This is a genomic window from Treponema pedis (assembly GCF_017161325.1).
Lineage (GTDB): Bacteria > Spirochaetota > Spirochaetia > Treponematales > Treponemataceae > Treponema_B > Treponema_B pedis.
In genome coordinates, this window is record NZ_CP045670.1 from 288,357 (window position 1) to 749,729 (window position 461,373).

A 461,373-nucleotide genomic window follows, 5' to 3' on the forward strand; every position below is an offset into this window, starting at 1 on the left:
TGTTTTCAGTCGTATACCAAGATTTTGCCCGCTATCAAATCTCAATGGCGGACAACATTGCACTCGGAGATTCGGCACGTAAAGCGGATAGACAAAGGATAGCCGATGCCGTCTTCAAAGCGGGACTTAATGATACTGCAGCACAATTACCTGAGGGTATAGATACTCCTTTAGGTAAAATCGGCAAGAGAGGAGTGGATATTTCCGGAGGGCAATGGCAAAAGATAGCAATAGCCCGTTCTCTTTTAAGCTGCGCTCCGGTTAAGATTTTGGATGAGCCGACTTCAGCCCTCGACCCGATTGCCGAAAATCATATTTATCGAAAATTCGAGGCACTTATGAAAGGGAAAACAACCGTTTTTATCAGCCATAGACTCGGCTCTACCAAATTGGCGGATGAAATTTTGGTAATAGATAAGGGCAGTATTGTAGAAAGAGGAAGCCACAGCTCATTAATGTCGGCAAAAGGGCTATATGCCGAAATGTTTGAAACACAAAGGATGCGGTATGTATGAAAAATGAACGTAAATACGGGCTTTTATCCATTGTGCTGCGGAATTCTTACGAATATTTTAAAAAAGCTACGGGCTGGGGTGCACTGGAACAGGCGATTGCGGTTTTCCGCGCACTGTCATGGACCGCCGGAATTATGGCAATGCAAAAATTGTTTGATGCCATTGCTATTGCAAGCCGGGGAACTCACAGTTTTGTGCAGATTGCTTTTTATCTTATACTCCTTGCACTGATAACGGTAAGTCGGCAGGTGTTAAGCGGTACGGGTCAATATTTATTCAGCAAGGTATCCTATACCAATATGGGCAAATTTATGACGGAATTTCAATACAAGTTGAGCCGTCTTCCTGCGAAAAAATTCGAGGACATTATATTTTTAAATGACATCAATAAAGCAAAGGAATGCTTGGAATACGAAAGTCTCGGGCACTTTGCATCTGTTTGTTTACAGCTTTTCAGTTATTATTCAGTGTTTTTTATATCGGCGGGCGGATATTTGTTCCGGCTGTCTCCTATATTGCCGACTGTAATTTTGGCGGCTTTTATTCCTGCGGTAATCGGGCAACTGATGCAAATAAAATTTTTCGAGGAGCTTGAAGAAATAAATGCTCCGTTGCGCCGGCAGTGTGAGTATTACAGAAAAACCGTTGCCGACAGAGCCTTTTATAAAGAAACGCGTATATTGGGAGGTTTTAATTTTTTCTACCGTCTATTTATCGACTCTTTACAAACTCTCACGGCAGCCGTATGGAAAACGGAGCGGAAAGCCGCCGTATTGCGTTTTGCATTAAGCCTTATATCTTTTGCAGGGCTGGGAGGCGCTGTGCTTATTCTTTTTTATGCGGTTATGGCGGGGAATATCAGCATAGGAGCCTTTGCCTCCGTTTTTGTCGCCTTATCACAAATTTTTTCCATTGTAAATGAGATAGTCTCAGGACATCTCAGTAAAGGGAGCGAAATCTTAGGACAGGTAAGGAATTTTTATCGATTGATGGATATGGAGGAGGTTGACGGGGAAGAGGGAAGCATTGATTTTACTAAAGGAATTGTTGCCTCAAATGTAAGCTTTACATATCCCGGTTCCAATAAACCTGCCGTACACGATATAAATCTTACAATCAAGCGAGAGGAAACAATTGCCGTTGTAGGCGAAAACGGGTCAGGAAAGTCCACGTTGGTGCGTTTGCTTACGGGCTTATATATCCCTGACTCCGGTACTGTTGAAATCGGAGGAAAAAACACGAAAACGTCCCGGCCGAATACTATTTTTAAAGGTATTTCCGCAGTTTTTCAGCACTATCAGTGTTATAAAATGACACTTGAAGAAAATGTCTCCGTAAGCGATACCGAAAATCCGCCGGATAAAGGAAAAATACAAAGCTGTCTTAGGGAATCGGAATTTAATGAAGATACGGTAACATTGGATAAAATGCTTTCTCCCGAATTCGGCGGTATAGACTTATCGGGCGGACAATGGCAGCGGCTGGCTATAGCACGCGGACTTTACCGCATTCATGACTTTATAGTCTTGGATGAACCGACGGCGGCGATTGACCCGATTGAGGAAGCTCGGCTCTATGAGCAATTCGGACGCCTTGTCAAAAATAAATGCGCTCTTATCGTTACTCACCGATTAGGTTCGGTAAAACATGCCGACCGTATTGTCGTTATGAACGGAGGAAAAATAGAGGACATAGGCACACACGAGGAATTGATTTTGCGTAATGGAACATATGCCGATATGTGGAAGGCTCAAAGTGTATGGTATGAAAGAGGCTTTATATATACAAAGGGTTTATCATCAATATATTTTAAATGAATTTGCGAAGACTCATCTTTTTTATAAATAAGATTAAGCAGTTTAATTATTTTCTCGTCAAAGGAATTGTCGGACTTTTCTATTACCTCAAAAATTGTATTTTGATGAATACAGTAAACAACATCGGAATATTGAATTGCAAGAGCCGGATTATGAATAGAAATAATTATGGTCTTTTTTTCTTCCTTGCATAGTTTACATATAATTTCCATAAGCTTATGCTCATTATAAAAATCAAGATTTGATGTAGGCTCATCTAAGAGCATTATAGGGGCATTTTGAACTATACCGCGTGCAAGTAAGATTAGACGGGCTTCACCCGAACTTAAATGGGTATAAGGCCTGTCGGTAAAAGCCGTTAGCTTTAATTTTTCAAGTACATAGTCCGTAAATTCCCAATCCTCTTTTGAAGGTGTTTTTATTTCCGATTGATAAGGATTTCTTCCCATCACCGTAAAATCTCTTACAGTGTAAGCAAAAATAGACCTGTGCTCCTGCGGAATATAGGAAACATATCGGGCAAATTGTTTCCGTGTTAATGATCTCGAATCTTTTTGTAGTACTGACAGTGTTCCGCTTACAGGTTTTTCCAAACCGGCTAATAATCTTAAAAGGGTAGTTTTTCCCGCACCGTTTGCTCCTATCAAACTTATAATCTTATGCTGCGGAATTTTTTGAGATATGTTTTTAAGGACTTGAGTTTTTCCTCTTTCGGCAAAAACATTATTAAGCTCAAAAGCCGTATTCATAGCCTACCCTTTTTTTGGCCGACATAAAACTTGCAAGCCCCGCCGCCCCAATCAATGCCGTTATAATGCTTATAGGAATTTCGCCTCCTGTAATGGAACGGGCAAAGGTATCTGCAACAAGCAAAAGAGATGCTCCGCATATAAACGAAAACGGAACAAGCCTATCGTTATTATTCCCAAAAAGAAGTCTTACAATATGAGGAGCAATTAAGCCTATCCAACTTATTATTCCGGCAGCAGAAACAACAACGGCAACCAATAAGGTAGAAGAACCGATAAAAAGCAGCCGTATTTTTTTTTACCGATACACCGAGGCTTGCAGCCTCTTCATCTCCCAAAGATAGAATATTTAACTGTCTTCGGTATAAAAAAATAAAGCCGCAACCTACAAATACAATCGGCAAAAATACGATAAAATTCCGCCATGTAATAATATTAAAACAACCCATAAGCCAAAACTCAAGAGAGGGCAATTCATTCATCGGATCAGCCGTATATTTAATAATCGAAACACAAGAACCTGCTATTGCATTGATAATAATACCTGCAAGAACAAGCCTTATAAGGGAATGTTCCCCGTTTATATTCGATATTTGTAAAACCAATATTACGGCTAGGCATCCCCCTGCAAAAGCAAAAACTTGAACAATAAAAGGACTTGCATGAAAAATAACTATTGCAAGGGCCGCACCAAGCGAAGCACCGGAAGAAACGCCTATAATATCGGGGGAGGCAAGAGGATTTCTAAAAATGCTTTGCAAACTTGTTCCGCTTACGGCTATAACTCCTCCCGAAATAAACACAAATAAGGTTCTGGGAAAGCGGATATTTATAAAAACATTATAAGCCGAATTTGAATAGCCTCCTTTTAATGGTAGAACTATTCTTAATATTTCAGAAAAAGAAATAAAATATCTGCCTAACATAAGCGAAAGGAGTATTGCGGCAATTGGAATAATAGTTAAAAATACTTTATACTTTTGTTTCACTTGTCGTATTTATGATTCAGAGCATGGCTTCATTAGGCAGAGGCTTTAACAAAACCGGTTATTATTTTATGCCTAAAGACTTAAGATCTTTTTCTTTACCGAAAAATTCCTTATAAAAAGCTTTTACCTTTGTTTCAAGATAATTTTCCGGTATCTTACCGGGATGCAATTTATCTGCAAGCCAAATGATACCTAAACATGAGGCGGGAATCGGAGAGTCCCACTCATCGAGCGATGAGGGGAAGGTATAAATCTTCCCTGTATCTACGGCAGGAATACCCTTCCATTCCATTTTAGCCCTCAGCTCTCCGGCTTTTTTTGCACCGGCAGCCATTACAATAACTTGAGGAGCATATTTATGTACTTGTTCAAGAGAAACCTTTGTCCAATATGTGTCTTTTATATCTTCCGCAACCAATTTACCGCCTGCGGCTCTGATAAGCTCCGCTTGAAACATTTTAGGGCTCAGTGCGTTTAAGGCATCGGAGCGGCTGTTCATATAAACCGAAACAGGTTCTTCTCCCTTTATAAAGGATGCAACATCACTTAGAATTTCATTATAAAATTTTAAAAGCTTATCTGCTTCGTTATTTTTTCCGGTTGCTTTTCCCAGCATTTCCACATAGCTGAAAAAGTTTTCCATAGTTTCAGGTTTGATAACAAGTGCCGGTACTCCAAGACTTTCCAGCTTAGGCAGTTGATCGGCAGCTTTGAACGGTACAAGAATGAGGTCGGGATTTAAGGCTGCAATAGATTCAATATTTAAATTTTTTGCGGAACCGCACACCGGTTTATATGCCAATTCAGGAGCAAATTCTTTAACAAAAGGTCGTACCTCTCTCCCTCCGTCGCCTGACACAATAATATCTTTGCATCCTATAGCAAGAGCCGTATTGGTTAAAATATAAAAAGGTGCTACTATGCGATTCGATTTTTCATATATGATAACTTTTCGTTCAAAATGGTCGGTGATTTCTGCAAATTTTTTTTTCTTTAATTTTTCTCCGTTCCCGCTTGCAAATATTTGTAACCCAATGATAATAAACATAAATATTGCAACAATGTGATTTTTTTTTTATCATATTATTTTCTCCTAGAGTATAATTTAAAATGACTCCTGATCTTAAAACCGTTTTTGACGGTTCAAAATAATCTTATCAACATATATAATATTTGTCAATATATTTTATTTAATTCACTGGTATTTTTATGAGTAAACCCTGATATGTAAGTAAACCGCGTTTAATTAAATTTTTACACTTTTGAGTCTTTTTATCGGCTTTTATAAGGCCTGTAGGTCATTTTTTGCTGTTACGCTAGTAGATTCCCTTTTCTAATTATCCTTAAAACCCTCTGCCGCGAACATTTTATTTCTTTTTGTTCCGTACTATTTTCATTCTTGCTGCTCGATAGTTGTCATTGACCTCATGTTCTTTAAGGATTGTATGTATTTCGGTCAAAGGAATCTACAATCTTTTCACTTTATTACAATTTCGTTTCTACTTGTAATAGTCGGATTCTGTTACACACATAACTTCACACATGCACAAAACAGATAATTCGACGCTCTTTTGGCTATTACAAATGTAGTTAAAAATTCTCTTCTTTGTTATTTCTTCTCACACTTTGACGAAAAAACTTAAATGCCCTGTAATATCCGTACCGTTTCTTTAAGATTCCTATTTTTTTCAAGAGCTCTTTTCCGTCCGCTTTACAAAATATTGGCTTCTTTGTTCTTTTCCTTTTCTTATTTTGGATAGCGATTCTTGCTTTTTATCCAATCCGTAAAAGTTCCATACGGAATATAAATCCTCAGAAACTTTTCGACCTCCTATTTCGTCGTACAAGAGCAATGCCTGCTTTTTAAAGTCTTTGCTATACTCACTTTATATCTTTTCCTATTATGTTACATAGGGTACTTTTGTACTGTACTTTTATTATAACTGATCGGTAACTTAAAGTCTTCATTTGTACTGTTATTTACTTTATCATTAGATATTTGACTATTATTTGAATGTGTGTCTAATGAAAGGCAACCGGTGACTAAGAGTATTGCCGATATTATAATACTTAATATGAGTATTTTAAACACAAGAGATTTTTTCATAAAATTTTCTCCTTTGATTATTGCCATGTTTATTTATGTGATAAACTTCTAAAATGACTGTGAACTATAATACCATCACTTCTTTGGTAAGTTTTAATAAAAATTTTTCTTCTATGTATACCTACTTGCTGTACTTCGGACGGTTGATAAAATGCATTTGAAATTACAGTATGCGCAAGCCAAACAATTAAAGCTGTTATCGGTATTGCCATAAAGATGACTACTTGACGCATCATTGCATTTTTTAGACTATACTTAAACGCTAATACCAGCGAAGTAAGTGCTGAAAGGCTTATATATCCCAACATTATTTTTGAAAAAGTAAAATAAAGGCCAAAAATAGATATTTTTATAGTACCATACATAAAATCAAAAATATCATATAGGTTAAATTCTATGATTAAAATATCTGCAAAAAGTAAAACGGCACATAAAATACCCAAGAAAAGCATAGGTATCATTTTTATAACGGAAATTATTTTTGAAATCATAGATATGATTCCAATAGCAGCGATTATTATTCCCAACGGCGGAAAGATGATTGCCAGCACAGCTCCTATTATCGAAATAATCATTCCAACAATCATATTTTTTATAATATGCTCTGTAATAATGTAAAAAATCAAAAAAATTATACTATAAGCAACGACTACAAAAGCTATGCCGATTGCAATATCATAAAGAGACTTTCCGTTTACAATCATTTTTTGCTTTAAAACTACCAAAGCAAAAAAGATACAGAATAAAATCGCACTTTTTATTAACCAACCTAAAAGTAGTATTAGTTTACTTGTAAGTGTTAAGTCAGAAAGAGGAATATTATCACTAAAATCAGACATGTCTTATACCTCCAGATATAGAGTTTTTATATAAATTATTAGTAGTAAGTTTCAGTTTCTAAGTTAAGTTCCTGTAATTCATCTTGACTAGCTTTTCGTAAAGTACCTGTTGTTTCATCTATGACAGCTCTGTTTAAAAATTCTCCCTCTTCGCTAAAAATAATGTAATAAGGTATATCTGAATTATATGCAATTCTACTACCCATAGGTTTTCCATCTTCATAAAACCATGGTTCTACACAAATTTCATTCTTATTTGTCTTGTTATTTTGTATTAAAAAGCTATGTGAATGATGAATTCTACCCCATTTAATGCCTCCACTTTCATAAAAGCCGATGGCTGAGCACTCTGGTATAGTCATTTCTGATTGGCCAAAACCTTCCTCATTTATTTCTGTATACATGCGATATTGTTCTGGCAATGCTATTGTGTTTTCCAGTATTTTTATTGATTCAAATTTTCCAGATTCATATAAATTTATATTACTTAAAGATATAAGTCCCAAAGGAGTGTCGAATACCTGTGATTGTATAAATGCCTTTTTTAGATTTCCATTTTCATATATTTCCAAAAAACCGCCGTCTTTTGTTACCTTAATTTTACCAATATTTGTTTTTATCCAATCATTGGATCTTAAAGAAAAATTTTTAATTTTTCCATTTTCATAAAATGCGATTTCATCATATATTGTAAAGCTGGAAAGAAATTCAAGTCCTGAATATTTACCGGATGTTATCTTTTGTGGTGATATTTTACACATGGATAATGAGCCTTTTTTATTAAAAAAAAGCTTTGTGGTTTCTATTTTCCCTATAGATGTATTGATTTGTTTCGGTTTAATTTCTACCCATGATATACCTCCATTTTCATAAAAATGAATTCTTCCGTCAGTTTTGATATCTCCAATACCAGTTTTTATAATTTGGCTATCTTTTAACCAGCCGGTTTTTACTATTCCATTTTCATAAAATTCTACTTTGTTTTTACTATGTATATCACCTATGAATATCAGAGAACCATTTTTCGTGTTCAACTTTATATTGTTTACAAGTTCAATTTGTTTCATCATACCGTTTTCATAAAATTCTATAGTGTTTCCATTTTTTAATTCTCCGCTTTTTATGAAGCCGTTTTCATAAAATTCTATCATTTTATCAGTTTTAAATATAAATTTGCCGGCTTTTGTTGTTAATTCGGTATCTTCAGATAGTTTTATACGGTAAATTGAACCATTATCGTATTTATCCACATAATCAATAAGAGCATCAGTCCCATCAGGGAGTATAATTCCCCATAGTAAATTTAAACCGATTGAAAATATAAACATAATTCCTATAATTTTTTTCATTTTTAACCTTCCTTGTTGCAATGTCTTTTTTCATTGCAATTATTTTTATTTTTGTCGAAAGAATACATTGATTGGTTCCGTTGTCCGCCTACTTTCAGGTCGGTCAATCTAACTACCGCTTAACCTGCAACAGCGCTAAGTCTCTGTTGTCAGGTTGAAGCTGGTGTTAGATTTTTATTTACTTTATTTCAAAATTTAAGTAATCAGATATATTGATACCCAATTTCTTAAATTCTGTTTTATACGCATCAATATGAATTTTTAAATCAACCTTTAAATGTTCTAATTTTTGTTGATCTGTAATCTGAGAAATACTATGCAAAAGTGAGGTTATTTCAACAGCATGCTGTAAAGGTTTAGATTCATCATAAAATTCCTGTAGTTTTGTTGCACTACTAATGCCTTTAAGAATTTCTCCAATTTTGTTTAACAAATTTCCCATAAATTTAAGTTTCTCCTATATTTTAAAGATGTAAACTGATGTTTAAAATATATTATACATTCCTGTATAACCAAGTTCTTTTAAACGTTTTCTTGTTGCAATGGGTAATTTTTTACATCCTTCAAAGCTCATATCATACTCGAAATCAACCAATTTTTTTATTTCTTCAGGTATTTCAAGGTTATGCAATTCGTAACAATATTCGAAACACATACCACCAAACTTTTTTATATTTTTTGGTATGTTGGCAGTATGTAAATTTTTACATTTTGAAAATACTTTTGCTCCAAGCTCCTGTATTGTATCAGCAAGATGAACTTCAAGTAAATTCTCACACTCTTTAAAAGCGGCATTAGAAATTGTTTCAAGTGGTTCCGGAAGAACAATGTTTACAAGACTATTACAACGCGAGAAACTCTGTCTTCCTATTTTTTTAAGTCCAGGCATAATTTTTACAACAGATAAGCTATCGCAGCCAAAAAAAGCTTGATCTCCTATAGTGGAGACACTGGATGGTATAAACACAGAAGTAAGATTATCGCAATTATAAAAGCTCTGGGCTCCCACTATTTCAATACTAGGAGGAATTACTACAGATGTGATAGAGTTATTTTCTTTGAAAGCAAATTTAGATATCCATTTAACAGGATACCCTTCGATCTCTGAAGGGATAATAACTAAACCACCGGAGCCATTATAGCCAGTAATCATAAGCTTTGTTTCATCTTTGCTTAAAGTGTATGAAAAATCTCCAATAGAAGACGGGGTTTCAGTAGTCAATTTATTAAGACTATTTTCGTCAAGACTAGAAAATATTTCCTCTACAGCGGTAATATCATTTTTTTCTAATGCATCCGATAATGTAACTTTATTATTTTTCGAACAAGAAACTGTGCTAAATAATAAAACCAACATTCCAATCATTGAAACTAATTTTTTATGTTTCATTTTTAACCTTCCTTTTAGCAATGTTTTTTTCATTGCATTTATATCTTTCTATTTTCCCGCTCAACCAATAATCGAAAGGGTTCCGCTCAAGACGGCTTTTTGAAAATAAAACTCGTCTGTCATTTCGTAAAGGCTGACCGTAAAAACCTAAGCTAATCCGCCCGGCTGTATTGCAAAACAAAAGTCTTGATTTGCTTGCAAGGCGGTAAATATATAAAAAAACGCACAAGACAAAATAGAGTACTTGTCTTATGCGTTTATTATCAAAAATAAAAAAGTAAGAATATAAAATATTTTCAGTTAGTTTATAAACTGTGCCGTTTTGACACGGGGGGGGGGGGGGGTAAAACAAAGCGAATTTTCATTCGGCATATAATTTTTGCTTTTTACCCTATTTAAAGTATCTAATGAGAAATTTTTGAAAAAGTATAAGCTCAAAAAATTTAACATAATTATACTATATCATAAAATATTTATTTTGTCAATCACTGCAAATAAATATCGAATTAATTTTTATTTATAAATCTTTTTGCATTATAATCTCATCTTCGTCTTTACCTATTTCATAAAACCCGAAATTTTCATAGAGGTGTTTTGCCGGTATATCTCCTTCAACATAACAAAGCTGAATACATGGATATTTTTTTTCGGATTCTATCATCAAAAGCCATTTTTTTAAAGCTGCTTTTCCTAAGCCTTTCCCTTGACTTCTTTTGTCTATCATAAATTGGTCCATAATGCAGACGGTTTTTTTGCCGTCAATCCAATCTCGCTGCATTATAAGCCCTACCGGTTTATCCTCATAATAGACGGCAAAAACCTTTGCATTTTCTTTCCTGTAAACAAAGGCCCTTGCAAGGATGGTAACATTCGAGGCTGCAAAATTCTTTTGTTCTTCTTTTACTGAAAGAGAATTGATTATTCTCCAATTATCGGGAGTAACCTCTTTAAATTCTATGCTATCTGTAATGATGGAATTAAGCTTCATAAAATTATACTATAAATTTTAAGTGTTAATTTCAATAGATCGGTAGTATTTATTGGAAAAATATTTATGATTTTTACTTTTCCTTTGCGAGCTTTAAGTTTCCCTCATAGTCCAGATTTCCGTCCAAGCCGAAGGCTTTGAAAATTGAAGCCTTATCTTTTTTGTTGGCGGGGTTATTTAGGCTGCCGTCTGTTGCCGGATAACAGGGGGCGTTTGATTTTGCTTTTATACATTCTTCCAATTTTTCTATCTCCAATGAAAAGCCTATTGATTCTGCCCGGTAATTTTTATGATACCATTCTTCGTCTTTGTACAGAGCGTATTCTTTTAAAGACATTTCTTTATATATCAAGCCGTATTGGAGATATGCAATATCCTTGTCCAGATGACTTATACTCTTGCTTGTCGATATTGGAGCATCATTTAAGTCTTGGTAAGTAACTTTTTTGTTTCCGATAATTTTGTATTCGCCGTAATAGATATTGTTGTCCATAACGGGTTGTGCGGAGAGGGAAGGGCATTGTTCCAATTCGTCAAGATTAATATTCATACTGTCGCTTATTTTATGATATACCTTTACAATTAAAGCCGTTCCCATCAGGTTGTTAAGGCCGTAGTTTTTATTCTTTTTAAATTCCGGATTTTTTCTTAACTTAACAATATCGATTAAAATTTTTCCGAAACCGTATTGCCGTCTTCCTATTTTAAAAGCAAAGATGTCTCCTTCCTTATATTTTTGGTGAGCTCTTTTTTCGTTTTTAAAATTTTTCAAATCGGCTAAATCTTCTTTCGATGTTTCTTTTATCCATTTTTCAATCCAAGAATTGAGAGCCGAAGCCTTGCTTTCTTTTAAGTTTTCCGAATAGTAGGTTTTTTGTGTGGTGTAGTTTCCGATAAGCACATGTCCGCTTCCGAATGAAAAATACACGCCGATTCCTCTAAATGATTGAGTTGCCGTAAAGTTTAATTTTTCGGCTTTCCTTTTACAGTTTTAGGAAGGACAATTGTTTTATTTTCGCTTGTTTCAATATCAAGCTCGTTTTCTTTATAGTAAAAAGCTTCTCCCTCATAGTCCGATGCGGAAATTTCTTTTTTGATAACATCTCCGTCAAAGTAATAGAGGGTGCCTTTTATATCCATTACTTCCCAGTGATTTTCAATCGGATTTAAGCCGAGGTACTTTCTTTGCTCGTTGGTTAAGATAAATTGTTTAGCCAATTTTTTATTCCTTTTTTATAATTTAATCTTTTCTATAAATATTCGGAAAATTTTAATTTCATTATATTTTATTCTCTGCTATTTGCCAATAACCGTTTTTATCGGCTCCTATCCGTTTGATTTTTCCGGTCTTTTTCAGTTCCGAAATTTTGCGGCTTATAGTTATTCTTGATTTTCCGGTTTTTTCGGCAAGGCTGTCGTATGAAATTTCAGGATTTTCTTTTATATATTTTAAAATTAAATTTACAGTATCATTTACAGTATCATTTACAGTATCATTTATAAGTTTCTTTTTTTGTTTTCTTTTATTGTTTTAAGAATTATTCCTAAAATAAAATCTATGAATATGCCTGAATCATTTTGTGCGGTACTGTGTTCAATGGCCTTATAATAAGCACGCTGATTTTTTAAAATCATATTTTCTATCGGAAGGTGCATAAATACGGGGTTCCAGCCGGCAAGCAATCTTGTTTGCCACAAGCGGCCCATTCTGCCGTTCCCGTCTTCAAACGGATGGATAAATTCAAACTCGTAATGAAAAACGGAGCTTTTAATCAAAGGGTGCGCATCGCCGTTTTTAAGCCAACCGAAAAGCTCGGTCATTAAAAAAGGAACTCTATCGGCAGGGGGAGCTACGTGGCTTATTCCATTTTTGCCGGCGATGCAGACTCCTGTTTTTCGAAAATGTCCCGGATTGTCAAGAAGCCCCATTGTCATAATTGCATGAGCTTTTAATAAATCTTTTTCTTTATAAGGGTTAAAAGACATGCATTTCTCATATACCTTAATTGCGTTTTTTACTTCCTGTACTTCTTTGAGCGGAGCTATAACGCTTTTACCTTCAATCAAAGCCGTAACCTGTTCTTCGGTTAAAGAATTACCTTCGATAGCCAGAGAGCCTCGTATCGTTTTCATACGATTTATTTTACGCAACCGTATACCGTCTTCCCGTTCGAATCTGATAATAAGCCGTTCCAGTTCGGCAGATATTTCGGAAATGAGATGTATGGCTTTTGATGTAACTGTAAACGGCGGTTTATAACTCATACTTTATTATACCGTAAAATCCGTGAGAATGCAATTATACGGAGAGCTTGCAATGTTTAAATAACAGGCGGCATATATAAAAAATCTTTTCACCTCAATGAATTGTATCGGGTTTATCGTTAAATTCAAAATAACCGCTGCACAAAAATTTTCGATAAAAAAAATAAAAAATCTTTGCAAGAACCTCTTGACAAAACGGGGGGGGGGGGGGGATATAATAGAAAAAAGCAGTCTTTTTTTAACAAGCAAGAAAAGCGAAAAGAATGTTAAGTTGGCAAATCTGATTGTCTATCGAAAAACTGTTCGGTTTGTGCGGAATCAATTTGAATAAAATTTCGCTTTTAAAAAAGTAAAACTTGCAATAAAAAAGATATTGCAGAAAGGATGGTTGAAAGATGAAAAAGAATTTATTTTTAAGGAGTACTGCGTTATTAATGTTATTAATAGTGCTGACTCTGTCGGTATCAGGCTGTATGACAAACCGTCATACTGTAGGAAAAGGCTCTCAAACGGGAGGCGTTGTAACGACTCGGCAGTGGTATGCTTTATGGGGTTTAGTACGGTTAGGAGATAAAGATACCAAACATATAGCAGGAGAGTCTACGGATTATAATATAGAAACCTATTACGGCGTAGTCGATTGGCTTATTAATTTTTTCTTAGGCTGGCTTTCAATAGGAAGTAGAACTGTAAAAGTTATAAAGTAAGGTAACATATTGGACTTGTATATTAATAAGTTCTGCATAATATACAAGTCTATTTTACTTAAGATAAAAATGATTTATAATTGTTATATATCGGTATATTTTACAGATAATAAAACACACGGGGGTTAGGAAAATAAGAAAATCGTCTTGACTTTTTCCGCTCCGCTGTGTTATAGTTATCTTGCACGGGGTGCTTTTGGAAAAACTTTAAACGTTTTTCCGGCTGAGAACATACCCGCAAGGGCTGTCCGCACGGATGCCCTATACCTGATCCGGATAATACCGGCGGAGGGAGCATGAAAAATATACGCTCTTTTTTATTTTTTATTTTTTTGGTTACGGGTTTTATAAACCTGTTTGCATTAGGCTCAAAAGAAGCAAACGGCTTAAACGAGAAAAAACTCATTGTTTACACTACAAAGTCTTTTGCAGGCGACTACGGTCCGGGGCAAAAAATTGCCGAGCTTTTTAAAGCGGAAACGGGTGTTGAGGTTGAATACGTTATTTGTAAAGAAGGCGTTTTAAACCGCGCAATTGTAGAAGGTAAAAAGTCTACTGCCGATGTCCTTATAGGAATTGACAACCATCTTGTAGAAACGGCTCGTAAAGCGAATGTTTTACGTCCGTACCTCTCCAAAAATGCGGCTTACCTTGTAAAAGAAGTTTTAATTACCGAAGACTGGTTATTAACGCCCTTTGATTACGGTTATCTTGCATTTATGTTCGATACCGATTCCAAACTGAACGCACCGAAAACTTTGAGCGATTTGACTAAACCGGAGTATAAGGGCAAAATAGTAATTTTAGACCCCAGAACCAGTACGACAGGATTAGCCCTCGTTGCCTGGACGCGTTCGGTTTTCGCGGATAATTATCTTAGCTATTGGGAAAAGTTAAGGCCTAATATTTTTACAATGGCTCCTAAGTGGAGCGCAGGTTATGATTTGTTTACCGCAGGGGAAGCTCCTTTTGCCTTTTCGTATACGGGCAGTTTAGCGTCCCATGTATTGTACGATAATACAATGCGTTTTCAACCGCTTATTTTTAATGACGGCCACATTATTCAAATCGAAGGAATGGGCATTTCCTCTTACGCAAAAAATATAAAAGCTGCGGAACTTTTTATAGATTTTATGCTTACGGAAAAGGCTCAAAGTTTACTTCCCGAAACTCAATTTATGTTTCCGGCAATCAACGGCATAAAACTTCCGGATTCTTATAAAGATGTTCCCGCTCCTAAAAAAGTTTTACGCATTCCTTCCGAGGACCAAAGCGGATACGTAAACGCTGTAATTAATGTTTTACAAAATTGATAAATTTAAAAATAAACTCTTTGCGGCCGGGCGTAAATTTACAGTGCCCGCCGCAGGACTTATTTTTTTTGCCGTTATTCTTTCTTTTTTAATTCCTCTTTTTTTAAGTTTTGTTCCTTTGTTTTCTTCTCACTTTGATTTTTCGCATTTTACGGGAGCCGTTATATACGATAAAAGCGCCGTCTTTCAGCGTATTTTTCGTATTGCCCTTTTTACAATTGTGCAAGCTCTTATTTCCGCCTTTTTGGGAACGGTAATCGGTCTTGCCGCCGCATATTTTTGCGCAAAGAAAAATTTTCGGGGAAGAAAATTTTTACTTTCTCTTTCAGGTGTACCCTTATGTATTCCTGCAATAATTATAGCACTTGCTTTTATAGTTTTTTTCGGCAATAACGGAGTTGTAAATTCCGTTTTAAAAACCATTTTTAAAACCGATGAACCTGTTTTAAAATTTCTTTTTACGATGACCGGCGTAATTGTAGTTCATTCATTTTATAATTTCCCGATTGCAATGCGTACGGTTTCTCAAGTTTGGGAAAATTTAAATGAAGATGAAGAAAATGCGGCGGCTCTTTTAGGTGCGAATAAATTTAGAATTTTTAAAACGGTAACTTTTCCCGCTCTTTTAAATTCCATATCCGCTTCTTTTTTATTGATTTTTCTTTTTTGTTTTTTCAGTTTTATTATTATTTTACTTTTCGGCGGTTTAGGCATTACCACTCTTGAAGTCGAACTTTATAAATCCGCCCGTGCAAGTTTAAATATGAATCTTGCAGCAAAAATTTCTCTTATAGAAATTATCGTTTCCGGTTTTGCGATTGTTTTATATGCGCACGTTCAGAAAAAACTTGAAGGCAAAAATCAAAAGTTAAAGCAAAAAAATAAAAGAACGAACTTAAACGGAAAACTTGAAAAGTTTTTTTTTAGTTTTATGTTTATAACGATTTTTCTTTTTTTAATCGCTCCTCTTTTTTCCGTATTTTTACGTTCAACGCATAATGTAAATTATACTAATTTTTTTTAATAAATATTTTGAATTTAAGGCATGGAAAAAGGTTTTAACTTCTTCCGTTTTTTTATACTCTCTTTGGACTACAATAAAAATAGGAGTCTGTACTTCTTTTGTTACTCTTACGGCTTCTTTGTTTTTTGCATACATAACGGTTTTTTCAAAACCGAAAAAAATTACGGCAATAATTCCGTATTTGCCGCTTGCAGTGTCTTCGGTAATGCTGGGGTTCGGCTGGACGCTTTTACGTCCTAACGGAAGTGTAGCCGTTTTAATATTAGCTCAAAGCGCATTGGCTTGGCCTTTTGCGTGGACACAAATTCAAATTCCGCTTTTACGTATACCTAAAAATATTTTTAATGCAGCTCTTATTTTTTCCGCAAACAAACAGGACGCTTTTTTTCGATGCATAATTCCCTTATGTAAGCGAGGTGTTATTTCAGCCTTCGGTTTTGTATTTGCAATAAGTGCCGGAGATGCATCGCTTCCTATAATTTTAAATATTCCGCGTTTTGAAAATTTAAGTTTGTTGTTGTACGATTATGCTTCTTCGTACCGTTTTGCGGAATCGGCGGCCGTAGCGGTTATTCTTGCGGTTATAACAGGTTTTGTATTTTTTTTACAGGATAGGGGAGGTGATAAAGATGAATAAAAAAGCCGATTTTTTAACGGTGGAAAATTTAACGAAAAGATTCGATAAAAAAAATATTTCAATTTCGTTCAGCGTAAAAAAAGGAGGGGCGCTTGCTCTGTTAGGGCCTTCAGGTTGCGGTAAAACGACAATTTTAAAAATGATTGCAGGGCTGCTTGTTCCCGATTCGGGTTCTGTATTTTTGGACGGAAAGGATATAACAGAAATTCCCGCCGGAAAACGTAAAATAGGAATGGTCTTTCAGGATTATGCTCTTTTTCCTCATTTAAGCGTAGAGGATAATATTGCTTACGGTTTAGTTTCTCATGGTATGAGTAAAAGGAATGCCCGTGCCGAAGCCGGAAAATGGATTTTGAATTTTAATCTCAGCGGTTTGGAAAAACGTAAACCCGATTTACTTTCAGGCGGAGAAAAGCAGAGAGTTTCTTTAGCCCGCAGTTTGGCCGTGCATCCTGCTCTTATTCTTTTTGATGAACCCCTTTCAGCTCTTGATACGGAGCTTAGATTAAGGCTTAGGAAAGAGTTGCGGGAAAATCGGAGCCTTTTAGGTTATACGGCCGTTTATGTTACGCACGATAAGGAAGAAGCCGAAGAGTTGGCGGACGGTATTATCGAGGTGTAAAAAATTCGTAATAAGCGTGTTAAAATTCGTTATATAAGAGGTCTTTTTTATATTTCCCGTTTTTCTATCTTTCTTTTTTCGTAAAAAAAGTGTATACTGTAAAAATGAACGGTAATATGCAAAGTACGGGACAAATTCCGCCTTCAATGGAAAAAGAGCTCTTTTTTGTAATAGATTATATTTTAAACAGGGCAGGCGGAAGGGAAACGGAATTGATTTCCGCAGCCTTGGAAAGAAAAAAAAATGAATTATCGCACGGTTTCGGGACGGCAGGTCTTTCCGCAATAAATCCTGAAAATATGGCAAAGCAAATGTCGGAATCCATTAACCGTTCAATTCAGACGAGTTTGGAAGGTGTGCGTCACACATTTAGAGATTTTGCCGCCGATATGCTTCAAAAAGAAGCTCCCGAACTTACTCCGGAGCAAATGAGCGCTTTAATCGATTCGTGGATTCCCGAAACGGGAAATTATGACGGAAAGATAAAATCGCTTGCAAAAGGCGGAAAAATAGGAGGTATTCCTTCCGATGTTATGTATGGAATGATTTTACAATTCGTTTCATTCAGCATAGGAGAAATGCAAAAAAGCGAGGACGTGGAGCTTAGGAATACAATGGGGAACTGGCCCGAAAAATATTGGGATAAATTTCCTCCCGGGATAAGGCAGGAAATAAAGCGCTTTATTAACGGAGAAACAACTTCCGGCGAATTCCGCAAAAATATAACGGCGATGATTTCTTAAACCGAGGATTAATATTTTAAGGATATAATATGGAAAAAACCGATAATTATTTAATCGCATTGGACGGTATTTTTGAAAAGGTAAAAAAAATGCAAATTGAAAGTACCGTTGAAAAAATTGAAGCTATGGAAAATTCTTTAGATAAGCTTGAAGAGGAGCTTACGGAAATAATAAATTTAAATTTAACCGAAACCGAAAAAAAATAAAATTATTAACTGGAGAAGATGATGAAAAAAAAGCTGTTGTATTTTCTGTTATTTGATTTATTTTGCGGAATATTTTTATTTTCCGAAATTTCTTTCGGTGCGGCAAGTTTAAATGATAACGGCGATATTCTTTTTTCGGTAAAAACGGATACGGCGGAATCGCACCGATACGAAACTTTGTTTTTATATTCAAAGCAAAAAAATAAAATAGAACAATTAACATTTTTTCCCGAGCGGCTTGAGCTTTTAGGGAGTAAAACTTTACAGCTGACAAATAGATTCGGTATAGCCCGTTTGGATATTAACACGGGGCTTATTTCAAAGCAGGCGGAAACGGAACAGTTTTTTTCCGTAAACTCTTTAAAGCCGGTTTCCATAAAAAGCATACAATCAAGTCCCGACGGCAAATGGATTACTCTGATTGAACAAACTTCGCTTGTTTACGGCTCGCTTATCTTATTGGATACCTCAAGCGGAAGAAAGTACACCCTTGCACAAAAAGCCGTTTCGGGGATGCTTTCGGTAAGCTGGTCGCCTGATTCAAAAGCCTTTTTATATGAAGATGAAGGCTTTATTTATTTTGCCCGCCCGGAATGGTTCGGAGCAAACACACCTCCGGATAAACGGTTTAGAAGATTCAGCGAAGGCTCAATTAAAAGTATACAATGGATTTCTTCTTTGGAATTTCTTTTTTTAAAAATAATGTTCTTTATAAAATTAATTCATCGGAGCTTTTTACAAAGTCGTTTTATCTTCCTCTTTTTTCTCTTGGCAAATTAGCGGCCCGCTTTCCGTTTGAGTTTAATCCCGCTTCGGATTTTGTTTCGATTTCTCCGGACGGAAAAACTTGTGTTTTTATAAAAGAAAAACGGAATGTATATTTTTTTAAATTTGAAGGAGATGATTATTTACAGCTTTTTGAAGAGGGTTTAATTCCTTATTTGCTTTTACCGGGAAATACGGCGGATATTTCAATTTATTGGAAGAATAATTTACCTGTAATATTTTCTCAAGGAGTTGCCGGCGGGAAAAGTTCTTTAAAGGCTTGGCAAATTTCTTTAAGTAAAAACAAATTTGAAAAAATTCTTTTGGAAGAAAATGCTTATTTACTTGCAGGCTCTCCGAATTTTGAAATTGCGGCAATTAAGGAAAACGATGAAATTTCATTTTATGATACAGGCGTTTGGAAAAAAATAAATTCGTTTTACGGAGAAAAAATAATTTCGGCTCTTTGGAAAAATTCTTCTACCGTTTTTTTAACCGGAGAAAATTCCCTTTATGAATACACAATAGATAAAATTAAAGGGTTCGTCGGGAAAAAGAAAATAGCTCTTACGTCTATGCAGGATTTCGGCTGGTCCGAAGCAGGCGATAAAATTTTGGTTAAAGTTAAAAGGTCTGTTAATGAAGCCGATTTTAATAAAAACGGTTTTAATGATGAAACTGCGGAATATACCGGCTCGTTTAATTGGAAACCCGATGTTCAGGTAAAAATTGCAAAGAAGAAAACCGCCAATTCTTCAGACAGAATTTATATAGATGTTTCTTCAGGTTATTTTAAAAATATGATTTATATCCGTTCATTGGATAAATTTACAACTGCGCCTCTTTTTGAAGAACCCTCGGTTTTTGCTTCTTCACGTAAAACTCTTTCCGTTTCGGAATACGGAAATACTTCATCAATTTTTTCGCACGGAAACAGAACCGGAAAAAAACAAGTTGCTCTTGTTTTTGATGCAATGGACGGTATGGAAGGCATTGCGGAAGTTTTGTATATTTTAAAAAAAGAATAATATTAAAGCTACTTTTTTTATTAACGGTGAAGCCTTGCGGCAAAATCCCGAAGCGGTAAAAGAAGTTGTTAAAGCGGGACACCAATGCGGTTCTCTTTTTTTTACGACTTGGAATTTAAACGATACTGAATATAGTATTGACGAAAATTTTATTAAACAGGGGCTTGCAAGAAATGAAGATAACTTTTACCGCATTACCGGAAAAGAACTTTCTCTTATTTGGCACAGTCCGCATTACATAGCTTCTCCTATGATTATCAATGCGGGTAAAAAAGCCGGATATATTTTTATTTCCCCCGATATCCGAATTCCCGATTGGATAAGCTCCGCCGATAAAACATCATTGCCGTCGCTTTATAAATCTTCTGCGGAAATTATAGAAGATGTTTGTAAGAGCGTTCATACGGGTTCAATAATTCCGATTAGGCTCGGCAAAACAAAGCCCGAAAGGGTAGATTATCTTTACGGCAATTTACAACTTTTAATAGATTCTCTTTCGGGAATAGGTTTTACATTTAGCGATGTAAAAACTCTTATGGAAAATTAAAAGTTAAAAGCTGCCCGATAAAAAGTATAAGTTTAAAAATAAAATTTTACATTCTTGCGGCAACGGCTTTTGCCGAATTATACGCTTTTTTTATACCTGCCGAAAATAAAACGGGCAGCAATACCGTATACATTTTTACCGATTGTTTTCCTTGCCGTGCATACCATGCATATTTTATTTTTTCCCAAATTGCCGATATTTCCGGAATAAAACATATAAAAAGGGAAAGCAGTCCGGTAAAATTATTTTTTTTTGAAACGGGAAGATATTTTCGTAAGGCAGTTTCGATAATACCTATTCCTTCCCTAATTTCCAAAGATGTGGTTGTTTTAAATATAATTGAAGAACTTTGTAAAATACAAAACAGTTTTATAAGCATCAATAAAGTATGAGTATCGGAAAAAACGGTTTTTATTGCCGTGTCCGCTCCTTTTGAAAAAAAGGCTCCGATAAATTCCGTTATATAAAGAAGCGCCGCATAGTATAATACGACTTTAACATCTCTTATTTGTTCCGACAAAGTAAAGCGTAGAAGGCTTGCGGCGGTAAACTGAATAATAATAAAACAAACCGAAACATAAACCGGTAAAAAGAAAATCAATATATTTAAAACGGGAACGGTTAAAATTTTTATCCATGCCGGCAGTTTGTGTATAAGTGAATTGCCCGCTTTATAACTGAAAATCGAATGTTGTTTTTTCATAAAATTACCATACCAAATCTTCTATTGAAGTATATGACGTAAGAGGGTTTTTAATATTCCATTGTTCAAGATTCAGTTTAAGAGCTTTATCGGGCGTATCGTCAAAAACTTTTTTCCCTTTAAATAAAACTATAAACTTATCCGCAAGGCCTAAGCATTTTTCTATTTCGTGTGTAAGAATTATTAGCGTTTTTCCTTCTTTTTTCAAATCTTTAATAAGAGCGTTTATTTGACGCACTCCGCCGTAATCGAGGTTTGCATACGGTTCGTCCAATATGATGATAGGTAAATCCATAGCAATCATACAGGCGGCGGCAAGTTTTCGTTTTTCGCCTCCTGAAAGAAAGCGGGCGGGGAAATCCGCTTTTTCGGTTAAGGCCGTTTTTTTAAGAGCCGTATCGACGGCTTTTGAAATTCTTTCTTTTTCCCATTTTAAATTTTTAGGGCCGAAAGCAATATCTTCGCGGGGTGTTTCTCCTAAAATTTGCGTTTCCGCTTCCTGAAAAACAAGGCCCGTTTTTGCGTATGAAATAACCTTTCCCGAATCCGCCTGTTCAAGACCTGCAATAATGGCCGTAAGAAGACTTTTACCGGAGCCGTTTTCCCCTCCGATAACAGTGCATGAGGCTTCAGGAATTTCAAAACTTATGTCCCGTAAGGCTTCAATTTTTCCGTTTATCGTCTCAAAAGTTTTACATATATTTTTAACTTTCAGTGTTTTTGATTCTTCAGATACCATTATTATTTTTCTAAATGCAAATATTGAGCAAAAATAGGGCGCAGTTTTAATGCAACGGGAATTGCAACGGCCGTTTTTAAAAAATCTCCGGGCAAATAGGGTAAAACGCATACACCCACAGTATATGTAAAAAGGTTTTTGTCCTGAGGTATTTTTCCTCCCGCCGCCGCCCATGCCGAAAACCGGATAACACCCGGAATGTACAGAATAACCATTCCTGCAAAGACGGCAAGGGAAATTCGGATAATTGCGGATTTGCATATCTTTTTTTCGGAAACCGAAGGTGTGCCTGCAATAAAACCTGCAATAACGGCTCCGAGTAAATATCCTAAAAGAAAGCCTCCCGTAGGCCCCAGCCATACCCCTATGCCGCCTCTGCCGCCTGCATATACCGGAAAACCTATCAATCCTGCGGCAAGAAAGAGTGCTGCCGGAGCTCCTGCAAGTTTGCCCCCGATAAGAACCGCCGCTAAAATACATAAAACATTTTGCAATACAATCGGAACCGCTCCCAGAGGAATAATCATAAAACCGCCTATACATATAATTGCCGCAAGTACTGCTATAAATGCCGATTTTATTCCTATTTTATTCATAATCTTTCTCCTAAATTTAAGTTGCCCGCAGGGCGGTTAATCCTGCCGGCCCTTTCTTGTTAATATCAGGCTTAATACGTATAAAAGCCTTAATTACAAGAGCCGTATTATAATAGGTTTTGTAATATTTGTCCATAAATAAACTTAGGGTTTTGCATAAAATGGACCGTGAAGTTTAATTTCATATATGAACTTGACAAAAAAAAGAAAAAAAGTGTATCATTAGTAAATGTGAATTTAGGAGGTTCTCATGAAAAAAGGTAATAAAATTATAATTACAGTTTTTATAGCTTTTGCCGTTTTGTTTTCAGCATGTAAGTCTACTCCCGAGACAAAGCCTGCTGCAAAACCGGAACCTGAAGCCGTAAAACCTGAATCCGAAATGACGGAGAAGCCTGCGGAAGAAAAAATGGAATCGGCGGAAGATACGGAAAAAGCGCGGCTTTTGGCGGAATTGGAAAAAGTTCGTGACGGACGGTTAAAAGCCGCCAGAGAAACAGCTGTGGAGTTGGGTGCCGATAATGATTATCCTGATAAATTTTCGGAAGCCTCAGCAGTTGAAACGAATGCCGCAAACGATACGGAAAACGGAAATTTAAAAGAAGCTATTGATAAATACAACGAAGCTGCCGACCGCTATGAAACTCTTTCAAATTTAATGAAAGCATCGTCTTTTCGCAATGAAATTGAAGAATACGGCTTTGCCCGTTTTTCCGCCGAGGATTATGTAGAAGCCGAAAGACTTTCCATAAACGCTCTTGACCATTACGAATTGGATTACAAGATGGCAAAAGAAACTTCCGAAGACGCTTTAAAACTTTATGAAAGTATTGCAAATAAAGGGTATTTTGAATTTACAAAAATCGCAAAAGATGAAGCGAAAGAACATAAAGCGGACTGCGATTCCATTAAGGTTGCAAGAAGCAGGACTGAAGACTATAATGCTGCGGTACGTTTATTTAATGAAGGAAAAGCAATGGCGGAAGAGGGAAATTACAGAGCCTCTTTTTATGCTTATAATAAATCTGGAGAAGGTTTTAAAACTCTTTACAATGAAGTTTCCGCAAAACGTGCGGAAGCCGAAGCTGCAATGGCGGAAGCGGCCCGCAAACAGGAAGAAAGCTCCGCATTGGCATTGGAAGCCGACAAGGAAGCTCCTCTTACCGAAGCGGGAGAAGGTTTTTCCGACGGTGAACTTGACTTGGAAGATAAGACAACGGAACCCGAGGGGGAAGCTGAAAATATAGATGAAACCGAAGAACCGGAAACCGGTATGGAGCCTGTTGAAGAACAGGGGAATTCCAATGAAGGAGGGCAATAATGAAAAAACTTGCAATAGCCGTAATATTAGGTTTAATTTTACTGCCTGTTTTTGCAGTATCCTATGATGATAATGAATATCAGCGCAAGAGCCGTGCGTATACCGAGCTGGCAAACAAATCTTATGATGAAGGAGATTACGATGCCGCAATAGAATATGCAAAACTTGCGGAAGATTTTGCAAGACAATCTTCGGAATTTATTCAACTTATGCTTGCGCGCACCGAAGCCGAACAGGAAATGAATAAGGCGAGAACCCGCTTTACTTGGGCAAAGCAAAACGGAGCCGAAGAAAAATACCCTGAAGAGTATGCTTCCGCTGAAACGGCATTAACGGCGGGAAGTGTAGCTTTCGATAACGAAAATTATGATGTGGCTGTAGTTTGTGCACATAAAGTATTGGACGCTCTTTCCGTTGTAAAAGGCGGAGAAGCTTCCTCTTCAGGAAGTTCCATGGCAAAAGATGATTCTATGAGTTCAGACTCTATGCTTGAAGAGCTTCCGGCCGAATATAGGATACGTACATGGCGAGGTGAACGGGATTGTTTGTGGAATATCGCCGGGAAAAAAGAAGTTTACGATAATCCTTTTATGTGGAAAAAGTTATTTGATGCAAATAAAGATAAATTACCCGATGCTTCAAACCCTAACTGGGTAGAACCGGGAATTATTTTAACTATTCCGAGTATACGAGGAGAAAAACGCTCAGGTCTTTACGACCATTCAAAAACATATAAATCTCTTCCTAAAAAATAAAACCGGATAATACTCCGAAAACCTTTGAGGTTTTAAGGAAGGCTTAATAGTTTATTTAAAAGGCAATACTTTTATTTTAAAGTATTGCCTTTATTTTTAAACAAGATTTAAAGGATTTTTTAATAATTATTTCCCGAAGTATGGCCTATATCTTTAAGTACTACATCATGCGGGCCGCCTTCTATAATGCTTGCAGAAGAAACTAATGTTAATTTCGCTTCTTTTTTGAATTCTTCTATATTTAGAACACCGCAGTTACACATTGTAGAGCGTATTTTATTTAAGGTTACGGAAACATTGTCGTGCAGCTTTCCGGCATACGGAACATAAGAGTCAACCCCTTCTTCAAATGAAAGTTTTTTTTCTCCGCCTGAATCGTAGCGCTGCCAATTACGTGCGCGTGCGGAGCCTTCTCCCCAATATTCTTTCATATAATTTCCGTTAATTAAGACCTTATTTGTCGGGCTTTCATCAAAGCGGGCAAAGTATCTTCCTAGCATACAAAAATCGCTTCCCATTGCAAGGGCTAATGTTATGTGGTAATCGAAAACAATTCCGCCGTCCGAACAAATGGGAATATAAACTCCGGTTTTTTTAAAATACTCGTCTCTGGCTTTCGCAACTTCTATTACCGCCGTAGCCTGACCTCGTCCTATGCCTTTTGTTTCACGGGTAATGCAAATTGACCCGCCCCCGATTCCGACTTTAATAAAATCGGCTCCGGCTTTCGCTAAAAAATTAAAGCCGTCCGCATCGACGACATTGCCGGCTCCTATCGGAACGGAATCTCCGTAGAGGTCTTTTACGAATTTTATAGTCTGCTTTTGCCATTCGCTGAAGCCGTCAGAAGAATCGATACAAAGCACATCGGCTCCGGCTTCAATTAAGGCGGGCACCCTTTCCCGATAATCCCGCGTATTTATTCCGGCTCCTACCATATAGCGTTTTTTTTCATCAAGTAATTCTAAAGGATTTTCGGCGTTGCTTTCGTAATCTTTTCTAAAAACAAAGGCAACAAGATTACCGTTTTTATTTAAAATGGGAAGAGAATTTAATTTATATTCCCAAATTATATCATGTGCTTTTTTCAGTGAAACTCCTTCTTCCGCAACGTGGAGTCTTTCTATAGGTGTCATAAATTTTTCTACCGGCGTATCGTCTGCAATATGACCTATTCTATAGTCGCGTCCTGTAACTACTCCTAAAAGTTTTCCGTGAGCGGTTCCGTCTTCGGTAACCGCAACCGTTGTATGGTCGGTCTTTGCTTTTAAGGCAAGCACATCGGACAGGGTATTCTTAGGCGTAAGATTGGAATCGCTTTCTACAAAGCCTGCTCTATAATTTTTAACACGTGCAGTCATTGCAGCTTCATTTTCGATTGATTGCGAACCGAATATAAAAGCAAGACCTCCTTCGCGTGCCAAAGCAATTGCCATTCCGTCGTCCGAAACCGATTGCATTATTGCGGAAACAAGCGGTATGTTTAAGCGGATTTTCGGTTTTTTTCCTTTTTTAAATTTGGTAAGCGGAGTTTGAAGAGATACCGCCGAAGGAATGTGATTAGTACCTGAAAGGCGCGGTACTAACAAGTATTCGCTGAAAGTATGCGAAGGTTCATCGTAAAAAAACGCCATAAGTTACCTCCAAATAATTTACTGATGATATAATTTTAATTTAAAAAATTCAAGCAGGCAAAATAACAGGGGTATAATAGACACGGCTTTATAAATTTGATAAAATGCGGTTTGAAAATTGCAGGCTTTTAAAATTAAGCTTTATTTTTCAAATCCCGTCAATAAGGAGAGGTGTATGAATTATTTTGTTTTAATCGGCGTTGCTATTATCATTGTCGGTTTTATTTTAAAACTCGATGTAGTAGCTGTTGTATTGCTTTCCGGTCTTGTAACCGGTTTAATTTCCGGCAAGGGCGTTGTAGAAATTCTAAACGATATAGGAACCGGTTTTATAAATAACCGCTATATGAGTTTGTTCTTTCTTTCAATTCCGGCTATAGTTATAATGGAGCGGTACGGGCTTAAAGAAAAAGCGGCCGATTTTATTAAAAAAATTAAGGGTGTAAGCGCAGGAATGGTAATTTGGCTTTACATTGCCATACGTACTGCCGCTGCGGCTTTGTCCATACGCTTAGGCGGTCATATTTCTTTTGTACGTCCGCTTATTTTGCCCATGGCGGAAGGAGCCGCACAAAAAAACATTAAACTTACCGAAGATGATATTGAAAAAATAAAGGCTTTAGCGGGAGCTTCCGAAAATTATGGAAATTTTTTCGGACAAAATATTTTTCCCGTTTCTTCAGGTGTACTTTTAATTACCGGTACATTAAAAGAACAGGGATTGGACGTAACGAATACCGATATCGCAAAATATTCCGTTTTAGCCGGTGTTGCAATGGTACTTATTGCTCTTGTACAATGCTGGTTGTTTGAACGTAATCTTAGAAAAGGAGAAAAGGCCGATGTTTAGTTTTATTTTTAACAATACTGTAATTATAGATGAAATAGTATACGGAATTTGCGGAATTATATGTATAATTACCGGCATTACCGCTATTAAAGATAAAAAAATTCCGATAGGAACATTTTTGTTTTGGACTGTTTTAGGCGTTTTGTTTATGTTCGGAAAAGTATTTATATCTTATATTCCTTATGGAGGCACTATTATAGGAGCCTTACTTATAGGTCTCGGAATACTTACCTTAACTAAACAGGTAAAGGTGGCGGATATCCCTGCCGCATCGAAAGAAGAGGTTTTTGAAAATGCAAAAAAAGTGGGGAATAAAATTTTTATTCCCGCCCTTCTTATCGGTGTTACGGCTATGCTTTTTGCCCAAATGAAAAGCTTTAATATTTCGGTGGGCACAAATGATGCGGGTAAAGCTGTTATTTTCGGTTTTTCCACAGCTCAGGTTTTAGGTCTTTCATCCGTTATTACTCTTATAGTTGCCGTACTCTTAACTAAGGCAAAGACGAAAGATACTTTTAACGATACATCGAAAATGCTTATGCAAATAGGAGCCTCAAGTTTACTGCCGCAGCTTTTGGGTGTTTTGGGAGCGGTTTTTGCCGCCGCCGGAATCGGTAAAATTATAGGTAATGCCGCAGGAGGCATTGTACCGCAGGGAGTACCGGTTATAGGTGTTATAGCTTATTGTGCCGGTATGGTTATTTTTACAATGATAATGGGAAATGCCTTTGCGGCTTTTACGGTTATTACAATAGGTGTAGGAATCCCCTTTGTTATTTCTCAAGGAGGAAATCCTGCCGTTGTAAGTGCGTTGGGTATGACTTGCGGATATTGCGGAACCTTGCTTACGCCTATGGCTGCAAACTTTAATATTGTTCCTGCTTCAATTTTGGAAACACGCGATAAATACAGCTTAATTAAAGCTCAAGCTTTTATGTCCGCAGCTCTTATTATCGTGCATATAATTTTAATGCTTATATTTGCATTTTAAATTTTAGATATTATTTTAAGGATAGGTTTATGAAGATTTTAGTTACCGGTTTTGACCCTTTCGGCGGAGAAAAAATTAACCCCGCATTGGAAACAATTAAACTGCTTCCCGATACGATTTTAAGCGCAAAAATTATAAAGCTTGAAATCCCTACGGTTATAGGAAAATCCGTGGCAAAAATTAAGGAAACAATTGAAAAAGAAGAACCTGATGTTGTTTTAAGCATAGGGCAGGCGGGAGGCAGGGCCGATATTTCCGTAGAACGAATCGGAATAAATATAGATGATTGCCGAATTCCCGATAACGAGGGTAATCAACCTATAGACGAGCCCGTTGTAAAAGGCGGGCCTGCGGCGTATTTTGTAACCTTACCTATTAAAGCCATTGTCGAAAAACTGAGATTGGAAAAAATTCCCGCTTCCGTTTCAAACACTGCGGGAACTTTTATATGTAACCATGTTTGTTACGGAGTATCTCATATAGCGGCTGCAAAAACCTCTGAGGGAAAACCTATGAAAAGCGGTTTTATTCATATTCCGTTTTTACCCGAACAGGTTATAGATAAGGCGGCAACAATGCCTTCAATGAGTTTAAAAACTATAGTTAAAGGAATTACTCTTGCTATTGAAGCGATTGTAGAAAATGCTTCGGATATAAAAGTTTCAGGCGGAAAAATCTGCTGAAAAACCCTTATATAGCTTTTATATCCGAATAAAAACCTTGGGGAGCAAATTGTTTAAACTTTTCAATTTGCTTCTCTATAAGGCCGCTATCGGTTTTATAAGCTATAGGGCATCTCTAAAAACCTTGTTGGATTTTTAAAGATGCCCGACGAGTTTTCATAAGTCTTTATGCATAAATGACTTATGAAAACTCGTCGCAATTTAAATCTAAGGTAAACCTCTAAATAAGGTTCTTCTTTGTAAAGCGGTAATATATAGCAATAAAATCAGGTAATGTAATTGATGTGCCGTTTACCGTTTCGCCTGTCAATTGCCGAATACCTTATATCTTCCTTAGTTTGAGAACAGTCTGGAGACAATGCTATAATATAATTGTAAAAGTCAGCATTCCGATAATGTAAACCTTATTTTTATGTTTTATATGTATAGAATTATTTCCAAATTGTAAAGTTACATTAAAATAAAAACAGGGCTTTTTATAAGCCCCTTATAAGATTACAGTTTTTCTATTTCGGATTCGGAAAGCCCGGTTATTTCTTTAATTAAGGCTATATCAAAGTTTTTCAGCTTCATAAGTTTTGCCGTTTGCTTTAAACCTTCAGAAAATCCTTTATCCATAGCGTCCATTTCAAAAGTTGATAATAATCTGTATTCCTGTCTTGCCTGCTCGTTTTGTTTTACCGTCCGTATCATTTCTTCTATCCCCCTTGTAAATTCATTATTTGCCTTACCCGTTTTAAGGTATTCTAATTTTCTCCTTACGGTTTATTCGAATTTTAACATAAGTTAGGATTATAAACAAGATACGGAAAATTAATTTCTTAAAAGGCTGCAAATAGCGGACAAAGACAAGGCCAGTTCAATTTATATAGAGGTTTTTAAACTTTTACGTATTTAAAATATAATACGCTTTTTAATTCTTTACATTAAAAAAAGTTTATTTTTATCTTAACGGTTAATATTGGTAGACAAATCTTTTTTTTTATAGTATAAAATCCTATGAATTTAAATATTTCTGCGGTTGCATTCGACATTGACGGAACTCTTTATCCAGCATATAGGTTTAATTTGCGGATACTGCCGTTTTTGTTAAGAAATTTTAAGTTTATGGCGGCGTTTCATAAAACCCGTAAAGAAATAAGACGGCTTCAGCTTAAAAATCCCGATAAGGTGCATAAGGATTTTTTTGATTTTCAAGTTGAAATATTTTCGCAGTATACAGGTAAACCGCGTAAAGAAGCCGAAGTGTTCTTAAACGAAGAAATTTATTCAGGTTGGAAAAAACGTTTCGCAAAAATAAAACCTTATTCTTTTGTACGGGAAGCCGCCGAGACATTAAAAAAGAAGGGGTTAAAAATAGGGCTTCTTTCGGATTTTTTGCCTGAACAAAAAAATGACGTGTGGGGAATCCTTCCGCTTTGCGATGCCGCTATAGGCTCCGAACAGGCGGGTGCCTTAAAGCCTTCGGTAATTGCATTTAAGGCTCTTGCCGAAAAATTGGGGGAACCTTGTGAAAGTATTTTATATGTAGGTAATAATTTGCGGTATGATGTTGCCGGAGCCAATGCCGCAGGAATGTATACGGCCTGTATAAAAAACAGGCTTTTTATATTTTTTTATAAGTTTTTTAACATATTCCGAAGAAAAAAATCCGCAGGTCCCGATATTTATTTTTCCAACTATCGCCAATTATTGAAATTTGTGCTATAATTTGATAATATTATAACATTATTAAAGGGTGGAACTTAATGATTTATATTGTTTTAAATATTGTAACGCTGATAATTTGTATTGCTATTATAATAGGTTTTAGACAAAGTGATAAAAACAACCGTTCAATCGAAAAAGCCAAACGTTACGGCGAAAAAATCAAAGAAGATTTGGATATTTTTATAAATGAAAAACGTTCGGCTCTTACCGACCTTACAACCGAACTGGGAGTTCAACAAACGAGGGCAATCGCAACGGTAAAAAAGCTCGACGAAGTTTATGACCAATTTATGAAAAATACAGGTACTATCGAAACCCGTTCCGCTGCAATTCAGGAAATAGACCGTTATATAACAAAATCCGAACAAACCGTTCAAAAACTTATGGATATGACGGCATTGGCCGAAAAAAACCTTACCGAAATCGGCAAGGAGGCCGATTTTATAGATTCTCTCGCAAAATCGATTAACAAGGCAAAGGCGGAGTTAAGCGATGTAACGGGAAAAATTCCCGAAATGCAAAACCGTTTTGCGGAGGAAGCCGATGCAAAGCTTGAAGTATATAAAACAAAAATTTTAGAAGAAATGCAGCTTGTAATAGACGATGTGGAAAACCGTCTTGCCGCCGCACAAAAAAATACGAACGATGTTTTGGAAGTCGCCGCAATTAAATTACAGGATATTTATAAACAAGCGTACACCGCCGCCGCCGATAAGGCCGGTTCCTTACAGGAAGCCGCCTTTGCAAAGCTTAAAGAAGAAACCGCCGAGCGCGTTCAAAATTACCGTCGGGAATTTGAAGAAACCTCGGCACAGCTTGAAACTGAAATAAATTCCGGTTTGGAAGAAGCAAAACAGGCCGCCGCCGAATTTAAATCGGATTGGGAAACGCAGATAAAAGATTTTATTTCTCAAATTCAATATGACATTACCAAAACCGAAGAAGATATAAACGGCCGTATAGATTCCATTATGGAAAAACTGAATGAAACCGAAAACTCTTCCGCACAGCGCTCGGATTCTCTTTCGGCCGATTTAAATCAAACGGAAGCTGTAATGCGCTCTCAGTTTAATTCTCTTGCTTCCAATTTTCAGGATAATATAAATTCTCTTGCGAAATTTACCGACAAAAAGTTGAGCGATTTTAAAACCCAAACCGAAAGCCGCTTTACGAAATTCGAAGAAACAATTGCAGGAGTGGATTCTTTAAAAGAAGAAATAGAAAAAGCTCAGGAAAATATAAAGGCGGAGCTGCTTGCCGAAATTTCCGCTTATGCAAGTTCCATTAAACAAACGCAGCAAAACTTTTTGTCGGAATTTACGGGTAATTCCGACAGAATAAATGAGCGTATGAAAACAATCGATGCAAGTATAGAAGAGCTTAAAACAAAGGCTTACGCCAATGTTTCCGAAAAGCTTAAAATGTTTGAAGACGATTTTTTTGCCGACCTTGCAAAGCGCAGCGATGCAATCAGTCTCAGCTTTGACCAATGGAAAGAAGATGTTTCGGCAAATATGGCTCTGCTTGCTTCCGAAAACGAGTCTTCAAGAAAAGATATTGAAACTCAGTATAAACAGGAATTGCGCACACGTATCGCACAGGCGGCGGAAGAATATAAACAGCAATTTTTACGTCTTGACGAAAAAGTCGGAGAAATTTCAAATAATTTAAATATGCGTTTAAGTGCGGCTGATGACAGAATTCAAAGTTATGCCGATAAATTAAACGAAGATGTAAATAAAATAAGTGAAAAAGCGGTTAAACATCTTGAAGGAGAAATTTCCGTGTTTAAGGCTCAACTGCAAGATGCAATACGTTTACAAAACGGAGAGCTTGAAAACGGAGCTAAAATTCTTCAGGAAAGACTTGCTTCTATCCGTGAAGAATCGGAAGCAAGTCTTGAAACGGTAAAAAAAGATTTCGAGGCATGGAAAAACAGAACCGACCAGCAGTTTACCGAAGCGCGTTCTTTGTTTGACGATAAAATTACAAGTTTTGAAAGTTTAACCGAAAATGCGATAAAGAATTTGGATGCAAAGTATAATTCTCAATATAGGGATTTTATTACAAAGAGCGGAGATTCTTTTGAAAACATTCAGGCTAAAATCGATGCCGTTGACGGAAAAATCGCTTCGATAAATGATGAGCTTACGGAACATGCCGCCCAAATTACGGCCAAATTTAACGGCGAAGTTGATGAAGCGAAGACTTCAATAGATAAAAAACTTCGCGATGCAAGTACGGAGGCGGAGCGTTCCGTACAAAAGATAAATGAAATGATTTTAGCGGTAAGAACGGAACTTGACGAAACTCAGGAAAAAATCCGCGAAAAAATTCAATCCGATGCGGATAGACTTAATTCCGTAATTGAAGAGATAGATAAAAAGCAAAATGCATTTGTTACCCAGACGAGAATTTTCGAGCGTGCCGATGAATTAAAAGCCGGTCTTGAAAAGGATATAGAAGACCTTAAGGGAGAAGTTACGCGTTTTGAAGTTTACAGAAATGCAATTGATAATTTAAGTTTGCAGTATGAAAAAGTTACGCACTTGGAAGAAGAGGCGAACATAAAAATTGCACGCTTTATGAGCGAGCGTAAAAATATAGAATTGCTGGAAAGCGAATTTGTAAAATTAAATACGCTTTCCGATTCTATGGATAAAAAAAATAATAGAGCTTACCGGTGTAAACGATGACCTTCAGCAATATCAGGTTCAAATACGTAAACTTGAAGAAGGTATAGGCGATGTTAATACACGCTATGAAAGGCTTGAAAAAAAAGGCGCGGTTTTGGACCAAACTATGCAAAGCATAGATTCCGCCTTTGAGGATTTAAAAGAACTTGAAGCGGAAATAAAAAACTTTAAAGCCGACGTAAATAATTTACCGCCCGAAATAGAAAAAATAAAGACTTCCGTCGATACGCTTTTGGAAAATCACGGCAGAGCCGAAGAGGTTTGCGAACGTATTGAAACTTTGGATTCTTCTTTGGAAGAATTAAACGAAAAGATGGAATCATTAAAGCAGGCGAGAAGCTGGCTTGCAGCCACCGAAACGCGCTTAAAAGATATTTCCAAAAATTCCGAAGAGCAGTTAAAGCTTATGGCGGATTTATTTAAATCCGAAAAAGGCGACAGACTTGAAGACAGTATAGTTCCGAGAAGCAAACAGGAAAACGTATTACAGCTTTCAAGACAGGGTTGGAAAGAAGCCGAAATTGCAAAGGCCTTAAATCTTTCGGTAGGCGAAGTGGACCTTATCCTGGAGTACTCGGATAAGATATAATAACTTACCGTTTTTCGGTAAAAAGACTTATATATGAAAACCCTCGCCGTTTTAATCGGCGGGGGTTTTTAGATTGTTTAACCTGCAAGCCTTATAAATTTTTATAAGGCCCGTTTAAACGGATTACTTTACAGTTGTACTTCTTGCAATGCGGAAACCTTGGTCTGCGTATTCTCGCGACCAATGCCATCTGCCGCCTCTGGCAGCCAATACAAGGTCGTAGGGTTGGAAGTCTGCATAACCGCAATAGCGTACCGCCCTGTAAAAATGAGAGGTGGTATTCGCCGTATCAAAACCCCTGACGGGAACGGAAGATGTTATAGTGCCTTCCAAAAACTCCCAGCACAGCTCCCGCACATTACCGCTCATATCGTACAAGTTAAGCGCATTTGCGCTCTTTTTACCCGTTTCATGAGTTTTATCATCGCTGTTGTCCTTATACCATGCAACATCACCGATTGTATCACTTCCGCTGTGCTTATAATTCCAATTTGTTGCATCGTTTTGATTTCCGCCCCGTGCGGCAAATTCCCATTCACATTCGGTAGGAAGGCGGAATCCGTTTGCTTCCCACTTGCATTTTGTCTTTTCCCATGCGTTTGTTTTATCTTTTGCTGTAGGTTCTGCTTTAGGGTCTATTCTACTTTTCGGTATTTGCTCGTATGTAAGAGCCGCCCAATCGTTTACGCCTTCTACAGTGTAGCAAGGCTCATAACCTAAAAGAAGGCTCAGTTTATTGCAAAAAACTATTGCATCATACCAACTGACCGAGTCTACGGGGCGCAGGTTTTGCTCTTCTCCGGAAGCGGGGTCTTTAGAAAATTTGCTCGGATTAAATCCCATTACTTTTTCAAAAAGCTCCTGCGTTACTTCGTATTGTCCTATGCTGTATTTGCTTAAGGTAACGGAACCTCTGGCTGCGGTAAAGACGCCTTCGTTGCCGCTTCCCGTAACGGCGGTATCCTGAGAAATAACGGTTTTAAGAGAGGTTTTACGGTATTCTGCGCCGTCAAAACTTAAATTCCCGTTGTCCAAAATTTTTACTTCAGAGGTTTTACGGGCGGGATTATTCCCCCCCCCCCCCCATTATTGGAGGAAGTTTTCACTATTATACCCGAAGCCGTACCGTTTATGCGGTTTTTACAGCCTGAAGTAACCATAACTGCCGTAAATAAAACGGCAAACACTAAAAATGATGTCCTTTTCATTTTTAAACTCCTTTTCGTAAATTTTACGAAATTCGACAAAGTATAAAGCCGAAATTTTTTTACCGGTTATATTTAGGGCTGAATTTTGATGTGCAGGGCCGATTTAATTGTTTCAACTTATCCGGAACATTTAAATTATTAATATATCTATTTTATCATTTTTCTCTAATTTTGTCAACGGAAAATTAAAAAAAAAGAAAAAAAACTCTATATAAATTGAACTATAACTTTGTTTTTAACCGTATTTATCGTTTTTTAAGCAATTAATTTACCGTATCTTGTTTATAATCCTAACTTATGTTAAAATCCGAATTGATGAGAATTGTAATAGTCGATGATGAGGAGCTTATACGGGAAGGTCTTAAAATCATTTTTTCAGGCTATCCCGAAATTGAAGTTGCGGGAACCGGAGCTGACGGAAACGAAGCCGTCGAGCTTTGTAAAAAATATAACCCCGATTTGGTTTTAATGGATATAAGAATGCCGCATTTAAACGGTATTGAAGCCGTAAAAAAAATTAAAGAGTATAACTCCGGTATAAAAATACTTATACTGACCACTTTTAACGATTCCGAATATATCAGGCAGGGTTTAAAAAACGGTGCGTCGGGTTATCTTTTAAAAGACAGCTCTCCCGATGTTATTTATGACGGAATTAAGGCTGCAATTTCAGGAAATGTTGTAATTAACCCCGAAGTTGCTCAAAACATTTTTATACCCGACGGCGTAAAGCGAAGCGATAGTCCGTGCGATAGTGCATTTATTATGAATAAATATAATTTAAGCCGAAAAGAAATGGAAATAATCAAACTTGTTGCCGAAGGCTTATCAAATAAGGAGATTGCATATAAACAGCATCTTTCCGAGGGTACGATAAAAAACAATATTTCCGCTATATTTTCAAAAACCTTTGTTACCGATAGAACTCAATTGGCCGCTTTTGCATTTAAAAATAATATAGACAATGCTTAAAACTTTGAAATAAGCCCCTTTCAAATTTATCCGATTTATTGTATCATACCCGCTATGAAAATTATTATAATAGGCGGCGGTATTACCGGTTCCGAACTTGCCCGCCGCTTAATACGTAAAAAACACGATGTTATACTTGTTGAAAGAAATGAAGAAGTTGCACGCCATGCGGCCAACCGGCTTGACTGTATGGTTATTCAAGCGTCGGGAAACGATACGCAAACCCTGCTTGACGCCGGAATAAAAAAAGCAAACGCTCTAATTGCGGTAACCGATTCCGATGAGCTTAATATGATAATTTGCGGTATTGCCGAAAGCCTTGCACCCGATGTAATTAAAATAGCCCGTGTAAGGAACGAAGATTACGTAAAAGCTCTTAATTTTTCCGATGATAGAACCTTAGGTATTAACACCCTCGTATACCCCGATGAAGAAGCCGCCGGGGCTGTAATTCATGCTATAGAACACGGTGCCGTAAGCGATATTCTTTCTTTTGAAAATTCGAGTTACGAATTAACCCGTTTTAACGTTTGTGAAAAAAGTATTCTGGACGGCTTAAGTATTTTAGATATACGTAAACATATCGATGTTCCCTTTATTGTAGTCTGCGTTGAACAAAACGGCCGCAATAAAATTCCTTCAGGTGATACGATATTAACCGCAAATACCCGTGTTTCGATTTTAACTCAACCCGAACATATAGAAAAATTTTACGACCTTTCTGGATTTAAGACTCAAGAGTTTAGAAAAATAGCTCTGGTGGGAATGGGCAGAATAGGGGAGAGCGTTGCGGAGTATTTAATTAAAAATTCCGCAAGTAAATCCGTTTTTTCAAAATTTCTTCCTTCCGGATTTAACCAAAAATGGAAAATTTCGATTATCGAAAGTAACGAACAGCGTGCAAAAGAAGTGTCCGCTCAGTTTCCTCAAGCGGTAGTTTACCGCGCCGATGTTACCGACGAATCTTTTATTGAAGAAATAGCGCTTGATACCTTCGATTTGGTTATTTGCACAACTTCAAATTATGAATTAAATATGATTGTTTGCGCATATTTAAAAACTCTCGGAGTATATAAGACTATTTCGCTTGTACAAAGCTCCGTGTTGGAAAATGTTGCATATAAAATCGGAATCGATGTTGCCGTATCGTTTAAAGATGTTGTAGTCGATTCGATTATGGGGCATTTGGTAAGCGAAAACGTAACGAGAATGCACACTATGGGTGACGGTAAACTTGAAATTATCGAATTGAATGTTTCCGAAACTTCGCGTGTGTTGGGTAAAAAATTAAAAGATATTGCAAGACACGGAGTTTACTTGGTGCTTTTAATTACCGATAAAAACGGCTGCAGTATCCCCAAAGGAGATACCGAAATAAATGAAGGCGATAAAATAGTATTTATAGTTAAGTCCTCGCAAAGCAGTGAAATTATAGAATTGTTCGGAGGCCGTTAACGAGATGATAAAAATTGTTCAAAACAAATTGTTTCAGTATGTAAGAATTATTTTTATGATTCTTGCAATTATTGCAATCAGTTTTGTTATGCCTGTTTTAACGGCAATTTATAAAAACGAAAATTACGTAATACCGGCATTTATAATACCGGCGCTTTCCGTTTGTTCAATTGCGGCTTTTTTATTTTTTATAGGAAAAAATAAAAAAATAAGACTTTCCACGGAGGGCGGAATTATTTTAGTTGCGGCCGCATGGATTACAGCCTGTATTTTCGGAGCCTTACCGCTGTACTTTTCAAAAGCAATTCCGGGGTTTATAGATTCGGTTTTTGAATCGGTTTCAGGATTTTCGACGACCGGAGGCACGGTTTTAACCGATGCGGAAAGCTGTCCCATATCAATTCATGTGTGGCGCTGTCAAATGCATTGGCTGGGCGGTATGGGAATAGTAGCTTTAACCGTAGCGCTTTTTCCTCTTTTGGGCGTAGGAGGTTTTCGTTTAATTAAAAGCGAAACTTCAGGCCCCGACAAGGGTAAGGTTACGGCAAAGATTACCCACACTGCAAAGGCTCTTTGGTTTATTTATTTGGGAATGACGGTAATACAAACCGCTCTTTTAATGCTTGCAGGTCTTCCGTTTATTGAAGCGCTCTGTCATACCTTTGCAACCTTGGGCACGGGAGGCTTTTCCACTCGCAATGCCAGTATAGGAAGTTTTAATTCTCCGGCTGTAGATTTTATTTGCGCCGTTTTTATGCTGCTTGCGGGAGTAAATTTCAGCTTATATTTTCATTTGTTTACGGGACATGCGGAAGAACTTTTTAATAACTCGGAATTAAGAGCGTATTTGCGCATTGCATTTGCAGCTACGGTTTTAATTACCGTTTCGATTTTTCCTTTATACGGGTTTATAGGCAGTTTACGTCATGCATTTTTTCAGGTTGCCTCAATACTTACGACAACCGGATTTTCCACGGTAAATTACGATGTATGGCCTGAGTTTTCAAAACTTGTTTTATTCGCTTTGATGTTTATAGGAGGCTGCTCCGGTTCCACTTCGGGAAATATAAAGGTTATACGATGGCTTGTTTTAAAAAAACAGGCATGGATAGAAACCGAAAGACTTTTACATCCTCACGGAGTTTTCAGTATAAGATTAAATAAACGTCCGGGGCGTAAAGATATTGTTTACAGTATTGCGGGGTTTATGTTTTGTTATTTTTTCTTAGGCTTGGTTACCGCCTTTGTTGCCGTTGCGGACGGTACCGATATGCTTACCGGTATTAGTGCCGCCTTTGCTTTAATAGGCAATGTAGGCCCCGGTTTCGGAAGGGTAGGGCCTGCCGGAAATTTTGCATTTTTTTCACCTGCCGCAAAAGTATTTTTTTCATTTGTTATGCTTGCAGGCCGATTGGAACTGTATACTATGATAATTTATTTTATGCCTGCATTTTGGAAGAGGTAAATATGGCTGATTTGTATACAAGAAAAATAGAACCTGTACCGGAAGTTCCGGTAAAAAACGGAAAAGCTATTTTCGGTTCGTTTTCGGGGCGGTTTAAAAAATTGGATATACGCGGTTTACCGCGTCCGTTCGGGAATCTTCCTATTCCAAGGGTTATTACAAATATGTTTATAACCGGAGCTTCCCGCTTTTTATTTTGCGGCGAAGAAGTAATAGGAGAGGCCGCATTTTTTTCAAGTTTTATTTTTTCATTTATGGAAACGACTTTTTGGCTGCGTAAAACCGGACAAAAATTTGCTTACAGACAATATCTTCCGGGAAGATTTATTCACCAGCCGAAGCATATAAACTACAGTGTAACCGCTTGCAGGTCAAAACATCGCTATGCACGTATTTTTTCAAGGCTCTCGCACGGAAAACTGCACGCCGATTTCGATTTTTTAACAAACGATTTTCGCCCTTCCTGCGAAGGCCGATTGGACTTGGATATAACAGGAAGCGAAGCTCTTAATTTCAGCTGTGTAGTTCCGTATAATGTGAGCAGAAAATGTCAGGCAATTTCAATTCAAAGCGGCACCGTAAAGGGCTGGATAAGTTTGGGTTACAAAGATGATATTTCCGTATCTAGGGAAACCTCGGTAGGATTGTACGATGTACGTAAAACTTATACCGGCTTGCGTACAAAACGCAGCATTGTAACGGGTTTAGGCAAAATAAACGGGAAATCTCTGATTTTTCAAATAAACACCTCCGTTGCCCCCGACAGCTATAGATATAACGAAAATATTATGCTGTATAATGGAAGTCGAACTCCCATTCCGCCGGTAAGAATAACCCGCCCTTACGGCTTTATGGGCAAATGGATTATTCAGGATATGGAAGGAATGGTTGATTTGGTTTTTATTCCCATATCGGATAATTATAAAAAAGTAAATGCTATAATTTTCAGTACGGAATATCACACGGTTTACGGAAATTTTGAAGGTATTCTTCTTACATCTTCAGGAGAAGAGCTTAAACTTTTCCGGGAATTATAAAAAAATACAATATGCGTATATGAAAACTGTTATAAACGGAATAAATATTGAGCTTACTCAATCGCGGGGTAAAAAATTAAGACTTACAATTTCCCCTAAAACCGGAGAACCCAAACTGCATATTCCTAAGGGCTATCCCGAAGAAAAGGCGATACAATTTGCACTGAATAATTCCGACTGGATAAAAAAACACCGAATCGAAATAAAACAAAAGATAAGCAAAAAAGAAGAAGAGTCTATTATAAAAAACGGAGGATTTATTACTTTATGGGGCGAAAAATACGAGGTTAAAATAATCAAGGGCGGAAAACTGTGGCGTTTTTCGATAGATGATGATTTTTTTTATATAAAAGAACCTGAAGCGGCTTCTTTAAAGGAGAGGTACTTAAAACGGAGACTGGTACTGAATAAGCTATACAAAGAAGAATTGCAGCTTTACATTGAAGAAATTCTTCCGTACTGGGAAAAAACCGTAAATGAAGCGCCGCGGGAAATAAAATTACGCGATATGAAAAGTAAATGGGGTGCCTGTAATATTGCAAGAGGAATCGTAACGCTTAATATAAAACTTGCTGCAAAACCGGAAGAGTGCGCCGAAATGGTTCTTGTTCACGAGCTTGTTCACTTTAAAGAAAGGCTTCACAACAATCGATTTAAACGCTATATGACAAAATTCCTTCCCGATTGGAAAGTGCGGGTTAAAAGGCTGAACGCTTAAAGATAACCGTACAGCCCCGTTTTTTTACTGCGGTAAAATTAAAGTATTTTTTTCAGCTCTTCTTTTTTTGCATTTATTTGTTCTTTAGAAAAATAAGCTTCCATTTTTTTTAATATAATATCAGCCTCTTTTTTTTCTTTTTCAATATTTATTGACGGAAGGGCCTTTGCGTTAAGAGTAATATTTACGTTTTTTGCTTTTTTTTCTGCACCTTTTTTAAAAGTAAAAAAAATACCGTCTTTTACGTCTAAAGGTTTTTCATTTATTTCGTATAAGGTTATTTCTATGTTTCGGCAAGTTTCATCGGTACAAACCGTTACATTGAGTTTTTTCCCTATTTTAATAAAGTTCCAATGACCGGTAACCGGAATTGACGGCTGTAATTTAAATTTGGAATTTACCGCAAGATAACCGACTTCTTCTTTTATATCGAAACATCTTGTAAAGTAAGTATTTTTATCTTCGGTATTTACTACTTTAATATAAATATTTTTCTCCGCAACGAAAAAAGAATGCTCCGAGCCTTCGGTTTCGGTTTCGGCAATGAATTCCGTTCCGTCAAAACAAAACCCGCTTTGTTTTGAATATTTTATCCTGTTCAGCAAGGCTGTGTATTCGGTTAAAATAAGGTTTTGCTCTTTTGTCGTTTCCGCGAAGGCGGTAAAACAAATAAACAGAGTTAAGAAAAAAAAGATTTTTTTTATGCGCATAATAATCTCCTTAAGTTATTGTATTTGCATTTGCATTTAAATTAAGCCGGCTTTTTTCGTCTTTAGTTAAAGGTCTTTTTATTGTTATTCCTTTCGGGTCGGTTCCTACAATTTTGGGCATACCTGTAGGTGTAGTTTCTCCGTAAATTTGGACTATAGGGAATCTCGGGTCATAGGGGTTTATATCGATAACTTGTCCTATTTTTCCGTCCGAAAGATGGACATAAATTCCTACAGGGTAAAATGAAAGAGAAAACAAAAGAGCCTTTAAAATTGTTTCATCGTATTGGCTTCCCGAATTTTTAAGCATATCTACAAGCCCCGTTGAAGCATCTGTGGCTTCTTTATACGGTCTGTAGCCCGTAGCCGCCTCATAAGAACAAGCTACCGCAATTATTTTTCCGTATACGGAAATTTTGTCTTTTGTAAGCCCTCGAGGATAACCCTTACCGTTTTCTCTTTCGTGGTGTTCTAAACTGCCGAGGCAGACGGGTAAAGAAAACGATGAAGCCTTTAAAATATTATAGGATAAAACTGGGTGTGTTAAAAGAGCTTTTTTGCTTTCTCCGCTTAAGGGCCTGTCATACATATAATATTGAGGCGGAAGACGAAGCATTCCTATTTCGTGCAGCATACAGGAGGTTCCAAGCTCTATAAGTTTATGTGCGGGCATTTTAAGCTGTATTCCTATGATAAGGGCAAAAATTGCGGAGCGTAAAGAATGAAGTATAAGATAATTTTCTTTCGAGTAATATTTTTGCATATCAATTCTTAAAATCATCTTTTTATTTTCTTTGACAAAATCGCAAAGCTCTTTTACCTTATCGGAAACCGTTCTTCCGTCAATTGTTTTTTTCATACTGTAAATTTCAAATATCTTTTCGATAAACTTTAAAAACCGTAAAAATTCTTTTTCTACCTTTTGCATAACTTCCTGCTGCTTTTTAAGCCTTTCCGCCGCCGCATCTTTTTCTCTGGAAATTGCCAGAACGTCTTTTTCCGACGTCAGCGGTTTTCCAGTAGATTTTATAGGCATAAAATCGGAAGGTTCGCCTTCGGAATATATAAAATTAAAATCCCAATCTTCAAGCATTGTTTTTATTTCTACGGTTAAAGGGCATTCGGGTATTAACAGTAAAAAATTCTTGTCCAAGTATACATTTTTACCGAAAAATGAAAAATCTTTTGTTTCTTTTACGTTATAGGTATTCACTTATTTTCTCTCCTGTAGTATAATAAAACCCGTAATTTTAGCACTCGGCTATTACGATACCGAATTTATGCCCTTCCGCAGCGACGCGCGAAGCCGCATACGATACACAGCGTTTCGCAAAAACGAAACCCGCTCTGTAAATTAAACGGATTATTTTGCCGATTAATTTAAGATACCCCCATTATAGGAGATTTTTAATGAAATTAAAAGCACTGTTCATCACATTTAATATCGTCTTATTTTTATTATTATTTACTATTTTTTTCTTTCCGCTGTTTTATGCAAACGGTTCAGTTATGCGTGAATTTTGGAATATGAACTGGTTTTTAGGACCTGTTTTTTTGGTATTGATAATAACCGTAGATATTATTTTCGTTAAAAACCGAAAATTGGTTGAAGCAATTGAATCTGAAGATTGGACCGCTTTAGCTATGCACCTTGAAGAAGAGATATTCGATAAAAAAAAGTTTAAATTCAGAAATGTAAGACTTTTAACCGATGCTCTTATTTTGCTGAGCGATTTCCCGTCGCTTGACAGGTTGCTGCTTGCCTTAAAAAACAATAAAAGCTCCTTTCTTAACCGTCTTGCCCCCAAATTCGCCGCAGCCAAAATGCTTTCGGGGAATTATGCCGAACTTGTTGAATTTTCATCTCGCTTTAATTCTTCCGGTAGCGATGAATGGATGCTTTTTTATCTGGGGCTTTCTCTTTATATGACAAAGGACTTTTATAAAAGTTCCGAACAATTTAAAGATTTGCAAAAGAAGACGGAAAATAAGTTAATAAGGGTTTTATCGTCTTATATTCTTTTAAGTTTACTTAAAAATTATAACAGAATGACGGAAGAAGAGTGTATCGCTGAAAAAGATGCTTTAAAATCGCTTACTGCAAAAAGTTATAATGAGAATTCTTGGAAAACATATACGGATTCCCAACAGAAGGAAATTTACGTTATGGTCTTAAAAAAGCTTATATCCGATTCATCTGCATGGTTATGGAAGGAATAAAGATTCTGTTTTATTTTAAAAAAAGTTTAGGAGTATTCTTCAGTTATACTTTTAGGTATTTGCATTTTTTATAAAAAGATGTTATATTTATAACCGGAGAGTTATTTGTGAGCGAAAAAATAGGTATAATCGGAGCAGGTTCTTGGGGAACGGCTGTTGCCGTCTCCCTTGCACGGAACGGACATAATGTTTTATTGTGGGCACGAAATAAAGATTTTTGTGAAAAACTGAATTTGGAACGTATAAATAGAAAGTATTTGCCCGATTATATTTTGCCGGAAAATATTTCGGCAACTGACGATATGGAAAAAGTATGCAAAGATTCTTCCGTTGTTTTTTTTGCGACACCCTCTCTTTATTTAAAAGAAACCGCTTTGGAAATGTTAAAGCATAAGCCTTTCAGCGAAGATGACGGAAAACAAAGTTATCCGATTATTGCAGTTTTAACAAAGGGCTTTATTCCCGATAAGCAAGGCTCTCCTCAGTTTATAATTGACGCTCTTGAAGATATTCTTCCGGATTTTTATAAAAATCATTTGGTGTATGTTGCGGGCCCCAGCCACGGGCAAGAAGTTGCCGCCGGTAAATTAACGGGACTTATTACCGCTTCCAGAAATCCTATGTCTTCAATCCGCTGTCGCGAAATTTTAAAATCAAAAACTCTTATGGTGTATTCCAGTTTGGATATAATAGGTGTACAGGTTTGCGCCGCTTCCAAAAATATTGTCGCCGTTGCTTTCGGTATTTTGGACGCCTTAACGGAGTCTTCCGATACTTTCGGTGATAATACCCAGTCGCTTTTGCTTGCCGCAGGTTTGAACGAGATACAAAGTATAGGCAGAGCAATGGGAGCTACTCATCCTGAAACCTTTACCTCAATTTCCGGGGTAGGCGATTTGGACGTTACTTGCCGCAGCCGTTACGGCAGAAATCGCCGGTTCGGACGTGAAATAATAACTAAAAATATTCTTTCGGGTTTTAAAAATTTAGACGATTTAATTTTAAATATAAAAAAAATAGGCTATCTCCCCGAAGGTGCCGTCGCCTGTAAATATGTAAATATTCTTGCAAAAAAGAACAATTTGAGACTGCCGATTTGTACCGGACTTTATAAGATATTAAATAAGGAATTAAAACCTCTTGAATTTATAGAAAAACTGTTAAGCGGAGTAAATAAATAAAGCCTATTGTAAAACTTAAGTGTATGCTTATCCGGATTGCAGTAAAACCGAAAAAAACGGCTTAAATACCGGCGGCTTTAAATAATTTCGGTTATTAAAGGAAGTTATACTTGCACCGGAATTCTGCTGTAAACGTCTTTTCTATGCCCTATTTTAATAACATATATTATCATTTTATCTTCTAAAATCCTGCATAAAATACGGTAATTCATAACTCTGTAGCGCCATAATCCCGATAAATTTCCTTTTAAACTTTTTCCCTTTATCTTAGGATTTTCAAGCCTTTCTATCTCTCTTAGATATTTAATAATTTCTTTTGCCGCTGTTTTATCAAGTGCTTTTAAGTTTTTTTTAGCCGCATTTGTTAAAACAACTGTCATATTCCGAGTTCTTTTGAAACCTCATCCAGTGTATAGGTTCTTTCTCCGCTTGCTGCAAATTCGCTCCAAGCTTTTTCAGCCAGAGAGGAATCTTCAAGGTCTTCTTTTATTTCTATCAGATAGCGTTCCAAAGCCTTTTCCATTATTTTACTTTTTGAAAAACCTGTTTTTAGTGCTGTTTGCTCCAAGGCGAATAAAAGTCCCGATTTCATACTTATACTGACTGCCGGCATATAGACCTCCTATAAATAATAATAATAATAATAATAAGTTTGTCAAGAGAGGGCAGGGGGGGGGCGGATTTTAAAAGAATAAAACTTGCCGTTTTTAAAAATTTATTGGATTTTACTTTAATATAAAATTTAAAAACAAAATAATTTTTATTATTTCGCATGAGGCATTACCGGAAAATTTTGCAAATAAAATTATTGCTTTAAACTGATTCCGAATTATTTTAATTGTTCATCTCCTCTTTCCATTGTTTAACAAAATATGATATACTCATTACACTTGTTTATAGAAAAATTTATTAAGCGGAGTTAAATAAATGCTTGAAAGTATAAGCGAAAAATTAGGCGGAATTATCCGTACGCTTTCGGGAAAATCGAAGATAACCGAAAAAAATATTGAAGAAACTATCGAACAAATTAAAACCGCCCTTTTGGACGCGGACGTAAATTTGCGTGTTGTAAGGCGGTTTATAAATGCCGCTGCGGAAGAAGCCAAGGGTGAAAAGGTTTTGCGCTCTGTAGACCCCGGGCAGCAATTTACTAAAATCGTGTATGACAAAATGGTTTCGTTTTTGGGCGATGAAAAAAAATCGCTTGATTTACGCGGCCCGGATACTCAATCGGTAATTTTATTTTTGGGTTTACAGGGGTCGGGAAAAACCACAAGCGCCGCAAAACTTGCGCTTAAATTAAAAAACGAAGGCAGAAAACCGCTTCTTGTTGCCTGCGACCTTGTGCGTCCGGCTGCCGTCGAACAGCTTTCGGTTTTAGGTGAAAATATAGGCATTCCGGTTTATAAAGAAGAAACAAAGGACGCCGTAAAAGTAGCAAAAAACGCTCTAGCTTTTTCCAAAAAGAATTTTTACGATACGGTAATTGTCGATACTGCAGGCCGCCTTCAGATTGATGAAGTTATGATGAAGGAAATCGTTAACATAAAATCCGCCGTAAAACCTCTAGAAACTATTTTGGTTGCGGATTCTATGACGGGACAAAGCGCCGTAGATGTCGCAAAGGAATTCGATGAAAGTGTAGGTCTTTCGGGTGTTATTCTTACAAAATTCGATTCCGATGCTCGAGGAGGCGCGGCTCTTTCATTAAAAACCATAACCGGCAAGCCCATTTTGTACGTTGGTACCGGTGAAAAACCTGAAGATTTTGAACCGTTTTATCCCGACCGCATTGCAAGCCGTATTTTGGGAATGGGCGACATTGTTTCGCTGGTTGAAAAAGCTCAAGCCGTTTATGATGAAAAAGAAGCCGAAAAACTTCAGCGCAAAATGGCTACCGAAACCTTTACTCTCGGGGATATGCTTGCACAAATCGAACAGGCTGAAAAAATGGGCCCTATAGAATCTATGCTTGAGATGATTCCGGGACTTGCAGGTCAGATAGATAAGGATAAGCTGGATTTAAGCGCGCTCAAGCGCCAAAAGGCAATAATTCAATCCATGACGCTTAAAGAACGCGATAACTTTCGCATAATAGGGCCGCCGCGCAGAAAGAGAATTGCAAGAGGTTCGGGTACTACCGTAGGGGACGTAAATAAACTTTTAAAACAATTTGAAAAAACAAGACAAATGATGAGAAAGGTTTCTAAAAATAAGGGGCTTCAAGCTAAATTGATGTCAGGCGGCTTATTCGGTTAAATAAAATTTACGAAGAAGTTTGCTTATTTTAGGCTTGAGATATTAGAGAGAGACGATGAGCATACATTCGGTTTTAAGTATAATATCTTAAAAAAAACGTTTAGCGGTACTTGACAAAAACCCGGTTGCAATATATATATAGCCTGATTAAATGGGAAGACTGTTTGGAGTTTAGAGCTTGCAGGACGGTTTTGCTTTAAGCAGTGTTTTTCTTTTTGATAAAATTTTTATATTTACATAGAGGTATTTAAACATGAAACGAAAAAGATTTGCATTAGTGTTTGGCGTATTGGTTTTAACTGCCGGTGCGGTTTTAATTGCAGGTTGTAAGCATAATAAAATGAAAATGTATGAAGGCCGTTATGAAGGCAAATGGAGCTTTAAAAATACAAACCAAAAAGGAACATGGAGCGGAACGGTTGACTCTTCGGGAAATTTCAAAGGTGCCCTTAGCGACGATGCCGAACCCGGAAAGTCGATATCTTTTACCTTAACGGTTTCGACACGCGGAGCTGTTTCAGGTACAATCGAACGACCGGATAACGGACAAAAGTATCTTACGAAAGTAGACGGCTCAATAAATAACAATAGCGTAATGGGCACTTTAAGTTTAACCATGGAAGGTTCCGCTAATGTTATTGACACAGGAACAATTACCGGAAAAAAACAATAGTGTAAATTTATTTTAATATTACACTAAGGGCGGATAGGACTGAGACGTCCTGCCGACGTTCTATCTGCATATTTTATAGTATAAATTTTATTTATAGATTTAATAGTTACGGCTATTAATATAGTATTCGGTATAAATTTATGTATCGAAACATTTCAGTTTTGCAAATGGAAGTTAAAGCAAATTGTTAAAAAGATACTCCGCAAGACACGGAGTATCGGATTGTACTTATTGTTTAAAACTTACTTTTATAAATATTAAAAATAATTTAATTGTCTTTTAAAAATCTATTTCTTTTCCGTAATATGCCGCCAAATAAATTTTCTTAATATCCGAAGGAGATGTTTTTCTGGGATTGGTTAGGGTGCATGCATCATTAAACGCTCTTTCGCTCATTAAATCCAATACTTTAAGAAACTTGTCTTCGGCAATGATTGTATTTTTTCCTTCTCGGATTGTACGGGTAATGCCTACTTTTTCATTTAAGGCCAGAACTTTTTTTGCAATATTATCTATGCCCAAGGCTCCTTCCAGCTTACCGTATCTGTCCGTCTCTTTTCTGTTATACTCGATTATATACGGAAGCATAATTGCATTGGCTTCACCGTGTGTTAAATGGAATTCGCCGCCTATTTTATGGGCCATAGAGTGAACAATTCCGAGAGAACAGTTACTGAATGAAATACCTGCAATAGTGGAAGCGGTGTGCATTTTTCCGCGGGCTTCCATATCATTTCCGTTTACAACGGCTCTTTCCAAATATTCGAAGACAAGTTGAACAGCTTTAAGGGCATAAGGGTCGGTATAATCGTCATGAGCTGTAGAAACATAAGCTTCGATTGCATGAGTCATAACGTCCATACCGGTTTGAGCCGTTACCAGAGGAGGCATTTTTGCAGGAATGCGGTTATCTACAATAGCAATATCCGGAATAATATCCGGGCTTACTAAGGGGTATTTTATATTTTTTTCCGTATCTGTAATAACCGAAAAAGCCGTAATTTCCGAAGCCGTGCCTGAAGTGGACGGGATTCCTACGAGTTTTGCTTTTGTTCTGAGCTTGGGGAATTTAAATGCCGCCAAATCATCAAAGTTATAGCCCGGATACTCATAATAAACCCACATAATTTTTGCGGCGTCCATTGCAGAACCTCCGCCCAATGCGATAATCCAATCCGGCCCGAATTCCGCCATTTTCGCTCCGCCTTCTTTACAAGTTTTGACTGAGGGGTCAGGTTCTACACCGTCTATAACCGCTACCTCCATTCCGGCTTTTTTTAAATACTCCGTTGCTTCGTCAATAAAACCGAATTTTTTCATTGAGCTTCCGCCCGTAACTATTACAGCTTTTTTTCCTTCCAGGGTCGAAAGGAATTCCAAGGCGCCTTCGCCGTGTATAATCCTATTGGGGATACCGAATGTTGAATATTTCATGGTATATACTCCTATCGGAAATGAGATATCCGTTTTTTTAAGCGGTTTGTTTTCGCCGTTCAGCGGTGCAACAAAATTGCTCGGATTAAACGCTCATTTCTTATAGATATTATTATACCGATATTTTATTATTTAGTAAAGAGGTTTGATATATAAATTTTTATTTTAATATGTTTTTTCGTCCATATTCATAAACTCTTCGCGTACTTTTGAAAGGCGGCGGAGTTCGCGGTTTATTATTCTTTCATAGTTAAGAGAACCGTCGGCAATGCGTTCTCTTTCATCTTCCCAATCCTGTAAGTCTTCTAAAAATAAAAATTGAAATTGACGGATATTTGCTTTTTCGGCCCACAGTTTAGCTTCATACCAATAAACAAGAGCCGTTTTATAAAACTCTTCCGCCTTGCCTAAGCTGTCAATATTTTGTTCTTTCCACGGAAAATTGTAAAAATATGCAGCCTGTTTATCGAATTTGCTTCCGAGCCTGAGGTGCTGTTCCACCATTTTTAAATTAAGATGCATCATAAACAAATAGCGGTATTTCTCCCATTGTTTTTTTGTTTCAATTTTGCCGAGCGCATAAAGAGGATTGCAAAAATCGGCGTTGATTGCCTGTTCAAGCCAATATATGTTTTCTATTATATTATCGGGGTTTTGTTCATAATGAATATGATATAATTTGTAATACTGCTCCTTGTATTCCACAAAATAAGGGAATATCGATTGTACTGCCGTAAGAGAAAAAAGTAAAATAAATACAATTTGCCTTTTCATTTATTATATTTTCGGCAAATCTTTTAAAATACTCCATAGTTTTGAATGAATTTCTTCGATTGTTTCGGAAGCGTTTATTTTTATTATTTGCATATTCGGTTCCTGCTTTTTAAATACTTCCAAAATATTAAGGTATTCATTACGTACTTTATTTTGAAAAGATTCTTCTTCGTAAATTTCAAGTACATTACTTCTTCCTATGACGCGGCTCATAGAAATGTTTACGGGTAAATCAAAAAAGAATAAGTATTCCGGCATAGGGAAGCCCCTGTTTTGAGCTTCGGCTAATTCTTTTGCTCCGGCCGCCGCCTGATAAGCGAGGCTTGAAAAGATGTATCTGTCGGAAAATACGGCCTTTCCCGCATTAAGGTCTTCAATAATCCCTCCTTCCCCGTAAAGGTGTTCGCATCGGTCGGCGGCAAACAGACGGGTCATTGTTTCGGGGGCAAGTTTAAAGCCTCCTTGTAAGGCTGACCGTATTAAAGTTCCTATTTTGCCGGTTGTAGGTTCTTGGGTGAATAAACAGGTTTCTTCTTTACCTTCGGAAGCAAACCGTTCTTTTAAAAGTCTTAATTGACTGGTGGTTCCGGTACCGTCAATTCCTTCAAATACGATAAAATTGGATAGTAACATAGTAGGAGCTATTATATCATTTTTTTTATCTTTTTGAAATATGAGGGAATGTTTACCGTATTGCTTTGTAAAAACAGTCCGCCGTGTAAAATCGCTCCCGAAGGTTGTTTTGCGGGCGTCTCTGTCCGCTTCGGGATTTTAAAAGAGTTGAGATATGTTTAAGTAAACAAGTTCTATAACCTGAAAGAAATTCCTGTTTTTATTGTAAAGGAATTTGTTAAAAACATAGGGAAGCCTATACCTATCATATCTATTGCAGATATGTCTATTCCGATTTTTTCGGTAAAGTAGTATTGAAAACCCAATTGCACGGGGATTCCCGCCTGTATAATTTGCGGATAACCGTATATCATTCCTAAACCTGTTAATAAATTGATATAGGCGTTTTGCGAGGGTCTGAAAGTATAACCTATAACTGAATGCAGTTCCACTAAAAAGGACAAGCTTTTAATTGAATTAAAATAAGAAACACCTGCTGCGAAATCGGTATGTTCCAAAAAAGTAAATCCGTTGTCCAGAATAACCCCTGCAGTAAGCCCTAAATTATAATTATGAGAAGACAGTTTATCATTTACGGTTAAATCAAGCGGCGTTGTCAATATTGTAGACATATTTGTGTATCCTTGTGTTACGGAAATGATTACATCGTCTTTTTGCTTTGCAAATATACTTGGACAAAGAAACATGATACATAACAAAACAATTATAATTTTTTTCATAACTTTAAACCCTTTTGTACTTAAATTATTTTATTATAAATATGAATATATTATATCAAAATAAAATGAGTGCGACAATAGAGGTGAAAGTATTTTGAAGTAAAAAATTATTATTCATACCGAACTTATTTTTAATATGCTATAATTGCTTTATTTATTTTACACTTCTCCGCATAAAACGATATTTTTATTTTTTCGATATAACAGGTAAAAATAGTTTAGGTTGTAAAAATAAATAAAAAAATCTAAAAATAATATGGCGACCTCTTGACAAAACGTGGGGGGGGGGGGTATAATAGAAGAAATTTAAAATGCCGTTTAAAACGGCAAAAGGAGTGAAAAATGAAGGTTATAATTGCCGGAACCGGAGCGATGGGTGCAACATACGGGTCTATGTTGAAAAAAGCGGGAAATGATGTAAAATTTTTGGATTTATGGCAGGATAATATAGATGCTATAAATAAAAAAGGAATTGAATTTATCAATTTAGGGAAAAAGGAAATTCTTGAGGCGTCTGCATATAGACCGAGTGAAGTACATGATACTGCGGATTTAATTATTGTATTTACCAAATCAATGCAGCTAAAAGAAATGCTTTCGGATATAAAACATTTGTTTTCCGATAAGACCGGCGTGTTATGTTTATTAAACGGGTTGGGACATATAGATACCTTAAAAGAATTTGTTAAACCTGAGAATATTTTGATGGGTGTTACGGTTCTGACAGCCGGAATGAAGGGGCCGGGTGTGTTTGAAGTTACAAATTATGGAAATACTGAAATACAAAATATTACCGAATCTGGAAAAGAGCGGGTTTTGAAAGTTGTTGAAACTATAAATAATTCAGGGCTGCCGGCAGTATATTCAAGCGATATTTTATTTTCGATTTGGAGAAAGGCTTGTATAAACGGAACGATGAATGCCTGTTGTACACTTCTTGATTGTAATATGCGTAAACTTGGAAAAGTAAATCACTGTAGAGAGTTGCTGGGTACTATAGTCGAAGAGTTTTCCGCTGTTGCTGAAAAAGAGGGCGTTAACTTAAATGTAAAAGAAATAACGGACCTTGTATGCTGGTATACAACCGAAAAGTTTAAGGGTGTGGACCACTATCCGTCTATGCACCAGGATTTAATTCAAAAAAATAGAAAGACGGAGATTGACTATTTAAACGGATATGTTTCAAAAAAAGGAAAAGAGTACGGTATTAATACTAAATTTTGCGATTTAATAACCATTCTTATACACGGCAGAGAAAGTGTGTTAATTGGGGAGGGTAAATAAATGGAAAAAAAACTTCTCGGAAAAGATTTTGTTACTAAAATATTAAACGGGACTGCAATAGGTATAGTAGTTGCATTGATACCAAATGCGGTATTAGGAGGTTTGTTTAAATTTTTGGCCGGGTACCACCCTCTGTTCGGTATGTTGGCTCAAATTTGTTCAAATATACAATGGCTTGTCGCTCCTATGATAGGTTTTTTGGTGGGATTACAGTTCGGTTTTAATCCGATGAAATCCGCTATTATATCGGCAGCCGCGTGGATAGGTTCGGGAGCCTTAATTCCGTTATCCGACGGTATGTATAAAATAGGATTAGGTGATTTAATAAATGTTATGTTAATTGCGGCTCTGGCTGTATATGTTACTATCCTTTTAGGTGAAAAATTGGGGTCATTAACAATAGTATTACAACCTATAATAGTAGGTGCCGGTGTAGGTTTTATAGGTCTTTTAATATTACCTTATATTCAATATATATCTACGGCTATAGGTAATGTGATTAATTCTTTTACTACTTTACAACCTATACTTATGTGTGCTCTGATAGCTATGTCTTTTTCCGTATTGATAGTCTCTCCTATATCTACAGTTGCTATAGGTATTGCAATAGGCTTAACGGGGCTTGCAAGCGGAGCTGCAAATATAGGTGTTGCTTCTACGGCTTCCGTATTGGTTATAGGCTCATGGAAGGTAAATAAAGCGGGAGTTACTATCGCCGTAGGTATGGGCGGAATGAAAATGATGATGCCTAATATCGTCAAATACCCTATAATGCTTTTACCCGTTTTAACGACTTCTCTGATTTCGGGTATAACCGTTAAGATATTGGGAATAATGGGTGATAAGGTAAGCGCCGGGTTCGGATATGTGGGGCTTGTAGGTCCTATAAAAGCAATGTCGGAATATACGGCGCAAGGTATCAGTTCATCTTATGCGATTATTTATATAATAATTGCATATTTTGTAATTCCGTTTGGAATAGGCTTATTATCTCATATATTTTACACTAAGATATTAAAGCTATACAATGGAACAATATATGAATTTCAAGGTTAGTTTAAGTTAAAAACACTTTTAATATTAAAGACCGAATTTTTGATTAAAGGAGATTATGAGATAAAGTGCAGTAAAATAAATATATCTCTGACTTAAAGCAGCCGGGTTATTATCTATTTCAATGATAATAATCCGGCTTAAATTTTACTGCTAAACATTTACAAATTACGGACGATGGTTTTAAATACTGCTTTAATAAAATCATATTTTATGCTATAATTTTTCCTTCTAAAATAAACCGGCAATGCCCCGGTTTAAAATATTTGGGTAATAATTGATTGAAAACTGTTCGGAAAAGACGCATAACGGAAATTCTCATTTTTCTTGCGATTGTAATGTGCTCGCTGGTTGTTTTTAATCCTATTTATAAACTCTTGGAAAATCGCCTTGTTTCGATACGCAATCAGGTTATTTCAAATATAGAAAAAGAGTTCGGCATCATAATAAAATACGGAGGTATGTCGCCGTCATTTTTCCGTAAAATTCTGGTTAGGGACGTAACTATTTACGATGCACAGGCGGGCGATAAAATTGCGTATTTTTCGGTAATTCATTTTAACTATAGAATAAGCGAGCTTATTAAACGGAACCCCGCCGCCGTAATTTCTTCGGTAGGCATTTATGACGGCACCGTAGATTTTAATACGTCAAAAAACAGGGCTCTTTGGGAAAAAATAAGCGGCGGTAAAACGGACGGAAGTGAATTTGTAATTGAAGAAGATAAACTGAAATCGGTTTTACATGAAGATTTACGCGAAACGGAGCGGATACCGTTTATAAAACGTATCGAATATGCAATTTCCCGGTTTCAAAACAATATAGAAACTACGGACATTATTTTACGCAATATTTTAATCAACTATTCTACGGAAAATTTAAAAAGCGGATTATATATTTCGGACGGAAAAATAAATGTTTTAAAAGAAAAAACGGAATTTAATTTAAATTCAAAACTGCAATATAATAATTTTACGGTTAAAAATTTTTCGGATTTTAAAACGGCAATAAATATTTCAGGGTCTTTTTATCAAAAGAATTTATCGGCTTCTTCAATTATAAATTTTTCGGATATAAAAAGCGGAAACATTTCCGTTCCGAAAATATCGGTATTTGCTTCATATTTAAACAATGTCGTTTCGGTAACTACCTTGCAGGATATCCACCCTATAGATATAAAAGGCTCTTGGAATGTTTTAAGGAATTCGGGAACATTAAATATAGAATGTAAAGATTTACAGCCTATTGCAATCGCATTTCCGAACGAAGACGGCTCTATTTTAGGAAGTTTAAAGAATTCCGAAGTAACAGGGTTTTTAAATCTGAACTTATCGGGAAAAAAAGAGTTTACGTGGAATACAAAACTGAATATTTTTCTTCCGTCTTTTAAACTGAACGGCGGAAATACGGGGAGTACGGACATTGCCGTCGAGGCTTTAGGTGATGATAATCTTATTCAAATAAATTCATTTTCGGCGAAAGGGGAAAACATCAATGCTTTTCTTTCAGGTTCATATAAAATCAATGAAATTTTGCCCGATTTTAAATTGAATATAGCAAAATTAAAACTGCCTTCAATGCAGCCGCTTTCGCTTCAATTAAATGCGGCTTCCGCTGCAAAAAGTATTTTTATAAATATTCCGAAAATTGCTTTCGGAGAAGCTGAAGTCAACAATATAAGAACCGTTTTTGAGCGGAAAAAGAATAAAACGGATTTTTATTTTAATTTTAACGACAAATCCGGAAGGTTTAATCTTGACGGTACTTTAACGCATACAGGGAAAAACGGTGAAGATAAAATTTTAGGCTATTTGGAGCTGCATGGAGCGGTAGACTCTATAGAAGTAAAAAATATTTATTATGCTTCCGCTGCGGCTTTGGGAAATTCCGTAAACCGTAACGGTGCCGCGGAAAATTTTATAGAACAGTTAAAACTGACAAGCGAATTTTATATTTCAAGCGATTTTAAAAATTTTTCGTATAATGTAATACAGACGATTTTAGCGTCGGGTGCCGAAGACGGGTTTTATGCCTTGTTTTCTCTTAACGGAAATGAATCTTCGGTTGAAGTAAACGGAATAGATTTATCATTTAATAAGCTTAATTTAAAAGGCTCTTTAAATTCCTCTTTCGGAAACGGAGGTTTAATTTTCGATTCGCTTTTAACGCTTAACGATATTTCATATAAGGCATCCGGCTTATATGAAAACAACACCCTTAATATTTACGGCGATTACGGTTTAAATATAAGCGTTTTTAAAAATGAAAATAAAAACTTGGCAGGGAATTTTTTAGTTAAGGAATTTCCTATGCCGTTTTTAAATTCGGTTTTTTCTGCGGATTTGCTTTTTGAATATGTAAATGCTAAAGATTGGAATTTTACCTGTAATTTTGCAAAACTCGAGCATTTAAAATCGGATATTTCCAAACAAGATGAGAATTTTGAATTTGAAATTGCGGGTGCGGTAACACCTAAAGAAGCGTTTTTTCATACGGTAAAAGCGGGAAGAAAAAAGTCTCAACTTGAAGGAACCGTAAGTTTCAATTTATTGCCCGATTCCGGGGACGGCTTAAAAAAATACTCTGCAAATGTTTTTATTTCGGATGCGGATAAAAGAGAAAAAATAGTTTTGGATTCTCTTTTTTCTTTTGCGGACAAAGTTTATTTCGACGGAAAATGTATTATCGAAAATATTTCTTTAAATCGTTTTTTTGCAGACCAAAAAAAAGAAAACAAAGTAAATGCCGAATTCCTTTTTTTGGGTTCTCCCGAAACTCTTTCATTAAAAGCGGATTTAAAAGAGTTAAATTATAATCTAAACGGTAAACCTCTTATCGGAAATTTTACGGCTCTTTTGGACGATAAGCAAATAATCATAGAAGACACTTCGTTTGCATGGGATATTCATAAAGCGGATAAGATTGCGGCGGAAATAAAGCCTGAAGAAGGAAGGGGTGTATTTTCTTTTAATTACTTTTTGGATAAAAAAGGCGGTGAAACAAAGGCTTCTTTTTATTTTGATTTTAATTCTCCCGTTTTTTCAAACGGAGAAAGCGATAAGGGGCTTATTGCAAAATTAAAAGCGCTTACTTCAAATTATAACGTCAATATGAAAATAAGCGATTGGGTTATAGGCGGAAATCAGGGTAAAGAGCCGGTTACGGCTTCTTTGGTTCGCGAGCCGAATATAACGGCAATTTATGCAGGTGAAGGGGAGAAGATTTACGGATTTAAAACCGATGACGGTTTGGTTTCTTTTAATATAGATGAATCCCTTCCTATTCATTTAAATATCGACGGTACGTTTACCGAGGAGTTAATAAATCTTAATTGTTCCAATATATTTATAGATATGCCTACAGTTATGAATTATATTCCTAAAAACGAAATTATCAAATTTTATACGGGAGAAATTACCGGAAGTTTTGATATTAAAGGAACTCAAAAAGGCCCTCTTTTTTACGGGAAACTTAACGGCTCTAAAATTACATGTTCATCGCCTAAATATTCACCCGATACTTACGGAGAAGCATCGGTTCCTATTACCCTTGACGGAACCGCTTTAACGGTTCCTTATACTATTGTTCCGGGAAAAGCCGGAAGGCTTTGGGCGGAGGTTACTTCGGAATTTATCGGCTGGATTCCGTATTACACCGTTATAAAATGCGGAACGGTAGAAGATGATATGGGTATATTAAAAACTAAAAACCTTGCTTTTCACTCCGACGGAAAAGCCAAGTGCGATATAGTAATTTCCATAAATCCGGAGCATATAAATTTGGAAGGCTCAGCCTATTTTGATAACGGATATTTTTCCGTACCTTTTAGCGAACTTTACAAAATAGAAGAATTATATTCGGGAAGAGGGCCTTCTTTCAGTATGGTTTTAAATCTTAATTTGGGCAAAAAAAGCGAATTCCGCTTTCCTTCTACGGAATTCCCTTTTTTAAGAGCAATTGCATATACTGAAAAACCTCTTAAACTTATTGTCGATCCGAACGGAGTTATATTCGAGATAGAAGGCTCCGCAAAAATACGCACCGGCGAGATATTTTATATAAAACGTAACTTTTTCGTAAAAGAAGGTAATATCGCTTTTGTTAAAAGTCCTACGGGAACGGAACCGGTTATATCGCTTGTGGCGGAAATAAGAGATAAGCTGCCTACGGGAGACCCTGTAACTATCAGTTTAACCGCAAAAGACCAATATCTTGACCTTGAACGGTTTAATCCGACCATTACTACTTCTCCTCCTATGTCCGATACCGAAAGAATGATGTTGATAGGTCAGCTGGCCATAGGAAATGCAAATAACAGCAATGTTTTAAAAGAAGCTCTTTCAAGCGCCTCCGATGTTTTTGCGCAAATGGGGCTTTTAAAAAAGGCCGAGGCGGGAATAAGGGATTTTTTTCATCTTGATGTACTTTCCATGCGTACCTTGGTTTTACAAAATGTAATTTTAGGTAATTTATTTAAGTCTTCCTCCGATGCGCCATTGACAATCGGTAACTATTTTGATAATACAAGTGTTTACATTGGTAAGTATTTCGGTTCTGCCATATATGCGGACGCTATGCTGCATCTAAGTTATTACGACCCTCTTGCAGCAAGAAAAGATAATGTAAGAAGATCGGTATACGGAAATTTATTGTTTCAACCGGAAATCGGTTTGGAAATGAATACTCCGTTTTTTTTGCTCAGATGGCATATAGCGCCTACAAGACCCGATACTATTTTCGTACCCGATACGGGATTGACTTTATCATGGAAATTTTTCTATTAATTTTAAGGGGATAAAAATGTTAAAGAAAAAAGTTGCGTTTATAATTTTAGCAGCCGTTACAATTTCCTGTTTTGCTCAGGCGGCGGAAGGCTGGTATAACGGTAAGTCCATTGTTAATATTCAGTTTAAAGGACTTCATACCGTAAATTCCGCGGAATTGGACGAAGTTTTTAAACAGTATAAAGGCAAGCCCTTTTCTGATGACTTATATTGGGAAATTTTACAAAAAATTTATGCTTTGGATTATTTTAATAATATAGAATCTAAGGCTCTTCCCGCCGATAACGAATATTCTTCGGTTTATTTGGAATTTGTTGTAACCGAAAAACCCGCCGTTAAAAATATAGTTTTTATAGGTATAAACCAGGTAGGAAAGTCCGATTTGCTTTCCGCGGCAAGCTTGAAAAAGGGCGATATTTATAATGAAGCCGCTATGCAAAACGATACGCGCGCAATTAAGGCCAAGTACGTGGAAAAAGGCTTTACAAAGGCGGAAGTTTCCGCAAAAGCCGTAGAGGATAAAGAAAATAATGCCGTAACAATAGAATATACCGTTACCGAAGGAAAAATGTCCGTTATTACCGCTATTAAGTTTGAAGGTAACTCCAAATTCCCCGAAAAAGCGATAAAAAAGGTTTTAGTTTCAAAAGAAGCCGGGTTTCTTCAAAAAGGGGCTTTTCAGGAAGCCGCCTTACAGGACGATAAAAACGCAATTAAAATGTTTTACGGAGAAAAGGGCTATATAGACGCTCATGTTGAAAGCATAAAAAAAGACGTCGATTCGGAAAGCGACCCTTTAAAAGAAAAGATAACTCTAACTTATGTAATTATGGAAGGAGACCAATTTAAATATACGGGAGTAAATTTCAGCGGCAATTATCTTTTTTCTTCCGAAGAGCTTACTAAAAGACTTAATATGAAAACGGGAGAGGTTTTTAATTCGGTAAAATTTGAGAGGGGGTTTTTATCCGTTATAGAATTATATTTTGAAAACGGATATACCAGCAATTACATAGATAAAAAAGAAGAGCGTAACGAGGCTGCAAAAGAAATAGGTTATACAATTACTATTGTTGAACGGGAACGAAGCCATGTTGAAAAAATAATAATAAAAGGCAATAAAAAAACGAAAGATTATGTTATTTTGCGCGAAATGCTTTTAAAAGAAGGCGATGTTTTCAGTAAAACAAAATTTGTAAACAGTTTTAGGAATTTGTACAATTTGCGGTATTTTTCGTCGGTTGTACCCGATGTACAGCAAGGCTCCGAACAGGACTTGGTCGATGTAGTTGTAAATGTAGAAGAACAAAATACGGCTACCGTAAACTTCGGTATAAGTTTTTCAGGCGTTTCTGACGCTTCAACATTTCCTATGTCGGTTTTTACTCAATGGGAAGAAAGAAATTTAATGGGAACGGGCAGGGAGCTTTCCGCCGGTTTAAATGCTTCTCCGGATACACAAAGCCTTACCTTGGGATTTACGGAAAATTGGTTTTTAGGAACACCTCTTTCAGTCGGGTTTACATTTTCGGCTACTCATAAAAAGCTGTATACTTATTCGGACTCGAAATATCCTATCGGTATAATAGACAGCGGAAATCCTTTAAGTAATGATGTTTCTCTTGCTGACGCATATAAAATGAAGTACGACAGACTGGAATTCGATTTCGGTATAAATTCCGGTTATAGATGGTTTCCCAAATTTGCAACCGTTACTTTAAAAGGCGGAATCAATTTCGGTATCGTTAAAAATTTTTATAATAATAAGCTGTATCGGCCCTTTGAAATTGCCGTACGCAGCCAGCAGGCAAAGTGGAGTTTAAATAATGCTTTATGGACTCAAGTGTCTTTAGACGATAGAGATGTCGCTCATGACCCGTCAAGGGGCTGGTTTTTGAGCCAAAGGTTTACCTTTGTAGGAGTGCTTCCTAAGGTTGAAGATGAATATTATTTTAAATCCGATACAAAGGCGGAGGTTTATTTTACTTTATTGGATTATCCGGTTTCGGATATTTGGAATTTAAAATTCGTTCTCGGATTTTATTCGGGCTTTTCGTTCCAAGTGCCTACTACAAAAAGGGCTATAAGCTGGGAAAACAGACTTAATATAGACGGAATGTTTATAGGACGCGGCTGGCTTGGGCTCGGATACGAAGAGCGGGGAAACGTTATGCAAAATAACTGGATAGAATTCAGATGGCCGCTTGCACACGGAATTCTTTCTTTCGACTTTTTCTTTGATGCCGTTGCGGTTAAAAAGGATATACGGGACTTAAAAAGTTTACATATAAACGATTATTATTTCAGTTTCGGTCCGGGCTTAAGATTTTCCATTCAGCAATTCCCCTTACGCTTAATGTTTGCAAATACATTTAAGTCGATAAACGGAAAACCGGTTTGGGGAAACGGAAAAAAAGCCGACTGGCGGTTTGTAATTTCATTTAATATACCTAATATTTAATAAATGAGGAGTGTAAAATGAACAAAAAGGTTATCAGCGGAATTCTTTTGTTGTTTATTTTTATCTGTGCGGGCTTTGCACAGCAAATTACGCGGTTTGCGGTTGTAGATACTTCCGCAATTTTCGATACTTTTAGGCGGGATTCCAAATCCGCACGGGATTATAAAGAAAAGCAGGAAAAATATACCGCAAAGACAAAAGAACTTTCCGATGAAATTGTAAAACTGCGTCAAAAAAAGGTTGATGCGGTTGCGGCGAATAAGGAAAGTGTTGCTCAAAAATACGAAGAGCAAATTAAATCCAAGGTGGCATTTTTGCAGGAATATGTAAAAGCCTGTAATGACGAACTTGAAATGCTTAAGCGGGATTTAATTAACGATGATGAATTTTATTCTTCACTTTATGAAGCGATTAAGCGGGTTGCGGAAACAGAAGGCTATACTATGGTTTTAACATTGCAGCAAAGCATAGGTATAATTTGGTACAGCCCGACCGTGGATATAACCGATAAAGTAATTCAGGAATTAAAAAAATAAGTGAATAAGCCGCTTACGCCGATGATGAGGCAATACTTCGATATAAAATCGAAGCACAAAGATGAGATTCTTTTTTTTAGGCTCGGCGATTTTTATGAAATGTTTTACGATGAGGCTGTTGAAGTAAGCCGACTCTTAAATTTAACTCTCACAAAAAGAGCCGAAGTTCCTATGTGCGGCGTGCCGTATCATGCCGCAAAAATTTATATTTCCCGTCTTTTGCGTGCCGGGAAAAAAGTTGCTATTTGCGAACAAATAACGGAACCTGTTGCCGGCGGTTTAACCGAAAGACAGGTAGTTGAAGTAATTACTCCCGGTACGGTTGCCGAAGAAGATTTTTTGGAGCAGGGCTCCGATAATTATCTTGCGGCAATTTATTGCTCAAACAAAAAGACTCAAGGCTGCTGCGGTTCGGATTTTTATGCCGGCTTTGCATACATAGATATTACCACCGGTAATTTTTATGCAACTTCTTTTCCGAAATCCGATTTTAACGAACAATTTTTAAAAGAAATAGGAAGAGTGGCTCCTAAAGAAATTTTAATTCAACAGTCTTTACAAGCCGAATTTCCGTTGTTTAAAAAGATGCTTTCGGAATATCCTCAAATGCTGCAAAACTTTTATCCTGATTGGAGTTTTAACCCGGAGCAGGCGGAAAAAAGGCTTTGCGGTTTATTCGGTACCGAAAATCTTAAAGGATTTTCTCTTAATACCGATTCTCCCGAAATTCCTCCCGCCGCCCTGCTTGTGCAATATTTGGAAGAAACTTCCTTTAAAAATATTCCGCATATTTCAGGTATTAAAATTTACACCGAAAGCGATTTTGTTTCTCTTGACGATTCCACACGGAAAAATTTGGAGCTGGTTTATAATCTTAGGGATAACACTACCGCTTACACCTTATTTGAAGCCGTAAACTATACCCGAACGGCAATGGGACAAAGATTGCTTAGGAGGCGGATAAATTATCCTCTTAACAAAAAAAGCGAAATAGATAAGCGGCTTGAAAAAGTTGACTGTTTATATCGGGACCAAAAAACAGCGGCGGCGGTTTACGGAAACCTTTCATCGATTTTGGATATAGAACGTTTATCCGGAAGAATTGCAATGAAAAAAACACACGGTAAAGATTTACTTGCTTTAAAACAAAGTTTGGAAGCCGTGATGAAAATAGGCTCTTTACTGAAAGAGAAAAATTTTCAATTTTTACAAATAAGCGCTGAAGAAGAGACTTCTCTTTTTGAAATGCACGCTCTCCTTGAAGCTTCAATAAATGAAGAATGTACCGTTTCGTTTACGGACGGAAGGTTAATTAAAAAGGGGTTTTCGGAAGAGGCCGACCGTTTAAAATCGTTGAAAGAAAACGCACACGGCATTCTTGAAGAGTATCTTTATCAAGAGCGAAAATCTACGGGAATTAACAATTTAAAAATTAAATATAACCGAATGATGGGCTATTTTTTGGAAGTTTCACTTGGAAATGTTTCGGCAGTGCCCGATTATTTTATAAGACAGCGCTCTCTTGCAAATGTAGACAGGTTTACTACCGAAAAATTAAAGCAAATTGAAGACGATATAAACAGTGCCGAAGAAAATTTAATTGAAATAGAAAAAAAATTATTTGCGGAAGTTTGTTCAAAAATTATGCTAAAAAATAAACTTTTAAATAAACTTGCCGAAGAAATTGCGGAGCTGGACGTAAGCCATTCTTTTGCTAAAGCTGCCGTTTTGAATGCATGGACCAGACCCGAACTTGTAGATTATGCCGGTGTTTTAAACATAGTAAACGGCAGGCATCCTGTTGTAGAAAAACATTTGCCTTCAGGTGAATTCGTGCCTAATTCCATTTTACTTTCTTCCGATACTGAAAAAACATGCGGCGAGACAAAGTCGGAAATACCTTCTTTTGCGCTTATTACCGGTCCGAATATGGCCGGAAAAAGCACGTTTTTACGGCAAACTGCCCTAATTGCATTGCTTGCGCAAATCGGCTCTTTTGTTCCTGCGGAAAAGGCGGAAATAAGCCCCGTAGATAAAATATTTTGCCGTGTAGGCGCGTCCGATAATTTAGCGCGCGGAGAATCCACATTTTTAGTGGAAATGACTGAAACCGCCTATATTCTCAATTCGGCTACAAAAAACAGTTTGGTTATTATGGACGAAGTCGGCAGGGGAACTTCTACCGAAGACGGGCTTGCAATTGCGCAAGCCGTAAGCGAATATCTTTTAAATAAAATAGGAGCGAAAACTCTTTTTGCAACGCATTATCATGAGCTTTCCCGCCTTGAACATAAACGTATGACTAATTTAAAATTGGAAGTTCTTGAGGCGGACGGAAAAATCGTATTTTTAAAAAAAGTTACGAGCGGCGCCGCCGAAAGCTCTTACGGCATTCACGTTGCGGGCTTGGCAGGTATCCCTGAAGAAGTTTTAAGGAGGGCCGAAAATCTTTTACATGCGGCCGTTCAATTAAAAAAGAATGCCTCCTATATTGAAAATACCTCCGCTTCTGCGGAACCTCAAAATACCGAAAGTATTTCACTTTTTAGCGAAGAAGAAATGATTCTTAACGAATTGCTTTCGGTAAATACGGATAATATTACGCCTCTTGAAGCCTTACAGATAATTTCAGGCTGGAAGTCAAAACTTTTAGGAAGGTAAATTGTGAGGCAAGGAAGATTGACCGTCTTTAAAAACTTACATATTTATTCAGATAGGTTTAAATATTATACGTTAAGAACAAAAAACACTTGCTATTTTTAAAAATTTAGGTTACACTATTGGTATGACCAATAACGACAATATAGAAATGAATTTGGATTCTTTATCGGCTAAAGATGTTCCTATTACACTTGATACGATGACCTTGGACGCTCTAAGTAAAATGCCTGTAGATATTTTCGATAATATTTACCTCGGAGAAACAAGGCCTCACTCTCTTATTCTTTGTATTGATGTGCGCGGATTCAGCGATTTTATGTGCAGCTATGAGGAAAAAACCGTTTTTTCGCTGATTAAATCGTTTACTTCCAATTTACTTTCATGTATAAATCAATTCGGATATAATTGCTCATATTATAAACTTCTCGGAGACGGTGCTCTTGTAATATGGGATAAATTGGACGGCACCGCTATAAAAGAGGCTGTAGATATTTTTCAAACTTATATGGAATTTTCTCATGAGGAATTATTTAAGCCTTATAAAAATTTATCGCTCGGCGGAGCCCTTGTTTTGGATACCGTATATAAATATGAAATTTCCGCCGAGGCTTCTCAGCTTAAATATAGAGATTATGTAGGTTACGGTATAAATCTCGCCTGCCGTTTGCAAAACCTTGCGGCGGGAGGTGAATTAATTGTATGTAAAAAATTGGTAGACATAGGTGCCGTTTATGCAAAAAAGAAAACGGAACCTGAAACCTTGGAAAAGTTAAAAGAGCTTAAAGGATTAAAACCTGAAGATAAGGATTCTTTGTATTTATACAACGGAATAAATCCTAAAATTCTTTCAATTTTTAAAGTTTTAAGTTTAAAAATGTAAAAAGCCTTTACAATGTGATTATTTTTTTTACGAAATGTAATTTATCGTACTTTAATTACTTTTTCAGTTGATAAATTTTATAACGGCATAATACTTGAATAATACTCGAATTTATTATAGAATAAAGGACCGGTTTTAACCGGCTTATTTTTTCTATATTCTTACAATATACGATAATTTGGAGGCATTATGGCAAAAGTCGCTATCAAGGGAGCAAGCTATGTTTTAGTTCACGCTCCGGATCTTCTTTTACACAACGGTTCAACTCAAACGGGTACAAGGCTTGCAAACCCTGAGGATGAATATTTAAAGGCAATTCCGAGCCGATTACGCAGTTTTGAAGACGCTGTAAATTACCCGCCTAATCAGGTTTATATCGGTAATATGGCTCCTGAGGATTTGGAAAAAATTCCCGAACCTTGGTTTAAGGACGCAAAAAAAGCAAGTACTGCGGGAAAATTCGGTGAAATTATGCAGCAGGCCGAATTTTATATTTTAATGAAACATGCCGACGTCTTTGAGCTCGTTTATTTTTCAAAAGAATTTACACGGGAAGCGGAAAAACTTATTGCAAATCACGAGATTATGAAAAGCCAAGGCATTAAACTCGGTGAAGGCCATGATATTGCGGAAATTCAAAAAATGGTAGACTCTCATACTGCAGAAGGTCTTTACGAAAAGGGAAAGCTCATAGGCTGCGTAAAACAGGCTCACGATACCGATGAAAATTTAAGTGCGCATACAATGCTTGAAAACCTTGCAACAAAGGCTTCAGGAATTCTTTCGGCATGGCACATGGGTAAACTTGAAGGAATCAATATGTCCGAAGTGGAATACATTATCGAGTGTTCCGAAGAAGCGGCGGGAGATGTAAACCAGCGCGGCGGCGGCAATATAGCCAAGGCTGTCGGAGAAAAATCTGGCTGTGTAAATGCAACAGGTTCGGACGTACGCGGGTTTTGTGCGGCGCCGGTTCACGCGATTATCCATGCAGCCGCCTTGGTAGGTTCCGGAATCTTTAAAAACGTAATGGTAGTTTCGGGCGGTTCGGTACCTAAACTCGGTATGAACGGAAAAGACCATGTAAAAAAAGAGCTTCCTCTTTTGGAAGATATGATAGGCGGTTTTGCCGTTATGCTCAGTGCCGATGACGGAAAAAATCCGGTTATCAATACCGAAATTGTCGGAAAGCATGTTATTTCTTCGGGTTCTTCTCCTCAGGCTGTTATGAGCGTTTTGGTTTACGACCCTCTTAACAATGCGGGTTTAAAAATAAGCGATATTGAAAAATATTCCGCAGAGCTTCAAAACCATGAAATTACTGCCCCCGCCGGAGCGGGAAATGTCCCCGAGGCGAATGTAAAAATGATTGCAGCCTTAGGCGTTATGAAAGGTCAAGTTGAAAAAGCGGAAATTGCGAATTTCGTAAAAAAACACGGAGTTGTAGGTTTCGCTCCCACACAGGGGCATATTCCTTCGGGAGTTCCCTTTATAGGACATGCAAGACGGGATATGCTTGCAGGCAAGTTAAAAAACACGATGATAATCGGAAAGGGAAGTTTGTTCCTCGGCCGTCTTACAAACCTTTTTGACGGTTTAAGTTTTGTAATTCAAGCTAACGACGGAAAGGGCTCCGCTTCTGCAGGTTCCGATGAAGCGGGAATTAAAAAGATTGTTGCCGAAGCAATGCGTGATGTAGCCGAAAATATCCTCAAATCGCAAAACTAGGAGGAAGATATGGCGGATAAAAAACAAATTGCCGATTTATTTTTAGGTCTTGCCGACGGTTTGGAAGGAGGTTCCTTTGCAGGCCGTTTTCCGATAGGGTTGACCGTTCCCGGCAGTGAACACGGAGAAGGAGAGCTTATTTTAGCTGCCGAACTCGCCGCAAAAAACAATCCCGATTTGGATATTGTCCTTATCGGAGGACAGCCGGCGGCAGGTTTTAAACATTTTCCGGCAGATACTCTTGAAGATGCTCATAAAGAAATGGAGCGTCTTTTTAAAGAAGGCACGATAAAGGCTTGCGTAACTATGCACTATAATTTTCCTTTAGGTGTAAGCACTGTAGGAAAGGTTGTAACGCCGGGAAGGGGCCGCGAGATGATTATCGCCACCACTACGGGAACTACCGACGCAAACCGCTACAAGGCGATGCTTTTAAATGCCGTCGGAGGAATCGCGGTTGCAAAAGCTTCGGGTATTCAAGAGCCTACTGTAGGTCTTCTTAACATTGACGGTATAGCCGTTATAGAAAAAGCCTTAAACAAACTTAAAGAAAAAGGTTATAATGTACGTTATACCGAATCGAACAGGGCTGACGGCGGTGTACGAATGAGGGGAAACGACCTTTTGCAGGGAACTCCCGATGTTATGGTTTGCGATACTTTAACAGGGAACTTGCTTATAAAGCTTTTTTCTTCGTTTGTAACGGGCGGAAGCTATGAGGGTTCAGGGTTCGGATACGGCCCCTGTATAGGTACCGGCTATGATGATGTTGTAGGTATTATTTCCAGAGCTTCCGGAGCTCCTGCAATTGCAGGTGCCTTAAAATTCGTTGCCGAATGTGCAAGGCGCAATGTTCACGGAATATATGCGGAAGAGCTTAAAGCGGCAAAAAAAGCGGGCTTAACGGAACTTTTGGAAGATATGCCCGGTGCAAAACCTCCGGCAGCTTCCCAAAACACGGAAGTAACGGCTCCTGCAAAGAAAACGGTCGATGCGGGGATTCCGGGTATTGACGTTATCGAAATTGAAGATGCCTGCAAAGCTCTTTGGAAAGAGGGTATTTATGCCGAAACCGGAATGGGCTGTACCGGTCCCGTTATTATGGTAAGCGGAGAAGATATTGTAAAAGCAAAAGATATTTTACATAAAGCCGATTATATCTAAAACTTTTTTTTAAGTTACTTGTTTATAAGTAAGAGCCGTCTGCCTACAACAATGCAGGCAGACGGTTTTTTGGTATTTTAAGGAAAGGAGTTTTTTATGAAGAAAATAAAGTCGATTTTCGTATTCGGAATGTCGGTTTTGTCGGTCGGGATTGCGGTTTTAAGTATAAGCTGTAATGACAGGCCGAAAGGTTCGGGCGTAGCCGGTAATGTAATACCTGAAGTTTATATCGGAAAGTATAACGGTACTTGTAATATGACCGTTGACCCCGGGATTTGGGACGGAGAGGTAACCGGTAACGGAAAATTTGCGGTAAGAATGAAGCTGCCGGAGCAAGATATTGCCGTTACCTTAAAAGTTTCGGAAGACGGCAGCTTTTACGGAGCAAAAGATTTACTCGGCGGTAAACTTGAAGTGAAAGGAACCATAAAAGACGGTAATGTTAAGGGTGATATTTTACTTGACGGCGGTAAATCAGGAGATTTTATAGGAAAAAGACTTATTGACTGAAATAGACTATTTTAGTATATTTTAAAAAATTGATTACACTTGAAATTCCGTTAAACGTACTTACGTAAAAACGGGTTTTCGGTTTAACACTAAAAATGTCCTGCAAAATTTGCAGGAAAGGAGTTTTAAATGAAACAGAGAAGAGCGGTTTCGGTATTCGGAGCGTTGATTTTAGCGGTATGTATTGCGGCTTTAGGTGTAAGCTGTAAAAACAAGGTAAAACCTGAAACGTATGACGGAAATTATTCAGGAACATATACCTTTACTGATGAAGAACAACCGAGGCAATGGACCGGAAATATCGACAAAGATGGAAAATTCAGTATAGAATTTACTACCACTACTGATCCTGCAAAAGCCGTTTTTACGGTATTAAAAGACGGGAGCTTTTCAGGCATTGCAACTATTGATATGAGCAATTACAGCTTTAAGGGAAAAATAAAAGATACCGTTGTCAGCGGTGATATATCTGGAGAGAATATAGGTAAAATTTACGGCAAAAAGAAATAATTAAAAATATCCTGCAAAATTTGCAGGGAAGGAGTTTTTAAATGAAACAAAGAAGAACGGTTTTAATATTGGGCATGCTTATTTTAGCGGTCGGCGCCATGGTTTTGACTGTAAGCTGCGGTAAGGTACCCAGCAAATATATCGGAAATTATTCCGGTACATGGACTCTTATTGAAGAGGCTATTCCAGGTACATGGGAAGGAACTGTAGATAAGGACGGAAAATTTAATATTAAATTTAACTATGAAGATAAAACGGAAAATATAACTTTGACGGTTTTAAAAAACGGAAGTTTTTCAGGTTCTGCAACCATAGAAAAAGACAAATTGATTTTTAAAGGTTCAATAAACGATAAAAAGGTTACAGGAACTATATCCAAAGATGGTATGCCTGTCGGTATAATTATCGGCAAAAAAAACTAAAAAAATCCGGGTTTAATTTTAACCGGTATATACCTTGCATAAAACAAAAGTGCTGCGGGGGATATGCCGGTTTTTTATGCCCTGTTATTTTCCCGATACGTAAAACGGTAAGGAAGGCTGATTTTAAAAATAGCCGGACTTTGCACTTATAACCTTATACCGTTTTTCGGTTCGGCTAAAACGAAAATAAACGGAAGCTGCGATTTAAAATCCTAATACTTGCTTATTTTACGGGAATGTTTTATATTAACGGTAATGAGTATGAATACAAATAACGATAACGTTAAAAAAGCTGTGCAGGATTATTACGAATCTTTGGCCCGCGAAGAAATTGCGGTAAAAGGAAATGCTGAAAAGATTACGGAGTCTCTGGGTTATAAATTTGAACAGTTAAACTCCGTACCGAAAGAGGCCGATTTGGGTTTAGGCTGCGGTAACCCGCAGGAGCGCAGTAAGCCTCAAAAGGGAGAAACCGTTTTGGATTTGGGTTCAGGACGAGGGCTTGATTGTTTTATTGCTTCCAAAGCTGTAGGCGAAAACGGAAAGGTATTCGGTGTAGATTCTTCACGCACTATGGTGCAAAAGGCTTCCGAAATTGCCGAAAAAAATAATTATAAGAACTGTACCTTTTTGTACGGAGAAATCGAAGATATTCCTCTTACGGGAAATTCCGCAGATTTGGTTATAAGTAATTGTGTTATAAATTTATCGGTAGATAAGCCTAAAGTATATTCGGAAATATACCGTGTATTAAAAGCGGGCGGAAGGACGGCAATTTCCGATATAACCTTAAAAAAAGATTTGCCTCCCGACTGGAAAAGCGATTCTTCAATGATAAAAACGTGAGTGGGAGGCGCTTGGTCTGCGGAGCGGATTAAAACGGTTTTTAAAGCCCTTAATTTTAAAAATATAGAAATTATAAACAAAGAAGTTTCCGATGAGTATGCACGAAAGTGGGGACACGGTTTACAAATTAAAGAGTATATCCAAAGCAGTTTAATTTATGCCGAAAAGTAAGAGTTTTATCGTAAAAGTGTTATCCTTATAGAAATAAGAGCTGTTTACATATAGTAAAAATTTCATATTTCCGTTTCGGAAAGAGGGGCATTAAAGTTTATATTTCATAAGTTAAAAAGCCGCTTTGTCCGGCGGGTAATTCTTTTAAAATGTTTCCGTGCCGCCATATAACGGCTCCGCTTCCCGAATATTTATCATCGTTTATTTTTACAATAGAGTCTACAAATAAAACCGTTTGATTTAAAATTGCGGTGCGGGCGGAGTATTCCGCCTTTGCGGAAGCCTCCCATTCTTCGGCAGTATAAGCACAAAAAACCGGCCATAAAAAGATTTCCGCTTCCGTGCTTATTATTTTACTCAGTAAGTTATCTTCCCATAAGTCTCCGCAAATCATAACCGCAAACTTTTTATTTTCAAGCTGAAAGGTATGGAAATCTTTTCCTTCACGGTAATCGGCACAGGTATTTTTAATACGCCAGCCTTGTGAAACCCGCTGATATTTATCGATTATTTTTCCGGTTTTCCCTATAATTAAATAAGTGCTGAAAATTGCTCCATGATTATTTTCGATAAAACCGAAACCTATTGCAATTTTATTTTTTTGTGCAAGGTTTCCGATTTTTGAAATTTCCGAAGAATGAATACTCATTGCCGTTAGAATATCTTTTTTATATTCAAAACATAAAGAGTCGAATCCTTGTAAAAAGGCTTCTCCGAATAAGAGCAAATCCGGTTTTTCATCTTTTGTTTTTTCTATGAATAATTTTATTTGAGAAATGTTATATTCCGTATTACAAGATTTATTTTTTGCCGCACATAAACAGATTTTCATTTTTATTGATTTTTCTCTAATAATAAAATTTTATTTAATTCTTCTTGTAATTTTTTTTGCTTTTCTGCAACTTCAATTCCTTCGATTGCAGGGTCGAAGGTTTTGTCCATTGTTAAAACATCCTTCCATATAGTAATTGCGGCTTCGTAATTTTTCTTTCGATATTCGTTTAAACCCTGCATGTAAAGATTTTCTACTTTGTTACGCCGTTTTTCTCTGCCGCCGTCTCCGAGTAAAATTTTTACACCTACGCTTATGCGGTTTAAATTTGTAGTTTGACTTGCCAAATCCAAAGTGTAGTTTGCATTTATAGTTATATTCGATAAATTAACTTCTCCGCCTAAACTGAAACGCGGGTTTCCTCCGCGTATGCCGAAGCCTGTTAAAAGATTAAAATATTTTGTTATGGAAAACATCATACCTGTGCTTGCCGACGGAAATCCGGAGGCTTTTATGTTCTTTAAATTTACGGGTTGCTGTAAATCTACAGTAAATAAAAATATTGAAACCGGCTTATATGCAAAACCCATAGAAACGTATGCGGGCGGGATATCTCCGCGTATGGGTGTACCGAAATTTTTAAACATAATACCGAAATGAAAATTGGGCTCAAAATCATAAAATTTTTTTAATACGTTCGCACGCATAATAATACCTAAATCGCCTAAAACCGCATAACCGTTTTGAGCCGAGGTATGTGTTTTCGACGGCGCCTCTTCGGTTATTCCGGCAATAGGCGGCATAGAACGTATTCCCATTTTTAAATTTCCCCCTATTGTAAGCCCTTTAAAATTATAGCCTGCAAGAAAGTTGTATGCGAAATTTAAAGTTAAAAAGGTTTCGCTGTAAAATCCCGAAGATTTTTTTTCTCCGACTGTTCCGTATTCCGTAAAGGGAATATAAAAGCATCTTAGAGATGTTCCCCAGCCGAAATTATCATTGCGCTGGGTATAGCCTATAGTTTCAAGTTTGGAATCCGCAATCCAGCTGTTATGTAAAACATTGATTTCGGTATTTTTAAAAAATGCGCTTGCTGCGGGATTTGCATCGAAAAAGCTTATATCATTTGAAAGAGCGGTAAATGCCGCTCCTAAGCCCTCAAATCTTCCGCCTGAAGGGATTAAAAGAGTGCGGAATGCCGTTTCTCCCTCATTTTTTTGTACGAACACATCAAAAGCCTTTGAAACACCGGAGTATGAATTTGATATATCTACGGAAAATACCGGTATCCATGCAAAAATGAGGAAAAAAAATGTTAAAGTACCTTGAATAAATTTGTTCATATCTGTAATATTTTAAACGGAAACCTCTAAAAATTCCATTGTAGTTAAAACCCGTTATCAAATTCGGTTGTATCCATTATACAAGAATTTCGGTTTTTTTTCAGCTATTTTTAGAGATTTTTGTAAAAAAAAACTATAAAATTCCGACAATTGATATAGGAAAAATTTGTATTTGGTATTGGGTTTTAATTTGAACAAAAAATTTTGTTTTATTCCGCTATTTTGTTTTATTCTCTTTTTTGCGTATGCTCGCGGAAATTCGGAGTATTCGCATGCGGAAGAGCTTATAAATTTAAAAGAAAACAGTGCCGCATTGGAAGAAATCAGCGGGGTTCTTGAAGCAAAGCCGGAGTCTGCCGAATATGCGGTAAATTTAATCCGTTCCGCAATGAAAAATCAAGTACGGTTTCAAGAAAAATTTGACGAACTTTTAAAATTATTACATGAAGACCCGGATAATAATGAAAAAAAATTAAAACTGATAGATGATATAGCGAAATCCGAAGCCGATATAGACCCCTCGGTGGTTAATTTTTTGGATAAACTGAAAATTTCTTCCGTTTATGCGATTCAGCGCATTAAATTCAACACCATAATGGATAAGGGTATTTCTTATATAAATGAAAAAAAGTATAACGAGGCCGCCGAAACTTTTACGAAAGGGTATTCAATTTATAACAAGGAATTCCAGCTTGAAAGAACTGGAACAAAAACGCTTTCCGATGTAAATACCGAAATGGATTCCGTTAATTTAAATGTAAAAAAATATGCGGAAGTATATAATAAATTTATTGAAGAAGGAAACAAACTTACCGCAAGGCTAAAATCTGGCGCAGCGGGTTTTTCGGAAAAAGATTTTTCTTCTATCCGGTTATATTTAAATGAAATGCGGCGTATAACCGATGCCGTTTTTGCTTCCGGTACTGTATTAAAAAAAATATATCATGATGAAATTAAGGCCGGAGTAAAAACGGAGGAAACTCTTTTACCCTTTGCTTACAGGCTTACAATAGGCAGGGATTCGGCAACCGAATTTGAAGGTGTTGAAGGTGCCATGGAAGCCGGTATATTTTTTTAATCTTAATTTTTTTATAAATAATTACTGGAGCGAAATAAAAAACCTTTTTGAAATTTCATGTAACGCTTTCGATTTTAAAAACGATGCGGAGATTGAAGGTAATATTGCCCTTGTAGATGTTTATTTAAAATATTTACAAAAGTGGTATGCCGAAGAAGAGGGAAATTTAAAATCCCGCTTTACAAAAAATGTTAAACTTGATTATAAGAACAGAATAAGCACCGTTTTAAATTTAAGTGAAAAAATTTTAAAAACAAAGAAATTGTATTCGGATTTTTTACAATTGGTAAAATATAAAAATAAAATAGAAATCGATTATCAGGGTTCCATAGGAGATTTACGTGAAGAAGAAGACTCTTTAATATCCGATTTACAAAAAGCGGCACGGGAAGTTAATATTATGGTAACCGAGACCGTAAAGTTATTAAGCGATACGGCTGCGGTTAAAAAGAACGGTGCCGATTACGAATCGGATACTTTACAGGCAAAACAAAAAGTGTTTTCCGATAATATTTTTGAGCTGAGGGTAAATTTATTTGAACAGCTTGCAATTTTAAAAAATAAATCCGGTAAACTCGCCTTTAAAGAAGCTCAAAACAAATACGGAGAATATCATAAAAATACCGTTAAAGATAAAGACTCCCAAAATGATATATCTCCTGCATCTACGGTACAGGATTTAATGTCTCTTAAACAAACAGTAGATAATGATGCAAATTTATTAAATAAATTTGTAAAAGAAACGGAGTTAATATCTTCCGCTTTAATTTCCAGCAAGGTTTTTACCGCAAATATCGATGAAGTAAAAAAAGAAGCCGCCAATCTTAAAAATTTAGCGGGAGTAATTGCAGATGATATATCGCATGTCAACTCTTTGCTGATAAAAATTAAATTGGCAAAAAATGAAGCGGATTTAAGGTATGAACAGGCTCAAGGCTATTTAAAAAGCGGAAATTTTACGGCGGCCCGCAGATACATAGAGCTTTCAAGGTCTAAAACCAATGAAGCGTTGACTCTTGAAGAAGATTCCGAATATAGAAAAACAACCGATGAGCGTTTGGAAAAATTGGGCATGGAAATAAACAATGCCGAAAATACCGTTGTAGTTCAAGATGTCAGAAATTATTTGGTAAAAGCGAAAAAGCATTATTACAACGGAGAATTTCAAAGTGCGGAAGATACCCTGATTTTAGCACGCAACAGGTGGGCTGTAACTCATGTGGACCCTAACGAAGAAATTACTAACTGGTTAGGTATAGTGAATATAGCCGGGGCTTTAAAAACGGGAAGAACGATTCCCGTTTCCGCTCCTCTTTATCCTCAAATGATTCAGCTTTTAAATAACTCCACTCAGCTGTATCGCGATTCCGTACAAAAGATAAATACGGGTAAACGTACCGAAGCCTTAAAGGATTTAAATGCCGCAAAAGAAAATATAAAACAAGTACTTTTGGTTTATCCTTTTAACGAAGTTGCGGGACAGCTTAATTTAAAAATAGATAAACTTGCCGACCCTGCAAACTTTTATGAACAGTTCAGAAAAAAGATTATATCCATAAAAAGAGAATATAAAAGCAATTCACAAAGGGCATATAGCGACTTGCTTGATTTATACAGTATAGATAAAAAATTTCCAGGCATTGCATCGCTTAAAGATGAAGTGGAGATTTATCTGGGTATAAAATTGCCTCCTCCCGATTTTGTTGCAATAGCTGAAGCTGAACGTCTTACAAAATCTGCGAGAAATATATATAATAGCAGAAATACTATCGAATTTCCCGTTGCCGTACAGCTTCTTGACAGAGCTATTAAATTGGACTCGCAAAATATTGAAGCGGTAAGATTAAAAGACGAAATTCAAATGGCAATGGGAGGCGTATCGGTAATTGTTTTATCCGCTTCAAATGAAGCAAAGTACCAGCAAGCCGTTGCCGAGTTACAAAAAGGAAATAAAATTATCGCTGCCGCATTGGTTGAACAGCTTATGCAAGATGCAAATGCCAAAAATTCGGCAAAGGTTCGTGAATTGAAAAAAAGGATAGACGCTCAACTATGATTGGATATAATAAGGGTTTAAAATTTTTATTTGCATTTTTATTTTCACTGTTTTTTTTATCCCTTAATGCTCAGGATTTTTATTGGGAAACACCGACGGTTTTTAGCGGTAAAAACGGTCAGTTTTTAAAATCCGCTTCCAATAAAGATATTTCAGCCGTTGTTTGGGAAGAGGTAGTTGCAAACACCGGAACCGAGGGGCATATTTTTATTTCCGCCGCAGTTTATTCGGACGGAAATTGGAATTTAAATGAGCGTATTTCTTCGCCTATTCCATATACGGCAGATATACCTTCAATTGTATCTGTTGCCGTAGGAAATTACGGAGATATAATAGTTACTTATATAAAAAACAGAAATACTATAGGTATTTTAAAAAGTGAAGATGAAGGAAAAACTTTTTCCGAAAAAGAAATTGTAACGGAGATGTATGATTTGGGTTCTCCGTATATTTCCGTTTTATCAAACGGTAAATATATCTTATTTGTTTCACGCGGTATCGGTGAAAAATTTTCTCTTTTTTACAGTTTATCGAATAACGGTATCAAGTGGTCGGAGTTTACCGAATTTGACCGTGAAAAAAAAAGCGACAGAGTTTTTTTGCCAGTTCATACGGTTGCGGAAAATAACGACGTAATAGTTTTTCAATCTCTTGATTCCGTTGATAACAGACAGGTTTACGGCCTTTTTTCTTCATATTCATCTAACGGCGGCAGTTCATGGTCCGCTCCTGTAAAGATAACGGAAAATAATACGAGTCAAAATCAAAGACCGGAAATTTTATATTCTCATGAAGAGCGAAAGATTTTTGCGGTATGGGAGCAGTCTTTATACCGTGCGGAAAAGACTATTGTTGCCTTTGCCGCACTGAATACAAAGGGGCAGTTGACTTCCGGAATCGAAAAACTTCCGCAACAGCGGAGTTCGGTTTTTAACCCTAAGGTTATTATTTATAATAAAAAGCCTCTTCTTACATGGACGGAAGATTATGAAAAAAACGGAAGTTTATGTATTGCGGTAAAAAAGAATTCCGCATGGGAAGTAAGTACCGTACGTAAATTTACGGGGAGCTTATTATTCGTTCAGCCCTTTGTTTTAGAAGGCAACCTTCAATTGATATGGCAGGAAGGAATGGCTTCGCAAAGGATTATGCGTATTCAACCCGATTTTCAAATTGCAAAAGCAAAATTACAACCTGTAGATTTTGATGCGCGTTCAAAATCGGGAAAAAAAAGACTTACCGTTGATATAAAATTTCCATACGATTCGTCGGGTATTGCAGGTTATGCGTATGTATGGTCCAAAGATACGCCTCCCGATTTTGTCGAGCCTGTAATTACAAAGTTGAAATCGGAATCGAAATTGGTTTATGAGCCGGAAGTTGACGGTTTGTGGTATCTCGGTGTAAGAATTTGCGACTATGCGGGAAACTGGTCGGAAATGAGCGTGGTAGCTTGCGAGCGGGATTCTACGCCTCCTATGCCGCCGATATTTGAGCTGCTTGCTCTTGATAAAAACGGTTTTTCAAATTCCAACAGTTTTGAAATAAAATGGAATCCGCCCGAAGCCGATATTACAGGTAAAGAAGAAACGCAAATAAAAGGTTATATAAAATCCGTTCAGTATGTAGCGGATATACAAAAATTTAAATCTCTTTTACGGGCTTCAGATGAGGTTGTTATCGATGATGAATCCGTACAAAACATTTTAAAAGATAAATTTAAGTTGCAGTTAAATCTTTCCAAATTGACGACCAATTTGGCAAAACAGAGAATTGAAAATTATGAAAACGGTTTATACGCTATTGCCGTATCCGCCGTTGACGCATCGGGAAATATAAGCGAGCCTGCCGTAAAATATTTTGCGTTAAATAAATATATACCTTATACAAACATTTCGAATATAGAAACACAGCAGTTAAGAGACGGTACTGTGTTGCTTTCGATTATCGGTAAGGGTTTTACAACGGACGGTATTGTAGAAAATGTTTATATAGATTCGGACGGTGTACCTCCTTACGATTTGATTTTTGAAAAAGAAAATACTCAGGGCGGAAATACGGTTTCATCTAAAAACTATTTTTCAATTATAAGCGATAAGGTAATTTCGGATATACGGATTGATGATTTGGATTCCGGCGAGTACTATGTGGGAGTCCGCCACTCTTCCAGAGGTATATATTTTTCTAAAGAAAAAATTTCTGTAGATAATTTAGGGAATATAAAGTTCGGAGATTACGGTAAAAAATACAGATATAATTGGCTTGTTTCTCCCGACAGTGAGACTCTTTTTGATTATTTAATTGTATTTATTATTATAATTTTTATATTGTTTATTTTGATATTTTCGGTTATAGGAGTTATAAAATCTATAAAAGAAGCCGTTGAGTTGAAAAAAGAAGTTCACGCATTATTAAACGGAGGTATTATGGCAACGGAAAAAAGAAGAAAAAAAGCCGCTTCTTTAAAAGCTAAGGGCGGCGGTTTACGGGTAAAATTTATTTTACTTACCGTAGTATTGGTAATATCGGTAATTTTAATTTTAGCATTACCGCTTGGTGCAATCTTTTTAAATACTCAGGAAACTCTTTTAGCGGAAAGTTTATTTTCAAAGACGGAAGTTTTACTTGAAAGTTTAAGCGCGGGAGCAAAAGCTTATCTTCCTTCTAAAAATTTATTGGAACTTCAATTTTTATCTTCGCAAATTGCTACGGTTGAAGAGGCGAAATTTGCAACAATTACCGGTACTCATCTTCAAAATAAAAAGGAAGGTTATAATTTTATTTGGGCTTCAAACGACCCCGATTTGGCGGATAAAATTCAAAATGCCGAATTTTCCGCAGGAGAATCGGAGCTTAAATTGCCGGAAATGGAAAGTGCTTATGAAGAAATAAACAGAATCGATGCGGAAGCGAGAGAACGTGTAGGCGGTTTGGCAAACGAAATAAGTTCTTTAACCAAAGAAGCTGTTGCAATAGCCTTGAATACGGACCAAAAATCTATAGACAGGCGTAATGAACTTCAGATTATAATACGCCAAATGGAAGAAAAATTAAATTTGGAGCTGTCCAACTTGAGCGTTAAGGGTTCCGGCTCTTATCCTAAATTCAATTCAAAAGAATTATCTGAGGATATAACCGAATATTTATTTTATAAACCTATTTTGTACAGACAACAGGGGAATACTGAAAATTTTGTCCACGGTATGATATATATTCAAGTTTCGACAAAAAATACTCTTGCGAAAATCAATGAAGTTGAAAAGTCTCTTATCAGTATGATTTTGTATATTTCCTTAATTTCATTGGCTGTAGGAATTATTGATGCCTTTATTTTGGCATCTATTATTATCGCACCTATAAAAAAATTGGTAGCACATATAGATATGATTAACTCTACCGAAGATAAAGAACAGCTTGCGGATAAAAGCATTAAAATAAAATCGAAAGATGAAATAGGAATTTTAGGCACTACAATAAATAATATGACAAGCGGGCTTGCGGCGGCTGCGGCGGCTTCAAAGGATTTAACTGTAGGTAAAGAAATTCAAAAAATGTTTTTGCCTCTCGATACCGATTCTTTAGGACGTAAATTAACTTGCGGAAAATCTTCGGACGATAATGTGGAATTTTTCGGATACTATGAAGGTGCAAGAGGCGTTTCCGGAGATTATTTCGATTATATAAAACTCGATGATAGATATTATGCAATTATTAAATGCGATATTGCAGGAAAGGGAGTACCTGCGGCTTTGATAATGGTTGAAGTTGCAACCTTATTTTTGGATTATTTTAAAGATTGGAAGTTTCAAACTCACGGCTTAAAAATCGATTATCTTGTTTCACGTATAAACGACCTTATTGAATCTCGCGGATTTAAAGGACGATTTGCGGCTTTTACTCTTTGTATTTTTGATTCCGTAAGCGGAGAGGTTCATTTTTGTAATGCAGGAGATAATGTAATAAATATTTACGATGCTTCTTTACGCAAAATGAAGGAAGTTGTTTTAACTGAAGTTTCCGCAGCCGGTGTATTTCCGTCTTTTATGATAGATATGAAAGGAGGTTTTAAAGTTGAAACCGTAAAACTTAATAAGGGAGATGTTTTGTTCTTATACACTGACGGAATTGAAGAAGCAAAACGCTTATTTAGAAATTCAAAATTACAGCCGATAGTTTGTGCCGTAGACGGTTTGAATGTTGACGATGTACATGAAACTCATACTGTAGGACAGGACGGTGAAGAGCTTGGCAAAGAAAGAGTTTGCAAAATAATCGAAAGTATTTTTGACCGTACTTCTTTTAATTTAAAGAAATGGCATAACCCTATTGAAGATGAAGAATTTAATTTTGATTTTACTTCGCTTGAAGGTTCAGTTGAAGATGTAGTTATAGGTCTTGTTTCAATAGAAAAGATTTTTAGAATGTATCAGGACCCTAAAGCTACGGAATTAAATATGGTAAAGGTAGATAAAAAAATAGACTTATTTTTAAATAAACATTTTAGACAATATCAAGCTTATTGCAGTAATCGCCGACCGAATACCGACGCCGACGAATATATTTATTATACAAATATCCGTGAAGATGAACAATATGATGACCTGACCATTTTAGGAATCAGGAAAAAATAACGGTACCGAATATGCTTGAAATAAAAAATTTAACTAAATATTACCGAAGCGGTAAGAATAAGATAACCGCTTGTAACAATGTTTCTTTTGAGCTGAAGGCGGGGCAAATAACGTCTTTGCTGGGTTTGAACGGGGCGGGGAAAAGCAGTATTATAAACTGTATTTCAGGATATTGTCTTCCGGATAAAGGCGATATTTTAATCGGCGGTTATTCCGTTTTGAAAGATGAAACCGAAGCAAAACGCCGTATAGGAATTCTTTATGAACAAACACCGTTATATTCTTATATGACCGTATCGGATTTTTTAAATTTTAGCGCACAAATGCGCGGTATTGCACAAGATAAAATTAAAGATAAAATAGAAGAAGCCGTAGAGTTTTGCGAACTTGAAGAGGTTTATGAAAGGACAATTAAAGGATTGTCTAAAGGTTATAAACAGCGTGTAGGACTTGCACAAGCGGTTTTGCATAATCCTCCTTTAATTATATTGGACGAGCCGACTTCGGGTTTGGACGCAATACAAATGCGTTTGTTTGAAAAAAAGATTTTACAAATTGCAAAAGAAAAACGGTTTTAATTTCCACTCATAATTTAAAACAAGCGGCCGCATTGTGTTCAAATCATATATTGCTTAATAAGGGAACTGTAATTTCAAGCGGAAATATAGCGGATATAAAAGAGCAAATGCTTAGAGCCGATTGCCCCTTTACAGACTCCCACGGGGAGGAGGAAAATATTTTAGAAAAAGCCTTTTATTTTTTTGCGGGGGTAAATAAAAATGAATTCGGAAAAATTGAAAATATCTGATTTAAATTACGTATTATTTCTTTTTAAAAAAGAATTTTTATCTTTTTGTACTATGCCCGTATTATACGGTGCCGCCTTGTTTTTTGTTTTGGGAAGCGGTTTGTTATTTATAGGGGGCACGAGCTGGTTTTATGCGGGACAATCCGATTTAAGAGCGTTTTTTTTAAATATTCCCATTTTATGTTGTGTTGTGATTCCAATGTTTACGATGAGTATTTGGGCGGACGAAAAAAAACAGCATACCGATAAACTTTTGTTTTCATTTCCGATTTCAATACGCGGAATCGTTCTTGCAAAATATTTAAGTTTAATTAGCGCATGGTTTTTGCTTTTAATTTTAAGTGCCGTAATTCCCGTATCGGTTTTTCGTTTGGGATATTTCAGTCTTTCTTCTTTTTTCCTTTCGTATTGTGCCGTTTTTTTCTTCGGTTCGGGGATAATAGCCTTTTCCTCAGCCTTATCTTCTTTAACAAGTCACAGTGCAATAAATTTTTTATTATCTTTTTTAACGGTTTTATTTTTTACGTTTATTCATACGGCGTTATTTAAAACGGAAAATTTAAATTTCATAAAAACGGTTTTAAATTATCTTTCATTTACTCTTCATTTTGAATCTTCGGCACGCGGTATTTTCGATTCGCGGGACTTCGTTTTTTATTTTGTTTTGATTGCTTTGGGAATTGAATTGAATGTATTTATATTGCAAATACAAAGGAGTTCAAGATGAAACTGAAACAAAAAAAAATATATACGATACGGTTTTTTCTTTTTTGTTCCGCATTGTTTTTATCGGTTTTAATTTCGGAAAAAAAATATTTTAGAGCCGATACTACTCCGCAAAAAGTATACTCACTTTCCGAATATACGTATGAATTATTGGATAGTTTGAATGCGACGGTAAGTGTAACATGGTTTAAAACGGACGGAGTGGAAATTTTTTTTCCGTCTTTAAAATATTTAACGGATACCGTTAAAGAATACGCCATTTATTCAAATAATAAATTTATCTTTACGGAAAAAAATACGGCGGAGCTTTCCGAAGATGCAATAAAAAAAATAGGTTTAGTACCCAGACAAATCGAAGCTCAAAACGATTCTTCTCAAACTCTTTATACGCTTTACTCAGGTCTTATGCTGGAATACGGAGGAGAAACAAGAGTTATTCCCTTTGTTGATGATATAGATATTTTAGAATATGATATTGCCCGTCTTATTTCCGATATGCAGTCCATAGCTGTAGGAAATAAAACTTTAAAAACGGTTGCCGTAATGGTACCTCCCGATACTATAGACAAGGAATACGGTTATGTAATTCCGTGGCTTGAGTATGCGGGATTTAACGTGCAAGTTTTAAATTTACCGATAGATAATATTCCCGAAGACCTTCCTCTTTTGGTAATAGGTTCAAACTATATTGATATAGGGTCCGCAGCCGCTATTGATGTATTTTTACAAAAGCATGGCAGGGGAGTGTTTTTTGTTTCCGGTAATACGGTGGATATAAAGGGGAATTGGAAGGCTGTTCCTAAAGTACAAGACTTTCTTTTGAATGTATTGGCCAGACATGGATTTTATATCCAATCCGATTTAATTTTGGATTTGGTTAATTTCAGAATTACTATGTCGGCGGTGGACAGCGCCGGAGCGAAAACCGTAAACTATCCGTTTTGGATTATGCTTCAACACTCAACCGTAGAAAAAAAGAATGCAATATTTTCGGGAATGTTTTCGGGTAATAAAAATTTGCAAACCTTTTGGCCTTCTTCCGTTTCGGTTGATGAAGAAAAAAATAAAATAAAGATTTTGGCATCTACTACGGCTAATTCAATAAAGATGATTGAAAACTACGATACGGACCCTTTTTCAAATCAGCTTTCTCTTTTTTCCGTGCGGGAAAAAAGTGCGGAGGCGGTTGTTGCGGAAAAAATATATCCCGCACCGGTAGTTGTAATAAGCGATGAATATATGATAAGCAGAGCCGTTGATTATACCGGAACATCTTTTAATTTGGATTTTATGGTAAATTGTATTGAACATATTTGCGGTTATGATAACTTAACGCTTTTAAAAAATAAAATGCACACGGCTTTGCCGTTTAAACAATTTGACGATAAAGATGAATTTGTAAAAGCGGTTACATTTGCAAGAATTATTTCTCTTATTATTTTGCCTTTAATTATTACATTTGCAGCTGTTTATATTTTTATTTTGCAAAGGAAAAAGAAATGAAAAAAACTTTTTTCGATAATATTGATTTACATACTTTGATTTTATGTATAATAAATTTTGTTTTATTTATCGTTTTAATAATTGCTTATCTTCCTAAACCGGAAGCCGAAAGTGTAAATACTTCTTTAATTTTAAAAGACGATTCGGATTTAATTGAAGAGATTGTTTTAACGATTCCCGACAACTCGCTGCCGCCTAATTTTAATGAATTTCGTTTAACAAAAAAAATAAAATTTTTGTTTATAAAACCGGAGGGGGAGAGTATCCGATTGACGACTCCTTAATAAATAGACTTTTTGAAGTATTGACGAAAAAAGAAACGGTTACTTTTATTACTGATGATATAAACCAATATAAAAATTTCGGATTGGATAAAAACAATGCCGTTAAAATGCAGTTGATACGCTCGGATAAAACTGTCGCAGGAGAGTTTACTTTCGGTAAAAAAGATACATTGGGGAAAAATTTATATCTTCTTCCGGACGGCCGCACAAAAATTTTTAAAATGCCCGACAATATTTCGCCTTTTTTAACCATGCGCTCCGATTTTTGGATTAACCTTCAAATTTATAAATCTTTATTTGAACAAAATAAAATTCAATCTATAGAAAAAAACGGCGAGCATATAATCCGCTCCGGTAAAAACGATAATTACTTCTCGGATTTGGAATTATTTTTAAAACAATTTTCATGTGTAGATATTTTTCCTGCAATGCCGCTTACTTCGATAAATACCGAATATTTTACTATTGTTTTAGGCTCAGGTGAAAAGATGCTGATAGGAGAAACGCCTTTGGAAAGCGGCGATTATATCTTGTTTGATTCAAAATTAAAAAACGGATATGTGATAAGCGGCTACACAAAACGTAAAATAGATTCGGCTCTTGAAAGGATATATCGTCAGGGTCAAGAAATAAAATGATACGGAAATATTTAAAACCGTACCGCTTACGTATATTTTTAGGCGGAGGAATAAAATTTTTAGGCAGTGTTACGGAACTTTTTTTGCCGTATCTTTTAGCGGGATTGATTGATAAGGCGGTTCCTTCGCATAATATACAGGCGATTTATAAATACGGCGGACTGATGGCCGCCGCTTCAATTATATGTTGGCTTTCAAATATAATTGCGAACAGAATGGCTTCATGGACGGCAGCTCAGGCTGCAAAAAAAATTAGAACCGATTTATTTTCACGCATAATGTTTCTTTCGGTACATCAAATAGATGAATTTACGGTGCCGTCTCTCGAGTCGCGTCTTACTTCCGATACATATAATGTTCACAGATTTATGGCGGTAATTCAAAGAATGGGTATTAGAGCTCCTATGCTTTTTTCGGGAGGGATTTTTTTCTGTTTTATTCAAAATTTAAAACTTGCCTTTATTCTTTTAATGCTCTTGCCTCCTATTATGCTTATTACTTTTATGTTTTCAAAAAAAATATTTCCTCTTTTTAAAAATGTTCAATTAAAACTTGATGTTATGACACGCATTGTGCGTGAAAATATTTCAGGTATACGCATAATAAAAGCTATGGATAAAACTTATGAAGAAACAAAAAGATTTAAAAAATCAAGCGATGATGTTTCAGATGCCGAAACAAGGGCTGCGGTATTAGCCGCAAAAACAAATCCGCTGATTAACCTGATTTTAAATTTAGGTATTGTTATGGTAATTTTAACCGGAGCATTTATGATAAATAAAGGCGACTTGCAAACCGGTGTACTTATGTCGTTTTTATCTTATTTTATACAAATTGCAAACTCGCTTTTGGCATTTAACAGAATGTTTGCGGTTTATAATAAAGCGGCCTCTTCTTCTTTCCGTATTGCTGAAGTCTTAAATGCTCCTTATGAAAGTGTAATCGGTAATGCGGTTTTGAAGGCAGATGAAAATATTCCCCTTTTAAAATTTGAAAATGTAAGTTTTACTTATGATAAGTCCGAGTGGACTGAAAGGGCTTCTTTAAGCGATATTTCTTTTAGTTTGGACAAAGGAAAAATTTTAGGAATTATAGGAGCTACCGGTTCGGGTAAAAGTACTCTTATAAAATTAATTGAAGGTTTATATTTTCCGGATAAAGGAAAAATATTTTGGAAGGGTAAGGAAATAAATACGGAAAATATAAGTAAGGTGCGTCAAAATATTTCGGCGGTTTTTCAAAACGATTTTTTATATTCGGCTTCTTTTTCGGATAATATTACCTTAGGGCGCGATATAACGATGTCTGAAATTGAAAATGCCGTAAAAACCGCACAAGCCTTTGATTTTATAACTAAAAAGGGAGGCTGGGAATATAACCTTTCAAGCAAGGCTTCGGATTTAAGCGGAGGTCAAAGACAAAGACTTCTTTTGGCGCGTGCTTTGGCATGCCCTTGTGAACTTTTAATATTGGATGATGCAACTTCCGCTCTTGATTATGAAACCGATGCAAAATTCAGAAAAGAGCTGAAAGGGTATTTTAAAAATAAAAACCTCGCGATAATTATTGCCGCACAGAGGATAAGCTCAATTAAACATGCGGATATAATTTTGGTTTTACGGGACGGTAAGATAATTGCCTCCGGGAATCATTTAAAGCTGTTACGGGAATGCAGCCTTTATTCCGAAATTTACGAAAACCAAATGGGGAGCTTAATAATTTAATATGGCAAGTTTTGATGAAAAGATAATTCAAAAACCTAAAAATTTAAAAACTCTTTTAAAACGCTTTAAAAAAATTATAAATTCGGAATTTCATAAAATATTTTTTATAAGTTTTACAATTTTAATTTCAAATCTATGTTCTTTAGCGGGGCCTAAATTTTCGGGTAAGGCAATCGATGCAATAGGTATTACGGCGGGAAATGTAAATTTTAAAAAAGTTTTTTATTTTGCCGGCTTAATGGTCGGTTCATATTTAACTTCCGCCTTATTTTCATATTTGACGCATAAAACAATGATTAAAATTTCCCAGCGGATTGCACGCGGCCTTCGTGAAGATGTATTTAATAAAATCATTACGCTGCCTTTAAAAATCATGAATCTTCATTATACGGGAGATTTGATTTCACGTATTTCTTACGACATTGATACCGTCAATACTTCTCTTACAAATGATGTTATACAAATTATCTCAAGTTGTATTACCGTTTTAGGGACATTTATTTTAATGATGACTATTTCACCTTCTTTAATAATAGTCTTGCTTTTTACTATTCCGTCTTCAATATTGTTTACATGTTATAGGGTAAAAAAAACACAACCTTTATTCGGTAAAAGGTCGCGTAAATTAGGAGCAATGAACGGTTTTGTTGAAGAAGTGGTTTCGGGGCAAAAAACTATTGCCTGTTATAATGCTCAAAAAACATTTTGTGAAAACTTTGATACGAAAAATATCGAAGCAAGCGATGCATGGTTTGATGCGGAATATCAGGCTGTTCTTAACGGGCCTTCGGTAAATTTTATTAAATAATCTTTCGCTTGCTTTAATCGGTATTTTCGGCTCTCTTTTATTTTTTAAGGGTCTATCTTTCAATAGGAATGCTTTCTTCTTTTATTTTATATTCCAGAATGTTTTCAGGCCCGATAAATGAGTTTGCAAACATTTTAGGCGATTTACTTTCAGCGGCTTCTGCGGCGGAGCGGATTTTTGCTTTAATCGACAGCCCTTCCGAAAAAGACGAAGTTTCCGATTATATAAATTTAAAAAATATTAAGGGTAATATTAAATTCGAAAATGTTTCGTTTTCATACGGTTGTGAAAAGATAGGGAATGCAAAACTTGTTATAGATAATTTAAATTTTGAAGCGGAAGCTGGCAGTTTGATGGCAATTGTCGGAGAAACGGGAGCAGGGAAAAGCACGGTAATAAATTTACTTTTAAGATTTTATGAAGTACAAAACGGAACTATTTATTTGGATAATATTCCTATTACAAAAATTAAAAGAAATTTTTTACGCAAATCTTTTGCTCTAGTTATGCAGGAAGCTTGGCTTTTTGAAGGCTCCATACGCGATAATATTTCTTACGGTAAAAGCGACGCTTCTATTGAAGAAATTCATAGAGCGGCCGTTGCTGCCGGTATTGCGGATTTTATTAAAAGCCTTCCTGACGGATACGATACCGTTATAAAAGATTCGGCTGTAAATATTTCGCAAGGGCAAAAACAATTGCTTACTATTGCACGTGCGATGCTTTTAGATGCGCCTTTTTTAATTTTAGATGAAGCAACTTCAAATGTGGACAGTCAAACTGAAATACTTGTTCATAAAGCTATGCAAAAATTATTAAAAGGCAGAACTGCCTTTGTTATTGCACACAGACTTTCAACAATTCAAAATGCCGATAAAATTCTTGTTATGCAAAAGGGTAGAATTATAGAACAAGGTTCTCATACTGAACTTTTGAAAAAAAACGGAAAATACTCAAAACTTTATATGAGTCAAATAAAATAAAATATTAAATACTATTCGGTTTTTCTATTGACAAAGATTTATTTATATAATAAAATATATAAGGCTTAACCGTAGGGTTATGGAGGAGATATGAATTATATTTACGGTATCGTGCAAAATGAACAAAAAGAACCTGTGGCGAATGCTAAGGTTGCCTTGCTCGATGATAATTTTAAAGTTGCGTTTTCTACGGAAACGGATAAGAACGGTAAATTTAATTTACAAGCCGAAGCAAAGTTATACCCTCATTTTATTGTAGAAAAGGACTACGGAACGAAGTACCTTGAATACTGGGCAAATAACATTAACCTTAAAAACGATATTGAAATAAATCCCAAATTGGGCAGGCTTGAACTTTATAAACTCGGCTTTTTTTCTTCAATGGAAATGGAAATTTCAAAATCGATAATGATTTATTTCCGTCCTATAAGTCTTCATCATTTTTTGGCAAATGAAAAAGCCATTGCTCCTCAAATAAAACGGGAATCCATTACTATTTCGATTAACGGAGAATTTTGTGAAATACTTTTGGCGAAAACCGTAATTGAGCATACCGAAGGTGTTGCAACACCGGTTATTGCCTATGCTTTTAAGATAGCGGCGGATAATATAGAGTTTAACGGAAACAATAGACTTGAAGTAAGCGTAACCGATGTTTACGGCGAATACGGAGAAGCCGTTTTATTTTTTTAGCCGTTTATGATTGATTCTCATGTACATTTACGAGACGGGCTTTTGTCGCAAAAAGAAACTATAGAGCATGGGGCAGGTCTTGCGGCGGCGGCCGGATTTACGGCTTTGTTCGATATGCCTAATACCGACCCGCCTCTTGTGTCGGAAAAAAGAATCATGGAGCGTTTTGCCCTTGCCGAAACTTCTTTAAAAAAAATAAATAAAGATATTTTTTACGGTGTTTACGGAGGCCTTACTTCCGATTCTAAGCAAATAGAAAATTCGGTTTTATTTTATAAAACCCGTTTCCCCGCGATTGTCGGCTTTAAAATGTTTGCAGGACATTCAACAGGAAAAATGGGAATAGTGGAAAAAGAAGAACAGCGCAAAGTTTATTCCGCTCTTTCAAAGCTTAACTACCGCGGCGTCCTTGCCGTTCATTGCGAAAAAGAAAGCTTGATAAATCATTCCGTGTTTAATATAGACAAGCCTATAACTCACAGTTTTGCCCGCCCGCCCGTTTCCGAATCGGAATCCGTTAAAGAACAAATTGAGCTTGTTCAAAGTGAAAATTTTTCGGGACACCTTCATATTTGTCATATAAGTACGGCAGCCGGAATAGAACTTGTTCAAACTGCAAAAAAAAACGGAATGAATATTTCCTGCGGTGCAACCGCTCATCATGCTCTTTTAAATATGGAAAGTTATTCCCGGTTAGGTATTTTAGTAAAAATAAATCCTCCTTTACGCGGGGAAGAGGACAGACTCGCCGTTTTTAATGCTCTTATTTCAGGAAGCATCGACTGGATTGAAAGCGACCATGCGCCGCATACGCTTGAAGATAAACGCAACGGAGCTTCGGGTGTTCCGGGATTTGCAGGTTCTCTTTTGCTTGTACAAAAGCTGCGTGAGGAAGGCTGTACGGAAACCCGCCTTGCACAATTATGCGGAAAAACTGTAAATAAGATTTTCGGTTTAAACTTACCGTTTAATGTTCCTTCAAAAGAAGACATTGTAAAAGCTCTTCCTTCCTTACGCAAGGCTTACCCGTTTGATGTTTTTTCCGATATTTCAATTAAATAAATACGGGGAAGATTTTACATTTAAAAATTTATTTTGGCGGCTTTAGTTATGTAAAACCGTTAATAAAGTAAATATTTTTTACGCAATTTTGAAAATTGAATTTCGTCTTTACGGATTACTTTAAAATATTCTTCGAGTTTTGTTTTATCGTGTGATAAAATTGAAGTTAAGAGATTTGTTCCTGTTAAAAGATTTAAACCGCACAACTTTCTTTTTGAATCGTTTACCGAAAAATTTTCAGGATACATTTTTTTTATTTTTTCCATTATTAAAATTGAGGTTTTTACGGGTAAAAATTCTTTTTTATCCGTTACGATAATTTGTATTCCTTTACAGAATTCATTTTTGTATAAAGAAAGTGCCGGAGTAAAATATGCCGGAAGAAAAAATACTCCTTTTAAATTTAAAGCATTTAGTTCTTCAGCAAGGTTTTCTGCATCGATAAAGGGCGCTCCTATGTATTTAAACGGCATAGCGGTACCACGTCCGACGGAAATATTTACACCTTCAAAAATACACAGTCCGGAGTAAATTAAAGCCGTTTCCGCAGTGGGAATATTCGGCGATGTAGGCACCCACATTAAGTTAAGCTCTTCAAAACAGTTTTCTCTGTTCCAGTTTTTTAACGGAATAATTTGTAAGTTACAATTGATTTTAAATTCTTTATTGAACATAAGAGCCAACTCTCCTACAGTCATACCGTGTCTTTGTATAATCGGAAAATAGCCTACAAATGATTTATATTCTTCGTTTAAAATATTACCTTCGACGTTTACCCCGTTTATCGGATTAGGTCTGTCAAAAACCACGAAGGTTTTTTTGTGCTTTGCGCATTCTTCCATTGCATAGGCCATAGTCCAAATATATGTATAAAACCTGGCTCCTATATCCTGAATGTCAAAACACAGTATATCTATATTTTTTAACATTTCTTCGGAAGGTCTCTTTGTTTTACCGTACAGGCTGTATACGGTTAAACCTGTTTTTAAATCGATTCGGTTTTCGATTATTGCTCCTTCCCGTTCATTACCTCTTATTCCGTGTTCAGGAGAAAATAGAGCGGTCAGATTTACGGTTTTATATAAAACATCAATTGAAGTTTTTCCTTCGCCGTTAATTCCCGTTTGATTTGTAATTAAACCGACTCTTTTATTTTTGAACAGGTGTTCAAATTCTTTTATTCTGTCTATGCCTAAGACAATTCGGCCGTTTTCCCGAGTAAAAAGAAAAATAGGTAAAATTAAAAGATAAAAAATTACTGCCGATTTTTTCATTTTTTTGCCTGCTGTACCGACATAAGTTTTTGTGTAATTATTGCCGCATTATTCGATTTAAGAAATTCGGTTAATTTTTCGGAGTATTTGGATTGTGATTTTATCGTATCCATAATAGCCGTTAAATCGTTATAAAATCCCCGATTGTTGTAAAATTCCGAGCCTTCCGAAATTAAAGCATAGCGTTGTTCCGCAAGCTCTATAAGCATATTATCTAAAATTTCATCGCTGTAGTTTTTAAAGGCCGAATAAATAAGCGTGGTTATCGCTCCGTAATTTTTTGCAAGATAAAAATCTCCTTCGTATTTTCCGCGGAATTCGCTTCCGTGAAGAGCGGGGGTATGTTTTGCACTTGTAAAAATTATAACAATTAAATCTTCCTGAGGGTCCGTTAAAGTAAGGGTTCCCGTCCAGCCGCTATGCCCGAAAGCATCTCGGCTTGCAAGTTGGGAAAAAAAATGAGAATATGCCTGATTGGTACCCTGCCGCCTCCAGCCCAATCCTGCCGCCGAAATTTCCATACTGGGACTTGTAAAAAAATTTAAAACATGAGAATCGAATAATTTTATATTGCCGTATCCGCCGCCGTTAAGCATTACCTGCGCAAGCACCGCTATGCTTTCCGCATTTGCGAAAAGACCCGCATGACCGCTTACCTGGTCCATGGCCCCGTATGCCTCCGGGTCATGAACCGTTCCGTGTATGGGTAAATACTTTTCTTTCCTGTATTTTTTTTCTTTACTCCGTTTTACGGCATATATTTCGGTAGCGGCTATATTCTTTTTTTTAAATCCGTGTTCTAAGGGTTTGTAGCAAACGGAAGTTAAATTAAGCGGTTTATAAATATTTTCTTCAACATATTTATCCAACGGCATTCCGGTTACTTTTTCGATAATAAGTCCTAAAAGCATATAATCGATATCCGAATATGTAAATCTGGTTCTCGGCTCATACACTAAAGGCGTTTCGCAAATCAGATTGAGAGTTATCTCTTTGTTTGTTCTTTTTTCCGTTTTTGCCTTTTTTCTTATTTCTTTTTTTCTGTAATATTGGGCGCCTGCGGGGAACCCGGCCTGATGATTTAATAAATCGGCAATTGTAATTTCGTCCTTTCCCGTATACCGTGCATTTTCTTTATCTTTAAATTTCGGAAAAAATGAATTTACCTTATCCTGAACGGAGAGTTTTTTTTCGGAAACAAGTTTTTGCAGAGCGAAATTCGTACTGAACATTTTTGTATTACTTGCCAAGTCGAATAAGGTCTTTGTCGTTATACGTTTTTTATTTAAAACGGGTTTACCGAAGTCGTCCACAGTGCTTATATATCCGTAAGCCGAGCTTTTTATTATTTCTCCGTTTTTTATTATTACAAGTTGAGCGGACGGAAATCCGTTTTTGATTTGAGCTTCAAATAAATTATCTATCGCTTCAAGAGCCCTGCCGTTTACTTCCGTATTTACAAGTTTTGTTTTTGTAATTTCGGGATAAGGAATTTTGATATTAAGAAAATACTCTTCGGAATTTCCCGAAGGGGCTTTTACAGGTTTAATTTGTAAAATCTGTAAAACGTTATCGCCGTTTATTCCGCTTTCGCTTATTTTTATTGCCGAATATTCATTGGCACATATATTTCCCGTTTCTATTTTTTTGCCGTTAAGATACAGTAAAAGACTTTCTATATTTTTTGTATGAAAATAAATTATACACTTGTTTGAATATCCTTTAAACCTGATAAAATTATTTGTTAAAACCGAATCGTCGTAATTATGTTTATTTAAAGGAAAGGTAATGTCCGTTTGAAACGCTAAATTTTTATCGTCTTTTATATGAATATCTTTGGAAAACTCATAGCCGGCAAATCCTTGCCGTACCGGCACGGGAATAAACCCGGACTTACATGAAGCGAAAACCGTAAAAATAAAAAAGATACAAAAAATATTCTTCATTTACCGATTTTAACATAAAATAAAAAAAAAGAAAAGATTGATAAGGCCTTGCCTGTTACGGCACGCGTTAGTGAAGCGGGAGGGAAGATAATCCTTTAGGACGGATTTACCCGTAAGCCCGGTACGGTTTTTTCCTTCCCCCCCTTAAATTCGTCTCATTTTTTGAGCATTGCTTATTTTTTGCCGTTTCGTAATGTAATGAGAAACGGCATATAATATCCGATGTTTTCCCTTTCGAAACACCTTAATTTTTTATAATCATAACCTTTCTCGTTTCGTCGATATTAGGTCCTGCTATTCTTATAAAATATAAGCCCCTTGCGACGGAAATTCCTGAATTGTTTTTTCCGTCCCAATAATAAAAATGGGTGCCCGCACTTTTTTCCGAGCGCTCCAATGTTTTTACTATGCTGCCGTCAAGCGTCATAATCTGTATGGTTAAAATCCCGCGCTTTTGTAATGAAACTTGCAGCGAAACTTTTTCTTCTTTATCGGGATTTATTACATTGTTAAAAATCGAAACTCCGCCCCTTTGGTACTGAACTCCTATAATTTGGAATTTCCATACATCAAAAGAAAAAATATCGGAAGGGTGTTTAAGTCTTGCACAGGGAAGCCAATTATCGTAAACAAACATAAATTGCGCGACGGTTCCTTCTTTAAAATTGGAATCCGTATCAACGAGGGTAAACTTTATTTTTGCGCCTTCCGTTTCGCCCGAATACTCGCTGAAGATTTTGTTTTCCGAGGCTTCCAAAATTTCAAGCGGTTGTAAAAATGAAGGATACCAAAAGCCGTTTTTATTAAAACTTAGATAAAGTTTTACGTTTTTTGATGAACCTGCCGGAACGGTTACTACCGCCGTGTTAAGTTTGGGTAATTCCTTTTCTCCTGAAAAATCACGGATTGTTCTTGAGTTGGCGGCGAATAAAACGTCCGTAAGACCTATGCCTATATCGGAAATTTTGAATTTTCCGTGGTTTTTATCAAAATGGCTTATTTCTATTTTCATATCTTTTTGTAAAATCTCATCTGCCGATACGGGTTTGTTTAAGGTGTATTTCCAAACGGCAAGTGGTCCCGAAATTGTTTTATGCTTTACAGGCTGCGGAGAAGTTAAGCTATAGGCAATGGGAGGAGAACTTCCTTTTTTTATTTCCAATTTTGAATGGATAAATTCGTTTTCTTCCGTGTCGCGTTTAAAAACTATGTAAAGCTCGTTGCCGTTTACCTTCATAAAAGAGTTTTTAAGCTCGAAGGTCTCGTCAAATACCCAGCCGTTTTTGTTTGTTGGGTTTCCGCTATTATCCGTGCTGTTTTGCATTTTATAATACGGCTTAAAATCGCCTTCGTTTATTTTTATGCTGTCCGTGTTTATTTTTAAATGATTGCCCTTATCGTTTTGGGAAGAGGTAAGATAAATAGCCGATGTGCCGTTACTGCCGTTTATTGTAAGTTGATTTGTAGTAGAGGTTCCCGATAAAGTTAAGTCGTCGGTTACTTTTATTTTACCGTTTATGCTTAAGGTTTTTCTCCCGGCATTTTGACAAGTTAATTTTTTAAATACGGTTTTATCTTGCGTCATATTGTCGGCAACCTTTATAACCATATTGTCATTTGAAGGAGGGAAAATAATCTCGTTTTCCGATTTAAAAGTGCCGTTATTTTCCAATTTGGAATTTACCGTTATTTTTTTATTTGCGGTTAATGAAGTTCCGCTGTTACCGACGGTAACGGTTTCGGCGGTTAATTCCGCATTTAATGTTACGGTTCCCGTTACCTTAAATTCTTTTTTTACTTTAATTGGTTCTGAGTCGGCAGTTACGGTTACGGAGCCGTTTCCGTTTATAGTAAGGTTTTTAAAGCCTGTATTGGAAGTTTCCGCATTATGAAGAACCAAGGCCGTTCCGTTGCCGTTAATTTCAACCGTAGAGCTTTCTTGAAGGGTTATTTTGTTGGGCATTTGTTTAAACCAAGTTTTTTGGTTATCGGTATATTGCAATTTCAGTGTACCTGAAATATCCATTTCGGAGTTACCGGAAGCTGCGGAAATTGTATACTCGTCTAAATCGAGAGAGCCGCCGCTTGCCAATGTTATTTTTTTTGCTTTTGCTCCCGATGCGGTAACTTTCGGCCATTTCGCTTTATTTAAAAGCACGCTCGGAATTGTAACGGTATCTTGTTTTGAAGGGAGCATTTTCGGCTCCCAGTGTTCCGCTTTTTCCCACTTGTTACCTTCGGAGTCATTACTTCCAGTCCACTTTAAACTTGCCGCCGTAAAAATCCACCCGTTTTGAGGATTTTCGTTATCAGGTCTTGAACCGTCTTTTAACTTGCTTGTATTTGCTTTAAAATTTTTACCGTTACTTGTTATCTTAACTTTATTCGTATCAATTTCAAGAAAGCTCCCTTCTCCGTTGTTGGCTAAAGTAATTTCACCAGAGGTGCCTTCTCCTTCTATTTTAAGAAAGGTCTTTGCAGTTTCCGTACCTGAAATCTTTAAAGTCGTTTTAATTTTTCCGTTTATTTTAAGCGTTTTACCGCCCGCATTTTCCATCGTTAAATTTCCGATTTCCGTATGTGCCGCAGTTGATGTACCCTTAATTGTAATGTCATCACCCGTGGGGATAACTTCTTTTACTTTTACGGTTCCGTTATTGGTAAGATTTTTCCCGATTTTTATTGTTCCTTTGGCAGCAGTGTTTATTGTTCCGTTATTTGTTAAATCTTCCTTAACTTCAAGGGTTCCTTCCAATGTCAATGTTGCGTTTTGGTTTACAGTTAACTTTTTTGCTTTTGCCGTTATATTATTTGAAATGTTAGGGTAATAGTTCGGGGGAGGGGGGAGGGTAAGTTCGGGGATTACAACTTCCGTAGTTTCATCGGGTACGGTTGAAGTACTCCAATTACTAGCGGTTTCCCATTTACCGTCATTGGCATTACCCGTCCACGTTGCAATTGTTTGCGCTTGCAGTATTGCGGGTAACAATAGCGCAAAAATAATAAGTTTTCTTTTCTTCCTTTTCATTTTTCTCCTCTTCTTAAAAACAAATTTTTATTTAATGTCCCGTAAAATCAGGCAACTTTTTTTTAAGGTGCCGTATAATGTTAATTATAGTAAAACAATTACAATGCCGCAAGAGTCGGCTTGTATGTTGTATTATACTATATTAAATTTAAATTGGCAATGCTTGTTTTTTTAGACGGCCGCGGAAATCAATTTTTGATAATTGCCGTACCGATTTGATTTTGCTTATACAAAATACGGAGCGGAAAACAAGGACGGTTATTTTGCGGGAAGGGATTGAAAAAAAATCCGTGAAGACGGGTTGACTAAAAAATCTTAAAATCGTACTATTTATATATTGGAGAGTTTTTTATAAATTCTATGCGGAGGCATAGAGTATTATTACGAAAAGGATTGAGGGAAATAAGAACGGAAAATGTAAGGATTTCCTCCCTCGTAAACAATTGTGAGGTAAATTATGAAAAAACAATTTAGATTTTTCGGGGCGTTATTATTGATTATAATGCTCATAGGCGGTTGTCAACCGTCGATAGGAACTGCATGGTATAATAAATCCGTGCAGCAGGATAAGCCTGAAATACTTATAACTTCTTTAATCGTTAAAAATACGGCTGCAATACCGGCAGATTTTGACGGGAATGCTTTCGGCGAATTCGGCAATGCTAAAACTTATCTGGTTAACCTTGAATCGGGCACTTACGATATTGCCGCCGAAGATATTAAGGTGGACGCGGTAGATGCGGCAAATAAGGATAAGGTGCTTGACGTATGGGTAAGCGTAAACGGCGGAGGTATCAATAATTTAAGCTCCGGGACATCTGCGCATATTACCGTTAAAATTCGGGATAATCAGGGTAATTATGAGGAATTGGAAAAGATAATTAAATTAACAGTCGAAGAAAGCGACGGAGAAGAAGCGGATTTAATCCCCGGACAAGACGGGCAACAGATTGAAAATCCCATTGATTCTTACGGGCATAAAAAATATATCAAAACGATAACCTCAACTTCACATCAAAAAGAGCCTTTCGAGTATTATACCGAAGATTTCGACTTTCCGGCAAGTTTTTTCGATAAATGGGTGCTTCAAATGCCCAGTATGTCGGGTAAAATTGCCAATTATAAGTTTAGAGACGGTTCCTGGTCGTCAAGCGGGTATGAAGAATCCTGTTCCAATCCCAACATAGGCTCGGGGCTTGAAACTGTGTCGAATGTAAGGGTTTATCGATATAAAAACAGGGCCGACCGTTGGACAGGCGCAGACCAACAGCATTTTACACCTTCGCCCCCTCTTTACGATGAACAAAAAGAAAAAGGATTTTATTTTTATCGCTTTACCGGTTCCGTTGCAGTTATAGGCGGAATAGATAACTCAATGTTTTGCGTAGATAAAAATTCAAAATTTTTATTTTATTACAGCGACCCGGGACATTTAAAAGATATATTGGGAAATAAGGTACCGGAAAAATGGACGGATTATAATGCTCCTTCATCAGATGCCCATCATTATTTTGACAAACCCTTTTATATGTCCGACCCCGTAGGTTTTGTAAAAAAAGACGGTTCCGTAGTTATTTATGATTGGGTAAAGAGTGCCATAAATAACAGCGATTACCGTGCCAGACAAAATTTTACGGAAGTTGCAGGCAAAAGTTCGTCCAAGCCGGGCAGGTCGCCTTACAGGGATAAGGTTAATTATGAAGAATATCATATAGAAACGGCTCCGAACCCCTTATATACGGCTTCCAAACCGATTATTTTAAAGCAGCCTCAAGGAATTTCCGTACAGCCTAATACTTCGGGAGCGGTTTTTACGATAAAGGTTAAGGACGTTCCGAAAGATATAGGAGGCGATTCTTCCAAGGACGAAGAGCTTTCGTATCAGTGGTATACCTCGGATACGGCCTTAAATACGGGCGGAAATGCGGTTTCGGGCGAAACGTCTTCTTCATATAGCCCCGACGTAAGCGCTGAAAAGGATATTTACGTTTATTGTCTTGTAACCAATACAAATAAGGCAAATAACAGGACGGAAACAACGGCTTCCGATGCCGTAAGACTTAGGGTTACAAACGGGAATTTGATAACGGACGCCGCTTTTCCCAATATATTAAAACAACCTAAGGGTAAAACCCTTATTATGGGCGATAACGCCAAAATTTTCTTAAAAATAGAAGCGGATTCACCCGATAACGGGTCTCTTTCATATCAGTGGTATAAGTCTTCAAGCGCAACTGCGGCTTCAGGCGAGGCTATAAGCGGAGCAAATACGACCGAATATAAATTTTCGCCCGATACCTCCTCTTCAAGCCTTACATATTATTACTGTGTAGTTAAAAATACGAATAATTCGGTAAACGGGAATAAAACCGCCGAAAAAATAAGCGATTTTGCAAAAATTGAAGTGGAGCAGGCTTACAGGGTTAAATTTTCCGTTGCAGGAGGAGCGGGTTCTCTGGCGGCAATTTATAACGGAAAAGCTATAAAATCGGGAGATTTTGTAAAAAGCGGGAAGACGGTAAAGTTTATCGCAACTCCTGAGCCTACATATAAGGTTAAACAATGGATAGGAGTAAGTCCCAACGCCTCTCTTACGGACCAAACTTTGGCCGAATTGAAGGTAAATGCCGCCGCCGATGTTGCCGTAAGTTTTGAAAGACGTATGCAGCTTAAGATAATGCCTAAAATTTATAATGATGATTTAAAATCCTGGTCTACTGCGGACAGCGACCATTTTACTCACAAATATACCGACGGAGTGCATTTGGCTCATAAATTTTCCGTAAAAGTGGAAGGCGGCGGGCAAAGTCTTGCAGCCGACTGGAATAAAATGATAGCCGTTGAGGACAATGGAGGAAGGTGGCTTAGGGTAAAAGGAGAAGATTTTGTAAAAGTGGGTACCGACAAATCCGCAGACGGAGGTTCAACAATAGATAATACATATTCTCAGTTTGGGAACATGAAAATTATTTTTACTAATTATTTATTAAAGGCGAACCGTCACGATTATTGGTGGGCTGAATGGACTACATTTGGCGGCGGAAGCGTTTATCCGTTACAGGCTATAGATGATAACAGTGTATTCCCTCTGGTTTATGATGAAGTTGCAAATATATGGACGACGGATAAAAACAATGTTCAAATTAAAAGTTCGGATAATATTCCGCTTCCCGCCGAATATGAAGGAACCAAGCCGGACCCGAATCGGAAAATTTCATATAAGGGAGTTACGGTTTCCTATGACGAAAACTTTACTCTTGCAGCCGGTGAAGAAAAAGACTTTGAAATTACATATAAAGTGCAAAATCCCGATACGAAATCGGAAGGCACCGTAAAGGTAATTTATACCGTAAGCTGGAAATAATCTTTAAAACTTTAGCATTAAGCCGAAAGCTCAAATTTGAAGCTTTCGGCTTTTTTTATCGGATTGACTTTATTTTTTTTACCTTGTTGCCCATCGGCCGCCTTTCAGGACAATCTTTTGGAAAGCGAACTTTTCGGCTATGTTGAAGGTTCTTTTACGGGGGCAAGAAAGGGCGGTAAGTTGGGGCTTTTTGAATACGCTCATGGGGAACTCTCTTTTTCGACGAAACTGAGGGAATGAGTGCCGATTTTCAGATTAAATTGCTGCGTGTATTACGGAAAAAAGAAATAATGAGAGCAGGCGGACACCGTATAATAAAAATAGATATAAGGATAATCGCCGCCTCCGACGAAAACATTTCTTGAAAAAAAGGCTTTATATCCGTAAATAATGGCCGCTGCGGTACAAAATAAGTGAAAAAGGTAAAATGTTTTTTTATTGATTCCGGCTTTTGATAGTGATGATTTAAATTCCCGTTCCTTCATATTTTTTTATGCTTTTTATAAACAATAGATAACCGGTAATAAAAATACACACGGAATATACCGGTAAAATAATAAATTTAATATTAAATGAATATTTATGCAAGCTGAAAGCAGCAGGATAAAATGCTATCATTGAAACGGGAAATAGGTAGGTCAGAATGAACCTGATAAACGCATTATAAATGGATATGGGATATTGCGCAAAATCAAGCATATCCATTAAAGGTGAAAATGCTTCTTCTATTTTAGGATGTTTTATAGAAAAAGATGAAACTATCAAAAATATGCCGATAATGCCGAGCGTTCCTGCGGCTAAAAATAAGAATAAAGACAAGATTGTTATTATACTTAAATTTAGGGTATAAGCCGAATAAATAAAAATGAGTAAACCGGTAATAATTCCGAAAACTTCAGATAGGGCAAAATTATCAAAGGTGATATACAAAAAAGGATTAACCGGAAGCTGCAATACTGAACTTAATTTACCTTGCAAAATATACACATTTGAATACCAAAGTGTCCAAGCGAAAAAACAATAAAAAACATCAACTGAGATTGTATATAAAGAATAAATCAGTAAACACTCTTCTCTATTAAACCCTTTTATTTCAAGAGTTTTGTTAAAGATAAAAATAAGAACCAATATTCCCATTATGGAATTTAAAACTCTAACAATTAACCATAAAACGGAATCATTTTTAAAAGAAAGCTGCTCTTTTATTTTTAAAACTAAAAGTTTATAACAATAATTCATTTATCCGCCCATTATCTCTATTTTTTTTATTGCCGCTCTATGAAAAATACAGGTAAACACCAAAAGAAATAATATCCAATATAATTGTCTTGATATTAAACTAAATGATTTTAAATTGCTGTTGTTTAAAACCTCAATAGGAATTTGATACAGAACTCTAAACGGTAAATAATTTAAGATTTTTTGTAAAGTTTTAGGAAAAAAATCAACAGGAATCAAAGAACCTGAAAAAAATAAAAATAAAATATTTTTAATTTGAATAAAGCCCTCATTATTACCGTAAAAGAAAACGCACAAACCGATAATATAAGCCGTAAACCAATTAAATAAATATGCACAAAAAACCGAAAGGATAAATAAACATAAATTTACTATACCGTAATAGATGTTTACATCAAAAAACAAAATTAAAACTATAAGCAAAGGCAGGGATTTTAATATAAATCCTGTAAGACTTTTCGCAAAATCTTGTAAAAAGATATTAAGAGCGAAATTGATAGGTCTTAATAAAAGAAAAGAAATAGAACCTGTTTGATAAACAGTTTGAAAATATCTATCGGTATTTACGCCGATAAAAGAGCCTACTATAGTTATAAGGGCAAAATAAGAAATATAATCCGTATTTCCCAGTTGAGACCAAACCGAAGATTTTATTAAAAATAAAAACAACAAGGAAAATATGGAAAAAACTGCCGATATTTTAAAATACAAGTGCTGTTTAATATTTAAAGAAATAATTCCCAGTAAATATTTCATTCCGGTTTTTTATCCTTGTAATAATTTAATAAAATTTTAGAAAAATCTTCATTTTCAATTTTTATATCATAAATATTTTCTTTATCATCTAAAGAATTAAAAATTTCTTCCATCGTAACCTGTTTATCAACTTCAAATGAAATACTGTTGTTTTGAATATCTTTATCTATTGTGTTAAAATTGTTTTGTAGTTTTTCGGTTAAATCAATATGCTTTTTATACAAAAGTGTAACAATTTTAGACTTATCGTAATTTTCTATAAATTCATGAGTTCTTATATCTTCTTGTAATTTTCCGTTGTTTAAAACCAATAATCTTTCCGATAGATTTTTTATATCATCTGAATTATGAGAAACTAAAATTAAAATAATATCATTTGACTGTTTATAAGTTTTTATCAGATTATAAAATTGTTCTTTTACTTCAAGGTCCAAGCCTATCGTAGGCTCATCTAAAAGAAGGATTTTAGGATTATGAAATAAAACCGAAACTATTTCACACTTCATTTTTTGTCCTAAAGACATTTCTCGAATCGGTTTTTTTAAAAGATTTTCAAGTTTAAACAAATCGATAAGAGTTTCAAGCCTTTTATTTGCTTCATCTTTTTCGATTTTATAAATAAGTCTAAAAAGCTCTAAAGATTCTCTAAAAATCATATTTTGGTAGAGCTGACTTCTTTGACCGAAGATAACACCTATATTCCGTTTGTATTCTTTTTGATTTTCATAGATATTTTTTTGATTAAATAGAACTTCTCCGCTTGTAGGACGCAAAATACCTGAAATAATTTTTATCAAGGTCGATTTCCCCGAACCGTTTTTGCCGACTATCGCCACATTTTCATTATTCTCAATCTTAAAAGAAATATCCGTTAAAGCCTTAACCTCAGAATAATCGGGTTTAAACATATCTTTTACAATACCTAAAAGCCCGAATCTTCTTTCCTGTGTTTTATATGTTTTACTAATATTTTTAAGTTCTATCATACTATTTTGCTATCGGTAAATATTATTTAAAATAAAACCTTTTAACTGTTCCTGCATATGCACTTTTTCACAAAACGGATATCCATATTGCCCATTATTTTCTTCCGATGCTGCAAATTGACACCCACCTCTGCAAAAAGGAACAAAATTACAATGCTCACATTTTTTTGAAAACCCGTCTGAATACATCATTTCTAAACTGTACTTATTTGCAAATTCATTATAACTAATATTTTCAATTGTTTCTATGGAATATTTTTTATTTCCAAATGTCGAATTATCAAAAGAATTAAATACAATACTTTGTCTTATATTATGCTCTTCTTTTACTCCATCAAGCGTTATCTGAAAATCCGATACACCTAAATCGTATAATTTCTTAATAATCTCTTGATTTAATAGATATCCGTTAGTAACCGTTTGATAATATTTTTTTACCTTTAATTTGTGTGCCGAAACATTCATCTTTTCTAAAAAATACAATACACCTTTAATATTTAATGTCGGTTCACCTACAAAAATATTAACAGTAATATCTCTTTTCTTTTCAATAATAGGCTTACTAACCCGTTCATAAAGTTTATCAGGATTTTCTAACTTATACCTGAATTTCATAAAAAACGGTGTTTTTTGGGCAATACTTCTTACAATTTACAATTATCAATTTTTTTTTCTTTTTTCCTCTTGAACAAATTTTAAAATTATTGTATCTTATACCTTACAGGAGCTTAGAGGAGGCTAACATTGATTCCTTTGATTATTTTAAAAGCAGGTGAAAAGGCTTCGGTTTTGCGTTTTGACGGCACGGGAGCGGAGTTCAGCAGATTACGCAGTTTTGGAATTGATGTAAATACCGAACTTACCGTTGTAACATCGCAAGCCGATAAACAGGGGCCTATGCTCCTTTTGGTAAACGGTGCTAAATATGCGGTAGATTACGATTTGGCTTCAAAAATTTTAGTTTGTCCGTAAACTTGCGGCAGCCGGCTGGGAGGTTTTATGACTCTTGATGAGTTGGAACAGGGAAAAAGTGCGGTAATCGAATCTATCGAAGTTACCGGAATGACATTGCAGCGTCTTATAAGCTTGGGCTTTACGCCGGGCGCCGAATTATCCGTTGTACGGAAAGCGCCGCTTTTGGACCCTTTTGACATTTCTATTTGCGGTTCTCTTGTTGCGGTACGCAAAGAAGAAGCGAAAAAAATTATAGTTAATTCGGGAACATAATTATGAAAAAAAGAATAAGTATTGCTTTTGCAGGTCAGCCTAACTCCGGTAAGTCAACACTGTTTAACATGATGACCGGAGCTCATCAGCATGTTGCAAACTACCCCGGTATTACCGTCGAAAAAAAGACGGGAGAGTACGGAAGCTTCGGGCAGGAGGTCTTTATAACGGACTTACCCGGCACTTACAGCCTGACTTCATATTCTCCCGAAGAGAGGGTAAGCCGTAATTTTATATTAAACGATAAGCCTGAGCTTATCGTAAACATCACGGACGGTTCCAATTTGGAGCGTCACCTTTATTTAACCTTTCAGATTTTGGAAATGCGTCGTCCCGTAGTAATGTATATGAATAAAATGGACGCTGCAAGTTATTCGGGTTTAAAAATAAATGTGCAAAAATTTTCCGAAAAATTGGGGATTCCTATAGTTGCGGGTTCGGCAAAGAAAAAAGAAAACGTAACCGAATTGAAAAAAACGATTTTCGATATGTCGGAAAATGAAAGCGGGCAAAACTCTTTTCAATTGGTATACGGTGAAGATATGGAGCGAAGCCTCGTACAAATTACCGAAGCTCTCCGCTCTTCTTTAAAAACACCCGATTTCGACATACCCTTACGCTGGCTTGCGGTAAAACTTTGTGAAAAAGATTCCGCCGCTTCCGAAGAGTATTCCGAACATTTTGAAAACTTCGATTCCGTTCTTAATCTTATTCAAAGTTTGGAAAAAGAACATAAAGAAAAACACAAACACAGCTTTGAAATAGAAATAGCCCTTGCCCGTTCCGCGGCGGCGAAAAAACTGACGGCGGAATGTATAGAGCGTGTTGTACCTGAGCAAAAAGATGTGGAAGCTTTAAATACTAAAAAAAGAATTGCAGGTATCGTAAGCGCCGCCGTTTTGCTTTTTATAACGTACAGTGTGCTTGATTCTCTTTTCTTAATGATTGCCGAATCCTTTTCCGCAGGAATTTTCGCCAACGATTATATAAGGATTTCTCTGTCGGCTGTTTTAGGTGCCGCCTTTGTGGCGGGAGCGGTTTTCGTTTATTTACGCGGAAGCGCGGATTCTATAAATTCCACCGACAGGGTAGACCGTGTTTTATGCCATCGCTTTTTCGGTATAGTAATTTTAGTTGAACTTGTTTTAGTGTTTTACTGGATAACGGTTATTTTAGGCTATAAAATGACCGATAAGGTTTTTCCCATTTTTAAATTTGTAAGAGCCGTAGTTTCTCAGTTAATTCCGTCTTCCGGAGTAATTCAGTCCGGCTTATTGCGGGGCTTATTCTTAAACGGAATTATAGACGGCGCGATAATGATTTTAAACTATATACCCATATTCTTTTGTCTGTTCGCTCTTGTAGCCTTTTTGGAAGATGTGGGATATATGGCCCGTCTTGCTTTTATTATGGACAGGATTTTACGTAAATTCGGACTTCACGGACAATCGACCTTGCCTATGATTCTTTCAGGCGTTATTATGGGCGGCTGTGTAGTTCCGGGCGTAATGTCTACAAGAACAATCCGCGACGATAAATCGCGCCTTGTTACGCTTTTGGTATTACCTCTTTTAAATTGTATGGCAAAAATTCCTTTTTACGCTTTAATAACCGGAATCTTTTTTGCCAGAAATCAATGGCTGGTATTGGGCGGTATTTCATTTTTTACTTTAATTGTAGCCTTAATCGTAGCGCGTTATTTCAGTTTATATGTGGTACCTGGAACGCCCGAACCCTTTGTTTTGGAGCTTCCTTCATATAACTTGCCCACACTGCGGGGAATAATTATAAGAACCTTTGAGCGCTTGTGGAGTTTTATTAAAAAAGTGGCTACTACCGTAGTTGCGGTTTCCGTTGTTATTTGGGCGGGCGTAAGTTTTCCTTCTCTCGCTGCGGAAAGAACGGCGGAGTACGAAGCAAAAAAAGATGAAATGATTAAGCAGTTTGCCGAAGACTTGGATAATTCCTATTCGCAATATTTTGCTTCCGAAAAAGGTTTTTTGGAGCACGATAAAATTGCGGAGCGCATTTATTTAATGAAAAGTTTAAATTTTTTCGGAAGTGAAAAAATAAATGTTAAGTCCGTAAACAGAATATTTTTACAAAATCCCGAAATAGCAAAGGTCGTTTTACGCGGAAAAATCGAATTGGGAGAAAATGCTCCCGCCTTTAAAGAATACTTATTGCAGTATACCGCAGCTTACGGCGATTTCGAGCGGGTTTATTCAGAAACCGAAGAATTTAAAAAACCTATTTTAAAATCGGAATTCTATTCCCATTGGGAAAAAGTTAATCCTTTCTTTTTTGCGATTGTACGTACCGGAAAAATTACGCTTACGGGGACTGTTGCCGTAGACAGCGAAGCTGCCGCCGTTTCCAGAGGCTTGCGTTCTACGATTTCCGATTTAAAACTTATGTCGGGCGATTTAAAACGCGAAACTTTAGAAAATTCTATTTTGGGTTATATCGGAAAATTTATGGAGCCGGTAACTCAATATGCGGGGTTTGACTGGAAGATTAACATAGCGATTTTAGGTTCTTTTGCGGCAAAAGAAGCCTTGGTTTCCACACTCGGAACGATTTACAGTGTTGAATCGGGCGATGATAACAGCGGAGAGGTTTTGGAAGAGCGCATTCAAAATCAGGATACGGGAATGACGCCTCTTGACGGCTTGGCGATTATGATTTTAATTTCGCTGTTCCCGCCCTGTATTGCCACTATTATGGCAACGCATACGGAAACGCAAAGTATTGGCTGGACATTGTTCAGTATGTTATATCCGATTGTATTAAGTTCGCTTGTAGCGGTATTGGTATTTCAGCTGGGCTGTTTGTTCGGATTTTAGGCGGATTCGGGGGTTAATAGAGATGAAAAAGATTTTAGCGATAATTATTTTGGTGTCAGGCTGCTCTTTATTGTTTGCGGAAACTGAATTGAGTTTAGATGTAACGGGCAACGAAGACGGAACTGTAAGTATAAGTGTTAAAGGCGGGGAAAACGCTGCAAAAGTTAAGGTTTATTTAATTGAGAATACTTCGGGCGAAAGAATTTCGGAAGCGGAGTTTGACGATACGGGAACGGTAAATTTGGAAATACCTTCCGTCCCTTATACCGTCGTATTGGAAGATGCTGAAGGAAACAGGCTTGAAAAGGACGGCCCCGAGCCTCCGGGCGGTTTTCCCGAAGGGGAAGGGGACGGTACGGGCGGAGATGAAATTCAGGAAGAAGAGCCCGAAGAAGAAACTACGGAAGGGCCCGATGTAAATCCCGCTCTTGCATGGACTAAGGCCGATACTTCCGCTATGCCCAATGTAGGGCCGTCTTTTACGGCAATACTTGCCTTAGCGCTTTCGATTATAAACTTATGTTTAATAATCTTTTTATTGATTAAAAAATATAAAAGATAGGGTTAAAAAAGAGGGATTCAGGTTAAAAATATGAAAAAAATATTATTGACGGTATTGTTTTTAAGCATAGGCGGCGCATTTTTATTTGCCGGTATTGAAGGACTTAGGGCGTTAAAAGAGTTTGAAGAAAAAACTTTTACAGGAAAAAGCGGTTTTCAAAATACTCAAGTTGTTTTGGAAGCTGCCGGAGAAGGCGGAGAAAAAACCGATATGGAAAACCCTGAGGGTGACACCGAGGGTGAAGCAACGGAAGAAGAAACTATGACCGAAGAAGAAAAGCCCGCAGAGAAAAAAAATGAAAGAAGGAAAGAGTTTTCTCCGGCCGCGCTGATAATAGTTATATTGCTTTTTATAGTTATGTTTGCATGGCCGCCGGTTTTTAAAAAGATGACGGAAAAAAAGAAAGAATAAAAAAGAATAAACGGATAAAATACCGGAAGCTTTGGAGCTGTTCCTTATAACATCCGTGTGCCGTCCTTGTAGATGCGTTTTGAAGAGTGCCCTTACGGAAGGCGAATAAGGAAGTAAAAAAGCTGAAAGTTTTTATATATAGGAGTTTTATATGAAGAAATTTACAGGAATTATTTTGTTTTTCTGTTTGGTTACCTTGGGTTCATTTGCACATTTTCAAATGATTTATACCCCTTCTTCAATGCTTGAAGAAGGTACTTCGGTTGATTTTAGAATTGTATTTACACACCCTGCCGAAGCCGGACACACAATGGATATCGGAAAGAACGAAGCCGGAGAAATGAAAGGCGTTAAAGAATTCTTTTCCATTCATAAAGGTGAAAAAACCGATTTATTAAAGGACTTAAAAAAGACCGAATTTATGAGTCTTGAAAATAAGGCATCGGCTTATAACTTTACCTTAAATAAAGACAACGGTTTTAAAGGTCCCGGCGACTGGGTTTTAGTTCTTGTTCCGCATCCCTACTATGAAGGTGCCGAAGAAACATATATCCAGCAGATTACCAAGGTTATGATTAACAAGGGCGAAATGGCAACCGATTGGTCTGAAAGATGTGCCGATAAATACCCCGAAATTTTACCCCTTGTTAAACCTTACGATGTTTGGGTAGGAGGAGTGTTTCGCGGTGTTGTAGTAGATTCAAAAGGAAAGCCCGTTGCCAATGCGGAAATTGAAGTGGAGTATCTTAACTATGATATCGATATGAATGCAAATAAATTTACGGGTTCCGCCAAAACTTCACAAAGTGCAACGGTTATACTTACCGATAAAAACGGCTGTTTTTCTTTTGTTCCCACAAAAGAAGGTTACTGGGGCTTTGCCGCCTTGGGTGTAGGACGAGATAAAAAATTTGCGGGAAAAGAATTATCGCAAGATGCCGTTCTTTGGATTGAGGCGACTAAGGCTAAATAAGTAATTTTTTCAAAAAGGCAAAATTATGGCTGAAAAAATTATAATTGCCGTAATTGTGGCTGCAATAGCCGTCCTGGCAATACGGAAATACTATAAAATATTTACCGGAAAAAGGTCGGCTTGCAGCTGCGGGCAAAAAAACATAAATCCTAAAAGCGGCTGCGGTTGCGGATGCTGCGGCGGCAAAAAGGAAGAAGAAAAGATAACGAATTGATTGGTTCGGGTAAGGTTAGGCGAATTTAAGCCTTACCCGAATATAAAAATTAGCCTAAGATAACTTTTATATTTAAGTGAATGTATATCGGTGAATAACCTTTTAACAGTTTTGTATCTGCCGGCCGACCTCTTGAAAACCCTTAATGCTATGCTGAAACTATAAAAAGTTTTGCCGCAGATATTTTGATTAGTTTATAAAAGGCATATTAGCTTACAAAAAACAAAAGGATTTTGTAGGTTTTAAAATATGTGATAAGGACTTCGGTTTTCAAAGTCTTGTACGGTAATTTCAAAATCGGCAACCTTTTGAAATTACCTTGAATTACAGGTTGCCTAAGGAGAATAAAAATGATAATTAAAAAATTAAGTGCAAAGTTTGTGCTTGTTTTGGTTGCGGCGGTAATGTCGGTTACCGCATGCAAGTCTATGCCCGAAAAAATGATGGGCGGCGGAGAGCTCGCTCCCTGGAAGGGTGAATGGGTTACTGCGGACGCTTACAATCATGACCCGTCTATGGAGCCGGTTTATACTGAAACTGCCGCTATGATGCCCAATTACACTACAGAGGGTTTAAAGGCCGCTATAGATGAAATGTATTACACTCCGATTGTAAAGGCAAAATTCGACGGAAGCAATACCGTGATGTTTACGATTGTTGACGGCAAAGGAAAAGAAGTCGAGCTTAAGTGTACATATATGTATAAGGGCAGGGTGGAAGATAAGCAATATGCCGGAGCCATGTGGGATACTTTTGAAGCCGTAAAAGAAGTACGCGGTTTGGAAAGTGCAAAATATATGATTTTAATGCCCCCTCACGGACACGGCGACGGACCTATGCATTGGCATGGACGTTTCGGACGCCGCAGTATCGAATCCTTACTTGACGGAACAAATTGGCCTACTTATTATAGCGCCTCTATGCCCAAAGCCGCATTTTTGGAAAACACAATGGGTTCTATAAAGATGATGCCTAAATTTATTCAGGCTTCTCCTTTTGCCGATTTTTCAAAACACGGTAAATGGATGAACAGTGCCGCAATTTATGATAATATGAGCATGGAAGTTCAAGCCGTATATAAAAAACTTATCGAAGAATTCAAAGGTAAAAATCCGAAAGGCGGAGACTTCACAAAAGAAGATATTATTGCCGAAATGAAAAAATCATACGGTTCGGGAGAAGATTTTTCCGAACTTGAGTTTATTACTTCCAAAGACAAGAATGAAATGGTAGTATATAAGAACGGAAAAGAAATCTTCCGCTCATCTTATAAAAGGGTAGGAGCTTCGGATTCCAAGCCTTCCCTTATGGCTGTTGCCGCCGATAAGCCCAATGCGGGAAAATTTTCACTGATTTCTTTTACCGGTGCACACGGTAACCCTCTCCATATCCATTTGTGGTATGGTGCGGATAATGCCGAAATGGCCGCATTAAAAATTGTTCCTACGGTAATACCTTCCGATACGAGCAATGATAAAATTGCTCTTCGTGTAGAAGCTTCTTGCAGAAGAATGCTTACAAACCTTATCGGTAAATAAGGTATACAAGGTTTTTCAAGGCTCGAAAGAGCCTTGAATATAGCATAAAAATCATTTTTGATAAGGAGTTGAAAATGAAAAAAAGAACGGCGATTTTAGTTTGTTTTTTAGTGTTGGGAGCGGCTTTATTGTTTGCTCATACCCCTCTTTTGGACGTATATGATAACGGCGACGGAACCTTTACTTGCGTAGGAGGTTTTTCTAACGGGGCGAGCGCTGCAGGTGTTGAAATCCGACTCGAAAATCCGAATGAAAAAGACCCTGAAAAAAAAGTTGTATTTAAAGGAAAACTCGATAAAAAAGGCGAGCTTGTAGTAAAATACCCAAAAAATTTAAAGAAATTTCTTGTAGTGTTTGATGCAGGTCCTGGACATGTAATCAAAAAGAGTTCGGATAAGATTGAAAAATAAACCGGAGCGGAGTTATTTACCAGAATCGGTTTTTGTGATTTTAACTTATTTTAAACAGGTTTTAAAACGGTTTTGTTTTAAAACCTGTTTTTTTATTATATCGGAAAAATATTTTACCTGCATGTAAGTTTTAAAAAGCCGCGTGATTGAAGGCTTATTTTACAGTATCCAGTTTATCCTTCCATAAAAAAGTTTTATATTTTTTAATTAAACCGCAGGATAAAAGTTCATCGCTTAGACGCTTTACATCTCCTGCTTTCCAAAATCTTAAATTTTTTGAAAAAACCGCCGAGGCTTCGGTTTGATTAAAAATTCTTTTATTTCTTTTTATAAAATCGATAAATAAGGCTTCGTCTTCCGCATATTGTATTGCAGTTTTAAAACAAATATCACAACCCGAACATGCAATTACTTCATCGTCTTTAGTCTTGGCGACAGCTCTTTCTTCTCCCAAAGCTTTAAGTAAAACTTCGCGGCGGCATTTTCCGCTTGCCGCAAATTCTTCGAGTACACTTGCGCGGAGTCTTTGTTTTTCCGGCATTAAACTTATTCTCTTTTTATCTTCATTCGACCACAGTAAAACCGCTTCGGCAATACTGCCGTCCCTTCCGCCGCGTCCCGCTTCTTGAATATAGGCTTCCGCAGTCGGCGGCGGGTCTTTATGTATTACGGTTTTTACGTCTTTTTTATCCACGCCCATTCCCCAAGCACAGGTAGTTACTAAGATTGCGGAATTGTGTATATGAAACCATTGTTCAACTTCGGTTTTTTCTTCGCGCTGTAAACCTGCGTGGTAAAAGCGTATATTTTCATCGTTAAAATAAAGGCGTAAATATGAGGCCGTTTGCTCCGTACTTTTACGGCTCGAACAAAAAATAACCATAGGCTTTTTTCTTTTTTCGACTTCTTCCAAAAGGGCGGGTATTTTTATTCTGCAATGTTTTACAAAATAAATTATATTCGGGCGGTCCGATTCCCCTCTGACCAAGTGAGCCCTTCCTTCAAAAAGAATTTCGGAAATTCTTTTTAAAACGTCGGGGCTTGCGGTTGCGGTAAAAGCCGTTACGGCAGGAGGGTTTAATTTTTTGATTATTTCTGTAAGCTGTAAATAAGCGGGACGGAAGCTGTCTCCCCATTCGGTAACGCAATGAGCTTCATCTATTGCAAGGTGCGAAACTTTACGAGCCGCAATTCTTTCGATTAATCCTCCCGACAAAAGAACCTCCGGATTTGCTATTATAAGTTTTGCGGGAGGCTTTCCGTCCGTACCTTCCATACGGGCAAGCTGAGCCTTTCTTTCTTCCGTGTTTTGTCCTCCGCGGAAAAGTACCGGCTCAAGCCCGCCTTCACACATACGCCTGAACTGGTCGCTCATTAAGGCTAAAAGCGGATAAATAATTACGGTAGGTCCGTCAAGTAACAGGGCGGGAACTTGAAAGCAAAGGGATTTCCCTGCGCCTGTGGGAAGAAGAATAATTTGTCTTCCCCGCATAACTCCGTCTTCATCGTAAATGTCGGTTAAAGTTTCTTCTTCTTTGTTTTCGGTAATTTCGGCTATGATATCAGTCCGATTTTTTTGTTTATTTTCCGTAATTTCGATAACGGCTTCCGCAGCATGAACGGCGTCCAAAATATTTGCAATTACAAGTCTTTGCCAGGGAAACAAAGAAGGAATTCCGAAGACATTTGCAGCGCATACCGCTATTATATCTTCCGCTCCGTCCGTACCGTAAACCGGATTATCCGTTTCATAAATGTAGGGGCAGTCCATATCTTCAGGCGTATCGGAAATGTTCTCTTTGTAAGCGGTAAGGTTATACTCTTTTTCGTTTAAATTATCATTCATATTAAAACCTCCGATAAATAAAGTTTTTATAAAATAAACGGGAGCAATAATTTTTAAATCCTTGCGTATTGTTTATTTTCCTCCGTTTTGCAGCATCGGTGAAAAACGGCATATAATACACCTATATTATCAGGAATATTTTGCGGTAATGTATATTTTTTTAAATTTTTATAAAAAAACGAATTTAGGCAGAAATTCGTAAAAATTCGTATCGGAAAAAACGTTAAATGCTTCCTTTATATAGCGGATTTTTCAGATGCATTTCAAAATAACGGGGCTTGACAACATTATCGAATTTATGGATATTAGCTTCAAACCGTTTTCGATAAATTAAAGATTTTTGACTTATGTGTCGATAATGCGCTGAAACGCTTTTGCTTACCGAAAGGGTTTACTGTTAGGGAGTTTATATGAAAAAATGGATTTGCTTTGTTTTAGCATATCTGTGTTTTTTTGCCGTGCTTTATGCAGGCGGTTCTAAGGATATAAGTACCGTTAATATGTCCTCGCTTGAAAGCTGGCAGGAGTCTCTGGATATTTCCGGAAAGAAAAAAGGCAAATATAATATTCTTATTACCGCTAAGGATATTGCCGGTAATGAAGGGTATTACGGACCTTTTAACATGTACATTGAGCCTAATTCGGATTTACCGATAGTTCATATAAGCAGTCCCGTGAACGAAGCCGGAATTACGGGTAACATCAATGTTGTAGGTACTTGTATTGACGATGACGGTGTCGCTTATGTAGAGATTAAAATAGACGGCGGTGAAGAAAGTTTTAGAGCAAAGGGAAAAGAATTTTGGTCGTATTATATAAACACGGCCGATTTTGAAGAAGGTATGCACACGGTTGAAGCTTGCGGAGTTGATGTAAACGGTGTAAGAGGAGTGCCTGTAAAGAAAGTCTTTCATTTGGACCGCCGCCAGCCTAAAACCGATATAGAAAATAAGGCAATAGGAGAACTTGTTTCAGGTAAGATTTCTTTGCAAGGAACCGTACAGGACGGCAACGGCATTGAAAGACTGTTATATTCTCTCGATGACGGAAATAAATTTGAAGAGATAAAGCTGTCGTATAACAAAAAAACCGAACAATCTTTTTTTAAGCTCAATATAAATACAAAAAATATTCCCGACGGACCTAAGGTATGCTGGTTTAAAGCCGTCGATAAACAAGGTTCTTCAGGTATTTATACTTTTTTATTTTTTGTTGATAATACCGCACCTACAGTGGAATTTGTATATCCCGAGGCCGGGGAAGAGAAAACGGGAAGCGTTTTTTCCGTATCGGGCAAGGCCTTTGACATAGTAGGGCTTGAATCTCTTACATGGAAGTGCGGAAAAGAAAGCGGAAAATTTGAAATTACTCCCGGGAACTATTATTGGGTTAAGGAATTCGATTTAACGAAGGAAGGCGGAAAGTCTGCGGTTATAGAAATTATTGCAAAAGACATTGCCGGAAATATTGTCAGCGCAAAAAAGACTGTAGCAATTGATAAGGGAAAAGACTTGCCCGTAGTTGAAATACTCAGTCCTAAAGAAAATTCCGAAGTTATAAACGATTTATTTATTTCAGGGGCGATTCACGGTAATTATGAGGTTAATGAAATACGGTATAAAATCGATAACGGAGAAGAAAAAAACGTTCAGGCCTCTTTAAGTCTGTTTAATGTTCTTGAAAGCGGTCTTTCTTCGGGGGTACACACTCTTACCGTTTATGCCGTAAATAAATACGGAATCCGAAGCAATCCCGTGAATGTAAAGTTTAAGGCGGCGGGAGGGGCTCCTTCCGCTCTTTTTAAAAACGGGCAAACGGTTATTCCGTCATATAATAACGACTCTTGCGATATATACGTAAAAGCCGAAGCGGGGTTAAAATACGTTTCCGCAGGTTTTAACGGAGAAGGGGAAGCTCCCGTTCAAATTAAGCCGGGGCAAACGGAATATATAATTAAATCTCCCGTAACTGCAAAATCCGAAACGGGTATTTATACGGTTTCCGTAACCGCCGTCGATACTCTTGACAGAAAGACCGTTCAAACCTTGGTCATAGGCGTTGCAGCTTCCGGCGGACGGGACGGAGAAGGGTATTTTGCATGGGCTGCCGGAAATAAAACGGATACGGGTGCAATAGTATTATCCGATAACGGTTATATTCCGGGTGTTTATCTTTCGGCAACCGGAGCCGCAATAGAAAGCGTTCAAGTTACGGGAGGCTCGGGGGTTTTTGCGGAAACCGAGGGGAATCTTATAAAACTGTTTTGCTCAAAAGACGGCCTTTTTAAGGGTGTGGGAGTTAAAATAACCGATGTTGACGGAGCCGTTTATACATGTCCGATTATAGATATATATTCGGATATTTCCGTACCTAAAATTATACTTGATATGCCGCAAGAACCTTCTTTTATAAAAAATTCAATTACGGTCAAAGGTTCCGTTTCGGACGGTGCGGGTATAAAATCGGCGGAATATTCTATCGGAGATGACGGCGTATGGCTTCCGTTGGGAACATCGTTTAACGAGGTAATAAATGTAAGCTCAAAGGAAGACGGGCTTATTTTACTTAAGGTTAGAGCTCAAGATAAAGCCGGAAGAGAAAGCGCAGTAAACAGGGTATTTTATAAAGACAGCTCCGCTCCGGAGGTTACAATGATTGAACCTGTAAGCGGTGATAAAGTTAACGGTTCGGTTTATGCGGTATTTAAAGTTTCCGATGAATTCCCCGGTGTTAAGGCGGAATATAAGAGCGGCGGTAAAGATTCTCAATGGAAAGAATTTGAATATAACAGCTTGCCGCATTTGATTATAGGAAGCGCCGCGGAACCCATAAATAAAAATATGCAGTTCAGGTTTACGGATACGGCAGGTAATGTAAAAGTATTCGATAATTTCGATTTTTCGATAGATAACTCTATAGACATACCCAGAATCGAGCTTCATTTACCGCTTGATAATGAGGTTATATTCAAAGATTTTGAAATTTCCGGTATTGTTTATGATGACGATGCTCCCGCAAAGATTTATTACAAAATAGATAACGGAGCGTATAAACAGGCGGATATTAAAAACAGCTTTGCCGTTCCCGTGCAATTACAGGAGCTGACCGACAACGAGCATACTATTACCGTTTACGGGGAGGATATTTACGGTGTTAAAAGCGCTCCGGTTTCACGTAAAATTCGTGTTTCGCTGGAAGTTCCTTCCGCATCCGTTTCCTCTCCCGCTATTTCCGAAACGGTTAAGGGTACAATAACGGTTTCCGGTACCGCTTCCGATAAAAACGGTATTAAGCAGGTGGAAATTTCTTTTAATAACGGAAATACCTTTACTCTTGCAGAAGGTAAGGAAAATTGGAATTATACTTTGAATACTCATATAATAGATGACGGAACTCATGTAGTATTTGTAAAAGCTACGGATAATTACGGACAAACCGCCTTATTTTCCAGTTTAATTAATATAGATAATACTCCGCCTATCTTAAAATTTGAATACCCGCTTTCGGGAGCAAAACTCGATTCTACACTTTTTGTATCGGGACATACTCGGGATAATATTTCGCTTGAAGGTGTAACGCTTAAAATTAAAAGTCTTTCAGGAACCCAAGTACCTTCAAAACTTGCGGAAATAAAACTTGAAACAAATTTACTCGTTTCAAAAGAAATAGATATTTCCGCACTTGCCGAAGGCAGGTATAATTTGGAAATAAGCGGTGTGGATAAGGCGGAAAATATTACCGAGACAGCTTTGAATTTCGATGTATACCGCAAAAAGGATAAAAATAGGATTGAGTTGTTATATCCGCTTAACGGAGAAACCGTTCGCGGAGAGTTTAATGTCTACGGAAGGGTGATTTCCGATGAAAAAATTGCTCAGGCGGTTTTGTATCTTGACGGTAATCAAATTGAAAGTACGGATATTTCCAAAACTTCTTATGTTTCGTTTAAATTAACTCCCGAGATTCTTTTAGAGGGAAGTCATAAGATAGAAATAAGGGCTATGACTTCAAACGGTAAAATTATTGTTTCCAATGCACACGGTATAAATTACGAAAAAATCGGGCCGTGGATTACTATCGATAATTTTTCTATGGGTGATTTTGCTATAGAAAGACCTTATTTAAAAGGCAGGGCAGGTTATACCGTTTCTGAAGAAGAACTTGAAAACATAAATTCCAAGCAGGCTACCGCTGAAGAAAAAAGAACTTTTAAGGCAAAGAGGGTTAAAAAGGTTGAGGTAAGTTTTAATAACGGGAAAAGCTTTACTTCCGCAAAAATCGGAAAAGAGTGGAAGTATAGAATTGAAACGGAAGATATGACAGAGGGAAATCACTTTTTGCTTGTACGGGCAACTATGGAAAATAACGAAATTGCCGTATGCCGTACTATTATTAAAATAGATAAAACCGTTCCGAGTATATTGCTTATTTCTCCGGGAGAAGGCGGAAAATATAACGGCTCTATAGAATTTACAGGGATAACTTCCGATAATGCGGAAATTTCCGGTGTAGAAGCTTCACTGAGAAAAGGTGATAAGGCGAATTACGGAGTACCCAAATTTATACAGGGATTGCATTTTGAACTCGGGTTTTGGGGTGCATCTTTATGGAATATGGGTGTAGGTTTAAGTTTTTTTGATAATAACGTAAAGCTGCAATTTCATTACGGTCAGTTTTTACAGTCGCAGTTTAATGCAATTTACGGAAAAGCTAAAATACGTTACGGCGGGCATATAATTTCGTTAAAGCTGTTGGCAAATATATATACACTTCCTTTCGGATATTATTTCGGTCCCGATTGGAAATGGTTATATATGAATATCACGCTTGGAACACAGTTTTCGCTTTTTACGGATACGCAAAGCAAGAGAGCGCAAGTATTGCCTGCGATGCTTGTTCAATTGGAATTCCCGAGAGTGAAATTTCATAAACAAAAGTTTTTTTCCGCTTTTTCCTTTTTTACCGAAGGACAATTGTGGTTTATCCCTACAGATGTTAATTCTGCAGGAACATCGAAAATAAAATCGGTTGTTCCGCATATTTCGGCAGGTGTAAGGTTGGATATATTTTAACTTTGTAAATTTATTACGGGTTAAAAAGTGGATTTAAAACCGGTATATATAAAAGCGGTTTTAAACAGGCAGGTTTGTCTTTTAGGCAAACGCCGTTTTATTGAAATGCCGTTTTTCGCTATGCTGCAAAACGGCGGAAAATAAGCGGCGCTCGATTTTTGAAAAAATCTTCGCTTAGCTTATTTTAGATGGGTGTTTATTTTAAGCGTTGCAAATGGCAGCGCTTAAAAACACATGAAAGTTTGCTTACCGCAAACTTTTAATATTATATGGCCGTTTTTCGCTGTGCTGCAAAACGGCGGAAAATAAGCGGCGCTCGATTTTTGAAAAAATCTTCGCTTAGCTTATTTTAGATGGAGGTTGGTTGTATGGGAAAGATAGGGAAATCTTTATTATCCGTATTGGCTGTATTAGTCATTATCACAGGTTCGACATGTAAACAAAATGTGGCTTTGGGAAGTGCCATAGACATAGGTTATTACCCGGAAGGGAATATACTTTATCCGGATACGGGAGAAACGCCGATAAAAGGCTCTTTTGTATTAAAAGGTGTTGCAAGACACGATGACGGTATTGATTCGGTGTCGGTTGTATTTCAAAATATTGAAACTAAGGCGAGAACAAAAACTTATTCCGCCAATATGGATTCATCGTCAGGTTCTTCCGTAATGTGGACTGTAAACATAGATAATACTTCACAGGGTACGGAGGCCGGGCATGAACTTGTAAAACTGTATCCCATACCTGACGGAGAATATACCGCTATAGTTACCGTTACCGGTACTAACGGAAAATCAGTAGAAATTACAAAAAATTATAAAATAGATAACACTCCTCCTGTATTTATAGTTGACAGACCTTCAACCTATGCAGGCCTGTCCGAGGAACCTCCGGTTACCGATAAATACGGGGCGGTTTTTTCGATTGTAGGATTGGCAGGTGAAAGAAATACGGTAGAAGAACTGTCCGCTGCGGTACCCGGAACCTCCGTTTCCGTTGTTCAAAGGTTTATAGGAAAAAATATAAATACGGTAATGACCTCGGCAGGGGAAACGAATTATACGGATTTTCAAAATTCCGTATCCTCATCTTCCGCGGTTAAAGCCGCTCTTTCTTTATCCGATAATGCCCGTGAATATAGAGGAAGTAATGCCGACGGAAAGGGGAATATTTCCGAATGGTATTATTTGAAAAGTGAAATTTACACTTCCGTAATTGCAATGGGCTACACTGCCGAAGTAATAAGCGATTATTTTTCCGGTAAAAAGGGTTCCAATAATAACGAGCATGAGAAAAAAATACTACAGCTGCGTTCCGATACTTCAGCATTGGCGGTTTTAAAAGATAAAAGAATTATGATGAGCGATAAGCGAAGCGCTTTTAAATTGGACCCCAGCAAATCTCCGGGATTTAGAGTTACAAACGTAAAAAATATGGAAAAAAGCTCTTTTGATTTAAATCTCGTTTCTACGGCTCTTTTTAAAGAAGGGGTAGAAACTTTTGTAAATGTAGAGCTTATTCCCAATAAAGATAATACTCCGCTTACGGGAGGCTCTCAGCTTGCAAACTATAATGCAAGTAATATCAAAGTAAATTTATACAAATGGAACGGAACGGGAGATGAAAGCGACAGCTTAAAAAACTTTATCGAAGCGAATCTTGTAAAAACTGAGATATTGGATTTTAGCACTCTGACAAGTACGGACTTATCGAATAATGTAATAAGTGTTGACGGCACCAATTTAAAACTTAAGTGTAAACTTCCTTCGGGATTTTCCGAGGGGAATTATTTAATATCGGTTGAAGGTACCGATGTTACAAATGCAGAATCGAATAAATTTGTCGCTTATGATGACGGAAATTCGGCTAACAGCGGTTTATTTGTATGTAAATATCTTTCGGCAGGAGGCGGAGTAAGAGTAAGGCCTGTGCGTTTAACCGATAAGTATGTACGCTCCGATTTTGATATCTTTGCCGATGTTACTGGCTTGGGCGATACGGGTAAAATTTATTACGATGTAGATAATCAAAATGTTCCTGAGGATTCTTCTAAGGCCCTTACTTTGGAAACGTCTCCCGGAATACGGTATAAGGCTAATGTAAATATAGCCTCTCTTACCGACGGCGACCATAAAATTTGGTTTAAGGCAAAAAGTTCTACGGGCGGAACGGACAGCGACTATATGGAATTTGTAGTTGATAAAACGGCTCCCGCTATTGATATAAGTTATCCTCTGCCTTCCGAGCCTCAAGCGGGAGAAATAAGCGTTTCCGGAACAATTACGGACCTTTATTCCGGGGTTAAAGAAACAGGTACAAAATGGATAATAGGAAAAAGGTCTTCCGTGCCTGCCGAAAACGATACAGGTTGGAAAGATATGAACGCTTCCACTAAGGGTTCATGGAATTTTTCGGTTAATTTGGATTCCGTACTTAACTCCTCTATGTATGGAGAAGCCGCGGGCGCTTATTATAAAATCCCCTTATATATACGCACTGAAGATTCCGTAGGTAATATACAGGTTCATACAAAAGAGATTCTTTTTAACCCGGACGGAACAAAACCGGTTGTAAGAGTTCTTTCTCCCGCAGCGGAAGCCGTTGTAGGCGGAACAATTCAGATATTCGGAACTGCAAGCGCGGTAAAAGGCGGCCCGCAGGCTGTAGGTGAGGTATACATTCAGTTTTCAAAAAACGGCAGTTTTTCAAACGGTTCCGACTGTACTTTCGGCACGGATTCCTCTTCGCCATCTTATACAGCGGATTGGTATCAAAGCGGAAACGGTCAGCTTATTCCCAATACGAATACGGCAGGCGGTGCGGAATGGCGTATCGAAATTAACGGAAACGGAGCCTTTAACGGTACAAGTCAGAGACAAGATGTTTATTTCAGGCTTCGCGCAAAAAATAAAACAAATAACATGATGGGCGAATGGACGGCTCCGATTAAAATAGTCGTAGACAAAGAGGCTCCTTTAATTACGGAAGCGAAGATAGATAATACGTCAGGCTCTTCTTCTCCGCAAAGTTATGAAACTAATATGTGGATAGGAAACGGTAAAAAATTGACTGCAAAATTAACCGACCCTTCAGGCATAAAAGAAGTGAAAATTACTTCTGCGGAATTGAACGGAGGTATATCGTATAGTTTAACTCAAAATAATATGCCTTCAAACTGGCTTACGCCCAACGGTTCCAATTACGATTTAAGCATACCTCTTTATTTAAACACTATGTCTTCATCTGCGGGCGGCAAGTTTTCTATAAAGGTTTCCATTACCGAGAATACTTCAACGAGTTTAACTTCCGAAAATACCTTTACTTTCAGGTTCGATACCGTTGCCCCTACAGGCGATTTCGGCGAAGCGGTATATATTCATAACGGAAACTTTTCCGCTTCATCAATCAGCGATGTTCAGCTTGCACAAAAAGTAACGGAGTTAGGCGGTAATGCGAGTTCCGGGGCGGGAGCGAAAATATTGGCGGGAAATACCGTACTGACTGTAAGCAGTGTAAACGGCAATACTATAAACTTTACTCCGGCAATTACATCGGGAATTTATAATTATATTCTGTATAAACCGAATACTTTAATATATAACGGTACAGGCAATTGGATTGTACATGGTGTTGCAAACGATGACGGTTCCGGTATAAAAGAAGTGGAGGTTTGGGTAAGCGTAAACGGTAGTGAAACTTCTAAAACCCTTATAACCGAAACGGATACTTCAAACAGGATAACCCGTCAGCTGGGCGGCCAATGCACATGGAAAGGCTTGATAGATTTAAGTTCTCTTTCCGACGGTAACGGTTCTTTGCATTATAAAGTAACCGATAAAAGCGGAAATATCTACGGCCCCGTTACGGCAGCCGTTCTGGTAAAAAATAAGCCGATAACCGTAAACTCGATAAAATTGAGCACGGATATAGGAGGCTCATCTGTAGATTTTATAAATAATACGGATAACAATGCTCTTACAATAACGGCCGATTCAAATAGGGATTATACCGGCACTTTTAAGAGTAAAAACTTTGCTTTTAAAAATAAACAGAATTCAAAGATAATCGTTAATTTTACCGGAGGACAGGGACAGGTAAAGTACAGGCTTAAAAAAAGCGATGATACCGTTTTGAAAGACCTTACGGATATTTCAAGCGGAGGCGTAATAGATTTACAAAGCCATATAGATACGATAGGTAATTCCGACGGTAACCCTACAACTATAAAGCTGGAACTGTGGGACAGTGCATACGGGCTTGCTGCAGGAACTACTTCAGCCTTTGCAAAAATAGATATTACAACTCTCTTTGATGCCGTTGACGGCAAAAAGCCTACGGTAACGGTTTTACCCTTCCACTGGAACGGCGAAGATGATAATTCTTTGTATGAAAACAAAAGGCTTAACGGGCATATTGAAATTGCAAATATCTCAGGACTTTCCGCAGGCTCATCGGTATCGGGTAAGGTAAGCTTGAGAGGTTTTGCTTACGATAATATAAAAATCGAAAAAATTTCTGCGGTGCTTCCAAACTCTTCTTCTTTAACGGTTACGGCTCAAAGAAGCGGCAGTACTTGGACTTCCGATAAAAATATGAATTCCGACGGAGCCGAATTAAAAGTTGAAACGGTTTCGGCAGATTACAGCGGTTACTATGTAAAATGGACTCTTAATTGGGATACTGAAAAGGCAAGTGTAGGTACCGGAAAGGAAATAAAAATAACGGTAAATGACGGAAGAAACGGGGACGGAGACTCTTCCGATACCGAACATCTTCCTTCAGTTACTACCGTAACCCGCAGTTCCGAAACCAAGGCGGAAAATGCCGTATTTGCAAATGCAAAGCAGGGGCAGTTCGTTGTATTTAAAAACAACGGAGAAAAGCAATATTTAACCCGTATAAGCGGTACGGCAGGAAACACTGTTACGCTTGAAAACAGCGTTCCTACGGAATGTACGCAGGCTTATTTATACGATTATACTTCAAACAAAGCCAAGGCAACCGTAAATATTGTGCCTTATGTTACGGATATCGAAACCCAATTAAAAAATGCCGACGGTGTTGCCAAGGGTGCTTTCTCCAGGGCTTCAACGGGAGAATATCCGGTTAGGGCCGGAGAAACCGTGAAAATAAAGGGCTTTAATTTAAACGGCGGTAACGTTAAAATTAACGGGTCTTCCGTTGCAGGCAGTTTGGACAGTTTAACAATACATACTAATCAAGCGAGCGGTGATTTAACTGTTACCGTAAGCTCTGTGGAATCAATCAATAACAAGGTTGATATAACAAAACCGTATAATATTGAAGCCAACGGCATAAATAACAATATCCTCACGGCAAGACGTAAGTTATTTGTATGGGAAATGAAGTCGATTATTGATAATAATTTTATGGATAGTCCTCAATTTGTGATGGATAAGGATTCAAATTATTATATGTCGTACGGTTCGTTAGCCGGTACTGGTGCAATGAGTTTTCATATGATGAAAAACGGCACGGTAAATAATACCTCATCGCAAATGGCTGCACAATATATTATCGAGCAGTGTTATAGTAAGTATCATAATACAATAATAGGCTATGATGATGCTGGTAATATGTATGGTGGTGCAAGTAACACCGACAGAGCAAGTAGCAGTACTAGTTTTACTTTCTTTTCTAGAGAGCAAGGCTCTAATGCTATTGGTAATAATGGTAATTATAATGGTGGAACGAATAGGCGAAGACTTGAAAATAATTATAATAAACTTAGAGGGGTTTATGATGTAAATCGCGTTCAGATTCCGAAATTATCGGTAAGAGGAAGTGGAAGCGGAGCAAAAATTGCTCTTGTTTATTATGACAGTAATAATGATAAATTACCCGTAAAATTCCGTTATGGTACTGTGAATTCAGCTGATAGTATAACCGGTGGTATAAGCAATAATGTTGATAGTAATGGTGGTGGTAGTGATCCTAACAATTCCGGTTCTTCTCAAGGTTATGAAGTCATAGCAGATACCACGACAGTACATAAAAGTGGTAGCTATGTAGCTGTGGCGCTGACTTCAGAAAATAGGGCTATTGCTGTATGGTATGACGCTGCAAATGGAAATTTGGTGTATTCATATCGTGATATAGGAACAAGTTATAATGCTCCTGCAATGAATGCTACTGATCGTAAAACTAACGAATGGCAAAATAATGCAGTTATTATTGACGGAGGTGCCCCATTGTATGTTGATATTATGCTTGATGATTCAAACGGATTGCACATAGGCTATTATTCTAGCAGTTTTGGAGGCGTAAAATATGCATATCTTCCTCCTGCCAAGGTAACAGGAGCTAAACCTTTATCATCTGACTTTAAAATCGCAAAAGTGGATAAATATATGAATCCCGGTGCTTATTTAAAAATTGGAGTACGTAAAGAGAACGGAAAACAAGTCCCATATATTTCATATTATCACAATGGGTTCTTTGGTTCTGTAAATTCTGTTCGTATGGCTTGGTTAAAAGACGGAATTGCTAGTGATAATGTTGTAAAAGATGGCCTTACAGATGAAGCTAAATTCACAGGTAATTGGGTTGTTATGACGGTACCTGCAAGTTCGGGAATTCGGCAGTACACAATTTGTCAGGGTGTTCCGCTTAGCGGTACTTATGCTAATGATATCATTGCTGCATATTTTACCAATAAAAATTATGAAATGGCGGTATTAAAAAGATAAGTAATTAAAAAAATATTATAACCTGCAATTTCCTGTTATGGAATTGCAGGTTTTTTAATTTTAAAATACGGCTTAAAGTACGTTAAAACAAGAAGTTTTTAAATCAATTAAAAGTCGGATAATTCTCCCACTGTTGTCAAAACAAAAAATCTCCAGACTCTAAAGTTCTAAAAGTTCCTTCCGTTTGGGATTTTATAAGATAAAATAAAAAGTGTTTTAATTCCGAATATGTTTTTTCCGAAATATCCAGTGTACGCGATATTTTAGGGATTAAATTTTTTACCGCAAACAAATATAAAAGGCTTTCCGAAGAAAGTTTAAAATTAGGTTCACCTTTTTGTAAACAGTTTTTACAAACGCAGGCGTCTTCATTAGGGATATAAAATAAAACCTCTTCGTTTTCATTATTCTTTACAAAGGACAAATTCTCAATTTTTCCGCTTAAATGTAAACCGCAGCGGTTGCAAGTTTCCACTTCAGGTGCAATACCCGAAAAAATAATTACACGCCATAAAAACCTCAGCAAAGCCGTTCTGCATTCCGTTTCATTTGAAGAGGCGATACCGGTTAAAAAAAAATTAAGAATTTCCCAATCGATATTACCCTTTAACTTTACCGCAAGTTCCGAAGCAAAGGCCGCACACCAAAGTCTCGTTAAATTATCTCTTAAACCGATACGGTATTCCGTTACTTTAAAATCGGTTATCTTATTGGAATTCTTTATCGGGTTTGAATAAAGCCAAACGGTTCCGCTTTGATACGGTACTACAAGTCCTCTCATCTTGCTTTTCGGCCCTCCGAAGACGGCGGCTTCCAAAATGCGTGAACAGTGCTCCTCTCCGGGCAAAAGTAAAACCGCATTGCGATGCCCTTCTCCGAAATCTTTAACGGAAAGGATAAGAGCTTCGGAAGACCATGAGCGGCAGGACATTTATTTTGAACCTGCTTGCTCTAAAAGAGTTTTTGCTCGGCGGCTTAACGCTCCGTTGCTTTCATTTTCCGCAATTGCAGAAACAAGAGGTGCAAGTGAAGAATATTTATTTAATTTAAACATATCCAGTCCTATGCTTTTAAATAAAACTTCCTTATGATTCATAAAGGCTTCTGCAATTTTAGCGGTTGCACCGTTTTCTATTTTGGAAATAATCTTACCGAGTTCCGAAGCGAATTTGTTTTTTTGTTTATTTGAAGCTGAAAGAGATACAAGCGTTTCTTTTTCGATATCAGCATAAATAAAATCAAAATTATTCTTTAAAAAATATTCTGCAATTTTAAGCCTAAGCGTAATACCCGTTTTTTCATCGTTAAAAGCTTCTTTAATCCATTCATTCGATTCGCCGTCATTTAATTCCGATAAGGCTTCTATTGCTGCAATCCGTACCGTATTTTCAGGGTCTTTTTTTGCCCGGTATAAAATATACGGAACCGCAGCGGAATTTTTTTCTTCTTTTGCCGATTGAATTGCCTGAAGCCGCACCTTGTAGTATGTATCCTTAAAAGCCTGTAAAAGAACGGCTCGGGCTTTTTCGGTTTTAAAACCGGCAAGACCCTTAATTGCGGCGGTACGCAAAACGGGGTCTTTGTCCTCAAAAAGTTCCGTTAAAACGGGGACCGCTTTTTCATCTCCGATTTTTCCTAAAGCCGCCGCCGCCGTTCCTCGTATTATAGAATTTTCTTCCGTATCCGCCGCAGTTTTTTCAAGGAAATCCCAAGTTTCACCGCTATGCAATTCTTCCAATGCAAACATAATATTTTGTTTTAGAATAAGCGTTTCTTTTTCATCTTTTGAGCTGTCCGATTCAAATAATTCGGAAAGGAAAACGGCATCTTCCGCTCCCCCTATTTTTCCTAAGGCGGTAATCGAAATCGCCGTATAATCGCTATCTTCGTCTTTTAAAATTTCGCGTAAATATTGAATACCGTCCGCAATTTCCAAATCGCGGATATAAGCGATTGCGGCATTTACCGTATCTTTCGGATATTCGTAACGGTTTTCTAAAACTATAAGAGCGTCCGTTTTTAAACAAGAATTTTTCTTTTGTGCAAAATAAGCGAATAAGGCATTTCTAACGGCAGGAACCTTTGTTTCGGTAAATATTTTTTGCAAATCGGAATCGAAGCCATCTTCTTTTTCGTTTTGCAAGGTTTTTATAAGTTCAAGAATATCATCTGCAAGACCGTAAAGAATAATATTGCGTCTTTCTTCCGTTTCGGAAATTTCTTTTTTTGAGGTTTCCTCAGTCTTTCCGTTTTCGGATTTTTTTTGCTCCTTATCCGATGTGTGTTCTTCGGAGGGCGGATTTTGCGTAAATGCAACAGAAGCATAAATAAGGATAAATAAAAAAATAAAAGGTGTTTTTAAATTAAGTTTTTTTTTCATAGTTTCTCCCGTATCCAATCTTTTATTATCGGTTCGATACTCGGCAAAATAAAGCCGAGTTTTTCAATGCCCTTATGTTGTTCCGAAGCCTCCCAGTTTTGGAAAGGATTGTCGTAATTTTCTTCAAAAAAATCATATATCAGATTTTCCGCATCTACGTATTCGCTTTTAAAAACCGAAACCGTTTGTACGGTTTGTTTATCCAACTCTTTTCGTATAGAAGTTCTGATATTTTCAAAAAACATACCCTTATGCAGTTTATAACTTGAGCCTGTCATAAGCTGTATTATTTCGGCAATTGAACCTGCCGGTTTCAGCTCCGGCTGTGCAGGAAGAATAGGTTTTTCTCTTTTTTTAAACACGAATAATTTAGGCGTTTTCGGTACCGTCTTGTTCTCTTGAAGTTTTTTTTCCGTTTTTTTATTTTCGGATATTTTCTTTTGCGTTTTTACCTTTTTTATTTTCGGTTTAATTTCTTTTGCTTTTTTCCGTTCTTTTTTATCTTTATCAATATCGGTCGAAACGGTTTTTTGTTTTGCGGGAGGCAGGGCTTTTTGTAAGTTTTCTTTCGGAGGTGGAAGAGCTTTTCGGGTTTCTGCATTTTGCATAGTTTTTTGACCCGGTTGCGGAAGCGTCGCTTTTACCTTGCTCCACTGGCGCTGCAAATATAAATCTCCGCTTATGCTGTAGTAATAACCGCTTACTATGTTAAGTAAAACGGCCTGAATAATTTCTTCATCTTTCCAGCCGCGGTATCTTCCTATTTTTACCGCTTGAAAAATATTAAAGTGATTTGTTTTATATTTTCTGCTGTAAAGCAAAACGGCATTTTCAAAAGCGGAATTTGAATACATAGGCCAATATTTAAGCATATATGCAATAACCTTATCTTCCACCGATTTTATTGTTTCAGGGATTATTATAGCTTCGGTTTGTTCTTTTGTAAAATAATTTTTGAAAAATCGAAGGCGGGCTTGGGGCGGTATACGGCAGCTTGTCTTTTGCGTAATGCCAGCTCTTCCTGTTCCGCCTTATATTCATTTACTGAAGAAAGCGTATCCGTTACATAAAGTCTTATAAGTTCCGCCGATTTTTTCATAGCATTTTCTTTAAAATTTAAAATCGCCGCATAACGTGAAAACTTTTGTGTAAATGAAATTGCGGCAAATCTGTCGTTTGAAATTGCCGAAACGACGTGTTCGCATTGCTGAATAACATTGTAAACGTCATTGGGATTTAAATTTGAAATTTTTTCCGTGATAAAAGATATAATATGTTTAATTTGAACAATAGTTTTTTGTGCAAGTGTAATTAAATTCTGTGTAAGCAGTTCTTGAAAGCGCGGCGATTTTTGCCTATAGCAGGACATTAATTCCACCCTCATTTTTTCATCGGGGTATTTCCGCTTTAATTTTTCATTATATAATGAAAGAGCTTCGTTCATAAAGCCCGTTTTTCTAAGCTCGAAATATCGTTCAATATCCAAATCATCGGAAAGGCTTAGTTGAGGATATTCCTGTTTTAAGACTTGTTTTTCAAGTTCCGTTATTTGTACCATAGATTCACCTGTTTCCGACTATAGTATAGAAAAAATAAAAAAAAACAAGGTATAGATAGTTAAAGAAACGTTTTTTATTTTCCGCCTATGTTTAAATATTAAAATGGAAGATAATATGGAAGTTAAAATAAAAAACGATTTTTATTTAAGCAAAATCCTTGCGTTTTTTGTTATTTTAATGTATACTTTAAAAATAAGGAGTGTGAGTATGCTAAAAATCAACAAAAAACTTTTCACGTTAACGGGTTTTGTAATGATGATAGCGGTATTTTCAATGCTGTTTTCTTCATGCGAAACGGATTCAAATTCTTCAAATGAACAATATGCTTCCATTGAAGCAAAGGCGCCTTCCAACCAAGTGGATATTCTCTTGTTTAACGACTTTCACGGTAACGTTGCGGAAGATACACGCCCCGGAAAGGGTAAAAATGCGGGTATGGCAAAGATGATAGGCTATGTAAAGACCGCAGGAAGAGAAAATCCCAATACGATTGTCGTTGCCGGAGGCGATAATTATCAGGGAACCGCTATATCCAATTTAACTTACGGAGCTCCCGTTTCGGCAATGATGAGGGCAATGAATGTTACCGTATCGGCCGTCGGAAATCACGAGTTTGACTGGGGCGTTAAACACATGACAAAGTGGCAAAAAGACGGAAACTTTACATTCTTAGCCGCCAATATCGTAGATAAAACGACAAAAAAACCGGTAACTTGGGCAAAGCCGTATATGATAATCGCAAAAGGCGGATATAAAATCGCTTTTATCGGTTTGGCTCACCCCGATACCGTTACCTTAACTAGTGCGGAACATGTCAGCGGTTTGGAATTTACCGACCCGGTTATGGCGGGACAAGAATGGGTTGACTATCTTTTGGCGGGAAAAGCCCGCGAGGGAAAACCCGATGCAATTATTGCATTAACACACATCGATTCGGACCAAAAAGATGACGCTATCAGCGGTAATGCGGTAAAATTGGCTGAAATTAAGGGATTACATGCAGTGCTTTCCGCACACAGCCACCGCACGGTATCCGGTACGGTAAACGGAATGCCCGTTCTTCAAGCCTATTGTTACGGAAGAGCCGTAGGAAAGCTCTCTTTGACATTCGGTGAAAATAAAGAGCTGGTAAAATGCGAGCCCGTCGTTGATGAAATTTGGAAAACCAAAAGCGATATTATCGAAGATGAAAAGGGAAAAGCCGTACATGAAAAATATGAGGCGGAGCTTAAACCCATTATGGGTGAAGTTATCGGAACCGCCGAAGGAGAGTTTACCCATGAGCGAAGTGATAAGGGAAGTAATACTCTCTTAGGAGCGTGGGCAGCCGAGGTGCAACGACAATTAGGAAAAGCCGATATAGCAATTCAAAACGGAGGCGGTTTACGTAGAACGCTCGCCGCGGGAAATATAACCGTAGGCGATTTATACGAGATTATGCCCTTTGACAACTATTTGGTTGTTTTCGACCTTTCGGGTGCGGAAATTAAAAAAGCGATAGACCATGGTATTAACAATCCGAACATCACGGACGGACAATTTGCAGGTCTTAGAGTTGAATATGACGGCAGAAAACCGTTTGAAAGCCGCATTACCAAAATTACGCTTATGGACGGTACACCGCTTGATATGAATAAAACCTACAAAGTTGTTGTAAACAGTTTTATGTTTACGGGCGGAGATGCTTACGATTTCAGTAAAGCAATGAACGCAGCTGAAAGCGTGTCCATACGCGATGCTTTAATCGATGCGATTAAAAAAGCAAAAACAATTACACCTAAACCGGTAGATTATATCAAAGATATAAGTAAATAACGGAGAAAAATTATAAAACTTACGGTGCGGAAATTTTTAAAGATAAGATTTCCGCACTTCTTTTTTATCGAATTAACAAAAGCGAAAAAAACATTGTTATGAAAAAAAATCTGTTTTTATTTTTTATAAGTACGGTATTATTCTTTAATTTATATGCGCAAAAAAACCTTGAGGAAATTGACCCCAAAGACAAGGGGTTGGCGGAATACTACAGCACGCAAATGAACCGCCCGAAAAGTCAGGTTGTAAAGGCGCGCGTAATAGAAATAGTTTATGACGATACAAAAGAGCTTCGTCCCGATATTCCTGTAGAATCGGATTTTAGATATCAGCATTTAAAGATTAAAATTTTAACGGGTAAACACAAGGGGGAAATTTATACCGTCCGCAATACGGTTGAGCTTGCAATTCCGTATAAACTTATTTTTAAACTGAATGAAAAAATGATTTTACAGCTTGATGAAGATGAAAACGGCAAGGTAAATACTCTTAAAATTTATGAAAGAGCAAGGGATATAAAGGCTTATATAATTATTTTCGTTTTTATTGCTGCCGTGATTTTTGTAGGAAGAAGAAACGGAGTAAAAGCTCTTGCAGGTTTAGGAATTACCATTGCTCTTATATTCGGATTTTTTTTACCCCTTATTATAAAAGGCGTTAATCCTATTTTGCTGGCCCTTTTCGTTTGTGCGGTTTCGACGGTAACGACACTTTTTATAATCGGCGGAAACAATAAAAAAACATATACGGCAATTTTAGGTACCATAGGAGGGGTAATTATTGCAGGTATTTTTGCTTTTACCGCAGGAAAAATTTTGCAGCTTTCAGGACTGGGAAATGAAGACGCTCAAATGCTTGCCTTTATTCCTCAGCATAAAAAAATCGATTATCAGGGACTTTTGTTTGCCGGAATGATGATAGGAGCTATGGGTGCGGTTATGGACGTTGCAATGTCCATTTCTTCTTCAATGTGGGAAATAATTTCTGTAAGCTCCGATATTTCCGACAGGCAGCTTACAAAATCGGGAATGAATATAGGGCGGGATATTATAGGCTCAATGTCGAATACTTTGATTTTAGCTTATGTAAGCACTTCAATTCCCGTGCTGCTCCTGTTTATAATTTTTTCTAACGGGTTTACCGAAATTATAAACTTGGAATTTCTTTCCGCCGAAATTTTGCGTGCCGTTTCGGGCAGTATAGGTTTAATTTGTACAATTCCTATAACTGTAAAACTTGTATGCCTTTTCAGAAAGACGGAAGAACGAGCTGCATAACATCTCGGTGTAAGGCCGAGGTAAAACGGAAAGAGCGGTATTTAAAAAAAAGCGGAGTACTATACGTAAATATCTCTTTTTAAACTTGGATATATACCTTACAAACGGAAATTATAAAATAAGATTTCAGTTTTTCGGCAAAAAGTTTGAAAGCTCATTTACTTTTAGAGGCGGTCTTTTAGGCCCGAATTCGCTTATTCCGTATTTATCGAATTTTTCTACAAGAGCGGAAGAAGGTTCTACAAACTCCACCGCCAAATTTGAAAAATTTGCGCTTACGGTTATGAATTTTTTAGGTTTTTGAGGAGAAAGCATTAAGGAATTTTTTCCGTAAACTTCACCGTTAAATGTAAAACTTTCGTTTTTATTTTGAGTTATAAAAACATTGCAATTTTCTATCTTTTCCGCAATTGAAATACTTCCCTTTGAAGAGCTTAAGCAAAAGTCCGCAACCGCAACTATTTGCGAGTTGAATATTATACTCCCTGACGAATATGCTATAAGCACATTTTTAAGCATAGAGCCCGTAATTTCCGCTCTGCTTAATGTTCCCGAAACTACAAAATAAACAGCCTTTATTCCGCTTACTTTGACTGTTGAATTTGAGGTTTGAATACGGCAGCTTTCAAGTAAATAATCTTTCGGTACGTAAATAAAGATTGTTCCGCTTGAGGGACGAAAGCCCGTAAATCTTAAACTGTTTCCGCGTTTTACCGCTGAAAGATTTGAACCTTCCGAAAGCTCTTGTTTATAACTTATGCCGCTTTTTTCCGTAGGCTCAATTATAACGTCTATTCCCGAAACCGTAACTTCTATATTTGTAATTTCGGAATTTACCGTAACCGTTTTATCTTCTCCGTTTTGAGCATAAATTACGGAAATTTTAAAAATATTTAAAAAGAGGAAAAAAGCATATAGTTTAAATTTCCGTTTACCGTTCAAACTGCCTCCGGTTTAATTTGATGTGCCGCTATTTTCGTTCCAATAATAAGAATCGGGATAATTCCGCTTGCCGAAGATTGCCGTGCCTACGCGGATTAGGGTAGAGCCTTCTTCGATAGCGGCCTCCAAATCTCCCGTCATACCCATAGACATTACTTCCATGGAAACATTCGGAATATCTTTTGCAATAATCTCTTTTCGTATTTTTTGTAAAAGTTTAAAGCAGCAGCGCACCTTATCTATATCATCGGAAAAAAGTCCTATTGTCATAAGACCTTTTATATTAAGGCAGGGGAGGGCTGCTATTTTTTCAGTAAGGGTAATGGCTTTTTCAGGTTCGCAGCCGAATTTACTTTCTTCTTCGGAAGTGTTTACTTGAATAAGGATATCAATGCTTTTATTTTCAGCTTGCAGCCTTTTACTTAACTTTTCGGCAAGTTCAAGTCTGTCTACCGATTCAATACAATCGGCATATTTTATTACGTCTTTTATTTTATTTGTTTGAAGATGTCCTATAAAGTGTGTTTCATGTTTAATTGAAGAAAGGGCTTTGAATTTTTCGGTAAGCTCCTGTACCTTATTTTCCCCGATTAAAAGTTCTCCGTAGCTCATAGCTTTTAAAATACGCTCAGGTTCTACCGTTTTTGTAGCCATAAGGAGGCGTACTTCTTTAGGGTTCCGTCCGCAGGCTGCACATGCGGATTCTATGCGTTTGTGTACGGCTTGTAAATTTATTTTAATTTCGTCAGACATAATTTCCTCGATAATTTAATTTACCGAAATTGGAGTAATAATTCAAGAGGCGGTCAGACTTAATTTACAGTTTAACATAATTTTATAGGATACACATATTGAAGAACTGTTTGAAAGAGCCTATAATATTATATCAAATAATTCATAAGGAGAATTTATGAAACTTGTAGAGATGACCGTAAAAAATTTCGTTGCGGAAACTGCGAGCGATTCGCCCGCTCCGGGGGGCGGCTCCGTTTCCGCTTTGGCAGGTTCGCTTTCGGCGGCTTTGGGACAAATGGTAATCAGGCTTACAACAGGCAAAAAGGCTTTTAAAGAGCTTGATGAAAAAACTCAAAAAGAATTTGAAACAAAACTGCCTGAACTTGAAGCGGCTCAAAAAAGGCTTGATGAGTTAATCGATGAAGATACGCAGGCGTTTAATGCTTTTATGGAAGCTTTAAAACTTCCGAAAAATACCGAAGAGGAAAAAGCAAAGCGCAGTAAGGCTATGTCCGATGCAACCGCAGTTGCCATGCAAATTCCGTTGGAAACTGCAAATACCTGTCTTAATGTGTTAAGACTGTTACCTATTGTTGCCGTTTACGGAAATAAAAATGCAGCTTCCGATATAGGTGTGGCGGCTTTAAATGCCCGTTCAGGTTTGGAAGGCGCTATTTTAAATGTTAAGATAAATTTAGGCGGAATCGATGATAAACCTCTTTGCGAAAAAACCCGTGCAGAATGCAATAAAATGCTCGAAGAGGGAGATAAGCTTAAAACGGAAATTTTAAAAACCGTTTATTCCAAAATAGAATAACAAGGTTTAAAACCTGTCCCTTATGTGGTTTTCCGGGGACAGGTTTTTAGCTTAAAGCTACTATTGCTCTTCGGAAAATTTCCTGTTCGTTTTCTTTGATTGTTCCCCCTGCGGTTTTTAATTCTTCCGCAATTGTTTCAACTTGTATTACAGCTGCCCGGCGTTCAAAGCCCATTTCGGTTAAAGCGTTTATTATATCTTCAAATTCCGGTTTTTTACCTGTTTGAATTTTTCCGGTACCTGTGTCGGAAGATGTAAGCTTTCCTTTTAATGCAAGAATCATTTTTTGAGCCGTTTTTTTGCCTATGCCCGGCACTTTTTGCAGTTTTTCCAAATCTCCTTCTTCCAAAGCCTGTTCAAGTATTGAAGCGTTTAATCCCGACATAATTTTAATGGCTTGACGCGGGCCTACTCCGTCAACCTTTGTTAAATCCAAAAATAGGGAGCGTTCCGCAACGGTCGGAAAGCCGAATAATCTCATTTGTTCTTCACGATGATATAACCATGTATAAACCTTTACTTCTTTCCCTATAATTCCGAAGTTGTCCAAGGCTAAAGCGGAAACGAAAATTTCCCACTCAACTCCCGAGGTTTCTACATACACCGATTCTAAAGTTTTGCCGGTAAGAATTCCTCTTATACTGTTAAACATAAAAATCAGTTCTCCTTACATCTCCTAAATTTATTTTTGTAATTGCGGCCGCAAGAGCATCTGCTGCATGGTCCGGTTTAGGAACGGCAGCTAAACCTAAAATTATTTTTACGGCATTTTGTACTTGCGCTTTTTCAGCTTGGGCAATCCCCGTTACGGCTTTTTTTATTGCATTGGGAGCGTATTCCGACACACTTATTCCGTTTTGCGCAAGAGCAAGTAAAACAACGCCTTTCGCTTCGGAAACGGTTATTGCACTTGTAACATTTTTTGCAAAGTAAACGGTTTCTATCCCAGCCTCGGCCGGTTTATATTTTTTTACCAATTCCGAAATTTTGTTAAAAATAATTAAAAGCCTCTCTCCTTGCGGCATATCGGACGCGGTTGTTATTGAACCGTATTCAATACATTTAAATTTATTTTGAGAAAATTCTATAATTCCGTAGCCCGTATTTGCAAGACCGGGGTCTATACCTATAACGCAGGGTATAAGTTGTTGTTTTTTCATATTGGTTTCGTATTTTTAATAATGCATGTTTATAGCGGATATTTTAAACACGGCAACTGAGATTTATATTTATAATGCTTCTATTTCCGCTTGGGAAAGACCGGTCAGTTTAACTATTTCAGAAATATCATAATTGTTATTTTTCATTAGTTTTGCCGTTTGTCGTAAACCTTCCATTTTTCCCTGCGTTATTCCCTGAGCTATACCCTGAGCTATACCCTGAGCTATACCCTGAGCTATACCTTGTGCCATCCCCTGAGCCATACCTTGTTCATGACCTTCTTTAATTGCATAGTATTTGGCTTCATCCAGTATGCTTATCATTCTCATATATTCTTTCCTCCTTGCTTCATTTTGCTTTATTTCTTTTATTAAATTATCGAGTTTTTTGGTAAAAACCGTTTTGCTTGTTTTCCCGTTCATATACTCCAAAAAGGCTTTAAGCTCTGCAGTTCCGGCTTTTTCCGAGGCCTTGCTGTTTACGATAATTTTATTTATTCCGTCTTCCAATAGAATATCGGGTGATTCCGTACAGACGGTTTTAAAGGTGTATATAGGTAAACCCCTGTTAAGATAATCAAAGGGACAAAAAAAGATTATAAATGAATCTGTTAAATCATTATACAGTTTTCCTTTTTCAAGGCTGCCGAGGTCTATAGCAGACTGATAGTATCGCATACGCCGTGCTAAATCCTTTTTGTCAATAGCCTGCATTTCTATATCATAGATATTTCCTTTTTCGTCCTTTGCCCATACGTCAAGCCGTATACCTTTGGCATTTCCCGCATCGGCAATGACCTTTTGATAGCCGATTTCCGTTACGGTAGAAATTTTGTTACAGAGTACTATATTGATTAAGTCTTTGCATACCGACGGTTCTTGCATAACATGATAAAATATAAAATCGTCAACGATTGTCAATTCTTCAAATGTTTTCATATTACTCCCTATTTAAATTAAGCGGTATTAAGTTTGAGCCCTTAATCTGAATAATTATACCATAAAAAGGCGGTATTTGCAATTATTAATTTAAGGGTGTTTAAATCCTTTCCGATATAATTTGATTCGGCAAGATTTCTTTTACCGCTTTACAGGAAGCAATTGCGGATTCCGAAGCTAGTATTGTCGAGGAAAGCGTATTTTTGTTTTGCAAAAGAGTTTCGGCACAAGTGCGTAAATCATCGGCCGTTGTTTTAAGCATATTTTCAACCGTCCGTTTTTTCACGTTATACGATATTCCTGATAAAATATCTTTAAATGCGTTTGCTCCCTTTCCTGAAGGAGTAAGAGGTGTGAGTTCCCGTCCGTATCTTCCGGTAATTAAACTTTCAATAGTTTTTTCCGAAAAATCTTCTTTCAGGGTTTGTCCGATTGCATTTAAAAATTCGTTAAGTGAATTTACCGGATTCGGGTCGCGGTATGAAACAAGGGCAAGAAAGGATTCTGCCGCCATAGGAACCGTAAATGCACCGTAAGCGCCGCCTATGCTCCGGATTTTTTTCCCATAAGGGTCCGTTTGAAAGCCATTTGCATAAAACAGCTTCTGCAGCCTGCTCCATTGTTCCGAAAGCGGAAGATTTAAACACGGAAACTGCAAAGCCTACTTGAAGCTGAGCCGGAATAAGCTCGAGTCTGTTTTTTTCTTCTTTTTTAAATTTAAATTCATTTTCAAAATTTAAATTCGTTCTTTTAACGGGAGCTTTAAAAGATGAAGTTGAAGATGTTATGTTTTTTTCCAAAGCTCTTTTTAAATCGGCAATATTTTTTCCGGTTCCCGTAACTTCGACTATAATACCTGAGTTAAAAACGGTTTTATATATTGAAGACAATTTTTCAATTAAACCATTAAGAGCCTTTTCATTTTTAATTTCGGAATAAACGTTTCTTAAAAATTTAAGCTGTGAAATTCCTGAAAGGAGTTCCCGCTTTGCATTTTTTTCCGAAAGGGGAGCCGCCGCACGGAGAAGTGCAAATGTATTACCGTCTAAGGCCGGTAAACTTTCAAAATCGTTTTTGCGCTGCGTTACCAAATCGGTTAACCGTTTTTTATCCGAAAATGAAACCGTCTTTAAAAGGCTCGAATACAAAGTCCATTGTTTCCGGAATTAACTCGCCGAGCATTTTTCCCGAAACCGTTATCCAATCTCTTCCCGCAATTTGTTCTATACTTAATTTGTTTGTATTTTTTAAAATAGGAACATCTTTGCACGGACTCATAGAAAATACGGCGGCACTTGCTCCGAAACCTCCGAGTAAATTGGCTGCTTTTGAAGATGCTTCACTCCATGTTAATTTATCGGTACTCATATTCAGCATACAAGATGTTAAAAGCGGTATATACTTATACTCGTCATCGGACAGATTATCTATGGGAAATGCTATTTGAAAATAGCCGATTTCATTTGTAGGCTGTTCGTGAAGAACAACGGGAACTTCTTTTATAAAGATAAGCTCCTCAGGAGCCGGTTTGGGCAGGGGCGGTAAATCTTTTTTTGAAATACTCGGAATAAGTGCAAGATGTTCTAGGCTATCGGGAGTTTGTTTAAACTTATCCGCCTTTTCCTGTTCTTCAAGCATAGCTCGGCGCTCTTTTTCGGAAAGAGTTTTTTCAAACATTTCGGCTCGTTTTTCCAAGCTTTTATCCAAGCGTTTGCAAAACTCCTTGTCCGGGTATACTATTGTAAGAGCATAGTGATTATTGTCTATTAAATATTTTTGAATTAAATTTTCTACATAACGATTTTCAGTTTCAATATCTTTTTTAATTTTTTTAAACGTCTTAGTATATTGAATAGTGCTTTCGGGATTATGTCCGTATGTCCAGCCGTTCATAGCGCGCTCCATAAGCGTAATTCCGAAAGGCCCGTAATTTCTTTTTATTTCTCGGTTACTGAAATCTATGGAATGAATTGCAGTTTCTATTTCTTTTTTACTTATTCCGTCTTTTACCAATTTACGTAAAGCGTTAAACACCGTATTTTTAAATTCATCATGTTTTCCGCGCTTTGCATCTTTTATTCCGAATGTAAAAGTAATATTTCGTATACTTTTACTTACTCCGTTATAGGCATATAAGTCTTCACATATTCCGGACTCAAGTAATATTTTATTTAAGTAAGCCCCGTTATGTCCTATCAGAATTTCGCCGATTAAAAAAGCTTGCATCAGTTTTTCGGTATCGAAGGTTTCAGGTAAAAGCCAATTAAGCACTGCGGATTCTTTTGTACCGTCATCGCTTTCACTTGCCGGAGCGGGAACCGAAAAGGTAAGAGGTTTTTTATAAGGTTTAATGGGCGGAACAAAGTCGGGTTTTTCGGCAGCTTCAAATTTTGAAAGAAATTTTTCTTCTAAGAATTTCATTTGTTTTTCCGTAGGAATATTTCCCATTAAAAATATGCGGCAGTTTACGGGGTGGTAATATTTTTTGTGGAAAGCCTTGTATTCTTCATAAGTAAGGTCAGGAATTTCCAAGGGACTCCCCCCTGAGTCTTTTTCGTATATACTTCCCTTGCAAATTGATGCGGTTGCAGCATCATACATAACTCCGTCAAAGTCCGAATAGTTTGCCCTCATTTCATTTAAAACAACGCCCTGTACGCTTACTCTTCCGTCTTCTCCTATTTCAAAGCGGTGCCCTTCCTGTTTAAAGGCCCATTCTGCAAGATTCGGAAAGAATACGGCATCGCCGTACACGGACATTAAATTAAAATAATCGGCTTCAACGACGGAGCTTGCAGGATACACGGTTTTATCCGGATAAGTCATTGCATTTAAAAAAGTGTTTACGCTTTGCTTTACTAAAACCATAAAAGGGTCTTTTAGCGGATAATTTTTCGAGCCGCATAAAACCGTATGCTCTATTATATGTGCGACTCCGGTGGAATTGGGCGAGGAAGTCATAAAATTATATGAAAATAAATTCTCTTCATCGTCATTTAAAATATGATAAAGTTCCAAGCCTGTTTTTTTGTGGCGTGCATAAACGCCTACGGCATTAAATTCCGGTAAGGGATTTTTACTTATAATTTCAAATCCGTAAATCAGTTCACTCATATAAAATATTCTCCGAAAAGTATTTTAATTTAATATAAGGAAAAATTCAATAAGTCCGAATTGCCGTATGAAAAATAGCGGTGCGGAAAAAATACGGCGTTTAAGACCTGCCGGATATCCGGCTCTTGAAAAATATGCCGATTTGGTATAAAACCATATCGGTAAAAGGATTTTAAATGATGAACACTGATGAAAGAATTTTAATTGTAGATTTCGGCGGACAGTATAATCAGCTTATTGCCAGACGGGTAAGAGAACTTAATGTTTATTCTGAAATTGTAAATTATAAAAACGCTATTAGTGCAGCAGCGGAAAATAAACCTGTAGGTATTATTTTTACGGGAGGGCCTAACAGCGTTTATGAAAAAGATGCTCCTAAACCGGATAAAAAAATATTTGATATGGGAATTCCGATTTTGGGAATTTGTTACGGTATGCAGGTTATGGCCGATTGTTTGGGCGGAAGTGTGGAAAAAGCTTTAAAAAACGAATTCGGAAAAACGGAAACAATATTTAACCTCAGCCATCCGCTTTTTAAAAACATAAAACAAAATTCTGCCGTATGGATGAGTCATATCGACAGTGCAGCAAATCTTCCGTCCGGATTTATTCCTATTGCGGAAACATTAAATACAAAAAATGCCGCAATGGCAAATGACGTAAAAAAATTATACGGTATCCAGTTTCATGCCGAAGTTGAACATACGGAAGAGGGGAAAAAAATCATTGAAAACTTTTTATCCATTTGCGGTGCCAAACGCAGTTGGAATATGAAAAGCTTTTTAAATGATGCCGTTAAAGAAGTACAAGATACGGCAAAGGACGGAAAAATTCTTCTTGCTCTTTCGGGAGGTGTAGACTCTTCCGTTTTGGCGGCTCTTTTAAATAAAGCCGTAGGAAAAAATTTAACTTGTATTTTTGTAGACCACGGACTTATGCGGAAAAATGAAGGCGATGAGGTTGAAACCGTTTTTGCAAATTCCGAAATGAATTTTATAAGGGTGAATGCAAAGAAGCGTTTTTTAGATAAATTAAGGAGCGTAACGGAACCTGAAAAAAAACGCAAAATAATCGGAGAAGAATTTATCCGCGTTTTTGAAGAAGAAGCGAAAAAACTTGGAACAATCGATTTTTTAGCGCAGGGAACAATCTATGCGGATATTGTGGAAAGCGGAATAAACGGTTCGGCCGTAATAAAAAGCCACCACAACGTGGGAGGACTCCCTGAAAACATAGGTTTTAAGGCTTTAATTGAACCATTACGTACCCTGTTTAAAGATGAAATAAGACTTTTAGGAAAAGAACTCGGGCTTCCTGATTATCTTGTATACCGCCAACCCTTTCCGGGGCCCGGTCTTGCAATAAGAATTATAGGAGAGGTTACGGAAGAAAAACTGAACATTTTGCGGGAAGCCGACGCAATTTGGCGCAGCGAACTTGAAAATAGCGGCATAAAAAAAGAGTTAAGCCAATACTTTGCCGTTTTAACCGGAAACAAAAGCGTAGGTGTAATGGGAGACTTCAGAACTTACGATTATACCTTGGCATTGCGCGCCGTAAAAACCTCGGATTTTATGACCGCAGATTGGGTTCGCATTCCTTATGAAATTCTCGATAAGGTTTCTTCTAAAATTATAAACGAGGTAAGCGGAATAAACAGAATAGTTTACGACATAACTTCAAAACCTCCGGCAACCATCGAGTGGGAGTAAGACCGCTTCTTAACATATTTACAAAATACCGATAAAAGTGTATAGTTACTTTAATGGCTGATACCACTTTTGTATTATGTTTCTCTCTTTTATGTTCAAAAGATACAGATATAAACCCATATATTGTCATCGGTTCGCTTTGGTTGTAATAATATAATTGATTTTTCTCATACATTATTTCTATTATTTTTATACTTGCATAGAGTCAAGTGTTACTATAATAGCTTCTTATAGTAATAATTTGAATTAACTTGCGAATACATGCTATTTTTTTGTTGCTTGTTTTTAACAATAAAATTCCTATACCGAATCTATCATCTAATATGAATACCGGTGTCATAGCATTCAGATGTAAATAAGGAAGAAATAATTTTAAGTTATTTTGGAGTAATATAAGTAAGTGTTTGCAAAATTACCTAAACGGGTATGCAGTTTTTCAATTCTATGAATTCCTTTAGCAGTTCGATCTGATATTCTGTATAAGAAGTAATATCTTCAATATCTGTATTATGTATATAAAATGAATTATTTATAGAATGGAGCTATCTACATGCGGTGATCTGTTTTTGGTTACATATAAAATCCTCTATTTGTTATAATTCTTCCCATATAGCGAACAAGTGTAATACTTTTTGAATCCTTAAATATTGATTATTTGTTATCGTTTCAAAATGTTGGCAAAAACAGTATGCAATAATTCAAGTGTTCTTTATGCAACCTTGAATATGTGTTTAGAAGATAGTATTTGTATCATTGAAAATAAATCATTTTTTATTTCCATATATATTAATAACTGATAGTATTGATTGTTTTATACTTTTGATTTATTTTCAATATAGTTTTATTGTTTATTATAAACTTAATTGATATATTGGATCGTTTTAAGTATACTATTATCTCTTGTGTCTTTATCCTATAGCTAAAGAATAAATTTAATAGGTGTATTATTAAGATATTTATGAGATGGAATACAACCAAATTCAAAACAAGTAAATTTAGGAGAGTTTAAAGATAAAACAGTCTGTCAAAACTCATAAACAAGTATGACATCACGAGATAAAAAAAATTACTTTCATGTTATAATATTTTAACTAAATAAAACATTCGTATGAAGGCAAAGAAATGCACATAGGATGTCCTATATATATAATAATACTTGCTTCCTAATAAAAACAACTGGCTGAAGACAATTACAAGATGTTTGATGAGGTAAAACAACAATTGAAAATCATCGATTGATGTCACTATAAATTAAAACTTTTCAGTAAAAATAAAAAGCCGCGTGCTGCCCTTATTTGACGGTGTTTTGGACTCCATAGGCCATACCTCAACAGATGATGCGCCCGATATAAAAAAGGAGGCATTTACATTTTTGAAAATAAAAGTTCTATTCCCATAAGAAAAAGACAGAGTAGATACGGAATAAAATTATTTTAAAAATACAAGAAATAAGAAAGAAAAAGCCGTCTCAGGGTTTACAAAGAGAATCTGTGCAATAATGACAAGAGTGCATCTTTTCGACAAAGCTCCAAGTATAGCGACAATCGGAATAATAATACGAAAATATCGTATGTTTTATTGAGCCGATATAAAAAATCGCAGGAAGCGCTCAAAAGCAGGTAAAAAAGCAGCACGGCGACAACGAAAACCGTATAATTTAAGAGCTGAAAAAAAATAATCGAATTCGATATGAAGCATATAAGACCTACCAGGTTGTAAACTGCACTATGCGGAATTTACCAATACACAAGAACGGCGATGATGTATAATATATCAATCTTTTGTACATCTGTCAGTGTAAAGAAAACTCTAAATGAAACTACTCAAAGATTCGGCAAAGGTATAATCATTGTCAATGACAACGGCAGCGAAAACATGTACAAGGCAAGACAACAGCTTTCTTCTGAAAGAATTGTTCAGTATTGGTATCGTCCGTATAAACCGAAAGATAAGTCGCTTCTATAGCACTTCATCGGAATATTGCACAGCGAATATCTTGACGGCATTATGAACCGATGTCTGCCCCTGAACTCCAAAAATGGTAGACCGATGGTTTGTAAGGTATGAAACATATTCGTCTACATGGAGCATTAAAGTTCTTGACTCCAAAGCAATTTACGGATACATTTGACTCTGGTTAAACTTTCTGATATGTCCTACACGTTATGAGTACGGACAACAGTCTTTTATTTTAAACAAAAAAGTGGTATAATAAAACATATAAAATCTATTTTAAAAAATGATACTATGAGATTTTAATATGATAAATTATGAAAATTATTGATTGATTGATTGATGGATTGATTGATGGATATTATAGATAAGACCGGTTTTAAGGTACTGAAGATATTGAAACTGTTATACTTAATAATTTTAATAAAGTATATGAATAATTTAGTTATAATATTGAGGACATTATTGAATACAAATGAGGATGAGAAAATGTATAAATCTATTGATTTATTTGCCGGCATCGGAGGAATAAGATTAGGATTCGATCAGGCTTTTAAGAATGATATTAAAACTGTTTTCATAAGTGAATGGGATGAAAAAGCGATGGAAACTTATAAAGCAAATTTTGGTGATAATATAGATGTTGTTGGAGACATTACTGAAATTGATGAAAAAGATATACCTAGTCATGATATATTATTGGCAGGATTCCCATGCCAGGCTTTTTCTCTCGCAGGGCATAAAAAAGGTTTTGAAGATGCGAGAGGTACATTATTTTTTGATGTTGCAAGAATTATAAAATATCATAGACCGAAGGTTGTGTTTTGTGAGAATGTCAAAAATCTTGTTAATCACGATAGAGGGCGTACGTTTCAGATTATAAGAAATATTTTGGAGGAATTGAGTTATGCGGTGTTTTATCAGGTTTTGAACAGCAAAGATTTCGGAGTTCCGCAAAACAGAGAGAGGATATATATTGTAGCATTCAGGAATGACATAGCACCTTCGGATTTTGTATTCCCGCAAAAAACAGATGACACAAAAGTTATAAAAGATATAGTTGAAGAAAATGAAGTGTCTTCAAAGTACTATTTATCTACGGCTTACTTAACATCCTTAAAAAGGCACAAAGTGAGACATATTTCAAAGGGAAACGGTTTCGGATATGAAGTCAGAGAAGCAACTTCCGTGGCTGGAGCTATTGTGTGCGGCGGAATGGGAAGAGAGAGAAATCTTATCATTGATGAACGCTTGACGGATTTTACTCCGGTTACTCATATTAAAGGCGAGGTAAATAGAGAATATATTCGTAAGATGACTCCGAGAGAATGGGCAAGACTTCAGGGGTTCCCTGATGAATTCAAGTTGCCGGTTGCAGATACGCACTTGTATAAACAATTCGGAAATTCGGTAACGGTTCCCGTCATACGCGCAATTGCCGAACAGATCAAGCTGTATCTTGAAAAAGTAAATGCGGAAACTAAAAAAAAGAGAATAATCATATAAACAGATTGCTATTGTATGGAGGTAGTGATGATTACGGGAAATAAAGGAGAATGGTCGGAAATATATGTTTTATTAAGGCTCCTGGCAGACGGGAAGATATATGCGGCCGACAGTGAATTGAATAAACTGAAAGATGTGTACTTCCCTATCATTAAGATAATAAGAGAAGAGAACAAAGGTGAAATCAAGGAATACTCTACAGGAGAGATCGTAGCCATATACATTAACGGTTCAAAAGTAAAAGAATTACCTGCGACTGAGTTTGAAATGCAGTCCGAACTTCTGTTAAATGAAATCAACTCTAAAATTTCAAAAGGGGCATTTTCTGTAGAAAAAACGCAGAATTTTATGGATAAAATTTTGTGTTATAAGCTGTCGGCACCCGCAACGGACAAAAGCGATATTACAATAAAAATAATCGATATAAATACCGGTTACAGCCCTACAGTAGGGTTTTCCATAAAATCGGAATTGGGTTCTTCCCCTACTCTGTTAAATGCAGGGAAAACCACAAACTTTATTTATAAAATCATCCACGGTTATCCCGACTTGGTTCGAGAAGCAAACGAAATATATATCGTATCGGCGGGTAAAAATCACACGGATGTCAGAGGACGAATCAATAAAATCATTGACGAAAACGGGCAATTGAAATATTGGAAAATGAATAATCAGACTTTTAGGGATAATTTGGTATTGATTGACAGCAATATGGACAAAATCATCGCCGAAACTCTTTTGTATTTCTATAGAGACGGGATAAGCAACTGCGATGAAATGGTTGAAAAACTTGAACGGGAAAATCCTATGAACTATGGAAATGTCAATGCTTATAGGTATAAGTTCAAGAAGTTCCTGACTGCCGTAGCATTGGGAATGAAACCCGCTACGGTTTGGGACGGTGTGGATGAAGCAACCGGAGGATATATTGTCGTAACGAAAGAAGGCTATGTTCTTGCATATCATATATACAACAGAAATTACTTTGAAGAATACTTATTGAAGAACACAAAATATGAAACGGCATCCACTTCAAGGCATGATTTTGGGGAAATATACAGCGAGAACGGGAAAGATTTTATTAACTTAAATTTGCAAGTGAGATTCAGATGATGAAGAAAAATAAGCCCATGACAAGAAGTGAAAATATGGCGAGAGTTAAAAGTAAGAATACAAAGCTTGAAATTTTTTTTAGGAAACTTTTATGGCACAGGGGTTTTAGATATAGGGTTAATTATAAGAAATTACCTGGAAGTCCCGATATTTATATTCCTAAATACAAGGTTGCTATATTTGTAAACGGGTGCTTTTGGCACATGCATGAAAATTGTAAATATTCATCTATCCCCAAGAATAATCACAATTTTTGGAAAAATAAACTTGAAGGAAATGTCGAAAGAGATAAGCAAAACTACAGTCAACTTGAAAGGACAGGCATTAAAGTAATAGTTGTTTGGGGATGTGAAATTAAAAATATGATGAAAGACAGCTTGGTTTTAGAAAAAGAATTAGATTCAACACTCCAAAAGATTTTTTATAATTCTTTAAAGAAGTAAAATAATGTTTAAATATGCAGCCTCCTATGAAAAATATGTCGGAATTTAGATTTTTTTCTGGTAGTGGATTTATTTTACCGTAGATGAAAAGCAGTTATATTTCTTGTTATGTATTTGAAATCATGTAGTGATAGATAATTTAGGGAGTATTTTGAAAACAGAAGGTTTAGATGGAAAGACAAGCGGTATTAAAGTTTATGTAATAATTTTGTTTTTTATTAAGAAAGAATAACATGTTTTACTAATGGTTGTTCATATAAATATCTTAATATAATTATTAATTAAACAAATCAATTATATGCATTTATTTACGGATAATTTTATCCTAAATCAAATTAATAGTAAATATATAAAAAGGAATATTTTAAATAATTAAACAGGAATATTATAAGCTATATCGATTATATTGATATTTAAATGGAAATTATCGGTTCCAAGATAAATTCATAAGGCAAGTTCATGTTGTGAAGAGCATGAAAAGGTTTGTTTTTTCCCAGTGAAAATGAAGCGGTGAGCCGCTCAAATAATTTTTTTTAACAAACATATCTTAATTTCCGAAATGAACTCTGTGAAATAGTATACATTTGTCTCGGTTTCAAATACAATATACATTCAAATCAAAGATGTTCGTCAGCAGTATAAATTGCATTGTTGTTTTTTTACTCACTGATTCTATTTTTTTCAGTTTACACTGATGTTTCTCCTTCATCCGACTTCTGTTAAAGCAATCGTCTTGTCTGGCGGAACGAGTCGTGAACCGAAGCTTCGGCATTAGTTGACCGTATATGCTTCATTTTCTTTTAGTCTCGTGACGAAAACTATACTTTTTGCGGAATTTGGCAATATTTCGTAGTTATAGATGAAAACCTTATGTAAATTTAAAATCATGTCTAAACTATATTTATTGTTATTACAAATATATACGGAATAAGTGCTTTATTACTTTATGTTTGCAGTATACTTGTAAAAAATCGGATAAATAAGAGAAATATAGATAATAAGTTCGGTTTTAATAATAACAACATTTATTTTATGATAATTATATGAAATAATATCAGAGTACATTTTTTATTGGAATAATGCCGCTTCTTAACATATTTACAAAATAGCGATAAAAGTGTATAGTTGCTTTAATGGCTGATACCACTTTTTCGGTGCTTAATCTTTTGGATTTGGACTTGCAAAAACATGATTCTCTTGAGCTTACCTGCGTATCAGGCCGGACCGGACTTTCAAACAAGATTGTTCTGCCCGATATAAATAGGCCGGGTCTTGCCCTTTCAGGTTTTTTCGATTCTTTTGCGAATGAAAGAGTTCAGCTTTTCGGACGCGGAGAAAATGCTTATCTTAAAACTTTAATTGAAAAGAAGGACCTTTCTACCATAGAACAGATGTTTTCAAAAAAGATTCCGTGTTGTATTTTTTCACACGGTTTAAATCCGCCTCAGGAATTTTTAGAAATAACTGATAGATATGAATGCCCTATTTTAAAATCGGAACTTTCGTCAAGCGAATTGGCTTTGCGCCTTTTGAGAGTTTTATCGAATACGTTCGCTCCTAAAATTTTGCTTCACGGCGTTTTAGTTGAAGTTTTCGGATTAGGTATTTTAATTACGGGAAGCTCAGGTGTAGGAAAAAGCGAAACGGCTCTTGAACTTGTAGAGCGCGGACATCGCCTTGTAGCGGATGATGTTGTAGAAATTTCCTGTATAAACGGAAACACTCTGGTGGGCAGAGGAGCCAACAAGGTTATCGGGCATCATATGGAAATACGCGGATTGGGTATTATAAATATACGGCAGCTTTACGGTATAGGAGCCGTTAGAGATGTAAAACAAATACAGCTTGTTGCAAAATTGGAAGAATGGAATGCGGAGAAAATTTACGATAGGCTTGGAACCTCAGGTCTTACAATGGATATTCTCGATGTTAAAATTCCTATGGTGGAAATTCCGGTTAAGCCGGGACGGAATGTTCCCATTATTTTGGAAACCGCTGCAAAAAACGAAAGGCTTAAAAGCATGGGGTATTTTTCGGCATTGGAATTCGGCAGAAACGTTTTGCGTTGGATTGAATCCGATTCGGCACGTTCGCCGTACTATACCGATGACGATACTTATTAAAAGGATATATTTATGATTTCAAAAACCGTTAAAGTTCAAAACAGAGCCGGCATACATGCCCGTCCTGCTTCGTTAATTGCACAAAAATCGAATGCCTTTGCTTCCGATATTTTTTTGTGCCGCGATACAAGTAAAATTAATGCAAAATCCGTTATAGGTATAATTACAATGGCTGCAACTTACGGGACGGAGCTCACGCTTACTTGTGAAGGGCCTGACGAACAAGCCGCTTGCGACGCTATAGAAAATATTTTTAATAACAAATTTGAAGAAGAATAGACAGTTAAAAATATCCGGTTTGGTATGTCGGACTTTTTTGCATATATCCTGAAAATTTAAAAAACGGAGTTCCTCTTTTAATTTTTCTCTTGACATTTTATAAAATTTAGGTATACTAATAAGATATAAAACAATTACAGGCGGACTGTTATGAAAAAAAATACTTTTTTAACAATATTTTTTATTTTTGCTTTTTTTGCAGTGCCGGTTTTTCCGCAAGAAAATATTTATAATAACCTTCTCGAATACAGATACGGCAACGACCCCGATTTTTCACTTATTAAAAATAATTCGGAAATAGCAAAAAATAATTATAACTCGGCTAAGGTAAATTCTCTTTTTGCAATTGAACTGAGCACAGGTAAAATGAATCTTACGCTTACTTCCGATAAAGAAAAAGCGAAATTTTCAATGGAGCCTTATGCTTTGCTGGGTATGCCCGTTTACAATAATCTTGCTTTAAAACTCACTTCTCCATTCAGCACTGCCGATAACGGTCAAACTTCAAATAAGGGTTTTTCCTTGGGGCTTTCCGCCGATATTTACGGTCAAACGAGAAATAAGTTTAAACTTCAAATCGAAGAGGCTTACGAAAATATGAAACAAGCCGAAAAAAAGCTTCTTATCGGTAAACAGCTTATTGAAAAAAAACTTCTTACCGACATTCAAAAAATGTTTACCGAATACTCGCTTGTGCTTTCAAAAAAACTGAATACGGTTCAAGCCAATATAAAATATCTTCAAACCGTAGCGCAGGGCTTTAGCGAAAACTCCGCAAAATTGCGTACCGCAAAACTTTCACTTATGTCTTCAGAACGTGAAGAAAAAGAAGCCGAATTTTCTTTTACCGTTTCCTTAAAAATCTTTTCCGAATCATGCGGCATACGGCTTGATGAAAGTAAGACCGATGATTTTCTTGTTAAACTTGCTTCTTCCATACCGAAAACAAAAATAACTTCAATCGAAAATTTAAGTGAAGAAAACTACAGCGTTATTTTAAAAGCGGAAAGGGATTATAAAAATGCCCTTGTACGGAATAAAATAGAGTTAAATACTTTTACCTTATCGGGAGAAATGGGATTTTCGGATATGAATATTAAAACCCCTTTAACGGAGAAAAATGAAAAGTCCGTAAGTACCGGTTTAAATATGCTTTTGCCCGGAATAAAACTTTCAACGGGGCTTCTTTTTCCGCTATCGGAAAAAAATTCCGTAAAGTCCGAAAAAGAGCCGTCTTTTCAATTATCTCTTGCAATAAACCCTATAGCGATGTACGATTATGCGCTTAAAAGAAAAAATACGAATCTTTTAAATTTAAACGAAAGGATAAAACTGAATGAAATAAAACGTAATTTTGAAAACGAATTTAAGTCATTTAAAATTCAAAAAGAAAAATTTGAATGGCAGCAAAATTTATATAGTGAAGAACTTGACGTATATAAAAAAAATGCGGAAGACCATGCACAATGGTTTACGCGCGGCGTAATAAGCTCTTTTGAAAATATGCAGGCGGATATAGAATATAAAAAGGCTCTTATGCGCTATGCAGATGCAAATATCAATGTAAATATTTTTAATGTAAACATAAAAGAATTATTTGAAACCGGAGGTAAATAATGGAACGGACGGAATTTGAAAAAAAGAAAGCGAACAAACGGAAAAAAAGAATTAAAAAAATTTTTATAAGTATTGCAGTTGTTGTTTTATTGTCGGTTTTATATATGCTTTATAAAGCCGCTTTTACAAAAACCAAGGCGGGTAATTTTTCTACCGTTACGGTACGTAAAGAAACAATAAAAGAACAAATTCAAATTTCCGGTTATATAGAGCCTGCTCAAAAACAAGTTTTACAAGCCTTAGGCGACGGTATTGTAAAACGTGTAAATGTAAAAGAAGGGGATAGCGTTAAAAAAGGAGACTTGATTTTTGCTCTGGACAGTACGCAGCAAGAGCTTCAAGTTGAAAAGCAGGAGCTTGCCATAGCTCAAGAATCCGTACGCGGTTCTTCACGGCAGCTTACCCTAATGCAGGAAGAATTAAAAATGTTAAAACTGCAATTAAGGGATAGAAGTATTTATGCAAAATTCGACGGAATTATTGCGGCGCTTGATATAAGTGAAGGCACCTATGCGAAAGCTCAAAATAATTTCGGAACTCTTATAGACCGTTCCTTTTTAAAAGCCACGGTAACTGTTGCCGAAACGGACGCTTCGCGTCTTTCGGTAGGTCAAAAAACATTATTAAATTTTCAAGCCGTTCCGGGAGTTGAAGTTGAAGGAAAGGTTATCGCATACCCTTCAATTGCAAGAAGGGATTCGGAACGGGGAAATACCGTGCTTGATGTAAAAATAGTTGTAGAAAATCCTCATAAAGATATTTTACCCGGTTACTCTTTTTCCGGTATAATTGTTGCAGGCGAAAATCAAACTATATTATACGTAGAACAAAATGCAATTTTTTATGAAGAAGGCGAGCCTTATGTCAGAAAAGTAGTAAACGGAAATTCAGTTGAAAAGGTTAAAGTTGAAGTTACCGCTTATATTAACGGATTTGTTAAAATTTTATCCGGTTTACAGGAAGGAGATGTTTTGGATATTACATCTACAAGTAATAACGGGAGATAGCCTATGCTTGAAAATATTATACGCTTGGATAATGTAATTAAGACATACATAATGGGCGATGCGGAAGTGCATGCTCTTTCAGGAGTTTCTTTTGAAATCCCCAATTCTTCTTTTGTTTCGATTATGGGTCCTTCAGGTTCAGGCAAATCTACTTGTATGAATATGATAGGCTGCCTTGACCGTCCGACTTCAGGCAATATTTACATTGACGGAATTAACACCGCCGATATGAGCGAAAACGACCTTGCTGTATTGCGGAATGAAACCGTCGGTTTTGTTTTTCAACAATATTATTTACTGCCCAGTTTGACCGTTTTGGAAAATGTTATGCTTCCTCTCAGATATCAAGGTCTTTCATTTGATAAAAGAAAAAAACGAGCTTTGGAAGAATTGGAAAATGTAGGCTTATCGGAGCGTATAAAGCATAGACCCGGTGAATTATCTGGAGGACAAAAGCAGCGTGTTGCAATTGCAAGGGCCTTGGTTACGCACCCTAAAATAATTTTGGCGGACGAACCTACGGGAGCTTTGGATTCCGAAACGGGGAATTCGGTTTTGGATTTATTTTTAAAAATAAATAAAACCGGGACTGCAATAATTGTAGTTACCCATGATTTGGGAATCGGTGCTATGGCGCCGCGCTCCATTCATTTAAAAGACGGAGCGGTAATTTCCGATACTGCAAATAAAACTTTATAAGGGGATAAGTATGTTTGAAGATTTTATAAATGCTCTGCAAAATTTCAGAATAAATAAAATGCGCACCTTACTTTCCCTTTTGGGAATTGTAATCGGCGTTATGTCCGTAGTAATTATTACCACGTTAAGTCAATCTTTATCAAAATCCATATCGGCCGAGTTTGAACGGTTTTCGCTTGATACATTAACGATACGTGCGAGATGGAATCCCGATACGAAAAAGCAATGGGTTCAGTTTACGGAAGAATATAGAAATACCCTTATGCAAAAAATTCCTAAAATTAAAAATATTTTTTATACAAACGACTTTAATGCAAAATTTTCAAAAGGCAATACCGTATCGGGAAACAAACAGGTCTATGCTGTAGAGCCGGACAGACTGGAAGCTATGGGTTTACAACTGGATTACGGAACTTTTTTCAGCTTGGGAGATTATGCCTACGGCCTTCAAAAGGCGGTAATAGGGAAAAATATTGCGGAAGAACTTTTTCCGGAAGGAAGGGCGGTAGGCAAAACCGTAACACTTCAAATATCTTCAGGTTATAATGATATTCCTCCTTATAATTTTCAATTTGAAGTTATAGGAGTATTAAAAGATTCTCAATCGTGGATGGGTGCCAGCCCTGCCGAAAGCGTCTTTATTCCGCGCCAATTTTATAAACATAAATTAATGTTTGCAGGTATGGAAGCCCGCGACCTTTGGTCTGCAGAGGTTAAGCTTCTTAATTCCGAAGATATAGAATATGTGCAGGCTCAAATATTGTTGATATCTAAGGAGCTTGCAAACGGCTTTGCCCGTCCCGTTTGGGTGTTTTCCGCAAAGGAACAGCTTAACACTATAAATAAGGTTGTTTCTTTAGTAGGAGTTGTTATGACTGCCGTAGCCGCAATTTCTCTTTTGGTAGGCGGTATAGGTATTATGAACATTATGCTGGTTACAATTACGGAGCGTAGAAAAGAAATAGGTATACGTAAGGCTTTAGGGGCAACAAAGACTGCAATCAGAAATCAGTTTTTGGTAGAATCTGCGGCGCTTACACTTACCGGAGGAGTTATCGGTGTAGGAGTCGGCTTAGTAATAAGCAATGTTATTGCAAAAACCGTATTGCCTATGCTTGCGGAAAATCCTAACGATATTACCGTAATTACCGCTTTTGATATTCAAGGCATTATTATTTCATTTGCAGTAAGCGTAAGCATCGGTATATTTTTCGGTCTTCACCCCGCATTAAAGGCCGCAAAATTGGACCCGGTAGAAGCCTTAGCGGATTAATTTTTATGGATATTGAAATGCTTGAATTTAGGGCTGCTTGTATTCAAGCTGCCCGTGAATTTTTTATTCAAAATAATTATTTGGAATTGGATACCCCTTCTCTTTCCGAATCGCTTATTCCGGAAACCTGCCTGGAGGTTTTCCGAACCGAATATATTGAGCCTGACGGGAAAAAAAAGATACCGCTTTTTTTAGTGCCGTCGCCTGAGGTTTTTATTAAGCCTGTAATTGCACAAACAAAGCGTTCCGTTTTTCAGCTTTCAAAATGTTACCGCAATGTTGAATCGAAAGGAAATATTCACAGTCCCGAATTTTCTATGCTAGAATATTATACCGTAAACGCAAACTATCTTGATTCCGTTAAAATTACGGAAAAGTTTTTTCTCTTTGTTTTAGAAAAAATAAAAAACTTTCCTCTTGCAAGTCCTTTTATTTTAGACGCCTTAAAAAGCGGATTTGAATGTTTAACAATGAATGAGGCTTTTATTAAGTATGCAGGGTTTTCTCTTGCAAAAGAAAATTCGGTAAGGGCTCTCGGATTTCATGCGGAGCGGCTCGGTTTGGGAAGTGCCGAAAAATATGCTGACTGGAAGCAAGATGATTTATATGAACTTATTTTAGTTCACGCAATAGAACCAAATTTGCCGCGGAATAAGGCCGTTGCTCTTTTGGATTATCCCGCCTTTGTACCCTGTCTTGCAGCGGAAAAAAACGAAACCGTTTATAATACAAAAAATGAAGCTCTTAACTGGAAAACGATGGAGCGATGGGAAGTTTATTTAAACGGAGTGGAGCTTGCAAACTGTTACACGGAATGCCGTGATAAAGAAAAAATAGATGCTTATTTTCAAACCGAAAACGCCTTAAAGCAAAAACACGCACTTGTTCCGCATCCTCCCGTAACGGATTTCGGAAAGATTTGTGCAAATATGCCGCCGTGTTCCGGTGTTGCGATGGGCTTTGACAGATTTATTATGCTTTTAACGGGAAGAAAAACCTTAGGCGGCGTGCTTTAACCGCCGTTTTTACCGTTATTTCTCCCGGTAAGGGTGCGGCGCATATTAAATAAAATTCGGTTTACTCTTGCGCCGCCTTGGATTTTGAATGATGGGTATCGCAGATGATACTCCTTACGGCCTGCGATACTCCTGCTATCTCTATCCGATAGTATAGCCCGCTTCCGTAATCGCTTTTTTTAAGCTGTCTACGGAAACCGTTTCAGGGTGTTCAATTACGGCCGTTTTTTTCTCCAAGTCAACTTTTGCCGTTACACCTGAAATTTTTGCCAACGCTTCTTCGACAATAGAAACACAGTGGGCACATGCCATTCCGTTTACCGTTAATGTGGTTTTCATAAATTTATTCTCCTCAAATTTATTTTTTTCAGGAATTTCCTGAAGTTTATATTTAGGTTTAAAGCGGTTTAACCTGAGCGCGTTCGTTACAACCGATACTGAGCTTAAACTCATTGCCGCCGCTGCAATCATCGGGCTTAATACGATTCCGAAAGCTGGATAAAATACTCCCGCCGCAAGAGGTATACAAAGAGAGTTGTAAAATAAGGCCCAAAAAAGATTTTCTTTTATATTTCTCATAACCGAACGGCTAAGCTGTAAGGCCGCCGCCGCCGTTTGAAGGTCTCCGTTCATTAAAATAATATCCGCACTTTCTACGGCTATGTCCGTACCGTTTCCGACTGCAATTCCCACATTTGCGGTCATTAAGGCCGGCGCATCGTTTATGCCGTCTCCTATCATTGCGGTTGTTTTGCCTGACGCATTCAATTTTTCTATTTCGATTTTTTTATTTTGCGGCAAAAGTTCGGCTAAAAATTCGTCTATACCTGTTTGTGCTTTTATTGCCGCCGCGGTTTTTTTGTTGTCTCCTGTAAGCATTACGGTTTTTATGCCCATTGCTTTAAAAGAATTTACGGCATCGATACTGCCCTGCTTTATTTTATCCGCAACGGCGATAATACCTGCAAGGGTTTTTCCGTCTCCGTTTAAATTTTCAACGCCGATTAAAAGAGGCGTAGCTCCTTTTTCGGCAAGGGAATCGATTAAAGGTTTTGCCTGTATAATTTCAATTCCGTTTTTTTGCATAAGTTTTTCGTTTCCTGCAAAAATCTTTAAATCCTTGTCCGCGTTTTCGGTAATACCCGATATTCCCAAACCGTGTTCGGCTGTAAAGTTCTTTATTTTAAGCGGTTCGATTTTTTCTTCTTCGGCTTTTTTTATAACCGCATTTGCAAGAGGATGTTCGGAAAGAATTTCAAGACTGTAAGCGAATGTGAGGATTTCGGTTTCGGTAAAATTTGCCGACCTTTCTATTTGAGTAATAACCGGCTTTCCCTCGGTAACGGTTCCCGTTTTATCAAGCACAACCGTATCGGTTTTATAAGCGGTTTCCAGGGCTTCCGCGGAGCGGATTAAAATTCCCAATCCGGCTCCCTTCCCTGTACCTGCCATAATTGCCGTAGGAGTTGCAAGCCCTAAAGCACAAGGACAGGAAATAACCAAAACCGCAATTGCTCTGGAAAGAGCGAATTCGAATTGAGCTCCCGTTAAAAGCCATATTGCAAAACTTATAAGCGAAATTAAAATAACGGAAGGAACAAAATAAAGGCTTATTTTATCGGCAAGTTTTGCAACCGGCGCTTTTGAAGCTGCCGCTTCCTCGACTAATGCGATAATTTGGGAAAGAGTGGTATCGTTTCCTACGCGTTCGGCACGGAATTTAAAGGCTCCAGAAAGATTAACCGATGCGCTTATTACCTTATCGCCTGCGGTTTTTTCAACGGGAATACTTTCGCCTGTAATGGCGGATTCATCTATTGAAGAATTTCCTTCTATGATTATACCGTCTACGGGAATTGATGAGCCCGGTTTAATTAAAATAATATCGCCTTTTACGATTTCTTCTACGGGAATTTCAAGCTGAATGTTTTCGCGTATTACAAGGGCCGTTTTAGGACTCAGATTCATCAGCTTGGTAATTGCTTCGGAAGTTTTACCCTTAGCGTTTGCTTCTAAAAATTTGCCCAATGTAACAAGGGTTAAAATCATTGCGGCGGATTCAAAGTATAAATCCATTGAAAAATGCCTTACGGTTTCAAAATCGCCGTGTCCCATTCCGTAGGCCATTTTATAAATTGCATAAATTCCGTAAAGCACCGAAGCTCCGGCACCGACGGCAACAAGGGAATCCATATTGGGCACCTTACGTATAAGAGCTTTAAAACCGTTTAAAAAGAATTTTTTGTTTACAATTAAGACGGGAAGAGACAATAAAAATTGAGTAAATGCGAAAAGAACCGCATTTTTTATTCCGTGTAAAAAATGGGGAATCGGAAGTCCCGCCATGTGCCCCATAGAAATATAAAAAAGCGGCAGCATAAAAATGAGCGACCATATAAGCCTTTGTTTGATTTTTTCTTTTTCTTCGTTAGCCGCATTTGTTTGAGCGGCACGCTTATTTTCAGTTTTTTCTTTACTTGTGTTTTTATTATCCAAAACTGCATTATAACCTGCGCTTTGTACCGCTTTAATTATTTTTTCAGGCGAAATTATATTTTCGTCGTATTGAACCGTCATATTGTTCATTAAAAGATTAACTTGTACCTGTTGTATTCCGTTTTGCTTTTCTACGGCTCGTTGTACATGAGAAGAGCATGCCGAACAGCTCATTCCTAAAATGTTAAATAAGGCTTTCATACATTTAATATACTAACTTTAAAATAAAACGGCAAGGGCGGCGGTTTTATGCTAAAAACGGTATGCGGAAATTTTCCGTCAATTGAAACGGCTTTTAAACTTATTATTTCCTTAAAATCGAATTTTTTCCCGCCTCTTTACATTACCCCGATATTGTAGTATCATCTTTTTTTATTATTAACTTTCGGAGAAATAACAATGTCAGAAAAATTAAGCGCAATTGAAATGGAAAAAGCTTACAATCCTAAAGAATTTGAAGAACGTATTTACGATAAGTGGGAAAAAAGCGGCTGTTTTAAACCCGTTAAAAAAGAAGGCACAAAAAATACGTTTACGGTAGTTATTCCTCCGCCCAATGTTACAGGTGTTTTACACATGGGACATGCTCTTGATGAAACTTTACAAGATGTGGCAGTGCGCTATCACAGAATGAAAGGCGATGAAACTCTTTGGATACCCGGAACCGACCATGCCGGAATTGCAACACAAAATGTCGTTGAAAAGCAGCTTAAACAGGAAGGCAAAACGCGCCGCGATTTGGGAAGAGATGCTTTTATAAAACGCACGTGGCAGGTAAAAGACGCTCATCATAAAATTATAACAAAGCAGCTGCGTAAAATGGGAGCTTCGGTAGATTGGTCAAGAGAAAGATTTACCTTAGATGAGGGGCTTTCAAAAGCGGTACGGGAAGTTTTTGTTTCTCTTTACGAAAAAGGTCTTATTTACGAGGGTAACTATCTTGTAAACTGGTGTCCTTCTTGCGGGACGGCCCTTTCCGATGATGAAGTGGAACACGAAGAAAAAAAAGGGGCAATGTATCATATTTATTACGAGCTTGAAGACGGGGCTTGTTTACCGGACGGCTCCGCAAAAATTGAAATTGCTACAACGCGTCCTGAAACGCTTTTAGGCGATACGGCAGTTGCCGTTCATCCCGAAGACGGCCGCTACTCCTCCCTTGTAGGAAAATTCGTAAAACTTCCTCTTACGGATAAAAAAATACCCATAATAGCGGACGAATACGTAGACAAAGAATTCGGTACTGGTGTTGTAAAAATTACTCCGGCTCACGATCCGAACGACTGGGAAGTAGGAAAAAGGCATAACCTGCCCGTCGTAAATATTTTAAATCCTGACGGCACCTTAAATGACGAAGTACCGGAAAAATATCGGGGGCTTACACCTGAAAAAGCGCGAAAAGCAGTTCTTACCGATTTGGAAAATTTAAATCTTTTTAAAGCGGAAGAAAAAATTAAGCACTCGGTAGGCTGCTGCTACAGGTGCGGCACCCATATAGAACCCTACGTTTCAAAACAGTGGTTTGTAAAAATGCAGCCTCTTGCAAAAAAAGCTCTTGAAGCATGGCAAAGAGGAGAATTGAAATTCTATCCCAAAAAATGGGAAAACACTTATTCTCATTGGCTTAATAATATCCGTGATTGGTGTATTTCACGCCAACTGTGGTGGGGGCACCGCATTCCCGTTTGGTATTGCGATGACTGCGGTAAAATGACGGTAAGCCGCACGGATATTTTAGAATGCCCTCATTGTAAATCAAAAAAACTTCATCAAGATGAAGACGTCCTTGATACTTGGTTTTCAAGCTGGCTTTGGCCGTTTTCAACTCTCGGTTGGCCTGAAAAAACAAAGGACATTGAACGTTTTTACCCTACAAAGGCCTTAGTTACAGGTTACGATATTATTTTCTTTTGGGTTTCAAGAATGATAATGGCCGGTTTGGAATTTACGGAACAAGTTCCTTTTAGCGATATTTTTCTTCACGGGCTTGTACGCGACAAACAGGGCAGAAAAATGAGTAAATCTCTCGGCAACGGTATTGACCCGCTTAATATTATAGAAGAATACGGTGCGGACGCTATGAAATTTACCCTTACCTTTATGTGTGCCCAAGGGCAGGATATTTTAATAGACGGCGAGGCTTTTAAATTCGGCTCCAAATTTGCAAATAAAATTTGGAACGCATCCCGCTATATTCTTATGAATCTTGAAGGGAGAACGATTGTTCCGGTAGAAAGAAAAGATTTAAAAGAGCTTGACCGATGGATTTATCATGAATTAAACGAGGCTGCAAAGTCGGTGAGCCTTGCTCTTGACGGCTACCGCTATAACGATGCTTCTCAAACCGTATACGAATTCTTTTGGAATAACTTTTGCGACTGGTATGTAGAAGGAACGAAACTTTCGTTTAAAAACGGCGATGAAGCGGAAAAAAACCGAGCCGCTTCCGTTTTGCTTGCTGTCCTTGAAGAAAGTTTAAGACTTTTGCACCCGTTTTTGGCCTTCGTTACGGAAGAAATTTACTCAAAACTCCCTAAAAATTGTGCCGAAGGAGCCTTGCCGCGCTTTGAAGTTTTAATGACCGCTTCTTACCCTACGGAAAAAAAGGAGCGCATAGATGAGAGCGCCTGCAAACGTTTTAGAGCTATGCAGGAAATTGTACGCAGTATCAGAGCCTTGCGCACCGAATGCGGAATCGATCCTCAGCTTAAACTTAAAACTTCACTTTTTATAGAAAAATCTTCGCCTGCCGAAGCCGCTTTTGAAAATACCGAAATAATAAAAATGCTTTCAGGGCTTGCAGAGCTTAATTTTATTCAAAGCCTTGAAGAAAAACCGGCTTCTTCAATCGGAACAGCAGGAGCGGGCTTTGAAGCCTTTTTAATTACCGGCGAGGCGGTTGATATTGCTCAATTAAAGGTGCGGTTTACCAAAGAACTCGAAAAAAATACTGCAAACGCAGCAAAAATTGAAGCAAAGTTAAAAACGGAAAACTTTGTGAAAAATGCGCCTGAAGAAGTTATTGCAGGCGAAAAAGAAAAACTGGAACAGCTTTTGCGCATGTGCGGAAAATTAAAAGGCTACTTAAAAGCTCTTGAGTAAATTGCGGCTAAAACCTTTTTAAAATTAAACCGGTTGTTTATAGTGATGTTATTATATCCGTAATAAACCGATTTTTACTTAATGCCCGAGGCCGGAGCTGTTGCCGAGTCGGTTCCTTATATCGATGAACCTTTTACATCACTTGATACAAAAACCGAAAAAGAGTGTTTGGATTTTCTGTGTAATGAAATACGGGATAAAAATGTTTTTGTTATTTCGCACAAATTCAATGTATTAAAGGCTCTCACAAAAAGATGTATTGTAATGAAAAACGGAAAAATTATTGAGGAGGGTACGCACGAAGATTTGGAGCAAAAACAAGGTTTGTATTATGAGTTATTGACTAATTTTAATATGCAGCGCAAAGATATAACAATCGAAGCCTAATCGGTATAGAGGGTTGTTGATTTAAAATTATTCTGGCAATGAGGTTACATATAAACCCGTTTTACCTACTTCAAAAAAACGCTGTTCTTCCCAAGCGGCGATAACGGTGTTACCGTAAATTGCAAAATAGGTGTAAACGGTGTTTTTAGGCAATTGGGGCAATTCGATTTTATTCCATTTTTGTTTTTCCGAATCGAGCAGAAGCATTTCCCCTGTAGCGAAAAGAACGGCTTTTTTTATATTTGCATTTTCGTCGCTTTTAAATTCGCACACGCATGCCGAAACATATTCGGCTTCTTCCGAAAAATCTTCTTGTTTTAGTAAATCCGTTTTCGATTTTGAATTTTTTGAAAAAAATTCGGCTCTTATATTTTTATAGCCGCTTTCTTTGAGAGGAACGGCAATTTCTTTTAACTTTTCATTTTGCAAACTTAAATTTAAATCTATAGGAGCGGTGTTTTTAATAACCTCATCTTGGCTTATTTGTAAATAATTTCCTTTTAAAGCCTCATCAAAAGAGTCGAAAGAAAAATAATTAAAAGTTATTCTATCGTTTTTTTCGGTTTTAAAAGAAGCGAACCATTTTTGTTTAAATTCCAAATTAACCAATTGGGCTTCTTTTTCAAGTTTAAATACGGAAGGAAAAATAAGGGGACTAAAACCGTTGTTTACAGTGTTGTATCTGTATAAAGAAACATTTTCATCGCTTGCATTTACGGAAGAGAAAACCGTATTGGTGTAAAACCGTACTAAAAGCCCCTGTTCGGTTTTGTAAAAACCGCCTGCCGTTCTTTTTGCAGCTTCGGTACTTTTTAAAACCGCAGGAGAATTTTCCGTATTAAAATCAAAGGCAGGAAGAATACCTTGTTTGTTAACGAGAAAAAAAGAGGGCTCGTACATAACCGCAACGCTTGAAACCCTTACAGCCTCCGTCCAGGGAAGAAACTCCGCATAAGGAGCGATTTCTGCCGATTCCGTTTTTATAAGTTCTCCGGCTGATGAAAAATAATACCATGCTTCCGAAAGTTTATTTTCTGATTTTGTTTGAGAATTTACGGTACCTGTTGTGTCCGTTATTTGAGAATTTTGTACGGAGCTTCCGTGCTGCTTTTTAGAGCAGCTGCTGAAATAAAAAAGCAATACGGAAGCTAAAATTAAAAATCTAAAAAGATTACGCAAGAGCAATTACTTCAATCTCGACAAGGGCATCTTTCGGAAGGCGGGCAACTTCTACCGCAGAGCGGGCAGGGTGTTTTTCTTCACCGAAAATTTCAGAATAAACCTTATTCATCTCGGCAAAATTATTCATATCGCTTAAAAAAACGGTTGTTTTTATAACATTTCCAAGACTTGTTCCAGCCTGTTCCAATATAGCTTTTACGTTTAATAAAGACTGACGCGTTTGAGCGGCGATACCTTCGGGGAAGGCTCCGGTTGCAGGGTCAAGGGGAAGCTGTCCCGATGTAAAAACCAAACCGTTCGCCTTAATTCCTTGAGAATAAGGCCCTATAGCCGCAGGCGCCTTAGTAGTTGCAATAATTTCTTTCATCTTAAAAACTCCTTATAATGAAGATGTCGGTAGAGGTGTATTTTATAAGAATACTTTTTTTTAGTCAATAAGTTATTTTAAACTTGAATATTTCTTTATTTCATTCCCTCTGTAATATATTTCCGTTTTGGTGTAAAATATCCTTATGGGTAAAAAATTTTTAAAGGAATTACCGGTATGCGGTTTTGAGGCCGTAAAAGCTTTGGGTAAATACCACCCTGAAAAAATTTCGCGTTTATTTTTTGCGGAAAACAGGGTAAAACAGTTCGGAGGGTTATGCAAGTATCTTGCGGAAAATAAAAAATTATACCGTATTGTTTCAGATGAAGAATTGGAAAAACTTTCGGAATCCGTTCACCATCAGGGAGTTACGGCGATGATTTTCGAGCCGATTATTCCGCGTCTTGAACATGCACAAATTGAAGACTGGCAAAAAGAAGGGGCTTCCGTTTTAGTTCTTGACGAGGTCGGGAATGCGAATAATCTGGGTGCAATTATAAGAAGCGCCGCTTTTTTCGGAATCGAAAACTTGGTTTTAACCGAAGAAGATAAACAGGCCGCAATTACAACTTCGGTTTATAGGGTTGCGCAAGGCGGAATGGAATTTGTAAACTTGTTTAGAGTTTCTTCCACGGCATGGTTTTTAAGGCAATGCCGCGGAAAAATCACCTGTATAGGTACGGATTTACAGGCGTATCACGATATAAGCGGTATGCATCGTCTTTTGGAAAAAAACGAACCCTGTGCGGTTGTTTTGGGCAACGAGGAGAGGGGAATAAGCAGCGAAACAAAAAAACTTTGCAACCATCTTGTAAAAATTCACGGAAGCGGAAACATTGAAAGTTTAAATGTAGCTCAAGCGGCAACCCTATTTTGCAGCATATTAAAATCAAAGCCGGAATAATTTTTAAGTGTAAATACAGGAAGGAGAAAGATAAAATGAGAAAAAAAACGACGGAGTATTTTAAGCTTATAAAAGAAAGTATAAAAAGAACTCCTTATATTTTTGCGGTAATCGGAATATTGGGTTTAACGCAGGCTTTTTACAGATATATCCCGGAGGCTTTTATATTAAATTTCATTTTGTTGTTTGCAATTTTCTTTTTATTAAGCGAAACCGTAAGCGGATTGAAAAAAACGCAAAAAATAATTATTTATTTTTTGCTGCCGTTTTTAATAATCGGAAACCATTGCCTTTATCTTTTTACATATAGGGAATATATAGCCGAATTAAGCGTTTCGCTGGTTATTTTCTTTTGCTGCTCCGGTTTTATTTTATATTTTTACGTAAAAGAAAATTTTTTAAACGAATTTAAATCGCGTATTATTCATATTTTATTATCATTATTATTTTTTGCGTCAAGTTACGGTTTAATTTATACAACGGCATATTTTATAGACCATATTTTTAATTTAAAATTGGAATATTACGACAGTATCTTATACCGTTTTGCAAATTCGTTCTCTACAATTATCGGCTCCGTAATACTCTCCTCTTATAAGAAAAAAAACGAATACCGTAACTCTCATTTTTTTACCTTAATGTTTAAAAAAATTCTGCCGGTTTTACTTATCCCCGTACTAAGTTTAGCCGTAATATATTTTTCCAAACTGATTATATGGGAAAGTTATGATTTCGGGTTTGACAACGAGCTTTATTATATAGGTGTAATAATATTTTTCATTATTTTGGCGATGATGCAGCTTTGCGAAGATAATAAAAAACTTTCTAAAATTATTATATTGACAGCCGCGGTTCTTCCGCTCTTATTTATCGCCGTGTTTTTAAAATACAGGCACAATTCTATCGAGTATTGGAGAGCACCCTGCTTTACTTCCGAAACGGCTTATATTATCCATGAAGTTATGCTTAATATCCTGATAAGCGCTTATTGTTTTTATCTTTTTTTTAAAAAGAAAAAAATAGATAATATGCTTATACATCTGGCTTTTTTAGTAGTAATAATTTTATATTTGCCGGCATTCGGATATCATAATTTTTCGCGGTATAAAAATTTTTACGCCATACAAATCGTCAAAGATAAAAATAAATACGAAGAGTTTAAAACCGCGTATAAATATTATAAACAGAGGTATGAAAACAGATTTACCGAAGAAGAGTATAGCGAGACTTTTTTTGTTTATCCTAAATGCTCCTATAGAGAAAATACAAATTCGGAAATTATACTTGATGTGGAAAACTTTAAATTTGCGTTTTTGGGAATGTACCTTGATTTATCTTCGGAAGAAAAAAAGGTTGTAAGCCGCTACGGATATACCTTTGAACTGGACGATACGGGAAAATATTTAAACGTAACTTCGGACGGCGGAAGCTCTTATAAATTCGATATTTATTCCGCGTTAAAACCTTACGAAAAAAAAGAAGCGCCAGAAACGATATTTGAAGAAAAAGAATTTAAAATTCAAATAATCAAGTACGGATTTACCGAAAGAAGGTCGAATTATTTAAATAACTATTTAACATGCGATGTGTTTTTTAAAAAATAAGAAGTTTTAACGGTTTTGATATAAATAAGGGGTCGGTTTTGCAAGGGAAAATTTTTACCGCCGGATGCCGTTTAAAAATTCTTTTTTTCAGTCTATTGACATTCTTTGCCGTTTTTTGATATACTGAACGTCAACCGTTTTAAATTGTTCGATATAACCCGTTAAATATCAAGAACAATAAAAGCAATTACAGAACAAAAGAAAATTTTAAAGAGGTATTAAGAATGTACGCACTTATTGAGTATAAAGGTAAGCAGTATAAGGCTGAAAAGGGTGCAAAAATCGTTGTCGATAAACTTACTTCCGAGGCGGGAAGCAAAATCGATATCGATACCGTACTTTTAGTAAGCGACGGAGATAAAATCAGTGTCGGCTCTCCGTATGTAAGCGGTGCAAAGGTTTCGGCTACCGTAGGTAATACTTTCCGAAGCAGAAAGGTAATTATTCATAAACATAAGGCTAAGAAAAATTATCACAGAACGCAAGGACACAGACAAGGTTATACCTGCATTACCATTGACGATATTACAGGTTAATTATGATAAAAATTCTGCTTGTTTCAAATGAAGAAAATGAATTTTCTAAGTTTGAATCCGGCGGACATGCAGGACAGGCGGCGGCAGGGAGCGATATTGTTTGTTCCGCCGTTACCGTTCTGTTAAAAACGGCGGTTTTAAGTCTTATTTCCGCAGAAAAAAGCGGTTCGGGCTTAAAAATTAAGGTAAAAGCGAAAACTCGGGGTAAACTTTCGGCGGAAGTTTTAAGTTTTTCTCAAGAAGATAAACCGAGATTACGCTATTTGTTTGAATTTTTAACAATGGGTTTAATATCCGTAAAGGAACAATATCCCGATTGTTTGGATTTACAAATAAAAGAAGGGGCAAAAAGCCCGTTTAATAAGATTTTCGGAGGATTATATGGCACGTAAAAAGGGCGGCAGCGGTGCGAAAAACGGAAGAGATTCCAATCCTAAATATTTAGGTGTTAAAGTTTACGGCGGACAAGCTGTTTCCGCCGGTTCAATTTTAGTAAGGCAGAGAGGTACTTCGATTCACCCCGGTGAAAACGTAGGCTGCGGAAAAGATTATACCTTATTCGCAAAAGCCGACGGCGTTGTTGTCTATCACGAAAGAAAGGGAAGAAAACTTGCATCGATTGAAGCAAGATAAATTTTAAAATATGCCTTTTAACGGGCAAAGAACTTCTTTATCTTTTACGAGCCGGTATTTTGCCGGCTTTTTTTGTAAGTTTATAAAAAACTACGGGATTAACATTATGGTAAAATTTGCAGATGAATCTAAGATACGCGTTTCTTCGGGGAAGGGCGGCAACGGCTGTATAGCATTCCGTCGGGAAAAGTATGTTCCGATGGGAGGCCCTGCGGGCGGAGACGGCGGGCGAGGCGGAGACCTTATTTTTGAGATACGCCGTAATATGCGTACTCTGGTTCATTTAAGACATAAACGGGTTTTTAAAGCCCGAAACGGCGGCGGAGGGGAAGGGTCTCAGCGTTTCGGTAAAAAGGGAGAAGACTGTATTATTCCTCTTCCGCCGGGCTGTCTTATAAAAGATGCCGAAACCGGTAAGATTCTTTTGGATTTCGGCGATGCGGAAGAAGGCCGCTTTGTTTTTTTAAAGGGCGGTAACGGCGGGTGGGGTAACTGCCATTTTAAAAGTTCCACAAATCAAGCTCCGAAAACGGCTCTTCCCGGTCAAGAAGGCGAAACCAGAGAAATTATAGTTGAGCTTAACATTATAGCCGATATAGGTTTGGTAGGTTTTCCCAATGCGGGAAAATCTTCTCTTTTGGACTATTTTACCAACGCACGCCCTAAAATTGCGCCTTATCCGTTTACAACAAAAATACCTAACCTTGGAGTTTTACGAGTTGACGATGAGCGTGATATAATAATTGCCGACATTCCCGGTATTCTTGAAGGAGCTTCCGAAGGAGTCGGGTTGGGGTTGCGTTTTTTAAAACATATTTCCCGCTCGGCAGGCTTGGCTTTTTTAATCGACCTTTCCGATGATAATTATTTAAAAGCCTATGAGGTTCTTTGTAAAGAGCTTGAAACTTATTCTCCGGAATTGGCCGGTAAAAAACGGATTATAATTGCGACAAAGCTTGATTTACCGGATACGAAAGAAAGGCTTGCGGAATTAAAAAAATCACTGCCTGAACACAGCATCTTAGGCATTTCGGTTTATAATAATTGGGGCTTGGACGAGGTGAAAAAAGCCTTTATCCTTCTTGCCGACGAAATGCAAAAAATAAAAGCGGAAAAAGAGGACTCCTTAGACCCGTATGCCGTAAATGAAAATTTTATGGAAGCGGAATTAGACGATTTTTCTTACGAAAAAAACGATGAAAATCGGGAAGAAATATCTTTCGGTGCAACTGTCAGTTTAAGCCGTAAAAGGAAGCCGAAAAAATGAAGCTCGCTGTTTTGGGCGGCTCTTTTAATCCCGTTCATTTAGGGCATATTGCCTTAGCTTCCTCAGTGATTAAGGAACTGGGTTATGATAAAATTGCCGTAGTACCGGCATATATTTCGCCTTTTAAACGAAGACAGGCCTTATATAAAAAAGATTTGGCAGGCGCACTCCGTCCTTCCGTAAAAGACAGAATTAAAATGATTGAACTTGCAATAGAAGGCAATTTTAAATTTTATTGCGAAAAATATGAGATAGATAAAGAGGGCGTTTCATACACTATAGATACAATAGGCTATCTTTATAAAAAATTCTCGGTTCCGAATGAAATTTCAGATAAACCTTTAACCGGAAAAATAGGTCTTATTATAGGCGATGACTTAGCCCGTTCTTTTGCTCTTTGGAAAGATTCCGATAAAATTATAGAAAAAACCGATGTTATCGTAGGAAGGCGCGGAGTAAGCGGAATGCTTTCTTTTGATTTTCCGTTTATAGAATTAAAAAACCCGATTTTACCGATTTCTTCAACTCAAATACGTAAAGCAATTTCGGAAGAAAAAGATTTTAAAGCTTTTGTACCGCCTGCCGTTTATGAATATATACGGGAACACGGCCTTTATAAATAATTTATTTGTATTTTTAAAATTCTTTTATATTTTGAATTTAACAAAACCTGTTTCTGTACGGGTTATCTTCATTTTCGCAATCCCAAAATTTTTGAATACGGGTTTTTGTATGCTCGGCGGTTTGCTCTATTATGCTTTTATCGGAAGGATTATAATATAAAATACTTACGCCGCAGCAGGTGCCGGCTGCTCGCGGAGTAGGCGCCATAGTGCATTTTACTCCCGCTTTTTTTATTTCGGAATAAAAGGAAATTGCCGTTTTAGAATCTTCAAAAAATAAATAATGGTTTTTCATTATGCAGTTTTTATAAAATATTTATAAAATTGCCGGTTTGATTTTTTAAATCCTAACCGGCAAAGTATCTGTTTTACGCCAGCATTTCGATAAACGCTCCGATGCGTGTTTTTAATTGTTCCGCATCTTCATCGGTATAATCGGTTTCAATTCCCAAACAGGGAATACCCGCTTTTTGCAATTCCCGTTCGACAAAATAACCTTCGCTGTCATAAATGCTGCAAAACTTTAAATTAAGGTCGATAACCCCGTCAGCCTTGTATTCTTTTGCAAGACGGATAATATCTTCTATGCGCGATTTATTGGGTGTAAAGCAAGCGCAATTTATATGCCCCAAATAACGCTCGGTTAAATTATCTATAAGCTCGTCCATTGTGTTGCCCGTTTCTTTTACAAGAGCTTCACAATAGCGTATGCCGGTACACATTTCTTCGCAAATTACCGCTCCGCCTGACGTTTCTATTATATGATGAACTTTCCAATTCGGAATTGAAAGCGGCGTTCCCGTCAAAAGAATTCTTTTTGTTCCTTTTTTAAAAACCGACACGTCTTCTGTTTTACGCTTATCAAGTTCATCGCAAAGTTTATTTACCATAGAAGTAAACCGTGCAGGGTCATCATAAAATGCAATTTGATGAATGAGTAGCACATCTTTTCCCGAAATAGGAATGTTTTCAAGTTTTCTAAAATTATTTAACCGCTGCAGGGCTTTCCGCTTATTGTTTAATAAGACTATCGCCGCTTTTAATGAGCTTTCCGTAATTTTGTTTCCGGTTAATTCTTCAATGCGTTTAATATAGTTTTTAATTTCGTTTGACCACTTTGTATAATCTTCAGGACGTTTCATTTGCGGAATATCCATAATATACATCGGCGCATCTTCAGCTAAAATTTCCCAAGCCTTTTTCTTTCCGTCGCAAGCGGTTTCTCCGGTGAATAAATCGCAGAGTCTAAAGAAGGGGCAGGTTTTGTCAAAGCGTGCACCTAAAGACGCTTTAATTAAGGGGCACGTTGCAGTGGGCAAAACCTTTTCTCCGCCGGGAACCCAAAACTGCGACCCGGAACAAAGTCCCGTTGCAATAGCTCCTCCGGCGACTACTACTTCATCGGGTACGTGGATACAAAAAGAGCCTACAACCTTTCCTCCTTTTTTTTGAAATTCCACCAATTCCGCAGGCCGTATGCCGTGAATATCGGCAACTACCATATTAAAATAATCCATACCGTCAGGTCTGTTGCCCTGCGATAGATACACATCACCGAATGCTTGCGGCAATACCTCGCAAAGCATGTCGTGCGTTTGAAGATTCATTCCGAGGTCTTCCCACATTTTTCTGTTGTCAGCCATAATTTATACTCCTATTAAAAGATATTAGGCACATTTTTTTTGTTTTAAAAAGAGGCGTTTTTATTCTCCTCTTCGTAATTTTTTTCGTTTTTAAAATTAAAAATACAATTTGCATATCCGTAATCCGAATTATCCCAGCTTCGGTATAGTCTTGCGGAATTGGAATTTATTTCGCTGCAAACGGATTTATAATTTCCGCGAGGGCAAAGAGCCGATATTTTTTGTATCTTCTTTTTTTCATTTCGGAAATTTATTTTTTGTTTAAGCGATTTAAAATATTTTTTACGCATAGATAAATCGGTCATATATTTTGAGTAAAAGGTAAGTAAAAAAACTTCTTCCGTATTTAAATCCGAATACAACTCGATTTCGGTTAAAATGTTTTTAATATAGTCTAAATCGTTTTTTGCTTTTTGTGTTTTGTTTTCACTGTATTGCGTATTGTAAATTTTACATAAGGCTTGTTTTAACTGTTTTTCGTTTTCGTAAATTATAACCGGCTTTTCGGTATTTTCTTTTAAGGTATTGTAAAGTAGCGGGCATTTGTTTTCAATAACGTATGTTTTGCAGGAATATAAGATAGGGCATTTTTGTGTTGTAAGATAAATGAGGGTGCTTTTAATTACATCGCACAAATCCTTTCCTTCATCCTGTTTACCGAAGCGGAAAATATGGGCGTCAACCCCTTCAAGAGGAACGGGAATCAAGCTGCAGCCGTAAAATATTTCTTCGGGAAGTTCATCTCCGAAAATTCCTACAACATTATCATGCGCTAAATAATTTTCGGTACATTCTATATATGCATTACGTCTTAAATCCGATAAAAAATCCTTATCTATAATCATTCCGCTTCTCCTATTTTCCCAAAAGGCAGGCTCCTAAGGCTCCCGCATAAACTGAAAGTTTATCGGAAAAAACTTTTTTCTTTAATTTTTTTTCAATTTCGTTTATTACAAAGGTGCTGCCGCCGAAACCGCCCGTTAAAAAATAATTTTCGGAAAGAGGTTTTCTGTTTACAAGTGAAATTACTTTTGAAACAATTTGATTTATTACACCCATTGCAATATCTTCACGCGGAGTTCCCTTTCCCATTAACGAAATAACTTCAGATTCCGCAAATACTGTACAAGTGGAAGATAAATTTATATCCTTTCCTTTAGAAGCGAGCGTAAACATTTCTTCCAAACTTACACCTAATCTGTTTGCCATAATTTCTAAAAACTTGCCGGTTCCTGCGGAACACTTATCGTTCATAATAAAATCCGTAACGTTTCCGTTTTTTAAAATAATTATTTTTGTGTCCTGTCCGCCTATGTCGATAACGGTTAAATCCTTTTTGCATAAAAAGTATGCGCCTTTCCCGTGGCAGGTAATTTCGGTTACGGTTTTATCGGCAAAGGGAACGCTTATTCTTCCGTAGCCCGTTGCCGTAATTGTTACTTTTGCTCCGTTTAAAGTTTCTTTTATCCAATCGAAAATTGTAAGCCCCGTTTCCTTACTGTTCCAGCCTGAAGGAAGGATTTTTTTGTAGAGAATATTTTGTTTTGTTCCGTCCATAATGACGGTTTTGCTTGCCGTAGAGCCTATGTCAATTCCTGCGTAATACATTCTTTAATTTGCAAGATGTGTAAGAGCTGCAAAATCGCGGCGGTAAAAATTTAAAAGATTTTATATTTGAAGGGAAAAGGCGGGCATAAATGCACGGTTTACCCTTCGTGCCTTATAAACCTTTTTTGAAAGTTTATATGCAGCTGCGGTATGAAGTAAAATTACTTCGCGGGTAAATACTCACTTACGCATTTTGCTCGTCCTTATAAATTGAATTTAAACCTGTTAAGTTTAGGATTATATTTTATAATAAAGTAAAAGAAAGGTCAAGAGAAAAAGATAATTTTTAATAGATAATTTAAGATAGGATTTTTTTTACTTTTCCTATTAAAATAACCGCCGTCGTTTTATATCGATAGAAATTATAAGGATAATATTAAAAAATTCTATTGATTTTTTTATAATTTTTTGATATTATTAGCTTCCGTTGTTTTCATCTTATAATGAAAACGGCAAGGATTAAATGGTGAAAAACAAAATATTTTCAATTCGGCACAAACTTGTATTAAGTCTTACGTTAATAATTTTAACGTTTATTATAGCTATTGTGCTTATTACCGGTTATACCAGTAGACGGAATTGTCTTACACGGTTTTATAACCGCACATCTTCGGAACTTAATCATATAGACTACAGCGTAAGCGTGTTTTTTAATAATACTAAGAGCGTTTTAAGTACTCTTTCGGAGCATTCCGATGTACGCAATGCCGATGATTCTCTTCATAGATATTATTTGGATAAAGAAAATATAAAAGCCGCCGATACAATAAAAAGTGAAAATGAAAAAACCTTAACCGCCTTATTTAAACATTTTTTAGGCAGGTTTGATGAATATGTAGAAGTTTATTTGGGCACGAAATGGGGCGGATATGCTACAAGTTTTGACGGAGAAATGTCGGCAGGGTATGACCCTCGTAAACGCTCATGGTATGTACTTGCTTCCGAAGCCGGAGGAAAAACGATTTTAACAAAGGCTTATTTATCTACCGTAGGCGATATAGTAGTCTGTCTTTCTCGAAGCGTTTATTCTTTTAAAAATGAATTTATAGGAAATATGAGCATCGAGCTTACCCTAAATACTCTTACCGATATGATTTCCAAATCTAAAATCGGAGAAACCGGTTATGTTATACTTGTTCAAGACGATGATGTTATTCTTGCCGACCCGAAACACAAAGAATTTAATTTTAAAAAACTGAATGAAACCGGTGTTAAAGATATGGCAAAACTGGTTTCTTTAAAAAACAGCGGCGCTAAAATCTTTATGGATAACAAAAATTGGTTTACTCAAGTACACACTATAGAAGGGCTTAACTGGAAGCTGATTGCAGTACAGTCGGAAGAAGAAGTTTTACTTGAGCACGCTAAAATGTTAAAACTGATTATTGGTATAGGAGCCGTTTCGCTTGTTCTCTTTATAATAGCCGCCCTGCTTTTTATAAGCGGAATTACAAAACCCATCAGACGCATGGTAAATGCTTTACGGGATATATCCGAAGGAGACGGTAATTTAAACGTAAGGCTTCCGGTAAAAGGTAATGATGAAATTACAAAACTTTCGGAGTATTTTAATAAAACTATAGGAAAAATAGGAGTGGCAATTAAATCGGCTTTGGAAAATACCAATGCTATGAGAAGCATAGGCAAACAGCTTGCCGAAAATATGGGGGAAACCTCCGATTCTATAACAAGAATTAAAGGCAGTGTAGATAATATTCAGCTGCAAATTGAAAATCAAACGGCGAATATAGCTTCAACTTCTCATGCTGTGGATTTAATAGTTAAAACGATAGAAATTCTTGATTCTCAAATCGACACCCAAGCCTCAAGCGTTACGGAGTCTTCTTCCGCTGTTTTGCAAATGGTAGAAAACGTAAGAATGGTAAGCGGAATTTTAGAGAAAAATAAAGACCTTATAGAAAAACTTGAAGAAAAATCTCAAGAAGCTAAAATTTCGGCTGCAAGTTCCGCAAAAATTACACAGGAAATAAGTCTTGAATCGGAAAGCCTTGTAGAAGCGGGAAATGTAATTCAGCATATAGCAAGTCAAACCAATTTACTTGCTATGAATGCAGCCATAGAGGCCGCTCATGCAGGGGAAGCCGGCAAAGGGTTTGCAGTCGTTGCCGATGAAATAAGAAAACTTTCGGAAGAATCGAGCACTCAAGGAAAGACAATAACCTCCGTTTTAAAAGATTTAAAATCGAAAATCGATAAGATTGCGGAATCTTCTGTCAGAGTAGAGCGGCTGTTTACGGAAAGTTTTGAATTAACCGAATCGGTCAGAATTCAGGAAGAAACGGTTATGAATGCAATGTATGAGCAAAGTTCGGGAAGCGATCAGCTTTTACAGGCTATGGAAAATATTACGGGCGTTACCGAAGCCGTAAGACTCGGTTCTCATGATATACTTTCAGGCAGTAACCATATTTCAAAGGAAATGCATAGTTTAACCGGCGTAACGGATAATATTACCTCGGGAATGGCGGCCGTAGTTTCAGGTGTAGAAAAAATAAACAAAGTTGCCTGCGAGGTGAGCGGAATAAGCCGAAAAAATGAGGAAAATATAGAAAATCTTGCGGAAGAGATGAGCCAATTTAAGGTTTAAACCGCTTGTACTTGTATAAAAGACTGCTTTGCCGATTTTTAAAATTTTTTATCAAATGGGTGAAACTCTTTAAAACCTTTTTATCCCTGCTTATAAAAGCGGGGATTTTTATTTTCGGATTAAAACCGATAGCGGTGGTTATTCTTCGGCATACAATAAGACCTCATTTCTTAATACGGAATTTTAATTAAACCCGAGCCTTTCTTTAAAATTAGTTTTTCCGTATCCGTCGATATAATTAAAAATGCAGTATAAAATTAAAATATTTAATATTGTATCAGTAAATTTTATATTTTTTTAAATATTTTTAATAAAAATATTCAAGTTTTTAATTAAATATACTTGACAAAACAGTCGTCCTTTATTATTATATATTTGGATATCGAATAATTGATGTATGGAGGTTGTTAAGAAGTTATGGCGGAAGTTATGGGCAAGTGTCCCGTATGCGGAGGGGAATTTACGGTTTCAAAACTGCATTGTAAATCGTGTAATTCAAGCCTTGTCGGAGAATTTGAACTGTGCGAGTTTTGTAAGCTGACAAAAGAACAAAAATATTTTGTAAAAATGTTTTTAAAAAACCGCGGAAATATCCGCGATATGGAAAAGGAACTCGGCATTTCTTATCCTACCGTGCGGAACAAAATTGAAGAAATAAATTGCGCTCTCGGAATATCCGATTCAAACGGAACGGAATTTGATATAGGCAGTATTTTAAAGAAAATAAAATCCGGAGAGATGAAGGTTGAGAAGGCTCTTTCCGTTTTGCGCGGAGAGGATAGCGAAGAATAAATGTTAGGGTAAGCAGGTATGATAAACACTCAGGAAGGCATCTCTTTCCGCCTGTTATCTTTACTTTCTTACCGTGCGGAATATAGTAGATTGTAAGCTGTATGTTTGAAAGCATATAATTTAAAAAATAATTTAACGGGAGAAAATTATGGAAAATGAAAAACTTGAAATTTTAAATATGGTTAAAGACGGAATTATAACGCCTGAAGAAGCTTTAAAACTTTTGGAGGCAATCCGGGAGGATAACGTAAAATTCGTTTTTGCGGATAAAGAAGAAAAACAAAAGGCTGCTTCTTTTTCGGTAAAAATAGATTCAAATGTAAAAAATAATTTATCCGATAAAAATAGCGATTTTGAAGATAAATTGAGCGGCAATAAAACAAATAAAGATAAAACGGCGAATATTAAAATTATGAAAGATGGTGTCTTAACGACAAATATTGATGTAGGGGAAACTTCATTTTCGCTTAGCGGAAAAGAAGAGAAAAATACGCAAAACGTAATTTTAGGAGAAATAATTTTTCCCGATAAAGACGGTAATTTTAAAAAGGTGAAATTTTAAGCTTATACCCCGAGTTTTAAGCGGTTTTATATGACCGTTGACATATAAAAATTTATATGTTATAAAAACTTTATGAAAACCGTTTATTTGCTCAGGCATAGTTATACTATCGAAAATACCGGTATTTTACAACCTTATGCCTCACGTAGCTCGGTAAATATGCAGCTTGAAAATGAAAAATTGGTTTTAAGCTCTGAAGGAGAAGAGGCTGCAAAAAAACTCAGTATGAGCAACACCTTCGGAAAACTTGATGCGGTTTACTCAAGCCATTATATACGTGCCGTTTCTACGGCAAAATATTTTGCGGAAAAATTTAACCTTAAAATAAATATCGATGAGCGGTTCGGCGAGCGTAAACTTGGAACCGATGAATTATCCGGTTTATGGGAAAAGCAGTTTTTTAATCCCTTTGTTAAAAATGCTGAAGGTGAATCCCGTTACGAAGTTACGGCAAGATTTAATTGTGCAATAAATGATTTATTAAAAACGAAAGAAAAAAACATTCTGGTAGTAAGTCATGGAGTTGCCATTACTTTTTTTATTATGCAATTTTGTAAGCTCATATCCGTATGTAAGAGCGATAAAAGCAGGCATTTAAGTTTCCGAAATAAAGAGTTAATTAACGCTCCGTTTAAAAACCTTCAAGCTTTTAAACTGATATATCGGTTATAATTTAAATTTGATTATTCGTTTTCTTCTTCCGAAGCGGCGCCGTCATCTGAAGTTTTTTGTTCAGGCTGTTCTTTCGGCGGGGACGGCTTTTTTAAGCGTCTTATACGGATTGTTTTCTGTCTTTTATTATAATTTGCCACATAAAAAAACAGCTGTAAAAATAAGGTAACGGCTATAGCAATTCCTATGACGTAAGGAGAAATTAAAATTCTTTTTAGTACGTAGAAAAAGTCTGCGGCACTCATATATTGATTTATCGGTAAAAAATGAAAGAAATTTGAATAAAATGCAAAAAAAACTTGACTTTTAACTGAAAGAGGGTTAAAATGAGGTTATGGAATTTAAAGATGCATTAAAACCCGATTCTGTGGATTTAAAGGACGTAATTACAACCGAAACGGTAAATCTGCACTTAAAGGGAACAACAAAAGAATCTATTATTGATGAGTTACTTGATACGCTTGTAAAAGCCGGTAAGGTAAAAGATAAGGCTGCAACAAAGGCCTGTGTTTTGGATAGGGAACGTAAGATGTCTACGGGAATGAAGCACGGCATTGCCATTCCGCATGGAAAGACCGATTCCGTATCCGATTTGGTTGCGTGTATAGGTATTGCGGATACGCCTGTAGATTTCGATTCTCTTGACCAGGAGCCTGCGCGTATTTTTATCATGACGCTTTCGCCTCTCGATAAAACGGGTCCGCATTTACAATTTCTTGCGCAAATAAGCCTTTTATTTAAAAGTGCCGAAAAGCGTGAACAGCTGTTGCGGGCTTCTACGCCTCAAGCCGTTATTAAGCTTTTGGTCGAAAACGAAGAATAAAATATCATAGCGGTTAAGCCGGTTTGCAGTTATCCGCAGCTTAATGACCGATTGACAAATTTCTCATTTTAGACCATATTTATATTTATGGCAAAGAAAGAAATAAGTTTTTTTCAAAAGATATTGAATTTATTTGCTCCTTCGGACAGTCCCGAAAATATTAAAAAGCGGAAGTTAAAGGCTATTGCTAAAAATATAAGTAAGACAAAGTACGGTAAATGGTATAAGCCCAACTCGCAGGAGGTTTTACCTTATGCGGCTCAATTTTTTCATTCCGTTTACAAAGTAGTGGGACAAGCCCGCCCTCTGCTTGCAGGAGCGGTTTCTTCAAAGGTTTTGAAGAATATTGCGGTTGAAAATTCTCTTTCGGCTAAACAGAAGAAATTATTGGAAGGTTTTTCCGAAGAAGCTATTTCAAAACGTGCCGCACAGGGCGGCAGTGCCGCGTCGCTGGCGGAAGCGGTTAAGCAGGAACTGAATCTTTTTGTAGGAGAATTCGATTCTTCTCAAGCTCAAAAAACCGATATGATTTATGAGAGTCTGGATTCTTTTATCCATTTTGTTTTATTCGATTATTACTTTTTATTAAAAAAATTCGATTCCGGCATGGTTGAGAATAATCTTAACTATGAGCCCCGTTTTCAGCCTATACGCGGAGAGTATATTGCCGAGGATTTAAAAGATTTTGCGGCCGTTTTATATCAGCTCAGCTTCGATACCGATTGGGCTGCCGTTTTTAATATAATTAAGGCTTATAAAAATATTCAGCCTGTGCATGAAGGGCAATGGAAAAAACTTTTAAATATGCTCAACGATTTACGCCGTTCCAAAATTTTGGAATATCTTATTCAGCATATAACGGAGGATATTATATATTCCATTGAAGTAACTCCGTTTACGGAAAAGGTTACCGATGTTTATATTTCAAATTTAAAAACTTCAACTCAAACAACAATAAACAAGATTTTACATGACCAAAAATCATCCAAGGCGGCGGTTTTGATAAGTCGTATCTTCGGCGATAGAATTTCTTCAGGAATGAAAAATTATACGCTTGATTCTCATGCCGTATTTGTAAAAAAAGGTCTTGCAGGTTTTGTTCATGCGGAAGAAATGAGTTATTTAAAGTCGTTTTTAATTGAATATGTAAAAACGGACATACGTGCTTTGTGTGATTTGTTTTTAGTGCGTGGAAATTGGGGCGGTTTTGCCGGAACTACAGCGGAATATTCCGAAAGTTTTCATGCCATAATGCAGCTTTCGGTAAAAGTTGTCGAATTTGATGAAAAACTTTCCGAGGCTTCCGATATGGGGGTTAAATTTAGAACCCTGCTTTCGAGAATGGAGAGGGAAAAGGAAGCCGGCAGACAGGCTGCGAAACTTTTGGGAGAAGTAAATGAAACCGCTTTAAAACTTATTCATTTATCTTTAAAGCATATTATCGTAATAGGCAACAATTTTAAAACCATTATTGCCGATTACGATAAACCGAGGAGGGAGTTGATTCAAAATTGGAAAGAAATAGAACAGCATTCCGACAGGTCCGTGCGTGAATGGCTTGTTGAAGCATATAAAAAGATTTACGATTTTATTATGCTTATGCAGCTTTTTATTAAAAAAGACTGACTTTTACTTCAAAAACATTTAATCAATCTCTTGACAAAAAAACGTCTATTTGATAGAATGGCAAAACCCGTTTTTGCGGGGTTTTTGCTCCTGTAGCTCAGTCGGCAGAGCACAACCATGGTAAGGTTGGGGTCAGCAGTTCAATTCTGCTCGGGAGCTTTTCCGGAATAGGAAGTTATGTTTTTTACGGAGGGTAAAGGTAATGGCTAAGAAAACGGCTGTAGAGCTTATAGCGCTTCAATGCAGTGAATGTAAGCGAAGGAATTATACAACATCTAAAAACAGAAAAAATATTCAGGGTAAGCTTGAGTTGATGAAGTATTGTCCGTTTGATCATAAGCATACGATGCACAAGGAAACAAAAATTAAATAATGTTTTTAAGTTCGCTGTCCTCTGGAATAGCTTCGGCGGACTTAATTTCATAGGTCAGTAGCTCTAATGGTAGAGCGTCGGTCTCCAAAACCGAATGTTGAGGGTTCGAGTCCTTCCTGGCCTGTAATTTTACAAAACGAGGTTTATTATGGGTAAAGTCGGAACTTTTTGGAAAGAATGTATCGGAGAGCTTAGAAAGGTTGTTTGGCCTTCGAGAGAAGAGGTTTGGTCTTCAGTGAAGGTGGTGTTGGTCTCCACTTTTATTGTGGCTCTTTTTTTGGGCGGACTTGATGCTTTTTTTGTGGCATGCGTAGGCTGGATATTCTAAACAATGGCTAGAGCTTGGTATATTCTGCATACTTATTCCGGGTATGAGAACAAAATAGAAAGAGCAATACGTACTCTAATTGAACGCGGTTTGATTTCCGGCGAAGTCGTTACCGATATAAAGGTTCCTGAAGAGCTTGTTATCGAAAATAAGGGCGGAAAAAAGAAAAATGTTAAGAGAAAGTTTTTGCCCGGTTATATACTTGTTGAAATGAATTTGCCCGATACCGGGTGGAAGCCCGTTTGTTCGGAAATACGTAAAATTCAGGGTGTAAGCGGTTTTTTGGGAACTGCCGGTAATGAAAAGCCTCAGCCTATTTCGGTAGATGAGGCAAAGGGTATTTTGCAGAAAACTGGAGAAATTAAGGGAGATAAAGCTCCCCGTCTTATTCAAAACTTTACAGAAGGTCAGCATGTTAAAATCATTGAAGGTGCTTTCGCCTCGTTTACGGGCACTATTGATGAGGTTATGGCTGACAGAAATAAGCTTAGAGTTATGGTTGCTATTTTCGGCAGAACCACTCCGGTGGAAGTTGAAATGACGCAAGCTGAAATTATTTAATTTTGCAGGAGTTTTTTTTAACCGGTTGAGGTTTTGAAAAATTCCTTTTTGCAGTCTAAATTACGGGAGGATGCCGAAAGGTTTCCGTTTGTACCGGAAGGAGAAATAAATGGCTAAAAAAAAGGTTGTGACACAGATTAAAGTTATGTGTCCGGCAGGAAAGGCAACTCCTGCTCCGCCTATAGGTCCGGCTCTCGGCCCGCACGGTGTAAGTGCGCCGCAGTTTGTACAGCAGTTTAATGACCGTACAAAATCTATGGAGCCCGGTTTGATTATACCCGTTGTAATTACGGTTTATGCGGATAAAAGTTTTTCTTTTGAGCTTAAAACTCCGCCCGCATCGGTTTTAATCAAAAAAGCTTGTAAAATTGAAAAAGGTTCTGCTACATCGGTTACCAATAAAGTTGCAAAACTTTCTAAAGCCGCATTGGAAGAAATCGCAAAAACAAAAATGCCCGATATCAATGCAAACGATATTGAAGCTGCAAAGAAAATTATTGCAGGTACCGCAAGAAGTATGGGTGTAGAGGTGGAACGTTAGTATGAAACACGGAAAAAATTATAAAAATGCTGTTGCAAAGTATGATTCCGCCAAGCACTACGATTTATCCAAGGCGGTGGAGCTTGTAAAAGAATTAAAATATGCTAAATTTGATGAAACCGTTGAAGCGCACATCAGTTTAAAGCTCGGAAAAGGGCAGACCGTGCGGGATACGCTGGTTTTGCCTCATCAATTCCGCGGAGAAAAAAAAGTATTGGTTTTTTGTACTGATGACAGGGTAAAAGAAGCTCTTGAAGCCGGAGCGGCTTATGCGGGTTCTTCGGAATATATCGAAAAGGTTAAGGGCGGCTGGCTTGATTTTGATATCGCCGTTGCAACTCCCGATATGATGAAAGATGTAGGCCGGTTAGGTATGGTTTTGGGAAGACGCGGGCTTATGCCCAATCCTAAAACGGGTACGGTTACCACCGATATTTCGGCTGCAATTAACGAGCTTAAAAAAGGTAGGGTGGAATTCCGCGCGGATAAGGGCGGGGTTGTGCATTTGCCCGTCGGGAAAGTGTCTATGCCGACTGAAAAAATCGCGGAAAACGTTCAGGCTCTTTTAAATGAAGCTATGAGAAAAAAGCCGAGCGATGCTAAAAACGATTATATAAAATCGGTATCGATTAGTTCTACAATGGGGCCCGGTGTATGGGTCGATTATAAAATAGGAGAGTAAAAATGGCGTTAAAAACAAAAAATCCCAATCGCCAAAAGGTTGAAGCGATTGAAAGCATTAAAAACGATGTAAAAGCCGCCTCTTCTTTTATTTTTACCGAATATAGAGGTCTTAAAGTTTCGCAAATTACGGAACTTCGCAAAAAATTGCGTGAAAATGATTGTACTTTTAAAGTTATTCGAAATAACTTTGCACGTATCGCTTTTGAAGATGCAAATATTAAAGATGTCGATGCTTGGCTTACAGGGCCTACGGCTTTGGCTATGGTCGGAGAAGATGCGAATGTTGCGGCAAAGACCTTGTTTGAATATGCAAAAGAAGCTCCGGCTCTTGTAATTAAAGGTGCCGTTGTTGACGGTGAAATTTACGATTCAAAGAAAATCGAAGCCTTTTCCAAATTGCCCGGTAAAAAAGACCTTATTGCAATGTTTATGTCTACAGTTAACGCAACAACTGCCAAGTTTGTACGAACCTTGCAGGCTGTTGTCGATAAGGGAGAGGCGCCTGCAGCTTCCGCCGCAGAGTAAAACGGTAAAACGGCAGTCAGGCTTCAAGTGCTGACACCTGTCTGCTTTAACGCTTAAATGCGTAAATATAGAAAATTTTTAAGGAGAAGATAATATGGCAGCATTAACAAACGAACAAATTATTGAAGCAATCGGCGAAAAAACGATTCTCGAACTTTCCGAGCTTATTAAAGCAATGGAAGAAAAATTCGGCGTAACGGCGGCAGCTCCTGTTGCGGTAGTTGCAGGCGGAGCGGCGGCGGGAGCAGCTGAAGAAGAAAAAACCGAATTTACGGTAACTTTAAAAGCTCTTGCAGATGCAAGCAAAAAAATTGCCGTTATTAAGGAAGTTCGAAACGTTATTCCGGGACTCGGCTTAAAAGAAGCAAAAGAGCTTGTTGAAGGCGCGCCCAAGGTACTTAAAGAAGACGTTTCTAAAGAAGAAGCGGCTAAAATTAAGGAAGCTATTACTGCAGCCGGCGGTGAAGTAGAAATTGCTTAATAAGCATTATATCGGCTTAGTGCCGTCCGCCCCGTGTTTTATACGCAGGGACGGCTTGTCCTTTCAAACAATTAAAAATATGAATGGACTTGAAACTTAAAAAAATAAATTTTCTCAAAGACTTCCCGTATGGAATTTCGGGAAGTCTTTTTGCGATTAAATACGGATTGGGGGTATGGAATGTTTGCAAGAGGTCAAAAGATAGATCGCAGATATTATGGAAAAGATGTTCCTAACTTTATGGAGCTTCCGAATCTCATAGATATTCAGATTCAGTCTTATAAAAAGTTTTTAAACGAAAATAAGGAGAAAAAAAGCGGCGAAGACGGAGAGCTTGAAGGTTTGGAATCGGTGTTTCAAACGACTTTTCCGATTGAAAGCATAAATGAAGATATGTCGCTTGAATATCTTTCTTATTCTTTGGATTATGACAGTATTAAGTTTTCCGAAATAGAATGCAAACAAAAGGGCTTAACCTATTCCGTTCCTCTAAAAGCCGAAATAGACCTGTTTTTTAAAGAAACAAAGGAAATCCGCCGCAAAAGTATTTATATGGGCGATATTCCGCTGATGACCGACCGCGGAACCTTTATTATAAACGGAGCGGAACGTGTTGTAGTTTCGCAAATTCACCGTTCCCCAGGTGTTATTTTTTCGCATGAAAAGGGTGTTTATTCCAGCCGCATTATTCCGTATCGAGGTACATGGCTCGAATTTGAAATCGACCAAAAGAAAGAGCTTATTTATGCCAAACTTGACAGTAAAAAGCGTATTTTGGGAACGATTTTTTTAAGGGCTTTGGGATATGAAACCCGCGAGCAAATTATCGATTTATTTTATAAAACGAAAACGGCTAAAATTTCTTCCGACAGAACCGAATATGAAGAGCTTATAGGACAGGTTTTGGCACGAGACGTTTTTATTAAGGGTGAAGACGGAGAAATGCGTAAAATGCATCAGGCAGGAGAGAAAATTCACCCGCACAATATCGATGATTTAATTCAAAATAACGTAAAAAAAATTACGATAATAGATTTTAAGGCTAAAAATTCTCTTAATTCTCAAATTATCATCAATTGTTTTGAGCGTGAAGAGATTAAATATACTCCCGACCCGGCACTTCATGATGAGCCTACTATGGAAGATGCTTTAAATGCGGTGTACAGTGTTTTGCGTCCTGGAGACCCGATTACTTATGAAAACGCCAAAGAAGATTTGCATAATACCTTTTTTACTACCCGAAGATACGATATAGGAAAGGTCGGTCGTTATAAACTTAATAAAAAATTGGATTATTCTGAAGAAGTTCAGGGAACAACTCTGATAGAAGAAGATATTTTTAAGACGATGAAGCTTTTGATTAAGGTTTATATCGGCGAAGAAATGATAGATGATATCGACCACTTGGGAAATAGGCGAATCCGTTCCGTCGGCGAAATTATGACCGATGTTTTAAAAAAGTCTTTTTCAAGAATGGAGCGTATTGCCCGCGACCGTATGAGCTCAAAAGAAATGGATACGATTAAGCCGCAAGACTTAATTTCCATTAAACCTATTGTGGCCGCCATAAAGGAATTTTTCGGGGCAAGTCAATTATCTCAATTTATGGACCAGGTAAATCCTCTTGCGGAGCTTACTCATAAGCGCCGTCTTAATGCCTTAGGTCCCGGAGGTCTTTCACGGGATAGGGCAGGTTTTGAAGTCCGGGAAGTTCACTATACGCACTATGGAAGAATGTGCCCGATAGAAACGCCTGAAGGACCGAACATCGGACTTATCGTTTCAATGGCAAATTATGCCCGCGTAAACGAATACGGTTTTTTGGAAGCCCCCTATGTTAAGGTTGTAAACGGAGTTGCAACGAGGGAAATCGAATATCTTTCCGCAATGGACGAAGACAAATATTTTATCGGACAGGTTTCCACCGCCGTAAGCAAGGACGGTAAAATTCACACCGACCAGGTTTCGTGCCGAAGATTGGGCGATTATACTTCAAGAAGTCCGAAAGATATTCAGTATATGGACGTTTCGCCTAAGCAGATTATTTCGGTTTCAACTTCACTTATTCCGTTTTTGGAGCATGATGACGCAAACCGCGCCCTTATGGGTTCTAACATGCAGCGTCAGGCTGTTCCCCTTGTTTTCCCGGAGCCGCCGCGTGTAGGTACGGGTATGGAAAAAAAGTGCGCTTACGATTCAGGCGTTCTTATTAAGGCAAAGAGAGCGGGTAAGGTGGAATATGTTTCTTCCGAAAGTATTGTAATTATACCCGAAAATGCAAAAAATAAAGACGATAAAGATGAATATCAGCTTTTAAAATATCAAAGGACAAATCAGGAAACTTGTTATCATCAGCGTCCTATTGTAACTGTAGGAATGACGGTAAAAGAGGGCGAGCCGATTGCGGACGGGCCTGCAACTTATAACGGAGAGCTGGCACTGGGAAGGAATATTCTTGTAGGCTTTGTTCCTTGGAACGGTTATAACTACGAAGACGCTATTTTAATTTCGCGCCGGGTTTTAAAAGAAGATATGTTTACTTCAATTCATATAAAAGAGCTTTCTACCGAAGTGCGGGAAACAAAACTCGGTTCGGAAAAAATGACCTGCGATATTCCGAATAAGTCGGAAAAAAGTTTGGACGATTTGGACAGCGAAGGTATTATCCGCATAGGCTCCAAGGTTAAAGCTGGCGATATTCTTGTAGGAAAGGTTACGCCCAAGAGCGAAAGCGATACTACGCCCGAGTTTAAACTTCTTAATTCCATTTTCGGTGAAAAGGCAAAAGAGGTAAGAGATACTTCTTTACGTGTTCCGCACGGAACGGAGGGAACGGTTATAGATGTTCAGCGTTTAAAGAGGTCTCAAGGGGACGATTTAAATCCCGGAGTTGAAGAAGTTGTAAAGGTCTTAATCGCTACAAAGCGTAAACTCCGCGAAGGCGATAAAATGGCAGGACGTCACGGAAATAAGGGCTTGGTTGCCAGAATTCTTCCGGAAGAAGATATGCCTTATATGGAAGACGGCACTCCCTTGGATATTTGTTTAAATCCTCTGGGTGTTCCTTCGCGAATGAATGTGGGACAAATCCTTGAATCGGAGCTGGGACTTGCAGGTTTAAAGCTCAATGAATGGTATGAATCTCCCGTTTTTGAATCTCCGAGTATGGAGCAAATAGAAGCGAAATTAAAGGAAGCGGGATACCCGACTAATTCCAAGGTAAAACTTAGGGACGGACTTACCGGCAGGCTTTTTGAAAACGAGGTTTTTGTAGGCGTTATTTACTTCTTAAAACTGGCGCACCTTGTAGATGATAAAATGCATGCACGCTCGACGGGCCCTTATTCTTTGGTTACGCAACAGCCCTTGGGCGGAAAGGCTCAATTCGGCGGTCAGCGTTTGGGAGAAATGGAAGTTTGGGCTCTTGAGGCTTACGGAGCGGCAAATACCTTGCAGGAACTTATTACGATAAAGTCCGATGATATGCACGGGCGTTCAAAAATATATGAATCAATTGTAAAAGGGGAACCTTCAAGTTCCGCAGGAATCCCTGAATCCTTTAACGTTTTGGTTCAGGAATTAAGAGGTTTGGCTCTCGACTTTACAATTTATGATGCTAAGGGACAGCAAATTCCCTTAACCGAAAGAGATGAAGAGCTGATTAAGCGGGAAAAGACCAGTACGGACTTTTAAGCAAAACAATATAAAGGGGTAATTATGAGAGATATACAGGATTTCGACAGTTTAATGATAAAACTTGCTTCACCCGATACCATCAGAGCGTGGTCGTACGGTGAGGTTAAAAAGCCTGAAACCATTAACTATAGAACTCTCCGGCCGGAGAGGGACGGTTTGTTTTGCGAAAGGATTTTCGGTACTACAAAAGAATGGGAATGTTTTTGCGGAAAATTTAAATCCATACGCTATAAGGGCGTTATTTGCGACAGGTGCGGTGTAGAAGTTACTCACTTTAAGGTAAGACGCGAAAGAATGGGGCATATTGAGCTTGCGGCTCCCGTTTCGCATATTTGGTATTACCGTTCCGTGCCCAGCAGAATGGGGCTTTTGCTTAATTTACAAGTTGCAGCCCTTCGCTCGGTTTTATATTACGAAAAATACATCGTTATAGATGCAAACGATACCGACCTTGAGCCTATGCAGCTTTTAACCGAAGATGAGTATAGGGACGCAAGGGAACGTTACGGCGGTTCTTTTACGGCCGGAATGGGAGCGGACGCTGTAAAGACCTTATTACAAAATATTAACCTTGATGAGCTTGCCGCCGAACTGCGTGCCAAAATGATAGAAAAAGGGGCGAAAAGCGACCAAAGACTTTTGCGCAGGATAGAAATAGTAGAAAATTTCCGTGCTTCGGGAAACCGCCCCGAATGGATGATTTTGGACGTAATTCCCGTTATTCCTCCCGATTTAAGACCCATGGTTCAATTGGACGGAGGACGGTTCGCCACTTCGGATTTAAATGATTTATATCGCCGCGTTATTCATAGAAACAGCCGCTTAAGCAAACTTATGGAGCTTAAAGCACCCGATATTATTATAAGAAACGAAAAACGTATGCTTCAGGAAGCGGTTGATGCCTTATTCGATAATTCCAAACGTAAAAAGGCGATAAAAGGAGCTTCAAACAGACCTTTAAAATCAATTTCCGATTTATTAAAGGGAAAACAGGGGCGGTTCCGTCAAAACCTGCTGGGTAAACGGGTAGACTATTCGGGACGCTCCGTAATTGTTGTAGGCCCCGAGCTTAAACTTTGGCAATGCGGCTTACCTACAAAAATGGCTTTGGAACTGTTTAAGCCTTTTATAATGAAAAAACTTGTTCAAAAAGAAGTTGTTACCAATATCAAAAAAGCAAAACTCCTTGTCGAACAGGAAGCGCCTGAAGTATTTGCGGTTTTGGACGAGGTTGTAAGCGAACACCCCGTAATGCTTAACCGTGCGCCGACCCTTCACAGATTGGGAATCCAAGCCTTTGAGCCGGTTTTAGTTGAAGGAAAGGCTATCAGGCTTCACCCGCTTGTATGTAAGGCCTTTAACGCCGACTTTGACGGAGACCAAATGGCAATTCACGTGCCGCTTACTCAAGCAGCGCAAATGGAATGTTGGAATCTTATGCTTTCGGCAAGAAACCTGCTTGACCCCGCAAACGGAAAAACTATTGTTTTCCCCACGCAGGATATGGTTTTGGGGCTTTATTATCTTACAAAAGAAAGAGCCTTGCCCGAAGGTAAACAACCTCGCCGTTATTCTTCCGCGGAAGAAGTTTTAATGGCTGCGGAATGCCGTTCCGTAGGCTGGCAGGAGCAAATTATAATAGATTACGAAACTTCTCCGGGTAAAATCGAAAAAGTCATAACAACCCCCGGAAGAATTCTCTTTAATGAAGAAATGCCTGAAGGCGTTCCCTTTACGAACGATGCGCTGAACGATAAAAAAATAAAAAAACTTATCGAAGACGTATTTAGGGATAAGGGCTCATATCTTGCCGTTCAGCTTTTGGATAAATTAAAGGCTGTAGGATATAAGTATGCCACTTATTTCGGCGCAACTCTCAGTATGGAAGATATGATTATTCCGCCTGAAAAAGCCGATATGCTTGATAGGGCTAATAAAGAAGTTTTGGAAATTTATAACCAATACAAGGGCGGCCACATTACGCAGGAAGAGCGCTACAACCGCGTTGTTGACGTTTGGCAAAAAGCCAACTCCAACCTTAAAGACATTCTTATGAAGCGTCTGCAGGAAGACAAGGGCGGGTTTAATACGATTCACATGATGGCTACCTCCGGTGCCCGCGGTAATAAAGACCAGATAAACCAGCTTGCAGGTATGCGAGGTCTTATGTCAAAGCCCACGGGAGACATTATAGAACTTCCTATCCGCTCTAACTTTAAAGAAGGCCTAAACGTTATGGAATTCTTTATTTCTACGAACGGAGCAAGAAAGGGTTTAACCGATACGGCTCTTAAAACCGCAGATGCGGGTTATTTAACAAGACGTCTTGTAGATATTGCGCAAAACGTAGTTGTAAATGAAGAAGATTGCGGCACGATTAACGGAATTGAATACACTGCGATTAAACGCGGAGACGAAATCGTAGAATCGTTAAGCGATAGAATTACCGGAAAATATACCCTTGAACGTGTAGTTCACCCGATTACCGGAGAGCTTTTGATAGATGTAAACGAATACATTACAGATGAAACCGCTAAAAAAATCGAAGAAGCGGGAATAGAAAGCGTAAAATTAAGAACGGTTTTAACTTGCGAATCGAAACACGGCGTATGCGTAAAATGTTACGGTCGGGATTTGGCCCGTAATAAAATTGTCCGCATAGGCGAAGCCGTAGGAATTATTGCAGCTCAATCAATCGGTCAGCCGGGTACTCAGCTTACAATGCGTACCTTCCACGAGGGAGGAACGGCTTCTAAAAACGTAGAAGAAAACCGCGTAGTATTTAACGATTATTCAATTATAGTACGTGAAATTACGGGTTCTTACGTTACGCTTAAAAACAAACACTTATTGTTTACACGTAAAGGCGAATTGAAATTTAACCGCATATTGCATGAATATAAACTTAAAAAAGATGAAACGGCCTTGGTAAAAACGGGAATGCGTGTAATAAAGGGTAATCCCGTTTATACGCTTAAAAACGGAAAAGAAGTGCTTTCGGAAGATATAGCTATTGCGGAAGTAAGGGATAATATGATTTACCTTATCGGAAACGAACAAGCTATAGAAATCCGTAACGGTTCCGAAGTAATTGTAAAACCGGAAGAAATTATTCCTGCGGGAGAAACAATAGCAACCTTTGACCCCTTTGCCGACCCGATTTTGTCCGAATATGACGGCTTTGTCCGATTTGAAGATATAATTATCGGAACTACTTTAACGGAAGAAACCGATGTTACCGAAAGGCGCATAAGCGATTCACACTTTGATAAAATGCAGCCCAGAATCTTTATTTCCGACGAATCCGGTAACCCGATAGGAGAAGACTCATACTTTTTGCCGGGCGGAGCTCAGCTTTTAGTAAACGAGGGGCAGGAAATAAAAGCCGGTACGGTCTTGGCTAAAATAGCAAAAGAATCGGTAAAAACAAAGGATATTACGGGAGGTCTTCCGAGAGTTTCTGAGCTTCTTGAAGCCCGCCGTCCCAAATCGCCTGCGGTTCTTGCTGCAATTAACGGAGTAGTTACGATTAAAAAAGGCTTACTTAAGGGTAAGCGTACAATAATGGTACGCGACGATTACGGCCGCGATTTTAAACATCTCGTTCCGATAGGAAAGCTAATGCTTGTACGCGACGGCGATACCGTTAAAGCGGGCGAGCCGCTTTGCGACGGAGGATATGACCCGCACGATATTTTGAATATCTTAGGTGAAAATGCGCTTCAAAATTACTTAATGAAAGAAATTAAAGAAGTTTATGATGCGCAAGGCGTTACGATTAACGACAAGCATGTAGGTATAATCGTAAGGCAAATGTTAAGAAAGGTTCAAATCGTTTCGGTAGGAGATACGAAATTTATCTTTAATCAACAAGTTGATAAATATCGCTTCCATGAAGAAAATAAGAGAGTTATGGAAGAAGGCGGACAGCCGGCTGTTGCCCGTCCTATGTTCCAAGGAATTACAAAGGCCGCTTTAAATATCGATTCGTTTATTTCCGCAGCCTCGTTCCAGGAAACTACAAAGGTCTTAACGAATGCCGCAATTGCAGGTTCTGCGGACGAGCTTAGAGGCTTAAAAGAAAACGTAATAATCGGTCACTTAATTCCCGCAGGAACCGGAATGAAGCAGTATCGCGATATAAAACTCTTTGATAAAAACAAAAGCGATTTGGATATTCAAATGAACGAAATTTTGGAGCGAAGAAGACTTGAAGCGGAAGCCGCTCAAGCCTTGGAAGAGCAGGAACTTATCGAAGAAGAAAGTTTTTTAGATGATATGTAAAAAAAAGGGGCTTTTAAAGCCCCCTTTTTTTACCTAAGACCGAAGGATAAAGCTCTTATTTAGGATAACGATAGACCGTCTACATACGGAACGATAGACCGTCTACATACGGAATTGGTAATTGGACATTGCCCGATAAAAAAAGACATCGGCAGTCTTACAATCGACGATTGCTAGATAAAAAAATTACCGATTTGCGACACAAAATTACCGCCCCTTACTTTTGGTACAATATAAACGGCAGGCGGAACCGAAGGTACCCGGGCGGGAATTCTTCGAGGCTTTCCCGACGGAATAATGTAAAAGGCTTTGGACACGGCATAAAACAATGCGGTTTTCGGTTGAGCGGATAATACAAGAGCGCAAATTTAAACAAAAGCGAAATATAGAAACTTTAGAAGCCTTTTAGATGTTGTATAAAAGAATCGGCAATCCGTTTATTACCGATTACCTGCTTGTAAATTATTTTTAGGAATTGTAATATGAATAATAACTTGGAACTAAAAGATGTTGTAAATACCGCTATTTTCGCTGTTGTTTATTTTGTCGGAGTATTTATAATCGGAATGCCGTTCGGGACTGCGGTAATAACCTTAGCGGCTGCTCCGTTCGTTGTAAGCTTATTTTTGGGTGTTGTAGTTTTATTCTTTATGGAAAAAGTGCAAAAACCCTTGTCTCTTTTTATCTTTGCGGTGATACCCGGTTCTTTATCGGCGCTTATGGGAGGTTCATGGCTGCTTATTGCCCATTCTTTTATCGTTGCCGGTTTTGCAGAACTGGTACGAAGCCTTATTGGGTATAAAACCGTTAAGGGCGGTATTGCGGGCTATGCGGTTATGTCGATGTGGCTTGCAGGTTCTTTTTGGCAAATATTTATTATGAAAGAACAGTATTATATTTTAACCGAAAAAAATATGGGTGCCGACTATGCGGCACAACTTGTAAATCTTCCGTTGTGGATTATGCCTGTTCTTTATGTTATTTCTTTTGCAGGGGGTATTTTAGGAGGGCTTTTAGGAGTAAAACTTTTAAAAAGATATTTTACAAAAGAAGGCTTCGTGTAACTTATAGGGCCTTTCTTATTTTATATTTTCAAAGCCTAATAATGTATTGTTAAAAACGGAAATTCAGGTTTATCTTTTTATTACGTGTAGGCATCATTTGTTTATAATTATAGAATTGTTTTAAATTAAGATTAATTTGAAGGCAAATTTTCTTATATATCGGTTTTTGTAAAATCACGATATAAATGATTTTTATTTGAAAAATGCAAAAACACGCTTTAAAGCCGATTAAAATGTTATAAAACCGTAAAAAACGGTAAAAAATCGTATTTTTTTCGATGTTTTTTATGAATTCGCTTGACATTTCTTATAAAATATAGTATATTCACTATACACACAGAAAAGATACACATACTACTTCAAAGAACCCTCGTTTTCCTCCTTTCGAGGGTTCTTCTTTTTTATCACCCTTTTAGTATTTCTTCCGCCTGCTTAACTGAAATTTTTGCCGCAACCGAAATTGCTTCAGGTGCAGCGCTCATCAGTTTTTCAAGCGAACCGAATTGTTTAAGCAAAAGCAAGGCTCTTTTTTTTCCTATGTGGGGGAGGTTTTCAAATTGAAGATGAAGCTCGGCGGAGTCTCGCAGTTTATTGTTTCTTGTATTTGAAAACCTATGGGCTTCATCGCGTATTCTTTGTAAAAGGCGTAACGCATCGCTTCTGCGGGGAAGTACCGTCGGAACGGAATTATGAGGAAAATAAACTTCTTCATTTTTTTCCGCAAGTCCGATAACGGGAATATCCAATTTTAAAGCATTTATAATTTTAAATGCGGCATTTACCTGTCCTATGCCTCCGTCTACCAAAATCAAATCTGGAAGTTCCGCTCCCTCGTTTAAAAGACGGGTATAGCGGCGGGCGACGGCTTCCCTCATTGAAGCGTAATCGTCTATTATTCCGTCCGTGGTTTTTAAGCGGAATATTCTGTAGTTCTTTTTGTCGGGATTGCCGTCTTTAAACGAAATTAAAGCCGCCGCAGGAAAGGTGCCGTGTAAATGCGCAATATCATATCCTTCAATGCGGTGCGGCAAGCACGGAAGGTTTAATCTCTTTTGTAAATCTTCAACTGCGGCAAAGTCTCCCTGTTCCCGCAATCGTCTGGCGGCATCTTCCCTTGCATTAAACTGAGCCATTTTCAAAGCCGCCCTATGGTGTTTTATACTTGATGAAGGTTCTTTTAAAGAGTTGTTATCCTTTGTGTAAGTTATACTCGGAGAAGCCGCTTCCGTTTGTTCTTTGTAGTTGCCGCTGTCCGTGTTTTTTTCTTTTGAAGAATGCTCTTCAATTTGAATAATCGTAATTTGCGTGTCGGCGCCGAGTTCCGTTTTAAGCCAAAACTCCGCAAGCTCATTCCCTGCACCCGTATACGGAATAAAGATATGAGGCGGTACTTGCTGTTTGTCCGTATAATAAGCGGAAAGGAATTCGGATAAAATTTCTTCTTCCTCTTTTAAACTATTGGCCCGATATAAGTCTCTTCCGACCAGTTTTCCGTTGCGCATACGTAAAACGGCAAAGGTTACCATAGCACCTTCAAAGGCCCATGCAATATAATCGCGGGATGCGGGGTCCATATCCTGAACAATGTTTTGTCCTCGTATTGAATATACGGCTTGAATTCCGTCACGGATTCTTGCGGCGGTTTCAAAGTCCTGCATCTTTGCCGCTTCCTTCATTTTTACGGTTAAATTGTTTACGGCCGTTTCAAGTTCTCCGTCCAGCAGACGGCAAATTTCCTCTATTTCTTTATTGTATTCTTCCGCTGAAATTTTTCCGCAGCACGGTGCATTACATCTTCCTATATGAAAATATAAACACGGGCTTTCGCGTTTTTTAATTTTTTGCATTGACGCAATTTGTAATTCCGTTTAATTAAATTTAAAAACATATCGACCGCTCCTACATTCGGAAAGGGGCCGAAGTATTTTGCTCCGTCGTTTTTGATATTTCTTGTACGGAATAAGCGCGGAAAATCTTCGTTTGTTAATTTTAAAACGGGATAGGTTTTTCCGTCTTTTAAATTTATATTATACTTGGGATTGTGTTTTTTAATTAAGGTGTTTTCAAGGAGAAGAGCTTCGTATTCGGTTTCGGTTTGAATATATTCCAAGCCCGCAGCCCTTGAAACCAAGATGCGCGTCTTAATATCCTTATTGGAAGTAAAATACGATGTCAGTCTGTTTTTTAAAGACTTGGCCTTTCCTACATAAATTACAACGCCTGCTTTATCTTTCCATAGATAAACGCCGCTTGTTTTCGGGGCTTTTAGAGCGGTTTGATGAAGTTGTTCGCGCATACTTAATTCGGGCATAGTCGTTTTTCCTGCAATTAACACATACCTTGTCTTTAATATTAAAACTTAGGTAAGCTGATTTATACCTTAAAGATTTTACCTTGTCCTTATTTTTTTTGCAATAGGCGGAAAAAGTTTTGATGTAAGTTTTATGCACATTTTCCGTATTTTTAGATAAGCCCTATCCGCTTATTGACACCTGTTTAATATTATGTTAAATTCTTTCGGTAAACGGTTTAAGAGGTATTGCTTATGCATCGTACAAAAAGAATTTTAAATTTACTCACTCTTTTATGCGCTTTTTTACTTTTTTCGTGTAAAACGGTTGATGAAAATAAAAAAGACTCCGCTTCGGTAAAGGCCGTTGATGTTTCCAAATATAAATCTTTAGCCGAATCTCTTACAAAAGAATGTCCTGTAATGCTTGATGAATTTACACGCCGCGACTTGGTAGTTTTTTCCGAAAAAGAAAATGCCATGTATTATTACTATACCGTAGTTGTTATGCAAAAAGAAGATTTTACGGAAGGTGAAATTATTGAAGCGGAAAAAATGATGAAAAAAATGTTTCCTATGCACCTTAAAATGAATCCGAATGTTCAACAGTTTAAAAATGATAATATCACGGTGGTTAACGTAGTTAAAGATAAAAACGGAGTTCAGGTTCTTAAAATAGTTACGACTTCAAATGAGTATTAAATACGTTTAAAAACGGAATAATTATATTTTTAAATATATTGCATTTAAATTTTATAATTTGTGTTTAAATTACCGACTGCGGCGGGTATTAAAAACGTTTTTAATTGATATTTTGCAGCCTGCAATAAAAAGAACCGGAACTAAAACTAAAAAGCACGGTACTACCGCTATAAATGAGGCGAAAAGACCGTATTTATCCCCGATTATTCCCATAATAAAACTTGCGGTACTGTAGCCGGGTACTCCGAAGCATGATAAAAAAATCATTAAGGCCGTAGTATCTACGGGTAAAACGGCGGCCGCATGGGATTGAATTGTGGGCCATAAACAGGCAAGAGATATTCCCATAAAAAATAAAAACAAGGCCAGTATAACAAGTGAATTTACAAGAATAAATGTAAGACTTATTAAAAACGCAATTAATGAAGAAATAATAACGGCTTTTTGAAGTGAAATTTTATGTAAAAACCTGCTGCCTGCAAATCTGCCCGAAACCATTCCCAAGGCAAAAATTGCGGTTACAATCCCTGCAAAAAACGGAGAACCTTTTAAATGCACTTGTACTAAGGTAGCCGCCCAAAATGAAAAAGCTCCTTCCGCTCCGCCTTCAAAAAATAATGCAAGAGCGAAAAACCAAAATGCAGGTAATGAAAATATTTTTTTAAACGCTTTAAAACTTCCGTCGGAGGGAGGCAGTTGTATTTTTGCCGAAGACGGATATAAAAAACCGATACAAAAAGCCGCAGCCGACATTCCCGCATATAAATACCTCCAATGTATTCCGGAGGAAAGAAGATAGCCGAACCCTATCAGCCCCGAAAACGAACCTAAGGGCCAAAATGCATGCATCTTGTTCATTTTTGCTCCCGTATCGTCTGGATATAAATCGGTTACAATAGGTGTTAAAAGAGCTTCCATGTTTGCAACTCCAAGTCCCATACAAAGAGCGCTTAAAAGAGCTGTAGTGAAATTTCCGCTTTGAGAAAAACAAATCAAGCCTAAGGTTAAAAGAAAAAGTGAAATACGCAATACTCTTATTTTGCCGAATTTACCGGCGAAGATAGGGCTTATTAAAAGGACAATTGTTTGCTCTATTGCACAAATCATTCCGAAAAGCCCGGCTTGCGTAAAAGAAAAATGTAAATCTTTTTTTATATTTACTAAACAAATTGAAATTGAAATAGATGACAGAGAATAAATGAGAAAACTTAAGGCAGCCGCATTAAATGTACGTTTTTGCAGATTTTTCATAAGCCGGACGATATTAAGAAATATAGAATACAGAGTTTTAAAACAAATGTCAACACGGTATAAACATTGAAGCTATAAACTCGGAGGCGGTTTATAAAGATATTTTTTAAAAACGTTTTTTCTTTACTTTTTTTAAATTTTGTGTTAGTTTATTATTATAAAATTTTCAGGAGGAAATATGGATTTTAAAAAAAATATTGAAAAGTATGCGGAGCTTATTTTAAAAGTAGGTTTAAATATTCAAAAGAATGACGGAATTTATATACTTGTAAACGAACACTCTATAGGTATGGTTCGTGAAATTACAGAACAGGCATATAAACTTGGAGCTAAAGACATTATTTACGATTTTTCCGATGATGATATGATTTTATCGCGTTATAATTATGGAAATGAAAGTATTTTTAATGAAATGCCTAAATTTAAAATAGATTATCTTGAAGCTGCATATAAAAATAACTATCACAGGCTTGCCCTTGTTGCGGACAATCCGGAGCTTTTAAAAGATGTGGATTCAAAAAAAGTTGCCGCATGGAATAAAACGCGGGCTCTTGCCTCAAAACCGATAATGAAATACACAATGGAAAACCGTGTAAAATGGACTGTTGCGGCTCATCCTACACCGGCTTGGGCAAAAACCGTTTTTCCGGATTTATCGGAAGATGAAGCTTTAAAAAAATTATGGGAAAAGGTTTTCGATGCAACCCGTGTAAGTATGCCTGAGCCCGTCAAAGCTTGGCAAGAACATGATGCGGCTTTAAAAAAACACCAAAATTTTTTAAATGAAATGCAGTTTGAAAAACTTTTATATAAAGGCCCCGGTACCGACTTGGAGGTTTATCTTGTAGAAGGTCATTTGTGGGTAGGCGGCTCGGGAAAATGCGAACGCGGGGAACCCTTTATGGCTAACATTCCTACGGAAGAAGTTTTTTCTATGCCGCATGCTTTTAAGGTAAACGGAACTGTTAAAGCTACAAAACCGTTAGCCGCCCGCGGAAAAATTATTGACGGGTTTTATTTTACTTTTAAAGACGGAAAAGTTACAGATTTTGATGCAAAAGAAGGAAAGGAAACCTTACAAGCTCTTTTGGATTCCGATGAGGGGGCAAGACGTTTGGGAGAAGTTGCCCTGGTAGCCGATAATTCTCCTATAAGTAATACCGGAATTTTATTTAAAAATACCCTGTTCGACGAAAACGCCTCATGTCACTTTGCTATAGGAAATGCTTACAGCGAAAATATAAAAAACGGAGCATTTTTAAGCGATGAAGAGGCGAAAAAATCGGGAATGAATAATTCGATTATTCACGTAGATTTTATGGTAGGCGGACCTGAACTTTCAGTTATCGGTGTAAAAAAAGACGGCTCTAAGATTGAGCTTTTAAAAAACGGAAATTGGGCTATATAAGACGGAAAGTTCAAGGGTAGGGCTGCTTCTTAGCCCGTTATATGGACAAAATATTCCGTTTTGTATAAAATATTTTAAACTGAAATTATCGGCTTGAAAATTCGGCCGTTTAATATATAAAATTTATAGGGAAATAACAAATGTATAAAAAAGATTTTCCGCTTATTTCGGAAAACCCGGGTATTCATTATTTGGATTCCGCTGCAACCGCACAGCGACCTAAAACCGTCATAGACGGAGTTACAAATTATTTTACTCATTCAAACGGCAATGCAGGGCGGGGCTCACATTCGCTTGCAATAGCTTCGTCAATTCTTATAGAAGAAACCCGTAAAAAAACGGCGGACTTTATAGGTGCAAAAAACATCGAAAGTATAATTTTTACAAAAAACTGTACCGAAGCGTTAAATATCATTTCGTATTGCTATGCGCTTCCTTTTTTAAAAAAAGACGATGAAATTTTAATTGCAATTTCAAATCATCATGCGAATTTGGTAACATGGCAATTTGCCGCAAAACAAACGGGAGCAAAGTTAAAATATATTTATTTGCAAAAAGACGGAAGTCTGAATATTGAAGATTTTAAACAAAAACTTTCGGATAAAACTAAAATAGTTGCCGTTTCTTCCGTTGTAAACGCAACGGGTGTTATAAATCCGGTAAGGGAGATTACGGCTCTTTCTCACGAAAAGGGTGCGGCAGTTGTTGTAGATGCCTCTCAAGCTGTAACTCATTTTAAACAAAACGTTACTGAAGCGGATTGCGATTTTTTAACCTTTTCCGGGCACAAACTGTTTTCGGCGTTCGGAGTGGGCGTTCTTTACGGAAAAAAAGAACTGCTTGAAAAAATGCCGCCTTTTTTATACGGCGGAGATATGATAAATTTTGTTACGGAACATGATGCGGAATTTAAAGATTTGCCTCATAAATATGAAGGCGGTACACTGGACAGTTCCGCAATAGTTTCTTTAAAATTTGCAATAGAATATGTTGAGGCTATAGGTTATGAAAAAATCGGAAAAATAATTTCGGATTTGGAATCTTATGCGCTTTCGGAATTGAAAAAATTGGACTTTGTGGAAACTTATAATACGGAAGCCGGAGAAAGAGCGGGTATAATTGCCTTTAATGTAAAAGATGTTCATTCGCACGATACGGCGTATATTTTAAACGAATATGGCGTTATGGTCAGAAGCGGACACCATTGTACCCAACCTTTAATGAACTATTTAGGCATAAGCTCTTGCTGCCGCGCAAGTTTTTCAATTTTTAATACAAAAGAAGATATTGATGTTATGGTAACCGCTCTTAAAAAAGTAAATGCGGTTTTTAATTCAAGATAAACGGGAAATGAATATATGGAAAATATCGATAATATTTATCAGGAAATGATTTTAGAATATTCGCGCAAAAAGGAAAATTGCAGGGACCTTACGGGAGATGTAAAAATCGAGCGCGGGCATAATCCTTCTTGCGGAGACGATTTAACTCTTTTGATAAAAGAGAAAGAGGGAATAATAGAAGATGCTTCCTTTTTGGGAAAGGGCTGCGCCATTTCAACGGCTTCCACCAATATGCTGATAGAGCTTATTAAGGGAAGACCGGTTGAAGAAGCTAAAAAGAAAGTGGACATATTTTTTAAAATGATGGGCGGTAAAGAAGTTTCGGAAGAAGAAAAAGAAGAACTGGGTGATGCTCAAATTTTGGAATATTTTGCGGAAATGCCTGCCCGTATTAAATGTGCTACTTTAAGCTGGCATTCCGCAAAGGTTCTTTTATAAAATTTTATAAACGTTCACCGTTTGTAAAGGTTGAAAAATATAAAATCATAACCGCTTGAAAACTAAGCGGAAAACTATATAATTATATAAACTGAATTTTACAATTGAAAATAGGAGTTATTTATGAATAAAACGGTTTTAAAAAAAGTGCTTTTTATGATTTTTGCGGTATCCGTAATTTTTTCTTCATGTACAAAAAAAGACGAAGTAACGGATGTTGCGGAAAAGGGTATTGATGAAGTTGCAACCGGTGAGGATATGCAGAACACTGAAACGGAAAGCAATTCTATGATGAGTTCAAGTAATGATTACGGCAAAAAGGGCGTAATCTATGTACATAATGCTCCTCTTTATGAAGAAAATTCCGACGGTAAAATGAAATGGGCAGCCAATGCTTCTTTAGGTGATATTGCCGCTTATCTCGGAGAAAAAAAAGAAGCTCAGCGTACCGACGGACAAAAACGTATATTTTTTCATATTGAATTGAACGGAAAGGAATATTGGATTCAGGACTATTGCTATGAGCCGGGAACGGTACCCGCCTTCGTTGCCGCACAGGATACCGTTTTATATAAATCCGAGTCCTTAACCGCCGCTACCGATGAAATTATTCCGCAGTTTTTTATTGTAGGCGTTTATGAGAATAGTATCGGTACTCCTGAAATGACCGGCGGCAATACGAAATTCGTTAAAATTGCCGCTTATTGTCCGGAATTGGTAACGGCTTGGATTGTAAAAGATAAGTTTGTAAAAACCGAAAACCTTGAGTTCGGTACGGGTGCCGTGGCTGCAATGACGTTAGCTCAGGTTGCTTCGGAATCCCGTAACGATACAATCCGTGCGGAGCTTTTTCAAAATGCGCTTGATTTACCTTCCGAATATCATGATGTTATTGTAGTCTTACAGGAGCTTACGGAAGTAATTATTAAAGAAGAAGAATTTTTAAAAACGGTTAAAGCCGAAAAAATAGAGCAAAAAGTTACCGTTCTTGATGAGAGTCAGCTTTTAAGTATTCCTAATAATCTTAATGCAAGAATTTTAACTCAAATAAAAAGCGGTACCGTTGCAGCGGCTTATAAAAAAGCCGTCTTAAAAGACGATGACGGAAATGAGGTTGAATGGTTTTACATTCAAAATAAACAAAAAAAGGGATGGATTACTTCCGCCTCTTTAAAAACCGAATAAACGGTTTTAAGGCTCGTAAAACCGAATTTTGTTATTTTAAGTTATTTTGGAAATAAATTGGAAATAAAATTGAATAAAAAAAAGATTTTAAGTTTTATTTTTTGTATTCAGGTTTTAATATCCCGGCATTTTATAAGTGCACAGGAAGCTTCAAATTCGGCTGAGGGAAGGGCTGTATCCGAAGCCCCTTCTTCAGCGGAAGCGGTTATTGAAAACAATGAGGGCGAAGCAAAGAGACCTTCTCCTTTCGGATTTTATTTCGGCAGCGAGGTAGTTATTTCCGCAACCGGAAGAACGGCGGACCCTCCAGCCGGCGTAAGTCTTAACCTCGGAGGGGAATACGAGTACAGGATTTTAAAACATTTAAGTATAGCCCCGTCTCTTGATTTTTCGTTTTTTCATTACGGTTGGATTTCAGGAAAAACAGCCGAAAAGCTTCCTCTGAACAAGGCTTATATTTGCGAAACGGAAAACCGTACCGCTCTTACCTTTGCATTTTTACTTGATATGCCCGTTTTAGCGGTTTTTGATGTAAAAGACTGGACTGTAAGTTTCGGCGGTGGACTTTCTTTTTTAACCCGCTTCGGAGTTCTTGAACCGGGAGTAAAACCCGAAGAAAAGGGCAGAGACGGCGGATTGCCTGCAAAAGAAGAATTGAAAAAAATAAACGCTTACTTTTGGGAAAACGGACGATTTTTCTATCCTTCGTTCCGTTTTAAAACCGAATATACCTTTGCTTCGGGCTGGAAAACCGGCGTTCAGCTAAAAGCTTTTTTGCCGGTTTTTAATCTTTGGGATAAAGAAGCTCCGAAATTTTCAGACGGAATGATAATACAAATCGGAGTTATTCTGCATCCTGCGAAAAGGAAGTAGTTTTTTCTTTTAGGAATTCTCCGAATTCTTTTACCGTCATTGTTTTTTGACCGCCTTTACGCATACGCACCGCTACGGAATTCGTGTCCATTTCATTTTGCCCTACGATTAGCTGATAAATAACCTTTTCTTCCTGGTACTTGCGTATTTTTGCGTTCATTCTGTCGGAACCCGTATCTGCCGTTACTCTAAAGCCCATAAGGTCAAGGTCTTCACGTACTTTTTCCGCATAGTCTGCAAAGGGGGGCGCTACCGGTATAACTACGGCCTGCACCGGAGCAAGCCAAGGCGGTAAAACACCGGCACAGTTTTCAAGTAAGATACCTATAAAACGTTCAAGGGAACCCAGTGCGGCTCTGTGAAGCATTACGGGGTGATGTTTATTGTTATCATCGCCTATATATTCGGCATTAAGACGTTCGGCTGAAGGAAGTTGATAATCCACTTGGATTGTTCCGCATTGCCATTCCCGTCCCAGTGCGTCGATTAGGGTAAATTCGAGTTTAGGTCCGTAAAAGGCTCCTTCGCCTTCAGCAATTTCATATTCCAAACCTGCGTATGTGCAAGCGTCGGATAAGGCCTTTTCGGCTCTATCCCAAGTTGCATCGTCTCCTACGCGTTGTTCGGGACGTGTAGAAAACTTAACGAGAATTTTATCCTCGGCAAAACCGAAATCGGCATACATACGCTTTAATAAGGTACAGAATTTTGAAACTTCGGAGGAAATTTGCTCTTCGGTGCAAAAAATATGAGCATCATCTTGTACGAAGCCACGTACTCTCATAATTCCGTGTAAGGAGCCTGAGGGTTCATTTCTTGTACAAGAGCCGAATTCGGCCAAGCGCAACGGAAGGTCGCGGTAACTTTTAATTCCCTGTTTAAAAATTTCTACATGTCCGGGGCAGTTCATAGGTTTAAGAGCAAAAAGACGCTTTTCGCTTTCAGTAATAAACATATTTTCTTTGTATTTTGCCCAGTGTCCCGAACGCTCCCAAAGACTTCGCGGCATAACGAAGGGGGTGTGTACTTCTTGATAACCGTCTTCTTTTAAGCGCATACGTACATAATTTTGAATGGTTAAGTAAAGTGTCCAACCCTTGGGATGCCAAAAAATTTGTCCCGGATTTTCTTCGTCAATGTGAAAAAGATTCATAGCCTTGCCGAGCTTTCTATGGTCGCGCTTTTCGGCTTCTTCAAGCATTGCAAGATATTCTTTTAGGTCATTCGGTTTTTCCCACACGGTGCCGTAAATTCGGGTAAGCATCGGACGGTTTTCATCTCCGCGCCAATAAGCGCCCGCCGTTTTCATCAGTTTAAAGCCTTGAGCATTTATTTCCGCCATTGAGCAGACATGAGGCCCGCGGCAAAGGTCCGTAAAGTTACCGGATTTATAAATGCTTATTTCTTCATCTTCCGGAAGACCTTTTATCAATTCAATTTTAAAAGGCTGGTCTTTAAAAAGTTTTAAGGCTTCTTCGCGGCTTATTACGGTTTTTTCAAATGCGGAGCGGGTATTTAAAATTTTCCGCATTTCCTTTTCGATTTGCGGAAGGTCATCTTGGTTTATCGGACGCGGAAGTTCAAAGTCATAGTAAAATCCGTAATCGATTGAAGGCCCTATTGCAACCTTTGTACCGGGGAAAAGGTTCATAACGGCTTCAGCCATAACATGGGCGGTACTGTGTCTTAGAGTACTTAATTTTTTTGATTTTTCTTGTAATGTTGACATATTTTTCCCTTCTTGTGTTGCCTTAAATATTTATAACAGCCTAGGTGGATATAAGCGTTTGTTTTAATATTTTTAAGGCTTAAAGACAGTATACAGTATGAAGTACGTACAGTCAAGGGCGTAGCGGAATATAGATAATATAATGTAAAGAGTTTTATGTTATATAGGAATGTTTATTTGCATAAAAAAGCCCCGTACTTCAGGTAAACTTTTATAGAATACGGAACCTCCGGCTTCTTTTATCCGTTCATCTATGGCTTTGAGCCCTATACCCTTAGTTATTTTTAAACAGCCCTGTCCGTTATCTTTCATAGTAATTACAAGATAATTTTCCGTATATGAAAAATGGATTGTAATTTGTTCCGCATTCGCATATTTGCCTGAGTTTGATAAAAATTCCTGAACCGCCTTATATACGGCATGGTTTTGCTCTTCCGTAATTACCCGAATATTTTTTGAAAAAGTAAATTGAACATTTATGCTTGTCAATTTTTTAAATTCGTTTACGAGAGAATGAATTAAAATGATTGTTTCGTATTTATTATAATCCGTAGGTTTTATTTCGCGCAGTGCAAAACGTATTTCATCAAGGTTCTTTTTTGCAAATTCATTTAAATAGGTTAATTGAGTTTGAAGCATTTTCGGATTCGTTTTTGCAATTGCCTGTAGGGCATTTAATTGAATAATGATTGTGGAAAGTCCGTGTCCTATGCTGTCATGGATTTCTCTGGAGATTCTGTTCCGTTCTTTAAGCATTATTAAATCTTCAACGGATTCTCTGTACATTTCAAAATTTAAAACGGATTCGGAAAGTTCGTTGTTTTTTTGAATTAAATCTTCTATGATTTTTTCCTGTTTTATAAAACCCGTATTATACAGTTTAAAATTATATGCTTGTGCGGAAATTAAAAATAAAATTATAAAATCCGTTACTGATGTGTATAGAGGTTTATATACGGAAGTTACGGAAAAAATAATAAGGCCTATTGTTCCGGATATAAGATTTTGAGGGAATCGATTATAATAAAGGCTGTCAATCATAGGTATTGTAAGCAATAAAAATGACGGTTTTTTTTCTATAAAGAACATTGCGGAGCAGACGGCAAAATCGCATAAACATAAAATGAAAAAAAATACTTCGGTTTTATGAATAAAAAACATTCTTATATTTGAGAGAATCATAATAATTAAACACGAAATTAACTGTATGTACGATAAATATCCGTTTTGAAAAACCGCTTGTATTGCACAGCTTATTATTAAAAAGTAGTGAATAAAAATAAAAAAATTATTTTTCATAAGTTTTTCCATATTAACTTATTTTAACGGATTAGTCAAAACGGAGTGATTGTATATAAAAAGTTCAATAAGACGGTTTTGGTATATGCAAAACCGTAAATTTTATTTTAAGCGGCGTCATTTCAGCCGCTTAAAATAAAATTTATATCCCGATTCAGGCTTATTTTAGGTGCTTATTGCGCTATATAACGAAAATGTATATAATCTTTTAAATATGAAATATAAAAATTTACCGGTGTACGAACAAAAAGATAGAATTTTGGAAATGCTTGAACACAATCAAGTAATAGTTGTTGAAAGCCCTACGGGCTCGGGAAAGACTACACAGCTTCCCGTTATTTTACATGAAGCAGGTTATAGCGGTACCGGTATAATCGGAGTTACGCAGCCGCGCCGTATTGCAGCTCTTTCGGTAAGCGAATTTATTTCAAAACAACTGGGTGAAAAAATGCAATCCATAGTACCTTGGCATAAACCGTGTATTGTCGGCTACAAAATGCGTTTTGAAGATGTAACTTCACCCGATACGAAAATTAAAATAATGACGGACGGAATTCTTTTACAGGAAATGAAGCTTGACCCGTGGCTGAGCAAGTATTCCGTTATTTTAGTGGACGAAGCTCATGAGCGTAGTTTAAATATTGATTTTATTTTAGGGCTTTTAAAAAGGGTAATTGCGGAACGTAAAGATTTTAAAGTAATAATTTCTTCCGCTACCATAAACACCGATTTATTTTCAATGTATTTTGACGGCTGTCCTGTTATAAAAATCGATGCAATTACATATCCGGTAACTCTTATTTTCGACCCGCCCGCAATTACGGCTTCTACCGACACTTTAAATGCCGAAACCGCACTGATGGATAAAATAGCTTCGATAGTAGGACGCATTTTAAGCGAAGGGCGAAGCGGCGCTATTTTGGTTTTTCTTCCCGGGGAGCGGGCAATAAAAAATTGTATAGAACGGCTTTCAAAAGAACCGTGGTTTAAAAAACTTTTTCCTCTGCCCCTTTACGGAAGATTAAGTAAAGAAGAACAGGAACGCGTTTTTAAATCTCCGCCTTTCGGAAAAAAGAAAATAGTTATTTCTACAAATATCGCGGAAACTTCTATAACTATAAACGATATCGCGGCGGTAATAGATTCAGGACTTGCAAAACTTAACTTTTATAATCCCTTTACCTTTACTTCAAGCCTCGATGAAACCGTAATTTCAAAGGCTTCATGCAATCAAAGACGAGGAAGGGCGGGGCGCACTCAAGAAGGAGTTTGTTACCGCCTTTATACGCGTAAAGATTTTGAAAGCCGCCAGCTGTATACCTTAGAAGAAATTTACCGCACGGATTTATCCGAAGTTGTAATGCGTATGGCGGAATTGGGAATTTACGATTTTGAAAATTTCGATTTTATTTCGCCTCCAGGTAAAAAAGGAATTATCGGTGCCGTCGATACCCTTAATATGCTTGACGCTTTGGAAAAAGACAATTCGCTCAGCAATATCGGAAAAATGATGTGTTCGTTTCCTCTTGCACCCCGCCAGTCTAGAATAATTGTAGAAGCGATTATACGTTACCCGGACTTAATAGAGGAAGTTTTAATTGCAGCGGCTTTTCTTTCGGCGCGCAGCCCCTTTATATTTATTGACGGAGAAGAAATTGAAGCAAGAAAGGCTCATTCTCTTTTTGACGAACCTATGGGAGATTTCGCTTCGTTTTTAAAAGTATTTAGGATGTACTGTCAAGCTGCGGATAAAGAGCGTTTTTGTAAAATTCATTATCTTGATGAAAGAATAATGGCTGAAATTATAAATATAAAAGAACAGCTTGAATTGATTGTTTCGGATATGGGCGTTCCGATTTTATCGGGCGGAAAAATTGACGATTATTTAAAATGCATCGCCAAAGGAATGATTCAGTTTGTCTGTGCGGCTCAAGGAAAAGATTGTTATAGAAGTCTTACTACCGAAAAGATTTTTATTCATCCGGGCTCCTGTATGTACAAAGAAAAGCGGCAGTTTATTGTTGCAGGCGAAATTGTGCGCACTTCCAGAATGTATGCGATGTCCGTATCTCCGCTTTCAAAAAAAATAATAGAAGAAGTGGCTCCCGCTCTTTTGGATAAAAAAGAAAAAACTTCACAGCGCAGCGTAAAGAATTCGGAAGAAGAAAAGGATAAAATTAAAGAAGATTCCGTAACTATGGAAGGAGAAAAGTATTCCATAAAGAAAATAAAAGGAAAAAAGCATATTATTCTTCCTTGGGAAAATTTTAAAAAAACTGCGGCGGAAATAAAAGAAAAATACGGTATTGACGGAAAAACCCAAAACGGAGCCTTACAGCAGCTAAAAGGCTTGCGCGGAAAAATAGAAATGCGGGACTGCGAGTTGCTGACGGGAGAAAAACTTGATTTGATTTTTAATGTTGTAAATAACTTTAATATTGAACCTCTTACAAAAAAAGAGGAGGAAGACATTCGTTTAAAGAATAAAAATTTTACCGTACCTCAAGATATTGAAAATCTTATAGTCTATATTCAGTTTCTTTTTAGAACAACCATTGCAAAACAAAAAAATAAACAGTTGGGCTTTATTACATTATTTTGTAACGGTGAAGGAACCTTTTGGTTTAAAACGTCGCGCGGTTTTCATACGGCGCTGCACGAAAGCCTTGTTTCGCTGCAAAGTTTAATAGACCTTGCAGGTGAAAATTTTACAAATGAACAAAAACAGGCGGTAAGCGGTATTTACGGCAAAATGAGCAAGATTATTTAAAACCTCTTTTTTTATTTTTGTCAATATTCAATAAATATTCTATAATTTATTGATATTTTGGATATTTTTTGGTAACTTATTCCGATAATGTTTGTTAAAAATCTTATTACGGACGTTACATATCTTATATTTACTTTTAGGAGATAAAAATTAATGAAAAATATAATGAAAACGGTATTTGCGGGTATTTTTACCCTTGTATTCTTCGCAGCATGCGATATGGGAAATAAGACGGCTTTTTTGGACATCTTGTCTCAAAAAGAAGTCGGTGCCCCCGAAAAAATTGCGGCGGTAAATTTAATAAGCGGAGAGAGGCGGAAAAATGTAAAAGAAGAAGTTTTCAATGCCCTCGGAATTGCCGCAGGAAATATGACCGCTTCGGATGCTGCAAAAAAAATAGCTGCCGCTTCAAATACGACGGTAGACGGAATTGCCTTTGAAGAAAACAGGGCTTTGGCTTATGACGATAAAGACGGAACGTTTATAGTAAGTGTAAAAGGGACGAAAGACGGAGTCCGGTTTGAAACGAGAATTGAAGCGAACGGGTTTACTCATCCGTATATAAATACCAGTTTAGGCGGTGTGATTTATAAAGAAAGGTATTTAATTTTTGATAAGGCTATAGAGAAAAATCTTCCGCTTGAAACATTTATTACTGAAGCCAATAATACAAACGGTATCGGTTATGTCTCTTTTGAATATACACTTAACGGAAACGATAAAACAGTTACTATAGGAAATAATTCCGCGTATAGTTTGACAGCCTCGTTTAGTAGAAATCGAAATAATACAATAAAGCTAACTGCCAATTATTCAGTAATTTTACGAACATATCCTAATTTTGAAGGTAAGGAGGGTATATCTAAAAATAACTTCAGTAGTAAAGTCATAAAAGATGATGAAAAATATTTTGAAGAGAAAGATGTATTTGATTATATTTTAAATAAAGTAAAAAATGATACCGATTTTATTAAAGCTTATTCCGATGGATTTGCTTCTGAATATTATGCCAGAGCGATTATGTTAAATCAAGCCGGAAATTTATTTGATGAAACGAAAATAAAAGAATACAAGGATTTGTATGAAAAAGATGGAGGACATATCAAAATAGAAGATATTACTGCTGCAGTGTACAATATAAGAAACGGCGGTATAAATGCAGATGATTATAAGGGAGAATTAACTGTAACATATTATATTGCAAAAAAAGATTTAGTAACTGAATATAATGTAAATAAAATATCAAAAACTCATACCGTTATACGTTCTGGATTTAAAACGATAAAAAAGAATGCTCTTACCGATAGTAATGGAAAAAAAATACTTACTTTTAGTATAGGTAAAAATAACGGAAAAAGAGACAAATGGCTAGATAAAGAAATCAAAAATGCAGCTCTGATAGATAGGAATACAGGAGCCATTAAAGATGATTATAGTGATTGGTTTAATTTAAAATCCGAAGTTCTTAATAATAATGATACCGTCGGTTATCACCTTATTTTAAATGGAGAAAGTTATTCCAGTATGCTTCCCAGTGCTCAAGAACAGTTTTTAATAAAAACACAAGATACGGACCAACACATACTTATACAAAGATTGATTTTATCGAAGGATAAAGGTAACGAAAATCTTAATATAGAGGTGCTTTTTATGGGTGGAGATGAAAATAATCCGGTGAAATTCTCCATTAAACCTAATCATTATTAACTTATTAAAAGCCTGCCTGAAAATCAATAGGCAGGCTTTTTTATTTATCTTTGTGTAATCTTAAATTTACATTTTACAAAAAATCGTAAATTTCTATGTTGCAAAATTTTAAGTTTTATGCCATAATATTCTTATGAAAACAGACATCGAAATAGCTAGAGAGGCGAAGCTAAATAAAATCGCCGATATCGCAAAAGGTTTAGGAATTCACGACGATAACGTTATTCCTTATGGGAACTATATAGCCAAAGTGCCGTATAGCGTCATAGATGATGAAAAGGTAAAAAAGAATAATCTTATTCTTGTTACCGCCATTACTCCGACAAAGGCCGGAATCGGAAAGACAACGGTTTCTATAGGACTTGCTCTCGGAATGAACAAAATAGGAAAGAAAACCGTAGTTGCCTTGCGCGAACCTTCGCTTGGTCCCTGCTTCGGAATGAAAGGCGGGGCTGCCGGCGGCGGATATGCTCAAGTGCTTCCTATGGAAGATATAAACTTGCACTTTACGGGAGACTTCCATGCCATAACTTCCGCTCACAATATGATAAGCGCCTTATTCGATAACTACATTTTCCGCAATCAGGGAACGCCTAAGGCTATCAAAAAAGTTTTGTGGAAGAGGGTTTTGGACGTAAACGACAGGAGCTTGCGCCAAGTTATTACCGGCTTGGGCGACGGAAACGGTGTTATTATGGAATCCGGTTTTGATATAACCCCGGCTTCCGAAATTATGGCAATTTTCTGTCTTTCCAAAGATATAGAAGATTTACGCAGAAGAATCGAGCAGATTATTCTCGGCTACGATACCGAAAACAATGCGGTAACCGTAAAAGATTTAGGCATTGCAGGTTCTATTGTAGTTCTTCTTAAAAATGCAATAAATCCGAACCTCGTTCAAACAACCGAAAACACCCCCGCCTTTATTCACGGCGGACCTTTCGCAAATATTGCACACGGTTGTAACTCGGTAATAGCTACAAAAACGGCCTTAACTTACGGTGAATACGTAATTACCGAAGCCGGCTTCGCAGCCGACCTCGGTGCCGAAAAGTTTTTCGACATTAAGTGCCGAAAAGCGGGATTAAACCCCAAGCTGACCGTAATTGCCGCAACTACGGGCGGTTTAAAAATGCACGGCGATGTTCCGGAAAAAGAAATTTCAAAACCCAATGCGGACGCTCTTAAAAAAGGTTTGGCTAATTTGGATAAACACATCGAAAATATGAAAAAATTCGGACAAACCGTAATAGTTGCTTTAAACCGCTACGGCTATGACCAGGATTCCGAGCTGGAACTCGTTAAAAAACACTGCGAAGCTCAAGGAGTAGGCTTTGCCGTAAACAATGCCTTTGTCGAAGGCGGAAAAGGAGCAGTCGAACTTGCCGAACTTGTGGTAAAAACGATTGCCGAAAAACCGTCCAAACCTCTTCAATTTATTTATGACGACGGCGATGCCGTTAAAACCAAAATCGGTAAAATTTGTAAAGAAATTTACGGAGCGAGGGAAGTTACGTACTCCGCAGCTGCCGACAAGATGATTAAAAAGATTGAAGAATCGGGCTTCGGCAAATACCCCGTATGTATTGCAAAAACCCAATACTCGTTCTCAGGCGACCCGAAACTCTACGGCGTTCCCAAAGATTTTGAAATGAACGTCCGCGATGTTGTCCTTAATTCCGGCTCCGAAATGGTTGTTGCAATTATGGGAGATATGATGAGAATGCCAGGCTTACCGAAAGACCCTCAGGCAATTCATATTGACTTGGTAAACGGAAATATCGAAGGTCTTTCGTAATTTTCCGTAAATACTCGGTGTATTTGCCGTTCAGCTTACTTAAAAAAAGCGGGAGCGGAAAGGTCTTGCCGTTTATACAATAATGTTGTATAATTCGGTAAAGTAATTTATAAAACAGGAAAACCTGTATTTATATTTTTGAGGAGTAAAATATGAACAAAATTTTGAAAATGCTGGCAATTGCCGCCATTGTTTCATTTGTTTTCTCTAGCTGCGGAACTCCGCCGCCCGCTCCGCCTGCGGAAAAACCCGCACCGGTTATGGAAGACCCGAAACCGGAACCGGAGCCTGCCCCCGCGCAGGAAGCCGCTCCTATGGCTGAAGAGCCTATGGACGTTCCTGTAAAGGAGTACATTGTAGTTGCGGGAGATACCCTATCGCAAATTGCGCTTAAGTTCTACGGAACAAGGGAAAAGGCGTATTATTTCCCGATAATAATGACGGTTACACCCGGAGTTATTAAGCACCCGGATAAGCTTACACCTAAAATGAAGCTTTTAATTCCCGATTTTGAATTATTTATGAAGCATTCCGCTTCAAAAGAAAAGTCAAAACCGGATTTTGAAAAATGTATCAAAATTTACGAAGACGAAGGCAGAAGCGGTGTAGCTCAATCTCTTAGAATGAGAGTTCAAAAATTCTAATTTTTTAATTGGGAATTTATGACTTTCATAAAAACTGCTTCCCCGCTTTTTTTGCGGGGAAGTTTTTTTTCGCTTTAACAGGAGCATTTGTTATGGAAATACACAAAGACTATCTGCGATATGCGGTGGAGCTTTCAAAAGAACTGTTGCAAATACACAGCCCCGGAGGATATACCGTAAATGCCATAGACCGTTTAAAAAAAGAATTCGATTCGCTCGGCATTAAATATACCGAAACGAACAAGGGCGCAATTTACGGTACAATCGAAGGTAAAAAGACAGAAAAACACAGAGTTGTTTCAGCCCATGCCGATACCTTAGGCGCTATGGTCAGGCAAATAAAACCGAACGGTTGTTTAAAACTTGCGCCCATAGGCGGCATCGCTTTTAACAGTATTGAGGGAGAAACGCTTTACATAATAACCCGTACCGGAAAAATTATTACGGGAACCGGTTTACCCGAAAAAGCCTCCGTTCATATTTTTGAAAACATTGAAAAAGAAGAGCGTAACGGCGAAACCTTTGAAGTCAGGCTTGATGCCGATACTTCTTCTAAAGAGGAAACTCTTAAACTCGGAATAAATGTCGGGGATTTTGTCGCCTTTGAGCCCCGCACCGTAGAAACTCCCGAGGGCTATATAAAATCGCGCCATTTGGACGATAAGGCTTGTATAGGAATGATGTTTGCCGTTTGCAAATATTTAAAAGAAAAAAACGAAAAACCGGCTTATACTACGCATTTTTTTATCAGTAATTATGAAGAAATAGGGCACGGATTTTACGGCATTCCGAAAGAATGCTTTGAAGTTCTTGCAGTCGATATCGGTACGGTAGGCGGCTTACAAAATTCCGATGAACATGCCGTTACGATTATTGCAAAGGATTCCCGTACTCCATACGATTACGGCTTTAGGCACCGCTTGGAGGAGCTTGCAATAAAAAACGGAATAAATTACAGAACCGATGTTATGTTCAGGTACGGCTCCGACGCGAGTATGTATGTTTTGCAAGGTTTTGATATAAACTTTGCCTGTGCGGGTCCCGGAGTAAGCGCAACTCATCATTATGAACGTACACACCTTGATGCTTTTAAAGCGACAATAGATTTAATTTATGCTTACACAATGGAAGAATTAAAGTGTTTTTAAATTGTGTTAAAACTGCAATATCGAAACCTTTTACTCCTTTTTTGCTTACATTAAGGGTTATGTTTATTCTTTTTGCAATTATAAGTTTTACGGCTTGCAAAAAAGAATACTCCGAGGTTTTCGATATTGATGAGTTAAAAGAAATTGCCGCCGAAGCGGTTTTAATTATAAATGAAAAAAGCTGGGACGAAATAAGGTCTTTATCTTCGCAAGAATTTAAAGAGCAGTTTACCGACGATTTTATCTCTTTAAATTTGGAACCTGTTTTTGCCGATGCGGGAAAATATAAATTTACACGTAGCTCTTTTTTTACCGAAAGTTCAGATGAAAAAAACTCAAGAAAAACCGGCATAGTTATTGTCAGAACAAAATACGAAAATAAAACGGTTCATTTTACCTTTAATTTTAATGAAAAAAAAGAGCTTTGCGGAATGTTTATTTATTAAAGGCTTTTTTATAAACCGTTATTTTTTTAATTTGAATTCTACGATAACGGGTTGGTGGTCCGAAACTGCAAAATCCATACCTTCGGTTTTTACGCTTAAAATTTCCACATTGGGAGAAACTAAAAATCCGTCGATAATTGTAGTGTAGTTTTCGCCTTTTATATACGGCTTTTCAAGGAGGCGCACCGTAGGTTCGGTTTTATCGAAAACCCATTTCCAATCCGTACCCGCAAAATCTTTATTTAAGTACCGTATCCAATAAAGCATACTGTCGTCAGTGGTATAGGGTTTAAATAAATCTTTTTCTACGCCGGGGAATAAAGAATTCCAATCGCCTCCCGCAATTACCCAATGCCCCTTTCCGTAAAGCTCCAATATAAGTTTTCGCAAGTATTCAAGTTCCTGCTTCCGCATAGAGCCGTCGCTGTCATAAGCGGAAAGGTGAAGGTTAATTATATAAATATCTTTATCGGGAATCTCCGTTTTTAATTGGGATACAAGAAGACAGCGTTTTAAATTAACTGTTTTAAGAGGCCATGGGAAACTTCCGGGCAGCCGGTGCCGCTCTGCACTTTTAATTTTGTATTTTGAAGAAGTAAAAATGCCGCTATGCACTTTTCCCAAAGAATTGAAAAAGGGAAAAGGAACGGTTACGGCATTGTAATTTGCTGCAAAGCATGAATCCTCGTCTTTTAAATAAGATTGCAGCATTTCTTTTTCCGGAACATAAAAGCTGCGTTTTGATTTTACATCTATTTCCTGTAAAAGATTAAAGTCGGCATTTATCTCGGAAATAGTTTGTTTTACAAATTCAAAATTTTCCAAAACGGCTTCTTTACTGCGGGCTACAACCGCTTTTCCTCCGTCGTAAAAAAAATCGTTTTTTGCATCAAGTCCGCAATAACCTAAATTCCACGAAAGAATCTTTAAGGAGCTTTCCGATTGGACGGTTTCGTTTTTACTTTCAGTATTTATCGATACGGTTTCCAATTTTTTTCGGACGGTATTCCATAATCGTAAAAAAAAGAAAAAATAAAATTACAAATAAAAATCCCGCTGCAATAATACCAAGTAAGCTGTAAGCTATAATTTTGGGTTTATTCATATTTAGCTCCTTAAGTTATTCTATAAAACCGGCCGTTTAAAAGTAAAAACAGCCCGATATTTTTTATTTAAATAATTCGTAAATCTCTTCACGGTAAAGTTTTACTATTTTGTGCCTCATCATTTCACCTTTTGCCGAAAGCTCTTGTCCTGCTTTAAATTCGTTAGGTAAAAGAACTATTTTATTTATACGCTCAAAAATTTTAAAACCGGTTTTTGCATTTATAAGTTCCGCAACTTCCGCTTCATACAGTTTTTGTACGGCAGGCTCATTTATTAAAGTTTCGACCGGAACGTTTTTAAAGCCCTGGTTTTCCGCCCATTGTTTTAGATTTTCGCCGTTTACCGCAAGCAGGGCTCCGAGGAAGCGCTGGTCCTGCCCTAAAACCACCGCCGTAGTTATTAAGGGAGATTCCTGCAATTTAACTTCAATCGGTACGGGCTCTATATTTTCACCGCCGCGTAAAACAATAGTATTCTTTTTTCTGCCTCTTAAAATAAGCTCACCGTCTATTGTAGTAAGAGCCAAATCTCCGGTGTCGAACCAGCCGTCTTTATCTATAACTTCGGCTGTCGTTTCGGGGGCATTGTAATAACCCTTTGTAACCGGCTCCCCTTTTACCATCAATACGCCTTTTTTTCCGCAGCCGAGTTCATTTCCGTTTTTATCTACGATTTTATACTGAAAACATTTAAGCGGTTTTCCTAATGTCCCGAATACGGGGCGCGGCATGGGACGGACGCTTATAACCGGAGCGGTTTCGGTAATACCGTAACCCTCTACGACGTTTACACCTATTGCCCAGAAAAATTCATCTACGTTAGGCGGTAAGGCTCCGCCGCCCGAAACGCCCGCTTTAAAGCATTTTCCGAATTTTTTACGAATTGCTCTGTAAATAATTAAGTCGCCTATAAAATAAAGAGGCGCAAGACAGATAAGAGGTAAAAATGACAAAACCGGATAAAGAATTTTTGTTCTGCGCTGAAAATGCGGACATAAGCCCAAAACTCGTCTTTTTTGCCTCATTGTTTTAACTCCTACGGAGATAAAAAATAAGAATAAATAATAAAGAGGTCTTCCGCGTTTTTTCATTGCCTTAAAAATACCGTCATAAACGGCCTCCCAAATTCTGGGTACGGAAGGAAACAGTACCGGATTTATAATTTGCATATCCGCTAAAAGAATACTTCCTATAGGTTTTGAATAAGCAATTGTTCCCGCCGAAATTATAATTACATATTCGCAAGCTCTTTCAAAAGAATGCCAAACCGGTAAAACCGAAATGGCTTTTTCTCCGGGCTTCATAATAATACGCTCTTGCAATTCCTCAAGCTGTGCCATAAAATTTTTATGAGACATTGTAACGCCTTTGGGATTGCCTGTAGTTCCGGAAGTGAAGATAATTGAAGCAAGGTCGTCAAGTTCTACTTTTTCGGCGAATTCTTCCGGTTTAATCCGTCCTTCGGCTCTCTCTTTTTTTCCGGTTTCAATTATCTCATCATAAGTAAGAAATTTTATATTACGTGCTTGAAGATTGAATTCCGATTCAAGTTTTTTAAAGTCGGCATTATCGAAGGCGATAATACACTCCAATGACGGAATATCTTTGATGTTTTTTAAAACTTTAGTAATTTGTACTTCGTTTTCCAAAATTGCGAATTTACATTCCGCAAAGGATAAAATATGTGTAATCTCCTGTTCCGTGGCATCGCAGCCCCTCGGAACGTCGGCAGCTCCCAAGTTCATAACTCCGAAGCTGGCGTGGAGCCATTCTTTTCTGTTATCGGCAATAAGACCTACATGGTCTTTCGGTTTACAACCGAAAAATATAAGTCCTGCGGAAAAATCAAGGGCTGTTTGATAAAGAGATTTATAAGAAAGAGTATGAAACTCCTTGTCTTCACTCTTAAACATTTGTGCCCCGATATCGGGGTAGGTTTCGGAAATCCGTTTTAAAAGTAACGGCAACGATTTATCTTTAATACTCATAAAGATAACGCTAGTATAAAATAAATATTGTGTCAAGTGGGGGAACAAAATGTTTTTATGTTTAATTTGTTTGTAATAATTAAAAAAATATTCAAAAAAAAGTAAAACCCTATTGACACGGGGGGGGGGGGGGATATAATAGAAGAAACTTATAGCTTATTACTATAAGTAATAAAAAGTTGGAGGGCGGCTATGGATGACCCGCTGTTAAGTGTTTATAAAAAAGTTGTAGCTGAACATCTTGAAGTAATTAAAAAACTGCTCGATTACGGAAAGAAGTATTACAAAGAGTATGAAAAAGTAAGAAGTGAATACGGACTTGATAAAAAGTTGGGATTTAATTTTTTTACCGCAATTTCCGAAAAATACAATTGCGAGAATTTACATGCGGGTATTTTACGGCTTATTTTAAATCCTAACAATAAGGAAATCGGCAACCGTAAATTTCTGGACTGTTTTTTAGAGCTGATTGATTGTAAGAATGTTTTTAAAAAATCCGATAAAGTGCGCTGTCTTCGTGAAAAAAAATACAGTGATATTTTAATCCGTAACGATTCTAAAGCGATTATTATAGAAAATAAAATCAATCCTACGGTTTGTATTCCGAATATGCCTGCACAATATATGGAAATAGTTAAAAAAGAAAAGTTGGAAGTTGTAAAAATAGTATATCTTACATTAGCCGATGACAAAAAAATAGATATTCTGTCATACGTAGGTAAATATAAAAACTTTTTTAAAAATCCCGAATCGAAATTATATTATCTTGCTATTATCGATACCGTTAAAAAAGACTTGGTTCATTGGTTTTTGCCCAAGTGTATTAAGATAGCGGAGAAACAGGAAAAAGAGAAAAAACTGGAAAAAAGTTTTTCGGTTTTTTTACGGCATTATCAAACACTGCTTATACATTTAGGAGGCGAAATTATGATGAGAGATGCACAAAAGGAATTGGTCCATGAAATTTATTCCAATAAAGAATATATGGCTGCTATGGGTAATCTAAAAGATTTGATTACTAAGGAATGGTTGGTAAACGAGTTAAGAGAAGAATGTATTGCGGAAGAAGTTATGAAATCGGACAGAGGGTATTTATGGCATTCATGCGGAAGAACTATGTATAAGCAAATTCATAAAACTGATGAATTTGCCGTTGCATATTATACGACCGGTGCATACGGGTTTATTTCGTTAAATGAAAAGGGGATTTTTTCTAAAGATTTAAAGAAAAAATTAACCGCAATTTTAAGCGACAGCTGTTTTGATTTAAATTCGGGAGATACGCTTTTTTCGAAAGATGAAAATCCGCAATGGATTTACAGGGAGTTCAGTTATTGGGGTACGCTTACAATCGGCGAGCGGGCGGAGATGATAAGTAAAAAGTTAAAAATGCTTGAAAAAAAATGCCACATTGAAGGAAAATAAATTTAATGTAAATATCTTGCTTGACAAAACCGTAAAAAAACTATAACATTTTTACAATGTTATTTAAGACAAAAACCGAATCCGAAAAAAAGATTAGTCAATGTGATACAAGAGCCCTTATTTTAAAATGCGCTGCAATAGAGTTTTTAAAAAACGGTTGGGAAAAAAGCAATATACGTAAAATTGCAAAAGAAGCGGGAGTTACGACGGGCTCTCTTTATTTCCATTTTAAAAGTAAAGCCGATATTTTTGAAGAGTTGGTTAAAGATACTTATGAAGAGCTTTTAAGAATGCAAAAGAAAATGTATGAAGACCACTTTGCAATTCCGATTAAGGAAGCGGAAAAACGTAAAGCTTTCCGCTTACAGGGCAGGCGGTCTATTGTGGAATATTCTTATAAGCATTCTCAAGCCGTAAAACTTTTATTATGCGCTTCTGAAGGTACCGAATATTCCGATTTGTTCGATAAAATGATGGAAATTACAAGAAATGCCGATATTTGTGCTTTTAACGAGTGTAAAAAATGGGGTATATTGGAAGATATTATCGATACGGATTTAATTATTGCCATAGATAAAACTTCTTGGAGATGCCTTTTTGAACCTGTTTGCAGGGACATTCCTTACGAAAAAGCCGTAAAATATGCGGATTTAATAAGCGATTTTTATGAAGCCGGCTGGTGTAAAATATTTTCCGGTATTACCGAAAACCGATAAACTTAAAAAGCAAAATTGTTTTGTCTTCTTTTTCAGGTTAGGTTGTTCGTTGCCGTTTTTAATATAAAAAATCAAAATAACTATTTACAAGCCGAAAAACCTGTGTTAAAATAAAAAAGCGTTTTATCCAATCCGGTTTCCGGAACATACGCACATTTTAAAACTTGACAGGGGGATTACTATGACTATTAGTATGAACATGGTTGAAACCATCGGCTTTTCGGTTATTTTATTGATACTGGGAAGATTTTTGAGAAAAAGGGTATCTTTTTTTTCCAAGTATTGCATTCCTGCGCCCGTAATAGGCGGCTTTTTGTTTGCAATTTTACATCTTGTATTGCGCAGCCAAAAAATTATGTATATAGAATTCGATGATACGCTTCGTCCGTTTTTTATGACAATATTTTTTACTACGGTAGGTTTTAATGCAAGTATCGATACATTAAAAAAAGGCGGGCTTATGACCGCTAAATTTTTAGCAGCCGCAATAATTTTAGCAGCCCTGCAAAATGTGATTGCGGTTGCACTTGCCCCCGTGTTAAAAATACACCCGCTTTTGGCATTGATGACGGGTGCCGCCCCTATGACGGGCGGACACGGTACTGCCGCGGGGATAGCACCCACTGTAGAGGCAATGGGAATGACGGGAGCGGAAGCGGTTGCAATAGCGGCCGCGACTTTCGGTTTGCTGGCGGGGTCTTTATTGGGAGGCCCCATAGCGAACAGGTTGATAAATAAGTATAAGTTTTCAACAAAGCATGAAAATATAAAAATACTTGTAGATGATGAAGAAGTTCATGCAGACTTAAATGCATCGAAATTTTTAAACGCTTTTTTTTATATTTTAATTACAATGTGGCTTGGAATATATGTTTCACGGCTTATAGGAAAAACCGGTTTATTATTTCCGACATATATAGGAGCTATGGTTGTAGGTGTTATTTTGCGTAACGTTTTTGAAAATACAAAATTAAAAGTACCTATGAATGAAGTTGCCGTTTTAAGCGATGTTTCTCTTACCCTTTTTCTTGCTATGGCATTAATGACGTTAAAATTATGGGAGTTGGCGTCTCTTGCAATTCCTATGGTGATTTTACTTTTAGCTCAAGTTATTCTTGCCGTGGTGTTTATTTATTTTATTACATTTAGAATAATGGGTAAAAATTACGATTCCGCCGTTTTATGCGCAGGGCATTGCGGTTTCGGAATGGGAGCCACTCCGAACGGAATGGCAAATATGCAGTCGGTATGCGAAAGATTCGGAGATTCAAAAGTCGCATTTTTTGTACTGCCTTTAGTAGGTTCTCTTTTTATAGATTTTTTTAACGGAGCGCAAATTACATTATTTATAAATTTGTTTAAATAAATTTAATTTATCGCATAATTTGCACTGAAGACGGCGGTTAAACCGTTTTAATCGGTTTGACTGCCCGTGTTTTTGTCAAAATAATTTACTTTAAAGAAGGTGAAATCTTATATTTAACTGTTTTTTATCCTAAATCTAACCGTTTAAACGGGGCATCGTTCCTCCTGCTTTGAGGGGCGATAGACCTCGTTTTATTTTTTAGGTCTAAAAAAAACTTCTCGGATATGTTTTTACAAGACCTTTATAATCAATCAATACCGTTTTTATGGGAGTTCCTCCCTGTTTCGCTTTTTATAGATTTAAATATATCTTCTTCAACAGTATCCTGAGTATCCTGCGTTCGGACTTTCTTCGGCTGAAAACTTCACGTTAATTGCGCGGTACCCGGAACACTCGGCAAGGCTTTACACCCTGCTTATTTTTTTCAATTTTTGATAAATGAAATTCTCATAAATTTAAACCGTGTCCGTTTAAAAAAGTTCCGTTTATACGTTTATATTTTAAAATTTCCTATTGACAAAACTGTAAGATTTAAGTAACATAATTATGTTATGTTAGAAGTGGTTGATAAACCGCTTATTTACGTAACATGCGGATTAAATAAAGACTCCGTTCCGCCGTTAATGACCGGTTCCTTGTACGGAATAACGGAAAAATAAACGGCCGGCGGGGCTTTACGGTAAAAATATAGGATAGCGGGAGATATTTATGTTAAAACATTATTTTGCCTTGTCGGACAAGGGTTCGCGCGACTTGAATACGGCGGTTGTTATTGCAGCCCTTGGGAATTTATTTTTGATTGTGCCGCTCGCTCTTGCCTTGTATGCCTTGCAGGAACTTTTAAAACCGCTTGAGGGTGGGACGGCAAAAACGATAAACCCGTGGCTGCTTTCGGGTATTGCCGTATTGATTATCGCCGTGCTCTTTTTGCTTGAAAAGTTCAAGTATCGTAAAACCTTTAATACTTGTTATGAAGAGTCGGCTAATGTGCGTATTTCGCTTGCGGAAACTATCCGCAAACTGCCCCTTTCGTACTTCGGGAAAAAGGACTTATCCGATTTGACGGTAACGCTTTTAAACGATGTTACTACAATGGAACACGCAATCGGGCATACGGGGGCGGAACTTTTAGGCGCAGCCGTTTCAATCATCGTATCGGCGGCAATGCTTGCCTTTTTCGACCGGCGTATGACGGCGGCTCTTTTTATCTTTGCGTTTATCGGTTTTTTGCTGGTATACGGTTCGCGTTTCGTTGCCCGCCGCCGCGCCGTGTACGTCAACTCCCTTCAGCTCGGTGTGTACAATTCAATTCAACAGCTGCTGGATACCATTAAGGTGCTTAAATCTTCCGATAAAAAAGAAGACTATGTGGAGCGTACAAAGGCGGCTATTGCACATGCTACCAAAGAAGCGACAAAGGCGGAATTCCTTGTCGGGGCTATTATGATCGGCTCCGTTATCGTTATCCGCTTCGGCTTTCCGCTGGTTATTGCCGTAGGTGCGATACTGTTTGCGCGCGGAGAACTTCCGCTTTTTACCTATCTCGTCTTTCTGTTAATTGCGGGGCGGATTTTTGAGCCGCTGACGACCGTCTTCATGCTTCTCGGCGAGTTTTTTTATGCCCGTACCGCCGTTGAACGCCAACAGGAAATTATCAACTATCCCGCCCAAACGGGAAGCGAAACCTTTCAGCCGCAAGGCTACGATATTCAGTATGATAACGTTTCTTTTTCATACAATGATGAAAACAATGATGAAAAAGGACACGAAACGGTGCACGGTATCAGCTTTACCGCAAAGCAGGGAAAAATAACCGCCCTGGTGGGGCACTCCGGCTGCGGAAAGTCCACCGTTGCCCGCCTTGCTGCACGGTTTTGGGACATCTCATCGGGTACGGTGCGGCTCGGCGGTGTAGATGTTTCTACCGTTGAGCCTGAAACGCTTTTGACGGCGTTTTCCATTGTGTTTCAAGATGTGGTGCTGTTTAACGACAGCGTATACAACAATATCCTTATCGGTAAACAGGAGGCGAGCCGCGAAGAAGTGATAGCCGCCGCAAAGGCAGCACAATGCCATGAGTTTATTTTACAGCTGCCGCAAGGCTACGACACGGTTATCGGCGAAAACGGCTACACGCTTTCAGGCGGCGAGCGTCAGCGACTTTCCATTGCCCGCGCCCTTTTAAAAGATGCTCCGGTTATTCTGCTTGACGAAGCAACCGCCGCCCTCGACCCGGAAAACGAAACGCTCATTCAAGAAGCCTTGAGTACCCTCGTTAAAGACAAAACGGTTATCGTTATCGCGCATCGGCTGCGCACGATTGAACATGCCGATACAATCATCGTGTTAAAAGACGGTACAATTGAAGCGATGGGGACGCACGAAGAGCTGATGAAAGGCGACTCATCGTATCCGGTGATGTACAAGCTGCAAAAAGAAAGTGCGGAATGGGAAATAACGCATGATTAGTAGGTATGCCGTTACACACTATATTTTGGAGGTTATATATGAATAATAAGTTGGTTTTAAAGGATTTTATAAATATCGCCATTTTCAGCGTTATTTATTTTGTAGGACTTTTTGTCGTCGGAACGCCGCTCGGATTTTTGGTTGTTACTTATACGGCCTTTCCGTTTGCGGCAAGTTTAATTTTGGGTATTGTTGCGATGTTCCTTTTAGCAAAATGTCCGAAGCCCTTTGCATTGTTTATTTTTGCCGCTTTACCTGGGTGTCTTATGACGCTGATGGGGCACACGCCTGTGGTTGCCGCTCACTCGCTGCTTGTTGCAACCCTTGCCGAATTGGTACGTAAGCTCTTCGGCTACGATACCGTAAAGGGGAGCATAGCAGGGTATGCGGTTATGTCGCTTCATTTTTGCGGCGCTTTTTGGCAAATCTTTCTTTTAAAAGAGCAATACTATGCCCTAACCGAAAAAATGATGGGCGCCGAATATGCAACGGAACTTGTGAGCCTGCCTTTGTGGATTATGCCGGTTCTGTACGTTACCGCTTTTATCGGCGGAATACTCGGCGGGCTTTTAGGTGCAAAACTGTTAAAAAAACACTTTGCCAAAGCAGGGCTGGTGTAATCGGTATTGAAAAGGATAAAGCCGTTATTGGAAAACTGCGGACGTTCTAAGCGGGTAATAAAAACCCTTATCGGCATGCCTCGTACGCCTGCTTAAAAATCCGTAGCGGCAGATACATAAACCGCAGAGCATGCAAAGGAAGATTGCCGGCGCGCTCGGCACGGGAAGCTAAAAAAACTTTGCGGTTTAATTTAACGGGTAATGATAATGAATGCGAAAAAATTAATACTGGATCCGAGAACAAAATTATTTTTAGTGATTGCAATGGGGGCATCGATTACGATTGTCGTTCCGCTGTATGTAGAAATTTTAAGCATACTGCTTTTTGCGGTTTTGTTTATAACAAACGGGCAAATAAAGACGGCTGTAAAATTAACGGTTTTCTTTTTATTTCTTGCAAGTTTGACGTATGTACCGCATCATATTTCTTTCGTGCGGAATATCGTTTTACCGATTTCATTTATGGTACGTCGTTTTATGATGCCGATAGTTGCGGGTAAATATTTAATTGACTCAACTCCGGTCGGGCTTTTAATGAATGCCCTCGAAAAATTGAGGCTGCCGTATTCCCTTGTCATTACCCTTGCCGTTATGTTCCGCTTTTTCCCGACTTTAAGCGAAGAATATGCGCATATCAAAAATGCCATGAAGATGCGCGGTATAGGTTTAAATATGCTGAATATTATACGCCGTCCGCTTTTAACCCTTGAATATGTAATGGTGCCGTTAATTTCTTCCGCTTCACGAATCGGCGATGAGCTTGCAGCGGCAGGACACACCAAGGGGGTCGATGCGCCTTTTAAAAAAATCAGATATAAAACGGCACATTTTACCGCCGCCGATGCCGTTATTTCCGGTTACATTATTGCGGTATTAGCGGCGGCCGTATTCTCGAGGGTAGCCATATGACGGAAACTGCAATCGCACTTGAAAATATTATGTTTGAGTATGGGGCTTCCAGTGGTTCGGAAAGTGCCGCCGTTTTAAACGGGGAGGGCGGTAGGGTTTCCGCAATAGACGGTGTTTCTTTTACCGTGCAAAAAGGCGAATGTCTTTTGCTTACCGGTATATCGGGCTGCGGAAAGACGAGTCTTTTGCGCCTTATCAACGGGTTAATTCCGCATTATTACGAAGGCGCTCTTTTAGGTGAAATTACCGTCTCGGGGGAAAGTATTTTGCACAGACCCGTCTATGATATTTCAAAAAAAGTTTCAACCGTATTTCAAAATCCTAAATCGCAGTTTTTTAATTTGGATACCACTTCGGAAATTCTTTTTTTTCTTGAAAATATGGGAACCCGGTTTGAAAAAATGCATGAGCGGCTGAACTTTGTTTCTCAATTTTTGCATATCGAACATTTGCTTGACCGCACTATTTTTAATCTTTCAGGCGGCGAAAAACAAATGATTGCCATTGCTTCGGCCCTGGCCTCCGATACTGATATTATTCTGTTTGATGAACCTACGGCAAATTTGGATATATTTTATATTGAAAAAATAAAAGAAGCCCTCCGGCTTTTAAAAGAATCGGGCAAAACGCTCATTATAAGCGAGCACAGGTTGTATTTTCTTAAAGAGCTTATAGACCGTGTGCTCATTATTAAAGACGGAAAGATTGCATGTACCCTTTCAGGAAAAGCGTTTTCCGCCTTAACGGAAGAAAAACGCAAGGAACTTTTACTGCGCCCCATTGAGATGAATTGCACCGTTTTTAGCCGGAGCGCTGCAAACGCAGGCGTCCGTCATGAGCAGTCAGTCGGTGCTTGCGATTGCCGGGCAGGGCAGCTTATCATAGAAAATCTCATTTACCGGTTCCCGAAAGATACTAAAGACTTTCTTTCAGTGCAAAATGTAAAGATGGATTTCGGTAAGGTTATTGCACTGACCGGAAAAAACGGGCAGGGAAAAAGTACCCTTGCGCACTGTCTTACCGGTTTATTAAAAGCGCGTAAAGAGTGCGTTTCGGTAAACGGAAAAACCATCAATGCAAAACAGCGCTTGGCAATTTCATATATGGTTATGCAGGATGTCGGGTATCAGCTTTTTACCGAAAGCGTTGAAGAAGAAATAACGCTGGGTAAAAATAAAAATCGTCTGCGAAAATATGTTTCGCCGTCTTCCGAATTGAAAGGCGAAAACAGTAAGGTAACCGGTTTCGGTTCGGAATTAAGTACGGAATCCGTTTTAGAAAAAATGCATTTAACCGACTTGAAAGACCGTCACCCGTTAAGTTTATCGGGCGGACAAAAACAGCGCGTCGCTATCGGCTCTTCGGTCAGCTCGGGAGCGAACATTATTATCATGGACGAGCCTACAAGCGGAATGGATTATTTTCATATGAAAGAAACCGCAGCGCTGATAAATACACTTCGCTCTCCCGAAAGGCTTATTCTGATTATCAGCCATGACTTCGAATTTTTAAGTCTTACCGCCGATGAAATTATCGTCATGGAAAAAGGAGCGGTGCTTTCACATGCGCCATTTACCGAAGCGGAAGCGGAAAGAGTGTTTGAGTATTTAAAAACCTTAACGATTACTATAAATAACAGTATTTAAATGAAGGAGAGTTATATATGAAACAAACAAAAAAACAGGAGCGGCCGAAAAGTGTTGTAAGCCGCATATTGGCGTATGCGGGGAAGCATAAGATTTTCATTTATTTTTCGCTTTTTTTGTCGGCACTCAGTACGATTGCGATGCTTGTTCCCTACATTACCGTTTTTTATGTGATGCGCGAAATTATTTCCGCGTACGGAACGGGGAACCTTGCGGATATTCATCGGATTCTTGTTTACGGGCTTACCGCACTCGCCTCAGCAGCAGCGGGTTTTTTGCTGTATTTCGGGGCGCTTATGTGTTCGCATATTACCGCTTTTAATTTGATGGGAAACCTTACGATGCGTTTAACGGAAACCTTTGCGCGTCTTCCCGTCGGCTGGCACACCGTTCACGCAAGCGGAACCGCTCGCAAGGTGTTTGAAAAAAACGTCGGTTCACTTGAAGGGCTTATTGCGCACATGCTTCCCGATACGATACAAAATACCGTTTCGCCCCTTGCTCTTCTTTTTTTAATGTTCTTTTATGATTGGCGTTTCGCTCTTATCTCGCTGTTGCCGCCGGTGATTGCCTTTGTGCTGCAATCCGCATTGATGGGGCTATCGCGGAAAACCAACTTTATGCAAAATTACGAAAACGCTCTCGAAAAAATGAACAGCGCAGGCACCGAATATATCCGCGGCATTGCGGTTATTAAAACCTTTAACCAATCGGTACATCGCTTTAAAGATTTTTATTCTTCAATTATCAATTACCGCAATTATGTGCTGGCCTATTCCATGTCGTGGGAAAACGGCTATTCGGCCTTTTTGTCGCTTCTTAAAGCGGGCTTTGTCTTTTTAGTACCCGCCGCCTTGCTTCTGCCCTCATCTGCAAGTACGGGTGAAACGTATATCCGTTTTTTGTACGGTTTTATTTTCTACCTTTCGCTTTCGCCGGTTATGTATACGATGATGATGAAAATAATGTACGGCTCGCAGCTTAAAATCCAGGGCGGGGAAGCGCTTAACCGTATTGAAGCGATTTTGAACGAAAAACCCGTGCCGGAACCGGAAAGCTCCGTTATGCCTGTCCGCTTTGATATTGCGTTTAAAGATGTCGTGTTTTCGTATAAAGATACGGGCGCAGTGCAAACGGGAGGTACTGCCGAAAACGGCGGAAATGCGAAACCTGCTGAAAATTCCGTATGGGATAAAGATGCCGTACCACCGGGAGGAACCGATGCCGGTGCGCAAGAGGAAGCCGCTGCGAAAAGCCCGACAGCCGCTTCCTATCATACGATTAACGGCATAACGCTCACCGTGCCGGAACACTCGTTTACCGCCCTTGTCGGACCTTCAGGCGGCGGAAAGACGACCCTCGTTAATTTGCTCGGACGCTTTTGGGAACTTGATTCGGGTTCTATTGCAATCGGAGGAGTCAACATCACCGATATAAAAACCGATGACCTTATGCACCTTATCGCCTTTGTGTTCCAAGAAAATAAACTCTTTAAAGAAAGTATTTTTGAAAATATCCGCTACGGTAAAAAAGATGCCTCACGCGAAGAAGTGCTTGAGGTGCTTCGCAAGGCGGAATGTACGGATATTATCGAAAAACTTCCGAACGGTATTGACACGGTGTACGGTACACAGGGTACCTACCTTTCAGGCGGCGAGGCGCAGCGGCTTGCCATAGCCCGTGCCCTTTTACAAGACGCGCCGATTGTCGTACTTGATGAAGCGACGAGCTTTGCCGATGCCGAAAACGAGCACAAAATTAAAAAGACGTTCAGCGCACTTTTAAAAAATAAAACCGTTATTATGATTGCTCATCGTCTTTCCTCCGTCGTCAATGCGGAAAATATTTGCCTCATCGATAAGGGGCGTATTGCCGAACAGGGAACGCACATAGAGCTTTTGGAACGGAACGGCATGTACGCAAAGATGTGGCGCAATTTCCAAACGGGTATTAACTGGAAGCTTGCGGGGGAGGGGAAAACTTGTAATCGCTCGTTAACAACGGATTTAATTTGCACCGTTCTTAATAAGTTTTTGTTTTATAAAAACTTATTAAGAATCAGCTATAGTTTTTTTAGACGAGGCACCTTTTAAACCTCCAATCGGGTTTTTAAAGATGCCATAAAATAATCCGTCTTTTTTAATACTTATAAGGGTTTTCCTACTATTATGATGTGTACCCCATCGCCGGCTCTGGAACATATTCTGCCGTATCCGCGAGTCAGCATATCGTTTGCGGCTATATTTGCCGTATACTTATTGAATCCGTTACTTATAAGATGTTTAACAATCTGGTCTTTTGTAAATTCATTATCCGGTTCTCCTAACTTTTTAATAAAATCTTCCGGAGGACTGTCTATAATGTACTTACCGTCATCCAAAGGTACAGCTTCCGTACTGAACTTACTATAAGAAACTGATGTATACCAAACAGGATATTTTTTATCAATTTCCGGTCTATGATTACAACCCGTTAAAGAAAGCAACACAATTGTAAATATCGAAGTAAAAAAGAATTTTTTCATCATATTTATCCTCCTAAGGATTACACATTTTTTTTAAATTATACATAAAAATTAAAAAAATACAAGAATCTTTTATGGCGATAATAGTATAAAAACTTCCGTCCCTATTTTTTCTACTGGAAAAAAAAATCCGTTTATGATATAGTAGGGTCTTTCGGAGGACAAAATGCCCAAAATTGAAGTAAACGAAAACCTTTTTTTTAAAATGCTGGGAAGACGATGCGGTTATGATGAACTTGAAGAAATTTTAACTTCCGCAAAGGCTGAGTTGGACGAAACACCCGATACGGCCTTACCGGAAAACGAACGCATTATCAAAATAGAATTAAACGATACAAACCGTCCCGATTTATGGTCTACGGCAGGGCTTGCCCGCTTACTTAAAATTCATAACGGAGCGCCTTCAAATAATGACGAATATGTAAAATTTCTTTCAAATAAAAACGAAGAAAAATCTTCCGGCGGAAAAACAGTAAAGGTTTCTCCCGAGATGAAAACCGTACGACCCTTTGCGGCCGGCTTTATTGTTTCGGGTAAACCCATAGACAGTCTTATGCTTCAGGATATTATTCAAACTCAGGAAAAACTGTGCCGCAATTTCGGACGCAAGAGAAAATCGGTTTCAATGGGCGTATACCGCTCGGCTCTTATTAACTGGCCCGTTTTTTATACCGCCTGCGACCCCGTCAAAACTTCGTTTGTTCCGCTTGATATGGAAAAAACCTTAACTTGCAGAGACATTTTAAAAGAACACCCTAAAGGCATTGAATACGGAGAAATTATTGCGAACCAAAAACTTTTCCCTATTTTAAAAGATTCTAAAGGGGAAATTTTTATCCATGCCTCCGATTATTAACAGTGCGAAAATCGGAGCCGTAAAAACGGGCGACTGCGATTTATTTGTAGAATTTACGGGAACCGATATGGCTTCAATTTTGCTTGCGGCGAATATTACCGCTTGCGACTTTGCGGATTCCGGTTATAAAATTCTTCCCGTAAAAATAGAATACCCTTATGAGACCGGTTTCGGAAAAAGTATAACCACTCCGTTTTATTTTCAAGAACCTGCATATACTTCCGTTCAAGCCGTAAATAAACTTTTAGGTTCGGCTTTTACAAGCGAAGAAATTGCAGAGGCTTTAAAGCGAATGGATTGTAAAACGGAAATCAAAGCGGACGATACAACAGGAAAGATAACGGTTATTCCTTCTCCTTACCGCAATGATTTTCTTCACGAAGTTGATATAATCGAAGATGTTATGATGGGAAAAACGGTGAGCTTTTTTAAACCCGAAACTCCGAACGAATTTACAATAGGCAGACTCTTGCCTGAAACCCTTTTAAGCCGCAAGATAAAAAAGCTGGCGGCAGGTATGGGTTATCAGGAAATGATTTTTAACTATCTCGGTTCAAAAAAAGATTATATCGAAAAAATGTGCATTGACGGAAAAGATGTTATAGAGATATCGAATCCCATGTCGGAAAATTACCAATTTGTACGCTCCTCAATTATTCCGTCTTTATTAAATGCGGAAGCGAGTTCGGCAAATGCGGTATATCCTCATAAAATTTTTGAAACGGGGAAAATTGCGTTTTTAGATGAAAAAGATTTGACGGGAACAAAAACCGTGCAGAGTTTCGGTTTTTTAACGGCAGCACAAAATGCAAACTTTAACGATGCCGCAAGCGAAACGGCAAATCTTCTTTATTATTTGGGTATGGAATACAAGGTTTGCGAAACCGAAGACCCCCGTTTTATAAAAGGCAGACAGGCGGGGATTTTATACAACGGTGAGCAAATAGGAATTTTCGGTGAGCTGGCTCCGCAGGTTTTGGAAAATTGGGCAATAACAATGCCCTGCTATGCGGGAGAACTTAACATAGAAAAGATTATCGGCAATGCGGAATAAGCATACGGTAAACTTTAAGAATAAATGTTAAAAACGGGTAATATAAAATGAAAGGAATAGAATATAAGGGTGCGGAATCGATAGACGGCCCCATTATAATTGTAAAGCGAAGAGATAACGTTTTTTTCGGAGAAATTACCGCCGTACGCGACAGAGCGGGAAATATAAGAACAGGCAGAGTTATAGACATTTCAAAAGATTATTGTGTTATCCAAATTTTCGGGACAACCTCAGGTTTAAGTCTTTCAGAAACGGGTGTCGAATTTTTAGAAAAGCCTATGGAACTGCGTGTTTCGGAAGACTTAATGGGAAGAATTTTTGACGGACTCGGAAATCCTTCGGACGGCTACCCTGCCGTTTTTTCTTCCGAAATGAGAAACGTAAACGGAAACCCGATAAACCCGTTTGCACGTATTTACCCCAGAGACTTTATTCAAACCGGAATTTCCGCAATAGACGGAATGAATACCTTAATCCGCGGGCAAAAATTGCCGGTGTTTTCCGGTAACGGGCTTCCGCATAATAAACTTACCGCACAGATAATAAGGCAGGCAAAAATCCTTTCGGCCGATGAACAATTTGTTATGGTCTTTGCAGCTATGGGAATAAAATACGATGTTGCCCGCTTTTTTATAGATACCTTTGAACAAACGGGAGTGCTTTCGCGGGTTGTTATGTTTTTATCTCTTGCGGATTCCCCTTCCATTGAAAGAATTATCACTCCGCGCTGCGCCCTTACCGCTGCGGAATATCTGGCATTTGAAAAAGGAAAACACGTTTTAGCGGTTTTAACCGATATGACAAACTATTGCGAAGCATTACGCGAAATTTCCACTACAAGGGGCGAAGTACCGGGACGAAAAGGATATCCGGGGTATCTGTATTCCGACCTTGCCGAACTCTACGAGCGGGCGGGTAAAATAAAAAATTCTTCAGGTTCCATTACGCAAATTCCTATTTTAACTATGCCGAACGACGACATAAGCCACCCTATCCCGGACCTTACGGGATACATCACGGAAGGACAAATAGTATTGGGCAGGGAACTTTCTCAACAAGGTATCTACCCTCCGGTTGCAAGTCTTCCCAGCCTTTCCCGCCTTATGAAAGACGGAATAGGAGAAGGAATGACGCGGGAAGACCATAAAGACGTTTCAAGTCAGCTTTTTGCGGCTTACTCAAAAGTGAAAAACATTAGAAACCTCTCGGCAATTATAGGCGAAGAAGAACTTTCCGTCAGCGATAAACAATATCTCCGTTTCGGCGATTTATTTGAAAAATTCTTTTTAAATCAGGGTGAATATGAAAACCGCTCCATTGAACAAACCTTGGATATAGGTTGGGCACTTCTTTCGGTTTTACCTAAAGAGGATTTATATAGAATAAAACCGGAATTCATTTTAAAATATATGGAAAAAGCGCGCAATAACATAAGCGGAGAACTTCTTGCCGAACTTCCTCAATTGGAAGCTGTTGGGAAAAAAACGGAGGAAAATGAAGCTGTTGAACCGTCTTCGCTTTTCGTGTAAAATAGCTTTAAGAATATGGCAAAATTAAACATAGCGCCGACAAAATCGAATTTGCTTTCTCTTACGGAACAGCTCAGAGCTGCAAAAGACGGATACGATTTACTTGAACAAAAGCGTGAAATTCTCGTTATGGAGCTTATGAAAATGCTCGATAAGGTAAAGATTCTCGAAAAAGAAATAAATAAGCAGATAAGCGTAGCTTATCCTGCATTAAGAAGAATGTTTATTGCGGTAGGACGGAATGAAACTGAGCGGCTTGCGAAAACCTTAAACTACGAATTTAGGTTTACGGAAAAAACCGTAACTGCCGCGGGTATTCGCTTTGCTTCAATTTCGGCGGAATTGCCGAAAAGGACTCTTGCTTATTCTTATCTTGATTCCTTTGCCGACTGCGATAAGGTTATGATAGATTTTTTTAAACTGCTTGATTTGCTTACCGAAATGGCGTCTATCAGAACTATTGTATGGCGGCTTGCAGGCGAAGTAAAAAAAACGCAAAGGCGGGTAAATGCCCTCGATAAACAGGTAATTCCGCAAACGAGCGAAACGAAGACATATATAGAAAGTGTTTTAGAAGAAAGGGAGCGGGAAAATGTTTTTGTGCTTAAAGCATTAAAATCCAAGGCGGGAAAAACAGTATGATAAAACCTTTGTTTCAAAATATTTTAGTTATTATTACCGGAAGCGAAGCCTCGATAAACGCCGCAAAATATGCGATTCTTATGGCAAAATTATACCGCTGTAAGGTTCATGCGATTTATGTTGTAGATACGGCTACAATTAAGCAGCTTACATTAAATAGAATTTTTATCGAAGAAGAAGGCCTTGAATATAAAAACAGTTTACAGGAAACGGGCAGCCGATATTTAAGCTATGTACATGAGCTTGGTGCTGAAAAAAACATAGAAGTTATTACCGAAATAACACAAGGCTCGGTCAGTGCGGAAGTTTTAAATTATGCCGATAAACATAAAATAGATGCAATCCTTTTAGCTTGCGAAGATGCACAAACCGATAATTCAAAAGATATGCTTGCAAAAACCTTTCATTCCATTTTAACGAATTCCGAATGCTCTTTATTATTGGTAAACGAAAAAATGATTGAGCAGCTTTATAAAATGGCTTAAAATAAAAAAGCGGAGTTTTTATACAAAAACTCCGCTTAAATTTTATATTCTTATTTAATAAGAATAAACTCCACTCTTCTGTTTTTCCACCAGTTATCTTTATCGGATAAGGGGACTACAGGTTTTGAACCTCCCATACCGATTGAAGAAAGACGCGAAGAGCGCACTCCGTTCGCTATAAGAAATTTTCTTACGGCTTCGGCACGTAAGGTGGAAAGCGGAATTAAGGCCGTTACTTCTTCTTTTTCAGTACCGGTAGTCGTATTTGCATGGCCTTCAACTTGAACTTGGTATTCAGGAAATTTATTTAATATTTCCGCAACCCGCTTTAATATTGCATTGTTTTTTCCAACAACGGCCGCATCAAGTCCGTCAAAGTCGGCCGCATTTGCTCGGAAAATAATCGACGGAACTGCAATTTTTAATTTGTTGCCGTCCCTGATAACCAGAATATCTACAGGAATATATCCGCGATAAACGGAAACTATGCCGGCCTTATCCGTAACCGTAAAGGTAAAAGGATAATCGGTTGCGGACTGAACAGTCTCTCCTTTAAGGGAGCGGCCGTCCCAAATAATTTCGTTTGTAATTTTTTCCGTTCCGCCGGTTTTCCAAAAGAGCCTTCCGCCGTTTTCTTCAGGTTCGGTTATTTCAAATTTCCAGTCCGCGATACCTGCGGGAGTTTCCGCACTTAAAGCTATAAAAAGGTCATCATCTATGCCGTCATTATCCGGGCTGAAATATTTAGGCTTTAAGGTTACGCCCAGCTTTGCGGGCTTGGAGGAAAGGATAAACGGTTCCGTAAAGGCCGTTACTATATCGCCTTTTTTATATTCAATATAAACTATCGCCATATAAGTTCCGTCTTCCGAAAGTTTACCGGTTTCTAAATTCTTTCCGTCCCAACGGAATTGCTTGGGAAGTTTTCCGTCTTTTTTTGTATTCCATTCGGCAAACACATTACCGTTATCTATATTGGAAATTTGCATATTCCAATTTGCAATTTCCGCATCTATGTTAGTTAAAAGAGAAAATTCCTGTACCGAGTTTTTTCCGTTTCCGCTCGGAGAAAAAACGGGATATTTTGCCGTAATATAGCCTTTAGCTTCACGGCTGTCTACGGTAATTCCGTCTAAACGCTGAATCGTTTTATTTCCGGCTTCGTCTTCGGCTTTTACGGCATAGGAGTACTTTCCGTCTTGAACCTTATTTCCCAAATTATCATCTGCCGCCCATTCTATATTTTCAGTTTTATTTTCCCATTTATAAGTTTTTACCGCCTTGTTTTTTAAATCGATAAATTCGGCAGTCCAAAGTTTTTCTTGCGAGGAAATTTGCGTTATGGGTAATGTTTTCTTTTTATTTCCCGCAACGGGAGAAAAAGTCAAATAAGGCGCGGAAATTTGAATTTCAGGATATACGGTGTCGATTATAATTTCCGGAATTACCGATTTTGCCGTATTTTTATTTGCAAGTTCGACTTCAAACTCGGCGGAGTATTTTCCGTCCGGAGAAAAGACCGTTTTTGATTCGGTTTCGTTGTCGGGTTTTCCGTCCCAAGTTATTTTTTTAGGCGGTGCGGCTCCTTCAAAGGTTTTAACTTGTTTCCCTTCGGAATTTTTTATTGTTACCTTATATCGGCTTACACCGGTTAAGGATTTTACTACGGGATAAAATTCAATAACGTCTTTTGAACCGTCGCCGTTAGGTGAAAAGGCAAGATAGTTGGATTGAAGAATTATATCGGCTTTTTCGGTATTAAGTTCTACTATAACGGGCTTTGATGAAGCTGCGTTTTCGGCTTCATCGGTTCCGCGTAAAATATATGCATATTTTCCGTCTTCTGCAAAACTGCCGTCGGATTTTCTTCCCGTCCATTCGAATTTATTGGGAAGGATATTTCCGAATTCAGCCTTATAAACGGGAGAGCCGGTTATCTTATTTCCGTTTGTGGTTTTATAAATTTCGGCAGTCCATTTTCCTTCCGCTTTTTGGCTTTGGGTAAAAATTACGCTGTCAAGTTTTCCGTCCCCGTCGGGAGAGAAAATCTTTTCGGAAACCGAAACTTCCGCATCGGGAGGCGTTATGTCCAAAGTGAAAGTGGGGGTCTCCGTTTTGGGATTATATCCGTTTATATATTTTGCCGAAATAAAGGCCTTGTATTTTCCTTCAGGTAAAATTTGCTCGGAGTTGTCTTTTCCGTCAAAGGTTATCTTTTCAATCTTTTTAGAGTTTCCTAAAAAGGTTTTTACGGTGTTGCCCGATTCGTTTTTAACTTCGATTATCCATTCCGTAAGACCGTTTGTAAAGGGAATCGAGGGAGTAAACTCGATTGTTTTATTCGAATCCGATTTAGGCGAAAATGCTTTTTTATTTATCGAAATATTGATAGAAGGTTTATTTGTATCGACTATAATGTTTGAAAGAGTTTTTTCCGTTTTGTTTTTCGCCTTATCGACTGCCCCTACGGTATATTTATACCTTCCGTCGGGAACTATTTTTCCTTCGTCGTTTTTTCCGTCCCAGCTTACGGGTTTTAATTCGGAGTTTTCCGTTTTAATTGTACGCACGGGTTTTCCCGCAGAATCCGTTATAACGGCCGTCCATAAGTCTTCTTTGGAGCCTGTATTTTCAAAAACAAAAACATCTTTGTTTCCGTCTCCGTCCGGACTGAAAATCAGGTCCGAGGAATTTTCATGTTTTGCAAGGGTAACTTGAGGAGGCGTTTTATCGATTACGGCAATATATTTTTCGGTTTCGGCGGTATTTTTATTATCGTCTTCGGCTCTTATTACAAAGGTATATTTACCGTCCGGGGCAGTTTCTCCTGAATCCGTGCGTCCGTCCCAGCGAAGGGTTTCCGGTACGTCTACGCCCTTTTTGGAGCTGCCTAAAAGTTTAAAGAAGGTTTTTGCATCTTTCATTTCGCGCAAAGGAATTTTATTTGCAATTGTGCGGACTGTATTTCCGTTTTCGTCTTTAATTTCGCAAGACCAAGCCGTAACGTACCGTTTATCCGTTATTTTTAAAGGAATTTCCATTGCGTCGTTTTCTCCGTCGTCGTTGGGTGAAAAATAAACCGTGCCGCCTTCGGGAATTCCCGCTTCGATTACTGGAGGTTTATCGTCTTTAAGTCCGAAGTGCATATTTACACCGCCTCCGAAGGCCCATATTCCGTTATAAAAGGGTTTTGCCGTAAACTCGGGTCTTAACTCGCTTTCTTCCCAACCTTGTTTTGCCATAAAAGAATTTTTATCTTTTGCGGAATTTATTTTTATTTTTACTCCTAAATTAAAAGAGGGTATAAATGTTTGTTTTTTATAATGGGCTTCCACGGCATTTATTACAAACCCGGTTCTAAATGAAATAATATCGGCTATTTCGGTGTGAACTCCGGTATTCATTACAAAATTTTGAAATAGGGGAGCTGAAATATCCAAGTGCATTCCCAGTTTAAAGCCGTCTATATCTACAAAGGTTGAAGCAAAGCCTGCGTGAGGGGTGAACATTGCAGGGCTTCCTGAAGATTTTTTTCCTTTTATTCCTGTTGTTTTAGGGTTAAAAGTTTTTCCGATTCCGGTAATTGAAACGCCCAATTTGGAATCTTTTAAAAAACCTAAATTACCGAATTTATATAAAACGCCTATATCAAGACCCAATCCCCAGTCTTTTCCGAAGTCGGCATACGAGCCGATACCGATAAGGAATTTTTCGGTTAAGTCTTTTGAATAAGAAAAGCGTAAGCCTCCCATTGTTCCGAGTTTTAAGGAGTTAAATTCCGAATTTAAAAAATGCAAGCTTCCTGCAATAGTTCCCCACCGTGCAGGGTATAAAACGGCTAAATTTGCCGTATGGCCGAAGCCTTTTTCTTCTTTTTTCAGCCCTGCAAGCAGAAGATAGGAAATATCCAAAATAGGACGCTGTTCGGCTCCTCCCAAAGCGGGGTTTACGGCAAGGCTGCCGGGAACCGTATCGCCGAAGGGCCCTCCCGTAACACTTGCCCGGCCGCCGGCCGTGGAAGGCGATTGTAAGGTTAATTTTTCTTCGCTTCCCGAAACGGGGTCGTAAGCAAAAAGGCTTAAGCTAAGTACAATAAAAGAAAAAATAAAAATTCTTTTTGCAATTGACGTATTCAATTTAAAACTCCTCTATAAAATTCGGCAATTTATAAAAATTTCAGTTTTAAAAAATTACCCGAATTCCGTATATCTTTCGCAGTGCGGTTAAGAAAGTACATACGATACCCGATTGTTTTTTTAAAAGTTGGGGTGCCGTTTAAAACCTAATCGGTATTTTAAGTATCGGCATAAATCGACACCCTAATTAAACAGTATATTTTATAAAAGAGTTACAATTCAGCGTTTTTACGACAGTATCGGGTAAGGTATTAATTACGGAAATTTAAAATTGAAATACGTTTTATGGACACGGCTTTTTTAGACTCCACATCGACTTCCGTAATTATTCCGCAAAAAATAAGCTCATCCGTTTTATTCATTTCGGCTTTTTGAGGAACTTGAGTTGTCGCTCTAAAAATAGCGGCTTCATAACTTCCTCCGATTACCGAATTTTTTGCACCTATCATACCTACATCGGTTATATAAGCCGTACCTTTCGGAAGCATTCTTTCGTCTGCCGTTTGTGTATGAGTATGCGTACCCCCGAAAACCGTAATTTTCCCGTCCGCATAAAAGCCTAAGGCTTCTTTTTCCGCGGTAGATTCGGCATGAAAATCTATAACGGAAATTGAATTTTCAAAGTCTTCGGGACGCAATTCTTTTGCTATTTCGTCCTTCCCGCAAAGAAGCGAATCCAAAGTTTTAAAAGGACATTCTATCGGCCTCATATTTTCTCTTCCCTGGAGATTTATTACAATATAGCTTATTCCGTTTTTTTTAATTTGGATAACTCCCGAGCCAAGTGTTACGGGAAAATTATGAGGACGTAAAACTCTTCCGTCTTTTCCGAAATTTTGTCTTATATCGAAGCGTTCTAAAGTATGATTTCCTCCCGTTATAACATCAACTCCCAAGTTAAAAAAAATTTCAGCTTCATCGTCTCTTATACCTATGCCGTTGGCCGTATTTTCTCCGTTTACGACACAAAAATCTATATTTTCGTTTTTTATTAATTTGGGCAGTTGTTCCTTCAAAGTATTTAGTCCGGCTTGTCCGCAAACATCTCCGCCCATAAAAATTTTTACAGTTTGTTTCATAAGGCTTATTTTAGAGTATGACGTAGAAAAAATCAAGACAGTCGGAAGATATTCTTCTTGTTTAGGGGGCGTCCCCCGCTTAGGGGCTGATTTTGGGGAGGGAAGACACCCCGGCAGAACGGGTTTTCTTCCCTCCCCAAACCCCTCCCATTTTTTCCGTCTGCTTAGGGGCTCTGCCCCTAAGAACCCCGCTTACGGCTGGGGTTTTTCAGGCAAAGGCGCTGACGCGCTTTGCCTGCGAGGGGGTGGTTTTTTCTTAACCGCTCGGAGCGCAAAGGCCGCTAAGATTTTCGGGGTACCGCTGTTTTCCTTTCCCCCTTGTTTTTCTTTGCGTTCTTTGCGAGCTTTGCGGTTTCTCCCCATTCACGGTTTTACTGTATTGCCGCAAACTTTTCCTTTGCGGTGCCCATATCGCCGGCGCCGGCTTTATATTTGTCAAGCTGGTCTTGCGGTACTTTTATGCTGCCGTCTGCCAGATTGCCGCAGTTTGTAAAGGCACTGTCGAACTTGCCGGCACTGTAATTGCAGTTGAGCGTTACGCCGGTTAGCTTTGTGCAGGCGTAAAAGCAGTATCCCATATCGGTAACGCTTGCGGGGATATCCGGCACTGTAGTAAGGCTTGTGCAGCCGTAAAAGCAGTTTGTCATATTGGTAAGGCCTACGGGAATGTTCGGCACTGTTGTAAGGCTTGTGCAGTCTTGAAAGCAGCGTTCCATATCGGTAACGTCTTTGGGGATAGCCGGTGCTCTAGTAAGGTTTTTGCAGCTTGCAAAGCAGTTTGACATATCGGTAACACTTTCGGGAATAGCAGGTGCTGTTGTAAGGCTTTCGCAGTCTTGAAAGCAGCCGGACATAACGGTAACGCCTGCGGGGATGTCCGGTGCTGTTGTAAGGCTTGTGCAGCCTAAAAAACACCAGCCCATATCGGTAACGCCTTCGGGGATAGCCGGTGTCGTTGTAAGGCTTTTGCAGCCTGCAAAGCAGTTTTCCATACTGGTAAGACCTGCGGGGTAGGCTGCGATTTTAAGGGCTACTTTTTTATCCGAATGGTCTTTAAGTTTTTGTCCCAAGGCTCCCGGATTGTCGTCGCTTCCCTTAAAGGCTTCTTTCGGTATGAGGCCGGTTACTTCGATGTAGTTTAGCTTTTCGCTTGAAGCGGTGTCCCTCAAGTAGGTTTCAAGGTCGGCATAGGAGACTTTTACGTAGGGGCCGGGCGTTACTGCGGGTGTATTGTTTCCGCCTGTGCTCCCTGTGGGCTTTCTGCCTGACGTATTGGGGCAGCCTGAGAAAAAACCCGTTACTATAAATACTATTGTCAATACCGAACCGACAAGAATAGGCGTTTTTAACTCGCGTATTCTTACATTTAATAATCTTTTCATATTTTTCCTCCCTGATAAAGATTATAGTTTTAGCCTTGCGGTTTTGTTTTTAACCGCTCGGAGCGCAAAGTCCGCTAAGGTTTTCGGGGTACCGCTGTTTTCCTCTCCCCTTTGTTTTTCTTTGCGTTCTTTGCGTGCTCTGCGGTTTTATTTTTAACCGCTAAGAGCGCAAAGTCCGCTAAGGTTTTCGGGGTACCGCTGTTTTCCTTTCCCCCTTGTTTTTCTTTGCGTGCTTTGCGAGCCTTGCGGTTTTGTTTTTAACCGCTAAGAGCGCAAAGTCCGCTAAGTGTTTTCGGGGTACCGCTGTTTTCCTCTCCCCCTCGTTTTTCTTTGCGTGCTCTGCGAGCTTTGCGGTTTTATTTTTAACCGCTAAGAGCGCAAAGGCCGCTAAGGTCTTTAAGGTGCTACTGTTCAAGTCCTCTTTATTTCCCCTTTGCGTTCTTTGCGTACTCTGCGGTTTTTTCTTAACCGCTCGGAGCGCAAAGGCCGCTAAGATTTTGTTTTACGAACCCTTTGTTTTTCTTTGCGTTCTTTGCGTGCTCTGCGGTTTTGTTTAACCGGAATAATCGCCGGTTATCGATATCCATTTATCTCTTATGCAGTTTTTTACCGCTATTGTCCTTAAAGCGTTAAGTTTTTAAGGTGTCTTGCTCCGTAATCCTTTTAGGTCTCCTTTGCATGGGCTAAACTTTGCTCAACGCTTTGTACGGCTTCGCGGTTTTTTTGCATTAACTCATTATACATCAGTGTAAAACAAATTTACATAAAAAACACTGCAAAAAAGCAAAAAAGAACCTTGGTTACCCAAAAAAGAACTTTGGTTACTTTTAGAGTAACCTTGGTTACCTTCAAAATAACCTTGGTTACCCTAAAAAAGACGAAATTTATTCCGTAAATTCTAAAATATGACGAAAAAAAGCGGTATCGGTAGCTCTCAAAAAAAGTTTTTAAACTATTTTTACACCGGGCTTAAGCGATAAAAAAGCGGACCTATGCACAGGTTTTAAAGTAATTAAACCGAAAAACGTTTTTCCTTCCGTTCGGGCACACATCATTTACAAAAAACAAGTTTTACGGCTCACAAAAACTTCTCTTTACAAAACACTCAGGTTCTCTGTTGACACACACTATATATTGTGTTATAATCTTACAAAAATAAATAAATCACACAATATATAGCGTGCTTTTAGGCGAACTTACAACTTCTCTTACAGGCACGCTTAAAATATTAAAGATTTTTATCTATACGTACGGAGGAAATTTTATGCAAATTATAAAAAGGAACGGAGAAAAAAAGGAGTATGAACCGGAAAAAATAGCAATGGCAATTCAATCGGCATTTGAAAGCGTCGAAAATTCGCCGCATAACAATCTTAACATAATAATTCCGCCCCTTGTTAAAGAAATCGAAGCGGATATAAAAGAGCTTAGCAAAAACGGCAATTTAGTGCAAGTCGAAACCATTCAGGATTTAGTTGAAAAAACCCTAATCGAGCACAATTACTATGCCGAAGTAAAAAACTTTATCCTATACCGTGTAAGCAGAACAAAACGCCGCGATGCCCGCCAAACTATAACGCGTTTTTTCCCTTCGGTAAATATTCAACCCGTACTGACAGGCATTCAAAACGAATTTACTTCGGAAGAATATAACTTAAATTTACTCGCCCATAAATTCCTCTCATTCCGCAAAGAAAATATGGGCGAAGCCGATTCTCTTTCCATGTTAATTAAGGCCTCGGTAGAGCTTACCGCTCAAGATGCTCCCCGCTGGGAATTTATCGCCTCCCGCCTTTTATATTTTCAGTTCGGTTTAAAATTAAAAACCGAATTGGAAAAACGCCGTATCAATTCTTTTTACGAAAAAATAAAATACCTTGAAAATGAAGGCTTGTACGGCACCTATATTTGCGAAAATTATTCAAGAGCCGAAATTGAAGAAGCCTCATCTTTTTTAGCTGAAGAGCGGAATAATCTTTTTACATACAGCGGTTTGGATTTGGTTTTACGCCGCTACGTAATTCACACTCATAACAATATTACCCTTGAAACTCCGCAGGAAATGTTTTTAGGTATAGCCCTTCATCTTGCAATGAAAGAAAAAGAAAACCGTATGGAATGGGTTAAGCGGTTTTACGATATGCTCAGCACTTTAAAAGTTACAATGGCAACCCCGACTCTTTCAAATGCCCGTAAGCCCTACCATCAGCTTTCTTCATGTTTTATCGATACCGTACCCGATTCCCTTGACGGCATTTACCGCAGTATCGATAATTTTGCAAAGGTTTCCAAATTCGGCGGCGGTATGGGTTTGTATTTCGGAAAGGTACGCGCCGTAGGCTCTCCGATAAGGGGCTTTATGGGGGCTGCGGGAGGAATTATCCGCTGGATAAAACTTGCAAACGATACGGCCGTTGCGGTTGACCAGCTCGGTGTAAGGCAGGGCTCCGTTGCGGTTTATCTTGACGTATGGCATAAAGATATTCCCGAATTTTTACAGCTGCGTACAAATAACGGAGATGACAGAATGAAAGCGCACGATATTTTCCCCGCCGTATGTTATCCCGACCTTTTTTGGAAAACCGTACGCGATAATATAAACGCCCCTTGGTATTTAATGTGTCCTCACGAAATTTTAAAAATAAAAGGCTATGCTCTTGAAGATTATTTCGGCGAAGAATGGGAGCAGCGTTACAAAGATTGTATTTCGGACGGCAGAATAAGTAAGCGGGAAATTCCTATTAAAGAACTGATACGTCTTATTTTAAAATCGGCTGTAGAAACGGGAACACCTTTTGCATTTAACCGCGACCATGCAAATAAAATGAATCCCAATCCCCACAAGGGAATAATTTATTGTTCGAACCTTTGTACCGAAATTTCGCAAAATATGAGCGAAATAAAATCGGTAAATACCGAAATTAAAACCGAAGAAGGAGAAACCGTCGTCGTTACAACAACAAAACCGGGCGATTTTGTCGTTTGTAATCTTGCATCGCTTGTACTGGGCAATATAAACGTAAAAGATAAATTCGAAATTGAACAAACGGTTTTAGCCGCCGTACGGGCATTGGATAATGTAATCGACTTAAATTTTTATCCGGTTCCCTATGCTCAAATTACAAATGCGGCTTACCGCTCGATAGGATTGGGAGTTTCAGGCTATCATCATATGCTTGCAAAAAACGGTATTGCATGGGAAAGCGATGAACATTTAAATTTAAGCGGGGAAGTTTTTGAAGAAATAAATTATGCCGCAATTAAGGCTTCCGCGCAAATTGCAAAAGAAAAAGGCTCTTATAAATACTTTGAAGGAAGCGATTGGCAAACGGGAGCTTATTTTGAAAAACGCAATTACACCGAAGAGCGTTGGCAAAATTTAAAAGAAAAAATAAAAGAAAGCGGAATCAGAAACGCTTATCTTTTGGCGGTCGCTCCAACAAGTTCAACTTCAATTATTGCAGGCACTACGGCAGGTGTAGACCCTATTATGAATAAATATTTTTTGGAAGAAAAAAAGGGCTCTCTTATGCCGCGCGTCGCACCTTCTCTTAACTTTGAAACATATTGGCTTTATAAAAATGCCCACTCCATAGACCAAAGCTGGAGCATAAAGGCGGCAGGCGTCCGCCAACGCCATATCGACCAGGCCCAATCGGTAAACCTTTATATAACCAATGATTTTACTTTCAGCAAGGTGTTAAATCTTTACATTCAAGCTTGGGAAAACGGAGTTAAATCCATTTATTATGTAAGAAGTAAATCGCTTGAAGTTGAAGAATGTACAAGCTGTTCATCATAGACTCTTTGTAAAAAAACCGAATTGTTATCCGCCGTCCATAGACCTTTGTCTAAAAACGGCGGAGCTGCCGTCAATTAAAAAAACTTTCCGTAAAGTCTATACAGAGCTTATTAAAACTCTTTTAATATTTCTTTTAAAACCGTAACAAACTCTTTAAGTTCATCTAATGTTGTAGTCCTCCCGATTGAAACCCGTACCGCATTCATTTGAAGCGCCCTGTCTACTTTCATAGCGTCAAGCACTGGGCGGGAATGCTTTTTTGCCGAACACGCGGAACCTGTGGAAATACATATACCGCGTTCGGATAAACAGCGGACTAAAACCTCTCCGGTCAACTGTCTTACGGCAAACTGCAATATCCAAGGCGAAAAATTTTGCGGGTTTTCAAGACGCGTTTGCGGGATTAAAGTAACATCGTTGATTTTGCTCAACTCTTCTATTAAATAGTCCATTAAATTTTGCGCTTTGGAAAAATGCTCCTTTTCATCTATCGAATAATTTTTTAAACACTCGGCAAGGGCTAAAATCCCTGCAAGGTTTTCCGTGCCGGGTCTTATCCCGTTTTCCTGCCCGCCGCCGCGTATAAAGGGCTCTATATTTTTTGCCGTATATAAAAAACCTATGCCGCGCGGCGCCCCTATCTTATGTCCGCTGAACGAAGCGGAATGAATCGGTAAATTTAAAAGGTTAAAGGGGATTTTTCCGATTGCCTGCACCGCATCGGTATGAAAATGAATTTTCCTCTTTCCCTTTGTAAACTCTTCAAGAGCCGCTCCTATTTCTTCAATAGGCTGAATTGCACCCGTTTCGTTATTTACGGCCATTACCGTTACAAAGCCCGTATCTTTTTCTACCGTTTTTAAAACGGCTTCAGGAGTAATTATTCCGTTTTTGTCCGAAGGAATTACAAGCACTTTAAATTTAAGTTGCTGCATAATTTTTACCTGCTCCCTAAAAGCGGAATGTTCAAGGCTGCTTATGCATATCGAACACGGAGAGGTCATCATTGAAAAAAGCGGAATATGGTTGGCTTCCGTTCCGCCTGAAGTAAAAAAAAATCTTTTTTCGCTTCCGCTTAAACTTTTTTTACTTCCTTCCTGCGTAAGATTCTTTTTTATACCTAAAGTGTAAGAAATCTCTTCTCTCGCTTCCTCAAGTAAAAAGCGGGCTGCCTCTCCCATACAATGCTTTGCCGAAGGATTGGCAAAATTCAAAAACGATTTTTTTAAGGCCTTTATGCACGCGTCTTCCTGCGGAACCGCCGAAGCCGCCCAGTCCAAATAAATCATATAAGCACCGCCTTAATATCTTTTTCTTCCGCTTCGTAAATAAGATTTTCTTCGATGTTTTCCTGTAGAATAACTCTTATTTTACCGTGCATATTTTTTTTATCTTTTTTCATTGCGGCAATAATTTTATTTGCAAATTCGTTTTTTAAATGCACGAGACATTGCGGTACGGCCTCCGTGCACCAACCGAATTTTTTTATTATAGAGCAAACCTCATTTGCATATTCACAATCCGTCAAACCTAAATTTTCACCCAAACGTAAAGCTCTGGAAATTCCCCAAGCCACGGCTTCGCCGTGCGAAACGGTTTTAAAATCCGAAACCGTCTCAAGAGCATGAGCGAAGGTATGCCCTAAATTCAAATATGTTCTTTCATTTTTTTCATAAAAATCCCGTGTAACTACATTTGCTTTTGAAATTATAGCTCGCTTCAAAATCTCAAAAATAAGCTCTTCATTTCGATTTAAAATTTTTTCGCTCTGTTCTAAAAATATCTGGTACAATTTAGGAGAATATAAAAGAGCAATTTTAAAAATTTCGGCAAGACCTGAAAAATATTCCTTATCGTTTAAGGTTTTTAAAAATTTAAGAATAATGTAAATTTCATCGGCTTTAAAAAAACTTCCTATCATATTTTTATAATTTAAAAAATTAACGGCACTTTTTCCGCCGATTGAAGCATCGGCCATTGCCAATAAGGTTGTAGGAATAAGATTGCATTTTACACCGCGCATATAAATTGAAGCTGCAAAAGCCGTTAAATCGCAAATAACGCCTCCGCCTATTCCGATAAAAATGGAATTTCTTGAAAGCCCCGCATCAAGAGCGGTTTTTAAAATAAGTTCAAGCGAAGTAAAATTTTTATTTTCTTCTCCGTTTTCGATTATAATTAAAGGAATATTTGAAGAAAAATTTTTTGCCTGTTTTACAAATCTTGCCGTATTCGTATCGGCAATATAAACGGCATCTTCATTTTGTAAAATAGGCAATTCCATTTCTTCACAATAAAAAATATTAGTAGTCCCCTGCACGGTTGTAAAAGAAAATAAGTCGGTCATATTATACCTGCCGTATCATTTCAAGAACAAGTTGTGCGGAATTTCTTGCAGCCTGCTTTGAAAATTCGTCATAGGAAATTTTTGCGGCGGTTTGCTTTCCCGCATTATCGGAAATACTGCGTAAAATTAAAAAAGGAATTTTATTTAAAACGCATACTTGCGCTGCGGCGGCTCCTTCCATCTCCGTACAGGCGGGAGAAAAATTTTTAATTATACTCGCCCTCAATTTTTTATCCGAAACGAAAGTATCTCCCGATGCAATTCTTCCTTCAACCGACTTTATATTCTTAAAGTCTTTATTTTCAAGTTTTAACTTTTTAAATGCTTTAACCGCAAGATTTTTTAAACCTTTATTCGAAATCCAATATGCCGATTTTGTTCCGGGTACTTGCCCCAAAGAATAACCGAAGTCCGCCGCATTGACATCATACTGCACCGCATCGGAGGAAACTACAATATCGAATACATTTAAACCTTCCTTCAAACCTCCTGCCGTTCCGGTATTTATAATTAAATTAACTTTAAATTCGCTTATAAGAATTTGACAGCACATGGCGGCATTAACCTTTCCTATTCCGCTGCAAGCAAGAACGATTTTTTGTCCGTTAATAATTCCTTCATAAAAATTTATTCCCGCAATTTTTACGCTTCCTCCGTTTAAATAGCGCTTTAAAAGTTTTATTTCCTGTTGTTCCGCTCCGAAAATTCCTATCGTTTTCGTTCCTATCATTTGTACGTTTCTCCTTTAAAATCGTTTTATTGTAAACGTATTATATAAAAAAGATATAAAATTTGCAATGAATGACGTATATTAAAACATCCCTTGCAAATAACATATCCGCCGCCTTGACAAAATTCATAAATATGATATTATAAATAAAATGAATGAACCTCCGCCGCAATGGCTAAACCTTTTAATCCTCGCTGTTTTACTCTTTTTGTCGATGATTTTTTCATCGGGTGAAACGGCGTATTTATCCGTAAATAAACTAAAAATAAAATATTTACGCGAAAAGAAAAACAGACAGGCAGCACGCGTAGAAAAAATTTTACAAAACAAACAAAAATTTTTAACCTCATCGCTTATAGGAAACAGTATTGTAAATATTTTAATTTCCGTTATTTTAACCGCAATTATGGTAGAGCTTGTAGGCTCAAACGGACTGGGGATTGCAGTAACGGCAGCAACAATTGCAATTTTAATTTTCGGAGAAATTTTGCCGAAATCTGTTGCCTTAGTTTTTTCCGAATCGATTGCCCTAAAATTTTCCGTTTTTATTATGTTCTTTATGAATATTTTTTCCCCCGTTGTTTGGATAATTTCAGGCTTTACCGCTTCCGTTTTAAAACTGTTCGGAATAAAAAACACGGATTCAAACCAAGCCTTAACCGATGAAGATTTAAAAGATTTTTTTGATGTAAGCGAAGAGGACGGTACTCTCCGTTCGGCAGAGCGGGGTGTTTTGGAAAAAATTTTAAACTACGGCGATATAAGCGTAAAAAATATTATGACTCCGCGTCCCGATATAGTTGCAATAAAAACCGATGTTTCTCCTAAAGAAATTATAGAGATTTCACAAGTCTCGCGTTTTTCCCGTTTTCCCGTTTACGAAGAAGCAATAGATGAAATATGCGGTATTTTTTATATAAAAGATTTTTTATTTGCCGAAGAAGATGAAATTTATTTCGATATAAAAAAATATTTACGTAAGCCCGTTTTTGTTTTTGAAAACACCGAGCTTTCAAAATTACAGGAAATTTTTAAAACCGAAAAACAAAATATGGTCGTAGTTATAGATGAATACGGCGGCACTCTCGGTATTGCAACCTTAGAAGATTTAAACGAAGAAATATTCGGAAATATTGCTGATGAATACGATTCCGATGAAGCCGCCGCGGACGATATAAGCATAACCGAAGATATATCCGACAACTCGGTTCACTGTATTTTGGGAAATATACGGCTTTCGGATTTAAACGAAGAATTGGGAACATCATTTTCTTCCGAATACTACGACACGATAGGCGGTCTTGTTATGGAAAAATTCGGCAATGTTCCTGAAATAAATTCTTCAATTAAAATTGAAAACTACATATTCACCGTTACAAAAACCGAGGGAAACAGAATAGCCGAATTAACTGCCGAACTTTGCGGAGATGATGAATGAATTTAATTTTATTGATTATAGAGTTTACAGTATTACTTTTATGCGCCGCTTTTTTTTCAGGCACGGAAACCGGGATAACCGCAATTACACGCAGTCAGTACAAAACAATAAAAAAAAGCAAAACAAAAACAAACAAGCGGATTTCATTTCTTATTGAAAAAAAAGATGAAATTGTAAGTGCAACATTAATAGGAACTAATTTCGTAAACACTCTTTCCTCCGGTTCGGTAACCGCATTCGTACTTGCGGAATACGGACAAAAATATCTTCCTTCGGCAACGGCAATTACCGCAATTTTAATAATTATCTTTGCGGAAATTTTACCCAAGGCTTTTGCAACACAAAAACCTGTGGAACTTACAAAAGCGGCTTCCCATATTTTATGCTTAACAAGATTTATCTTAAAACCTCCCGTTTTTATCTTTTCGGCAATGTCGAAATTTATAATTAAAGTTTTTTCAAAAAACAAAAAAACATCGCCTATAACTCTTTCGGAAGATTATTTAAAAACGCTCATTGATATAAGTTTAGCCGACGGAACTTTCCAAACCGGAGAACATGCTTTAATTATGCGAGCAGTTAAACTGCACGAATTAAAGCTGCACAGCATAATGACAAAAAAAGAGGATATGACGGCAATCGAAATAAATTCTTCATTTGACACAATGGTAGAAACATTTAAAAAAAACTATGTTTTCGCGCCTGCCCGTTTTTGATACCGAAAAAGATAATATTGCAGGTATTATTCATTATAAAGACTTACTCTTTTATAAAACCAAAACGCATAAAAAAAACGGAATAAATATACGCAAAATAATACGTCCTACAATTTTTATTCCCAAAACCGCAAATATTTTTTCCGCACTAAAGACAATGAGCAAAAATAAAAAAAATATGGCTTTTATAATAGACGAATACGGAAACACGGCGGGTCTTATTACAATTGACGATATAAGTTCCGCAATTTTCGGTTCAATCCAAGATGAATATTCTAAAATAAAAAACGACCCCGCAAAAAATTTAAGCATTATAGACGGAAATCATATCAGAATACCTGCGGCGATTCCGATTATAAAACTGAATGAAATATTAAGAACCAATTTTCATTCCGAATACAACAGTACAATAGGCGGTTTAATTTTAGAAAGGGCGGAATATTTGCCTAAAGAAAATGAAACGATAAAAATAGGCAAAGTGGAATTCACCGTAGAAAAAATTGAAAACAGTAAAATTATATCGCTGATTGCAGATGTTTCCGAACTCATTGCAGGTTAAAATATTGTAAAAAAAAGTTTGAGGCTGTTGATAATTTCATATTTTTAAAATATACTCTTTTCATTATGTCGCAAAATAAAAAAATCAACAAACTCGCTGCGAAGTGCCGGAATACCGTTTACAGCCCTGAACGGATTAAACATTACGCACGAGTAAAACATAACATATTTAAAATTTATATTGCCGTTTTAATTTTACTTACAAGCTGCGCAAGTCCGCCCGTAACGCGCATAGCATATCCTTATAAACCTGAAAAGCTTAACTTAAATTGGAAAAGCATTTGCAGCGGAATTGAAATTGCAGATATTTACGACAAGAATTTACCGCTTATAGGGCATATAGTAAAAATTGATTTACAAAATCCCGATATTTCCGTAATTACTTCAGAACCCGCTCTTTTTAAAAACAATGAAGGTCTTATACGGGCGGAAACAACATATAATTTTGCAAAGCGGCACAATACGGTTGTAGCCTTTAATGCGGCGGCATTTCAAACAAGTTCTCGGCTGTCATATTTATTCGATTCGCATCGTAAAATACTGGGTATTCATATTGCTGAAGGAAAACAAATGAGTCCCGTAAATGAAAGTTTAGCGGCAATTCTTTTTTTTGATAAAGGCAAAGCGGAAATTATAAGCCGTCAAACGGAACGGGCCGTCCCCGAAAATACCGTATGTGCGGTAAGCGGCTTTTCCGTTATTTTACGAAATAAACAAATAGTAAAATCATCCGTAAACGTACGCGATTCCCGTATGGCGGTAGGTCTGGCAAACGGCGGACTTACGCTTTTTGTACTCTCGGTTGAAGCGGAAAATACATATAAGAGCCAGGGCCTTACCTATGATGAAACGGCTCTTCTTATGCTGGAACTCGGTGCGGAAGATGCTATGCAATTGGACGGCGGAGGCTCAAGTACTTTAATTATTAACGAAAAAGGAAAACAACGCATAGCCGCACCTACTATAGGGCCTTTAATATTAAGACGCGTTGCAAGCAATGTCGGAATTATATACAAACATCTTCAAAAATAAATGAGCCTTTTTATTTATATCTGCCGCTTAACGAATAAGAGTTTTCTTCAAGCATTTTATTTTCAGCCTTTGCCTTTTTACATTCGGCTTCTATTTCCGCATCGAACCACATATAACCGAACATAGGATTATCTAAATTATTCTGATAACGCATATTAAGCCATGAAGGAAAACATATCCACTTCCATGCCATCACATCTATAGTATTTTTATAATATGAAGGAACCATTAAGGCGGCTTCATCAACTATTTTTTCAATCTCCCGGTTTATTACGGCTTTTTCTTCGTAAGTTAAGCCGCTTTCATTAAACCGCTCCAAAAGCCTATCCAACTCGGGATTGGAATACCCGAAAAAATTTTCAAATGTTTTTTTATTTGCAAAAGATGAATGAAGCAAGGTATAGTTATCGGGAATCCGATAAGAGGGAAGAGCTCCCCACCACGCTTGATAATCGCGGCTTGAAATTTTATTAGTCATTCCTCCCGAATAATACTTAAACTCCAAATTAACGCCTGCCTTTAAGGCTTGAGCATATAAAAAGCCGAAAATTTCCCGTTCTTGTTCATCTTTAAAAAAAATAAAAAAAGATAACTCTTCTCCCTTATCGTTTACCAAAATACCGGAAGAGTTAAGAGTTTTATATCCGGCTTTTGCAAAAAACTCCATAGCTTTTTGAGGATTAAAAGAAGGCTTTACAATATCGGGATTATTAAATTCAGCCTTTCCCCAAGTCTGCCCTACACCCATAGTATGAAGTCTTTTTCTTTGCCCCGCAAAAGCCTTATCGATAAGACCGTCCATATCTATTGCATAATACAAACCTTGCCTTACAAAAATATTATCCAACGGTTTTGCCTGCGTATTAAAAAATATTCCGGTCGGACCGGATACCGGAACATAAAACCCCTTCCATAAATTAACAAACCCCTCCTTTACATTTGCACTTGTTTCGGCAGAATCCCATTCGATATAATTATCAATATGAATTATATCAAACATTCCGAGTGCAAATTTCCTAAATGCAGGGGCCTTACGTCCTACAATTATCCTATAATAAATCTCATCAAAATTTGCAACACCTTTAAAATGGGGATAAGAATGAGCCCACCAATTTTTAACTTTTGTAAATTTCAATCCATGGTTAATATCATATTCAGTTAAAATATAAGGACCTGTTGTAGGCTCAACAATTCTATTATATTTTTCAATCCAATTTTTAGGAATTTCTCCGCCGTAAAAATGCTCTGCAATAGGTTTAAAATTGGTAATATCAAGAAGCTCATATTCCGAATAAACTTGTTCACCTAAATATTTAACGGAAACGCAATAGTCATTTATCTTTTTTATTTCAAGATTTTTTGCACGGTAATTTTGGAGCGGGTCTACAATGAGCTTTGATTTTAAGAATTTCGCGGCAAAAAGCCAATCATTTGCCGTACAAGGAACACCGTCAGACCAAAACATATTTTCATTAAGTTTATAATAAACGGTTTTATTTTGTATATCCAATGCCCAGCAAGTTGCGGCACAAGGCATAAATTCCCGCGATTCAAGCGATTCCCACAAAAACGGCATTTGCGTATTAAAAAGCCGAACGGAAATATTATCCGCGCCGGGGCCCGCATAACGGAAAGAAGTGGGGATATCCCCTAAATATGTATAATACGCTCCGCCTTTTTTTAAACCTTGTGAAGAAATATCTTTAGGCTCCGAAGTATACCATTGTAAATAAGAAGGAGTATCCGGAACATAAAAATTTTCAGCTTTAACGGGCGGACAGGAAAAATCAGGTGTTGTCCGCATTTCATTTTGTAAAATAGCATTATAAGAAGACACGGCGGACTGCTCCGAATAAGAAGCTGAAGTCTCAGGTTTACAGGAAATTAAAAAAAAACCGTACAAACTTAAAAGAAAAAAAAATGTTGCAAATTTATTAAAATTTATACTGAAAGAAAAGTTTGTTTTCAATTTTATCTACCGAAAAAAATACAGGTACCGAAACCCGGTACCTATTATCAGTCTAATCAATTTTAAACTAAATGGCAAGCACACATATGACCGTTTCCGATATCTCTTAAAACCGGTTTTTCCGTCATACATTTATCTACCTTTTTTACACAGTTTAAATGAAAAGGACAACCCGCAGGCAGGTTAATAGGAGAAGGAATCTCTCCGGTAAAGGGAATTCTTCGTCTTCTGTTAGCAGGATCCGTATCGGGAATCGCTGCAATTAGAGCCTGCGTGTAAGGATGCACAGGGTTTTCATATATAATTGAAGATGTTGCAAGCTCCATAATATTCCCCAAATACATAACTGCAATTCTATCCGACATGTGTCTAACAACATTTAATCCATGCGATATAAATATTACCGTAAGATTTCGTTTTTCCTGCATATCTAAAAGTAAATTTAAAACCTGTGATTGAACGGAAACATCTAAAGCACTTACAGGTTCATCGCAAACAACAATCTTCGGATCAATGGCTAAAGCCCTTGCTATGGCAATACGCTGCCTTTGTCCGCCTGAAAATTCATGCGGATATCTATAATAAGCATCTTCGGGAAGGCCTACGTCTTTTAAAAGACTTAAAACCTTGTCTTTACGCTCATCAGCCGTCATTTCAGTTTGAATAATCAACGGCTCTTCAATTACATATCCTACATTCATACGGGAATTCATAGATTCGGCTGGGTCTTGAAATATCATTTGAACATCTCGGCGAACATCTTTTAACTTTCTTTCCGGCATATAAGTAATATCATTACCTTTGTACCGTATTACACCGGAAGTGGGTTTATAAAGTCTCATCATAGCGCGGCATAAAGTACTTTTTCCGCAGCCGGTTTCCCCTACAAGCCCCAAAGTTTCACCTTCATAAACGGAAAGCGTTACACCGTTTAAGGCATGAACAACAGCCTTAGTATATTTTCCTTGTGCAAATTCTTGTACCAAGTTTTCAACTTCAAAAATGGGTTCTCTGCTCATTATATTTCCCTCGCTCTAAAACATCTAATCATATGATCAGGTTCAAATTCTTCCAAAATCGGCGTATTTGACCGACAATACTCCGTTGCATGGCTGCATCGGTCGGCAAAACGGCAAGTAGAAGGATATGCACGTGGAGTCGGAACATTTCCCTTTATATACGGAAGGCGAGTCTTAGGCTCCGAATTAAGTTTAGGCATTGAAGCTATAAGGCCTCTGGTATACGGATGCCTAGGATTTTTAAATATAATATCTACGGAAGCCGTTTCTACAATTTGACCGGCATACATAACCGCCACTTGGTCACTTACTTCGGCAACAACTCCCATATCATGGGTAATATAAATAACTCCCATGTTATTTTTCTCTTGTAAGGCCTTAATTAAGGCTAAAATTTGAGCCTGAACTGTAACGTCCAAAGCTGTGGTAGGCTCATCGGCTATAAGCAATTTAGGATGCCCTGCAAGTGCCATAGCAATCATAACACGCTGCCTCATACCGCCTGAAAGCTGAAAAGGATAGTTGTTAAGACGTTGTTCGGCAGACGGAATTTCAACATCTTTTAAATATTTTAAAACATGAGTAGATAATTCTTCTTTTTTAATGTCTGGACGATGCAGTTCCAAAACCTCACCGACTTGCTTTTTTACCTTATGAACGGGATTTAAAGCCGTCATAGGTTCTTGAAAAATCATAGCAATAGAAGAACCGCGCATCTTATACATTTCTTCTATAGGCAAATCAAGTACATTTCTGCCTTCAAAGGTTATCGAGCCCTTTGTAATTTTACCGTAAGGGTGAGGTAAAATACGCATTATGGAAGAAGCCGTAACGCTTTTCCCGCAGCCGGATTCACCAACCAATGAAAGAGTTTTCCCCCGCTCAAGTTTTAATGCAATCTTATCTAAAACCTCCATAGGCTTGCCGGGACCGGTTTTAAACGCCACGGATAGGTCTTCTATTATAAGAAGCTCATCTGCACTCATATATAACTCCATCTAAAAAAAGGCAGGGGCGGACAACAGTCTGCCCCCTGTATTTGAAATCTATTTTAAAATATATCTTTCGGCAAGATGCCAAACCTGAGGTTCGTAAGTTTTGCCTTCTTCCATAGCTTTTTGAACTTCAGCCTTGATATTTTCATCCATCCACATCCAGCCGAAGTACATCGGATCCGCCCAACCGTAAAAGTCGATAAATTTTGCATTACCCCATGAGGGAAAACGAATCCACTTCCATGCCGCTATACGCGAAAAATCCAAGTAATAACCGGGTATAATCAAGGCTTCATCATGCACAATGCGCTGAATTTCTTTGTCTATCCTTGCAAGCTCATCAAGCTCTGGTCCGGATTCTTCGATTGCAAGAAGTTTTTCCATTTCGGGGCTCCACCACCCGAAAAAGTTGTTTGTAAGAGGTTTTTCGGCATTGCTTTTTGAAAAATATTCCCAGTATTTAGGCGGTGAATAAGTACTCATAGAACCCCACCATGCCTGAAATTTTCTATTTAAAACATCGTTAAAAGCACCGCTTGCCTGCATTTTAAGCTCAATTTCGACACCCGCTTTTTTTGCCTGTTCTTTAAGAATTGTAAGGCGTTCGGTATGATGAGCAGCAATATAAAGAAGCTCAAAAGAAGCCCTTTCGCCAGCCTTATTCATAAGAACACCGTCCGGGCCTATTTCGGTATAACCGGCTTCGGCTAAAAGCTCTTTAGCCTTATCGGGATCAAAGTCGGGTTTTTTGATAGTTGTATCATCAAAATAAACACCTGCCCAATAATGTCCGACCCCGATATTGTGGTAACGAGTGTATTCTCCGTAAAGGGCTTGGTCTATCATACCCTGAATATCTATAGCATAGTACATAGCCTGGCGCACTTTTTTATTGCTGAAAAAAGGAACTTTTGTATTGATAAATATACCGGCAAGTCCTTCTGCAGGCAGAAAATGAACCATCCAGCGGTTTATATAGCCGTTCGTAATATTCTCATTTGCAGAGGCTTTTCTCCAAATGGCGGGAATTGCAAGCCCGAACGAGTCCAACTCGCCCTTATAAAAATAGCCTTCCATAACGTCGGCTCCGCCGGTAATAAGCTTATATTCAATCCTTTCAAAATTATACTGGTTTTTGTAATATTCGTATTCTCTTGCCCACCAGTTTTCAACGCGCTTAAACACTAAAAGCTCACCCTTTACGCTTGCATTTTCATCGAAAACGTAAGGTCCCGTAACGGGTTCGGCCTTCCAGTTATATTCTTCGTACCACCCTTTTTCAAGTTTTCCGCCGTAAAAATGTTTGGGGCGAGGAGCAACGTTGGTGGATTGTATAAGAGTTTGTTTATCCAATTTTGCCGATTCCAAATATTTAACCGAAATACAGTAATCGTTTATTTTTTTTATTTCGCGTTTGCCGTACCAGTTGTTATACCACGGGGCTTCAAGATTGGGAGAAGTCATAAACTCGTGCATAAATACATAATCGTCAGCCGTACAGGGATTACCGTCCGACCATTTAACATGCTCATTTAATTTGTAATACACGGTTTGATTGTCCGCGCCGAAAGCCCAGTGTGTTGCGGCACCCGGTATTCTTTCTTTTGTTTCAGGGTTTAAGCCGAGCAGCGCATATGACTGTAAAAAAAGATCTCTCGAACTTATATTCGATTCAGGTCCCACAGTGCGGTATGTCGTAGGATATTCTCCCAGTGAACTGTGAAAAACACCTCCCGGTTTTGTACCTTTTGAAGTCCAATCTTTAGGATAACTTGTAAGCCATACTACCTGTTCGGGCAGCCCTTCAACCTTAAGCTCTTTATCTTCAACTGTAGGACTTTCAAAATCGGGTAAGCCTTCTTCCAATTCCTGCCGAGTCAGGTTTTCAGCAGCCAGTACGGCACCTTCAGCTGCACTCGCGCCGCCCGTTTTCCCTCCGCCGCAGGAGCTTGTCAACATAATAAAAGCCAATACGACCGCTATAGTCGCCGTAAACTTTTTGATATTTTCCATAAATATATCTCCTATAAAAAATATGTTATTGAAAAAACGGGGCAATTTTATATGTTTCAAAAAAAAGACGCCCCGTTATAATTTTACTCCTTAAAACCTACTTAACCTTGTAGCGTTCGGAAAGGTTCCAAACTCTCGGCTCGTAAGATTTATTGTTTTTCATAGCGTCGAGAACTTCATTTTTAATGTCCTCATCTATCCACATCCAACCGAATTTTATCGGGTAGAGCCAGTCAGTCTGGTCATAGAATTTTTGAGTTCCCCATGCGGGATAGCGAACCCATTTCCATGCACCGCAGCGAGCATAATCCAGATAATAACTCGGGATAATTAAGGCTTCTTCGTGTACGATACGCTGAAGTTCTTTATGAACCCGCGCAAGTTCTTCCAATGAAGGTCCTTCTTGCTCTATGGCGAGAAGTTTTTCCATTTCTTCGCTCCACCAACCGAAAAAGTTATTGGTAACCGGTTTTTCGGCATTTTCTTTAGAAAACAACTGCCAATACTGCGCGGGTGTAGTGGTAGTCAAACCGCCCCACCATGCCTGAAATTTTCTATTTAACACCTCGTTAAAAGAGCCGCTCGCTTGAAGTTTAAGCTCAATTTCAACGCCCGCTTTTTTTGCCTGTTCTTTGAGGACGGTCAGTCTCTCGGTATGGTTGGCAGCCGAGTACAACACCTCGAACGACGCTCTTCCGCCCGCCTTATTCATAAGAATACCATCCGAGCCTATTTCGGTATAGCCCGCTCCGGCCAAAAGCTCTTTAGCCTTATCGGGGTCAAAGTCGGGTTTTCGGATGCTGTCATCGTCAAAGTAAACGCCGCCCCAAAAATGTCCTATACCGATATTGTGATAACGGGTGTATTCTCCGTAAAGGGCTTGATCTATCATACCCTGAATATCTATGGCATAGTACATAGCCTGCCTGACTCGTCTGTCGCTGAAAAATGGTGTTTTTGTGTTAAAATATATACCGTAAAGCCCCTGTACAGGTACGGAGTGTACATTCCAACGGTCAATGTATCCGTTTGTAACGTTTTCGTTTGTACCGGCTTTTCTCCAAAGAGAAGGTATGTTTAAAGGAAAATAGTCCAATTCCCCTTTATAAAAATAACCTTCCGTAACATCGGCACCTCCCGTAATAACTTTCAGCTCAATACGTCCAATGTTGTACTGTTTTTCAAAAAAGGGATATTCCCTTGCCCACCAATTTTCAACCTGTTTAAAGATGAGCAGCTCGCCTTTTATACTCTCTTTTTCATCAAAGACATAGGGTCCTGTAACGGGCTCGGCCTTCCAGTTAAAATCCTGAAACCAGTTTTCTTTTACTTCACCGAAAAAGTGCTTAGCCCTGGGAGCAATGTTTACAGTGTCCAAAAGCGTTGCCTTATCCATTTTTGCCGATTCCAGGTATTTAACCGAGATACAGTAATCGCTTATCTTTTTTACTTCCAGTTTTTTATAATAGTTATTGTACCAAGGTGCTTGAAGATTAGGCGAAAGCATAAAATCTTTCCACATATAAACATAATCATCGGCAGTACAGGGTTTACCATCCGACCATTTGACATGCTCGTTCAGTTTAAAATAAACAGTCTGATTGTCTGCGCCAAAAGCCCAGTGAGTTGCTGCATATGGGAAAAATTCTCTCGTTTCGTCGCTTGTACCTACCAAAGTGGCCAACTGGAGGAAATAGCTTCTGGTAACTAAGTTTGATTCAGGCCCTATCGTTCTGTAAGTTGTAGGATACTCCCCGATAGCTTGATGGAAGGTTCCTCCTACCTTAGTAGCTTTGGACGAGATATCTTTAGGATAACTTGTAAGCCATGTTACTTCTTCAGGCAGGCCTTCAACTTTTAAACCGGAATCTTCAACGGGCGGACAGGAAAAATCCGGTGCACCCGCCGCAATTTCTTCTTGCATAATTTTTTCCGCCTTTGCTACCGCACCGTCGACGGTGCTTCCGCCTGATCCCGAACCGCCGCATGAGGCAGCTAAAAAGGCAAAAACCGAAACTGACACGATTAACAATGTTAATCTATTAAGGTTTTTTTTCATAAAACCCTCCTTAACGTTTAATTTATATAAATTAAAAAGTCGTAACACTGACCCGGGAGCTTTCCCTCTTCGGGGGTTCCCAAAGGCAGAACGGAGCTTTTTATTTATAAACCGTAAAACGACGCGGGTCAAAAGCATCCCGCAAGCCCTCTCCTATAAAGGTTATCATTACCAAAACAAAAACGGAAGCGGATACGGCCGATGAAAGAATCCACGGAGCTTCGACATAAGTCGCCGTACCTACGCTTAAAAGCTCTCCCCAGCTGGGCGTCGGAGGCTGTAAACCGTAGCCGAGGTAATCTAAAGCGGTTAAAGCTCCGATATTCCCCGAGATAACAAATGGCAGCGATGTAACTATAAGAACTATAACGTTGGGCAGTATATGCACGGTTATAATCCTCCACGTGCTTGCGCCCATCGACTTTGCCGCAAGAATATAATCCCTTTCTCTCTCACGGTATGTCATTGCCCGCATGCTCCAAGTTTTGCCCGACCAACCGAAAACAATATTTATAAGGGTAAACATAATAAATGTCGGCTTGAAAATTGAGGCTAAAATCATAATCATATACAGATAAGGGATTCTTTCCCAAATTTCTATAAAACGCTGAAAAAGCATATCAAAGGTTTTACCGAAGTACCCCATAGAAATACCTATAATCGTGCCTATAAAATAGGTTGCAGCGGCTACAAGCAAAGCAAAAGACATTGCAATCCTGAAGCCGTAAAAAAGTCGTGCAAATACGTCACGCCCTATTCTGTCAGTTCCCAAAATATGCCTGGTTTTAAAAGAGGGGGCCGTCGGATGGAACATTTGCCCCTTATCTCCTTTTGCATACCTCACCGTAAGAATATTATCGTCGCCCATATCTATACGATTGTCGGCCGTACCGAGTTTAAGCCATTTATAATCTGCAGGTTCAAAGGATTCGGAAGAAGTTTTTTTGCCGGTCGCAACTCCTATCCAGTTTTTCTTGTTTGAAGGAAAATCCGACATATCTTTACCTTCGCCCGAACTTGCAAATTTTACCCAAGTATAAACCTCACCCGTTTTAATACCGCCGGTTTCTCCCACCGGCACCCAAGTATAGGATTCCGGATTATCCTGCGGCAAGTCGTCTTTTGAAGAAAGAGCCAAGCCCAGTACGGGTGTACTTTTAAAGGTTAAAGCCAAAGGAGCGTTTGAAGCATCCGATTCGAAGGGGTTATAAGGAATTACGGGCATAAAAAGCCAGCCCCTCTTTGTTTCGGATAAATGCTTTTTAAACGCACGGTAATCAAGTTCCAACTCATTACCTACACGGAAGTTAAAGTCTGAGGCGAGAAGAATACGACTGTATGTCGGAAAATAAAGTTTTCCGTCAACAACCATAATAAGCGGTCGGTTCGAAACAAAAAGTTCCGCAAACAACGATAAAATATAAAATACGCCGATTATAACAAACGAGTATTTAGCCCGCTTAATTTCTTTAAAACGTTCAAAGCGTTTTTTTGTTAAGGGATCGATTGCAAGCCTGTTTTTAACAACACCCCAATATTCTTTAAACTTTGAAATTTTTTGTTCAGTATTTTTTTCTTCCATAAAGTTACTCTCCCAGCCTTATGCGCGGGTCTACCATTGAAAGAATAAAGTCGCTGATAATGTTTCCCAGAAGACTCAAAAGAGAAGTCATAACCAACGAACCTAAAACTACGGGGTAGTCCCTGTCTTCAATCGCGTTAAAGGAAAGCAATCCCATACCGCTTATGTTAAAAATCTTTTCGATAAGGAACGCTCCTGAAAAAAATATCGTAATTAAACCGCCCAAGCCCGCCGCTATCGGAATAATACTGTTTCTGAAAGCATGCTTCCACATAGCATCTTTAAAGGTGCGTCCCTTTGCTACAGCGGTTTTTACGTAGTCCGAAGCCATGGTTTCCATAAGGTTGTTTTTCATAGTTATGGTCATCGACGCAAAAGATCCTATCATATAGGCTATCATCGGTAAAAAGATGTGCCATATATTGTCTCCCACTTTTTGAAAAAAACTCATTTCGGCGTAATTTCGCGAAAATAAACCGCCCGACGGAAACCAGTTAAGCGTAAAGGCGAAAAATTGTAAAAGAATAATAGCGACAATATAACCCGGCAAAGCGTAGCCTATAAAAATTACAACCGACGAAGCGTTATCAAAAAATTGCCTGTGTTTTAAGGCTTTTTTTACCCCTAACGGAATACATATCATATAAACAAGAATAATTGATATAATACCGAACCTCAACGAAACGGGAAACTTACTGACAATCATTTCAAAAACAGGATCATTATACTTTGTGGAGCGCCCCATATCGCCGCGTAAAAGTTTAAAAAACCAGTCGGCATAAGCGAGAGGCCAAGGCTTGTCAAAACCGTAAAAAGCTTGCAGATCTGCAACGGTTTTTTCATTTATTACACCCATATTTTCTTTGCTCGAACGACCGCCGCCTTCGCCCTGTCCCAGCATCATCGACATAATAGCCTGCTCTACAGGACCTCCCGGCACGGCACGTGTAATTGCAAAAACAACTAACGTAATGCCGAAGAACGTAGGAATAATCAATAACAACCTTCGCACAAAATAATTATTCATTATAGATCTCCAAAACCGAAATTAATATATATGGAAGCATACTCAAAAAAAGGGGAAAAAGCCCACATACATACTTACGGGGCAATAGTCTATCATATTTTTAAAAAAAAGTCTATAGAAAATATACGGCAAAATAAGAGTATTTTATAAATTTTAAAAATAAAAACCGCTTATTATCCCTTATATCCGTGCTTGACGGTTAAATAAATTTATGCTACTATGAGTTATACCGTGCCGAAGCACGGTGAATATACCCGGAGGATATTATGTCATTTCAATTGCCTAAGTTTACTCCGCCGAATTTCAATTCAGAACAGTTTAAAAATTCGCCGGACGTAAAATATGCGAAGGTTTTAAAAGACGGAGTTGCACCGGCCGGCTTTTATTTAACGTCTCACCTGCCTACTTATTACAGGTACAACGGTTCTTGGATTTTACCGCAGCGCAGTTCTCTTAATTGCGCCGCCGTAGTTAAAAACGGTTCAATCGTAATAAAAGAGCTGCGCGATTTAACCGAAGGTGAAGAAGTTGTTATTGCGGAGGTATCGGACGGCTCGGAAGGCGTTTTTAAAAGCGCAAATTCGTTTGATTCCGGAGTTATACAAACTTCGGGGAAGGCTGTAGAAACTTCTTTTACAGGCGATTACAACTTTCTTTATGAATTGATGAAACATGAAAAAGAAAACGGCGGATACATTGTGTGGGTTATGGGACCGTCCGTAGTTTTCGACCATGATACGCGGGTAGCTCTTTCGGAGCTTGCCCATGCAGGTTATGTAAATTCCTTATTGGGAGGAAACGCTCTTGCTACACACGATTTGGAGGGAGGTTATTTAAATACCGCACTCGGACAAAATATTTACACGCAGGAATCCGTTCCTATGGGACATTACAATCACTTGGACCTTTTAAACGAAGTAAGACGTGCAGGTTCCATAAAAAACTTCATTACAGAAGGACATGTAAAAAACGGTTTTATAAAAACGCTTACCGAATTAAATATTCCCTTTGTTCTTGCAGGTTCTATCCGCGATGACGGGCCATTGCCTGAAGTTTATCAAAAAGTAACGGAAGCTTTAACGGCAATGAAAAAAGAAACCGATAAGGCAACGCTCATTATTTGTCTTGCAACAATGCTTCATTCCGTTTCAACGGCCAATTTAGCTTCAAGCTACCGCGTTGCAAAAGACGGCTCCGTCCTGCCCGTTTATATGTATACGGTAGATGTAACCGAAAATGTAACAAATAAAATTTCGGCTGCACGCGAAAATATTGCGGTACATTCCATTGTTACCAACGTTCAGGATTTTGTCGTTAATGTTCAAGAGGCGTTGGTACCTAAAAAAACCGCAAAATAGGAGGAAAAATAAATGTATAAACTTGAAATACCCGTATATAGAAACCCCGATTTTACACAAAAATTTTTAAGCGACGCACCTAATGCAAAACTTGTAGAAGTGGAACGCGACGGAATTTCTCCGGCGAATTATCATGCCCTTTCCGTATTTCCGGAGTATTTTAAAATAAACGGGAAATGGGTGCTTGCAACCGAAAGCCGAATGGATACCGTTTGCGTTGCGAACGATACGCCCGGGAAAGAATCGGTTAATATTGTAGAATTTAGAAATTTAAAAAAGGGAGATAAGGTTGTAGTCGGCAGGACGGAAGATGCCAGTGAAGGCATTTATGTTTACACCGGAGGTTTTGAAGCGGAAGAATCTTCCGCCGATACCTTTGCTTTCCGTTCCGGACGCTCGCGCGAAACGGCTTTTTCGATAGATTACGATAAACTTTATCAGGTTCTTGAACATGAAAAAAAGAATAACGGCTATGTAACTTGGATTTTAGGCTCGGCAGTTACACTTGACGGAGGCTCCCGTAAGGCTTTGGAAAAACTTGTAAGAGAAGGTTATGTTGATGCAATTCTTTGCGGAAACGCATTAGCCGCCTTCGATTTGGAGCAGGCAACTTTCGGAACGACTTGGGGACAAAAAGTTTTTACTAAAGAGCAAAATACCAACCGCACTTATTATGAAACTATAAATATGGTTCGTGAAGCCGGTTCGATTGAGGCTTATGTAAAATCCGGAAAACCCAAAGACGGCTTTGTAAAAGCATGCGTTGACTGTAATGTGCCCATGGTGCTTGCAGGAACAATCCGCGACCGCTTTGCCTTGCCGGGAACTTATGATAATGTTTATGAAGCCCAAAACGCTATGCGTAAGCATGCGCGGAAAACTTCCACCATCATAATGGTTTCCGCTGTACTTTTTACAATTGCTACCGGAAATATGACACCCTCTTACAATGAATTTAACGGAACCGTAAGACCGGTTTATATGTACACAATAGATATTCAGGAATTTACCGTAAATAAACTGTCCGACAGAGGAACGTTAACGGCAACTTCTATTGTAACTAATGCTCAAGACTTTATGAAGAATTTGGGAAGGGCATTAACAAGCTGATTAAAATCCAAAACGAAAATCCTGAGCTAAGTTTTGCGCTTAGCTCAAGATTTTTTCCGTTAAATGCCCGCACCACTTATTCATACAAATTCCGAAAGCGACACTTACATTTATCGAGGCCTTAATTCCATACATGGGAATCGTTATTATATTATTACCCGCTTTTTTTAAGGCTTCAGGGCTTACGCCCAATTCCTCAGAGCCTATAACTACAATACCTTTATCGGGGAATTTAAATTTGTTTATATCGGTACCGCCGGTTTCCAAAACAATTAAAGGAAGCTCAGGGAGCATATCAAGGCACGCTCTTTCCCACGGTAAATATTCAGTGCAGCCCATTGCCGTTCTTTTAGCCTTCGGATTTTCAGGAGAAACGCAATTTTCCGATAAAAAGATTTTTTCGACACCGAAGGATTCCGCCGTTCTAAAAATAGAGCCTATATTAAAGGGTGTGCGGATATCTTCAGCATAAACATAAACACCTTTAAAAAATTTTCTTCGGAATGCGGCAATTTCTTCAGGTTTGGAGTCGGGTAAAATTAAATCCCATTCCGAAGGAGAAATATCCAATTTTTTGTAAAGCTCGTAGCGTGTAAAATTTATTATATTACGTTTCGTACTTTCATCCGGTTTTTCAAACCATTTGTAAATTTTATTAAGTGCATCTTTTCCCAAATCTTCCGCCGCAATTTTTAAAAGACTGCGCAAATAAAACAAATCTAAAAATTCATCCGGGCGGTTTTGTACATAGGCATTTTCCGCAGCTTCCAAAATGCGTAAGATTTTCCTACACCGCTGCTTTTGCGGAAGATTGTAAAGCTTAAAAATCTCGGGCATAATTTAAAATGCCTGTTTAATAATTTCAAAAATATCGCGGCTGGACATCGGATGCGGAATATAATTCATAAAACTTAATTTAGCGGCATCTTCCGATACGGGAACAAGGGCTTCAATAGTTAAATCTATATCTTTTAAACGGGTAGGCAAATTCGCCTCTGCAAGCTGCCTGCGTATTTCTTCAATTCCGCGTTTTGAAAGCTCTACCGCATCTCCTCCCTCAGGCATTGTTTCACCCAACATTCTCGCAACCGAAGCCGTTTTCGCCAAGTTTGAAGAAATTGTATCGTTTAAAACATACGGAAGAAGTATGGTTGAAATAAGAGAGCTTGCAATCCCGTATTTTCCGCCCGCTGCAAGAGAAATTGCCGTACCCAATCCGGGTGCGGAAGCCGCGATTCCCATTGAGGAAAGACATGCAGCCTGTGTAAGCAACTCTTCACGCGAAGTGCCGACAAGTTTTTCTCTTTGAGGGTCAAGTGAAAGCAGATATATTGAAATTGCTTTTCCTAAAACGGTTTCCGAAAAAAAACTTCCCTTTGTGGAAACATAGCCTTCAAATGCCGTGCTTAAACCGGCAAAACTCATTGCCGTCATTGCATTGGGCGCAAGTCCCGCATAGGTATTGGAATCGAAAATAACAAGTTTGCAAAGACCCTCTTGAATTTTCAATAAATTTACCGTCCTGCTGCGAGAGTCTAAAATTCCGCTTGTAGTTCCGAATAAAAACGGATTGTTGCAGGTAGTAGGTATTTGAATAAATGGAAGGGGTTCGGCGGTTATAGGTTCTCCTTCAATGTAATTATAAATCGATTTTGTTTCATTATATAAGGAGGCTATGGCCCTTCCGATAGAACAGGCAACCATATCACCGCAAGCAATTACGCCGCGTATACGGGCACCGCGGGCAAGGGATAAGGCCCTTTCTATTATATCGGAATCCGGAGTTTTACCGAATCCGTTAAAAGTAAATAACGAAATATGTTTTTCTTCCAGCGCATTTTTTATTTTTTCGATAAGTCCCAAATCTTCAAAAAAAGGGTCGGCTACAAACATAAAATTATTCCCGAATTTAATAGCTTCTTCGCCTATGCGTGCAAGAGAATAATTTCCTAAAATAATATTCGGTGAAAGCCTAAAAACAAAATCCGCCATTTATAATTCCTCTTGTTTAAATTTCGGCAGACTTTTATAAAACTTAAATAAAGATAAGATTTATCAAAACGGCATACAATAAATCGAGCACCTCAAAGCAAGCTCGATAAGTGTTTTTAAGCGACGCCGTTTGCGTTGCTTAAAATAAACCTTCCTATAAAATAAACAACCGGAAAAATCTTCAGATTTTGAGGATTGTTTATTTTCCCGCGCTTTTGCAAGCGCAGCTTGAAAACGGCATACAATAAATCGAGCGCCTCAAAGTAAGCTCGATAAGTGCTTTTAAGCAACGCCGTTTGCGTTGCTTAAAATAAACGTCCTGTTTCTCCCCTCTTCTTTCGCCTTATAAAGGGCGTTATCGGCAAGCTTTAATAATTCCGCAGCCGCAATACCGGGCGTATAATGTGCAAGCCCTATAGAACAGGAGACCCTTAAATCCGGCTGTTCGGTAAATACAAGAGTGTTTACACTTTCACAAACTTTTTTGCATTGCATTTCAGCTCTTTCAAAAACGCCTTGTATTATAAAGCAAAACTCATCTCCGCCGTACCTTATTAAAATATCTTCCGAATTAAAACAACGTTTAAAAGTATCGGCTATAGCTAAAAGAATTTTATCGCAAAACACTGCACCGTATTCTTTGTTAAGTTTTCCGAAATGGTCTATATCAACCATTGCAAGATTTACGTCTTCATGCCTGCGTATTCCGCGTTTTATAAGACTTTCAAAAGATTCATCTAAATACCTTCTATTGTACAATCCCGTAAACTCATCGGTAATAGCTCTCTTTTTCGCGTCATCGCCCCATTGAATAATTTGAGAAAGCAGGCTGTCCGTATCAACTAACCTATGGCTGGTAATTTTAAGCATATTGTTTAATACCGAAGCCGCAATTTTAGGCTGGTCTATTATAAGCGAAGAGAAATCTTGAGATTTAAGCACAAGACACGCAACAGGTTCTACAGCCTTGCAAGTTGCGGAGCGAAGCTCCTGTTCAAGCATTGCCATTTCTCCGAAAAAATCTCCCGCTCCCAAACGTACAAGCTCTATTTCCTTTCCTTCGCTTTTTACGGAAACGGCAATCGTTCCTTTTACTATAATAAAAAGCTCATTTCCCGGCTCTTTTTCGTATACCAAAGTTTGATTCTCATCAAATTCCGAATAAAACATTGCGGAGGCTAAAACTTCAATTTCTTCCATAGCCAGACCGCTGAAAAGTCTTGCTTTTTTTAAGGTTTTAAGCCATTTTTGTTTAGATTCATTCATTTATATCCTCCGCAAAAAGAATTAAGGAGCCGCCGCGGGCACGTCCTTTAAGAGGCATTTCGGCACAAAGTTTTATAAATTTTTCCGCAATATAATCCGTTTCAGGATAAATTAAAACTCCCAAACTCATACTTAAATTAAAATCGGCATTTATAACGGGAGAAATATCTAAAGCTTCAAGTTCACTTTTTATTTTTTCGGCAAGAGCTGCGGCCTGCTCACGGGATTGATTCGGCGTCAAAACGGCAAATTCATTTCCCTGATAGCGGATTAAAACGGATTCCGTATCCAAAAAACAGCTTAAGCGGCTGCCGATAAATGCAATACAGGCATCTCCTTTTTCATGTCCGTAAGTATCGTTAATTGCCTTAAAATTGTCGGGTTTCATCATAATAAGCGAAAATCCGGTTTTCATAAAATTTAAAATATTTTCATCAAGATAAGCCTTGTTCAATAAACCTGTAAGTTTATCTCCGTAAACCTGTTTTTGCAATTCCTGCATAAGGGGAGAGTTTTCTTTAATAAGAGTATTTGCTTTTCGTGTCCTTTTTGCAACCGTAATTAAAAAAGATTTTAAAAGATGTGCGTATACCGAAAGATTTCCCGCCAACAAATCGGAAGCGCATTTTCCGTCTTTCGGAAATGAAAGAATTACGGAATTTTCGTTTGCCGAAGCTATCGCATTTTGGTTTTGACCTGTAATCATAGCGGTTTCTCCGAACATTTCTCCGGCAACGAATTCGGCTAAAGCGGTATTATCTTCGGAAGAAAGAATTATTATATTACCCTTTAGGATAAGATAAAATCTATCGCCTTTTTGATATTGATTAAATATAATATCTCCTTTTTTATAGGAATCTACATTGGAATTTTCCGCGATAACTCTTAAATACTCCGTACTCCAGCCCGTAAAAAGAGGTGTTTTACTTAGCGCTTTTATTTTTTGTGCATCGGTAACCATTTCTTTCCGCCTTAAAGTATAATATACCACATTTTTATTAAAATTTGAAGTTATTGATTTACGGCTTAAAAAAGTTATTTTTTAAGCAGCTTGCTCATTACGGTAAAAAAATCTTTAATATTCATTTTAAATACTGCATGGAGAACAAGCCAGCCTATTGCCGAAATAATTATAATAGTTGCAATTGCAATCAGCCATTTTTTTCCGGTTTTTTTATCGGCGAACGGGTCCCGTCCGATAAGGCGCGAACCTGAGGGAATTAACTTAAGCTTAGTCATAGAGCCGCCGAACGGAATATTTATTTTAAGCTGAGTATTTATTGCCCAGCCGTTTGCTTCCAATACAGGCCCTATACTGCGCTTACGTAATTTTATTCCTGCAAGAATTACAGACGGTCCTGAAATAAGCAAGAGAAGCCCTATAACTCCGGCAGGGAGCCAAAAGCCCAAGCCGAAGAGAGCTTGCAGTATACCGCTTACTAAGGCTGAAATACCGCCTATCGCCGTGCCTACTAAGGCAATTGTGCCTAAATCGAGTTTTTTCGGCGTTATAGGCTTTTCCAAAGTTCCGGCTTTATCTGCAGAAGCGACCGCCGCTGCCGTTTGCCCCAGCTTTTCTTCGGATTTTTTATCGGCGTCCGCAGCACGTTTTGCAATTTGACCTTCTATCATTGCCGAAAGTTTTCGGTACGGCAAAAAAAAGGCTTCTTTTAAACTGATAGGATTTATTATTACCCTTGTTACGGTTGCGTCCCAATCGTTCCCTTCGCGGTCATAAAAAATTCCGTTCCGTCCTGCGATGATTGTATTGCCGCTGCCGTTTGTAAACATAGCTAAAAGCTTTTTTGTTTCACCCTTGCGTTTTATATCGCAATAAACCAAAAAAGAACCGGTTATAGGGTCAAGAGATGCGTGCCGGGCATCTTCCGTTAAATAAAAGCATAAATCGGCAGAGCGCGAATCGAAATATAAAATACCGGCTTGGAATACCGCCCCTTTACCCTCGTAAAAGTCGGTAAACGTAATAAAGTTATTAAGAAGGCGGAATATGTTTCTGCGGTATAATACAAGTTTTTCCAAATCGGAAATTTTTGAGCGCTCAGCTTCTATATAAAGTTTTTTCTCTATAAAGGAAAAAAGGCCGCTTTTTTGTTCGGGCCGTATTATTTCTTTTAAATATTCGACTCCGAGTTTTGAAACCTCAAATTGAGGTTTTGATTTTTGCCATAAAGAATATGCACTTAATTTTTCTTTTATTACGTTCCAATTATTTTCGGAAAGAACCGTTAAATTTCCTAAAAGAGGCGTAACGGTATTGTCGGTAAATATTTTTATTTTTGCAATCCACGCGGGGTTTATACCTTCAGTAAGCGGAAGAGGTTTTTCTTCGTCAATTGAAGCAAGAGGCAATGAAGCTAAAAAGCCGTTATTGCCGCTTAAAGATTCCGTAATCAAAGATTTAAAATTTTCACCGTCGGCGCAAAGAGAAGCCTTTGCCTTAGGCTCATATTTTGCAAGTTTACACCGGATAAAAAAATCATCTATTTTTTCTTCTACCGGTTTTAAGGACTCTAAGGCTTTTTCCGTTTGCTCTTGAGAAAGCGGAAGAACCCCGTCTTTTTGTAAATCGTCATTCCATTTTAAAAACGGCTTAACCTGTTCATAAAAAGTATTTATTATTTTTTCCGCTTCCGCTGAAATATTGGTTGAGTTATAAGAGCCTGAAGCAATAATCGCTTCAAGAATTTTATGCATTTTTTCTTCATCGGTAGAATCTTCCGAAAGCTCCGCCGATACGGTAAGGATATGCTCCGTAAAGAATTTTTTTTGCGAGTGAACATCTTCAAGGGTAATTTCTTTTTTATCCCCTTTTTTGATATTCTCCAAAAGCATTTTCGCTGAAGAGGCAAGGTCCCGATTTTTAAATTCTTCAAGAGGAACTGAATCGCCTTCTTCCAACAGCAGTTCCGGATTTTTTATATTTGAACAAATCCAATCAACCGCATTTAAAAGTTCTTCAGGTTTTATATGCCCGTCATTGTCGGTATCGATAAGTTTTGCGGTTTCTCCGTCAAAAACAATTCCGTTTACCGGCATGGATAAGGCTGTCCACAATTTTAAATCAAGTTCTCTTAAATGTAAAAGCTCTTCACCTGATGTAAGCTGTACTTGAGTTACTCCGCCGAATCTGACGAATTTCCATTTATAAGATTTATTTGTATTTATATCCATAAAGTCTCCCGTAATTTTGCTATATTATTTTAAATTAATATATATTGCAATAAGGTATTTTTTTTAAAGCGTCAATATCTTTTTGTTTAAAAGTGAGTCTTGTCAACACCGCTTTATTTTTATCAATTTTAGACATAACATAATCAAAATATTTACTTGAAGTGGTTGCTACAAGATAAACATCGGCATTTTCTATAATCGTAAAGTCATCGGTCTCTATACTTTTGGTTTTTATGATAAGAGAGTTTCCGAATAAATTAAAAAGACAGTCTTTATATGATACGGCAACAGCAGACGATATTGTTATAATAAGAAGTTTTTGCATTTCAGCCTCCTAAAATCGATTGTTGCAATTTATAGAATATATTTTTGTGAATATAAAAAATTTTAGACTGTAATTTATCGGTATGTTTACTCAGACCGTTGATAAAACAAACGTGCCGTAACACCTATAAATAAAAGTATCAGCATTCCGAATATAATGAGCGAAACATATTTAGGTGTAACCGAAACAAAAAAGGCAACTAATAATTTATATGCATATCTTATTGTTTCCACCAAAAGATAAGCAAAAAACGGGCAGAGAGGGACTGCTATAATCCAGCGTTTTTTAAATTTAGCTCCCGAAGACAATCTAAAAATCCACGCAATTATTACAGCCGCAATCGAAATAATTAAAAGTAAAAGAGGTTCCGCCAACCTGAATAAAATTTCACGTAAATAAGCGGCTTTTATAAATCCGTATTTTTCGGCTTTTAAGCTGAAATAATACAAAGAAGAAAGTTTCATTTCTACAGGACCGCGCGAAGCGGCTTCTATTAAATTAAAATCGGCAAGACTCATAGGTAAAATGATATTATAATAATTTTTTTCAGGCAATTCTCCAATAATAATATTCGGAGAAATATCATTGCCGTAAATATTTCTATCTACCGAACGCAATTGAAGCATTAATGAAACACTGCCGTCCGCATTTTCAATACGTTTTAATTTGGAATAAGGAATTAAAATGGAGTATTTTACCTTTCCGTGCTCGGAATAAGTATATTCCGTATTCATCAGATAGATATGATAACTCTTTTTATCTGCAACCCGAGCTATACCGCAAATTCTTATTTTTGAATTTGCTTCAATACCCCCTACGGTAAACGAAATATTTTTATTAAGTGTAAATGCGGGCAGATTTTCAATTTCATCTTTAAAAAAAGTATTGTTTTCAAGATTTATCTTTGACAGTTTAAGAAAGCGTTCAACTTCAGGGTCCGTTTTAGTATTATCCCGTTTTAATAAATCGTTTTTAATTTGCAAAAAGGAATAATACGCTTTTATAAAATTTCCGGTTTGCATAGCTTCGTATGCGGCTTTTTTATCTTTAAAAAGAACGATTCCCGCCTCTTCTAAAGTTTCGGCAAGACCTTTTTCAACTTCTTCCCATGATTTTTTTGCAACGGCTTCCGCCTCCGTTTTTAAAGGATTTCCGTTATCAAAGGTTTGTTCCGCAAGTTTTGCGTAGTAATGCGCGGTATATAAATCGTGAGTAACCATTGCTCTTTCCGCAATTTTAAGAGCCTGTTCAGGCGACAGCTTTTCCGAAATTTTAAGTTCTTCTGTATTTTCTAAAGACATATCGGCTTTATTTACAATTGAAGATTCCTCATTTGAAATTTTTATCGTATCGTAAATTTTTTTAGCTTCGCCGCCTTCAGGCCAAACATTTACCGCTTTTTCAATATGCTGCAAGGCGTTTTCATATTCTTTACGAGCCGCCGCTTCTTTTGCAAGTTTTGTATATTCATTATAAGTTTCGGTTTTAAGTAAGACATCGGATTGTTTTTCTAAAAGAATCGGTTTTACGGCTTCGGCAAGGACAACATAAACGGAAACCGCTATAATCGAAACAATAAAAAAAGACCTTATAAATTTTAACATTATCGAAGAGCCTCTTTGCATTGTTACGGGCCCGTATCTTCCGAAAATAATCGTATACCCCAAAATTAAAGAGCTGACATACAAAAACGGAAGATAAAATATGAACAGCAAAACCGCTTCTCTAATTTTCCAGCCTATTAAAAAGTGAGGCAGTAAATTTACTCCCATCGGAAAAAAGAATACGAAAGTAAAGCAGCTTATAATTCCTATTAAAAGATGCACAAAAATATATGGAGTTAATTTTGATATTTTATGCATTTACATTTTCTCCTTTATTCTCATTCTGCTTTGACGCGGAATACGTCCCGTTTTGCCGGGTTTCGGCGGTTTCTTTTGTTTTACTTTTTTTATTTTAGACATACGTTTATGCGGATTGCTCCTTTTGTATCGAATTAAAAGTAAAAGCCCCGTATAAGCGAAAAATAACAAGGCAAGTGCCGTAAAACAAATCGGAAAAATCCAAATTTGCGGAAGATTCAGCGGTAAACGGTTTTGTATTATTTGAATAAAATTTACGGATTTTGCATATCCGTATGCATAAAAAAGCAGACCTGAAAGAAAAGGTAAAAGGCTGAAGTTTATTATCTTCCAATCGGTACAAACGGTGCAAATCCAAAATGAAAGTATTACGAAAAAAAAGGAACCTGCAAACAGCAGGTATTGCAAATAACCTTTAGTATAGTAAAAATACATATCGTTCAATACCGGGTTTATCAGTTTATTTGCAGCTTGAATAAATGCGGGAGGCTCAATAAATTCGATTAAATATTTATCATCAACGGTTTCTTTTGTTTGTGCATTTAACATTGAATTTATTTTTTTTCCTTGAGAATAGCAAAGCGGAATAACTCCGGCAAAAAAAATTCCGAAGATAACTGCGAAAAGTAAAAATGAAATTATTCGTTTGGAATAATGCCTCATTAAAAAAACGTAAACCGAAAAGATTGCCGCAATACATGCAAGCGGTGCCGTCAAATACATTGTGTGCAGCATAGAGTATAATAAAAAATACCCGGTTCCGCCTGCCGTCAAATATTCCCGGATACCCGCAAATATTGAAAAAGAGACAAGCCATAAAATAAAATTTATAATAAAAACTACCGGCACTAAAAACGAATTTTTCATAGCTCTTACATTTTAGCATAAAAAAATCCGTTTTGCAATGCAGCAGACAAAGAAAATAAACTGTGATAAAATAAAAAGCGTACCGCCGTATTTTAAACAAATCCGAAAAGGCGATGTGCGGATAAAAACTTTTTTTCGGGATTTGATAATCCCTTCAAAAAAGTTTTTATAGGAGAGGCGATAAACGGTTCGCTCTATTCGGAGCTTACCGTTTATCTTAGAGTTTTGCACAAAAGGTGCAAAACATCGTATTATTATGCGGTTTGTTTACAAGCCGCTTGAAAAAACTTTTTTTCGGGATTTGATAATCCCTTCAAAAAAGTTTTTATAGGAGAGGTATATGAATAAAATTTTTAAACAAATAGAAAAATTGGGGATTGTTCCGGTTATTGTTTTGGAAAACGAAAAAGATGCCTTACCCTTAGGCAAGGCTCTTCTTGACGCAGGACTTAACTGTGCCGAAATTACTTTTAGAACGGAGGCTGCCGAAAAAGCTATTGCAATATTATCAAAAAAACTGCCGGAATTGCTTTTAGGAGCAGGTACGGTTTTAAATACGGAGCAGGCTGATAAAGCGATGGCGGCAGGTGCAAAATTTATTGTAAGCCCCGGATTTAATCCTAAGGTTGTAGAGCATTGTATAAAAAACGGAATCCCGATAATTCCGGGAGTATCGACGGCAAGCGGAATTGAAGAGGCTATGAACTCAGGTTTGGAAACCGTAAAATTTTTCCCTGCCGAAGCGGCAGGCGGAATCAAATTTATAAAGGCAATTTCCGCTCCCTATCCGAATATCCGCTTTATGCCGACAGGAGGAATAAATAAAGAAAACCTTGCGGATTATGCGGCTTTTTCCAAAGTATTTGCCTGCGGCGGAAGTTGGTTTGTTTCAAAAGAATTGATTTCTTCAGGCAATTTTTTAAAAATCACGGAAGAAGCTGCATCGGCTCTTTTAACCGTAAAAAAAGCACGAGCTGTATCCGGTAAACACGTAAGCGGAAAAATTCAAACGGAAAAGAAAAAAACTCCTTCTGAAATTTCAACCGAAACTGCGTCGGGAAATCCTGACAAAATAAAGCATGAAATTTCTACGGAACAAAAAAAATCCTTTGAAGGTAAAAAAGTTGTAACTATGGGAGAGCTTATGCTGCGCCTTTCACCCGAAGGAGTGAACCGTTTTGTTCAAGCTGAAAAATTGGAACTCGTTTTCGGAGGGGCCGAGGCAAATGTTGCGGTTTCGCTTTCGAATTTCGGCTTACATTCCGTATATGTTACAAAACTGCCCTCACACGAAATAGGTCAGGCTGCATTAAATTCTTTAAGAAGATACGGTGTAGACGTTTCGGAAGTTGTGCGCGGCGGAAACCGTATGGGAATTTATTTTTTGGAAAAAGGAGCTTCGCAGAGAGCTTCAAAAGTTATTTACGACCGTGCAGGCTCCGCAATTGCGGAAGCAGCTCCTATTGAGTTCGATTGGAAGCGGATTTTTAAAAATGCCGAATGGTTTCACTTTACGGGTATTACACCTGCATTAAGTAAAACCGCCGCAGAAATCTGTCTTGAGGCGTGTAAGGCGGCAAAATCGATGGGGCTTACAGTTTCCTGCGATTTAAATTACCGCAAAAAACTTTGGACGGCTGAAGAAGCCCGCACGGCAATGTCTTCTATTTGCGAATTTGTAGACGTATGTATTTCAAATGAAGAAGATGCCGCCGAAGTTTTCGGGATTACTTCCAAAAATACAAATATAATTTCAGGAAAACTGAATGAAAAAGGCTATAAAGAGGTGGCGGCAAAGTTATGCAAAAAATTCGGTTTTAAAAAAGTCGGAATAACTTTGCGCGAATCGGTTTCGGCAAGCGAAAACAACTGGTCTGCAATGCTGTACGAAAAGGGCAAGGCTTATTTCGGTAAAAAATACACTATGCAGGTCGTAGACCGCTTAGGCGGAGGAGACAGCTTCGCTGCCGCCTTAATTTGTGCGGAATTAAACGGATTTAAACCTCAAAAACAAATCGATTTTGCTTCCGCCGCCTCATGCTTAAAACACTCGGTAATAGGAGACTTTAATCAAGTTTCATTTGAAGAAGTTTTGCGTCTTGCCGAAGGAGATGCATCGGGAAGGGTTCAAAGGTAAATTATGAATTTTTCTCCTATAAAAAAACAAAGCGGCTTACCGTAGTTGAATGTAAAGATGCCTGCCGAATAAGTCTTTGTATACCGCTTTCCGCTTTGTATTTATGAACCGTATATTGTAAAATTTAAAACGGTTGAAGATTTACCGTACAATATGCGGTTTTTGAAAAATTAAAACACCTCCTAAAACAATAAAGCGAGTAGAAACAGGATAAACCGAATAGTTTATGAAGGAAGTAAAATTATTCTTATCGGAATAATTAAACATACATTTGTTTTACTCGAAGCGGATACCTCGTAAAACCGTTTAGCGAGTTTGTAAAACAAACTCGCTTTATTTTCTCCGATTGTTTATTTTATAAGAAGATTTCGGATATACGGTTAAAACTTTCTAATTCTGCAATCGCCTGAAACGGTTTCGATAAAAAATTGAGGGGCTTCATTTTTATATATCTCGTGTACCTTTTTTTCCCCGGAGGTGCCTGTAAAGGCATTTTTATAATCTCCTGAAACCGAATTGAAGTTACACGAAAAACCGTCTATATCGGCGGGTAAATGTATCAGGTAATCACCTGAAGTGCCGTAAAATTTTGAAAGCTCGGTTGGTACCGATAATAGTTTTAATCTTAAATCGCCGGACGTTGAATTTACCGTAAACTTATAAATATCGGCTGTACCTCTTATATCTCCGGAAGCGGTATGTACCTCAAGCAAATTTGCAATTTTAGAATCTCTTAAAGTTAAATCTCCGCTGGAGCTTTCAAATTTGAAATTTTTCAGTGCAATATCTTCAAGCGTAATGTCCGAAGAAGAGCCTTCAATAAATACACTTATTAAATCGGTGAGCATTTTGTTTCCCGTGTTTTCCATACTGTTTTGCTTTTTAACGGGCACTGAAATTTCAATTCGGCAGTGCAAATTGTTATACCAGCCGAAATAGATTCTATTATTTTTAAAAGCTGTAATATATAAGGTTCCGTTTTCCGCTCGTATTTCAGGAAGATTTTTATTTTCATCATTTCCTATAATTTTTATTGAAAATGTATTATCTAAACTCGGTTTAAACCTTATATCTTCATAAGTCAACGAAGCTTTTATAAAAGTTATTTCACTTGCATTAAAGCGTTCTTCTTTTAAAACGGTTACATTGGAAGTAAAGTGTCCGTTTTTAAAAACGAACGGGAAACGGCAAAATTTATTTCCTTTTGTTATACCGTAGCCTTGCAATTCGGTTACAAAAAAGGCGGTTATAAGAGCGGCTGCAAAAAACCATGCGGCTGCAAGAATTAAATTTTTTTTCATCTGATATTTTCCTTTTTATCATTAAAGAAAATTATAATAAGTTTTATACCTTGCCAAATAGCGGCGCCGGACATAAAAATCAGCCACGAAATATGCCATGCATGAGTTAAAAAACTTACCGCTAAATATATGACGGTAATAAGAAGCCAATAAAATTTTTGAAGAGAATAAAAAAAGTAATCTTTATTTGAAACATCATCTTTATTCGGAACGTAATCGTTTTTGTCTCGGAATTTTGTCGAGTTCTTAAAATACGGAATAACTTCAGTCGGAGTGCTCATACCGGAATAAACCAGTGCGGAAGTGGCAACGGCTGAAATTGTAAGAAGCGCAACAACACCCGCCGTGTCGTATCCGAAAGTAGAAAGAAAAATAAGTACTGCGGGTGCACATATATAAGCACCTATAGAAAACGCCGTAATAAGCCCTCTCCGTTTCCGCTCTTTATCGATTTTTTCGATTATTTCATTGTTCGGCAAAACGGTTTTAATAAGCTCATCGACTTCTCCCAGTTCCGCAATAGCAAAACCGTAAGCTTCATGCTCGGTTTTACCTTCTTTTAAAAAGGCTTCGAATTTGTCGTTTAAATTTGACAAAATTTCATTTCTAAGCTCAATAGCCTTTTGGCTCCGAGGTACACCTTCAAAAAGAAGGTCAACATAGTTTTTGATTTTACCGTTCATCTTTTTCTCCTATTAAGTGTTATTTAAAATATCAATGTTTAAACAAACTTGAAACGGCATCGGAAAATTCTTCCCAATCCTTTATATTTTCGAGGTACAGCTTTTTTCCCGTTTCGGTTATGGAATAATACCGCCTTCTTGCACCCGAATCTCCATCGCCCCAATAAGAAGTTAAAAGCCCCGCCGTTTCAAGCCGCCTAAATGCAGTATATAAAGTAGCTTCGGTAAGCTGAAACAATTTTCCGCTTTTTTGATAAATCCGTTTATTTATTTCATACCCGTAGCTGTCTTCAAAATATACTTGCCCTAAAATAAGCGTATCGGTAAGTCCTCGTAAAATTTCCTGCTTGTTTAACATAAGTATATCATATCAAAATATACCTAATTTATCAAGGTATATTCGTAAAAAAAGTTCCTTAAAATGCAACAGTTGAGAGAATATCAATTCTCGAAGACTGTTGCATTGGTGCGCGAAAAGCGCACATACAATAATGCGAGTTTTCAAAATAAATTTCAAGCAAACTCAGACAGCGTTTTTAATCAATGCAAAATAGCATTGATTAAAATAAACCTCATATTTTGAAAACTTTTTCGGAATAATTAACCTTGATATATTTTTTCAAATATGTTACACTGTAAGTATTAAAAAAATAATATAATAGTGTATCCAAAAGACACAAATAAGGAGAAAAGTATGACAATCCGTTTTTAACTAACCTTTTTTACCGGATTAACGCTTGTGCTTACCGTTGCCTGCACTATAGGTTTTACAGTGTTGTCCGTAAAAACCAAATTTGAAAGCCGTTTTTATGAAAGTACTCAGGGTATCTTGGATTCCGCTGCAATAGATATGGAAACAGAATTTATAAGAGGTTTTTTGTATGCGGAACATTGGTCGGAAGATGCGGAACTTATTAAATGGATTAATTCGGGTGAGAGTGAAGGCGATTTAAAAATAAATGTTATGGATAAATTTAAAGACCTTGCTCTAAAAGAAAATATTATTTCCGTATTTGTTGCAAGTGTAAAATCTCAAACCAATTATCAATCCGATATAAACAAAACGATTCAAACGGGAAAATTAAATAAAAATACCCCTTCCGATGAATGGTTTTATACTACTATAAATTTAAAAGATAAAACTACTTTTTTTATTAACGAAAACAAAGAAACGGGATTAACCGGTTTATGGATAAACTCTCAAATATTCGATAAAAATAAAAAAATTATCGGAATAGCCGGAGTCGGTCTTGATTTAAATACATCTATTATGAAAGTAAAAAAAGTTGTCCCAAGTGTAAATTCGATTCTTTGTCTTGTAGACGAAAAAAATAATATTATAATTTCATCAAGGGACGATGCTTTCGGTAATGACTTAAACAATTATCTTTCTTCCGATATGCAGTCCGTAAAAAACTTTTCACATATAAAAACGTGGAATGACAAAAAGCAAGGCAAAATGATATATGCGGAAAAAAAGGCAACGGAAGATTTTCCTTACAGAATGGTTTTTATTGCTCCGATAAAAGATTTTTTGCCGACTTTTTTTGCTATAGCAAAGGATTCTATTGCCGTAACGATAATAATATTGGCGGTTGTTGTAGCTTTTATTGCATTGGGAGTTAGAAAACTTTCCAAAAGAATTATATTATGGGGCGGAGCATTTGAAAAACTGGCGCAAGGAGATTTTACCGTTCAAATCAATGCAAAAAAAGATGAGTTGGGAAAAATAGGCGACTATATAAATTACACTGCAAAAGAAATACGCTCTTCCTTTAAGCAAATAAAAACTGAATCGGATACGATGGGCTCAATAGGAGAACAGCTTTTTAACGAAATGCAAAAAGCGGGAAGCGCAATTAGTCAAATAGCGGAAGATATTGATGAATTAAATTCTGAAGCAAAGGAACAGTCTCACAGCGTGTCGGAAACCGCCGCTACAATAGAGCAGGTAATTCAATCAATCCAAAAATTGAATTCGGAGATAGAAGTGCAGACGAAAAGTGTAAGCGAATCGTCCGCTGCAATTGAACAAATGGTTGCAAATATTCAATCGGTTACCAACAGTGTAAGGCATGCGGATAAATCAATAGAAAGCCTTTCTTCCGCCACAATAGACGGAAAAAATGCCTTAATTGAAGCGAACACCATTTCACAAAACATTGCGGAACAATCCGGTCAATTAATTGAAGCTTCGAATGTTATCGAAAATATAGCGTCGCAAACCAATTTGCTGGCAATGAACGCCGCAATAGAAGCGGCTCATGCAGGAGAATCGGGCAAGGGTTTTGCCGTTGTAGCCGATGAAATAAGAAAGCTGGCTGAAGAATCCAGCAGTCAAGGAAAAACAATCAGCACTACGCTAAAAGCCATAACCGGCGAAATTGAAATGCTTGCAAAGGCTGCAACCTTAGCCGTAGAAAAGTTTACCGCCATTTCCGAACATGCGGAATATGTAAAACAATCCGCAGTTATGGTAAGCGCCGCTATGGAAGAACAATCAAAGGCCGGAAGCGATGTACTTAATTCAATGCAAAGAATAAATGATGTAACGGTAGCGGTAAAAACGGGTTCCGATGAAATGCTTATGGGAAGTAAAAAAGTTACGGCTGAAACAAAAAATCTTGATATCGTTACTCAAAGTGTCCAAAAACGCATGGAAGAAATTGCCTTAGGATTTGTACAAATAAACGACTCCGTACACGAAATAAAAATGTTCACCGAAAAAAATAAACACAGTATAGATAATTTGGAAACGGAGATGAATAAATTTAAAGTATAGCCGTCTTTTTACAAAACTTAAGGGCTATTGCAAAAAATATTTATATATCTTATATTTACATTCTGTAACTCTTTTTAAGGTTATGTTTTATATTAGACATCTGATAAAACCGTTACAGTTTTTCATAGGAGATAAAAATGAAAAAGATTTATGCAAAAACAATTATTGTTTTAAGTTTGCTGTTATGTACATCGGTATTAACCGCAAAAGGAGTTTCGGAGGCTTCCGGAAAAAAAGTTGAAGACCGCGGTCCTTCAATATCTTACACTTCTACTGCAGAGGTTCCTTTTTTTGAAGAAGAGCCGAAATTAAATGCAATTGTTTTGGAAACGCTTAGAAACATTCAAAGCGGCTTTGACGGCATTTATACTGCAACTACGGCTGAAGATATGGTCGGCTCTCCTGCGGCAAGAGCTTTTGGACTTATTATCAACTACGATAAGGTAGAAAAATCGGATAAGTATATAGGATTTATTATTACGGCTGATAAGTATACAGGCGGTGCACATGGAAATACCGAATTGGTTTCCATAAATTATGACGTAAAAACTAAAAAAATAATGTCCTTACAGGAAGCCTTAAAACCCGCTTCCGCGGATTGGCTTAATAAACTTTCGGAAGAAGCCGGAAAACTGCTTTTGAAAAAAGTAAAAAGCGGAACACTTATTTCCGATGAAGAATGGATTAAAAAAGGAACAGCTCCTGCCGCTGAAAATTTTAAAGTATTTAAAATTGAACGGGATAATGTAAAAATTATTTTTCCGCAATATCAGGTAGCTCCTTACAGCTCCGGAATGCCTGAAATTACTATTCCATTGTCGTTTTTTAAATAACATTTTATAAAAAAGCGGCTGTGTAAAAAAATTAAATTTTACACAGCCGTTTCTTTTTATCTTTCGGACTTATAAATTGCTTCCTTTGTATAAAGACTCCCGTATTAAAAAGCTTGCAGGAAAAGCATGGCTTAATATTCCTCAATTTGAAAATCATTTATTGGACGAACTTGAAATTCCTCATAATGATGAGCCTATGGGAATAACCGCTCTTCCTAAGGACGCCGCTTGTTACGGAAATATAATTTACCGTGAAAAATTTAAAAACGGTATTTATTGGCACAGACTTTGTATGGAAGAACCCTTTATCGCAGAATTTAACAGTATAAGCGAAGCTGCAAAAGTACTGCGTTCGGTTCAGCGCAATTGGGCTTTTTATCCTTTTAACTGCTTTAGGCGCGCCGAACTTATCGAAAAACAGCTTCCTTTTATAAGTAAAAAGGAAAGACCTTTCCCATACGATGTTCCGCTTGCCGAAATGGGATTATGGACACTCTTAAATGAACATACGCTTTTCGCCTCCGCAAAAACTTCAAGCCCCTTTCCTCGCGGCGAAATTTTCTTTAAAGAAGATAAAATAAATCCTCCCAGCCGTGCCTATCTTAAAATATGGGAAGCTCTTACCTTGCTTAAATTTTATGAAAAGCAAAATCGAATTCTTTTACAAAATACCGAAAACGGTACGGACAATAAAAAACGGGAATTATCCGTTTTGCCTTCCGCCGATTCAATTTGCATAGACGCGGGAGCATGTCCGGGAGGCTGGACATGGGTACTTAACAATTTGAGATGTACAATAACCGCTATCGATAGAAGTCCGCTTGTACCCGATTTAATGAAAAAAGAAAACATTAAATTTATAAAACATGATGCTTTTACTTTAAAACCGGAAGAGTTGGGAAAGGCCGACTGGGTATTTTCCGATGTAATTTGTTATCCTCCGCGCCTTTACGAGTGGGTGTTAAAATGGCTAAGCTCAGGCTTATGCGAAAAATTTATTTGTACCATAAAAATGCAAGGGCTTCCCGATACCGAAACAATTAAAAAGTTTGCGGACATTCCAAATTCAAAGATTATTCACTTAACGGCAAACAAACATGAGCTTACCTGGTTAAAAGCCCCTTTTATTGGCGATACCTTTCAACCATATCCAAAAGCTGCTGCTTATTAAAGGGTTTTGCAATAATATCGTCCATTCCCATAGATAGACATAATTTCCTTTCATCTTCTTGAGACCCTGCCGTACATGCAACTATGGGAAGACTGTACCCGCTTTGACGCAAAATTTGCGTAGCTTCATATCCGTTTAAAATCGGCATTTGAATATCCATAAAAATAATATCAAATTCGGTTTTGGAAGCCATGTTAATTGCTTCCTGTCCGTTTTCAGCGGTTGTTACATCATAGCCCGATTTTTCAAGAAGAATTTTAAGCAAATTCAAGTTTACCGTATGGTCGTCAACAACAAGAATTTTAAAATTTTGTTTTAATTTTTTCGGAGCATTTAAATTATCTTCATCCGCACGGAAAGAAGCGGAAGCCCCCTCTTCTAAAGGTTCAAGCTCATGGATATCATTTGCAGTAAGGACATCATGAGATTTTCTGTAAATATCGTTTAATAAATTAAATACAAGTCTGCGTTTAAGAGGTTTATATAAATAACCTTCAAACCACTCCAAAAGTTTCATTTTTGCATCTCCGCCCAAACTGCCTTCCGGAATCATCAAATAAAGTTTTGAATCTTTAAGTGCGGCATCATTGTGGATTTCAGCACCTAATCTCCATCCGTCCATTTCAGGCATTATCATATCGATAAAGACTATTTCAAACGGGGAGCCGTTTTTTTGAGCCGCCTGCATAATTTCTATCGCCTGCTTTCCCGAGCTTACCATAGAAATATCTCCGAATCCGAATTTCGACAACATTCTTTTTATTACCGAACGTGTATGCAAATTATCGTCAACTATTAAAAAGCGTGTAGTTTTGTCCAAAAGAATATTTTCTTGAGGAGCTTTTTTTATTGAAGGCACAAGGGGTATCTTAAACCAAAAAACGGAACCTTCTTGAAAGTTATCTCTTAAACCTATTTCTCCCTTCATCATAGTAACTATGTTTTTTGAAATTGCAAGGCCCAATCCGGTTCCGCCGTATTTTCTGTTTATTGCGGCGTTACCTTGATAAAACGAATTAAATATTTTATCTTTTTGTTCGTCGGAAACACCTATGCCTGTATCGGCAACTTCACATAAAATAAAAGACTTTTTACTTTCTCCGTCATCGCTTTGTACGGTTTCATGAATTTGTCTTACCGAAACCAATATGCTTCCGTGTTCCGTAAATTTAACGGCGTTTTTTGCAAAATTTAAAAGAACTTGTCTAAGGCGGTGAGGGTCTCCTATTATAAATTCGGGAAGCTCGGTATCTATATCAATTAAAACTTCCAACCCCTTTTTATTAGCTTCCATTGCGATAAGGTCTACCGTTTGTTCAATTGAATCGGGTAAATTAAATGTAATGCTTTCAATGGACATATTTCCGCTTTCCAATTTGGAAAAATCCAAAACATCATTTACCAATGCCAATAAAACTTCCGCACTGAAATTTACCTGCCGTGTATATTCTCTTTGCTCTTCATCAAGGTTTGTGCCGTCTATAAGTTCCATCATACCTATTATAGTTTGAATAGGAGTTCTTATTTCATGACTTACGGTTGCTAAAAATAAGCTCCGCATTTTATTTGCATTTTCCACATCATGTTTTTCATTTATTAAAAACTTTTCTTTTACTTTTTGTTTTGTTATATCATCAACGGTAACGAAAAAATTACCGTCTTCCTGTTCCACTGCATCAATTTTTAAATTCAGTTTTTCATTGGAATTTGCAGGCGATTCAAATTCTATTTCAAAACTGCATTTTTTTACATAATTTTTTAAAAATATTTTTACTCTTTCGTATTCGGCCGGTGAAATAGTTTTTATCAGATACTCATCAAAACGTATTTTAGGTTCAAGACTTAAATAATTCGGCAATAAGTTTTCCGCCGATTCATTCCAAAAAATAGGCAAACGGTCTTTTGAAAATATAATGTATGCAGAATTTGAATTTTCCAAATACTTTCCCAACTTACCGTGCGAAATACTTTTTTTAAATATACCCACCTAAAACCTCCTCGGTTTTGCGCAAAATCGTTTCTTTTTTTACGGGTTTTAACACATAACGTTTTGCACCTCTTTCCAATGCTTTGATAATCGGAGTTTTTTGGTCTACCGATGAAAGAATGATAAAGGGCGTTTTATAACCGTGTAAATTTATTTTTGCCAAAACGTCTATACCGCTGATACCGGGCATTATCATATCCAAAAAAACTATGTCATATTTATCATCTTTAAATTCTTTTAAAAAGTCATCGCCGTTTTCAAAAAGATGAACATTGGCGTTTATGTCATAAAAAATCGCGGCCATCATTTTTCTGGTAATTAAATCATCATCAACAATGGCAACGGAAAGATTTTCGCCGGTATCTATTCTAAAACGGGTTTCCAATAAATTACCTTCGGAAGGGGCTTCTTTCGATTGAAGTAATTCTTGAGCCGATGTAATTTTCGTTTCACCGCTTTCTTTCGAAAAAGAACTCAAAGCTTCGGCTAAAGAGGCAACGGCTTTAACGTCTTTATATGCCGGATTTCCTTCAAAGAATTCGGAAACAAGTTTATTAAGCGTCAAAAATTTAATGTTTTTCGGTTGAACCGATTTTACGGTTAATACGCCGTCTATAAGATATTCCAAATTGGAAACATCGGCATAAGTTAAATTTATATCGGTCATTATTATAAGTACTTTCGGCACTTGCAGTTTATAAAGCTCAATTAATTCCATCAGTCTAAATTGTAAAAGTTCTATTTTGTCCCTGTTCAGACCTTGTGAAAGCTCTACGAAAATAACATCTTCATTCACCCTAGTTTCCAAAATACATGGTGTCCTATCAATTTGAAAACTTACACCTAAAGCAAATCCGAGAGCGGAAAGAAGCTCATCTACACGTACAGGTTTTGAAATTATTTTTTTTACTCCGTAAGAAGCAAGTAATGAAGGGTCGTATTTTCCAAGCGATGAGGCAAGCACAATGGAAGGTATTGCCGCAATTTCGGCATCATGCTGTTTTTTTTCAAAAAAATTAAAAAGTTTATCTCTGCTGAAGTTATAATCGATAATGATAAGGGAAATGGAGCTTCTTTTCATAAATTCAAAAGCTTTTTCCGCACCCTCCGCGCTTTCCGCATACAGCATTAAAACTTTGGCTCCATATAATTTTTTCGTAATATAGTTCCGTAAAGTAGGCGCTATATCTATCAATAAAACCTGTTTCATGCTATTATTATAGCATAATATTTTAATAATATCCAGTCTTTACAAACGGATATTAGATTTAAAAGATTATATAAGCACATCAGCTTAAATACAGGACTGTAGTTGAGATTTTTAAGTATTACGGCTTTAAAAACTCAGATATAAATTTTATGGAGGAAATAGATGAAAAAAGCTTTTTTGTTTTTGGCAAACGGGTTTGAAGAAGTGGAAGCCGTTACGCCTATTGATTATCTGCGCAGAGCGGGTATAGATTTGGTTACAGTGGGTGTTACGGGTAAAACGGTAATATCGTCGCGGAAATTACCTATTACCTGCGATATTATTTTAGACGAAGCTATGGAAATGCTTGATAAATCTTTTATGGCGGTATTACCGGGAGGTTTGCAAAACAGCCAAAGTCTTGCAGCCGACGATAAAGTACGGGAATTTGTAACGAGAACTCTTGAATCGGGCGGTGTTATAGGAGCTCTTTGTGCATCTCCCGCTCTCGTATTGGGAAGCTGGGATTTATTAAACGGTAAAAAATTTACCTGCTACCCCGGTATGGGCGGAGAGTTAAAAACAAAACCTCTTGCAAATGAACGCGTTGTAAAAGACGGAAATATTATAACGGCTTGTTCGGCAGGGGCGGCCGAAGAGTTTTCTTTTGCCCTTGTAGAAGCCGTATGCGGAAAAACGGCTTTAAACAAACTTAAAAGCGAGGTGGTTGCACGATAATGGAAAAGTTATCCGATTGGTTTGAAAATGAAACATTTTGGGCTGAATATGCTCCGGTTATATTCGATACACAACGGTGGGCGGAAGCTCCTACGGTTGCGGAATCCGTTTTAAAAATTATCGGCGTCCCTTCAAATAATGCGGGGATTTCGATTTTAGATGCAGGCTGCGGCCCGGGAAGAATCTCCATTGAACTTGCAGTGCGTAAAGCGAAGGTTACGGGAATAGATTTAATCCGCCCGTTTTTAAATGCCGCTATGGATTCAGCACAGGATGAAAACGTTGATGTTGAGCTCATTCAAGGCGATTTACGCAAATTCGTTCGTCCTGCGGCATTTGACGCTGCAATAAGTATGTACACAAGCTTCGGCTATTGTAATACGATTGAAGAAGATATGCTGATACTGAAAAACATAGCGCAATCGTTAAAGGCTGACGGCTGGTTTATTCTTGAAATGACCGGAAAAGAAATTGCCGTCAGAGATTTTACCGAAGGTGAATGGTTTGAACGCGGGGGCTTTACCGTTTTAACGGAGTATTCGGTTGAGGGTGCCTGGGAGGGCTTAAAATCCCGATGGATACTTTACGATGAGCGTGGCAGAAAGGCCGACCACACTTATACGCAGCGTCTTTATTCCGCTTCGGAATTAAAAAATCTAATGCTTTTAAGCGGGTTTTCTTCGGTGGAAGTTTACGGTGATTTTGACTTTTCGCCGTATAATGAAAAAGCAAGAACGATGGTTATGGTTGCCCGCCGTTAGCTTGTTGTAAATCTTAACGTACCTCTTTAAAAAACGCTCATAGAAATTTTGCATCGGAGCATAAAAAGCCCCTAACGCTTATATTTAAGTCATTCGGCAATGTATGTGTTATACGAATTACGGACGGTTACATTCATTGCCTTTATAAGAGGGAAGGCGTAAAAATCTGCATCATCTATTTCAAACATTAAGCCTTCGGTATTAAAAGAAAGTGAATTAATTCTATTTAAAAAATAATTAAGATAAATATTTATGTCCTTTTTATATTTTCCGCCGATATAGCCTATTTCCGTGTTCTCATCTTCACCGTATACAATCATATATGCGGAAGGTTTCCCGTCCAATAAAAGCATTGTAGAAAGATTTTTGTTATAGGGCTTTATTAACTTATTGTAAAAAATCTCGTCATTTATACTTGTTGAAAGGGCATTGATTTTTTTATGAAACAAAGAATAATTTTTAAAAATTAAACGGGCTAACTCTTTTTCTTCATAAATTGAAATATTATTAAGTTCTTTTATTGTGCCGTAAAAATTTAAAAGCGGTTTATCAATATATTTGTAAGAAAAATTATAACATCTTCTTGCCAATGAAAATCCGTTTTTTTGTAAAAATAAGATTAACGCCGTGTTTGAAGAGTCGCACATACATTGATATTTTTTCTTTTCGGATACGCTTTGTAATTTATGTAAAAGCTCCAAACCTATTCCTTCTCTGCGGTACTTCTCTTTCACATAAACGGCAATGTAATCACGATTTGTATGAACTTCATTTTGATATAAACAGGCAATACCTGTAATTAAATTATTTTTAAATGCTGCGAAAACAAAAGAACTTTTTTTAACATTCAGTTTTTTAAAAAGCTTGCTTATTTCAGGCTGTGTCAATGCGTCAGTCTTTATTTGAATGATTTTCATAAATATTTCCGTTTATAATTAAATCGATATTATTGTCAATTACATTAAAATCGACGGTTTCTTTTTTATAAGCGGAGTATGCCATTTTTCTGAACTCGCTCATTAAATAATATCCGCGTATTTGTATTTCAGCATTGCTTCCACTTATATTTAATGCGTCAAAATATACTTTTAAACTTTCAGCAGCCTCTTCCGTTATATTGCTCCATACAGGTGTTTCGAGTTTAAATAAATTTATATGTTCAAATTGATATGTATTTAAACCGCGGATTAAATACTCCGTATCAATTAAACAAAGGCTGCCGTCTTCTTTAATAAACATATTTCCCGTATTAAAGTCTTCCATTATTACAGTACCGAAACCTGCGGATAAGCCCAGCAAACAGGTTTTTAATTTTTTTAAGCTGTGTTTACCCTTATAAAATTGAAAATATTGAGACGCCTCCGTTTTTATCATTTCCTCAATATTTAAAAAAGTTTTTCCGTCTAAATACATTGAAGTATACGGAGCGTCCGATTTATTTTTTTTATTAAATTCGGCCAGACTTTTAAAAAATAATTTTATTTTATCCCTATTTTCAGTAATAGGTTGACTTCCTTTAAGCCATTCGGAAATTAAAATTACATTGTCGCCGGCTTCTATAATTTCAGTATAAGGGTGAATAAATTTATCTTTGTTATCTATACTGCTTAAACAATATAGAGATTCCTTTATATTCCACGAATTTATATTCCGTACCTTTGCCGAATAAATTTGTGAGCCCGCAGTTATTTTAAACAAATCGTTATATATATGCCCTTGTAAGGAAACTTGTTCAATTACGGCATTTTTCCCCGTTGACGAATTTTCGATTATTTTTTTTATATCCATCTAACTCTTCCTTTATATAATTATCGGCCGTATTAAAAAAATATTTCAGCCTGTAATTTAATATACCGTTTTAAAAAGCATAGACCTTTTACGGAATAACAAGGCATATTTAATTCCGTACTTATTCGAAATATTTATTCAAGTATAAACATCTGTTGATTTTTTTTTTATAATTTCGTATAACAAAATTATGGAGATTACCGAAATTTATACCGGCCCGCTTTTTGTAAAAACTTGGGCAATCCCCCTTAATGAAAAAACCGTTTTGCTGGTTGACCCGGGCGGAGCCGATGAAGAGCTTATTCAATATTTAGACAGGAAAAACCCCGAGCGGCTTGAAATTATGCTCACTCACGGGCATTTTGACCATTTAGGCGGAGTTCCCGACCTTGTTTTAAAATACCCCGGTTCCTCCGTTTGGATTCACCCCGCGGACGCACATTATTTGGGTGTACACGGAAAAGAAAACCATATTGCCTGTTTTAAGCAAATACGGGCCGAACGCTATATTGCGGCATTAAAAACCGATTTACCGGAACCTACGGGCTTTTTAAATGACGGAGATGAGGTAAACGGCTTTACGGTTATACATACACCCGGTCATACTGAAGGTTCCGTTTGTTTTTGGAAAAAAGATGAGGGGTTCGCTTTTGTAGGCGATACTCTTTTTTTCCGCTCTCACGGAAGAACCGACTTAATGGGGGGCAGTGAAGAGAAACTTATTGCATCTCTTAAAAAACTTATGACTTTGCCCGACAATACAATAGCTTATCCGGGGCACGGCTCCAATACAACAATAGGGGCTGAACGCGCCAGAATCGAAAAGATGTAAGCGGTAAATTTTTAAGGACAATCCGATGAATAATTTTATATCGACGTTTTTTTCTCTTCAGGCAGGATATCTTATCCTGTTCTTAGCGGCGGCGTTTTTTTTATTTTTACTCGGTTTTTTTACCGGAATACTAAACAATAAATCAAAAATAAAAGCCGAAAGGGCGGACGCTGTAAAGCGTTCCCGAGCCGTATTAAACGGTCAGCTTGGCGAACAAATAGCCCCGTTTTTGCCCGATTTTCCTTCCGACCCTGCTGAAATACGCTTTATAGGTAAACCCGTAGATTATATAGCCTTTAACGGTGCGTCCGAAGGCTTTATTACGGATATAACATTTATTGAAATAAAAACCGGAAATTCGGCTTTAAGCCCCGTTGAGCGTTCGTTAAAAGATGCAATAAATGCGGGAAGGGTAAAATATACGGAATACCGTGTAAATTTAAAAAAATAATTAGAGTTTTTAGAAAAAACTGTAAAAAACAGTAAAAAAATGTGAAAAAATCATAAATTTTTCATAAAACCGCTTGACATTTTTTTTAAAATCAAGTATATTCATTATACACACAGAAAAGATACACATACTACTTCAAAGAACCCTCGTTTTCCTCCTTTCGAGGGTTCTTCTTTTTTATCTTAAAGGTAAAAAAACGGGTATTTGCAATTTTTACAATGCAAAACCCGTTTTTTTAAACCGTCTTCATTGCCGACACTGCAAGGTTATCGCAAATTTCGTTATACTTATTTCCTGCGTGCCCTTTTACCCAAAACCATTTAGGCATTAAACTTGCGGAAAGTTTATCAAGTTCTTGCCAAAGGTCTTGGTTTTTTACGGGCTGCTTTGAAGCTGTTTTCCAATTGTTTTTTTTCCAATTAAAAATCCAGCTGCTTATTCCCTGCTGAACGTATTGCGAATCGGTGTAAACGGAAAAGCATAAGCCGTTTGTACCGTACTCCGTTTGAGCTTTTTTTAAAGCGTTAATAACCGCAGATAATTCCATACGGTTATTGGTGGTAAGGGGGTCGGCTCCGCTGCCGCGTAAAAGCTCCGAGTCTTCGTCTTTGTTTATTATAACATATGCCCAGCCGCCCTTTCCGGGATTACCCGAGCAAGCTCCGTCCGTATAAATATCTATATTCATTTTTATTCCTTCTTAATCCTTCTTATTCATTAAAATAAAATTATAAGCTTTTTCAAGGGTTTTTTCCGTTAATTCCCAACTCATACAAGAATCGGTAACTGATTTACCGTAATTCCCGCTTATACGGCAGGAGTCAATTGAACAAGTGCCGCTTTGAATAAAACTTTCAAGCATGCAGCCCCGTATACATAAAAGCGGTTCATCTTTATCGAAACGCAAAGCCAAACTGTTTAATAAAATATCAGGCTGTTTTTCAGGATTTTTTTGGGAGTTCCCGTGAGAGCAGTCGATTAAAACAGCCGCCTTTATATTTTCTTTTTCCAAAGCGGAGGAAGCGTTTAAAACGGAAGTCTTATCGTAATTTGCGGTTTCCGTTCCGCCTCTTAAAATTAAGTGGGCGTCTTCGTTCCCGGTTGTGTGAATAATTGCCGAAAGTCCGTTTCGAGCAATTCCTACAAAGGCGTGAGGAAGACGGGCGGCAATTACTCCGTTTACGGCAGCCGATAAATCGCCGTAAGTAGTATTTTTAAACCCGGCAGGCATAGAAAGTCCCGACGCCAATTCCCTGTGCATTTGGCTTTCAGCGGAGCGGGCTCCTATTGAAGCCCAGCTTACAAGGTCCGCAATATATTGAGGAACAATAGGGTCAAGCATTTCCGTTGCGGCAGGCAATTGTATTTCGGCAAGTTTTATTAAAAAATTTCTGGCCTTTTCCAACCCGCCTGCGATATTTATAAAACCGTTTAAATCCGGCTCTACAATTAAACCCCTCCAGCCCGAAACCGTTCTGGGTTTTTCAAAATAAGAGCGCATAATGATATAAAGAGAATCGGCATACTTTTTCCGCAGTGCCGAAAGCCTAAGGGCATAATCGAAGGCTGCTTCCGTATCGTGAATTGAACAGGGCCCTACAATAAGCAAAAACCTTTCGTCTTTTCCTTTTAAAATCCCGCTTATTTCTTTTCGCGAATTTAATATAAAAGAATAAATTTCTTCGGAAGCGGGGATTTTTTTTTCCATTTCCTGAGGAGAAATTATAGAATGAATTCTTTCTACGCGGTAATCAAAAATATTTTTCATATTTTGTTATATTTTATGTTTTAAAATTCGAATTTTTTTACTGTCCGCTGCGAATACGCTTCTTCCAAAAGCTCATCGATTTCAAGACGTGCATAAATATCTCTCGCATCTTCAAGCCTCGAATGAAGGATAGGGTGCTTTGGTGAAAACATTACGCAACAGTCTTCATAAGGAAGAATTGAAGTTTCGTAAGTACCTATTTCGCGGGCGGCAATAGTAATATCTTCTTTATCGGTGCCGATTAAAGGTCTGAAAACGGGATATTCCGCAAATGAATTTGTTACCGTAATATTTTCAATTGTTTGGCTTGCAACCTGAGCTAAACTTTCACCCGTAATTAAACATTTTGCGTTAATGCTTTTTGCGGTCATATTTGCAATTTTCATCATACATATACGCATTATAAGAGTTAAATAAGGTTCGGGAGTTTTTTCCTTTATGCGCTGCTGCACTTTTGTAAACGGAATTGTGTTCAAATACCCTCCGAGTCCGTAACTTGCAAGGATTGAAGCCAGAGTTTCCACTTTTTCTTGAGCCTCGGGGGAGGTATAAGGGTGCGAATGAAAATAAATATAATCCAATTTCATTCCTCGGCTTAGCATTTTAAAACCGGCTACGGGAGAATCTATTCCTCCTGAAAGAAGAAGTAAACCCCTTCCCGAACAGCCGCAAGGAAGGCCGCGCCTTCCCTTATGTTCGGCACCGTATATAAAGGCTTGTTCCCTAATTTCTATCGATATTATAACATCGGGATTATGAACGTCAACTTGTAAGATTCCTTCAGTATGAATAATGCCGCCTACTTCTCTAGAGATTTCGTAAGACGTCATCGGAAATGTTTTTTCTCCGCGTCTTGATTCTATTTTAAAAGTTTTACAGCCCCTTTCTCTGGCTTTTACCGCCTCGGTTTTTGCAACCGCCGCTATGGAATCGAAGTTTTTTTCGGCGGGAATCGCTTTTGCCCAACCTGTAATTCCTATTAACTTGTTAAGAGCATCTTCCGTTTTTTCTTTAAATTCTTCTTTTACGGTAACGTACATTCTTCCTGCACGTACGCGTATTTTCGGAGCCGCACCTAAAAGATATTTTTGCAAATTTTGTGAAAGGCGCAATTCAAAGTCTTTTAAATTTCCTTTTTTTAAATTAATTTCACCTATTTTGGCAAGATAAAAAATTTCACCCATATTTTTTATTGTAATTAAAACACAATAAAAAGTCCATTGGGAGGGAATGTAAGATTAAATTGATAACAATTAAAGGATAAATATGAACGGATAAAAAAATACCGCAAACTGTAAATATGTATTGCGGTATTTTTTTGATATGATACAATAAATTTGTAATTTTGCCGTTTTAAAAATTACAGTTCCACTTTTTCTCTAATCAGCCAGCTTGCAGCTACGAAAAACCCTCCTGCAAGAAGGAATGTCATAATAGTTGTTACAAGATAAACGGGAATGGGTTGTGAAAACATAGAGCCGTCATTTGCCGCAAAATTAAAATGCAGACTTAAATCCAAATATTGTACAAGATTCCACTGTCTGCTGAGATAAGAACCTAATTTTGATATTTGGCTCATTATCATAATAAATAAAATTATTGCAATAAATTGAGCTAAATTCTTTTTGCGAATAAAAGAACGTGTAAGAGCTTTTACGCACATAAAAACCGTTCCTACAAGCAAAAATCCGGAAATAATTAAGAGTAAAAAGTACAGCGTAGGCAAAAAATTATACACAAAGATATTTTCAAGAATTCCTAAAAAAGCGGAGCCGAAACCTACGGACATATAGCTGCTGCTTTCCGCCGACGTAACTTGAAGAGCGGCAAAAATTATAAAAAATATTACGGAAATAACGGAATAAATGCAATACTCTGCAAAACCTGCAAGAAGTCTTCCGCCTAAAATTTCTTCGCTTCGTATGGGTATTGTAAGCATTAAGTAGTTTGTATCTTTATATAAAAGTTCGTCTACATGTCCATTACTGCACATAAAAAACATTACCATAGGAATAAATATAATGGCAAAAAATGTTATAAGATACCACCAAAATATTGTAGACCCCGATATTGCATTGTTAATAGGCATTCCGGTAACCAATATTAAAAGTATGGAACCTATTGAAAGGGCCGTCATTAACCCGCCCAAAGTTAAAATCATATTAAGACGTCTTCTCATTTCATATTTAAAAATTCTAATCATAAAAATCTCCCTAAAAAACTTCAGGTTATACACCGAAAACTTCAAGATAAATTTGATAAATGGATTTTCCGCGTGTTATGCGTAAATCTTCCGCATCGCCTTCCAAAACGACTTCCCCGTCTTTTAAAAATGCAACATCATTGAATATATGCTCAATATCGGAAACAAGATGAGTTGTAATTAAAATAGCGCTTTCTTCGGACCATGTTTTAATAATCGTTTTAATAATTTGTTCCCGTGCTACAGGGTCGGTTCCGCCCAGGGGTTCATCTAAAATATAAAGTTTTGATGCCCTGGAAAATGTAAGTGTAAGATTTAATTTTTCAATCATACCCTTTGACATTGTTTTTACGGTTTGCTTAGGTTCGAGTTTCATAAAGTTAAGCATATCAAATGCCTTGGCTTTATCGAAATCTTCAAAAAAATCGGCATAAAACCCTATCGCATCTTTTGCACTCATCCACGGATAAACGACATTTTTATCCGGCAAAAATGAAACGATTCGTTTTGTTTCAATACCGAAATTTTTTCCGCATACGGTAAAAGAACCTCCGGAAGGTTTCAGTAATCCCGCAATAATTTTTAAAAAAGTTGTTTTCCCTGAACCGTTAGGCCCTAAAAGTCCGAATATTCTTCCGCTTTGAATATTTAAACTTACATTTTGCAATGCCGCTTTTTTGCCTAAATATGTTTTACGTAAATTATTTGTTTCCAATATTACACTCATAGCTTCTCCTTAAAATTTATGTCAGCTTTTTTGTTACGGCTTCGATAATTTGACTGTCGGAAAATTTAATTTTTTTTAAGCCTTCAATTGCAGTGTTTAAAATATCTTCAGCCATTTCATTTGAAAGCTTTTTCACAATATCGGAATCATCTACAACATAACTGCCCAATCCTCTTTGTGAAAAAGTAACGCCTTGTGCTTCAAGGTCTCTGTAAACTCTAAACATCGTATTAGGGTTTACATCCATTTCTACCGCCATATCGCTCATCGATAAAAGTCTTTCTCCCGGAGCAATTTCGCCGTCAATAATCTTATATTTGATTTTTTCGATTATCTGTAAGTAAATCGGGCGGTTTTGATCATATTCTACTTTCAAAAAAATCCCTCCTGTCAATAATATTAACCTATAGTAAAATAATTGTATGTATACTATGTGTCTATAATACTATATTATTTTTAAAAAAATGTCAAGCGGAAATTATCTTTTTTGCTTTTATATTTATAAAATAAGCTAAAGCGGATATTTAAATTTTTATAACGTTATTTTTTTACCGTATACACGGTTACATCCCTCTTGAAAAACCGACTTACTTTTATTATAATCGCTAAACTGTTCTGGAGGAATTATTAAAATGGAGCAAAAATCTTATTTTAAAAAAGAAATCGGTTGGGAAAATTTTATTTTCATAGTTTGTTTTTTCGGTTTTTTTGCCGGCGTGGGCTCGGTTATGGGCGGCGTAAATATGATTAAAACTATGATGGAAACCGGTTTTGATTTGTTGGTAAACATTTGTTTGTATTTAATGGCCGTTGCGGTTTTGGCAGGCGCCGCCTCAGGGCTTTTTTCCGAATTCGGTGTAGTAGCTTTAATTAACAAACTGTTATCCAAACTTATGAAACCGCTTTACGACTTACCCGGAGCCGCCTCGCTTGGAGTATTAAATTGCTATCTTTCCGATAACCCTGCAATTTTAACTTTTGCAGATGATGACAACTTTAGAAGATATTTTAAACAATATCAATTGCCGGCACTTACAAACATCGGTACAGCCTTCGGAATGGGTTTAATTACTACAACGGCAATGATGGGGTTAAATGTAAAATCGGCTCTTCCCGCCGCTTTACTGGGAAATATAGGTGCAATTGCAGGCAGTATCGTTTCGGTGCGCTTAATGATTCATTTTTCTAAAAAAATGTACGGTAAAGATAAATTCGTTTCGACTCACAGAGCTGAAAGCATTCCGGAAAAAATGCGTACGGTACGCGAAGGCAGTGCCGGAAAACGGTTTATTCAGGCAATGCTTGACGGAGGAAAATCCGGTGTAAATATGGGAATGGCAATTATTCCGGGTGTAGTTATAATTTGTACGGTAGTAATTATGCTTACAAACGGTCCAAGTCCGGACGGAACATATACGGGAGCCAGCCGCGAAGGCATTGCTCTTCTTCCGTGGATAGGAACGAAATTAAGTTTTATTTTATCCCCTATTTTCGGGTTCAGCACACCTGAAGCTATTTCGGTTCCTATTACCGCACTCGGTTCAACGGGTGCCGCTTTGGGTGTCGTAAAAGAAATGGCTGCGGCGGGTAAAGTAACGGCAAACGATATTGCTGTATTTACGGCAATTTGTATGTGCTGGAGCGGGTATATTTCTACACACATCGCAATGATGGACGCTCTTGATACAAAGGAGCTTACGGGTAAGGCCCTTTTAAGCCATACAATAGGAGGCTTATTTGCAGGCTTTGTTGCGCATTTACTTGCCTTTTTACTTTAACTTTTATAAATTTCATATCTTTTAATTTAAAATAGCGCTGCGGTTTATTAAAATACAGACCGCAGTGAAACTTAAAAATAATTACAAAACTTACGGTCCTTTCATCTACCTGTTTCATTTTACCTTATTTTTTGTTATAATATTCTCTATGGAATATCAAGTAACTGCAACGCGGCGGAGGCCGCAAAGGTTTGAAGATTTACTGGGACAGGAATTCGTTGCTGCCACCTTACAAAAATCTATAGAAGCCGGAAAAATTGCTCACGCTTATTTGTTTTCCGGGCCCAGAGGCTGCGGAAAAACAAGCTCCGCACGTATTTTGGCGAAAGTTCTAAATTGCGCAGAAGGACCTAAATCAACCCCTTGCGGGAAATGCACTTCGTGCGAAGAAATTACTTTGGGCTCCTGTTTGGATGTAATTGAAATCGACGGAGCTTCAAATACCGGTGTAAATGATGTGCGTCAAATTAAAGATGAAATATTGTTCCCGCCTAATTCCAACCGCTATAAAATTTACATTATAGATGAAGTTCATATGCTTTCTACAAGCGCATTTAACGCTTTATTAAAAACTATAGAAGAACCTCCTCCCTATGTAGTATTTATTTTTGCAACTACCGAAATTCATAAGGTGCCGGCAACAATAAAAAGCCGCTGTCAACAGTTTAATTTTAAATTGGTGCCTATTGAAATTTTAAAAGAAGCTCTTGCAGGAGCCGCCGCCGAACTTAATATACAAGCCGATGACGAGGCTCTTTATTGGATTGCGCGCGAAGCTACCGGAAGTGTCCGCGACGCTTATACTCTTTTTGACCAAGTGGCAGCCTTCTCGGACGGTCATATCACATTTGAAAAAATTCATGAAAAGCTCGGACTTACCGGAATAGAATCCATAAATAAACTTGTTTCGGCGTGTACGGCAAAACGCGGACATGAAGCTTTGGTTGTTTTGGACGAAATTTTACAAAACGGAATTTCGGTTGAACAAGTTGTTTCCGATTGTGCCGATTATTTCAGAAGTTTATTGCTTGTAAAGCACGGTATTACAAAAGAAGCTCTAATAGGGCAGCGTGCGGAGCGGTTTCCGCAAGAAATTTTAACAGGGTGGAATTCGGTACAAATCGAACAGGCCTTAAGTATTATGCTTCAGCTTTTTAAAGATTTACGCTTTTCCGTTGACCCGCGGTACGAATTGGAACTTGCGGTTTCAAGGCTGGCATGGCTTACCGACTATGTTTCTCCGCAAGAATTAAAAACCGCTTATGATGCGGCTCGAGAAATTTACTCGCTTCAAATGCGGCTTTGCCGGAATCCGGAAGCGGTAATATTTACTCGGAAAAACGCTCACATACCGGCAACAGGCGGCAAAATACGGACAGCCCTTATTTGCAAAACACGAACGGAGTAAATCTTCCCGATTACGGCGGCAGCGGATATCCTAATGCGGGAAACGGGAAATATCAAAACACCGGAAACTCTTATTTGCACGGCAAAGGAGAAGACCAATCTTTTAGCGGTGCGGGCAGTTTGACCGAACAGTTTAAGGCAATTTTAAAAAACGGAAGCGCCTCGAATAAACCGTACGGTTCGGATTCGGTAAAACACGAAGAAGAAAAAAAGACAGTCGAAACAGGATTGTCCAATCAAGCTGTCCGCATAGAGCAAAACAATACTATAAAAAATGATAACGCAAATAACCGTATTGAAAATAATCCAAATAAAAACATCTTAACGGGTAATTCTTCTCAAAATAAAACTGTTTCTTCCGAGGAGCTTGAAGAAATAAAAAAGCGGGCTGCCGAAATCTTATCGAAACAATACGGACTTTTAGCTTCGGCAGTAGGACAAAGCCGTGAGTGGACTTTAAAAAACGAAAATCTTTTTATTATTGCCAAATCCGCCTTTGATGTTTCGCTTTTACAAAAACATTCTGAAATTTTACGCAATACCGTTACGGAACTTATGGGGCTAAATTGTAAGATTGTAATTAAAGAATTTATCCCTCCCGAAAAAAAATGAAAAGGAACCGCTTCCGGAAGAAAAAAAACATCCTTATAAAATTTTAATGATTGAAGATATTTTTATGGGCAAGGTTGTAGAAAAAAAAGCTGTAGATGAAGGGTCAAGCGATATTGAAGAAACGGAGTTTGGCGGTTCGAACGAAACCGTTTCCGAATACGTATCGTAAACTTATACTGCTTGCCCTTTTGTCTATATTTTAGTATCTTAAAAAAACACTGTATTTAATTGGAGGCTGTTTTTTATGGCACAGTATAAGTTTGAGACGGAAGTGAATCAGCTTTTATCGCTTATTATTCATTCACTTTATTCAAACAAGGAGATTTTTTTAAGGGAGCTTGTTTCAAACGCTTCCGATGCATTGGATAAGTTAAAATATTTAACCGTATCCGATGAAGCTTACAAGCAAATTCAATTTAAACCGCGTATCGACATTTGCTTTGACGAAACGGCAAATACCTTAACTATCCGCGATACGGGTATCGGTATGAACGCTGAAGATTTAAAAAGCAATTTGGGAACAATTGCCCGCTCGGGAACAAAGGCGTTTTTGGAAAATCTTGCCGCCGCCGATAAAAAAGATTCAAATCTTATAGGTCAGTTCGGTGTAGGTTTTTACTCCGCATTTATGACCGCCTCTACGATTGACGTTATTTCAAAAAAAGCGGGCGAAACTGAAGTATGGAAGTGGTCGTCCGACGGCAAAGGCTCTTACGATTTGGAAGCGGCCGACGATTCCGCATTTCCGGTTATGGACGAAGTCCCCGAAGGTGTAAACGGCACCTGTATTGTATTACATTTAAATAATGAAGATTCGGAATATGCGACACGTTGGAAGATAGAAGAAATCATTAAAACTTACTCCGACCACATTGCTTTCCCTATCTATTTGCATTATGTTCAAAAAGAATACGACGATAAGGGAAAGGTAAAATCGGAATCTCCCAAGGTTGAACAAATAAACGACGGGGGAGCGCTTTGGCAAAAATCCAAAAGCAGCTTAAAAGAGGAAGATTATTTTAACTTTTATAAATCGCTTTCGCACGATTCCGAAAATCCTCTTATGTATATTCATACAAAGGCGGAGGGCACACAGGAGTATACTACGCTTTTTTATATTCCGTCCAAGGCTCCCTTCGATATGTTCCATGCGGATTACAAACCGGGTGTAAAACTTTTCGTAAAGCGGGTATTTATTACAGATGATGAAAAAGAACTCTTACCTACGTACTTGCGTTTTGTACGCGGAGTTATAGACAGCGAAGATTTACCCTTAAATGTAAGCCGTGAAATCCTGCAACAAAACAGAATTCTTACAAACATTAAAAACGCTTCGGTAAACAAACTCTTATCCGAGTTTAAAAAACTTTCCGAAACCGATAAAGAAAAATATTCCAAATTCATTGCGGAATTTAACCGACCCTTAAAAGAAGGCTTATACGGCGATTACGAGCACCGCGAAGAACTTATGGAATTAGTGCGCTTTAAGACTACAAGCTCCGAAGTAAAAGAAGATGAATGGACAAGTTTTGCCGATTATGTTTCCAGAATGAAAAGCGGACAAAAGGCAATTTATTATATTACGGGCGATGATGAAAAAACTCTTCGTCAATCTCCGCACCTTGAAGCCTACAAGGCAAAGGGTTTTGAAGTTTTAATTATGTCCGATGAAGTGGACGACATAGTTATTCCCTCTCTTCACAAATATAAAGAATGGGAATTAAAGGCGGCAAACCGGGCAGGCTCGGATGAAGAGCTGAATACTGCGGAAGAAACAAAAGAAGCCGAAAAAAAAGAAAAAGATTTTAAACCCGTTCTCGAAAAAATTAAAGAAGCGCTCGGAGATAAGGTAAAAGAAGTCCGCTTTTCAAAACGGCTTTCCGATTCGCCTTCGTGCATAGTTGTAGACGAAAAAGACCCGAGTTTACAAATGGAAAGAATGATGAGGGCAATGGGACAGTTTACGGCAAGTTCGGTAAAACCCATTTTGGAAGTCAATGCGGCTCATATCTTGGTACAAAAGTTAAAATCTTGCGAGGATAAAGCTTTTATAGATGATATGTCGAATATGCTTTTGGAGCAAGCCTTACTTGTAGAAAGCGGCGAATTAAAGGCTCCTGTAGATTTCGTAAAACGGATAAACCGTCTTATGTCGCAGGAATTAAAATAAGAAGTAACAAAACTTAAGGGCTTAATATGTATAAGCCTTTTAAAATATTACACCTTATTAATCTAAGACGGCTTAAATTTTTAAGCCGTCTTTTTCAAGTATTTTTGTAAACGTAAACGGCCTTTTAAAGGCTTAATAATAAAGGAATTATAAAATGAATGAACCTGATATGCTTAATAAAAATGAAGCAATAGAAAGATTAGGCGGCGATGAGGAAATATATTTGGAACTCTTAAAAACTTTTTTAGACGTTTACAAAAACGATGAAAAAGAAGCCGCAGCACTTAAATTTCTTTTACAGGGCAGTGCGGAAAAGATTATCGAAGATACGGAAGTCTGCGAAAATGTCCGCAAAGAAGCTCATAAAATTAAAGGAGCTGCATATACTGTAGGAGCAAATTTACTCGGTCATGCCGCTCTCGCAATAGAGGCGTTTTTTAAGGACGGAAATACTTCATTTAATGAAGAAAGTTCCGATAGGCTTCAATCCTTATTAAAAGAATTTTCCGATATTTATGAGAAAACAATTATGGAAATAGCAAAATGTATAAGCTGATTCTTATACCTTAAATTTTCCCACTTCTTCAGCCAAGGCTTTAATACCGGCCTTATTTTTTTGGCTTATCCCGTTTACCTCTTCCACGGCATTATTTATTTGCGCCGCTCCGTCAGCCATTTCATTCATACTGTTTGTTATAATTTTGGTTAAATCGTCAAGTTTATACATTTCCTGTGCCGCTTGTTCGCCGCCGTTAAGCATTTCTTCGGAGCCGTTTTTTACTTCTTCTGTTACGGAATTGATATTTTTTACAGCTTGCAAAATTTCCCTATTGGCATTTTCCTGCTCGTGCATTGCAGATAATATTTTCGATTCCCGTTCCGTCAACCCGTTTACCAATTCGTATACATCATCGAAAATTTTTTCAGCATTATTTCCCGCTGCCGTTATTTTCTCTATAATTTGAAGCGACTCTTTTATTACCGTACCTATTTGCTTCCCCTGTATGTTCGATTCTTCCGCCAGTTTTCTGATTTCATCGGCAACAACGGCAAACCCTTTTCCCGCTTCTCCTGCATGAGCGGCTTCAATGGCCGCATTCATTGCAAGTAAATTGGTTTGACTTGCAATATTTTGAATAACCAAACCGGCTTCCAATAAAGAGCCCGATTTTTCCGCAATTTGCGCTACAATTTCATTAGTTGCGCGGGCGCCCCGTTTTCCGTTTATTGCTTGTTCGTGAGCCGTTTTTATCGTGTCGCTGTTTTTTTCAAGCATTTGGGTTACCGAACTTATGTTTAAAGTCATTTGCTCAATAGAAAAAGACGCTTCGGTTATACTTTTTACCTGCGACTCAATGCCGGAACCGAGCTGTTTAATAGTTCGAATCATCTCTTCGATAGTTGCAGCCGTCTCCGTTACACTTGCAGCCTGTGTTATAGCCTGCTGTTTAACTCCGTCAATATTTGTATTTATTTGGCGAATTGAAGCCGCCGTTTCGCTCATATTTACGGCAAGGGTGTTTCCCAACACCGTTAAATTATTTGTTTCGCTCATAATTTCATTTAATAAATCGGAAGTAATACTTTGAAATTCATTTAATTCTTTCATTAAAAAACCGAATTCATCGCGGCTTATAGTTTGCATTTTTTCTTTTGTGTAATCTCTATTTGCCATTTCCGAAGTAAAATCCAAAATACGTTTAAGTCTAAATGCGGAACCGTTTGCCTGTAAATATAAATCGAACAGCCCCATAAAAATACCGATACATAATAAAGGAATTGTTTTCATGCTTATTGCAGCTTGAACGGAATCGCCCGAATTTAAAATAAGTAAGGGTGCCAAGGCTATAAGAACCGTTCCGGTAAAGCTGAAAAATGCGGTAAGAACCGACCGTATTTTTAAAGGCATTCCTCTAAACTCCGCATGAAGCGGTATTATATGCAGCCATTGTTCAAATTTTTGAATAAAAAATACATAGAAAAATAATGCAAATAAAAAACAATTTCCTGCGGAAAACATTAAAATCGATTTAAAAATGTTTGTTGCCAGATATTCCGGTATATATAAATACAATAAAACCGAAGGAATAAAAACGGAAAAAATAATAGGAACTATAATAAGCAATGTTTCATATAGCTTTATGGATTTAAGCGCTTTTTTATATGATGTATCATTTTTATGATAAGAAATAAAAATACCCATAAAATACCGGTAAATAAAATATGCGGCCGCCGCAGTAATAATAAATAAAAAAGGCGTAAAGAAATTAAAAAAGTTTTTTTAAAATCATCAAAAGATAAAATTCCGAAAACCGCAGCTCCGAATATAAAAGGTATTTGCCATGAAGTAATAATTAAAAGAGACAAAACAATTATCGATTTCGGAGGAGCGTCCAGCTTTTTAAACTCAAGCATTATTTTTTCCATATTTGTCAACTCCTTTTGTTGATAAAATTTAATTTTTTTACTGCAAAATCATTTATTATACTTAATTATTATATATTCATCGGAAGATTATTTCAATACAGGAGTTAAAATTAGAAATATTGTTTTTATAATTTTTTTTTAATTATAACAGGAAACTCCGTAATCCTATAACAGGCTTTACGGCATTTCCCGTATAACTTGTGTACTAAAAATCTTAAGCCCCTTGTGTAATTGTTAACCCGTCTGACTTGCAGATAATTTATTGATATACCGCCATTGAGCGGATTACATTTTTTTGAGTTCTAAGTTTGCGCAATGCCTTAAGCTGTATTTGCCGTATGGATTCTGCGGAAACCGAATATCTGCTTCCCAAAAAAGCAAATGAAAGTTTTTCATTTATTCCGTTTAAACCGTATCGGTTTTTTATAATATCTTTTTCTCTATCGGTTAAAACGCCCATGCATTTATTAAGTTGTAACCTGAATTCCTTATTTATTGCTTCTTCTTCTGGATTATAGGTATTGCATGCAATAATATCATACATACATGAATTTCCGTCTTCCTGAACGGGAGCATCAAGACTGCATATATCACGTGCAATTAAATTTTTTAATTGCATAACGGAGCTTTCCGATTCGTTTATCAGTTTGGAAAGTTCCTCATCGGACGGTTTTATACCGTGGTTTATTTCATATTTTTCTTCTTCATTTTTCATTTGGCGCATAAGAAATTCTTTTCTTACGGGCAGTTTTATTATTCGTTCATGAGAATTTAAATATCGGGAAAACGATTGTTTTATCCACCAAACGGCATAAGAGGAAAACCTGACATTAAAGGCTTTGGAAAACTTTTTTGCCGCTTTTATCAATCCGATATTACCTTCCTGTATTAATTCCATAACTACGGAATTATTTTTACTGTACCTTTTTGCCATTTTTATAACCAATCTTAGATTTGAGGTTATAAGTTTTTCAAAGGCTGCATAATCTCCTTTTTTTGCAGCATCAGCCAAAACGATTTCTTCTTCGGCAGTTAAAAGAGGGTATTTTTTTGCATCTTTTATGTATTGTAGTAAAACGTCATCTACCATTTTAATCTCCTTGCTTTTATATTTAAGCAAAAATTATGCTAAGTAATTATAATTGATTTTAGAGATAAATACGTTTTTTTAACAAAAAAACAAGATTAGATTGGAGATAATAGATGTTATTAAGTTTTAAATATATATAAAAAATAATACACTGTATTATTTTTTATATATTAAAGTGTATATTTATGTATAACTCCATCCGTTCCCAAAGCGGAAAAAGAAGAAAGTCCGTTTTTTTCTACTATTTTTTCCATAGCGACAAGGGCTGAAAGAGGAAATTTTCCTCCCCCTTCAGGTAAATCCGCCGAAAATTGCGGACGGGAAAGCCCTGAAAGCCGCTTTTCAAGCGTTTTCCATAAAGTTAAAGCGTCTTTTAACGGCACTCTGAAGTGAGATGTCCCTGCCGCCGCATCAAGCTGAAAAAGATAGCCGGGCTTTATTCCCATACAGGTGAGTGTATGAAAAAGTATAACCAGAGTTGTTTCATCGTCGTTTATATTTTTTAAAAGAACGGTTTGACTTTGAACCGGAATCCCCGAGTCTATACAGTCAAGTAAAGCTTTTTTTTGTCCGCTTCCCAACTCTGCGGGGTGATTTATATGAGGAATTAACCAAAGAGGTTTGCTTTGTTTTAACAACCGCAACAGACCGGGGGTAAAAACTTCCGGGGCAAAAACGGGCGCCCGTGTACAAAGGCGTATTATAAGATTTTGTCTGACGGCTCTTAAAGCGCATAAAACCCGTTTTATGTTTTTATATCCGCCGCTTAAAGGGTCGCCGCCGGAAACGAGGATTTCCGTAATTTTCGGATTTTTTTCAATATAATTGCAAACGGTTTTTAATTCGTTTTCATTTATAAATCCGTGGTTTCTTGACGTAAACCCCCTCCTGAAACAATATCTGCAATATGAAAGACATTTACCGGTAGTCAATAGTAAAACTCTGTTTTCATACTGGTGTACAAGATACGGTGTAATGCAATATTTTTGTTCACCTAAGGGGTCGGAAGTTTCGTAAAGTGCAGCATTTTTTTCTTTTTCCGAAAATTCCAGCTGAAGACGTAAGGCTTTTAAATCTTTAAGTCTTTCCGGTTTTTTTATTGCCTCTTTTTCAATTTCGTTAAGCAATTTTTTAAATGAAGGAGAAATTAAAACCGGCAATTCGGATTCGGACGTTTGTTTTGCCGAACATTTACGCCAATCCGTTTGATTTATGTTTTTTTGCCGTTGAGATAAAAACGACTTTATATTCACCTTGTCTAATTCTCTCCTCCCGGAGGTGTTCCGTTATTTTCTCCGCCTTCTTTTGAACTTTCTTCGGTACCGCCTTGCGTATTTTCCGTACCTGCGGGAGGAGTTTCTTCTTGCGCGGCGGCAGGCGGCACAGGTATGGGAGCCGGCTCGGGAGGTCTTCCTAAAGATAAAATAATATCTTCAAAGTCTTTTTTATGTTTCAGTTTTAATAAAAGAGTTCCCGTCCGTTCATCGTAAACATAACCGGAAGAGTTATAAATTTCAAAACGCTGGTCGCTTCTAAAATTTATTCCATGTATTTGAATCCGATAAAAGGGTCTTATTCCACGTATAATAAGATAGTGCATATCTTCGGTTTTAAAGCCTATCCTGAATGCAAAGACCTTTGCATTGTTTTGAGTAACGGTAATAGAATTTGATGAAGTCCATGCCCATATCCCATGCTCCGATTGCAAACCGAGAGATTCCTCATGCGGAAAAGCCGGATTATCCGTTACGGCCAGAGGATATAACTTATCCGCATATAAAATTACCGAATCGTTTGCCATTAAGCCGAGCTTTGTTGTTTTGCTGCCTTGAATATCGAAATAAGCGGGTAAACTTGCGGATTCCCCCGCATAGGACAATATGGAAGAATATAGCATTTGTCCTACAAATTTCCATGCCTTTTTTTCGGGATTTTCCTTTCCGTACCTTATTAAAATTGCAGCTATTTCCAAAGTTCTTTCGGTATCGATTTGTTTTTCGTCGGAAGAAACAAATAATCCTTCGTCAATCGAAAAAAGGGAATCTTTTAAAATTTTTTCGCAAAGCTCCGTATTTTCATAAAAAATATTTCTGTTATTGGGGAAAAACAGAGAATAGTCCATTGCCGCTTCTAAAATACCGGCTGCATTGCAGGCGTTTAAATTTTCTTCCGAAAGATTTTGCATATTTTTTTGCAATGCAAATATAAGGTTTGTTTTTGAATGGTTTACCAAATACGGAATAAGAGCCCTGTTTTTAAAAGCCGACGCGGAATTTAGAGAAATATCGGAAGATATATTTTTTAATTTTTCCCTGTCGTATACCGCAAGGGATTTTTCGGTTTGAACGAGATTGTTATAAAATGTACATGATTTATATGTCCGCTTTTCTTTCGGAACGGCAAGAGGCTCCGCATTTTGTTTTGCTTTTTGAAATTGTCCGCGGGAAGCCATTTCCGCAATATAAGCCGTTAAAATATCTTCATTATAATTTTTGGAAATTACCGCATTTTCCAAAAAAGCCAAAGCCTTGTCCCTGAACGAAGTTTTTGTTTCCGAATACACGTTGTCGCTTGCAAGTAAGGTATCGGGAATACTTTCAAAAGCTAAACTTTGAGCAGGTATGTATGTTTCGTAAAATGCCGTCGGCTTTTCACTTGAAAGAACGAGATGCGGAAATTCCGAATTTTGTTCATCGGAATTCTCAAAACCGTAACCGCCCTTAAAAAGATAGCGGTTTTTTCCGTAACGTAAAAAAATCTTATTATCATGCCTTTCAAGCCGTGCCGTTTGCGTCAGTTTCCACGGAAAATAAATATTGGCCGTTTCTGCCGGCATTTTTGCGGCTATTTTCACTGCGTCTATACCGCCTGAAGAATAAGCCGTAAATAAAACGGAAATTCCGTCCGAACATTCTACGGTAAATGAATCTTCCGATTTTTTATATGCATCTACTTTAACGGGTATTTTGTTACCGTCCTTTGTTTCGGCAAGTATCGGACTTTGCTCCGTTATATAAAAATCCAAACCGTTTGATACAATATGAAGAGGTAAAAGAGGAGCCGCAGAACCGTCTTCGCTTACCTCATGTCTTCCCGAAACGGACATAGCTCCTATTGTATAAGAAAAGGTCTTTCCGATTGTAAATTGAATGACGAAAATGCCGAAAATAATAAATATGTACAATGCAGCTAATGCAACTATCCTACTTGATTTATGTTTCATAAGAGTATAGTTTATATAAACTGAAGAATAAATGCAAGAGGCATTGTAATCTTAGGAGAATATTGAATGAAAATAAAATGTATTTGTTACTGTCTTATAAGCGGTGTTTTTTTGTTTGTGTCATGTGCAACTACAAATAAGGCCGTAAATTCGGAGCAGGTTAAAGCAAAACCCCAAAAAGAATCGCCAAGAGCCGAATTTGCCGGCAAACTCAACGAAAATTTAAAAAAAGGGGATTATGAAGCGGCCTTAGTTCTTTTTGATAATCTGAAAGAACCGCTTGCCTCCGATTCTAAAATAAAAATTTTAAAACTTTCGGTTTTAATTTCGGCAAATAAGATAAATGAAGCATCGGCTTATGCTTCCGCTTTGGAAGCGGAATATCCTGAAAATACCGATATTTTGTATGCTCAAGCTATGCTTGCGCAAGCTGAAAATAATGCCGCAAAGAAAAATACATATTTAGATAAAATTTTGGCAAAAAATCCGAAGGATACACACGCGTTGACCGAAAAGGGCTCGGATTTATACGGAAAAAAACAATATAATGAAGCCAGAAAAAGATTTTTAGAAGCGTACAAGGCGGATAAAACAAATATTGAAGCCTTAATAGGGCTTGCAAGAATCAATTATATGCAAAATAAATTGGAACAAGCCGAGCTTAATTTAAATGAAGTATTAAAGCAGCAGCCGGATAACAGTATCGCCCTTGCGGAACTCGCCCGTATAAAATCCGAAACGGACAGAATGTATGAGGCCTTAAAGGATATAAACAAGGCGGCTTCCATTGACCCTAAAATTCCCGGTCATTGGATGGATTTGGGTGCTTACAATATGCAAATAGGAAGAAAAAAAGAAGCCCTTGCCGCATACAATAACGCAATTAATTTGGACCCCGATTCATATCTTGCTTATATTTATCGTGCCGGTTTAAATGATGAGTTGGGTAATAAAGAAGAGGCTTTAAAAGATTATGTGAAGGTATGTAATTTATATCCTGCATATTATTTTGCCCTTGAAGGAGCGGGGATTCTTTTTTGGGAAAAAAGCGATTGGTTAAATGCACGTACCGCCTTTGTAAAAGCCCTTGCAAAAGCACCTGCTTCATACCAATATGCCATTCTTGCCGTAATTTGTTCATATAAAATGAATAAAAAGCAGGAAGCAAAAACGTTTATGCAAAATTACTTAAAAACAATCGACCGCAGTAAAAATGAAACGGAATATTTTATTTGCCGCCTTTTTGCGGATTTTGCAGGGGACAGCGAGCTTATTAATCGGGCGTATAACGAAAAAGATATGGTAAAAAAAGGTCGATTATTTTTCTATATTGCCGAATTTTATAATCTTACAAAAAAAGACAATCTTGCACAAAAATTTTATAATGAAGTACTGTCGATAGAAAATCCCGGATTTTTTGAATACAGACTTGCAAAGGCCGGGATAAAGCAGTAAAAGACTTGTCCGGGATTATCTGTCCCATTGAAGTTTTATTGCTGCAATGTGCAGCTGATATGAAAAATCCCGGACGGAACAATATGGAAAACAGGTTTTTATTGTTGATTTACAGAAGATGATTTATGGATAAAAAAGCTGAAATTCGTCTTGCAATAAAAGAATATTTTTTAAGCCCTGAAGGCAAAACAGCAATACAAAGAGCTGAAAACTTGCAAAAAGACGTAAATTATTGCAAAAAATTTTTAAATAAAATTCCCTGCTATGAGAAGGCAAAAACGATACTGGCTTATTATCCTTTAAAAGAAGAATTCCCCACACTCGGATTATTAAACCGAGCATTTTCGGACGGAAAAACAATAGCTCTTCCGGTAGTTACGGGTAAGGATTTAATTTTTAAAAAAGTAAATTTTGTAAACGGAAATATTGAACCCGTAATTAAAGGCTGTTTCGGTATCTTGGAACCTTCGGAAAAAGCCGAACCGATTTTTTATACAAACGGCAATACTTCGGAAATAAACGGAGATATATTGCCGCTGATAATTTTGGTTCCCGGCAGAGCTTTCGGAAAAAAAGGGGAAAGGCTGGGAAGGGGCGGCGGTTTTTATGACCGTTTTTTTAAAAAACTGTTTCAATGCGTAGATAAAAATTCCGTTGCCCTTATAGGAATTTGTTTTTCGGGACAGATTACGGACGGAATACCTATGGAAGAATTCGATTATTTTGTAAATTCCGTTTTAACCGAAGAGTTATAAATAAGGCTTACCGCTTTTTATTTAACGATTTTATCAAGCATATTGAAAAGTATGGGAAAATAAGCGGCTTTACAAGCGGCATATTATGTGTTATATTGAACATATAACACATTGTGTTTTAATATATGGAGAATAAATGAAAATAAGAAATCTTGTTTTAATTTGCCTTTTAATATCTCTATTTGTTTCATGCCGAAAAAATAAAAACGATAAAGACTTGTTTTCAGATGATATTTCTTTAGCAAAGGTTCTTGTTGACGGCAAATTAAGGGTCGGCGTTGCGTCCAATTATCCTCCTTTATGTTTTTCTGACGGCAGAGGAGGTTTGCAAGGTTTTGACTTGGACATATTAACCGCCGTTGCCGATTTTATGGATATAGATATTGAATTTGTAGGTATGGACTGGACTGAAAAATTCAATTTTTTAACTGCTGATAAGATAGACTGTATTGCAAGCGGATTTTCGGCTACTCCCGAACGTGAAAAAATAGTGGAATTTTCAATGCCTTACTTTAAAAATGCGCAAGTTATTGTTGTAAGAGCCGGCGAAAATATCAAAACGCTTGAAGACCTAAAGAATAAAACCGTAGGAGCTCAAAAGGGAGCCCTCGGAATGGATATTTTAAATGCGTATTTAAAAGATACTGTAAAAACAATAAAAACATATAGCACTATAATGCAGGCCTTTTCCGATTTAAAGGATAGAGGTGTAGATGCCTGTATAACCGATTTTTGTTCGGTCGCCTATTTGATAAATCGGGAAGGTAATAGATATGAAATATTGGAAAACTGTCTTGCCTCCGATTCTTATGTTTTTGCCTTTAAAAAAGGTGCCGTATCTTTAAAAGACGAAATCAACGAGGTTTTACTTGAACTTGAAGAAAAAGGAGTCCTTGAAAAGATATCGCGTAAATGGTTCGGCTCTAATGTTATAATTATAGGAAAATAATATTATGAGAACATATATGAAAAACGGCAAAAGCGATAAATCGCTTATTTTATGTATTGTATTGTTTGTCGCGCTTTTGTTTTGCCAGTCATGTTCAGCTAAAACCAGGGCTGTAAGACAAAAATTAAGAGGAAAAAATTACGACATTTCTCTTGCAAGGATTTTAGTAAAAAAAGAATTGATTATAGGACTTGAGTATAATTTACCGCCTTTTTGTCAAATAAGTCTTCTTTCTCAGGAAATAAACGGTTATGATATTGATCTTATAAAAGAAACATGCTCCAGAATGGGAGTAAAGCCCGTGTTTAAAAATATAGACTGGGCAAAAAAAGATGAACTTTTAAGAACCGGCGAGATAGATTGCATTTGGAGTTGTTTTTCTTATACGGCGGACAGGGCAAAGGCGTATACCTTATCTATGCCGTATATAAAAACCGCAACCATAATTACGGTAATGGAAAAAAGCCCGTATAAAACGCTTAAAGATTTAAAAAATAAAACTATAGGAATGCAGGACGGCTCTTCCATGCGTTCCGCATTGGAAACGCTTAGCATAAAGTACGGAGTACCTATAAACGTAGCTTTATATCCTACATCAAGCGATGCCCTGATAGCAATGGAGTTGGGGCAGGTAGACGGAGTTGCTCATGATGTACTTGTCGTAGACTCCATAATAAACAAAAACCGAAGGCCGTATAGAATAATTCCCGAAGCTCTTTCCGCAGATGAGTGCGTAATAGCATTTCGTTTGGGAGATATTGCTCTTAAAAATGCTGTAGAATCGGTGCTTAAAGATATGGCAAAAACCGATTTTTTTGAACGTGCATCAAAAAAATGGTTCGGCTCAAATATATCGCTTATAGGAAGATAATAAAACGGGGTTTATTTTAGCCGGCAATAAACCCCGTTTAAAATCGAATTTATATATTTATTTTAATTCGTAATCTTCCGGAGCTTTTTTTATTTCGCTAACCGTCGGAGATTTTACTTTTTCAAAAACGGAAACAACTTTAAACTTTTTGCCTTTTTCATAAAGCTCCGCTGTAGTTGTCGCCGTTGTTCCTTTTATTATAAACGTACTGTTTTCTGCTCCACCTATCAGCAGTTTATCTCCGTCAACAGTATAAGGTATGGGCTTACTTTTTTTAAGAACGCCGCCCTTTTTAGCAGCTAGATACATAATATTATTTTTTGTAAAGCAATTATATTCATGATGATCACCCTCAGGATAGGTTTTTTCTTTTTCCCGCATACCATTACCATAAATAGTTACCTTTCTTAATTCCCATACTCCCTGGAATTTTTTTGTTTGCGAGCAGGTTGAAGTTAACATTATAATACCGATTAGAAAAATCAGCATTCCGAAAAAGGAAACCATATTTTTTCGTTCCATGACAGTACTCTCCTTGTCTGCAATCTTTTTGCAGAATTTTTAACTCGTTTTAATTTAAACATTACTTTATCCCTGTGCTATCCTGTTATTTAAGATAGGGTTTTCAAATGAATAAAATTTTTGTCAAAATTAAAAGCCTTTTTATTATAGCGCAACTTTTAATTTTGACAAGAGCATAGGCTGTATTTTTACCGAATTTACCTGAAATCGGCGATTTTTACAAATTTTTTACCTTAATTTACAAAAATTATACAACAAATATTGACTATTGGAATATTTTTCAGTACGTTTATTATAATATCTTATATTTATAAGGAGAATTGGATATGAAAAAAATTATGATTTTTTGTTTCGTATTGCTTGCCTCTATGCTTTTTGCGCATGAGGGGCATATGCATTACGATCCCAAATCGGAGCCCAAACATTTAGTGATAACTATGTTTCTTCTTACGGAAAACGGTGATGTTGAAGTGGGTGAAATTGTAGCTGTGGAAACAAAATACGGTGTTGCATTTTTTCCGAACTTAAAGGGCTTGGAAAGCGGCTTGCACGGTTTCCATGTTCATGAAAACTGCGATTGCGGTGCTACGGAAAAAGGACTGGGAACAAAGGCCGGAGGACACTGGGACCCTAAAAAAACCAACAAACATTCTTTCCCGTGGGACGACAAGGGGCACAAAGGAGATTTGCCCGCTTTATACGTTGATAAGGACGGAAACGCTACTTATCCGGTTTTAGCTCCTAAAATTAAAACCATTAAAGAATTAAAAGGTCATTCTTTAATGATTCATGTAGGCGGAGATAATCATAGCGATCACCCGGCTCCTTTAGGCGGCGGCGGTGCAAGAATGGTTTGCGGCCTTATAAAATAATTTTAATTGTGCAGTAAAAACTTTTATGCTTATATTTTATAACATAAAAGATTTTTTTTGCAAAACATATTGCATAACCTTTAAAGGTCATATTCAAATATGTAAATTTTGAATATGACCTTTTTTAATATTCCCTAACGGTAATTGCAGCACTTTTCCTTAATGAAAATTGCGGAATATCGGAAGATATTATATAATCAGACATTATAACCTCTTTTCTCCTAAAGCTGAAAATTAAAATGCCGATAATGCTAAGGTAGAGGAGTATTCTTTTATGAATAAAAAACTTAGCATAGCGGAACAAACCGCCTGTATTTTAAAAAAACAAATAGAGTCGGTAGAAAAAATTTATTTGCTTCAAAAAGATATGTATAAAAATGTTTTGGAGCGCGATTGGCTTGAAAGCGAAAAGTGCTTACGTTCTTTGGATAAACTTTCAAAGGAGTTTAAAGCCTTGGATAAGGAGCTTTACACCCTTGTCGAAGAAGGCGTTTTCGGTGAAGATGAGATAGATTTTTTTGCCTTTACAAAAAGTCTTAACGAAGCCGACAAAACCGCTTTAAATACCCTTTATAAAACATTAAAAGAAAAACTTGCCTCTTCAAAAATAGAAAACGAGGTTTTTTCAAGTTATATTACACATGCTCAATCTTTGGTACAGGGCGTTATAAATATTATTTCCGAAGAACGGAACGGAAAATGCTATACGCGTACCGGAAAACATGTTAATGCCGATATGACGAGTTTGGTTTTAAACGAAACTCTTTAAAAAACGGAGGAAAATATGTCAACATTTGCTTCAATAGAATTGGGAAAAAGAAGTTTATTTGCTCACAGGCAGTCTACACAAACGGCAGGTCATAATATTTCAAATTCATCTACACCGGGATATACACGTCAAAGGGTAAACCTTGACGCTTTTGAGCCTATTTACCGGCCGGACTTATCCCGTGCGGAAACTCCCGGGCAAATAGGACAAGGCGTTACAATAGGTTCCATTACAAGGCTTAGGGACGAACTTTTAGACCAGCGTATAGTAGCTTCTACGGACGAGTTGGGCTATTGGCAAACAAGGGATTCATATTTAACGCTTTTAGAACAAGTTCATAATGAACCTGAAGATATTTCCGTACGCACCCGTATGGACCAATTTTGGGAAGCATGGCAAGAGCTTTCGCTTTATCCCGAATCGGACGCAGCCCGCCAAGTGGTGCGTACACGGAGCGAAACGCTTACCGATTCCATTCATCATCAATACAGGGCATTGCAGGAAATACGCGATATGGTTCACGGAGATATAGAAGCTACGGTTAAGCAAGTAAATGATTTAACCGGAAGGATTGCAGCTCTTAACGAAGAAATCGTAAAAGTAAAAGCAATGGGAGATAACCCGAACGATTTAATGGATAAACGAGATGTTCTTACGGAAAAACTGTCAAATTTAATCGATATTTCCGTAGACAAGAGGGACGAAGATGAAACTTATGTAATTCACACGGCGGGTTTGGAAATTGTTCAAGGGTCTACTCATAGAACCTTCGATTTAAAGGCTTCAATCGGGAACGATAATTATGCCGATGTTGTGTGGTCGGATTCCGGTAATCTTGCTCACTTTGAAGCCGGAAAACTTGCCGCTTTGATAGAACTCCGCGATACGGATATCCGAGATGAAATCCGTAAACTGGATACTATGGCTATGAACTTTGTAGATTTGGTAAATGATGTACACCGCAATGCTATGACTCCCAACGGAAAAACCGGAATAGATTTTTTTAAGGAGCAATATTTTATAAATAATACTTTGGGCAACTTTGATGCAAACGGCGACGGAGAATACGACTCTTCTTATATATTCAGAATAACGGGAAAAAACACCTTAGACCCGCGCGAGCAAATCGGCCTTGAAGGAACTCTTACCCTTTCCTCCGGTGAAGGAACTGTACAAATTCCTTATAAATCTACGGATATGGTTTCGGAATTGATAGAGCGTATTAACCGCTCCGGCGCGGAGGTGGTTTCATACTTGGACCAAAATAATAAGCTTGTTTTAAAAGGCACGACTTCTTTAAATAAAGAAAATCCAGATTTTGTTATTAGGCATATTGAAGATTCGGGAAGATTTTTAGCAGGTTATTCCGGAGTACTTTCCGCAAGCGGAGAGGAAGGCGCTTATGACTGGGGAAGGGCAAATGCCGTTGATGTCTTGGACGGGGCTCAGTTTGCGGTTTCTCCGATTGCTCACCCCTCCGGCTGGCTTGAAATGAATCCCGTAATAAAAAGCGATATACAAAATATTGCGGCAGGTTATAGGGGCCCTGAAGGCACCGCATATCCGGGGGATAACCGTGCGGCCTTAGCAATTGCGGCAATTAGAAACACTCCGGTTATGGTAGGCAATTCCAAAACCTTCGATGAATTTTTTGCCGATACGGTTACCGAAATAGGATTAAAGGGCGAACAAGCCGAAATGATGCTTAACACGCAAACGGCAATAGTTAAAGAACTTCACGATATGCGAGATTCCGTTTCCGGCGTAAACATAGATGAAGAATTATCGGATATTATTAAGTTTCAGCACGGATACAATGCTTCGGCAAGATTTATTTCCGTCGCAAACGAAATGCTGGATACGGTTATAAATAGAATGGGCGTATAATTTACGTTTACAAACCTTTTCGGAATTTGATATTTTTTATAAAAAGGTTTTATGATAAACAATTTAGGAGTAAATTATGATGAAAAGAATAAGTACAAATATTCAGCACACTGACAGTAATTTTTCTATGAGGAATCAGGAATCGAGACTTCATAATTTGAATAATCAACTGCAATCGCAAAGACGCATTCAGCAGCTTAGAGATGACCCTATAGCGGCAGGTCATTCGGTTAGGTATAAATCGTTTCTTACAAGGCTTGAACGGTTTGAAAAAAATACGCAAACCTTGCGCGACCAATATATGGCTTCCGAAACATATATGAATAACTCCTTACAGGTTATGCAAAGATTAAGAGAGCTTTCCGTTCAGGCGGCAAACGGAACATATACCCCCGAAGATTTAAAAGATATGGCAAGCGAAGCGGATGAACTTTTAAAAGAGCTTGTACAAAACGGAAATGCGGTCAACTCCGACGGAGTGAGGATTTTCAGCGGGACAAAAAGTTTTACGGAACCCTTTGAAGTTGTAATGGGCGATGTAGACGGAGGCGGTTCCGCAATGATAACCCAAGTGCGTTATAACGGAACGGTTGATTCAAAAGAAGTGGAAACCGATGAGCTTTCTTTTATGCGCGCGGACCATGCAGGGAATAGAATCTTTTGGGCTGAAAAACAAAATCTCCTTTCGGAAACAGATGCAAGAAATTTTACGGTAAAAGAAGATACCGAAATAGAAGTTGACGGAGTAAAAATTCCTTTAATTGCAGGCGATAATGTCTATGCAATAATTTCTAAAATAAACGATTCGGGAGCTGCCGTTAAGGCTTCCCTTGACCCCGTTACAAGCGGTTTAAATTTAGCTACAACCGATGCAAGACAGCTTTGGCTTAGAGACGGAGAAAACGGCACGGTTTTGTCGGACTTGGGGCTTATAAAAGCCGAACAGCGGCCCCCTTATAATTTAGCCAATTCCGTACGCGTATCGGGAGGCTCCTTATTCGATGCGGTAATAGCAATGCGGAACGCCCTTCTTTCAGGCGACCAGGAATCTTTAGGCGGAAAAATTCTCGGCAGTATAGACGGAGGCATTCATAATTTAACTACGCGTATGGCGGAAACGGGTTCGCAATATGCCCGTGCGGAAACAACGCTTGCCCGTTTAAGCACCGTTCAGCTTAACGTAACCGCAGCGGAATCACGTGAAGCCGACTTGGACATAACCGAGGCCATTACCAACTTAAAAATGTTTGAACATACCCATCAAGCATCTTTAAGCGTATTGGGAAGGCTTTACAAAGATTCTCTTTTAAATTATTTAAGATAAATAAAGAAGCGGCCGGGAAGACTTAAAACAAATAAGAAAAACGGCAAAAAGCGGTTTACAGAAAAAAGCATAAGCTGCAACAGTACCGGCAGCTTATGCTTTATTTTTTATATACGGCATAGATATCGGTATTATTTAAAAATCATACCTTAAATTTGCCGACCTCTTTAGCCAAGGCTTCAATACTCATCTTATTCTTTTGAGTAATCTCATTTACTTCCTGTACCGCATTGTTTATCTGTATTGCCCCCGAAGCCATCTCGTTCATACTGTCCGTTATAGTGCGGGTTAACCCGTCAAGTTTATTCATCTCATCGGCTACCCCTTCCCCTCCTTTAAGCATCTCTTCGGAACCCGCCTTTACTTCCACAGTTACCTCATTTATATTGCGTATTGCTTTTAACACCTCCCTACTTCCATGCTCCTGTTCCCTCATAGCATCCATAATGCGATTACTCATTTCCTTTACATTTTCCGCTAACGAAAAAATTGCATTAAATTTTTCTTCTACGGTTTTTGAAGCCTCTGAAAGGGTTTCAATTTCATTTGAAAGAGTTTTAATGTTGAAGTAATGGTTTTCCCCTGAGTCGAGGATTCCTCCGCAAGCTTTCTAATTTCGTCCGCTACAACCGCAAAACCCTTTCCCGCATCTCCCGCATGAGCAGCTTCTATCGCCGCATTCATAGCTAAAAGGTTAGTTTGGCTTGCAATGTGCTGAATAACGCTTGAAGCCTCCATAAGGGAGCCCGATTCTTCAGCAATCTTTTGAGTAACGGTGTTCGAAGAGGAAAGAGTTTCTTTACCGTCTGCGGTAGCTGCCGCAAGCTCTTTAATGATGCCGTCGCTTTTTTCAAGTGTTTGAGTAATGGAAGCTAGGTTTGCAACCATTTGTTCAACGGAAGAGGAAGACTGAGCTACCGAAGCGGCTGGGGTTTCAATACTGTTATTAAGCTGCTTTATGGTGCGGATAATCTGCTCGACGGTAGCGGCGGTTTCGGTAACGCTTGCCGCCTGGCTCATAGTTTGCTGTTTTACCCCGTCGATGTTAGCGCTTATCTGGTTTATGGAGCTTGCCGTTTCGGTCATATTGGAGGAAAGCTCGGAACCGATGGACTGCATAGCACAGGAATTTTCTCCTACGGATTTAATTGAAGAGCTTATTTTTTCTATAGTTTTATTAAAGTATTGGGAAAGGTCTGTGATTTCGTCGTTACCGTGAAGAGGCAGGCGCACCGTTAAATCGCCTTCGCCTTGAGAGATGTCTTTTAATGCCGTAACAACTTTTGTAATAGGTTTTACCATAGAATGAGAGGTAAAAAAGACAATGATTAAGGCAATCAGTAAAATGCCGATACCGAGAACAATCATCATAAAACGCAAGGTATTTATTGCCCCCATAAATTCATATACCGGCGCGGAAATAATAACCGTCCAACCGGTTGTTTTTATTTTTGCATAGGAAGCTATTTTCTTAATACCATTATATTCATAAAAATCTATTGAAGGCTTATCATTATCTATAGCCATTTTCTCAAAAGCTGAAACAGATGCAAGAGTTCTATCTTCTTCAGACATTTTGATTATGTTCTCCATCCTTTCTACAAGGCTGAAATCTTTAGAGGCAATAGTAGTTCCGGTTAACCCCAGTATATCACAGTATCCCGTTTGCCCTATGGTAATATCATCGATAATGTTCGTAAGCCATTTTGCATCAAGACTTGCGAGAAGACAGCCTGTAACAATATGATTATCATCATAAATTGGAACAGCAAATACAATTATGAAAGAACCGTCTTGACGTGCAGTAAACGGTTCCGAAACAAAATTTTCTCCATTAACGGATCTGCGAAAAAAATCTTTATCGGAAATTTTAATCGTTTGTCCGTTTTCCATATACCTGATACCGTTTATATCACATAAATCCATTTTTTGAATTATATTATTAAATGCAGCCTCTTTTTTTAAATAAACAGCTTTTTCTTTGTAAGAAACATCCGAATTTCTAAATATAGGAGCTCGTACAACACCTTCCAAAAATTGGAATATAGCCGTTATCCGTCCGTCAATAATTTCCGCCGTATCCGTCGCCTTATCTATAAGGTGAGTTTCCACCTTTTCCGTAACGGCTTTTTTTGCAAGCTGCATAGTTAAAAGCCCCAATACCAAGATTGATACGGCAACCAATAAACCGAAGATAATCAATAGTTTAGTTTTAATGGAAAAACGACTTTTCATTTTATAACTCCTTTTAACCGATTATTTTATGATATGAATTACAGTAAAGCGATAATTCGTTTTATCAAATAAGGTATAATAAAAAAACTTCTGCTTATTTCGTACAAAATTGAAATAAACAAAAGCTTTATTGCGATAAAAATCTTTTATTTCGGATTGAATAATTTTCAGATTGGCATTTATTATCTTAATAACCGCACGGGCAGCAGCGGCTGTTAAAAATTGTAACCCCTCCGAGCCTGCCCGGTAATTTCCCATGGGGGGGGGGGGGGGATATTATAATTATTTTTGCATTTATGTCAATAGTACTTTTTTCACTCATTATGGAGATATTTTACATTACTTTTAGAAAATATGCAAGAGTTAATCGGATACTTTTATACTTACGATAAATAAATTCATAATTATCTAATCTTATCGGCAGGATAATGCTATCCCAAAGGAGCAGGATACCCTACCCGCCTAAAACTGAATAAAGGTATCTTAAACTCCTTTAAGATATTTTTAAATAATCAGGCAAAAACGAACGTAAAAACGCCTCAATCAGTTAATCATTCCAAGCGAGCCGATACTTATCAAAACCTGTGCTAAAATATAAGTCAGCATTACAAAAAATCTTCCCTTTACAATAACGCCCATAAATTTCCGATAACACAGCATTGTATCCGAGATAACAAAAAGAATACCTCCGAAAGCCGCTAAAACAGTTGCCGCCGATGGAGATGAAATTGCTAAAATTATAAAAAGCCAGCTCATTATACAAAGAATAAAACTATAAAACATAATAATTTTTATCATTCCCTTTATAGCTTTTCTCATTCTTAAATATGCATAAATTAAACCTAAAATATAAACCGGGGCGACACATAAGCCTGCAATTAAAGGGAAGCCGCCGGCAAGTTTAATTGAAGCAAAGGTAATGTAACAAAGGTGAGCCGTTAAAAAAAACAGCATTCCCAAGGCAAATATCGCCTTTTCCAAATCGAAAATAAGTGTCCAATCTCCAAAAAAACTTAAAACAAGGGCTGCAAGTATTAAAACGTGTAAGACCGAAACTGCACCGGGATTAAAGCCTATAAATGCCGCAACAAATAAGAAAAGAGCGGGCATTAACATAAATTTACTTATATCCGCCTGCCCTTCTTTTTGCTGCCAACATCTTATAAGATGGATAATAGAAACTCCCGTAAATATTGCAAAAGCTGCAATACACCAACCGTTAAACATTTGACTATACATAAAGCCTCCTTAAAGTAGAAAGTGTTTTTACAACTAACTTTCTTCAAATTTAACTTAATAATATACCTAAATACGTAAAAAAGCAAGATATTTTAAAATTTAAGTTGACGATTACCCGTTTCTGTGCTATTCTGTAGTAAGTAAAAAAATAATTTACTTTACTAAAAGTAAATTTATCAATTTTTAATATGGAAGAATAAGATGCAAATTTTTGATACTCATGCTCATATCGGTTTAATATATCCTGACCCGCTTGAGCAATTACGTGTTGTACAGGAAGCCCGTCAGGGCGGTGTAACAAGAATTATAAGTATATGCAACAGTTTACACGACTTTACTCAAGTTTATGAAACTCTCAGGTTTTCTCCTTCGGTTTATCATGCCGTAGGCGTATCTCCGTCGGAAGTAACTTCCCCGGGTAAGGATTGGGAAAGAACCATAGAAGAAAGTTTAAAACTGCCCAATGTTGTAGCCTTAGGCGAAACGGGTCTTGATTATTGTAAAAAATACGGAGATAAACGTTCTCAAATAGAGCTTTTTATAAAACAGCTTGATATTGCCGCAAAAGCCGACGTCCCTGTAATTATTCATAACAGAGAAGCCGGAAAAGACTTACTTGATATTTTAAAAGAAAGACTTCCCAAGGCGGGCGGAGTTTTACATTGCTATTCCGAAGATGAAGTATATGCAAAAAAAGCCCTTAGATTACCGCTTTATTTTTCGTTTGCAGGCAATCTAACGTACCGTAATGCGCGTAATCTGCATGATACGGTTTTATCGCTCCCTTTGGACAGAATTGTAGTGGAATCCGAAAGTCCGTTTATGCCGCCTTCGGTTTTTCGCGGACAAAGAAATATGCCGTGCAATACCGTAGAAACCGTTAAATTTATGGCGGAAATGCTTGAAATGGATATAGAAAAACTTGCCGCACAACTTTGGAAAAACAGTTGTAAATTATTCCGCCTGCCGGAATAACCCGGGGATAATAAATGAGACAAACTCTTTATAAGCCCGTCCGAATAGGCGGGCTTTTTTTATCCGGAAATATATTTTTAGCTCCGGTTGCAGGCTATTCCGACAGACCCTTCCGCTCCATTTGTACGGAATGCGGAGCGGATTTTACATATACCGAAATGGTTTCCTCCGAAGCTCTTGTGCGGAATTCCGAAAAAACGGACGCTTTAATTGCCCGTGCCGAAAATGAAAAGGCCTATGCAGTCCAAATTTTCGGTTCAAATCCGGAATTTATGGCAAAAACCGCTGTAATTATTGCCGAAAAATATTCTCCCGAGTGTATCGATATAAATTCGGGCTGTCCTATGGCAAAAATTACAAAAACGGGAGCAGGCTCCGCATTGATGAACGATATTCCTCTTTTGTATAAAATCGTAAAAGCCGTAAGCAATGCTATGGAACCGTATAAGATACCTGTAACTCTTAAAATACGCTCAGGATTTACCTGCGAAAATTTAAACTGGAAAGAAGCCGCTCAAGCCGCCATTGAAGCGGGAGCAAAACTTCTTACTATTCACCCAAGAACACGTACTCAAGTTTATTCGGGCAAGGCCGATTGGAATCTGATTGCGAAACTTACACAGTTTGCCGCAGCATATAAAATCCCAGTGTTCGGGTCGGGTGATTTATTTTCTCCCGAAGACGCAAAAGCTATGCTCGAAACTACAGGTTGTGCCGGAGTTATGTTTGCAAGAGGTGCAATGGGAAACCCTTTTATTTTTACACAAACAAAAAAACTTTTAACTGAAGGCTCTTACACGGAAATTGCGTTTGAAGAAAAACTGAAAACCGGCTTTAAAGAGCTCCTGCTTTTATGTAATGAAAAGGGAGAAGAACGCGGTTGCCGCGAAATGCGTAAACGTTTTTCGGCTTATACAAAAGGAATTCCTAACGGTTCGCAGTTGCGCGAAAAACTGGTTACCGCAAACAGTATACGTGAATACAAGGAGATTTTACAATAGAAAATTTATCATTGTCTATAATAGTTTTTTATGTTATACTTTAATTATGGAACCCTTGCGCAAACTGCCCATAGGCATACAAAATTTTGAAGACCTCATAACAAGCGGCTATCTTTACGTTGATAAAACGGAATTTATCTGGAAGCTGGTAACCTTCGGTAAGCCCTATTTTTTAAGCCGGCCGCGCCGCTTCGGAAAAAGCCTCTTACTTTCAACAATGGAAGCCTATTTTTCAGGCAAAAAAGAATTGTTTACAGGGTTAAAAATTGCCGAATATGAAGCGTCCCAAAAAGAGCCTTGGCAGGAATATCCTGTCTTGCGTTTTGATTTCAGCTCAAAAGATTATTCAAGTGAAAAAGCGATTTTTGAAATTATTAACTCACACTTATCGGATTTTGAAAATACATTCGCTATTCCGAAAACAAATGAAGCCCCCGAAGACAGATTTAAATTTATAATATCCTCTCTTCATTCCAAAACCGGTAAAAAAGTAGTAGTGCTTGTAGACGAATATGATAAACCCCTTCTTTCCACACAGTATATAAATGCCGAATTAAACGAAAAATACCGAAATATTTTAAAAGGTTTTTACGGAGTGTTAAAGGCAAGCGACGGACATTTACGCTTTGTATTTTTAACGGGAGTAAGCCAGTTTTCGCGATTAAGTATTTTCAGCGATATGAACCAGTTTATCAACATAAGCACCGATGACGGTTTTGCGGAAATTTGCGGCATTACCGAAGAAGAACTGAAAAACACTTTTACCCCTGAAATAAAAAAACTCGCTGAAAAAAACAACCTAAAGTTTGATGAAGCAATGCTTGAGTTAAAAACTCATTATGACGGTTACAGATTTTCAAAAAACGGAAGACATTTATACAATCCTTTCAGTTTGTTAAGTTGTTTATCGGCGGAAGAAATTGAAAATTATTGGTACCAAACAGGAACCCCGACTTTTTTAATAAATCTTTTAAAGCAAGGGAATTTCGATATTCGAACCTTGGATAACACTGAAAGCGTTTCATTGGATTATTTACGGAACAGCGAGCCTAAACTTGAAAACCCTATACCGATTTTTATTTCAAGCGGGATATTTAACATTAAAAGAATACAATCCCCGCTTCCGCTCCTTTTCGCTTAAGTTTCCGAATGAAGAGGTAAAGTATGCGTTTTTAGAAAATCTTTTGCCCGAATATTTAAGTAAAAAAGCGGTGGGAGAATTTTTTGTAGGAAGGTTTGTAGAAGATATTGAAAGCGGTAATGTGGAAGAGTTTATGAGGCGTTTAACGGCCGTTATATCAGGGCTGCCTTACAGCTGTGCGGATAAAACGAATTCGGAAATGAGGGAAAGGGACTATCATATAGCCTTGTATCTTGTTTTTACGCTTATGGGGCAGTATACGCAAACGGAAGTGCACAGTTTAAAAGGAAGAGCTGACTGTATAGTGGAAACGGAGGAGAGCGTGTATGTATTTGAAATAAAACTTTTAGAAAAAGGAAGTGCGGAAGAGGCTTTGGAGCAAATAAAAGAAAGGGGTTACGGCGAAAAGTATAGGGCAAAAAATAAAAGTATAAAACTTATAGGTGTAGCCTTTGATGAAAAAAAAGAAAACTTAGGCGAATGGAAAATGGAATCAGCCTAAGTTTTCCGGCGCTTTTTTCCGTTTTATTTTCCGCTCATTACAAAAACACCTTTCCAGCCTGCCTTGGGAGGACTTACTTGGTAATGGGCAATTCTTTTTAAAAATACCTTAGACGGTGTATCATTATACTTTTCCTTACAGGTTAAAAAATATTTTTCCGCCGTTTTCCAATGTTTTTTACGGTAATAAGAAAGTCCCGTTTCAAAAAGCCGTTTTAAATCGTGCAGCTTTTCCGTAGTAAGTTCCGCCGATTGAAGAATCTCAAAAATACGCACGGGCTCCGTCTTTCCCTTTACCGTTACATAATCAAGCTCACGGCAAATAAAAGTATCATTCAAATTTTCGTATACGGCTTCCGAAATTATGGATTTTGAGCCGTACTCTTTGTTTGCACCTTCAAGACGCGAAGCAAGGTTTACAGTGTCTCCTATCGATGTAAAATCTTTTCGCGTTTTCGAGCCTATAGAACCGAATACTACGGGCCCTGAATTAATTCCTATACCTATCGAAATAAGAGGAGAGCCTTCCGTAAGCGACGCCTGCTGCTCTTTGCGGATTGCCTTACGTATTTCCATTGCAGCTTTACAGGCATTTATTTCTTTTTTCGGTCCTGAAAAAAATGCCATCATTGCATCTCCTACATATTTATCCACATCTCCGCCGTTATCGAAAATAATTTTCGTTTCTATATCCAAGTAACGGTTTAAAATAGGAATAACTTCTTTCGGAGGTAACGTTTCGCAAAGGTTTGTAAACCCGCGTATATCCGTAAACAAAAAACATAAATCACGCGTAGTACTTTGACGGTTTAAATGTTTTTCGGCATTTTGTAAAGTATGGAACGAAACATACGGTAATATTCCCCGTACAAGAGAAACTATGTTTTTTATTTCCACGGAAAGATTTTTTACTTCATCATGAGTGGCAACTTTTTCGTTAAAAATAAGTCTATCGGCTTCTATCTTTGCACTGCCTGAAAGCATTTCGCTGAGAATATTTGCAGTTTTTCTGACACTCCCGCAAAGAAAAATAACCGGGTCTGCAATAAAGTCTGCAAGAAACAGAGTAATTATTATTGAAGCATAAAAGAAAACCGCCGAAAGCGAACACACAAAAACTTTAGCTTGAAAATACGGTCGGTCCAGTATTTCCTGCAAGTATGTAACAACCGAAAACCCTACCAATCTTTGTCCGTCCTTCCGTGAAAATGTAACGGGATAAACATAAAGATACGTGCCTTTTTCCGCATTCCGTATAGGCTCGCTTTTAGTCTGTTCGTTTCGAAAATGCTCTATATAAAAAGCCGCATCTTCTGCGGTAATACGCTTTTCTTCGGCAGGAATTTCCCGAACCCTGCCCGCCGCAGTCGTGTAAGAAAATACATTAAAATCCGGCAACTCCGTAAAAGAATCTATATTTTCAAGAAAAAAATGCGTTTTACTGTTTGTAGTTATAATATCTACTCTATGCCACGGGAAAGGAGAAGATAGGTTGGTTTTTTTAATACCCTCAAGAAAGGCGCTTATCTTTGCATGCAGCCCGTCGGAAAAATCATAAATTGCCGCAACCTGCTCGGCAAGATTTTTGCCCGTATTATTTACCGTTTGTGTAAGAAGAGCTTTGTAATTTATTAAATCGGTATATATAAAAGTGGAAAGAATAACGGTTATAGTAAAAATAATAACAATTATAATTTTCGTTTTTATATGCGACTTTCTTTTAACGTTTTTAAATTTTTTCGTATATTTCTTTAATAAGATATCTATTTTTAAGGCTTTTTCCGTATCTTTATTTTTACCCTTTTCTTTATTTTTATTTTTTTCCGTTTTAAACCGCGCTATTGCTCTTTTTAGCAAATCCCGTTCTTTTTTTTCTTCTTCAAGCAAAATACTCTTATATTCCGAATGCAATTCATTCTTTGCTTTAATAAAAATTATCCCTCTGGCAATTAAAAAAATATGAAAAATAAGATTGATAAAAAATGCCGAATATACCCGTAAATCCAGAGCATAAAACCAACGCGGTGTGTTTGCAAACGAAACCATTCCCGAAACGGAGGCGGCAAGATAAAACGTAGCGCATACAAACGAAATAATATAAATAATTTTTCCGCTTATCTTTTTTTGAAAAATAGATACAAAAATTACAATAAATGCTACAGGTAAAAGAAAAAAAGAAAAACAGGTTATGTAAAAAAAGTTAATTTCTCCTTGCAATGTTCCCGAAAATAAAACCGTAAGAGGGTAAAGAAGAACGGAAGAATTTTCAGGGATAAATAAATCCATTTTATCCATACTGAAAGGAAGAAGCATAAGAGTCGCAAGAATTACAAGTAAAATTATTTTTGACGTATGAGGAAATAAGGTAATTCTTTTCCAGTTTTTTTTAATTTGTTCAAATACGGGTTTGGTCATTTTTTTATCCTATAAATAATTAAAATTTAAAACAAAGAGCCGGAATAGTAAGTAGCGGAATAATATTAAGTTTAAATCATTGTGAGTTTTCCGATTTTTATCTTTGTATCCGTTTCGATGAGCTTATTATATCATATAGTTAAAGAATTGTCAGCAGGAAGAGAAGCTCTAAAAGAATTTTCATTTTTACCGCATAGCAAAAACCGCCGGATTACATTTCCGGCGGTTAATTCAAGCTGAAATTTATTTTGCAAACCTTTCTCCGAAGGCCTTGCATTTTTCTTTTGCGGCATCATCCGGAGCATCGTATACGGTTAAGCCTTCTTCAAACAAGTCGGCACCCTTGCCCTTGGCTCTCTGCTGCCAAGTTTGCATCCATTCTCCGTCCGCCCATTCATACGAACCGAAAAGAGCGATTTTCTTTCCGCTTAATTTATCTTCAATCGATGAATAGAACGGCTCGAATTCATCCGGCTCAAGCTCTTCCGCGCCCATTGCAGGACAGCCTAAAGCAATTTTGTCATAATCGTCAATACTCTTTGACCCGAATTCCGAAACGGTAAATAATGAAGCGTCCGCTCCTCCGGCTTTTAAGCCTTCCATAATAGATTCAGCCATAGCCTGGGTGTTTCCCGTTCCGCTCCAATAAATAACAGCAATTTTTGCCATAAAAACCTCCTAATAGGTAAATTTTTAAAGTTAAGCACTCAACAAATCGTAGAGACTTAAACCTTTTTCTATCTGCAAAGCAAAATGCTTTTTGCATTCATTATATTGATTAAAAATTTTTGCGGCTCTTTCCGCATCGGCATATACCTTCCAATACCCTGAAAAAATACAGCCTTCTCCGCCGTTTTTATAATACTCCATAACATCGTAAACCGGATATCCTAAGAATAATCCTATTTCATGCGGAAACGATTTACGCTTTTTACACGGTTCAAGCCGCTGCAAGCGGTTCATTTTAAGAGCGAGTATTTCCAGCAATTGTTTTAAAGAAAAATATTCGGGATAACCGAAAAATTTAAGAGCATTTTTAATATCGCTTTGAAGAAAAATTTGCTCTAAAGCGTATTTATTATACAAAAAAATTTGAACACGTTTTTCACATTCACACAAAACTTTTAAATAAAATCCTTTAGCATTTAAAAACTCTTCATCAAGCAAAGAAATCTGAGTATAGGTTTCCGCAGGAACGGAAACAAGGTTTGCCGGTTTTACTCCGGCAAAACAGGGAGCACAGCAATACGCTAAATTTTCCTCTATGTTAGAAACGGCGAACATAAACATATTTAACCATATTTTACAAATTATGTCAACTATTGAAAACACTTTTTTTATAACATAAAAAATCTTATCAGTCCGTTACATAAAAGATTGTTTTTCATATTATTCATTACAGACGCCTGCGGCAAGGTATACGAGTACCTAAAAAATAACCGCAAATGCCCGATTTGCGGCTCGGAGGAGGCTGCTTTAGTTACGGGCAGAGAATTTCAAATTAAAGAAATTCTTTTATTTGAAGATGAAGAAAACAATGAAGAAAATTAAAAATAAAAAGGAATGAAATTATGTTTACATTTCACGGAACAAGTCCATTATTGATGTGGACCGTATGGCTATGCGTCTTTGCCGCATTATTCGGCTTAAACGAAATTACGCGCAGGTTTAAAAAAATAGGGTTTGCCTCTTTCTTTTTTCTGCCGATAATTTTAACGGTTCTTTGGTTTACGATATTAAAAGGTCAGTCATATACCGACTGGTTCCACCTTGCCAAAGTTTATTCGGCGACTGCAGGCTGTATCGGATTTTGGCTTATCCGTCATTTAAAGGGAAAACGGAAAGACGGCTCGGAATGGAGGCTTAGCGAAAATAAGATAGCTTTGTGCTTTCCGCCTTTGATTTTAGCAATCAATATTTTAGAAGCCTGCTTCCGCGATATCGAAGTCGGTATGACTTACAAGGTAATTACGGAGTTGGTAGAACACGGCACAACGAATACCGTTTTTAAACTTATGGGCGGTTCTTGGAATTTTATGAATGCCGCTGCGGGATTTTTAAATATCATCACAATAACGGGCTGGCTGGGTATTTGTTTACGGAAAGAAACTCCATGCGACAAAAGTAAGGATATGCTTTGGCCTGATATGCTATGGTTTTGGATTGTAGCTTATGACTTATGGAATTTTGCTTATACATATAACTGCTTGCCGCATCATGCGTGGTATTGCGGATTTGCCTTACTTTTAGCTCCGACAATTTGCTCTTTTACCATAGGAAAGGGGGCATGGCTTCAACACAGAGCTCATACTTTGGCAATATGGTGTATGTTCGCTCAAACTTTCCCGGCATTTCAAGACAACAGTATGTTTAGAGCGGACTCCACATATAAACCCGAAATTTACTTTGCGGTAAGCCTTGTTGCCCTAATTGCAAACATTGCGGTTTTCGGCTATATGCTTTATAAAATTATAAAAACAAAGAAAAACCCGTATACCGGCGAGCTTTACTGCGATTCGGCAAAATATAAAGAAGTAAAGGCTTTAGCCGCTTTAACTTAAATTAAGAGAAGCTCAAAAAGCATCTATCCCGTAAGATAGATGCTTTTTTATTCTCTATGCCGGCCCCTTGAAAAAAGGTTTTGATACCGGCTGAAGCCGAGCCGTGCATTTTCCCGAACTTTGCACAAATACCCTCGGTAAATTCGAAGATTAATACAGAATTAAGCAAATTTAAAAAATAAGCTCTTATTTAAAGCCTATAAAAATATTCAGTTTTTTTGGGTTTTATAATGTACGTAATGTTTATAAAAAATATATACTTTTTCAAATAAAAATACAAATATAATAATTCCGCAGCTATATTCCGCCGTCATCAAAATATTTTCCAAAATTTCCGATGCGGGAATAAAAAACTGCAAAAGTTTAACCGCATATAAAATCATAGTTGCGGCAATAGTAATCTTACCCCCGTAAGTAGACTTTACTTCCATAGGAAATCTTAAAAGCATAAAAAAAGCCATACCCAGGGATTGAAACATTAACCGTATAATAATTAAATAAAAAAACCAGCGCGGCAGTAATCCGAGCTGAAAATACACTATCGAAACAAGGCCTAAAAGAGAATAGTCGCTCATAGAATCAAGCATTTTACCTATTCCCGTTTCCTGATTCATTTTACGGGCAATTAACCCGTCAAATAAATCCGTAAAAAAAATAATAATCAATACGACCGATAAAACCGTTAATACTCCCGGTATTTGATGATGTTTTAATAAAAATGCAATCAGCGGAACGGAGCTTATCCGGCAAAGCGTTATAAGATTGGCTATGTTTATTTTTTCGGAGGAAATTTGATTATTGATATTTGCAAATTCCGATTTATGTAATACCAAAAAAAGCAATAAAATCCCGTGCCACAAACTTATGTGAATTAAAAAATTACTGAAAACCTCACTGTCCGTGTTAAAGGCCTTATAAACGGCAAAAATAGCCGAACATTGAAAAAGCCAAAAAAATAAAACCGCTTTCCCTATTTTTCTTTCCATACTATATAAAATTAATCAACCTTTTTTTCCATAATTATTTTTTCTTTCTTATAGTGTATCAATGCAAAAAATAGCGAGCCTGCCAAAATTAAGCCCAAAAGAATAAACAACGCAACGCCTCCTCTGGCCAAAACCGCTATCGTAACAAAAACGCTTATTATAGTTTGAAAAAGCATAAATACGGCCAAGGCCTTACGGGAAGAAAACCCCATAAGCATTAATTTATGATGAATATGATACTTATCTCCGTCGCCTATAGGTCGTTTTTCACGTACCCGCCTCCAAATTGCCGCAACCGTATCAAAAATAGGCAGCATTAAAAACATTGCCGCAAAATGAATTGAAATTGTTTCGATTTTGTCTTTTTGATGCAATAACGGTAAAACTGCAACCGTAAATCCTAAAAACTGCGAGCCGCAATCCCCCATAAAAATTTTTGCATTCGGAATAGCTAAATTAAAAAATAAAAAACCTATTAAAGCAAAAACCAAAAGAAAATTCATATACACGATGGCATTATTTACCCCTATGATACAAAAAATAACCGAGTAACTTATAAGAAGCGATATACTGAGACCTGCAGCCTGCCCGTCTATTCCGTCCATAAGATTCATTGCATTGGTAATTCCTATTATCCACAAAAAGGTAAGAATATAACCTATATAACCTAAATTGATATGAATATCCAGCGGTGCAAAACTTATTTTAGTAAAGCGGAAACCGGCATATAAGACCAAAAAGGCTGCGATACTTTGAATAAAAAGCTTAAAAGCGGGCTTGGAATTTTTTATATCGTCCAAAATACCCATTAAAAAAATGATTGTAGATGCAAAGGGTATATAAATAAAATTGGATTGTAAAAGTCTGAAATGAGGAAACCTGAAGTGAAGAATAATAAAAGAAATCAAAAAAGCAAGTGTAAACCCTATTCCTCCCAGCCGTGAAATCTTTCCGGAGTGTATTTTCCTTCCGCCCGTTTCATCGTACAGATTATGCTTTTTTGAAAACCGTATTATTGAACACACAAGAGCCGCCGATATCCCGCACGGTAAAAGCATAATATAGAAAATAAACTGAATAAGGTTTAAGCGCATTCAAATCTCCGATTAAGTACAGTATTATATCTTAATTATAACAAATTATCAAGCCGATAATTACAGCCGAAATGCTGTATACAGTAATTTTTTTCCAATTTCTTAAATTTCTTTATCTATTGAAAATTTACATAAAATGATATATAATACGAACGGGTGGTTTAAATAAAGTCAGATGGAAGCATTGGTTGAAGAAGCTGCAACATACGAAAAATGCCTCGAAAAAATACAAGAAAAATACGGTCCTAATGTTATTATCTCGCGAATAGAAAACGGTAAAGCCGGCGGTTTACGCGGCTGGCTCGGAAAAAATTCGGTGCGGCTTGTATTTACCATTCAAAATAAACCCTTTGTTCCTAAAGCCGCCAAAGAGGACAAAGAAGAAGATTCTCATCAAAAAACTCCCGACACATACGTTAAACATACACCCTCCTTTGTTCCGCCCGATGAAAAAACCGCAAGAATGGTTATTTTGCAGCATGCAGCTTCTCAATCGGGAGAAATTGCAAAAAAAATAACACCGTTTATAAAACGGGAAGAAAATCAAAAAGAATCGGATTTTTTATTACAAAATGATGATTTGCGCCGCCTCACCGAAACCGTAAAAAAACTTACGGAACAAATAAATGAAAAACGGGGATTTTCTTCAGAGCATGAAAATATAAAAAAAATAACTCAAATTCTTGAAGAAAATGATTTTACAAACGGATATATTTATTCCTTATGCGAAAAAATAAACAATGAGTTGAGTTTAAACGAGCTGGACGACTTTGAAGTATTGCAAAAAAAAGTTATAGGTTGGATTGCGGACTCCATACTTATAAAACAGGAAAGTGAAATTGTCAAGGGTAAGGTAATTTCGCTTGTAGGCCCTACCGGTATAGGAAAAACTACAACACTTGCAAAACTTGCAGCCTATCATGTGCTGGCCGTTTCAAAAAAATTGGGAAGATTTCTTGAAGTTCGGGTTATTACCTTAGACCAATACAGAATAGGCGCTTCGTTTCAAATACAAAAATATTGCGAGCATATGAAAATTCCTCTTGCAATTGCCGACAGTCCCGGAGATTTAAACAAGTATTTGAGCTTGTATAAAAACTCCGCAGATGTCATATGCATAGATACTACAGGAAGAAGCCCTACCGATACCGAAAATATTTTAAAAATGCAAAGCTATTTTGAAGTAATAGACAAAGAAAACGCCGAAACCCATTTAATCGTAAGCGCAGTAACAAAAACTGCCGATATACGGGAAATAATGAAACAATACGGCGGCTTTAAATATTCAAGTTTAATAATTACCAAACTCGATGAAACTTCAAATACGGGCAGTATTATAAGTATTTTATCGGAATATAATATTCCGGCAGCTTATATAACTACAGGTCAAAAAGTACCCAACGATATCGAAAGAGCTTCGAAAGCCGTTTTTTTAAAAAAACTGAAAGGCTTTAATCTTAAAAACGGATATCAAAACTATATTAAAGAAAATTTTAATGATGAGATTCCTATTTTGTGGAAATAGATAAACGGAGGTAAAATGGAAGACCAAGCGGAAAATTTAAAAACTTTAATGAAAGAACGTACATCGCAGCCGAGCGGTACCAATCAGGAACAAATACCTCCCCCGAGGAAGACGCGTATTATAGCCGTAACCAGCGGAAAAGGCGGTGTAGGAAAAACCAATATTGCAACTAATATGGGTATAGCTTATGCAAAAATGGGTAAAAAAGTCATAGTAGTGGACGCCGATTTGGGGCTTGCAAATGTAAACGTAATGATGAATATAATTCCGAAATTCAATCTTTATCATGTAATAAAAAAACAAAAACGAATGTCGGATATTATTATGGATACCGATTACGGAGTTAAACTTGTAGCGGGAGCCTCAGGTTTTTCAAAAATTGCCAATATGGAAGAAACCGAACGCGAAGATTTTATAAAAGAAATGTATGCCTTAGCCGAGGCCGATATAGTAATTATCGATACAAGCGCCGGGGTTTCAAAAAATGTATTGGGGTTCGTAGCCGCAGCCGATGAAGTAGTTATAGTAACCACTTCGGAGCCCACGGCAATAACGGACGCCTACGGCATAATAAAAATAATTGCTACGGAAGTTAATAATTACAATCTTACTTTAAAAATGATTGTAAACAGGGTAAATTCGGCTCTGGAAGGAAAAAAAATCGCCGAACGGCTTATTCAAATTGCCGGACAATTTCTTAATTTAAAGGTCGAATATCTAGGATTTATATACAACGACCCTGCCGTGGAGCAAGCCGTTTTAAAACAAAAACCGTTTTTTATATATGCCCCTAAAAGCAAGGCGGCAAGCTGTTTGCGGCATATAGTTGCAAAACTTGAAAAAACAGACTATAATGAATATTCGGGATTATCGGGATTTTTACAAAAAATCTTCGGAAAAAAGTGGGAGTAAACAAACTGTTTAAAGTATTGACTATATGACGATTTTAGACTATTCTATAAAAATAAGTTTGAAATTTATACAATCGATTATTTTATTGGGGAGGTTTTAAGGATGTTTTTAAAGTTTAAGGTTCCTTTAATATTTGCGGGCGCAGCTCTTGCTCTTTCTTTTATTATAGGAATATTAAGCGGTGTCCGATTTTCCTCCATTTTAATCCGCTCTATCGTTTTATCGCTGATAAGCGGCGGTTTTACATTAGGTGCAAGAGAAATTCTTGAGCGCTTTGTGCCCGAACTGTTTCAACCGCATATATCAAAGGATATTCCGCAAAATGACGGGACCGGAAAAAAACTGAACATAAGTATTGATGACCCGATAGATATGGCTCCTATACCTCCTGCGGATACCGAAGATTTATCTATGACGGAACAACAGGACAATACCGAAACCTTGCCGACAAATGACGATAATTTCGGCAGCGATATTGATACGATAAACGGTCTTGACGGAGAAACCGAAGAGCAAAACGTTTTTAAAGCGGCGGAAAATACGGACTCGGTCTTTAACGTCGAACCGGCCGTTTCGGAAGACTCCTCCGGGCTGGAAGAGCTCCCCGATTTGCAGGAATTTACCCCTGATGAAACCCAAACGGATACCGGACAGGGACAGGACTTTATAGAAGAAGGTACGGGAAGATTTAATATATCGACCGATTTAAGCGGCTCCGATATGGACACCAAAACAATGGTACAGGCAATAAGAACCGTATTAAAGCGGGAATCCTAATCGGATTGAATGGTGATATAAAGGTATGAGAAATGGCGAATATTAATTACGATGATATACCGGAAGACGAACTTTGGGAAAAATACGGAAAAACCTCCGACCCCGGCTTACGGGAATATTTTATACTCAAATATGCTCCGCTGGTAAAATATGTTGCAGGCAAGATTGCCGTAGGTATGCCCGTCAATGTAGAATTTGACGATTTGGTAGGCTATGGCGTTTTCGGTCTTTTAGATGCAATTGAAAAATATGATTTGGATAAAAATGTAAAATTCAATACCTATGCCGTAAACAGAATACGCGGAGCAATATTTGATGAGCTGCGCTCCATAGATTGGGTACCGCGCTCCGTACGCCAAAAAGCCCGCGAAATAGAAGAAACCATTGCAGATATTGAAGCAAAACTGGGCCGTTCCGCCGCAAATGAGGAAATTGCCGCAGCAATGGGAATGGATATTGAAGAATATAATTCTCTTTTATTAAAAATATCCGCCACAAGCGTCATTTCATTAACCGATTTACGCTTTTCAAGCGAAGATTCCGAAGAAAGCTCCGTAGGAGATACTATAGAAGCTCCGGCTTCGTTAAATCCGGACGTAATCGTAGAACGTGAAGATATAAAACGTGTTATAATCGATGCTATTAAAGAATTACCTGAGCGTGAAAAAAAAGTTCTGATAATGTACTACTATGAAGATATGACATTGCGCGAAATAGGAGAAGTTTTACACGTTACGGAATCCCGCGTTTCACAGATACATTCAAGTGCAAATATAAAACTGAGGGCAAAACTATCCGGTGTAACCAAAGGAATAAAATAGGGGGCGTTTATGATTCGGCTTAATCAAATAAAAGAAAAAATGACTGAACTTCACGAACTTGATTCAGGCCGTTTTTTTATTGATACAAGCGGAGATACTCTTGATGAAGCCCTGTTAAATGCCTCTGTCCAATTGGGAGTTCCCATGTCTTCTGTAGACTATGAGATTCTCCAAAAAGGAGTTTCAGGCTTTTTTGCACTCTTTCCGAAAGAATGGAAAATAAGAGCTTATGAAACGTCAAAACCGAAAAAAGCCTCGCCGGAAGAAGGAGAAATTTCCGAAACGGATAATATGGAAGAAGGGGAAGTTATTCCGGACCAGGACGGAATGGCTTATATATTTTGTGCGGCTGACGGCATATATTTAAAAGTAACGGCACCTTCAGGGTACGGTAACCCAGCTACAATTCACGATGCAATAGAAAAATTGCGGGACAGAGCTCTGCCCATACCTGAAGATAATATCCTTAAACCCATTATAAATGCCCGCAGCGGAGAATATGTAAAAATTGCACCTTATACACGTATACCGGGGAATGATGCAACAATGGCCGTAACTATAAGTGAAGATGAAATGAAGGCTTATTTATATGTAAATCCGCCGTCCGCAGGAGGCGTAGACCTTTCGGCGGATACCATAATAGCCTTTTTAAAAAATAACAGAGTCATTGTCGGCATTAACGAAGACCTTGTAAAACAGTTTCAGGATTCGCCTGTTTATAAAGAAGATTATCTCGTTGCGGAAGGTATTGAGCCGAAAGACGGGGAAGATGCACGCATTGAATACGATTTTGAAGTGGACAATACACGTGTACGTCTTCAAGAAACACATTCAGGCCAAATTAATTTTAAAGAGCTTAACCTAATTCAAAATGTAGTTGAAGGACAACCGGTTGCACATAAAATCCCCGCACAAAGAGGAAAAGCCGGAAAAACGGTAACGGGGAAATACCTTGAAGCTTCCAACGGAAAAGATGTTCCGCTCCCGTTAGGCAAAAATACAAAGGTTGCTCCCGACGGATTAACTATAATTGCAGAGGTAAACGGACAGGTTCTTCTTGTAAAAAATAAAGTAACGGTTCAAGAAATTTACGTTGTTGAAGGCGATGTTTCAATCCGCACTGGCAATATTACGTTCTTAGGTTCGGTTTTCGTAAACGGAAATGTAGATGACGGCTTTGTTATAAAAGCATCGGGAAACATTGAAGTAAAAGGAACTGTAGGCAAGGCGGAACTCGATACGGAAGGCGATATAGTTGTAAGCCAGGGAATAATAGGTAAAGAAGGCGGAGCTATACGGGCAGGAAAATCAATTTGGTCCAAATTTATTCAAAATACGGAAATAGTTGAAGCGGGAGATATGGTTGTCGTTTCGGACGGAATCATAAATTCCAACGTAATAGCCAACAGAAAAATTATTTGTCAGGGGAAAAGAGCCGACATTATAGGCGGCAATTTAAGCGCATCGGAATCTATTTCGGCACGCAATTTAGGAAGCGCTTCAGGCGGAAACGATACCGTCTTAAATGTAGGGTTTGACCCTAAAAGCAAAGAACGGTTAAATTTCCTCTTACAAAAACAGGAGATGGACGAAAAGAGTTTAGACGAAGTAAAACTTAATTTAGCAAGTTTGGAAGAAACCAAATCGCGGCGCGGTGAGCTTCCCAAAGATAAAGAAGAAACTTATAAAAAAATGAGCGATTATAAATATACAATCGAAACTGAAATCCATGAAGTGCAAAAAGAAATTACTCAAATTCGTGAATATTTAAACACGCTTAAAAATCAGGGAAGGGTTTCGGCTTCAGGACATGTTTATGCGGGAGTAAGAATTGTAATACGCGATACCGTAGAAGATGTCAGAGCGGATTGTAAAGCGACAACATTTTATTTGGATAGAAGCATTGTGCGTTACGGTAAATATCAGCAAGATACCGATGAAGATGTAAAGAGGGTACCCAGTGGCTATTCATCCAATTGATTTACAAACTCTGTACTCTCAAATGGATAAAATCGGCCGGCAACAAGGTGCCGAGCAGCAAGCCGCTGCAACTGCAAAAAATGTGCAACAGCAGCAAAACAAATTGGACGCCGAAAAAAAATTAAGCAGCGTGCAAGTGATAAACCCCGGCGATAATGAAGGGGTAAAAATTAACGGCGACGGGCATTTTAAAAAAGATGAAAAAAACAAAAACAAACCGGAAAACGAACATACCGAAAAAAAAGAAGAGCTCTCCGATAATTATATAAAAGACCCTTACTTGGGGCAACATGTGGATATTTCAGGATAATGTTAGGCATTGCAATTAGTTTATTTATATTTAATATTTTTTTTTCTCATAATTTTTTATCTTAAGCTGCAAAAACGCTTTTCAGGTAAAACCGAAATCGAAAATGCGGAAAAACAAGTTTACAAACTTATAAGCGATATTACTTTTCATACGGAACAATCTATTACGATTCTTGAAGATAAACTGAATGAAACAAATTCGATAATTGCCGAATTGAATAAACGGATTCTTCTTGCAAAAAATGAAGAAGAAAAGCGTAAACAAGCCGAAGAAATATTAAAAAATATTATATCTCCGCAAAATTCAAACTCTTCATCAAAAACTAAAGCAAAAAAACAAAGCACATCGGCTTCGCCGAAAAGAAAAAAGACTGAAGAAAAAAAAGAAATAAAAAATCTTGAAATGTTTCCTTCGGAGCCGATAAAAATATATACAAAACAAATTCTTTCAAGTCCCAACCGCAATGTTTTACAGGAAAGTTCTTTTCGCGAACAAATAATCGAAATGGCGCGCAAAGGGCTTTCCGTTGAGCTTATTGCGGAAAAAGTGCCTCTTCCCATAGGGGAAATAGAACTTATCGTTTCCATGAATGTGTAAACCCGCATTATTAAATAAAAATGAACTCTAATGAATTAACATAGGAAATGAATTCAATTAAAATCCTATAAATTAAAATCTTCCCTTATTTTTCACCTTCAACCGACGGAGCAAAAAGAGCGAAGTCGTATTTTACCGGGTCTTCAGGACAAAACTCCCGCAAACGGCCGGTAATTTCTTCTACCGCTTTTCTGTCATTTTGTTTACGGGTTAAAAGCCCCAATTCCCTGCCGCGCCTTGCACAATGAACATCGAGCGGCAAGTACAATTCCGAAGGTTTTATGCTTTTCCATAAACCGAAATCGACTCCGGCTTCGGAAGAGCGCACCATCCAACGTAAAAACATATTCAACCGTTTCGCCGCAGAGCCGCCTTCCATATTTCCGATATGCTTTACCGTACGTTCAGGCATTCCTCGTATAAGTTCCGAGCGAAAGCGGCTCATTCTTACAATGAGAGGTTCCTGCAAATTTTGAGGGGCAAATAAATTTTCAAAACCGCCCTTTTTTAAGTAAACGTTTTTTATCGCTTTTGCAATTGCAAAACTGTCTTCTCCGTTTAAGGTGCGGTGATAAAAACTTGTAAGAGTTTTTAACTGTGCAGGAGTTGCATTCATTAAAAAAGAGTAAGGCTCATTTTGCATCAATGCCATTAGCTTATCCGCACTTTTTAAAATAGCCGTTCTATTTCCCCATGCAAAAATCGAAACAAAAAATCCGGCTATTTCTATATCTTCTTTTTTTGAAAACTTATGAGGAACACTTATGGGGTCTGCAGGAATAAAATCGGGATTTTCATACAAAGCCGCATTTTTATCCATTAGAGTTTTTAATTTTTTAAAATCGGTCATAGTTAATTCCACTAGATTTTTAACTTAAAATTCTTTTTTAAAATTTTTATAAGCTCGACCCAGCGCGGGTCATGCGAGTCCGCAAGCCCGAAATCTCCTACAAAATCGCCTCGCTCGGTAAAAAACCAATGAATTAAATTAAGCCTTACCTCGTTTTCATCAACCGGAGCATTTACAATTCTTAAAATATGAAACATTTCATCGGCATTTACAAGTTTCCATTTCCCGTCGCTGATTATGTGGTATACGGTACCGTCGCTTGACCTTTCAATTTTAAAACCTGAATTTTTTTGCTTTGCCCTTTGTTCAAGCCCGGCCTTAGCTCTCTTTTGTTCAATTTCGTTAAGCTCTTCCTGCAACGAAGTTACTTGCATATTGTATAAATGAACGCGGGCTTGTTCAATCAAAAATAAAAGACCTTCCTCATCAAGTTGCGGTAAAATGCCGGTTAATTCTTTTACAAGTTTTTTTTCTTCCGCAGATTGAACATAATCGGTTACGGTTTTTTTAACTGAAGTTTTTTTTGTACCCGGCGAGGTTTTCTTTGCCGCCGCTTTTTTTACGGAGGCTTCCTTAACCTTGCTTTTTTTTGTAAGATTTTTTTTACTTGTCTTATCGTCTTTTACTTGCGTTTTCTTTGCCATAAATAAATCCTCCCAAATATTTCGGTAATTAAAAAACTAAAACTTTTATAAATCATCTACCATTGCGGAAGCTTTTGCATAAGCCGTAGACTTAGCTTCAAAGAAATCCGTCTTAATTAAATTGGCATTACTGTATTGACTTACCCAACTCATAGACGGCGGCTCTTGGTTGTGTCCCTCATAAATAGGAGCAAACCCCAAATTTTCGCAACGCAGATTTCCCAAATATTGAATATAGTCGGCTATCATTTGTTTATTTAACCCGGGAATATCATCTCCTATAACATAATGTCCCCACGCAATTTCCTGTTCGCAGCCTTCTTTAATCATTTCCCGAAAAGTTTGCACATTTTGCTCGGTAAAAAGCTGAGGCTCTTCTTTTTGCAATTCCTGAATCATAGAGCGGAAAAGCCAAAGGTGGGTATTTTCATCACGGTTAATATAACGTATTTCCTGAACGGAACCGGGCATTTTATTATTCCGCCCAAGATTATAAAAAAACATAAAACCCGAATAAAAGTAAACTCCTTCAAGAATATAATTTGCAACACATACTTTTAAAAAAGCCAAAACACTTTTGTCATTTTGGAATTCGTTGTATAAATCGCCGATAAATTTATTTCTTCTTAAAAGGTGTTCGTCATCTCTCCATTGATAAAGAATATCGGTGCGCTCTTCCGGTGAGCAAATCGTATCAAGCATATAACTGTAGCTTTGGGAATGCACGGCTTCCTGAAAAGCTTGAATTGTAAGACATAAGTTTACCTCATTAGCTGTTACATATTGCCCTACATTCGGAAGGTTCGCAGTTTGTATACTGTCCAAAAAAATTAAAAACGATAAGATTTTATCATAGGCCGTTTTTTCCGAAACGGATAATTTTCTATAATCCTGAACATCGGCATTCATATTTATTTCTTCCGGTATCCAAAAATTATTCATAGCCTGCCTGTACCAATCGCTTGCCCAAGCATATTTCATATTATTAAAATCGTTCAGGTTGGTAGTATTTCCGCCTATCATTTTACGCTTATGCGTTTCGATATCTCCGTTTTCGTTAAACAAAGCTTTGCGCGGGAGAACCGTCTTTTCATTTATCATACATAACTCCTTAAATCTTCATTTAATATTTCCGTATCTTTTTTTTCTTCCGTTTCCAATGCCATATCTAAAACAGTAAAAAATAAAATTACAATCATAGGCCCTAAAATAATTCCGTTAAGGGCAAACATTTTTACACCCCCTAACATGGAAAAGAAAATAAGCAGCGGGTGAATTTTTATTCTGTCTTTTAAAAAAAACGGCCGCAAAAAACCGTCCATAAGACTTATCACCGAACCGGCAATAATCAAAAATAAAATTCCTTTAAACGGGCTATGTGTAAAACACATACTTATACCTAGCGGAAACCAAATTACTCCGCAGCCTACCAAGGGCAAAAAAGTTGTAAAAAAAGTTAATATTGCCAAAAGCAATGCACTTTGTACCCCGAATAAAATATAGATTATAAATGATGCCAACCCTTGATAAAAAGAAACCAAAAAAAGGCCCTTAAAAAGATTTGCCGTTATTTCCTTTATTTTAGCGAATATTTTTCCTGAAGTTTCGGAATCAACCGGAATTGCATGCCTTAGCAAACCTGCAAGGTATGCACCGTCAATATAAAAGAAGTATAACGAAAAAGCGAAAAATATCAACGAAAGGAAAAACTGTCCCGCATTTTTTACGAGATTTGTAGCCGATTTTAAAATAGTATCGGAAGAAATAGAGGCTAAATTTAAAAGTTCTTTTGTTAAATTCAATTGGGAAATATCTATTGTTCCCCGTGAAAGCCTGTATACTTCGGCAGCAATCGTTTGCTTTAAATTTTCATTTTCAGGTGAATTTATTTTTTCAAAAAACATTACCGCATTTTGCGCAAGAGCCCTCCCCTGGCCGAAAATTTTTATAACTACAAACGAAAGAATCCCCGCAACAATTAAAACCGTAATAATCGAAAAAGTTCCCGCCAGCAAACTCTTTTTAATAATATAAGTTTTTTTTTCTTTATTCATCTTGGAAAGTATTTTATTATACAAGGGGCTTGCCAGCATATAAACTACCGAAGACCAAAGCAATACCGTTGCATAAGGTAAAAATAATTTCCCTACAAGAAAAAGCATTACAGCCAATAAAATAAAAAATGATATCGTCTGAATTGTCTGTTTATCTTTTTGAAGCATCTTTACTTAACTCCTTTTTCGATATCTAAAAAATAACGGACGGTTTTTACTTTTAATTCGTCCGTCGCGGCATTATCGCAAACTATGATTGCTTTGGGGTGAAGCTGTAACGCACTTACAGTCCATAAATGGTTTATGCCTGACTCAATCGCATGACGCACCGCCCTTGCCTTTTCATAACCTGTTGCCATTATAACAACCTCTTCCGCAGCTGCTATAGTTGCAATACCTACGGTCAAAGCGGTTTTAGGAACAAGTGTTTTATCTCCGTTAAAAAACCTTGCATTCATAGCAATAGTATCTTCGGTTAAAGTTTTTTCACGCGTACGCGAAGCAAGAGAAGAGTAAGGTTCGTTAAAAGCAATATGTCCGTCCGCACCTATACCTCCGAAAAATAAATTGATTTTTCCGTAAGAAGCTATTGCATCTTCATAATCGGAGCACTCCTTAAATTTATCTTTTGCCGTTCCGTCCAAAATATGTATATTTTTTAAATCTATATCTATATGATTAAAAAAATTTTCCATCATAAAATAATGATAACTTTGAGGGTGATTTGCCGGAAGTCCTACGTATTCGTCCATATTAAAAGTAACAACATTTTTAAAAGAAACGATACCTGCCTTGTTTTTTGCAATCAGTTCTTTATACACACCGAGAGGAGTAGACCCTGTGGGTAAGCCCAAAACAAAGGGCTTTTCCTTTGAGGGAGCAAATTCGGTAATTTTATTGCAGATATAATCGGCCGTCCATTTTGAACAGGCGTCATAATCTTGTTTTATAATAACACGCATTTAATTCTCCGTATGCGTGGATTTTAACATAAAAAAACTAAATTTGTAAACAGGGCGTATATTTTAAATTTTTACTTTTGTAATATTCAACCTTATTCTGATATTATAACTTGCCTCTATACTTATAATTTAGTATATTCAATAAGGAAATTAAGTAATCGTTTGATAATTTCCAAAATTTTAATGACTAGGAGTAAAAAAATGGCAATGGTAAAAATTACCGTCGAAAATTTCGATGAAATATTAAAAACCGATAAACCGGTTTTAGTAGATTTTTGGGCACCGTGGTGACCGGGCTGTGTGCAGCTCAGTCCTGAGCTGGAGGCGGCCGAAGCCGAAGTCGGTGATAAGGCCGTAATATCTGCATGTAATGTAGATAATGCAAGAGAACTTGCAGCCAAATTTAAGTTTATGACTATTCCGACTCTTATTTTATTCAAAAACGGAAAAGAAGTAGACAGGCACTCGGGTTATTTGGAAAAAAGCGAACTTGTACAGTTTGTATCAAAGCATATCTAAATTCCGAAAAGGGGCATTAGCCCCTTTATAATTTTCACACCTTATTGCTTAAAGCTTTATTTTCTGTTAAATTCCCGCTTATATTTATAGATTTTAAGAGATATATATGAATAAATTCAGTATAGAATTGGACGGCTTTTGCGGCACCCTTTTTACAGCCGAACGGGCTTTCAATAAAAATAAAGTTGTAATATTTGCAGGAAGCGCGGACGGCGGATATACATCTTCAAAAATAATGGCGGAATTATTTTCCAAAAACGGAATCAATTCCCTTGCCTTGGATTATTCAGGCTGCGGGAATAATACACAAAAATTTGAAAATATTCCTCTGGAGTACGCGGAAAAAGCCGCTTTAAAAATGCGGCGCATGGGCTTTACAAAAATAGGAATTTGGGGCTTTGCGGAGGGAGCCGTATATGCATTGGCGGCAGCGTCCTTTTTTCACGATATAAGCTGTGTTATAGCCCTGGCCCCCTTACATCATTTTATTTGCGGAAAAATCAATCCGTCAAAAGTATTAAGGAAAAAGCTTATACCCGTTTCGGCATTTTCCCTTGCAGGACAGCCTTTGCCGTTTTTTATTCCGCCTAAAATAAATAAATTTAAACTTGCGGTGCAAATGTTATTTGCAAGAAAAATACCTACTGCCGATATTTACCGTGAAGCAATGCTTAGCGCTTCACAGGCCTCCGTTATCCCTGTGGAACATATAAAAGGACAGGTTTTACTGATAAGCAGCGATGAAGACTCAATATGGCCGTCAAAATATTCTTCGGAGCAAATCATAAACCGCTTGGGAGAAAATCATTTCCGTTTTAAAAAAGAACATTTGGCATATCATTTTTGCAGCAGATATTTACTCCCGTTCAATCTTGCCGGAGTAAGATTAAAAAAGAAGCTTAAATATTTTAAAATAGAAAGAAGGAATTTTAAGAACTGCAATAAAACGCGTATTGAAGCCTTTAACCGAATATTGGAATGGTTAAAGGCTTGGTAATGATAAGATTATTTGCCGTTTACAATAGCGATACCGCTGCTGGCTCCGATTCTTGAACAGCCTAAACTTATATAAGTATCGGCGTCCGCTCTGGTTCGCACCCCGCCGGAAGCTTTTATTTTTGTATCTTTTTTTAAATATTTTTTAAAAAGCTTTATGTCTTCTACGGAAGCGCCTCTGCTGCCGTAACCCGTAGAAGTTTTTATATAATCCGCACCTGCTTTTTCTATTATTGAACAAATATCGGCAATATTTTTTTCTTCCAGATAACAGGTTTCTACAATTACTTTTAAAAGAACATTTTTTTCATGACAAGTTTTTGTAATTAGGGTAACTTCATTTTCGGTAAATTGTAAATCCCCTTGTAATAGCTTTCCCACATTTATAACCATATCGATTTCTTCGGCTCCGTCGGTAATTGCCTGTTTTGCTTCCGCTACTTTTATTTCCGTAGACGATGTTCCGAAAGGAAAAGATATTACACTGCAAACTTTTACATCGGAACCTTTTAGTTCTTTCGCAACCAATTTTACATTACAGGGGTTAACACAAACCGATGCAAACTTATACTGTTTAGCTTCATCACAAATTTTAATAATATCGCTTTCCAAAGCGGTAGGTTTTAATAAAGTGTGGTCAATATATTTATTTATTTCCATTATAATCTCCTATGCATTAAGGATAATATATATTAAAGATTTTGTCCATAGCAAAGTTTATATACGGAATAAATTAAGATAAAAATTTTATATAAATCAGCTAACCGTAAATCGTTGACAGCACATAAAACTTATGTTAAACTGAAAGTATGATGGATTTCAGCAGAAGGCTGCCTATAGGCGTACAAAGTTTTGAAGTTATGCGAAGCGATAAATTTCTTTATGTCGATAAAACGGAATTCGTTTACCGTCTCGTTAATTCAAGCAGGGTATATTTTTTAAGCCGTCCGCGCCGCTTCGGTAAAAGCCTCTTTCTTTCCACATTGGAAGCCTTCTTTTTAGGCAAAAAAGAATTATTTACAGGCCTAAAAATTACGGAATCGGAAGACGCTCAAAGCACCCCGTGGAAAAAATATCCGGTTCTCCGCTTTGATTTCAGCCCGAAAAATTACGAAACTGAAAAATCAATTTACGAGATTATCGATTCGAATTTATCGTCAATTGAAACTATATATTCCATACCTAAAACAAAGGACGCTCCTGAAGACAGATTTAAATTTATTTTAGAAACCTTACATAATAAAACCGAAGAAAAAGCAGTCGTGCTTGTTGACGAATACGATAAACCTCTTTTACAAACGATGAATGTAAACGAGCATTTAAATGAAAAATACCGAAACGTTTTAAAAGCATTTTATTCTGTATTAAAAAGCTGTGACCATGTTATACGCTTTGCCTTTTTAACGGGAGTTACCAAGTTCAGTAAGGTAAGTATTTTCAGCGATTTAAACAATTTACGTGATATCAGTATGGAAGAAGAGTTTACGGCAATTTGCGGAATTACTCAAAACGAACTTGAAAATACTTTTAAACCCGAAATAGAAGTCTTGGCGGAAAGAAACAGGTTAAGCTATGAGCAGTGTATAAAAAACTTAAAACAAAAATATGACGGTTACCGTTTTTATCAAAATTGCGAGGCGGTGTATAACCCTTTCAGTTTAATAAACGCCTTTGCAAAAAAAGAATTGGGAGATTATTGGTTTGAGACCGGAACACCTACATTTTTGGTAAGATATTTAAAAGATTATAAGTATAATATACCCGATTTGGACGGAAATGTGGAAATGAACGCATCGGGATTATCGGATTACAGGGCGGGAAACGATTCTGTAATACCTATTTTATTTCAAGCGGGATATTTAACTATAAAGGGCTACGACAGCGATTATAAGATGTATAGGCTAGGCTTTCCCAATGATGAGGTAAGATACGGCTTTTTGCATAATCTTTTACCGGAATATTCAAATTTAAATTTCGGGGATACGGCGTTCAGCATAGTAAGTTTTACAAAAGACCTTAGAGCCGGACGGGTGGAAGAGTTTATGCAAAGATTAAAGTCCATAATGGCGAGTATTCCCTACGATAATGTAAAGAAGGAAAGCGGAGAAAGTCTTGCATTAAGGGAGCATAATTTTCAAATATGCGTTTATTTGGTGTTTTCCCTTATGGGACAGTTTGTAAAAACCGAAACGCATTGTGCAGGCGGGAGAAGCGATTGTACGGTAGAAACCGAAAATACGATTTATATTTTCGAGTTTAAATTAAAAGGAAGTGCGGAGGAAGCCTTAAATCAAATAAGAGAAAAAAATTATGCGGAAGCATACAGGGCTGAAAACAAAGAAATAATTTTAATAGGCGTAAGTTTTAATGCGGAAGAAAAAACGGTAGATAAATGGGTCATAAATATGATATAACAATCCGTAGAGTTTGGAGGTAAGGTAATGTTTAAAACTCTTAATTTCGCTCATAGAGGTTTTCGCAGTAAATTCCCGGAAAACACAATGACGGCTTTTGAAAAAGCCGTAAACGCAGGCGCACACGGAATAGAATTCGATGTTCATCTTTCATCTGACGGAATCCCGGTAATAATCCATGATGAAACATTGGACAGAACTTGCAATGCTTACGGTTTTATAAAAGACTTTTCCTTTGCGGAGCTTGGAAAAATAAATGCCGCAGCGAAATTCCCGCCTGAAAATTTTAAAGAAAGTGCTGCAAATTGCTCAAATGAAAAAATTCCTTCACTTGAAGAATATTTTGATTTTATAAAAAAAACCGATATTATTTCAAATATAGAATTAAAAACAGGGGTTTTCGAATATGCCGGTATTGAAGAAAAAGTTTATGCTCTTTTAAAAAAATACGGTCTTAAAGAAAAATGTATTATTTCTTCTTTCAATCATGAAAGTATTTTACGTATGAAAAAAATAGACTCTTCTTTAGTTTGCGGCTTTTTAGTCGATTCTTGGGAAATAAATCCTGCCGAGAATTTAACGAAAAACGGAATAGAGTGTTATCATCCTTGTGCATACCGCTTAACAAAAAATTTCGTAGATTATATGCATGATAATAAAATCAAAGTAAATGCATGGTTCGGTTCAGTGCAAACCGATTATTCCGCCGTACTTAACACCGGACTTGATGCAATAATTACCGATTATCCTGATAAGATTGCAGCTCTTCTTTCAAACTAATCGAAATGTTAAGTTTTTGCTTTGTCTTTTTTTTGTTAATCGAAAAAAAGACAAAGTCCATATACTCTCTTACAGCCGGCCTCTTTTAATGCCGCAGCACAAAAATTAAGCGTTGCTCCCGTGGTCATAACATCGTCCAAAATTATAAGCGTTTCCGGAATCATTTGTTTTGCATTTTTTATAAAAATTTTACCCTTTAAATTTGTTTTTCGCTTTTCACGCGAAAGAGTTTTTTGTGCGGTGCCGTCTTTTCGTTTTAAACATCGAAGAATTTTAAAGTCATAAATATGCTCTAATTGAACCGCAGTATCTTCTATTTGGTCCCAACCCTTGTTTTTTATTTTTTTCGGACGAGGCGGTACAGGTACAATTTTTATATTTTGCAGCTCTTCTTTTTTATTCACAAAACAGGATATGGATTTTGCAAACACTTCCGCAAAACCTCGAACGCTGAAATTTTTCCAATGAACTAAAAGCTGACCGCATTTACCCTGATACGGATAAATTGAAAAAATCCTATCGCAGCTTTGCGGTATCGGCTCATTTTTCTCATCTTTTAAATTTTTTTCCTTTAAAATTGCCGTACGGCAATTTGTACAATACTCTTTTTCGGAAATTAAAAATCTTCCGCATTTTTTACAAAATTTTTCTTCATTCTTTAGCCGAAAATTAAGAGCATCCTCAATTTCCGTACTTGTACAAGCCGAGCAAATAGGAAGACCGCAATTTGTTTCCGTTCCGCATAACAAACATTTTTGAGGACAAATTAAATCGGCATAAATATTTCGCAAAACAACTTTGAACTTCAGTTTCAATTTTTTTAACATAAGAACACCTCATATATATTATCAGCTATTTTTTTTATTTTGCATAAGGTTTAAATTTTTTTTGCTGAAATATTTATCTTTATTGCTTCTTTAGAATTTTTTATAAAATAAAGTTTTAAGGTTAAGAGAAAGAATAAATAATTTAAGAAATTTCGGTTAGGAATTTTATATTGAATATACAAAGCGGAGTAAAACTTTTTAAAATAATATCTTTAAAATAAAACTTCCCCGTATATTTCGTACTTAAAAATATTAGAACGGAACATACGGAGAAATTGTCGTAAATTTTACGGTTTATGTTTTATTTACATTATTTCCATAAACGGAATAACCGAAAGTCTCATTGCATTTTGCAATACCGTTTTTGCAGCTCGTGCAAGCTCCAAGCGGGTAAAACTTAAATCTCCATCGCTTCCTGAAAGAATCGGACAATCCCTGTAAAACCTGCTGAAGGCTTTTGAAACTTCATACAAATATGAAGCTAAAATGCTCGGGTCTTTTCGCTCTGCAGCTCGTTCAACTTGAATGGAAAAGTCTTCCAAAGTTTTTAAAAGCGCCCATTCGGATTCCGTTGTAAGAAGCTCAGGTTTCAGCTTTCCGTTTTTTAAAAGTTCTTTATTTTCAGGCAATTCGGCTTTACGCAGTATAGATGAAATGCGCGCCCCCATGTATTGAAGATACGGCCCCGTGTTCCCGGTAAACGAAAGAGAATCTTTAGGATTAAAAAGCATATCCTTTTTCGGACTTACCTGTAAAAGAAAATAATGAAGGGCTCCTACAGCTATATTTTCGGCAACAGTACTTACATCGCCTACTTCTTTTTCCCTCCCGTTTTCTGTAATTTTTTTCAAAGCTTCGTCTTGCAAAGAATTTATTAAATCATCGGCATCTACTACAGTCCCTTCCCGGCTTTTCATTTTTCCTTCAGGTAAATTTACCATTCCGTAAGAAAGATGATATAAATCGTCCGCCCAATCAAATCCCAGTTTTTTTAGAACATAGAATAAAACCTTAAAGTGGTACTCCTGTTCGTTTCCTACAACGTATATCATTTGATTAAAAGGCCAATCGTTATGGCGTAAAATTGCAGTCCCTACATCTTGCGTTATATAAAGGGAAGTTCCGTCGCCTCTGAGCAAAACCTTTTTATCCAAATTTATAGGACTTAGGTCAATCCAAATAGAACCGTCCTCTTCTTTATAAAAAATTCCGTCTTCAAGACCTTTTAAAATCCGGTCTTTCCCTTTTAAATAAGTTTGGCTTTCAAAATAAAGTTTATCAAAAGAAATTCCCGTTCGCTTATACGTTTGCTGAATACCTTCGATTGCCCAACCGTTCATAGTTTTCCAAAGGCTTATAAGCTCCGCATTATCGCCGGCTTCCCAATCCAAAAGCATTTGTTTTGCTTCCGCTTCCGCTTTTTCAGGATTTTCTTTACTGTATTTATGGAAGGCTACATACATATCACCTACAAATCGGTCAGGCTTTACATTTTCCGTTTCGGGAGTTTTTCCTTCGCCGAACTTTTGATATGCAATCATAGATTTACAAATATGTACACCCCGGTCGTTTATTATGTTAACTCTAAAAACTTCAGCCCCGCAAAATTCCAAAATACGCGAAATACTTTCACCCAATACATCATTACGTAAATGCCCTACATGCAAAGGCTTATTGGTATTAGGGCCTGAAAATTCGACCATTATTTTTTTACCCGAAAGCGCTTTTACTTTTCCGTAGTTTTCTTTTTCGGTTAAAATTTTATTCAGTACATTGGAAGCTAAATTACCTTTAGGAAGAAAAACATTTAAATAAGGCCCGATTGCCTTGGGCTCTCCGAATTGTTTTAATTCCGGATTATTTAAAATACGCGAACAAAGTTCCGCCGCAATCTTAGGCGGAGCCGTTTTAAAAGTTTTAGCAAATACAAAAAGCGGAAAAGCAAGGTCTCCCATATCGGCATTCGGAGGCGTTTCCATATTTAAACTTTCGCTTTTAATTTCTTCACAAGCGTCGGGTCTTATCGCATTTAAATTTTCGGCTATGATTTTTTGCCAAGTTATTTTAATATCTTCCATAATAAGGAAATTATAACACAATTAAACAGGTTTTTCAATCGGTTTATTAAAGAGAATTTACGGCCGGCCTTGTTCAGCCCAATTTACGGTTTTATCCATTTTTTGTAAAACGGTCTTTGTTATTTCCGAAATTAACTCTTTCGCATTTACTTTTCTGTTTTTTAATATACAGCGGTGTGCAAATACGGCAGGAGCTATAAGTTCAAAGTCGGTATCTTCAACCCAAGAACGACCTTTAGAAAGTGCCGCAGTTTTTGCAAGTTGTAAAAATTGAAGTGAAGAACGCGGAGATGCACCAAGTTCAATATCCGGATGAGAACGCGTTGCATTGCAAATTTCTATAATTGCTTTTTGTAAAGCCGAGTGACAAAAAACATCAGCCTGCTCTTTCCGTGAAGAATAAATATCCGAAACATTTATGACGGGAACCAAAGCCTGCAAGGCTAGAATGCCCGGATTACCCTGCAATATTTCAAGAGCGGCCTTATCATCGGGATAACCTATGGAAAGAGAAACCATAAATCTGTCAAGCTGTGCAGGCGGTAAAGGATATGTCCCTAAAGTTTCTATAGGATTTTGTGTGGCCGCCGCAAAAAATAAATCGCTTAGCCTATGAGTTTTTCTTCCTACCGTAACCTGCCTTTCTTCCATTACTTCAAGAAGCGCCGACTGAACTTTGGGCGGTGTTCTATTAAGTTCGTCAGCCAAAAAGATATCACAAAAAACGGGGCCTTGCATAAATTCAAAGGTTTGTGTTTGAGCATTAAAAATATCCACACCGGTTATATCATAAGGCAACAGGTCGGGCGTACATTGAAGACGTTTAAATTCGGCTTGACAGACTACGCTTTTATCTTCCGATAAAGTATCTTCTTTTTTAATCAGTTTTGCAAGAGCCTTTACCATTGTAGTCTTACCCACTCCCGGAATATCGTCAAGCAAAACATGTCCGCCCGTTAAAAATGCGGATACAAAAATAGAAATAACTTCATCTTTACCTTTTATAACCTTACCTATACCGTTTTTTAACTCTTCAATAATTTCCTTCGTATTCATAATAAAACAGTATACACGAAAACATTATTTTGTCTACCTTATAATTTTATTGTAAACATTTTTTTTACAAGCCCGTTCACCGCTTTTTTAAAATTCGTTTTATCCAATTTTTCTATATTAAAATTTTGAGTAAATAAAGGAAATCCGTTTTTATTTAAAAGTCTAAACGATAATATGCTATTAAGATATTTTATTTGTAATTCAAATTTTGAATTTGAATCGGTATTAAATCGTGAGGAATTGATAATAGAAAAAATTTTTTTCTCGGAGATTTTTACACTTTTATTCTTTTGCAAACTTATGTTTATTTTAACGGGCAAATTAATATCATATTGTAAAAAGGCGGCGGGGTTTATATCAAAAAGAGACTCCAAATACAAATAATAAAATTTAGGCGAACGCTTGTTTGCAATTTTTACTCCTTGTGCATATAGTTTACCTATGGAATCTTTTTCCCATTCAGGATTCATTTTAGAAATTCCGTCATTAAGCATTTTTAAATCTTTTTCAATAAGAGCTCTTTCGGCAATATAACTGCCTTCACTTTTAGGAATAAATTCCGTTTCTATTTTTTCGGCATTTTCAAAATATTTCAGCTGCTTATTTCCCTTATCTTTAAATGCTTCAAAATAAAGAGAGTTTATCTGTAAAATATATGAAGAGTCATTTAAAAAAGGTTTGCCTTCTTTTTTATATTCCTTTGCAACTTTTAACGAATAAACTCTGTAAACGGAATCGTAATACTTATATTTTAATTTATAATTGATTCCATTAAAAACCGTTTTTATCCAATCGAAAAAATTTAAACTCAATTTTGTTTTTTCAAAATTATATTTTTGCTCATACAATGCCTGTTTAAATTTATAAATAGAACTCTTAAATTCGTTAACGCTTAATCCGTAGTTTGAAATCCATGCCTCATCGGTATTATTAAGTATCCCCGACAAAAGCTGCTCGGCCTGCTCAAAATTACCGGTTGATAAAAATATATTTCCGGCATTTAAAGTACCTAAAGGAGTATTGTCAATTGCCGCTGCCGCCGTATATGCCGCAAGAGCTTCTTTAAAATTATTTCTTCGAGCCTCCAGCTCTCCTATCATCATATAACTTGAATTGCGCTCCTGCATTTTTAATGCCGCTTCCGCATCTTCAAGAGCTTCCGCAAAATTATAAAATGAACTTTCCAAAATTGCCTTATTGTAATAGTAAATTGAAGCGGAGTATTTTTTATTTTCGGCTTTTGCATATTGAATTGCCTTTGTATAAAATTTTTTTGAATTTTTATAATCAAAAATCTCGCTGTATAAGGTTCCGAGAGAGTTGCATACCGAAAGATGCTCGCCATAACGTTTTATATTATCCAAGCAAAATGCAATACCTTCTTTTGCTTTATGACATTTAAAACAAAGCCAACCGTAATTTGCGGCGGCGTAACGGTCTTCAGGAACATATAATAAATATTTTTTAAGATATTGCAAGGCTTCTTCATTTTGATTTAATGCGGCGGAAGTGTTCGACAAGTAAAATAAAAAATCGGAATTATCTTTATCCAACTGTAAGCCTTTTTTAAAAAGTTTATATGCAGGCTGATATAATCCTTTATTGTAATAAATAATTCCAAGTTTTAAAGGAAATATATAATCATCGGGATATTTTTTCATTCCTGTTTGAAGGCTGTTTATAGCTTTTTCCCAATTTTCAGCAGCAATGCCCTCATCGGAAACGGAGAGTATTTCTTCAGGTGTTTGTGCATAAAAATAGGAAACGAAAAAAATAAGCTCTAAAAGCAAAAATACTTTTTTTAACACTTTTTAACCTCCGTTTTATTTTATTCCGATTTGGAATTTTTTAAAATTAAAACAGCATCATTTACGTCCTGTTCGGAACATAAAGGCGCAAACTTCGCTTTTTTTACTAAAGCATTCATTTTTTCAATTGCTTTAAAACTTGTATTTTTCTTTTTTTTCTTATTAAAAATCATTCCTGCCGTCAAAACACGCCTTCTATTATTTTTAGAAAACTTTAAAACCGCATACGGGAAAATTTTATACAGCAAAAACAAAAAAAGCACAATTAAAATAATCGTTATCCATAAAAATGAGATATGTTTTTTTAAAAACTTTTTAATATAATCCGAAACGGTTTGTTCCGTTTCTTTTTCTTCCGCTTCGGCATATTGTATCTCGTTTCTATTTTCCAATATTTCACTTAATAAAGAATTAAATTCATCTCCTCCCGGATTAAATGAAAAATTTAAATTTTCTCCTGAAGCCAATTGTTGTGTAGTCGCATCAAAGCTAAGCCAGCCGATTTCTGGAAAAAAAACTTCCGTCCATGCATGAGCCATATTTGCACGTACCGGATAATAATTTAAAACCTCAGATTCCGGTTGAACAAAAAAACCTACAGCAACACGTGAGGGAATCCCTAAACTTCTCAGCATTAAAGCAAACGAAAAAGCATAATAAGTACAATAACCTTTTTTTGTTTCATTTAAAAAATACTTTAATTGATTTCCATCGGGAGCTTTGCCAGGTTTTAGCGAATATCTGAAATCTCCATCGGTAAAATAGTTTTTAATTGCAAGTATTTTATCCAAATAACCGGGAATATCCTGAGTAAGCTCTTTTGCTTTCGGATTAACGAGTGAAAAAGTATCTTCGTCTATTTGAGTATAAAATTTTAAATCGTTCGGGCTTAATCCCTCTTCATCATTTCCTAAAGGAGGAGCTTCACCGTAAATATCTCCTGCAAACGAATACACCGCCTCGCTTATTACCTTATATCCGCCGTTAAATTTTTTACTATCCCAAATTGTATAGGGTATTACACTTGTAGGATAATCCATTGCAATAAAAGAAGAAGGTGATAAGTTCACAAAAAAATATTCCTGCTCCGCCGTTTCACGCAATAAAAATTTTTTATGCGGAAGATTTTTTTTGGTTTTAGGTAAAACCGTTATTTGAGGTTTTTCATCCGGAGCGGTTTTTTCATAAAACCCTTTTGACTTATCCCAGCCGGAAAGATATAGACGCCGAAGCATATTATGAGAAAACTCTCCGTTAAAATGGGCAACTAAAACCAAGTCGCCGCTCATTTTAATTTCACCTTGAAGAGTAAGATAATCGGAAAAGTCGAACTGAAAAAGAGTAGGCTGTAAAAGCCCGCCATGATTCACAACGGAATTTTCATTATATTTTTTTACAATAAAAAACAAAATAAAAACTAAAGCGGGCAGCAAAAAAAGAAAAAATTTTATCTGCCTTTTTCCGAATTTAAAAGATAAAAAAAGACGAGTCAATTCGGATAATAAAAATACGATTGAAAAAATCACCGCATATATGTAACGGTCAAAAACGGAAAGCGAATAATTCTCCTGTGTCCAAAATAAACTTGAGAATAAAATAAAAAACAGCACCGGTTCAAAGCTGCGGTATTTTTCTTTTTTTAAAAATAAAACTGTTGTTGCCGAAACAAACAAAGTTTGCAAAAATAAAAACGGGATAATTATTCCCAGCCGTAAATAAAGTATATCGAATATTTCAAGTGAAATTATTTTACAAATAAAAAAAATAATAAACCAAAATATAATCCCCGTAAAAAAAATTAAAAATATTGCAGACGACAGTTTTATTTTTTTTTCTTCCGCTTTAAAACACAAGAAAAAAATTATAAAGCTCCATACAGGTAAAATAAGGGGAGGTAAAATCTCAAATAAAAAAAGAGACGGTATAACGCTTAACAATAAAACCGAAAAACTTCTAAACAAAAAAATTACTTTAAATCGTGTAAGCATAAAATCCTTCCTTACGCATTTCTCCGGCAGAAAATTCAATGCATTCATTTAGTTCGGCGGTAAACGCTTCACATTTTTTTTCATGTTGTGTTTTAAATAAAAACGAATATAGTAAGCCCTCAGACTTTTTAGTATTTTTCTTTATTCCGAAATAAAATGCGCATTTATTTTTATAACCGGAAAAAGCTTTTATTAGAAATTTATAATTTTGCACAATAAAATCGTCAGGCATAAAAAAACACAATAAACAATTTTTTTTGTCCTTTTCATCGGTTAAAACCGGAAGTTTAAAATTTTCAACTTGTTTATTTTTGCGGACAACATAAATTTGAGGAATGCAAAAAGTTCTTTTTATCTTTTCAAGACCCGTTTTATCATCTGCAAAAATACTTACGGTTTGAAAAACCTTTGTTAAATTATCATAAAACAAAATATTAAAAGAAATATTATGCTCATATAAAAAAACGGCAATAGAAGCGGCCTTATTTATAAAATCATCATAAGCGTTTTTATAAAATTCATTTCCGCTAAAAACAACCGGTTCATTAATATATACGGTAAAAAACCGTTTAGGAGGAGGTACAAAATCGCCTTGCTTTATAGACAGCTCCCGAGTATGTGCAAAAAGTTTCCAGTTTATTTTACGCGTATCATCTCCGGGTATGTACGGGCGTACATCATATAATTCATCATTTCTGCGTAAATTGCTTTTATTATCAAAAGTTTCATTAAAAATTTCAGGAAGCTCAAAAACTTCCGCTTTACCGATAACCGGCTCAATAAAAAGTTCTTTTATATTTTCTTCTCTTTGTAAAAACCTAAACGAAAAAAAACCTGCAATATCCGAAAGCTCCGCATATTCATATTTAAGAAAAAACCTGCCTCGTTCATTTTGCGGAATGACTCCTGAAGTTTCGGTTTTGTTAAGCTTAATACGTAATATAAGCCTTCGGCTTTTTAGATTGTCTTTATCGGTTAAAAATTCAAAACAATAAAACGGAATAACGGCAGGCAAAAGAAAAGGAAAAGCTTTTTTTTCTCTAATAGGAGAAATTAATATTTCATTATTCTTTATTTCAATTTTAAAAACCGCATTTTTCCAAAAACATATACTTATTGATAAAAAAATAATTGCAAGCAAAATATATAAAGTTAATCCGGCGGCGCAAACAGACGAAAAGATTTCCCCCCGCACTAAGCCTGAAAAAAGCAGCAAAACGGAAAACAGTAAATATATAAAGCCTAAAGATGTTAAACGGAATTTAATCACCGTAAAATAGTAACATTTTTTTTTAAATAATTCAATTGCGGAAGTAAATATAAAATAAATAAAAAAAATTCTTGACAGCTGAAAAAATACGATTTATACTATAAGCTGTTCAAATCATTGCATTTGTAACAAATTAACATTTTTTTCATGGAGGATAAAATGAAACGTACTAAAGTTTTTGCGGTTATACTTATTGCTTTAATGCTGATAACACCCGCATTTGCAGAATCCACACCGATTCCCGGCTTAAGTTTCTTTAAGCTGGATAACGGCTTGGAGGTATTCGTGCTTGAAAATCACGCCGTACCTCTTACAAGGATTCAAATCACATTCAGATGTGGAGCTCTTACTCAAACACCTGAGACTTGCGGAATTTTCCATTTATATGAGCACATGCTGTTTAAAGGAAATAAAAGGTATAAAACCGAAACGGAGTTTTCTGCGGCTATGACGGAACTTGGGATAGCCGGCTGGAACGGAAGCACTTCAACCGAATATGTAGAGTATCATATTACACTTCCGTCAAGCAAAACAGGAAAGGGGCTTGAATTTTGGTCCCATGCAATGCGCGACCCGCTGTTTGATAAGGAAGAGCTTGAAATCGAAAAAAATGTAGTTTGTAATGAAATAAACGGAGACAGAACAAGACCTACAGTCCCTATTTACGCAACTATCACAAAAACTATGTTTCCGAAATTTCCTTGGAGAAGAGATGTTGCCGGTTATGATAAACTTGTACGGGCTGCAACGCAGGAAATGCTAAAAGAAATGCAAAAAACTTATTATATCCCTAACAATGCGGCCATCTTTGTTTCAGGAGATGTTAATCCGAAAGAAGTTCTTGCCGAGGTAAAAAAATATTACGGAGATTGGGAAAAAGGCAAAGACCCTTGGGACCCTATGCCTGAACCTCAAATCCGGCCGGCAGTAAAAGAACCGGTCTATTTCGTATACCCCGATTCTTCCTTTTATCAGGGATTTTCAACTTTTTATATGTATATGAGAGGTCCCGATGTAATTCGAGAACCCTCTTCTACGTATGCGGCGGATGTATGGGGAACGCTTTACGGCTTAACTACCGGAAAATTTAAAAACAATATATTTACAGCTATTCCGAAATTATATGAAAAGGACCAAACTTGGGCTGGATATTATACTCAAAGAGACGGCGGAGAAATAAATTTCGGCTCCATAGCCCTCATTGATTCTTCAACATCTACAGCCGAACGGGCAAAAAATTTTAAAAACGCAATATATGAAGAAGTAAAAAAGACTGTAGCCGATAAAACTTATTTCGAAAATAAAGACTTTACCACAGTAAAACGTAAACTTGAAGACGAACAGATTTTAAGTTTGGAAAAACCCGATAAATTTATGGAAAGCTTATCGTTTTGGTGGTCATGTTCTTCAGCCGATTATTTTTTTAAATATTTAACCAATATGAACAAGGTTACAAAAACCGATATAGATAAATTTTTGCAAACATACGTTTTGGAAAATCAGCCGATAATTATCGTAAGAATGAATATGGACGATTATAAACGGGAAGCTGAAAAATTCAAAGAAGAAGGTTTTAAAGTTATAACCAGAGAAAATTGCTTCTGGTGGGGAGAAAACAAATGAAAAAAAGATTTTTTATTGCGGCAATTATAAGCGTCGTTTTTTTCTTTTCGTGTGAAACAACGCCTCCTGCGGTTCAAATGCAAGGTATTGAAACCGCAAGTGATTTTATGAAAGCAAATGTACCTCTTATTTCCATGCACACGCTTGATAACGGTATTACAGTTATAGTAAAAAGACAAAACACAAATAGAATTTTTACTATGAATGTCGTATACAACGGCGGTCTTGCAATGTTGCCTGAAGGAAAAGACGGTTTAGAAAGTTTAACTCTTTCTACAATGATTCGGGGCTCAAAAAAAATACTCATTTGAAGACATAAAAAGAATCTCCGTAGAAAATTCAAGCAGTATGAGTGCCTCCGCCGGAATAGATATATCATATCTCAGCTTATCTACAATTGATAAGTATTGGAATACAATGCTTGATATGTTCACGGACGCGGTCTTAAATCCCTCTTTCGACCCCGCACAGCTGGAGCTCGTAAAACATTCGGCAAATATGGCTATTAAAAAAAATATGAGCGACCCTTATCATTTTGCGGTAACAAAATTACATGAACGCTCTTTTAAAGGACACCCGTATGGCAAAGAAAAAGACGGAACGGAAAAGTCCATTAAGGATATAACAATTGACGATTTAAAAAATTGGCATTCCGAAAAACTTACCGCCGAAAGAATGTTCATTGTTGCAGTAGGTAATTTTAATCCTTCAAAACTTGTAAAAGAGTTGAATAAAACATTGGGTAAAATTCCTGCAAAACAAAATACCGTTCCTGAAATAAAACCGTTTGATTTTGCCCAAAACGTTTATACTGAAAATTTCGATAATTCCGAAGGTATAGCGTACATACGCGGCGATTACGTAATACCTCCGGTTGATTCTAAAGATTTTACCGCTTTACGGCTGGCTTACAGTATCTTGGACGAATTGCTTTTTGAAATTGTACGCACACAAAAAGCGGCCTGTTATTCCGTTTGGACAAATGCTCATTCTTTTAAAGCGGCTTACGGCTCCTTAGTTGTGTTTAAATCGGATAAGCCTACCGTTGCAAAACTTGCTTTTGATGAAGCTATTGCAACTCTTGCCTCAGGTAAAACAATAAACTTAAAAGGGCAGGGAATAAAAAGCGGCGAAGGAACGGTTTCAAAATCCAGCGGACCGAAATACGCTCCCATTGAAGAAAATATAGAAGCATACAAAGCGAAATTTATAAACGGATTTTTCAGCGGACAGCTTACAAACGCAGCCGCAGCCTCACAAATTATAATAAGCTATGCCTATCACGGAAACCCTTACGAGTATCTAAAATTTATTGACAATATAAATGCCGTTACTGCCGAAGATGTAGTCAGAGTTATAAATCAATATCTTGTAAACGGAAAAGTAAGCTGGATTGTAGTTTCGGATAAGGAAGGCCTTTCAAAGGTTGACAAATCAAAATTTATGCAGTTTACGGGAACCGTTAAGAAATAGCAACTTGCTTCCGCCGATTAGGCGGGAGCATTTTTTTAACAAAAACCCGGGAGCACTACGGCACAAAAAGAATTAATCTACCGCTGCTTCCTTCCGGCTCTGACGGGGTTTGAAAAACCTTTTTTGCATAGGTCCCGGGACGGAGAGAGAGGGATTCGAACCCTCGGTACCATCTCTGGCACACACGACTTCCAATCGTGTACCTTCGACCACTCGGACATCTCTCCAAAAAAAATGTTTATCGAAATGCAATACCGACCGTCTTTTCCGCCTTCCTTAAAGAATTAAAGAAAGCGGAGAGAGGGGGATTCGAACCCCCGGTACCTTACGGTACAACGGTTTTCGAGACCGCCCGATTCAGCCGCTCTCGCATCTCTCCAAAACAAAAAAATAGCCGGTCCGGATACCAAAAATATCCTATAGCCGGCTATATGAGGCTAGGCGGGTTCGAACTGCCGACCTTCAGATCCGCAATCTGACGCTCTATCCAGCTGAGCTATAGCCTCGAAATTACAAAATACTTTATCACGGAGTAGGGGGGATTCGAACCCCCGGTACCCGTAAGGGCACAACTCCTTAGCAGGGAGCCCGATTCGGCCGCTCTCGCACCACTCCAGAGTTCCACATCTAATATGGACTTAAGGTTTACATATACCGGTTTCAGTAAAACCTTACGGAGCGAGAGGGATTCGAACCCCCGGTACCTCTCAGCACAACGGTTTTCAAGACCGCCGCCTTCAACCGCTCGGCCATCGCTCCTAAAATGTACTGAGCAGGATAACCTAAAATAGCCGGTTTTGTCAATAGGTAAATGAAGTTTTTATATATTTTATATATAAAAAATCGGACGGTTTTGCGGAATAAAAACCCTCCGATAAAACATCATAAGTCTTATTTAACCTTCTTTAATATTATCTTTTCGCGTTTTCAATATCTTTAACTGAAGGAGACTTTACTTTTTGCCATACGGAAACAAATTTATAAGCGGTTTTAACACCGTTTTTTGTTTTTGTATACTCATCGGTTATGGTTAAAGAATCCTTATTAAAAGAAAAACTACCATCTTCACCTGCTGCAATTATCAGTTTATTTCCGTCTACGGTATAAGAGTAAGCGGGACCGCGTGTAAGTCCAGGCTCCTTACCCCCCTCTATTTTAGTTGCTTTATAACACAAGCCGCTTTTTGTGAAACACCAGTACTTATATATGGTAATATCTCCGTTTTTATAAGGATATGTTTTAGGGTTTACCAATATGCCGTTTTGATATTCATTGCTGGTTTTTAACTCCCACACTCCTTGAAATTTACTTTTCATAGAACAGCCTGAAAATATGGTTATAAAATTAATCGCAAAGATTAATGTCCCGATAATAAATCCTATATTTTTCCGTTTCATACATATACTCCTTTTTGCAAAACATTTTTTTGCAAATTTTTAAAATTTATCTTATAGAATTGAAACAGATTGATTCCGCCTTTGTATATAAAAAATACAACAACCTTAAAATATTTCAAACTATAGATATTTTTATTTTACCCCCCCCCCCCCCCCCATTGTCAAGCCCTATTGACACGATTTTCAGTAAATTTTTAAAAACATCATAAGTCTTGAAAAAAATCGGGAATAAATATATATTTTTATACGGAGTATGCTTTATGACAAATTCGATTGAAACGGAAACAAATTTAAGCGGAAAAACAATTTCAAACAGATTATGGAAACTTGCCTACCCTACAATGATTTCCGTCGGGCTTCAAAGTTTATATGATATTGTAGATATGGCATGGGTAGGGCAAATTTCAAAAAAAGCGCTTTCAGGTGTTGCCATTTTTTCTTCAATTTATATGCTTTTTACTATTTTAAACGAAATTGCGGGAGCAGGCTCCGTTTCAATGATTGCACAAAATTACGGACGCGGAGATATCGAAAAAACAAGACGGATTGCGGAACAGACAATAAGTTTTAAAGTTGTTCTTGCAATAGTATCCGCTTTTCTGCTGGCCGTATTTTTAAAACCGCTTTTGTATTTTTTTCTTCCTGACGAAGAAGTTATAAAAAACGCTCTCGATTACGGCAGACTTAGAATATTTTTTATTCCGATAATGTTTTCCTCATATTCCGTAAACACTATTTTTAGGTGTACCGGAGACGCTAAAACCCCTATGCATATTATGCTGATTGCCGCAGTACTTAATTTAATATTGGACCCGCTTTTTATGTTTGAAATAATTCCGGGAACAAGTATAAGAGGTTTAGGTATGGGAGTGTTCGGAGCGGCACTTGCAACGGTCATAGCAAGAACAATAAGTTTTTTATACGGGTTTATCATTTTACTTACGGGGAAAAAACATATTTCAATAAGGTTTAAGGGGCTTTTTAAGCTCGATAAAAAAATCGATAAAGATTTATTGTCTATAGGTTTCCCGTCCGGAATAAATTTACTTGTCCGCACGGTTGCCCAAGTTACAATTATGAAATTCGTTACCGTTTACGGGGCCGATGCCGTAGCTCTTGCAGGCGTCGGAGGAAAATTCGCACAGTTTGCTTTTATGCCGATTTTCGGCTTTAATATAGGAGGCTCCACCTTAATAGGACACAGCTTGGGCCGCGAAAATATTCCGCAGGCAAAACTGATTGCCCGCCTTGCGGTCATATTAACTTCTGCGGTAATAGCCTGTTTTACTCTGGCTGTTTTTATAATACCCGAATTCCTTTTAAAATTCTTTTTTAAAGACGACACGGCAATGATTGCACAAGGGGCTGTAATGATACAATTTTTTTACTTATCGTTTTTAATTCTTGCCGCAGCTTTAGGTTTTTCATCCGTGTTTACAGGCTCAGGCCATACAAAACCTCTTTTATACTCCACAATTACTTCACGCTGGCTGGTTCAAATTCCGGTTTTATTTTTATTTGTGAATATTTTGCACTTACCCTTATATACCGTATGGTTTTCTTATATTATTTCGGAAGCCGCCGAATTTTTCGTAATTTTTTATCATTATAAAAAAGGCGTTTGGTGCTGCAAGCGAGTTTAAATTTATTTTATAGGTTAAAAAATCTAAATAAGGATTTTATAAATGCTAAGCTATAGACACGGATTTCACGCAGGGAATACGGCGGACGTTTTTAAACACTCCGTTTTGTTTTCGTTTTTAAAATTATATACACAAAAAGCAAAGCCTTTTACCGCTTTCGATTTAAACGGAGGCTCTGGGGTGTATGATCTTTTAAGCGAATGGAGCGTACAGACAGGCGAAGCGGATTTAGGTATTGTCCGTTTATTAAAACTTTATAACGAAAAAAAACTACCTTATCCTATCCCCGAAGACTTTAAAAACTATTTGGAATTTTGTAAGACGAATTATAAAAAAGACAACTCTTATTACGGTTCACCTGAAATAATCCGCTCATTTTTACCTCCCGAATCTAATTTGATTGTTACGGATTTACATTCCGCAGAAGCGGAAAATTTAAAACTGCGTTACAAGAATGTACAAAATATTCATGTACATAAAAGAGACTGTTACGAAGCCGTGTGCGCGCTGACGCCGCCCAATCCCGTACGAGGCTTCGCTCTTTTCGACCCGAGCTACGAAATTATTTCAGACTATAAAAATGTTGCAAAAGCCGTCGAAAAAACAAAAGGCAAATGGAATGCAGGAATTTTTATTGTATGGTATCCGCTTTTGGAACACCGCTTGACGGAAATACGCGAATTAAAACAGCGCTTAAGCGGTTTAAAAAACAGCCCGTATCTTAATTTTGAAGTTGAACACGGCTTATATTTAAAAGATTTTTACCTGTCGGAAAAAACGGAAGGTTACGGTTTACGGGGCTCAGGAATTTTTATTATAAACCCGATATGGGGTTTAAAAGAAAAATTGGAAGAACTCGTTGAGTATGTAAGCGGCGGAAACGGCCTTAATCCCGCCCTATTGTAATTTTTCCTTACAAGTGATACACTTCTTTGCATAAGCAGTGATAATACATTCTTAACGGAAAATTGTTAATCGGTTTCAATTTATAAACCTAAAATTTGAGGGAATCAAAATGAACTACATTGAAAATAATTTGGCAATACTTGCCTGCCCGGGCGGAGAGGCTTTTGCAAACCTTACAATAGAAAATTTAAGACATATTTATGCTCATAAATTTTATAATCAAAGTAAAAAATTAGCAAAGCGTTATTCCGTTGCCGAAAATGAAATGGTTCAAAAATTCAATTTTTACAGCGATTTATTTTCAAGCCGAATGTCGGTAAGCAGCGATACCGAAAAATTCCATCTTCCCAAATTTAAAGTGGACGCACGTTTTACTTATTTTATGAACGGAGAATTTAAAACCGAAATTTTGGAAACCATACGAGGAAAAGATGTTTATATTTTTCAAGATGTGGAAAACAAACAGGAAATAACGATTAACGAAGGAAAAAACAGAGAAATCTTTTCGGTAAACGACCATTTAATGTCGCTTATAGTAACAATAGATGCCGTCCGTCATGCGGGAGCGGGAAGAGTGTCGCTTGTACTTCCCGTTTATCCGTACAGCAGACAGCATAAGAAAAAAGGCAGGGAAGGTTTAACCGCCAGCTTACTCGGTCATATTTATGAAAACCTCGATGTAGAGCAAATAATTACACTTGATATCCATTCCCGCGAAATAGAAAACGCCTTTCATTCAACACGATTACAAAACCTTCACGCAAGTTACCAAATCATCAGAGAGCTTACAAAAATTGTCGATTTAAGTGCGGATTCAAATGAAGAATTTGTTGTTGTTTCTCCCGATTCCGGAGCCGTTGACAGGAATAAATTTTATTCTTCAGGTTTACAAAAGCCCCTTGCAATGATTTATAAAGAACGGGATTACTCCGTCGTTACGCAAAATGCAAAGCAGTCAAATATAGTAAATATAAAACTTTTAGGCGATGTAAACGGAAAGACGGCCTTCCTTGCAGATGATATGCTCGGAACGGGAGGCACTCTTTTAAAAGGTATGGAATTTTTAAAGGATAACGGAGCAAAAAAAGTCATTGCCGCCGTAAGTCTTCCCTTTTTTACAGGAGATGCGATTCAATTGTTTGATGAGGCATATAAAAAGGGTTTATTTTATCGCATAATAGGAACAAATGCGGTATACCATACGGAGTTAAAAGAAAAAGAGTGGTACATAGAAACCGATGTTTCAGGCCTTTTCGCTCAAGTTATAACAAGATTGCACGAAAATTTATCCCTTTCAAGCTTACTCGATAACCGCAGTATAATCGAAAAGCTTTTAAAAAATGCCTCTGCCGCAAAAAAATGACTTTTTGTTCGGCCGTCTTTGATATAGGCACCTCTTCATTAAAAGGCGCACTGATAGACAAAAACGGAAAAGTTTATATTCAAAGCCGCCTGTTTTTCCCCGCTGCGGTGGAAGCGGAAAATTGGTTTATTTCATTTGAAAATATGTTTAAACAATTTTCCGATTTTGCCTTTAACGGAAATATAAAAATTTCGGGTATTTGCATTTCGGGTAACGGGCCCAGCCTGATTGCCGTTTCGGGCGAAACAAATAAACTTCTTCTTTGGAATGTCCCGCTTTTAAAAAAAGAGCAAGCGGAAAACGATGCTGATACACAAAAACTTTTAAAAAAAACTTTAAATACCCGCTCCATTTTTTTACCGCGTTTTGAGGTTTTCTCTTTATTATTTCCGGAAGAATTTAAAAATGCCGAAACTTTTTTTTCAGGCCCGGAATTTTTAATTTATAAACTTACAAAAAATTGCGTTACGGTTTTACCCGAGGAACGTTATACCTGCGCATATTGGACAAAGGAAGAGTTGAAAGAATTTAAGATACCTTTAAAAAAAATTCCGCCTTTTGTAAAAGCCGGCAGCTTGTGCGGATTTTACCGTTCTATCCCCGTTTTTGCGGGAGTACCGGATTTTATAGCAGCCCTTATAGGAACCGATACCGTATATCCGGGAGCGGCTTGCGACAGAGCGGGCTCAAGCGAGGGAATAAACATTTGTGTAAAAGAAATTCCGCCTCCCGAAAAGCTGAAAGGTTTACGGGTCTTACCTTCTCCCGTTGCGCCGTTTTGGAACCTGGCCTTTATTTTATCCGATTCCGGAATCATTTTCTACGAATATATAAAAAAACACGGAGGAAGTTTTTTGGATTTCGATTCTTTTATGCAGGCTATTATTGATGAAAGGAATAATCCCAAAAACGGAGAAAGCACTGCGGCCGCCGGGAACCTTCTTGTAGAAAAAATTGCAAATGAGGTTAAAGCCGGAATGGATTTATTGGAAAATGCAGCCGGATTTCGTCCCGTATATACAATGTGCGGAGGGCAGGCAAAAAGCACCTTGTGGCGCAAACTCAAAGCCGAAATTACCTGCCGTAAATTTAAAATGCCGCGCCTTGCGGACGCGGAGCTTTTAGGCGATGCCGCAATTGCCTTTACTTCACTCGGAGAATACGGCTCCGTTTCGGAAGCTGCGGCGCTTATAAGCGGCAGCCGATACATAAACAAGCCTTTTTATTTACAAACCGATATTTAAAAAAACGGGAAGACGGGAATGTTTATAAAAACGATTCAAACAATTTTCCGAACAACAAACCCCAGCCGTCCACCATTACAAAAAGAATCAGTTTAAAAGGCATTGAAATTTGTACGGGCGGAAGCATAATCATACCCATCGACATTAAAATACTTGCAACAATCATATCGATTATAATAAAGGGCAAGTATAAAAATATACCGATTTGAAAGGCAATAGTAAGTTCATGCAAAATAAAAGAGGCTATCAAAATATGCGTAGGAACATCTGCAAGTGTATTGGGTTTTTCCAGTTTGGCAAGAGCCATAAAGGTTCTAATATGGCTAGGGTCTTTTTGCATTTGCTTATACATAAAATACCGCATAGGTTTTTCCGCTTCGCGGTAGGCTTCTTCAATGGAAATTTTTCCGTCCGACATAGGCTTAAAGGAATTGTTGTAAATTTCGGTAAAAACAGGCTGCATAATAAAAAGCGTTAAAAAAAAGGCGATACCGTTAAGAACCTGTGTAGGCGGAACTTGCTGTAACGACAAGGCTCTTTTTACAAAATCCAAAACTATACTTAACCGTAAAAAACTCGTCATCAATAAAAGAAGACTCGGAGCAATCGAAATAAGAGTTATAAAAATTAAAAGTTGAACTGAAAAAGCTACGTCTTTATTGGTTGAAGGCTCCCGTATTCCGAAATTTATAAAAGGGATTCTGCCGGCTTCACGGTTAGGATTTTGATTTGTTCTACCTGCAGTAGAACCGTCCGGGAAGTTATTATTTTGCGAAAAAAGTTCAAGAGGAGAAAAAAGAACGGCCGTAAAAAATAAAAATACAAAAAATTTCTTTTTCATTATTCCTCCGAAGGCTCACTTCCCTCAAGATTATTCCCGTTACGGAAGTCGGCGGCTTTATTTAAACGTTCATGCTGTGCGGCAAAAAAATCTTCCGAAGAGGCTTTCTTTTCCGCCTGTTTTTGAGGCCAAAATAAGGCAAAAACCGAGGAAAAATCTTTTTTGCCCGTAACGCTTTTTTTGTCGGCTTCCAAGTTCATTGCATCAACAAGGTTTTTATCTTCAACTTCTCCTATTTTGTTTATAGAAGAATCGGAAACTCCGATTATATAAGCCTTTTCACCTAGAGTAATAACGTGAATGCTTTTACCTTGAGCTATATTTATTGAGGATACGTTTTTTAAATAGGGGTCGTCGGTACCGAAAACACGGGTAGACTTTTTTAAAAACTTAATTACAACATAAGCTAAAATACAGACTATAGTCAAAGCCGCCAAAAGCTGCAATAAGCCGGTAATAGGAGTACTTATTCTATTATCGGCGGCGGAAGTAGAATTATTTTCCGTATTGTTTAAAGCGGCTATAGATGTTTGTTCTTCCGTTTTTTTCGTATCAAGTAAAATACTTTCTTCGGCAGGAAGTTTTTTACCGGCAACGGCTTCCTTATCCTCGCCTTCCGCAAAGAGTAAGAAGGAGGATATAATAAACAAAGTAAAAAAAACTTTTCTGTAAGAGCTCTTTTTCATTTTCCCACCCGTTAAATTCATAACAGTTAAAGTAAAAACTTATACATCGGCAATACGTTCCGCAGGAGATAGAATTTCGGTTATACGTACACCGAAATTTTCTTCTATAACTACAACTTCACCTTTTGCAATCGGCTTATGGTTTACAAGAACATCAACAGGTTCACCGGCTAATTTATCAAGTTCGATAATATGCCCTTCACCCATTCCGAGAATCTCTTTTATCATCTTTTTTGTTCGTCCGAGTTCTACGGTCATTTCCATGTAAACGTCCATAATAAGACCGATATTACCCTGCTCTTCTTGAGTTACAAACCCTTGAAGCGGCGGGAACTGCACCGGCTGAACACTCGCATTCATTCCCATATTTTGCATAGCCATACCGCCCTGCATACCTTGCATAGGCATCATTCCTCCTTGAGGCATACCCTGTGCGGCACCTCCGAAATTTTGAAAACCGTTTTGCATACCCTGCATACCTTGCGCAAAACCGCCCATAGCTTGAGAGGCTGCACCCGCTCCTCCGCCCGTCATCATATCTTGAGCTTGAGCGGCGGGGTCCGGCCCTGCCGTAGTATTTATAATGGCGTCCGCCGCACTTTCCGAAATTACTTCCCAAAATTTATATGCGCTGTTATCAAGCTGTATATTGTAAGTAATACTTATAAAATTACGCTGCGGAAGTCTAATCATTGCTTTAGGAACATGCAGCGACTCCGCAGGATTTGATACGACGCCCGACAGACCGCTTCTTTCAAGAGAAGTAACCTCCGTGCCGGCATATTGGGATACGGTTTCGCTTATTACCGAAAGAGCCATATCATCGATTTCGGTTCCTTCTTCGTGATTTACCAAATTAACTATTTTTTGCGCCAAATCAGGGGGCATTACGAAAACATGGTCCCCGGAAAGAGCTCCCGAAAAGTCTATAAGTGAAGCAACCGCCATTTCGGAAATATTTTGTAAAAACCCTTCCCTTTCCGTCATTTCAACTATGGGCTCCGAAATGCTCACGCTTTTTCCGCTCATAGATTCCAAATTTGAAGAAAGCCCCGGAATATTCCCGTTTACAAACTTTAATAATGCATTCTTTTTAAAATCCGATAAACCTGCATTTCCGGAGCCGCTTGAAGGCGCCGCGGCACCGGACATACTTACACCCGACAACAAAGCATCTATTTCATCTTGAGAAATTGAACCATCACTCATACAAATCTTCTCCTTCCGATGATAATTCTTCGAATTCATCGCCCGTAATATCTTCTATCTTTTCCAAAATCTGAACAGCCAGTTTTTTCCCTTTTACACCGGGTTGACATAAAAATTTAGGTCTGTTTCCCACACTTAAATTAAAAGGGTCTCCCACACGGATATTCGGAAGTCTTACAACATCTCCCGTCCTTAAATTAAGTACATCACGTATGGAAACATCAAGCGAACCTATTTCCGCAACCATATCGACTTCAACGGACGAAAGTTTATCTTTAATTGCCGCCGCATATTGCCCGGTTGAAGCCCTTCGTACGGAAGAAAACCAAAATTGTGTAGAAAGTTTCGAAATAATCGGTTCCAGCGTAATATAGGGCAGACAGATATTCATCATACCCTCTTCTTCGCCGACCTTTGTTTCAAGCGTTACCAATAAAACCATTTCGGACGGCGTAACTATTTGGACAAACTGCGGGTTATTGTCTATATTTGCCAAACGGGGGCGTAAATCGACAACAGTAGTCCACGCTTCGCGCATATTTGCCAAAATACGGACAACAACGCCTTCCATAACCGAACTTTCAATTTCCGTTAACTCGCGTTGAACCTTAGTGCCCTGCCCTTTTCCGCCGAAAAGTCTGTCAATAATCGAAAAAGTAACGGACGGGTCTATTTCCAAAAGAGCGCTTGCTCTTAACGGGTCCATATTTATAATTGCCAGTGTTGTAGGCGTAGGTATCGACCGTATAAATTCTTCGTAAGTAAGCTGCTCTACGGTTGCTACGTGAACATGAGCCATGCTCCGCAGCTGAGCGGAAAGAGAGGTGGTTGTAAGACGGGCAAAGGTTTCATGCATCATCTGTACGGTACGCATTTGCTCTTTTGAAAATTTATCGGGACGTTTGAAATCGTAAATTTTTATCTTACGCGTATCGTTGACGGCGCGAAAATCTTCGGTATCCGTATCTCCTGAGCTTATTGCGGTGAGAAGCTGATCTATTTCATCTTGTGAAAGAACTTCTGTCATGGCTCTCCTCTTATTTTACTGTTCGATAATATCGTATTGAGTAAAACGCACATCTTTTATTTTATTTTTGGTTAAAATATTATCGTTTATTTCATTTCTGATTTCTATCTTAATCTTTTCTTCCTGCTTTAATTCCGCAACGGTTTTATTTTTAAAATATGTCCGCAAAAAATCTATAATTTCGACTTTTCTTGCGGAAAGCTCTTGCGGAGTTGCCTTATCGTTGTTTGTATATCCTAAAGCAATTTCCGTAATTACCGTAGCGGGAATTCTGTCTTTACTTTGAACTTTAATACTGCCTATAGCTTGATACCATTGTAAAACGTCTCGTGTATCCCTGTATTCTTCCGAAACGGGATAATCGGAATAAGTTTTACCTTTTTTATCGCGTATATTCATCGTAATAACTACAACGGTAACGATAATTATTAAATTAGCTAAAACTATAACAACCCATTTTATCAATGTAGAAATAAGCCCGGAGCCGCCTTTTTTTACAGGTGCGGATACCGCAGAACTGTCCTGCATATCATCGCCGTCATCCATTAAATCGCTATCAGCCATAATTTTCTCCTCTTGTTCAATCTAAGCTTATAAGCTAAATAAAAGCTTATACATTATATCATTAAAAATGTCCTTCGTCCAGAATAATTATATCAACCCTTCTGTTATATGCCCGCCCCTCGGCAGTATCATTACTGAAAATCGGCCGTGTATCGGCATAACCGGCAACGGAAAAACGGGATTCCTGAGCTCCGAAATCGGTAAGGCTGTGCAATACGTTTATAGCCCGTGCGGAAGAAAGCTCCCAATTGCTCTTCCATATTTCAGGGTCGGTAGAGCCGGTGTCGGTATGCCCTTCTATACGGAAACGTCTTCCGGCAAGGTCATCGGAAGATAAAAACTGCGCAAGGTTTAAAAGCGTATCCCGTGATTCGGCAATGTTAAGCTCCGCACTTCCCGGATAAAAAAACATATCCGAAGCTAAACTTATAACAAGTCCGCGCTCATCGCTTGTTACGGCAATCTTATTGGTTTTTATATCCGGTGCAAAAAGCGAAACCGCTTTTTTAAGAGCTGTCCCTAAAGCCTTTCCCTTTTCCATAGAAGGAAGAGAGCTTATAGTATTGCCCAAATCGGATAAGGTTCCCACGGAAACGGATATTCCCCCTCCCGTGGGGTCAGCGCTAATCGATGCCGAAAGAGCTTGAAGCTGAACAATATCTACTTCCGACGGGTCAAAAAGCATAACGAAAAAGCACATCATAAGAGTAACCATATCCGCATAAGTAGTAAGCCAGCCGCTGCCTGCCGCCTTTGCACCTTTTTTCTTTCTCGCCATTTTAATCCTTTAAGACTTCCGCCTCTATCGATTTTCTATCCGCAGGACTTAAATAAGTTACAAGCCGTTGAGCTAAAATTCTTGGGTTATCTCCGGCTTGAATGCCCAAAACACCTTCTATAATCATTTCCTTGGCTTTTACTTCCAAGTTGTTTTGATATGTTAATTTCGTAGATATGGGAACAAAGAGCCAGTTTTGAAGAAATGAACCGTATAAAGTAGTAACAAGAGCAACGGCCATATTCGGTCCCAACGAGCTTTTATCGTCAAGGTTCAACAACATACCTATAAGTCCTATAACCGTACCCAACATTCCGAAACCCGGCGCAAGCGTTGCCCATGCATTTACAAGTGAAATCCATGTATTATGTCTTTCTTCCAATTGGTTAAGTTCGTTTTCCATTAAAGCCCGAATTGCTTCCCCGTCTATACCGTCAACAACGTTTCTTAATCCCGTACGCATAAAAGCGTCTTCAAAATCTTCGATTTCTTCTTCCAGTGCAAGAAGACCCGCTCTTCGGCTTTTTTCCGATAATGCTACAAATTTTTGAACAAGCGTTTTTTCCCCGTAATCCGCAGTTTTAAAAACCTTGCCCATAACCTTGAAAATACCGATTGTGTACGACAGAGGATAGGTCAAAAACAAACACATATAAGAGCCGCCGATTGTAATAAACATTGAAGGAACATCGATAAGACCTCCGAGCGAACCGCCCATAAACGCACCGAACGCTACGACGGCAACTCCTCCGAACAAACCTATAAACGACGCTATATCCATACATTCCCCTTTTTACCGTTACAATTCATTTTTAAACAACCCGATTTTTCGGCGGTAAGCGGTTATTGCTTCAAGAAGCTCTTCCGGCGTTTCTTTTACTATATAAAATTTACCGGAAAGCATTTGAAGCGTAACATCGGGATTACACTCGATTATTTCAATTTGATGAGGATTTATCCAGTATTTTGTCCCGTTTAACCGCGTTACCCGTATCATAAAATATCTCGTATTATACTATATTATCTCTTCAAATTCAAGACCGTTTCAAGCATTGTGTCGGAAGTTTGTATGGTTTTAGCACCCGCTTGAAAACCTTTTTGAGTTACAATCATATCGACAAACTGGTCGGTTAAATCAACGTTACTCATTTCCAAAGTACCGCCTATAAGCTTCCCTTTTCCTACCGTTCCCGAAACGGAGATATTTGCAACACCCGAGTTATTGGATTGTACATAAGTGTTTTCTCCGGCCTTTTCCAAACCGCCCTGATTGGCAAACCCGGCCATAGCTATTTGTCCGATTTCCTGTCTTACACCGTTGGAGTAAACTCCGGTAATTACGCCGCTTTGGTCGATTCTAAAGTTTTCAAGATACCCCATAGTGTATCCGTCCTGTTCATAAGCCCTCGTAGTACTATTTTCGGAAAATTGAGTTATAGTATTTTTTGAAGTTCCGATTTCGCCTAAATTTATATTGAAGGTGTGGCGTGTAGGAGCGCCGTCCGCCCCCGCATTTGCACCGACAACATTGTATGAAACTTGCATTAAAACCTGTCCCGCAGGAGCCGTTACGTTTCCTGCCGTATCGGTTACGGAAGCCAAATGACCGTTGTTGTCGAAACGTACAATAAATGTGTTTCCCGTACCGTCGGTTGTTCCTACACCGGTTCTGGTATCGCTTGCTTCGGCATTCGTCGGGTCTACGTTAACGGTTGCCTGCCAAGCATTTTGCTCGCCCGGAACACGGGTAAAATCTATTTGCAACTCGTGAGCCTCTCCGAAAGAATCGTAAACTTTAAATTCCGTAGACCATGTAGATTGTAAAATTTGAGCACGATTTGCATTTTCCGGCAGTTCCGGCAAACGTTTATCCAAGTTACAGGCATAATTTACATTTGTAGTGGCCCTTGCATCGATTTTTTGACCAATCGGAATAATTAAATCCTCGGTTTGCCCCGAAGTATTTATAATTCTGAACCCGTCGGCTTCCTCAGCCATCCAGCCCTGCACTCTCATTCCGTTTGCGGGATTTACAAGAGTGCCTTCTCTGTCAATTCCGAAAGCGCCGGCTCTTGTATAAAATGTTTTCTCTCCGTCTTTTAAAACAAAAAAGCCGTTCCCCTGAATCGCCAAATCGGTATTTACACCGGTAGTTTGCAAAGCGCCTTGTGTAAAAATAGTATCGATACTTGCAACCATCATACCTAACCCGACTTCTTTAGGGTTTACGCCTCCAAGTTCTTCGGTAGGTCTTGCGGCTCCGCTTAACTGTTGCGAAATGAGGTCTTGAAAATTTACCCGTCCGCGTTTAAAACCGGTTGTATTTACGTTTGCAACGTTATTTCCGATAACGTCCATTCTAGTTTGGTGATTTTGCATTCCGCTTACGCCGGAAAATAATGATCTCATCATATAATGTGCCCCCTATCTTTTATTCTGCATATACCGTTTTAACGGCAGACCAATTATACCAGTTCCCGTTTATCATAACTTCGGGATTAGCTCCGCGCGTTGCAGCCGAAATATAACCCGAAAGTTTTGTAGAACCTAAATCCAAATCAACTTTTTTACCGATTGCATTTACCGCGGAAGAACCTGTAAGCATTCCTTCCAAGGCGGTAAAAGTTTTATTTATATTCGTCATTTGCTCAAGAGTTGAAAACTGAGCCATTTGCCCGATAAATTGAGCGTCTTCCATAGGAGAAGTCGGGTCCTGATGCGTTAATTGAGCAATTAAAAGCTGTAAAAAGTCGTCTTTTCCCAACTCTTGCTTCGGGATACGTTTTTCACCGAAATTCTGCTTATTTAAAGTATCTACTTCCATCGCTCTAAGAGCTTTTTCTTCAGGAGACATTTCAAACATGCGGTTTTCTCTCATTTTAACTTTCTCTGACAAAATTTCCGCCGCAGAATCCGCCGTGTTATTAACCGGCATACTTATACTGTTTATAGGCATATTGGTTTTCCTCTCTTAAATCAAAATATCTACGGTAGAACCGTAAATATAACTGTAAGTACTTAAATTATCGGCGTTTTTTTCCGCCGTACTTAAATTTTGCGCAATATTTTGATAATTTATTTCGCCGAAAGAATCGAAATTTTCCGCAAAAGAGTTTTGCGAAGAAGAACCCGACCAGCTTAAATTAAATTCGGCGGCTTCAAACCCGTTTTGCTTAAATTCCTGAGCCAAGGCATCAAGATTTTCTTCAAAGGCTTCAAAAGCCTCCTTTGTAGAAACCGTAACCGTACCGTTGATTTTTTTACCTTCCGCAAGCTCAAGTTTTATTTTTACGGCACCCAAATTCTCAGGTCTGAGCTGCAATCGTATTTCGCCCGCATTATTATCGCGCAAAACAATTTTACCCGCCTGAACAAAATCTTGAGAAGCTTCCCGTATTTCCTGAGCAAACATTGCGGAAAAACTTTGATTCGTTTTTTGGGTTTCTCCGGATTGTAAACCCTTTTCACCGCCTTGCATTAAATTTTGCGCCTTGCCTCTAAAATCGATAACCATATCAACGGAGTTATCCGTTTCAACCCTTTGACCGCTTCCCGCCTCATGTACCGAAGCATCAGCTCGTAAATTTTGAGCTGAACGCAAATCTTCCACCGATATAACGGGTTTACCGGATTTTTGAACAGGCTTTTTTAATTTTATGTTTTCTTCTTCCGTTTTGTCGGTATATTCTTTTTTATTTAATTTTGCCTGAAATACCGTCCGGTTTTGCTTTAATAAAGACTCTTCGTTTAAAGATAAATTCTTTTTCTTTTCAGGTGTTTTTAAATTTTCCGAATCAAGATTTTGTAAAAGCGGAATTTCTTCGCTGTCGCTTAAATTTTCGGGTAAAAGAGTTTTTATATCCAATTCTTCTTCCGAAAGCAACATTTTAAGCATATTTTCATCGCTTTCTAAGGCGATATGCTTAAGGTTTTCTTCTTTTAGATTTGTTTTTTTTAAAGCCGCACTTCCCGTACCCTCTTTTAAAGATTTTTCTTGCGGTTTTAAAAAAGTCTTCAATGATTCCGAATCGGTTTCTTTAAAATTTTTTAAATACTCCGTATTTTCTCCCCTTACCGATTTGGAAACATCTCTTAAATCCCGTGTTCCTGTTTCCGTTTGCACCGCTTCACCGGGATTTTTTTGAATATCCCCGTTTTTTCCTTCCTTGACGGCTGCAATCATTTTTTTAATCATTGCCGGAAACGAATCTCCGTTTCGCACAGGTTCCGAATCAGATTTTTCCGCCTTATACTGCCGTTCATTTTGAGCGGCATTCTCAGGCGAAGACGTTTCATTCATCTGCCTTATAGGCGGCATTCGGTTATGAATGTCTGCTGTCTGCATATAGAACCTCCTAATGTTTAGTCTGTTAGATTTTCGGCGTAATAAAAAAAAACTTTATATCGTATTTTTCCGCAAGCTATATTCAAATTTTAAAAAATATGGTATAATTGATTTCTATAAACGTTTTAAAATTGCGTATAAATTGCCGCACAAAATAAAACGGTAAAACTCAGGTCATTATGGTATACTTTGTAGGAGCGGGTCCCGGGAATGCGGACCTTATTACGGTTAAAGGCAGAAATCTTATCTCAAAAGCGGAAGTTATAATTTATGCAGGGTCTCTTGTTTCAAAAGAACATTTAATGTTTGCAAAAACGTCCTGTAAAATTTACAATTCCGCGGAAATGACTCTTGAAGAAGTTATAGAGGTTATAAAAAACAACAAAAATTCCGAAATTGTAAGACTGCATACGGGAGACCCTGCAATTTACGGAGCAATCCGTGAACAAATGGACGAGCTTGAAAAACTCGGCATTCGATACGAGGTTGTGCCGGGAGTGAGTTCTTTTACGGCTGCGGCGGCGGCAATTAAAAAAGAATTTACCTTGCCGGATATAAGCCAAACCGTAATTCTTACACGTATGGAAGGAAGAACTGCGGTACCTAAAACGGAACGGCTTTCTTCTCTTGCCGCCCACAAAGCCTCGATGTCAATTTTTTTATCGGTTCAAAATATCGAAAACGTAGTTGCGGAATTGCTTAAAGGATATGAAACCGAAGACACGCCGGCAGCAGTCATTTATAAAGCCTCTTGGGAAGATGAAAAAATAATTATAGGAACCCTTGCCGATATAGCCGAAAAAGTAAAAAAAGCGGGAATAAAAAAACAGGCTCAAATTTTAGTAGGCGGTTTTATAGACGGAAAGTACTCACGCTCAAAACTTTACAATCCGGATTTTTCGCACGAATTTAGAAAAAGCAAAGATGAAACAAGCGGAAATTAAAAGTAAAAATATTGTTTGTTATTCTTTTACCGAAAATGCACAAATTATAGGCGAAAAACTTATAACCGAATTTAACACCTTTAATCTTAAAAAAAACAATAAAATTTATATTGAACATTTTTATAATACAAAAACCGAAGGCGGAATAAAAAAGCGTATCGAAGGAGATTTTAAAACAAAGGACGCTTTAATTTTTATTTCTTCTACAGGTATAGCCGTCCGTATGATTAAAAATTATATAAAAAGCAAAACGAGCGACCCTGCCGTAATAGTTATAGACGATACGGGAACTTTTGTTATTTCGCTTTTATCGGGACATATAGGCGGCGCAAACGAACTTACAAAAATTATTGCAAAGTTTTTAGGCGCACAGGCGGTTATTACTACAGCTTCCGATTCGCGTAATATTGAAGCCGTGGACTTATTTGCCGAACGGAACGGCTATGCAATTACCTCTATGGAAGATGCTAAAAAAATTACCTCCGTTATGGTTTCGGGTAAAAACGTAATCTTTTATTCCGAGTGCATACAAAACTCTTCGATTTTAAAGCCTTCAAACCTAATCGATTACCCTAATTTAATTTTATACGGTTTAAAGCCTTACGAAGAAAAAAAAGCGGCGGGAATAATATTCATTTCGAAAAGCCCCGAAAATCTTTTACCTGAAAATTTAGCGTCTCTTAATTTGCCGTTTGTAAAATTGGTACCGCGCACCTTAAATTTGGGAATAGGATTACGTAAAGGAGTATCATATAAGACGGTTAACAAAGCGGTACGGCTTGCCCTTTCTTCAATAGGAAAAACTATGCTTGAAGTAAAAACCTGTGCGTCCATCGATTTAAAAAAAGATGAAAAAGGTCTTTTAGAATTTGTAAGACGGGAAGGCCTCGAACTTAAATTTTTTACTCAAGAAGACATAAAAAAAGTGGAAAACATGTTTACAAAATCCGAGTTTGTAAAAAAAACGGTCGGTGTTTCCAGCGTTTCCGCTCCCTGCGCATACCTTTTAGGCGGCAAAATTCTATTAGATAAATTTAAATATGAGGGCGTAACGGTATCGATAAGTATAAGTGATGGACAAAATTTATAAAAATAATTAGAATAAAACTATATTTTACAAATTTTAGGAGAAAACAAATGAAAAAAATTATTTTTTTTATATTAACTTCTATTGTTCTTGCAGTGTGTTTTACCGGCTGCAATAAAACTTCAAAAGAAGATAATTCCGTAATGCAGGTTATTAAAGAAGCCGAAGGAATGACTCTTGAACAGCTTTTGGAAAAGGCTTATCAAGAATCAAACGGCAAGGTTTTAAAAGGACTCGGGAATTCAAGCCGAGGCAAAACCGCAGGAGAAGGGTTTGTTGCTTTGATGAAAACCAAATATCCCGATTATACGGGCAGCATAGATTGGGCTCAACCTAAAAACAACACTATATTCGACCAGCTTACAAACGATAGTAAAAATGCAAAACCGGAATTTTCTATGACACTTATTCAAGATGGAGCGCAAATTAAAACTAAAATGATAGATACGGGCGTTTTGTATAATTTTATACCCAAAGAATGGAAAGAAGCGGAAGGTGTAGATATAAACGGAAACGGTAACCCATTGGTGCTTCAAACACTTAGTAAAGTTTTTATGTACAACAATGTCGAAGCATCAAACAATTATATGAATGTTTGGGACTTCGTTAAGCAGGAACAAAGACCTATGTGTATGGGCTTGGAATCGGAACCCATAGGCAAAAACTTTTTGTTAATGCTTACAAATGAAAAATACTCAAACATCGTTAAAGATGCCTTTGAGTCCCTTCCTGAAGAAGATAAAACTTACTTTAGCCCTATTATCGGAGAACTGGAAGAAAAAGCGAAAGAATTGGGTCTAACCGAAAACGGAAAATACGCTCTTGCATGGATTAAACTTTTTGTTTCACAGTTTAATGTAAAAACGGATGATGCACCTATAAGTCTTGACTTGGTAAAAAAATCTTCCAAAAATCAAACGGGCTTATTAGTATATTCAAAATTGCGTTCGATAAAAGAAACGGAAGAATCTTCAATAAATAATATTACCGTTGCGGCATACCAAGACGGATATAAGGGCTTCGGAGGCTATGCTTATAAACACTATTTACAAGTTTTAAATCATGCACCGCTTCCGTGGACTGCTTGCGCCTTTATTTCGTATATGGTTACGGTAAAAGAAGGTTTTCATCCGTGGGGAAAGGATATGGGCGGATATTGCTCGAATCCTAATGTAAATCAAGACCACAGCAAAGACGGATACGTAGACGGAGAAAATCTCTTCCCTGCTAAAAATGACAGAGGTTATGATTGGTGGATAACGCAAGGTCAAGGAGGTTTAATTGTTGAAGACCCTGCCTATTGCGCTGAGGTTATATTTACGGTAGGCGAATGGATAAGTTCAATTAAAAAATAAACATATACGGAGCAGCTGAAGTGAATAAGGCAATTTTTATAAATAAAGCAAAAGAATTTTTTATAAAACCGCAAAACGTTATATTGCTTGTATTCGGAATTGTACTTACAATAACTACCGTTGCTCCTATCGTAACCATTTTAGCCGATACGGTAATGGTGCACCCGGGTACAATTGACGCCGCTAAAAGCGGAGGGAAAGCTATCACTTATTTTAATTGGCAAGATTTATTCACCGGTACTCTTGCCGCAAAAAATTTTTGGAAGCCCTTAACAAACACATTATTACTTGCAATCTTAAGCTGCACGGGAGCAATATTAACCGGCGGAATTTTTGCCTATCTTATTACACGCACTAATATTAAATTTAAAAAATATTTAAGTGTCGTTTTTATATTTCCGTACATAATGCCGCAATGGACATTAGCCCTTACATGGACAAACTTGTTTAAAAGTACAACCGTTACGGGCGGTTCAAACGGAATATTTGCCGAGCTGTTCGGTATAACAGTACCGGCATGGTTTGCAGAAGGCTTATTCCCTGCCTCGATTGTTTTATCCGTTCATTATGCAGCCTTTGCTTATATTTTAATAAGCGGCATATTTAAAAATATGGATTCAAATTTGGAAGAAGCGGCATTGATACTTAACACTCCGAAAATAAAAATATTCCGAAAAGTTACACTGCCTCTTTTAAGGCCTGCAATTTTATCCACAATATTGCTGGTATTCGGAAGTGCAATGGGCGGCTATCCTGTTCCGCATTATTTAAAACTTACAACCCTATCTACAAAATACATAGATTTAAAGGTTGTAAGAACGGGACAGGCAAGTATCATAGGTGTAATAATGATGCTTTTCGGAATTTTAATATTGATTATAAACAGAAGAAGTACAAAATCACGAAAAAATTACACTACAATTACAGGAAAAAGCGGACAAGTAAGTAAGGTAAATGTAGGAAAAATCGGGAAGTATTTAATACCTTCAATACTGATTGTATTTACAATATTTACAGGCATTTACCCGGTTCTTTCTTTTACTCTGGAAACATTTTTACCCAATCCCGGCGATTACAGCTTTTTAAAAACCGGCAATCTTAACCATCTCACTTTAAAATGGTGGCTTCACCATTCCGACAAAGATGTAGGACTTTACGGACAATTCGGAATTCTTTACAATTCAACCTTTTGGGCGAGTTTTAAAGGAACAATTTTTGTAGCGATTTTCTGCGCATTAATTGCGGGAACCATAGGTCTGCTGATAGGATATTCCGTAAGCAAAAACAGAAGAAGTAAATATGCAAATTATGTAAATGATACGGCATTTTTACCATACCTATTGCCGTCGCTTGCAGTAGGTATTGCCTTTTTTATCTTCGGTTCAATGTTGGGTATATACGATACATTTTTATTATTGATAATAGTTGGAACAATTAAATATATTCCGTTTTCATCGCGCAGCTCTCTTAATTCCATGCTTCAAATAAGCAATGAAATTGAAGAGGCCGCTTTAATGCAAAACATACCGTGGTATAAACGAATGACAAAAATAATTATACCCATTCAAAAAACAGCGATTTTAAGCGGATACTTATTACCCTTTATCACTTGTGTACGTGAACTTACTTTGTTTATGCTTTTATGCAGTCAGTCCAAAATAAGTACAACCATGCTGGATTACTACGATGAAATGGGGTTATATGCTTTTTCAAGCGCAATAAATTTAATACTCATTATTTTTATTTTAACAGTTAATTTTATATTAAATAAATTAACAAAATCCGGAATAGATACGGAACTTGGGAGGTAAACAATGCCGGAAATAATTTTACAAAATGTAACAAAACGATGGGGAAAATTTTACGGAGCCGATAATTTAAATTTAACTATAGAAAATAATTCCTTTGTTACCTTATTAGGGCCTTCAGGCTGCGGTAAAACCACTACATTAAGAATGATAGCCGGTCTTGAAACTCCTACTTCCGGAAAAATAATCATAGACGGAGAAACTGTTTTTGACAGTGAACGGGGAATAAATGTTCCTGCAAATAAGCGCAAAGCGGGTTTTTTATTTCAAAATTACGCGCTATGGCCTAATATGACCGTATATGAAAATATCAGCTTCGGTTTAAAAAACATAAAAGAAGAAAAGCCCGTTTATGCTTTTGAAATTAAAAACATAGATAAAATAAAAAAAATCCTTCAACAACCTGAAAAACTGATGAAAATCATTTCAGAGCAAAAAACTTCCGAAAATGAAAAAAAAGTTTTATTAAAAATTATAGATACCTTTACCGTTTCAATTTATACAGCCAAAACTTTAATGAACTTCAAATTGGAAAAAGACGGTGCCGATTTGCAGGAAAAAATAACAAAACTAACAGCGGATTTGGATTTAAAACGTCAATCCTATTTGGAAAAATATAATAAACAGCACATTAACATAAATGAAAATTACGAGCTGGTAGATGCCAATAATAAAATTTTAATTCAAAACAGAAAACTCGATAAAGAGGAAATAGATTTAATAGTAAGAAAAGTCGCCCGTATTGTAAAAATCGGAATGTTTATGGATAGATACCCAAATGAACTTTCAGGCGGACAGCAACAAAGAGTTGCAATTGCAAGAACACTTGCCCCCGGCCCTAAAGTTTTATTTATGGATGAACCTTTATCAAACCTCGACGCAAAGCTGCGACTTGAAATGCGCAGCGAGCTTCAAAGATTGCACTTAGATACCAATGCTACATTTATTTATGTTACACATGACCAATCCGAAGCAATGACACTTGCAACTAAAATATGTCTTATGGATAACGGCACAATACAACAATATAATACACCGCTTGAAATATACGAAAATCCCGTTAATTTATTTACAGCGGACTTTGTCGGAAATCCTTCAATAAATTTTATAGAAGCAAAGGGAGAATATACTTCCGACGGAAGTTTTAATCTTTTGTGCTTTGATAATATTCCCTTTATATTCAGACCTGCCAACAAGATAAACTATGATGAATGGTTTTTACATACTGAAAAAGAAATTAAAGAAATACAATATGAAGAAGATAAAAGAGCCGAATTAAACGGAAAAGAAAATAAGATTTTTCCGTTTAAATACAATATTCAAAAAGTACAAGACGATGAATTAAATACAACCGAAAATAAACCTGCCCTTAAATCGGATTTTGTTTTAGGGGTAAGACCCGAATTTATAAAAATACACGAAAACGGCTGTTTAAGCGGTTTTATATACAGTTCAATGCCCACGGGTATGGAAACAACCGTTAAAATAAAAACCGGGAATTATTTACTGACTGCCGTTGTTTTTTTAAATATTGTTTATAAAATAGGCGAAGAAATTAAATTCGATATTTTAACGGATAAAATAATGTTATTTTCCGCTTCAAGCCAGCGGCTTATATCATTAGGAAAACTCGAAAAATAATTTATCCGAACCTTACAAAATACATTCCCTTACATTTACAATATAAAATTGCAATATTAATTTTATATTGTAAATAAAATACACGGAACCGGCGGGCGTTTTATAATTATGTTCTTATAACATTGACATAAAAGACTTTCTTTTATATACTTCTATTCGTAAAGATTTAATTAAGGAGAGATAGAGTATGAATAACAACTCTTCGGTAAAGAGTTTACCTCTTGTTCCGTTTAAAGAAATGCCTTATACCCGCCCGGATATGAAGGCAATAGAAAAAAGGTTTGAAGAAGCGTTGAAAAAATTTAAAAGCGCATCTTCCGTACAAACCCAAATTGAAGCAATTGATGATGTACAAAACATTAACAGAGAATTCTCCACAATGGCTTCACTTGCATCGGTCAGATATACAATAGATACCCGCGACGAATTTTACAGCAAAGAAAACGATTTTTTCGATGAAACCGGCCCGCTGTTTTCAAAACTCTCAAATGAATTCAGCAAAGAAATGGTTAAGTCAAAATTCCGTTCCGAACTTGAAAAAGAATTCGGCCATCAAATTTTCGATTTAACGGAGCTTTCTTTAAAAGTTTTCAGTCCCGAAATTATGGAGGAATTGCAAACCGAAAACAAACTTACCAGCAAGTACAGCAAACTTATTGCATCGGCTCAAATCGAATTTCAGGGAGAAAAAAGAACACTTTCGCAACTGGCCCCCTTTATGCAAAATATGGATAGAGAGGTAAGAAAGGCTGCGGCAAAGGCTTATTACAGTTTCTTTGAAGAAAATGAAGCCGAGTTCGATTCAATTTACGATGAACTTGTAAAAATAAGAACAAAAATTGCACACAAACTCGGTTATAAAAATTTCGTTCAGCTGGGTTACGACAGATTAAGCCGTACGGAATATAATTCGGAAATGACTGCAAAATACCGAAAGCAAATTTATGAATTGATTGTGCCTATTGCCGAAAAATTACGCAAAAGACAGCAAAAACGCTTAAAACTTGACACAATGTACTATTACGATTCAGGGTTAAATTACTTAACGGGAAATGCCGTACCGCAGGGAGAACCCGATTGGATAGTAGAGCAGGCAAAAAAAATGTATGCCGAGTTATCGCCTGAAACCGATGAATTTTTTACGATGATGACAAAGTACGGTCTTATGGATTTACTTTCCACAAAGGGTAAATCAAGTGGAGGGTATTGCACGGGCTTCCCCATGTACAAGGTTCCGTTTATTTTTGCAAACTTTAATAAAACTCAACATGATGTTGAAGTTATGACTCACGAAGCTGGTCATGCCTTTCAAGCCTATCAAAGCCGAAATGCACGCTTACTCGAATACGGCTGGCCTACTCTTGAGGCATGCGAAATTCATTCTATGAGTATGGAATTTTTTACATGGCCGTGGATGGAACTTTTTTTTAAACATCAAACCGAAAAATTTAAATTTACTCATCTTTCCGGAGCCTTGGAATTTTTACCTTACGGCGCAACGGTTGACGAGTTTCAGCACTGGGTATACGAAAACCCGGAAGCAACTCCTGCGGAGCGCAAAGCGGAATGGCATAAAATCGAGTTAAAGTATAAACCCTCCATAAATTACGGTGATAATGATTATTTAAATCGCGGAGGATTTTGGATTAAACAGGGCCATATTTTTGCTTCGCCTTTCTATTATATCGACTATACTCTTGCACAAGTATGCGCATTACAATTTTGGGTAAAATCCAACAACGATAGAAAAACCGCTTGGGAAGATTATCTTAGACTATGCAAGGCGGGCGGCAGTATGCCTTTCCTGGAATTATTAAAACTTGCAAATTTAAAAAATCCGTTTGAAGAAGGCTGTATTGCCTCGGTTACCCCCGAATGTGAAAAGTGGCTTGATACGGTAGAAGATGAAAAACTTTAATACATTTAAGCTGCGGATATAACAAAAAACGGTAACTTGATATTTTAAGTTTACCGTTTTTTTAATTTATCTTTATTCTTCAGCCTTAGGGTCGGGACCGAATTCATTCTCGCCCTCCATACCCTTTTTAGCCATCAAAATAATCATCCATATCGGACCTACTATAGGAATAAGCCCTATAAATATCCAATACCATTCTTTACCTATATCATGTAATCTTCTTACCGTAACTGCAAGGGAGGGTAAAAATAAGGCTAAAGCATATAAGCTTCCAAGAATAGTCCCCGTTCCTAAAACAAAATCGATACCCGATAGCACAACTTCAAAAATCGAATTGAATAATACGAACATCCAATATTCTTTTCTTCGTGCACGGCCCTCAAATACTACATACTTTTTAAGTACATCCAAATAGTACTTCATAGTTTAAAATCTCCTTCTCCTGACAAAGTTTTAAATACAATTCCGCAAATTAATACTTTTCAGTATTATATCGCCCGCCTTTTTAAATGTCAAGAGATTAATACAAAACTTAAAAATACTTTATCATCTTTTTAAATTTTACAGTTTACCGTTTCTTTATACTCTAAAGATTTTATAAATAAAACCGAAATTGAATATAATGAAAGCTTTCACATATAAACTGTTTTTCTTTTTACTCTGTTTTTCGGTTTTGCAGGCGGAATCACACGATGTTCAAATAAATTCTTCCGAAAATTTTATGCCTTCAAAATGGAATCCTATTTTTCCTCTATATATGTTTATCGAAAATCTGCCGCCTCAAACAACGGAAAAAATTTATACCGTAAAAACAAAAAAAGAAGTCGATGATGAAATGTGTTTTGATGAATCCAAATTGCAATCCGTTTTACTGAACAACGATGTATTCGCTCTTTACGGAAAACCGAATGCCTACACAATGGGCATATTGGGAAGATACTCGGTAGAAGATTTGGAACCTATTATGAATGAATTTGTAAAAATGTACGATGAAGCAAATCGGGAAAGAGGTGTTATTCCCGCATTTTATATTATATACGGGACATGCTGGCCAGGCGGCGATATAGGTATTCTTCCTCATTCTACAATAAAAAAATACATTGAATTTGCGGCTGAAAGAGGCTGGTATGTTTATATTGACCATCAAATAGGCAAATATACGGTCGAACAGGCTATGAATGCAATTCTTCCTTTTTTAAAATATCCGAATGTTCACTTGGCTCTTGACCCTGAATGGCATACCACACAGCCGATGAAAATTATCGGCTCCGTAACCGCGGAGGAAATAAATAAAGCACAAAGTATGATGAGTACCTACATAAAGGAAAATAATATTTCCGGCAACAGAATGCTGGTAATCCATCAGTTTAATGCAATAATGATAAAAAACAGACATAATGTAAAATCGAACTATGAACGGGTTCAGCTCATTCATTGTGCGGACGGCTTCGGTTCTCCTCAATTAAAAAAAGAATCTTATGCATACAATGCCGCCGCTAAAAATATGCCGTTAAAGTCATTTAAACTTTTTTTAAAACCTACGGTTGCAGGAGCCGGATACGATTGGCCATTAATGACAGCTGAAGAGGTGTTTAAATTAAATCCGCGCCCGTATTTGGTAATGTATCAATAAAGCTAATCATTGCGTTTTTATCGTTATTATAGTATACTTCCACAATAATTTTCGGGAGAATATTTATGAACTTAATTGAAAAAACGCTAAAAAAATACGGAAGCGATTTAAACAATGTTTTCGTATTTCCCTCAAGAATAAGCGCAATGCTTTGGTTCCAAAAATCTCCGGCGGTTACCGGTCTGAAAACAATCCCGGCCGAAAATTATATTTCATGGGATAATTTTAAAGAACATAATCTTGTTTCGGACTCGGAAAATCTTACACCCGTTTCAAATACTATACGCAGTATTTTTGCAAATTATATTTGCGGTAAAAATGCCGAAGAAGCGAAAAAAGAAAAACCTCTTTTCAGTTCAATTATTCCCGCCGAATATGCGGAAAACAGTTCCGTCTTTTCCGAATGGCTTGCAGGGGTTTTACCGCAGTTGGACCATTTTGAAAAACGGTATATAAATAATATTTTTAAACTTGCAAACGATTCCGGAACAAACGACTATCTTCTTTTAAAAAAACTCTATTCGGAATTTTTAAAAGGCAACAAACTCTTTGAGCCCTCATGGCTTTCATCGAAATTTTTTCCAAAAGAAAAAAAGTATGTAATTATCTATCCCGAATTGATGGAAGACTTTTCCGAATATGCGGATTTGTTAAAATCCTGTAAAGAAATATCTTTTATACATTGCAGAGATTTTAATTCTAAAAAAAATTATGCGGATATTTATGAAAACTCGGGAAGCGAATTACACGCCGCCGTTTTACAAATAGAAAGATTGCTTTCAAACGATATTCCGCCTTCCGATATTGCGGTAAGCGTTCCGGATATTGAAAATTATTCCGCTTATATTAAAAGAGAATTTGAACTTCGCGGTATTCCTATAGAATTCCGCTCAGGCTTTAAACTCGGAAGCGAGCAGGCGGGAAAAATATTTTCCCTCATTTATAATTGCGTACAAAATAATTTTGCATTTGAGTTTATTAAACCGGTTATTTTAAATAATCATATTCCGTGGAAAGATAAAACCGGTGTTCAGGCATTGATACAATACGGTGTAAAAAACAATTGTGCCGTATCGTGGAAAGAATCTTCACAGGATATATCTTATAAAAATATTTGGATTGAATCATTTAAAACAAACTATGAAAAAACCGAAGAGGAAGTTTTTTTAAAAGAAAAGGCAAAAAATTGGTTTTATAAATTTTATTATGCCGCAAAAAAACTATGTAAATCGAAAACCTTTGAAGAATTGCAAAAAAATTATTTTATATTTAGAGAAGACTGTATAAATGTTTCCGAATTTTCCGAAAAAGACAATGCCATTTTAGGGCGCTGTCTTTCTTCCCTTAAAGAGCTTACTTCGCTGGAAAAAAAATTTAAAGATTATATGCCGAATGATAAATTAAATTTTTTTGTTTCACAGCTCGAAAAAGAAATTTATGTTCCGCAAAATACGGGCTGCGCCGTAAGCATTTTTCCGTACAGGGTTGCGGCCGGAACGCCCTTTACATATCATTTTATTTTAAATTGCAGTCAAAAACATACAAATATTATTTATAATAAACTTTCATTTTTACGTAAAGACAAACGTGAAGAATTGGGTGTTTATGAAACCGACGCATCTTCTTATTTTTTTGCAGCTTATGCCGAATCCGAAAATTGTATTTTCAGTTTTGCAGAGCAAAGTTTTTCAGGATATTTAATAATAAACGGATTTTTTGATACCGAAAATGAAGAAACGGAAAAAGAAAAAGCGGGAGAAAAATTAAACGAGTTACTGTTTTTCGACTCATTTAAAAATGAAGACAATGCCGAAAAAAAAGAAACCGTTTATAAAACGCAAAAAGAAGGAGCCGGTATTGAAAATCTTTTTAAATATACAAAAAAGTTTTCATATTTGGAAAATGAATATTCAAACAGGTCAAAAAAATTAACCGAACATATTGCAAAGACAAAATTAAAAAATAATTCTGTAAAGGTAAGTCAAAGCGATTTAAAAAAATTTTATGAATGCCCCGTTTTTTGGTTTTTAAGCAATGTACTCGCCGTATATCCCGAAGAGTATGATGCTGCGATTTTCGATTCCAGAGATATAGGAAATCTATGCCACGAAGTTTTAGAAAAATTATATAAAGAAATAAAAAAAACGGACAACTGTTTTAATAAAGAACATATAGAAACATATAAATCGATTGCGGAAAAAGAAATAGAACAAATTACCGAAAATTACGCCGATTTTCGAGGAGCATTGGCAAAACCTTTTATTCAATCTTTAAAACAGCGTATTCTTTATGCAGTTGAATTTGTTTTAAAAACCGACTCCGAACTGCTAAACGGTTATTCTCCCGATTGGATAGAAGAATGGATTGAAACCGATTGCGAAGGAATTTTATACCGCGGCAAAATCGACAGAGCGTCTTTTCCTCCCGATGAACGAAGTGCCGTTATAATAGACTATAAAACAAATTCTATGCCGGCCTTTTCTTCTTACGGAAATAAAGATGACGACGATATCGAACTTACCGATTTTCAAATACCGATGTACATATTTCTTGCAGAAACAAAACTCTTACAAAACAAAAAACAAAAAGAAGGAAACTCATTAAGCGAAATCGAACATGCATGGTTTTTAAGTTTTGTACAGCAAAAAATAAATAAAGTAGTTAACGACAATACGGTTATAGAAGTTAACCGCAAAGGCAAAGAAAAAACACGCAAAGAATTTCAATCTGTAATAGACACGTTTATTCTATATGCGGAACATTTTGCAGAATGCGTACATAATGAAAATTTTACTAAAACAAAAAACGTTACCTTTGAAAATTGTTCGGCTTGCAGTTTAAAAAACGTTTGCAGAACTGTTTATTCCGTAAAATAAAGGAAATAAAGATGAAAGATATAATAGAAAATTTACTAAACGGTTTAAATTCAAATCAAATAAATGCGGTTATGGTAGAAAACAATGCCGTAATTGCAGCGGGAGCCGGTTCAGGAAAAACAAAAGTTCTTGCTTCAAGATATGTATATTTTATAGTAGAAAAAAACATCAATGTGGAAAATATTATCGCTTTAACCTTTACCGATAAAGCTTCTGCAGAAATGCACAAACGTATTTACAATACACTAAAAAAAATAAATCATCAGAATGCCGTAAAAGCGATAGAAAAATTTCATCTTGCACGTATTTCAACCTTAGATTCATTTTGCAATTCCATTGCACGGCTTGCCTGTAAAAATTTCGGCATTTCTCCCAACTTCAAAATCGATAATGAAGAATCTAAAAATTTAGCATATAGAATCTCTCTCGATTTTTTCTTAGCACACCGCTCCGATGAAGCAATCCGGTTTTTCTTAGGCGAAAATAAAATAGATGATTTTGTAAAAAATTTATTTACAAAAATTTTAACCGAATATGTTTTTATCTCACAACCTTTAGACTTAAAAAAACATTTTAAATCTCAAACGGAAGAATACGTAAAAGCGGAAAAAAAAGCCGTAAGCGGTTATTATGAAATTTTAAACTTAATAGAAGAATCTGATAATAGCGACAACTTTATAAAAGACAGCAAAGAACTTTTAAAAGAAAATAATTACAACATCGAATCGGTTAACGATAAAAACTTTTTTGAAGTTTTAACCGTAATTAAAGAAATTTCGAGCAGCCGAAAAGGCAAAAAAGGCGGAAATGCAAAAGAAATAAAAGATACGTTAAAAGAAATTTATCAAACATTTTTTAAATATTTATAACTTTGAATATTCAAAAAAATACTTGGAAAAACTTTTTATCTTGTTGGAACAACTTCAAACCGAATATATTATACAAAAAAAACAAAACGGAATTTTAACCTTTTCCGATGTTTCACGGCTTGCCGTTGACGCTCTTATTGCCGATACGGAGCTTAGAAATTTTTATAAAAAAGACGCTCAAATAATAATGATAGACGAATTTCAGGATAACAACGGTTTACAGCGGGATTTATTGTTTTTAATTGCGGAAAAAACGGAAAGGACGGAAAAGTCGATTCCAAAGCCAGAAGAACTTTATCCGAACAAACTTTTTTTTGTAGGAGATGAAAAACAATCCATTTACGCTTTCCGCGGAGCCGATGTTTCCGTATTTAGAAAACTGGCGGAAGATATAGGTTCAAAGGAACAAATAGATTCTACAAGGCTTTTAATAAATTACAGAACCGAGCCTAAACTTATAGATTTGTTTAATATAATTTTTAATAAGATTTTTTATTCCGCCGAAAATAAATATTTAAAAAAAGACCCGAACGGCGAGGCGAAAACACCTCCTTATGAAGCGGAATATTTCCCCACACAATCCGGAGAAGCGGTAGCCGGTATTAATCCCAAAATAGAGCTTCTGTTTTTCGATAAAACCCGTTTAAAGAATATGGAAGATAAAGACATCTTCCTTTCCGCCGTTGAAACCGAAGCGTATTATATTGCAAAGCGTATTTTGGAAATATATAATTCCAAAATGTTGGTTAAAAAAGGCAGAAATGCCGCCCCATGTTCATGGAATGATTTCGCTATTTTAATGAGAGCGTCTTCACACCAAGGCGTATATGAACGTATTTTTAGAAACTTCGGAATACCGTACAAAAGCATTCAGCAAAAAGGATTATTTAATGAAGCTCCTATAAATGATATCTATGCACTGTTAAAACTTATGGTTTATCCTGCCGATATTAAAACCTATGCTCAAGTTTTACGCTCTCCTTTTGTAAATGTTGATGACGATGCCTTTGCAGATTTACTTTTAAATTTTAAAACCGCATTTGATTCCGGTCTTATACAAAACTTAACGGAAGGAAATAAAGCCGCTTACAACAACGGCTGTAATTTATTTGAAAGATTAAAACAAAAAGCTCTTCTTATGAATTGCGCAGAATTGGTTACATATATTTGGTACAATGAAGGATATAGATATTTTCTTTTAAGTAAAAAAGAAAATGTTCATTATTTGGAGTTATATGATTATCTTTTTGAACTTGCACATCAAGCCGATTTAAAAGGATTAACTCTATCTCAATTTGTAGATTTACTTTCAAAATATATTGAAAACAATCAAAAACTCGATGATATGGAAATTCCTCTTGAAAAAAATCAAAGTGAGGTTTCATTTTTAACCGTGCACAAAAGTAAGGGATTGGAATTCCCTATTGTAATTATTCCGGATTGCGGAAATAAGGGGAAAAGCACAATCAAAGACGGTCTTGTGTTCTATAATGAAATTTTCGGCATTGTAATTTATCCTCCTCAAATACACAACTTACCGTTTCAGAAAAATATGATTTTTGAATCTCTTAGAGAAGAAGAAAACAATAAACTGATTGCGGAAACAAAAAGACTTTTATATGTTGCAATGACACGCGCCGAAAGTTATTTAATTATGAGCTCTGCGGATACGACAAGTGAAGATAATGAAGAAGAAAACAAAACATCGGAACCCGTTACCGATAAACCCAGGACCTTAGCTGAAATAAAAAACATAATTAAGCAGACTGAAAACCCTACACGAAAAAGTTTTTTTCAACTGCTTTTACCTGCCTTGCCTGATGAGCACAGCGATATTATTTTTAAAGAAATATTACCTCAAGAAAGAAGTATATTAAATAAAGATATAAAAACACCTCAGAGCGGAAAAATCAACTTCGCGGAACTTTATAAAAATTCTAAAGTTAAGGAATTTAAACTTGCAAAAAATAAAATTATTGCCGCAACAAAACTTGCAAAAACGGAATTTAAACCTTCTGAAGACAAAGCATATTCTTTTACCGTAAAAAATACCGAGTTATCCGACATACAAAATTCCGAGACTTCCGAGTTTACGGCAGCTCAGCTCGGAACAATTGCACACACGGCAATTGAAGCACGGCTTTTAAATAAAGAATTCATTTATCCTGAAAATACCGAAAAGAAAATAAAAAAATGGATAGAAAATTTTTTCACTTCCGAAATTTATCAACTTGCATTGAATGCCGAAAAAATAAAATCGGAATACGCCTTTTTAACGGAATATGACGGACAAATCGTAAGCGGGCAAATCGACTTAATTTTTAAAACAGCCGATATTGTTTATATCATCGATTATAAAACCGATGAAATTGAAAATCCTGACCGGCATAAAGGTCAGCTTTCAATTTACAAAAAAGCTGCAAAAGATTTGGTTTACGAATATGGAGACCTTTCTACGGTAAAAGCATATATTTTCTATTTAAAAACAGGTCATTATTTTGAAATATAATACGAGCGTAAAGAAAATAATTTTTAAGTTAATTTTAAAATTTACCGATAATAGTTATGATGGCGTCTGTTTACCGGCAATACGAAAACTCAAATTTCTCTGTTTTGGCAAACTCTCTTTTACGAGGAGAATTCCTATACGGTATTAAATTATTTGCCGTTCAGCAAAGTTTTATGAGCGAGCAGGGAGCCGTCTTACGAATGAGGGTCTCTCTTGCATGTATTGAAGCCGGAGCGGTTGTAATAGATGCGTATGTTCAAGTAGACGGAAATATATCTTATCTTTTCGTTTTATGCTCATCATTTTTATCGCCCGATATTTTTTCAAAAACCGTAACGGCAATACTGCCGCAAGCTGAAATCGACTGCTTTTATAAAAATCAGGCTGAAACATACTTAATGACATCTTCGGAACAGCATCTGACTCAAAAGCCGATACCTTTTTTTGCGGAAAGCAATATCAACTCGGACGCAAACAACCTGTTAATTTCGCTTTTAATCGAATATAAGGCAATCTTACTGGATAATAAAAAAACGGGACTTTTAGCGGCCTGTTTGCAAAATAAAAACCGAAGCCTTTTAGCGGAAGCTATAGAAATACGCAAATACTCTTCTGCCGATTTAAATTTGAATATTATGCTTTTTCAAAAAGACGGTCTTATACTGGCATTACCCGTTTTTCAAATAAAGAAAATAGATAAAGATGTTTTTCAAAAAAAATATATTCAAATCTTACCCGAATACGGCGGAGAAAAAATATATGTTGAAGATATTTTTCTTTTAAAAAAGATAGATTTATCTAAAGCTTCATTTTTAAAAAAAATAGACAAAGGAATTTACGAAATAGAAATACAAAGTATTCCAGGAAAATTTAAATTTAATTTTGTAGTTCCCATGTTAATGAAACGTACAAAACATTCCGAACTGTAAATAATAAATAACTTTGAACTCTTGTATAATTAATAAAAATACTATACAATTCAATTTATGATAAAAATAGAATCTCTCGGATTTAAATATCCCAATACGGAAAAGCTTGTTTTAAAAAATATCAATTTGGCAGCCGATTCAGGTGAATACATTTCGATTGTCGGAGAAAACGGCTGCGGTAAAAGCACGCTCATAAAACTTATCTTAAAATTAATCAATCCTTCAAAGGGTACCGTTAAAATAGAAACAAACCGTATAGGTTATTTACCGCAAAAAAAAGAAAATTTAAATGATTTTCCGATTACAGTATTTGAAGTTTTGGATTCATACAGACGTATTTTAAAAATAAAAGATAAGACCTGCATACACGAACTTCTTAAAACCGTAAACTTGATTGAATACAAAAACGCCAGAGCTGGAGAACTTTCAGGCGGACAACTTCAAAAACTTTATATTGCACGGGCTATGATAGGAAATCCCGAGCTTTTAATTTTAGATGAACCGTCAACGGGAATCGATGTAAACGGACAAAAAGAAATTTATTCTTTTGTAAAAAAATTAAATACCGAATACGGTTTAACCGTTCTTTCGGTTGATCATAATTTAGATGCGGCTATTTTAATTCCACTAAAATATTCCATATAAAAAACGGTGAAGGTCATTTATGCAACCCGAAACAATATACGTCGGAATTCTTTAATCCCAATTTTATAAATTTCAAACCTATGGAGAGTTAAAATGTTTCAATATACCTTTATGCAAAATGCTTTTATCGTTTCATTTTTTATTTCAATACTTTGCCCTATTATAGGATTGTTTTTAGTTTTACGTAAACAATCTTTGATAGGAGATACACTTTCTCACAGCTCTCTTGCAGGAGTTACGCTTGCCCTTATTTCGGGGCTTAATCCGATATTGGGAGCTTTTATTTTTACTTCACTGGCAGGAGCTTTAATTGAAGTTTTACGCAATTGGTTTAAGGAATACGGTGATTTAATTTTATCTATAGTGCTGTCGTTAAGTGTAGGTATTGCAATTACACTGATAAGTGCAGGTGTTGTAAAAGCCAATGCGGAAACATATTTATTCGGAAGTATTTTGACGGTTTCTTCCGCAGATGTAATAACGGTCATTGTTTTAAGTTTTTTATCGCTTATATGCCTGTTTTTTATGTACCATAAAATGCTTTATATTGCGTTAGATGAAGATATTGCAAAAATTGCAAACATACGTGTAAAAACAATAAACTACATTTTTTCCGTTCTCGTAGCGGCAACTATTTCGGTTTCAATCAAAATAGTCGGAATGCTGGTACTGACTTCTATGATAGCCTTACCCGCCGCCGCCGCCCTTCAACTGAAAACGGGATTTAAAAAAACATTGATAGCGTCGATTTTATTCAGCATATCGGATATAATGCTGGGACTTATCCTATCGTATCATTTAAATGTCGCTCCGGGCGGCTTTACCGCTCTTGTTTCCGTAGCAGTTTTAGTTGTTACTATAGGTATAAAGAGAATTTTACGGTAAAATGTATTGTTTAAAAAAACTTTGTTTACTGTTTGCGGTAAGGCGAGCGTACAGGCCGTTTGGCATCGCGTATTGACCAATCTTCTTCAGCTTTCGGGTTGATAACGGGCATAAACCGTTTGGCTTTTACGGTTTTCATCGTTCTGCCTACCGTAATTGCATCATACCACCAATCATAAAAATGCATATTGGTTTTTACCTTAAAAAATTCAAAATCGGCTTCTTCGGAGACAAAGCCTATCGGGTCATATTCATAAAATTTAAGACCTGAATCCTTTGTGTTGGGAGCAAGCTCGTAAGGCATCCATTTTTGCGGAATATAATTGTTACCTATCATTTTTTCGTAATCGGTAGGCATACTGTATGCATAAATAAGTTTTGTATGAGTATCTATAGCGCCCAAATCATTGTTAAGAGCTCTTCTAAAAAGAGACATACTTTTTGCCGCCGTTGCGGTAAATTTAAAAAATACAAAACGCTTTAAAAACTCAGCTTCAGCAGGGTCATTGTAAATAGGCAAGTTATAAGGGTGAACCGAATCCGTTTTATAATAAGTTACATCATCTATCCTATTCGTAATATTAAAGATAATAGTTGTGCCCGGAATAAACTCTTCAAAATATTTAAATGTTTTATCTTTTTGCCCCCAGTCCTCCGGCGGCGTGCACGGCTCCCAATAAAACTTATCCGATTGAAAAAGGATTTCTATTGCCGGAGCATTACCTTTAAAAGGAGAAGTAATTTTTGACATGTGGATAAACATCTCTCCGAGTTTCGCCGCAGGGTAAATACTGTCGGGATTATCGGCACTAAGCATAGGCGTTTCCTGTGCAAAGCCGGCCGATGTAAAAAGTAAAACGCAGCTTAAAAAACAAACAACTGTTAATTTCATTAAAAACCTCCATACAAATTCACTTACCACAGTAATCTTTAAATTACGGAGGATTTATGAATTTCTGCGGTTTTATTCGTAAGTGTAAAACCGCAAGCAAGAGCCGCTTTTTATGACAACAGCTCGTGCTTAAAATCAAACTCATAAGCCAAAATTAAGCAGGACCGTTTAACCTGCCCAACTTCAACTTATGATAAAATCAAATCAATTATTAACTATTAAATTATTGCCAGCCTATCATATATGAAACTTCAACTTCTCCTTCTATCGAAGGCATAGATATGCATTACACATATATTAACCGAAAATATAAACCACAATAAAATTTTCCGTTTCATAATTCGTATTCTCCTATTATTTCCAACTTATAGTGTATGTAAATTCGGCCTCTCCTTTTGTCCAATCGGAAAGACCGTTTATTTTATATATAACCGTAAAATCCCGCTCCTGACCGAATTTCAGCTTAAAATTTGCAGGAAGTACTATTTCAACCTTATCGGAACCCAAGCCGCTATCGGCTGTCGAGTCAATCACCCAGTATCCGTTATCCGAATCCGCAATGTATTTAAATTTTACAGTATCGCGTTCACTATCGGCGGATATTTCTTCTTTATGGTAGGTATTAAACACGCCGCCCCAATCATGTTTTACAAATCGGGTAAATATTTCGAATGATTCGGGAGTTTCATTATTACCGAACGGAACCGCTATACTATTATCAGGTTCCGCACAATCCTGTTTTTTACCCTTGTAAAATTTAATATACGACGGGTCTTTGCCGAAAGCCCAAAGAGTTTTACCTAAAGTATTTTCGGCCTTTAATACCTTTGTCTTAAATTCCGCATCAAAATAAGTATATGGCCGCCCCTTATCGATATCCGCATCTTCATCAAGGCTTATATTCAATGCGGACTTTGCCCGTATTGTTAATGTTTTATTTGTAATTTTTTCAAATTTTACGGCAACAAATTCGGGTTTTGATACTATCAGCTCCGCGCCTGCAACATTTATTTCAGTAAGATATAAAACTTGCTCGGAAAAACCCGCCGCATTGCGGTACCAGGCGGTGCCTATTGACGGGCGACAAGCACAAAATAAGCCTAAAACGGTTTGAACAATAAAAAAGATATTGCGCGATGCTTTTTTCATTTATTTTCCTTAGAAATTAAACGCTGAACAATAAGCCTAAACTTATTCCGAAATCTACGGAATTCATATAAAACGATTTTATAGGGTCTCTTTTAAAATTGACATCAACCTTAGGTTCCTGAATCTTTCCGTTTTTTATGGCCGCATCCTCTATTTTTTTAGGCATTGTAACATAGTTGGGACGGAAAACATAATACTGCAAAAAGCCTCCAACCGTTATTTGCATTGTAGGAATAACGGGTTGATAATATTCCAAAGAAAGCTTCGTTAAAAAGCCCAACGGATTTATTTTTTTAATAACTTCCTGCGGAACAACAAGTGTTCCTGTTTCAGCTGAAAAATCTATGTCGGCAGCTTTTTTTAACTCTTTAAGTTTTTCTTCATTTAAATTGGAATACATTTCATAAGTGGGGTCGGGGTCCATAGGCATTTTACCGCCGAGAGTAAACCCGAGGGCAAAGCGGTTTTTAAAAAAGTAGGTTTTTACGCCCGCCCCGAAGTGAAGAACAGGAGTCATAAATACACGGCAATATACGTCTATTTGTCCTATACCGTCTCTGTATTGTCCGGAAACTTGCCCCGAAAAATTTTGTCCTATACCTAAATTAAAGGCAAGACCCAAACCGCTAAACACATCATTAGATTGATAATTAAAGAACCGTTTGGAATCAAAAATATATGTAAGTTCCGCCTCTCCGTTCATAACAAAACCCAACATTCCCTTTATATAAGCGGCTCCCAAATATTTTTTATCGGCTTCGTTTATATGCGGGTCGGTATAAGAGCCGGTAAAATTAGCCTTAAAACCCAAGGTAAACCCCTTATCAAAGGCGGAGATATGCATTGTACTCATAGCAAACAAAAATATAAAAACAAATAACTTAAATTTTTTCATAAATTATCTCCCTGCTTTTGTATTGTGAAGGGTTTTTACCGTTTTGTCAAGTAAGCCCCGAAAAAATTCGGATTAAAGGATAAAAGCTGTAAAACAAAATCGATACTTACCTGTCAATAGGTTGCATTATTTTTAGAATAGGTTTAATATATGACAGCTTTAAAAACTTATAATTTTTAAAAACACCGTATAACAATTATTAAGGAGACTTATAAAAAATGGGGAAACGCTATAAATACAGGGACTTTAAACCGGTATGGGAACAAGTGCCTCCGCCTAAAGAATCTTTTCGCTCCGTTTTAAAATGGGGAAACCCGAACGAATTTAAAGAGCCTAATGAAAGGCTTTATAAATATATGAAAACCGTCTTCGGTATCGGCGATGATGAGTTTAAACAAAAAAAATACGAAGGCTTGGAACCGCTTCCCGAAACTTTGGAAGTAAAATTGGAGCAAAAGCATATTGAAAAATTAAAAGAGATTTTCGGCGATGCGGAAGTAAGTACAAGGGCATACGACAGAATTGCCGTTGCTTACGGAAAAACTATGTACGATGCGTATCGCTTACGGGAAGGTATTGTAGAAAATGTGCCGGATATTGTCGTTTTTCCCTCCGAACATAAACAGATTGTAAGCCTTGTGGAATATTGTAATGAAAATAAAATTCCCCTGTATGTATACGGCGGAGGTTCTTCGGTTACTCGGGGAGTGGAAGCCGTCAAGGGAGGCATTACCCTGGATATGCGTAAAAACTTTAACAAGGTTTTGGAATTTAACGAAATAAACCAAACCGTTACCGTACAAGCCGGAATGTCGGGACCGCAGCTGGAAGCTCATTTAAACAATGCCCGACAGGAATTCGGAGCCTGCCGCTCTTACACTTGCGGCCATTTTCCCCAATCCTTTGAATATTCTTCCGTAGGAGGCTGGGTTGTAACGCGGGGAGCGGGGCAAAACTCCACATATTACGGGAATATAAAGGATATAGTTTTTCAGCAAACTTATGTTACCCCTACAGGAATTGTAAAAAGTTACGGACTTCCGGCTCATGCCGTCGGACCGGATACCGACGAAATTATGATGGGAAGCGAAGGGGCTTTCGGAATTCTTACAAACGTAACCTTACGTATTTTCCGTTACCGTCCCGAAACCCGAAAAAACTTCAGTTTTATTTTTAAAACATGGGAAAACGGAATGAACGCTTGCAGGGAAATTATGCAAAATGAAGCCGGGTTTCCTTCCGTATTCAGACTTTCCGATGCAGAAGAAACCGATATGGCATTAAAACTTTACGGTGTTGAAGGCACAATTGCAGAAACGGCAATGAACCTTATGGGGTATAAACCCATGCAGCGCTGCCTTTTTTTAGGTTGGACTGAAGGAGAAAAGCATTTTTCAAAACAGCTTTACAAAAATGTAAAAAAAATTTGTAAAAAATACGGCGGTTTATTTTTAACCGGTATGCCGGTAAAGGGCTGGGAGCACGGCCGTTTTACGGACCCTTACTTACGTGAGTCCTTACAAGATTACGGAGTTATCATCGATACAATGGAATGCAGCGTTACTTGGGAAATGATGGAAAGAGTTCATAAGGACGTACGTAAGTTTGCGAAATCGCGTCCGAACACCGTTTGTATGACCCACCTTTCACATGCCTATCCCCAAGGCGCAAATCTCTATTTTATTTTTATAGGCTTATTTAAAGATAAAGAAGAATATGTAGAATATCAGTACGGAATTTTCGATAATATAATGCACACGGGAGCCGCTATGAGCCACCACCACGGTGTAGGGAAAATGACGGCAGCTTGGGTAGAACAGTCTATCGGTGCAGCAAACTTTAAAATTTTTAAAGCGCTTAAACATCACTTTGACCCTAACAATATAATGAATCCTGGAGGAACCTTAGGTTTGGATATGAGTGAAGAACAAAAACGAAAACCTAAATATGCAGGTAAAACATGGAACAACGGATAAATTACGAATACATAAAACGGAAATACCGGAGGTAGGTAAAAGCTGCGGCCGAATTTCATAAAGAAATTTTTCTCCGGTATCTTTTAAAGGCATAACCTTTAAATTTTTTACTTAAAATCCGTTACCGTTTTACCTCAAAATGGCTGAAGCTCATTGTAAAAGCAGCCCTTCCTTGAGTTGCCGAGCGTAAATCTGTAGTAAACCCGAACATTTGCGCCATAGGAGCCTGTGCATGAACTACCTCAGTCCCGGTCTTCGATTCCATACTTAAAATCAACCCTCCGCGCTGCGTCATTCTGCTCATTGCGTCCCCTACGAATTCTTTAGGGCTTGTAATATCCACTTTCATTACGGGTTCAAGCAGCACCGGTTCCGCACTGTTGCAGGCATCGTCAAAACACTTTGCCGCTCCGGCTTCAAATGCAAAAGGCGTGGAAGTAAGCTCGTCGTATTTTGCTGAAGTAAGTTCAACCTCAATATCGGTACACGGATAGCCGAATTTTATTCCTGAAGAAAAACATGCGTTTACGGAATGTTCCACCGCATTTACCAGCTCTTCAGGCAGGGTATTGGCTGCGGCTCCTCCGGATTTTTGCGAAAAGGTTTTTACTTTGGAAACGAACTTATTTCCCGTCCCGCGCGGAAGAGGACGTACGGTAAGAGTCAGCTCCGCTTCGTTATCCTTTCCCGCCATTTGCTTACTGTATTTTTCAGTTTGAGTTTTTGCGGCGGTAATGGATTCCCGATATGTAACTTGCGGATTTCCTACGCGGGCTTCAACTTTAAAATCGTCCAGCATACGGGTGGTTAAAATATCGATATGAAGTTCTCCCATACCCGAAATAATGAGCTGCCCGGTTTCTGAATCTTCCTTGCTTGTAAAGGTAGGGTCTTCTTTGGAAAGAATTTCAAGCACTTCTTTTAATCGGTCGCGCTCCGAAAGACTTTTAGGTTCAAGCGACACGGAAATTACAGGCTCAGGAAATTGCATAGACTCAAGTAATAACGGCAAACCTTCCGTACCCAGAGTATCGCCTGTTTGTGCCGATTTTAAACCGACAAATACCGCAATATCTCCCGCCTGAACGGAATCCATTTGTTCGGATTTATTTGAGTGCATTCGCAAAATACGGTTTACCCGCTCCCGTTTCTTTTTTCCGATATTAAAAACTTGGTCTCCGGATTTAATTTTACCTGAATACATACGCACATAGCAAAGAGAACCGGCGTCCTTATCATACTGAATTTTAAACACAAGGCCGAGAGGATTTCCCTCAGGTTTACACGGAACGGTAATGTTTTCTTCTTTTTTGGTGTTAAAAGCTTCGGCGGGAAGAACCTCGTCCGGAGCAGGCAAAAAATCTACAATTGCATCTATTAAGGGCTGAACTCCGATATTGCGTCTTGCAGAACCGCATAAAAACGGAATATAATCTCTCTTTAAAACGGCTTTACGAATTTCTTTTTTAATTAAATCGGCGGGAACGGGATTACCTTCTAAAATAAGCTCGGTAATTTCATCTGAAAAGGAAGAAACCGTGTCAAGCATTTTTTCGCGCCATTCTTCGGCAAGCGGAAGACGCTCGGGAGCTATGGGAGAATATGTATATTTTTCACCTTCGGTAGAAGAATCCCAATGAATTTCCTGCATGGAAATAAGGTCTATTATACCTTCAAAGGTATCGCTTGCACCTATAGGAATTTCAACGGGAACGGGTTGCACCTTAAACTTGTCCGCAACATCATTCATTACGGAAAAAAAATCGGCGCCCAGTCTGTCCATTTTATTTACAAAGCAAATGCGCGGAACCTTATAGCGGTCGGCTTGATGCCATACGGTTTCGGTTTGCGGCTGAACTCCGCCTACCGCACATAAAACGGCCACGGCTCCGTCCAAAACGCGTAAAGAACGCTCAACTTCGGCTGTAAAATCTACGTGCCCGGGAGTGTCTATAATATTAATTTGAAAATTTTTCCAATAAGTAGTTGTAGCCGCACTTTGAATTGTAATACCCCTATCCTGTTCTTGAGCCATCCAATCCATTGTAGCCTGCCCGTCATCGATTTCGCCTATCTTATGTATTTTACCGGTATAAAATAAAATTCTTTCCGTAGTCGTCGTCTTACCGGCATCAATGTGAGCCATTATTCCTATATTCCGCATTTTATCAAGCATTTTATTCTCCAACTCCCAATTAATATACCTCGGCAAAAACCGAGGTATAATTATTTTTAAGATAACTATTACCGAAACTTACATCTTAATCCGAAAAAACAAAGACGTTTCGGTATAAATTTGAAATTTTTAAACCCTTTCCGTATAAATAAAATCTATTCGTATTTAATGGAAGTCAAAAGCGAATTTAATTTTACGGCAGGGTCTTCATACCCTCTAAAGGTAAAGTATACGTGGTAACCCTTATCGGAAACAACTGTTACGGTTTTTCCTACACAGTTATTTACGACATTCGACGTTTCATACGGAAAGTATTCGGGCTTTAAAATAGCCAAATGATAATCCTGTCCGTCATATCGTACTTGAGCCAAATGAGCGGGAAAGGGAACCAGGAAAATTAAAAAATCATCGGATTTTCCTCCGCCTACCGAAAGCCTTGTTCCGGGCTTCATAATATGAATATTGCGTTTTCCGATATATCTGTTTTGGTTTAAAACGTAAATCTCCGTCATTCCCGATTGGTTGCTCTTAATTTCAATTTTCTCAAGATGATTTGCAGGAGATATATGAGAACCTCTGGGCTGCTGTGCCGAAAAAGATGAAGATAAAATTTTCTTTCTGAGCATTTCATCTTCTTTAGCTTGAGCCGCAATTCTTTCCTTATTGCTTTCGGAATAAACGGATTGCTCAAAACCGCCGCTTTGCATATTGGAATTTTGAGTAAAAGCATTTAAACGCTTTGCATGATTTATATCTTCTTCATCGTAATTTACCGCAGAAGAACTTCCCGTTTTATGTAATACGCTTGCAACAGGATTTGAAGTTCTCCGTCGTAAAACAAAGAATATTATAAGCAGCAGTAAAAGAAGTAAAAGCAATGCCGGAATAAGAATAAACAGAATGTTTGAACCGAAAATCCGTTTAAAAGCGGAAGGGAAAACGGAAAGTTTTAACTCCGCAGCCTGCGGTAAAACCTTTTTTCCGTCTTCAAATTCAAGACGCATAATAGCGTTATAACTACCTTCCGAATAATCTTGAGGAAGTTTTGCTTTTACATTTATAACCGCTTTTTCTCCCGCCTGAATCGTAATTTTTTCGGTATTTACGGGGATTTTATTTAAAACATATCCGTTATCCAAAATAATTTCCGTAAGTTTTAACTCTATCTCTTCCTCAGAGGTATTTTTAATTTCCAGCGGAAAAGTCAAATTACCGCCGTAAGACTTAAGTTCTTCAGGAAAAATTACCGAGGGCAGATTTTTACCGTTATCTTCAATGGAAAATTCACCGTTTTCCGAAAGTTCGCTTGTGGAAGCTCCCGCAGAATCCGTAAAAGTTTTTGAAACATCGGTGTATTCTTTGGTTTTTCCTCCGTCAGCCTCTTTATCTCCGCCTGAAGCCGAAGAATTATCGGTCGAACCGCCGGTACCGTATCCCGAACCGCTTTCCGTTCCGCCAGCACCGTATCCCGAACCGCTTTCCGTTCCGCCTGCACCGGAATTGCCTGTTGAGCCGGTTTCAGTATCCGAAGTATTTCCCGTATTTCCCGAGTCTCCGGTATTTTCCGTACCGCCCGCGGCTCCCGAGCTGCCGCTTCCGCCGGAAGTACTTCCGCCTACGGAGCCGGCAGCACCGGCATGGCCTGTATTACCCGAGCCTTGCGCACCGCCGCTTGAGCCTCCTAAGTTTCCGCTTTGAGAAGAGCCGGAACTGCCGCCCTGAGAGCCGCTTTTTGAGCCTCCCGCCGTAGAATTATAAAACTCTTCCCCGTCCAAATCCCGTATTATGGAATCGGCCGGATACGGAAGTTTTACATAATAAACCTTCCAGCCGCCGCGGCGTATATCTCCCGCAAGAAGCCCGATTTCATTTTTTATTTGTTCTCCGCTATAATTCTTATACGGGCTTGATTCAGGCGGATTAAAAATTCCGTCCGAAATAACTATAAGAATTTGCTCCTTTGAAGCGGATAAACTTGAAGTATATTGCTTACAATAAGCAAGTCCCGTTAAAAAATCGGAATTTTTTCCGAGCTGGTACAAAAGCAAAAAACGGGATACAACTCTGGATAAATCCGCTTCGGAATTTACCTTTTGAGACATCTCATAACGGGCATCGGCATTAAACGACAAAACGTGAACGGTATCGCCTTTGCGGACAAACTTATCGGTTATCTCTTTTAAAACCCGTTTGTTAACTTCTTCATAATATTGAAGAACCGTCCCCGACGTATCGAGAAGAATAACTATGTCCGCATTACCCTGCGGTGAATTTTGTGCAAATACATCCGCCGCCGCAATGACCAAAAAAAAGCAAAACAATATCTTTTTCAAAACTTTCATAATACCTCCTTTTGCTTTCTTTTATATAATATTGCACTATTTTAAATTTGCAATACTGATATCCAAAATTTTATAACTGCGTTTTTCCTCGTTAACCTCAAATTCAAACTCTTCGCCGCTTTTTCTGTTAAATAATCCGTTGCCCAGGGGAGACATATAAGAAATAATTCCGTTGGAAGGGTCCGATTCCCACGGACCTAAAATGGTATACTCTTCTTCCGTATTGGTAAGATTGTTTAACACTTTCACTTTACTGCCGAAATAAACCTTTTTCGAAGTAGCGGTTGTCGGGTCGAAAACTTGCGCCCTGTCCAGCTCGTCCTGAAGACGTGCAAGCGCATTGTTTAAACGGTTTTGTTCCTCTTTCGCAGCCTTAAATTCTGCATTTTCACGCAAATCGCCTAAAGCGAGTGCTGCTCCTACATCTTTTGAATTCTGAGGAATTTTAACGTCGCGTATTTCAATAAGCTCTTTAGTTTTAATATCGAACATCTTCGATGTAACAATCAAACCGTGAGCCGTAACCGTTTTTTCTTCAATATCAAAGAATTTAAAATCCTTGTGTTTTTCCACAATTCTCGCACGAATACTCATTTTAATCATAGGGTCAAGGTCTTTTATATCTCCGATAAGAGTATAAAGTCTTGTAATGGTATCCACATCGCTTTCAAGGATAAAATTTTCCAAAAGGTTTCCTTTATCGAATAAAATCGAATGAACCTGATGATTAATTTTACGGTTTTCCGTAGTATTTCTATGTGAAGAAATTTCGCGGTATGTAATATCTAAAATGTGAATTAAAACAATAAGCTGCTGCTCAAAAGTAATTCCCAATGTTTTAAACCATTCTTCTTCCTGTATATTCTTAAAGAACCAAATAACGGCATTTCTGTAAATTCGATAGTTTTCAAAACAGTCTTTTACAAGTTCCCGAACCTCATTAACGGCACCCTCTTCTATCAGGGCCTGTAAAATTTCAGGTGCAAGCACGGACGGGAAAAGCTTTATATATTCCTTTTCCCAATTCGGAATTAAATTCTTTATATATTTTAAGAATTTTTGTCTTATCGTCTGCCCCCGAACCGAAACCTTGTCTTTTATTGCCGAATAAAGTTCCGTTACGTTTTCGATTCTGCTATAAAGTTCGGCAAAGTTATAAGCCTTTCCCGGAACCGCCAAGGATTTATCCGCGGCAAATTCACGTACAAGAATATACGCCGAAATAATTTGCTCGTTTACCTGATTTACACTTTTTAAAAAGCCCTCAAAATAATCCAACATTTCGCGGAAAGTATCGGACTCATCATCGCAAACTTCGGAAGAATCATAAGCGTTAAGAAGCTCAATTCGGGCAAAAAAGTTTTTCTGAGCTTTAAATTCATTGGAAAGTTTTTCTTCCAACGAAATCGGGCGTTCGCGTACGGTATAAAAATCTATATTATCCGGGTTAATACCGAATATGGGATTTTCTTTTAAAATCTTTCTGGCTTTTGTATTCCAGCTTGTCCATTCGCTTGCGGTAAGCAATGACGGAACAAGCTCTTGTTTAACGCGTTTCATATCACAATTGTTATCGAAACTTTTAATAACGGCTTTTAATGCCCATTCCGGCTCCGCCTTTATTTTTTTACCGAGGGAATCTTTATTTAAAGTGGACTTCAAAACCCAGATATGCTCTCTGTCAAGAGTCTGTAATGCGGTTATTCCCATTTTAAGACTCATTTTATGACCGCGTTTTTTTGCAAAATCGATTACAAGCTCATCATTTTGTACCGAAGCGATTCTGCCTACACCCCAAGTTCTATGGAAAACAAAACAACCCGTATCAAAGGAAATATGTTTTTCAAAGTCCGCAATTGCATCGAAAACGGGGCGCCATGCTTGGGTTAAGTTTGAAACTTTAATATACTCCTCAAGCTGACTGTGGTCTTTATATTTGTTTCTAAAGCATTCGACTATTTCGTCTCTGGCCCAGTTGTCTTTTTCATCATAAGAAAGCATTAGCTTTAAAATATCTATGGCGATATTCCAGTTTTCATTCTTGCGGTAATGCTGATAAATATCCTGCATAAGCATAGAGCTTCTGCCCGTATCCATTACTCCTGAAATTTTAGCCTGTATTCTGAAGAAAAAGTCTATTTCGTCCGGAATAAGAGTTGCCAGTTTTGACCACATCTCTTTTATTCCGCTAATTTGTTTTCTGTTTATAAATCTGTATAGGGCCTTTTTATAGTATTCGACGGATTTTTCAATATTTCCGTCTTTTTCATATTTTTCCGCCAAAAGCTTTGCAATATCGGCTTCATCATAATCGGCTTTTACCAAGCGCTCCCAAATATCGTAAATTTCTTCGTTTCCTGAAGTTTTATAACATTCCGCAAGAGTTCTCAAAGCAAATTTGGACTCTCCGTATTCGAGGAATTTTTTACAAAGATATTCTACAATCTGAGCTCTATGATTATCTATGAAAATTTCAATTAAACTTACAACGGTAGAGTCGTCTAAAAGCTGATTGGAAAGTGAAATTATACTGGAAATGTAAAGAGCTATTATACTGTTTTTTGTGTGCGCCAAATGTTCATCACAAATAGTTTTTATTTCATTTACAACATCTTCCTTTCTGGCTGTAGAAACCAGCTTATAAAGATCTTCAAAATTTTTTGTCGTGTAATTTCCTATAGCTGCTCTTGTCCATTTTTCTTCATTGAGCATCTCCGTCAGTTGTTTCTGTATATCAGACATAACACCCCCAAATCGCTATCCTACATAGCGTTTATAAATATCTTTATCCAAGACTTTTATTCTTAAAAGTACATCATCTATTTTCGCCCTACTTTCATTTACATTAACATAATGGTCTATAAGCCAAAAATAGTTGTTTATAAGGCGAGGTACAAGCCTTGCGTGTTGCTCTCCGGTTTTTTCGCGCTCTTCGTTTTCCAGCAAAAATATCTTTTGCTTTAACTGGCCGAATTCATAAGAACGAAGCTCGCGTTTTACATTGAACACTCCGTCAAGGACTCCATAAACCGGAATCCATTCGGAAACCAGCTCTGAAGAATACCCCAGTTTTTCAACTTTTCGTATAAGCCGTTTAATTATTTCGGATTCTAAAAATTGCAGCTCTATATCGGAAGGATTGATAAAAAAAGCCTCTCGAAAAAAGGCTTTTGAAAATTTCATTTCACCGTAAAGAGCGTAACAATCTGCAAGTTCTGCAAGAACCGAAGCCGAATTTTTATTAAGCTCGGCTGCATACTTCAAAAATTCAAGCCCGCGCTCATAATCGCCTAAGGCCTTATAACATAAACCGACCCTTAGATAGGGCTCTGCATTCTGCAAAACGGTTTCCTCTCTTAACAGTTCTGCATAAAATTTAAGCGCCATTGTAAACACGGCACATTTTAAAGCATATATAACAGCTTCCCGATTTTCTCCCTGTCTTTCCATGAATTTTAAAAAAGGCTTCCAGTTTGCAATCATATACTCTCCGCGTTCAAGCGGTGTAGATATTTGTTCCGCCAATTTAATTTTTTCACCCCAAAAGCTTATACCCTTAAGAGTATACTCAATATCCGCATTATCCAAATCATTTTTTAAAATCCGCTCAAGTTCGGTATAAGCGCTGTCAAACTCACCTTGCTTGAGAAAATTCAATGCAGTGTTTAAGTTGCTTTGTACAGGTTTTTCAATCATATTATCCTTTCGTATTATTATACAAAAAAAACGATTTTAGTCAATTACATCTTGACATAAAGCGGAAAGTACTATACATTCATTTGCTGAAATTTGATAAATTTTAGCCGTATCATACCGCCCTATATCCGATTTTTACCCGATTTACGGCAGTTTTTAAAAGCCGCCCGAATAATAAAATCCGGATTTAAAGCAATTATTTAAACCGGTCTTTATTTAAATAAGCCGTATTTACTTATAGAAGATTTTATTCTGCCGAAGGGTTTTTGATATCTTTAATTTTTGCAGTTATTATATGAACTATGAATTACGATTTTACCGCAATACTTGCAAAAAATATAAGAAAGATTAGAAATAAATTAAATATATCGCAAATGGAACTTGCTCTAAGGGCGGGAGTTTCGATTGCTTTTATAAATTCCATTGAAAACAGAACAAAAAGTGGGTTTCAGACTAAAAACTTTAACCAAGCTGAGCCGCCGCTTTAGGAGTCTTACCTTATGAGTTGTTTTTAACGGACGATATCAAAAAAGACGACCTTCAGCTAATTGCCGGAAACCATATGGAAATGCTTACTGAAATGCAGGATATTTTAGCCCGATATACAAAAAATATAGATATGGACAAACTCCGCCGTTAAATATATCCGCTTATAGAAGTTAAATTTTAATTTAATTCATTCACCGGTCATTTTAAAAGTATTACCTAAAGCGTATATACTATAGGCGGCGTGTATTTTTTAAACAGTTTGCGGCTTTCTCCGTTCAGTTTTCTAAAAAATACAGGGCTTATAGTAAGCCTGCCGTAATAAGGAATCCGTAATAAAAGAAAGGCGGAATTTACTTCGTTTCCTAAAATTTGAAAAGAATTCGCTCCGTTTTTAAACGCTTTTCCTATTGCGGCTTCTCCGAAGTGAACAGCCGCACTTACGGAACAGCTATAACCGCTTTCTTTTATAAAATTCTCACACAGGGTTTTTGCTTTTAAAAGATAAGCCGCCGCATTGTCGATTTCGGTTTTGGGAAAGGCTGCGATTACGGTATCGCCTTGCGGAATAATTGCAATAGGATTTGCAGGCAAAACCGTTTCTTTAAAAATAGAGTTAAATTCATAAAGAAAATCAAAAATTTCTTTCGGATTTTTCCCTTTTGCAATTTGCCCGAAACGGTCAATATCGAATACGGCAATTACAAATTCATCATAGATAAGTTCGTTTGTGTTTTTCATAATTCAGTCCTTAAAAAAATTTCAGCCGGTCTATTTGTAAAAAACACATTAAACGGTTTTTATCTTTAATTATCCGGCAGTCGTCTGAATTATCGCCGGCCTTAAATATCCGGCAGTTTGTTATACAATAATAAAATATTTTTAAAATCCTGTCAAGGTCTTTATTATTCTTTCGGATTAAAAATATAAAGACAGGTTTCCATATTTCCGCCGCGTAAAATATGTTTTTTTAAAGCGGCATCCTTATTCTTTTTACAAAAAATTTTTTCAAATTGCGGTTTGTTTGTAATAAATCCCAATTTCCATTTCGGGAAATTTTCAACTATTCCGCTCATTGAAGTGTACAGTTCAAGAGCTTCTTCCTCACTGCCGAGTCTTTCGCCGTAGGGCGGATTGGATAACAGTATCCCGAAATCATAAGGAGCTTCAAGATTTATAAAATCGGACTGAATAAAATCGGGGCGTTCAATATGATGAGTTATGCCCGCTTCGGTTAATTCCCTTCCCGCAATTATACATGCCCGCTCCGCATTCGCTTTTGAAAGAGAAACAGCCTCTTCCGAAATATCGGAGCCTGTAATTCTTACAAGACAATCCGTTCTGACGGCCGCTGCCGCCTTACCCTTTTCTTCGGTTAAGATGTTTGCGGACTTCTCAGCTTCAAAACAGGTAAATTTTTCAAAAGCAAAATGCCGCGCAATTCCCGGAGGAATATTATAAGCGTACCACGCGGCTTCTATAGGTATTGTTCCGGAGCCGCAGAACGCATCATGTAAGGGGATTTTCCGCTTCCACTGCATCATTTGTAATAAAACCGCCGCAAGGGTTTCGCGCATAGGAGCGGCACCCCCGCTTAATCTATATCCGCGGCGGTAAAGCGGTTCACCGGATAAATCGAGGCAAACGTAAACGTTGTTATTTTCTATATAAATACGCACGATAAATTTTTCCCCCGATTCCGGAAGAACATGCATATTCCATTTTTTACAAAGCTTTTCGCAAAGGGCCTTATGCACGATTGACTGCACTGCATGTTCAGAAGACAGTTTTGATTTAAATGTTCGCACCTTATCAATTATAACCCTTGCATCTTTAGGGAAATAATTATGCCAATCTACCGAAAAAACAATACTGAAAAGGTCATCGAAATTTTCCGCCTTGCCTGCGGTTGCCAACATAAAAATCCTATCCGCCGTCCGCAAAAAATAATTTGCTTTAAACATTGCTTTAAAAATATCCGTTTCTACGGAAGTAAAAAATACTCTTCCCGGTAAGCGGTTATAAGGTTTAAACCCTGCAAGTTTCAATTCATTTGTCAAAACGGGCTCCGCTCCGACTGCGCATAAGGCTATAAAGTCATTCATAAGATAAGCAGTATACTAAAAAAGTGCCTCTTTGAAAATAAGCATGGCTTTAACATAAAAGAAAAAAGTTAAAATAATTATGGTAGAAGGGGTATTTTTTGAAAAATAAGAATACAGTAGAGAAGATTGGAAAGTAAAATATTCATTAACCTGAATACTTACAGCAGTATACGATATAAGTTCGGTTTAAATGAGCATTTATATGATTAGAGAGTTTGCAAGGTTTAAAGAAATATAGTTTAAACAGACCGTCAATTTAAAACTACCCAATGGACGACCTGTTTATAATGAGGTTCAAAGAATAAGTTGGGGAAGAGATTGAAGAATGTTGTGATTTGATTTCTTTTTAAAAAAAGCGGGATAATATTTCAGACATTTGCTTAACCTTACATTGCATAGCAATATCATGTTGAAGCTGGTGTTAGGTTACATTATTCTTTCTTACGTTAATTAAAAAATTATATAGTTCTTTGCCAAATTCTTTGATTATTTTAATACTATCTTCATCATCTGTTAATAAGATACTGTCATGATAATGATTAAACATATAAGAATCCAAAGTATTATTTTTATTCAGAGATTTATTTTCTTTAATAAATTTTTCGATATGAATAAGTATATAATTTAAAGTACCTATAGGAAAAGATTTTGCAAATTCAGCTATAAAAATCTTTTTTATGATTTCTATTTCATTATCTGAAAATATTTGTCTCAAATTAATTTTTTTTTGATGAAGCAAATTTATTTAAAAGCCGTATAAAGTGTTTACCAAATGAACTATATCCATCATTTATAGTTAGATCAGTAAAAACTGAAGTCATATCAAAAATTCCAGGATAAAATTGAGTAATAGTTTATTATTTTTTTAATTCTTTTATTTATAAAAGAATTATTAGCCTCTAAGAGAAAAAAATACACAAAATGTAAAACATTTTCCCTTATTTTCATTAATATTTAATTTTTCTAATTTATTATAAAAAAGAAAATAAATAAAAGATGTAATAAAGGAACTTCTTTTGAAAATATTAAAAATGACAGGCTTGACAAAGTTACAGATCTGATTAATAATAGACCTAGGGAATCACTGAATTACAGAACGCCGGCAGAAGTCTTTTGTGGTAGCACAGTTGCACCTCATACTTGAATGGGCGATTATTAAAGACAAAAGAAAACTTTATAAAGTAAAGTCGGCTCCTTTTCCTATAAAGCAAGTTAACAAGGCATATTCCATCAGCTCTATTTGTATTAGCACACCTTTATCTGATTCTGATCAATACAATAAATTTTATCAAACAACTGAGCTGTAGACGTTCTGTTTGTAACCGCAATTACAGTCAAGTCCTTATATGATAAAAGATGTTTGACGATTTTTGTTTCTATTGCAGAATCAACACTACGAGAAAATTCATCCAGGAGAATAATTGGAGCTTCAGAATTATAAACAAGACTGCGAACGAGTGCCAAGCGCATATTCTCACCGTCAGAAATGGTCATTTGATTCATATCGATTTTTGTATCAAAACCATTTGGCAAACTACTAAAAAAACTGTTTAATTCAAATTCACTACAAAGCTTTTCAACCTTTTCTCTATTTATATCAAAATCTTTATTAAATGTTAAATTTGTTTTTAGAGAAAGATTGAATAGATGAGGTTTACTCCACACCGCTGTAACAAGCTCCGGACATGTATGAGCAATTATCTTTAAGAGGGTAGACTTTCCGGAACCATTTTGACCTGTAATAGCGACCTTTTCACCTTTTGCTATTTTTAAACATGCATTATCAAAGATAGTCTTCTCAGCTGTTTTATATTGAATATTTTGCAAATCCAAAATTGTATTACCATGTATTTGTTGTTTTTCTAAAGAGTACTCTGCTTTATTTTTTGTATTTAAAAAATCAATATGCCGGCTAACACTGGATGAAAGAGTTTTTATATCAATAATTCCATGTATAATATTATTTGAGACCGAAGATATTATTGAACTTACAAACATAATATTTGCAATATCAGAAATTAAAATATAATCTGAAACTGAATATAAAAATAGAACACCGAGCATTTGCATTATTAATGACTTTAACTGAGTTATCATGCTAACTACTTTTTCCAAGTTAGACATTTTTACATTGACATTTAATTCTTTTCTATTTTTTTCATCAATAAGATACGCACAAACCTCATCTGCTGCATTTAGCTTCACAGACACAATTGCATCAAAAACATCTTGGGTTATAATTTGTGACTCCAATCCGTTCTCATCAATTTCTTGTCTATAGCTTTCAAATTTTTTGCGAGAAATAAATAAAAACACGTCTAATCCAATTGATATGGCAACTAAAAATAACGCAAACGGAGAAACCAAAAAAAGAATTGTCGATACCGTTATAAAAATTAACATATCTGAAAAAAGGCTGATCCTTGCAAAATAAAAAGAAATAATAGTTTGCGGTAAACTCATAATTGAAAAAATGCCGCCACCGGCTTGTGAGTTTCCAAATATTACCGAAGAATCATTGGTACATTTCTTGAAACTCTTTTGCATAATTTTTGATAACGGTTGAAACATTAAATATTTTTCGCCCAATAAATTAAGACTAATTGTCAATGCCGAATATATAAACATTGTAATAGCAGTACATGCTAAATATATAAATTGATTTTGATTAGTAAATATTCTCGATACAAATGCATTTGTTGCAAGAACTATAGCTGATAAAATATGCAGAACAAAAATACACAGCACAATCAGTTTCTTATCATTATAATATAATTTTTTATATTTTTTAATATAGCTTGTTTTCATATACCCTCCTATTTTGCATCTTCTGTATTGCCTATTTGGTGAGAATAAAATTCTTTTACCTCATCAGCATTCAAGGCTTGTTTCATTGGCATATCAAGCCCAATTGTGTTTCCCTTTAAATAAATAAGCCTATTAAAATATTTTGTCGTTGTATAGTTATGACTTATTGCAATAATTGCTTTTACCGTTTGCCCTGCAAATGTTAGAATAATTTTTTCAATTTCCGCAGTCATTCCGGAAGTTGCTTCATCTAAAAATAGAACTTGTGGTTGTGCAAACACACAGCGTAAAATAGAAATCACTTCGCATTCACCATCAGAAACTTCATCAGAGCTAATTACACTATTTAAATCTGCAAGCCGCGGCATATACTTTAAAATCCCCATTTTTTCCAATTGGCCTTTAATTTCAGTTTCAGAAAGAGAATTATTGAATTGAAGGTTTTCTAAAATAGAACCTTTTATAACATAACCTTTTACATCACAATATCCGGTGCGTTTTCTCATTGCCTGTAAGTCAACAGCCGCCATGTCTACACCGCCGATTGTCAGCGAGCCTGTACACGGGTAATCAACACCCATAAGTGCATTTAATAAAACAGACTTGCCGGTACCGCTTCCTCCAATGATTAACACTTTTTCTCCACCATGTATATTTAAGTTGAATTTATTAATCAATGTCTTTTCTCTAAGCGTAACTGAAAAATCAGTAAGTTTGTACTTAAATATTTCAAATTTTGTATTTCCGGTTTGTTCATCAGGCATTTCAAAAAGCTCTTGAAGAGGCTCTTGAGCAATTTTTATATTTCTATAAATCTGCTTTAGCAAAAAAAGATTATACAGATTTGGTATCATAAGTGTTAAAAAATAAAAACTAATAAAAAAACTTGAATCTGTTGCATTATTAAAACAGCTATAAACTAATATAGCAAGCAGCGGAATAATGCGTTGAGAATTTACGAATACAAGTTGTTGTAATCTTTGAGTTTTTGAAACCGCATATAAACCATTCATTGTTAAATTATCAAAATCAGTTTTAAATTTATTTTGAAAAAATGGAAAAATGTTATTTGTAGATATATCCAACGCTCCCGTTAAAACATCCTTTAACTCTCTAAAAGTTTTTGGAAAAAGTTGATTTACATTTCTTTTTATATTTTGTATTTTTTTTAAATATACAAGATGAACAATGATTGAAGGTATTGAAAAAACTAGGAATAGCAGTGTGAGCCAAAAATTTTTATAAAAAAGAAAAGCAAGAATAATTGCAGTTAATAAGCTTTGCGATACATTTTCAAAAAAAGCAATCGTATGAGATATGGAACTAGCAGAAAACTGATAAATTGATGAGACAATATCCCCTGCGTTGTGTTCATAAAAAAATGAAAACGGCAAACTAAAATATTTTTGTATAATTTTATTTTGCATTTTCAGTGCAGATTTTTTAAAAAACCGCGAGCTCAACATTAGCTTAAAAACTATTTGAAATATAAAAAAAGTTAAGATCAGGCCTGCTGTTTTTAAAACTTCCAAAAATTTCAGATTCCCTAAACTTGCCTCAGTCGCAATTTTTGAAATCATATTCGAAGAAACAATCGTAAAATAAAAATTTACACAACCAAATAAAATTAAAAGAAGTAAAAAATACTTATTTAACTTAAAAATATCAGACGAATAATTCTTTTTCATAGACTTACCTTGGCCCTTTCGTATAGAATTTATTAATTTCTTTCTTCGATTGATCGATAAACAGATTAAGCAATTTTGATCTATACCTCTTTTTCCTGTTTGAAATATTTATTAACAACTCATAGTAAGAGTCTGTTTGTGAACAATCTAATAATGAACACAAAGCATTCAACACCCTTTTGTATTCAGAATTATATTCTTTTAACATACAAATATGTAATAAAAATTTTGCATAAAAAAAAGGATTTTCCGGATCAACCTCCAACATAAATCTGTCATGAATAATTGCCTGCTCAATATAACCGTCATGCGAAAAAAAGGACGAACTCCCAATATATGGAAGTATATCAATATCATTATACAATATCGAATTATTTAAATAAGGTCTAATAGAAGCCAAATTTTTTTTATAATTTCATTTCTATTATCTTCCGATATATGAATATAATTCCAAAAATCTTTAGCACTATCTGTTTTCCTTTGTATATTTTCATACATTACAGTATCAAAATAAGCATCGAACATTTGATACATGTCGATGAGCATACAAATAGCAATATCACCCTCTGTCATCGGACAAACCAAATTGGGAATACAATATTTTGTTTCTTTTATTGATTTGACTTTTTCAAGTAAATAAGTTGTATTATCATGATTTTCTATTATTTTTAAGTAATCACCGTCTAGTGATTCTGTAGGGGTTAAATCAGCTGTTTTTAATATAATATATTTTTCATTAGATGTTTTCTGCACGAAACTTTCAAATAAATCATTTGCAGATTTTTCTTTACAAGAAATAAGAGTAATAGAAAATATAAAAAAGAATAACATTATTTTTACTTTCACAAATTCTTCCTTTTGCTGCCAACCGGACAGTCCACTTAACATTCGCTTAGCCTGCTTTTGCGGGCTTGTCCCGCAATGTCAGCGTTGAAGCGGGTGTTAGGTGATTTCTTGTATTCCAATTTTCTTAAAATATTCATATGTTCCATCATAGAATGATGACAGTCGTGTATAGTCTTCATCATCTCCTTCAGGAATTACAATGATAATACCTTGTCTTGCCCGTGTAAGTAGTACTCTATATGCATTTTTTAAATATTGTCTTGCTTCTGTACTATTCACTTCTTGCCATGAACTACCTTTGAAATGTTTTAGTTCCCAATCTCCAGCCATATATCTTAAATCAGCATCCCAGATAAGGCAGACCCAATCAAGTTCCAATCCTTGCACATCAAATTCAGTAGCAACATCTTCTAGGTAAAATGAAGAACGAACATCATCTTTTGGGTTCAAAAACCAATAAACTGGATTAATTGAAGCCCTTACATTATAACCGATTGGTTTTAGCCTTACTGCACCGGAACTAGCTACGATACCATATCTTTCTGTTCCTCTTGCTTGTTTTTTTATCCATCGCTTTGCAGCATTAATATTTCTACTCATTACAAATGGATATGTTTTTGATATAGTTTCATAATGTTTTTGTGACATTGCATAATCGTTATCTAACATGCTTTTAACAAATGCTGCTACTTTTTCAGATCTAAATGATCGAATCGAGACTGATAAATGAAGATCATTATTGATATATAGCTTGTTTGATGTAATATTACATAATATGTCATTACCCTGTGTATATTCACTGTCTGTTAATTTATTTGATACATATACATCCCAATTACTATATGATTTTGAGATAGCTCTAAGCCATTCTTGAATGCCTGCTTCTCCAGTATTTATTTCTTGTCCACCACCAATTAAGCAAATAATAACAGCCCAACCTTTATGTCGATTCATTACGCCTATCAAGAACTCTGGTTCAGATTGGTTAAAATGAGCTTTTCCCTTTTTAGTTTTCATAAACTTTGATGTTTGCTCAAGAGTCCATGCCCTTTGAGCTTCATCAAAAACTACAATTTTTTCAATTGGAGGATTGGTCGATTCAATTGCGTCATCTCTGAAATGATGAATATTCTGAATAAATGCTTTTGTCTTTGAAAGAATCGCCGTTTTTTTTATTTTTTCCCCTTTCGTTTTTGAAGTACTCACCTCATTTCGTGCTAGAGCTTCTCTTAACACATCAACTAACGGACCATTTCCTGAAAGAAAAACCGCATGGTCTGTTTCATCACTGTTATGCCAGCTATTTGCTAAATTTAACCCGGCAAGAGTTTTTCCAGCACCTGGAACTCCTGTCAAAAAACAAATAGCTTTTGAATTAGAAGATTTCGCGTTTTGAATTATTTGATGTATCGCATTTGCAGTTTTTGAAAGGTTAATTGCTCCCGAATCCGATCTGGATATTTCTTCAACCTTATGACCTTGGTAAAGGGCTTGTGCAGCCTCAATTATTGTAGGAGTAGGCTTATACTGAGCATTAACCCAATCCTCTAATGATATTTCTACTTCTGAATATTTTTTTCCGACTAACGTTATTACCGCCGGTAGCTTTTCCGGTTGTAAACAAATAGAATTTGCAACAAAATCCTTATCAAACTTAATTTATAATTTACACTTTTTTGCTTCTGTTGCTATTAAAATAGGAATTATTTTTCTTCTATGACTTCCTTCATGAAAGTTTTTTAAGTCAAGAGCATAATCAACAACCTGATCAATTCCGCTATTATGAAAGACCTCTGAACCTACTTTGAATTCAATGACAAAAATACACCCATAAGAAAGTATTATGCAATCAACACGCCTTCCCATTCTGGGAATACTAAATTCAAATAATATGCTGCCTCGAATATTAGCAAGAAGCTTATGCAATAACTCTATTTGAGTAATCCAAGATAATTTTTGTTGATCACCTAATGGAAACTCGTTGTTTTAACTATTTCACCCAAAATTTCTTCTTTATATTTATTTATAAAACTATCAATTGAATCACAGTAATAACATCTCTTCATAATATCTCCTATTTTGTTGGAAAAATAAGTGCAACAATCGTATCTTAAAATGAGGTAATTATTGCATTGTAAATATCATAATCTCTCAAAGAATATGAATTTTACTTAAAAACCAAAACCTCATCTCCTGAAACGAAATAAACTGTTTGTAAATTTCGTTTATATTTTTTTGCCCCCTTGGATAGTGTGTATAACTTCAGTTTTATGCGTTTTGCATATTTCTCATAATGTTTTTCATTAAAAATAAGAGACTGACTATCAACAAAGCACATGCCCCGAATGTTTTTGGTTTTATTCACGGTGTCGATTGTACTGTCTATTTTTATCGGTGTATCTCCATTTAAAAAATATAATAATGTTTTATCTCCATTAATTTCTATATATTTAGTATATGAGTAAGAATCATATGGACAGGGGTTTATATCATAGTGAAAATCTAAAAACAGTTTTACTACATACAAGTTGTAGAAAGCATATTTTACATTTGGATATGTTTTTATTCTTCCATTAATAACATAGTCGTAGGTTTTGATTTTTTTAAGATACCATTTTGTCTCCATAATATCATAGTCTGAATTTGAAGAATCACTAATATTATAATAAAATTTTAAAAAATCATCCGCAAAGCATGGAAATTTTGAATAATCCCATGCACCGGTATCTGAAAAAATAATACCATCCGTTAGCTTTGCCAATGAAGCGGCTGCAAAACCGTAAGCAGGCCAAGCACGCCCGTTAAAGTTCCAGAAACCATGAGCATTTATAATATACGGCATACGTTCTTCAATATCAGGAATCATAGCCTGTTTATCATCAAACACATAGTCTGATGTTATACATCTATCATCATCGAATGGATAAAAATCAACATGTGTAAAATCTGTAATTTTTTCTCCACAAACAATAAATTCATAACCAATCCACATTGTTTCATTTTCTTCAGGAGCTCTGAAGGGGGTGCTATCAGTAATTAATTCTTCATGTTCCGTTTTGTTATTATAAATTCCTGCATAAACATTAAAGTCAATATGTATATCATTTTTTAAGAAAAAATCTTTTATATTTTTTTTAAACTCTGCTAATAAATCACCAAATGAAAAATTTATCTCATTGCATGGATACACAGCAAAATCAGCACTCATGTTTTTACTCCTTTGTATTATTAAAATATATAACTTTATTTTAAACAAGGTTATAATCAAATACCCTTTAAAGTTTTTCATCGATAGTTATTCATAATAGCATTTGCTTAAGCTTTTTTGCGGTTTTGCCCATTCGGCTTCATTATTCGCGATAATTCTAATACTGAGGATGATTCATGTTTATTTACCACTAAGTCAAAGGTGTTTTCTTTAAATGGTAATTTATTATCATCAGCTATTACTTTTACAGTTATACCTTTTTTACTTAATCTATTCTTTGCTATTTCAATATTTGGTGCATATCCTTCTGTAACATACATTTGCGGAGGTAATTTTTCGAAGGAATCGATAAATTCGCCTCCCCCTGTACCCATATCAAGACATATACTTGCATTTTTAAAATATGCCCTTAATAATTCTGTATAATTCCATGGCAATGGTAAATATTCTACGCAACCGTCAAGATATGAAAAATACTATCCACTAAAATGCTGATTAAGTTCATATTCAAGACTTTTTCGTAATTCAATTTTATTCATTTTTTCTCCATTCACGCACATTAGAGCGTAGTCCTAACATTGTTTTAAACCGCAACACAGCTTGACCGTGTTGTCGGCTTTGAAAATATTGTTATGCTTTATTTTTCTTTTCTAAATACCATTATATACTGATGTATTTGATTTGCAACAAATGAAAACGGATAACCGTAAGGAAATAATTTTGCAGAACGGTCAGACCAGATTTTTAATCCTTTGTAATTTACATTTTGAATTTCATTTATTTTCTGAATGATGTTTGCATGAAGTAAATTTGTTTCTTTTTTTACCGGTTGCAAGTCTTTTACAAATACTACAATATAGCCATGCTTTTTTATATACGGCAAAACAAGTTCTACTGATTTTTTTAACGAATCATAAAATTCATCTACAGATAGATTTCCAAAATCTCTTTTATCGTCGGTAAAGGGAGTTGCAATATTCCCATAAACATTGATGTCTGCTCCGGTTTTTTCTTTACTCATCATATTTGCATAAGGTGGATCAAGCAAAACAAGACTGATTTTTTCTCCAGCAAAAAGATTTTTCATTTGATTTTCATTACTTAAAACTTCTATGCAGTCTCCGCAAATTGTTTTAAACTCTTTTACGCCTATTTCTTTTGCAGCTAACTTATAAGCGTCGATATATTTTTGATTCAAATCAATTCCAACAGCACGCCGATTAGAAAGTCCTGCTCCTAGCAGAGAACCGCCAACGCCCATAAAATAATCAAAGACAATTTCATTTTCTTTTGTAAAAAACTCTATTATTTCTTTCATCAGCTGAGGAGGTTTAGGCGTTGGATGAAGTTTTCTTATTTCGTGTGCATAAGAATCTTTACCATTAGTTGTGTAGAAAGTTGAAAAAACAGAAGTTGTAAAATCAAGCCATTCACCACCAGAGAGATTGTTCAAAGGATTGTTAATTTGATATTTTTCTCCGTCTGGAAAAATTATCATCTGTTTAGAATTCCCCAAAATGCGAGCTTCGTCAATTTTTTCTAAAACCCAATTTGGAAGATTTAATCCTTCAGTTGATTTATAAATTTCTAAAAATGGAACTGCCTCTTTGTATTGTTCGCGGGCAATTTTATTCTTTTCTTTGTATGAATTAAGAGAAGTTTTTACTTGTTTTTCAATTTTCTCAATCACAGAATCAATATTCTCAACTCCATATTTTTGAAGTTCCGCTCTTACTTTTTCTAAATCAATAAAACTCTTTTTACTAGCCATATTAATTCCAATAATCTAAAAGATTTGAAATTGCACGTTTAAAAAGTTTAGGAGCTTTTATACCAAGAACGAGTTTGCCGTTTTCGTTAAGCAAAAATCCTACTTCGATTTCGGCAATTTGTTCATTTTTACTGCCATAAAGGACAACTGTTCTGACAATCTTAAATTCAGGATAGTAGACTTTCAAATATCTTTCGTCGAATGTGTCATAATTATTCAGTTCGTCGATTCCGTTCCGCTTGAGCTCATATTTTTTGCCTTCGATTGTGATAACTTCTGTTTCTGAAATATCAAGCAAGACTAAATCAGGAATAAAAATAATCTGATTTTTATCGCCGGCTTTATACGCATCTCGGTCTGCATATTTTTCAAGTGCAAGATGTTCACCGTTTTTTGTTACGAAATATCCTTTTTCACAACCTGCATGATTTTCAAAAATGGAATAACTTTCAGTAAAATTCTCTACAACCAAATGAATAAAAATTGTTCCGAGTTTTTCTCCTTTTGTTTCATAATGCCAATAATCTTCCGGTAAAGTTGCCTTTGGGAGTCCTAAACCTTCCAATTCTATTCCAAGAACATTTGCAATCTGAACAAATTTGTTTGTTTTTCCAACATGTTTTTGCTCAAGTCCGTGCATAATGATTTCAATTTTTCCTTTAAATCCAAGTTTTCTGATGACAGCAGAAATAATACTCAAAGCTCCAATATTCGGGTCGTGAGAAAGCCCACCACTTTTATATAATCGACCCGAAACTTGAATCCGGTCCTCATCTGCAATATTTATGGCTATAGGAATATTTCCTTTTGGGGCAGGTCGCATAGCAGCTTTTGCAATTCTGAGTTCTTCAATTGAAGTAAATGGCTTAAAAATTTTAGGTTCAAGTTTCTTTCCTAAGATTTCTACGCCAAGTGTTAGAAGCAAGCGTGTTCCAAAAATGTAAGTTTCAGTTGGCTTGTCTTTTTGTCCGACTTGCAAAGCATAAAGCATTATCAATTTTGTTTTTGGGTAGTAATTCTGAATAAAAACAAACTTTGAGCATCGTTGATAAACGCCTGTATTACGGCTTTCTTTGTCGTCAGTTTTTGTTTCTTCGATTGCGTAAAGCGGAGTATCTTTTACTGTCGGTAAATTGTTCTGATAGAAAACGAGGAAATCCGTAAAACTTGAACTTCCAGAAACTGTTTTTATGTAAACTTTGTCAACTTTGGCACATTTGAAGCCAATAACTTCATATGTAAATGAAAATATTTTATCTTTGTTCAAAAGAGGAATTATACGAATTGAATCTCCAAAGAATCCACAATTCCGGTCTTTTGCGAAGTATTCAAAAATCATTTTCAAAACATCTTTCTTAGGTCTTTCTTCTGTCAAAATCCACAAATTCATTTTTACATCTATTTTTTTAGTATATATAATTGTTCAAAAACTGTTTTTTTTGTCCGAGCAAGACCATTGTTATTACTCTTAAATCTTGCATACTCAAATTGCTCTAATTTTACATTTCCATACCGGCTCAGAGTTTTTATTATTTTTTCTGACGGCATTATTCCTTCTGAATTGTAACTTAATACAAGAAATTTATACTTCGCTTCTTTTACAATTTTATCTAAATCTTCTAAAGCGGTTGTAGGATTACAAAATCTTGATTTTTGAGAAGAATAATCTCTCATTCCTGTAACACCACGCAATTTTGGTTCGTCATATTTTGCGATTGTTTCTAAAATATGATAGTTTGGAGCATACTGCCGCTCGTTGTATGGTGGGTCAAGATATAAAATGTCTACATCGATTTTATCCAAAAGGTTCATACTGTCGTCATTATAGACTATATTTTCTTTTCCATTATTTACAAATTGAATTGTTCTCAATTCCAATGGCCTTAAAGCTCTAAAATCCCAGTGTTTATGAAACGCCGCATAAACTCCTGCAATATTTGAATAAAAACCGATTGTTTCTATTAGACAAGCAAGCAAAATAAAATACTCGTTTTCAGAAATCAAATTTTTATTTTTCCAGTTTTCAATTTGCTGACGAATTGCATCAATTTTTTTACCGTTTTCATCTATAAAGTACATACGTGGTTGAGGAAGTTCTTTTGTACCTGATGGCGTATAATTTTTATAAATAAAACCTTCTACACCTTCAAGAGAATTAAGATAATTTGCAACAATTTCTAATGAACTTTGAAATAAACTTTCAGAATCTTGCTTAGGGAGATTTTTTATTAAGTTTTCAAATTTTGGTTCTTCGTTATTTTCAATATAGGCTTTTTGCAAGCAATAAGACAAATACAAAATATCAGAAGAAGAAACCTGCAAGCCTTTTAATTTAAAAAAATGACCTACATTTGTTGTTCCTGCAAAAAAATCAAAGAAAGTTTCACCAGTTACATTATTGGCTTGGAGAATTGTGTAAATATTTTCCAATATGTTTTCTTTATTTCCAATGTATCGCATTTTTAAGCCAACTTTAGAGCGAATTTTTCTTGAGCCAAAGTTTGAGGATTGTAATTAGTTATTAAAACCTCAACAGTTGAATTCTTATTTCGGTCAATTGTGTGATAATTTGAATTTGAATAATTCTTTACAAGATATGAAACAAAATATTTTTTTCCTTCAATCCAGTTTTTTAAAATCAGATTCTCTTTACCTTTATGTTCAAGAACATTTGAAAGAGCAAAATAAACATTTTTTTTATTCAACTCGTCAAGAATTTGCAAAAGTTTTTTTTCTTGTTCTTCGTTCCAGCCTGTAAAACCTCGCTTACCGTCATTGTAAGTGCCAGTCGTAATTAAATATGGCGGGTCGCAATAAACAAAATCGTCTTCACAAAGTTTTGAAAAATCAAATTCATCAAAATTGAAAGAAGTAAATTCTGTATTTTTTGAATTAAGTTCTTTTAGAAAATTCAAAAGATTTGTTTTCATGTGTTCATTAAAACAACTTCTATCTTTACCAAAAGGATTGTTGAATCCGTGAGAATTATTAAATCTTATCTGATGATTAAAAGAGTACGCCGTTAAAACAAATAAATCAAGAGGATTTTTTTCTTGATTGTAAAATTTTCGTAATTCCAAGTAGCCGTCTTTATTTGTAAGCGAAAGATTGAACTGCTTTATACGGTTTTCAATATGGTTTATAACATCATTTTCAGATAAAGATTCAAATTTTTTATATAAATCAATTAAATATGAAAGATTATCATTAAAAATTACTTTTTTTGCAGATACATTTATGCCGACATTGCAGCCGCCGCAGAATAAATCTACGAAAGTTCCTATATTTTCAGGAAAAAGCGGCAAAATTTGTGGAAGTATTTTATATTTTCCACCTATATAATTCATAGGTGATGCAATAATCCGGTTCATATTCCAATTATACCAAATTTTTACAAAAATTTATACTACCTTTTTAGTCTTCCGCGTCAGTGGCGTGTCCATCCAACATTCGCTTAACCTGCGAGGCGTACATGGCGCAATTCTTGCCGAGGAGCGCAGCGACGACTAGCAAAAATCGTGACATAACCGAGTCAGGCTGAAGCAGGTGTTAGGTGCTTTCTTCTATACCAAAATAGCATATTCATAAAGACTGTCTTCTTTGCCATTACAAATTCTTTTCCTTACTTTATCATGTGGATTAATAACACTTCCCTTCTTTTCCATATATACGTCGTTATTATCAATCTTCCACTTATACTTTTTACGATACTTTAAAACCTGTCCTAGATATGATCCAAGCTGAAATAATAACTCATTATTATCTAGCACTTTTGCTTTATCCTCTTTTTGTAATATTTCCTCAATGTAATCATCCAGTAATTTTAACGATTGTATTGTACATAGCATAAATCCATACTTTTTTCTAAGTATATTTAATACCACTATTGATGACATTTCTATCAATGCGATTGGCTTTAAACCACCATTCTTCATCCGCATTTTTAGGAAAAATGCTCCAATAAATATAATTATTGGTATAGACAACATTGTTAACAATACAATTGGAAATATGTCTTTAATAGTTATCATATTCAAGTCTCCAAAATATAATCACCTGTTTCAAAGGGTCATCTTTCTAAAATTGAATGACATAAGGACATATATGACTACGAAAAAAATCATTCAGTAATACTTATAGTGCGCCGTAAGGCAAGTCCGCCTAACATTCGCTTAACCTGCATTTGCAGGCTCCTCCGCAATGCCAGGTTGAAGCGGGAGTTATGTGATTTTTATAATTCAAAACCTTTTTCCTTATACCTTTCAATATTCTTTTTACTACCGGTACCATTAATTATCCATTGTGATATGAAATCGGGATTTTTAATTATTTTCCCACTTTGTCTTTCTCTATATTCTCCCGGCTTTGCTTCTATAATAGCCCTATCATCATTCGGAATTGTGAATAATTCTTTATGATTTTCTCTTTTTATTTTAATCTCGTTTTCAGTTATAGATTCTATAATCCCGCTTGTTTGGTATTGTTCTAACAATTCATTATTTTCATTGTAATAGTTAATTCCAATGAGTATTAGTTTGCCAATTCCATTTTTATTCATCTTTTCTCCTTATTTTGATTAGTTTTTTTGAGGCGAATATTTTTCTTTTATAAAAGATTTAATTTCAAGTTCTTCCTCTTTTGAATTAAAGAAATGTCGGGGAATTAAAATAGCTTTTGTATATGATACATAAACTGCGATTAATTTTTTATTGATAATAATTTTTCTGAAATCCTCAAGCGTATAACTAAACGAACCTCTACAAGATGCTAAATTTATACCATTCTCTGTTAATGTGAGTATAATCTCATCTTTTAAGGTCCTATCACTCTTAAATGAATAATTTCTAAAAATTTTAAGTATTAAAAAATATATGGCAAAGATAAATAAAACAGGTAATAATTGAGCTATTATATTTTCAATTCTTGGATACTTTATTATGCTTGAAATTGTGCTTGAGAAAATTACAAAAAAACAAATAAGCAGCATAAAAAAATAACTTTTTTTATGTAGAATGGCTGCTCTATAAAAATTTGTATAATCTTCCAAACTTAATTTACCTTTTAGAACATATTCCATTTTTTTCTCCCTGTGCCACAGCGGGGCATCCACATAACTACGCGCTTAAACGGTTTTGCAGCGTGACCGCAAAATCCGATTTGAAGCACATGTTACGTGCTTATTCCTTGAATACATTATTTCTATGATAGGAAACATAATAAGCATTGTCTTCTGTAATTTCAATTTTCATATCAGAATTTATATTCATAAATATTCTATCATACTCATTGATTTTTAGTGAAATAAGTATGCTTCCGTCTTTATCAAAACTAATTAATCCTTTATCTACAAGTTTATCGTGATTGGGACAAAGTTATAAACCATTTCCAATATCAAGCTTTTCTTTTTTATCACTTACACTCCATGGCTTCAAATGGCTTGCTACCAATAAATCTGTGCACTGAACTCCGCATAGACAACATTTTTTATATTTTTCTAATAAATTTTTTCTAAACTTATCTTGATTAATTCGTACTTTTACAATAGCTTCCTTTTCTTCTCCTGTAAAATCAGCACAATTCTTTTCAATTTCTATAATTCTATTGTTATAATTCTGGGTATAATTATTTATATACTCTAAAACGCTTTGTTTTAAATTTTCTTCTCCATACCAAACATTTCTACCTTTAAAATCGATTTTAAAGGTTCTTTCATTTTCAGGTATTAAAAATACATCGTTAGAAACTATATTATAAAAATTATGATCTTGTAGATTTCTTTCAAACATTACTTCATTTGGAACAATTTGATGTTCTCTGTAAACAGTAGCATTTTTATACCATCCTACAATAACTTGCCCACCTGTTTTTCTTGTAGAACACCAAACAACTAAAATGTTTTCCGCTTTTTCAAAAGCATTTGTATCTAACTTAGAAACATCTATTACAGCTTTTGTTGATTGTACATATCCATAATATGTACCATTAAAACTTTTATAATTATGGATTTCATGTCCAATTTGAGTTTTATTATACGAACCACCATTGACAGGTTTATCAGAAACATCTCCATTATATGAAGATGACCATCCTATTTTACAAAAAAGTATTTCCATTTTTTTTATTTTTCAACCTGCGCCCCAGTGCGGGCATCCATCTAACATTCGCTTAACCTGCATTTGCGGCTCCTCCGCAATGTCAGGTTGAAGTGGGTGTTAGACACTTTTACTTCTTGCTATTAAAAATAATAGCAGCTATAACGCCCGGAATCCAGCCTGAACAAGTTAAAAGCAGTGTAAGTAAAACTGCTCCGCAACCACGGTCTAAAACCGCCAATGGAGGAAAAATTATACATAATATTGCCCTTCCGCATCCCATCTTATAATCTCCCAGTCAATATTTCTTGCATTTATATAATAAAATATTTCATATAATTTCTATATCAATGCTTTTTGTACTTATTCAAATATCAATATAATTTTTTATCACATCAACCAAATCGTTATCGCTTATATTAATAAATACGCTTTTAATTTTAAACTATTTTACTTTTTATTACTATACATTCATAAATAAAAAATCTGAAAATTTTACTATAAAACTAAAATTTTATTTTCCTTATCCAAGTAGATATTATAATAGGATATGGCTTTATTCAAAAAATAAGCTATAAATCGGGTTTTAAAACTTTAATTTACAAAAACACATACCCCAACTTTTCAAAGTTGCAGTTAATTGTGCCGTAAGACATCTGTCCAACTTCTCACTTAACCTGCATTGCCGTGCCCGTTTAGGACTTGGCGTGGAAATTGCATAAAAGAAACTGAACCGCTTTAGCGGCGACAGTACAAGCAATTTCCATGACAAAGACAATGTCAGCGTTGAAGCGGATGTTAGATCGCCAATTGCTGCGAAGCACTTTCCCTTAGCAATCTTTTATATTTTTGATTATATTTTCATCATAATCACTTATTGTTATAATAAATGCTACTTTATCTTTCCTAATGCCAACATTTAGTTTATATGCTTATTTCTAAGAATAAATTTATCAGTTGATTATGATGAATTTTAGACATTACAGAAAGATTATTACATTTATTCATCAACATCATATTGCTAAAGCAATCTAATTTCAAATCCAAATCACATGATAATTCAGAATTGCAACTTTCATTTTTCCTAAAAAATTAATATGTGCACATCATCACCGTCAAAATTATCCATAATGTTTGCATTATGTGAAACCAACACAAAAGTTTTATTATTGTTTTTCACAAGCGACTGCATAATTTCATAAAGCCATAAGCATGCTTCATTACTTAAAGCAGAATCAGGTTCGTCCATTATAAAAACATCAGCATTACTATTTAATAATTTCAAGATATGTACAATTTGTTTTTGACCGGCACTTAAATTTTCACCAAAATTTTCAACTTTTGTTTCAGCATCAATACCAACAAGTTGCAAAATAGTACTTACATCAATATTCAGCTTTTCAGAATTTTCAGTGATATTTTCCAACACTGTTCCATTGCACAAGCATGTTGTATTTGTAATGTAGCATAATTTTTTCGGTGCAGTCGCAGAAAGTGTGCCATTCGGTTTTATTTCAGGGGCATATATATGTTCCAATCCGCAAAGACTATTCAGTAATGTCGTTTTTCCTTTTCCATTTGCGCCGCGAATTATATTTATTTTGTTGTATTCAAAATTAATGCTTTCCCTTGAATCCTCCCAAATTATTTCTACGCTTTGCGGCAAGCTCTTCGGCACCGCACCGGAATGCTCTTTTTCATAAAGATTATTTATTCTGCCAATAGATGCACTTGCCATACTTAATTGATTCTTAGCACGTAAGCATGAAGAAAAATATTTCAGGGCTTGCGAAATCAATGTACTGATTTGTACCGCAAGCCCTGCTGTAGTTGCAGAGTCTTTTTGTTTTAGAAAAAACAAAATAATAAATGCCAATAAAATAGTTATAGTACTTACTGTTGTATACAAAAAACTTGAAATCTGGTTATGGTATGCAATCTGAATGGAGGTTTCATTCAGAACTTCATTTACTGCATTGAAGTCATCCAAAGTATTCTTTAATCTTTGATTTGCAAAGATATACTTAAAGTTATTATACATGTTGATAATAAAACTTTCTTTATGCACATATGCTTCTCTCTGTGCATTACTATCCTTTTTTAATATCTTATCAAAAATGTATGAAACAAAAGATAAAATTACAAATGCAATCAAAAGTAAAACAGTAATAAGCATGCTTTTAAAAAACAAATATACACAGTAAAAAACAATTGCTAAAATATTTATTGCGAGTACCGGGAAAAAGCCAAATAAAATTGGCATGAGCCTATTTACATCATTATTCAAAAGTTTAACTGTGTCAGCCGCATTACGTGAATACACATCATACCATTTTAAATTTAAAAACTGATATGTCAGTCTTTGCGACAAATCAGCATAAACTTTTTTTCCTACATGCTTTGCTAAAAGCACATTCAAAAAATTCACACATACTAACAAAACTATAACTAAAATATATTTCAGAAAGTCATTGTAATTTTCTGGTATCATTTGACTTGCAAAATAAATATCAATCACTTTTTTTAAATAATATGTTTCAAAAAAAGTTATTATAGCAATACCCCCATGAACACAAAACCACAGTATTTGAACTTTCCAAAATAGTGCACCAAGTCGTTTAATTAAATCTTTCATAAGTCCTCACAGTTAAATTTATACTCATGAGTAAATAGTTTTGTCATTTCACAACGCATTTTCTTGTCTTTTCCAAAAAGACGAATATTAATTGGACAACTACACACACTCCTTTGCTCACAGTACTCACATTCTTCAGTATACACGCAATACTTTTCATGCAAGGCTCTTGACTCATCTAAAACAGTCCTAAAGTTGTCACAGTAAAACAAATTACCTTCTGTGTGAAAAGGGAACGGAATGCATGGACGCACAATACCCTGTGGTTGCACCACCAAACCAGTATCTGGTATATTACAATGCGTGGGCAATAATCTTTCTTTGAATTGTCGTCCTGCACTATTGTATAATTTAATAATGTCATCATATGGCATTTGAACCTTCAAAGGGGATATTTTACCATTAAGTGTTGGCATAAAAAAACAATAAAAAAATGCCGTATCATGATTTTTTAAAAAGTCTAAAAGTAAATTTACATTTTTAATTTTATTGGTAACAATTAATTTATAGTATGTACTAATACCACTGTTACTCAATTTATCAATATTTGAAAACACCCTTTCATATGAATCAGTATTCGTAACATCTAAATACTCAGTTTTTGAAAAACCATAAATACTAATCCACAAAATTGCAGGAGGTTTCGATTTAAATAGCTCAACAATTGCGTCTGATATTAAAGATCCATTAGTGGTGAGTGCTACCTGAAAGCCATTATCGTATAACACAGAATAAATCAAATTAAAATCTGGGTGTAACAATGGCTCACCACCCATCAAATAAACCCTCTGCACTTCGTACTCATTTAAAAAATCTAATAGCACCGCTAGATTTGTAATGTCAAAAAAGCATGGTGCAACAACTGCACCATGCACATAGCAATGAATACAACTGAAGTTACAACTATATGTCAACTCAAGGGTTACGCAAATAATATCATATTTTCTGCTCAACTAAAGCCCCAGCATTACACAATATCTCAAGCACTTTGGAAATAACCACAGTATCAACAGAATATAACTCTGCTAACTCTGTTTTTAACACATCAACACTAGTAGGCAAAAGACGGAAAATACTAGAAAGTATCTGTAAATCTATATAACACTTACCGCCCAACTTAACCCCCGCATTACACTGGGGGTAGATTAGAACCTTACCAGAGTATATGTGCGAAAGCTTCATTACAACGCTTTCCCCAATTCTTATATTCATACTATTCATCTACTAAACAACAATTTACTTACTCCCAGCACCTGGATCTTCCCCTACTGGCCATGGGTTGTCATCGCTACCTGAACATGCGCAGCATGGAGTAATGACCACAATAATACGTTGCAATTCATCCGTAAAATCAAACTTGTCCATATAGACCTCCTTAGTAAGAGTATAGCATATTTATTTTGAAATATCAAGATAAAAATATTCTTTTTCGTAAAAAATTAAGTATCATAAACACAAAACAGTCCAGAAAACCTATATTTTATTACATCCTCAATGAGTTAAAATACTTAATATAAAAGTTTTATTTTCCTGATTAAGTTTTAATGTATAAAACTTATATATTTTTCGATATTTTAATTAATCGTGCGAAGTGTCGTTCTAACATTCGCTTAACCTGTGGTTTCGTGCCCGAAGGACTTGGTGAGACTTGTGCGTCAGGAACGAAGCAACAGCACAAATCGTGACAAAGAAAACATCAGGTTGAAGCGGGTATTAGCTGAATTCTTTATTTTATTATGTTAAGTAAAATAGCATCTAAATAATCTGAATATAGGAGATGTTAACCGCTCAAACAGAACAAGATTTGATTTATTTAAGAATATTAAAGCTTTTTTAATATCCCATCCGGAATAATCATCAATAGCATTTATTGGTAACTCAATTACATCTCGTTTGGGCAACACCTGAATGTACCAATCTGGATTGTTTTTATAAATAAATCTAATATCATAATCACTATCTGTTGATTCAAATCCCCAAGCTCGAGATCCTGACTCAACAGCTAGAATTATTTTAATTTGATAATCTTGTTCTATTTGTGCGAGTTTTTTCTCAATATTTACTCTCATTCCATATTCAATTTCACTCATATAAAATCCTTTCTGATTCTTCAGCTCCGCGACGCGGACTCCAGCTAACATTCGCTTAACCTGCATTTGCGGCTACTCCGCAATGTCAGGTTGAAGCGAGTGTTAGATACTTTTTATTTTTCTATTACTTCCCTAACAATTCTCAGCAATAAATTAAATAGCATTTTGTTAAATCTAATATACTCTGTAATTTCTAATGAAAAACTACCGCCATGTGCTTGTGAAGACCTAAAAGAATTTAAAGTATTGATATCTTCCTTTGTTATACGTTGCTTATATCGATCAAATAGATCAATTAGCATTTTTCTGAAGCCATATCCATTCCTAATTGCTAACATTTGCATAATTTCATCTTTATCCACCTGATCTAGTGATGATTGCCTTACTTTTTCGATTAATCCTGAATACTTGTTTACTTGTGTTTTACCAAAGAAAAATGGATGAATACTATTTAAGAGATAAAGTTGACCTTGAACTTTTTGATCAATAAAGTTAGTTGTGAAATATGAAACTATATAGTTTTCAATAAATGGTATTTTATTCACAAATAGCAGCCAATTTTCAATGTATCGAAAAATATTACTGATTAATTCACTAGATGGAAAAATATCCTGATTGAGATTCGCTTTGCATTCATTGAATTTTTTCCTTGTAAAATAAATATGCCGGAAAGATTCTCTGCCTGTATCATCTGTAACAAAGAATATAATTTCCTCATTTAGTGATGGATGCTGAAAAAGCAATGTAAAAAATAACTCTATTTGAAGTATAAATCTTCTAATATCATAAATACCTAGTTTTGTTTTAAATTCATATACAAGTGCATTGGTTTGATGAACTTTAAATTCATTCCTGTTTATATTATGTCGTTTATGAAATGATTCTTGATATGCACGGTAATTAGTAAATTCATTGATAGAACTTTTTGTTTCATTTTCTATTTTGATAACCGTTCGGTTTTCTTTCGTATTTATAACTGTTTTAACAAGACTATTGCCAATTAATGCAGAGTAATCATTATTGATAAATGATAATTTTGTTATTTTAATTTCTTCCTCATTATCAAAACGATCTCCAGTAATTAAATAGCTAGATACAATTGTGTATTCATATAAACCATATGATGACGTACAAGAATTATATATTTCACAATTAAATAATGTTCCAAGGATGTTATTTTCTCTAATAATCACATGCACAACATTTAGAAAGTAGCCGGTTGTTAAGTCATCCTTATCAAGCGAATTGTTGGTTAATATTTTACCGAGTATTTGACTTCCCTGTCTGACTTCTAATATACCACTATATGATTTTCCTTCAAGAAAAAATAATGCAGTAGATTTGATATTAGTATTTGTTCTCATTATTCTTTATGCCTCAAAATCTGTACACCTAACTTCTCGCTTAAACGGTTTTGCGGATTGACCGCAAAATCCGATTCGAAGCGCATGTTATACGATTATTCTTTAAATTTGATTTCTTCTGCATTATTTTCACTTATTATTATTGTACCATCTGGCATCATAAAAACAACTTCATCCCAATATTTTTTTGAATTCTTATGTTCTTTTGTTACATAAATAAAATAGATAATTCATTTATTATTTTGCTCGTCTAATGGATGTAATTCATAATGCGAATAAAATAAAGGTATTTCATTTTTCCAGCTTGGATTATAAACATCTTTTATGTACAAGTCTGCAAGTTCCTGTAATTTTTCATTTTTAATATAGTCTTTCAGATGTTTTTTCTTTAGGGAGCTATTTTGAACATCTAATAGTTCTTGACCAACTTTCCATGTACAATCATAAGTTTTTGGAGAATTAATATCTGAAGTAATTCCACTTATAAAAATCAAATCATTCCTTGAATAATTTGCCTGATACACATGAATATTGCGGTTTTCTGTTTTTATAATTTTTTCTTTATAAAGTTTTGAAGTATCTTCCTTGGAGAATAAAGAATTTATAAATAACTGTAAATTGTTTTCAAGTTTATAAGTTGTTCCATCTTCTTTTTTAATTACTTTACCGTTCAACCATATTTCTTCAGTTTTATCATCGATATAATAAATTTCAGCTTTATATAAAAGTAGTGCTTTTATATATTTTTCTTTTTTCGCATGCTTAAGCCGGTTAAGAAATTCTGATTTTTGATTTTCGTTTAATTTTACCGTAATGCTTTTTTCCTGCTCGTTAAGATTTCTTTTAGTAACAGTTATTTCCTTTATGTTCTCATTTTTATAAAGCATTAAAAATTCTTCATTAGTCTGAGTAAAAGCTTTCAAAAATATTAAACAATAAATTACAGTAAAAAGAATTATTCTTTTCATTTTTTCCCTAAGCGCCCTAATGTTGACGTCCATCTAACATCTTTTCGACCTTTCTTCATTATACCATAAAAATCACTAGTTTGCAACCTAATATCCAAATAAATTTAAAAGATAAATCTTTCTACCATAAAATAATTGAGTGTATAAACATACACTTGACAGATTAGACCTATCTTCGTTAAATCGCGTCCATTCGCCAAACACGAAGGCGGAGAGCTTCCATAAGGCGCATTCCCGTTCCATAGAGGAGCTTTATAAAAAGAGCGTATTCGTTATCGGGCAAAAGCGAAAATATCGTTGCAGCTTCCTCGCGGGGTCATCACGGCAGGCAGTTTTTTAGCACGGACAATGCTGTCCGTCTGTTTAAAGCCCAAAGGGCTCCCTCCAATAGCAATAATCTTTACCGCCGTCGGGCAATAGAAACCTTGCCGGTCTTATGCACAAAAAAAATGCACATGCCTGCAAGCAGTATAAAAAAGATTGCAAAAATTAACCGTGATTCAAATGCAGCCGAAACATGCTATAGGCGGTAAAATTCTTTCTCCGAAATAATGATAACACAGATACTATAAAATGTCCAGCATTACATTAGAATCATTATTAATACGGTAAGTTGTAAAATAAATTGCCTAAAAGAAAGCGAAAAGTTGAAGCGGGTGTTAGATTTTCTTTTTGTTAACCAATAAATAAATGGTATATGTAATAATCACGGAACTTATTACTACATATACTACAAATTACTTTCCTTTTTTATTCGGATTAAGTTGCTCGCCGCGATTACCTTGATTTTGGTCATACTGACGATTTGTACCGGCTGTTCCCTTATTGGGATTTTGCATATTTGATTGATTATCAACCGGTTTTATCGGTTTATTTTTACTCATAGTTATATGCTCTCCTTATGCTTTTAATTTGTAAAATCAACCGTAAAGGTATTTCCTTCTAATTTTATATGGAAAGTTCCTTCCGTATATTGAGTTTTGGATTTACTATCAAAATTGTGCCATTTGCCGCTATACATAGGACTGTCAGACACCACTAAGATCATAAAATGTTGATTATATGGCTTAATTCGTTTAGAAGTTTTTTCGCTTACAACGACATCTTTAACAGTTATATTTTTTTCACCGCCTACAGGTATTTCAGTTTTTAACACAGGCGGAAAATCAAAAGAACTCTCCCAGTTTTCACCATTAGCAATAACTGTTTCTGTAGAGTATGACCAACCGTGTATTTCCACATAACACTTTTGACCGCTTTCATTTTTAAATTTTAAAACGAAATCTTCTTTTGTATATTCCGCCGGCTTATTAGGACAACCTGTAATTAAAGCTACTGCACCAATTATTACAACTAATACTCCAATCATTGAAACTATTTTTTTTTGTTTCATCATTTTCAACTCCTTCTTGCAATGTCCTTTTTTTCATTGCAATTATCTTTATTTTGAAGTCGAAAAAATGCTTTGATTGGTTCCGTGCCCGCCTGCATTAAGGAAGGTCAATCCAACATTCTTTCGCTCCTTTTTTAGTACTTTTAAAAAGTACTGATTTCTTCTATTATACCCCCCCCCCCCCCCCGCTTTGTCAAGAGGGCGCATTACAGTACGTTAAATCCGACCGAAAAAGAAATTGACTTAAGGAATTTATTTATATAATTAAAAAAAACGGCTCGGTCGTATTTCAGACCGAGCCGACTGTTATTTTTATTTATTAAAATCGCTTACGTTTATCGATTTTACATTGGAGTTCTTCCGTCTGCCGATTTCGGAATTTTTATTTTACCCGATTTAATATCCGCAAGAATTTTTTCGCGGCCTTCAACATCGGTATCAAACCCCGTTATTTTCCAGTTGAAATTCGTTTTAGGCGTTATAGTTCCCTTTGTAACTTCTTGAACGTACTTTACGATTAAATCCCTTATGCGTCCCGAATCCTGCATTACTTTATAAGAATCGTAATAAACATCTTTTTCCGAAGCAAGATTTAATTTTTGAAGCGTTCCGAAGCGGTAATTGTTTACAGCCAATTTATAGCGTTTTTTCGGCTCAATATCTTTTCCGTTTAACTTTACATTTTTAATTCTATTTCCCGCTTCCTTGGAAATATCAATATCGTAAGTAACTCCCTCAAACATATCATAATTATAACTGCGCACTTCAGGATTAAACGAAATCGTTACATCACCTTTTTTTGAAGTGTTATAATATGAAGCCGACCATTCCATATATTTTAAAAGATTTTCACCGGTAATGTTTATACCCATCAGCGTATTGGAATATTTATAAATAAACGCAACATCTTTTTTCTTAAAATCACCTTTTTTCAAATTCATCTCGGAGCGGAAAGCTGCTGCGGAAGAGATATCCGCCTTTGTGTAATACAGCTGCACATCGTTAATTAAATCTATAAGAGCCGTATCTTCCAATTGAATTGTAGGCATCGTAGTAACTTTTTCGTTACCCGTAATATAATCTACACGGGAAATAAAATCATCAGTAACTTTTCCGATAATCAAATTGGCATCATTAACAGATTTATCGTGTACAAATTTAAATTCTTTTTCCATTTGTTTGTCGGCGACGATTTTTGCCGTTTCACGGTTTTCGGCTTTTACCGAAACTATTTTCCATTTACCGTCTTCTTTCTTTACTTTCACTTCGCCTACAGCCAATGCCCAGCCGTAACACCCTGGTTCTATAATCCAAGTTTTATCTCCGTTCATACCTTCAACTTCATTTGCATAGCGGGCATGTTCGTGTCCGCCGAAAATTAAATCAAACTCCGGGATTTGTTTTGCAATTTCTACAACACCGCTGTTCGAGCCGTGTTCTCCGTTACGGCCCAAGTGAAAAGCTCCGATAAGCACATCGTATTTACCTTTCAGCTCGTTTACGGTTTTACGCGCAATATCAATCGGCTCTTCAAATTCCAATCCTTTAAAATGAGAAGGAGAGGAGGCTTCCCACATAGGTATATGCGGAGGCAATAAACCTACAACCGCAACGCGTACGCCTTCGACATTAAAAAGCTGATACGGTAAAACAAAATAACTTCCGTCTTTTTTATTTTTAATATTTGCACTTAATACAGCACCGTTAAAATTTCTAATATTGCGGGAAATAAATTCTTTTTCAAAATTGAATTCGTGGTTCCCGAGTACCCAAACATCGAAGTTCATATAATTCATAGCTTGAACCATCGGGTGAGTTTCAAGGTCGTTAAACAACTCCGCACTGTTATCCTGAACGGTATCGCCTACATCGATTAAAATCGCATTAGGATTTTCTTTGCGTAAAGCCTGTGCAAGTGTAAATATTTTTACAAACCCCGAGCCTTGCACTTCTTCACAAACGGCATATTCATAAGAATATAATCTTCCGTGAACATCTCCCGTTGCTCCGATTGTGATTGTTACATTTTCGGCACCGGCAGCACCTTTTTCAATAATCTTATGTGTAAGATTAACTTGCTCCGACTGCTCTCCCATAGCCTTCGCTTCCCGTTTTGAGGAAAGCTCATTACTTTTTACGGCGGACTTTGTTTCAACGCAGGCAACCAGCGAAAAAACGAAAATCAATGCCGCAAATACATGTAAAAATTTCTTCTTCATCATTTTACATACTCCTTATAAAAATGATATTTTAATTCGACTCCTGTTTTAACACAAAAACCGAAATAATAGCCGTACAGGGAACGGCTGCAATAAGCCCTATACTCCCTGAAAGTCCGTGCATAATTTCTATTACAATGCGCGGTATATTTATAAATTGTTTAAAACTCATTCCGTATCCCCAAATCATCATAACAAGAGGAAGAGAAGTTCCCGCAAACGCTAAAATAAGAGTATTGCTCATTGTTCCGGTAATATCTTTTCCTACATTAAGCCCGGCGGCAAACAATTGTTTTTTGGTAAGTTTAGGATTCGCAAAAAGAATTTCCTGCATAGAAGAGGTAATGGACATACTTACATCCATTACCGCCCCGAGCGAGGCGATTAAAATTGAAACGAATAAAAGCCCGTTAAGTTTAAGATTATAATCGGGTGCCAAATTTAAAAGCTGTTCGCCGCCTTCCATATTTACACCGGAAAGCTGCGCAGAATAAGAAACAATAACGGAAATAAGACCCGCAATCGTAATACCGCAAATTGTTCCGAAAATTGCCGAATAAGTTTTACGAGTAAAACCGCTTATTAAAATAAAACTTACGATGGCCATAATCGACACAAGACAAATTGAAACGGGTACCGGAGGAAGTCCTGCAAAAAGAGCGGGAATCAAAACGGTAATTATTACCGTGCATGTAAACACCAATCCTAAAATGGATTTTGCACCCTGCTTTTTTCCTAAAAAAAGAAGAGAGGAAAAAAATAGCGCAAGCAAAACATAAATATGAATATCCCTCTTTCGGTTATAAAGCCATACGGAGGTTTTCCCGTTTTGTTCACGCAAAGTAAAAACCGCCTTAAGCCCCTTATACCCCAGAGTGTTGTGAAGACTGCTCAAGGTATTATAAATTTCAAATTCTTTATCTTTATTGCTTCCTTCAAGAATTTTAATGCGAAGTTTTTGGGTTCCGCGGAATTTTCCGGCAATGACGGGGTCGGCAGTCAAATCCTCTTCCAATACGTCCAAAACGATTCCCGAAGCAAATTCTTGTGTAAAAGGCGAGGCAGGTCTAAAACCGTTTGAAATTTTAGGCATAAAAACACAGAGGAAAATCGTACACAACAATACCATACTTATAAATATTTTTTCACGCATACTCTTTAAATATTATACCTTGAATTTAAAGAGCCTGTCAACATATTTTAAAATCCTAATTTACTTGACAAATAATTAAATATGTAATAGCTTGTCCCTGCGTTAAAACCTGTTTTACGGGGAGGCTTTAAATTGACGGACAAAAATTTATCTTTAAAAAAATTAAAAGAAGAATTTATTTTACAATACGGGGAATCCGAAAATGAAATTATAATTGCTGCGGCTCCCGCCCGTATAAATATAATAGGCGAACACATAGATTATAACGGAGGATTGGTGTTTCCTGCGGCGATAAATTTATTTTTATTTATTGCATTACGTAAACGCTCCGATAGAAAAATAATTTATAAAACAAAACGGGAAAAAAAACTTTTTGAATTTTTCATAGATGACAATTTTAAATTTGAGTCTAAAAACAGTTTTGCAAATTACTTAAACGGAATGTTAAAATTTTTAAAAGACGAAGGTTTAAACATAACTTGCGGATTTGAAGTTTTAATATCAAGCGATATTCCTGCCGGTTCGGGACTTTCTTCATCTGCAGCATTGGAATCGGGTTTCGGCACGGCAGTATGCTCAATATTCAATTTTAAAATAGACGGAATTACTCTTGCAAAAATCGGGAAACGCGTAGAAAACGATTTTTTGGGATTAAAATCGGGAATAATGGACCAATTTGCAATTACAATGGGAAAAGAAAATAACGCAATATTGCTTAACACTTCTTCTCTTGAATATAAATATATTCCTCTTAATATTGAGCCTTATAAAATTGCCGTAATGAATTCCAATAAACCCCGAAAACTTACAGAATCGAAATACAATGAGCGCAAAGCCGAATGCGAAAAAGCTCTTGCATATTTGCAACAAAATAAGCAAATAAAATTTTTATGCGAATTAAGTTTTAAAGATTATAAAGAAGCCGAACCGCAACTAAAAAATAATTGCAGCGAAGCAATTACAAAAAGAGTACGTCATTGCGTTACCGAAAGCGAACGGGTTGCAAAAGCCGTCGAAGCCCTAAAACAAAATGATTTAAAATTATGCGGAAAACTTTTATGCGAATCTCATATTTCTCTAAAAGAAGATTATGAAGTTACCGGTAAAGAATTGGATTCTTTATTTTTTGCGGCAATTAAACAAGAAGGTTGCCTTGGTGCCAGAATGACGGGAGCGGGTTTTTCCGGCTGTGCGATTGCAATTGTACATAAAGACTGTTTTACACAATTCGCACAATCGGTGGGAAAAATATATAAAACTGAAACGGGTTTAACCGCTTCGTTTTTCCCGTGCAGTATTGCAAACGGAGCGGTCGTACTATAAGGCTTGTATTCATGTATTCAACCCGTCTTACCGAAAACTGCTTGACATTCGGCTTTATCTTTTCTATTATTTATAAACTTGCGAGGTAATTATGGAATGGAACAATCTTGATAAATGTAAATTTTTTAATGAATTAAAAAAAATAAAGCCGATAAATCTTCCTCAAGTGTTTAAAAGTGAAAATATTTCGGAACGGATTAAAAATTTTTCCGTATATGCCGGAGGCGGTTTAAATTTTAATTATTCCGCAAAACCCGTTAATGAAGAAATTTTATCGGCACTCCAAAGCCTTGCCGATGAACAAAAGCTAATCGAAAAATATACGCTTTTACTTAACGGCGAATTCATAAACACCGGCGAAAACAGAATGGTGCTTCATCATTTAACGCGCGGGCAGCTCGGCAAAGATGTTATCTTTAGAGGGACAAATATGCGTTCTTTTTATTTAAATGAGCTTGAAAAAATTAAAAAATTTTCCGAAGAAGTGCATACGGGAAAGATTAAAACTGCAAGCGGAAAAAATTTTACCGATGTTGTACAAATCGGAATAGGAGGTTCCGATTTGGGACCCAGAGCAATGTACCTTGCATTAAAAAATTGGGCTTACGCAAAAAACCGTCAAAAACTGAAAGCTCATTTTATTTCCAACGTTGACCCGGACGACTGCGCCGAAGTTTTAAAAAACATAAACTTGGAAACTTCGCTTTTTATCTTAGTTTCAAAAAGCGGCACAACTCAAGAAACACTTTCAAATGAACGCTTCGTAAAATCGATTTTGGAAAAAAACGGTCTTAACCCTTCAAAGCAAATGCTTGCCGTTACAAGTGAAACAAGTCCCCTTGCAAATAATCCAGATTACTTTTTTTCTTTTTATATGGACGATTTTATAGGCGGAAGATATTCTTCAACATCCGTGTGCGGTGCCGTTGTGCTGGCTCTTGCCTTCGGCATAAAAACCGTAGAAGAGTTTTTAAGCGGAGCGGCGGAAGCCGATAAACTTGCACTGGAACCCAATATAAAAAAAAATGCGGCTCTTTTGGACGCAATGCTGGGAATTTATGAGCGCAACGTTTTAAATTACTCTTCTACGGCTGTACTTCCTTACAGTCAAGCCCTTTCCCGCTTTCCCTCACACTTGCAGCAGTTGGATATGGAATCGAACGGTAAAACGGTAAACCGTTCAGGCGAGCCAGTAAAATACAAAACCGGACCTGTAATTTTCGGAGAACCGGGGACAAACGGACAGCATTCTTTTTATCAGCTTTTACATCAGGGAAGCGATATAATTCCTCTGCAATTTATAGGCTTTAAAACAGGACAATTAAACGAGGACATTAAAAGCGAAAATTCCACCAATCAACAAAAACTTATTGCAAATTTAATTGCTCAAATTATTGCCTTTACCGCAGGAAAAAGCGATGAAAATAAAAATAAAAATTTTGAAGGAGGCCGTCCTTCAAGTTTAATTTACGGGGAAACTCTTACACCTAAATCTTTAGGAGCTCTGCTTGCCCATTTTGAAAACAAGGTAATGTTTCAAGGTTTTGCATGGAATTTAAACAGCTTCGACCAAGAGGGTGTTCAATTGGGAAAGACCTTGGCAAAAAAAGTTCTTTCAGGTGATATGCCTCCTGCATTAAAAGCATTTTCGGAATTGTTATGCGGATAATAAATGCCGAATTTATAAAGGGGGCCGTTAAAGCCGAACAGTTTCCCGATTTAGGAGTTCCCGAATTCGCTTTTTTTGGACGCTCCAATGCGGGAAAATCCAGTTTAATCAATATGCTCGTAAACAGAAAAAATCTCGTAAAAACCGGCTCGCGACCCGGAATGACCCGCGAAGTAAATTTCTTTTTGGTAAATAAACCGGCAGGAGCAAAAATAGGTACATTAAAGTGTAAAAAGGGAGCGGAAGTTTTCGGATTTACCGACTTACCCGGGTACGGTTACGCAAAAATTCCCGGCGGAAAAATACAGGAAATCGATAAAATGCTTTATGAATATTGTACGAATCGCCCTCTTTTAAAAACAATATTCTTTTTAATGGATATACGCCGAGAGCCTACGGAAGTGGAGCTTAACAGTATACATTTTTTTTATGAGCTTAATATTGAAGTTGTAATCGTAGGAACAAAAGCGGATAAAATCGGAAAAAATGAACAAATAAACGTAAAAAAAACTTGGGCTAAATTTTTTAATTTTGACGAAAGTATAATATTATTTACCTCAACGTTAAAAAAAATCGGACGGGAAGAAATTTTAAATTTTGTACAAAAAAGGTGTATTGAAAAATGAAAATAACAAAACTGACGGAACAGGATTTTACTACAAGTACTTGGCAGGGCGGAACTACAACTCAGCTTTTTATTTATCCCCCCGGAGCAAATTACTCTAAAAGAGATTTTTTATTCCGTTTAAGCTCCGCAACCGTAGACACGGAAAAATCGGAATTTACCGTATTACCCGGAATTCAAAGATTTATCGCTCCGCTTACCGGAAATTTAAAAATAAGCCACGATGAAAAATATTTTACAAAATTAAAACCTTACGAAATTTACGGATTTGACGGCGGAGCAAAAACAATAAGTATGGGTAAGGTTCGCGACTTTAATGTTATGGTACAGGAAAATGCCGAAGCAAGCGTAAAAAACTTTTTTTTAAATTCACATTCAAGTTTAAAATTCGGAATTTTCAAAAACGAAATAGGTTGGCTGTTTTCATATAACAATTCCTGTAATCTTAATATGGGCACAAAAAATAATACCTCAATAAATCTTAATTTGGATAAAATGACGCTCATTATTTTTGAATACGAAGATATTTCCGCTTCGGAAGAAAAAGAAGAGATTTTTATTTCGGCCGACGGTAATGCAAATTTATTCTATGGAAAAATTTTAAAAATTCAATAAATTTGCAACTTTACTTTATACCTTATTGTCTATAAATTATAAGAAGTTTTTAAAAAGAGTTTTTAACTCTTATTTTTGATTTTATGGAGATTTTATGCAAACCATTAACGAACTCGGAGAATACACTTTTCAAGCCTTGCTTAAAAACAGTGTAAAAAACTTTGGAGAACGCCCCGCCCTTTCTTTTGTATCGGGAACACCGATGACATATACAGAATTAAACGAAAATATAAATTCCGTAAAAATACTATTGCACTCGCTCGGCGTAAAACCTTCGGATAAGGTTGCGATTTTCAGCCCCAGTATGCCTAATTGGGCTGTTGCATATCTGGCGGTTGTTACTATGGGAGCTATAGCCGTTCCCCTATTACCCGATTTTAACGAAACCGAAACGGAGTCTTGTATATCCCATTCCGGAGCAAAAACCGTAATCGTTTTTGAAAAACTTATATCCAAAATCGAAAACATCGCCTCTTTGGAAACTATAATAGATATCTCCGATTTTTCCGTAAAAAAAGGAGAAAAGAGCGTAAATACCGAACTTGAAGAATTTAAATGCAATGAAGAAGATACCGCTTCGATAATATACACTTCAGGCACTACAGGGCGCTCCAAGGGAGTTATTCTTACAAATAAAAATTTGGTATTTACCGCAATTGCTGGACAGCACTGCCAGCGTATAAATAAATACGATGTCGCTCTTTCCATGCTGCCTATGTCCCATGTTTACGAATTTACAATAGGCTTTGTTATGTTTATTTTAAACGGAGCATGCGTATTTTATTTGGAAGGACCGCCTACCCCGCGAATTCTTTTACCTGCATTACAAAAAATTCGGCCGAATTTTATGCTGACCGTTCCGATTGTAATAGAAAAAATTTACAAACAGAAAATTTTACCCGTTTTTAATTCGGGCGCATTTATAAAAAAACTTTACGCTACAAAATTGGGAAGAAAATTTTTATGCCGTCAGGCAGGAAAAAAACTGAAAAAAACTTTCGGCGGAAGGATTAAATTTTTCGGACTCGGCGGTTCAAAAACGGACCCGATAGTGGAGCAATTTATGAAAGACGCGAAATTCCCCTATGCAATAGGTTACGGGCTTACCGAAACCTCCCCCCTTGTAGCCTACTCCGGTGTAAATAAAACAATCCCAGGTACTATAGGAATCCCCGTCCCCGGTGTAAACATAAAAATAGGAGACCCCAATCCGGAAACCGGAGTGGGAGAACTTTGGGTAAAAGGTCCTAATGTAATGAAAGGCTACTATAATGCCCCTGACCTTACTAAGGCGGCCTTTACCGAAGACGGCTGGTTTAAAACCGGAGATTTGTGTTGCATGGATTCCAAAGGGATTATAACTTTAAAAGGCAGATGTAAAAATATGATTTTAGGTGCTGCGGGAGAAAATATTTACCCTGAAGATATTGAATTTCTTTTAAACCAGCACCCTCTGGTTTCGGAATCTCTGGTAGTTGAAGGTGAAAACACGTCTCTTGTAGCTTATGTGCAATTAAACGAAGAAAAGCTGAAAGAAGCCGAACAAGCGGATTCGCCAAAGTCGGATTCGGGGAATTCGGTGTTACGCTCTAATTTAACCGAAATTCAGGAAGCCATAGGCGGTGCCGTTTCCGAAATTTCCAATGCACTGCTTTATAAACGTGAAGAAATGTTAAACGAAATAAAATTTTTCGTAAATTCCAAAGTAAATAAATTTTCCAAAATAGATAAAATTGAAATCGTGGAAAGTTTTGAAAAAACGGCGAGCCAAAAAATAAAGAGGTATTTATATTCGCTGGGAAACAAAACCGCACAAACTTCAAGTTAAATATAAATTCTTAAACTTTAAACGGCGGCTATTCTTTTTTACCGAATAGCCGTTTAAAAAAGTTTTTTATCGCATTCCATATTCTGATAAAAATATTAGGCTGCCGTATTCTGTTTAAGCGGGTAAAGGCATTTAAAAGCTCTTCATCGGTAAATTGATGTCTTTGAATATTCTCTTCTATTTCCATTTCAAGGGCTGCCGCTTCATTTTCCGCCGAAACGACATTTGCCGTTATGGTTTTCCACCCTAAAAGTTTTGCAGCCTCAAGACGCCTCTGTCCCGCAATCAGAACGTTATGCTCATCTATAGTAATAGGTGTTAAAAGTCCAAGCCTCTTTATGCTTTCCGCCAATTCAGGAATTTCTAAAAGTTCCTTCCTCGCACGCTTTTTTATTTTAATACCTTCTATTTCAACTTGCATAACGTCCCTCCTATTTGTATTTACACGGTTCTATGTAAGCCTATCGCAATTTTCTGATTTGCATAGAAAGTTCCTGAAGTTTTTTAAACGCTTCATTTTTTATCTCTTCCCACTCTTCCGATTTTGTGTCAAGCACGTTTATTTTATCTTTCGGCATATCAAAACTTGCAGACACCGTTTTACTGATTTTAAAATTTGCATCGGTTCCGAGTAAAATACTGTTTTCTTCCGAATCTCCAATACCTAAAACCATATTATCGATTCTGTAATTAATTCCGTCATCTGTTTTTTCAACATTACCTGAAACATGTACATCTATGCCGCTTGTATCTTTTAAAGTGCTCATATACATACCCGTTTTAAAATTTTCTTGAGAAACCGAGGTATCGGCATAAAAATACCCTTGAATATTCATACTGCCGGGTATTTTATCGGCTTGTTCTTTGCTGAAATCCATATCTAAAATGAAGCTAATATCCGCTTTTGTATTTGTAATGTGTCCCCCGGTCATAAATTTTATAGCTAAGATTTTGGAGCCTTCAGGGTCAATAAAATTCAGTTCGCTTTTTATACTGTTTAAAGGATTCGTATAATCGCCGATTTCATAATCTATTTTTCCAAAAAGATTACCGTCTATAGTAATTGTTATTTCGTCTTTTGTAACAAGACCGTTTTTAACAATAAGATTTTCGGTCATCTTAAGTTTTTGAATATTATCTTTTATTGAAGTATTATAAAATTCTTCAGCTTTTTTAAATTCTTCACTATACAGTTTTTCATAAACATTCCAAGAAGTTCTGAGCCGATTATCGTTTTTAACTGCATATACAAGTGCGGGAAAATATTTGAAAATATCGTCATTATTAAATTCGATAAAATAGTTGCCGTCGGTTTCTTTAATCACTGCATTTTTATAAAGAATTTGCATCGCCTTATTATAACGTTTTTGAGAAGCTCGGTCGGGTTCAATGGACTGTAAATTTCTAATTGTATTGTAAGAAAAGTCGCTTTCCAAATATGAAAAAAAGTTTTGAGGAAAAATAAGAGCCATAACCTTGCCCAAACTGTCTGCCGGAATAAAGAAGGTTTTATCAAGAATTTTAGGGCTTGCCGCTTCAATATTCTTTTTGCCTATTTTAATATTTATAACATCGGTTTCTTCTTCTCCCTCAAAAAAATTTTTGAGTTTATAAGAGTATCTGTACTCCTTTGCATTTTTATCGTTTGCAACCTCGTATTTTATTCCTATGTTGTTATCTATAATGGATTGAACGAATGAGTTTACAGTTGAACTCGCATCGGCAAATATGCCCGAAGCCTGATAATCGGTTAAAAAAAACTCGCCATATGCATAGCCGTTATCTTTAATGACATCTTCTAAAAAGAAATTATTTGCAAACTCTTTGTAAGCCTTCATACTTTTTTCCGAAGAATTTCTTTTTATGCTTATTATGTTTTTTACTTCTTTTTTAGTGCAGGACAAAACTGTAACAGCCGCAATTACAGTTAAAATAAATAATTTTATAGTTTTCATAAATTACCTCTCCATAAATTTCAGTATACGCATTTGTCTTCCCGTTGTCAACTTCTTCTTTCATCACGTTTCGCGGTATACGCATTACAAAAGTTATAAAACGGAAAGGAGAAAGCCTTTTATCCCGAAAAACGCCTGTAACGACTTGTCCTTGAACCTTTATCATCTTTTTTGTATCTTTGATTATGTTGAACCTGTTGCGCTTTTCATAAAAACTATATACAATACTTTGAATATGAGTGAGCAGCTTTCAAAATTTAGAATTAAGCAGGGAAGAAAAATTTTTGACGCTTATAACGGAATCAACTCCTTTTCATTCGCATTAGTTACGGGTAACACAATTACTCTTTATGCGATGGCACTTAATGCAAGCAGCACCGTTATAGGATTATTAACGGCTTTTATGTATATGTGTTATTTTTCTCTTCCGCTCGGGAAGCTTATTATCCGGCGTTTTACAATTGTTCAAACCTTTTGTTACACTTGGTTTTTACGTAATTTTTCTTTACTGCCGATATTGGCCGTTCCTTATTTTTATTTTGCCGGAAATAAAGAAGCTTCTTTGTTTATGCTGCTCCTTGCAGTTGCACTGTTTAATTTCTTTCGCGGTGCGGGAATAATTTCAAACAATCCGGTTATAGGGCTTTTATCACCCGGCAAAGATAGGAATTCTTATATAGTAAGAATTTCACTTACAAATAACGGAGCAACCCTAATTGCAATTATCTTTTTGACAATCTATCTCCGTATAGCATCTCAGCACGGAATTAATCTAATTTCCACATATAATATAACGGCTATTATAGGAATTATAACGGGGTTTGCCGCCTCGGCTCTTTTATTAAAACTTCCGGACCCTGAGTTTGAAGAAAAGCAAAGACTGATACAAAATGCAAAGGCGGAAGGAAAAAGTAAAAAAGAAATACGTAAATTAAAATTCTCTAAAACCGAAGAAGGTGCAGGCAGTTTTTTTTCAAATATAAAAGAGGCCTTCGGCGAAAAAAATTTCCGTATTTACATACTTTCTTTTTTTATTATTCAGTTCGGAATAAGTTTAGCACGCCCCTTTATTATAGTTTACGGAAAAGCGGTTTATTCCGTACCTGACAACCTTGTCATTATACTATCGCTTGCTTCAACTATGGGCTCTCTTTTGGTAGGACTTTTAATGCGGCTTTTGATAGATAGAATGGGTGCAAAACCTATGTATATTATTTTTACGGCTTTAAGTGCCGCCGCAATTATCCCGGCAATTATCGCCCCGGCCCAAGGTTTATGGACTGCATCATTTATATTTTTAATTTTATTTTCTATGTTTATAAGTATGGGATTTACCGCACAAATAGATGCAGCCCAAGCATATTTTTTCGGAATTATTCCGAATAAAGCGGTAATAGATTTAAGTATGCTTTATTTTATCGTACTTGGAATTACGGGTGCGGCGGGCTCTATTTTAGGCGGACAGCTTTTAGATGTTTTTTCGGCAAACGGATTTTCCAATTTAATATCGTATAGGTTTTTCTTTTTAATAATCCTTGCTTGTATAGGGCTCGGAATGCTTTTTCAATCACGGCTTTTAAATTTGGGAGGAAGGCACGTAAAAGAAACCCTAGCGGTAATTTTTTCGCCGCGCGATATGAAAGCTCTGAATCTTTTGTATAAATTAAATACAAATGAAAATTTAAAAACGGAAGAAAAAATTTTACAGGAGCTTACGGCAGTAGCTTCTACGGAAGCCGCCGATAAATTAAATCAATATTTGCATTCTCCCCGTTTTTCAATACGGTATTCCGCATTACAGGCATTAAAAAATTTAAATAGACTTTCTTCTCAAAATAAAGAATCTCTTTTAGAAGAACTGCAAAACGGTGAATTTACAACGGCGGCACTTGCGGCAAAAATCCTTGCACATTTTAAAGTATATCAAGCCGTTCCGTTATTAAGAACGGCTCTTGAAAGCCGCGATTATCTTTTAGCGGGGGAAGCAATGCTCGCCCTTGCCGAATTAAACGACACCGCTTCACAATTTAAAATTTCACAAATTATTTCCAATACGGAAAATCCTAACTTGCTGCTTTCCGGAATAGGAGCTATGGAGATTTATCATTCCATAACATCAATACCGCTGATATTGGATATTCTCCGCCGTGAAGCTTTACCGGCTCATATTGAAGATGAGGCATATTTGGTTTTAGCATCGCTTATGAAAATAGAAGAAGGCTTTTACTATGTCTATAACCGTTTTAAAAATGAGTCCAAGGCAACCGCTGCAATTTTAAGCGATGTCCTTGATGAAGCCTTTGCAAAACGAAAACACCAGGATATAGAGCTTAGAAAACTTCTTGCAGATTTTTCAAGTGATGCCAATTTCGACTCCGAGTTTATAAAACGGATTTTAAATTTCGGTCATAACGCTTTGGGAGTAAACACGGCTCTTCTTGCAAGCGTTGTAATGGATATAGAGCTGGTAACAAATAAGACATTCAGATTTTTCCTGTGCTATTGGGCTGCCTGTATTTTTCAAAATCCGAAATTAGCGGAAAATTAAAAGACAAGGTATATATTTTTGAGTTTAAATTGAACGGGAACGGTAATGCCGAACAGGCGATAAAACAGATAAAAGATAAGGACTATATCGGCAAATACTCGGGAAGCGGTAAAAAAATTTCGATAATAGGAGCGGCCTTCGATGAGGAAAAAAGAACCGTAAAAAATTGGCTTTCGGAAGAGCTTAATAATACCGATTAAAATAATTCCCGTTATAAATTCTTCGGATAAAATTTTAATTATAATACAATCAAGCGGATTTTATTAAAAAATTTAACAAAAACCGCTTTGCTCTTATTTTCTTAATCTTACACCTTCAATATCGGAACTGAATAACTCGCGTAAATCGTTTAATCCGAGAGCCATTAGAGCCATTCTGTCTATTCCGATTCCCCAAGCTAAAACGGGAACCTCAACACCCATTGCCCTAGAAACTTCGGGCCGCAAAATACCCGAACCGCCCAATTCAAACCAGCCTAAAACCGGATGCTTAATGTGAACTTCAATTGAAGGTTCCGTAAACGGAAAATAACCGCCGACGTATTTAACTTCCGAAGCGCCTGCAATCTCTACGGCAAACATTTTAAGAATACCTAAAAGCGTACGCAAATTGACTTCACTTCCCAGGACAATCCCTTCGGTTTGATAAAAATCGGATAAATGGGTCGCATCTACCTTGTCATAGCGAAAACAGCGGGCGATACCGAAATATTTTCCCGGAATTTTCGCCTTTGCCAATTGATGAGCCGAAAGTACGGTACCTTGACTTCTAAGCAAAAGACGGCGTGTAAAATCCCTGTCAAAAGAATAGTTCCAGCCGCGGCTGCCCGTATTACCTCCCGTTTCGTGAATTTCCGCAACACGCGATAAAAACGGTTCTTCTATTTTTTTTGCATAAGCGGGATTTTTCACATAATATACGTCGTGAATATCCCTGGCGGCATGAAATTGAGGCATAAAAAGAGCGTCCGAATTCCAAAAATCGGTTTCTACAAGAGGTCCGTCAAATTCTTCAAAGCCCAAACCTACAAGTTTATCTTTTACGCTTTCTAAAAAATCACAGTACGGATTTGTTCTCCCTGAAATTATGCGTGCAGGAGGAAGATTTATATTATAACTTCTAAAAGTTTTATTTTTCCAAGAGGCTGTTTTTAAGCTTTCCACTGTAAGTTGACCGGTTTCTTCACCTGTAATTCCGGCTTCTTCCAACTCTTTTTGAACGTCCTCAGCCTTTTTTGTAAAAGAGTACACAACAAAATCGCGTTCCGTAATTTTAAATGCGCTGTCCGCCGCTCCGCGTTTTTTTGCAATTGAGTTTATGATTTTAATTTCTTCTTCATTTAACTCCGACTCGGCAATAGTGCGGTTTTCCGCCGTAAACCCCTTATTTAATAAGGCGTTAATTAAATTAAAGCGCTCGGACTTAGGCTCTTCAATAAACTCCGCCTTTTTTTCCGCGTCCATCTTTACGGCCCCTTCTTTTGAAAGAATACCGAAGGCGGAGCCTACATCTTTATTTTCAAGTTTAAGAATTTCCGCAATTTCCGGAAGGCGTAAACCGCCTTTTTCTTTTAATAAATTAATAATACGCCGCTCCGGCGTGCCGTTTCGGGCAAAATCCGCTCCGGTTTCAGTGAGCTCAAAAAACGTATGTGTAGTGCGTGCAGTTTCTTGAACAAGTTCTTTCATCTTAAGCCATGAAAAAACCTGATTTGCATGACCTTCTTTATAATCCAATTGTTTTGCAAGTTTTTCGTTATCAAGATTTTCACCTAATTTAAAATTTTTTAAGACTCTTGTTTCCAAGGGGTGAAGATTTTTTACTATAGTTTTTATATCCATTTTGAACTCCCGATTACTATTGACCGTTTAAAAGAGGTTCAGTATATCATATTTTTAAAAGATTTTCAATTTAGTAAAAAGATGAGGTTTATAACGGCATATTGGTAAATGGTTTAAAAATAAAAGCCGGCACCCCTTATCAGAGAACCGGCTTTTGTATTTGTAAAATAAATCGGTATTAAAGTTTATCCGCGCCCAGGTTTAAGCGTACTACTCCTTGTACTCTATTTCGTGTTACTCCGTTTGTTCCCGTATTAACAAGGTACGGATAGCCCCTTCCATCGTAATACAAGCCGTACGGAATTAGTTTCGAGCCGCGCATAACTTCGTCTTTATTGCCCAAATTTGAATCCCCTATCCATATTTCTACAATATTTCCTTCGGAATCCTTTGAAATTCCCCAGACATTTACTATATGCCTGCCATTATCCCTTTCAATGAAGTAATCAATGGCGACGGCTTCTTTGTTTTCAATAGCTAAATTTAAGAAGTTTTCAAAATCGGCTTTATTCGTTACGGAGCTTTCCGAAATAATTTCATTTTTATTTGTAAAAACATCTTTTAAGTAAGTATCAAAAAACCAGTATAAAACCTCTCTTACTTCGCCGCCGCGTCCGCCGTGGTTAAGCGTTCCGTTTCGGACAAGGTCTGCTATTTTCGAAGTTGTACCGTTGCCGTCTTTAGTATATTGAAACTTTTCAAAATCAAAATTCCGCTTACCGAGTAAATCCTTATTTTGGCGAATCCACCAGTGAAGAAGGTTTGAGCCTACGATTCCATAACACAAACTGGCGTCGCTTTTCCAACCTGTATCGGTAAAGGCTGCGGCACCATGGCTATATGCCATTTTAAGAGCATTAAACCACGTAGTGGTATCGGATTCTACCCAGCTTCTGTATGAACCGTCTTTTTTTATATCGTCGTCGGCGGGAGCCGTAATGCCGTGTACCCAAAAAGTTTCAGCTACTGTGTAAGGTTTTACTTTAGGCTGCGTATTGGAAGGTACCGATACGGTTTTCAAAGGTTTTTTATTTACAGCCGTTTTAATAGCCTCCGGCTTAGGAAGCTCATTTACTTCGGTTTTATAAACGGTAACATTTGAGGCATACTCGTTTCCTCCGATTCTATACTTGAACATATATGAGCCGGTCTTACCTTTTTCCGTTTGAATTTCATTATCGGAAATGGAGAATATTTTATTACCCGAGTTATCGTAATTGTTTATTCCGTATCCCGCCAGAGAGAAGCGTTTTCCTTCTTCGATGCTAATCTCTTTAGGAAGAATATTTTTTACTTCTTCTTCTACCGTTGCTGCAGTGCGTGTATTTTCTGCAGAATTATTTTGTTTTACTGTAACAGGGGTATTTTGCGGAGCTTCAACCTCGTTTTGCTTAGCCGAACGGGTATCGTCATTCAGTTTAATCCCCTGTAAATTACAGCCTGTAGTTACAGTTGCTATAATTACTGCAAAAACTTGCAGTATAATCATTGGTTTTTTAGTCTTCATACTTCCTCAGTATTGTTATGTTAATAAAAATTATCTTGTTTGAAAATGTAATTCAAACAAATCCGGTGCACTTTTTACAATATAGGATTATGATTATCTCCAATATATCATTTTTTGTTAATATAGTCAACAGGTTTTGTTTTATTTTCCCAATTCCTGCATTATATAATTTACGAACAATGCACAACCTTTGTAAAATTGGGATTCATCGAGGGCGAATTTCGGGTTGTGGTGAGCCCAAACCTTACCGTCTATTTCCATAGGTGTCGATAAAAAAACAAATGTACCGGGAACTTTTTTTAAGTACCATGCAAAATCTTCACCGCCCATAACCGGTTTTTTCATTAATTTTACATCGTTCGGGAATAATTCCGCAGCGGCTTTCATCGCCTTTTCCGTAACCTCAGGATTGTTTATAAGAGGAGGCGGCTGTCTAAAATATTTAAAAACTATATCTCCTCTAAAGGATTTTGCAATACCTGAAGCAATTTCACCTAGCCTTTTTTCTATTAAAAACCGGGTTTCATCGGTTACCGCACGAACGGTACCCTCAAGGTAGGCTTCGGGAGGAATTATGTTAAAGGCCGACCCCGAATGAAACTGTCCTACGGTTATTACGGCGGGTTCGGTAGGATTAATTTCCCGTCCAAGTATTTCCTGTATTGCAACAACAATATGCGAGCCTATTACAATAGGGTCTACGGAAAGGGACGGATATGCGCCGTGAGCTCCGATACCCTTAACGGTAATGGAAAATTTATCCATACAGGACATCATAGAGCCTTGTGCAAATAGAAATTCTCCGGCGGCGGCTTCTCCGCTTACGCAGCCTACATGTAACCCTATAATTTCTTTTACATCATCTAAAATACCTTTTTCGCATATATCTACGGAACCCGTGCCGAGTTCTTCTGCCGGCTGAAATATAAGTTTAACCGTTCCTTTAAAATTATCTTTTAAGTCGTTTAAAAGCTTTGCCGCACCCAATAAGATTGCGGTATGAGCGTCATGACCGCAAGCATGCATAAAAGAATTTTTAGAAGCAAATTCAAGACCTGTGTTTTCGCATACGGGAAGAGCGTCCATATCCGCCCGTAAAGCAATAACTTCTCCTTTTTCCGCACCGCGGATATATCCTATGACAGCACTTTTAGCGGCATTTCTGTCATATTCTATTCCGAATTCGTCCAGTTTTTTACAGACAAAATCAATGGTATCGGTAAGTTCAAATCCTATTTCGGGGTTTTCATGAAGTTTTCTTCTCCAAGCAATAACATCTTTTTCGATTTCTTTTGCTTTTTCTACTATATTCATATCTTTCTCCTTAAGTATTTATGCTTTATTTTTATTATGAGTTAAAAATCCGAATATGACCGTGCCGAATACGCATACGGGAATCATAATATACACGGGGATTTTACCGATATTCAGCAGCAACATTGCCGCCGCCAATGCGAACATTCCGTATTTAATGTTTTTTACCGCAAACATACCGAATATTGCTCCGAAAATTGCAGGTGAAACGTATGCAAAGGCTTCAAGAACTTTCGGAGGAAATATGCTCATTAAAGCTTGCCCGCCTACAGCTGCAATAGTTACTATTATTAAATTAGTAACGATGGAGCCCGCTATCCCGAGTGTGGATACTATTTCGGCTTTTTTTGTTCCCGGTTCTACGCCTACCGCTTCCTGAGTTATTGCGGAAACAGGAACCCGGATATTTCCGATATTACCCGATAAAAAGGCCATATACGTTCCGGGTAATCCCAATATGGGGAAATAGCTTACAGGTTCGACTACGGAATATATTGCGTATATTGAAGCTATCAAACCCCAGCCTGTAAATATATCGTGTGCAGGAGGTTTTACGCCGTATATAATCCATACTACAATGGACGGAAGAAAACAAAGAAAAATTGCAAGAAGGTTTATAAACCGTCCGTATTTTATAATGGGCTTTGTAAAAGACTTGTCGTATAATTCATTATTCATCATTTAATTGTTCCTCTTATTTTAAAATAAAATCTTTAACTATCATTGCGGTTATCATAGCCAATACCATTACTATACCTAAATTATATTCTTTTAATTTGGGGAATTTATTTCCCAGCTTTTCAAATGCTATCATAAAAACGGCTGCCGATATTGCAGCTGCAATTGCAGGATAGTTTTTCTTTTCTACAACTTTTAAAGCTTTTGTAATTTCGTTACTGAATAAAAAGCCGAATGCTCCGCACATTGCTCCTATCATTAAAATTGCAATTTTTGCCGAATCTCCGCCCGATATTTTATTTGTCAATTTATCCATTTTATCTGCAAATAAACCTGACATAAAAAGCCAAGCGCTTCCGTTTAAAGCCATAACCCATGTAGCATTTGCAAAATTTATCAGGCTGTAGGAAGGATTTGACAAATCAATGCCTTGTGCTTGAGCCGCCATTTGGGCTGCGGCAAGCTCCGTAGAAGCCGCTCCTATAATAGAAAGACGCATCCATGCAAGAGGAGCTCCTATAACGGACATTAAGCCCAACATTACGATAAAAACTCCTAAAGCCGGGCCTATAGAAGCGGTCATACCTATCCTAAAGGCTTTTTTTACTTCGCTATTGCTTAATCCTACTATTTCGGCGGAATCTTTTGCCTTTTTACCGAAAATTACGGCTTGAAACAACACCGCTGCCAACAAAGGCATACATGAAAGCCATAACATTTGCGAATTTGCAATGTTTAAATAATCGCTCATACGATTTTCTCCTAAATTTTATTTTAAACAAATTAACGGTTACCGTTATCGTCAGTTTAACATAATTTATCGTCTTTGTCTTTAAGAAAAACAGAATAATTAAAATTTTAAGCAGGTATTTTTGCAATTCCGTAAAGATTATCGTATAAATAGGACGGCGCAGACGCTTTTCCATAATAAAAGGGAGCCTTAAAGCCGGGCAGACAGGCATTACTAAGGTTTTTTAAGACGGATTGACCGTGGTAAGGGAATTTTTATTTCACTTAATAAAATAAAATCCGCACTTGCCTGTATTTTATACCGCAGCACAAGCTGAAACTTATTGCAAGCAGAATACTAAAAACTTTTTATCCGCCGTAAGCGGAATATTTACACAATCCTTTTTTCCACAAAAGCATACAAATAAGAGTTAATACTAAAATCCACATAAACGCTTTTATCGCACGGCCTGTTATCACATTTAAAAATACTTCATTTAATAATACATCGGCAGGAAAATAATTTATATATGCAAACGGAAGAATTGTCAAAAACTTAAAAACCGAATCGGGAAGCAACATTAAAGGAAATACGGCACCTGAAAATATATTTTTAATAACTCTTATTGAGTTATACAAAGATGCAACTTTAGAAAAATAAAAACCGCATAAACTTATAAAAAAATCGAATAGAAAATTTATTAAATATCCGGATATTGACAATAAAATAAAACATAATATTTTCACTGCGGATAATTTTAATTCAATATACTTATTCAAAAAAATATATATTAACATAAGCGGAATAAAATTCATTACTATAAATATAAAACGCTTAGGCAATTCCAACACCAGTTTGTATAAAGCGTAATTATACGGTGTTAAAAGATGTTTATTTAAACCGCCCAGTCTAATATCTTCCGAAATTTCAGCAACGGAAGAAGTTGAAGTTATATTGCTTACAATTAGAATGACAAAATAATAACTTATAATACCGTTTATATTTACCGTCATTCTTTTATTTTGATGTGCGGCAGCAATCCATAATAACGCATTTGCAGCAAAAGGGATAAGAGAAAACAAAAATGATGTTATAAAATTTATACGGTATTCCAATTGACTTGCAAGACCGGTTTTAAAAATTTTATAATACATACCGCAGTTCCTTTTATTTTTTTTAAACATATAAAAAATTTTAAACACCTCCTTCTTGATATATTTTTCTAATAACTTCGTCCATACTTACACTTTCAATACTCACATCGTTTAATTCATCAATAAAATTTAAAGTAATACTTTTTAATATATTCATTCCCTTGTCGCCGCTGACGGATATTTTAATAGAATCGTTTTTTACGAATTCGGCATTAAACGCTTCTTTTAATTTAAAACGTTTTATCAATTCTTCCGCATTAGGATTTTTTAATTTTAAAATAAAATATTTTTGCATTAAAAACTCTTTTTTAAAATTCTCAAAAGAATCGGAGTATATTTTTTCACCGTTGTTTATTAAAATTAAAGAGTTACAAAGAGATATTATATCATTAAAATTATGACTGGTTAAAATAATAGCGGCCTTATATTTTAAGCAATATTCTTTTAAAAATTCACGTATCTTATATTGAGTAATAACATCAAGTCCTATTGTAGGTTCATCAAGAAAAACAACTTCAGGTTTATGAATAAGAGAGGCGATAAGTTCCATTTTCATACGCTCTCCTAAAGACAATCTTCTTACTTGAACATTTATTTGGTTTTTAACGTCCAACATTTCCGTCATTAAATTAAGCCGCTCTTTATATTCAATATCGTCCAATCCGTAAATAGTTTTATTCAATTCAAAAGAATCCGCAGCAGGTAAATCCCACCACAACTGACTTTTATTTCCCATTACCATAGAAATCTTGCAAAGATATTCTTTATTTTTGTCGAACGGAGAATAGCCCAAAACTTTTATTTCTCCCCGTGTAGGCATTATCAATCCCGAAAGCATTTTAAGTGTTGTAGTTTTTCCTGCACCGTTTAAACCTATAAGTCCGGTTATTTCTCCTTTAGAAATTTCAAATGAAAGATTATTAACCGCTTTTTTAAAAAGTTTTTCCCGATAAAATAAATTTTTTATACTTCCTTTTAAACCCGTTTCTTTTTTATAATATGTATACACCTTGCAAATATTTTTTGCGGTAATTACAGAACTACTAACTTCCTGAGCTTGCATATTTTTTTAAACCTTCTTTAAAAATTAAATTCGATATATAAAATGTTATTGATGTCGAAAAAAAAGAATAAAAAATATAATATCCATTTAAGTTTTTTACCATAAATAAAACGGGAAAATTAAAACAAACCGTTAGAGGTAAAATGTAAATAAGAATTTTTTTGTATTATCTTAGGATAAATAGACATAGGCTTATTTCCGATTGTAATAAGCTCGGAGCCGATACCCATTACAATGTCCATACGCGTAAACCAAAATGCCGAACACATTAAGATAAACATAATTGAATAAATAAGTAAAAATCCGTTTATCGAAAGCAATAAGTAAACCGTCAGCACATTAAAACTTAAAGGTAAATTAAGTTTATATATACAATATATAAGCCCTGCAATATTTATTGCTATATTTTTAATTTGAGGAAAATCGAATTCATTAAATGAAATATTAAAACGCTTATTTATAGGCTTCAATAAAATAAAATCAAGGCTTCCCGTGCTAATCATTTCGGGTAAACGTTTTAACCCCGGAACTATGCAAAATGTAAAAACGGAATCCATTAAGCCGCCTTGAAATGTGAGCATTAACATTTGATATTTATTCCAACCGTTTATCGTCTTTGTATGTATGAACACTACACTTATAAAAACAATATACATTAAAGTCCATACAAGCTCAAATGTTCCGCCTAAAATAAAATCAAAAGTATATTCCATTTGATTCATTGCAGAGCCGCGTATATAAGCTTTTATAACTGAAAAATATTTTTTCATTATATTTTCCTATAAGCTTAATATATATTATATGTGCGACACCTGTATGTCGTAATTAGATAAAAAATTTTGAGCGGTTTTTATCAACTCCGATTTATAGCTTTCAGGACCGATAACTTTTACACGAGAGCCGAAACTCAGCAACAGGGCTTTCCACAAGCGTTCTCTTGCAGGAACATTGATAGTGATTTTAAATATACCGCAAGAAAGCTCTTCAATAGGACAATCCGGAAAATATTCTTCCATTAAGTTAAGTTCTTCTTTTAAAAACCGAACTTCTATACGGATACAAGTTTTATAATAAGCCAGTTCGGCTTCTTTCATACGCTCCTCTATATTGCCGTGATTTATCTTTGATATTCTATTAAGCATACGAAGATTTTGCATTCGCGCAATTTTAAATGTTTTATATTCTTTATCGGTTTTGGAATATGCAAACAAATACCAAGCATACCATTTATAGTGAATTGCCAAAGGTTCTACACAAGGAGAAGATTTAATTCCTTCCGTATTTTTGTAGTCAAACCCGACAAAACTTTTAACCGAGACGGCTTTTTCCAACAAGACATTCATTTCTTGAACTTTACGATTTTCTTTTGCAACACTAAAATCCCAGAATATTTTTTGTCCGCCTTTTCTTTCGATGATGGCATTATATTTTTCAATTAAAGAATTAAGGGTATCGTTTGAATAAGAAGTTGCAAGACTTTTTAATGCATTAATAATTATCTCCTGTTCGTTTTCTTTAATATTTATATTTTTTATTTTATAAGAAGGCAAAATTGAATACCCGCCTCGTTTCCCGTTTAAAGAATAAACGGGAATCCCCGCAGAAGATATGCTTATCATATCACGTTGAATGGTCCTGACCGATACTTTAAAATGCTCCGCCAAACTGCGCGCAGAAACACTATCACGATTCATTAAGTATATAATTATTTCGAGAATACGCTCTATTTTCATTTTTTTACTTTATCTAAAATTTATAATTTCATCAATAGCATATTCAAATTTAAAATTACCGAAAATACAGTTCAATAAAAAAAAGAGACTATAATTTTCCGCACTTGTTTTTATATTTTTTAATGCGGAGTTTTTATAGTCTTACCGTACAAATCCGTTTTAAAATTTAAATAAAACGCATAGACAAAACCGGTTTATTATTATATAATTTTTACAAAAAAGAGGAATTCTTTGAAACGGTCAAACATATATAATTTCAGTAATAAATTTGAATTTAGTTATTCAAATAATCTTTTTAAAATTCCGGAAACATATAAAGCCGTTATTTACGAAAACTGGGAAAAAGCTGCAGCTAAAAACAAGAATCTTTTTAACGGAACGGTGATTTGTCTTAATAAAATTTCAAATTACAAAAATAAAATATATCTTGATTTTATTAAAAGCGATTATGCTCATTTTATAGCCGCAGAAACTGGTCTTTTACCGGACAAACTATACCCTCGTATTTTTTTATGTATCCGCACTGATTGAAACAACCGACAATCTTATTGCTTTTGAAAAAACGGGAGAGTTTAGTTTCGATACTGGAAGGCTTCAGTTTATAGGAGGAGGGTTGGACGAAAGATATGTCAAGGAAAATTCGCTTGATTATTTTTCCTGTATAAAAAATGAAATAACCGAAGAGCTCGGAATTCGTTTTAATCCCGATATTCATTATTTAAAACCCTTATTTATAAGTTTTGAAAAAAACGCAAAGAAAATTTCCATAGTGTTTCATTTTAAACCCAATATGAATAGTACAGAACTTATAAGTCAATTGAATAAGCATAACGCAAATTTAATTAAATGCGGACAAAAGATTGAAACAGCTTCTTTTGTTTTACGGTAAAAACAACTATATGAATTTTTTCACTCAGCCGAAAGAGACAAAACAGGAGAGAATTTATTTTCATCACTAGATGCTTTTTTTACAATGAGGACGGACAATATTAAAAGCGGACTATGTTTGGCGGAGAGAAAATATTTTGCTCCGCCATACTAAAAGATGCAACTTCAATATCCGATTGTTTAGAAATTTGCCGGCATAATTTATAATATAAATAGTTTTAAATATTTTTTCTTAACTCATAAGCCTCATATTCAATCGAAGTGCATTTCTTTTTAAAACAGGTCTTAAAAAATTTTTTCATACCGTTTTTATAGCAAGCTTTGAGAGAACCTATATTATCTTTTGCAACCAGAGAAGTAACGATTTTGCCGCCTTGCAGTTTTATAAAATCAATTAAACCGGAAATCAGTTCCGTTGCATAGCCTTTTTTCCACTCGGTCTTTGCAATTGTATATCCAATTCCCCAAATATCTTTTCCTTTATTTTTTTCCGTAAAAACACAGGCTGTTCCGATAATAATATTCGTATCTTTTTTAAATACGGAAAAATAAAAATCATCTTTCCAACTTTCAGGGCAGGATAATTCTTCCCGTAATATTTCTCTCAACTCATCACCGTTTTTATACGGCATATCAGCCAAATATTTTCCGGCTTCTTTATCTCCCCATTCTTTTGCAGCATAATCGCAATCGAAAAAGGTCATATCTTTTATATCCAATCTTAATGTTGAAAATCTTTTATTCATATTGATACCATATTCACTATTTTAGTCTACTTTCAGATAAAAAGCAATATACGAGTACCTATACCTTTCGATTGGACTTTCATTAAACACATTAAAAATCCGGCATATTCCTGAAAACATTTCGGAAACTAAATAATGCACGGGAATTCCGATGCATTATTTACTCTAAGAGCAAACAAAACTTTTAATCCGCCTACATATCGAGCAGCAAAACCAAAATGCAATACTCATATTGCTAAATTTCGATTTGTTTATAGAAATGGATAAATTACGGCTATAATATCAGTAAGCGCTTTTTCATCAGTTAAAAAAATTATTTTGCGGAAATAAAATGTATTACTCTTTCGGATCAACAGGAAAAATTGCATCTACAGCCTGCTTTCTTTCATCTTATGCTCCTATCCCAGGAGACACAAACTTTCCAAGTTCACCTTGAAATTGGTTTAGTGTATATGTTATTGTGATTTGATTTCTTTTTAAAAAGTGATATAATCATTAAGCATAAGATTCAGCAATCCAATCGGTTGTGATTTGATTTCTTTTTAAAAAGTGATATAATAGTAGTTCCCGAGTGCATATTGTAGATATTGTTGTGATTTGATTTCTTTTTAAAAAGTGATATAATAAATTTCCTGAATGGATAACAGTAGCCGATGTTGTGATTTGATTTCTTTTTAAAAAGTGATATAATCAATAATTTTTCAAAGTGCCGAACGGTGCTGTTGTGATTTGATTTCTTTTTAAAAAGTGATATAATGTCTTTTTGAAGTTCAAAAGCTACCCGCCAGTTGTGATTTGATTTCTTTTTAAAAAGTGATATAATGAATTTAAAATAAATAATCACCCCGGCGAGGTTGTGATTTGATTTCTTTTTAAAAAGTGATATAATAAGAAAAGTAATGCGGTAAGTACGTTTTACGTTGTGATTTGATTTCTTTTTAAAAAGTGATATAATGCATAGACTGTGTAATCATTTGACGTAAGGGTTGTGATTTGATTTCTTTTTAAAAAGTGATATAATAATGTATCGCAACAAACGGTATCAAATACTGTTGTGATTTGATTTCTTTTTAAAAAGTGATATAATGATTGATGACAGCTTCAAAGATGAGGAGCTGTTGTGATTTGATTTCTTTTTAAAAAGTGATATAATAATACTTTCAGTATTTATCATCAATTACGGGTTGTGATTTGATTTCTTTTTAAAAAGTGATATAATCTTTACACATATCTTAGTTAACAATCAATAGTTGTGATTTGATTTCTTTTTAAAAAGTGATATAATAACCTAAAATAAATATACAATCCGAGACTCGGGTTGTGATTTGATTTCTTTTTAAAAAGTGATATAATTGAAGTTCGACTGCTAACTGGTCAAGCTGAGTTGTGATTTGATTTCTTTTTAAAAAGTGATATAATTCAAGCGGGCAATTGAAAGCGTTGCACAATGTTGTGATTTGATTTCTTTTTAAAAAGTGATATAATTTTCAATAAGTTTGCATAGCCGCAAACTGCAGTTGTGATTTGATTTCTTTTTAAAAAGTGATATAATCGATTTATCATTGCTTTCGGCGCTTTAATGGTTGTGATTTGATTTCTTTTTAAAAAGTGATATAATTTCAGCTTCCATTTTCCCGGTGCTATCTTGGTTGTGATTTGATTTCTTTTTAAAAAGTGATATAATCGGAGTGTTTTTAAAATTGGACGGGCTAACGTTGTGATTTGATTTCTTTTTAAAAAGTGATATAATCAAAAAAGTAAACTATGACGGAGCGAAGCCGTTGTGATTTGATTTCTTTTTAAAAAGTGATATAATAATACAAGACTTACGGATACAAATACAGTGGTTGTGATTTGATTTCTTTTTAAAAAGTGATATAATAAATAATGAAATTTGATAAAGCAATAGTGTGTTGTGATTTGATTTCTTTTTAAAAAGTGATATAATAAATGCCGGAATAAATTCGGCTTCGGAAATGTTGTGATTTGATTTCTTTTTAAAAAGTGATATAATTAACGCAGAAAATAAAAATTAAACAAACTGGTTGTGATTTGATTTCTTTTTAAAAAGTGATATAATATTTTCAAGGCGGCTTGTAAATGATTTGGGGTTGTGATTTGATTTCTTTTTAAAAAGTGATATAATCGTGGAACACGGGAAGACGCACCGATGAAAGTTGTGATTTGATTTCTTTTTAAAAAGTGATATAATTAAACAAAACTCTTGTATACTTAGGAGCTAGTTGTGATTTGATTTCTTTTTAAAAAGTGATATAATACGGCAATCCGTGAATATTACGGATTACCTGTTGTGATTTGATTTCTTTTTAAAAAGTGATATAATAGCGGTAAGAATCCGATTAGATTACTCATAGTTGTGATTTGATTTCTTTTTAAAAAGTGATATAATAACGCCGCCAAAATATCGTATCAAAATTAAGTTGTGATTTGATTTCTTTTTAAAAAGTGATATAATCTTGATTTTTATCGCATAAAACGATACACTGTTGTGATTTGATTTCTTTTTAAAAAGTGATATAATTGAGGTGGTACTGATATAGCCGGTAAGCCAGTTGTGATTTGATTTCTTTTTAAAAAGTGATATAATTTTTTCTTTTATTTTGAGGGTTTGATTGGCGTTGTGATTTGATTTCTTTTTAAAAAGTGATATAATTTCCATCTTCAGGATTATGCACTCTTGCATAGTTGTGATTTGATTTCTTTTTAAAAAGTGATATAATGCACATTAAGTTAATACCGCCTATATATAAGTTGTGATTTGATTTCTTTTTAAAAAGTGATATAATTTTCTCAGCTTTATCAGCCGTAATAGTTACGTTGTGATTTGATTTCTTTTTAAAAAGTGATATAATGTTGCTTTTTTTTGTCATCATCGTAAACTGTTGTGATTTGATTTCTTTTTAAAAAGTGATATAATTGTGGCGCTGCTTGAACTATAGCCGTGATAGTTGTGATTTGATTTCTTTTTAAAAAGTGATATAATTGAGGTGGTACTGATATAGCCGGTAAGCCAGTTGTGATTTGATTTCTTTTTAAAAAGTGATATAATTTTTTCTTTTATTTTGAGGGTTTGATTGGCGTTGTGATTTGATTTCTTTTTAAAAAGTGATATAATTTCCATCTTCAGGATTATGCACTCTTGCATAGTTGTGATTTGATTTCTTTTTAAAAAGTGATATAATATTAGCATACACGATATATGCTATTATTTAGTTGTGATTTGATTTCTTTTTAAAAAGTGATATAATGTTGCAAGTTCTGAGCAAGCAATTGGTTATGTTGTGATTTGATTTCTTTTTAAAAAGTGATATAATAGTATTCCTGAACATTAGGGTCAGCCTTTTGTTGTGATTTGATTTCTTTTTAAAAAGTGATATAATTTGGTCTTGCCTAATGACACTTCCGAAGTCGGTTGTGATTTGATTTCTTTTTAAAAAGTGATATAATCTACTCCGTATCCATCAGATATAACAGTAGTTGTGATTTGATTTCTTTTTAAAAAGTGATATAATACTAGTCAGATTCATTTCTGCTGTGCCACAGTTGTGATTTGATTTCTTTTTAAAAAGTGATATAATACATCTTGCTGAAATACCACACGATATAGTGTTGTGATTTGATTTCTTTTTAAAAAGTGATATAATTAGCCGTAAAAATAGAGGCGGCTATTACGGGTTGTGATTTGATTTCTTTTTAAAAAGTGATATAATTAGTTTTATAAAAATGATGACTACCGACACAGTTGTGATTTGATTTCTTTTTAAAAAGTGATATAATTAGATGCAATGCAGCAAGCTGCGGGAGCAAGTTGTGATTTGATTTCTTTTTAAAAAGTGATATAATTGCTCATCATTTCACCTTTAGGCAATTCTGGTTGTGATTTGATTTCTTTTTAAAAAGTGATATAATCTCTTACCAAGTTTAGGTATTTGAGTATCAGTTGTGATTTGATTTCTTTTTAAAAAGTGATATAATGTAAGAGTGACGAATAATGCGCGGTGCTTCGTTGTGATTTGATTTCTTTTTAAAAAGTGATATAATGTTTATCCCCTCAACTCGCCCCGCAGGGCTTTGTGATTTGATTTCTTTTTAAAAAGTGATATAATGTGAATGGTGTAAACCTATACCTAATATACATTTACTCGCTTTTTAACACAAAAAAACAGGCTTTTTGATGATGAATTTTTTCAAAAAGTCTGTTTTTTTAAAAAAATTCAAGTTGGGAGGGTGTTTTTTTCTTTTTTTCAGGGGTTTTTCCGATAAATGATTCTATTTCACCGAACTGTTTGTCGGTAAAACGGAGAATACTTACCTTTCCTTCACGCGGAATATGCTTTTTAATATACTTTACATGCACAGCGCAGGCCTCCGCACTTCCGCAGTGCCGGTAGTATACACTGAATTGCATCATAGAAAACCCGTCTTCTATGAGCTGCTGACGGAATTTTGAAGCTCTATGACGTTGCTCTTTGGTATTTGTCGGTAAATCAAACAGGCAGATAATCCACATAATCTTATACGCATTAAATCTTATATGCTCCATAGTTAGAATTCCGGCAACTGTAGTTTTTCCGTTTTCCCCGTAAGTATTTGAGCAAAGGAACTAGCCGTATAAGTAAGACTTATCAATAAAGGTCTTGTACATTTACCGAGCTTACAGTCACAGGTTAATACAGTTAAAGCCATTT

General features: G+C 36.8%; 389 protein-coding genes, 7 tRNA genes, 1 other RNA gene, 12 pseudogenes and 1 CRISPR repeat array (2 of these 410 running past the window's edge). Of the genes and pseudogenes, 213 read left to right on the top strand and 196 right to left on the bottom strand.

The features are described from left to right. On the top strand, window positions 1–515 hold the 3' portion of the coding sequence (locus tag DYQ05_RS01340; protein ID WP_206183693.1) for an ABC transporter ATP-binding protein. Its footprint begins 1,255 nt before the window's first position; 515 of the gene's 1,770 nt are visible here — the last part of the coding sequence; its start codon lies off the left edge, out of view; its stop codon occupies window positions 513–515. Then, window positions 512–2,332: an ABC transporter ATP-binding protein gene (locus DYQ05_RS01345; protein WP_206183694.1), complete on the top strand. Its 1,821-nt coding sequence runs from the start codon at window positions 512–514 to the stop codon at window positions 2,330–2,332. The genes DYQ05_RS01340 and DYQ05_RS01345 overlap by 4 nt, the downstream gene beginning before the upstream one ends. On the opposite strand, the gene DYQ05_RS01350 is transcribed toward DYQ05_RS01345, so the two are convergent. From DYQ05_RS01350 to DYQ05_RS01395, 12 genes and pseudogenes are all read right to left on the bottom strand, one after another. Then, a complete protein-coding gene (locus DYQ05_RS01350; RefSeq protein WP_024469820.1) occupies window positions 2,266–3,081 on the bottom strand; it encodes an ABC transporter ATP-binding protein in 816 nt (271 codons plus the stop codon). The genes DYQ05_RS01345 and DYQ05_RS01350 overlap by 67 nt on opposite strands. Further along, window positions 3,065–3,340 carry an iron chelate uptake ABC transporter family permease subunit gene (locus tag DYQ05_RS13475; protein ID WP_252723454.1) on the bottom strand — a complete coding sequence of 92 codons (276 nt, stop codon included), beginning with the start codon at window positions 3,338–3,340 and terminating at the stop codon, window positions 3,065–3,067. The genes DYQ05_RS01350 and DYQ05_RS13475 overlap by 17 nt, the downstream gene beginning before the upstream one ends. After that, the gene (locus DYQ05_RS01355; protein ID WP_252723455.1) at window positions 3,252–4,070 is read right to left on the bottom strand and encodes a FecCD family ABC transporter permease; all 819 of its coding nucleotides are present in this window, start codon (window positions 4,068–4,070) and stop codon (window positions 3,252–3,254) included. Before DYQ05_RS01355 ends, DYQ05_RS13475 begins: the two co-directional genes overlap by 89 nt. Window positions 4,071–4,131: 61 nt before the next feature. Then, window positions 4,132–5,118: an ABC transporter substrate-binding protein gene (locus DYQ05_RS01360; protein WP_206183695.1), complete on the bottom strand. Its 987-nt coding sequence runs from the start codon at window positions 5,116–5,118 to the stop codon at window positions 4,132–4,134. 1,088 nt (window positions 5,119–6,206) lie between these two features. Beyond that, window positions 6,207–7,016 (bottom strand): hypothetical protein, encoded by an 810-nt coding sequence (locus tag DYQ05_RS01365; RefSeq protein WP_024465884.1) that lies wholly within the window; start codon window positions 7,014–7,016, stop codon window positions 6,207–6,209. 38 nt (window positions 7,017–7,054) lie between these two features. Continuing rightward, window positions 7,055–8,365, bottom strand: a complete 1,311-nt coding sequence (locus DYQ05_RS01370; protein WP_020964088.1) for a hypothetical protein — start codon at window positions 8,363–8,365, stop codon at window positions 7,055–7,057. A 178-nt stretch (window positions 8,366–8,543) separates the two neighbouring features. Then, entirely contained in the window at window positions 8,544–8,807 is a 264-nt protein-coding gene (locus DYQ05_RS01375) for a hypothetical protein (RefSeq protein ID WP_024465883.1), read from the bottom strand. A 42-nt stretch (window positions 8,808–8,849) separates the two neighbouring features. Beyond that, on the bottom strand, window positions 8,850–9,788 hold the full coding sequence (locus DYQ05_RS01380) for a leucine-rich repeat domain-containing protein (protein WP_080653104.1): 939 nt from the start codon (window positions 9,786–9,788) through the stop codon (window positions 8,850–8,852). Window positions 9,789–10,272: 484 nt separating this feature from the next. Next, a complete protein-coding gene (locus DYQ05_RS01385) occupies window positions 10,273–10,743 on the bottom strand; it encodes a GNAT family N-acetyltransferase (protein ID WP_206183696.1) in 471 nt (156 codons plus the stop codon). Between the two features lie 73 nt (window positions 10,744–10,816). Continuing rightward, window positions 10,817–11,671, bottom strand: a complete 855-nt coding sequence (locus tag DYQ05_RS01390) for an immunity 26/phosphotriesterase HocA family protein (RefSeq protein WP_252723456.1) — start codon at window positions 11,669–11,671, stop codon at window positions 10,817–10,819. 35 nt (window positions 11,672–11,706) lie between these two features. After that, window positions 11,707–11,961 carry a hypothetical protein gene (locus DYQ05_RS13480; protein ID WP_252723457.1) on the bottom strand — a complete coding sequence of 85 codons (255 nt, stop codon included), beginning with the start codon at window positions 11,959–11,961 and terminating at the stop codon, window positions 11,707–11,709. Window positions 11,962–12,022: 61 nt separating this feature from the next. Continuing rightward, a pseudogene (locus DYQ05_RS01395) lies at window positions 12,023–13,008 on the bottom strand (Fic family protein). A 434-nt stretch (window positions 13,009–13,442) separates the two neighbouring features. Here DYQ05_RS01395 and DYQ05_RS01400 point away from each other — a divergent pair. From DYQ05_RS01400 to DYQ05_RS13505, 10 genes are all read left to right on the top strand, one after another. Further along, a complete protein-coding gene (locus tag DYQ05_RS01400) occupies window positions 13,443–13,715 on the top strand; it encodes a Bor/Iss family lipoprotein (protein WP_038096842.1) in 273 nt (90 codons plus the stop codon). Between the two features lie 296 nt (window positions 13,716–14,011). Continuing rightward, on the top strand, window positions 14,012–15,028 hold the full coding sequence (locus DYQ05_RS01405; protein ID WP_206183697.1) for a thiamine ABC transporter substrate-binding protein: 1,017 nt from the start codon (window positions 14,012–14,014) through the stop codon (window positions 15,026–15,028). Then, window positions 15,012–16,052 (top strand): ABC transporter permease, encoded by a 1,041-nt coding sequence (locus tag DYQ05_RS13485; RefSeq protein WP_252723458.1) that lies wholly within the window; start codon window positions 15,012–15,014, stop codon window positions 16,050–16,052. The genes DYQ05_RS01405 and DYQ05_RS13485 overlap by 17 nt, the downstream gene beginning before the upstream one ends. Window positions 16,053–16,170: 118 nt before the next feature. Further along, window positions 16,171–16,689: an ABC transporter permease subunit gene (locus tag DYQ05_RS13490; protein WP_252723459.1), complete on the top strand. Its 519-nt coding sequence runs from the start codon at window positions 16,171–16,173 to the stop codon at window positions 16,687–16,689. Beyond that, complete coding sequence (locus DYQ05_RS01415) at window positions 16,682–17,311, top strand: ABC transporter ATP-binding protein (RefSeq protein ID WP_020964099.1); 630 nt, start codon at window positions 16,682–16,684, stop codon at window positions 17,309–17,311. Before DYQ05_RS13490 ends, DYQ05_RS01415 begins: the two co-directional genes overlap by 8 nt. Before the next feature lie 104 nt (window positions 17,312–17,415). Continuing rightward, a complete protein-coding gene (locus DYQ05_RS01420; protein ID WP_252723460.1) occupies window positions 17,416–18,054 on the top strand; it encodes a hypothetical protein in 639 nt (212 codons plus the stop codon). A 29-nt stretch (window positions 18,055–18,083) separates the two neighbouring features. Continuing rightward, a complete protein-coding gene (locus tag DYQ05_RS01425; RefSeq protein ID WP_206183698.1) occupies window positions 18,084–18,260 on the top strand; it encodes a hypothetical protein in 177 nt (58 codons plus the stop codon). 21 nt (window positions 18,261–18,281) lie between these two features. Then, window positions 18,282–19,040, top strand: coding sequence for a hypothetical protein (locus tag DYQ05_RS13495; RefSeq protein WP_252723461.1), 759 nt, complete (start codon window positions 18,282–18,284; stop codon window positions 19,038–19,040). After that, window positions 18,926–20,053 carry a hypothetical protein gene (locus DYQ05_RS13500; protein WP_252723462.1) on the top strand — a complete coding sequence of 376 codons (1,128 nt, stop codon included), beginning with the start codon at window positions 18,926–18,928 and terminating at the stop codon, window positions 20,051–20,053. The genes DYQ05_RS13495 and DYQ05_RS13500 overlap by 115 nt, the downstream gene beginning before the upstream one ends. A 34-nt stretch (window positions 20,054–20,087) precedes the next feature. Further along, window positions 20,088–20,600 (top strand): polysaccharide deacetylase family protein, encoded by a 513-nt coding sequence (locus DYQ05_RS13505; protein WP_252723463.1) that lies wholly within the window; start codon window positions 20,088–20,090, stop codon window positions 20,598–20,600. Between the two features lie 46 nt (window positions 20,601–20,646). Here the strand turns inward: DYQ05_RS13505 and DYQ05_RS01435 are convergent, their stop codons facing one another. Genes DYQ05_RS01435 through DYQ05_RS01445 form a run of 3 tightly spaced genes read right to left on the bottom strand, consistent with a single transcriptional unit; the run spans window position 20,647 to window position 22,638 of the window. Then, window positions 20,647–21,303: an energy-coupling factor transporter transmembrane component T family protein gene (locus DYQ05_RS01435; protein WP_206183699.1), complete on the bottom strand. Its 657-nt coding sequence runs from the start codon at window positions 21,301–21,303 to the stop codon at window positions 20,647–20,649. Window positions 21,304–21,307: 4 nt separating this feature from the next. Continuing rightward, window positions 21,308–22,042 carry an ABC transporter ATP-binding protein gene (locus DYQ05_RS01440; protein ID WP_024465910.1) on the bottom strand — a complete coding sequence of 245 codons (735 nt, stop codon included), beginning with the start codon at window positions 22,040–22,042 and terminating at the stop codon, window positions 21,308–21,310. 2 nt (window positions 22,043–22,044) lie between these two features. Then, a complete protein-coding gene (locus DYQ05_RS01445; protein WP_024469476.1) occupies window positions 22,045–22,638 on the bottom strand; it encodes a biotin transporter BioY in 594 nt (197 codons plus the stop codon). A 250-nt stretch (window positions 22,639–22,888) separates the two neighbouring features. Here DYQ05_RS01445 and DYQ05_RS01450 point away from each other — a divergent pair, with 250 nt between their 5' ends. Together DYQ05_RS01450 and DYQ05_RS01455 are read left to right on the top strand one after the other, a co-directional pair. Continuing rightward, a complete protein-coding gene (locus DYQ05_RS01450; RefSeq protein WP_024467570.1) occupies window positions 22,889–23,959 on the top strand; it encodes a hypothetical protein in 1,071 nt (356 codons plus the stop codon). After that, window positions 23,959–24,714, top strand: a complete 756-nt coding sequence (locus DYQ05_RS01455) for a DUF4398 domain-containing protein (RefSeq protein WP_024467569.1) — start codon at window positions 23,959–23,961, stop codon at window positions 24,712–24,714. The genes DYQ05_RS01450 and DYQ05_RS01455 overlap by 1 nt, the downstream gene beginning before the upstream one ends. A gap of 119 nt (window positions 24,715–24,833) precedes the next feature. On the opposite strand, the gene DYQ05_RS01460 is transcribed toward DYQ05_RS01455, so the two are convergent. Beyond that, the gene (locus DYQ05_RS01460; RefSeq protein ID WP_029410300.1) at window positions 24,834–26,348 is read right to left on the bottom strand and encodes an IMP dehydrogenase; all 1,515 of its coding nucleotides are present in this window, start codon (window positions 26,346–26,348) and stop codon (window positions 24,834–24,836) included. 175 nt (window positions 26,349–26,523) lie between these two features. Here DYQ05_RS01460 and DYQ05_RS01465 point away from each other — a divergent pair, with 175 nt between their 5' ends. The 3 genes from DYQ05_RS01465 to pcp are packed head-to-tail and all read left to right on the top strand — an operon-like array spanning window position 26,524 to window position 28,872. Next, window positions 26,524–27,198, top strand: coding sequence for a DUF969 domain-containing protein (locus tag DYQ05_RS01465; protein ID WP_024465908.1), 675 nt, complete (start codon window positions 26,524–26,526; stop codon window positions 27,196–27,198). Further along, the gene (locus DYQ05_RS01470) at window positions 27,191–28,189 is read left to right on the top strand and encodes a DUF979 domain-containing protein (RefSeq protein WP_194076926.1); all 999 of its coding nucleotides are present in this window, start codon (window positions 27,191–27,193) and stop codon (window positions 28,187–28,189) included. Before DYQ05_RS01465 ends, DYQ05_RS01470 begins: the two co-directional genes overlap by 8 nt. A gap of 29 nt (window positions 28,190–28,218) precedes the next feature. Beyond that, the gene (gene pcp / locus DYQ05_RS01475; protein ID WP_206183700.1) at window positions 28,219–28,872 is read left to right on the top strand and encodes a pyroglutamyl-peptidase I; all 654 of its coding nucleotides are present in this window, start codon (window positions 28,219–28,221) and stop codon (window positions 28,870–28,872) included. A gap of 495 nt (window positions 28,873–29,367) precedes the next feature. Here the strand turns inward: pcp and DYQ05_RS01480 are convergent. After that, a pseudogene (locus DYQ05_RS01480) lies at window positions 29,368–29,622 on the bottom strand (hypothetical protein); the annotation flags it as partial. Window positions 29,623–29,871: 249 nt separating this feature from the next. Between DYQ05_RS01480 and DYQ05_RS01485 the strand changes: the two are divergent. The 3 genes from DYQ05_RS01485 to DYQ05_RS13510 are packed head-to-tail and all read left to right on the top strand — an operon-like array spanning window position 29,872 to window position 33,867. Further along, window positions 29,872–30,582, top strand: coding sequence for an HAD family hydrolase (locus tag DYQ05_RS01485; RefSeq protein WP_206183701.1), 711 nt, complete (start codon window positions 29,872–29,874; stop codon window positions 30,580–30,582). Window positions 30,583–30,620: 38 nt separating this feature from the next. Further along, window positions 30,621–33,278, top strand: a complete 2,658-nt coding sequence (locus tag DYQ05_RS01490; protein WP_252723465.1) for a SpiroCoCo family coiled-coil protein — start codon at window positions 30,621–30,623, stop codon at window positions 33,276–33,278. A 22-nt stretch (window positions 33,279–33,300) separates the two neighbouring features. Further along, window positions 33,301–33,867: a SpiroCoCo family coiled-coil protein gene (locus tag DYQ05_RS13510; RefSeq protein ID WP_435372827.1), complete on the top strand. Its 567-nt coding sequence runs from the start codon at window positions 33,301–33,303 to the stop codon at window positions 33,865–33,867. Window positions 33,868–33,990: 123 nt separating this feature from the next. Here DYQ05_RS13510 and DYQ05_RS01495 read toward each other — a convergent pair whose 3' ends face one another. Together DYQ05_RS01495 and DYQ05_RS01500 are read right to left on the bottom strand one after the other, a co-directional pair. Then, window positions 33,991–34,902 (bottom strand): formylglycine-generating enzyme family protein, encoded by a 912-nt coding sequence (locus DYQ05_RS01495; protein WP_206183702.1) that lies wholly within the window; start codon window positions 34,900–34,902, stop codon window positions 33,991–33,993. A gap of 5 nt (window positions 34,903–34,907) precedes the next feature. Continuing rightward, window positions 34,908–35,075, bottom strand: coding sequence for a hypothetical protein (locus tag DYQ05_RS01500; RefSeq protein WP_206183703.1), 168 nt, complete (start codon window positions 35,073–35,075; stop codon window positions 34,908–34,910). Between the two features lie 315 nt (window positions 35,076–35,390). On the opposite strand from DYQ05_RS01500, the gene DYQ05_RS01505 reads away from it, so the two are divergent. The 5 genes and pseudogenes from DYQ05_RS01505 (at window position 35,391) to DYQ05_RS01525 (ending at window position 40,722) form a co-directional block, all read left to right on the top strand. Further along, window positions 35,391–36,047 carry a response regulator transcription factor gene (locus DYQ05_RS01505; RefSeq protein WP_206184082.1) on the top strand — a complete coding sequence of 219 codons (657 nt, stop codon included), beginning with the start codon at window positions 35,391–35,393 and terminating at the stop codon, window positions 36,045–36,047. A gap of 54 nt (window positions 36,048–36,101) precedes the next feature. Next, the gene (gene trkA / locus DYQ05_RS01510) at window positions 36,102–37,502 is read left to right on the top strand and encodes a Trk system potassium transporter TrkA (protein ID WP_024468878.1); all 1,401 of its coding nucleotides are present in this window, start codon (window positions 36,102–36,104) and stop codon (window positions 37,500–37,502) included. A 4-nt stretch (window positions 37,503–37,506) separates the two neighbouring features. Beyond that, complete coding sequence (locus DYQ05_RS01515; RefSeq protein ID WP_206183704.1) at window positions 37,507–38,967, top strand: TrkH family potassium uptake protein; 1,461 nt, start codon at window positions 37,507–37,509, stop codon at window positions 38,965–38,967. 2 nt (window positions 38,968–38,969) lie between these two features. Next, window positions 38,970–40,027 (top strand): annotated as a pseudogene (locus DYQ05_RS01520) (DUF2804 domain-containing protein). Next, complete coding sequence (locus DYQ05_RS01525; RefSeq protein ID WP_024467524.1) at window positions 40,024–40,722, top strand: M48 family metallopeptidase; 699 nt, start codon at window positions 40,024–40,026, stop codon at window positions 40,720–40,722. The pseudogene DYQ05_RS01520 and the gene DYQ05_RS01525 overlap by 4 nt, the downstream one beginning before the upstream one ends. 38 nt (window positions 40,723–40,760) lie before the next feature. On the opposite strand, the gene DYQ05_RS01530 is transcribed toward DYQ05_RS01525, so the two are convergent. Together DYQ05_RS01530 and DYQ05_RS01535 are read right to left on the bottom strand one after the other, a co-directional pair. Then, complete coding sequence (locus DYQ05_RS01530) at window positions 40,761–41,432, bottom strand: hypothetical protein (protein WP_029410549.1); 672 nt, start codon at window positions 41,430–41,432, stop codon at window positions 40,761–40,763. Between the two features lie 10 nt (window positions 41,433–41,442). Further along, on the bottom strand, window positions 41,443–42,645 hold the full coding sequence (locus DYQ05_RS01535) for an HD-GYP domain-containing protein (protein WP_029410548.1): 1,203 nt from the start codon (window positions 42,643–42,645) through the stop codon (window positions 41,443–41,445). 197 nt (window positions 42,646–42,842) lie between these two features. Here DYQ05_RS01535 and DYQ05_RS01540 point away from each other — a divergent pair, with 197 nt between their 5' ends. Both DYQ05_RS01540 and DYQ05_RS01545 read left to right on the top strand, forming a co-directional pair. Then, window positions 42,843–43,652 (top strand): hypothetical protein, encoded by an 810-nt coding sequence (locus tag DYQ05_RS01540; RefSeq protein WP_029410547.1) that lies wholly within the window; start codon window positions 42,843–42,845, stop codon window positions 43,650–43,652. A 107-nt stretch (window positions 43,653–43,759) separates the two neighbouring features. Next, window positions 43,760–44,833, top strand: a complete 1,074-nt coding sequence (locus tag DYQ05_RS01545) for an NAD(P)H-dependent glycerol-3-phosphate dehydrogenase (RefSeq protein ID WP_020964126.1) — start codon at window positions 43,760–43,762, stop codon at window positions 44,831–44,833. Between the two features lie 104 nt (window positions 44,834–44,937). On the opposite strand, the gene DYQ05_RS01550 is transcribed toward DYQ05_RS01545, so the two are convergent. Both DYQ05_RS01550 and DYQ05_RS01555 read right to left on the bottom strand, forming a co-directional pair. Beyond that, window positions 44,938–45,213 carry a type II toxin-antitoxin system RelE family toxin gene (locus tag DYQ05_RS01550; protein WP_020964127.1) on the bottom strand — a complete coding sequence of 92 codons (276 nt, stop codon included), beginning with the start codon at window positions 45,211–45,213 and terminating at the stop codon, window positions 44,938–44,940. Further along, a complete protein-coding gene (locus tag DYQ05_RS01555; protein WP_024465960.1) occupies window positions 45,210–45,446 on the bottom strand; it encodes a hypothetical protein in 237 nt (78 codons plus the stop codon). Before DYQ05_RS01555 ends, DYQ05_RS01550 begins: the two co-directional genes overlap by 4 nt. A gap of 314 nt (window positions 45,447–45,760) precedes the next feature. Here DYQ05_RS01555 and ffh point away from each other — a divergent pair, with 314 nt between their 5' ends. Both ffh and DYQ05_RS01565 read left to right on the top strand, forming a co-directional pair. Further along, window positions 45,761–47,092: a signal recognition particle protein gene (ffh, locus tag DYQ05_RS01560; RefSeq protein WP_020964130.1), complete on the top strand. Its 1,332-nt coding sequence runs from the start codon at window positions 45,761–45,763 to the stop codon at window positions 47,090–47,092. A 253-nt stretch (window positions 47,093–47,345) separates the two neighbouring features. Then, the gene (locus DYQ05_RS01565) at window positions 47,346–47,765 is read left to right on the top strand and encodes a hypothetical protein (protein WP_206183705.1); all 420 of its coding nucleotides are present in this window, start codon (window positions 47,346–47,348) and stop codon (window positions 47,763–47,765) included. A gap of 279 nt (window positions 47,766–48,044) precedes the next feature. Here DYQ05_RS01565 and DYQ05_RS01570 read toward each other — a convergent pair whose 3' ends face one another. From DYQ05_RS01570 to DYQ05_RS01585, 4 genes are all read right to left on the bottom strand, one after another. Then, on the bottom strand, window positions 48,045–49,199 hold the full coding sequence (locus tag DYQ05_RS01570; RefSeq protein WP_206183706.1) for an iron-containing alcohol dehydrogenase: 1,155 nt from the start codon (window positions 49,197–49,199) through the stop codon (window positions 48,045–48,047). A 165-nt stretch (window positions 49,200–49,364) separates the two neighbouring features. Next, window positions 49,365–49,973: a DUF8513 domain-containing protein gene (locus DYQ05_RS01575; RefSeq protein WP_024466817.1), complete on the bottom strand. Its 609-nt coding sequence runs from the start codon at window positions 49,971–49,973 to the stop codon at window positions 49,365–49,367. 3 nt (window positions 49,974–49,976) lie between these two features. Continuing rightward, the gene (tmk, locus tag DYQ05_RS01580; protein WP_020964134.1) at window positions 49,977–50,606 is read right to left on the bottom strand and encodes a dTMP kinase; all 630 of its coding nucleotides are present in this window, start codon (window positions 50,604–50,606) and stop codon (window positions 49,977–49,979) included. 173 nt (window positions 50,607–50,779) lie between these two features. Next, window positions 50,780–51,325 (bottom strand): DUF2715 domain-containing protein, encoded by a 546-nt coding sequence (locus DYQ05_RS01585; RefSeq protein WP_024465962.1) that lies wholly within the window; start codon window positions 51,323–51,325, stop codon window positions 50,780–50,782. 342 nt (window positions 51,326–51,667) lie between these two features. Here DYQ05_RS01585 and DYQ05_RS01590 point away from each other — a divergent pair, with 342 nt between their 5' ends. The 14 genes from DYQ05_RS01590 (at window position 51,668) to DYQ05_RS01655 (ending at window position 70,335) form a co-directional block, all read left to right on the top strand. Further along, window positions 51,668–52,609 (top strand): 2-dehydropantoate 2-reductase, encoded by a 942-nt coding sequence (locus tag DYQ05_RS01590; protein ID WP_206183707.1) that lies wholly within the window; start codon window positions 51,668–51,670, stop codon window positions 52,607–52,609. Beyond that, window positions 52,610–53,665, top strand: a complete 1,056-nt coding sequence (locus tag DYQ05_RS01595) for a PTS sugar transporter subunit IIC (protein WP_024469788.1) — start codon at window positions 52,610–52,612, stop codon at window positions 53,663–53,665. A gap of 278 nt (window positions 53,666–53,943) precedes the next feature. After that, on the top strand, window positions 53,944–58,446 hold the full coding sequence (locus DYQ05_RS01600; protein WP_206183708.1) for a translocation/assembly module TamB domain-containing protein: 4,503 nt from the start codon (window positions 53,944–53,946) through the stop codon (window positions 58,444–58,446). A 16-nt stretch (window positions 58,447–58,462) separates the two neighbouring features. After that, window positions 58,463–60,907, top strand: coding sequence for an outer membrane protein assembly factor BamA (gene bamA / locus DYQ05_RS01605; protein WP_020964140.1), 2,445 nt, complete (start codon window positions 58,463–58,465; stop codon window positions 60,905–60,907). Between the two features lie 17 nt (window positions 60,908–60,924). Then, a complete protein-coding gene (locus DYQ05_RS01610; RefSeq protein WP_020964141.1) occupies window positions 60,925–61,443 on the top strand; it encodes an OmpH/Skp family outer membrane protein in 519 nt (172 codons plus the stop codon). A gap of 21 nt (window positions 61,444–61,464) precedes the next feature. Then, the gene (mutS, locus tag DYQ05_RS01615; protein ID WP_038106977.1) at window positions 61,465–64,104 is read left to right on the top strand and encodes a DNA mismatch repair protein MutS; all 2,640 of its coding nucleotides are present in this window, start codon (window positions 61,465–61,467) and stop codon (window positions 64,102–64,104) included. Window positions 64,105–64,252: 148 nt separating this feature from the next. Continuing rightward, window positions 64,253–64,984, top strand: coding sequence for a hypothetical protein (locus DYQ05_RS01620; protein WP_051150683.1), 732 nt, complete (start codon window positions 64,253–64,255; stop codon window positions 64,982–64,984). A 189-nt stretch (window positions 64,985–65,173) separates the two neighbouring features. Further along, complete coding sequence (gene grdC, locus DYQ05_RS01625; protein ID WP_020964144.1) at window positions 65,174–66,712, top strand: glycine/sarcosine/betaine reductase complex component C subunit beta; 1,539 nt, start codon at window positions 65,174–65,176, stop codon at window positions 66,710–66,712. 9 nt (window positions 66,713–66,721) lie between these two features. Continuing rightward, complete coding sequence (gene grdD / locus DYQ05_RS01630) at window positions 66,722–67,876, top strand: glycine/sarcosine/betaine reductase complex component C subunit alpha (protein WP_020964145.1); 1,155 nt, start codon at window positions 66,722–66,724, stop codon at window positions 67,874–67,876. A gap of 96 nt (window positions 67,877–67,972) precedes the next feature. Then, complete coding sequence (locus DYQ05_RS01635) at window positions 67,973–68,386, top strand: hypothetical protein (RefSeq protein ID WP_020964146.1); 414 nt, start codon at window positions 67,973–67,975, stop codon at window positions 68,384–68,386. A 129-nt stretch (window positions 68,387–68,515) separates the two neighbouring features. Continuing rightward, window positions 68,516–68,896, top strand: a complete 381-nt coding sequence (locus DYQ05_RS01640) for a hypothetical protein (protein ID WP_206183709.1) — start codon at window positions 68,516–68,518, stop codon at window positions 68,894–68,896. A gap of 41 nt (window positions 68,897–68,937) precedes the next feature. Beyond that, window positions 68,938–69,318: a hypothetical protein gene (locus DYQ05_RS01645; RefSeq protein ID WP_206183710.1), complete on the top strand. Its 381-nt coding sequence runs from the start codon at window positions 68,938–68,940 to the stop codon at window positions 69,316–69,318. Window positions 69,319–69,579: 261 nt separating this feature from the next. Then, on the top strand, window positions 69,580–70,164 hold the full coding sequence (locus DYQ05_RS01650) for a methyltransferase domain-containing protein (protein WP_024467952.1): 585 nt from the start codon (window positions 69,580–69,582) through the stop codon (window positions 70,162–70,164). After that, a complete protein-coding gene (locus tag DYQ05_RS01655; RefSeq protein WP_020964150.1) occupies window positions 70,165–70,335 on the top strand; it encodes a hypothetical protein in 171 nt (56 codons plus the stop codon). It abuts the gene before it with no gap. Window positions 70,336–70,432: 97 nt separating this feature from the next. Here DYQ05_RS01655 and DYQ05_RS01660 read toward each other — a convergent pair whose 3' ends face one another. Both DYQ05_RS01660 and DYQ05_RS01665 read right to left on the bottom strand, forming a co-directional pair. Beyond that, window positions 70,433–71,167, bottom strand: coding sequence for a carbon-nitrogen hydrolase family protein (locus DYQ05_RS01660; RefSeq protein ID WP_024469313.1), 735 nt, complete (start codon window positions 71,165–71,167; stop codon window positions 70,433–70,435). A 2-nt stretch (window positions 71,168–71,169) separates the two neighbouring features. Beyond that, on the bottom strand, window positions 71,170–72,450 hold the full coding sequence (locus tag DYQ05_RS01665; RefSeq protein WP_206183711.1) for a UPF0164 family protein: 1,281 nt from the start codon (window positions 72,448–72,450) through the stop codon (window positions 71,170–71,172). 190 nt (window positions 72,451–72,640) lie between these two features. On the opposite strand from DYQ05_RS01665, the gene DYQ05_RS13515 reads away from it, so the two are divergent. From DYQ05_RS13515 to DYQ05_RS01725, 14 genes are all read left to right on the top strand, one after another. Continuing rightward, a complete protein-coding gene (locus tag DYQ05_RS13515; RefSeq protein ID WP_252723469.1) occupies window positions 72,641–73,528 on the top strand; it encodes a hypothetical protein in 888 nt (295 codons plus the stop codon). Further along, window positions 73,500–75,584: a hypothetical protein gene (locus DYQ05_RS01670; protein ID WP_252723470.1), complete on the top strand. Its 2,085-nt coding sequence runs from the start codon at window positions 73,500–73,502 to the stop codon at window positions 75,582–75,584. Before DYQ05_RS13515 ends, DYQ05_RS01670 begins: the two co-directional genes overlap by 29 nt. Next, window positions 75,581–80,215 carry a SpoIIE family protein phosphatase gene (locus DYQ05_RS01675; RefSeq protein WP_206183712.1) on the top strand — a complete coding sequence of 1,545 codons (4,635 nt, stop codon included), beginning with the start codon at window positions 75,581–75,583 and terminating at the stop codon, window positions 80,213–80,215. The genes DYQ05_RS01670 and DYQ05_RS01675 overlap by 4 nt, the downstream gene beginning before the upstream one ends. A gap of 11 nt (window positions 80,216–80,226) precedes the next feature. Beyond that, a complete protein-coding gene (locus DYQ05_RS01680) occupies window positions 80,227–80,793 on the top strand; it encodes an ABC transporter ATP-binding protein (RefSeq protein WP_252723471.1) in 567 nt (188 codons plus the stop codon). A gap of 32 nt (window positions 80,794–80,825) precedes the next feature. After that, entirely contained in the window at window positions 80,826–81,023 is a 198-nt protein-coding gene (locus tag DYQ05_RS13520) for a hypothetical protein (protein ID WP_252723472.1), read from the top strand. After that, window positions 80,995–81,750, top strand: coding sequence for an ABC transporter permease (locus DYQ05_RS01685; RefSeq protein WP_024467987.1), 756 nt, complete (start codon window positions 80,995–80,997; stop codon window positions 81,748–81,750). The genes DYQ05_RS13520 and DYQ05_RS01685 overlap by 29 nt, the downstream gene beginning before the upstream one ends. Beyond that, entirely contained in the window at window positions 81,747–83,252 is a 1,506-nt protein-coding gene (locus DYQ05_RS01690; protein WP_206183713.1) for a GldG family protein, read from the top strand. The genes DYQ05_RS01685 and DYQ05_RS01690 overlap by 4 nt, the downstream gene beginning before the upstream one ends. Next, complete coding sequence (locus DYQ05_RS01695; RefSeq protein ID WP_206183714.1) at window positions 83,249–83,536, top strand: hypothetical protein; 288 nt, start codon at window positions 83,249–83,251, stop codon at window positions 83,534–83,536. The genes DYQ05_RS01690 and DYQ05_RS01695 overlap by 4 nt, the downstream gene beginning before the upstream one ends. Window positions 83,537–83,556: 20 nt before the next feature. Next, the gene (locus DYQ05_RS01700) at window positions 83,557–84,174 is read left to right on the top strand and encodes a DUF4340 domain-containing protein (RefSeq protein WP_252723473.1); all 618 of its coding nucleotides are present in this window, start codon (window positions 83,557–83,559) and stop codon (window positions 84,172–84,174) included. Beyond that, window positions 84,171–85,898, top strand: a complete 1,728-nt coding sequence (locus DYQ05_RS01705; protein ID WP_206183715.1) for an ABC transporter ATP-binding protein — start codon at window positions 84,171–84,173, stop codon at window positions 85,896–85,898. The genes DYQ05_RS01700 and DYQ05_RS01705 overlap by 4 nt, the downstream gene beginning before the upstream one ends. 1 nt (window position 85,899) lies before the next feature. Further along, window positions 85,900–86,706: an ABC transporter permease gene (locus tag DYQ05_RS01710; RefSeq protein ID WP_206183716.1), complete on the top strand. Its 807-nt coding sequence runs from the start codon at window positions 85,900–85,902 to the stop codon at window positions 86,704–86,706. A gap of 68 nt (window positions 86,707–86,774) precedes the next feature. Continuing rightward, a complete protein-coding gene (locus DYQ05_RS01715) occupies window positions 86,775–87,689 on the top strand; it encodes an ABC transporter ATP-binding protein (RefSeq protein ID WP_206183717.1) in 915 nt (304 codons plus the stop codon). Between the two features lie 90 nt (window positions 87,690–87,779). Then, window positions 87,780–88,382, top strand: coding sequence for a carboxypeptidase-like regulatory domain-containing protein (locus DYQ05_RS01720; RefSeq protein ID WP_029410385.1), 603 nt, complete (start codon window positions 87,780–87,782; stop codon window positions 88,380–88,382). A 6-nt stretch (window positions 88,383–88,388) separates the two neighbouring features. After that, entirely contained in the window at window positions 88,389–89,444 is a 1,056-nt protein-coding gene (locus DYQ05_RS01725) for an amidohydrolase family protein (RefSeq protein ID WP_206183718.1), read from the top strand. Between the two features lie 59 nt (window positions 89,445–89,503). Here the strand turns inward: DYQ05_RS01725 and DYQ05_RS01730 are convergent, their stop codons facing one another. The 3 genes from DYQ05_RS01730 to DYQ05_RS01740 all read right to left on the bottom strand — a co-directional run bounded on the left by DYQ05_RS01730 (window position 89,504) and on the right by DYQ05_RS01740 (window position 95,692). Next, window positions 89,504–90,718 carry a DUF1343 domain-containing protein gene (locus DYQ05_RS01730; protein ID WP_206183719.1) on the bottom strand — a complete coding sequence of 405 codons (1,215 nt, stop codon included), beginning with the start codon at window positions 90,716–90,718 and terminating at the stop codon, window positions 89,504–89,506. Further along, window positions 90,715–92,664 (bottom strand): penicillin binding protein PBP4B, encoded by a 1,950-nt coding sequence (gene pbp4b, locus DYQ05_RS01735; protein WP_024470197.1) that lies wholly within the window; start codon window positions 92,662–92,664, stop codon window positions 90,715–90,717. Before pbp4b ends, DYQ05_RS01730 begins: the two co-directional genes overlap by 4 nt. A 244-nt stretch (window positions 92,665–92,908) precedes the next feature. After that, window positions 92,909–95,692, bottom strand: a complete 2,784-nt coding sequence (locus DYQ05_RS01740; protein WP_206183720.1) for a DUF8693 domain-containing protein — start codon at window positions 95,690–95,692, stop codon at window positions 92,909–92,911. 457 nt (window positions 95,693–96,149) lie between these two features. On the opposite strand from DYQ05_RS01740, the gene DYQ05_RS01745 reads away from it, so the two are divergent. Further along, a complete protein-coding gene (locus DYQ05_RS01745) occupies window positions 96,150–99,056 on the top strand; it encodes an InlB B-repeat-containing protein (RefSeq protein ID WP_206183721.1) in 2,907 nt (968 codons plus the stop codon). A 117-nt stretch (window positions 99,057–99,173) separates the two neighbouring features. Beyond that, window positions 99,174–99,421 (top strand): annotated as a pseudogene (locus tag DYQ05_RS01750) (sigma 54-interacting transcriptional regulator). Between the two features lie 100 nt (window positions 99,422–99,521). On the opposite strand, the gene DYQ05_RS01755 reads toward DYQ05_RS01750, so the two are convergent. The 4 genes from DYQ05_RS01755 to DYQ05_RS01770 are packed head-to-tail and all read right to left on the bottom strand — an operon-like array spanning window position 99,522 to window position 102,652. Further along, window positions 99,522–100,295, bottom strand: coding sequence for an ABC transporter permease (locus DYQ05_RS01755; RefSeq protein WP_029410167.1), 774 nt, complete (start codon window positions 100,293–100,295; stop codon window positions 99,522–99,524). Beyond that, window positions 100,296–101,051, bottom strand: a complete 756-nt coding sequence (locus DYQ05_RS01760) for an ABC transporter permease (protein ID WP_029410166.1) — start codon at window positions 101,049–101,051, stop codon at window positions 100,296–100,298. Then, complete coding sequence (locus tag DYQ05_RS01765) at window positions 101,048–102,037, bottom strand: ABC transporter ATP-binding protein (RefSeq protein WP_206183722.1); 990 nt, start codon at window positions 102,035–102,037, stop codon at window positions 101,048–101,050. Before DYQ05_RS01765 ends, DYQ05_RS01760 begins: the two co-directional genes overlap by 4 nt. A gap of 9 nt (window positions 102,038–102,046) precedes the next feature. Next, window positions 102,047–102,652, bottom strand: a complete 606-nt coding sequence (locus DYQ05_RS01770) for a radical SAM/SPASM domain-containing protein (protein ID WP_206183723.1) — start codon at window positions 102,650–102,652, stop codon at window positions 102,047–102,049. Window positions 102,653–102,790: 138 nt separating this feature from the next. Here DYQ05_RS01770 and DYQ05_RS01775 point away from each other — a divergent pair, with 138 nt between their 5' ends. From DYQ05_RS01775 to DYQ05_RS01815, 9 genes are all read left to right on the top strand, one after another. Continuing rightward, on the top strand, window positions 102,791–103,009 hold the full coding sequence (locus tag DYQ05_RS01775; protein ID WP_187289364.1) for a FeoA family protein: 219 nt from the start codon (window positions 102,791–102,793) through the stop codon (window positions 103,007–103,009). A 27-nt stretch (window positions 103,010–103,036) separates the two neighbouring features. Continuing rightward, window positions 103,037–103,264: a FeoA family protein gene (locus DYQ05_RS01780; RefSeq protein ID WP_020964174.1), complete on the top strand. Its 228-nt coding sequence runs from the start codon at window positions 103,037–103,039 to the stop codon at window positions 103,262–103,264. A 2-nt stretch (window positions 103,265–103,266) separates the two neighbouring features. After that, complete coding sequence (gene feoB / locus DYQ05_RS01785) at window positions 103,267–106,110, top strand: ferrous iron transport protein B (protein WP_252723474.1); 2,844 nt, start codon at window positions 103,267–103,269, stop codon at window positions 106,108–106,110. A 22-nt stretch (window positions 106,111–106,132) separates the two neighbouring features. Then, window positions 106,133–106,672 (top strand): hypothetical protein, encoded by a 540-nt coding sequence (locus DYQ05_RS01790; RefSeq protein ID WP_206183724.1) that lies wholly within the window; start codon window positions 106,133–106,135, stop codon window positions 106,670–106,672. A 30-nt stretch (window positions 106,673–106,702) separates the two neighbouring features. After that, window positions 106,703–107,083, top strand: coding sequence for a hypothetical protein (locus DYQ05_RS01795; protein ID WP_206183725.1), 381 nt, complete (start codon window positions 106,703–106,705; stop codon window positions 107,081–107,083). 151 nt (window positions 107,084–107,234) lie between these two features. Further along, on the top strand, window positions 107,235–108,056 hold the full coding sequence (locus DYQ05_RS01800; RefSeq protein ID WP_020964178.1) for a DUF4198 domain-containing protein: 822 nt from the start codon (window positions 107,235–107,237) through the stop codon (window positions 108,054–108,056). A gap of 25 nt (window positions 108,057–108,081) precedes the next feature. Beyond that, window positions 108,082–108,270, top strand: coding sequence for a hypothetical protein (locus DYQ05_RS01805; RefSeq protein WP_020964179.1), 189 nt, complete (start codon window positions 108,082–108,084; stop codon window positions 108,268–108,270). Window positions 108,271–108,620: 350 nt separating this feature from the next. Continuing rightward, entirely contained in the window at window positions 108,621–109,808 is a 1,188-nt protein-coding gene (locus tag DYQ05_RS01810; protein WP_024469146.1) for a ZinT/AdcA family metal-binding protein, read from the top strand. Window positions 109,809–109,882: 74 nt separating this feature from the next. Next, on the top strand, window positions 109,883–110,218 hold the full coding sequence (locus tag DYQ05_RS01815; protein ID WP_024465978.1) for a hypothetical protein: 336 nt from the start codon (window positions 109,883–109,885) through the stop codon (window positions 110,216–110,218). 154 nt (window positions 110,219–110,372) lie between these two features. On the opposite strand, the gene DYQ05_RS01820 is transcribed toward DYQ05_RS01815, so the two are convergent. After that, complete coding sequence (locus DYQ05_RS01820; RefSeq protein ID WP_206183726.1) at window positions 110,373–112,064, bottom strand: RecQ family ATP-dependent DNA helicase; 1,692 nt, start codon at window positions 112,062–112,064, stop codon at window positions 110,373–110,375. Between the two features lie 410 nt (window positions 112,065–112,474). Between DYQ05_RS01820 and DYQ05_RS01825 the strand changes: the two genes are divergently transcribed. After that, entirely contained in the window at window positions 112,475–117,136 is a 4,662-nt protein-coding gene (locus DYQ05_RS01825) for an Ig-like domain-containing protein (protein WP_206183727.1), read from the top strand. A gap of 368 nt (window positions 117,137–117,504) precedes the next feature. Continuing rightward, window positions 117,505–123,846 carry an autotransporter outer membrane beta-barrel domain-containing protein gene (locus tag DYQ05_RS01830; protein WP_206183728.1) on the top strand — a complete coding sequence of 2,114 codons (6,342 nt, stop codon included), beginning with the start codon at window positions 117,505–117,507 and terminating at the stop codon, window positions 123,844–123,846. A 136-nt stretch (window positions 123,847–123,982) separates the two neighbouring features. Here DYQ05_RS01830 and recO read toward each other — a convergent pair whose 3' ends face one another. From recO to DYQ05_RS13530, 4 genes are read right to left on the bottom strand one after another with little or no spacing between them, the layout of a single operon-like run. Next, complete coding sequence (recO, locus tag DYQ05_RS01835; RefSeq protein WP_206183729.1) at window positions 123,983–124,777, bottom strand: DNA repair protein RecO; 795 nt, start codon at window positions 124,775–124,777, stop codon at window positions 123,983–123,985. Then, on the bottom strand, window positions 124,778–126,226 hold the full coding sequence (locus DYQ05_RS01840; protein ID WP_206183730.1) for a HEAT repeat domain-containing protein: 1,449 nt from the start codon (window positions 126,224–126,226) through the stop codon (window positions 124,778–124,780). Next, window positions 126,223–127,122: a hypothetical protein gene (locus tag DYQ05_RS13525; protein ID WP_252723475.1), complete on the bottom strand. Its 900-nt coding sequence runs from the start codon at window positions 127,120–127,122 to the stop codon at window positions 126,223–126,225. The genes DYQ05_RS01840 and DYQ05_RS13525 overlap by 4 nt, the downstream gene beginning before the upstream one ends. A gap of 23 nt (window positions 127,123–127,145) precedes the next feature. Beyond that, window positions 127,146–127,784, bottom strand: a complete 639-nt coding sequence (locus DYQ05_RS13530; protein ID WP_252723476.1) for a hypothetical protein — start codon at window positions 127,782–127,784, stop codon at window positions 127,146–127,148. A 208-nt stretch (window positions 127,785–127,992) separates the two neighbouring features. Here DYQ05_RS13530 and DYQ05_RS01850 point away from each other — a divergent pair, with 208 nt between their 5' ends. Then, complete coding sequence (locus DYQ05_RS01850; RefSeq protein ID WP_029408797.1) at window positions 127,993–129,600, top strand: 5'-nucleotidase C-terminal domain-containing protein; 1,608 nt, start codon at window positions 127,993–127,995, stop codon at window positions 129,598–129,600. A gap of 98 nt (window positions 129,601–129,698) precedes the next feature. Beyond that, window positions 129,699–130,877 (top strand): YibE/F family protein, encoded by a 1,179-nt coding sequence (locus tag DYQ05_RS01855; RefSeq protein WP_194077003.1) that lies wholly within the window; start codon window positions 129,699–129,701, stop codon window positions 130,875–130,877. A 126-nt stretch (window positions 130,878–131,003) separates the two neighbouring features. On the opposite strand, the gene DYQ05_RS01860 is transcribed toward DYQ05_RS01855, so the two are convergent. Further along, the gene (locus tag DYQ05_RS01860) at window positions 131,004–131,819 is read right to left on the bottom strand and encodes a DUF4097 family beta strand repeat-containing protein (RefSeq protein WP_194077004.1); all 816 of its coding nucleotides are present in this window, start codon (window positions 131,817–131,819) and stop codon (window positions 131,004–131,006) included. A 12-nt stretch (window positions 131,820–131,831) separates the two neighbouring features. Next, window positions 131,832–132,572, bottom strand: coding sequence for a YggS family pyridoxal phosphate-dependent enzyme (locus tag DYQ05_RS01865; RefSeq protein ID WP_020964194.1), 741 nt, complete (start codon window positions 132,570–132,572; stop codon window positions 131,832–131,834). 157 nt (window positions 132,573–132,729) lie between these two features. Here DYQ05_RS01865 and DYQ05_RS01870 point away from each other — a divergent pair, with 157 nt between their 5' ends. Next, window positions 132,730–133,371 (top strand): cyclodeaminase/cyclohydrolase family protein, encoded by a 642-nt coding sequence (locus DYQ05_RS01870; RefSeq protein WP_024466622.1) that lies wholly within the window; start codon window positions 132,730–132,732, stop codon window positions 133,369–133,371. 46 nt (window positions 133,372–133,417) lie between these two features. Here the strand turns inward: DYQ05_RS01870 and ruvA are convergent, their stop codons facing one another. The 6 genes from ruvA to DYQ05_RS01890 form a co-directional block, all read right to left on the bottom strand. Beyond that, entirely contained in the window at window positions 133,418–134,023 is a 606-nt protein-coding gene (gene ruvA / locus DYQ05_RS01875) for a Holliday junction branch migration protein RuvA (RefSeq protein WP_024470105.1), read from the bottom strand. Then, window positions 134,016–134,531 (bottom strand): crossover junction endodeoxyribonuclease RuvC, encoded by a 516-nt coding sequence (gene ruvC / locus DYQ05_RS01880; protein ID WP_024470106.1) that lies wholly within the window; start codon window positions 134,529–134,531, stop codon window positions 134,016–134,018. Before ruvC ends, ruvA begins: the two co-directional genes overlap by 8 nt. A 69-nt stretch (window positions 134,532–134,600) precedes the next feature. After that, window positions 134,601–135,470, bottom strand: a complete 870-nt coding sequence (locus tag DYQ05_RS01885) for an Rpn family recombination-promoting nuclease/putative transposase (RefSeq protein ID WP_024470107.1) — start codon at window positions 135,468–135,470, stop codon at window positions 134,601–134,603. Window positions 135,471–135,570: 100 nt separating this feature from the next. Continuing rightward, window positions 135,571–135,984 carry a hypothetical protein gene (locus DYQ05_RS13535; RefSeq protein WP_252723477.1) on the bottom strand — a complete coding sequence of 138 codons (414 nt, stop codon included), beginning with the start codon at window positions 135,982–135,984 and terminating at the stop codon, window positions 135,571–135,573. Beyond that, a complete protein-coding gene (locus DYQ05_RS13540) occupies window positions 135,920–136,618 on the bottom strand; it encodes a hypothetical protein (protein ID WP_252723478.1) in 699 nt (232 codons plus the stop codon). Before DYQ05_RS13540 ends, DYQ05_RS13535 begins: the two co-directional genes overlap by 65 nt. Further along, window positions 136,578–138,584: an insulinase family protein gene (locus DYQ05_RS01890; protein WP_252723479.1), complete on the bottom strand. Its 2,007-nt coding sequence runs from the start codon at window positions 138,582–138,584 to the stop codon at window positions 136,578–136,580. The genes DYQ05_RS13540 and DYQ05_RS01890 overlap by 41 nt, the downstream gene beginning before the upstream one ends. A gap of 179 nt (window positions 138,585–138,763) precedes the next feature. On the opposite strand from DYQ05_RS01890, the gene guaA reads away from it, so the two are divergent. From guaA to DYQ05_RS01945, 11 genes are all read left to right on the top strand, one after another. Next, window positions 138,764–140,296, top strand: a complete 1,533-nt coding sequence (gene guaA, locus DYQ05_RS01895) for a glutamine-hydrolyzing GMP synthase (RefSeq protein ID WP_024468734.1) — start codon at window positions 138,764–138,766, stop codon at window positions 140,294–140,296. Between the two features lie 2,307 nt (window positions 140,297–142,603). After that, the gene (locus tag DYQ05_RS01900; protein ID WP_020964202.1) at window positions 142,604–143,755 is read left to right on the top strand and encodes a DNA cytosine methyltransferase; all 1,152 of its coding nucleotides are present in this window, start codon (window positions 142,604–142,606) and stop codon (window positions 143,753–143,755) included. A gap of 27 nt (window positions 143,756–143,782) precedes the next feature. Then, window positions 143,783–144,868, top strand: coding sequence for an HpaII family restriction endonuclease (locus DYQ05_RS01905; RefSeq protein ID WP_024465418.1), 1,086 nt, complete (start codon window positions 143,783–143,785; stop codon window positions 144,866–144,868). Next, window positions 144,865–145,311: a very short patch repair endonuclease gene (locus DYQ05_RS01910; RefSeq protein ID WP_020964204.1), complete on the top strand. Its 447-nt coding sequence runs from the start codon at window positions 144,865–144,867 to the stop codon at window positions 145,309–145,311. Before DYQ05_RS01905 ends, DYQ05_RS01910 begins: the two co-directional genes overlap by 4 nt. Before the next feature lie 1,133 nt (window positions 145,312–146,444). Then, window positions 146,445–147,434 (top strand): HPr(Ser) kinase/phosphatase, encoded by a 990-nt coding sequence (gene hprK, locus DYQ05_RS01915; protein WP_024466616.1) that lies wholly within the window; start codon window positions 146,445–146,447, stop codon window positions 147,432–147,434. Window positions 147,435–147,446: 12 nt separating this feature from the next. After that, complete coding sequence (locus DYQ05_RS01920) at window positions 147,447–147,713, top strand: HPr family phosphocarrier protein (protein WP_024466615.1); 267 nt, start codon at window positions 147,447–147,449, stop codon at window positions 147,711–147,713. 150 nt (window positions 147,714–147,863) lie between these two features. Continuing rightward, window positions 147,864–149,330 (top strand): hypothetical protein, encoded by a 1,467-nt coding sequence (locus DYQ05_RS01925; RefSeq protein WP_206183731.1) that lies wholly within the window; start codon window positions 147,864–147,866, stop codon window positions 149,328–149,330. Next, window positions 149,330–150,337 (top strand): efflux RND transporter periplasmic adaptor subunit, encoded by a 1,008-nt coding sequence (locus tag DYQ05_RS01930; protein WP_020964209.1) that lies wholly within the window; start codon window positions 149,330–149,332, stop codon window positions 150,335–150,337. Before DYQ05_RS01925 ends, DYQ05_RS01930 begins: the two co-directional genes overlap by 1 nt. A gap of 3 nt (window positions 150,338–150,340) precedes the next feature. Next, complete coding sequence (locus tag DYQ05_RS01935) at window positions 150,341–151,036, top strand: ABC transporter ATP-binding protein (RefSeq protein ID WP_020964210.1); 696 nt, start codon at window positions 150,341–150,343, stop codon at window positions 151,034–151,036. Window positions 151,037–151,046: 10 nt separating this feature from the next. Continuing rightward, complete coding sequence (locus tag DYQ05_RS01940) at window positions 151,047–152,309, top strand: ABC transporter permease (RefSeq protein ID WP_020964211.1); 1,263 nt, start codon at window positions 151,047–151,049, stop codon at window positions 152,307–152,309. A 5-nt stretch (window positions 152,310–152,314) separates the two neighbouring features. Further along, entirely contained in the window at window positions 152,315–153,325 is a 1,011-nt protein-coding gene (locus tag DYQ05_RS01945) for an amino acid--tRNA ligase-related protein (RefSeq protein WP_206183732.1), read from the top strand. A 141-nt stretch (window positions 153,326–153,466) separates the two neighbouring features. On the opposite strand, the gene DYQ05_RS01950 is transcribed toward DYQ05_RS01945, so the two are convergent. After that, the gene (locus DYQ05_RS01950) at window positions 153,467–156,022 is read right to left on the bottom strand and encodes a heavy metal translocating P-type ATPase (protein WP_206183733.1); all 2,556 of its coding nucleotides are present in this window, start codon (window positions 156,020–156,022) and stop codon (window positions 153,467–153,469) included. Window positions 156,023–156,220: 198 nt separating this feature from the next. On the opposite strand from DYQ05_RS01950, the gene DYQ05_RS01955 reads away from it, so the two are divergent. Both DYQ05_RS01955 and DYQ05_RS01960 read left to right on the top strand, forming a co-directional pair. Continuing rightward, window positions 156,221–158,923 carry a valine--tRNA ligase gene (locus tag DYQ05_RS01955; protein WP_206183734.1) on the top strand — a complete coding sequence of 901 codons (2,703 nt, stop codon included), beginning with the start codon at window positions 156,221–156,223 and terminating at the stop codon, window positions 158,921–158,923. 81 nt (window positions 158,924–159,004) lie between these two features. Further along, complete coding sequence (locus tag DYQ05_RS01960) at window positions 159,005–159,310, top strand: hypothetical protein (protein WP_020964216.1); 306 nt, start codon at window positions 159,005–159,007, stop codon at window positions 159,308–159,310. A gap of 27 nt (window positions 159,311–159,337) precedes the next feature. Here DYQ05_RS01960 and DYQ05_RS01965 read toward each other — a convergent pair whose 3' ends face one another. Together DYQ05_RS01965 and DYQ05_RS01970 are read right to left on the bottom strand one after the other, a co-directional pair. Further along, a complete protein-coding gene (locus DYQ05_RS01965) occupies window positions 159,338–160,489 on the bottom strand; it encodes a DUF8086 family protein (protein ID WP_206183735.1) in 1,152 nt (383 codons plus the stop codon). Beyond that, window positions 160,482–160,859 (bottom strand): RidA family protein, encoded by a 378-nt coding sequence (locus DYQ05_RS01970; protein ID WP_020964218.1) that lies wholly within the window; start codon window positions 160,857–160,859, stop codon window positions 160,482–160,484. The genes DYQ05_RS01965 and DYQ05_RS01970 overlap by 8 nt, the downstream gene beginning before the upstream one ends. Before the next feature lie 145 nt (window positions 160,860–161,004). On the opposite strand from DYQ05_RS01970, the gene DYQ05_RS01975 reads away from it, so the two are divergent. From DYQ05_RS01975 to nadD, 7 genes are all read left to right on the top strand, one after another. Continuing rightward, window positions 161,005–161,763: a TrmH family RNA methyltransferase gene (locus DYQ05_RS01975; protein WP_020964219.1), complete on the top strand. Its 759-nt coding sequence runs from the start codon at window positions 161,005–161,007 to the stop codon at window positions 161,761–161,763. A gap of 35 nt (window positions 161,764–161,798) precedes the next feature. Next, window positions 161,799–163,367 (top strand): hypothetical protein, encoded by a 1,569-nt coding sequence (locus DYQ05_RS01980; protein ID WP_206183736.1) that lies wholly within the window; start codon window positions 161,799–161,801, stop codon window positions 163,365–163,367. Between the two features lie 224 nt (window positions 163,368–163,591). Then, window positions 163,592–163,903 (top strand): 50S ribosomal protein L21, encoded by a 312-nt coding sequence (rplU, locus tag DYQ05_RS01985; protein ID WP_020964221.1) that lies wholly within the window; start codon window positions 163,592–163,594, stop codon window positions 163,901–163,903. Between the two features lie 2 nt (window positions 163,904–163,905). After that, a complete protein-coding gene (locus DYQ05_RS01990) occupies window positions 163,906–164,295 on the top strand; it encodes a ribosomal-processing cysteine protease Prp (RefSeq protein WP_020964222.1) in 390 nt (129 codons plus the stop codon). After that, window positions 164,285–164,536, top strand: coding sequence for a 50S ribosomal protein L27 (rpmA, locus tag DYQ05_RS01995; RefSeq protein ID WP_020964223.1), 252 nt, complete (start codon window positions 164,285–164,287; stop codon window positions 164,534–164,536). Before DYQ05_RS01990 ends, rpmA begins: the two co-directional genes overlap by 11 nt. 106 nt (window positions 164,537–164,642) lie before the next feature. Then, window positions 164,643–165,803, top strand: a complete 1,161-nt coding sequence (gene obgE / locus DYQ05_RS02000) for a GTPase ObgE (RefSeq protein ID WP_206183737.1) — start codon at window positions 164,643–164,645, stop codon at window positions 165,801–165,803. Then, a complete protein-coding gene (nadD, locus tag DYQ05_RS02005; protein WP_024468163.1) occupies window positions 165,800–166,426 on the top strand; it encodes a nicotinate (nicotinamide) nucleotide adenylyltransferase in 627 nt (208 codons plus the stop codon). Before obgE ends, nadD begins: the two co-directional genes overlap by 4 nt. Before the next feature lie 37 nt (window positions 166,427–166,463). Here nadD and DYQ05_RS02010 read toward each other — a convergent pair whose 3' ends face one another. The 4 genes from DYQ05_RS02010 to DYQ05_RS02025 form a co-directional block, all read right to left on the bottom strand. After that, window positions 166,464–166,721, bottom strand: coding sequence for a putative Se/S carrier protein (locus DYQ05_RS02010; RefSeq protein ID WP_038176859.1), 258 nt, complete (start codon window positions 166,719–166,721; stop codon window positions 166,464–166,466). Between the two features lie 73 nt (window positions 166,722–166,794). Beyond that, window positions 166,795–168,069, bottom strand: coding sequence for a double-cubane-cluster-containing anaerobic reductase (locus tag DYQ05_RS02015; RefSeq protein ID WP_206183738.1), 1,275 nt, complete (start codon window positions 168,067–168,069; stop codon window positions 166,795–166,797). Between the two features lie 44 nt (window positions 168,070–168,113). After that, window positions 168,114–168,914, bottom strand: coding sequence for a hypothetical protein (locus tag DYQ05_RS02020; protein WP_206183739.1), 801 nt, complete (start codon window positions 168,912–168,914; stop codon window positions 168,114–168,116). 10 nt (window positions 168,915–168,924) lie between these two features. Then, on the bottom strand, window positions 168,925–169,677 hold the full coding sequence (locus DYQ05_RS02025; protein WP_020964229.1) for an acyl-CoA dehydratase activase: 753 nt from the start codon (window positions 169,675–169,677) through the stop codon (window positions 168,925–168,927). A gap of 466 nt (window positions 169,678–170,143) precedes the next feature. On the opposite strand from DYQ05_RS02025, the gene DYQ05_RS02030 reads away from it, so the two are divergent. From DYQ05_RS02030 to DYQ05_RS02045, 4 genes are all read left to right on the top strand, one after another. After that, window positions 170,144–172,285 carry a methyl-accepting chemotaxis protein gene (locus DYQ05_RS02030; RefSeq protein ID WP_194077055.1) on the top strand — a complete coding sequence of 714 codons (2,142 nt, stop codon included), beginning with the start codon at window positions 170,144–170,146 and terminating at the stop codon, window positions 172,283–172,285. 417 nt (window positions 172,286–172,702) lie between these two features. Then, the gene (locus DYQ05_RS02035; protein WP_206183740.1) at window positions 172,703–173,077 is read left to right on the top strand and encodes a DUF2089 domain-containing protein; all 375 of its coding nucleotides are present in this window, start codon (window positions 172,703–172,705) and stop codon (window positions 173,075–173,077) included. 148 nt (window positions 173,078–173,225) lie between these two features. Then, complete coding sequence (locus DYQ05_RS02040) at window positions 173,226–173,639, top strand: SHOCT-like domain-containing protein (RefSeq protein WP_206183741.1); 414 nt, start codon at window positions 173,226–173,228, stop codon at window positions 173,637–173,639. 72 nt (window positions 173,640–173,711) lie between these two features. After that, window positions 173,712–174,311 carry a histidine phosphatase family protein gene (locus DYQ05_RS02045; RefSeq protein ID WP_206183742.1) on the top strand — a complete coding sequence of 200 codons (600 nt, stop codon included), beginning with the start codon at window positions 173,712–173,714 and terminating at the stop codon, window positions 174,309–174,311. An 11-nt stretch (window positions 174,312–174,322) separates the two neighbouring features. Here DYQ05_RS02045 and DYQ05_RS02050 read toward each other — a convergent pair whose 3' ends face one another. Beyond that, entirely contained in the window at window positions 174,323–174,556 is a 234-nt protein-coding gene (locus DYQ05_RS02050) for a hypothetical protein (RefSeq protein WP_020964235.1), read from the bottom strand. An 89-nt stretch (window positions 174,557–174,645) separates the two neighbouring features. Here DYQ05_RS02050 and DYQ05_RS02055 point away from each other — a divergent pair, with 89 nt between their 5' ends. The 14 genes from DYQ05_RS02055 (at window position 174,646) to DYQ05_RS02120 (ending at window position 189,297) form a co-directional block, all read left to right on the top strand. Next, window positions 174,646–175,134: a PTS sugar transporter subunit IIA gene (locus tag DYQ05_RS02055; protein ID WP_020964236.1), complete on the top strand. Its 489-nt coding sequence runs from the start codon at window positions 174,646–174,648 to the stop codon at window positions 175,132–175,134. Window positions 175,135–175,221: 87 nt separating this feature from the next. After that, window positions 175,222–176,760 carry a DUF5312 family protein gene (locus DYQ05_RS02060; RefSeq protein WP_206183743.1) on the top strand — a complete coding sequence of 513 codons (1,539 nt, stop codon included), beginning with the start codon at window positions 175,222–175,224 and terminating at the stop codon, window positions 176,758–176,760. Window positions 176,761–176,846: 86 nt separating this feature from the next. Further along, window positions 176,847–176,919 (top strand) — tRNA-Thr (locus DYQ05_RS02065). Window positions 176,920–176,962: 43 nt separating this feature from the next. Further along, entirely contained in the window at window positions 176,963–177,133 is a 171-nt protein-coding gene (rpmG, locus tag DYQ05_RS02070; protein ID WP_024465400.1) for a 50S ribosomal protein L33, read from the top strand. 51 nt (window positions 177,134–177,184) lie between these two features. Next, window positions 177,185–177,257, top strand: a tRNA-Trp gene (locus DYQ05_RS02075). A 24-nt stretch (window positions 177,258–177,281) separates the two neighbouring features. Further along, window positions 177,282–177,461, top strand: coding sequence for a preprotein translocase subunit SecE (secE, locus tag DYQ05_RS02080; RefSeq protein ID WP_020964238.1), 180 nt, complete (start codon window positions 177,282–177,284; stop codon window positions 177,459–177,461). A 3-nt stretch (window positions 177,462–177,464) separates the two neighbouring features. Beyond that, a complete protein-coding gene (gene nusG / locus DYQ05_RS02085; RefSeq protein WP_206183744.1) occupies window positions 177,465–178,022 on the top strand; it encodes a transcription termination/antitermination protein NusG in 558 nt (185 codons plus the stop codon). Between the two features lie 109 nt (window positions 178,023–178,131). Next, entirely contained in the window at window positions 178,132–178,563 is a 432-nt protein-coding gene (gene rplK, locus DYQ05_RS02090) for a 50S ribosomal protein L11 (protein WP_024465399.1), read from the top strand. Between the two features lies 1 nt (window position 178,564). Then, a complete protein-coding gene (gene rplA, locus DYQ05_RS02095) occupies window positions 178,565–179,245 on the top strand; it encodes a 50S ribosomal protein L1 (protein WP_024465398.1) in 681 nt (226 codons plus the stop codon). 2 nt (window positions 179,246–179,247) lie between these two features. Next, the gene (gene rplJ / locus DYQ05_RS02100; RefSeq protein WP_206183745.1) at window positions 179,248–179,772 is read left to right on the top strand and encodes a 50S ribosomal protein L10; all 525 of its coding nucleotides are present in this window, start codon (window positions 179,248–179,250) and stop codon (window positions 179,770–179,772) included. 94 nt (window positions 179,773–179,866) lie between these two features. Continuing rightward, window positions 179,867–180,253: a 50S ribosomal protein L7/L12 gene (gene rplL / locus DYQ05_RS02105; RefSeq protein WP_020964243.1), complete on the top strand. Its 387-nt coding sequence runs from the start codon at window positions 179,867–179,869 to the stop codon at window positions 180,251–180,253. Between the two features lie 180 nt (window positions 180,254–180,433). Further along, window positions 180,434–183,946, top strand: coding sequence for a DNA-directed RNA polymerase subunit beta (rpoB, locus tag DYQ05_RS02110; protein ID WP_024465397.1), 3,513 nt, complete (start codon window positions 180,434–180,436; stop codon window positions 183,944–183,946). A gap of 24 nt (window positions 183,947–183,970) precedes the next feature. Then, window positions 183,971–188,233, top strand: a complete 4,263-nt coding sequence (gene rpoC, locus DYQ05_RS02115; protein ID WP_206183746.1) for a DNA-directed RNA polymerase subunit beta' — start codon at window positions 183,971–183,973, stop codon at window positions 188,231–188,233. Between the two features lie 482 nt (window positions 188,234–188,715). Then, a complete protein-coding gene (locus tag DYQ05_RS02120) occupies window positions 188,716–189,297 on the top strand; it encodes an MptD family putative ECF transporter S component (protein WP_020964247.1) in 582 nt (193 codons plus the stop codon). A gap of 404 nt (window positions 189,298–189,701) precedes the next feature. Here DYQ05_RS02120 and uvrC read toward each other — a convergent pair. Next, window positions 189,702–191,608: pseudogene (uvrC, locus tag DYQ05_RS02125) on the bottom strand (excinuclease ABC subunit UvrC). 234 nt (window positions 191,609–191,842) lie between these two features. Here uvrC and DYQ05_RS02130 point away from each other — a divergent pair. Further along, window positions 191,843–192,289 carry a DUF8479 domain-containing protein gene (locus DYQ05_RS02130; protein WP_020964250.1) on the top strand — a complete coding sequence of 149 codons (447 nt, stop codon included), beginning with the start codon at window positions 191,843–191,845 and terminating at the stop codon, window positions 192,287–192,289. A 69-nt stretch (window positions 192,290–192,358) separates the two neighbouring features. Here DYQ05_RS02130 and DYQ05_RS02135 read toward each other — a convergent pair whose 3' ends face one another. Then, on the bottom strand, window positions 192,359–193,540 hold the full coding sequence (locus DYQ05_RS02135) for an MFS transporter (protein ID WP_024465390.1): 1,182 nt from the start codon (window positions 193,538–193,540) through the stop codon (window positions 192,359–192,361). Between the two features lie 178 nt (window positions 193,541–193,718). On the opposite strand from DYQ05_RS02135, the gene DYQ05_RS02140 reads away from it, so the two are divergent. The 5 genes from DYQ05_RS02140 to DYQ05_RS02160 all read left to right on the top strand — a co-directional run bounded on the left by DYQ05_RS02140 (window position 193,719) and on the right by DYQ05_RS02160 (window position 198,787). Further along, window positions 193,719–194,948 carry an aminopeptidase gene (locus DYQ05_RS02140; protein WP_206183747.1) on the top strand — a complete coding sequence of 410 codons (1,230 nt, stop codon included), beginning with the start codon at window positions 193,719–193,721 and terminating at the stop codon, window positions 194,946–194,948. A gap of 140 nt (window positions 194,949–195,088) precedes the next feature. After that, the gene (locus DYQ05_RS02145) at window positions 195,089–196,291 is read left to right on the top strand and encodes a SufS family cysteine desulfurase (RefSeq protein ID WP_024465388.1); all 1,203 of its coding nucleotides are present in this window, start codon (window positions 195,089–195,091) and stop codon (window positions 196,289–196,291) included. A 15-nt stretch (window positions 196,292–196,306) separates the two neighbouring features. After that, the gene (gene sufU, locus DYQ05_RS02150) at window positions 196,307–196,729 is read left to right on the top strand and encodes a Fe-S cluster assembly sulfur transfer protein SufU (protein WP_024465387.1); all 423 of its coding nucleotides are present in this window, start codon (window positions 196,307–196,309) and stop codon (window positions 196,727–196,729) included. Between the two features lie 123 nt (window positions 196,730–196,852). Continuing rightward, window positions 196,853–197,914: a hypothetical protein gene (locus DYQ05_RS02155; protein ID WP_206183748.1), complete on the top strand. Its 1,062-nt coding sequence runs from the start codon at window positions 196,853–196,855 to the stop codon at window positions 197,912–197,914. Window positions 197,915–197,983: 69 nt separating this feature from the next. Then, a complete protein-coding gene (locus DYQ05_RS02160) occupies window positions 197,984–198,787 on the top strand; it encodes a glycoside hydrolase family 71/99 protein (RefSeq protein ID WP_206183749.1) in 804 nt (267 codons plus the stop codon). Here DYQ05_RS02160 and thrS read toward each other — a convergent pair. Continuing rightward, window positions 198,759–200,516, bottom strand: coding sequence for a threonine--tRNA ligase (gene thrS / locus DYQ05_RS02165; RefSeq protein WP_041610114.1), 1,758 nt, complete (start codon window positions 200,514–200,516; stop codon window positions 198,759–198,761). The two genes, DYQ05_RS02160 and thrS, sit on opposite strands and share 29 nt — an antisense overlap. 159 nt (window positions 200,517–200,675) lie before the next feature. Continuing rightward, window positions 200,676–201,815 carry a sensor histidine kinase gene (locus DYQ05_RS02170; RefSeq protein ID WP_038095570.1) on the bottom strand — a complete coding sequence of 380 codons (1,140 nt, stop codon included), beginning with the start codon at window positions 201,813–201,815 and terminating at the stop codon, window positions 200,676–200,678. 214 nt (window positions 201,816–202,029) lie between these two features. On the opposite strand from DYQ05_RS02170, the gene DYQ05_RS02175 reads away from it, so the two are divergent. The 6 genes from DYQ05_RS02175 to DYQ05_RS02200 all read left to right on the top strand — a co-directional run bounded on the left by DYQ05_RS02175 (window position 202,030) and on the right by DYQ05_RS02200 (window position 210,328). Beyond that, window positions 202,030–204,585 (top strand): helicase-related protein, encoded by a 2,556-nt coding sequence (locus tag DYQ05_RS02175; protein WP_206184085.1) that lies wholly within the window; start codon window positions 202,030–202,032, stop codon window positions 204,583–204,585. Between the two features lie 153 nt (window positions 204,586–204,738). Next, a complete protein-coding gene (locus tag DYQ05_RS02180; RefSeq protein ID WP_206183750.1) occupies window positions 204,739–206,292 on the top strand; it encodes a hypothetical protein in 1,554 nt (517 codons plus the stop codon). Between the two features lie 133 nt (window positions 206,293–206,425). After that, a complete protein-coding gene (locus DYQ05_RS02185) occupies window positions 206,426–208,090 on the top strand; it encodes a formate--tetrahydrofolate ligase (protein WP_024465381.1) in 1,665 nt (554 codons plus the stop codon). A gap of 152 nt (window positions 208,091–208,242) precedes the next feature. Further along, window positions 208,243–208,734 (top strand): LysM peptidoglycan-binding domain-containing protein, encoded by a 492-nt coding sequence (locus tag DYQ05_RS02190; RefSeq protein ID WP_020964262.1) that lies wholly within the window; start codon window positions 208,243–208,245, stop codon window positions 208,732–208,734. A gap of 92 nt (window positions 208,735–208,826) precedes the next feature. Then, complete coding sequence (locus DYQ05_RS02195; protein ID WP_024467713.1) at window positions 208,827–209,882, top strand: M42 family metallopeptidase; 1,056 nt, start codon at window positions 208,827–208,829, stop codon at window positions 209,880–209,882. Beyond that, window positions 209,873–210,328: a DUF3887 domain-containing protein gene (locus tag DYQ05_RS02200; protein ID WP_029408931.1), complete on the top strand. Its 456-nt coding sequence runs from the start codon at window positions 209,873–209,875 to the stop codon at window positions 210,326–210,328. The genes DYQ05_RS02195 and DYQ05_RS02200 overlap by 10 nt, the downstream gene beginning before the upstream one ends. 18 nt (window positions 210,329–210,346) lie before the next feature. Here DYQ05_RS02200 and DYQ05_RS13545 read toward each other — a convergent pair whose 3' ends face one another. The 3 genes from DYQ05_RS13545 to DYQ05_RS02215 form a co-directional block, all read right to left on the bottom strand. Next, window positions 210,347–211,318 (bottom strand): endonuclease/exonuclease/phosphatase family protein, encoded by a 972-nt coding sequence (locus DYQ05_RS13545; RefSeq protein WP_252723480.1) that lies wholly within the window; start codon window positions 211,316–211,318, stop codon window positions 210,347–210,349. Then, window positions 211,293–211,433, bottom strand: coding sequence for a hypothetical protein (locus DYQ05_RS02210; RefSeq protein ID WP_206183751.1), 141 nt, complete (start codon window positions 211,431–211,433; stop codon window positions 211,293–211,295). The genes DYQ05_RS13545 and DYQ05_RS02210 overlap by 26 nt, the downstream gene beginning before the upstream one ends. 63 nt (window positions 211,434–211,496) lie before the next feature. Continuing rightward, window positions 211,497–213,422 (bottom strand): AMP-dependent synthetase/ligase, encoded by a 1,926-nt coding sequence (locus tag DYQ05_RS02215; protein ID WP_206183752.1) that lies wholly within the window; start codon window positions 213,420–213,422, stop codon window positions 211,497–211,499. 192 nt (window positions 213,423–213,614) lie between these two features. On the opposite strand from DYQ05_RS02215, the gene DYQ05_RS02220 reads away from it, so the two are divergent. From DYQ05_RS02220 to DYQ05_RS02255, 8 genes are all read left to right on the top strand, one after another. Continuing rightward, window positions 213,615–214,847, top strand: coding sequence for a PD-(D/E)XK nuclease family protein (locus DYQ05_RS02220; protein WP_024469315.1), 1,233 nt, complete (start codon window positions 213,615–213,617; stop codon window positions 214,845–214,847). Between the two features lie 56 nt (window positions 214,848–214,903). After that, entirely contained in the window at window positions 214,904–215,563 is a 660-nt protein-coding gene (locus DYQ05_RS02225) for a TetR/AcrR family transcriptional regulator (protein ID WP_024469316.1), read from the top strand. Between the two features lie 181 nt (window positions 215,564–215,744). Beyond that, the gene (gene gltS / locus DYQ05_RS02230; RefSeq protein WP_024469317.1) at window positions 215,745–216,929 is read left to right on the top strand and encodes a sodium/glutamate symporter; all 1,185 of its coding nucleotides are present in this window, start codon (window positions 215,745–215,747) and stop codon (window positions 216,927–216,929) included. Window positions 216,930–217,637: 708 nt separating this feature from the next. Further along, entirely contained in the window at window positions 217,638–219,398 is a 1,761-nt protein-coding gene (locus DYQ05_RS02235; RefSeq protein ID WP_206183753.1) for an ABC transporter ATP-binding protein, read from the top strand. A gap of 38 nt (window positions 219,399–219,436) precedes the next feature. Next, a complete protein-coding gene (locus tag DYQ05_RS02240; RefSeq protein ID WP_020964271.1) occupies window positions 219,437–220,018 on the top strand; it encodes an MptD family putative ECF transporter S component in 582 nt (193 codons plus the stop codon). Between the two features lie 207 nt (window positions 220,019–220,225). Beyond that, on the top strand, window positions 220,226–220,927 hold the full coding sequence (locus tag DYQ05_RS02245) for an energy-coupling factor transporter transmembrane component T (RefSeq protein WP_206183754.1): 702 nt from the start codon (window positions 220,226–220,228) through the stop codon (window positions 220,925–220,927). Next, window positions 220,924–222,573, top strand: a complete 1,650-nt coding sequence (locus DYQ05_RS02250) for an ABC transporter ATP-binding protein (RefSeq protein WP_206183755.1) — start codon at window positions 220,924–220,926, stop codon at window positions 222,571–222,573. Before DYQ05_RS02245 ends, DYQ05_RS02250 begins: the two co-directional genes overlap by 4 nt. Before the next feature lie 17 nt (window positions 222,574–222,590). Next, window positions 222,591–224,666, top strand: a complete 2,076-nt coding sequence (locus DYQ05_RS02255) for an ABC transporter ATP-binding protein (RefSeq protein WP_206183756.1) — start codon at window positions 222,591–222,593, stop codon at window positions 224,664–224,666. Between the two features lie 53 nt (window positions 224,667–224,719). On the opposite strand, the gene DYQ05_RS02260 is transcribed toward DYQ05_RS02255, so the two are convergent. After that, window positions 224,720–225,100, bottom strand: a complete 381-nt coding sequence (locus DYQ05_RS02260; RefSeq protein ID WP_020964275.1) for a hypothetical protein — start codon at window positions 225,098–225,100, stop codon at window positions 224,720–224,722. A gap of 163 nt (window positions 225,101–225,263) precedes the next feature. Here DYQ05_RS02260 and pheT point away from each other — a divergent pair. The 4 genes and pseudogenes from pheT (at window position 225,264) to DYQ05_RS02280 (ending at window position 229,663) form a co-directional block, all read left to right on the top strand. Beyond that, window positions 225,264–227,007: pseudogene (gene pheT / locus DYQ05_RS02265) on the top strand (phenylalanine--tRNA ligase subunit beta). A gap of 47 nt (window positions 227,008–227,054) precedes the next feature. After that, window positions 227,055–228,536, top strand: a complete 1,482-nt coding sequence (locus tag DYQ05_RS02270) for a V-type ATP synthase subunit B (RefSeq protein ID WP_020964277.1) — start codon at window positions 227,055–227,057, stop codon at window positions 228,534–228,536. Between the two features lie 15 nt (window positions 228,537–228,551). Further along, the gene (locus DYQ05_RS02275; RefSeq protein ID WP_024465373.1) at window positions 228,552–229,178 is read left to right on the top strand and encodes a V-type ATP synthase subunit D; all 627 of its coding nucleotides are present in this window, start codon (window positions 228,552–228,554) and stop codon (window positions 229,176–229,178) included. Beyond that, the gene (locus DYQ05_RS02280) at window positions 229,175–229,663 is read left to right on the top strand and encodes a universal stress protein (RefSeq protein ID WP_020964279.1); all 489 of its coding nucleotides are present in this window, start codon (window positions 229,175–229,177) and stop codon (window positions 229,661–229,663) included. Before DYQ05_RS02275 ends, DYQ05_RS02280 begins: the two co-directional genes overlap by 4 nt. 50 nt (window positions 229,664–229,713) lie before the next feature. Here DYQ05_RS02280 and DYQ05_RS02285 read toward each other — a convergent pair whose 3' ends face one another. The 3 genes from DYQ05_RS02285 to DYQ05_RS02295 all read right to left on the bottom strand — a co-directional run bounded on the left by DYQ05_RS02285 (window position 229,714) and on the right by DYQ05_RS02295 (window position 236,260). Beyond that, window positions 229,714–233,799, bottom strand: a complete 4,086-nt coding sequence (locus DYQ05_RS02285; protein WP_206183757.1) for a FlgD immunoglobulin-like domain containing protein — start codon at window positions 233,797–233,799, stop codon at window positions 229,714–229,716. Between the two features lie 251 nt (window positions 233,800–234,050). Next, complete coding sequence (locus DYQ05_RS02290) at window positions 234,051–234,878, bottom strand: YmdB family metallophosphoesterase (protein ID WP_020964281.1); 828 nt, start codon at window positions 234,876–234,878, stop codon at window positions 234,051–234,053. 371 nt (window positions 234,879–235,249) lie between these two features. Further along, a complete protein-coding gene (locus tag DYQ05_RS02295; RefSeq protein ID WP_206183758.1) occupies window positions 235,250–236,260 on the bottom strand; it encodes a leucine-rich repeat domain-containing protein in 1,011 nt (336 codons plus the stop codon). Window positions 236,261–237,524: 1,264 nt separating this feature from the next. On the opposite strand from DYQ05_RS02295, the gene DYQ05_RS02300 reads away from it, so the two are divergent. Continuing rightward, a complete protein-coding gene (locus DYQ05_RS02300; protein ID WP_206183759.1) occupies window positions 237,525–240,062 on the top strand; it encodes a ribonucleoside-diphosphate reductase subunit alpha in 2,538 nt (845 codons plus the stop codon). 110 nt (window positions 240,063–240,172) lie between these two features. On the opposite strand, the gene DYQ05_RS02305 is transcribed toward DYQ05_RS02300, so the two are convergent. The 3 genes from DYQ05_RS02305 to DYQ05_RS02315 are packed head-to-tail and all read right to left on the bottom strand — an operon-like array spanning window position 240,173 to window position 243,139. Beyond that, the gene (locus tag DYQ05_RS02305) at window positions 240,173–241,351 is read right to left on the bottom strand and encodes a cysteine desulfurase family protein (RefSeq protein WP_206183760.1); all 1,179 of its coding nucleotides are present in this window, start codon (window positions 241,349–241,351) and stop codon (window positions 240,173–240,175) included. After that, window positions 241,348–242,409 carry a 3-dehydroquinate synthase gene (locus tag DYQ05_RS02310; protein WP_206183761.1) on the bottom strand — a complete coding sequence of 354 codons (1,062 nt, stop codon included), beginning with the start codon at window positions 242,407–242,409 and terminating at the stop codon, window positions 241,348–241,350. Before DYQ05_RS02310 ends, DYQ05_RS02305 begins: the two co-directional genes overlap by 4 nt. A gap of 1 nt (window position 242,410) precedes the next feature. After that, entirely contained in the window at window positions 242,411–243,139 is a 729-nt protein-coding gene (locus DYQ05_RS02315) for a 5'-methylthioadenosine/adenosylhomocysteine nucleosidase (RefSeq protein WP_206183762.1), read from the bottom strand. A 151-nt stretch (window positions 243,140–243,290) separates the two neighbouring features. Here DYQ05_RS02315 and DYQ05_RS02320 point away from each other — a divergent pair, with 151 nt between their 5' ends. The 4 genes from DYQ05_RS02320 (at window position 243,291) to DYQ05_RS02330 (ending at window position 246,883) form a co-directional block, all read left to right on the top strand. Continuing rightward, window positions 243,291–244,577: a hemolysin family protein gene (locus DYQ05_RS02320; protein ID WP_020964289.1), complete on the top strand. Its 1,287-nt coding sequence runs from the start codon at window positions 243,291–243,293 to the stop codon at window positions 244,575–244,577. Beyond that, window positions 244,574–245,293, top strand: a complete 720-nt coding sequence (locus DYQ05_RS13550; protein ID WP_252723481.1) for a CNNM domain-containing protein — start codon at window positions 244,574–244,576, stop codon at window positions 245,291–245,293. Before DYQ05_RS02320 ends, DYQ05_RS13550 begins: the two co-directional genes overlap by 4 nt. Continuing rightward, window positions 245,268–245,852 carry a transporter associated domain-containing protein gene (locus DYQ05_RS13555; RefSeq protein WP_252723482.1) on the top strand — a complete coding sequence of 195 codons (585 nt, stop codon included), beginning with the start codon at window positions 245,268–245,270 and terminating at the stop codon, window positions 245,850–245,852. Before DYQ05_RS13550 ends, DYQ05_RS13555 begins: the two co-directional genes overlap by 26 nt. Window positions 245,853–245,917: 65 nt before the next feature. Continuing rightward, complete coding sequence (locus tag DYQ05_RS02330) at window positions 245,918–246,883, top strand: phosphodiester glycosidase family protein (RefSeq protein ID WP_194076071.1); 966 nt, start codon at window positions 245,918–245,920, stop codon at window positions 246,881–246,883. Window positions 246,884–246,893: 10 nt separating this feature from the next. Here the strand turns inward: DYQ05_RS02330 and DYQ05_RS02335 are convergent, their stop codons facing one another. From DYQ05_RS02335 to DYQ05_RS02365, 7 genes are all read right to left on the bottom strand, one after another. Further along, on the bottom strand, window positions 246,894–248,852 hold the full coding sequence (locus DYQ05_RS02335) for an ABC transporter substrate-binding protein (RefSeq protein ID WP_252723483.1): 1,959 nt from the start codon (window positions 248,850–248,852) through the stop codon (window positions 246,894–246,896). 62 nt (window positions 248,853–248,914) lie between these two features. After that, the gene (locus DYQ05_RS02340; RefSeq protein WP_206183763.1) at window positions 248,915–249,871 is read right to left on the bottom strand and encodes an ABC transporter ATP-binding protein; all 957 of its coding nucleotides are present in this window, start codon (window positions 249,869–249,871) and stop codon (window positions 248,915–248,917) included. After that, window positions 249,871–250,857: an ABC transporter ATP-binding protein gene (locus DYQ05_RS02345; protein WP_206183764.1), complete on the bottom strand. Its 987-nt coding sequence runs from the start codon at window positions 250,855–250,857 to the stop codon at window positions 249,871–249,873. The genes DYQ05_RS02340 and DYQ05_RS02345 overlap by 1 nt, the downstream gene beginning before the upstream one ends. 60 nt (window positions 250,858–250,917) lie before the next feature. Beyond that, window positions 250,918–252,879, bottom strand: coding sequence for an extracellular solute-binding protein (locus tag DYQ05_RS02350; protein WP_041610118.1), 1,962 nt, complete (start codon window positions 252,877–252,879; stop codon window positions 250,918–250,920). Between the two features lie 97 nt (window positions 252,880–252,976). Beyond that, the gene (locus DYQ05_RS02355) at window positions 252,977–254,938 is read right to left on the bottom strand and encodes an ABC transporter substrate-binding protein (RefSeq protein WP_029410525.1); all 1,962 of its coding nucleotides are present in this window, start codon (window positions 254,936–254,938) and stop codon (window positions 252,977–252,979) included. 100 nt (window positions 254,939–255,038) lie between these two features. Beyond that, on the bottom strand, window positions 255,039–256,520 hold the full coding sequence (locus tag DYQ05_RS02360; protein ID WP_020964297.1) for an ABC transporter permease subunit: 1,482 nt from the start codon (window positions 256,518–256,520) through the stop codon (window positions 255,039–255,041). Between the two features lie 4 nt (window positions 256,521–256,524). After that, window positions 256,525–257,547 carry an ABC transporter permease subunit gene (locus DYQ05_RS02365; RefSeq protein WP_206183765.1) on the bottom strand — a complete coding sequence of 341 codons (1,023 nt, stop codon included), beginning with the start codon at window positions 257,545–257,547 and terminating at the stop codon, window positions 256,525–256,527. 266 nt (window positions 257,548–257,813) lie between these two features. Here DYQ05_RS02365 and DYQ05_RS02370 point away from each other — a divergent pair, with 266 nt between their 5' ends. Further along, complete coding sequence (locus DYQ05_RS02370; RefSeq protein WP_024466510.1) at window positions 257,814–258,905, top strand: putative NPN-dependent ornithine cyclodeaminase; 1,092 nt, start codon at window positions 257,814–257,816, stop codon at window positions 258,903–258,905. 12 nt (window positions 258,906–258,917) lie between these two features. After that, window positions 258,918–260,015 (top strand): putative NPN-dependent ornithine cyclodeaminase, encoded by a 1,098-nt coding sequence (locus DYQ05_RS02375; RefSeq protein ID WP_024466511.1) that lies wholly within the window; start codon window positions 258,918–258,920, stop codon window positions 260,013–260,015. Window positions 260,016–260,054: 39 nt separating this feature from the next. On the opposite strand, the gene DYQ05_RS02380 is transcribed toward DYQ05_RS02375, so the two are convergent. The 8 genes from DYQ05_RS02380 to DYQ05_RS02415 all read right to left on the bottom strand — a co-directional run bounded on the left by DYQ05_RS02380 (window position 260,055) and on the right by DYQ05_RS02415 (window position 269,519). Next, window positions 260,055–260,852 (bottom strand): TrmH family RNA methyltransferase, encoded by a 798-nt coding sequence (locus DYQ05_RS02380; RefSeq protein ID WP_029410527.1) that lies wholly within the window; start codon window positions 260,850–260,852, stop codon window positions 260,055–260,057. Between the two features lie 3 nt (window positions 260,853–260,855). After that, window positions 260,856–262,007, bottom strand: coding sequence for an iron-containing alcohol dehydrogenase (locus tag DYQ05_RS02385; protein ID WP_024466513.1), 1,152 nt, complete (start codon window positions 262,005–262,007; stop codon window positions 260,856–260,858). Window positions 262,008–262,289: 282 nt separating this feature from the next. Continuing rightward, complete coding sequence (locus DYQ05_RS02390; RefSeq protein ID WP_024466514.1) at window positions 262,290–263,273, bottom strand: GGDEF domain-containing protein; 984 nt, start codon at window positions 263,271–263,273, stop codon at window positions 262,290–262,292. Further along, window positions 263,266–264,234, bottom strand: coding sequence for a GGDEF domain-containing protein (locus tag DYQ05_RS02395; protein WP_024468869.1), 969 nt, complete (start codon window positions 264,232–264,234; stop codon window positions 263,266–263,268). Before DYQ05_RS02395 ends, DYQ05_RS02390 begins: the two co-directional genes overlap by 8 nt. A 74-nt stretch (window positions 264,235–264,308) precedes the next feature. Continuing rightward, window positions 264,309–266,465 (bottom strand): hypothetical protein, encoded by a 2,157-nt coding sequence (locus tag DYQ05_RS02400; RefSeq protein ID WP_206183766.1) that lies wholly within the window; start codon window positions 266,463–266,465, stop codon window positions 264,309–264,311. 34 nt (window positions 266,466–266,499) lie between these two features. After that, window positions 266,500–266,790: a hypothetical protein gene (locus DYQ05_RS02405; RefSeq protein WP_206183767.1), complete on the bottom strand. Its 291-nt coding sequence runs from the start codon at window positions 266,788–266,790 to the stop codon at window positions 266,500–266,502. Between the two features lie 86 nt (window positions 266,791–266,876). Further along, the gene (locus DYQ05_RS02410; RefSeq protein ID WP_029409746.1) at window positions 266,877–268,652 is read right to left on the bottom strand and encodes a hypothetical protein; all 1,776 of its coding nucleotides are present in this window, start codon (window positions 268,650–268,652) and stop codon (window positions 266,877–266,879) included. Further along, a complete protein-coding gene (locus tag DYQ05_RS02415; protein ID WP_029409745.1) occupies window positions 268,653–269,519 on the bottom strand; it encodes a hypothetical protein in 867 nt (288 codons plus the stop codon). A gap of 340 nt (window positions 269,520–269,859) precedes the next feature. On the opposite strand from DYQ05_RS02415, the gene DYQ05_RS14275 reads away from it, so the two are divergent. Next, window positions 269,860–271,656, top strand: a complete 1,797-nt coding sequence (locus tag DYQ05_RS14275; RefSeq protein ID WP_206183768.1) for a KHG/KDPG aldolase/sugar kinase fusion protein — start codon at window positions 269,860–269,862, stop codon at window positions 271,654–271,656. A 380-nt stretch (window positions 271,657–272,036) separates the two neighbouring features. On the opposite strand, the gene DYQ05_RS02425 is transcribed toward DYQ05_RS14275, so the two are convergent. The 3 genes from DYQ05_RS02425 to DYQ05_RS02435 are packed head-to-tail and all read right to left on the bottom strand — an operon-like array spanning window position 272,037 to window position 273,998. Beyond that, a complete protein-coding gene (locus DYQ05_RS02425; RefSeq protein WP_206183769.1) occupies window positions 272,037–272,957 on the bottom strand; it encodes a DUF4097 family beta strand repeat-containing protein in 921 nt (306 codons plus the stop codon). Continuing rightward, entirely contained in the window at window positions 272,954–273,640 is a 687-nt protein-coding gene (locus tag DYQ05_RS02430) for a permease prefix domain 1-containing protein (RefSeq protein ID WP_206183770.1), read from the bottom strand. The genes DYQ05_RS02425 and DYQ05_RS02430 overlap by 4 nt, the downstream gene beginning before the upstream one ends. A gap of 31 nt (window positions 273,641–273,671) precedes the next feature. Next, the gene (locus DYQ05_RS02435; protein ID WP_020964315.1) at window positions 273,672–273,998 is read right to left on the bottom strand and encodes a PadR family transcriptional regulator; all 327 of its coding nucleotides are present in this window, start codon (window positions 273,996–273,998) and stop codon (window positions 273,672–273,674) included. A gap of 381 nt (window positions 273,999–274,379) precedes the next feature. Here DYQ05_RS02435 and DYQ05_RS02440 point away from each other — a divergent pair, with 381 nt between their 5' ends. The 3 genes from DYQ05_RS02440 (at window position 274,380) to DYQ05_RS02450 (ending at window position 278,426) form a co-directional block, all read left to right on the top strand. Further along, window positions 274,380–276,422 (top strand): methyl-accepting chemotaxis protein, encoded by a 2,043-nt coding sequence (locus DYQ05_RS02440; protein ID WP_206183771.1) that lies wholly within the window; start codon window positions 274,380–274,382, stop codon window positions 276,420–276,422. A gap of 137 nt (window positions 276,423–276,559) precedes the next feature. Next, window positions 276,560–277,255: a DUF3298 and DUF4163 domain-containing protein gene (locus DYQ05_RS02445; protein ID WP_024466980.1), complete on the top strand. Its 696-nt coding sequence runs from the start codon at window positions 276,560–276,562 to the stop codon at window positions 277,253–277,255. Between the two features lie 76 nt (window positions 277,256–277,331). Then, window positions 277,332–278,426, top strand: coding sequence for an SAM-dependent methyltransferase (locus DYQ05_RS02450; RefSeq protein ID WP_206183772.1), 1,095 nt, complete (start codon window positions 277,332–277,334; stop codon window positions 278,424–278,426). Here the strand turns inward: DYQ05_RS02450 and DYQ05_RS02455 are convergent. After that, window positions 278,380–280,413 (bottom strand): response regulator, encoded by a 2,034-nt coding sequence (locus DYQ05_RS02455; RefSeq protein WP_024469164.1) that lies wholly within the window; start codon window positions 280,411–280,413, stop codon window positions 278,380–278,382. The genes DYQ05_RS02450 and DYQ05_RS02455 overlap by 47 nt on opposite strands. After that, window positions 280,400–281,623: a response regulator gene (locus tag DYQ05_RS02460; protein ID WP_020964320.1), complete on the bottom strand. Its 1,224-nt coding sequence runs from the start codon at window positions 281,621–281,623 to the stop codon at window positions 280,400–280,402. The genes DYQ05_RS02455 and DYQ05_RS02460 overlap by 14 nt, the downstream gene beginning before the upstream one ends. 162 nt (window positions 281,624–281,785) lie before the next feature. Here DYQ05_RS02460 and DYQ05_RS02465 point away from each other — a divergent pair, with 162 nt between their 5' ends. Both DYQ05_RS02465 and DYQ05_RS02470 read left to right on the top strand, forming a co-directional pair. Further along, window positions 281,786–282,340: a DJ-1 family glyoxalase III gene (locus DYQ05_RS02465; RefSeq protein ID WP_020964321.1), complete on the top strand. Its 555-nt coding sequence runs from the start codon at window positions 281,786–281,788 to the stop codon at window positions 282,338–282,340. Further along, window positions 282,340–283,101 carry a class I SAM-dependent methyltransferase gene (locus tag DYQ05_RS02470; protein ID WP_024466983.1) on the top strand — a complete coding sequence of 254 codons (762 nt, stop codon included), beginning with the start codon at window positions 282,340–282,342 and terminating at the stop codon, window positions 283,099–283,101. The genes DYQ05_RS02465 and DYQ05_RS02470 overlap by 1 nt, the downstream gene beginning before the upstream one ends. 89 nt (window positions 283,102–283,190) lie before the next feature. Here the strand turns inward: DYQ05_RS02470 and DYQ05_RS02475 are convergent, their stop codons facing one another. Further along, on the bottom strand, window positions 283,191–284,018 hold the full coding sequence (locus DYQ05_RS02475; RefSeq protein WP_206183773.1) for a GNAT family N-acetyltransferase: 828 nt from the start codon (window positions 284,016–284,018) through the stop codon (window positions 283,191–283,193). Further along, entirely contained in the window at window positions 283,993–284,889 is an 897-nt protein-coding gene (locus DYQ05_RS02480; RefSeq protein WP_024466985.1) for a hypothetical protein, read from the bottom strand. The genes DYQ05_RS02475 and DYQ05_RS02480 overlap by 26 nt, the downstream gene beginning before the upstream one ends. A gap of 190 nt (window positions 284,890–285,079) precedes the next feature. Here DYQ05_RS02480 and DYQ05_RS02485 point away from each other — a divergent pair, with 190 nt between their 5' ends. Both DYQ05_RS02485 and DYQ05_RS02490 read left to right on the top strand, forming a co-directional pair. After that, complete coding sequence (locus DYQ05_RS02485; protein ID WP_024469162.1) at window positions 285,080–285,721, top strand: MBL fold metallo-hydrolase; 642 nt, start codon at window positions 285,080–285,082, stop codon at window positions 285,719–285,721. 25 nt (window positions 285,722–285,746) lie between these two features. Continuing rightward, on the top strand, window positions 285,747–286,172 hold the full coding sequence (locus DYQ05_RS02490) for a Holliday junction resolvase-like protein (RefSeq protein WP_020964326.1): 426 nt from the start codon (window positions 285,747–285,749) through the stop codon (window positions 286,170–286,172). A 235-nt stretch (window positions 286,173–286,407) separates the two neighbouring features. On the opposite strand, the gene rnhA is transcribed toward DYQ05_RS02490, so the two are convergent. The 6 genes from rnhA to DYQ05_RS02520 all read right to left on the bottom strand — a co-directional run bounded on the left by rnhA (window position 286,408) and on the right by DYQ05_RS02520 (window position 291,246). After that, the gene (gene rnhA, locus DYQ05_RS02495) at window positions 286,408–286,860 is read right to left on the bottom strand and encodes a ribonuclease HI (RefSeq protein ID WP_020964328.1); all 453 of its coding nucleotides are present in this window, start codon (window positions 286,858–286,860) and stop codon (window positions 286,408–286,410) included. Window positions 286,861–286,872: 12 nt separating this feature from the next. After that, a complete protein-coding gene (locus tag DYQ05_RS02500; protein WP_020964329.1) occupies window positions 286,873–287,940 on the bottom strand; it encodes a 3-deoxy-7-phosphoheptulonate synthase in 1,068 nt (355 codons plus the stop codon). Window positions 287,941–287,960: 20 nt separating this feature from the next. Further along, window positions 287,961–289,124 carry a tRNA uracil 4-sulfurtransferase ThiI gene (gene thiI, locus DYQ05_RS02505; protein ID WP_024466986.1) on the bottom strand — a complete coding sequence of 388 codons (1,164 nt, stop codon included), beginning with the start codon at window positions 289,122–289,124 and terminating at the stop codon, window positions 287,961–287,963. 176 nt (window positions 289,125–289,300) lie between these two features. Continuing rightward, a complete protein-coding gene (locus tag DYQ05_RS02510) occupies window positions 289,301–290,143 on the bottom strand; it encodes a hypothetical protein (protein ID WP_024469160.1) in 843 nt (280 codons plus the stop codon). A 25-nt stretch (window positions 290,144–290,168) separates the two neighbouring features. After that, window positions 290,169–290,870, bottom strand: coding sequence for an ABC transporter ATP-binding protein (locus tag DYQ05_RS02515; RefSeq protein WP_020964332.1), 702 nt, complete (start codon window positions 290,868–290,870; stop codon window positions 290,169–290,171). Between the two features lie 16 nt (window positions 290,871–290,886). After that, window positions 290,887–291,246 carry a GntR family transcriptional regulator gene (locus DYQ05_RS02520; RefSeq protein ID WP_020964333.1) on the bottom strand — a complete coding sequence of 120 codons (360 nt, stop codon included), beginning with the start codon at window positions 291,244–291,246 and terminating at the stop codon, window positions 290,887–290,889. 256 nt (window positions 291,247–291,502) lie between these two features. On the opposite strand from DYQ05_RS02520, the gene DYQ05_RS02525 reads away from it, so the two are divergent. The 6 genes and pseudogenes from DYQ05_RS02525 (at window position 291,503) to DYQ05_RS02545 (ending at window position 297,393) form a co-directional block, all read left to right on the top strand. Next, window positions 291,503–292,648, top strand: coding sequence for a CD0519/CD1768 family membrane protein (locus DYQ05_RS02525; protein ID WP_024468172.1), 1,146 nt, complete (start codon window positions 291,503–291,505; stop codon window positions 292,646–292,648). A 148-nt stretch (window positions 292,649–292,796) separates the two neighbouring features. After that, a pseudogene (dnaX, locus tag DYQ05_RS02530) lies at window positions 292,797–293,936 on the top strand (DNA polymerase III subunit gamma/tau); the annotation flags it as partial. Window positions 293,937–294,034: 98 nt separating this feature from the next. Continuing rightward, the gene (locus tag DYQ05_RS02535) at window positions 294,035–294,667 is read left to right on the top strand and encodes a hypothetical protein (RefSeq protein WP_206183775.1); all 633 of its coding nucleotides are present in this window, start codon (window positions 294,035–294,037) and stop codon (window positions 294,665–294,667) included. Window positions 294,668–294,713: 46 nt separating this feature from the next. After that, entirely contained in the window at window positions 294,714–294,836 is a 123-nt protein-coding gene (locus DYQ05_RS14280; protein WP_290121751.1) for a hypothetical protein, read from the top strand. Between the two features lie 75 nt (window positions 294,837–294,911). Further along, window positions 294,912–296,837, top strand: coding sequence for a molecular chaperone HtpG (gene htpG, locus DYQ05_RS02540; protein WP_206183776.1), 1,926 nt, complete (start codon window positions 294,912–294,914; stop codon window positions 296,835–296,837). A gap of 154 nt (window positions 296,838–296,991) precedes the next feature. Continuing rightward, window positions 296,992–297,393 (top strand): Hpt domain-containing protein, encoded by a 402-nt coding sequence (locus tag DYQ05_RS02545; RefSeq protein ID WP_020964337.1) that lies wholly within the window; start codon window positions 296,992–296,994, stop codon window positions 297,391–297,393. A 3-nt stretch (window positions 297,394–297,396) separates the two neighbouring features. Here DYQ05_RS02545 and DYQ05_RS02550 read toward each other — a convergent pair whose 3' ends face one another. From DYQ05_RS02550 to DYQ05_RS02570, 5 genes are all read right to left on the bottom strand, one after another. Continuing rightward, window positions 297,397–299,040: a methyl-accepting chemotaxis protein gene (locus DYQ05_RS02550; RefSeq protein WP_206183777.1), complete on the bottom strand. Its 1,644-nt coding sequence runs from the start codon at window positions 299,038–299,040 to the stop codon at window positions 297,397–297,399. Next, the gene (locus DYQ05_RS02555; RefSeq protein WP_206183778.1) at window positions 298,977–299,264 is read right to left on the bottom strand and encodes a hypothetical protein; all 288 of its coding nucleotides are present in this window, start codon (window positions 299,262–299,264) and stop codon (window positions 298,977–298,979) included. The genes DYQ05_RS02550 and DYQ05_RS02555 overlap by 64 nt, the downstream gene beginning before the upstream one ends. Before the next feature lie 259 nt (window positions 299,265–299,523). Then, entirely contained in the window at window positions 299,524–300,354 is an 831-nt protein-coding gene (locus DYQ05_RS02560; RefSeq protein WP_020964339.1) for a sigma-70 family RNA polymerase sigma factor, read from the bottom strand. Between the two features lie 170 nt (window positions 300,355–300,524). Beyond that, window positions 300,525–301,568, bottom strand: a complete 1,044-nt coding sequence (locus DYQ05_RS02565; RefSeq protein WP_206184087.1) for a KamA family radical SAM protein — start codon at window positions 301,566–301,568, stop codon at window positions 300,525–300,527. A gap of 44 nt (window positions 301,569–301,612) precedes the next feature. Next, window positions 301,613–303,577, bottom strand: a complete 1,965-nt coding sequence (locus tag DYQ05_RS02570; RefSeq protein WP_024469100.1) for a hypothetical protein — start codon at window positions 303,575–303,577, stop codon at window positions 301,613–301,615. A gap of 66 nt (window positions 303,578–303,643) precedes the next feature. Between DYQ05_RS02570 and DYQ05_RS02575 the strand changes: the two genes are divergently transcribed. The 4 genes from DYQ05_RS02575 (at window position 303,644) to DYQ05_RS02590 (ending at window position 307,607) form a co-directional block, all read left to right on the top strand. Next, window positions 303,644–305,032, top strand: a complete 1,389-nt coding sequence (locus tag DYQ05_RS02575; protein WP_024469101.1) for a tetratricopeptide repeat protein — start codon at window positions 303,644–303,646, stop codon at window positions 305,030–305,032. Between the two features lie 125 nt (window positions 305,033–305,157). Beyond that, the gene (locus DYQ05_RS02580) at window positions 305,158–305,787 is read left to right on the top strand and encodes a 5-formyltetrahydrofolate cyclo-ligase (protein ID WP_206183779.1); all 630 of its coding nucleotides are present in this window, start codon (window positions 305,158–305,160) and stop codon (window positions 305,785–305,787) included. 136 nt (window positions 305,788–305,923) lie between these two features. After that, window positions 305,924–306,736: an ABC transporter substrate-binding protein gene (locus DYQ05_RS02585; RefSeq protein WP_206183780.1), complete on the top strand. Its 813-nt coding sequence runs from the start codon at window positions 305,924–305,926 to the stop codon at window positions 306,734–306,736. Window positions 306,737–306,752: 16 nt separating this feature from the next. Then, a complete protein-coding gene (locus DYQ05_RS02590) occupies window positions 306,753–307,607 on the top strand; it encodes a transporter substrate-binding domain-containing protein (protein WP_206183781.1) in 855 nt (284 codons plus the stop codon). Between the two features lie 57 nt (window positions 307,608–307,664). Here the strand turns inward: DYQ05_RS02590 and DYQ05_RS02595 are convergent, their stop codons facing one another. Further along, entirely contained in the window at window positions 307,665–308,129 is a 465-nt protein-coding gene (locus DYQ05_RS02595; protein ID WP_206183782.1) for a hypothetical protein, read from the bottom strand. A 326-nt stretch (window positions 308,130–308,455) separates the two neighbouring features. On the opposite strand from DYQ05_RS02595, the gene DYQ05_RS02600 reads away from it, so the two are divergent. The 4 genes from DYQ05_RS02600 to DYQ05_RS02615 all read left to right on the top strand — a co-directional run bounded on the left by DYQ05_RS02600 (window position 308,456) and on the right by DYQ05_RS02615 (window position 312,981). Next, the gene (locus DYQ05_RS02600) at window positions 308,456–309,001 is read left to right on the top strand and encodes a superoxide dismutase family protein (protein ID WP_024465919.1); all 546 of its coding nucleotides are present in this window, start codon (window positions 308,456–308,458) and stop codon (window positions 308,999–309,001) included. Between the two features lie 274 nt (window positions 309,002–309,275). Then, on the top strand, window positions 309,276–309,770 hold the full coding sequence (gene flgN / locus DYQ05_RS02605; protein ID WP_024467405.1) for a flagellar export chaperone FlgN: 495 nt from the start codon (window positions 309,276–309,278) through the stop codon (window positions 309,768–309,770). 15 nt (window positions 309,771–309,785) lie between these two features. After that, window positions 309,786–311,657 (top strand): flagellar hook-associated protein FlgK, encoded by a 1,872-nt coding sequence (gene flgK, locus DYQ05_RS02610; protein ID WP_206183783.1) that lies wholly within the window; start codon window positions 309,786–309,788, stop codon window positions 311,655–311,657. A 76-nt stretch (window positions 311,658–311,733) separates the two neighbouring features. Next, complete coding sequence (locus DYQ05_RS02615; protein ID WP_024469075.1) at window positions 311,734–312,981, top strand: flagellar hook-associated protein 3; 1,248 nt, start codon at window positions 311,734–311,736, stop codon at window positions 312,979–312,981. A gap of 142 nt (window positions 312,982–313,123) precedes the next feature. Here DYQ05_RS02615 and DYQ05_RS02620 read toward each other — a convergent pair. Then, window positions 313,124–315,216 (bottom strand): annotated as a pseudogene (locus DYQ05_RS02620) (methyl-accepting chemotaxis protein). Between the two features lie 543 nt (window positions 315,217–315,759). Further along, complete coding sequence (locus tag DYQ05_RS02625) at window positions 315,760–316,455, bottom strand: lysoplasmalogenase family protein (protein WP_024469086.1); 696 nt, start codon at window positions 316,453–316,455, stop codon at window positions 315,760–315,762. A 201-nt stretch (window positions 316,456–316,656) separates the two neighbouring features. Between DYQ05_RS02625 and DYQ05_RS02630 the strand changes: the two genes are divergently transcribed. The 4 genes from DYQ05_RS02630 to DYQ05_RS14445 are packed head-to-tail and all read left to right on the top strand — an operon-like array spanning window position 316,657 to window position 320,074. Next, window positions 316,657–317,430: a TatD family hydrolase gene (locus tag DYQ05_RS02630; RefSeq protein ID WP_024468198.1), complete on the top strand. Its 774-nt coding sequence runs from the start codon at window positions 316,657–316,659 to the stop codon at window positions 317,428–317,430. Window positions 317,431–317,444: 14 nt separating this feature from the next. Next, on the top strand, window positions 317,445–318,431 hold the full coding sequence (gene dusB, locus DYQ05_RS02635; RefSeq protein ID WP_206183784.1) for a tRNA dihydrouridine synthase DusB: 987 nt from the start codon (window positions 317,445–317,447) through the stop codon (window positions 318,429–318,431). Window positions 318,432–318,477: 46 nt separating this feature from the next. Continuing rightward, window positions 318,478–319,572 (top strand): ATP-binding protein, encoded by a 1,095-nt coding sequence (locus DYQ05_RS02640; protein WP_353934586.1) that lies wholly within the window; start codon window positions 318,478–318,480, stop codon window positions 319,570–319,572. Window positions 319,573–319,615: 43 nt separating this feature from the next. Then, a complete protein-coding gene (locus DYQ05_RS14445; RefSeq protein WP_353934587.1) occupies window positions 319,616–320,074 on the top strand; it encodes a PD-(D/E)XK nuclease domain-containing protein in 459 nt (152 codons plus the stop codon). A 23-nt stretch (window positions 320,075–320,097) separates the two neighbouring features. Here the strand turns inward: DYQ05_RS14445 and DYQ05_RS02645 are convergent, their stop codons facing one another. From DYQ05_RS02645 to DYQ05_RS02655, 3 genes are all read right to left on the bottom strand, one after another. Beyond that, window positions 320,098–322,488 (bottom strand): adenylate/guanylate cyclase domain-containing protein, encoded by a 2,391-nt coding sequence (locus DYQ05_RS02645; protein WP_206183785.1) that lies wholly within the window; start codon window positions 322,486–322,488, stop codon window positions 320,098–320,100. Window positions 322,489–322,731: 243 nt separating this feature from the next. After that, window positions 322,732–323,157 (bottom strand): flavodoxin, encoded by a 426-nt coding sequence (locus DYQ05_RS02650; protein ID WP_020964359.1) that lies wholly within the window; start codon window positions 323,155–323,157, stop codon window positions 322,732–322,734. A 30-nt stretch (window positions 323,158–323,187) separates the two neighbouring features. Further along, window positions 323,188–323,772, bottom strand: coding sequence for a DUF3793 family protein (locus DYQ05_RS02655; protein ID WP_024467564.1), 585 nt, complete (start codon window positions 323,770–323,772; stop codon window positions 323,188–323,190). Window positions 323,773–323,865: 93 nt separating this feature from the next. On the opposite strand from DYQ05_RS02655, the gene DYQ05_RS02660 reads away from it, so the two are divergent. Together DYQ05_RS02660 and DYQ05_RS02665 are read left to right on the top strand one after the other, a co-directional pair. Continuing rightward, the gene (locus DYQ05_RS02660; RefSeq protein ID WP_206183786.1) at window positions 323,866–324,039 is read left to right on the top strand and encodes a hypothetical protein; all 174 of its coding nucleotides are present in this window, start codon (window positions 323,866–323,868) and stop codon (window positions 324,037–324,039) included. 20 nt (window positions 324,040–324,059) lie between these two features. Next, window positions 324,060–325,049, top strand: coding sequence for a DUF5692 family protein (locus tag DYQ05_RS02665; RefSeq protein WP_206183787.1), 990 nt, complete (start codon window positions 324,060–324,062; stop codon window positions 325,047–325,049). A 209-nt stretch (window positions 325,050–325,258) separates the two neighbouring features. Here the strand turns inward: DYQ05_RS02665 and DYQ05_RS02670 are convergent, their stop codons facing one another. Then, window positions 325,259–326,035, bottom strand: a complete 777-nt coding sequence (locus DYQ05_RS02670) for a CDP-alcohol phosphatidyltransferase family protein (protein WP_020964363.1) — start codon at window positions 326,033–326,035, stop codon at window positions 325,259–325,261. An 11-nt stretch (window positions 326,036–326,046) separates the two neighbouring features. After that, window positions 326,047–327,129, bottom strand: a complete 1,083-nt coding sequence (locus DYQ05_RS02675) for an MraY family glycosyltransferase (RefSeq protein ID WP_029409993.1) — start codon at window positions 327,127–327,129, stop codon at window positions 326,047–326,049. 175 nt (window positions 327,130–327,304) lie between these two features. On the opposite strand from DYQ05_RS02675, the gene flhF reads away from it, so the two are divergent. From flhF to DYQ05_RS02710, 7 genes are all read left to right on the top strand, one after another. Next, on the top strand, window positions 327,305–328,654 hold the full coding sequence (flhF, locus tag DYQ05_RS02680; protein ID WP_029409994.1) for a flagellar biosynthesis GTPase FlhF: 1,350 nt from the start codon (window positions 327,305–327,307) through the stop codon (window positions 328,652–328,654). A gap of 15 nt (window positions 328,655–328,669) precedes the next feature. Further along, the gene (locus DYQ05_RS02685; RefSeq protein WP_020964366.1) at window positions 328,670–329,566 is read left to right on the top strand and encodes a MinD/ParA family protein; all 897 of its coding nucleotides are present in this window, start codon (window positions 328,670–328,672) and stop codon (window positions 329,564–329,566) included. A 102-nt stretch (window positions 329,567–329,668) separates the two neighbouring features. After that, entirely contained in the window at window positions 329,669–330,343 is a 675-nt protein-coding gene (locus DYQ05_RS02690) for a hypothetical protein (RefSeq protein WP_206183788.1), read from the top strand. A gap of 32 nt (window positions 330,344–330,375) precedes the next feature. Beyond that, window positions 330,376–331,164 carry an RNA polymerase sigma factor WhiG gene (gene whiG, locus DYQ05_RS02695; RefSeq protein WP_020964368.1) on the top strand — a complete coding sequence of 263 codons (789 nt, stop codon included), beginning with the start codon at window positions 330,376–330,378 and terminating at the stop codon, window positions 331,162–331,164. Window positions 331,165–331,173: 9 nt separating this feature from the next. Then, window positions 331,174–333,144 carry a FapA family protein gene (locus tag DYQ05_RS02700; protein WP_020964369.1) on the top strand — a complete coding sequence of 657 codons (1,971 nt, stop codon included), beginning with the start codon at window positions 331,174–331,176 and terminating at the stop codon, window positions 333,142–333,144. After that, window positions 333,125–333,454, top strand: coding sequence for a hypothetical protein (locus tag DYQ05_RS02705; protein ID WP_206183789.1), 330 nt, complete (start codon window positions 333,125–333,127; stop codon window positions 333,452–333,454). The genes DYQ05_RS02700 and DYQ05_RS02705 overlap by 20 nt, the downstream gene beginning before the upstream one ends. 9 nt (window positions 333,455–333,463) lie before the next feature. Further along, the gene (locus tag DYQ05_RS02710; RefSeq protein ID WP_206183790.1) at window positions 333,464–334,051 is read left to right on the top strand and encodes a hypothetical protein; all 588 of its coding nucleotides are present in this window, start codon (window positions 333,464–333,466) and stop codon (window positions 334,049–334,051) included. 85 nt (window positions 334,052–334,136) lie between these two features. Here DYQ05_RS02710 and DYQ05_RS02715 read toward each other — a convergent pair whose 3' ends face one another. From DYQ05_RS02715 to nagB, 5 genes are read right to left on the bottom strand one after another with little or no spacing between them, the layout of a single operon-like run. Beyond that, a complete protein-coding gene (locus DYQ05_RS02715; protein WP_024467588.1) occupies window positions 334,137–334,901 on the bottom strand; it encodes a TIGR02757 family protein in 765 nt (254 codons plus the stop codon). Between the two features lie 11 nt (window positions 334,902–334,912). Continuing rightward, window positions 334,913–335,545, bottom strand: coding sequence for a hypothetical protein (locus tag DYQ05_RS02720; protein WP_029410090.1), 633 nt, complete (start codon window positions 335,543–335,545; stop codon window positions 334,913–334,915). Between the two features lie 45 nt (window positions 335,546–335,590). Then, the gene (locus DYQ05_RS02725; RefSeq protein WP_020964374.1) at window positions 335,591–336,646 is read right to left on the bottom strand and encodes a ribonucleotide-diphosphate reductase subunit beta; all 1,056 of its coding nucleotides are present in this window, start codon (window positions 336,644–336,646) and stop codon (window positions 335,591–335,593) included. Beyond that, window positions 336,643–337,767, bottom strand: coding sequence for an AI-2E family transporter (locus DYQ05_RS02730; RefSeq protein WP_024469383.1), 1,125 nt, complete (start codon window positions 337,765–337,767; stop codon window positions 336,643–336,645). The genes DYQ05_RS02725 and DYQ05_RS02730 overlap by 4 nt, the downstream gene beginning before the upstream one ends. Before the next feature lie 2 nt (window positions 337,768–337,769). Continuing rightward, window positions 337,770–338,561, bottom strand: a complete 792-nt coding sequence (gene nagB, locus DYQ05_RS02735; protein ID WP_206183791.1) for a glucosamine-6-phosphate deaminase — start codon at window positions 338,559–338,561, stop codon at window positions 337,770–337,772. Window positions 338,562–338,762: 201 nt separating this feature from the next. Here nagB and trxA point away from each other — a divergent pair, with 201 nt between their 5' ends. After that, window positions 338,763–339,080 carry a thioredoxin gene (gene trxA / locus DYQ05_RS02740; RefSeq protein ID WP_080657282.1) on the top strand — a complete coding sequence of 106 codons (318 nt, stop codon included), beginning with the start codon at window positions 338,763–338,765 and terminating at the stop codon, window positions 339,078–339,080. Window positions 339,081–339,186: 106 nt separating this feature from the next. Next, window positions 339,187–340,077, top strand: coding sequence for an acyl-CoA thioester hydrolase/BAAT C-terminal domain-containing protein (locus tag DYQ05_RS02745; protein ID WP_020964379.1), 891 nt, complete (start codon window positions 339,187–339,189; stop codon window positions 340,075–340,077). A gap of 8 nt (window positions 340,078–340,085) precedes the next feature. Here the strand turns inward: DYQ05_RS02745 and deoC are convergent, their stop codons facing one another. Next, window positions 340,086–340,736 (bottom strand): deoxyribose-phosphate aldolase, encoded by a 651-nt coding sequence (gene deoC / locus DYQ05_RS02750; protein ID WP_024467583.1) that lies wholly within the window; start codon window positions 340,734–340,736, stop codon window positions 340,086–340,088. A gap of 152 nt (window positions 340,737–340,888) precedes the next feature. On the opposite strand from deoC, the gene DYQ05_RS02755 reads away from it, so the two are divergent. Next, complete coding sequence (locus DYQ05_RS02755; protein WP_024469382.1) at window positions 340,889–342,490, top strand: ATP-binding protein; 1,602 nt, start codon at window positions 340,889–340,891, stop codon at window positions 342,488–342,490. 27 nt (window positions 342,491–342,517) lie between these two features. Then, the gene (locus DYQ05_RS02760; protein ID WP_206183792.1) at window positions 342,518–343,270 is read left to right on the top strand and encodes a glycerophosphodiester phosphodiesterase; all 753 of its coding nucleotides are present in this window, start codon (window positions 342,518–342,520) and stop codon (window positions 343,268–343,270) included. Between the two features lie 35 nt (window positions 343,271–343,305). Here DYQ05_RS02760 and DYQ05_RS02765 read toward each other — a convergent pair whose 3' ends face one another. The 6 genes from DYQ05_RS02765 to DYQ05_RS02785 all read right to left on the bottom strand — a co-directional run bounded on the left by DYQ05_RS02765 (window position 343,306) and on the right by DYQ05_RS02785 (window position 352,168). Continuing rightward, the gene (locus tag DYQ05_RS02765) at window positions 343,306–344,097 is read right to left on the bottom strand and encodes a ComF family protein (RefSeq protein ID WP_206183793.1); all 792 of its coding nucleotides are present in this window, start codon (window positions 344,095–344,097) and stop codon (window positions 343,306–343,308) included. A 305-nt stretch (window positions 344,098–344,402) separates the two neighbouring features. Further along, the gene (argS, locus tag DYQ05_RS02770) at window positions 344,403–346,175 is read right to left on the bottom strand and encodes an arginine--tRNA ligase (protein ID WP_024468787.1); all 1,773 of its coding nucleotides are present in this window, start codon (window positions 346,173–346,175) and stop codon (window positions 344,403–344,405) included. Window positions 346,176–346,232: 57 nt separating this feature from the next. Then, complete coding sequence (locus DYQ05_RS02775; protein ID WP_206183794.1) at window positions 346,233–347,231, bottom strand: AAA family ATPase; 999 nt, start codon at window positions 347,229–347,231, stop codon at window positions 346,233–346,235. Window positions 347,232–347,269: 38 nt separating this feature from the next. Further along, entirely contained in the window at window positions 347,270–349,039 is a 1,770-nt protein-coding gene (locus DYQ05_RS13570) for a tetratricopeptide repeat protein (protein WP_252723485.1), read from the bottom strand. Window positions 349,040–349,059: 20 nt separating this feature from the next. Next, on the bottom strand, window positions 349,060–351,027 hold the full coding sequence (locus tag DYQ05_RS13575; protein ID WP_252723486.1) for a transglutaminase-like domain-containing protein: 1,968 nt from the start codon (window positions 351,025–351,027) through the stop codon (window positions 349,060–349,062). Further along, window positions 351,011–352,168, bottom strand: a complete 1,158-nt coding sequence (locus DYQ05_RS02785; RefSeq protein WP_206183795.1) for a DUF58 domain-containing protein — start codon at window positions 352,166–352,168, stop codon at window positions 351,011–351,013. The genes DYQ05_RS13575 and DYQ05_RS02785 overlap by 17 nt, the downstream gene beginning before the upstream one ends. A 288-nt stretch (window positions 352,169–352,456) precedes the next feature. Here DYQ05_RS02785 and DYQ05_RS02790 point away from each other — a divergent pair, with 288 nt between their 5' ends. From DYQ05_RS02790 to DYQ05_RS02800, 3 genes are read left to right on the top strand one after another with little or no spacing between them, the layout of a single operon-like run. Beyond that, window positions 352,457–353,920, top strand: a complete 1,464-nt coding sequence (locus tag DYQ05_RS02790) for a M16 family metallopeptidase (protein WP_024467931.1) — start codon at window positions 352,457–352,459, stop codon at window positions 353,918–353,920. Beyond that, a complete protein-coding gene (locus DYQ05_RS02795) occupies window positions 353,917–354,231 on the top strand; it encodes a hypothetical protein (protein ID WP_206183796.1) in 315 nt (104 codons plus the stop codon). The genes DYQ05_RS02790 and DYQ05_RS02795 overlap by 4 nt, the downstream gene beginning before the upstream one ends. Before the next feature lie 37 nt (window positions 354,232–354,268). Then, window positions 354,269–355,393, top strand: coding sequence for a M16 family metallopeptidase (locus DYQ05_RS02800; protein WP_206183797.1), 1,125 nt, complete (start codon window positions 354,269–354,271; stop codon window positions 355,391–355,393). 41 nt (window positions 355,394–355,434) lie between these two features. On the opposite strand, the gene ffs is transcribed toward DYQ05_RS02800, so the two are convergent. From ffs to DYQ05_RS02835, 7 genes are all read right to left on the bottom strand, one after another. Continuing rightward, an RNA gene (ffs, locus tag DYQ05_RS02805) (signal recognition particle sRNA small type) lies at window positions 355,435–355,533 on the bottom strand. Continuing rightward, window positions 355,534–355,620 (bottom strand) — tRNA-Ser (locus tag DYQ05_RS02810). It abuts the RNA gene before it with no gap. A 67-nt stretch (window positions 355,621–355,687) separates the two neighbouring features. Continuing rightward, a tRNA-Ser gene (locus DYQ05_RS02815) sits at window positions 355,688–355,772 on the bottom strand. Between the two features lie 53 nt (window positions 355,773–355,825). Beyond that, window positions 355,826–355,899, bottom strand: a tRNA-Arg gene (locus tag DYQ05_RS02820). A 22-nt stretch (window positions 355,900–355,921) separates the two neighbouring features. After that, window positions 355,922–356,008: transfer RNA gene (locus DYQ05_RS02825), tRNA-Ser, on the bottom strand. Window positions 356,009–356,067: 59 nt separating this feature from the next. After that, window positions 356,068–356,152, bottom strand: a tRNA-Ser gene (locus DYQ05_RS02830). Between the two features lie 152 nt (window positions 356,153–356,304). Further along, window positions 356,305–356,790, bottom strand: coding sequence for a hypothetical protein (locus DYQ05_RS02835; protein ID WP_024465881.1), 486 nt, complete (start codon window positions 356,788–356,790; stop codon window positions 356,305–356,307). 260 nt (window positions 356,791–357,050) lie between these two features. Between DYQ05_RS02835 and DYQ05_RS02840 the strand changes: the two genes are divergently transcribed. The 4 genes from DYQ05_RS02840 (at window position 357,051) to DYQ05_RS02855 (ending at window position 361,946) form a co-directional block, all read left to right on the top strand. Then, window positions 357,051–358,433 (top strand): MATE family efflux transporter, encoded by a 1,383-nt coding sequence (locus DYQ05_RS02840; protein WP_051297452.1) that lies wholly within the window; start codon window positions 357,051–357,053, stop codon window positions 358,431–358,433. Between the two features lie 42 nt (window positions 358,434–358,475). After that, the gene (gene rlmJ, locus DYQ05_RS02845) at window positions 358,476–359,339 is read left to right on the top strand and encodes a 23S rRNA (adenine(2030)-N(6))-methyltransferase RlmJ (protein WP_029409474.1); all 864 of its coding nucleotides are present in this window, start codon (window positions 358,476–358,478) and stop codon (window positions 359,337–359,339) included. 109 nt (window positions 359,340–359,448) lie between these two features. Beyond that, window positions 359,449–360,702, top strand: a complete 1,254-nt coding sequence (gene prs / locus DYQ05_RS02850; protein ID WP_020964395.1) for a ribose-phosphate diphosphokinase — start codon at window positions 359,449–359,451, stop codon at window positions 360,700–360,702. Then, complete coding sequence (locus tag DYQ05_RS02855) at window positions 360,699–361,946, top strand: FGGY-family carbohydrate kinase (RefSeq protein WP_206183798.1); 1,248 nt, start codon at window positions 360,699–360,701, stop codon at window positions 361,944–361,946. Before prs ends, DYQ05_RS02855 begins: the two co-directional genes overlap by 4 nt. A gap of 22 nt (window positions 361,947–361,968) precedes the next feature. Here DYQ05_RS02855 and fliP read toward each other — a convergent pair whose 3' ends face one another. The 11 genes from fliP to DYQ05_RS02910 form a co-directional block, all read right to left on the bottom strand. Further along, window positions 361,969–362,787, bottom strand: a complete 819-nt coding sequence (gene fliP / locus DYQ05_RS02860) for a flagellar type III secretion system pore protein FliP (protein WP_020964397.1) — start codon at window positions 362,785–362,787, stop codon at window positions 361,969–361,971. Further along, entirely contained in the window at window positions 362,787–363,473 is a 687-nt protein-coding gene (locus DYQ05_RS02865; protein WP_206183799.1) for a flagellar biosynthetic protein FliO, read from the bottom strand. The genes fliP and DYQ05_RS02865 overlap by 1 nt, the downstream gene beginning before the upstream one ends. A 39-nt stretch (window positions 363,474–363,512) precedes the next feature. Further along, entirely contained in the window at window positions 363,513–364,682 is a 1,170-nt protein-coding gene (fliN, locus tag DYQ05_RS02870; RefSeq protein WP_206183800.1) for a flagellar motor switch protein FliN, read from the bottom strand. After that, window positions 364,675–365,709, bottom strand: a complete 1,035-nt coding sequence (gene fliM / locus DYQ05_RS02875) for a flagellar motor switch protein FliM (protein ID WP_020964400.1) — start codon at window positions 365,707–365,709, stop codon at window positions 364,675–364,677. Before fliM ends, fliN begins: the two co-directional genes overlap by 8 nt. A 15-nt stretch (window positions 365,710–365,724) precedes the next feature. Further along, complete coding sequence (locus tag DYQ05_RS02880; RefSeq protein ID WP_206183801.1) at window positions 365,725–366,273, bottom strand: flagellar basal body-associated FliL family protein; 549 nt, start codon at window positions 366,271–366,273, stop codon at window positions 365,725–365,727. A gap of 61 nt (window positions 366,274–366,334) precedes the next feature. Next, window positions 366,335–367,051: a flagellar motor protein MotB gene (gene motB, locus DYQ05_RS02885; RefSeq protein ID WP_024466336.1), complete on the bottom strand. Its 717-nt coding sequence runs from the start codon at window positions 367,049–367,051 to the stop codon at window positions 366,335–366,337. A gap of 1 nt (window position 367,052) precedes the next feature. Then, window positions 367,053–367,832 (bottom strand): motility protein A, encoded by a 780-nt coding sequence (locus DYQ05_RS02890; RefSeq protein ID WP_024466337.1) that lies wholly within the window; start codon window positions 367,830–367,832, stop codon window positions 367,053–367,055. Between the two features lie 18 nt (window positions 367,833–367,850). Next, complete coding sequence (locus DYQ05_RS02895; RefSeq protein WP_020964404.1) at window positions 367,851–368,048, bottom strand: flagellar FlbD family protein; 198 nt, start codon at window positions 368,046–368,048, stop codon at window positions 367,851–367,853. Window positions 368,049–368,071: 23 nt separating this feature from the next. After that, window positions 368,072–369,463, bottom strand: coding sequence for a flagellar hook protein FlgE (gene flgE, locus DYQ05_RS02900; RefSeq protein ID WP_024466338.1), 1,392 nt, complete (start codon window positions 369,461–369,463; stop codon window positions 368,072–368,074). Between the two features lie 19 nt (window positions 369,464–369,482). Next, the gene (gene flgD / locus DYQ05_RS02905; protein WP_024465995.1) at window positions 369,483–369,986 is read right to left on the bottom strand and encodes a flagellar hook assembly protein FlgD; all 504 of its coding nucleotides are present in this window, start codon (window positions 369,984–369,986) and stop codon (window positions 369,483–369,485) included. A 36-nt stretch (window positions 369,987–370,022) separates the two neighbouring features. Beyond that, window positions 370,023–371,396: a flagellar hook-length control protein FliK gene (locus tag DYQ05_RS02910; protein WP_194076142.1), complete on the bottom strand. Its 1,374-nt coding sequence runs from the start codon at window positions 371,394–371,396 to the stop codon at window positions 370,023–370,025. Between the two features lie 179 nt (window positions 371,397–371,575). Here DYQ05_RS02910 and cobM point away from each other — a divergent pair, with 179 nt between their 5' ends. From cobM to DYQ05_RS02940, 6 genes are all read left to right on the top strand, one after another. Next, the gene (gene cobM / locus DYQ05_RS02915) at window positions 371,576–372,340 is read left to right on the top strand and encodes a precorrin-4 C(11)-methyltransferase (RefSeq protein WP_020964408.1); all 765 of its coding nucleotides are present in this window, start codon (window positions 371,576–371,578) and stop codon (window positions 372,338–372,340) included. Continuing rightward, on the top strand, window positions 372,321–373,430 hold the full coding sequence (gene cbiG / locus DYQ05_RS02920) for a cobalt-precorrin 5A hydrolase (RefSeq protein ID WP_206183802.1): 1,110 nt from the start codon (window positions 372,321–372,323) through the stop codon (window positions 373,428–373,430). The genes cobM and cbiG overlap by 20 nt, the downstream gene beginning before the upstream one ends. 47 nt (window positions 373,431–373,477) lie before the next feature. After that, window positions 373,478–374,782: a hypothetical protein gene (locus tag DYQ05_RS02925; protein WP_194076145.1), complete on the top strand. Its 1,305-nt coding sequence runs from the start codon at window positions 373,478–373,480 to the stop codon at window positions 374,780–374,782. A 20-nt stretch (window positions 374,783–374,802) separates the two neighbouring features. Next, window positions 374,803–376,593, top strand: a complete 1,791-nt coding sequence (locus tag DYQ05_RS02930; protein WP_252723487.1) for an ABC transporter permease — start codon at window positions 374,803–374,805, stop codon at window positions 376,591–376,593. A 3-nt stretch (window positions 376,594–376,596) separates the two neighbouring features. Next, on the top strand, window positions 376,597–378,231 hold the full coding sequence (locus DYQ05_RS02935; RefSeq protein WP_206183803.1) for an ABC transporter ATP-binding protein: 1,635 nt from the start codon (window positions 376,597–376,599) through the stop codon (window positions 378,229–378,231). A gap of 187 nt (window positions 378,232–378,418) precedes the next feature. Continuing rightward, window positions 378,419–380,149, top strand: coding sequence for a M3 family oligoendopeptidase (locus DYQ05_RS02940; RefSeq protein WP_206183804.1), 1,731 nt, complete (start codon window positions 378,419–378,421; stop codon window positions 380,147–380,149). Window positions 380,150–380,221: 72 nt separating this feature from the next. Here the strand turns inward: DYQ05_RS02940 and DYQ05_RS02945 are convergent, their stop codons facing one another. Next, window positions 380,222–380,572, bottom strand: a complete 351-nt coding sequence (locus DYQ05_RS02945) for a DUF805 domain-containing protein (protein ID WP_024467595.1) — start codon at window positions 380,570–380,572, stop codon at window positions 380,222–380,224. Between the two features lie 199 nt (window positions 380,573–380,771). Between DYQ05_RS02945 and DYQ05_RS02950 the strand changes: the two genes are divergently transcribed. The 7 genes from DYQ05_RS02950 (at window position 380,772) to DYQ05_RS02975 (ending at window position 390,495) form a co-directional block, all read left to right on the top strand. Further along, entirely contained in the window at window positions 380,772–381,782 is a 1,011-nt protein-coding gene (locus tag DYQ05_RS02950) for a hypothetical protein (RefSeq protein WP_194076148.1), read from the top strand. Between the two features lie 65 nt (window positions 381,783–381,847). After that, a complete protein-coding gene (locus DYQ05_RS02955; protein ID WP_206183805.1) occupies window positions 381,848–384,658 on the top strand; it encodes a PD-(D/E)XK nuclease family protein in 2,811 nt (936 codons plus the stop codon). A gap of 11 nt (window positions 384,659–384,669) precedes the next feature. Further along, window positions 384,670–385,527: a UvrD-helicase domain-containing protein gene (locus DYQ05_RS13580; protein ID WP_252723488.1), complete on the top strand. Its 858-nt coding sequence runs from the start codon at window positions 384,670–384,672 to the stop codon at window positions 385,525–385,527. Window positions 385,528–385,570: 43 nt separating this feature from the next. Further along, window positions 385,571–388,036: a UvrD-helicase domain-containing protein gene (locus DYQ05_RS02960; RefSeq protein WP_252723489.1), complete on the top strand. Its 2,466-nt coding sequence runs from the start codon at window positions 385,571–385,573 to the stop codon at window positions 388,034–388,036. A 56-nt stretch (window positions 388,037–388,092) separates the two neighbouring features. Continuing rightward, complete coding sequence (locus tag DYQ05_RS02965; protein WP_020964418.1) at window positions 388,093–388,965, top strand: hypothetical protein; 873 nt, start codon at window positions 388,093–388,095, stop codon at window positions 388,963–388,965. A gap of 57 nt (window positions 388,966–389,022) precedes the next feature. Further along, on the top strand, window positions 389,023–389,610 hold the full coding sequence (locus tag DYQ05_RS02970; protein ID WP_252723490.1) for a metal ABC transporter ATP-binding protein: 588 nt from the start codon (window positions 389,023–389,025) through the stop codon (window positions 389,608–389,610). Window positions 389,611–389,703: 93 nt separating this feature from the next. Beyond that, entirely contained in the window at window positions 389,704–390,495 is a 792-nt protein-coding gene (locus DYQ05_RS02975) for a metal ABC transporter permease (RefSeq protein ID WP_024466727.1), read from the top strand. Window positions 390,496–390,520: 25 nt separating this feature from the next. Here the strand turns inward: DYQ05_RS02975 and DYQ05_RS02980 are convergent, their stop codons facing one another. The 3 genes from DYQ05_RS02980 to DYQ05_RS02990 all read right to left on the bottom strand — a co-directional run bounded on the left by DYQ05_RS02980 (window position 390,521) and on the right by DYQ05_RS02990 (window position 393,431). After that, window positions 390,521–391,387 (bottom strand): hypothetical protein, encoded by an 867-nt coding sequence (locus DYQ05_RS02980; protein WP_024466726.1) that lies wholly within the window; start codon window positions 391,385–391,387, stop codon window positions 390,521–390,523. Between the two features lie 354 nt (window positions 391,388–391,741). Beyond that, window positions 391,742–392,536, bottom strand: coding sequence for a hypothetical protein (locus DYQ05_RS02985; protein ID WP_206183806.1), 795 nt, complete (start codon window positions 392,534–392,536; stop codon window positions 391,742–391,744). A 16-nt stretch (window positions 392,537–392,552) separates the two neighbouring features. Next, window positions 392,553–393,431 (bottom strand): hypothetical protein, encoded by an 879-nt coding sequence (locus DYQ05_RS02990; protein WP_024466722.1) that lies wholly within the window; start codon window positions 393,429–393,431, stop codon window positions 392,553–392,555. A gap of 218 nt (window positions 393,432–393,649) precedes the next feature. On the opposite strand from DYQ05_RS02990, the gene DYQ05_RS02995 reads away from it, so the two are divergent. Next, the gene (locus DYQ05_RS02995; RefSeq protein WP_206183807.1) at window positions 393,650–395,407 is read left to right on the top strand and encodes an FAD-binding oxidoreductase; all 1,758 of its coding nucleotides are present in this window, start codon (window positions 393,650–393,652) and stop codon (window positions 395,405–395,407) included. A 121-nt stretch (window positions 395,408–395,528) separates the two neighbouring features. Here the strand turns inward: DYQ05_RS02995 and fusA are convergent, their stop codons facing one another. From fusA to DYQ05_RS03015, 4 genes are all read right to left on the bottom strand, one after another. Then, window positions 395,529–397,583, bottom strand: coding sequence for an elongation factor G (gene fusA / locus DYQ05_RS03000; protein ID WP_206183808.1), 2,055 nt, complete (start codon window positions 397,581–397,583; stop codon window positions 395,529–395,531). Window positions 397,584–397,738: 155 nt separating this feature from the next. Next, entirely contained in the window at window positions 397,739–399,925 is a 2,187-nt protein-coding gene (locus DYQ05_RS03005; protein ID WP_206183809.1) for a VWA domain-containing protein, read from the bottom strand. A 36-nt stretch (window positions 399,926–399,961) separates the two neighbouring features. After that, window positions 399,962–402,667: a transcription elongation factor GreA gene (greA, locus tag DYQ05_RS03010; protein WP_206183810.1), complete on the bottom strand. Its 2,706-nt coding sequence runs from the start codon at window positions 402,665–402,667 to the stop codon at window positions 399,962–399,964. A 15-nt stretch (window positions 402,668–402,682) separates the two neighbouring features. Continuing rightward, window positions 402,683–403,621 carry a tetratricopeptide repeat protein gene (locus DYQ05_RS03015; protein ID WP_020964429.1) on the bottom strand — a complete coding sequence of 313 codons (939 nt, stop codon included), beginning with the start codon at window positions 403,619–403,621 and terminating at the stop codon, window positions 402,683–402,685. Window positions 403,622–403,923: 302 nt separating this feature from the next. Between DYQ05_RS03015 and DYQ05_RS13585 the strand changes: the two genes are divergently transcribed. Together DYQ05_RS13585 and DYQ05_RS14285 are read left to right on the top strand one after the other, a co-directional pair. After that, on the top strand, window positions 403,924–404,109 hold the full coding sequence (locus DYQ05_RS13585) for a helix-turn-helix domain-containing protein (RefSeq protein ID WP_252723491.1): 186 nt from the start codon (window positions 403,924–403,926) through the stop codon (window positions 404,107–404,109). Between the two features lie 17 nt (window positions 404,110–404,126). Next, window positions 404,127–404,261, top strand: coding sequence for a hypothetical protein (locus DYQ05_RS14285; protein ID WP_290121752.1), 135 nt, complete (start codon window positions 404,127–404,129; stop codon window positions 404,259–404,261). Window positions 404,262–404,326: 65 nt separating this feature from the next. On the opposite strand, the gene DYQ05_RS03025 is transcribed toward DYQ05_RS14285, so the two are convergent. From DYQ05_RS03025 to DYQ05_RS03160, 31 genes and pseudogenes are all read right to left on the bottom strand, one after another. Beyond that, window positions 404,327–404,848, bottom strand: coding sequence for a hypothetical protein (locus DYQ05_RS03025; RefSeq protein WP_024468644.1), 522 nt, complete (start codon window positions 404,846–404,848; stop codon window positions 404,327–404,329). A 164-nt stretch (window positions 404,849–405,012) separates the two neighbouring features. Then, window positions 405,013–406,212 carry a THUMP domain-containing class I SAM-dependent RNA methyltransferase gene (locus tag DYQ05_RS03030; protein WP_206183811.1) on the bottom strand — a complete coding sequence of 400 codons (1,200 nt, stop codon included), beginning with the start codon at window positions 406,210–406,212 and terminating at the stop codon, window positions 405,013–405,015. A 421-nt stretch (window positions 406,213–406,633) separates the two neighbouring features. Further along, on the bottom strand, window positions 406,634–406,951 hold the full coding sequence (locus DYQ05_RS03035; protein ID WP_024465893.1) for a hypothetical protein: 318 nt from the start codon (window positions 406,949–406,951) through the stop codon (window positions 406,634–406,636). Window positions 406,952–407,457: 506 nt separating this feature from the next. Then, a complete protein-coding gene (locus DYQ05_RS03040; protein ID WP_020964435.1) occupies window positions 407,458–409,020 on the bottom strand; it encodes an ATP-binding cassette domain-containing protein in 1,563 nt (520 codons plus the stop codon). Between the two features lie 8 nt (window positions 409,021–409,028). Beyond that, window positions 409,029–410,708 (bottom strand): ATP-binding cassette domain-containing protein, encoded by a 1,680-nt coding sequence (locus DYQ05_RS03045; RefSeq protein ID WP_020964436.1) that lies wholly within the window; start codon window positions 410,706–410,708, stop codon window positions 409,029–409,031. A gap of 375 nt (window positions 410,709–411,083) precedes the next feature. Continuing rightward, a complete protein-coding gene (locus DYQ05_RS03050) occupies window positions 411,084–411,596 on the bottom strand; it encodes a hypothetical protein (protein WP_020964437.1) in 513 nt (170 codons plus the stop codon). 54 nt (window positions 411,597–411,650) lie between these two features. Continuing rightward, window positions 411,651–413,213: a DUF2075 domain-containing protein gene (locus DYQ05_RS13590; protein ID WP_338065479.1), complete on the bottom strand. Its 1,563-nt coding sequence runs from the start codon at window positions 413,211–413,213 to the stop codon at window positions 411,651–411,653. Continuing rightward, window positions 413,214–413,420 (bottom strand): hypothetical protein, encoded by a 207-nt coding sequence (locus tag DYQ05_RS13595; protein WP_029408995.1) that lies wholly within the window; start codon window positions 413,418–413,420, stop codon window positions 413,214–413,216. Window positions 413,421–413,721: 301 nt separating this feature from the next. Further along, window positions 413,722–414,762, bottom strand: a complete 1,041-nt coding sequence (locus DYQ05_RS03060) for a hypothetical protein (protein WP_024465940.1) — start codon at window positions 414,760–414,762, stop codon at window positions 413,722–413,724. 107 nt (window positions 414,763–414,869) lie between these two features. Then, entirely contained in the window at window positions 414,870–415,199 is a 330-nt protein-coding gene (locus tag DYQ05_RS03065) for a class I SAM-dependent methyltransferase (RefSeq protein WP_051150647.1), read from the bottom strand. Between the two features lie 200 nt (window positions 415,200–415,399). Beyond that, window positions 415,400–416,533 (bottom strand): DNA methyltransferase, encoded by a 1,134-nt coding sequence (locus DYQ05_RS03070; protein WP_020964440.1) that lies wholly within the window; start codon window positions 416,531–416,533, stop codon window positions 415,400–415,402. A gap of 1 nt (window position 416,534) precedes the next feature. After that, window positions 416,535–417,923 (bottom strand): hypothetical protein, encoded by a 1,389-nt coding sequence (locus tag DYQ05_RS03075; RefSeq protein WP_024465938.1) that lies wholly within the window; start codon window positions 417,921–417,923, stop codon window positions 416,535–416,537. A gap of 8 nt (window positions 417,924–417,931) precedes the next feature. Further along, window positions 417,932–418,993: a DNA adenine methylase gene (locus tag DYQ05_RS03080; RefSeq protein ID WP_020964443.1), complete on the bottom strand. Its 1,062-nt coding sequence runs from the start codon at window positions 418,991–418,993 to the stop codon at window positions 417,932–417,934. A 2-nt stretch (window positions 418,994–418,995) separates the two neighbouring features. Beyond that, on the bottom strand, window positions 418,996–419,880 hold the full coding sequence (locus tag DYQ05_RS03085; protein ID WP_020964444.1) for a Dam family site-specific DNA-(adenine-N6)-methyltransferase: 885 nt from the start codon (window positions 419,878–419,880) through the stop codon (window positions 418,996–418,998). A 216-nt stretch (window positions 419,881–420,096) separates the two neighbouring features. After that, the gene (locus DYQ05_RS03090; RefSeq protein WP_024465936.1) at window positions 420,097–420,564 is read right to left on the bottom strand and encodes a hypothetical protein; all 468 of its coding nucleotides are present in this window, start codon (window positions 420,562–420,564) and stop codon (window positions 420,097–420,099) included. A 200-nt stretch (window positions 420,565–420,764) separates the two neighbouring features. Next, window positions 420,765–421,091, bottom strand: a complete 327-nt coding sequence (locus DYQ05_RS03095) for a hypothetical protein (RefSeq protein WP_024465935.1) — start codon at window positions 421,089–421,091, stop codon at window positions 420,765–420,767. A gap of 18 nt (window positions 421,092–421,109) precedes the next feature. After that, the gene (locus DYQ05_RS03100; RefSeq protein ID WP_024465555.1) at window positions 421,110–421,610 is read right to left on the bottom strand and encodes a YcxB family protein; all 501 of its coding nucleotides are present in this window, start codon (window positions 421,608–421,610) and stop codon (window positions 421,110–421,112) included. 295 nt (window positions 421,611–421,905) lie between these two features. Then, window positions 421,906–422,646, bottom strand: a complete 741-nt coding sequence (locus DYQ05_RS03105) for an HNH endonuclease (RefSeq protein WP_020964447.1) — start codon at window positions 422,644–422,646, stop codon at window positions 421,906–421,908. Between the two features lie 109 nt (window positions 422,647–422,755). Beyond that, window positions 422,756–422,908, bottom strand: coding sequence for a YqaE/Pmp3 family membrane protein (locus tag DYQ05_RS03110; RefSeq protein ID WP_020964448.1), 153 nt, complete (start codon window positions 422,906–422,908; stop codon window positions 422,756–422,758). Window positions 422,909–423,709: 801 nt separating this feature from the next. Then, window positions 423,710–425,260, bottom strand: a complete 1,551-nt coding sequence (locus DYQ05_RS03115) for an ATP-binding cassette domain-containing protein (RefSeq protein ID WP_020964449.1) — start codon at window positions 425,258–425,260, stop codon at window positions 423,710–423,712. Continuing rightward, window positions 425,257–426,213, bottom strand: coding sequence for a radical SAM protein (locus DYQ05_RS03120; RefSeq protein ID WP_020964450.1), 957 nt, complete (start codon window positions 426,211–426,213; stop codon window positions 425,257–425,259). Before DYQ05_RS03120 ends, DYQ05_RS03115 begins: the two co-directional genes overlap by 4 nt. Beyond that, window positions 426,197–426,472 carry a hypothetical protein gene (locus tag DYQ05_RS03125; protein WP_144299182.1) on the bottom strand — a complete coding sequence of 92 codons (276 nt, stop codon included), beginning with the start codon at window positions 426,470–426,472 and terminating at the stop codon, window positions 426,197–426,199. Before DYQ05_RS03125 ends, DYQ05_RS03120 begins: the two co-directional genes overlap by 17 nt. 24 nt (window positions 426,473–426,496) lie before the next feature. Next, a complete protein-coding gene (locus tag DYQ05_RS14290; protein ID WP_264080058.1) occupies window positions 426,497–426,625 on the bottom strand; it encodes a hypothetical protein in 129 nt (42 codons plus the stop codon). A 374-nt stretch (window positions 426,626–426,999) separates the two neighbouring features. After that, window positions 427,000–427,350, bottom strand: a complete 351-nt coding sequence (locus DYQ05_RS03130) for a DNA polymerase beta superfamily protein (RefSeq protein WP_206183812.1) — start codon at window positions 427,348–427,350, stop codon at window positions 427,000–427,002. A gap of 113 nt (window positions 427,351–427,463) precedes the next feature. Further along, a complete protein-coding gene (locus tag DYQ05_RS03135; RefSeq protein WP_020964451.1) occupies window positions 427,464–428,714 on the bottom strand; it encodes an ApeA N-terminal domain 1-containing protein in 1,251 nt (416 codons plus the stop codon). Window positions 428,715–428,944: 230 nt separating this feature from the next. Continuing rightward, entirely contained in the window at window positions 428,945–429,682 is a 738-nt protein-coding gene (locus DYQ05_RS03140; protein ID WP_020964452.1) for a hypothetical protein, read from the bottom strand. A gap of 187 nt (window positions 429,683–429,869) precedes the next feature. Continuing rightward, window positions 429,870–430,038, bottom strand: a pseudogene (locus DYQ05_RS13600) (integron integrase); the annotation flags it as partial. A gap of 381 nt (window positions 430,039–430,419) precedes the next feature. Then, complete coding sequence (locus DYQ05_RS03145) at window positions 430,420–430,566, bottom strand: hypothetical protein (RefSeq protein WP_020964453.1); 147 nt, start codon at window positions 430,564–430,566, stop codon at window positions 430,420–430,422. A gap of 23 nt (window positions 430,567–430,589) precedes the next feature. Further along, window positions 430,590–431,078: a hypothetical protein gene (locus DYQ05_RS03150; protein WP_206184162.1), complete on the bottom strand. Its 489-nt coding sequence runs from the start codon at window positions 431,076–431,078 to the stop codon at window positions 430,590–430,592. Between the two features lie 309 nt (window positions 431,079–431,387). Further along, window positions 431,388–433,297: pseudogene (locus DYQ05_RS03155) on the bottom strand (bifunctional metallophosphatase/5'-nucleotidase). A gap of 28 nt (window positions 433,298–433,325) precedes the next feature. After that, window positions 433,326–434,447: a YibE/F family protein gene (locus tag DYQ05_RS03160; RefSeq protein ID WP_206183813.1), complete on the bottom strand. Its 1,122-nt coding sequence runs from the start codon at window positions 434,445–434,447 to the stop codon at window positions 433,326–433,328. A gap of 132 nt (window positions 434,448–434,579) precedes the next feature. Between DYQ05_RS03160 and DYQ05_RS03165 the strand changes: the two genes are divergently transcribed. From DYQ05_RS03165 to DYQ05_RS03185, 5 genes are all read left to right on the top strand, one after another. Then, the gene (locus DYQ05_RS03165) at window positions 434,580–435,770 is read left to right on the top strand and encodes a galactokinase (RefSeq protein WP_024466759.1); all 1,191 of its coding nucleotides are present in this window, start codon (window positions 434,580–434,582) and stop codon (window positions 435,768–435,770) included. A 91-nt stretch (window positions 435,771–435,861) separates the two neighbouring features. Beyond that, window positions 435,862–437,439: a glucose-6-phosphate isomerase gene (locus tag DYQ05_RS03170; protein ID WP_206183814.1), complete on the top strand. Its 1,578-nt coding sequence runs from the start codon at window positions 435,862–435,864 to the stop codon at window positions 437,437–437,439. Beyond that, window positions 437,430–438,065, top strand: a complete 636-nt coding sequence (yihA, locus tag DYQ05_RS03175) for a ribosome biogenesis GTP-binding protein YihA/YsxC (protein ID WP_024466761.1) — start codon at window positions 437,430–437,432, stop codon at window positions 438,063–438,065. The genes DYQ05_RS03170 and yihA overlap by 10 nt, the downstream gene beginning before the upstream one ends. Next, on the top strand, window positions 438,062–438,679 hold the full coding sequence (locus DYQ05_RS03180) for a HutD family protein (RefSeq protein ID WP_206183815.1): 618 nt from the start codon (window positions 438,062–438,064) through the stop codon (window positions 438,677–438,679). Before yihA ends, DYQ05_RS03180 begins: the two co-directional genes overlap by 4 nt. 94 nt (window positions 438,680–438,773) lie before the next feature. Next, window positions 438,774–440,507, top strand: coding sequence for an AMP-binding protein (locus DYQ05_RS03185; protein WP_206183816.1), 1,734 nt, complete (start codon window positions 438,774–438,776; stop codon window positions 440,505–440,507). A 28-nt stretch (window positions 440,508–440,535) separates the two neighbouring features. Here the strand turns inward: DYQ05_RS03185 and DYQ05_RS03190 are convergent. After that, window positions 440,536–440,934: pseudogene (locus DYQ05_RS03190) on the bottom strand (ParB N-terminal domain-containing protein); the annotation flags it as partial. 34 nt (window positions 440,935–440,968) lie between these two features. After that, window positions 440,969–442,462 (bottom strand): hypothetical protein, encoded by a 1,494-nt coding sequence (locus DYQ05_RS03195; protein ID WP_206183818.1) that lies wholly within the window; start codon window positions 442,460–442,462, stop codon window positions 440,969–440,971. Between the two features lie 235 nt (window positions 442,463–442,697). Here DYQ05_RS03195 and DYQ05_RS03200 point away from each other — a divergent pair, with 235 nt between their 5' ends. Continuing rightward, complete coding sequence (locus DYQ05_RS03200) at window positions 442,698–445,010, top strand: MFS transporter (RefSeq protein WP_029409486.1); 2,313 nt, start codon at window positions 442,698–442,700, stop codon at window positions 445,008–445,010. Next, window positions 445,004–445,210 (top strand): annotated as a pseudogene (locus DYQ05_RS13605) (PD-(D/E)XK nuclease domain-containing protein); the annotation flags it as partial. The gene DYQ05_RS03200 and the pseudogene DYQ05_RS13605, both read left to right, overlap by 7 nt. Before the next feature lie 93 nt (window positions 445,211–445,303). Here the strand turns inward: DYQ05_RS13605 and pheS are convergent. The 10 genes from pheS to DYQ05_RS03250 all read right to left on the bottom strand — a co-directional run bounded on the left by pheS (window position 445,304) and on the right by DYQ05_RS03250 (window position 455,030). Then, entirely contained in the window at window positions 445,304–446,851 is a 1,548-nt protein-coding gene (gene pheS, locus DYQ05_RS03210; protein ID WP_206183819.1) for a phenylalanine--tRNA ligase subunit alpha, read from the bottom strand. Window positions 446,852–447,029: 178 nt separating this feature from the next. Next, the gene (locus DYQ05_RS03215) at window positions 447,030–448,358 is read right to left on the bottom strand and encodes an IdeS/Mac family cysteine endopeptidase (protein WP_206183820.1); all 1,329 of its coding nucleotides are present in this window, start codon (window positions 448,356–448,358) and stop codon (window positions 447,030–447,032) included. A 141-nt stretch (window positions 448,359–448,499) separates the two neighbouring features. Continuing rightward, a complete protein-coding gene (locus DYQ05_RS03220) occupies window positions 448,500–449,672 on the bottom strand; it encodes a M20 metallopeptidase family protein (protein ID WP_020964470.1) in 1,173 nt (390 codons plus the stop codon). 18 nt (window positions 449,673–449,690) lie between these two features. Continuing rightward, window positions 449,691–450,350 (bottom strand): hypothetical protein, encoded by a 660-nt coding sequence (locus tag DYQ05_RS03225; protein WP_024465941.1) that lies wholly within the window; start codon window positions 450,348–450,350, stop codon window positions 449,691–449,693. A 16-nt stretch (window positions 450,351–450,366) separates the two neighbouring features. Beyond that, entirely contained in the window at window positions 450,367–451,101 is a 735-nt protein-coding gene (locus DYQ05_RS03230) for a DUF5058 family protein (protein WP_020964472.1), read from the bottom strand. Window positions 451,102–451,448: 347 nt separating this feature from the next. Next, on the bottom strand, window positions 451,449–452,234 hold the full coding sequence (locus tag DYQ05_RS03235; protein WP_206183821.1) for an ABC transporter permease: 786 nt from the start codon (window positions 452,232–452,234) through the stop codon (window positions 451,449–451,451). A gap of 40 nt (window positions 452,235–452,274) precedes the next feature. Then, complete coding sequence (locus tag DYQ05_RS03240) at window positions 452,275–453,297, bottom strand: ABC transporter ATP-binding protein (protein ID WP_206183822.1); 1,023 nt, start codon at window positions 453,295–453,297, stop codon at window positions 452,275–452,277. Beyond that, the gene (locus DYQ05_RS14715) at window positions 453,278–453,400 is read right to left on the bottom strand and encodes a hypothetical protein (protein ID WP_252723494.1); all 123 of its coding nucleotides are present in this window, start codon (window positions 453,398–453,400) and stop codon (window positions 453,278–453,280) included. The genes DYQ05_RS03240 and DYQ05_RS14715 overlap by 20 nt, the downstream gene beginning before the upstream one ends. A gap of 16 nt (window positions 453,401–453,416) precedes the next feature. Further along, entirely contained in the window at window positions 453,417–454,067 is a 651-nt protein-coding gene (locus tag DYQ05_RS03245; protein WP_252723495.1) for an ABC transporter permease, read from the bottom strand. A 27-nt stretch (window positions 454,068–454,094) separates the two neighbouring features. Continuing rightward, on the bottom strand, window positions 454,095–455,030 hold the full coding sequence (locus tag DYQ05_RS03250; protein ID WP_206183823.1) for a helix-turn-helix transcriptional regulator: 936 nt from the start codon (window positions 455,028–455,030) through the stop codon (window positions 454,095–454,097). Window positions 455,031–455,261: 231 nt separating this feature from the next. On the opposite strand from DYQ05_RS03250, the gene DYQ05_RS03255 reads away from it, so the two are divergent. Both DYQ05_RS03255 and DYQ05_RS03260 read left to right on the top strand, forming a co-directional pair. Continuing rightward, window positions 455,262–455,561, top strand: a complete 300-nt coding sequence (locus tag DYQ05_RS03255; protein WP_206183824.1) for a hypothetical protein — start codon at window positions 455,262–455,264, stop codon at window positions 455,559–455,561. Window positions 455,562–455,643: 82 nt separating this feature from the next. After that, window positions 455,644–455,919, top strand: coding sequence for a hypothetical protein (locus DYQ05_RS03260; protein ID WP_206183825.1), 276 nt, complete (start codon window positions 455,644–455,646; stop codon window positions 455,917–455,919). A 217-nt stretch (window positions 455,920–456,136) separates the two neighbouring features. On the opposite strand, the gene DYQ05_RS03265 is transcribed toward DYQ05_RS03260, so the two are convergent. The 3 genes from DYQ05_RS03265 to cas1 all read right to left on the bottom strand — a co-directional run. Continuing rightward, the gene (locus tag DYQ05_RS03265; RefSeq protein ID WP_024468013.1) at window positions 456,137–456,664 is read right to left on the bottom strand and encodes a GNAT family N-acetyltransferase; all 528 of its coding nucleotides are present in this window, start codon (window positions 456,662–456,664) and stop codon (window positions 456,137–456,139) included. A gap of 457 nt (window positions 456,665–457,121) precedes the next feature. Beyond that, a CRISPR array of direct repeats spans window positions 457,122–460,791; the repeat unit is 36 nt; unit sequence GTTGTGATTTGATTTCTTTTTAAAAAGTGATATAAT. 98 nt (window positions 460,792–460,889) lie between these two features. Further along, on the bottom strand, window positions 460,890–461,228 hold the full coding sequence (gene cas2 / locus DYQ05_RS03270; protein ID WP_024470477.1) for a CRISPR-associated endonuclease Cas2: 339 nt from the start codon (window positions 461,226–461,228) through the stop codon (window positions 460,890–460,892). 2 nt (window positions 461,229–461,230) lie between these two features. Then, window positions 461,231–461,373 carry the 3' end of a type II CRISPR-associated endonuclease Cas1 gene (cas1, locus tag DYQ05_RS03275; RefSeq protein ID WP_020964485.1) on the bottom strand. 745 nt of this gene lie beyond the right edge of the window, so 143 of the gene's 888 nt are visible here — the last part of the coding sequence; its start codon lies beyond the right edge, outside the window; it ends in the stop codon at window positions 461,231–461,233.

Bases quoted from the DNA above. Each gene is read 5' to 3' on its own strand.
- DYQ05_RS01345 (WP_206183694.1), top strand. From the start codon at position 512: ATGAAAAATGAACGTAAATACGGGCTTTTATCCATTGTGCTGCGGAAT.
- DYQ05_RS01350 (WP_024469820.1), bottom strand. From the start codon at position 3,081: ATGAATACGGCTTTTGAGCTTAATAATGTTTTTGCCGAAAGAGGAAAA.
- DYQ05_RS01360 (WP_206183695.1), bottom strand. From the start codon at position 5,118: ATGTTTATTATCATTGGGTTACAAATATTTGCAAGCGGGAACGGAGAA.
- DYQ05_RS01365 (WP_024465884.1), bottom strand. From the start codon at position 7,016: ATGTCTGATTTTAGTGATAATATTCCTCTTTCTGACTTAACACTTACA.
- DYQ05_RS01370 (WP_020964088.1), bottom strand. From the start codon at position 8,365: ATGAAAAAAATTATAGGAATTATGTTTATATTTTCAATCGGTTTAAAT.
- DYQ05_RS01375 (WP_024465883.1), bottom strand. From the start codon at position 8,807: ATGGGAAATTTGTTAAACAAAATTGGAGAAATTCTTAAAGGCATTAGT.
- DYQ05_RS01380 (WP_080653104.1), bottom strand. From the start codon at position 9,788: ATGAAAAAAACATTGCTAAAAGGAAGGTTAAAAATGAAACATAAAAAA.
- DYQ05_RS01385 (WP_206183696.1), bottom strand. From the start codon at position 10,743: ATGAAGCTTAATTCCATCATTACAGATAGCATAGAATTTAAAGAGGTT.
- DYQ05_RS01400 (WP_038096842.1), top strand. From the start codon at position 13,443: ATGTTATTAATAGTGCTGACTCTGTCGGTATCAGGCTGTATGACAAAC.
- DYQ05_RS01405 (WP_206183697.1), top strand. From the start codon at position 14,012: ATGAAAAATATACGCTCTTTTTTATTTTTTATTTTTTTGGTTACGGGT.
- DYQ05_RS13485 (WP_252723458.1), top strand. From the start codon at position 15,012: ATGTTTTACAAAATTGATAAATTTAAAAATAAACTCTTTGCGGCCGGG.
- DYQ05_RS01415 (WP_020964099.1), top strand. From the start codon at position 16,682: ATGAATAAAAAAGCCGATTTTTTAACGGTGGAAAATTTAACGAAAAGA.
- DYQ05_RS01420 (WP_252723460.1), top strand. From the start codon at position 17,416: ATGAACGGTAATATGCAAAGTACGGGACAAATTCCGCCTTCAATGGAA.
- DYQ05_RS01425 (WP_206183698.1), top strand. From the start codon at position 18,084: ATGGAAAAAACCGATAATTATTTAATCGCATTGGACGGTATTTTTGAA.
- DYQ05_RS13495 (WP_252723461.1), top strand. From the start codon at position 18,282: ATGAAAAAAAAGCTGTTGTATTTTCTGTTATTTGATTTATTTTGCGGA.
- DYQ05_RS13500 (WP_252723462.1), top strand. From the start codon at position 18,926: ATGGATTTCTTCTTTGGAATTTCTTTTTTTAAAAATAATGTTCTTTAT.
- DYQ05_RS01435 (WP_206183699.1), bottom strand. From the start codon at position 21,303: ATGAAAAAACAACATTCGATTTTCAGTTATAAAGCGGGCAATTCACTT.
- DYQ05_RS01440 (WP_024465910.1), bottom strand. From the start codon at position 22,042: ATGGTATCTGAAGAATCAAAAACACTGAAAGTTAAAAATATATGTAAA.
- DYQ05_RS01445 (WP_024469476.1), bottom strand. From the start codon at position 22,638: ATGAATAAAATAGGAATAAAATCGGCATTTATAGCAGTACTTGCGGCA.
- DYQ05_RS01450 (WP_024467570.1), top strand. From the start codon at position 22,889: ATGAAAAAAGGTAATAAAATTATAATTACAGTTTTTATAGCTTTTGCC.
- DYQ05_RS01455 (WP_024467569.1), top strand. From the start codon at position 23,959: ATGAAAAAACTTGCAATAGCCGTAATATTAGGTTTAATTTTACTGCCT.
- DYQ05_RS01460 (WP_029410300.1), bottom strand. From the start codon at position 26,348: ATGGCGTTTTTTTACGATGAACCTTCGCATACTTTCAGCGAATACTTG.
- DYQ05_RS01465 (WP_024465908.1), top strand. From the start codon at position 26,524: ATGAATTATTTTGTTTTAATCGGCGTTGCTATTATCATTGTCGGTTTT.
- DYQ05_RS01470 (WP_194076926.1), top strand. From the start codon at position 27,191: ATGTTTAGTTTTATTTTTAACAATACTGTAATTATAGATGAAATAGTA.
- pcp (WP_206183700.1), top strand. From the start codon at position 28,219: ATGAAGATTTTAGTTACCGGTTTTGACCCTTTCGGCGGAGAAAAAATT.
- DYQ05_RS01485 (WP_206183701.1), top strand. From the start codon at position 29,872: ATGAATTTAAATATTTCTGCGGTTGCATTCGACATTGACGGAACTCTT.
- DYQ05_RS01490 (WP_252723465.1), top strand. From the start codon at position 30,621: ATGATTTATATTGTTTTAAATATTGTAACGCTGATAATTTGTATTGCT.
- DYQ05_RS01500 (WP_206183703.1), bottom strand. From the start codon at position 35,075: ATGAAAAGGACATCATTTTTAGTGTTTGCCGTTTTATTTACGGCAGTT.
- DYQ05_RS01505 (WP_206184082.1), top strand. From the start codon at position 35,391: ATGAGAATTGTAATAGTCGATGATGAGGAGCTTATACGGGAAGGTCTT.
- trkA (WP_024468878.1), top strand. From the start codon at position 36,102: ATGAAAATTATTATAATAGGCGGCGGTATTACCGGTTCCGAACTTGCC.
- DYQ05_RS01515 (WP_206183704.1), top strand. From the start codon at position 37,507: ATGATAAAAATTGTTCAAAACAAATTGTTTCAGTATGTAAGAATTATT.
- DYQ05_RS01525 (WP_024467524.1), top strand. From the start codon at position 40,024: ATGAAAACTGTTATAAACGGAATAAATATTGAGCTTACTCAATCGCGG.
- DYQ05_RS01530 (WP_029410549.1), bottom strand. From the start codon at position 41,432: ATGCGCATAAAAAAAATCTTTTTTTTCTTAACTCTGTTTATTTGTTTT.
- DYQ05_RS01540 (WP_029410547.1), top strand. From the start codon at position 42,843: ATGAAATTAAAAGCACTGTTCATCACATTTAATATCGTCTTATTTTTA.
- DYQ05_RS01550 (WP_020964127.1), bottom strand. From the start codon at position 45,213: ATGACAGTTGTTTTAACAAATGCGGCTAAAAAAAACTTAAAAGCACTT.
- DYQ05_RS01555 (WP_024465960.1), bottom strand. From the start codon at position 45,446: ATGCCGGCAGTCAGTATAAGTATGAAATCGGGACTTTTATTCGCCTTG.
- ffh (WP_020964130.1), top strand. From the start codon at position 45,761: ATGCTTGAAAGTATAAGCGAAAAATTAGGCGGAATTATCCGTACGCTT.
- DYQ05_RS01565 (WP_206183705.1), top strand. From the start codon at position 47,346: ATGAAACGAAAAAGATTTGCATTAGTGTTTGGCGTATTGGTTTTAACT.
- DYQ05_RS01570 (WP_206183706.1), bottom strand. From the start codon at position 49,199: ATGAAATATTCAACATTCGGTATCCCCAATAGGATTATACACGGCGAA.
- DYQ05_RS01575 (WP_024466817.1), bottom strand. From the start codon at position 49,973: ATGAAAAGGCAAATTGTATTTATTTTACTTTTTTCTCTTACGGCAGTA.
- tmk (WP_020964134.1), bottom strand. From the start codon at position 50,606: ATGTTACTATCCAATTTTATCGTATTTGAAGGAATTGACGGTACCGGA.
- DYQ05_RS01585 (WP_024465962.1), bottom strand. From the start codon at position 51,325: ATGAAAAAAATTATAATTGTTTTGTTATGTATCATGTTTCTTTGTCCA.
- DYQ05_RS01590 (WP_206183707.1), top strand. From the start codon at position 51,668: ATGAAGGTTATAATTGCCGGAACCGGAGCGATGGGTGCAACATACGGG.
- DYQ05_RS01595 (WP_024469788.1), top strand. From the start codon at position 52,610: ATGGAAAAAAAACTTCTCGGAAAAGATTTTGTTACTAAAATATTAAAC.
- bamA (WP_020964140.1), top strand. From the start codon at position 58,463: ATGTTAAAGAAAAAAGTTGCGTTTATAATTTTAGCAGCCGTTACAATT.
- DYQ05_RS01610 (WP_020964141.1), top strand. From the start codon at position 60,925: ATGAACAAAAAGGTTATCAGCGGAATTCTTTTGTTGTTTATTTTTATC.
- mutS (WP_038106977.1), top strand. From the start codon at position 61,465: ATGATGAGGCAATACTTCGATATAAAATCGAAGCACAAAGATGAGATT.
- DYQ05_RS01620 (WP_051150683.1), top strand. From the start codon at position 64,253: ATGAATTTGGATTCTTTATCGGCTAAAGATGTTCCTATTACACTTGAT.
- grdC (WP_020964144.1), top strand. From the start codon at position 65,174: ATGGCAAAAGTCGCTATCAAGGGAGCAAGCTATGTTTTAGTTCACGCT.
- grdD (WP_020964145.1), top strand. From the start codon at position 66,722: ATGGCGGATAAAAAACAAATTGCCGATTTATTTTTAGGTCTTGCCGAC.
- DYQ05_RS01635 (WP_020964146.1), top strand. From the start codon at position 67,973: ATGAAGAAAATAAAGTCGATTTTCGTATTCGGAATGTCGGTTTTGTCG.
- DYQ05_RS01640 (WP_206183709.1), top strand. From the start codon at position 68,516: ATGAAACAGAGAAGAGCGGTTTCGGTATTCGGAGCGTTGATTTTAGCG.
- DYQ05_RS01645 (WP_206183710.1), top strand. From the start codon at position 68,938: ATGAAACAAAGAAGAACGGTTTTAATATTGGGCATGCTTATTTTAGCG.
- DYQ05_RS01650 (WP_024467952.1), top strand. From the start codon at position 69,580: ATGAATACAAATAACGATAACGTTAAAAAAGCTGTGCAGGATTATTAC.
- DYQ05_RS01660 (WP_024469313.1), bottom strand. From the start codon at position 71,167: ATGAAAATCTGTTTATGTGCGGCAAAAAATAAATCTTGTAATACGGAA.
- DYQ05_RS01665 (WP_206183711.1), bottom strand. From the start codon at position 72,450: ATGAACAAATTTATTCAAGGTACTTTAACATTTTTTTTCCTCATTTTT.
- DYQ05_RS01675 (WP_206183712.1), top strand. From the start codon at position 75,581: ATGATTGGATATAATAAGGGTTTAAAATTTTTATTTGCATTTTTATTT.
- DYQ05_RS01680 (WP_252723471.1), top strand. From the start codon at position 80,227: ATGCTTGAAATAAAAAATTTAACTAAATATTACCGAAGCGGTAAGAAT.
- DYQ05_RS01685 (WP_024467987.1), top strand. From the start codon at position 80,995: ATGAATTCGGAAAAATTGAAAATATCTGATTTAAATTACGTATTATTT.
- DYQ05_RS01690 (WP_206183713.1), top strand. From the start codon at position 81,747: ATGAAACTGAAACAAAAAAAAATATATACGATACGGTTTTTTCTTTTT.
- DYQ05_RS01695 (WP_206183714.1), top strand. From the start codon at position 83,249: ATGAAAAAAACTTTTTTCGATAATATTGATTTACATACTTTGATTTTA.
- DYQ05_RS01705 (WP_206183715.1), top strand. From the start codon at position 84,171: ATGATACGGAAATATTTAAAACCGTACCGCTTACGTATATTTTTAGGC.
- DYQ05_RS01710 (WP_206183716.1), top strand. From the start codon at position 85,900: ATGGCAAGTTTTGATGAAAAGATAATTCAAAAACCTAAAAATTTAAAA.
- DYQ05_RS01715 (WP_206183717.1), top strand. From the start codon at position 86,775: ATGCTTTCTTCTTTTATTTTATATTCCAGAATGTTTTCAGGCCCGATA.
- DYQ05_RS01720 (WP_029410385.1), top strand. From the start codon at position 87,780: ATGAATTATATTTACGGTATCGTGCAAAATGAACAAAAAGAACCTGTG.
- DYQ05_RS01725 (WP_206183718.1), top strand. From the start codon at position 88,389: ATGATTGATTCTCATGTACATTTACGAGACGGGCTTTTGTCGCAAAAA.
- DYQ05_RS01730 (WP_206183719.1), bottom strand. From the start codon at position 90,718: ATGAAAAAATCGGCAGTAATTTTTTATCTTTTAATTTTACCTATTTTT.
- pbp4b (WP_024470197.1), bottom strand. From the start codon at position 92,664: ATGAAGAATATTTTTTGTATCTTTTTTATTTTTACGGTTTTCGCTTCA.
- DYQ05_RS01740 (WP_206183720.1), bottom strand. From the start codon at position 95,692: ATGAAAAGGAAGAAAAGAAAACTTATTATTTTTGCGCTATTGTTACCC.
- DYQ05_RS01745 (WP_206183721.1), top strand. From the start codon at position 96,150: ATGAAAAAACAATTTAGATTTTTCGGGGCGTTATTATTGATTATAATG.
- DYQ05_RS01755 (WP_029410167.1), bottom strand. From the start codon at position 100,295: ATGAATTATTGTTATAAACTTTTAGTTTTAAAAATAAAAGAGCAGCTT.
- DYQ05_RS01760 (WP_029410166.1), bottom strand. From the start codon at position 101,051: ATGAAATATTTACTGGGAATTATTTCTTTAAATATTAAACAGCACTTG.
- DYQ05_RS01765 (WP_206183722.1), bottom strand. From the start codon at position 102,037: ATGATAGAACTTAAAAATATTAGTAAAACATATAAAACACAGGAAAGA.
- DYQ05_RS01770 (WP_206183723.1), bottom strand. From the start codon at position 102,652: ATGAAATTCAGGTATAAGTTAGAAAATCCTGATAAACTTTATGAACGG.
- DYQ05_RS01780 (WP_020964174.1), top strand. From the start codon at position 103,037: ATGACTCTTGATGAGTTGGAACAGGGAAAAAGTGCGGTAATCGAATCT.
- feoB (WP_252723474.1), top strand. From the start codon at position 103,267: ATGAAAAAAAGAATAAGTATTGCTTTTGCAGGTCAGCCTAACTCCGGT.
- DYQ05_RS01790 (WP_206183724.1), top strand. From the start codon at position 106,133: ATGAAAAAGATTTTAGCGATAATTATTTTGGTGTCAGGCTGCTCTTTA.
- DYQ05_RS01795 (WP_206183725.1), top strand. From the start codon at position 106,703: ATGAAAAAAATATTATTGACGGTATTGTTTTTAAGCATAGGCGGCGCA.
- DYQ05_RS01800 (WP_020964178.1), top strand. From the start codon at position 107,235: ATGAAGAAATTTACAGGAATTATTTTGTTTTTCTGTTTGGTTACCTTG.
- DYQ05_RS01805 (WP_020964179.1), top strand. From the start codon at position 108,082: ATGGCTGAAAAAATTATAATTGCCGTAATTGTGGCTGCAATAGCCGTC.
- DYQ05_RS01810 (WP_024469146.1), top strand. From the start codon at position 108,621: ATGATAATTAAAAAATTAAGTGCAAAGTTTGTGCTTGTTTTGGTTGCG.
- DYQ05_RS01815 (WP_024465978.1), top strand. From the start codon at position 109,883: ATGAAAAAAAGAACGGCGATTTTAGTTTGTTTTTTAGTGTTGGGAGCG.
- DYQ05_RS01820 (WP_206183726.1), bottom strand. From the start codon at position 112,064: ATGAATGATAATTTAAACGAAAAAGAGTATAACCTTACCGCTTACAAA.
- DYQ05_RS01825 (WP_206183727.1), top strand. From the start codon at position 112,475: ATGAAAAAATGGATTTGCTTTGTTTTAGCATATCTGTGTTTTTTTGCC.
- DYQ05_RS01830 (WP_206183728.1), top strand. From the start codon at position 117,505: ATGGGAAAGATAGGGAAATCTTTATTATCCGTATTGGCTGTATTAGTC.
- recO (WP_206183729.1), bottom strand. From the start codon at position 124,777: ATGTCCTGCCGCTCATGGTCTTCCGAAGCTCTTATCCTTTCCGTTAAA.
- DYQ05_RS01840 (WP_206183730.1), bottom strand. From the start codon at position 126,226: ATGAAAAAAAAACTTAATTTAAAAACACCTTTTATTTTTTTATTTATC.
- DYQ05_RS13530 (WP_252723476.1), bottom strand. From the start codon at position 127,784: ATGGTACAAATAACGGAACTTGAAAAACAAGTCTTAAAACAGGAATAT.
- DYQ05_RS01850 (WP_029408797.1), top strand. From the start codon at position 127,993: ATGCTAAAAATCAACAAAAAACTTTTCACGTTAACGGGTTTTGTAATG.
- DYQ05_RS01855 (WP_194077003.1), top strand. From the start codon at position 129,699: ATGAAAAAAAATCTGTTTTTATTTTTTATAAGTACGGTATTATTCTTT.
- DYQ05_RS01865 (WP_020964194.1), bottom strand. From the start codon at position 132,572: ATGTCTGACGAAATTAAAATAAATTTACAAGCCGTACACAAACGCATA.
- DYQ05_RS01870 (WP_024466622.1), top strand. From the start codon at position 132,730: ATGAAACTTGTAGAGATGACCGTAAAAAATTTCGTTGCGGAAACTGCG.
- ruvA (WP_024470105.1), bottom strand. From the start codon at position 134,023: ATGTTTAACAGTATAAGAGGAATTCTTACCGGCAAAACTTTAGAATCG.
- ruvC (WP_024470106.1), bottom strand. From the start codon at position 134,531: ATGAAAAAACAACAACTTATACCCTGCGTTATAGGTATAGACCCCGGT.
- DYQ05_RS01885 (WP_024470107.1), bottom strand. From the start codon at position 135,470: ATGAAAACATTTGAAGAATTGACAATCGTTGACGATTTTATATTTTAT.
- DYQ05_RS13535 (WP_252723477.1), bottom strand. From the start codon at position 135,984: ATGGCGGCAGAATCCTTTCTTGCCCTTGTTTCATACCGCGACCCGAAT.
- DYQ05_RS01890 (WP_252723479.1), bottom strand. From the start codon at position 138,584: ATGAGTGAACTGATTTACGGATTTGAAATTATAAGTAAAAATCCCTTA.
- guaA (WP_024468734.1), top strand. From the start codon at position 138,764: ATGAACACTGATGAAAGAATTTTAATTGTAGATTTCGGCGGACAGTAT.
- DYQ05_RS01900 (WP_020964202.1), top strand. From the start codon at position 142,604: ATGGATATTATAGATAAGACCGGTTTTAAGGTACTGAAGATATTGAAA.
- DYQ05_RS01905 (WP_024465418.1), top strand. From the start codon at position 143,783: ATGATTACGGGAAATAAAGGAGAATGGTCGGAAATATATGTTTTATTA.
- DYQ05_RS01910 (WP_020964204.1), top strand. From the start codon at position 144,865: ATGATGAAGAAAAATAAGCCCATGACAAGAAGTGAAAATATGGCGAGA.
- hprK (WP_024466616.1), top strand. From the start codon at position 146,445: ATGGCTGATACCACTTTTTCGGTGCTTAATCTTTTGGATTTGGACTTG.
- DYQ05_RS01920 (WP_024466615.1), top strand. From the start codon at position 147,447: ATGATTTCAAAAACCGTTAAAGTTCAAAACAGAGCCGGCATACATGCC.
- DYQ05_RS01925 (WP_206183731.1), top strand. From the start codon at position 147,864: ATGAAAAAAAATACTTTTTTAACAATATTTTTTATTTTTGCTTTTTTT.
- DYQ05_RS01930 (WP_020964209.1), top strand. From the start codon at position 149,330: ATGGAACGGACGGAATTTGAAAAAAAGAAAGCGAACAAACGGAAAAAA.
- DYQ05_RS01935 (WP_020964210.1), top strand. From the start codon at position 150,341: ATGCTTGAAAATATTATACGCTTGGATAATGTAATTAAGACATACATA.
- DYQ05_RS01940 (WP_020964211.1), top strand. From the start codon at position 151,047: ATGTTTGAAGATTTTATAAATGCTCTGCAAAATTTCAGAATAAATAAA.
- DYQ05_RS01945 (WP_206183732.1), top strand. From the start codon at position 152,315: ATGGATATTGAAATGCTTGAATTTAGGGCTGCTTGTATTCAAGCTGCC.
- DYQ05_RS01950 (WP_206183733.1), bottom strand. From the start codon at position 156,022: ATGAAAGCCTTATTTAACATTTTAGGAATGAGCTGTTCGGCATGCTCT.
- DYQ05_RS01955 (WP_206183734.1), top strand. From the start codon at position 156,221: ATGTCAGAAAAATTAAGCGCAATTGAAATGGAAAAAGCTTACAATCCT.
- DYQ05_RS01960 (WP_020964216.1), top strand. From the start codon at position 159,005: ATGCCCGAGGCCGGAGCTGTTGCCGAGTCGGTTCCTTATATCGATGAA.
- DYQ05_RS01970 (WP_020964218.1), bottom strand. From the start codon at position 160,859: ATGAAAGAAATTATTGCAACTACTAAGGCGCCTGCGGCTATAGGGCCT.
- DYQ05_RS01975 (WP_020964219.1), top strand. From the start codon at position 161,005: ATGGGTAAAAAATTTTTAAAGGAATTACCGGTATGCGGTTTTGAGGCC.
- DYQ05_RS01980 (WP_206183736.1), top strand. From the start codon at position 161,799: ATGAGAAAAAAAACGACGGAGTATTTTAAGCTTATAAAAGAAAGTATA.
- rplU (WP_020964221.1), top strand. From the start codon at position 163,592: ATGTACGCACTTATTGAGTATAAAGGTAAGCAGTATAAGGCTGAAAAG.
- DYQ05_RS01990 (WP_020964222.1), top strand. From the start codon at position 163,906: ATGATAAAAATTCTGCTTGTTTCAAATGAAGAAAATGAATTTTCTAAG.
- rpmA (WP_020964223.1), top strand. From the start codon at position 164,285: ATGGCACGTAAAAAGGGCGGCAGCGGTGCGAAAAACGGAAGAGATTCC.
- obgE (WP_206183737.1), top strand. From the start codon at position 164,643: ATGGTAAAATTTGCAGATGAATCTAAGATACGCGTTTCTTCGGGGAAG.
- nadD (WP_024468163.1), top strand. From the start codon at position 165,800: ATGAAGCTCGCTGTTTTGGGCGGCTCTTTTAATCCCGTTCATTTAGGG.
- DYQ05_RS02010 (WP_038176859.1), bottom strand. From the start codon at position 166,721: ATGAAAAACCATTATTTATTTTTTGAAGATTCTAAAACGGCAATTTCC.
- DYQ05_RS02015 (WP_206183738.1), bottom strand. From the start codon at position 168,069: ATGGCTGACAACAGAAAAATGTGGGAAGACCTCGGAATGAATCTTCAA.
- DYQ05_RS02020 (WP_206183739.1), bottom strand. From the start codon at position 168,914: ATGATTATAGATAAGGATTTTTTATCGGATTTAAGACGTAATGCATAT.
- DYQ05_RS02025 (WP_020964229.1), bottom strand. From the start codon at position 169,677: ATGTATTACGCAGGAATTGACATAGGCTCTACGGCAAGCAAAACCGTC.
- DYQ05_RS02035 (WP_206183740.1), top strand. From the start codon at position 172,703: ATGGCGGAAGTTATGGGCAAGTGTCCCGTATGCGGAGGGGAATTTACG.
- DYQ05_RS02040 (WP_206183741.1), top strand. From the start codon at position 173,226: ATGGAAAATGAAAAACTTGAAATTTTAAATATGGTTAAAGACGGAATT.
- DYQ05_RS02045 (WP_206183742.1), top strand. From the start codon at position 173,712: ATGAAAACCGTTTATTTGCTCAGGCATAGTTATACTATCGAAAATACC.
- DYQ05_RS02050 (WP_020964235.1), bottom strand. From the start codon at position 174,556: ATGAGTGCCGCAGACTTTTTCTACGTACTAAAAAGAATTTTAATTTCT.
- DYQ05_RS02055 (WP_020964236.1), top strand. From the start codon at position 174,646: ATGGAATTTAAAGATGCATTAAAACCCGATTCTGTGGATTTAAAGGAC.
- DYQ05_RS02060 (WP_206183743.1), top strand. From the start codon at position 175,222: ATGGCAAAGAAAGAAATAAGTTTTTTTCAAAAGATATTGAATTTATTT.
- rpmG (WP_024465400.1), top strand. From the start codon at position 176,963: ATGGCTAAGAAAACGGCTGTAGAGCTTATAGCGCTTCAATGCAGTGAA.
- secE (WP_020964238.1), top strand. From the start codon at position 177,282: ATGGGTAAAGTCGGAACTTTTTGGAAAGAATGTATCGGAGAGCTTAGA.
- nusG (WP_206183744.1), top strand. From the start codon at position 177,465: ATGGCTAGAGCTTGGTATATTCTGCATACTTATTCCGGGTATGAGAAC.
- rplK (WP_024465399.1), top strand. From the start codon at position 178,132: ATGGCTAAAAAAAAGGTTGTGACACAGATTAAAGTTATGTGTCCGGCA.
- rplA (WP_024465398.1), top strand. From the start codon at position 178,565: ATGAAACACGGAAAAAATTATAAAAATGCTGTTGCAAAGTATGATTCC.
- rplJ (WP_206183745.1), top strand. From the start codon at position 179,248: ATGGCGTTAAAAACAAAAAATCCCAATCGCCAAAAGGTTGAAGCGATT.
- rplL (WP_020964243.1), top strand. From the start codon at position 179,867: ATGGCAGCATTAACAAACGAACAAATTATTGAAGCAATCGGCGAAAAA.
- rpoB (WP_024465397.1), top strand. From the start codon at position 180,434: ATGTTTGCAAGAGGTCAAAAGATAGATCGCAGATATTATGGAAAAGAT.
- rpoC (WP_206183746.1), top strand. From the start codon at position 183,971: ATGAGAGATATACAGGATTTCGACAGTTTAATGATAAAACTTGCTTCA.
- DYQ05_RS02120 (WP_020964247.1), top strand. From the start codon at position 188,716: ATGAATAATAACTTGGAACTAAAAGATGTTGTAAATACCGCTATTTTC.
- DYQ05_RS02130 (WP_020964250.1), top strand. From the start codon at position 191,843: ATGCATCGTACAAAAAGAATTTTAAATTTACTCACTCTTTTATGCGCT.
- DYQ05_RS02135 (WP_024465390.1), bottom strand. From the start codon at position 193,540: ATGAAAAATCTGCAAAAACGTACATTTAATGCGGCTGCCTTAAGTTTT.
- DYQ05_RS02140 (WP_206183747.1), top strand. From the start codon at position 193,719: ATGGATTTTAAAAAAAATATTGAAAAGTATGCGGAGCTTATTTTAAAA.
- DYQ05_RS02145 (WP_024465388.1), top strand. From the start codon at position 195,089: ATGTATAAAAAAGATTTTCCGCTTATTTCGGAAAACCCGGGTATTCAT.
- sufU (WP_024465387.1), top strand. From the start codon at position 196,307: ATGGAAAATATCGATAATATTTATCAGGAAATGATTTTAGAATATTCG.
- DYQ05_RS02155 (WP_206183748.1), top strand. From the start codon at position 196,853: ATGAATAAAACGGTTTTAAAAAAAGTGCTTTTTATGATTTTTGCGGTA.
- thrS (WP_041610114.1), bottom strand. From the start codon at position 200,516: ATGTCAACATTACAAGAAAAATCAAAAAAATTAAGTACTCTAAGACAC.
- DYQ05_RS02170 (WP_038095570.1), bottom strand. From the start codon at position 201,815: ATGAAAAATAATTTTTTTATTTTTATTCACTACTTTTTAATAATAAGC.
- DYQ05_RS02175 (WP_206184085.1), top strand. From the start codon at position 202,030: ATGAAATATAAAAATTTACCGGTGTACGAACAAAAAGATAGAATTTTG.
- DYQ05_RS02180 (WP_206183750.1), top strand. From the start codon at position 204,739: ATGAAAAATATAATGAAAACGGTATTTGCGGGTATTTTTACCCTTGTA.
- DYQ05_RS02185 (WP_024465381.1), top strand. From the start codon at position 206,426: ATGAAAACAGACATCGAAATAGCTAGAGAGGCGAAGCTAAATAAAATC.
- DYQ05_RS02190 (WP_020964262.1), top strand. From the start codon at position 208,243: ATGAACAAAATTTTGAAAATGCTGGCAATTGCCGCCATTGTTTCATTT.
- DYQ05_RS02195 (WP_024467713.1), top strand. From the start codon at position 208,827: ATGGAAATACACAAAGACTATCTGCGATATGCGGTGGAGCTTTCAAAA.
- DYQ05_RS02210 (WP_206183751.1), bottom strand. From the start codon at position 211,433: ATGAATAAACCCAAAATTATAGCTTACAGCTTACTTGGTATTATTGCA.
- DYQ05_RS02215 (WP_206183752.1), bottom strand. From the start codon at position 213,422: ATGAGTATTAAAGATAAATCGTTGCCGTTACTTTTAAAACGGATTTCC.
- DYQ05_RS02220 (WP_024469315.1), top strand. From the start codon at position 213,615: ATGGATGACCCGCTGTTAAGTGTTTATAAAAAAGTTGTAGCTGAACAT.
- DYQ05_RS02225 (WP_024469316.1), top strand. From the start codon at position 214,904: ATGTTATTTAAGACAAAAACCGAATCCGAAAAAAAGATTAGTCAATGT.
- gltS (WP_024469317.1), top strand. From the start codon at position 215,745: ATGACTATTAGTATGAACATGGTTGAAACCATCGGCTTTTCGGTTATT.
- DYQ05_RS02235 (WP_206183753.1), top strand. From the start codon at position 217,638: ATGTTAAAACATTATTTTGCCTTGTCGGACAAGGGTTCGCGCGACTTG.
- DYQ05_RS02240 (WP_020964271.1), top strand. From the start codon at position 219,437: ATGAATAATAAGTTGGTTTTAAAGGATTTTATAAATATCGCCATTTTC.
- DYQ05_RS02245 (WP_206183754.1), top strand. From the start codon at position 220,226: ATGAATGCGAAAAAATTAATACTGGATCCGAGAACAAAATTATTTTTA.
- DYQ05_RS02250 (WP_206183755.1), top strand. From the start codon at position 220,924: ATGACGGAAACTGCAATCGCACTTGAAAATATTATGTTTGAGTATGGG.
- DYQ05_RS02255 (WP_206183756.1), top strand. From the start codon at position 222,591: ATGAAACAAACAAAAAAACAGGAGCGGCCGAAAAGTGTTGTAAGCCGC.
- DYQ05_RS02260 (WP_020964275.1), bottom strand. From the start codon at position 225,100: ATGATGAAAAAATTCTTTTTTACTTCGATATTTACAATTGTGTTGCTT.
- DYQ05_RS02270 (WP_020964277.1), top strand. From the start codon at position 227,055: ATGAAAGGAATAGAATATAAGGGTGCGGAATCGATAGACGGCCCCATT.
- DYQ05_RS02275 (WP_024465373.1), top strand. From the start codon at position 228,552: ATGGCAAAATTAAACATAGCGCCGACAAAATCGAATTTGCTTTCTCTT.
- DYQ05_RS02280 (WP_020964279.1), top strand. From the start codon at position 229,175: ATGATAAAACCTTTGTTTCAAAATATTTTAGTTATTATTACCGGAAGC.
- DYQ05_RS02290 (WP_020964281.1), bottom strand. From the start codon at position 234,878: ATGAAACAAACTGTAAAAATTTTTATGGGCGGAGATGTTTGCGGACAA.
- DYQ05_RS02295 (WP_206183758.1), bottom strand. From the start codon at position 236,260: ATGAAAAGATTATTAAATGTAAGAATACGCGAGTTAAAAACGCCTATT.
- DYQ05_RS02300 (WP_206183759.1), top strand. From the start codon at position 237,525: ATGCAAATTATAAAAAGGAACGGAGAAAAAAAGGAGTATGAACCGGAA.
- DYQ05_RS02305 (WP_206183760.1), bottom strand. From the start codon at position 241,351: ATGATTTATTTGGACTGGGCGGCTTCGGCGGTTCCGCAGGAAGACGCG.
- DYQ05_RS02310 (WP_206183761.1), bottom strand. From the start codon at position 242,409: ATGACCGACTTATTTTCTTTTACAACCGTGCAGGGGACTACTAATATT.
- DYQ05_RS02315 (WP_206183762.1), bottom strand. From the start codon at position 243,139: ATGATAGGAACGAAAACGATAGGAATTTTCGGAGCGGAACAACAGGAA.
- DYQ05_RS02320 (WP_020964289.1), top strand. From the start codon at position 243,291: ATGAATGAACCTCCGCCGCAATGGCTAAACCTTTTAATCCTCGCTGTT.
- DYQ05_RS13550 (WP_252723481.1), top strand. From the start codon at position 244,574: ATGAATTTAATTTTATTGATTATAGAGTTTACAGTATTACTTTTATGC.
- DYQ05_RS13555 (WP_252723482.1), top strand. From the start codon at position 245,268: ATGTTTTCGCGCCTGCCCGTTTTTGATACCGAAAAAGATAATATTGCA.
- DYQ05_RS02330 (WP_194076071.1), top strand. From the start codon at position 245,918: ATGTCGCAAAATAAAAAAATCAACAAACTCGCTGCGAAGTGCCGGAAT.
- DYQ05_RS02340 (WP_206183763.1), bottom strand. From the start codon at position 249,871: ATGAGCAGAGAACCCATTTTTGAAGTTGAAAACTTGGTACAAGAATTT.
- DYQ05_RS02345 (WP_206183764.1), bottom strand. From the start codon at position 250,857: ATGAGTGCAGATGAGCTTCTTATAATAGAAGACCTATCCGTGGCGTTT.
- DYQ05_RS02350 (WP_041610118.1), bottom strand. From the start codon at position 252,879: ATGGAAAATATCAAAAAGTTTACGGCGACTATAGCGGTCGTATTGGCT.
- DYQ05_RS02355 (WP_029410525.1), bottom strand. From the start codon at position 254,938: ATGAAAAAAAACCTTAATAGATTAACATTGTTAATCGTGTCAGTTTCG.
- DYQ05_RS02360 (WP_020964297.1), bottom strand. From the start codon at position 256,520: ATGGAAGAAAAAAATACTGAACAAAAAATTTCAAAGTTTAAAGAATAT.
- DYQ05_RS02365 (WP_206183765.1), bottom strand. From the start codon at position 257,547: ATGAATAATTATTTTGTGCGAAGGTTGTTATTGATTATTCCTACGTTC.
- DYQ05_RS02370 (WP_024466510.1), top strand. From the start codon at position 257,814: ATGTCATTTCAATTGCCTAAGTTTACTCCGCCGAATTTCAATTCAGAA.
- DYQ05_RS02375 (WP_024466511.1), top strand. From the start codon at position 258,918: ATGTATAAACTTGAAATACCCGTATATAGAAACCCCGATTTTACACAA.
- DYQ05_RS02380 (WP_029410527.1), bottom strand. From the start codon at position 260,852: ATGCCCGAGATTTTTAAGCTTTACAATCTTCCGCAAAAGCAGCGGTGT.
- DYQ05_RS02385 (WP_024466513.1), bottom strand. From the start codon at position 262,007: ATGGCGGATTTTGTTTTTAGGCTTTCACCGAATATTATTTTAGGAAAT.
- DYQ05_RS02390 (WP_024466514.1), bottom strand. From the start codon at position 263,273: ATGAATGAATCTAAACAAAAATGGCTTAAAACCTTAAAAAAAGCAAGA.
- DYQ05_RS02395 (WP_024468869.1), bottom strand. From the start codon at position 264,234: ATGGTTACCGATGCACAAAAAATAAAAGCGCTAAGTAAAACACCTCTT.
- DYQ05_RS02400 (WP_206183766.1), bottom strand. From the start codon at position 266,465: ATGGATATAAATACAAATAAATCTTATAAATGGAAATTCGTCAGATTC.
- DYQ05_RS02405 (WP_206183767.1), bottom strand. From the start codon at position 266,790: ATGCAAAAACTTCTTATTATAACAATATCGTCTGCTGTTGCCGTATCA.
- DYQ05_RS02410 (WP_029409746.1), bottom strand. From the start codon at position 268,652: ATGCATAAAATATCAAAATTAACTCCATATATTTTTGTGCATCTTTTA.
- DYQ05_RS02415 (WP_029409745.1), bottom strand. From the start codon at position 269,519: ATGAAAAATTCGTTTTTAGTGCCGGTAGTTTTTATTATAAATTTTATT.
- DYQ05_RS14275 (WP_206183768.1), top strand. From the start codon at position 269,860: ATGAATAAAATTTTTAAACAAATAGAAAAATTGGGGATTGTTCCGGTT.
- DYQ05_RS02425 (WP_206183769.1), bottom strand. From the start codon at position 272,957: ATGAAAAAAAATTTAATTCTTGCAGCCGCATGGTTTTTTGCAGCCGCT.
- DYQ05_RS02430 (WP_206183770.1), bottom strand. From the start codon at position 273,640: ATGAACGGTAAAATCAAAAACTATGTTGACCTTCTTTTTGAAGGTGTA.
- DYQ05_RS02435 (WP_020964315.1), bottom strand. From the start codon at position 273,998: ATGTTAAACAAGCAGGAAATTTTACGAGGACTTACCGATACGCTTATT.
- DYQ05_RS02445 (WP_024466980.1), top strand. From the start codon at position 276,560: ATGAAAAAGATTTATGCAAAAACAATTATTGTTTTAAGTTTGCTGTTA.
- DYQ05_RS02460 (WP_020964320.1), bottom strand. From the start codon at position 281,623: ATGAAACAGGTTTTATTGATAGATATAGCGCCTACTTTACGGAACTAT.
- DYQ05_RS02465 (WP_020964321.1), top strand. From the start codon at position 281,786: ATGAAAAAAGCTTTTTTGTTTTTGGCAAACGGGTTTGAAGAAGTGGAA.
- DYQ05_RS02470 (WP_024466983.1), top strand. From the start codon at position 282,340: ATGGAAAAGTTATCCGATTGGTTTGAAAATGAAACATTTTGGGCTGAA.
- DYQ05_RS02475 (WP_206183773.1), bottom strand. From the start codon at position 284,018: ATGAAAATCATTCAAATAAAGACTGACGCATTGACACAGCCTGAAATA.
- DYQ05_RS02480 (WP_024466985.1), bottom strand. From the start codon at position 284,889: ATGGATATAAAAAAAATAATCGAAAATTCGTCAACGGGGAAAAATGCC.
- DYQ05_RS02485 (WP_024469162.1), top strand. From the start codon at position 285,080: ATGGAGATTACCGAAATTTATACCGGCCCGCTTTTTGTAAAAACTTGG.
- DYQ05_RS02490 (WP_020964326.1), top strand. From the start codon at position 285,747: ATGAATAATTTTATATCGACGTTTTTTTCTCTTCAGGCAGGATATCTT.
- rnhA (WP_020964328.1), bottom strand. From the start codon at position 286,860: ATGAATATAGATATTTATACGGACGGAGCTTGCTCGGGTAATCCCGGA.
- DYQ05_RS02500 (WP_020964329.1), bottom strand. From the start codon at position 287,940: ATGAAAAATATTTTTGATTACCGCGTAGAAAGAATTCATTCTATAATT.
- thiI (WP_024466986.1), bottom strand. From the start codon at position 289,124: ATGGGTGAAATTTTTTATCTTGCCAAAATAGGTGAAATTAATTTAAAA.
- DYQ05_RS02510 (WP_024469160.1), bottom strand. From the start codon at position 290,143: ATGATTAGAATTTTTAAATATGAAATGAGAAGACGTCTTAATATGATT.
- DYQ05_RS02515 (WP_020964332.1), bottom strand. From the start codon at position 290,870: ATGAGTGTAATATTGGAAACAAATAATTTACGTAAAACATATTTAGGC.
- DYQ05_RS02525 (WP_024468172.1), top strand. From the start codon at position 291,503: ATGGAGCAAAAATCTTATTTTAAAAAAGAAATCGGTTGGGAAAATTTT.
- DYQ05_RS14280 (WP_290121751.1), top strand. From the start codon at position 294,714: ATGATTGAAGATATTTTTATGGGCAAGGTTGTAGAAAAAAAAGCTGTA.
- htpG (WP_206183776.1), top strand. From the start codon at position 294,912: ATGGCACAGTATAAGTTTGAGACGGAAGTGAATCAGCTTTTATCGCTT.
- DYQ05_RS02545 (WP_020964337.1), top strand. From the start codon at position 296,992: ATGAATGAACCTGATATGCTTAATAAAAATGAAGCAATAGAAAGATTA.
- DYQ05_RS02550 (WP_206183777.1), bottom strand. From the start codon at position 299,040: ATGGGTATTTTTATTTCTTATCATAAAAATGATACATCATATAAAAAA.
- DYQ05_RS02555 (WP_206183778.1), bottom strand. From the start codon at position 299,264: ATGGAAAAAATAATGCTTGAGTTTAAAAAGCTGGACGCTCCTCCGAAA.
- DYQ05_RS02560 (WP_020964339.1), bottom strand. From the start codon at position 300,354: ATGGTAGATGACGTTTTACTACAATACATAAAAGATGCAAAAAAATAC.
- DYQ05_RS02570 (WP_024469100.1), bottom strand. From the start codon at position 303,577: ATGAAACATAAATCAAGTAGGATAGTTGCATTAGCTGCATTGTACATA.
- DYQ05_RS02575 (WP_024469101.1), top strand. From the start codon at position 303,644: ATGAAAATAAAATGTATTTGTTACTGTCTTATAAGCGGTGTTTTTTTG.
- DYQ05_RS02580 (WP_206183779.1), top strand. From the start codon at position 305,158: ATGGATAAAAAAGCTGAAATTCGTCTTGCAATAAAAGAATATTTTTTA.
- DYQ05_RS02585 (WP_206183780.1), top strand. From the start codon at position 305,924: ATGAAAATAAGAAATCTTGTTTTAATTTGCCTTTTAATATCTCTATTT.
- DYQ05_RS02590 (WP_206183781.1), top strand. From the start codon at position 306,753: ATGAAAAACGGCAAAAGCGATAAATCGCTTATTTTATGTATTGTATTG.
- DYQ05_RS02595 (WP_206183782.1), bottom strand. From the start codon at position 308,129: ATGGAACGAAAAAATATGGTTTCCTTTTTCGGAATGCTGATTTTTCTA.
- DYQ05_RS02600 (WP_024465919.1), top strand. From the start codon at position 308,456: ATGAAAAAAATTATGATTTTTTGTTTCGTATTGCTTGCCTCTATGCTT.
- flgN (WP_024467405.1), top strand. From the start codon at position 309,276: ATGAATAAAAAACTTAGCATAGCGGAACAAACCGCCTGTATTTTAAAA.
- flgK (WP_206183783.1), top strand. From the start codon at position 309,786: ATGTCAACATTTGCTTCAATAGAATTGGGAAAAAGAAGTTTATTTGCT.
- DYQ05_RS02615 (WP_024469075.1), top strand. From the start codon at position 311,734: ATGATGAAAAGAATAAGTACAAATATTCAGCACACTGACAGTAATTTT.
- DYQ05_RS02625 (WP_024469086.1), bottom strand. From the start codon at position 316,455: ATGTATAGTCAAATGTTTAACGGTTGGTGTATTGCAGCTTTTGCAATA.
- DYQ05_RS02630 (WP_024468198.1), top strand. From the start codon at position 316,657: ATGCAAATTTTTGATACTCATGCTCATATCGGTTTAATATATCCTGAC.
- dusB (WP_206183784.1), top strand. From the start codon at position 317,445: ATGAGACAAACTCTTTATAAGCCCGTCCGAATAGGCGGGCTTTTTTTA.
- DYQ05_RS02640 (WP_353934586.1), top strand. From the start codon at position 318,478: ATGGAACCCTTGCGCAAACTGCCCATAGGCATACAAAATTTTGAAGAC.
- DYQ05_RS02645 (WP_206183785.1), bottom strand. From the start codon at position 322,488: ATGACCAAACCCGTATTTGAACAAATTAAAAAAAACTGGAAAAGAATT.
- DYQ05_RS02650 (WP_020964359.1), bottom strand. From the start codon at position 323,157: ATGGCAAAAATTGCTGTTATTTATTGGAGCGGAACGGGAAACACCCAG.
- DYQ05_RS02655 (WP_024467564.1), bottom strand. From the start codon at position 323,772: ATGTTCGCCGTTTCTAACATAGAGGAAAATTTAGCGTATTGCTGTGCT.
- DYQ05_RS02665 (WP_206183787.1), top strand. From the start codon at position 324,060: ATGTTTACATTTCACGGAACAAGTCCATTATTGATGTGGACCGTATGG.
- DYQ05_RS02670 (WP_020964363.1), bottom strand. From the start codon at position 326,035: ATGGAAAGAAAAATAGGGAAAGCGGTTTTATTTTTTTGGCTTTTTCAA.
- DYQ05_RS02675 (WP_029409993.1), bottom strand. From the start codon at position 327,129: ATGCGCTTAAACCTTATTCAGTTTATTTTCTATATTATGCTTTTACCG.
- flhF (WP_029409994.1), top strand. From the start codon at position 327,305: ATGGAAGCATTGGTTGAAGAAGCTGCAACATACGAAAAATGCCTCGAA.
- DYQ05_RS02685 (WP_020964366.1), top strand. From the start codon at position 328,670: ATGGAAGACCAAGCGGAAAATTTAAAAACTTTAATGAAAGAACGTACA.
- DYQ05_RS02690 (WP_206183788.1), top strand. From the start codon at position 329,669: ATGTTTTTAAAGTTTAAGGTTCCTTTAATATTTGCGGGCGCAGCTCTT.
- whiG (WP_020964368.1), top strand. From the start codon at position 330,376: ATGGCGAATATTAATTACGATGATATACCGGAAGACGAACTTTGGGAA.
- DYQ05_RS02700 (WP_020964369.1), top strand. From the start codon at position 331,174: ATGATTCGGCTTAATCAAATAAAAGAAAAAATGACTGAACTTCACGAA.
- DYQ05_RS02715 (WP_024467588.1), bottom strand. From the start codon at position 334,901: ATGACCGATTTTAAAAAATTAAAAACTCTAATGGATAAAAATGCGGCT.
- DYQ05_RS02720 (WP_029410090.1), bottom strand. From the start codon at position 335,545: ATGGCAAAGAAAACGCAAGTAAAAGACGATAAGACAAGTAAAAAAAAT.
- DYQ05_RS02725 (WP_020964374.1), bottom strand. From the start codon at position 336,646: ATGATAAATGAAAAGACGGTTCTCCCGCGCAAAGCTTTGTTTAACGAA.
- DYQ05_RS02730 (WP_024469383.1), bottom strand. From the start codon at position 337,767: ATGCTTCAAAAAGATAAACAGACAATTCAGACGATATCATTTTTTATT.
- nagB (WP_206183791.1), bottom strand. From the start codon at position 338,561: ATGCGTGTTATTATAAAACAAGATTATGACGCCTGTTCAAAATGGACG.
- DYQ05_RS02745 (WP_020964379.1), top strand. From the start codon at position 339,187: ATGAATAAATTCAGTATAGAATTGGACGGCTTTTGCGGCACCCTTTTT.
- deoC (WP_024467583.1), bottom strand. From the start codon at position 340,736: ATGGAAATAAATAAATATATTGACCACACTTTATTAAAACCTACCGCT.
- DYQ05_RS02755 (WP_024469382.1), top strand. From the start codon at position 340,889: ATGGATTTCAGCAGAAGGCTGCCTATAGGCGTACAAAGTTTTGAAGTT.
- DYQ05_RS02760 (WP_206183792.1), top strand. From the start codon at position 342,518: ATGTTTAAAACTCTTAATTTCGCTCATAGAGGTTTTCGCAGTAAATTC.
- DYQ05_RS02765 (WP_206183793.1), bottom strand. From the start codon at position 344,097: ATGTTAAAAAAATTGAAACTGAAGTTCAAAGTTGTTTTGCGAAATATT.
- argS (WP_024468787.1), bottom strand. From the start codon at position 346,175: ATGGAAGATATTAAAATAACTTGGCAAAAAATCATAGCCGAAAATTTA.
- DYQ05_RS02775 (WP_206183794.1), bottom strand. From the start codon at position 347,231: ATGAATACGAAGGAAATTATTGAAGAGTTAAAAAACGGTATAGGTAAG.
- DYQ05_RS13575 (WP_252723486.1), bottom strand. From the start codon at position 351,027: ATGCTTACACGATTTAAAGTAATTTTTTTGTTTAGAAGTTTTTCGGTT.
- DYQ05_RS02790 (WP_024467931.1), top strand. From the start codon at position 352,457: ATGAAACGTACTAAAGTTTTTGCGGTTATACTTATTGCTTTAATGCTG.
- DYQ05_RS02795 (WP_206183796.1), top strand. From the start codon at position 353,917: ATGAAAAAAAGATTTTTTATTGCGGCAATTATAAGCGTCGTTTTTTTC.
- DYQ05_RS02800 (WP_206183797.1), top strand. From the start codon at position 354,269: ATGAGTGCCTCCGCCGGAATAGATATATCATATCTCAGCTTATCTACA.
- DYQ05_RS02835 (WP_024465881.1), bottom strand. From the start codon at position 356,790: ATGAAACGGAAAAATATAGGATTTATTATCGGGACATTAATCTTTGCG.
- DYQ05_RS02840 (WP_051297452.1), top strand. From the start codon at position 357,051: ATGACAAATTCGATTGAAACGGAAACAAATTTAAGCGGAAAAACAATT.
- rlmJ (WP_029409474.1), top strand. From the start codon at position 358,476: ATGCTAAGCTATAGACACGGATTTCACGCAGGGAATACGGCGGACGTT.
- prs (WP_020964395.1), top strand. From the start codon at position 359,449: ATGAACTACATTGAAAATAATTTGGCAATACTTGCCTGCCCGGGCGGA.
- DYQ05_RS02855 (WP_206183798.1), top strand. From the start codon at position 360,699: ATGACTTTTTGTTCGGCCGTCTTTGATATAGGCACCTCTTCATTAAAA.
- fliP (WP_020964397.1), bottom strand. From the start codon at position 362,787: ATGAAAAAGAAATTTTTTGTATTTTTATTTTTTACGGCCGTTCTTTTT.
- DYQ05_RS02865 (WP_206183799.1), bottom strand. From the start codon at position 363,473: ATGAAAAAGAGCTCTTACAGAAAAGTTTTTTTTACTTTGTTTATTATA.
- fliN (WP_206183800.1), bottom strand. From the start codon at position 364,682: ATGAGTGATGGTTCAATTTCTCAAGATGAAATAGATGCTTTGTTGTCG.
- fliM (WP_020964400.1), bottom strand. From the start codon at position 365,709: ATGACAGAAGTTCTTTCACAAGATGAAATAGATCAGCTTCTCACCGCA.
- DYQ05_RS02880 (WP_206183801.1), bottom strand. From the start codon at position 366,273: ATGGCTGATAGCGATTTAATGGATGACGGCGATGATATGCAGGACAGT.
- motB (WP_024466336.1), bottom strand. From the start codon at position 367,051: ATGGCGAGAAAGAAAAAAGGTGCAAAGGCGGCAGGCAGCGGCTGGCTT.
- DYQ05_RS02890 (WP_024466337.1), bottom strand. From the start codon at position 367,832: ATGGATATAGCGTCGTTTATAGGTTTGTTCGGAGGAGTTGCCGTCGTA.
- DYQ05_RS02895 (WP_020964404.1), bottom strand. From the start codon at position 368,048: ATGATACGGGTAACGCGGTTAAACGGGACAAAATACTGGATAAATCCT.
- flgE (WP_024466338.1), bottom strand. From the start codon at position 369,463: ATGATGAGATCATTATTTTCCGGCGTAAGCGGAATGCAAAATCACCAA.
- flgD (WP_024465995.1), bottom strand. From the start codon at position 369,986: ATGCCGGTTAATAACACGGCGGATTCTGCGGCGGAAATTTTGTCAGAG.
- DYQ05_RS02910 (WP_194076142.1), bottom strand. From the start codon at position 371,396: ATGCAGACAGCAGACATTCATAACCGAATGCCGCCTATAAGGCAGATG.
- cobM (WP_020964408.1), top strand. From the start codon at position 371,576: ATGGTATACTTTGTAGGAGCGGGTCCCGGGAATGCGGACCTTATTACG.
- cbiG (WP_206183802.1), top strand. From the start codon at position 372,321: ATGAAACAAGCGGAAATTAAAAGTAAAAATATTGTTTGTTATTCTTTT.
- DYQ05_RS02925 (WP_194076145.1), top strand. From the start codon at position 373,478: ATGAAAAAAATTATTTTTTTTATATTAACTTCTATTGTTCTTGCAGTG.
- DYQ05_RS02935 (WP_206183803.1), top strand. From the start codon at position 376,597: ATGCCGGAAATAATTTTACAAAATGTAACAAAACGATGGGGAAAATTT.
- DYQ05_RS02940 (WP_206183804.1), top strand. From the start codon at position 378,419: ATGAATAACAACTCTTCGGTAAAGAGTTTACCTCTTGTTCCGTTTAAA.
- DYQ05_RS02945 (WP_024467595.1), bottom strand. From the start codon at position 380,572: ATGAAGTACTATTTGGATGTACTTAAAAAGTATGTAGTATTTGAGGGC.
- DYQ05_RS02950 (WP_194076148.1), top strand. From the start codon at position 380,772: ATGAAAGCTTTCACATATAAACTGTTTTTCTTTTTACTCTGTTTTTCG.
- DYQ05_RS02955 (WP_206183805.1), top strand. From the start codon at position 381,848: ATGAACTTAATTGAAAAAACGCTAAAAAAATACGGAAGCGATTTAAAC.
- DYQ05_RS13580 (WP_252723488.1), top strand. From the start codon at position 384,670: ATGAAAGATATAATAGAAAATTTACTAAACGGTTTAAATTCAAATCAA.
- DYQ05_RS02965 (WP_020964418.1), top strand. From the start codon at position 388,093: ATGATGGCGTCTGTTTACCGGCAATACGAAAACTCAAATTTCTCTGTT.
- DYQ05_RS02970 (WP_252723490.1), top strand. From the start codon at position 389,023: ATGATAAAAATAGAATCTCTCGGATTTAAATATCCCAATACGGAAAAG.
- DYQ05_RS02975 (WP_024466727.1), top strand. From the start codon at position 389,704: ATGTTTCAATATACCTTTATGCAAAATGCTTTTATCGTTTCATTTTTT.
- DYQ05_RS02980 (WP_024466726.1), bottom strand. From the start codon at position 391,387: ATGAAATTAACAGTTGTTTGTTTTTTAAGCTGCGTTTTACTTTTTACA.
- DYQ05_RS02985 (WP_206183806.1), bottom strand. From the start codon at position 392,536: ATGAAAAAAGCATCGCGCAATATCTTTTTTATTGTTCAAACCGTTTTA.
- DYQ05_RS02990 (WP_024466722.1), bottom strand. From the start codon at position 393,431: ATGAAAAAATTTAAGTTATTTGTTTTTATATTTTTGTTTGCTATGAGT.
- DYQ05_RS02995 (WP_206183807.1), top strand. From the start codon at position 393,650: ATGGGGAAACGCTATAAATACAGGGACTTTAAACCGGTATGGGAACAA.
- fusA (WP_206183808.1), bottom strand. From the start codon at position 397,583: ATGCTTGATAAAATGCGGAATATAGGAATAATGGCTCACATTGATGCC.
- DYQ05_RS03005 (WP_206183809.1), bottom strand. From the start codon at position 399,925: ATGAAAGTTTTGAAAAAGATATTGTTTTGCTTTTTTTTGGTCATTGCG.
- greA (WP_206183810.1), bottom strand. From the start codon at position 402,667: ATGTCTGATATACAGAAACAACTGACGGAGATGCTCAATGAAGAAAAA.
- DYQ05_RS03015 (WP_020964429.1), bottom strand. From the start codon at position 403,621: ATGATTGAAAAACCTGTACAAAGCAACTTAAACACTGCATTGAATTTT.
- DYQ05_RS13585 (WP_252723491.1), top strand. From the start codon at position 403,924: ATGAATTACGATTTTACCGCAATACTTGCAAAAAATATAAGAAAGATT.
- DYQ05_RS03025 (WP_024468644.1), bottom strand. From the start codon at position 404,848: ATGAAAAACACAAACGAACTTATCTATGATGAATTTGTAATTGCCGTA.
- DYQ05_RS03030 (WP_206183811.1), bottom strand. From the start codon at position 406,212: ATGAATGACTTTATAGCCTTATGCGCAGTCGGAGCGGAGCCCGTTTTG.
- DYQ05_RS03040 (WP_020964435.1), bottom strand. From the start codon at position 409,020: ATGAAAACAAGCTATATTAAAAAATATAAAAAATTATATTATAATGAT.
- DYQ05_RS03045 (WP_020964436.1), bottom strand. From the start codon at position 410,708: ATGAAAAAGAATTATTCGTCTGATATTTTTAAGTTAAATAAGTATTTT.
- DYQ05_RS03050 (WP_020964437.1), bottom strand. From the start codon at position 411,596: ATGTTAAGTGGACTGTCCGGTTGGCAGCAAAAGGAAGAATTTGTGAAA.
- DYQ05_RS13595 (WP_029408995.1), bottom strand. From the start codon at position 413,420: ATGGGAAGGCGTGTTGATTGCATAATACTTTCTTATGGGTGTATTTTT.
- DYQ05_RS03060 (WP_024465940.1), bottom strand. From the start codon at position 414,762: ATGAGTGCTGATTTTGCTGTGTATCCATGCAATGAGATAAATTTTTCA.
- DYQ05_RS03070 (WP_020964440.1), bottom strand. From the start codon at position 416,533: ATGGCTAGTAAAAAGAGTTTTATTGATTTAGAAAAAGTAAGAGCGGAA.
- DYQ05_RS03075 (WP_024465938.1), bottom strand. From the start codon at position 417,923: ATGAATTTGTGGATTTTGACAGAAGAAAGACCTAAGAAAGATGTTTTG.
- DYQ05_RS03080 (WP_020964443.1), bottom strand. From the start codon at position 418,993: ATGCGATACATTGGAAATAAAGAAAACATATTGGAAAATATTTACACA.
- DYQ05_RS03085 (WP_020964444.1), bottom strand. From the start codon at position 419,880: ATGAATTATATAGGTGGAAAATATAAAATACTTCCACAAATTTTGCCG.
- DYQ05_RS03090 (WP_024465936.1), bottom strand. From the start codon at position 420,564: ATGATAACTATTAAAGACATATTTCCAATTGTATTGTTAACAATGTTG.
- DYQ05_RS03095 (WP_024465935.1), bottom strand. From the start codon at position 421,091: ATGAATAAAAATGGAATTGGCAAACTAATACTCATTGGAATTAACTAT.
- DYQ05_RS03100 (WP_024465555.1), bottom strand. From the start codon at position 421,610: ATGGAATATGTTCTAAAAGGTAAATTAAGTTTGGAAGATTATACAAAT.
- DYQ05_RS03105 (WP_020964447.1), bottom strand. From the start codon at position 422,646: ATGGAAATACTTTTTTGTAAAATAGGATGGTCATCTTCATATAATGGA.
- DYQ05_RS03110 (WP_020964448.1), bottom strand. From the start codon at position 422,908: ATGGGATGCGGAAGGGCAATATTATGTATAATTTTTCCTCCATTGGCG.
- DYQ05_RS03115 (WP_020964449.1), bottom strand. From the start codon at position 425,260: ATGAAAGATTTAATTAAACGACTTGGTGCACTATTTTGGAAAGTTCAA.
- DYQ05_RS03125 (WP_144299182.1), bottom strand. From the start codon at position 426,472: ATGAATATAAGAATTGGGGAAAGCGTTGTAATGAAGCTTTCGCACATA.
- DYQ05_RS14290 (WP_264080058.1), bottom strand. From the start codon at position 426,625: ATGGACAAGTTTGATTTTACGGATGAATTGCAACGTATTATTGTGGTC.
- DYQ05_RS03130 (WP_206183812.1), bottom strand. From the start codon at position 427,350: ATGAGTGAAATTGAATATGGAATGAGAGTAAATATTGAGAAAAAACTC.
- DYQ05_RS03135 (WP_020964451.1), bottom strand. From the start codon at position 428,714: ATGAGAACAAATACTAATATCAAATCTACTGCATTATTTTTTCTTGAA.
- DYQ05_RS03140 (WP_020964452.1), bottom strand. From the start codon at position 429,682: ATGAAAAGAATAATTCTTTTTACTGTAATTTATTGTTTAATATTTTTG.
- DYQ05_RS03145 (WP_020964453.1), bottom strand. From the start codon at position 430,566: ATGAGTAAAAATAAACCGATAAAACCGGTTGATAATCAATCAAATATG.
- DYQ05_RS03150 (WP_206184162.1), bottom strand. From the start codon at position 431,078: ATGATGAAACAAAAAAAAATAGTTTCAATGATTGGAGTATTAGTTGTA.
- DYQ05_RS03160 (WP_206183813.1), bottom strand. From the start codon at position 434,447: ATGCGTGAAAAAATATTTATAAGTATGGTATTGTTGTGTACGATTTTC.
- DYQ05_RS03170 (WP_206183814.1), top strand. From the start codon at position 435,862: ATGGAATGGAACAATCTTGATAAATGTAAATTTTTTAATGAATTAAAA.
- yihA (WP_024466761.1), top strand. From the start codon at position 437,430: ATGCGGATAATAAATGCCGAATTTATAAAGGGGGCCGTTAAAGCCGAA.
- DYQ05_RS03180 (WP_206183815.1), top strand. From the start codon at position 438,062: ATGAAAATAACAAAACTGACGGAACAGGATTTTACTACAAGTACTTGG.
- DYQ05_RS03185 (WP_206183816.1), top strand. From the start codon at position 438,774: ATGCAAACCATTAACGAACTCGGAGAATACACTTTTCAAGCCTTGCTT.
- DYQ05_RS03195 (WP_206183818.1), bottom strand. From the start codon at position 442,462: ATGAAAACTATAAAATTATTTATTTTAACTGTAATTGCGGCTGTTACA.
- DYQ05_RS03200 (WP_029409486.1), top strand. From the start codon at position 442,698: ATGAGTGAGCAGCTTTCAAAATTTAGAATTAAGCAGGGAAGAAAAATT.
- pheS (WP_206183819.1), bottom strand. From the start codon at position 446,851: ATGGATATAAAAACTATAGTAAAAAATCTTCACCCCTTGGAAACAAGA.
- DYQ05_RS03215 (WP_206183820.1), bottom strand. From the start codon at position 448,358: ATGAAGACTAAAAAACCAATGATTATACTGCAAGTTTTTGCAGTAATT.
- DYQ05_RS03220 (WP_020964470.1), bottom strand. From the start codon at position 449,672: ATGAATATAGTAGAAAAAGCAAAAGAAATCGAAAAAGATGTTATTGCT.
- DYQ05_RS03225 (WP_024465941.1), bottom strand. From the start codon at position 450,350: ATGAATAATGAATTATACGACAAGTCTTTTACAAAGCCCATTATAAAA.
- DYQ05_RS03230 (WP_020964472.1), bottom strand. From the start codon at position 451,101: ATGAGCGATTATTTAAACATTGCAAATTCGCAAATGTTATGGCTTTCA.
- DYQ05_RS03235 (WP_206183821.1), bottom strand. From the start codon at position 452,234: ATGTATTATAAAATTTTTAAAACCGGTCTTGCAAGTCAATTGGAATAC.
- DYQ05_RS03240 (WP_206183822.1), bottom strand. From the start codon at position 453,297: ATGCAAGCTCAGGAAGTTAGTAGTTCTGTAATTACCGCAAAAAATATT.
- DYQ05_RS14715 (WP_252723494.1), bottom strand. From the start codon at position 453,400: ATGGTAAAAAACTTAAATGGATATTATATTTTTTATTCTTTTTTTTCG.
- DYQ05_RS03245 (WP_252723495.1), bottom strand. From the start codon at position 454,067: ATGAAAAAATATTTTTCAGTTATAAAAGCTTATATACGCGGCTCTGCA.
- DYQ05_RS03250 (WP_206183823.1), bottom strand. From the start codon at position 455,030: ATGAAAATAGAGCGTATTCTCGAAATAATTATATACTTAATGAATCGT.
- DYQ05_RS03265 (WP_024468013.1), bottom strand. From the start codon at position 456,664: ATGAATAAAAGATTTTCAACATTAAGATTGGATATAAAAGATATGACC.
- cas2 (WP_024470477.1), bottom strand. From the start codon at position 461,228: ATGGAGCATATAAGATTTAATGCGTATAAGATTATGTGGATTATCTGC.